Origin of the sequence: Acinetobacter sp. H1(2024), from assembly GCF_046557555.1 — a bacterium.
In the GTDB taxonomy this organism is placed as follows: domain Bacteria; phylum Pseudomonadota; class Gammaproteobacteria; order Pseudomonadales; family Moraxellaceae; genus Acinetobacter; species Acinetobacter seifertii.
This window is the reverse complement of the sequence record NZ_JBKGFO010000002.1, coordinates 400,844-798,565: the sequence shown is the minus strand read 5'-3', so window position 1 is coordinate 798,565 and position 397,722 is coordinate 400,844. Positions and strand designations below refer to the sequence as shown.

349 protein-coding genes, 6 tRNA genes and 4 pseudogenes (1 of these 359 running past the window's edge) are annotated in these 397,722 nt (G+C 37.8%); 197 read left to right on the top strand and 162 right to left on the bottom strand.

Going from position 1 to position 397,722, the window contains the following annotated elements; genetic code table 11:
- From ACLCEG_RS09455 to ACLCEG_RS09440, 4 genes and pseudogenes are all read left to right on the top strand, one after another.
- Positions 1-2,376: pseudogene (locus ACLCEG_RS09455) on the top strand (Ig-like domain-containing protein); the annotation flags it as partial.
- Between the two features lie 24 nt (positions 2,377-2,400).
- Positions 2,401-6,003 carry a beta strand repeat-containing protein gene (locus ACLCEG_RS09450; RefSeq protein WP_410567300.1) on the top strand — a complete coding sequence of 1,201 codons (3,603 nt, stop codon included), beginning with the start codon at positions 2,401-2,403 and terminating at the stop codon, positions 6,001-6,003.
- Positions 6,004-6,151: 148 nt separating this feature from the next.
- Complete coding sequence (locus tag ACLCEG_RS09445) at positions 6,152-7,801, top strand: poly alpha-glucosyltransferase (protein WP_410567273.1); 1,650 nt, start codon at positions 6,152-6,154, stop codon at positions 7,799-7,801.
- A gap of 2 nt (positions 7,802-7,803) precedes the next feature.
- The gene (locus ACLCEG_RS09440) at positions 7,804-9,528 is read left to right on the top strand and encodes a CapA family protein (RefSeq protein WP_410567271.1); all 1,725 of its coding nucleotides are present in this window, start codon (positions 7,804-7,806) and stop codon (positions 9,526-9,528) included.
- On the opposite strand, the gene ACLCEG_RS09435 is transcribed toward ACLCEG_RS09440, so the two are convergent.
- Positions 9,525-10,244: a metalloprotease gene (locus ACLCEG_RS09435; RefSeq protein ID WP_410567269.1), complete on the bottom strand. Its 720-nt coding sequence runs from the start codon at positions 10,242-10,244 to the stop codon at positions 9,525-9,527. The genes ACLCEG_RS09440 and ACLCEG_RS09435 overlap by 4 nt on opposite strands.
- Positions 10,245-10,323: 79 nt before the next feature.
- Between ACLCEG_RS09435 and ACLCEG_RS09430 the strand changes: the two genes are divergently transcribed.
- Together ACLCEG_RS09430 and ACLCEG_RS09425 are read left to right on the top strand one after the other, a co-directional pair.
- A complete protein-coding gene (locus tag ACLCEG_RS09430; protein WP_029767333.1) occupies positions 10,324-10,653 on the top strand; it encodes an MGMT family protein in 330 nt (109 codons plus the stop codon).
- A 24-nt stretch (positions 10,654-10,677) separates the two neighbouring features.
- On the top strand, positions 10,678-11,424 hold the full coding sequence (locus ACLCEG_RS09425; protein WP_410567267.1) for a hypothetical protein: 747 nt from the start codon (positions 10,678-10,680) through the stop codon (positions 11,422-11,424).
- Between the two features lie 38 nt (positions 11,425-11,462).
- Here the strand turns inward: ACLCEG_RS09425 and ACLCEG_RS09420 are convergent, their stop codons facing one another.
- From ACLCEG_RS09420 to carA, 5 genes are all read right to left on the bottom strand, one after another.
- Positions 11,463-11,900, bottom strand: a complete 438-nt coding sequence (locus tag ACLCEG_RS09420; protein WP_004699616.1) for a universal stress protein — start codon at positions 11,898-11,900, stop codon at positions 11,463-11,465.
- 122 nt (positions 11,901-12,022) lie between these two features.
- A complete protein-coding gene (locus ACLCEG_RS09415; RefSeq protein ID WP_410567265.1) occupies positions 12,023-12,655 on the bottom strand; it encodes a CatB-related O-acetyltransferase in 633 nt (210 codons plus the stop codon).
- Positions 12,656-12,726: 71 nt separating this feature from the next.
- Positions 12,727-13,203, bottom strand: a complete 477-nt coding sequence (gene greA, locus ACLCEG_RS09410; RefSeq protein WP_004699621.1) for a transcription elongation factor GreA — start codon at positions 13,201-13,203, stop codon at positions 12,727-12,729.
- A gap of 87 nt (positions 13,204-13,290) precedes the next feature.
- On the bottom strand, positions 13,291-16,521 hold the full coding sequence (gene carB / locus ACLCEG_RS09405) for a carbamoyl-phosphate synthase large subunit (protein WP_004699623.1): 3,231 nt from the start codon (positions 16,519-16,521) through the stop codon (positions 13,291-13,293).
- Positions 16,522-16,535: 14 nt separating this feature from the next.
- Complete coding sequence (gene carA, locus ACLCEG_RS09400) at positions 16,536-17,675, bottom strand: glutamine-hydrolyzing carbamoyl-phosphate synthase small subunit (RefSeq protein ID WP_410567263.1); 1,140 nt, start codon at positions 17,673-17,675, stop codon at positions 16,536-16,538.
- Between the two features lie 312 nt (positions 17,676-17,987).
- On the opposite strand from carA, the gene ACLCEG_RS09395 reads away from it, so the two are divergent.
- A complete protein-coding gene (locus ACLCEG_RS09395) occupies positions 17,988-18,572 on the top strand; it encodes a hypothetical protein (protein WP_410567261.1) in 585 nt (194 codons plus the stop codon).
- Positions 18,573-18,628: 56 nt separating this feature from the next.
- Here the strand turns inward: ACLCEG_RS09395 and ACLCEG_RS09390 are convergent, their stop codons facing one another.
- Positions 18,629-19,165 (bottom strand): DOMON-like domain-containing protein, encoded by a 537-nt coding sequence (locus tag ACLCEG_RS09390; protein ID WP_039253004.1) that lies wholly within the window; start codon positions 19,163-19,165, stop codon positions 18,629-18,631.
- Positions 19,166-19,180: 15 nt separating this feature from the next.
- Entirely contained in the window at positions 19,181-19,504 is a 324-nt protein-coding gene (gene yhbY, locus ACLCEG_RS09385) for a ribosome assembly RNA-binding protein YhbY (RefSeq protein ID WP_004699631.1), read from the bottom strand.
- A gap of 199 nt (positions 19,505-19,703) precedes the next feature.
- On the opposite strand from yhbY, the gene rlmE reads away from it, so the two are divergent.
- From rlmE to ACLCEG_RS09365, 4 genes are all read left to right on the top strand, one after another.
- A complete protein-coding gene (gene rlmE / locus ACLCEG_RS09380; protein WP_000235573.1) occupies positions 19,704-20,354 on the top strand; it encodes a 23S rRNA (uridine(2552)-2'-O)-methyltransferase RlmE in 651 nt (216 codons plus the stop codon).
- A gap of 134 nt (positions 20,355-20,488) precedes the next feature.
- On the top strand, positions 20,489-22,384 hold the full coding sequence (gene ftsH / locus ACLCEG_RS09375) for an ATP-dependent zinc metalloprotease FtsH (RefSeq protein WP_025469076.1): 1,896 nt from the start codon (positions 20,489-20,491) through the stop codon (positions 22,382-22,384).
- Positions 22,385-22,517: 133 nt separating this feature from the next.
- Positions 22,518-23,369, top strand: coding sequence for a dihydropteroate synthase (gene folP / locus ACLCEG_RS09370; protein WP_410567259.1), 852 nt, complete (start codon positions 22,518-22,520; stop codon positions 23,367-23,369).
- A 128-nt stretch (positions 23,370-23,497) separates the two neighbouring features.
- The gene (locus ACLCEG_RS09365) at positions 23,498-23,812 is read left to right on the top strand and encodes a DUF5713 family protein (RefSeq protein ID WP_004699637.1); all 315 of its coding nucleotides are present in this window, start codon (positions 23,498-23,500) and stop codon (positions 23,810-23,812) included.
- 417 nt (positions 23,813-24,229) lie between these two features.
- On the opposite strand, the gene ACLCEG_RS09360 is transcribed toward ACLCEG_RS09365, so the two are convergent.
- A tRNA-Leu gene (locus tag ACLCEG_RS09360) sits at positions 24,230-24,315 on the bottom strand.
- A 196-nt stretch (positions 24,316-24,511) separates the two neighbouring features.
- Here ACLCEG_RS09360 and ACLCEG_RS09355 point away from each other — a divergent pair.
- Positions 24,512-26,275 (top strand): alkaline phosphatase D family protein, encoded by a 1,764-nt coding sequence (locus ACLCEG_RS09355; protein WP_410567257.1) that lies wholly within the window; start codon positions 24,512-24,514, stop codon positions 26,273-26,275.
- Between the two features lie 101 nt (positions 26,276-26,376).
- On the opposite strand, the gene ACLCEG_RS09350 is transcribed toward ACLCEG_RS09355, so the two are convergent.
- Positions 26,377-26,462 (bottom strand) — tRNA-Leu (locus ACLCEG_RS09350).
- An 11-nt stretch (positions 26,463-26,473) separates the two neighbouring features.
- Positions 26,474-26,547, bottom strand: a tRNA-Cys gene (locus ACLCEG_RS09345).
- Positions 26,548-26,699: 152 nt separating this feature from the next.
- Here ACLCEG_RS09345 and folD point away from each other — a divergent pair.
- The gene (gene folD / locus ACLCEG_RS09340; protein WP_016140185.1) at positions 26,700-27,548 is read left to right on the top strand and encodes a bifunctional methylenetetrahydrofolate dehydrogenase/methenyltetrahydrofolate cyclohydrolase FolD; all 849 of its coding nucleotides are present in this window, start codon (positions 26,700-26,702) and stop codon (positions 27,546-27,548) included.
- Between the two features lie 256 nt (positions 27,549-27,804).
- Entirely contained in the window at positions 27,805-28,473 is a 669-nt protein-coding gene (locus ACLCEG_RS09335; RefSeq protein ID WP_410567255.1) for a class I SAM-dependent methyltransferase, read from the top strand.
- 22 nt (positions 28,474-28,495) lie between these two features.
- Here ACLCEG_RS09335 and ACLCEG_RS09330 read toward each other — a convergent pair whose 3' ends face one another.
- Both ACLCEG_RS09330 and ACLCEG_RS09325 read right to left on the bottom strand, forming a co-directional pair.
- Complete coding sequence (locus ACLCEG_RS09330) at positions 28,496-28,918, bottom strand: hypothetical protein (protein WP_004699645.1); 423 nt, start codon at positions 28,916-28,918, stop codon at positions 28,496-28,498.
- A gap of 116 nt (positions 28,919-29,034) precedes the next feature.
- Positions 29,035-30,366, bottom strand: coding sequence for an MFS transporter (locus tag ACLCEG_RS09325; protein WP_410567253.1), 1,332 nt, complete (start codon positions 30,364-30,366; stop codon positions 29,035-29,037).
- A gap of 373 nt (positions 30,367-30,739) precedes the next feature.
- On the opposite strand from ACLCEG_RS09325, the gene glpK reads away from it, so the two are divergent.
- Together glpK and glpD are read left to right on the top strand one after the other, a co-directional pair.
- On the top strand, positions 30,740-32,248 hold the full coding sequence (gene glpK / locus ACLCEG_RS09320; RefSeq protein ID WP_086496931.1) for a glycerol kinase GlpK: 1,509 nt from the start codon (positions 30,740-30,742) through the stop codon (positions 32,246-32,248).
- 149 nt (positions 32,249-32,397) lie between these two features.
- Complete coding sequence (gene glpD / locus ACLCEG_RS09315; RefSeq protein WP_410567251.1) at positions 32,398-33,912, top strand: glycerol-3-phosphate dehydrogenase; 1,515 nt, start codon at positions 32,398-32,400, stop codon at positions 33,910-33,912.
- Between the two features lie 41 nt (positions 33,913-33,953).
- Here glpD and ACLCEG_RS09310 read toward each other — a convergent pair whose 3' ends face one another.
- Positions 33,954-35,786: a phosphoenolpyruvate carboxykinase (GTP) gene (locus tag ACLCEG_RS09310; protein WP_410567249.1), complete on the bottom strand. Its 1,833-nt coding sequence runs from the start codon at positions 35,784-35,786 to the stop codon at positions 33,954-33,956.
- Between the two features lie 391 nt (positions 35,787-36,177).
- On the opposite strand from ACLCEG_RS09310, the gene ACLCEG_RS09305 reads away from it, so the two are divergent.
- The 4 genes from ACLCEG_RS09305 to groL all read left to right on the top strand — a co-directional run bounded on the left by ACLCEG_RS09305 (position 36,178) and on the right by groL (position 40,024).
- Positions 36,178-37,116, top strand: a complete 939-nt coding sequence (locus ACLCEG_RS09305) for a diacylglycerol/lipid kinase family protein (protein WP_410567247.1) — start codon at positions 36,178-36,180, stop codon at positions 37,114-37,116.
- Complete coding sequence (locus ACLCEG_RS09300; protein WP_002048510.1) at positions 37,097-37,855, top strand: metallophosphoesterase family protein; 759 nt, start codon at positions 37,097-37,099, stop codon at positions 37,853-37,855. The genes ACLCEG_RS09305 and ACLCEG_RS09300 overlap by 20 nt, the downstream gene beginning before the upstream one ends.
- A gap of 185 nt (positions 37,856-38,040) precedes the next feature.
- A complete protein-coding gene (groES, locus tag ACLCEG_RS09295) occupies positions 38,041-38,331 on the top strand; it encodes a co-chaperone GroES (protein WP_000065579.1) in 291 nt (96 codons plus the stop codon).
- A gap of 58 nt (positions 38,332-38,389) precedes the next feature.
- On the top strand, positions 38,390-40,024 hold the full coding sequence (groL, locus tag ACLCEG_RS09290; protein WP_002048605.1) for a chaperonin GroEL: 1,635 nt from the start codon (positions 38,390-38,392) through the stop codon (positions 40,022-40,024).
- A 171-nt stretch (positions 40,025-40,195) separates the two neighbouring features.
- On the opposite strand, the gene ACLCEG_RS09285 is transcribed toward groL, so the two are convergent.
- Positions 40,196-40,570: a diacylglycerol kinase gene (locus ACLCEG_RS09285; protein ID WP_004699662.1), complete on the bottom strand. Its 375-nt coding sequence runs from the start codon at positions 40,568-40,570 to the stop codon at positions 40,196-40,198.
- Positions 40,571-40,677: 107 nt separating this feature from the next.
- Between ACLCEG_RS09285 and ACLCEG_RS09280 the strand changes: the two genes are divergently transcribed.
- Positions 40,678-41,640: an MBL fold metallo-hydrolase gene (locus tag ACLCEG_RS09280; protein ID WP_191028906.1), complete on the top strand. Its 963-nt coding sequence runs from the start codon at positions 40,678-40,680 to the stop codon at positions 41,638-41,640.
- 43 nt (positions 41,641-41,683) lie between these two features.
- Here the strand turns inward: ACLCEG_RS09280 and ACLCEG_RS09275 are convergent, their stop codons facing one another.
- Positions 41,684-42,823, bottom strand: coding sequence for a glycerophosphodiester phosphodiesterase (locus ACLCEG_RS09275; RefSeq protein WP_410567245.1), 1,140 nt, complete (start codon positions 42,821-42,823; stop codon positions 41,684-41,686).
- Positions 42,824-43,087: 264 nt separating this feature from the next.
- On the opposite strand from ACLCEG_RS09275, the gene ACLCEG_RS09270 reads away from it, so the two are divergent.
- Both ACLCEG_RS09270 and ACLCEG_RS09265 read left to right on the top strand, forming a co-directional pair.
- On the top strand, positions 43,088-46,183 hold the full coding sequence (locus ACLCEG_RS09270) for a multidrug efflux RND transporter permease subunit (RefSeq protein WP_410567243.1): 3,096 nt from the start codon (positions 43,088-43,090) through the stop codon (positions 46,181-46,183).
- 59 nt (positions 46,184-46,242) lie between these two features.
- Positions 46,243-46,830 carry a DUF4112 domain-containing protein gene (locus tag ACLCEG_RS09265; protein ID WP_410567298.1) on the top strand — a complete coding sequence of 196 codons (588 nt, stop codon included), beginning with the start codon at positions 46,243-46,245 and terminating at the stop codon, positions 46,828-46,830.
- A gap of 38 nt (positions 46,831-46,868) precedes the next feature.
- On the opposite strand, the gene htpX is transcribed toward ACLCEG_RS09265, so the two are convergent.
- Together htpX and ACLCEG_RS09255 are read right to left on the bottom strand one after the other, a co-directional pair.
- Positions 46,869-47,774 (bottom strand): protease HtpX, encoded by a 906-nt coding sequence (gene htpX / locus ACLCEG_RS09260; protein WP_004699673.1) that lies wholly within the window; start codon positions 47,772-47,774, stop codon positions 46,869-46,871.
- 257 nt (positions 47,775-48,031) lie between these two features.
- Positions 48,032-48,898, bottom strand: a complete 867-nt coding sequence (locus ACLCEG_RS09255) for a lytic transglycosylase domain-containing protein (RefSeq protein WP_213074417.1) — start codon at positions 48,896-48,898, stop codon at positions 48,032-48,034.
- 503 nt (positions 48,899-49,401) lie between these two features.
- Between ACLCEG_RS09255 and ttcA the strand changes: the two genes are divergently transcribed.
- Positions 49,402-50,307, top strand: coding sequence for a tRNA 2-thiocytidine(32) synthetase TtcA (gene ttcA, locus ACLCEG_RS09250; protein ID WP_004699678.1), 906 nt, complete (start codon positions 49,402-49,404; stop codon positions 50,305-50,307).
- 208 nt (positions 50,308-50,515) lie between these two features.
- Positions 50,516-50,902 carry an SCP2 sterol-binding domain-containing protein gene (locus ACLCEG_RS09245; RefSeq protein ID WP_004699680.1) on the top strand — a complete coding sequence of 129 codons (387 nt, stop codon included), beginning with the start codon at positions 50,516-50,518 and terminating at the stop codon, positions 50,900-50,902.
- Between the two features lie 91 nt (positions 50,903-50,993).
- On the opposite strand, the gene ACLCEG_RS09240 is transcribed toward ACLCEG_RS09245, so the two are convergent.
- The 3 genes from ACLCEG_RS09240 to greB form a co-directional block, all read right to left on the bottom strand.
- The gene (locus ACLCEG_RS09240; protein WP_004699682.1) at positions 50,994-52,106 is read right to left on the bottom strand and encodes a transglycosylase SLT domain-containing protein; all 1,113 of its coding nucleotides are present in this window, start codon (positions 52,104-52,106) and stop codon (positions 50,994-50,996) included.
- Positions 52,107-52,638: 532 nt separating this feature from the next.
- A complete protein-coding gene (locus ACLCEG_RS09235; RefSeq protein WP_410567240.1) occupies positions 52,639-53,613 on the bottom strand; it encodes a 3-oxoacyl-[acyl-carrier-protein] synthase III C-terminal domain-containing protein in 975 nt (324 codons plus the stop codon).
- A 197-nt stretch (positions 53,614-53,810) separates the two neighbouring features.
- The gene (gene greB / locus ACLCEG_RS09230) at positions 53,811-54,284 is read right to left on the bottom strand and encodes a transcription elongation factor GreB (RefSeq protein ID WP_004699685.1); all 474 of its coding nucleotides are present in this window, start codon (positions 54,282-54,284) and stop codon (positions 53,811-53,813) included.
- Positions 54,285-54,635: 351 nt separating this feature from the next.
- On the opposite strand from greB, the gene ACLCEG_RS09225 reads away from it, so the two are divergent.
- From ACLCEG_RS09225 to ACLCEG_RS09195, 7 genes are all read left to right on the top strand, one after another.
- A tRNA-Ser gene (locus tag ACLCEG_RS09225) sits at positions 54,636-54,725 on the top strand.
- A 661-nt stretch (positions 54,726-55,386) separates the two neighbouring features.
- A complete protein-coding gene (locus ACLCEG_RS09220) occupies positions 55,387-58,167 on the top strand; it encodes a hypothetical protein (protein WP_410567238.1) in 2,781 nt (926 codons plus the stop codon).
- A gap of 96 nt (positions 58,168-58,263) precedes the next feature.
- On the top strand, positions 58,264-58,491 hold the full coding sequence (locus ACLCEG_RS09215; protein WP_151763080.1) for a helix-turn-helix transcriptional regulator: 228 nt from the start codon (positions 58,264-58,266) through the stop codon (positions 58,489-58,491).
- Between the two features lie 462 nt (positions 58,492-58,953).
- Positions 58,954-59,829, top strand: coding sequence for an inovirus-type Gp2 protein (locus tag ACLCEG_RS09210; RefSeq protein ID WP_410567236.1), 876 nt, complete (start codon positions 58,954-58,956; stop codon positions 59,827-59,829).
- A 205-nt stretch (positions 59,830-60,034) separates the two neighbouring features.
- Positions 60,035-60,403: a hypothetical protein gene (locus tag ACLCEG_RS09205; protein WP_151763082.1), complete on the top strand. Its 369-nt coding sequence runs from the start codon at positions 60,035-60,037 to the stop codon at positions 60,401-60,403.
- A 104-nt stretch (positions 60,404-60,507) separates the two neighbouring features.
- Entirely contained in the window at positions 60,508-60,780 is a 273-nt protein-coding gene (locus tag ACLCEG_RS09200; RefSeq protein ID WP_151763083.1) for a hypothetical protein, read from the top strand.
- 165 nt (positions 60,781-60,945) lie between these two features.
- Positions 60,946-62,760, top strand: coding sequence for a DUF4365 domain-containing protein (locus ACLCEG_RS09195; protein ID WP_410567233.1), 1,815 nt, complete (start codon positions 60,946-60,948; stop codon positions 62,758-62,760).
- A gap of 496 nt (positions 62,761-63,256) precedes the next feature.
- On the opposite strand, the gene ACLCEG_RS09190 is transcribed toward ACLCEG_RS09195, so the two are convergent.
- Both ACLCEG_RS09190 and ACLCEG_RS09185 read right to left on the bottom strand, forming a co-directional pair.
- The gene (locus ACLCEG_RS09190; protein WP_410567231.1) at positions 63,257-63,991 is read right to left on the bottom strand and encodes a hypothetical protein; all 735 of its coding nucleotides are present in this window, start codon (positions 63,989-63,991) and stop codon (positions 63,257-63,259) included.
- A 79-nt stretch (positions 63,992-64,070) separates the two neighbouring features.
- Positions 64,071-64,715, bottom strand: coding sequence for a DUF805 domain-containing protein (locus tag ACLCEG_RS09185; RefSeq protein WP_151763086.1), 645 nt, complete (start codon positions 64,713-64,715; stop codon positions 64,071-64,073).
- 867 nt (positions 64,716-65,582) lie between these two features.
- Between ACLCEG_RS09185 and ACLCEG_RS09180 the strand changes: the two genes are divergently transcribed.
- Positions 65,583-66,620 (top strand): DUF932 domain-containing protein, encoded by a 1,038-nt coding sequence (locus ACLCEG_RS09180; RefSeq protein WP_410567229.1) that lies wholly within the window; start codon positions 65,583-65,585, stop codon positions 66,618-66,620.
- A 116-nt stretch (positions 66,621-66,736) separates the two neighbouring features.
- Here the strand turns inward: ACLCEG_RS09180 and ACLCEG_RS09175 are convergent, their stop codons facing one another.
- The 4 genes from ACLCEG_RS09175 to ACLCEG_RS09160 all read right to left on the bottom strand — a co-directional run bounded on the left by ACLCEG_RS09175 (position 66,737) and on the right by ACLCEG_RS09160 (position 72,184).
- A complete protein-coding gene (locus tag ACLCEG_RS09175) occupies positions 66,737-68,842 on the bottom strand; it encodes a TonB-dependent receptor (protein ID WP_017816566.1) in 2,106 nt (701 codons plus the stop codon).
- A gap of 303 nt (positions 68,843-69,145) precedes the next feature.
- The gene (gene cydB / locus ACLCEG_RS09170; RefSeq protein ID WP_410567226.1) at positions 69,146-70,150 is read right to left on the bottom strand and encodes a cytochrome d ubiquinol oxidase subunit II; all 1,005 of its coding nucleotides are present in this window, start codon (positions 70,148-70,150) and stop codon (positions 69,146-69,148) included.
- A complete protein-coding gene (locus ACLCEG_RS09165) occupies positions 70,147-71,580 on the bottom strand; it encodes a cytochrome ubiquinol oxidase subunit I (protein WP_017816569.1) in 1,434 nt (477 codons plus the stop codon). Before ACLCEG_RS09165 ends, cydB begins: the two co-directional genes overlap by 4 nt.
- Positions 71,581-71,737: 157 nt before the next feature.
- Entirely contained in the window at positions 71,738-72,184 is a 447-nt protein-coding gene (locus ACLCEG_RS09160) for a DUF2946 domain-containing protein (RefSeq protein ID WP_017816571.1), read from the bottom strand.
- A 327-nt stretch (positions 72,185-72,511) separates the two neighbouring features.
- Between ACLCEG_RS09160 and ACLCEG_RS09155 the strand changes: the two genes are divergently transcribed.
- The 4 genes from ACLCEG_RS09155 (at position 72,512) to ACLCEG_RS09140 (ending at position 77,921) form a co-directional block, all read left to right on the top strand.
- On the top strand, positions 72,512-72,922 hold the full coding sequence (locus ACLCEG_RS09155; protein ID WP_031975204.1) for a DUF2946 family protein: 411 nt from the start codon (positions 72,512-72,514) through the stop codon (positions 72,920-72,922).
- Between the two features lie 72 nt (positions 72,923-72,994).
- Positions 72,995-75,274 carry a TonB-dependent receptor gene (locus tag ACLCEG_RS09150; RefSeq protein WP_017816573.1) on the top strand — a complete coding sequence of 760 codons (2,280 nt, stop codon included), beginning with the start codon at positions 72,995-72,997 and terminating at the stop codon, positions 75,272-75,274.
- 39 nt (positions 75,275-75,313) lie between these two features.
- On the top strand, positions 75,314-77,419 hold the full coding sequence (locus tag ACLCEG_RS09145) for a TonB-dependent receptor (RefSeq protein ID WP_410567223.1): 2,106 nt from the start codon (positions 75,314-75,316) through the stop codon (positions 77,417-77,419).
- A 46-nt stretch (positions 77,420-77,465) separates the two neighbouring features.
- The gene (locus ACLCEG_RS09140) at positions 77,466-77,921 is read left to right on the top strand and encodes a copper resistance protein NlpE N-terminal domain-containing protein (RefSeq protein ID WP_017816575.1); all 456 of its coding nucleotides are present in this window, start codon (positions 77,466-77,468) and stop codon (positions 77,919-77,921) included.
- A 382-nt stretch (positions 77,922-78,303) separates the two neighbouring features.
- Here the strand turns inward: ACLCEG_RS09140 and thrS are convergent, their stop codons facing one another.
- From thrS to cysS, 8 genes are all read right to left on the bottom strand, one after another.
- The gene (gene thrS, locus ACLCEG_RS09135; protein ID WP_017816576.1) at positions 78,304-80,214 is read right to left on the bottom strand and encodes a threonine--tRNA ligase; all 1,911 of its coding nucleotides are present in this window, start codon (positions 80,212-80,214) and stop codon (positions 78,304-78,306) included.
- Between the two features lie 36 nt (positions 80,215-80,250).
- On the bottom strand, positions 80,251-81,606 hold the full coding sequence (locus ACLCEG_RS09130; protein ID WP_017816577.1) for a dihydroorotase: 1,356 nt from the start codon (positions 81,604-81,606) through the stop codon (positions 80,251-80,253).
- Positions 81,596-82,156: a carbonate dehydratase gene (locus tag ACLCEG_RS09125; protein WP_017816578.1), complete on the bottom strand. Its 561-nt coding sequence runs from the start codon at positions 82,154-82,156 to the stop codon at positions 81,596-81,598. The genes ACLCEG_RS09130 and ACLCEG_RS09125 overlap by 11 nt, the downstream gene beginning before the upstream one ends.
- 29 nt (positions 82,157-82,185) lie before the next feature.
- Positions 82,186-82,605: a phosphoribosyl-AMP cyclohydrolase gene (gene hisI / locus ACLCEG_RS09120; RefSeq protein ID WP_017816579.1), complete on the bottom strand. Its 420-nt coding sequence runs from the start codon at positions 82,603-82,605 to the stop codon at positions 82,186-82,188.
- Positions 82,599-83,504: a GTP cyclohydrolase FolE2 gene (folE2, locus tag ACLCEG_RS09115; protein ID WP_024439327.1), complete on the bottom strand. Its 906-nt coding sequence runs from the start codon at positions 83,502-83,504 to the stop codon at positions 82,599-82,601. The genes hisI and folE2 overlap by 7 nt, the downstream gene beginning before the upstream one ends.
- 101 nt (positions 83,505-83,605) lie before the next feature.
- Entirely contained in the window at positions 83,606-84,022 is a 417-nt protein-coding gene (gene fur, locus ACLCEG_RS09110; protein WP_025468461.1) for a ferric iron uptake transcriptional regulator, read from the bottom strand.
- 488 nt (positions 84,023-84,510) lie between these two features.
- Entirely contained in the window at positions 84,511-84,702 is a 192-nt protein-coding gene (locus ACLCEG_RS09105; RefSeq protein ID WP_017816582.1) for a hypothetical protein, read from the bottom strand.
- The gene (gene cysS, locus ACLCEG_RS09100; RefSeq protein WP_017816583.1) at positions 84,695-86,140 is read right to left on the bottom strand and encodes a cysteine--tRNA ligase; all 1,446 of its coding nucleotides are present in this window, start codon (positions 86,138-86,140) and stop codon (positions 84,695-84,697) included. The genes ACLCEG_RS09105 and cysS overlap by 8 nt, the downstream gene beginning before the upstream one ends.
- 190 nt (positions 86,141-86,330) lie before the next feature.
- Between cysS and ACLCEG_RS09095 the strand changes: the two genes are divergently transcribed.
- From ACLCEG_RS09095 to moaB, 3 genes are all read left to right on the top strand, one after another.
- Positions 86,331-87,077 carry a D-Ala-D-Ala carboxypeptidase family metallohydrolase gene (locus ACLCEG_RS09095; protein WP_017816584.1) on the top strand — a complete coding sequence of 249 codons (747 nt, stop codon included), beginning with the start codon at positions 86,331-86,333 and terminating at the stop codon, positions 87,075-87,077.
- Positions 87,070-87,480 (top strand): Fur family transcriptional regulator, encoded by a 411-nt coding sequence (locus ACLCEG_RS09090; protein WP_017816585.1) that lies wholly within the window; start codon positions 87,070-87,072, stop codon positions 87,478-87,480. Before ACLCEG_RS09095 ends, ACLCEG_RS09090 begins: the two co-directional genes overlap by 8 nt.
- A 249-nt stretch (positions 87,481-87,729) precedes the next feature.
- A complete protein-coding gene (moaB, locus tag ACLCEG_RS09085) occupies positions 87,730-88,227 on the top strand; it encodes a molybdenum cofactor biosynthesis protein B (RefSeq protein ID WP_031975202.1) in 498 nt (165 codons plus the stop codon).
- 125 nt (positions 88,228-88,352) lie between these two features.
- On the opposite strand, the gene ACLCEG_RS09080 is transcribed toward moaB, so the two are convergent.
- The gene (locus ACLCEG_RS09080) at positions 88,353-89,624 is read right to left on the bottom strand and encodes a tyrosine-type recombinase/integrase (RefSeq protein WP_017816587.1); all 1,272 of its coding nucleotides are present in this window, start codon (positions 89,622-89,624) and stop codon (positions 88,353-88,355) included.
- Positions 89,625-89,867: 243 nt separating this feature from the next.
- Complete coding sequence (locus tag ACLCEG_RS09075; protein WP_410567216.1) at positions 89,868-90,296, bottom strand: SgcJ/EcaC family oxidoreductase; 429 nt, start codon at positions 90,294-90,296, stop codon at positions 89,868-89,870.
- 299 nt (positions 90,297-90,595) lie between these two features.
- On the opposite strand from ACLCEG_RS09075, the gene ACLCEG_RS09070 reads away from it, so the two are divergent.
- The 6 genes from ACLCEG_RS09070 to ACLCEG_RS09045 all read left to right on the top strand — a co-directional run bounded on the left by ACLCEG_RS09070 (position 90,596) and on the right by ACLCEG_RS09045 (position 104,873).
- On the top strand, positions 90,596-92,005 hold the full coding sequence (locus tag ACLCEG_RS09070) for an efflux RND transporter periplasmic adaptor subunit (RefSeq protein WP_410567214.1): 1,410 nt from the start codon (positions 90,596-90,598) through the stop codon (positions 92,003-92,005).
- Between the two features lie 9 nt (positions 92,006-92,014).
- A complete protein-coding gene (locus ACLCEG_RS09065; protein WP_410567212.1) occupies positions 92,015-95,176 on the top strand; it encodes an MdtB/MuxB family multidrug efflux RND transporter permease subunit in 3,162 nt (1,053 codons plus the stop codon).
- On the top strand, positions 95,173-98,346 hold the full coding sequence (locus tag ACLCEG_RS09060) for an efflux RND transporter permease subunit (protein WP_410567210.1): 3,174 nt from the start codon (positions 95,173-95,175) through the stop codon (positions 98,344-98,346). The genes ACLCEG_RS09065 and ACLCEG_RS09060 overlap by 4 nt, the downstream gene beginning before the upstream one ends.
- Before the next feature lie 12 nt (positions 98,347-98,358).
- A complete protein-coding gene (locus ACLCEG_RS09055; protein ID WP_151761969.1) occupies positions 98,359-99,807 on the top strand; it encodes an efflux transporter outer membrane subunit in 1,449 nt (482 codons plus the stop codon).
- 584 nt (positions 99,808-100,391) lie between these two features.
- Positions 100,392-104,390, top strand: a complete 3,999-nt coding sequence (posA, locus tag ACLCEG_RS09050; RefSeq protein WP_410567208.1) for a delta-poly-L-ornithine synthetase PosA — start codon at positions 100,392-100,394, stop codon at positions 104,388-104,390.
- Positions 104,391-104,537: 147 nt separating this feature from the next.
- Positions 104,538-104,873: a hypothetical protein gene (locus tag ACLCEG_RS09045; RefSeq protein WP_410567206.1), complete on the top strand. Its 336-nt coding sequence runs from the start codon at positions 104,538-104,540 to the stop codon at positions 104,871-104,873.
- A gap of 103 nt (positions 104,874-104,976) precedes the next feature.
- Here the strand turns inward: ACLCEG_RS09045 and ACLCEG_RS09040 are convergent.
- The 4 genes and pseudogenes from ACLCEG_RS09040 to ACLCEG_RS09025 form a co-directional block, all read right to left on the bottom strand.
- Positions 104,977-105,064 (bottom strand): annotated as a pseudogene (locus ACLCEG_RS09040) (hypothetical protein); the annotation flags it as partial.
- 6 nt (positions 105,065-105,070) lie between these two features.
- Positions 105,071-105,892: an ROK family protein gene (locus tag ACLCEG_RS09035; RefSeq protein WP_410567204.1), complete on the bottom strand. Its 822-nt coding sequence runs from the start codon at positions 105,890-105,892 to the stop codon at positions 105,071-105,073.
- Positions 105,893-106,294: 402 nt separating this feature from the next.
- Positions 106,295-106,801, bottom strand: a complete 507-nt coding sequence (locus tag ACLCEG_RS09030; RefSeq protein ID WP_410567202.1) for a GNAT family N-acetyltransferase — start codon at positions 106,799-106,801, stop codon at positions 106,295-106,297.
- A 32-nt stretch (positions 106,802-106,833) separates the two neighbouring features.
- Positions 106,834-107,091 (bottom strand): YjhX family toxin, encoded by a 258-nt coding sequence (locus tag ACLCEG_RS09025; RefSeq protein WP_001054060.1) that lies wholly within the window; start codon positions 107,089-107,091, stop codon positions 106,834-106,836.
- Positions 107,092-107,568: 477 nt separating this feature from the next.
- Here ACLCEG_RS09025 and ACLCEG_RS09020 point away from each other — a divergent pair, with 477 nt between their 5' ends.
- A complete protein-coding gene (locus tag ACLCEG_RS09020; protein ID WP_410567200.1) occupies positions 107,569-108,507 on the top strand; it encodes a GNAT family N-acetyltransferase in 939 nt (312 codons plus the stop codon).
- A gap of 25 nt (positions 108,508-108,532) precedes the next feature.
- Here the strand turns inward: ACLCEG_RS09020 and ACLCEG_RS09015 are convergent, their stop codons facing one another.
- Positions 108,533-109,342, bottom strand: a complete 810-nt coding sequence (locus tag ACLCEG_RS09015) for a PhzF family phenazine biosynthesis protein (RefSeq protein ID WP_288102063.1) — start codon at positions 109,340-109,342, stop codon at positions 108,533-108,535.
- A gap of 191 nt (positions 109,343-109,533) precedes the next feature.
- Here ACLCEG_RS09015 and ACLCEG_RS09010 point away from each other — a divergent pair, with 191 nt between their 5' ends.
- From ACLCEG_RS09010 to ACLCEG_RS09000, 3 genes are all read left to right on the top strand, one after another.
- Positions 109,534-110,274: a hypothetical protein gene (locus ACLCEG_RS09010; RefSeq protein WP_410567295.1), complete on the top strand. Its 741-nt coding sequence runs from the start codon at positions 109,534-109,536 to the stop codon at positions 110,272-110,274.
- A 68-nt stretch (positions 110,275-110,342) separates the two neighbouring features.
- On the top strand, positions 110,343-110,720 hold the full coding sequence (locus tag ACLCEG_RS09005; RefSeq protein ID WP_410567198.1) for a ribonuclease E inhibitor RraB: 378 nt from the start codon (positions 110,343-110,345) through the stop codon (positions 110,718-110,720).
- A gap of 31 nt (positions 110,721-110,751) precedes the next feature.
- Positions 110,752-111,135 (top strand): DUF2750 domain-containing protein, encoded by a 384-nt coding sequence (locus ACLCEG_RS09000; protein WP_016804761.1) that lies wholly within the window; start codon positions 110,752-110,754, stop codon positions 111,133-111,135.
- Between the two features lie 122 nt (positions 111,136-111,257).
- On the opposite strand, the gene ACLCEG_RS08995 is transcribed toward ACLCEG_RS09000, so the two are convergent.
- Positions 111,258-111,566, bottom strand: coding sequence for a hypothetical protein (locus ACLCEG_RS08995; protein WP_410567196.1), 309 nt, complete (start codon positions 111,564-111,566; stop codon positions 111,258-111,260).
- A 324-nt stretch (positions 111,567-111,890) separates the two neighbouring features.
- Between ACLCEG_RS08995 and ACLCEG_RS08990 the strand changes: the two genes are divergently transcribed.
- Together ACLCEG_RS08990 and ACLCEG_RS08985 are read left to right on the top strand one after the other, a co-directional pair.
- On the top strand, positions 111,891-113,165 hold the full coding sequence (locus ACLCEG_RS08990; RefSeq protein ID WP_410567194.1) for a phospholipase D-like domain-containing protein: 1,275 nt from the start codon (positions 111,891-111,893) through the stop codon (positions 113,163-113,165).
- A 688-nt stretch (positions 113,166-113,853) separates the two neighbouring features.
- A complete protein-coding gene (locus tag ACLCEG_RS08985) occupies positions 113,854-114,408 on the top strand; it encodes a TetR/AcrR family transcriptional regulator (protein ID WP_410567192.1) in 555 nt (184 codons plus the stop codon).
- 157 nt (positions 114,409-114,565) lie between these two features.
- Here ACLCEG_RS08985 and ACLCEG_RS08980 read toward each other — a convergent pair whose 3' ends face one another.
- The gene (locus tag ACLCEG_RS08980) at positions 114,566-115,168 is read right to left on the bottom strand and encodes a TetR/AcrR family transcriptional regulator (RefSeq protein WP_410567190.1); all 603 of its coding nucleotides are present in this window, start codon (positions 115,166-115,168) and stop codon (positions 114,566-114,568) included.
- 111 nt (positions 115,169-115,279) lie between these two features.
- Between ACLCEG_RS08980 and ACLCEG_RS08975 the strand changes: the two genes are divergently transcribed.
- The 4 genes from ACLCEG_RS08975 (at position 115,280) to ACLCEG_RS08960 (ending at position 119,675) form a co-directional block, all read left to right on the top strand.
- Entirely contained in the window at positions 115,280-116,377 is a 1,098-nt protein-coding gene (locus tag ACLCEG_RS08975; RefSeq protein WP_410567188.1) for an alkene reductase, read from the top strand.
- A gap of 28 nt (positions 116,378-116,405) precedes the next feature.
- Positions 116,406-117,455 (top strand): alpha/beta fold hydrolase, encoded by a 1,050-nt coding sequence (locus ACLCEG_RS08970; RefSeq protein WP_191010340.1) that lies wholly within the window; start codon positions 116,406-116,408, stop codon positions 117,453-117,455.
- A gap of 71 nt (positions 117,456-117,526) precedes the next feature.
- A complete protein-coding gene (locus tag ACLCEG_RS08965; RefSeq protein ID WP_410567186.1) occupies positions 117,527-118,576 on the top strand; it encodes an alpha/beta fold hydrolase in 1,050 nt (349 codons plus the stop codon).
- A gap of 91 nt (positions 118,577-118,667) precedes the next feature.
- Complete coding sequence (locus ACLCEG_RS08960; protein WP_022575231.1) at positions 118,668-119,675, top strand: alpha/beta fold hydrolase; 1,008 nt, start codon at positions 118,668-118,670, stop codon at positions 119,673-119,675.
- Between the two features lie 54 nt (positions 119,676-119,729).
- Here the strand turns inward: ACLCEG_RS08960 and ACLCEG_RS08955 are convergent, their stop codons facing one another.
- Positions 119,730-120,347, bottom strand: a complete 618-nt coding sequence (locus tag ACLCEG_RS08955; protein ID WP_191010337.1) for a TetR/AcrR family transcriptional regulator — start codon at positions 120,345-120,347, stop codon at positions 119,730-119,732.
- 79 nt (positions 120,348-120,426) lie between these two features.
- Here ACLCEG_RS08955 and adeD point away from each other — a divergent pair, with 79 nt between their 5' ends.
- Entirely contained in the window at positions 120,427-121,551 is a 1,125-nt protein-coding gene (adeD, locus tag ACLCEG_RS08950) for a multidrug efflux RND transporter periplasmic adaptor subunit AdeD (RefSeq protein ID WP_410567183.1), read from the top strand.
- A gap of 9 nt (positions 121,552-121,560) precedes the next feature.
- Positions 121,561-124,674 carry a multidrug efflux RND transporter permease subunit AdeE gene (adeE, locus tag ACLCEG_RS08945; protein ID WP_410567181.1) on the top strand — a complete coding sequence of 1,038 codons (3,114 nt, stop codon included), beginning with the start codon at positions 121,561-121,563 and terminating at the stop codon, positions 124,672-124,674.
- A 76-nt stretch (positions 124,675-124,750) separates the two neighbouring features.
- Here adeE and ACLCEG_RS08940 read toward each other — a convergent pair whose 3' ends face one another.
- A complete protein-coding gene (locus tag ACLCEG_RS08940) occupies positions 124,751-125,356 on the bottom strand; it encodes a nitroreductase family protein (protein ID WP_100290253.1) in 606 nt (201 codons plus the stop codon).
- A gap of 37 nt (positions 125,357-125,393) precedes the next feature.
- A complete protein-coding gene (locus tag ACLCEG_RS08935; protein WP_410567179.1) occupies positions 125,394-126,176 on the bottom strand; it encodes an SDR family NAD(P)-dependent oxidoreductase in 783 nt (260 codons plus the stop codon).
- Positions 126,177-126,298: 122 nt separating this feature from the next.
- On the opposite strand from ACLCEG_RS08935, the gene ACLCEG_RS08930 reads away from it, so the two are divergent.
- Entirely contained in the window at positions 126,299-126,865 is a 567-nt protein-coding gene (locus ACLCEG_RS08930) for a TetR/AcrR family transcriptional regulator (protein ID WP_410567177.1), read from the top strand.
- Here the strand turns inward: ACLCEG_RS08930 and ACLCEG_RS08925 are convergent.
- On the bottom strand, positions 126,862-128,019 hold the full coding sequence (locus ACLCEG_RS08925) for a glycerate kinase (RefSeq protein ID WP_410567175.1): 1,158 nt from the start codon (positions 128,017-128,019) through the stop codon (positions 126,862-126,864). The two genes, ACLCEG_RS08930 and ACLCEG_RS08925, sit on opposite strands and share 4 nt — an antisense overlap.
- A 394-nt stretch (positions 128,020-128,413) precedes the next feature.
- On the opposite strand from ACLCEG_RS08925, the gene ACLCEG_RS08920 reads away from it, so the two are divergent.
- The 5 genes from ACLCEG_RS08920 (at position 128,414) to epmA (ending at position 134,335) form a co-directional block, all read left to right on the top strand.
- Positions 128,414-130,822 carry an FdhF/YdeP family oxidoreductase gene (locus tag ACLCEG_RS08920; RefSeq protein WP_410567173.1) on the top strand — a complete coding sequence of 803 codons (2,409 nt, stop codon included), beginning with the start codon at positions 128,414-128,416 and terminating at the stop codon, positions 130,820-130,822.
- Between the two features lie 78 nt (positions 130,823-130,900).
- On the top strand, positions 130,901-131,692 hold the full coding sequence (gene fdhD, locus ACLCEG_RS08915) for a formate dehydrogenase accessory sulfurtransferase FdhD (protein WP_410567171.1): 792 nt from the start codon (positions 130,901-130,903) through the stop codon (positions 131,690-131,692).
- 107 nt (positions 131,693-131,799) lie between these two features.
- A complete protein-coding gene (locus tag ACLCEG_RS08910; protein ID WP_216134899.1) occupies positions 131,800-132,192 on the top strand; it encodes a YkvA family protein in 393 nt (130 codons plus the stop codon).
- A 104-nt stretch (positions 132,193-132,296) separates the two neighbouring features.
- On the top strand, positions 132,297-133,364 hold the full coding sequence (locus ACLCEG_RS08905) for a 4-phosphoerythronate dehydrogenase (RefSeq protein ID WP_410567169.1): 1,068 nt from the start codon (positions 132,297-132,299) through the stop codon (positions 133,362-133,364).
- Positions 133,361-134,335, top strand: a complete 975-nt coding sequence (epmA, locus tag ACLCEG_RS08900) for an EF-P lysine aminoacylase EpmA (protein ID WP_410567167.1) — start codon at positions 133,361-133,363, stop codon at positions 134,333-134,335. The genes ACLCEG_RS08905 and epmA overlap by 4 nt, the downstream gene beginning before the upstream one ends.
- A 57-nt stretch (positions 134,336-134,392) precedes the next feature.
- Here the strand turns inward: epmA and ACLCEG_RS08895 are convergent, their stop codons facing one another.
- Positions 134,393-135,373: a Tim44 domain-containing protein gene (locus tag ACLCEG_RS08895; protein ID WP_199999994.1), complete on the bottom strand. Its 981-nt coding sequence runs from the start codon at positions 135,371-135,373 to the stop codon at positions 134,393-134,395.
- An 82-nt stretch (positions 135,374-135,455) separates the two neighbouring features.
- Positions 135,456-136,844, bottom strand: a complete 1,389-nt coding sequence (gene radA / locus ACLCEG_RS08890; protein ID WP_049063572.1) for a DNA repair protein RadA — start codon at positions 136,842-136,844, stop codon at positions 135,456-135,458.
- A gap of 339 nt (positions 136,845-137,183) precedes the next feature.
- On the opposite strand from radA, the gene ACLCEG_RS08885 reads away from it, so the two are divergent.
- The 7 genes from ACLCEG_RS08885 to ACLCEG_RS08855 all read left to right on the top strand — a co-directional run bounded on the left by ACLCEG_RS08885 (position 137,184) and on the right by ACLCEG_RS08855 (position 144,520).
- Entirely contained in the window at positions 137,184-138,707 is a 1,524-nt protein-coding gene (locus ACLCEG_RS08885; RefSeq protein ID WP_410567165.1) for an alanine/glycine:cation symporter family protein, read from the top strand.
- A gap of 300 nt (positions 138,708-139,007) precedes the next feature.
- Positions 139,008-140,414: an amino acid permease gene (locus ACLCEG_RS08880; RefSeq protein WP_031944927.1), complete on the top strand. Its 1,407-nt coding sequence runs from the start codon at positions 139,008-139,010 to the stop codon at positions 140,412-140,414.
- A 140-nt stretch (positions 140,415-140,554) separates the two neighbouring features.
- Positions 140,555-140,779, top strand: a complete 225-nt coding sequence (gene lptM / locus ACLCEG_RS08875; protein ID WP_004699798.1) for an LPS translocon maturation chaperone LptM — start codon at positions 140,555-140,557, stop codon at positions 140,777-140,779.
- 22 nt (positions 140,780-140,801) lie between these two features.
- On the top strand, positions 140,802-142,052 hold the full coding sequence (gene lysA / locus ACLCEG_RS08870) for a diaminopimelate decarboxylase (protein WP_410567163.1): 1,251 nt from the start codon (positions 140,802-140,804) through the stop codon (positions 142,050-142,052).
- 5 nt (positions 142,053-142,057) lie between these two features.
- The gene (gene dapF / locus ACLCEG_RS08865; protein ID WP_019457312.1) at positions 142,058-142,903 is read left to right on the top strand and encodes a diaminopimelate epimerase; all 846 of its coding nucleotides are present in this window, start codon (positions 142,058-142,060) and stop codon (positions 142,901-142,903) included.
- Positions 142,904-142,983: 80 nt separating this feature from the next.
- Positions 142,984-143,907 (top strand): ADP-ribosylglycohydrolase family protein, encoded by a 924-nt coding sequence (locus ACLCEG_RS08860; protein WP_410567161.1) that lies wholly within the window; start codon positions 142,984-142,986, stop codon positions 143,905-143,907.
- 1 nt (position 143,908) lies between these two features.
- On the top strand, positions 143,909-144,520 hold the full coding sequence (locus ACLCEG_RS08855; protein WP_410567159.1) for an alpha/beta fold hydrolase: 612 nt from the start codon (positions 143,909-143,911) through the stop codon (positions 144,518-144,520).
- A gap of 42 nt (positions 144,521-144,562) precedes the next feature.
- On the opposite strand, the gene ACLCEG_RS08850 is transcribed toward ACLCEG_RS08855, so the two are convergent.
- Positions 144,563-145,186, bottom strand: coding sequence for a LysE family translocator (locus ACLCEG_RS08850; RefSeq protein WP_410567157.1), 624 nt, complete (start codon positions 145,184-145,186; stop codon positions 144,563-144,565).
- Positions 145,187-145,349: 163 nt separating this feature from the next.
- Here ACLCEG_RS08850 and xerC point away from each other — a divergent pair, with 163 nt between their 5' ends.
- The 6 genes from xerC to gyrA all read left to right on the top strand — a co-directional run bounded on the left by xerC (position 145,350) and on the right by gyrA (position 153,497).
- Entirely contained in the window at positions 145,350-146,237 is an 888-nt protein-coding gene (gene xerC, locus ACLCEG_RS08845; RefSeq protein WP_396462482.1) for a tyrosine recombinase XerC, read from the top strand.
- 464 nt (positions 146,238-146,701) lie between these two features.
- The gene (locus ACLCEG_RS08840; protein ID WP_004699812.1) at positions 146,702-147,451 is read left to right on the top strand and encodes an electron transfer flavoprotein subunit beta/FixA family protein; all 750 of its coding nucleotides are present in this window, start codon (positions 146,702-146,704) and stop codon (positions 147,449-147,451) included.
- 17 nt (positions 147,452-147,468) lie between these two features.
- Positions 147,469-148,401 (top strand): electron transfer flavoprotein subunit alpha/FixB family protein, encoded by a 933-nt coding sequence (locus ACLCEG_RS08835; RefSeq protein WP_004699815.1) that lies wholly within the window; start codon positions 147,469-147,471, stop codon positions 148,399-148,401.
- A gap of 77 nt (positions 148,402-148,478) precedes the next feature.
- The gene (locus ACLCEG_RS08830; protein ID WP_410567155.1) at positions 148,479-149,321 is read left to right on the top strand and encodes a helix-turn-helix domain-containing protein; all 843 of its coding nucleotides are present in this window, start codon (positions 148,479-148,481) and stop codon (positions 149,319-149,321) included.
- A 91-nt stretch (positions 149,322-149,412) separates the two neighbouring features.
- Positions 149,413-150,372, top strand: coding sequence for an MBL fold metallo-hydrolase (locus tag ACLCEG_RS08825; RefSeq protein ID WP_410567153.1), 960 nt, complete (start codon positions 149,413-149,415; stop codon positions 150,370-150,372).
- Between the two features lie 410 nt (positions 150,373-150,782).
- Positions 150,783-153,497 (top strand): DNA gyrase subunit A, encoded by a 2,715-nt coding sequence (gene gyrA, locus ACLCEG_RS08820; protein WP_410567151.1) that lies wholly within the window; start codon positions 150,783-150,785, stop codon positions 153,495-153,497.
- A 56-nt stretch (positions 153,498-153,553) separates the two neighbouring features.
- Here the strand turns inward: gyrA and ACLCEG_RS08815 are convergent, their stop codons facing one another.
- The 8 genes from ACLCEG_RS08815 to ACLCEG_RS08780 form a co-directional block, all read right to left on the bottom strand.
- Complete coding sequence (locus ACLCEG_RS08815; RefSeq protein WP_410567149.1) at positions 153,554-155,200, bottom strand: ArnT family glycosyltransferase; 1,647 nt, start codon at positions 155,198-155,200, stop codon at positions 153,554-153,556.
- A gap of 9 nt (positions 155,201-155,209) precedes the next feature.
- On the bottom strand, positions 155,210-155,590 hold the full coding sequence (locus tag ACLCEG_RS08810; RefSeq protein WP_019457304.1) for a GtrA family protein: 381 nt from the start codon (positions 155,588-155,590) through the stop codon (positions 155,210-155,212).
- A gap of 1 nt (position 155,591) precedes the next feature.
- Positions 155,592-156,572: a glycosyltransferase family 2 protein gene (locus ACLCEG_RS08805; protein WP_019457303.1), complete on the bottom strand. Its 981-nt coding sequence runs from the start codon at positions 156,570-156,572 to the stop codon at positions 155,592-155,594.
- A complete protein-coding gene (locus ACLCEG_RS08800) occupies positions 156,569-157,363 on the bottom strand; it encodes a ChbG/HpnK family deacetylase (protein ID WP_410567147.1) in 795 nt (264 codons plus the stop codon). The genes ACLCEG_RS08805 and ACLCEG_RS08800 overlap by 4 nt, the downstream gene beginning before the upstream one ends.
- A 258-nt stretch (positions 157,364-157,621) precedes the next feature.
- A complete protein-coding gene (locus ACLCEG_RS08795) occupies positions 157,622-158,713 on the bottom strand; it encodes an ABC transporter permease (protein ID WP_240061298.1) in 1,092 nt (363 codons plus the stop codon).
- Entirely contained in the window at positions 158,710-159,840 is a 1,131-nt protein-coding gene (locus ACLCEG_RS08790) for an ABC transporter permease (protein WP_410567145.1), read from the bottom strand. Before ACLCEG_RS08790 ends, ACLCEG_RS08795 begins: the two co-directional genes overlap by 4 nt.
- 3 nt (positions 159,841-159,843) lie before the next feature.
- Positions 159,844-160,965: an HlyD family secretion protein gene (locus ACLCEG_RS08785; protein ID WP_019457299.1), complete on the bottom strand. Its 1,122-nt coding sequence runs from the start codon at positions 160,963-160,965 to the stop codon at positions 159,844-159,846.
- 13 nt (positions 160,966-160,978) lie between these two features.
- Positions 160,979-162,466, bottom strand: coding sequence for a TolC family protein (locus ACLCEG_RS08780; RefSeq protein ID WP_410567143.1), 1,488 nt, complete (start codon positions 162,464-162,466; stop codon positions 160,979-160,981).
- Positions 162,467-162,842: 376 nt separating this feature from the next.
- Between ACLCEG_RS08780 and serC the strand changes: the two genes are divergently transcribed.
- Entirely contained in the window at positions 162,843-163,922 is a 1,080-nt protein-coding gene (gene serC, locus ACLCEG_RS08775) for a 3-phosphoserine/phosphohydroxythreonine transaminase (protein WP_004699837.1), read from the top strand.
- A 58-nt stretch (positions 163,923-163,980) separates the two neighbouring features.
- Here serC and ACLCEG_RS08770 read toward each other — a convergent pair whose 3' ends face one another.
- Positions 163,981-164,127 carry a hypothetical protein gene (locus ACLCEG_RS08770; protein WP_019457296.1) on the bottom strand — a complete coding sequence of 49 codons (147 nt, stop codon included), beginning with the start codon at positions 164,125-164,127 and terminating at the stop codon, positions 163,981-163,983.
- A 33-nt stretch (positions 164,128-164,160) separates the two neighbouring features.
- Positions 164,161-165,102 (bottom strand): hypothetical protein, encoded by a 942-nt coding sequence (locus ACLCEG_RS08765; protein ID WP_410567141.1) that lies wholly within the window; start codon positions 165,100-165,102, stop codon positions 164,161-164,163.
- 256 nt (positions 165,103-165,358) lie between these two features.
- Between ACLCEG_RS08765 and ACLCEG_RS08760 the strand changes: the two genes are divergently transcribed.
- Entirely contained in the window at positions 165,359-165,844 is a 486-nt protein-coding gene (locus ACLCEG_RS08760) for a YaiI/YqxD family protein (RefSeq protein ID WP_077163168.1), read from the top strand.
- Positions 165,845-165,854: 10 nt separating this feature from the next.
- Positions 165,855-166,763, top strand: coding sequence for a DMT family transporter (locus ACLCEG_RS08755; RefSeq protein ID WP_410567139.1), 909 nt, complete (start codon positions 165,855-165,857; stop codon positions 166,761-166,763).
- 29 nt (positions 166,764-166,792) lie between these two features.
- On the opposite strand, the pseudogene ACLCEG_RS08750 reads toward ACLCEG_RS08755, so the two are convergent.
- Positions 166,793-166,873 (bottom strand): annotated as a pseudogene (locus tag ACLCEG_RS08750) (PilZ domain-containing protein); the annotation flags it as partial.
- Between the two features lie 137 nt (positions 166,874-167,010).
- On the opposite strand from ACLCEG_RS08750, the gene ACLCEG_RS08745 reads away from it, so the two are divergent.
- From ACLCEG_RS08745 to ACLCEG_RS08735, 3 genes are all read left to right on the top strand, one after another.
- Positions 167,011-168,246 (top strand): lipoprotein-releasing ABC transporter permease subunit, encoded by a 1,236-nt coding sequence (locus tag ACLCEG_RS08745; RefSeq protein ID WP_031944926.1) that lies wholly within the window; start codon positions 167,011-167,013, stop codon positions 168,244-168,246.
- Positions 168,239-168,925, top strand: coding sequence for a lipoprotein-releasing ABC transporter ATP-binding protein LolD (lolD, locus tag ACLCEG_RS08740; protein WP_004699850.1), 687 nt, complete (start codon positions 168,239-168,241; stop codon positions 168,923-168,925). The genes ACLCEG_RS08745 and lolD overlap by 8 nt, the downstream gene beginning before the upstream one ends.
- 83 nt (positions 168,926-169,008) lie before the next feature.
- Positions 169,009-171,441 carry a DNA internalization-related competence protein ComEC/Rec2 gene (locus ACLCEG_RS08735; protein WP_410567137.1) on the top strand — a complete coding sequence of 811 codons (2,433 nt, stop codon included), beginning with the start codon at positions 169,009-169,011 and terminating at the stop codon, positions 171,439-171,441.
- Here ACLCEG_RS08735 and ACLCEG_RS08730 read toward each other — a convergent pair.
- Positions 171,394-172,377, bottom strand: a complete 984-nt coding sequence (locus ACLCEG_RS08730; protein WP_410567135.1) for a lysophospholipid acyltransferase family protein — start codon at positions 172,375-172,377, stop codon at positions 171,394-171,396. The two genes, ACLCEG_RS08735 and ACLCEG_RS08730, sit on opposite strands and share 48 nt — an antisense overlap.
- 136 nt (positions 172,378-172,513) lie before the next feature.
- Between ACLCEG_RS08730 and sppA the strand changes: the two genes are divergently transcribed.
- Together sppA and ACLCEG_RS08720 are read left to right on the top strand one after the other, a co-directional pair.
- Complete coding sequence (gene sppA / locus ACLCEG_RS08725) at positions 172,514-173,530, top strand: signal peptide peptidase SppA (RefSeq protein WP_410567133.1); 1,017 nt, start codon at positions 172,514-172,516, stop codon at positions 173,528-173,530.
- Between the two features lie 19 nt (positions 173,531-173,549).
- The gene (locus tag ACLCEG_RS08720; RefSeq protein WP_410567131.1) at positions 173,550-174,359 is read left to right on the top strand and encodes an alpha/beta fold hydrolase; all 810 of its coding nucleotides are present in this window, start codon (positions 173,550-173,552) and stop codon (positions 174,357-174,359) included.
- A 65-nt stretch (positions 174,360-174,424) separates the two neighbouring features.
- On the opposite strand, the gene purN is transcribed toward ACLCEG_RS08720, so the two are convergent.
- Both purN and purM read right to left on the bottom strand, forming a co-directional pair.
- Positions 174,425-175,054 carry a phosphoribosylglycinamide formyltransferase gene (purN, locus tag ACLCEG_RS08715; RefSeq protein ID WP_410567129.1) on the bottom strand — a complete coding sequence of 210 codons (630 nt, stop codon included), beginning with the start codon at positions 175,052-175,054 and terminating at the stop codon, positions 174,425-174,427.
- Positions 175,051-176,121 carry a phosphoribosylformylglycinamidine cyclo-ligase gene (purM, locus tag ACLCEG_RS08710; protein ID WP_000071984.1) on the bottom strand — a complete coding sequence of 357 codons (1,071 nt, stop codon included), beginning with the start codon at positions 176,119-176,121 and terminating at the stop codon, positions 175,051-175,053. The genes purN and purM overlap by 4 nt, the downstream gene beginning before the upstream one ends.
- Positions 176,122-176,256: 135 nt before the next feature.
- Between purM and cxpE the strand changes: the two genes are divergently transcribed.
- From cxpE to ACLCEG_RS08690, 4 genes are all read left to right on the top strand, one after another.
- Positions 176,257-177,450 (top strand): chloramphenicol efflux transporter CxpE, encoded by a 1,194-nt coding sequence (gene cxpE, locus ACLCEG_RS08705; protein WP_410567127.1) that lies wholly within the window; start codon positions 176,257-176,259, stop codon positions 177,448-177,450.
- 20 nt (positions 177,451-177,470) lie between these two features.
- The gene (hda, locus tag ACLCEG_RS08700) at positions 177,471-178,169 is read left to right on the top strand and encodes a DnaA regulatory inactivator Hda (RefSeq protein ID WP_004699865.1); all 699 of its coding nucleotides are present in this window, start codon (positions 177,471-177,473) and stop codon (positions 178,167-178,169) included.
- A 307-nt stretch (positions 178,170-178,476) separates the two neighbouring features.
- Positions 178,477-180,330, top strand: coding sequence for a rhombotarget A (rbtA, locus tag ACLCEG_RS08695; protein WP_410567125.1), 1,854 nt, complete (start codon positions 178,477-178,479; stop codon positions 180,328-180,330).
- Positions 180,331-180,345: 15 nt separating this feature from the next.
- Complete coding sequence (locus ACLCEG_RS08690) at positions 180,346-182,778, top strand: CSLREA domain-containing protein (RefSeq protein WP_410567123.1); 2,433 nt, start codon at positions 180,346-180,348, stop codon at positions 182,776-182,778.
- A gap of 81 nt (positions 182,779-182,859) precedes the next feature.
- Here the strand turns inward: ACLCEG_RS08690 and ACLCEG_RS08685 are convergent, their stop codons facing one another.
- The 5 genes from ACLCEG_RS08685 to ACLCEG_RS08665 all read right to left on the bottom strand — a co-directional run bounded on the left by ACLCEG_RS08685 (position 182,860) and on the right by ACLCEG_RS08665 (position 186,129).
- On the bottom strand, positions 182,860-183,249 hold the full coding sequence (locus ACLCEG_RS08685; RefSeq protein WP_004699871.1) for a DUF3106 domain-containing protein: 390 nt from the start codon (positions 183,247-183,249) through the stop codon (positions 182,860-182,862).
- The gene (locus ACLCEG_RS08680) at positions 183,239-183,559 is read right to left on the bottom strand and encodes a hypothetical protein (protein ID WP_019457283.1); all 321 of its coding nucleotides are present in this window, start codon (positions 183,557-183,559) and stop codon (positions 183,239-183,241) included. The genes ACLCEG_RS08685 and ACLCEG_RS08680 overlap by 11 nt, the downstream gene beginning before the upstream one ends.
- Positions 183,549-184,163 (bottom strand): RNA polymerase sigma factor, encoded by a 615-nt coding sequence (locus tag ACLCEG_RS08675; protein WP_019457282.1) that lies wholly within the window; start codon positions 184,161-184,163, stop codon positions 183,549-183,551. The genes ACLCEG_RS08680 and ACLCEG_RS08675 overlap by 11 nt, the downstream gene beginning before the upstream one ends.
- A 159-nt stretch (positions 184,164-184,322) precedes the next feature.
- Complete coding sequence (locus tag ACLCEG_RS08670) at positions 184,323-185,099, bottom strand: TrmH family RNA methyltransferase (protein ID WP_410567121.1); 777 nt, start codon at positions 185,097-185,099, stop codon at positions 184,323-184,325.
- Between the two features lie 58 nt (positions 185,100-185,157).
- The gene (locus ACLCEG_RS08665; protein WP_191103503.1) at positions 185,158-186,129 is read right to left on the bottom strand and encodes a class 1 fructose-bisphosphatase; all 972 of its coding nucleotides are present in this window, start codon (positions 186,127-186,129) and stop codon (positions 185,158-185,160) included.
- Between the two features lie 182 nt (positions 186,130-186,311).
- On the opposite strand from ACLCEG_RS08665, the gene ACLCEG_RS08660 reads away from it, so the two are divergent.
- The gene (locus ACLCEG_RS08660) at positions 186,312-186,500 is read left to right on the top strand and encodes an NF038105 family protein (protein WP_002052586.1); all 189 of its coding nucleotides are present in this window, start codon (positions 186,312-186,314) and stop codon (positions 186,498-186,500) included.
- A gap of 57 nt (positions 186,501-186,557) precedes the next feature.
- On the opposite strand, the gene pal is transcribed toward ACLCEG_RS08660, so the two are convergent.
- The 11 genes from pal to ACLCEG_RS08605 form a co-directional block, all read right to left on the bottom strand.
- Positions 186,558-187,121 (bottom strand): peptidoglycan-associated lipoprotein Pal, encoded by a 564-nt coding sequence (gene pal, locus ACLCEG_RS08655; protein WP_004699882.1) that lies wholly within the window; start codon positions 187,119-187,121, stop codon positions 186,558-186,560.
- 27 nt (positions 187,122-187,148) lie between these two features.
- On the bottom strand, positions 187,149-188,429 hold the full coding sequence (gene tolB, locus ACLCEG_RS08650; protein WP_019457280.1) for a Tol-Pal system beta propeller repeat protein TolB: 1,281 nt from the start codon (positions 188,427-188,429) through the stop codon (positions 187,149-187,151).
- A 90-nt stretch (positions 188,430-188,519) separates the two neighbouring features.
- Positions 188,520-189,989, bottom strand: coding sequence for a cell envelope integrity protein TolA (gene tolA, locus ACLCEG_RS08645; RefSeq protein WP_086496850.1), 1,470 nt, complete (start codon positions 189,987-189,989; stop codon positions 188,520-188,522).
- Between the two features lie 3 nt (positions 189,990-189,992).
- Complete coding sequence (gene tolR, locus ACLCEG_RS08640; RefSeq protein WP_002052868.1) at positions 189,993-190,445, bottom strand: protein TolR; 453 nt, start codon at positions 190,443-190,445, stop codon at positions 189,993-189,995.
- The gene (gene tolQ / locus ACLCEG_RS08635) at positions 190,445-191,143 is read right to left on the bottom strand and encodes a protein TolQ (RefSeq protein WP_004699890.1); all 699 of its coding nucleotides are present in this window, start codon (positions 191,141-191,143) and stop codon (positions 190,445-190,447) included. Before tolQ ends, tolR begins: the two co-directional genes overlap by 1 nt.
- Positions 191,144-191,167: 24 nt before the next feature.
- Positions 191,168-191,575 carry a tol-pal system-associated acyl-CoA thioesterase gene (ybgC, locus tag ACLCEG_RS08630; RefSeq protein ID WP_004699892.1) on the bottom strand — a complete coding sequence of 136 codons (408 nt, stop codon included), beginning with the start codon at positions 191,573-191,575 and terminating at the stop codon, positions 191,168-191,170.
- A 212-nt stretch (positions 191,576-191,787) separates the two neighbouring features.
- Positions 191,788-193,122 carry a M20 family metallopeptidase gene (locus ACLCEG_RS08625; RefSeq protein ID WP_410567118.1) on the bottom strand — a complete coding sequence of 445 codons (1,335 nt, stop codon included), beginning with the start codon at positions 193,120-193,122 and terminating at the stop codon, positions 191,788-191,790.
- 205 nt (positions 193,123-193,327) lie between these two features.
- Positions 193,328-194,332, bottom strand: a complete 1,005-nt coding sequence (ruvB, locus tag ACLCEG_RS08620; RefSeq protein ID WP_002052424.1) for a Holliday junction branch migration DNA helicase RuvB — start codon at positions 194,330-194,332, stop codon at positions 193,328-193,330.
- Positions 194,333-194,340: 8 nt separating this feature from the next.
- The gene (ruvA, locus tag ACLCEG_RS08615; RefSeq protein ID WP_016146147.1) at positions 194,341-194,940 is read right to left on the bottom strand and encodes a Holliday junction branch migration protein RuvA; all 600 of its coding nucleotides are present in this window, start codon (positions 194,938-194,940) and stop codon (positions 194,341-194,343) included.
- A gap of 8 nt (positions 194,941-194,948) precedes the next feature.
- Positions 194,949-195,617 carry a hypothetical protein gene (locus ACLCEG_RS08610; protein ID WP_410567116.1) on the bottom strand — a complete coding sequence of 223 codons (669 nt, stop codon included), beginning with the start codon at positions 195,615-195,617 and terminating at the stop codon, positions 194,949-194,951.
- Positions 195,617-196,957 (bottom strand): deoxyguanosinetriphosphate triphosphohydrolase, encoded by a 1,341-nt coding sequence (locus ACLCEG_RS08605; RefSeq protein ID WP_004699901.1) that lies wholly within the window; start codon positions 196,955-196,957, stop codon positions 195,617-195,619. Before ACLCEG_RS08605 ends, ACLCEG_RS08610 begins: the two co-directional genes overlap by 1 nt.
- Before the next feature lie 309 nt (positions 196,958-197,266).
- Here ACLCEG_RS08605 and purL point away from each other — a divergent pair, with 309 nt between their 5' ends.
- From purL to ACLCEG_RS08590, 3 genes are all read left to right on the top strand, one after another.
- The gene (gene purL, locus ACLCEG_RS08600) at positions 197,267-201,100 is read left to right on the top strand and encodes a phosphoribosylformylglycinamidine synthase (protein WP_410567114.1); all 3,834 of its coding nucleotides are present in this window, start codon (positions 197,267-197,269) and stop codon (positions 201,098-201,100) included.
- A gap of 82 nt (positions 201,101-201,182) precedes the next feature.
- Entirely contained in the window at positions 201,183-202,400 is a 1,218-nt protein-coding gene (locus ACLCEG_RS08595; protein ID WP_410567112.1) for a multidrug effflux MFS transporter, read from the top strand.
- Positions 202,401-202,535: 135 nt separating this feature from the next.
- Positions 202,536-202,994 carry a hypothetical protein gene (locus ACLCEG_RS08590; protein ID WP_410567110.1) on the top strand — a complete coding sequence of 153 codons (459 nt, stop codon included), beginning with the start codon at positions 202,536-202,538 and terminating at the stop codon, positions 202,992-202,994.
- Here ACLCEG_RS08590 and ACLCEG_RS08585 read toward each other — a convergent pair.
- The gene (locus tag ACLCEG_RS08585; protein ID WP_031981976.1) at positions 202,989-203,582 is read right to left on the bottom strand and encodes a hypothetical protein; all 594 of its coding nucleotides are present in this window, start codon (positions 203,580-203,582) and stop codon (positions 202,989-202,991) included. The two genes, ACLCEG_RS08590 and ACLCEG_RS08585, sit on opposite strands and share 6 nt — an antisense overlap.
- 171 nt (positions 203,583-203,753) lie before the next feature.
- On the opposite strand from ACLCEG_RS08585, the gene ACLCEG_RS08580 reads away from it, so the two are divergent.
- Both ACLCEG_RS08580 and ACLCEG_RS08575 read left to right on the top strand, forming a co-directional pair.
- Positions 203,754-203,879 carry a KGW motif small protein gene (locus ACLCEG_RS08580; protein WP_410567108.1) on the top strand — a complete coding sequence of 42 codons (126 nt, stop codon included), beginning with the start codon at positions 203,754-203,756 and terminating at the stop codon, positions 203,877-203,879.
- Positions 203,880-203,947: 68 nt separating this feature from the next.
- Positions 203,948-204,262, top strand: a complete 315-nt coding sequence (locus ACLCEG_RS08575; RefSeq protein ID WP_068565524.1) for an NGG1p interacting factor NIF3 — start codon at positions 203,948-203,950, stop codon at positions 204,260-204,262.
- Here the strand turns inward: ACLCEG_RS08575 and ACLCEG_RS08570 are convergent.
- The gene (locus ACLCEG_RS08570; RefSeq protein WP_410567106.1) at positions 204,255-205,055 is read right to left on the bottom strand and encodes an enoyl-CoA hydratase-related protein; all 801 of its coding nucleotides are present in this window, start codon (positions 205,053-205,055) and stop codon (positions 204,255-204,257) included. The genes ACLCEG_RS08575 and ACLCEG_RS08570 overlap by 8 nt on opposite strands.
- Before the next feature lie 109 nt (positions 205,056-205,164).
- On the opposite strand from ACLCEG_RS08570, the gene ACLCEG_RS08565 reads away from it, so the two are divergent.
- Positions 205,165-205,740 (top strand): nicotinate-nicotinamide nucleotide adenylyltransferase, encoded by a 576-nt coding sequence (locus ACLCEG_RS08565; RefSeq protein WP_191012001.1) that lies wholly within the window; start codon positions 205,165-205,167, stop codon positions 205,738-205,740.
- A gap of 11 nt (positions 205,741-205,751) precedes the next feature.
- Here ACLCEG_RS08565 and ACLCEG_RS08560 read toward each other — a convergent pair whose 3' ends face one another.
- The 8 genes from ACLCEG_RS08560 to dapD all read right to left on the bottom strand — a co-directional run bounded on the left by ACLCEG_RS08560 (position 205,752) and on the right by dapD (position 210,844).
- Entirely contained in the window at positions 205,752-206,114 is a 363-nt protein-coding gene (locus tag ACLCEG_RS08560; protein ID WP_410567104.1) for a glyoxalase superfamily protein, read from the bottom strand.
- 11 nt (positions 206,115-206,125) lie between these two features.
- The gene (locus ACLCEG_RS08555) at positions 206,126-206,695 is read right to left on the bottom strand and encodes a CAP domain-containing protein (protein WP_410567102.1); all 570 of its coding nucleotides are present in this window, start codon (positions 206,693-206,695) and stop codon (positions 206,126-206,128) included.
- A gap of 118 nt (positions 206,696-206,813) precedes the next feature.
- Positions 206,814-207,275, bottom strand: coding sequence for a peroxiredoxin (locus ACLCEG_RS08550; RefSeq protein WP_410567100.1), 462 nt, complete (start codon positions 207,273-207,275; stop codon positions 206,814-206,816).
- 17 nt (positions 207,276-207,292) lie between these two features.
- On the bottom strand, positions 207,293-207,979 hold the full coding sequence (locus tag ACLCEG_RS08545; RefSeq protein WP_410567098.1) for a diphthine--ammonia ligase: 687 nt from the start codon (positions 207,977-207,979) through the stop codon (positions 207,293-207,295).
- A gap of 91 nt (positions 207,980-208,070) precedes the next feature.
- Positions 208,071-208,487 carry a hypothetical protein gene (locus ACLCEG_RS08540; RefSeq protein ID WP_004699929.1) on the bottom strand — a complete coding sequence of 139 codons (417 nt, stop codon included), beginning with the start codon at positions 208,485-208,487 and terminating at the stop codon, positions 208,071-208,073.
- A 13-nt stretch (positions 208,488-208,500) separates the two neighbouring features.
- Entirely contained in the window at positions 208,501-209,172 is a 672-nt protein-coding gene (gene queC / locus ACLCEG_RS08535) for a 7-cyano-7-deazaguanine synthase QueC (protein WP_001247780.1), read from the bottom strand.
- A 40-nt stretch (positions 209,173-209,212) separates the two neighbouring features.
- Positions 209,213-209,923 carry a 7-carboxy-7-deazaguanine synthase QueE gene (gene queE, locus ACLCEG_RS08530; protein ID WP_004699930.1) on the bottom strand — a complete coding sequence of 237 codons (711 nt, stop codon included), beginning with the start codon at positions 209,921-209,923 and terminating at the stop codon, positions 209,213-209,215.
- 99 nt (positions 209,924-210,022) lie between these two features.
- Positions 210,023-210,844 (bottom strand): 2,3,4,5-tetrahydropyridine-2,6-dicarboxylate N-succinyltransferase, encoded by an 822-nt coding sequence (gene dapD / locus ACLCEG_RS08525; protein ID WP_410567096.1) that lies wholly within the window; start codon positions 210,842-210,844, stop codon positions 210,023-210,025.
- A 284-nt stretch (positions 210,845-211,128) separates the two neighbouring features.
- On the opposite strand from dapD, the gene carO reads away from it, so the two are divergent.
- Positions 211,129-211,869 carry an ornithine uptake porin CarO type 3 gene (gene carO / locus ACLCEG_RS08520; protein WP_410567094.1) on the top strand — a complete coding sequence of 247 codons (741 nt, stop codon included), beginning with the start codon at positions 211,129-211,131 and terminating at the stop codon, positions 211,867-211,869.
- An 84-nt stretch (positions 211,870-211,953) separates the two neighbouring features.
- On the opposite strand, the gene ACLCEG_RS08515 is transcribed toward carO, so the two are convergent.
- From ACLCEG_RS08515 to ACLCEG_RS08490, 6 genes are all read right to left on the bottom strand, one after another.
- Positions 211,954-212,877, bottom strand: a complete 924-nt coding sequence (locus tag ACLCEG_RS08515; RefSeq protein ID WP_019457256.1) for a CysB family HTH-type transcriptional regulator — start codon at positions 212,875-212,877, stop codon at positions 211,954-211,956.
- Between the two features lie 71 nt (positions 212,878-212,948).
- Positions 212,949-214,010, bottom strand: a complete 1,062-nt coding sequence (locus ACLCEG_RS08510; protein ID WP_002052588.1) for a sulfate/molybdate ABC transporter ATP-binding protein — start codon at positions 214,008-214,010, stop codon at positions 212,949-212,951.
- 11 nt (positions 214,011-214,021) lie between these two features.
- Entirely contained in the window at positions 214,022-214,906 is an 885-nt protein-coding gene (cysW, locus tag ACLCEG_RS08505; RefSeq protein ID WP_002052783.1) for a sulfate ABC transporter permease subunit CysW, read from the bottom strand.
- Positions 214,903-215,736 carry a sulfate ABC transporter permease subunit CysT gene (gene cysT / locus ACLCEG_RS08500; RefSeq protein ID WP_191011998.1) on the bottom strand — a complete coding sequence of 278 codons (834 nt, stop codon included), beginning with the start codon at positions 215,734-215,736 and terminating at the stop codon, positions 214,903-214,905. Before cysT ends, cysW begins: the two co-directional genes overlap by 4 nt.
- A gap of 80 nt (positions 215,737-215,816) precedes the next feature.
- Positions 215,817-216,425 (bottom strand): RBBP9/YdeN family alpha/beta hydrolase, encoded by a 609-nt coding sequence (locus ACLCEG_RS08495; RefSeq protein WP_004699940.1) that lies wholly within the window; start codon positions 216,423-216,425, stop codon positions 215,817-215,819.
- 31 nt (positions 216,426-216,456) lie between these two features.
- The gene (locus tag ACLCEG_RS08490; protein ID WP_002052521.1) at positions 216,457-217,464 is read right to left on the bottom strand and encodes a sulfate ABC transporter substrate-binding protein; all 1,008 of its coding nucleotides are present in this window, start codon (positions 217,462-217,464) and stop codon (positions 216,457-216,459) included.
- Positions 217,465-217,726: 262 nt separating this feature from the next.
- Here ACLCEG_RS08490 and pabC point away from each other — a divergent pair, with 262 nt between their 5' ends.
- The 4 genes from pabC (at position 217,727) to ACLCEG_RS08470 (ending at position 220,771) form a co-directional block, all read left to right on the top strand.
- A complete protein-coding gene (pabC, locus tag ACLCEG_RS08485; protein ID WP_100192441.1) occupies positions 217,727-218,539 on the top strand; it encodes an aminodeoxychorismate lyase in 813 nt (270 codons plus the stop codon).
- Position 218,540: 1 nt separating this feature from the next.
- The gene (mltG, locus tag ACLCEG_RS08480) at positions 218,541-219,611 is read left to right on the top strand and encodes an endolytic transglycosylase MltG (protein ID WP_410567091.1); all 1,071 of its coding nucleotides are present in this window, start codon (positions 218,541-218,543) and stop codon (positions 219,609-219,611) included.
- Positions 219,612-219,620: 9 nt separating this feature from the next.
- Positions 219,621-220,220 (top strand): dTMP kinase, encoded by a 600-nt coding sequence (tmk, locus tag ACLCEG_RS08475; RefSeq protein WP_004699949.1) that lies wholly within the window; start codon positions 219,621-219,623, stop codon positions 220,218-220,220.
- Positions 220,221-220,354: 134 nt separating this feature from the next.
- Positions 220,355-220,771, top strand: coding sequence for a PaaI family thioesterase (locus ACLCEG_RS08470; RefSeq protein WP_004699951.1), 417 nt, complete (start codon positions 220,355-220,357; stop codon positions 220,769-220,771).
- Between the two features lie 57 nt (positions 220,772-220,828).
- On the opposite strand, the gene nadB is transcribed toward ACLCEG_RS08470, so the two are convergent.
- Entirely contained in the window at positions 220,829-222,472 is a 1,644-nt protein-coding gene (nadB, locus tag ACLCEG_RS08465) for an L-aspartate oxidase (RefSeq protein WP_151740463.1), read from the bottom strand.
- A 231-nt stretch (positions 222,473-222,703) separates the two neighbouring features.
- Here nadB and ACLCEG_RS08460 point away from each other — a divergent pair, with 231 nt between their 5' ends.
- The 12 genes from ACLCEG_RS08460 to ACLCEG_RS08405 all read left to right on the top strand — a co-directional run bounded on the left by ACLCEG_RS08460 (position 222,704) and on the right by ACLCEG_RS08405 (position 233,007).
- Entirely contained in the window at positions 222,704-224,080 is a 1,377-nt protein-coding gene (locus ACLCEG_RS08460) for a Do family serine endopeptidase (protein ID WP_004699956.1), read from the top strand.
- Positions 224,081-224,200: 120 nt separating this feature from the next.
- Positions 224,201-224,653, top strand: coding sequence for an acyl-CoA thioesterase (locus ACLCEG_RS08455; protein WP_077163142.1), 453 nt, complete (start codon positions 224,201-224,203; stop codon positions 224,651-224,653).
- A gap of 176 nt (positions 224,654-224,829) precedes the next feature.
- Positions 224,830-226,647 carry a translation elongation factor 4 gene (gene lepA / locus ACLCEG_RS08450; RefSeq protein ID WP_004699962.1) on the top strand — a complete coding sequence of 606 codons (1,818 nt, stop codon included), beginning with the start codon at positions 224,830-224,832 and terminating at the stop codon, positions 226,645-226,647.
- 70 nt (positions 226,648-226,717) lie between these two features.
- A complete protein-coding gene (gene lepB / locus ACLCEG_RS08445) occupies positions 226,718-227,545 on the top strand; it encodes a signal peptidase I (protein WP_019457247.1) in 828 nt (275 codons plus the stop codon).
- 23 nt (positions 227,546-227,568) lie between these two features.
- Positions 227,569-227,943 carry a DUF4845 domain-containing protein gene (locus tag ACLCEG_RS08440; RefSeq protein WP_019457246.1) on the top strand — a complete coding sequence of 125 codons (375 nt, stop codon included), beginning with the start codon at positions 227,569-227,571 and terminating at the stop codon, positions 227,941-227,943.
- Positions 227,915-228,607, top strand: a complete 693-nt coding sequence (gene rnc, locus ACLCEG_RS08435) for a ribonuclease III (RefSeq protein WP_019457245.1) — start codon at positions 227,915-227,917, stop codon at positions 228,605-228,607. The genes ACLCEG_RS08440 and rnc overlap by 29 nt, the downstream gene beginning before the upstream one ends.
- 11 nt (positions 228,608-228,618) lie before the next feature.
- The gene (era, locus tag ACLCEG_RS08430) at positions 228,619-229,641 is read left to right on the top strand and encodes a GTPase Era (protein ID WP_077163210.1); all 1,023 of its coding nucleotides are present in this window, start codon (positions 228,619-228,621) and stop codon (positions 229,639-229,641) included.
- Positions 229,642-229,659: 18 nt separating this feature from the next.
- Positions 229,660-229,860, top strand: a complete 201-nt coding sequence (locus tag ACLCEG_RS08425) for an NF038104 family lipoprotein (RefSeq protein ID WP_004699972.1) — start codon at positions 229,660-229,662, stop codon at positions 229,858-229,860.
- Positions 229,861-229,869: 9 nt separating this feature from the next.
- Positions 229,870-230,583, top strand: coding sequence for a DNA repair protein RecO (recO, locus tag ACLCEG_RS08420; protein ID WP_213034346.1), 714 nt, complete (start codon positions 229,870-229,872; stop codon positions 230,581-230,583).
- Between the two features lie 13 nt (positions 230,584-230,596).
- Positions 230,597-231,322, top strand: coding sequence for a pyridoxine 5'-phosphate synthase (gene pdxJ / locus ACLCEG_RS08415; protein WP_004699978.1), 726 nt, complete (start codon positions 230,597-230,599; stop codon positions 231,320-231,322).
- 6 nt (positions 231,323-231,328) lie between these two features.
- The gene (locus ACLCEG_RS08410) at positions 231,329-231,973 is read left to right on the top strand and encodes a tRNA-(ms[2]io[6]A)-hydroxylase (RefSeq protein WP_410567088.1); all 645 of its coding nucleotides are present in this window, start codon (positions 231,329-231,331) and stop codon (positions 231,971-231,973) included.
- Between the two features lie 272 nt (positions 231,974-232,245).
- Entirely contained in the window at positions 232,246-233,007 is a 762-nt protein-coding gene (locus tag ACLCEG_RS08405) for an SDR family NAD(P)-dependent oxidoreductase (RefSeq protein ID WP_019457242.1), read from the top strand.
- A gap of 165 nt (positions 233,008-233,172) precedes the next feature.
- Here ACLCEG_RS08405 and ACLCEG_RS08400 read toward each other — a convergent pair.
- Positions 233,173-233,248, bottom strand: a tRNA-Asn gene (locus ACLCEG_RS08400).
- 49 nt (positions 233,249-233,297) lie between these two features.
- On the opposite strand from ACLCEG_RS08400, the pseudogene ACLCEG_RS08395 reads away from it, so the two are divergent.
- Together ACLCEG_RS08395 and ACLCEG_RS08390 are read left to right on the top strand one after the other, a co-directional pair.
- Positions 233,298-233,382: pseudogene (locus tag ACLCEG_RS08395) on the top strand (hypothetical protein); the annotation flags it as partial.
- A 101-nt stretch (positions 233,383-233,483) separates the two neighbouring features.
- Positions 233,484-233,912 carry a hypothetical protein gene (locus ACLCEG_RS08390; protein WP_410567086.1) on the top strand — a complete coding sequence of 143 codons (429 nt, stop codon included), beginning with the start codon at positions 233,484-233,486 and terminating at the stop codon, positions 233,910-233,912.
- A 15-nt stretch (positions 233,913-233,927) separates the two neighbouring features.
- On the opposite strand, the gene ACLCEG_RS08385 is transcribed toward ACLCEG_RS08390, so the two are convergent.
- Positions 233,928-234,365, bottom strand: coding sequence for a PaaI family thioesterase (locus ACLCEG_RS08385; RefSeq protein ID WP_002119022.1), 438 nt, complete (start codon positions 234,363-234,365; stop codon positions 233,928-233,930).
- Between the two features lie 185 nt (positions 234,366-234,550).
- Here ACLCEG_RS08385 and ACLCEG_RS08380 point away from each other — a divergent pair, with 185 nt between their 5' ends.
- A complete protein-coding gene (locus ACLCEG_RS08380; protein WP_019457669.1) occupies positions 234,551-234,961 on the top strand; it encodes a GFA family protein in 411 nt (136 codons plus the stop codon).
- 52 nt (positions 234,962-235,013) lie between these two features.
- Here the strand turns inward: ACLCEG_RS08380 and ACLCEG_RS08375 are convergent, their stop codons facing one another.
- Complete coding sequence (locus tag ACLCEG_RS08375) at positions 235,014-236,249, bottom strand: pyridoxal phosphate-dependent aminotransferase (RefSeq protein WP_019457670.1); 1,236 nt, start codon at positions 236,247-236,249, stop codon at positions 235,014-235,016.
- A 207-nt stretch (positions 236,250-236,456) separates the two neighbouring features.
- On the opposite strand from ACLCEG_RS08375, the gene ACLCEG_RS08370 reads away from it, so the two are divergent.
- Positions 236,457-236,636, top strand: a complete 180-nt coding sequence (locus ACLCEG_RS08370) for a hypothetical protein (RefSeq protein WP_002118942.1) — start codon at positions 236,457-236,459, stop codon at positions 236,634-236,636.
- Between the two features lie 32 nt (positions 236,637-236,668).
- Here the strand turns inward: ACLCEG_RS08370 and ACLCEG_RS08365 are convergent, their stop codons facing one another.
- The 3 genes from ACLCEG_RS08365 to ACLCEG_RS08355 all read right to left on the bottom strand — a co-directional run bounded on the left by ACLCEG_RS08365 (position 236,669) and on the right by ACLCEG_RS08355 (position 240,401).
- Positions 236,669-238,105: a diguanylate cyclase domain-containing protein gene (locus tag ACLCEG_RS08365; protein ID WP_107972642.1), complete on the bottom strand. Its 1,437-nt coding sequence runs from the start codon at positions 238,103-238,105 to the stop codon at positions 236,669-236,671.
- Between the two features lie 174 nt (positions 238,106-238,279).
- The gene (locus ACLCEG_RS08360; protein WP_410567083.1) at positions 238,280-239,071 is read right to left on the bottom strand and encodes a hypothetical protein; all 792 of its coding nucleotides are present in this window, start codon (positions 239,069-239,071) and stop codon (positions 238,280-238,282) included.
- A gap of 193 nt (positions 239,072-239,264) precedes the next feature.
- Positions 239,265-240,401 (bottom strand): GGDEF domain-containing protein, encoded by a 1,137-nt coding sequence (locus ACLCEG_RS08355; RefSeq protein ID WP_410567081.1) that lies wholly within the window; start codon positions 240,399-240,401, stop codon positions 239,265-239,267.
- A 234-nt stretch (positions 240,402-240,635) separates the two neighbouring features.
- Here ACLCEG_RS08355 and uvrB point away from each other — a divergent pair, with 234 nt between their 5' ends.
- The 8 genes from uvrB to proB all read left to right on the top strand — a co-directional run bounded on the left by uvrB (position 240,636) and on the right by proB (position 250,174).
- Entirely contained in the window at positions 240,636-242,657 is a 2,022-nt protein-coding gene (uvrB, locus tag ACLCEG_RS08350; RefSeq protein ID WP_410567079.1) for an excinuclease ABC subunit UvrB, read from the top strand.
- Between the two features lie 94 nt (positions 242,658-242,751).
- Positions 242,752-243,339, top strand: a complete 588-nt coding sequence (locus tag ACLCEG_RS08345) for a lipocalin family protein (RefSeq protein WP_174735337.1) — start codon at positions 242,752-242,754, stop codon at positions 243,337-243,339.
- A 107-nt stretch (positions 243,340-243,446) separates the two neighbouring features.
- Entirely contained in the window at positions 243,447-244,394 is a 948-nt protein-coding gene (gene rarD / locus ACLCEG_RS08340; RefSeq protein ID WP_151789215.1) for an EamA family transporter RarD, read from the top strand.
- A gap of 216 nt (positions 244,395-244,610) precedes the next feature.
- Positions 244,611-246,068: a glyceraldehyde-3-phosphate dehydrogenase gene (locus ACLCEG_RS08335; protein WP_019457677.1), complete on the top strand. Its 1,458-nt coding sequence runs from the start codon at positions 244,611-244,613 to the stop codon at positions 246,066-246,068.
- A 151-nt stretch (positions 246,069-246,219) separates the two neighbouring features.
- Positions 246,220-246,954: an MFS transporter gene (locus tag ACLCEG_RS08330; RefSeq protein WP_191001280.1), complete on the top strand. Its 735-nt coding sequence runs from the start codon at positions 246,220-246,222 to the stop codon at positions 246,952-246,954.
- A gap of 11 nt (positions 246,955-246,965) precedes the next feature.
- Entirely contained in the window at positions 246,966-247,640 is a 675-nt protein-coding gene (locus ACLCEG_RS08325; RefSeq protein WP_039255313.1) for a hypothetical protein, read from the top strand.
- A 164-nt stretch (positions 247,641-247,804) separates the two neighbouring features.
- Positions 247,805-249,025, top strand: a complete 1,221-nt coding sequence (cgtA, locus tag ACLCEG_RS08320) for an Obg family GTPase CgtA (RefSeq protein WP_019457680.1) — start codon at positions 247,805-247,807, stop codon at positions 249,023-249,025.
- Between the two features lie 15 nt (positions 249,026-249,040).
- A complete protein-coding gene (gene proB, locus ACLCEG_RS08315) occupies positions 249,041-250,174 on the top strand; it encodes a glutamate 5-kinase (RefSeq protein WP_019457681.1) in 1,134 nt (377 codons plus the stop codon).
- A 24-nt stretch (positions 250,175-250,198) separates the two neighbouring features.
- Here proB and ACLCEG_RS08310 read toward each other — a convergent pair whose 3' ends face one another.
- Both ACLCEG_RS08310 and ACLCEG_RS08305 read right to left on the bottom strand, forming a co-directional pair.
- Positions 250,199-250,855 carry an HAD-IB family hydrolase gene (locus tag ACLCEG_RS08310; RefSeq protein ID WP_410567076.1) on the bottom strand — a complete coding sequence of 219 codons (657 nt, stop codon included), beginning with the start codon at positions 250,853-250,855 and terminating at the stop codon, positions 250,199-250,201.
- Positions 250,825-252,030: a DUF1615 domain-containing protein gene (locus ACLCEG_RS08305; protein WP_410567074.1), complete on the bottom strand. Its 1,206-nt coding sequence runs from the start codon at positions 252,028-252,030 to the stop codon at positions 250,825-250,827. The genes ACLCEG_RS08310 and ACLCEG_RS08305 overlap by 31 nt, the downstream gene beginning before the upstream one ends.
- A gap of 82 nt (positions 252,031-252,112) precedes the next feature.
- Here ACLCEG_RS08305 and dusB point away from each other — a divergent pair, with 82 nt between their 5' ends.
- Positions 252,113-253,138: a tRNA dihydrouridine synthase DusB gene (dusB, locus tag ACLCEG_RS08300; protein ID WP_019457683.1), complete on the top strand. Its 1,026-nt coding sequence runs from the start codon at positions 252,113-252,115 to the stop codon at positions 253,136-253,138.
- 42 nt (positions 253,139-253,180) lie between these two features.
- Here dusB and ACLCEG_RS08295 read toward each other — a convergent pair whose 3' ends face one another.
- Both ACLCEG_RS08295 and ACLCEG_RS08290 read right to left on the bottom strand, forming a co-directional pair.
- Positions 253,181-254,227, bottom strand: a complete 1,047-nt coding sequence (locus ACLCEG_RS08295) for an NAD(P)H-dependent flavin oxidoreductase (protein WP_410567072.1) — start codon at positions 254,225-254,227, stop codon at positions 253,181-253,183.
- Positions 254,228-254,338: 111 nt separating this feature from the next.
- Positions 254,339-255,040, bottom strand: coding sequence for a VIT family protein (locus ACLCEG_RS08290; RefSeq protein ID WP_077163128.1), 702 nt, complete (start codon positions 255,038-255,040; stop codon positions 254,339-254,341).
- Between the two features lie 250 nt (positions 255,041-255,290).
- On the opposite strand from ACLCEG_RS08290, the gene ACLCEG_RS08285 reads away from it, so the two are divergent.
- Positions 255,291-256,508, top strand: coding sequence for a tetratricopeptide repeat protein (locus ACLCEG_RS08285; RefSeq protein WP_410567070.1), 1,218 nt, complete (start codon positions 255,291-255,293; stop codon positions 256,506-256,508).
- A gap of 2 nt (positions 256,509-256,510) precedes the next feature.
- Positions 256,511-257,647 carry a non-hydrolyzing UDP-N-acetylglucosamine 2-epimerase gene (wecB, locus tag ACLCEG_RS08280; RefSeq protein WP_191016860.1) on the top strand — a complete coding sequence of 379 codons (1,137 nt, stop codon included), beginning with the start codon at positions 256,511-256,513 and terminating at the stop codon, positions 257,645-257,647.
- Positions 257,648-257,654: 7 nt separating this feature from the next.
- Here wecB and ACLCEG_RS08275 read toward each other — a convergent pair whose 3' ends face one another.
- From ACLCEG_RS08275 to ACLCEG_RS08235, 9 genes are all read right to left on the bottom strand, one after another.
- The gene (locus ACLCEG_RS08275) at positions 257,655-258,560 is read right to left on the bottom strand and encodes a hypothetical protein (protein ID WP_410567068.1); all 906 of its coding nucleotides are present in this window, start codon (positions 258,558-258,560) and stop codon (positions 257,655-257,657) included.
- Entirely contained in the window at positions 258,538-260,382 is a 1,845-nt protein-coding gene (locus ACLCEG_RS08270; RefSeq protein WP_348887614.1) for a hypothetical protein, read from the bottom strand. The genes ACLCEG_RS08275 and ACLCEG_RS08270 overlap by 23 nt, the downstream gene beginning before the upstream one ends.
- Complete coding sequence (locus ACLCEG_RS08265) at positions 260,383-261,633, bottom strand: glycosyltransferase family 2 protein (protein WP_004700031.1); 1,251 nt, start codon at positions 261,631-261,633, stop codon at positions 260,383-260,385.
- Positions 261,620-262,516, bottom strand: a complete 897-nt coding sequence (locus ACLCEG_RS08260) for a hypothetical protein (protein WP_288421943.1) — start codon at positions 262,514-262,516, stop codon at positions 261,620-261,622. Before ACLCEG_RS08260 ends, ACLCEG_RS08265 begins: the two co-directional genes overlap by 14 nt.
- Positions 262,516-263,196 carry a hypothetical protein gene (locus tag ACLCEG_RS08255; RefSeq protein ID WP_410567065.1) on the bottom strand — a complete coding sequence of 227 codons (681 nt, stop codon included), beginning with the start codon at positions 263,194-263,196 and terminating at the stop codon, positions 262,516-262,518. The genes ACLCEG_RS08260 and ACLCEG_RS08255 overlap by 1 nt, the downstream gene beginning before the upstream one ends.
- 254 nt (positions 263,197-263,450) lie before the next feature.
- Entirely contained in the window at positions 263,451-264,893 is a 1,443-nt protein-coding gene (gene phrB, locus ACLCEG_RS08250) for a deoxyribodipyrimidine photo-lyase (RefSeq protein WP_410567063.1), read from the bottom strand.
- A 102-nt stretch (positions 264,894-264,995) separates the two neighbouring features.
- A complete protein-coding gene (locus tag ACLCEG_RS08245) occupies positions 264,996-265,478 on the bottom strand; it encodes a peptidylprolyl isomerase (RefSeq protein WP_004700040.1) in 483 nt (160 codons plus the stop codon).
- A gap of 135 nt (positions 265,479-265,613) precedes the next feature.
- Positions 265,614-266,900, bottom strand: a complete 1,287-nt coding sequence (locus ACLCEG_RS08240; protein ID WP_410567061.1) for an NAD(P)/FAD-dependent oxidoreductase — start codon at positions 266,898-266,900, stop codon at positions 265,614-265,616.
- Positions 266,901-266,998: 98 nt separating this feature from the next.
- Positions 266,999-268,318 (bottom strand): D-alanyl-D-alanine carboxypeptidase PBP6B, encoded by a 1,320-nt coding sequence (locus tag ACLCEG_RS08235; RefSeq protein WP_410567293.1) that lies wholly within the window; start codon positions 268,316-268,318, stop codon positions 266,999-267,001.
- 171 nt (positions 268,319-268,489) lie between these two features.
- On the opposite strand from ACLCEG_RS08235, the gene ACLCEG_RS08230 reads away from it, so the two are divergent.
- Both ACLCEG_RS08230 and ACLCEG_RS08225 read left to right on the top strand, forming a co-directional pair.
- Positions 268,490-270,193: a M61 family metallopeptidase gene (locus tag ACLCEG_RS08230; RefSeq protein WP_410567059.1), complete on the top strand. Its 1,704-nt coding sequence runs from the start codon at positions 268,490-268,492 to the stop codon at positions 270,191-270,193.
- Positions 270,194-270,594: 401 nt separating this feature from the next.
- Positions 270,595-272,832 carry an NADP-dependent isocitrate dehydrogenase gene (locus tag ACLCEG_RS08225; protein ID WP_019457697.1) on the top strand — a complete coding sequence of 746 codons (2,238 nt, stop codon included), beginning with the start codon at positions 270,595-270,597 and terminating at the stop codon, positions 272,830-272,832.
- A 120-nt stretch (positions 272,833-272,952) separates the two neighbouring features.
- On the opposite strand, the gene ACLCEG_RS08220 is transcribed toward ACLCEG_RS08225, so the two are convergent.
- Positions 272,953-273,735, bottom strand: a complete 783-nt coding sequence (locus ACLCEG_RS08220; protein WP_410567057.1) for an rRNA large subunit pseudouridine synthase E — start codon at positions 273,733-273,735, stop codon at positions 272,953-272,955.
- A 200-nt stretch (positions 273,736-273,935) separates the two neighbouring features.
- On the opposite strand from ACLCEG_RS08220, the gene icd reads away from it, so the two are divergent.
- Entirely contained in the window at positions 273,936-275,192 is a 1,257-nt protein-coding gene (gene icd, locus ACLCEG_RS08215) for an NADP-dependent isocitrate dehydrogenase (protein ID WP_410567055.1), read from the top strand.
- A 590-nt stretch (positions 275,193-275,782) separates the two neighbouring features.
- On the opposite strand, the gene ACLCEG_RS08210 is transcribed toward icd, so the two are convergent.
- The 3 genes from ACLCEG_RS08210 to ACLCEG_RS08200 form a co-directional block, all read right to left on the bottom strand.
- Positions 275,783-276,178: a hypothetical protein gene (locus ACLCEG_RS08210; RefSeq protein ID WP_049064672.1), complete on the bottom strand. Its 396-nt coding sequence runs from the start codon at positions 276,176-276,178 to the stop codon at positions 275,783-275,785.
- A 213-nt stretch (positions 276,179-276,391) separates the two neighbouring features.
- Positions 276,392-276,517, bottom strand: coding sequence for a hypothetical protein (locus ACLCEG_RS08205; protein ID WP_077169559.1), 126 nt, complete (start codon positions 276,515-276,517; stop codon positions 276,392-276,394).
- The gene (locus ACLCEG_RS08200) at positions 276,514-277,692 is read right to left on the bottom strand and encodes a YbfB/YjiJ family MFS transporter (protein WP_410567053.1); all 1,179 of its coding nucleotides are present in this window, start codon (positions 277,690-277,692) and stop codon (positions 276,514-276,516) included. The genes ACLCEG_RS08205 and ACLCEG_RS08200 overlap by 4 nt, the downstream gene beginning before the upstream one ends.
- Positions 277,693-277,788: 96 nt before the next feature.
- Between ACLCEG_RS08200 and ACLCEG_RS08195 the strand changes: the two genes are divergently transcribed.
- From ACLCEG_RS08195 to ACLCEG_RS08180, 4 genes are all read left to right on the top strand, one after another.
- A complete protein-coding gene (locus tag ACLCEG_RS08195) occupies positions 277,789-278,670 on the top strand; it encodes a LysR family transcriptional regulator (protein WP_151760766.1) in 882 nt (293 codons plus the stop codon).
- 197 nt (positions 278,671-278,867) lie between these two features.
- A complete protein-coding gene (locus ACLCEG_RS08190; RefSeq protein WP_410567051.1) occupies positions 278,868-280,262 on the top strand; it encodes an L-cystine transporter in 1,395 nt (464 codons plus the stop codon).
- A 150-nt stretch (positions 280,263-280,412) separates the two neighbouring features.
- Entirely contained in the window at positions 280,413-281,228 is an 816-nt protein-coding gene (locus ACLCEG_RS08185; RefSeq protein WP_410567049.1) for a PhzF family phenazine biosynthesis protein, read from the top strand.
- A gap of 122 nt (positions 281,229-281,350) precedes the next feature.
- Positions 281,351-284,113, top strand: a complete 2,763-nt coding sequence (locus ACLCEG_RS08180; RefSeq protein ID WP_410567047.1) for a M16 family metallopeptidase — start codon at positions 281,351-281,353, stop codon at positions 284,111-284,113.
- A 60-nt stretch (positions 284,114-284,173) separates the two neighbouring features.
- On the opposite strand, the gene ACLCEG_RS08175 is transcribed toward ACLCEG_RS08180, so the two are convergent.
- Positions 284,174-284,563 (bottom strand): DUF3144 domain-containing protein, encoded by a 390-nt coding sequence (locus ACLCEG_RS08175; protein WP_004700075.1) that lies wholly within the window; start codon positions 284,561-284,563, stop codon positions 284,174-284,176.
- Positions 284,564-284,667: 104 nt separating this feature from the next.
- Here ACLCEG_RS08175 and ACLCEG_RS08170 point away from each other — a divergent pair, with 104 nt between their 5' ends.
- Complete coding sequence (locus ACLCEG_RS08170; protein ID WP_200027330.1) at positions 284,668-285,300, top strand: hypothetical protein; 633 nt, start codon at positions 284,668-284,670, stop codon at positions 285,298-285,300.
- A gap of 40 nt (positions 285,301-285,340) precedes the next feature.
- Here the strand turns inward: ACLCEG_RS08170 and ACLCEG_RS08165 are convergent, their stop codons facing one another.
- Positions 285,341-286,804 carry a CHAD domain-containing protein gene (locus ACLCEG_RS08165; protein ID WP_410567045.1) on the bottom strand — a complete coding sequence of 488 codons (1,464 nt, stop codon included), beginning with the start codon at positions 286,802-286,804 and terminating at the stop codon, positions 285,341-285,343.
- A gap of 165 nt (positions 286,805-286,969) precedes the next feature.
- Here ACLCEG_RS08165 and ACLCEG_RS08160 point away from each other — a divergent pair, with 165 nt between their 5' ends.
- From ACLCEG_RS08160 to rapA, 7 genes are all read left to right on the top strand, one after another.
- Entirely contained in the window at positions 286,970-287,353 is a 384-nt protein-coding gene (locus ACLCEG_RS08160; RefSeq protein ID WP_410567043.1) for an Mpo1-like protein, read from the top strand.
- Positions 287,354-287,694: 341 nt separating this feature from the next.
- The gene (locus ACLCEG_RS08155) at positions 287,695-289,449 is read left to right on the top strand and encodes a DUF4209 domain-containing protein (RefSeq protein WP_410567041.1); all 1,755 of its coding nucleotides are present in this window, start codon (positions 287,695-287,697) and stop codon (positions 289,447-289,449) included.
- Positions 289,450-289,845: 396 nt separating this feature from the next.
- Entirely contained in the window at positions 289,846-290,457 is a 612-nt protein-coding gene (gene thiE / locus ACLCEG_RS08150) for a thiamine phosphate synthase (protein ID WP_410567039.1), read from the top strand.
- Positions 290,458-290,499: 42 nt separating this feature from the next.
- On the top strand, positions 290,500-291,798 hold the full coding sequence (hemL, locus tag ACLCEG_RS08145; RefSeq protein ID WP_151684709.1) for a glutamate-1-semialdehyde 2,1-aminomutase: 1,299 nt from the start codon (positions 290,500-290,502) through the stop codon (positions 291,796-291,798).
- A gap of 62 nt (positions 291,799-291,860) precedes the next feature.
- Complete coding sequence (locus ACLCEG_RS08140; protein ID WP_410567037.1) at positions 291,861-292,565, top strand: phosphopantetheine-binding protein; 705 nt, start codon at positions 291,861-291,863, stop codon at positions 292,563-292,565.
- Between the two features lie 132 nt (positions 292,566-292,697).
- Positions 292,698-293,336 carry an RluA family pseudouridine synthase gene (locus ACLCEG_RS08135; RefSeq protein WP_151761852.1) on the top strand — a complete coding sequence of 213 codons (639 nt, stop codon included), beginning with the start codon at positions 292,698-292,700 and terminating at the stop codon, positions 293,334-293,336.
- A gap of 144 nt (positions 293,337-293,480) precedes the next feature.
- The gene (gene rapA / locus ACLCEG_RS08130) at positions 293,481-296,318 is read left to right on the top strand and encodes an RNA polymerase-associated protein RapA (RefSeq protein WP_004700092.1); all 2,838 of its coding nucleotides are present in this window, start codon (positions 293,481-293,483) and stop codon (positions 296,316-296,318) included.
- Between the two features lie 55 nt (positions 296,319-296,373).
- On the opposite strand, the gene ACLCEG_RS08125 is transcribed toward rapA, so the two are convergent.
- Complete coding sequence (locus ACLCEG_RS08125) at positions 296,374-297,390, bottom strand: AI-2E family transporter (protein ID WP_019457711.1); 1,017 nt, start codon at positions 297,388-297,390, stop codon at positions 296,374-296,376.
- A gap of 168 nt (positions 297,391-297,558) precedes the next feature.
- Positions 297,559-298,254: an HTH-type transcriptional repressor FabR gene (gene fabR, locus ACLCEG_RS08120; RefSeq protein ID WP_410567034.1), complete on the bottom strand. Its 696-nt coding sequence runs from the start codon at positions 298,252-298,254 to the stop codon at positions 297,559-297,561.
- Between the two features lie 140 nt (positions 298,255-298,394).
- Between fabR and ACLCEG_RS08115 the strand changes: the two genes are divergently transcribed.
- Positions 298,395-299,465, top strand: coding sequence for a ferredoxin reductase (locus ACLCEG_RS08115; RefSeq protein ID WP_410567032.1), 1,071 nt, complete (start codon positions 298,395-298,397; stop codon positions 299,463-299,465).
- Positions 299,466-299,477: 12 nt separating this feature from the next.
- A complete protein-coding gene (locus tag ACLCEG_RS08110; RefSeq protein WP_107973698.1) occupies positions 299,478-300,572 on the top strand; it encodes a fatty acid desaturase family protein in 1,095 nt (364 codons plus the stop codon).
- A gap of 32 nt (positions 300,573-300,604) precedes the next feature.
- On the opposite strand, the gene ACLCEG_RS08105 is transcribed toward ACLCEG_RS08110, so the two are convergent.
- On the bottom strand, positions 300,605-301,069 hold the full coding sequence (locus ACLCEG_RS08105; RefSeq protein WP_410567030.1) for a hotdog fold domain-containing protein: 465 nt from the start codon (positions 301,067-301,069) through the stop codon (positions 300,605-300,607).
- A gap of 119 nt (positions 301,070-301,188) precedes the next feature.
- On the opposite strand from ACLCEG_RS08105, the gene ACLCEG_RS08100 reads away from it, so the two are divergent.
- Positions 301,189-301,821, top strand: coding sequence for a TetR/AcrR family transcriptional regulator (locus ACLCEG_RS08100; RefSeq protein ID WP_004700108.1), 633 nt, complete (start codon positions 301,189-301,191; stop codon positions 301,819-301,821).
- A 55-nt stretch (positions 301,822-301,876) separates the two neighbouring features.
- Here ACLCEG_RS08100 and ACLCEG_RS08095 read toward each other — a convergent pair whose 3' ends face one another.
- Positions 301,877-302,578 carry an SIMPL domain-containing protein gene (locus ACLCEG_RS08095; protein WP_410567028.1) on the bottom strand — a complete coding sequence of 234 codons (702 nt, stop codon included), beginning with the start codon at positions 302,576-302,578 and terminating at the stop codon, positions 301,877-301,879.
- A 466-nt stretch (positions 302,579-303,044) separates the two neighbouring features.
- On the opposite strand from ACLCEG_RS08095, the gene ACLCEG_RS08090 reads away from it, so the two are divergent.
- The 3 genes from ACLCEG_RS08090 to ACLCEG_RS08080 all read left to right on the top strand — a co-directional run bounded on the left by ACLCEG_RS08090 (position 303,045) and on the right by ACLCEG_RS08080 (position 307,670).
- On the top strand, positions 303,045-304,418 hold the full coding sequence (locus tag ACLCEG_RS08090) for a diaminobutyrate--2-oxoglutarate transaminase (RefSeq protein WP_004700112.1): 1,374 nt from the start codon (positions 303,045-303,047) through the stop codon (positions 304,416-304,418).
- 2 nt (positions 304,419-304,420) lie between these two features.
- Positions 304,421-305,953 (top strand): pyridoxal phosphate-dependent decarboxylase family protein, encoded by a 1,533-nt coding sequence (locus tag ACLCEG_RS08085; RefSeq protein ID WP_410567025.1) that lies wholly within the window; start codon positions 304,421-304,423, stop codon positions 305,951-305,953.
- Positions 305,954-306,239: 286 nt separating this feature from the next.
- Positions 306,240-307,670, top strand: coding sequence for an aldehyde dehydrogenase family protein (locus ACLCEG_RS08080; protein ID WP_410567023.1), 1,431 nt, complete (start codon positions 306,240-306,242; stop codon positions 307,668-307,670).
- 71 nt (positions 307,671-307,741) lie between these two features.
- Here ACLCEG_RS08080 and ACLCEG_RS08075 read toward each other — a convergent pair whose 3' ends face one another.
- On the bottom strand, positions 307,742-308,227 hold the full coding sequence (locus tag ACLCEG_RS08075) for an Lrp/AsnC family transcriptional regulator (protein WP_004700117.1): 486 nt from the start codon (positions 308,225-308,227) through the stop codon (positions 307,742-307,744).
- A 134-nt stretch (positions 308,228-308,361) separates the two neighbouring features.
- On the opposite strand from ACLCEG_RS08075, the gene ACLCEG_RS08070 reads away from it, so the two are divergent.
- The 9 genes from ACLCEG_RS08070 to blp2 all read left to right on the top strand — a co-directional run bounded on the left by ACLCEG_RS08070 (position 308,362) and on the right by blp2 (position 321,110).
- Positions 308,362-310,083, top strand: a complete 1,722-nt coding sequence (locus ACLCEG_RS08070; RefSeq protein ID WP_410567021.1) for an alpha-keto acid decarboxylase family protein — start codon at positions 308,362-308,364, stop codon at positions 310,081-310,083.
- Positions 310,084-310,222: 139 nt separating this feature from the next.
- Positions 310,223-311,602, top strand: a complete 1,380-nt coding sequence (locus ACLCEG_RS08065) for an amino acid permease (RefSeq protein ID WP_019457717.1) — start codon at positions 310,223-310,225, stop codon at positions 311,600-311,602.
- A gap of 447 nt (positions 311,603-312,049) precedes the next feature.
- On the top strand, positions 312,050-313,081 hold the full coding sequence (locus ACLCEG_RS08060) for a substrate-binding domain-containing protein (protein WP_004707648.1): 1,032 nt from the start codon (positions 312,050-312,052) through the stop codon (positions 313,079-313,081).
- 100 nt (positions 313,082-313,181) lie between these two features.
- Positions 313,182-314,561 (top strand): phosphate ABC transporter permease subunit PstC, encoded by a 1,380-nt coding sequence (pstC, locus tag ACLCEG_RS08055; RefSeq protein ID WP_410567019.1) that lies wholly within the window; start codon positions 313,182-313,184, stop codon positions 314,559-314,561.
- A complete protein-coding gene (gene pstA / locus ACLCEG_RS08050; RefSeq protein WP_410567017.1) occupies positions 314,558-315,955 on the top strand; it encodes a phosphate ABC transporter permease PstA in 1,398 nt (465 codons plus the stop codon). Before pstC ends, pstA begins: the two co-directional genes overlap by 4 nt.
- Before the next feature lie 13 nt (positions 315,956-315,968).
- The gene (gene pstB, locus ACLCEG_RS08045) at positions 315,969-316,871 is read left to right on the top strand and encodes a phosphate ABC transporter ATP-binding protein PstB (RefSeq protein ID WP_004700130.1); all 903 of its coding nucleotides are present in this window, start codon (positions 315,969-315,971) and stop codon (positions 316,869-316,871) included.
- A 147-nt stretch (positions 316,872-317,018) separates the two neighbouring features.
- Positions 317,019-317,981 (top strand): protease SohB, encoded by a 963-nt coding sequence (gene sohB, locus ACLCEG_RS08040; protein ID WP_410567015.1) that lies wholly within the window; start codon positions 317,019-317,021, stop codon positions 317,979-317,981.
- 133 nt (positions 317,982-318,114) lie between these two features.
- Positions 318,115-318,732 carry a cytochrome b/b6 domain-containing protein gene (locus ACLCEG_RS08035; protein WP_410567013.1) on the top strand — a complete coding sequence of 206 codons (618 nt, stop codon included), beginning with the start codon at positions 318,115-318,117 and terminating at the stop codon, positions 318,730-318,732.
- Positions 318,733-318,926: 194 nt separating this feature from the next.
- On the top strand, positions 318,927-321,110 hold the full coding sequence (blp2, locus tag ACLCEG_RS08030; protein ID WP_410567011.1) for an Ig-like repeat protein Blp2: 2,184 nt from the start codon (positions 318,927-318,929) through the stop codon (positions 321,108-321,110).
- 52 nt (positions 321,111-321,162) lie between these two features.
- Here the strand turns inward: blp2 and ACLCEG_RS08025 are convergent, their stop codons facing one another.
- The 9 genes from ACLCEG_RS08025 to ACLCEG_RS07985 form a co-directional block, all read right to left on the bottom strand.
- Entirely contained in the window at positions 321,163-321,798 is a 636-nt protein-coding gene (locus ACLCEG_RS08025; protein ID WP_068933585.1) for a DUF2238 domain-containing protein, read from the bottom strand.
- A gap of 80 nt (positions 321,799-321,878) precedes the next feature.
- Positions 321,879-323,267, bottom strand: a complete 1,389-nt coding sequence (purB, locus tag ACLCEG_RS08020) for an adenylosuccinate lyase (protein ID WP_019457723.1) — start codon at positions 323,265-323,267, stop codon at positions 321,879-321,881.
- A 54-nt stretch (positions 323,268-323,321) separates the two neighbouring features.
- Positions 323,322-324,056 carry a high frequency lysogenization protein HflD gene (gene hflD / locus ACLCEG_RS08015; RefSeq protein WP_410567009.1) on the bottom strand — a complete coding sequence of 245 codons (735 nt, stop codon included), beginning with the start codon at positions 324,054-324,056 and terminating at the stop codon, positions 323,322-323,324.
- A gap of 13 nt (positions 324,057-324,069) precedes the next feature.
- On the bottom strand, positions 324,070-325,203 hold the full coding sequence (gene mnmA, locus ACLCEG_RS08010; protein WP_410567007.1) for a tRNA 2-thiouridine(34) synthase MnmA: 1,134 nt from the start codon (positions 325,201-325,203) through the stop codon (positions 324,070-324,072).
- A gap of 4 nt (positions 325,204-325,207) precedes the next feature.
- Entirely contained in the window at positions 325,208-325,696 is a 489-nt protein-coding gene (locus tag ACLCEG_RS08005) for an NUDIX hydrolase (protein WP_319914918.1), read from the bottom strand.
- A gap of 120 nt (positions 325,697-325,816) precedes the next feature.
- Positions 325,817-326,362: a gamma carbonic anhydrase family protein gene (locus tag ACLCEG_RS08000; RefSeq protein ID WP_002052760.1), complete on the bottom strand. Its 546-nt coding sequence runs from the start codon at positions 326,360-326,362 to the stop codon at positions 325,817-325,819.
- An 89-nt stretch (positions 326,363-326,451) separates the two neighbouring features.
- On the bottom strand, positions 326,452-327,600 hold the full coding sequence (gene dacC / locus ACLCEG_RS07995) for a D-alanyl-D-alanine carboxypeptidase PBP5/6 (protein WP_004700150.1): 1,149 nt from the start codon (positions 327,598-327,600) through the stop codon (positions 326,452-326,454).
- Between the two features lie 126 nt (positions 327,601-327,726).
- Positions 327,727-328,137, bottom strand: coding sequence for an MCR_0457 family protein (locus tag ACLCEG_RS07990; RefSeq protein ID WP_004700152.1), 411 nt, complete (start codon positions 328,135-328,137; stop codon positions 327,727-327,729).
- 147 nt (positions 328,138-328,284) lie between these two features.
- A complete protein-coding gene (locus ACLCEG_RS07985) occupies positions 328,285-328,656 on the bottom strand; it encodes an MCR_0457 family protein (RefSeq protein WP_019457726.1) in 372 nt (123 codons plus the stop codon).
- A gap of 102 nt (positions 328,657-328,758) precedes the next feature.
- On the opposite strand from ACLCEG_RS07985, the gene surE reads away from it, so the two are divergent.
- The 3 genes from surE to ACLCEG_RS07970 all read left to right on the top strand — a co-directional run bounded on the left by surE (position 328,759) and on the right by ACLCEG_RS07970 (position 331,502).
- Positions 328,759-329,529, top strand: a complete 771-nt coding sequence (gene surE / locus ACLCEG_RS07980) for a 5'/3'-nucleotidase SurE (RefSeq protein WP_004700156.1) — start codon at positions 328,759-328,761, stop codon at positions 329,527-329,529.
- Positions 329,530-329,640: 111 nt separating this feature from the next.
- Positions 329,641-330,471 carry a peptidoglycan DD-metalloendopeptidase family protein gene (locus tag ACLCEG_RS07975; protein WP_410567004.1) on the top strand — a complete coding sequence of 277 codons (831 nt, stop codon included), beginning with the start codon at positions 329,641-329,643 and terminating at the stop codon, positions 330,469-330,471.
- Between the two features lie 101 nt (positions 330,472-330,572).
- On the top strand, positions 330,573-331,502 hold the full coding sequence (locus ACLCEG_RS07970; RefSeq protein ID WP_004700160.1) for a LysR family transcriptional regulator: 930 nt from the start codon (positions 330,573-330,575) through the stop codon (positions 331,500-331,502).
- 55 nt (positions 331,503-331,557) lie between these two features.
- On the opposite strand, the gene ACLCEG_RS07965 is transcribed toward ACLCEG_RS07970, so the two are convergent.
- Positions 331,558-334,176 carry a Lon protease family protein gene (locus ACLCEG_RS07965; protein ID WP_039252848.1) on the bottom strand — a complete coding sequence of 873 codons (2,619 nt, stop codon included), beginning with the start codon at positions 334,174-334,176 and terminating at the stop codon, positions 331,558-331,560.
- A gap of 166 nt (positions 334,177-334,342) precedes the next feature.
- On the opposite strand from ACLCEG_RS07965, the gene ACLCEG_RS07960 reads away from it, so the two are divergent.
- The 4 genes from ACLCEG_RS07960 to rpmE all read left to right on the top strand — a co-directional run bounded on the left by ACLCEG_RS07960 (position 334,343) and on the right by rpmE (position 338,459).
- On the top strand, positions 334,343-336,532 hold the full coding sequence (locus ACLCEG_RS07960; RefSeq protein WP_174739141.1) for an AmpG family muropeptide MFS transporter: 2,190 nt from the start codon (positions 334,343-334,345) through the stop codon (positions 336,530-336,532).
- Between the two features lie 2 nt (positions 336,533-336,534).
- Positions 336,535-336,936 (top strand): lactoylglutathione lyase, encoded by a 402-nt coding sequence (gene gloA / locus ACLCEG_RS07955; RefSeq protein WP_019457730.1) that lies wholly within the window; start codon positions 336,535-336,537, stop codon positions 336,934-336,936.
- Between the two features lie 133 nt (positions 336,937-337,069).
- Positions 337,070-338,041 (top strand): bile acid:sodium symporter family protein, encoded by a 972-nt coding sequence (locus ACLCEG_RS07950; RefSeq protein ID WP_085945699.1) that lies wholly within the window; start codon positions 337,070-337,072, stop codon positions 338,039-338,041.
- 193 nt (positions 338,042-338,234) lie between these two features.
- Positions 338,235-338,459, top strand: a complete 225-nt coding sequence (gene rpmE / locus ACLCEG_RS07945; protein ID WP_004652835.1) for a 50S ribosomal protein L31 — start codon at positions 338,235-338,237, stop codon at positions 338,457-338,459.
- Between the two features lie 63 nt (positions 338,460-338,522).
- Here rpmE and ACLCEG_RS07940 read toward each other — a convergent pair whose 3' ends face one another.
- Genes ACLCEG_RS07940 through epmB form a run of 3 tightly spaced genes read right to left on the bottom strand, consistent with a single transcriptional unit; the run spans position 338,523 to position 343,405 of the window.
- Positions 338,523-340,631, bottom strand: coding sequence for an EAL domain-containing protein (locus tag ACLCEG_RS07940; protein ID WP_410567001.1), 2,109 nt, complete (start codon positions 340,629-340,631; stop codon positions 338,523-338,525).
- Positions 340,628-342,373 carry a GTPase gene (locus ACLCEG_RS07935; RefSeq protein WP_410567291.1) on the bottom strand — a complete coding sequence of 582 codons (1,746 nt, stop codon included), beginning with the start codon at positions 342,371-342,373 and terminating at the stop codon, positions 340,628-340,630. Before ACLCEG_RS07935 ends, ACLCEG_RS07940 begins: the two co-directional genes overlap by 4 nt.
- Positions 342,374-342,388: 15 nt before the next feature.
- Complete coding sequence (gene epmB, locus ACLCEG_RS07930; RefSeq protein ID WP_002052728.1) at positions 342,389-343,405, bottom strand: EF-P beta-lysylation protein EpmB; 1,017 nt, start codon at positions 343,403-343,405, stop codon at positions 342,389-342,391.
- 73 nt (positions 343,406-343,478) lie between these two features.
- On the opposite strand from epmB, the gene efp reads away from it, so the two are divergent.
- The 8 genes from efp (at position 343,479) to ACLCEG_RS07890 (ending at position 350,108) form a co-directional block, all read left to right on the top strand.
- Positions 343,479-344,048 (top strand): elongation factor P, encoded by a 570-nt coding sequence (gene efp, locus ACLCEG_RS07925; protein WP_263614294.1) that lies wholly within the window; start codon positions 343,479-343,481, stop codon positions 344,046-344,048.
- Positions 344,049-344,212: 164 nt separating this feature from the next.
- Positions 344,213-346,309 (top strand): carbon starvation CstA family protein, encoded by a 2,097-nt coding sequence (locus tag ACLCEG_RS07920; protein WP_410566999.1) that lies wholly within the window; start codon positions 344,213-344,215, stop codon positions 346,307-346,309.
- Between the two features lie 2 nt (positions 346,310-346,311).
- The gene (locus ACLCEG_RS07915) at positions 346,312-346,614 is read left to right on the top strand and encodes a YbdD/YjiX family protein (protein ID WP_002052430.1); all 303 of its coding nucleotides are present in this window, start codon (positions 346,312-346,314) and stop codon (positions 346,612-346,614) included.
- 167 nt (positions 346,615-346,781) lie between these two features.
- Positions 346,782-346,858: transfer RNA gene (locus ACLCEG_RS07910), tRNA-Val, on the top strand.
- 177 nt (positions 346,859-347,035) lie between these two features.
- Positions 347,036-348,250, top strand: coding sequence for a tyrosine-type recombinase/integrase (locus ACLCEG_RS07905; protein ID WP_032007347.1), 1,215 nt, complete (start codon positions 347,036-347,038; stop codon positions 348,248-348,250).
- A gap of 13 nt (positions 348,251-348,263) precedes the next feature.
- The gene (locus ACLCEG_RS07900) at positions 348,264-348,644 is read left to right on the top strand and encodes a hypothetical protein (RefSeq protein ID WP_032007346.1); all 381 of its coding nucleotides are present in this window, start codon (positions 348,264-348,266) and stop codon (positions 348,642-348,644) included.
- Positions 348,645-348,975: 331 nt separating this feature from the next.
- Complete coding sequence (locus ACLCEG_RS07895; RefSeq protein WP_410566996.1) at positions 348,976-349,896, top strand: phage/plasmid replication protein, II/X family; 921 nt, start codon at positions 348,976-348,978, stop codon at positions 349,894-349,896.
- Between the two features lie 17 nt (positions 349,897-349,913).
- Positions 349,914-350,108: a hypothetical protein gene (locus ACLCEG_RS07890; protein ID WP_032007344.1), complete on the top strand. Its 195-nt coding sequence runs from the start codon at positions 349,914-349,916 to the stop codon at positions 350,106-350,108.
- 70 nt (positions 350,109-350,178) lie between these two features.
- Here the strand turns inward: ACLCEG_RS07890 and ACLCEG_RS07885 are convergent, their stop codons facing one another.
- Positions 350,179-350,580, bottom strand: coding sequence for a helix-turn-helix transcriptional regulator (locus ACLCEG_RS07885; protein ID WP_032007343.1), 402 nt, complete (start codon positions 350,578-350,580; stop codon positions 350,179-350,181).
- A gap of 105 nt (positions 350,581-350,685) precedes the next feature.
- Between ACLCEG_RS07885 and ACLCEG_RS07880 the strand changes: the two genes are divergently transcribed.
- On the top strand, positions 350,686-351,651 hold the full coding sequence (locus ACLCEG_RS07880; RefSeq protein ID WP_050450609.1) for a hypothetical protein: 966 nt from the start codon (positions 350,686-350,688) through the stop codon (positions 351,649-351,651).
- A gap of 273 nt (positions 351,652-351,924) precedes the next feature.
- On the opposite strand, the gene ACLCEG_RS07875 is transcribed toward ACLCEG_RS07880, so the two are convergent.
- Genes ACLCEG_RS07875 through ACLCEG_RS07860 form a run of 4 tightly spaced genes read right to left on the bottom strand, consistent with a single transcriptional unit; the run spans position 351,925 to position 353,492 of the window.
- A complete protein-coding gene (locus tag ACLCEG_RS07875) occupies positions 351,925-352,206 on the bottom strand; it encodes a type II toxin-antitoxin system RelE family toxin (protein ID WP_032007341.1) in 282 nt (93 codons plus the stop codon).
- Positions 352,196-352,444, bottom strand: a complete 249-nt coding sequence (locus tag ACLCEG_RS07870; RefSeq protein WP_029424561.1) for a type II toxin-antitoxin system Phd/YefM family antitoxin — start codon at positions 352,442-352,444, stop codon at positions 352,196-352,198. The genes ACLCEG_RS07875 and ACLCEG_RS07870 overlap by 11 nt, the downstream gene beginning before the upstream one ends.
- A 2-nt stretch (positions 352,445-352,446) precedes the next feature.
- Positions 352,447-352,836, bottom strand: a complete 390-nt coding sequence (locus ACLCEG_RS07865) for a hypothetical protein (protein ID WP_050450608.1) — start codon at positions 352,834-352,836, stop codon at positions 352,447-352,449.
- A 59-nt stretch (positions 352,837-352,895) separates the two neighbouring features.
- Positions 352,896-353,492, bottom strand: a complete 597-nt coding sequence (locus tag ACLCEG_RS07860) for a recombinase family protein (RefSeq protein WP_410566994.1) — start codon at positions 353,490-353,492, stop codon at positions 352,896-352,898.
- A 180-nt stretch (positions 353,493-353,672) separates the two neighbouring features.
- On the opposite strand from ACLCEG_RS07860, the gene ACLCEG_RS07855 reads away from it, so the two are divergent.
- The gene (locus ACLCEG_RS07855) at positions 353,673-355,541 is read left to right on the top strand and encodes a hypothetical protein (RefSeq protein WP_410566992.1); all 1,869 of its coding nucleotides are present in this window, start codon (positions 353,673-353,675) and stop codon (positions 355,539-355,541) included.
- Positions 355,542-355,626: 85 nt separating this feature from the next.
- Here the strand turns inward: ACLCEG_RS07855 and ACLCEG_RS07850 are convergent, their stop codons facing one another.
- From ACLCEG_RS07850 to ACLCEG_RS07835, 4 genes are read right to left on the bottom strand one after another with little or no spacing between them, the layout of a single operon-like run.
- Positions 355,627-356,808, bottom strand: a complete 1,182-nt coding sequence (locus tag ACLCEG_RS07850; RefSeq protein ID WP_410566990.1) for a DUF3800 domain-containing protein — start codon at positions 356,806-356,808, stop codon at positions 355,627-355,629.
- Positions 356,799-358,826 (bottom strand): ATP-binding protein, encoded by a 2,028-nt coding sequence (locus ACLCEG_RS07845; protein WP_410566988.1) that lies wholly within the window; start codon positions 358,824-358,826, stop codon positions 356,799-356,801. Before ACLCEG_RS07845 ends, ACLCEG_RS07850 begins: the two co-directional genes overlap by 10 nt.
- A gap of 48 nt (positions 358,827-358,874) precedes the next feature.
- Positions 358,875-359,252 (bottom strand): hypothetical protein, encoded by a 378-nt coding sequence (locus ACLCEG_RS07840; RefSeq protein WP_410566986.1) that lies wholly within the window; start codon positions 359,250-359,252, stop codon positions 358,875-358,877.
- A 16-nt stretch (positions 359,253-359,268) separates the two neighbouring features.
- Positions 359,269-359,463, bottom strand: coding sequence for a hypothetical protein (locus tag ACLCEG_RS07835; RefSeq protein WP_410566984.1), 195 nt, complete (start codon positions 359,461-359,463; stop codon positions 359,269-359,271).
- 533 nt (positions 359,464-359,996) lie between these two features.
- On the opposite strand from ACLCEG_RS07835, the gene ACLCEG_RS07830 reads away from it, so the two are divergent.
- From ACLCEG_RS07830 to ACLCEG_RS07785, 10 genes are all read left to right on the top strand, one after another.
- Entirely contained in the window at positions 359,997-362,759 is a 2,763-nt protein-coding gene (locus ACLCEG_RS07830; protein WP_410566982.1) for a type VI secretion system Vgr family protein, read from the top strand.
- 4 nt (positions 362,760-362,763) lie between these two features.
- A complete protein-coding gene (locus ACLCEG_RS07825; protein ID WP_410566980.1) occupies positions 362,764-363,450 on the top strand; it encodes a hypothetical protein in 687 nt (228 codons plus the stop codon).
- Positions 363,444-364,082 carry a hypothetical protein gene (locus tag ACLCEG_RS07820; protein ID WP_410566978.1) on the top strand — a complete coding sequence of 213 codons (639 nt, stop codon included), beginning with the start codon at positions 363,444-363,446 and terminating at the stop codon, positions 364,080-364,082. Before ACLCEG_RS07825 ends, ACLCEG_RS07820 begins: the two co-directional genes overlap by 7 nt.
- A 683-nt stretch (positions 364,083-364,765) precedes the next feature.
- The gene (locus ACLCEG_RS07815; protein ID WP_410566976.1) at positions 364,766-365,533 is read left to right on the top strand and encodes a hypothetical protein; all 768 of its coding nucleotides are present in this window, start codon (positions 364,766-364,768) and stop codon (positions 365,531-365,533) included.
- A gap of 294 nt (positions 365,534-365,827) precedes the next feature.
- On the top strand, positions 365,828-367,708 hold the full coding sequence (locus tag ACLCEG_RS07810; protein ID WP_410566974.1) for a potassium transporter Kup: 1,881 nt from the start codon (positions 365,828-365,830) through the stop codon (positions 367,706-367,708).
- 576 nt (positions 367,709-368,284) lie between these two features.
- Complete coding sequence (locus tag ACLCEG_RS07805; RefSeq protein WP_309454295.1) at positions 368,285-368,554, top strand: hypothetical protein; 270 nt, start codon at positions 368,285-368,287, stop codon at positions 368,552-368,554.
- Positions 368,554-369,021: a hypothetical protein gene (locus ACLCEG_RS07800; protein ID WP_002047084.1), complete on the top strand. Its 468-nt coding sequence runs from the start codon at positions 368,554-368,556 to the stop codon at positions 369,019-369,021. The genes ACLCEG_RS07805 and ACLCEG_RS07800 overlap by 1 nt, the downstream gene beginning before the upstream one ends.
- A 20-nt stretch (positions 369,022-369,041) precedes the next feature.
- Positions 369,042-369,668, top strand: coding sequence for a hypothetical protein (locus tag ACLCEG_RS07795; RefSeq protein WP_410566971.1), 627 nt, complete (start codon positions 369,042-369,044; stop codon positions 369,666-369,668).
- A 316-nt stretch (positions 369,669-369,984) separates the two neighbouring features.
- A complete protein-coding gene (locus ACLCEG_RS07790; RefSeq protein ID WP_410566969.1) occupies positions 369,985-371,397 on the top strand; it encodes a molybdenum cofactor biosysnthesis protein MoeA in 1,413 nt (470 codons plus the stop codon).
- Positions 371,398-372,122: 725 nt separating this feature from the next.
- Entirely contained in the window at positions 372,123-372,686 is a 564-nt protein-coding gene (locus tag ACLCEG_RS07785; RefSeq protein WP_191016915.1) for a TetR/AcrR family transcriptional regulator, read from the top strand.
- A 133-nt stretch (positions 372,687-372,819) separates the two neighbouring features.
- Here ACLCEG_RS07785 and ACLCEG_RS07780 read toward each other — a convergent pair whose 3' ends face one another.
- Positions 372,820-373,677: a LysR family transcriptional regulator gene (locus ACLCEG_RS07780; RefSeq protein WP_410566967.1), complete on the bottom strand. Its 858-nt coding sequence runs from the start codon at positions 373,675-373,677 to the stop codon at positions 372,820-372,822.
- Between the two features lie 319 nt (positions 373,678-373,996).
- Between ACLCEG_RS07780 and ACLCEG_RS07775 the strand changes: the two genes are divergently transcribed.
- The 4 genes from ACLCEG_RS07775 (at position 373,997) to ACLCEG_RS07760 (ending at position 377,586) form a co-directional block, all read left to right on the top strand.
- On the top strand, positions 373,997-374,428 hold the full coding sequence (locus ACLCEG_RS07775) for a DoxX family protein (protein WP_042075095.1): 432 nt from the start codon (positions 373,997-373,999) through the stop codon (positions 374,426-374,428).
- A 32-nt stretch (positions 374,429-374,460) separates the two neighbouring features.
- Positions 374,461-375,375, top strand: a complete 915-nt coding sequence (locus ACLCEG_RS07770; RefSeq protein ID WP_004700180.1) for a hypothetical protein — start codon at positions 374,461-374,463, stop codon at positions 375,373-375,375.
- Between the two features lie 111 nt (positions 375,376-375,486).
- Positions 375,487-376,947: an alginate export family protein gene (locus tag ACLCEG_RS07765; RefSeq protein WP_410566965.1), complete on the top strand. Its 1,461-nt coding sequence runs from the start codon at positions 375,487-375,489 to the stop codon at positions 376,945-376,947.
- An 18-nt stretch (positions 376,948-376,965) separates the two neighbouring features.
- The gene (locus ACLCEG_RS07760) at positions 376,966-377,586 is read left to right on the top strand and encodes a M17 family peptidase N-terminal domain-containing protein (RefSeq protein WP_410566963.1); all 621 of its coding nucleotides are present in this window, start codon (positions 376,966-376,968) and stop codon (positions 377,584-377,586) included.
- Positions 377,587-377,678: 92 nt separating this feature from the next.
- On the opposite strand, the gene ACLCEG_RS07755 is transcribed toward ACLCEG_RS07760, so the two are convergent.
- On the bottom strand, positions 377,679-378,590 hold the full coding sequence (locus ACLCEG_RS07755) for an ornithine cyclodeaminase family protein (protein ID WP_410566961.1): 912 nt from the start codon (positions 378,588-378,590) through the stop codon (positions 377,679-377,681).
- Positions 378,591-378,702: 112 nt separating this feature from the next.
- Complete coding sequence (locus ACLCEG_RS07750; protein WP_410566959.1) at positions 378,703-379,671, bottom strand: threo-3-hydroxy-L-aspartate ammonia-lyase; 969 nt, start codon at positions 379,669-379,671, stop codon at positions 378,703-378,705.
- A 255-nt stretch (positions 379,672-379,926) separates the two neighbouring features.
- Here ACLCEG_RS07750 and ACLCEG_RS07745 point away from each other — a divergent pair, with 255 nt between their 5' ends.
- The gene (locus ACLCEG_RS07745; protein WP_077169524.1) at positions 379,927-380,562 is read left to right on the top strand and encodes a transcriptional regulator; all 636 of its coding nucleotides are present in this window, start codon (positions 379,927-379,929) and stop codon (positions 380,560-380,562) included.
- Positions 380,563-380,801: 239 nt separating this feature from the next.
- Here the strand turns inward: ACLCEG_RS07745 and ACLCEG_RS07740 are convergent, their stop codons facing one another.
- From ACLCEG_RS07740 to ACLCEG_RS07730, 3 genes are all read right to left on the bottom strand, one after another.
- The gene (locus tag ACLCEG_RS07740; protein WP_174745477.1) at positions 380,802-380,966 is read right to left on the bottom strand and encodes a hypothetical protein; all 165 of its coding nucleotides are present in this window, start codon (positions 380,964-380,966) and stop codon (positions 380,802-380,804) included.
- Positions 380,967-381,043: 77 nt separating this feature from the next.
- The gene (locus ACLCEG_RS07735) at positions 381,044-381,730 is read right to left on the bottom strand and encodes a pirin family protein (RefSeq protein ID WP_019457751.1); all 687 of its coding nucleotides are present in this window, start codon (positions 381,728-381,730) and stop codon (positions 381,044-381,046) included.
- Between the two features lie 186 nt (positions 381,731-381,916).
- Entirely contained in the window at positions 381,917-383,161 is a 1,245-nt protein-coding gene (locus ACLCEG_RS07730) for a L,D-transpeptidase family protein (RefSeq protein ID WP_410566957.1), read from the bottom strand.
- Between the two features lie 303 nt (positions 383,162-383,464).
- On the opposite strand from ACLCEG_RS07730, the gene hemE reads away from it, so the two are divergent.
- The 4 genes from hemE (at position 383,465) to ACLCEG_RS07710 (ending at position 387,909) form a co-directional block, all read left to right on the top strand.
- Complete coding sequence (gene hemE, locus ACLCEG_RS07725) at positions 383,465-384,538, top strand: uroporphyrinogen decarboxylase (protein WP_004700197.1); 1,074 nt, start codon at positions 383,465-383,467, stop codon at positions 384,536-384,538.
- Between the two features lie 6 nt (positions 384,539-384,544).
- Positions 384,545-385,339 (top strand): DUF817 family protein, encoded by a 795-nt coding sequence (locus ACLCEG_RS07720; RefSeq protein WP_004700200.1) that lies wholly within the window; start codon positions 384,545-384,547, stop codon positions 385,337-385,339.
- 145 nt (positions 385,340-385,484) lie between these two features.
- On the top strand, positions 385,485-385,955 hold the full coding sequence (locus tag ACLCEG_RS07715; RefSeq protein WP_134261929.1) for a DUF3015 family protein: 471 nt from the start codon (positions 385,485-385,487) through the stop codon (positions 385,953-385,955).
- A 61-nt stretch (positions 385,956-386,016) separates the two neighbouring features.
- Positions 386,017-387,909 carry a DUF4105 domain-containing protein gene (locus tag ACLCEG_RS07710; RefSeq protein ID WP_410566955.1) on the top strand — a complete coding sequence of 631 codons (1,893 nt, stop codon included), beginning with the start codon at positions 386,017-386,019 and terminating at the stop codon, positions 387,907-387,909.
- A gap of 69 nt (positions 387,910-387,978) precedes the next feature.
- Here the strand turns inward: ACLCEG_RS07710 and blaADC are convergent, their stop codons facing one another.
- Both blaADC and folE read right to left on the bottom strand, forming a co-directional pair.
- Entirely contained in the window at positions 387,979-389,130 is a 1,152-nt protein-coding gene (gene blaADC, locus ACLCEG_RS07705; RefSeq protein WP_410566953.1) for an ADC family extended-spectrum class C beta-lactamase, read from the bottom strand.
- 147 nt (positions 389,131-389,277) lie between these two features.
- Entirely contained in the window at positions 389,278-389,826 is a 549-nt protein-coding gene (folE, locus tag ACLCEG_RS07700) for a GTP cyclohydrolase I FolE (RefSeq protein WP_001187844.1), read from the bottom strand.
- A gap of 260 nt (positions 389,827-390,086) precedes the next feature.
- On the opposite strand from folE, the gene xdhA reads away from it, so the two are divergent.
- Genes xdhA through xdhC form a run of 3 tightly spaced genes read left to right on the top strand, consistent with a single transcriptional unit; the run spans position 390,087 to position 394,953 of the window.
- Positions 390,087-391,586 (top strand): xanthine dehydrogenase small subunit, encoded by a 1,500-nt coding sequence (gene xdhA, locus ACLCEG_RS07695; RefSeq protein ID WP_410566951.1) that lies wholly within the window; start codon positions 390,087-390,089, stop codon positions 391,584-391,586.
- A 1-nt stretch (position 391,587) separates the two neighbouring features.
- Positions 391,588-393,963 carry a xanthine dehydrogenase molybdopterin binding subunit gene (gene xdhB / locus ACLCEG_RS07690; protein ID WP_410566949.1) on the top strand — a complete coding sequence of 792 codons (2,376 nt, stop codon included), beginning with the start codon at positions 391,588-391,590 and terminating at the stop codon, positions 393,961-393,963.
- A gap of 6 nt (positions 393,964-393,969) precedes the next feature.
- Positions 393,970-394,953 carry a xanthine dehydrogenase accessory protein XdhC gene (gene xdhC / locus ACLCEG_RS07685; RefSeq protein ID WP_410566947.1) on the top strand — a complete coding sequence of 328 codons (984 nt, stop codon included), beginning with the start codon at positions 393,970-393,972 and terminating at the stop codon, positions 394,951-394,953.
- Between the two features lie 10 nt (positions 394,954-394,963).
- On the opposite strand, the gene ACLCEG_RS07680 is transcribed toward xdhC, so the two are convergent.
- The 4 genes in view from ACLCEG_RS07680 to ACLCEG_RS07665 are tightly spaced (at most 9 nt apart) and all read right to left on the bottom strand, a layout consistent with a single transcriptional unit that may run on beyond the window.
- Positions 394,964-395,659, bottom strand: coding sequence for a Smr/MutS family protein (locus ACLCEG_RS07680; RefSeq protein WP_151749960.1), 696 nt, complete (start codon positions 395,657-395,659; stop codon positions 394,964-394,966).
- Positions 395,660-395,668: 9 nt separating this feature from the next.
- Positions 395,669-396,475: an indole-3-glycerol phosphate synthase TrpC gene (trpC, locus tag ACLCEG_RS07675; RefSeq protein ID WP_410566944.1), complete on the bottom strand. Its 807-nt coding sequence runs from the start codon at positions 396,473-396,475 to the stop codon at positions 395,669-395,671.
- A 9-nt stretch (positions 396,476-396,484) separates the two neighbouring features.
- Entirely contained in the window at positions 396,485-397,534 is a 1,050-nt protein-coding gene (trpD, locus tag ACLCEG_RS07670; protein ID WP_049064964.1) for an anthranilate phosphoribosyltransferase, read from the bottom strand.
- A gap of 9 nt (positions 397,535-397,543) precedes the next feature.
- Positions 397,544-397,722: the final stretch of an anthranilate synthase component II gene (locus tag ACLCEG_RS07665; protein ID WP_039250772.1), read on the bottom strand. It continues 406 nt past the right edge of the window; the window shows 179 of its 585 coding nt (coding positions 407-585); the start codon falls outside the window, past its right edge — the gene reads right to left on this strand; the stop codon is at positions 397,544-397,546.

Sequence of the window (397,722 nt, the reverse complement as noted above, 5' to 3'; positions counted from 1 at the left end):
GCTGAGTTAACCAATGACAATACACCGCCATTAGCGGGTACGGTGAACGATCCGACTGCGAAAGTGGTGGTAACTGTGGATGGTGTAAGCTATCCAGCGGTGAACCATGGTGATGGTACTTGGACACTTGCAGACAATACACTGCCAGTGTTGACCGATGGTCCACATACGGTGACTGTGACCGCGACAGACCCTGCGGGCAATGTGGGTACAGGCACCGGGGTATTGACGATTGATACCACTGCACCAAGTGCACCAGTGATTGATCCAATCAATGCAACTAACCCGATTGCAGGTACAGCAGAACCAGGTGCGACTGTAAAAGTCAGCTTCCCGGATGGTACAACAGCAACTGTGGTTGCAGGTCCTGATGGTAAGTGGACTGTGCCAAACCCAGGCGACTTGACCAATGGTCAAACAGTGACAGCAACTGCGACCGATCCTGCAGGCAATACTTCATTACCAGGTAGTGCTTTGGTAGATACAGTTGCACCAACTGTGACTGTGACTGCTGAGTTAACCAATGACAATACACCGCCATTAGCGGGTACGGTGAACGATCCGACTGCGAAAGTGGTGGTAACTGTGGATGGTGTAAGCTATCCAGCGGTGAACCATGGTGATGGCACCTGGACACTTGCAGACAATACACTGCCAGTGTTGACCGATGGTCCACATACGGTGACTGTGACCGCGACAGACCCTGCGGGCAATGTGGGTACAGGCACCGGGGTATTGACGATTGATACCACTGCACCAAGTGCACCAGTGATTGATCCAATCAATGCAACTAACCCGATTGCAGGTACAGCAGAACCAGGTGCGACTGTAAAAGTCAGCTTCCCGGATGGTACAACAGCAACTGTGGTTGCAGGTCCTGATGGTAAGTGGACTGTGCCAAATCCAGGCGACTTGACTAATGGTCAAACAGTGACAGCAACTGCGACCGATCCTGCAGGCAATACTTCATTACCAGGTAGTGCTTTGGTAGATACAGTTGCACCAACTGTGACTGTGACTGCTGAGTTAACCAATGACAATACACCGCCATTAGCGGGTACGGTGAACGATCCGACTGCGAAAGTGGTGGTAACTGTGGATGGTGTAAGCTATCCAGCGGTGAACCATGGTGATGGTACTTGGACACTTGCAGACAATACACTGCCAGTGTTGACCGATGGTCCACATACGGTGACTGTGACCGCGACAGACCCTGCGGGCAATGTCGGTACAGGCACTGGGGTATTGACGATTGATACCACTGCACCAAGTGCACCAGTGATTGATCCAATCAATGCAACTAACCCGATTGCAGGTACAGCAGAACCAGGTGCGACTGTAAAAGTCAGCTTCCCGGATGGTACAACAGCAACTGTGGTTGCAGGTCCTGATGGTAAATGGACTGTGCCAAATCCAGGCGACTTGACCAATGGTCAAACAGTGACAGCAACTGCGACCGATCCTGCAGGCAATACTTCATTACCAGGTAGTGCTTTGGTAGATACAGTTGCACCAACTGTGACTGTGACTGCTGAGTTAACCAATGACAATACACCGCCATTAGCGGGTACGGTGAACGATCCGACTGCGAAAGTGGTGGTAACTGTGGATGGTGTAAGCTATCCAGCGGTGAACCATGGTGATGGTACTTGGACACTTGCAGACAATACACTGCCAGTGTTGACCGATGGTCCACATATCGTGACTGTGACCGCGACAGACCCTGCGGGCAATGTTGGTATAGGCAGTGGAGTATTGACGATCGATACCACTGCACCGTTAGTAGCTCTTAATAATGTATTGACGAATGACAATACACCGCCATTAACTGGTACCGTGAACGATCCGACTGCGAAAGTAGTAGTGACTGTAGATGGTATTAACTATAATGCCGTGAATAATGGCAATGGTACTTGGACGCTTGCAGACAACACGCTTCCAGTGTTGACGGATGGTCCACATACAGTGACTGTGACAGCGACAGACCCTGCTGGTAATGTCGGTACAGGCACAGGTGTGTTGACAGTCGATACGACTCCACCAGATATTACTACCGCTGCTCTTTCGATTGATCCAATCACTGGTGATAACGTTATTAATCCAACGGAGGCTGCTGGAACAGTAAATATCACAGGTAAAGTAACTATTCCTGCTGATGCAGCTGTTACTACAGTTGTAGTTAATGTTAATGGTACGAACTACACCGCTGTGGTAAATCCTGCCAATGGAACATGGACAATAGGTGTTCCAGGTAGTCAACTCGTAGCAGATGTCGATTTAACAGTTGATGCGAAAGCAACCTTTACGGATGCTGCTGGAAATAGTAGTAGTTTACAAGCTACTCAAACTTATACGCTTACAACTTCTTCCATCATTGCATATGACAACTTTGATACAGCTGTGCTTGCTCCACAACCATTACTAATTGCACATGATGCTGCTCTTGGTAGTAAAACTTACTTGGCGCTTGTATCACTGGCTGGTCTCAACTTGCAGCTTGGTTCAGATGCAGTTACTTTCAATGTTGCTGCAAACCAAGAAGGTAATGCAAAATTCACCTATAGTGCTTTAATTGGTGTTAATGCTCTATCTGATTACTCATTAGTTGTACAGAAATTTGATACAGCGACTGGGCAATGGACTTCTATATATGGTGGAGGTCAAGCAGATATTCTTCATCTCACTTTGTTAGGTTCTACACCAGGTGTGGTTATTGATGGACTTGAGCAAGGACAATATCGTGCATTCATGACTTATAACGGGTTAGCAGGTATTGGTTTACTCGGTACTTTAAACGCTACGATGGATGTTTATGACACAACTCAAATCGGTAGTTTCTATACAGAAAATGCCCATGGAAATGTGATCGTAGACCTTAACTCAAGTGGACAAGCTGATGTTGTAACTCCAAATACAGTTATAAATGCAGTTAATAATCAACCTGTTCTAGCAAATGGTACAGTCATTCAAGGTACGTATGGTACTTTGGTGATTAACCTTGATGGTTCATATACTTATACTCCAAATCAAAATGCTGCTGGAATTGGAAAGGTAGATCACTTTGTATATACCTTAAAAGATTCTGTTACAGGTGATATGGCTCAAGCAGCTCTTAACATCCAGTTAAGTTCTGTTAAAGCCGCAGATAACCTTGCGGTTGCAGACATTAACCCACAATCTTTACTTGTTGCACATGATGTAGCACTTGGTAGCGCAAGTTATGTCGCTGCAGTATCGTTAGGTGGCTTAGATTTACAACTTCTTGGTAATTCAACAGTTGCATTTAATGTTGATGCCGATCGCCAAAGCAATGTGACATTTACATTTAGTGGTCTGCTCAATGCGGGTGTGTTGAATGACTATTCGATTGTTGTCCAAAAATACGACACGGCAACAGGAAAATGGGTATCGATTGGCGGAACTAACCCACAAGCGACTTTAGTTAGCTTATCTTTAATAGGAGGTACTCCAACAGCAGTCATTGATGGTTTAGATTCTGGTCAATATCGTGCATTTGTAGGTTACAGTGGTCTATTAGGTGTGGGTATTGGTGGAACACTGACAGGTAAAATGGATGTGTATAACCCATATGTTGTATCTGGATATACAGTTGATCCGATCTCTGGCAATGTCATTAAAGACGCTGGCATTAATGGGGCTGTAGATGCGGCAAGCAATAGTGCCGTGATCTCAGCAGTGAATGGCAGTACTGTGAATGCCGCTGGTACAACTACAATTGTTGGTACCTATGGTACGTTGGTCATTGATCAACATGGTAATTATACCTATACACCAAATGCAAATGGTCTCAACCTTGGTAAAGTTGATAAGTTCTCATATACATTGTTAGACCCTGCGACAGGTAACACGTCTCAAGCTACATTGTATGTCCACTTGGATAGTAACAAAGTTGCTATGACCTGGAATCCAGCAGATCCATCACAACCAGCAGTGATTACAGGACAGGTACCTATTCATGCAATGGATAATGTTGCTTCGGCAGCCATTGATATGGTTTACCCAACAACACAACAAGTCTTTAATAACGCGATTAGCTATAACTGGTTACTCGGTGTAGGTGGAGTTGTTGTTGGTTCTAAACAAGGTACAGCAACCTTTAATGTTGCTGCAGGAAATGTATCTGAGGCTATCATCTCAGTTAATTTTGGCTCAGTCGCTACGGTTGTTGATGGTTTACATGTGGTATTAACACGAGTAAATCCAGACGGTACTCGTACAGTAATTGCAGATAGTGCAAGTTCAGGAGTGCTTGACCTATTAGGTATCTTTGGCTCTGTAGTGAAATTCAAAGTTGATAATTTAGGTTCTGGCAGCTATGAGCTGTTTATGGAAAGTAATACGCTTCTTACAGCTCTTGGTAGTGTCAATGCTAGTATTACCTTGAATAATGGTGATATTACTCAAGTACCTAATTTGGTTGTAACTCCGGTTACAGGCAATGTTCTTTCAGATGATAACTCGGCTGTATATGGACCAAATTATACACCAGACTATATTACAACGACGACAGTGGTGACTTCGGTATCGTCTGCAACTGGTAATACAGCTGCTGTAAATGTAGGTACATCGACAGTTATTGTAGGTGCTTATGGTACGTTAACTATTAATGCTGATGGTACTTATAGTTATCAAGCTACAGCGAACACACACAATATCGGAAAAGTTGATAACTTTACCTATACCGTGACTGATCCTGTAACTGGTATAACAAGCACAGCAACATTACATATCCAAATTGGTTCTCCAGATGTGAATGTGACTTGGAATAATGCTAACCCTGGTGCAGATGCGGTAATTCCGTTACCTCTAGCAAATGCTGATACTAATCATGCAACTGTTAGTATGAAACAAGTAACGGATGCTGTTGTTGACGTACCAAGTGGTAACGTATCGCTTAGTACATTACCTCCAGTTTTAAGTAGTACAGTGACATCGAACCAATTTGTTGTTGCAGCTAATACTGTTACTGATGTACATGTTCAGTTGAACTATTTAGCGTCTTTAAGCCTGTCTGTTTTACCAACGACTGGATATAAGATCCAACAATTTGTTGGCGGAGCGTGGGTTGATACAGTTTACTCAGGTTCTTCGACCGCTTTGGCAGGAGTTTTAGGCGCACCAGCATACTCGGCTGACGTATCTCATTTATCTGCTGGTACTTATCGAGTGGTATTTAGCTTATCTAGCTTACTTCCAATTGGTAATATGTCACTTGACTCAGTTGTAACGACCAAAACAACCCATCTAGATACTTATACACCTGATGGTCAATCTGATTGGATTCACGGTAATATCTTGTTAGGCGATACAACTGGTGGAGTTGCAGATACTTCAGCTGCTTCTCAACTATATGTTGAAGTTACACCTGGAAATTACCAAATTGCTGCTGGTCAGGCGATCAATACTGGCGAAGGTACGTTGTATCTCTACCATGACGGTTCGTACTACTATAAAGCTCTTGATACTGCGGCAAATGCTACGATTGATACGATTAACTACAAACTCGTATCGGTGACTGGTGCAGAGTCAACTAGCACATTAACCATCAACTTAAGTCAAGAATTGAATAGTCTAGCTGTAAGTACGGCAGCAAATGATACATTTACGCTTGGAAATGGCTCGGATACCTTGATTTATAACACGTTGACTGCTGCTAGTGTGAATAGTCCAACAGGAGGAAACACAACTGCTGGAGGTGTAGATACATGGACTGATTTCCATGTAGGTAATACAGCAACTGATAGTCAAGCTGATAAGATCGATATTAGTAACTTGTTACTTACTCATCCAAACAGTTTAACTATTGGTCAGTATGTATCTGTAAGCTATGACGCAGCGACACAAAATGCCACAATTAGTGTAGACCGTGATGGCTTAGGTTTAACTTATTCAAGTACGCAATTGTTGACGATTCATTTGGATCAAGCTAGAACATCATTAACGCTTAATGATCTTCTTAACAATGGTCAAATTATCTACTAATAGATAATTAACCAAATAAAAAAGAGAACCCTAGGGTTCTCTTTTTTTTATGTTTAAACAATACGTTAACTTAGCTTTTAGAGAGTTCATGCTATGATGTATTGAAAATTTTATAGAACAACAAATAACGAATAGGGATTTAATTCGAGTGTCGGTATTTCTAGACTTTAAAAGACAACTTAAGCTTTGGTTGGAACATTTCGTTCAGCATGTTTCAGACCTTCCAGAAGAAACAATTTTGTTTATATCATTTGGTCCTAAACATCAAAGATGTAGTGTCTGGCATACCGAAAAGACAGCTTTTTCACAAGCTAGTATAGAATTACTCGATTTTATTGATAGACAGTTTTCTCCAGATCAACTTCCAGACTATATAAAAATTGATGTTGCGTACAACCTAGAAAAACAAAGTTGGAGTCAACTAGAACAACTTGTTCATCATCAATTTCATAATAATCATTACCGCAGAGGAATTGCACTTGATGAAGTATGTTCAGTGGTTTTTCTGGAGCAAGAGATCTATGGAAAAGCAATTATTCGAGGTTTAAGTTACGACAAACCTAATTTTTTTGATGAAACCAATCTGAACTATGCAATTAAGCAAAAACATAACCCTACTAAACCACAAATTAGACTACAAGAGCTGCAAGATGTTTGGACTTTCGATACCTATGCAACTTTTTATGAAAATGGACAATTCATTAATTTAGCAAGCCGTTACGATGCAAATGGTATTAGAGGTATTGTAAAGAACAAGAAGCAGCATTTTAGAGAGCTTATTGAGAAAAATGCAGCGTTTTTGCACAGTCAGATTCAAGAAAATGGCAAATTCATTTATGGCTATTTTCCTGCTTTTGATCGGGATATCCGCAGCTATAATACGGTACGTCATTGCACATCACTTTATGCACTATTAGAAACTTTCGAAGTACAAGATAAACCTGAATATTTGCCTAAAATAGTAAGTGCCATCCAATATGCACTTACTCACTTTTATAAAGAAAAAGACTTTACAACTGCTTTTATGATTGATGGTAAAGAAGGGGAATTTGAAATTAAACTAGGTGCAAACGCAGCAGCTATTTTAATGTTAACGAAATATCAGGAAATTACCCAAAAGTCTGAATATTTAAAATATGCAGAAAAACTTGCAAATGGTATTTTAAAATTAGTTGATTCAGATGGATTAACTACCCATGTGTTAAATTATCCAGACTATGATTTAAAAGAAAAGTTTAGAATTATTTATTACGATGGCGAAGCAGCATTAGCTCTACTCAGGTTATATCAAATAAATCACGATAAAAGATTATTAGAAACAGTTAAATTAATGTTTGAAAATTTTATTCATAAAAGATATGAAAAATATCATGATCATTGGTTAAGTTATTGTACCAATGAGCTTACAAAAATATGTCCTGAAGAAAAATATTTTATTTTTGGTTTAAATAATTATTTAAAACATTTTATTTTTATAAGAAATAGAAAGACAACTTATGCCACTTTATTAGAAATGCTCATGGCTGCTTATAAAATGGTAAATCGATTAAAAGAGCAAGGCCATCAAAAGCTTCTTGAACAAGCTTATATGTCAGAGCTAAAAAAACTCATTAAATTTCGGGCTGAATTCCAAACTACGGGTTTTTTCTATCCAGAAATGGCGATGTATATGGATCGTCCAGATAAAATATTACATGCTTTTTATGTGCGACATGATCGCTTTAGAGTAAGAATAGATGATCAAGAACATAACTTATCGGGTTACATTGCTTATGTAAAAGATTTCGAAGGAGAGTAGGTATGACTTACTCTCTTTTTGAAATTAAGTTATTGGCACATCTAGATAATACTAACTTCGATAATGCGGTTTGGAAATTTGAAGTTGATGGAGATGTTTCAACTTTATTGCTTATTGATTATGCATTGGAGCAATTTCAACAAAAAAACATCGAAGCAAATAAGACCTATGTTGTATCTGAGCAAAAGCCTAAGCAACTTGGTGAACAAAATTTAGGTTTAGAAAAAAATGAATCTTATACATTTGTCGAGCTCTTACAATTCTTAATTTTTACTCATGCAAATGATGTTAAAGATGCCTTAAGCAATATACTGTTTGATTCCGTTGAGCAAGCTCAATTGATCTTGTCTAAAAGGGCGGAAAACTACAAGTTAACTTTAAAAGCACCTAATCAATTAAAAAATCTATTTTTGTTGGCAAAAAATATTTATAGCTATCCAGCCGAGCTAAACAACCTTTTCTTTCTCAAAACACTTTCTTTTAAAAATAAAGTATATCAACCGATTACACCTTTAATTGCTCATCCAGTGCTAACCTCGGTTTTATATATCTCCCATCAATTTAGAAAAATTTATATCACTTATCTTGAGGATAACCAGAGCATTGGCTTTTTCTCTTTTTTAGATGACATTCACCGTCTCGAGCATTTGGTTCCTTATTATCACTGTTTCCAAGAAGAGCACGTAAAGGCGAAGAGTTGTATTTCACAGACTGGGATTATTAATATTCTTGGAGATACTTATTTCGGTGAAATGTATACCGAAAAGCGTAAGTCAAGAGGGCAAACAGATGCTTTACAACAATATGGATATCACTTTTCATTTAAAAAAATACAGCCATTTTTAGGTAAAAATGACATAAATATAGCTAACTTTGAAGCAGTCTTTTCTCTAGAAAACCAATCACTATTAAAAGATAAAAAGCCATTCATTCTAAAAGCCGATGCTAAAAAAACATTAGAAGAATTTAAAAGCATTCATCTAAATTATTTGGTGTTAGCAAATAATCATCTTAAAGATTATGGTGATGAAGGGCTGACCTATACATTACAACAATTGGACGAGGCTAATGTTTCCTATATTGGTGCTGGGCACAACCAAAAAGATGCTCACAATTACTTTGAAATAGTTTTTGAAAATAAGCACTATGCGATTTTTAATGGTTACTGGCATAGAGACACTGCTTATTTGGATTATGATTTTTATGCGCTAGGGTCAAGAAGTGGAGTCGCTTGTTTAAACGGTGTCTTACTTGAGCAAATAGTTTGTTATAAGCAGGCTCATCCTAAGCATAAAATTATTGTTATTTGCCATTGGGGAGTCGACTTTAAGCCTACTACAAAAGAGCAAATCAAACTTGCGGGTATTCTTACACAGGCTGGGGCTGACCTGATTATTGGTCATGGTGCTCATACTATTCAGCCAATTCAGCTTATCAACCAAAAGCCAGTGGTGTTGGGTATCGGCAATGCTGTATTTAATAGTGATGGGGAATATGAGCAGCATCATTCTTTGCCATTTGGCTGTATTGCCAGAATAGATTTAGCAAAGGATTTGCTTCGACTTTATCCAATTTATACGGATAACTTAAAAACTTTTTGGCAACCGTATCCAGTAGATATTAATGACTTCTCAAAGGCCAGTACTTACATGACATCTTTACTGACCTCTGAACGCTACATTACTACCCAAGATTACTTAGGACGGTATGTTGAGATCAAATTTTAAGGGTATTGCTGATAACTCGATAAAATCGTTTGAAGCTGTGATGGGGTAAAACCTAAGTTTCTTAGACCACCACTACCTAATTTACATTCAGCACTGGCCATAATATTTGTTGGTGTGGTTTTGGTAGCGTTAGGAGCACAAACATGTTTCAAGCCGAAAGCATGGCCCATTTCATGAATACTACCTGCTTGTATATTATAATTTAATCTATTCCAGTCTAATAAAATAAAAGGCTTTCCATTATTACGGAATGTTCGGCTTGTAATATCATTAAACTCTAACTTTTTTGAATAAGCATCGTATATAAAGACAATGACTTCTTTACTTACTGTGCGCTTAGGAAAGCATGCATTGACGCTTGCAGGCATAGATCCTATAGAAATAGGGTGAGGTTGATTTATTTCATTACCAAGTTGGCAGTGCAATTTTGAAAAATCTTGATAAGAGATATAACGATTTAACTTAAAATTAAATATTTTGTTTCCTTGGTCATCTAAATAATATTTATTCAAAATACCAACTTCTTTTCGCATTTGTGCAAGGTTGTCGAAACGTGCAGCAGAAGGATTGTTGGTTGTAAAAACGAAAGTGACTGGAACTACAGGCCTATTATTAACAGGTTCTTCTATCAATGGCTCTGGCTTTAGTTGAGGAGGAGTGGTTGTACAAGAGGCACAAAGAAGTGTTCCTGTAATCATCAATAAGGTTTTTTTCATATTCATCGCATTGTCTCTGCATATTATTCTAAAGTGATTTAAAGTAAATTTTTATATGATATGAACGATGTCAATTTTTATGGATTCCATTTTGACAACTCAGTATGAACTACATCGACAAATTTTAGAAGTCATCGCTCTAATTCCATATGGAAAAGTAGCAACTTACGGACAAATAGCACGTATGGCTGGATTACCTAAACATGCCAGATTAGTGGGTTATGTTCTTAAACATCTTGAAGCAGATCATCAGGTGCCTTGGTACCGCGTTATTAACTCACAAGGTAAAATTAGCCTAAGCAGATTTAATGAAAAAGGTGAGAATGTTCAGCAGTTAAAGCTTGAAGATGAAGGAGTCTATTTGTTGAATGGCAAAGTGAACTTAAAGCAGTTCGCATGGCAACCTTAAAATTATTAAAGAGAACAAATACAAATGCAGCATTATAAATGGCAGAGTCTAGCCATATTACTATTAGGTTTAACAGTGCAATCGAGTTTTGCAGAGCAGGCTATTTCAGCCCAACCTTTTATAAATGTGAAAGCTTCATCACAAGAAATACACTCGATTTGTCAGCAGTTAAGTCAGAAATGTAGCGATGAAGTTAAGCTGTGGAAACCCAAAAATACACAAGATCAGACTTATTATTTAATAGATGAGACTCCGCAAATTGCTCAAGTTAAAAAGCAGAATAACCAATACACAGTAATAAATGAGTGGAACTTTAAAAATTATGAGCATAGTAATAAAGAGCCACATTCTGATGATTTAGGTCCTAATGGACTCAAAATCTTTCCAGCACTATACCCACTCAATAAAAATGAATATGCCATAGCAGTGCTAAATACTTGGTTTACTGGTTACTCTGGAGGAGGACGTTTTGAAGAAAATGCTGATTTTATTGAGCTTAAGCCTAAAGGGCGGTATCAAGTTGCATTAAAAGATATTAATTTTTCTTCAAGTGAAATGATTCGTGCATGCTTTTCAGAACAAGATTATAAGAAATCTCCCCATTGTCATGACGAGGCATGGATGACTCTAAACATAAGGTTTAAAGATACTGGTCAACCATACTATTTATGGCAATTAAATTATAAAAATTATTCTTGGGATGCTTTTAAAAGTAAAAAAACAATAACGGTTGAGCAATCAAGAGAAGACGTTATTCCTTTTAAAAAATAGGTGCCTATCTGGCTGAATTAAGCCAGATAGGTGTTTTTTTAGCGAACAATCAAAACAGGGATATGGCTTTCACCTAAAACTTTTTGTGCAACACTTCCTAATACAAGTTTTCGGACACCTGTACGGCCATGCGAACCCATAACGATGAGATCTGCATTGATGTCTTGTGCAGCTTGAATTATTTCTTCATGAACCACAAAGCCTTCAAGTAATTTGGTTTCTACAGTAAGCCCTTCTTGTACAAATTGTTGTTTGGCTTGTTCTAAAATATCGAGCAAATAAGTTCTTGTGCGCTCAATCAATTCATTAGTCTGACCAGTCTTCACATAAAGATCCGCAATAATTGGATCAAGCGCCATCACTTGTACGATAGTAATTTTACTATTTAATGCTTTTCCGAGCTTGATGGCTTCTTTCATAGCGACTGTAGAAGTTTCAGAACCATCAATTGGTACAAGAATATGCTGATATGACATGAGATTGTTCCTTATTGTAATGATGCTTATTTATTCAATACTTTATACTTCTTTCCTTACGATTTAAATTCTAGCTCGTAATGATTTGTGTTATTGAAACAAGAAAATCTTGGCACTATTTTTTATTTATCTCTAAAATTTTCAATATGTGTTGTTAAAGCATTGATATCATCGGTTTGCAAATATTCACGCATTTTTAAAACTTGTTTTTCATCTAAATCATAAAGTTTTAAAGTGAGTAGTTTCTCTATTTGCTCTGTCGGAAAACGGTATTTAATAACTTTTGCTGGAACTCCACCAACAATTGCATAGGGTGGAACGTCTTTTGTTACAACGGCTCCAGTTGCAATAACTGCACCTTCACCAATTTTTACGCCTTGCATAATCATTGCACGGCTTCCAATCCAACAACCATCTGCAATGATGGTGTGGCCAGCTGCTAGAAAACTACGAGTATCGAAGGGGAAAGTCGAAATCCAATCTGGTCTATGAAGCTGATTACCACCCATCATAATCACGCATTCAGCACCAAAACATACAAAATTACCAATATAAAGCTGATCAATAGGTTTTTCTGGAGTAGAGGGTTTGTCGTGTAAATAGCGCACTACACAACGCTCAAAACCTTGATCCCAATAGGCTGAGTAGTAAGAATAATTACCCTTGATATGGATATTCGGATTTTTGACAGTTTTGGAAATAAACTCAAATTCACACCAATGACGGACTGGCGAGTTAATCAGAGGTGTATCCATAATTTACTATCCAAACAAATGAGTTAATGCAATTAAAAACCCCTCATAAAGAGGGGTTTAAGAGTAGTATCTTAAAGATATTCTACGCTTACAACTTCGTATTCAACTTCACCTTGAGGAGTGATAATTTTTGCTTCATCACCTTCATTTTTGCCTAAAAGGCCACGAGCAATTGGTGAGTTCACTGAGATTTTATTAATTTTAAAATCAGCCTCATCATCGCCAACAATTTTATAAGTCTTGCGTTCTTCAGTATCAAGGTTTTCAATCGTTACCGTAACACCGAATACAACACGACCGTTTTGTTCTAAGTCTTTAACATCGATGACTTGTGCAGCACCCAATTTTCCTTCGATATCTTGGATACGGCCTTCGCAGAAACCTTGTTGCTCACGAGCAGCATGATATTCTGCATTTTCTTTTAAGTCCCCATGTTCACGTGCCTCAGCAATCGCTTGAGTAATACGCGGACGTTCAACAGATTTCAGATGTTGTAATTCTTTCTCTAAGGCACTTTTACCTTCAGGGGTCATTGGATAACGTTGCATTTCGGTCCCTCTTAAGTTGAGAAAACACAGTTAAAAAAATGAAAAAATCCCGCCACCGATAAGGTGGCGGGACTTATCGGAAAAAAATTAACCTACAGTTAAATCTTGCAAGCGGTATACATCCATTGGCAATTTCACAGCAAAGGCTTGGCAAACTGCTTCTGCGCCATTGATAGTCGTTGTGTAATACACTTTGCCTTGTAGGGCAGCACGACGAATCATTGCAGAGTCATATTGAGCTTGTTTGCCTTCAGTAGTGTTGACAATAAGGTGTATTTCGCCATTTTTCAAGCGGTCAACAATGTGTGGACGACCTTCAGTTACTTTATTTACAGGTTCACATTCCAAACCTGCTTCTTTAAGCACTTTATAAGTTCCACCTGTTGCTACCAGTTTGAAGCCGTATGCTACAAACTTTTTAGCGATATCAGCGATATATTTCTTATCAGATTCACGGACAGATAAGAAAGCAATCTTTTCTTCGCCTTCAGTTGGTAGGCCTGGTAAGCGGTCATTAGAACCTAAAACAGCTTTATAGAATGCTTCACCAAATGTCTTACCAACACCCATTACTTCACCTGTAGATTTCATCTCAGGACCAAGCATTGGATCTACGCCTTGGAATTTAGCAAATGGGAAAACTGCTTCTTTCACAGAAAAGTGTGTTGGAATGATTTCTTTAGTAAAGCCTTGAGATTCAAGTGATTGACCCGCCATACAACGAGCAGCTACTTTTGCTAAAGATTCACCAATACATTTCGATACGAACGGCACAGTACGTGAAGCACGTGGGTTAACTTCAAGAACATAAACGTCATCGCCTTTAACTGCGAATTGAACGTTCATCAAGCCAACAACACCAAGTTCTTTTGCCATAGCCACTGTTTGACGACGCATTTCGTCCTGAATCTCTTGAGACAGAGAGTAAGGAGGAATAGAACACGCAGAGTCACCTGAGTGAATACCTGCTTGTTCGATGTGCTGCATGATACCGCCAATCACAACATCTTTACCGTCAGATACGCAGTCAACGTCAACTTCAGTTGCATCGTCAAGGAAACGGTCAAGAAGAACAGGGGCTTCGTTAGAAGCTTGTACTGCTTCGCGAAGATAACGTTTAAGTTCATCTTCGTTATACACGATTTCCATCGCGCGACCACCTAATACATAAGATGGGCGAACAACTAACGGATAACCAACTTTCGCAGCTTCAGAGATACCTTCTTCAGCAGATTTTACAATGCTGTTGTTTGGTTGACGAAGCTGTAAACGTTGAATCATTTGTTGGAAACGTTCACGGTCTTCTGCACGGTCAATTGCATCTGGAGAAGTACCGATAATAGGAGTACCAGCTTCTTCTAAAGCACGTGCTAACTTAAGTGGAGTTTGACCACCGTATTGTACGATTACGCCTTTTGGCTTCTCAGTACGTACGATCTCAAGAACATCTTCAAGTGTTACAGGTTCGAAGTACAAACGATCTGATGTGTCGTAGTCGGTAGAAACAGTCTCAGGGTTACAGTTCACCATGATTGTTTCATAACCGTCTTCACGCATAGCTAGAGCAGCGTGTACACAGCAGTAGTCAAATTCGATACCTTGACCAATACGGTTTGGACCACCACCAATTACCATGATCTTGTCACGATTTGATGGATTTGCTTCACATTCTTCATCATAAGTTGAATACATATATGCTGTGCCAGATTCAAACTCGGCAGCACATGTATCAACACGTTTGTAAACTGGATAAACACCCAAGTTCCAACGTTGTTTACGGAATTGCTTTTGTGAAATGCCCATAAGGTGAGCAATACGAAGGTCAGATAAACCTTTACGCTTGAACGAACGGATGTTGTCCGCGTTTAAGTCACCAAAACCTAAAGTTTTTACTTGAGCTTCTGTGTTGACGATATCTTGAATTTGGATCAAGAACCAACGGTCAATTTTAGTTGCTTCAAATACGTCATCTAAAGAGAAGCCATGACGGAATGCATCTGCTACGTACCAAATACGTTCAGGACCCGGAACTTTAAGCTCTTTTAAAATCGTTTCTTTTACGTTTGTTGCACCAGCTTCGATTTTTTCATCAAAACCGCTTACACCAACTTCAAGACCACGTAATGCTTTTTGTACAGATTCTTGGAAGTTACGACCAATTGCCATGACTTCACCAACAGACTTCATCTGAGTGGTAAGAACTGGTTCTGCTTGTGGGAATTTTTCGAAGTTAAAACGAGGAATCTTCGTTACAACATAGTCAATTGCTGGTTCAAAGCTCGCAGGAGTTACACCACCAGTGATGTCATTTTTCAATTCATCAAGAGTATAACCAACAGCTAGTTTCGCAGCGATTTTTGCAATTGGGAAACCAGTTGCTTTAGAAGCAAGAGCAGATGAACGAGATACACGAGGGTTCATCTCGATCACAACCATACGGCCGTCTTTCGGGTTAATACCGAACTGAACGTTAGAACCACCAGTCTCAACACCAATTTCGCGAAGAACTGCAACTGAAGCATTACGCATCAATTGATATTCTTTGTCAGTCAATGTTTGAGCTGGTGCTACAGTGATTGAGTCACCAGTGTGAACACCCATTGGGTCAAAGTTTTCGATCGCACATACGATAATACAGTTGTCGTTTTTGTCACGAACAACTTCCATTTCGTATTCTTTCCAGCCGATTAATGATTCATCAATCAATAATTGGTGAGTAGGAGAGAGGTCGAAACCACGTTCACAGATTTCAAGGAATTCTTCACGGTTATATGCAATACCACCGCCTGAACCACCCATTGTGAATGAAGGACGGATAATTACTGGGAAACCAAAGCGAGATTGGATTTCCAATGCTTCTTCCATGGTTTCAGCAATAGCAGCTTTTGGACACTCCAAACCGATTTTGCGCATAGCGATGTCGAAGAGTTTACGGTCTTCGGCTTTTTCAATCGCTTCTTTAGTTGCACCAATAAGTTCTACATTGTACTTCGCTAATACGCCATTTTCATCAAGTGCAAGTGCGCAGTTCAATGCAGTTTGTCCACCCATCGTAGGTAGGACTGCATCTGGACGCTCTTTTTCAATGATTTGAGCAACAGTTTGCCAAGTAATTGGCTCAATATATGTTGCATCCGCCATTGAAGGGTCAGTCATAATGGTCGCTGGGTTAGAGTTAACCAAAATAACACGGTAGCCTTCTTCACGAAGCGCTTTACATGCTTGAGCACCAGAGTAGTCAAACTCACAAGCCTGACCGATAACAATTGGACCAGCACCAATAATTAAGATGCTTTTAATATCCGTACGTTTAGGCATTATTCGCTCCGTAATTACTGTTTAGATGCTTCGATAAGTTCGATGAAATGATCGAACAATGGTGCACAATCATGTGGACCTGGGCTTGCTTCAGGGTGACCTTGGAAGCTGAAAGCTGGTTTGTCAGTACGGTGGATACCTTGTAAGGTGCCATCGAACAATGATTTATGCGTTGCTTTTAAGTTAGCCGGTAATGTTTCTGCATCTACAGCAAAACCATGGTTTTGAGATGTAATCATCACTGTACCATCTTCAAGATTTTGTACAGGGTGATTTGCACCGTGGTGACCATGATTCATTTTTACAGTTTTTGCACCAGAAGCGAGTGCCAAGATTTGGTGTCCTAAACAGATACCAAATACAGGTAATGTTGTGGTTTCAACAATAGTGTTTACAGCTTCGACTGCATAGTCACAAGCAGCTGGGTCACCAGGACCGTTTGAAAGGAATACGCCATCTGGATTAAGTGCTAATACTTTTTCAGCCGGAGTTTCAGCAGGGACAACAGTAAGTTTGCAACCGCGGTCTGCAAGCATACGCAAGATGTTGGTTTTGACACCATAATCGTATGCAACCACATGATATTTTAACTCAGGTTGTGTAAAGCCCTTACCTAATACCCATGAACCTTCAGACCATTCAAAACCTGTTGGATCACAGCACTCTTTAGCAAGGTCTAAACCATTTAGACCACCAAAAGCGCGAGCTTTAGCAATAGCTTCTTCTTCAGTAATATTTTCGCCAGCAAGGATGCAACCATTTTGTGCACCTTTGTCACGTAAAATACGAGTAAGTTTACGTGTATCAATATCAGCAATTGCAACAACATTGTGCGCTTGTAAATATTCACCTAACGACTGCTCAGAACGGAAGTTACTGTGTAGTAGTGGAAGGTCACGAATAATTAAACCATTCGCCCATACTTTATGGATACGACCAGATTCAACGTCTTCTTCGTTGCAACCAGTGTTACCAATATGAGGGTAAGTTAATGTCACAATTTGTTGTGCATAACTTGGGTCAGTCAAAATTTCTTGATAGCCTGTCATGGCTGTGTTAAAAACGACTTCACCAGTCGTACTTCCCGTTGCACCGATTGACGTTCCTTTAAAGATCGTTCCATCTGCGAGGGCTAAAATGGCGGGGATGCTCAAACCAAAGCTCCTGAATTTCGGCTGTAAAAAAGCGAGTAGACCTAAAAAAGATAGGCGATGTTCTAAAAAAACATGCCCCTCCTCATCGGTCTGCCCGCTTGTAACTTAACAGCGCATTATACGCATGGAACCCTAAAAAGTCTATTTGTTTTCTATTAAAAAATATAATTCCTTGCTTGCTTTTTGCAAAAATATTCATCCGCTTGTCTGAAATTGATACTTTTGGCAAATTGTCTAACAATCTGGCAGTTAAATTATGCTAATTCCACTTATTGTAATGTTAGAAAAAAATAAACAATATGAGGAAATAGTATGAGCAATCAAGTTTCAAAAGATATAGCTGAAAACGCTTCTACAGTTGCAGATGTTGTTAAAGCTGAAGTAACCGAAGTGAAAGAAGCTGTTGCTAAAACAACGACCCGCGCTAAAAAAGCAGTGAGTGCTAAAGCGACGCAGGTAAAAGAAGTTGTAGCTGAAAAAACAGAACAGGTGAAAGAAGTCGCTCAAGAAGCAACTTCGCAAGTTAAAGAAGCTATAAATGAAACTCAAGAACAAGTAAAAGTTGTATTGAGTGAAACTGAAGAAAAAATTGAGACTGAGACTCAAGAGTTTAACCAAAACATTCAAAATCAGTTTGCTCAGATTAAACAAGATATTTTACAACGTCTTGATGTGATTAAAGCTCAGTTCAATACGTCTCAAGAAGGATTAAATGAACTGAAAAATACATTAAAAGCTGAAATTAATGCATTAATTGAAGATTTAACAAAAGTCACCAAAGAACTTAAAGGTGACATTAGCCAAATCTCTTTGAAGCATAAAGATTCTTTAAGTGAGAGTTTGAAACGCACTAAAAATAATGCGGTTGAAGCTTGGAACAAAGCAAGAGATAACTAAGTTTAGCTTCATAAAATTAATAAAAAAGCGAGAATCAATTTCTCGCTTTTTTATTTTTAAAACTGATGGAGCCAATCACGTTTATTGTGAAAATCAGCATTTTGTCCACTATGCTGCATTGCATAGTACTGCATACCATCTTTAGTCTTTAAAACAGCAGTTAAACCTAAATAAAGGTTTGCCCATTTTAAATGATGCTGCTGCATAAACTGACCTAAATCAAGACTTACATTTAAGCCGTAGTGAGTACGCTTGAGATGATTGAGCTCGATATCGTAAGCAACGAGGGGAGGCATGCTTTCCGGATAGCGATATTCTTCAAACTGATAAGTTTGCCATGCTTGAGAAGGAGAAAGATTAATTTCCCGATAGAAATCTTCACCATGCACGCCAATAAAAATCTCAAAACAAGTCTCTTCCCACAAAAAATCTTGACGGGGATGAGCCGCAACTTCTTGAGGCCAGATAATAAGTTGGTTTGGATCACGAATCCAAAAACCCACATTTAATGTATGTGGGGTTTGCTGTTCAATTGCGCCAACAACAGAAACAGCATGAAAACGATCAAAAGCTGAAAGTTCGTAACTTGCCATAAAGTAGTCAATAAATTAGTTTGCTAAGTGAGCGTGACGAACAAGGTTAGATAAGTGTTGGTTCTGTTTAGCTGCTTTTTTGTAAAGTAAAACAATTTTACCAATTTTTTGCACAGCTTCAGCACCAGTTGCTTCGACAATTGCATCGATTACAGCAGCACGAGCTTCACGATCTTCGCCAGCAACTTTTACTTTGATGAGTTCATGATCATTCAAAGCACGAAGAGTTTCTTCGATTACAGCATCTGTTAAGCCTTGTCCACCAATCATGACAACCGGATTAAGCACATGACCAATTTGACGTAAACGTTTACGTTCATGAATAGATAAAGCGGCCATTAAAAATACCTGATTTTAAAAACGACTTAGTATAGCAAAAAACTTAAAATCAAATGTACGAAAAACTGTATAAATAATCGATCAACATTATTGGAAAAAAACTGTAAAAGTTATTGAGATTACGTTACATCCGTACTGTAATGAGAGTAATTTTCACGTACAATGAGCAATCAGAAGTTTTTTTGATATTTAGTGAGTTATGGCAACACGCATTACAAACCAAAAATTGTCTAAAAGTAGTCGTGCGTGGATGAGGGAACATCTAGACGATCCTTTTGTAAAAAAAGCACAAAAGGAAGGATATCGTGCACGAGCAGCATATAAACTTCTTGAAATTCAAGAAAAATATAAGTTGATCAAGCCAGGCATGACAGTGGTTGATTTGGGAGCGGCTCCTGGGAGTTGGTCGCAAATTGCTGGGAAACTTGTTGGTAGCAAGGGGTTGGTTATTGCTTCCGATATTTTACCTATGGATGCTTTGCCGGATGTCACTTTCTTACAAGGCGACTTCAGAGAAGAAGCAGTATTTGAAAAATTGTTAAATATTTTAAATGGAAGACAAGTAGACATTGTAATTTCTGATATGGCCCCCAATACATCAGGTAATAGGGCTGTTGATCAACCTCGACAGATTTACTTGTGTGAACTTGCTTTAGACTTTGCTCAAAAAGTCTTGGGTCCAAATGGACAATTTGTTGTTAAAGTGTTCCAAGGCGCAGGATTTGATGAGTTTCGTAAACAAGTCGTTGATAGTTTTGATGTGTTAAAAACAGCAAAACCGGCAGCTTCTCGGGCACGATCTAAAGAAGTTTTTTTGGTTGGACAAGGGCGTAAGAAAGCATTGCAATAAAGTTTACTTGCCAAGCTCCTAAAAATTGTGCATTTTGTATCTTTTAGGTTATCCGCAAGCAAGACAATTGCTGTTTTTAAGAAGATCGGCCAAGATTAGGCATGATCAAATTAGATCGATATGGGAATAAAGCTTTGAGCGATTACTTCAAGAATGCCGTATTGTGGCTAATAATACTGGGTGTTCTGATTTTAATTTTCAGTAATATCAGTGACCGCAATAAGCCTTCTGCAATGAAATATTCAGATTTTGTTGCAGCGGTGAATGCTGGCCAAATTAAGCAAGTCACGATTGACGGTTTAAATATTAGTGGTGAAAAAACTAACGGATCTCAGTTTGAAACTGTTCGTCCACAAGTTGAAGACACTGAACTTATGCCAAGCTTAAACAAGCAAAATGTTGTTGTAGAGGGCACAGCACCACAACGTCAAGGCATTTTGATGCAACTTCTCATTGCTAGTTTCCCTGTACTGTTAATCATTCTGTTATTCATGTTCTTTATGCGTAACATGGGTGGTGGTGCAGGCGGTAAAAATGGTCCGATGAGTTTTGGTAAGTCAAAAGCAAAAATGCTTTCTGAAGACCAAATCAAAGTGACTTTTGCTGACGTCGCCGGTTGTGATGAAGCTAAACAAGAAGTTGTAGAAATTGTAGATTTCTTAAAAGATCCTGCAAAGTTCAAACGCTTGGGCGCTACAATTCCACGTGGCGTACTTATGGTTGGTCCTCCAGGTACTGGTAAAACGTTATTAGCTAAAGCAATTGCTGGTGAAGCAAAAGTTCCATTCTTCAGCATTTCTGGTTCTGACTTTGTTGAGATGTTTGTGGGTGTGGGTGCGTCCCGTGTCCGTGATATGTTTGAACAAGCAAAACGTCATGCACCATGTATCATCTTTATTGATGAGATTGATGCAGTAGGTCGTCACCGTGGTTCAGGTACTGGCGGTGGACATGACGAACGCGAACAAACCTTAAACCAAATGCTCGTAGAGATGGATGGTTTTGAAGGTAATGAAGGCGTAATCGTTATTGCTGCAACTAACCGTGTTGATGTGTTGGATAAAGCTTTGTTACGTCCAGGCCGTTTCGACCGTCAAGTTATGGTAGGTCTACCGGACATCCGTGGCCGTGAGCAAATCCTGAATGTACATTTGAAAAAGTTACCTTCAGTGACTGGTGTAGATGTTAAAGTCTTATCACGTGGTACACCTGGTTTCTCAGGTGCTCAGTTGGCAAACCTTGTAAACGAAGCTGCCTTGTTTGCTGCTCGCCGTAATAAGAACACTGTCGATATGCATGACTTTGAAGATGCAAAAGATAAGATCTATATGGGGCCAGAACGTAAATCAATGGTTCTGCGTGAAGAAGAACGCCGCGCAACAGCTTATCATGAAGCTGGACATGCAATTGTTGCTGAGATTTTACCGGGTACTGACCCTGTGCATAAAGTAACAATTATGCCGCGTGGTTGGGCTTTAGGTGTAACTTGGCAGTTACCTGAACAAGATCAGATTAGCCACTATAAAGACAAAATGTTAAATGAAATTGCAATTTTGTTTGGTGGCCGTATTGCTGAAGAAGTCTTTATTCAGCAGCAATCGACTGGTGCTTCAAATGACTTTGAGCGTGCTACGAAAATGGCTCGTGCGATGGTTACGAAGTACGGTATGTCTGACAAAATGGGTGTTATGGTTTACGAAGATGAAAATCAAAATGGATTCTTCGGTAACGTAGGTAGCCGCACAATTTCTGAAGCAACTCAACAACAGGTTGATCAGGAAGTACGCCGTATTTTAGATGAACAATATAAAGTTGCTCGTGATATCTTGGAAAATAATAAAGATATCGCACATGCTATGGTTAAAGCGTTGATGGAATGGGAAACTATTGATCGTGAGCAAATCCGTGACATCATGGAAGGTCGCGAGCCTCAACCACCTAAAGTTTATATTGCTGAAAATCCGGTATCGGCATTTGAACCCCCGAAAGATGGTCCATCTACTCCACCGCCATTACCAGCGATGAATTAAGTTAATTAATAAAAAAGCCACATTCATGTGGCTTTTTTATTTGTTTTAAATTCGGCTAAAGCTGAAAAGAAATCAACAGCATGTAAAGTATAGACTTGCTAAAATATCACCTGATTTTGAACCGGAGCTTTTTATGCAGTTAATATCTTTACCCAAGCAGATTTTACAGTGTGGACAGCTTCAACTAGATTTATCTCAGCCACATGTTATGGGTATTTTAAATGTTACACCGGATTCTTTTAGCGATGGTGGTAAACATAACCAATTAGACCAAGCGGTTGAGCACGCGCTTAGTATGATTGAACAAGGCGCGACTATTATTGATATTGGTGGTGAATCTACTCGACCTGGTGCTTCAGAAGTGGCAATAGAAGAAGAAATACGCCGTGTGGTACCTGTAGTTGAAGTTTTATCTCGGCATAATGTTATTTTATCAATCGACACGAGCCAGCCAGAGGTGATTCGTGCAGCAAAAGCAGTAGGGGCGCATATTTGGAATGATGTACGCGCTCTAACACGCCCTAATGCATTGAAGACCGCAGCAGAGTTAGATATACCTGTAGTGATTATGCATATGCGTGGTGAGCCAACCACAATGAATCAGTTAGATCAATATAGTGATGTAACGTTAGATGTGATGCAGGAGCTGCAACAGCGCATTGATGATGCTCTAGCTGCTGGAATTCAACAGCATAATATTATTATTGATCCTGGATTTGGTTTTGCAAAAAATGCACAGCAGAATTTAAAACTATTAAAAGAATTTTGGAAACTTAATGAATTGGGCTATCCAATTTTATCTGGTCTTTCTCGTAAACGCTTTATCGGGGAGGCTTTAAAAGGTGCAGCTGCTGATCAGCGTGCTGTAGGAAGTGTTACTGGGCATTTGTTGAGTATTCAGCAAGGAGCGTCGATTGTAAGAGCACATGATGTGAAAGCGATGCATGAGGCTGTTTTAGTTTGGCAGGCTATGCAGCAGGCATAAAGTGTATTCTTATTGAATTAGATGTCTGTGTATCACATAAAGGTGGATGAGGAGTCGGGTAAAAATCTCGTGATTTTTGTGAAAATATGTTATAAGCGGCAAGTTTTTGCTGTTGTGTAATCTTTTGTATGTTCGAAGACCTACTTCTCCCGATGTTTGATGATGAATATTATCCAGATATTTTGGTCGCTGAACTTAAGCAGCTTATTGAACAATTTGCTAAAAAAGTTCAAAAGCCTGCTTTAGCCGATCAAGATGTTTATCGATATGCTCATCAGACTGTAAATGAAATTAATGAAATGAAACCGCAGTTTGAAGATCTGGATTCATCGCTTGATGATAGTGCTGCCGATTACATTGCTGAGGCAATGATGATGGTAGTTCAAGATGCAGGATTTTTAGATCTTGAAATGGAAGAGCTGGTTATGAATCGAGAGTGGTAATTACTCTCGATTCTCAAAATTTTCAATCGCCTCTAATAAATGACATGATGCTTTTAAATGTACCTTATCTATTTTTTTAATTTCTAAAATTAAATGTCCATTTTGCTGCTCATTCACATCTGCTAATACGCTTATTCAATAGGTTGTCTTTTTATGTTGTAATGCTTTTAATTGAGTAATTACATCTTGAGATGTTTTGATTAGGTAGTCATCCTGAGTAGAGAGAAATGTATAAAGTGCCAATCATTATTTTTAAATAAGATTGTGCCGTTAAATATATCTTCGGCATCTGCAATCGATATAAAAAGTAGGGTGGAAATAAATATGATTGTTTTTATCATAATTTTTATTTTCATCAGACATAAAAAAACCAGCTTACGCTGGATTCTTTGTAGCACCAAATTCAATAGTTGAAAATGGTGCCCGGGGCCGGACTCGAACCGGCACGCTTTGTGGGCGGGGGATTTTAAATCCCCTGTGTCTACCTATTTCACCACCCGGGCATGTGCGCAATAATAGAGGACAAGTGCGCGATTGGCAAGAGAAAAACAGAGAGTTTGCTTTATTTTCAATCAGTTCTTGTCGGTATTTATATAAATTAACCAGTTTGTGTCATGATTTGTTCATCAAACTGAGATCAGACGTTCATCTTATGTACTTAAGTTTAAAGCACTCATTGCTTAAAACTTAGAGAATTTTATGTCAGAGAAAATTTCACGCCGAGAATTAATTCAAAAAAGTCTACTCGGTTTTGGGGCTTTATCTATGCCTGTTGCTTTCACTGGTTGTAATGATGGTTCCGATGATGAAAGTCCGCAAATACAAGCAGATTTTCTTCATGGTGTCGCAAGTGGAGACCCCTTGCAGGATAAAGTCATCTTATGGACACGGCTGACACCTGCAGACTCCGGGGTACGCTTAAAAGTTGTGTGGGAAATTTCAACTGATAATCAGTTTAAACAAAATTTAAAGACGGGGATGGTTGAAACAAGCAAAACTGATGACTTTACAGTGAAAGTTGATGCAGCTGGTTTACAACCAGATACGGTGTACTACTACCGTTTTAAGTTTGGTAGTAAGGTTTCACCAGTAGGGCAGACGAAAACATTACCAACATCGACCAATAAAGTAAGCTTTGCAGTATGTTCTTGCTCAAACTATCCTGCGGGTTACTTTTATGTTTATCGTGAAATGGCAAAGCAAAACGTCGATGTCATTATTCATTTAGGTGACTATATTTATGAGTATGGGGCAGATGGTTATGCAACAGAAGATGCTGCAAAGCTAGGTCGTACGTTACCTGCTGACAATAATAAAGAAATTATTAAATTAGATGATTATCGCAAACGCTATGCACTTTATCGTCAGGATAAAGATTTACAAGCAGCTCATCAACGCCATCCTTTTATTGTAATTTGGGATGATCACGAGTTAGCGAACGATGCTTGGCGTGATGGTGCGGAAAACCATCAAAGTAACGAAGGGTCTTTCTCAGATCGTAAATTAGCTGCTCTGCAAGCTTATTTTGAATGGATGCCGATTCGTCCAGTTTCTAGTTCTGACCATTTAAATATTTATCGCCAGTTTAACTTTGGCTCACTTGTCCAACTCACTATGCTAGATACACGCATTATTGCGCGTGACAAGCAACTTGAATATGCGGACTATATGACAGTCTCTGGCTTAGATATTCCAAAATTTCAAGCAGATTTAACAAATCCTGCGCGTACTTTAATGGGTTATACGCAAAGAGATTGGTTGGTCGATAAATTAAAGCAATCTACTGCAACATGGAATGTGGTGGGGCAGCAAGTCTTAATGAGTAAAATGTGGATTCCGGCTGAGTTATTGTTGTCTTTAGGGCAAATTACTTCAGGGGGAGCGTCTCCTGACACTCTTGCTCAAATGAACGCACAAATTACCGAGTTGGTCACTTTAAAACTTCGTTTACAACAAAATGATCCGACATTAACAGCCCAAGAAAAAGCAAGGATTATGACGGTTGCACCCTACAATTTAGATGCTTGGGATGGTTACTATGCTGAAAGAGAGTTTGTATACGATAAATTGGCAGAGCTTAATAAAAAGATGATTGTGCTTGCGGGAGATACACACAACGCATGGGCATCTTACTTATATAGCCAAAAAGGAAAATATGTAGGTGTTGAACTGGCGACGAGCTCTGTATCGTCTCCTGGCTTAGAAAAATATTTAAGTATTCCATTGGCACAGTTACAGCAGTTTGAGTTTGCGTTTACTACATTGATTGATGAATTGGTCTATTGTAATTTAAATCAACGCGGATACTTGCTCGTTACTCTCGATCAGGCACAAGTTCATTCAGAGTGGGTATTTTTAGATTCAATTAAGAATGCTGAATATCAAGTGGATTCAAGCAGGCAAAATGATATTGTATTGGATCTGAATTTGACGCCTTTAAAGCAAGATCAGAAGACTGCTTAAAGCATAAAAGAATAGGGGGTTACATATGTAGCCCTTTTTTTAGATATAAAAAAACCAGCTTACGCTGGATTCTTTATGACACCATATTCAGTACTTGAAGATGGTGCCCGGGGCCGGACTCGAACCGGCACGCTTTGTGGGCGGGGGATTTTAAATCCCCTGTGTCTACCTATTTCACCACCCGGGCTTTACCAAATTTGGAGGCGGAGGTCGGAATCGAACCGGCGTCCACGGAGTTGCAGTCCGCTGCATGACCACTCTGCCACCCCGCCTACATTTGGTGATGCACATATTAGCAACCTTTACGAAAAAAACAATACCGTTTTGAGCGAAGATGCACATAAAAACAACATCTAGAATAAAATTAGCGAAATTATCATGTATTATTGGCACATTAAATTCATGTCTACCTTGGAGATGTGCTGTGGCATTGGTTTTAGACGGTCGTGCATTAGCAAAGCAAATTGAAGAAAATTTGTCGGTACGTGTTGAAGCTTTAAAAGCAAAAACAGGTCGTACCCCGATTTTGGCGACTATTTTGGTTGGGGATGACGGTGCATCTGCAACTTATGTACGTATGAAAGGTAATGCCTGCCGCCGCGTAGGTATGGATTCATTAAAAATCGAATTACCACAAGAAACGACAACAGAACAATTGTTAGCTGAAATTGAAAAGCTAAATGCCAATCCAGATGTTCATGGTATTCTTTTACAACATCCAGTTCCTGCACAAATTGATGAGCGTGCATGTTTTGATGCAATCTCATTAGCAAAAGATGTTGATGGCGTAACTTGCCTTGGTTTTGGTCGTATGGCAATGGGTGAAGCTGCGTACGGTTCAGCAACTCCAGCTGGCATTATGACGATTCTCAAAGAAAACAATATTGAAATTGCCGGCAAACATGCAGTTGTAGTTGGCCGTTCAGCAATTTTAGGTAAACCAATGGCAATGATGTTGTTACAAGCAAATGCAACAGTAACGATTTGTCATTCACGTACACAAAATTTACCTGAGCTTGTAAAACAAGCTGACATTATTGTTGGTGCTGTAGGTAAAGCTGAACTTATTCAAAAAGACTGGATTAAACAAGGTGCAGTTGTTGTAGATGCTGGTTTCCATCCTCGTGATGGTGGTGGTGTTGGCGATATTCAATTACAAGGTATTGAAGAAATTGCTTCTGCTTATACACCAGTACCGGGTGGTGTTGGTCCAATGACAATCACAACTTTGATTCGTCAAACTGTAGAAGCTGCTGAAAAAGCTTTAGGTTAATTTAATTAACGCTAGGCTGTTATTTGATACGCGTAACCGTCATCCGCAATTGTTTGAGGCAGAAATACGTTAAAAATTTAATGTTTCTGCGATGCTTTCGATTCTAGAGAGTATCTGCCGAGTTTTACGGATGACAATGGTTTTGCCTACTTTTCCCGAAAGAAAAGTAGGTCCAACCGAAGGTTAAGGTAAAAATCCAAATCATAATGGAATGACTCTGTTATGCTTGTTATAAAAATGAATTAAAAGAAATCTGATGAGCTGTACCTTTCAACTGACCAACGCACCTGAACATTTACTTCAAGCCTTACATGAAGTGATTCCTCATTGTGAATTAATGGCACAACAGTTGCCTGAAACTCCAATCTCTTTATGGTTGATTCCGCCAGTTTTCCCGACTGATCGTTTAGATGATGAAGTTATTCGTCGTATTTGGAATGACACGCCGTATTGGATTTTCTGTTGGGCATCAGGTTTGGCGATGGCTCAGTGGATACTTGCAGAGCCGCACCATGTTAAAGATAAAGTGGTATTAGATTTTGGCGCGGGTTCTGGTGTAGTCGCTATTGCTGCAAAAATGGCAGGAGCAAAACGAGTAATCTGCTGTGACATTGATCAGATTAGTCTAAATGCTTGCCGTGAAAATGCATTGCTTAATAGTGTAGAACTCGAATATTTGGACGATTTATATAAAGCTGAACAAGTTGATGTTCTCTTGGCTGCTGATGTTTTATATGACCAATGTAATCGTTTCTTTTTAGATGAGTTCTTAAAGTTTGCACCAGAAGTTTGGGTAGCAGATAGCCGAGTTAAAAATTTTAGTCATCCAAAATATGAAAAAATTGAAGAAAGAAGTGCTACTACGTGGCCAGACCTGGATGAAGCAAGAGAATTTAGAAATGTAAGTTTTTATAAGACGCTGTAAAAGAACAGCGTCTTTTTTTATTTTATGAACAAGTATAACGAACCACTTTTAATGTGCTTGGGCGAGCTTCAAGTGCTTGGCGAGTCGCATAATCTTCACCATTATTTAAACTTGGTGTGTTTGATAAACCGAAAGAAGCACGAGTTTCACCCAATTTAATTCCATACTGCTCATCTTTAGCAGGGTTTGGAATTTCATTGACACTTAAAATTGATAATTTATAAACTTTCTGAGCACCTAACACATTTTGGCAAGCACGTTGTAATTTACGCTCATCAAGTTGCTGGTTACTACGACCAGCTAAAGTATAAGCTAAAGTCGCTGAAGTTTTAGTTTGGTTTTCAATCTGATAGCCAGTTGAACCATTATATTGTCGAGGTGTAGTCTGACAAGCAGTTAAAATAAACATACTACTTAATGCCAAACATAAAATACTTTTGTTCATCAGTATCGTCCTTATTTTCTTATATGAAGTATCTCATAAAATAGAAGGGTTGTTTGTGCTTATTCTCTTGGTTAGAGTCAATATTAACTGACGATATTGGCTCTAATTGTAAAATATTAATGCTCTTTAATTTTTGAATGATGCTTAGTGTCTTTCATAAAAATATAAATCAGCAATGAAATGAAAATCATGACACTGACATAAATAAAGTACCAAGACTCATGTCCAGCCTCTTTGAAACTTAATGCGAAAAACTCTGCTGTGCCACCAAACAAAGTATTGGCAATCGCGTAGGGTAAAGCTACTCCTAAAGCGCGAATATGAGCAGGAAAAAGTTCGGCCTTCACTACAGCATTAATTGAAGTGTAGCCAGTCACCATTACTAGACCTCCAAAACATAACCAAAATGCTGTCCAGTAGTTATGTGTGTTTGCCAGTGCATCAAATAAAATATATGTGAATAAAACACCTGTTATTCCGAAGAAAATCATAAGAGGTTTTCGACCAATTAGGTCTGATAAAGCACCTGCTACAGGTTGTAGACACATGAAAATAAATAACGCTAAAGTGGTAATTTGAGTAGCTTCAGGTTTAGAAAAACCAGAAGTATTCACTAAATATTTCTGTAAATAGGTCGTGTAAGTATAGAAAGCTAAAGTACCACCAGCAGTTAAGAATAATACGGTGAATGCTTCTTTAGGGTAGTGTTTAAATAAAGCAAACATGCCCGATTGTGGTTGGTCTTTTTCAGCTTGAGCATTTTTAAAAGATTGAGTTTCTAATAAGCCACGACGAATACGGAACACCACAATCGCAAGTAAAGCGCCAATAAAGAATGGAATACGCCATCCCCAATCATGCAATTGTTGTTCGGTAAGTACCATTTGTAAAATGAGGAGTACACACAAGGCAGTGAGCTGTCCAGCAATTAAAGTGACATATTGAAAGCTTGAGAAAAAACCACGCCGATTTTTTTCTGCCATTTCACTTAAATAAGTAGCGCTTGCGCCATATTCACCGCCTACGCTTAGACCTTGTATTAAACGTGCAACAACCAGAAGTAATGGGGCAAATACACCAATGCTTTCATAAGATGGTGTAACTGCAATCAGTAGAGAGCCAACACACATTAAAGTAACGGAAAGTGTAAGACCCGCCTTACGTCCTTTACGGTCTGAATAAATCCCCATAATCCATGCGCCGATAGGACGCATAAGGAAACCTACTGCAAAAATTGCAGCTGCTTGTAGGAGTTGAGCTGTTTGACTTCCTTTTGGGAAAAAGGCATGAGCAAAATAGAGCGTAAATGCGGCATATACATACCAGTCGTACCATTCGACAAGGTTACCGGCAGAACCGCCCAAAATTGATTTTAGACGAGTTTTTGTATCTAAATTAGAATGTGGAGGTGTTGCGGTAGAAGGTTGATCAACCATGATTCGCTCCATGTTTTGCTTGGGTTGAATGCTAAAAAAGAGAAGATTTATTCTGATTTTTCATATTATCTAGAAGAGTATTTCACTTTATTTTTTTTATGTCTGTAAAACAATGTTTATTATTTAAGCGAAGGAATAAGTTGAATATTTATGTAATTTCAAATCAGTCGACCAACTGGTTTTTGTGACCTTATCCGAGTCTTTGGGCTGTTATTTTTTCCCAATTAGTAAAAACTGATAAAGAATGAGCAATGTTTGGAAGAAGAAAACCTATATCCCTTAAAAATAATGATATATTCCAAAGAAAATTTTAAATAAATACAGTTGGACATAATGTCTTAGCATTGTGAACTAGATGTGTGTAGATAATGAAAGGGACATTCAGATGTCAAATTGCCCAAAAAAATATATTGTTGCTTTTGATCAGGGAACAACAAGCTCAAGAGCAATTGTTTTAGACCATGATGCAAATGTTGTCAGTATTGCTCAAAAAGAATTTACTCAAATATATCCTCAGCCGGGTTGGGTTGAGCATGACCCTATGGAAATTTGGGCAACACAAAGTGCGGTATGGGTAGAGGCATTGGCTCAAGCTGGTATTAAGAGTGAACAAGTTGCGGCAATTGGCATTACAAACCAGCGCGAAACTACAGTTGTTTGGGATAAAAAAACAGGCAAGCCGATTTACAATGCAATTGTTTGGCAAAGCCGACAGACGACTGAAATTTGTAATCAATTGCATAAAGCAGGTTGGCAAGAATATATCCGTAAAACAACGGGTTTAGTCATTGATCCTTATTTTTCGGCCACAAAAATTAAATGGATTTTAGACCATGTTGAAGGAAGCCGTGAACGTGCTAAGCGAGGAGAGTTGTTGTTTGGTACGGTGGATACATGGTTAATCTGGAAATTAACCAATGGCGGTGTTCACGTCACTGATTTTACCAATGCTTCACGAACTATGCTGTTTGATATTGAAAAGCTTGAATGGGATGAAAAGCTTTTACAGGCCTTAGATATCCCTAAAGCAATGTTACCTGAGGTACGAAGTTCATCTGAGGTTTATGGATATACACATACCATTAGTGGGCAAGAAGTCGGTATTCCAATTGCTGGAATTGCAGGTGATCAACAAGCTGCGCTTTTTGGTCAAATGTGTGTTGAGGCAGGGCAGGCTAAAAATACTTACGGTACTGGCTGCTTTTTACTTATGAACACGGGTAAAAAAATTGTCCGTTCAGAGCATGGATTACTCACAACTATTGCATGTGGTGCGAGTGGTGAGGTGAACTATGCTTTAGAGGGTGCCGTATTTAATGGTGGCTCTTGTGTACAGTGGTTACGTGATGAATTAAAGGTCATTAAGAACGCTAAAGACTCTGAGCTTTATGCAACACGGGTAAAAAACAGTAATGGTGTATATGTAGTTCCTGCTTTTACCGGATTAGGTGCACCGTATTGGGACCCAACAGCGCGTGGGGCAATTTTTGGTCTGACACGTGGAGCCAGCATTGAACATATTATTCGTGCAACTTTAGAGTCCATTGCTTACCAGACAAGAGATGTACTTGATGCCATGCAGCAAGATGCCGAAGAAGAGCTTCGGACTCTCCGTGTTGATGGTGGAGTAACGGAAAATAATTTCTTGATGCAATTTCAAGCCGATATTTTAGCGACACCAGTAGAACGCCCAATAATGAAAGAAACAACTGCTTTGGGTGCAGCTTTCCTTGCAGGTTTGGCGACAGGGTTTTGGCAGGATCTTCATGAGTTAAGAAATAAATCTGCCATAGAAAAGGTATTTGAGCCAAAAATGTCTGCTGAACAATCTGAGCTGATTTATAAAGGTTGGCTTAAGGCGGTTAAGCGTAGTCAAAATTGGGCTGAGGATTGATTTTTTCTTAAATTAATTAAATTGTAGAGTAATCAATTAATGGCTAAAGGTTTGCTAATTCAAATTTGATTATTCTACTTTTTAGATTGTTGTTTCATCAATTTGATGTTTTAATTTTTATAAGATCAACAATAAAAAGAATATGAGAAATGACAATACAATCTAATGATTATTCAAAAGTATATGATATTGCCGTAATTGGTGGCGGTATTAATGGCGTCGGTATTGCTAATGATGCAGTAGGCCGTGGATTATCCGTATTTTTATGTGAAAAGGATGATTTAGCTAGTCATACCTCATCTGCTAGCAGTAAATTAATTCATGGTGGTCTACGTTATTTAGAACATAAAGAATTTAGACTGGTCAGAGAAGCATTAGCAGAACGAGAAGTGTTGTTGGCTAAAGCGCCACATATTATTGCACCAATGCGTTTTATTATGCCTCATCGACCCCATTTACGTCCTGCTTGGCTAATTCGAGCGGGTCTATTCTTTTATGATCATTTGGGAAAACGAGAAAAATTATTAGGTTCAAATCTGATTTATTTCAAAGAAGATAGTCCCTTGAAACCAGCTATAACGCGTGGGTTTGAATATTCTGACTGTACTGTAGATGACGCACGTCTTGTTGTATTAAATGCGCTACAAGCTAAAGAGCAGGGTGCCAAAGTCGTGACACGAACTCGATGTGTGAAGGCTTATAAAGAACAAGAACTGTGGTGCTTGGAACTACAAAGTGGAGCTGAGGTTTATCAGATACGTGCAAGAGCTTTAGTAAATGCAGCTGGTCCTTGGGTTGAAGAAATTATTAGTGAAAACCTAAACTTAAGATCGCCTTATCAAGTCAGATTGATCCAAGGAAGTCATATTGTTGTGCCAAAGCTATATGATTGTCATAAAGCCTTTATTATGCAAAATGAAGACCGACGCATCGTTTTTGCAATTCCATATTTAGAAAAATATACCCTCATTGGTACAACAGATCAGGAATATAAAGGTGATCCACAAAAGGTAGAGATTACCGATGTAGAAATAGATTATCTTTTGACGGTCACAAATTCACATTTTAAAAAGCAGTTAACGCGAGCAGATATTGTAAGTCAGTACTCAGGTGTACGCGCTTTATGTGATGATGAGTCTGATAACCCTTCGGCAATTACCCGTGACTATACTTTGGCACTACAGGCAGAAAATAATGCACCATTGTTATCAGTATTTGGCGGCAAGATTACGACTTATCGAAAACTGGCTGAGTCTGCTTTAGAACATCTGTCTCCGTTCTTTAGTGAAATGGCAGAGGAGTGGACTGCCAATAAGCCATTACCAGGTGCTGAGAACTGGACCACACTAGATGATTTAATCAAAAAGATTCAATTACATGTAAGTGGAGTTTCTGAATCCCTTGCCAAACGTTGGGCTCATGCATATGGCACAAGAGTTTGGAGCATGCTCCATGAACGAAATGCTATGGAACAATTGGGGCAAAACTTTGGTCACGATTTATTTGAATGTGAAGTTAAATATTTATGTGAATATGAGTGGGCAAATACTGCAGAAGACATACTCTGGCGAAGATCTAAATTAGGTTTGGCATTTGATGATAAACAGATAAAAGTGTTAGAAGCTTATTTATCTGAACGTCGACTAAAAGATGATGCCGCATAATAAAAAAGGCCGCATAAAGCGGCCTTTTTTATATTCAGCAATTAGAAGCCAGTTTTTACAGCTTCAAGTAAAGCTGCTTGACGTTCTTTTAATGCTTTTGGTAAGCGCTCACCAAGTTTATTGAATAACTCAGTGTGGCTTTCAATTTCAGTAACCCACTGATCTTTATCTTGAGCTGTGATAAGGTCAAATTCTTCTTTAGAGAATTCAGTACCTTCCCAGTTCAAGTCATCGTAAGTTGGAACAAGGCCAATTGGTGTTTCAACAGCGTTTGCACGACCTTCACAACGGTCAATGATCCACTCAAGAACACGCATGTTTTGACCGAAACCAGGCCATACGAAGTTGCCTTCAGCATCACGACGGAACCAGTTTACATTGAAGATTTTTGGTAATTTATTACCAGCAGCTTCAGCTTTTGTACTTACTTCTTGACCAAGGCTTAACCAGTGATCGAAGTAGTCAGCCATGTTATAGCCAGCAAATGGAAGCATCGCGAATGGGTCACGACGAACGATACCTTGTTGACCAACAGCAGCAGCTGTAGTTTCAGAACCCATAGTTGCAGCTTTATAAACGCCGTCAACCCAGTCAAAAGCTTCAGAAACTAAAGGAACTGTATCTGCACGACGACCACCGAAGATAAATGCAGAAATTGGAACACCTGCTGGGTTTTCCCAATCAGCATCGATAGATGGACATTGACCAGCTGCAACAGTGAAACGAGCATTTGGATGTGCTGCTTTTTCGCCGTTTACGTGAGGTTGACCTTTCCAGTTCGTTAAGTTTGTTGGAACTTCTTTAGAAAGACCTTCCCACCATACTTGGCCATCTTCGGTTACTGCTACGTTTGTGTAGATAACATCTTTATGAAGAGTTGCCATACAGTTCGGGTTAGTCTTGGTATTTGTACCAGGAGCTACACCGAAGAAACCAGCTTCAGGGTTAATCGCATATAAGCGGCCGTCTTCACCTGGTTTGATCCAAGCAATATCGTCACCTACAGTTTCGATTTTCCAACCTTCATAACCTGCTGGTGGAATTAACATCGCAAAGTTTGTTTTACCACAAGCAGATGGGAATGCAGCTGCGATGTAGTGTTTTTCACCTTGAGGGTTAGTTACACCAAGAATAAGCATATGTTCAGCTAACCAACCTTGTTCGCGTCCCATGACAGAAGCGATACGAAGAGCTAAACATTTTTTGCCAAGTAATGCGTTACCGCCGTACCCAGAACCGAAAGACCAGATTTCACGAGTCTCTGGGTAATGAACGATATATTTCTCTGGGTTACAAGGCCATGCAACATCTTTTTGACCTTCAGCAAGTGGTGCACCTACTGTGTGTACACAAGGAACGAATTCGCCGTCTGTACCTAATACGTCATAAACTGCTTTACCCATACGTGCCATTTTGCGCATGCTAACAGCAACATAAGGAGAGTCAGTTAACTCGATACCGATATGAGCAATATGGCTACCTAAAGGACCCATAGAGAAAGGAACAACGTACATCGTACGGCCTTCCATTGAACCTTCAAATAAACCATTTAATTTTTCACGCATAACAGCTGGATCTTCCCAGTTGTTTGTCGCACCAGCATCTTCTTTATTTTGAGAGCAGATGTAAGTACGATCTTCAACACGCGCAACGTCAGATGGGTCAGAATTTGCAAGATAAGAACCAGGATGTTTTTCTTGGTTTAATTTCTGCATGGTGCCGTTAGCGATCATCAAGTCGATTAGACGTTGATACTCTTCTTCGCTTCCGTCACACCATTCGATTTTTGCTGGTTTGGTTAAGTTTGCAATTTCTTCAACCCATGCTATAAGCTTAGGATGACGAACGAATTCTGGTGCGTTCACTGTGGTCATGGTGAGGCCTATTCAAAATATGTACAACGTACAAGTCTATTCATTGGGGTACAATGAAAGATCAAATAAAAAAGTGGCTGTATTAAAGCATAAAATCATAAAAAAAATAAGACTAAAGACTAACAATTAGATATTTGGAATTCCGATTGTTTTTATATGAAAATCATTTGCTTATGATGTTTTATATAGTTTTTACTTTTATATTTTTATGTTGTATGTGTGTTATTTACTTAAGTTATTTTATTTAAAATCAATAAATTAGCTCTTAAATTTTTTTTGAGAATTATTATTGATTAAACAAATGAAGATCATTCAAAATTTACATAAAGAGACTTTTAATAGGTGATTTTATATACAAAATAGAATAAACATCTTACTTTACGATAATAAAATGCGGCCCTTGAAACCTCTTTCGATCATCTATAACGAAAAATCAGGATTTCACGCTTCAAAACATGAAGATGTTTATGAGCAACTGATGACTGTATTTACTGAACATGATTTTGAAATACAAGTATTTGAATTAAATGAAAATACATTGTTTGATGATCTGATGAATAATGTTATTCATCGGCATTCACAAAACGAAAATATAGGGGTGGTTGTTGCAGCTGGTGGGGATGGCACATTAAATGCTGTTGCATCTAAACTTAAGAATACTTCTATTCCAATGGGAATCTTGCCTTTAGGTACTTTTAACTATGTCGCTAAAGTTTTAGATATTCCGCTAGATCTTTTAGAAGCAGCAGAAGTGATTGCTACAGGCATTCCTCGGTCAGTACATATAGCAGCAATCAATGATCATATTTATTTAAATAATGCTAGTTTAGGTCTATATCCACTCTTTATCAAAAAGCGCGAACTCTACAATAAATATTTAGGAAGGTTTCCTTTACATGCCTATACATCAGCTTTAGATGTTTTGTTAAGAGAAAATAAGTCAATGAAGCTATCTATAACAGTAGATGGTAAAAAATATCCCGTTAAAGCACCTCTTATTTTCTTTGGGAATAATCAATTACAACTATGTGATATGAAACTTAGAATTGCAGAATGTGCAGCACAGGGACGAGTTGCTGGAGTTGTAATTACAAAAAGTGATAAGCTGAGTTTACTCAATATGCTTTGGCAGTGGATTCAAGGTAAAGTTGAAGATGCCCAAGATGTATATAGTTTTTGTGCAGATCATGTTGTAGTCGAATGTGCAAAAAAATCGAAACTTACAGTTGCTTTAGATGATGAAATCATAGAGATGAAACCACCTTTAAATTTCACTGTAGAAAAAAATGCTTTAAATATAATGGTGCCGAATGTTATTACATCTGTCTGATTTACACTTTGGAACGGAAAAACAAGAGTGTTTAGAGGCAATTAGGCACTTCTGTATTCAGCAACAGCCTGAAGTAATTGTTGTAAGTGGCGATATTACTCAACGTGCCAAATACGAACAATTTTTTAAATGTCGGCAATATTTAGATAGTCTCAATATTCCTTATTTAGTGGTCCCAGGCAACCACGACATTCCTTTGTATCATGTCTGGAATCGTTTTTTTTCTCCATTTACTCGTTATCGATATTTTTTTGGTGAACTGGAGCCAACTTTAGAAACTGAACATTTTTATATTGTTGGTGTAAATAGCATACGCCGTCGTTACCATACGCGTGGTCATATTTCGATTGAACAAATTCAAGATACTTATGAGCGGTTACAAAAAGGGCCTAAAGATAAATTAAAGCTAGTGGTTTTCCATCAACCTTTTTATACACCACCCGATAATAAGCATGGAATAAAGGATTGTCCAGTTTTAGGAAAAATCGCCTTAGAGAAGTGGAGTACAACAGGATTATTTGGAATGCTGCATGGTCATCTCCATAAAACGGCTATATATGATTTAACTCAAATTTACCATCTGGAAATAGATCATCCTATTTATGATATTCATGCGGGTACAGCAACTTCTACTCGTTTATATCATCATAATCCAAATAGCTTTAATACGGTTTCAAATACAGGAAAGATTCAGCATTATTGGTTTAATGAACAGCAGGCTGAATTCACTACAGATTGATTTGGTTTAGATGAGATTAAATATTTGATTGTTTAAAAAATATTCAAAAAACAGAAAAATTTTTCTTATTTCCCCTTGAAGCCATTTTTTTCATCCCCACAAAAGTGACATCTAAATATTTTGTTATTGCTCTGGATTAAAGCAATAACGATTAATCAAAAAGACTAAGTCTGATGGAGTTAATTATGAGCAACATTCGTCCATTACATGATCGCGTTGTGATTCGTCGCGTAGAAGAAGAAACCAAAACTGCTGGCGGTATTTTATTGCCAGGTTCTGCTGCTGAAAAGCCATCTCAAGGTGAAGTAATTGCAGTAGGTAATGGTCAAATCACTGATAACGGCGTACGTGCTTTGGATGTTAAAGTTGGTGACAAGGTGTTATTTGGTACTTATGCAGGTACAACAGTTAAAGTAAACGGTGAAGAACTCTTAATCATGAAAGAGTCAGACATCTTAGCTGTATTAGAAGGCTAATCGATCCATAACTCAATTCATTATCAGATTCAGTATTTAAAAAGATTCGGAGTTTAATATGTCAGCTAAAGACGTAAAATTTGGTGATTCAGCTCGCTCAAAAATGATTGCAGGGGTAAATGTACTTGCAGATGCGGTTAAAGTGACTTTAGGTCCTAAAGGCCGTAACGTTGTAATCGACCGTTCTTTCGGTGCGCCGCACATCACTAAAGACGGTGTAACTGTTGCTAAAGAAATTTCATTAAAAGACAAGTTTGAAAACATGGGTGCTCAACTTGTACGTGAAGTTTCAAGCAAGACTAACGACATCGCAGGTGACGGTACGACAACTGCAACTGTACTTGCTCAAGCAATTTTAAACGAAGGTATCAAATCAGTAACTGCTGGTATGAACCCAATGGATTTAAAACGCGGTATCGACATTGCAGTAAAAACTGTAGTTGAAAATATCCGTTCTATTGCTAAGCCAGCTGATGATTTCAAAGCAATTGAACAAGTGGGTTCTATCTCTGCTAACTCTGATACTACTGTTGGTAAACTTATCGCTCAAGCGATGGAAAAAGTAGGTAAAGAAGGCGTAATCACTGTAGAAGAAGGCTCTGGCTTTGAAGACGCATTAGACGTTGTAGAAGGTATGCAGTTTGACCGTGGTTATATCTCTCCATACTTTGCTAACAAGCAAGATACTTTGACTGCTGAACTTGAAAATCCGTTCATCCTTCTTGTTGATAAAAAAATCAGCAACATTCGTGAATTGATTTCTGTTTTAGAAGCAGTTGCTAAAACTGGTAAACCACTTCTTATCATCGCTGAAGATGTTGAAGGTGAAGCGCTTGCAACTCTTGTTGTAAACAACATGCGCGGTATTATCAAAGTATGTGCTGTTAAAGCTCCTGGTTTCGGTGACCGCCGTAAAGCAATGCTTCAAGACATCGCGATCTTGACTGGCGCAACTGTTATTTCTGAAGAAGTTGGTATGTCTTTAGAACAAGCGACTCTTCAAGATTTAGGTACAGCGCACAAAATCACTGTTTCTAAAGAAAATACAGTTATTGTTGATGGCGCTGGTGATGCTGCTGCTATCGCTGAGCGTGTTCAACAAATCCGTGCTCAAATCGAAGAATCTACTTCAGAGTATGACCGTGAAAAATTACAAGAACGCGTTGCTAAATTGGCAGGCGGTGTTGCTGTAATTAAAATCGGTGCAGCAACTGAAGTTGAAATGAAAGAGAAGAAAGACCGCGTTGACGACGCTCTTCACGCAACTCGTGCAGCAGTTGAAGAAGGTGTTGTTGCAGGTGGTGGTGTTGCGCTTGTACGTGCCGTAAATGCGCTTGAAGGCTTAAAAGGTGCTAACGAAGATCAAACTGCAGGTATCAACATTTTACGTCGTGCGATCGAAGCTCCACTTCGTCAAATCGTTGCGAACGCTGGTGATGAGCCATCTGTAGTAATCAATGCGGTTAAGAAAGGTGAAGGTAACTTCGGTTATAACGCTGCAACTGGTGAATATGGCGATATGTTAGAAATGGGTATTCTTGACCCAGCTAAAGTAACTCGTTCTGCACTTGAGCACGCTGCTTCTGTTGCTGGCTTAATGTTGACTACAGAATGTATGATTACTGACATTCCTGAAGACAAACCAGCTGCTCCAGACATGGGCGGTATGGGTGGAATGGGCGGCATGATGTGATAAACATCAACGTCTAAATAAAAAAATCCCTGCAAATGCAGGGATTTTTTTATTTCTTATATAAATTAAGAAAAAGTTAAGTTGATATTCTTAAACTTATAGTCAGGAACAGTAGCTGTAGTTCCTCTTTTTTGTTACACCATGCTTATCCTCTTATAAGCATGGTTTTTTTTAACCTAATAAAATGATAAGCCATGTCACTGCAATAATTGAAAGCGCGACAAATTGAGCAGCACTTCCCATATCTTTAGCATTTTTAGAGAGTTGGTGTTTTTCAAGTGATACACGGTCAACTACCGCTTCAATCGCAGAATTGAATAGTTCTACAATGATTGCAAACAAACACACAACCACCATAAGTGCATGTTCACCGCGAGTTACATCTAGAAAAAAGCTAGTAGGGATAAGCACAACATTAATTAAAACAATTTGTCGGAAAGCGGCTTCATTTTTATAAGCTGCCTTAAATCCTGAAATTGAATAACCTGTCGCATTCAAGATGCGCTTGAGTCCGCTTTTGCCTTTGTAGGGAGAATAACTATTCATTCACTTATATTTTTAACACTTTTCATGCATTATATATCGCGGCCCTCAAAAAAAATATTAAATCTTTTTTAAAGATTTTGACTTTATAACTTGATAGAGAAGAAGAGATGAAAAAACTATTTGTAGCATTAGGACTTGTCATGGGTGGCTTACATGTAAGCTATGCAGAGCCTGCTTCAGCTCAGCAAGTACCGGGATATTATAAGCATCAATTTGGTAATTACCGCATCACCTCTTTACTTGATGGCACCATTTATTTAGACCCTAAATTATTCAAAAATTTGAGTCAGGCTGAGAAGACTAAAATTTTAACCAAGTATGCAGCTGTTAATGAGAAGGGCATCCAGACTTCTGTAAATGCATTTTTAGTAGATGACGGCAAAAGTTTGACGCTTGTTGATAGCGGTGCCTCAAGCTGTTTTGGCCCGCAATTGGGTTCGATTGCTAAAAATCTTGAACTGGCAGGCTATCAGCTTGCTAACGTGAAAACGGTTTTATTGACACATTTGCACCCAGACCATGTTTGTGGAATTGCTAAAGATGGAAAAGCAGTATTTCCTAATGCAACGATTTATGCGCATGAACGTGAAGCAGATTACTGGTTAAATCCAGCTTCTGAAAAAACAGTACCAGCAAATCAAAAAGAAAATTATTTAGGTACTGTTAAAAATGTAAAAGCTGCACTTGCACCTTATGAAGCGAAAAAAGCATTCAAAACCTTTAAAGATGGCGATGTCATTCAAGGTTTTGAAGTAATCAATACACAAGGGCACACACCAGGTCATCATAGTTTCCGTTTAAAGAGCAAGGGTCAACAAATTGTCTTTGTAGGGGACATTGTCCACTCACATTCTTTGCAGTTTGATGCTCCAAAAACTGGTGTTGATTTTGATGTAAATTCTGAGCAGGCAATTAATACCCGTTTAAAAATGTTTGCTGAAATTTCAAATAAACAGCAATGGGTAGCTGCTCCACATTTGCCGTTCCCGGGGATTGGCCATGTATATAAAGTGAATGCAGAGCAATATCAGTGGATTCCTTTATATTTTAATAACAGTCTTGAGAAGTAAAAAAATGGGGCATTCAATGCCCCATTTTTTATTAAGTATTTAATTATTTTGTTGTTTTCTCAAAATTAGTCACAGCTTCACGGCCAAGTGCAGGATCATCGGTAAAGACACCATCTACACCTGCTTTAAAATATGCTTCGAACTCTTTTAAAGCACCTGTTGGACAACGTTCAGCAGGTTTATCGCTACATTTTAAAGGTTGTGGTAAAAAGTTGTTTTCTGGGCGGAAAGTATATGGGTGTACTTTTAAGCCAGCGGCATGTGCATCGCTAATAAATGAAGTGGTTTGTACTGAACCATCAGTATTGAAATTAAGAATATAGTTTTTGCTTGGGCCAACGCCATTTGCATATTTAGCAACATCTTTTAAGCTTTGTGCTGTGGCCAAATCACCATACGTCTTAGATACACCAGATTCAACAAAGTCGGCTGGTCGAGATGTTTTTGCATCATATAACTGAATGATTTGTGCATGTTTAAGTGTCTTATGAAGGTCAAGTTGATCTTTTAAATATTTTAAATTGCTGACTTCAAAAGACTGCAAATAGATAGGGGCGATATCACGTGTATATTGATACTTGGCTAGAGTTTTAAGAAGTGTGTCCTCCATAGCCAAATTTTTATTTTTAAAATAAGTCGGATGTTTAGTTTCGATATATAAACCAATAATCTTGCCAGTTTTTTTATAATTTGCTTCGGCAAGTTCAATGACTTGTTCGAGCGTCGGAATTGAATAGAGGTCATTGTAAGCTGTATTTGCTGGTCGGAACTCAGGAATACGCTCACGTGCTTTAACTTGTTGTAATTCATTTAAGGTGAGGTCTTCAGTAAACCAACCCGTTAAATTAACACCATCAATATTTTTGGTGGTTTTGCGGTCCGCAAATTGGGTAAGGGTACTGATATTGGTAGTCCCACCAATTTCGTTTTCATGACGCGTAACCAATACACCATCTTTTGTTGACACTAAATCGGGTTCGATAAAGTCAGCACCATCATCAATCGCTTTTTGATATGAAGCTAAAGTATGTTCAGGACGTAAAGCGCTAGCGCCGCGGTGTCCGATAACTAAAATTTTAGGAAGTTGATATTCTGGTGTAGTTGGTGTCGTTTCAGTTTTATCATCGTCATTACAACCGACCAAGCTAACTAAACTTAAGCATAAAAGTGCTTTTCTAAACATAATTCTACTCATATTGTTTTAGTTGAAACGACTCAAGTATTAAGATTTAGTTTGACATGATCATGAAGAATTCATGAATTTTAAGTGACACTAGTTAACTGGTTGTTTATTGCTTTGTTGGAAATATTAAAACGCGCTTTGTTTTTGTCTTAATTACATTTATTGTTTTATTTCTACTTGTCTTTTTTACATTGCTCGTTGATGATCACATGGTCTCAAAGCGGCATTTACTTCTGTTAATTAACGACACTATACCGGGCAGCCATGCTATCTAAATTTTTTATTGAACGTCCTATTTTTGCCAATGTCCTGGCGATCATTGTTATGGCTTTCGGTATTTTTTCGGTCATGAATTTACCTGTAGAACGATATCCAGATATCGCGCCGCCGAAGATTACAGTGTCAGCCAACTATAGTGGCGCAGATGCGCAAACGGTTGAGCAAAGTGTGACTCAAATTTTAGAACAGCAAATACAAGGGATTGACCACTTACTCTATTTTAGTTCATCAAGTGATTCATCGGGACGTAGCCGAATTACCATTAGTTTTGATAATGGAACCAACCCAGACACTGCTCAGGTCCAAGTCCAAAACAGTATTAGCGGTGTCATACGCCGTTTACCCGATGAAGTTCAGCGCCAAGGTGTGACAGTCAGTAAGTCACTAGGTGATACTTTTATGGTAATTGGTTTATATGACTCGACAGGTAAAACGGGAAATATTGAGCTATCAGACTATTTAACTACGCACGTGGTAGATAACCTGAACCGTATTGAAGGGGTGGGTGAAACTGATGTATTTGGTTCGCAATATGCGATGCGTATCTGGTTAAATCCAGACAAGTTAAAACAATATAATTTAATGCCAAGTGATGTGGCCAACGCAATCACTGCCCAAAACACCCAAGTTGCGGCTGGTGCAATCGGTGATTTACCAGTCATTGATGGACAATATTTAAATACAAAAGTGACGGCTGGTTCTCGATTAAAAACAGTTGAGGACTTTAAAAATATTGTTGTAAAGTCGAATAAAACGGCGAGTTATGTTTACTTAAAAGATATTGCTAGAGTAGAGCTTGGTGCAGAGAACTACCAGTCCTTTAATACGATTAATGGTTATCCTGCGGCAGGTTTAGGTATTTCGTTATCTTCTGGTGCAAATGCAATTCAGACCTCTAAGCTCATTCATCAAACCTTAGATCAGCTCGCAACTAAATTACCAGCTGGCTATAAGATCGTTTATCCACGAGATAATACGCCGTTTGTTCAAGAGTCAATTAAGGAAGTTGTTAAGACCCTTGTAGAAGCGATTATTCTGGTTATTTTGGTCATGTTCCTATTTTTACAAAGCTGGCGCGCCACTCTTATTCCGAGTATTACTGTGCCAGTTGTTATTCTAGGGACTTTTGCGGTCTTATATGTGCTCGGGTTTAGTATTAACACATTGACATTATTTGCATTGGTACTCGCCATAGGTTTGTTGGTTGATGATGCAATTGTGGTTGTTGAAAACGTTGAAAGGCTCATGCATGAACAGCACTTAAGCCCTAAAGAAGCTGCGATTGAGTCAATGGGTGAAATTAGTGGGGCCTTGGTTGGGATTACTTTGGTTTTAACCGCAGTTTTTATTCCAATGTCTTTTTTAGGTGGCTCAATTGGGGTGATTTACCGCCAGTTTTCCATTACTTTAGTTGCCGCTATGGCACTATCGCTGGTTGTTGCACTTGTATTAACCCCCGCCTTATGTGCATTAATTTTAAAACCGAACTCTGAACCTAAGCGTTGGGCAATTTGGTTTAACCAAAAAATTGATCAACTTAAGAATAAATATATCAAGCTTGTTCAGACGAGTATTGATTACAGTAAATCAGTTATTGTGATTTTTGTTGCGCTCATAGCAGTTTTTACGCTGTTCTATAGTGGTTTAAAAAGTGGATTTATTCCTAAAGAAGACCAAGGTATTTTAAGCGTTCAAATTAAATTGGTAGATAGTGCTCCAATTTCTGAAAGTCAGAAAATCGGTGAGCAAGTACGCCAATACTTTCTGAAACAAGAAGATAAAAATGTTGATTTGGTTCTAATTCGTTACGGTCGAAATAATGCTGGTACCGGACAAAATTTAGCACAAGGCTTTGTTGCTTTAAAACCTTGGGATGTCCGTACTGCAAAAGAAAACTCCGCTGACGCTATACAAAAGCGTGCAATGAAATATTTTAGTCGTTTAAATAATGCTCAAATTAATGTGACCTTACCACCTTCAGTAAATGGTTTAGGCCAAACGGATGGTCTAGATTTTTGGATTCAGGACTTAAATGGTCAAGGTCAAAACTTCTTAGATGGGATGTTCCGACAGTTACAAACTCAAAGTAAAAACTATTCAACTTTCGAAAATTTTGATAAGCAGTCTACCAATAGTAAAGCGAATCTGAATATCAAGATTGATCAGAAACAGGCTTTGGCAAATAGTTTGGAACTCTCAGCAATTAATAATACGTTATCGAGTGCATGGGGTGGAACTTACGTAAATGACTTTATTGATCGGGGCCGTATTAAACGCGTCATGATTCAAGGTGATGCCCAGTTTAGATCTAAACCTGAAGATTTATATAATTGGTCTGTGCGTAATAGCCAAAATGAAATGGTGCCTTTTAGCTCATTTGCAAACTTTAGCTGGGGCGGGGCACCGGAAATTGTGAAACGCTATATGGGATATAGTGCTTTACAGCTACAGGCAGATGTTGCGAGTGGTAGCAGTTCTGGTCAAGCCATGAAGGATGTTGAACAACTCGTAAATCAACAAAAAGATATAGGTTTAGCTTGGACAGGCTTGTCTTTTGAAGAGCAGAAGTCGACGAATCAGGCTGTATGGTTATATCTGATTTCGGCTGGTTTTATTTTCTTATGTTTAGCTGCTTTGTATGAAAGCTTAAGTATTCCTGCTGCTGTAATGACTTCTATTCCGCTAGGTGTAGGAGGAAGTGTCATTTTCTCTTATATCTTTGGTTTACCAAATGACGTGTATTTCCAAATTGCACTTTTAACTACGATTGGGTTGTCATGTAAAAACGCAATTTTAATTGTTGAGTTCGCTGCATTAGCTCAAGAGAAAGGAAAGAATGCTATTCAGGCTGCTCTAGAAGGCGCGAGCTTGCGTTTAAGACCGATTTTAATGACTTCTTTAGCCTTTGGTGCTGGTGTGATTCCACTTGTGTTTGCACAGGGTGCTGGTGCGGTGAGCCGTCAAGAAATTGGTATTAGTATTTTAGGTGGTGTGATGTTTGGTACTGTGCTGGTTTTATTCTTTATTCCAGTTATGTACGTGTTATTACGCTCACTGTTTAAATCGAAAGCTTCGAGTTAAAAGCAAACAATTTAAAATCAGGCATTAAATCAAGTATATTAAGTTTAACTTCTCTTCATATATTTGATTTAGATGCCTCAAGAAAAAAACTAACACAGCAACAGGTCATCGCATTAGAACGAGATCTGGCTAAATTCGCAACCATGATGGATAGCGCAGTCCGTATTCCTTTTACAAAGCAGGGTATTGGGGCCGATGCGGCCCTAAGCACCATTCCTATTGCGGGTGATGTAGCGGGTTTTGTCCTGACTTGCTATGCCATATATAAAGCCAAGCAAATTGGTGTACCGCAGCATAAGCTCACTCCCGTTATAAAATTGGCTGTAGTCGATGCTGTAGTGGGTTGTGTGCCAGTTGCTGGGACTATTTTCGATATTTTTATACGTCCTAGCAGAAAAGCGTTAGACGTCGTCCATACCCACATTCGTGAAGAATATGCGATTCAAAGTGATATGCATGTTGTTCATCCGTATTTACATGAAAAGCTTGAAAAGAAGCAGCAGCAGTCAGCCTTCTGGCGTAACCCTGTTGTGAGTTGGCTATGGCTACATATACCCGATTTATTGGGGGTGTTTGTGCTTATTTTGATTGGTTTTGCAATGTGGTGGGGAATCAGTTTTCTTTGGGGAGTTGCCCATTCAGCCTAATAAAAAAGCCTCCAACTGGAGGCTTTTCATTCACTGTGTTATGGGCAATCTAACTGATGTAGCGCTGCAACACGCTGTTCGATCGAAGGGTGAGTTTGGAACAATGCAGCCAAGCTAAAGCCTTGTTCTTTACCTTCCGCAATAGCGAACGCTTTCATTTCTTTTGGCATTTGGTCAGGTAACTCTGTTTCTGCCTGTAAACGTAATAAAGCAGAAATCATTGCTTGTTTACCAGCTAAACGTGCACCTGCTTCATCAGCACGGTATTCACGGTAGCGAGAGAACCACATCACAATAGCAGAAGCTAGGATACCGAACACGATATCTAAAACCATCGTAATGAGGAAATAACCCATACCAGGTGCTTCATTGTCTTGACGACCAAAAACATTACGGTCGATAAAGTCACCTACTACGCGAGCAAAGAACATAACAAAGGCGTTTACAACACCTTGGATGAGTGCCAATGTGACCATGTCACCATTTGCAACGTGACCAATCTCGTGCGCAAGCACTGCACGTAGCTCATCTTTGTTCATACGCTCAAGTAGACCGCTTGAAACGGCAACTAAGGCATCATTTTTATTCCAGCCTGTTGCGAAGGCATTAGACTGATATGAAGGAAAGATACCAACCTCTGGCATATTAATACCAGCACGTTGAGAAAGTTCAGCGACTGTTTGCAATAACCAGCTTTCAGCTTGGTTACGAGGAGCATTTGGGTCAATCAGTTCTGTACCAGTAGTTTTTTTAGCCATCCATTTGGACATAAATAGAGAGACTAACGAGCCCACCATACCAAACACAAAACAGATGACTAAAAGGTTGCCTAGATTCAAGCCACCCGCGCCATGGTAACTACCGACACCGAAGAGTGACAAAATAATGCCAGCTACAACCAGTACCGCGAGGTTGGTAAGCAAAAACAAACCAATCCGCATCATTGAGAAAATCCTCTTATAAATAAAATATTATCTGATTTATAAATTATAAATCACTCAGCTAATATGCGGCGCTTAGGGGAAAAATTCAAGAAAAAAATAAGGAATCAATACATTCTTTAGTGGATAAGAATGTATTTAAATTAAACAAGTTATTTATACAGCCCATCTAAACACAGAGGTATGGGTAATAGATCATTACAATTTTTAGACAATCAGCCTCGTTAAAAGATTAACTGCGATGTATGAGTTGTTTCAATTTACTCGATTCTAATATGCGCAATTGCTGTTGCGTTATTGGTGACATAAGTTCCTGTAGGTGCGTCGGTATAGGTACCATCAGCCAAAGTCACAATTTGGCGTGCAGAAGAATATTTAACAGGTTTAGCCGATACTTGTTGCGTTGTGGCGGCTTGAGGTGGCTCTGGGCGACTTACAGTCTGGGTAGAAATATTTGAGTTCGTAAAAGATGAAAGGCTTACCCCAGAAGAATATAAGTTCTGATATCGACTGGTTACTCGGCGAACATAATCTTGGGTTTCACGAAATGGGGGAATACCACCGTATTTATCAACGTTGCCTTCACCAGCATTATAGGCTGCGAGTGCCATTTGCGTATTGCCATTAAAACGCTTGAGCAACCAGCCTAGATATTTCGCACCAGCAAAGATATTTTGCTGAGGATCATAAGCGTTAGAAACGTTAAAGCGACGGGCAGTGGCTGGCATGAGTTGCATTAGGCCTTGGGCACCGACTGGAGAGTGGGCATTTACATTGAAACCCGATTCGGTATGCATGACTGCTTTAATTAAACCTTCAGATACACCGTGCTGTTGTGCTGCCTGCTTAATAATATGGTCAAACGCATTTTTATTTTTGCTATAGCTCGGTAGAACAGAAGCTTCTGAAGCGCCCCAGTTTGTATAACTATGAATATTACTATCAGGATAGTAAGTCACTTTTACTTTCTTGAGTGAATTATCATAGCTTTTACGGTTGGTCAGTAAAGTACTGCCATTTTTGTCTTGGTAAACGTACATCTGACCCGCAAAGGTCGACGTTACACCGACCGAAAAAGTGGTCATCCCCAGCAAACAAGAAAAAAGATATTGAACCGAATTTTTCATTTTATATTATTCACAATTTTAAGGTATTCGAGACTTGTCAAAGAGTTTATCAAAAAATATTAAAGAAAGAAGTTTTGTGTAATTTTTTTATTTTCGCTGTTTTAAAAAATCAAGCTGTTTTGTTCGAATGATCATCAAAAAAAATTAAAAAAAATTTTTAAAATGATTCTATTGACTTGAATAACTATTTGAAAATTAAAGGTAAAAATGATTGGTTAAAAAATGATCAATTTAAATAAAACCCTTAACAGAAGGTGAAAACAGTTTGTCAAGCACGAAGAAATCCACAATTTTATCCACAGGTTTTGTGGAAAACTGTGGAAAAGTCCAAAAAGTAAGCATTTTGCGCAAAAAATGAACTCACCGGTCAAAATGGAGCACGGCTTTTGCATCATGCCCGAGCATTATGACGACTTCAAGAATTGAAACTATTCTTTTGATGCGATTCCCGTCCGAATCATATAAAATTGCGCGGTATTTTTATTTATGGGTATATCTCGTCTATGTACGCGCCAGTTGAGTCCAACGAAGGATTTAATTTTAAGCCTGAACTTCCAACAAGCTCGGTTTATTATCGTTTGCTTAAGAAGCTTCGCCGTCAAGTTGGGCATGCCATTCGTGACTTCAATATGATTGAAGATGGTGACAAGGTCATGGTGTGTGTGTCTGGTGGTAAAGACAGTTATACCTTGCTCGACATTTTGTTGCAGTTCAAACGTGTTGCACCGATCAATTTTGACATTGTTGCGGTTAACCTTGACCAAAAGCAGCCGGGTTTTCCAGAAGATGTCTTACCACGTTATATGGAAGAAAATAACATTCCATATTACATTTTGGAAAAAGACACTTATACCATTACCAAGCGTTTAACACCTGAAGGTAAAACATACTGTGCAGTGTGTTCACGTTTGCGCCGTGGTTCGCTATACGGCTTCGCTCAAGAAATTGGTGCCACCAAAGTTGCGCTAGGCCATCACCGTGATGACATCATTGCAACTTTCTTCTTGAACTTATTCCATGGCGGTAGCTTAAAGGCAATGCCACCTAAGCTTTTATCGTCAGATAAGAAAAATATTTTGATTCGTCCTTTGGCCTATGTTGAAGAAAAAGACATTATCAAATATGCCGAATTACGTAAGTTCCCAATTATTCCGTGTAACCTTTGTGGTTCACAAGAGAACTTACAACGTGCCATGCTTAATGAAATGCTACGTGAGTGGGATAAGCAATATCCGAAACGCTTACACAGTATTTTTGGTGCTTTACAAAACGTTTCTCCGTCTCAGTTAGCTGACCGTGAGTTGTTTGATTTTGAAGCGCTGGATTCTCAGCGTGAGATCGATTTTAAAGACCCTGAAGAACTTAAAAATCGTTTAGATGTAGTGAATTTAAGTTTCGCTGCTGAATAAAATATTTAAACAAGTCAATTAAAGGCACTTTATAAACAAGTGCCTTTAATGTATCAAAACACTAAAAAATGAATGTTCCGTACAAAAAGTCATAGCCCAACCTTAAAATTACATGCTATAACAACGCACAAGCAGAAGTGCTTCATATGATGTTGTCTGGATAGACAACTAACTAGAGAAATTGAACAAATAAATTTGAGGAAGAATCATGCCTGCATTTTTAACTGATGATTGGTTTGCGACTGTCGAAAAATTAACTGCTGAAGCAGGTGATCTTAATTTGCCACCAGCTCTTGCGAATTTGGCAATTAATTTAGTAGTTACAGATGCTTCTGGAAATACCGAATTAGCTTTAGATGGGGGTAAAATCCAAAAAGGTTTGTCTTCAAATGCCAAAACAACTTTAAATATGGATGCTGAAACTTTACGTAAAGTATTCTTAGAGTTTGATATGGCTGCAGCTATGCAAGCATTTATGACTGGTAAAATTAAAGTTCAAGGCGATATGTCTCAGTTAATGGCTTTGCAAACAGCTAAACCAAGCCAAGAACAAAAAGATTTGTTCAAAAAAGTATTAGAACAAACAACAGCTTAAGTTAAAAAGAATTCAAATAAAAAGCTTACCCCAAGAGGTAAGCTTTTTATTTGTACAAACACTGAATTTATCAACTTTTAAATAATAAAAATTAGATATTGATTCGAGGTTGTGCCGTTTTAATATGCTCAAGATAAGCACGAATACGGGTCACATACTGTACCGCTTGTTTGTACCGACCATTTCGCATTTGATTACGCTGTAAGTACTCATAGAGGTTAACCCACTGGTTTGGATCTTTTCCTTGAGTCTGTAAGCGTTTCTGGATTTGGTTGACTGCACCCGGACCCATATTGTAAGCCACAAGGGCATACCAGTTACGATCTGGGAAAGGAATATCATCATACTCACTTAACATGAGATCATAATATTTCGCACCGCCCTGAATGCTTTGCGCTGGATCGCTACGGTTACTTACACCCATTGCCCGAGCTGTACTGTTGGTTAACATCATTAATCCACGTACGCCTGTTGGTGAAACAGACTCTGGCTTGAGATATGACTCTTGATAGCTCATTGCTGCAAGCAAATGCCAATCTAAATCATACTTCGCTGCGCTTTGTTTGAAGCTAGCTTTGTAAATGGGCAGACGTGTACTTAAATCACGTTGAATCGTAGACCAAGACTCAGGTTTTACAACGTTACGGTTATAAAATGAAGCCAGTTGTTGAGTCAGACCATTTTGCTTGCTTTGACAAACAAAACCACTGGCAGTTTGTGTAAGAGGATCATCTGCTTGTTTAAACACCCAGCTTAAATCAGGATTTAATCCATTTTTTTGCAAATTTACGATATCACCACAACTTGCAGAAAAAGACATTAAACCTTTGCTCTCGATTGAGCTTAAGCCTGCGGTCGTCATGGCAAGATTTGCTTTACCTTGCTGGACCCATTTGAGTGCAGTAGCATTATCTGCAACGATTTTGAAGTCCAATTTTACATTTAAGCTTTGTGCATAGTTACGAGCGAGGTCATAACCAAAGCCATGCAAAAATTGATCTTCTTTAAAAACAGTAGTCGGGCTTTCTACAGCAACTACAGTTAATGTGTTTGTGTTAACTACAGTATTATACTGTAGGGTTTTTCCTGCATTAATACTATGAAAGGGAAAAAACATAGTGCTGAGTGCAAGGACTTTCAATGGGAGAGAAGAAAATAAAGAGTTAAGGCAAAGCCTCGACCCAGAACTTGAATTACTGTGCATGTTGTCTCCGCTACAGATAATTTATGCCCTAAAAGCCAGACAAAAAGCTGCCATAACTTCTAAAAGTTGATAAATTCAATAAGGGGTGGGCAGTCATGACGTCATTCAAAATGACATGAAATGAAAAAAACAGACTGTGTAGAAAATCTACATAGTTTTAGATTAGGTTAAAAAATACTCAACATTTAAGATGCGCGCATCATAATATTCAAAAAAAAATTTGTCAAATTTTGAACAATTAAATATCGGATATATCAACATAACACCATGAATTTATTAAGGAAGAAAATTTATACACTTATGGTGTGAGAAAATCGGGTATGAAATGCTACATTTTGTAGCCATCATGTTATTACAACGTGAAATTTGATTTATATACTAGGTAACTGATATAGCTTAAATAACTGAAAAAATAAAATAATTTAGTGATTTTTAGTTCTATTTAATTTGTTTACATTTAAATTAAAGCTAAAAGATACCATTAGAAAAAGTATCTTTTAGCTAAAGTAATAACTTTATCAGTTATATCTTATTAAATCTTCCATAGCATTACACCGGTCTGATAACCTGCTCCTAAAGACCAAAAAACAATAATATCACCTTTATTTATAAGTGATTTTTCTAACCGTTTTTTGTAGGCAATAAAAAAACTACTTACTCCTGTATATCCATATTGATCTCCAATGTATTCAATTTTTTCAGAGGGAATATTGATTTTATCTTGAAGAATATCAATATTCGACTTCGTAAATTGGGATAGTAAAAAACAAGATATATCTTCAATGTTTAAATTATTTTTCTTCAATAATTTATCTAGTGCATCTGCCGCGAATTCCACACTTTCCAAACCAGTAAATGGTGCCCAATGAATTTTTTGTTCCTTACTGTGATAATTCGTTAGGCCATGAGGAGGAAAAACAATAGTTTTACAAAAACTACTATCTGTTTGGTACATCCTGTCAATAATGCCCGAATCATCGGTATTTTTTTCTAGTATTATTGCTGCTGCTGCATCTCCGACAATTGTTGAAGGAATCACCTGTTTTTCATCTCCAAGCATTGTTAGATGATCAGACCCAATCACCAGTGCGCCTTTATAACTCTCTTTTGATGCGAGCAAAACGGATGCTTGTTCAAGAGCAACGAACATTCCTAAACAATTAGCATTTATATCAAAGCATATACAGTCAGTTTTAATATTTAATTCTGAATGAATCAGTAAAGCATTAGTTGGAGATAGATATTCTAATGTTGTAGAAGAAAATATAATAATATCAATGCTGTCATGTGAAATGTTATAATCTTTTAATAATTGTTTTGATGCATTAACTGCCATTGTGAGCGCATTTTCTTCATCATTAATAATGACATGTCTTTTATTTCTTCCTACTTTTTCAAAAATTCTATTTAAACTGTCTTTATCTTCAAATTTATTTAAAAAATATTCATTATTTCTAATTGTTCTTGGATGATAAGTAGATATTGCAGAAATTTTTATACCTTTCATGATTAATAATCTCTTTTTATATAAAAATATAATTGTGTTTTAATTTTGATCAATTATCGATGGCATTTTATCTACTTTTTTTAAATTTAATGATTTCTAATTTTATATAAAGTAATATGTATAAATTTGGATGTTAATATATTTTTAATATTATAATTGGGATTGTAATAAAAAATAAACTGAATACTCTGAATTAATTACTGATAACTTATTTTTGTTATGTACCAAATCATTTTACCTTTAGGTGTTTGAACTTGTATTTCATCATCTACGGCTTTACCTAAACAAGCTTTTGCCATAGGTGACTGCAAAGAAATATAGTCTTTGCGACCATAAATTTCTTCATCGCCGACAATACGGAATTTAGTAGTTTCGCCTTCATCATTTTCTAACTCAACCCAAGCTCCAAAATAGGCTTTACCATCTTGTTCCGGCCGATATTCTACTTTTTGGGCAACTTCAAAAAGTTTGGTGAGGTATCTAATCCTACGATCAATTTCACGTAGCTTTCTTTTGTTGTAGTGATAATCTGCATTTTCTGAGCGATCGCCAAGACTGGCTGCCCATGACACAATTTTGGTAATTTCGGGGCGTTCTTTTCTTACAAGATCATTTAGCTCATCTTGCAATCGTTGATAGCCTTCAGCCGTTAATAGTTTGCGGTTCGTCATATAGCTCAAACTTTCTTCATATAGATAGTTTCGTTAGAAACCACATCAGGAATTTAAAACTTATCTGTAATTGAAAAGGGGAGAATACCCTGAGTAAAGCGTAAAGCTTTTTTATCTTTGTGACTATGTTATCAAAAAGATAGACCAGTATCATATAGTTATGTGAAGCATGAAGGATAGTTAAAGACAATTAACACTTCCCAAATAAAAATAAGTTTAGGCATAAAAGTAGTAAGAGGTAGATAAAAACTCAAAATTAAAGGTTTTTTGTTTTTATTTTGAGCGTTCAGATAAAAACTTAAATAAAAAGGTTTGCCAAGTTGGCTTTTTATTTATATTATAGCGCTCGTTGGAAGCGTGGCAGAGCGGTTTAATGCACCGGTCTTGAAAACCGACGAGGGTGTGAGTCCTCCGTGAGTTCGAATCTCACCGCTTCCGCCAAAATTCTGAATAAGCCCTTGTTTTTACAAGGGCTTATTTTTTATCTATGCTTTTACCCCTCAAAATACCCCACATCAAAATGTAGATGCATTAATCCTTGTTGATACATTATTAGACTGATATAGAAATGCGTATGCTCTTCTGAGTGCGGTCTTAAACTCTTACCCCTACGTCAAACTCTCTCTTCGTAATGCTCTTTTTTGAGTAGGTTGGATAGTACCTTTAAATCCATGTTTGTATAAAATTTATATCGCGGATCTAAATTCCTCTAATGCTGAGGGAATTTCAAAAGTCACGTTGTTGAATCACAAATTCATTTTTCTGCTCATTCTAAGCAATTACACCATCTATGGAAGGCATTGTCGCGTCTCATGGGTAGGAGAAGCTGTGTTACTGCATCAGACCTGTTATTAAAAATCTATTTCCATGAAACCATATTTTATTATTTGGAATAATAGCTTTAAATTATTGGATTTGATTTGTAATTTCATTGGATTTGACTTGCAAATTTCTTGGAATTTTAATCATTATTTTTGGTGGGTTTGGGTCTGGTCGCTTTTAAATACGTTGCTTATACTATTATAGTAGGTGTTTATGCATGTACTTTTTAAAGACTAGCATGTTTTATTTTACAGATGAGTTAATTGTATTGAATGAATAGGTGGGTGATGTGCATACTGACAGGCCAAAACACGCTGATAATCAACCTGTAAGTTACGATTCAGGTGTGAATGTGATTAGCAACGAAGATATTTTCCGTCTCTTGAAAAAAAGACATGACCACAGATGGGCAAGATATAAAGGTTGTGGCAACGAGATTTATGAGGGCATCTTTTACGAGACAATATGTCTATTGGAAAATCTGGAACGTCAGCTTGGTTTGGTTTACAACAGAGCCTATCCTACACGGGATGATTTTTTGATTGCGCTAGAACATGGTGATCAACAAAGATTAAATCAGATCATAAAGTTCTATGAAGAGTTGCGTGTTGAGCGTGACCTAATTAAATATGCGCAGCAAACGCACTTTTTTAGTAAGAATGTACAAGCCTATATTGCGTACCTTAAGAGGTATCCTGATTCTCATTTTTGGAAAAAGGGGGGTGGGTGGCAAGTTAAAACATTTCCCCATGAAGCTATTTTTGATTTCTTCGAGATATATTTGGGTAGATTACATGTAGGGCAGATTGAGCCAACAACTTCGACTACGGGGCTGGTAATAGAAAATCCGTCTGAGTCAGATGAAATAAGCCAACAACAAAAACTTGCTGAATCGGAAAATATTGAAAAGACTGATCGTGTAGCAGTAGCACCTCTTACTGAAAGGTTAACTCAGGATGTTTATAAGCAATTTGATGAAGGGCTAAGACAATTTAACGAGTTTCTAGCAAGACACAAGTCTTTACGTGTGATGTGTTTTGAGATCACCTTGACGCCACAAGAGGCTACAATTGGGGAAAAGTGGCGTGCTTTGGATAGGAAGCGAAGCGAATTATCAGGCTGTTTTAACCTATTGATAGAAAGGTATGGGTTGCTTGCTAAGTATTCGCGTATTGAGATGGGAATCAATTCAAGCCTAGTTTTGCAGTGGGTACTATTGTTTAAAGGTCATGATCCTTTGGATACAGGAAGGGTGCGAGCTAGTATTCAACAAGAATTAGAATTACAGATGGCTGGTCATTCTTATTGGAATACTCAGCCATTTAAAGTTGGTGTACAAGATTTGGGGTGTTTGTTTCATTCATTGGATTCTGAATACAAAGATGTCATTAAGGCGCGTTCTAAGTCAGAAAGAAAGGCATTTGAATATTGGGTACTTGGCTACTTATATTGTGTTGATTATTTCCTTAAGCCTAATCTCTTATGCATAGCTGATAGTCCTTATGTGGATAGGCATTATGAATATTCTGTTTTTTTTAGAGAAGGACCTTCTGTTAATAATCAGAGTGTCAGTCATCGGCGACATCAGACCAAAACGGACATTGAAGGAATTGATGATTTTATTGATTTGGACTTCAGTGCTGAAAGTAAGCAGATTTGGAAAAACTATAACTTACCGGAACAGGCCAAGGACGACTTAAAGTTGTTAGCCTTACTTTATTCACAATATAAAAAGAAGATGCCTATAGAGTGGAGAGAGAAAGAGAACTTTGTTCAGTTATTAGTGTCTATTGAGCATTTCATGCGATTGATCCAGCACAACCCAGTTCAGGCATTGATTGAAGAATATTTGCCACAAAGTCAGATTGAAAAATCTCCATTGAAATGTTTATCACAGCAAGCAAAACAGTATTTGCATATTGGAAAGCAGTTAAAGCAACTTGGTCTTAGCTTAAAAGAACAAATAGCAGACCTAGCTTTTGTTGGATGGCGAGTAAGACTTTTTCTACAACTGTTTATAAAGAATCCATGGGGTTTTCAAATCAATAGGGATGGAATAGCTGATTTGAAATCTTGCCTAGACCGTTTCAAAGATTTAGAGCATTACCGAGTTGGTGGTCTAAAAGAAAGGTCATCCTTTTATGAAATTGAAAAAGAGGACGCTGTCAGTGTCAAACGCAATCAAGCTAAAGCAAAGGACTATTTAAACAAAGCAATCATCCAAGATGTGTTTGCTTTTCGGTTGGTGTTTTCCTATCATCCGAATAAAGCATTTACCGCAGAGGACAACATTACTGCATTTAATACGTTGCTCACGGATTTTTTAAAAAATCTGAAGCGTACCAGAAAAATAAGTGGCGAGAGTCTAGTTGCTTACATTGGTACACGCATATTTATAGACAAAGTGTTGAATGCTGATATTACATTGATTTTTAGTGCCCAGACCTTATCCGATTATGATGAACAAAAAAATAAAGAATGCATTAAGCAAACTAGAGCAAAAGTAATTGAATACTGGCGGAAGTACCTTTCCATAAAAGAGTTGAAGATCGATGAAAGAAAAAAAGCATCAACGGTACAACAATTATATCTTAAAGTGTTTAAAGATGAGAATCTCAGAGTTAGTCAAAGGGATATGATTACATCATTACCTAGATCGGCAGATTTGATACACATCAAGCATCACGACAGTAAAACATTACGATCTTTCAAATCTGAGCTTGCTGATTTTTATTCGGGGCATGGACTATTGTGCAAATGGAAATCAGACATACTAGAGAATCTTACCTCGAGTGACGAAGGCCATAGGAGTAGAAGCATGGATCAGTTTTTGAAAGGGCATGTGACTTCTAAAAAAAGTAAGCCTTTAAAACCTAAACAGGCAACTACTTTAGCTCAGTCAAAGATTGAAGAAGCTACGAGTATTGATGAAGAACAGGTTGATAACAAGGAACAAGTTGTTTCCATGGAAGAATTGAGATCTAAATTCACTCAACAGGTTCTTGATACATTAGAGAACACTAATTATGACATCTTAGAAAGAAATGAAGAGGGAAAATAGTATTGAGCCTGAAACTGAAATCTTGATATTAATTTACAGAACTCCCTGATTATTCGAGCGAAATCAGCTCAGTCTAATCATTGAGGAGAGTTCAGAATGAATACATTTGTTGGTGAAACCTTTACCATGCATCAAATTATCAGTTTAAAGCAAGTTGTGTTCTTTACAGGTATTAGCCGAGCCACTATTTACAAACTTATAAACTCTAAAATGAACTGTTATGACCCTACGTTTCCAAAGCCAGTACATTTAACAACTGGTCGGGTTGGTTGGTCTGCTTTAGAAGTCCATCAGTGGATTGAGAGCAAGTTGAAGAATCGCTGAAGATATGGGAGCTTAGGCTCCCTTAATTTTTATGCTCTTCAAGCTATATTTAATAAGCTTGTTTCGTCTCTCATATTCATACAACGTATATTTTAGCATCGGATAACTTGACATGAAGTAAGCAACTCATCATAGAGGAAAAGCTACCACTACATCATTTATGGGTATATGAACATATCGATCATATCGGGAAAAATCATATTGCATATATCTGGTATAGATTAGGTGTAATGACTTAGTTAATACCACCAATACATTCTAGTTAATACATACCAACATATTTAATATCCAATCTCTAAATCATAGCCTATATCCATAACCCTATTATCTATCTACTTAAAACCTATCAACCTCTCACCTTATTAAATAACCATATCACTTCACCATGATCTTAAAACCTTTAGGTAATTAATAACACCATAGCCACTTCATGTAGTCCTAAATAACTACAGGTAAGTGAACATGAACGTAAGCCTAAACCAAAATGAAATCAATGAAGCATCATTACTGATCGAAATTGAAAGATTTGTCTTAACCAGTCTTGACGCTTCAAAACAGCCAAGATCATTTTATGAAACCTTCACAGACCTTCTCGTAGACTTTGATCAAGTTTATAACCCTGACTTTAGCTATACCTGTTTAATCGATCTCTTTTGTTGTTTGCTCCATGACTACGACCTGCAATATGAAACTTCATCATCACTTTGCAAACGCTTGAAGCGAACAACCTTTAAAGACTGGCAAGCTTATTTCAATCAAGCTAGAGCCGATCACCTGAATGAATTACGCCAACATCGTCATAACGAAAAATTAAATGCTGCCAAGCTTGATAACCGACTTAAAGAAATATTGAAAAGCTATTCTGCTGTGCTGGTGGTACGGGTGGATTTATCCTATGCAGTAAGCCCAGATATTGAACAGGTGGATAATGATTTAGAAACGCTTCGGAGAAAGATCAAGCGATCTGAATATGGAGATGTATTGTTACTGGTATGGGCTTTAGAGCAGGGAGAAAAGAAAGGATACCATTGCCATGTTGCATTGATCTTTAATGAGCGTAAGCGCACGAGTGCATGGAGTATTGCTAAGGCTGTGGGGGAGTTGTGGGAAGATGTTACAGGGGATGATGGAAGTTACTTTAATTGCCATGATCGTAGGTACTTAAAGCAATATGAGGAGCAAGATACTTTAGGGGTTGGCATTATCTATAGCGAGGTTGATTATCAAGTACAAAAAATGTGTTCAACCTTGTCCTATTTAGCACGACCTGAGAAAGAGCAATACCTCCGAGTAAAAACAACGAGGAAGATGCGTACCTTTGGCATGTCACAGCGTTAATTGGAATCCTGCACAGATATGTACCATCTAGATGAGAAACATCTTCTCTTCAATGAGTTTGTTAGATAGTGATTATCTCTAAGGCTAGGTCAAGCATAGGACTTGGCTTAACCTTGTAGTTCTAGAACTCTTCAATTTAGTTTTTTTATACCTAAAACCCGTCTCTTATGTAACACCCCATAAGTTAAATATAGGAGTCATAACCATGTCGAAATTGAATGAATTAGAAAGTAATTTTATTCAGTTAAAGAGTTATATTAAAGAGTTTGAAGATGATTTAGACGCGCAACTAATTCAACTAAAGCAATGTTCTGTAGAGTTTACAGAGGATTTGCTAGGGCTAGCTCATTTGTTGTATAAATCAAATACCAAATATGGAGATGTTTGGGTAGAAGCGAAATTGTCTGTTCTAGAACGGTTTGTTGAAGCTATAAGTGAGCGGATTATGTTTATAACTGCTTCGTATGCGAAGACAAAAATGGCTGGTTTTTTACCTTGTTTTGAAACTTTACTTAGCATAACTTCAATCGTAGGTAAAAATATATCTAACCTTAAAGAAAAACTTAAACTTTAAATCTTATTTGACTATTTTTCACATATATATCATCTGAATGAGAACATGTCGTTTTCAAGGGCTTGCCATATTGGTAAGCCCTTTCTATTTCAGAGGTATATATTATGAACATTACTTGCCCAAACTGCCATTCAGAACATGTCATCCGTGTAGTGCAAAATAACGCTTCACAGGCAGGGAATCAAAGTTTGGCATCGTCAGCTTCGTTTGCCACGATGGGGGCTGCATTATCCAAGAGCTTGCCTATTTCACCTTTAGTGGGGGGAATCGCAGGAGCCGTAGTGGGTGGTTTGCTAGGTTCAATATTTGGTTCTGCTTCAACCTCGTCAGTGCAATCTCATTTCCAGTGTCAGGGTTGTGGACATACTTTCTATTAAAAAGTTTAAAAACTATGCTCTTATAAGTTCATTGCTGACTGGTAAAACTTTACCAGTCTAGTAGTAGTGAACATAGCTTAAAAGATGGATTTGAAATAAATAAAATGGTCAATGGGAAGGCATTCAGTTGTTATACTGTTTTAGCAAAAGATATGAGGCTGTGAAATGAATGCTGGTGAAATTGGAAAAGAAGCGGGACGTATTTTTGAATATAAATTACCCGCGCATTGGATCGCTCGCAGCCAAGAAGATCAAGATGACCATGGTATTGACTATGAGGTTGAAATAAAAGATACGCTGGGTAAGGCTCTCGGCGAAGACAACGTTTTTAAAATCCAAGTAAAAGGAGAGGAGAATTGTTCATATATCAATGATGGGCAATTTGTGTCTCACAGTATTAAGGTTGAAAGACTTAAATACTATTTATCATTCAATATACCAGTAGTATTGGTAGTTGTTGATGTTACTTTGGAAAAGGTGTTCTGGGTATCTATTACCGACAGTGAAAAAATTCGAGAGCAGATAGAAACTACAAGTGATGAGAACAAAAGTGTACATCTGCCTATACAAAATGAGCTCATTCGAAAAGATAATGATTCATTTCTAAAGCTAATCGAAGCAGTCAAGCATTGTTGGGATTATCTGTCTATAAGAGGAATTAAAAAAGCTGTTTCGAACTATTTAGTTGTTAGACCTGATGAAATTGATAAGTGTATTCATGACATTGGTGATGCATTTTTTAAAGCTCATCATGTAAAACTCAATCGACTTCTTCTACAGAAAGAGTTTAAAGCGGTTTATGAGCAAGCTACCCAGATAGTACAGTCACCATTGGTCCCTCCAAAGGATAAATTCGTGGCTTTAGCTTATTATGCTGAAGCGTTCGAGTCTGCTCCATATACAGAAATTAAGCATGAACAAGTCAAAGAGCGTCTAATAATTAAGGAGATGCTAGTTCAAATAGCGAGAGAGGTACGTAATAAGATATATGGAACTACTGCGATAGGTAAGTTGCGTATAGAGTTATTTAGAATCAAGCTGGAGCAACTCCATGCTTTACATTTTTCAAATGCGAATTTTGATAGGAAAAGTATCGAATATATGCTTATAGATGGGCAGACGCATCAATTATATATTGATGTGTGTCGAGAACTTCAGAAGATCATTGTTCTTTGTAATAAGTTAATAAGCCAAAGTCAATTTGATGTACTTGCAATGTTATTTGTTGAGTTAGCTCGATTACTTTATTTATTTAAAACAGTTCATTCTGCGCGTGGTTCAAAACAGTCTATAGAGTTTCTTGAGGAGTGGCTCTCTCAAAGTGTCGAGACGGTTATAGCTTATGTATCTTTATGTGCTGACTACCAGAAGTTAGGAAAGCTTTATTTTTTATATATTAATGAGGTTTATGAAGATCGAACTAAGTTGACTTCAATGAGAGCACTTGTGCTTAAGCACTTTCCAGATGCGAAAGAGATGTTGGATAAAATCGAAGTGCATGTTGAAGAGTTACATGCAGAGCAGGGTTTTTATGAATCAAGTCCTGAAGAACAAAAAGCCTTCTTCAAAAATTTAGCTAAGAGCTTAGGGATGGACCCTGATGATTCGGAAAATAAAGCAGGCCAGTTTGTAAAAATAGGGCTTCAAAACTATGATCCAACTGATGTAATGAAGAATTGTGAAAACTTATTTGTACATTACAACCCTGCGGGCATGATTGCTCAACAGTTAGGAATGCACTCTTTAGGAATGATTACTTTGGTGTGTTTGAAGCATCATTATGCTAGAGGCGGGTGGTCATTAACTGAAGCTTATGATCAAGATAGTGAGCATGATTTCTTGCAGGGATTTAAGCAGCAGCATTGTAATCAATGTAGCGATTGCACGTTGAGACAAAATGATTGGAAGTGGAGCCTAAAGTGGCATCATGAAGAGGCGAGTAATCATAAAGCGCTTTTGGGTAAGTTTAGAGCTTTTTGATATTCAATGATGAAGTCCAATTTTCTGATTCAACAGAATACTTTCATTGACGTGATTAAAAAAATGATTTTCCACCATGGTTGGTCACTTTAAATTGTGTGAAGCGCTTTATGTAAATGCTTAAACGGTGCCTATACTCCAAATACATATGAGCGTTCCACTTACTGATTTAAGTGTTAGTACCATTACCTGATTTGTCACAGAAATAGAACCATTGCCTATTTGGAGCTAATCTTTTGGATTTATGTACTAGAGGACTTTGAAGTATTGTATAGGCAGTATATCGGACATCTTAATTTAATGGGCTATCCCGTGATGTGATGATACCTGTTATCTACTTCTCAGTAATCTCCAAAAACGTTTGCATACGGTACTCCTTCTGCAAGTTTATTGGAGTCTTGATTCTATGAGATTTTCATAGTGTTTGAAAGCGGTTAAAGCAACATATAACACTAGGGAGGTTTTACCTCCCATGATGTTTATTTATACCTTATGTTTATGAGCCGAACTTCCAGTCTCCTTGATCTGTGGAAACGACTATTTCAATAATCTTTGCACGACCACAATTGTTCGTATCTACGGACATTGTTTGCCCGAAACCTAGTCGTCTTGGCGTAGTTATTTTTTGGTATAAAGGGCAATTACCACGGTTGACCGTGACATTTGAAACAGAGACATCATCTACCAGTGATTGAACTTTAATGATTGACATGAAAGAGTGGTATGGGTTTTCTTCCACTACAACTTTTACAGGTGAGGTTTCTGGTACATTGGAAGTTGTCTCATTTTGGTTTTGAGAATGATTGCCACGCTCAATGATGTTAAAGCACTCGTCATTTAACGTAGATTCAATATCTTTGGTTTTTTTGTTCCATGAAAGTTGTTGGTTGTCACAGCCATAAACATCATCTGACTGATTGTCTAAGAATCGAATGTTCCATGTGTAAAGAAAAAGATCAGGAGATTGCTGGCGTAGGAATCTGACATTATCAACCGTAAAGGCCGTATAACTATCAGGATATTTTTGATCAAGTAGGTACTGTAAAGTTTCTTTACCATAGGTGGCAATGTCATTTTTGCCTTGTTCAATGAACTGTTGTGAATCAGTTGAATTGGCTTTAACTGTTTCAGTTTGAGCAGTATTTGAAGAGGCTTTTTCTGTCGATTCATTTTTAGTGCAAGCTTGCATTAAACAACTTACAAGCAAAGTAAGAATGATTTTATTATTCATGGTGTTTCCTAAAATGTGTACTTCCATTAAATGAAGAAGTGATGGTTGTTATTGATGTGTCATGGAATGGCTTGATTACTTATGCTTTGGGTGATTCGCCATATTGATTTGCTGATGGATTACCTTCTTGGGCAGCCCAAAACAGCAGTAGTAGAACGCCTACAATGGGTACTAAGGCAATTAACATCCACCAACCGGAACGATCAATGTCATGTAGCCGTCTTACATTGACAGCAATATTCGGAATCAATGTAATTAGCATAGCGAGTGTGGCTAAGTCTTCATTCATGAAGCTTAAAAGTAGGCTTAATAGCACACAGAATAATTCGAAATACCAGAACTCACGTCGTCTTGCACGGCCTTTAAAATCTGCAAATTTTTTAAAGCAGGTAAATATGGCTTGTTGATAGTTGTCTTCACCTTGTTCCCATTTTCTAAAAGCCTCTTTAGCTTTATGTGAACTTTCTTGACTAGCGGGAGCTGTGTATGAAGAGTTACTTTGAGTTGGTGTATTCACTATGGCAGGAATTGGGTTAGTTGTTATTTCAAGATAAACCCCTGTTGCTTGCCCCTCAGCATTTATCTCAAAATCAACTTCATAGCCACGGACAGGTGCTTGAGTTTCTTTCCACTCACTACCTACAAAGCTATAGCGTTTATGATCTTCGCCTGTAATGATCCCAGTATTCGTCTGGATTGAAAAATCAAGAATTCTACCTTTCATTGTTATGTCCTTGTTTTAGGTATTGGATAAATTGATATCGAAGTGAAAGGTACATTCACCTAGATTGGTTTAACCATCACTTCATGTCACAACACCAAACAGCTTTTATTTTCTGTCCAAGCTCTAGAGGGGAATTCCTCTTACCCCACAAAATAAGGAGACTAGTAAGAGCCACAAATCTTTAAACCCCAACGCCTATAACGTATACAGAACATTTTCACAGTGCGTATTTATCCCTACTTCATGACGCATAAGCAGAATAAAAGTTGATTGTGTTGGTGTATAAAAGTTTTGTTATTAGCCGAGTGGTTTATCTTTCAATGGACAGGAGCGTAACGGTTTTTTGCCATTGAATAGATCAGCAAAAGAAAGGAAAGATGTCTTAAAACAGGAATCGAAATTAGTCATGGTAACCACTCCTATATAGATAAGAAGTTCTACCAGACATGATTTAATAATTAATGGTGGCAGAACGAAAGAGGGTTGACAGACTGGCCGAAAAATCCCAGCACGCGCGTACGCGTCCCCCTCTCGTTCCACCGCAGAGGGGGGCACGCAGGGATACACACTAAGAGAATAATCTCTTAGTGTTTTTCGGATCAGCCTGTCAAAGCCGGCTGGCAATGTAGGCCAGCAACGTCATCATAATCTCTGGAAATGATCTCGTCAATTTACTGTGCGGTAAAGTTGCATCGTGTGTCTAAAAAATAATTTAAAAAACTTTCAGATATATACCATCTAAATGAACTCATTCTGATTGAATCCATTTTCAGAAAACTTCCCGTTTTGGCCTGCTCCCCGCAGGCCTTTTTTTATGCAGCAATTCAATTTTTACATCTTAGTTATCGTGAATATAGAGGTTACTTTATGGCACATTTAGTAGAAACAATGGCTTTTGTTGGTCAAACCCCTTGGCATGGTTTAGGGAATCAACTGACACGAAACGAACCTATAGAAGTATGGGCCGAGCAGGCGGGTATGGATTGGCGGATTGAATCATCCAATGTCAGCTATATGGCAAAGAATGAACGTGGGCAAAGCATCATCATGCCGTATGAGGAACAGCGTGTTTTATATCGTTCAGATACCCATGCACCGCTATCCGTTGTAAGTCAACGTTTTCAGGAAGTACAACCTAAAGAGATTTTAGAGTTTTACCGTGATTTGACGGAGCAATCAGGTTTTGAGCTGGAAACAGCGGGTGTACTTAAAGGTGGACGTAAATTTTGGGCATTGGCTCGTACTGGGCAATCGGCAGCCCTGAAAGGCAAGGATGTGAGTAATGGCTATATTTTGTTGGCAACGGCATGTGATGGCACACTCGCAACAACGGCGCAATTTACCTCTATACGTGTGGTGTGTAACAACACTTTGGCAATTGCTTTGAAAGGGCAGAACTCCAATGCGGGAGTCGTGAAAGTTCCACATAGTACCAAGTTCGATGCTGAGAAGATTAAACAGCAGTTGGGGATCTCTGTTCGTGGATGGGATGAACACATGTATGAAATGAAGCAACTGAGCCAGCGTAAAGTGACCCAACAGGAAGCAGCAGCTTATTTCGATGCGGTGTTTAATAACACAACCATGAGTACTACAGATCAGGAGGAAAGTATTATTCAATATTACCTTAAAGCAGCATCCATGGACAAAAAATCAAACTGCAAATCTGAGCCAAATGGTCGAGCGATGTCGAAGGCTATGGAAATATTTAATGGGCAGGGACGAGGAGCAGAATTAAGTTCTGCTAAAGATACAGCATATGGTTTGCTTTGTAGTATCACGGAATTTTGTGATCATGAGCGCCGTGCAATGAGTCGAGATCATCGATTGAACTCCGCATGGTTTGGAATAGGAGCCACGATTAAGCAGAGAGGTTTGGAGCAAGCTTTAAGCATGTTAATTTAATTACTAAATATCAGAAGCTATAGAAAATTAATATAAGGAGACAAAAGTCTCCTTACGTATAAAAAACAATTTTTTTTGGAAAATATTCTTTATAAAAACTTTAGGAAGCTAAGACCTTAAAAAGAATATTTTACTGAAAAATGGTAAGCACGATCTTCTGCAGGGTGAATATGTTTGTCAATGATCCCTTCTCTAGTAGGAGTTAGTGCATTACACTCGGAGGTGATTTGTTCTGTTTTTAAGCAAGATTCATATAGGTATTCAATATCATTTACCTTGCGGTTAAATAGATTCAAGATATCAATTTGCGCTTGAAGATTTTTATTAAATCGATAGGTAGCTTGTAAATTTACTAATGTTGAAGAGCTGGACTTAACACTATTATCTTCAATTAATGGACGTGGACCAAAATACCGCATTCTTACGCCTAAGCTCCATGGCTGTAAAGGAGTGTAGTTAATTCCTGTAGAGGCTGTGGTGTTAATTGCTCCAGGAATATAGTTACCCTCAGAAGCATCATCTTTATAACGTGCTTTTGACCAAGCCATATCAACATCTATAAGCCAATCAGAATTTGGTTTATAGAAATGACTCAATTCGATTCCTTGTCGGCGACTTGGTCGGCTCGCTTCTGTTGTACCAGCATCACCAACAAATACTAATTCAGAATCAGAATCTAACTGCCAGAAGGCGAGTGTTGTTGTTAAATTCGATATCCATTCTCCACGTATTCCTACTTCTAAATTTTTTGTACGGACTAAAGGAGATACGGACTGGATTGGTTCCATGTAACCCTCATCTCTTGGGTCGGGATTTAGATGAATTGTAGTTCCACGGGCATCGTTGCTATGAAAGCCATAGCCATAATTGAGATAATATTCTGTATTTGCCCATGGACCAAAAATAAAACTAATTTTTGGACTTAAAATATGGTCATCTGTTTTGCCTGAGTTGGCAGTTAGATCAGAATGGACATCAAAATTAAAGTAATCTGCTCTTAAGCCAGCAATACTCTTTAGCCAAGGCATCCATTGGGTCTGATTTTGAACCCAAACACCCATAGATAATTCTTTAACATGATCTTCACGAATAGTATTAAAACGTTGACGATTTTCTGTTTGGTATAAGCCTAAGCCATCAATATCGTCATATCTGAATGATGTTCCTATGGTATTGATCATATCTAAATCTAACCATTTGGTATTCCAATTATGATTAATAGAACCACCTAATATTTTTCGGTTTTCTGCTTGTTCAAATTGGTCACCGTGAACTGGATCAACTAAATAGTAAGTAAAATTAGAAAATAGATTAAGTTTTGAATGGACACCGTATAAATTTAATTTAGTTTGATGAATATCGTCACTCGAATTTTTTTCTAAAGAAAAAGCAGTGCGAGTGGTTTTCCCACCATCACTAGGATCGAGGCTGCCATATCTTCCTATTAGGTCAGAGGATACGGCTCTTTGTGCAACTTGATCAGTTGAGTTCCAGTTAGATTTATAATGATTGAACATAAAATTCCAACCATTATTCTGGTTACCTCGACTATATTTGAGTAAATAGTTTTGCTTTTCTAAATCTTCTGGATAATCCCAAGGGCCATCATTGCTCATCCCTTCAAAGGCGCCAAGTAAGGTACCACCAGCAAACTCGGTTGAGCCTGCCGTTAATATTCGACGGTACTCGTTTGAACCCAAAGTCATTTGTATAAATGGCTGTTCAACAGCCGATATTGTTCTTATTTTTGCCGTACCTGCTGATGCAAAATCACCATCCGTAATATTGGTCGCACCTTTATGATAGGTCAAATTGTCGATGAGTTCAGGAATCAAAAAGTTTAAGTCGGTATAACCTTGTCCATGAGCATGGGTAACCATGTTAATAGGAATTCCATCTACTGAGATCGCAAAGTCTGTTCCATGATCTAAGTTAAAACCCCGTAGAAAGTATTGGTTTGCTTTACCATCACCACTATGCTGGGTAACGATAACTCCAGGAATAGTTTCTAATACTTCAGCAGGACGTAATAATGGGCGATTTGCTAAATGTTCTTTTGTTATCGTGCCTTGAGTTGCTGTATTGGTTAGGCCAAATTGATCCAGTTGATCTGCTTTTACATAAATAGGCGCCAGTTGTGGATATATAGTACCCCCAGCATGAACTACATTAAAAATGCTACCTGTAGCGAATAGAGCAGCAGTTAATGTATGAATTTTCATATTGCTATTATCCTAAACTAATATTTTAAGTACTTTATCTAGTTTATTTATAGCCATAAACTAGAGAATCATCATAAGTTACTTTATTATTTTTTATAAGAATATTAGTTATTTTACGTATTTCAGAACTTTCTATTTATAGGGTCCTGCCAAAAATAAAGACCATGCTAATGCATGGTCTTCCTTTAATAAGCTAATTGCAGTAGCAATCTAAATATCATTGCGATAAAAAGTAAGCTGAAGAAACCAATAAGCCAAAGTAAAATAAACCATTGTGATTGAGATAATCTCATCGAATTTCTCCTAATGATAACCCTCATCGCCAACACGTACTTTATCCCTAAATACCCAATATGCCATGATGGTGTAGATAATGATAATGGGGATTAAAATCAATGCACCGATCAGTGCAAATAGTTGACTATTGGCTGGAGCAGCTGCATCCCAAATCGTAATAGAAGGTGGAATAACACAAGGGAAAATACTGATCAGAAAACCTGTATAGGCTAAGAACACTAATGCCAAGGTATATAAAAAAGGCATAGACTCCTGATGTTTTTGACAAGCTCGAATCGTTAAAAAAGTGAAAACCACTACTAGAATTGGAACTGGACTGAAATATAAAAGTTGAGGTGGATTAAACCAACGTTCAGCAATTATTGGATGTGCCATAGGTGTGTATATACTTACCGCTATAAAAATCAGTAACAGTACTATGATCAGCCTTGGCATTAAACGATACATAGTGCTTTGTAATACATCATCCGTTTTCATGATAAGCCAGCCACAGCCGAGTGCAGCATAAACAACGACCACACCTACACCTGTGAACAGTGAAAATGGTGTTAACCAGTCTAAACCACCACCTGCATAACGCCCATCGACAATATGTATACCCTGAATATAAGCACCAAGAATCACACCTTGTAAAAAGCTAGATAATACTGATCCACCTATGAATGCTGCATCCCATAAGGGCTTGCTACGATTTGCTTTGAAACGAAATTCAAAAGCAACGCCCCGAAAAATCAATGCAATAACCATCAATATAATTGGTAAATAAAGTGCTGATAAAACTGCGGAATAGACTATTGGGAATGCTGCAAACAAGCCAGCACCACCAAGTACCATCCATGTTTCATTACCATCCCAGACAGGCGCAACGGTATTCATCATCACATCTCGTTCTTGCTGATTTTTGATGAATGGAAACAAAATACCAATACCGAGATCAAAACCATCAAGTACAACATAAATGAAAACGCCAATGGCAATAATTACAATCCAGATTAAAGATAAATCAATCATGAAGAAGCTCCTTGATCTTTATCATCAAGATATTCATCTGCTGCACTGAGTGGGCGCATGGGTGTTTTAAAATGACCAACACCGCCAATTTCATCTTGTTGGCTATAAATAAATTCAGGGCCTTTAAGCATAAGTTTTAGCATGTAATAAATGCCAATACCAAAAACGATGCAATACACCACTACAAAGATAATCAGAGTTAAACCCACTTGCTCCGCTGAAACAGGGGAAAGAGCATCTTTTGTACGCATAACGCCGTAGACTACCCATGGTTGACGGCCTACTTCTGTAGTAAACCAACCTGCAAGTAATGCAATAAAACCAGATGGGCCCATCAATAATGCGAAGCGATGAAACCATTTACTTTCAAACAGTTTCCCTGTTTTTCTCAACCATACTCCTGTAAATGCTAGTAATAGCATCAACATGCCTAAACCAACCATGATACGGAAACTCCAAAAAACCACGGTTGAATTAGGACGATCTTCAGGTGCGAAGTCTTTTAAACCTTTAACTGAGCCGTTCGTTGAGTGCGTAAGAATAAGGCTTCCTAGATTTGGAATTGCAATTGCATATTTAGTACGTTCTTCTTGCATATTAGGAATGCCAAATAAATACAATGGCATACCTTCATCATAATTGGTCTCCCAATGTCCCTCCATAGCTGCAAGTTTTGCAGGTTGATGTTCAAGAGTATTTAAACCATGTGCATCACCAACGAATACTTGTAAGGGGGCTAAAATTAAAATCAGCCAAAGTGCCATTGAAAATGACTTTTTAACCAACTCATCCCGACGGCCTTTTAGTAAATGCCAAGCTGTGGTAGCTGCTACAAGTAAAGCTGCCACCATAAAAGCAGCAATTGCCATATGAGCAAGCCGATAAGGGAAAGACGGATTAAAGACAATTGCAAACCAGTCTTGTGGAACGATAATGCCATTTTCAATTGTGAATCCTTGAGGAGTTTGCATCCAACTGTTTGAAGATAAAATCCAGAACATTGAAATACAGGTGCCAATTGCGACCATAAGGGTGGCAAAGAAATGGGCTTTTTTACCAACACGTCCCCAACCAAACAGCATAATACCTAGAAATCCTGCTTCTAGAAAAAAGGCACTAAGAACTTCATAAGTGAGCAATGGACCTGTAACGCCTCCTGCAAAGCGGGAAAACTCGCTCCAATTGGTGCCAAATTGATAACTCATCACTACACCAGAGACGACACCCATCCCAAAGGCAACAGCGAAGATTTTGACCCAATATTTAAATAGGTCCTGATAGATTGGATTATTTGTACGCAACCAACGCCATTCTAAAACTGCTAAAAAACTTGCAAGTCCAATTGAAATTGCAGGGAAGATAATGTGAAACGATACGGTAAACGCAAACTGTATTCTTGCCAGTTCAAGTGCTGTTAAACCCAGAGTCATGCGAGCACCTCATCTTCTTTTTGCTGATGAGCTAGACTTATAGCTGTAGTCATTTCTACCTTTTTAAGAGTATGAAAATAAAGAAAAAACATAGTGATAATCTCTTGAAAATATTAATTTTTCAAAACTAAAGTTTTGAGCTTCAAGTGTAAGATCATCAAAGAGGAGGGGCTCGCCCTTGCGGAATTAGAAAGAGCTGCTGGAGCTGAAAGAAAACGTGAAAATAGTTTTCAATAAAAGCAAGAAACCTTACCTGAATTCGAATAAGAATTTGTTCTAGATCAATGTCAGGTAAGGGTACAACATGGCTGTATACCACACAGTACTGGCACTGATGTCCTGCATCATGGTGATGGTGGCTTGCTGTAATGTCAGATGAGGAAGCGTGTGCTGCATGTTGCATGTGATGAGACATGCTGTGCGGCTGCTGTGATGTACTATGATGATCGTGACTAGGGGAGGCAACAGAATGAGGAAGTTGCAATGCTTGGGCAATAGTCTCACATACTGGAGAAATTTGATATTTCTCTGGCAGTAATGGCTGTAAGAACACAGCGATTTGTAACAAGACTGCATATAATCCTAGCAATCTTCCAAAAACCATCAACACCCAATTGATCTCATTCTGGAAATCGGTTGCGCCTTACTATAACAAAAATCTGATTATCTCAAAGTTATAATTGATATTTTTTATAAGTTGAGATTTTCTATCAATTGAAAATGAAGAGCTACAAAATATTTTAATAGGAGGACGGATTAAACTTCTTATTTTTATTTAGGATTTATTAGAAGATCGTTGTGTCTATAGTGAGACAAACCTCTAAGTATGGTGTAACACTAACAATTGCTTACATTGTAAGGGGTGTGTTAAATTGCCATCGTCTCAATATTGAAAAAGCTTATCTTGAGAGTTGCTCTAGTCCTTGCCCTCATGGCAATGTTTCTGCAATCCGTTGTATTTATACAACCATTATTGCCAGCACAATACCGTATTGCGCTGGTCTGTGTCTCTATTTCCGATGCTTTTTCAAATACTATAACTGCTGCTCAACAACATAATTCTCATCATTTATCTGATCATTCAGATCGGCATCATATGATGCATGAAGATCAAAAAATTTATAAAGAGCAAAGTGCTCACCAACATGATATTGGACATGAATGTCCGTTCTGTACGGTATTTGCCAATTTAACTACGGGTTTAGACTTTAGTCTTAAAGAAGTCTTCGACCGTCTTTATGTTCGAATGTTGGCATTTGAACGTAATTTTCAGCATATTTATTTTGCTTTACAGCGCTTATATTTATTGCCACAAGGGCGAGCACCTCCTTTATTTGCTTAAATTTCAAATGTTTTATGTTTTGAGACATCCATTGGATGTCTTAGCGGAAATTTATGCTTAAAAGGAATTGAAATGTCTCAATTCAAGTTAAACCCATTCTTAAATGGGAACTGTTTTATTGTTTCACCTCATGACGTATCAAAATCAATTTTGATTAATTCTGCTTTGTTTTATCGACTAGGTTTTACTTTGTTGGTTTCGGGATTATTTGGAACCACTACTTTTGCCTCAGATGATTTACAACAAACAGTGCAATTACCAACATTAGTTATCGAAGCACAAAAAGATCTAGATACTCAATCTCTTCATTTAAAACAAGTGAATACAACAGGAAGTCGATTAGGATTAACCTCTCAAGAAACGCCAGCAACAGTTCAAATAATCACTCAAAAAGAAATGCAAGAGAAAGGGTTAAGAACAGTTAAAGAAGCATTTGGGAATGTGACAGGTGCAACCGTTGGAAATGTACCAGGTAATCCGGCAGTTCTAACAATGCGTGGCTTTTCTGGAAATACGAATACTGTTTTACAGGATGGTGTTCGGATTGGTGCTTCTACTTTTGTTACTCGTGATTTAGATGTCTGGAAATATGAAAAAATAGAAGTACTAAAAGGCCCATCATCTGTTTTATTTGGAGAAGGGGCCTTAGGCGGTGCTGTCAATCTTGTGACTAAAAAGCCTAATTTAGAACAGTCAACATTAGAGGGTATGCTGAACTATGGAAGCTTTAATACGGTTAGAGCAGCTATTGGCGGTAATCTTCCTTTAAACGATGAGCTGGCTGTACGTTCGGATATAAGCTATTTAAAGTCAGATAGTTTATTCGATATTGATAACCAAAAAACGGTAAAGTTTGGTGCATCGGGAAGCTTGCTGTATAAACCAGATGATAATTTATCTATGATTTTTTCGGCAAATTTTGATCATGATAAAGAAACGTCTAGCTATAATGGATCTCCTTTAGTTTCTGCATCAACTGCAAAAAATCCAAGTTATATTTTGGATAATCCTGATGGTTTAGTGATTGATAAGGCAACACGACATAAAAATTATAATCCAGACGGTGGAGAGTTGAGCGCTGATACCACGACATTGTCATGGGCAACAGACTATCGTTTATCGCCTACATGGGCATTAAATAATATTGCAACTTACTATCATGCAGACCGTAAATATTATTTATCGCCTGAACAAAATTTTGATACTCAAACTGGTCTATTTAAGAGGACTGTACAGCGCTGGAGTCATGATCATGATGTATGGAGCGATCGTGTTAGCTTGAAGAATGATGAGTTAATTGCTGGGAAATATCGTAATCGTTTCAGCGTGGGAAGTGAGTATAGCTATACTGATTTTAGTAGCCCACGACCAAGTGGTAGCTTAGCAGCTGTTGATCCATACAATCCTAATGTCGGAGTGATGCCTTCAGATAGTTGGGAGGGGTGGACCAGTTACAATAAATTTGCAACTAAAATTAAAAACTGGGCCGTTTTTGCAGAGGATGCTTTTAACATTACACCAGATTGGCTAATTGTTGGGGGCGCAAGATACGAACGTTTAGATGTTGAACGTACAGTTAATAATGTACTCACGGACAGCGAGCAGCAATTTAATCCTTCGTTTCATCCTTTTTCTTGGCGTCTAGGTACAGTTTATAATTTAAATCCAAATACCCAAATTTATGGACAATATAGTACAGCTGTTACACCAGTTTCATCATTGCTTGTTATTTCTACGGCGAATGGAAATTTTGATTTATCAAAAGGAAAGTCAGCTGAGCTTGGATTTAAGTCGAGTATATTAGATGGCAAGTTAGATATGATCGGATCTATATACTGGATTGAATTAAACGATATTCTAACGCGTGACCCGAATAATATTAATTTAACTGTTCAAGGTGGACAGCAAGTTTCTAAAGGTGCTGAGTTTACAGCTTCTGCTGCAATTACTTCACAGTTAAAAGCAAATGTGGGTTTATCTTGGGTTGATGCAGAATACAAAGAATTAATAGAAGCTGGTGGTGCTAATCGTTCAGGAAATCAACCTGTGAATGTACCTGAAAAAGTTGCAAATGCTTCTTTGAGTTATCAGTTTAAAACATTACCAATTACTGTGAGTGGCTTTGCAAAACATGCAAGTGGTTTCTATACCGATACTGCTAATACATATTTCGTAAAAGGCTATACGACATATGATGCATCACTTGCGTATGATCTAAAAAATATGACTTTTACGCTCTGGGGAAGAAATTTAACCGATAAGTTTTATGGCGAATACTCTGGTTATTCATCTAAGCAAATTTATATCGGGGCACCAAGAAGTGTTGAGCTTGGCGTGACATTTAAATTTTAAAAGCTAACAAACAGTCTATTCATGAATTCAGAGTCGTATATGTCTAAATTTTTATTTCATCCACTAGCGTGGAGTATTTTTATCATTCAGTGTTCAACACATGCTGTTGCAGCTGAAAAGCAATTGAGTGTAGATCAAAGCACAGAGCGGTTACCAACGATTACGGTTACTGCTGAGAAACAAGATGAGAGGCATACTTCCTCACAGGCGATTACTCAGTTTAATCATGATCTATTGGATGTACCTTTTACAAAATCCCATGTCTCAGAAAAAGATATTCAAAACTATAATATTCAAAGGGTTAATGATGCTTTGGCTTTTGTAAATGGTGTCGTCTATCAAGATAGTTATGGTGGAGGTTTCTGGGATAATTACTCATTTCGTGGATTTAGTACCGATCCTAATATGGGAACGATCTATGTGCGTAATGGTTTAAGTTCTGTGAGTGGGATTCATAGCCCACGAGATATGGTAAATATCCAAGCAGTTGATTTCTTAAAAGGTCCAATGGCTGCGATGTATGGTCAGGGAGCAATTGGTGGAATTATGAATATCACCACTAAACAACCTGAATGGCAACGCAAGAGCACTTTAAGTCTTAGCGGTAGTACTTTAGAGGAATATCGACTCTCGGTTGATACAACTGATGCCATTAATGAAGATTTTGCTTATCGTTTAGGTGCTTCTTATGAAGATAATAAAAGTTTTAGAGATCATGTAGATAATCAGCATTATTATCTTGCACCACAATTAGCTTGGAAGATATCAGATCAAACCCAATTAAATCTTGATACGGAGTTTGCCGAATATCAAGGTGTCTTTGACCGAGGTATTCCAATGGTTGATGGCAAAGTTGCTGTAAATAAGAAAACATTCTTGGGTGAACCAAGTGATGGCGATATTAAAATTAAGGATCAGATGTATCAGTTACGTTTGAATCATGAGTTTGACGATAATTGGAATAATACTACAGCGCTTACTTATAGCCATGGAGAGCGTGAAGGTACATCTACCGAAATTGGTTCAATCGCCACAGATGGAAGAACAGCAAATCGTTTCCGTCGAGCTCGTCAATTTGAGACTGACACAATAAATTTTCAGTCAATTTTACGAGGTAAGTTTGATACTGGTTCTCTCAAACATGAGTTAGTAACTAATATAGAAGCTGGGCATTATACGATTGACCAAATTCAGCGAAGAAATGCAGCAGGTACAAATAGTCCGATTGGTATTTATAATCCAATTTATGGCCAAAATATTTTAGCTCTGACACGAGTGACTAAAAATACTAAAGAAACACAAGACATGATCGGTATTAATATTCAGGATCAAGTATTTTTAAATGATCAATGGAATATCTTATTGGGAGGGCGTTTTAACCGGTTAGAGCAGCAGATTGATAACCATCAAACGTTAATTTCTTCACAACAAACATTTACACCGTTTACACCACGAGCCGGTATTAATTTTAAACCAACTGACCGCCTTTCATTTTACAGTAACTGGGGTAAAGGTTTTGAACTTAATACTGGGTTAAACAAAAATAATGAGCTTTATGAACCGGAAAAAACGACCAGTTGGGAACTAGGCACTAAATATCAGTTTTTACCACAGAGTTGGTTAGGTTTAACCTATTTTGATTTGGATAAGCGTCATTTGCTTACGGAAGGTATTACTGATAGTTATGTTGACAATGGTCATGTACAAAGTCAGGGGCTTGAGGTTGAGTTACAACATCAATTTAGTGACAGTCTCCGAGTGAATGCCAATTATACTTATACCGATGCTTCAGTTATTGAAAGTGAAGTGGATAAAAAAGGTTCGCGACTTAAAAATATTCCTAAGCATACAGCTAATTTGAGTGCTGACTATCAAGTGAATATCTTTGGCCATGAAGCAGGGCTAGTCGGAATTATTAACTATTATGGACAGCGTAGTGCGAACTATATTGATAATGGAACAACTTTGCCTGAATTTACAGTAGTGAATATTGGTGGCTATTTACAGATCCGCCCTGATCTACGAGCCCAACTCAATATAGATAATCTTTTCGATAAGGATTATTACGTTGCGAGCTATACTAATTTTTGGGTACAGCCTGGTGAACCATTAAAAGCAACTTTGCGCTTTGATTGGTCTTTCTGATTTTTTGAGTGAAATAGTGAAATTAAACAGATTAAGTTGAACCGTGATGAAGAAAAGATTATTGAGCTCTTTTATTGTTGCTAGCTTAATGATGGGTTGTGACCAACATGATCCAGCTACAAATAATGAGCAAGTCAGTTCAGAAGTTAAAAAACCATTAGATGCTCAACTCCAAAAATGGATAGGCCATTATAAAGGAACACTTCCTTGTGCTGGATGTACCACATTTTGTGATGAGTGTAATGGGATGAATGTAGATTTAAATATTCATGCAGATCAAACCTTTCGATTAGAAAGAACCAGTAATAGTGATCTCAACAAGCATGAGTTATATGTTGGAAGTTTTAGCTTCTTGGATAACGGGAAAATAAAGATTCGACTACAGAATGTGAAAGAACGAAATCAGCTGATTTTAGGTAGTGGTTATGTTGAAGTTTTAGAGACTAAGACGGGTCTACCTTATCAGTCTTTTGAAGATTTCCAACTTGATAAACTAACCTGAAAATTATTAGGCGCTATAAACATAGTGCCTAATTATAGAAAATTAATAAATTTTCTATTTGACTATATTAAGTATGGAAATGCCCATTTTTTAAAATAATGCTAAGAGCTATCAAAATAAAATAATGGTCAAGCAATGAGTAAGGTCATTGAAATATTTAATAGTCCGCAGTAAGGATAGAGTTATGTTTGACCAAATATATTCCCTAAATAGAATAAAGAGATATTCACACTAGAAAAGTGGTCTCCGACAAACTCGGTACGGTTCATATTTAAAAAAGAAAAATGCATAAAAAAGATGGGAGCTAACGCTCCCATTTACTTGATAAATTGCCGCATTGAAAAAAGAAATTCTTGTAAATTACTATACAGCATAAATCAGATCAACTTGTAGATAGGCTCTTAAAGAAGTTAACTAGCTCAGCATGCGGGATATCACCTAAATCCATTCCATTTTGTGATCGTACTCTAACAGAAGATAGTTGCATTTCTTGCTCACCAATAATGATCAGGTAAGGCACTTTCTGAAGCGTATTTTCACGGATTTTGTAGTTCAATTTCGTTTGATTTAAATCTAAGGTTGCCCTGAAGCCATATTGTTTAAGCAATTGCTGGACTTGTTGAGCATAAGCATGTTGCGCATCAGTGATAGGTAAAATTGCGATTTGGACAGGTGCAAGCCAAAATGGGAAGTTCCCCATATAATGTTCGATCAAAATACCAATAAAGCGCTCTAAAGACCCAAATAAAGCTCGATGTAACATCACAGGTCTTTGCCTTTCATTGTTTTCATCAATGTAATGAATATTAAAACGTTCTGGTAAATTTAAATCAACCTGAATCGTTCCGCATTGCCATTCACGACCAATCGCATCTTTTAAAGTGAATTCTATTTTAGGACCATAAAAAGCACCTTCACCGATATTTAAGGTATAGGGAATATCAAGCTGTTCGAGAGATTGTTTTAGTGTATCTTCTAAGAAATCCCAAATTTCTTCCGTACCGACACGATGAGTTGGTCGTGTGGATAATTTAATCGAAATTTCATTAAAGCCAAATTGTTGGTAAATTTTATAAATCAGCGCAATCGTGTCTTTACATTCAGATAAAAGCTGACTCTCTGTGCAAAAAATGTGGGCATCATCTTGGGTAAAATGTCGAACGCGCATTAAACCATGTAAAGCGCCAGATGGCTCATAGCGATGAACTTTACCAAATTCCGCCATACGCAATGGTAAATCCCTATAGCTTCTTAATCCATGCGCATAAAGACAAACCGCTCCAGGGCAACTCATTGGTTTTAGGGCAAAGACACGATGGTCTTCGGTCTGTGTAGTAAACATATTCTGGCGGTAATTTTGCCAGTGTCCTGAAATTTCCCACAGTTCTCGATCCATGACATCAGGGGTATTTACTTCGATATAACCTGCATCATCTTGCTGCTGGCTTAAATAATCCGTTAATAACTGGAATAACTTCCAACCTTTTGCATGCCAAAACACCGCACCTGGGGCTTTATCATCAAAATGTAGTAAATCAAGTTGCTGTGCTAATTTACGATGATCTCGTTTTGCTGCTTCTTCAACTTGCTTTAAATGGTTCTTTAATTGTCTTTGCTCTGCCCAACATGTGACATAAATCCGTTGTAACATGGGTTGTGTAGCATCACCTTGCCAATATGCACCAGAAACATGAGTCACTTTAAAGTGCTCTAAACAAGCAGTGTTTGGTACAAGTGGATATAAATAGACGTCAGAAAAATCACGATTTTGATGGAAAAATAAGTCGCTTGAGTTACTCGTATTTTTTAAGTATTGATACTTAAAATCAAAATCTTGCTGTTTAAAAAAATCAGCTGCTTGATCAGGTGTGATCTTTTCTGTGCGAATATCTAAATGTTGTTGTACCCACTCATGCATTTTCAGTTCAATTCGTTGTAAATCATCCTGATTAAAATGCGGCGTATCGGCAAAATCATAATAGATACCTTGATTGGTAATTTGATATTCCACAGGTTGAGCAGCAGAGTATAACTGATGGACAGTCTGTGCTAATAAATATGCATAAGAGTGTCTGAGTAGATCTAAACTGTGATCGTCACTCAGACTGAAGAGTTCGATATGGCTGTCGTCTTGGATGACATGATGTAAATCAACGAATTGAGAATCAACCTTGGCGAGGAAAGCTTTTTTATAGCCTTGAATTTTGAAATGGGACAAAAATTCAGAAACTGCCACGGGCTGTTCGAGTTGAAAATGCTGAGTAGAACCAAAAGAATTAAGCTGGATATTCATGTAGAGTCGTCTAGATACAAATAGGGCTGTTGCAGATTAGCGGTCAATTTCTAAAGCTTGACCTTGACAGTTGAGATAAGGCTGCTGTTGATGCCATGCGAGCTGACCAGAAATGATGGTTGTATCCACCAGATGGTGGAACGTTTTATTTTGGAAGGGCGTCCAGCCGCATCGCATATAATTAGTCTGTTCAGCTACTGATTGTTTTTGTTGATTTTCTCGAATGAGGACTAAATCAGCCCAATAACCTTCGCGGATATAACCTCGATCTTTAATACGGAATAAATCGGCAACTTGATGTGAAGTTTTTCGTACCAGAGTTTCAATTGATAGTTTCTGATCTGCCACTAATTCTAATAATGCGGGTAAGGCATGCTGAACTAGTGGTAAACCTGAAGGGGCATTAAAATAAGTTTGCTGTTTTTCTTGCCAAGTATGCGGCGCATGGTCTGTGCCAATAATATCTAGACGTTCACTATTGGCGACAGCTTCAATGAGAGCATGCTTGTCACTGACAGTTTTAATTGCTGGATTACATTTAATTAAATGCCCTAAATCTGCATAATCAGATTCATCAAATGTTAGGTGATGTATACATACTTCAGCAGTAATATGTTTTTTGTCTAAAGGCAAATTTTTAAATAAGCACAGCTCTTTTGCCGTCGTAAGATGCAGCACATGTAACTGTGTCCCGAATTTATCTGCAAGAGATACCGCCATTTGAGAACTTTCAAAGCAAGCCTGTTTATCACGAATTTTCGGATGTAGATAGGCAGGGATATCTTCATCATATTTTTCACGATAAAACGCCTCAAGTTGTTTAATCCGTGGCGTGGATTCGCAATGCGTTAATAAAATCGTAGGAACATTGGCAAAGAGGCGTTCTAAGACCTTAGGATCATCAACCAGCATGTTCCCAGTAGATGCTCCCATAAAGACTTTCACACCAGTGACCAGTTTAGGATCAAGCGCTTCAACAATTTCTAAATTTTGCGCACTTACACCAAAGTGAAATGCATAATTAACTATGCTATGTTGTGCTGCAATCCCTTTCTTATAGTGTAGTGCGGCTAGATCCAATGTCGGTGGGTTGGTATTGGGCATATCCATAAAACTGGTAATCCCACCAATTGCCGCTGCTAAAGACTCAGAGGCAAAACTTCCTTTTTGTGGTGAGCCTGGATCACGGAAATGCACTTGATCATCAATCATGCCTGGGAGTAACCATGCACCATCAGCCTCAATGCTTTTGGCATTGTAGACACCTGTAATACTCGGTTGGATTTTACTCATCCGTCCTTGCTGAATGAGAACATCACAAATTTGTTGCTGACCTTCATTAACGATGTTGGCATTGCGAATGATCAAATCAGGTAATTGTCTAAAATTCATTTTGTAATGCCTTATATCCTTGTACTAATTCAATATTGGTGCTCACTACACTTTCAGAAAACTCACTGATCGAGATATCAATCGGCGGGTACTGGCTTAAGTCGGTTCGAGCATTGATATAGCTCATCGCAGGAACATAAAATGATTCAGGCAAATCTCGACCATCGACCACGGCATTGTGACGGACGGCACTATGATCACCGACCTTACAGTTAAATAAGACACTGTTAAAACCAACGAATACGTGATTACCAATTACACAAGGACCATGAATAATCGAACGGTGGGCAATCGATGAATTTTTCCCAATCGTGACTTGCGCACCTGCTTTTGAATGTATAACAACACCATCTTGAATATTCGAGTTTTCACCGATGATAATCGGTTGCATCTCGCCATTTTTATTCACTTCATCCGCGCGAATAACTGCATATGGACCAACAAATACATTGGCCTCAATAATGACTTTGCCGCAGATAATTGCGGTTTGATCAATATAAGCGGATTGGTCAATAACAGGGAGGTGTCCTGTAGGGTTTTTACGAATCATGAAAAGATCTTCTATATTGCGTCAAAGGGCTAAATGATGGGCTGCGTTAAAATGGTGGCGTGTTGTGTATCTAAACCTAGATAAAAGCAATTTGGGCGGAAGGTGTGGCACGCGGCTCCAGTTTGTTCGACCAAAAAGAGGATGCTGTCACCGTCGCAGTCAAGCCGAGCCTCAATGAGTTTTTGGTGATGTCCTGAACTTTCGCCTTTTCGCCATAAGCACTGCCGCGAGCGTGACCAGTAGCAAACCTGCTCTGTATTCAGTGTTTCAAGCAGTGCCTCACGGTTGATCCAAGCCAGCATTAAGACATCTTTACTCCTTATATCTTGGGCAATAGCCGTAATTAATCCATCCTTGTTCCAAGGAATGGCATCAATAATTGTCATTAGGTCATAACGTTGACCTAAATGTTCTTGTTCAATGTCGAGAAAAACTGTTGAAGCTACCATTGCCATGATCCCTGTGCGATTGCATCATGGGCATGTAAACTTTCAGCATGAATGACTTTGAAGTTGAAGCCTGAAATACCTGAATAATTGATAAATGCGTGATACAAACGACGCAAAGCATCCTCACAGAACATTAAATTTTGACCATTGGCTAATGCAAATGCTTGTTCATCTACACGTTTGACGGCTGTTTGAACGGGTGTTGCCAATGCTTGTTCAGCATGAGAAATAAGCTGTTGAATTGGAATTGATTGAAAATGAGGGTCTAATTTAAAACGGAGTTGAGCAAAACTTCTTTGGCTGTGTGGTGTGGCAACAATTGCATCTGTTGTCCCTAACCATACCATCACTTCATCAGTGTTTTGTGGATTTATTATTTTTGTATTAATAGCTTCTTGGAAGCTTTTTTGAATAAGGTCTCGTGCCAAAGCAGCAGAACAAGGACAAGTTGAAGAATAGGTAATTTCTATTGCTAATTCAGCCTCAAAAGTACACTCATTTAATTTACAGGATAAGCTAAAAGGATAGCTTTTCCAGCCCGATAACGCGCTGATTAAAGCAGGCTGTTCTAAGTTCAGCTCTGCTTGAATATCTAGGCGGGCTTGTTGTGAGAGCTGTGTATGACTGGTTAAGAAGTCGTCTAGTGCTTGATGAATATGGTTTAAGGTTAGGTCGGGTAGATCATGTAACTCTAACAGTCGAGTATACAATCTAGACATATGTATGCCCTTGGCAAGAGGATCATCCAAGCTGACATAAGCATTGACCTTACTTGTGCACAGCGTATTTTGAATTCGAATAGGTAGGGCGATATTTTCCATGCCTACCCAATCGAGAGGATAGGCATACGTGTTAAGAAATGGCTCAGATGAGACATCTGGCAGTTGAGAGGCATTCATATTAGAAAGTAAGCATTAAATGTTATGTTATAACATAACATTTAATGGGTATTGTTTCTAGTCTCCTATGTGCTGGAGCAGTAAATAGCTGAATTTTTATCTTATGTTTTAGAATTCCTACAATAACCAAATGCGATCAGAGAATGCCCTGTTAATGTGAAATTATGTTTTTCCGCAATGTCCAGTAGTATTTTCTCAATTTCCTCACACTTAAATTCAATGATTTGGTTTGTTTCCTGACAGACCAAATGATCGTGAGTGCTATCTGATTTCATTTCAAAAACAGCGTGATTATGGTCAAAGTTATGACGTTGAATAATGCCTGCCATTTCAAATTGAGTTAAAACCCGATAGACCGTTGCTAATCCAACATCTTCATCTTGTTCTAAAAGTTTTTTATAAATATCTTCAGCACTTAAATGATGTGGAATAGAGTTTTCCAATATTTTTAAAATTTTAAGTCGGGGTAAGGTGACTTTCAGCCCTGCTTTTCGTAGATCTTGATTGGTGATAGTCATTTTCATTTAAACCTCATAGAACAATTTAAATAAGTGTGTTTCCATTATGTATTTTAGTCGTTGGTTATTTGGCATTGCATATTTTTGCTATTTATCTTCTCCAACATTTGCAGAAGTGGGGGTATGGGGTCACATTTACACTTTGAAGTGACTAAATCTGACAAGTGTCAAAATCCATCTACATCCTTGGCAATTTTGTCTTAAATCCACTATTCGTGATTAAAGTGTTTTCTTAATACTCTATGACGATGTGTAAATACGACCTCAATAAACTTTTTGACGAGAATTCTGGCTCGTCTGGGCTGAAATGTTAATTTATCAACTAGTATCACTGTGTCAGGTTTAGAATGGTGCAGTTTAATCGACCTTTCATGTCGCCATAATTTCATCGATTTCATTGGGGACTGTTCAACAAAACTATGTTGCTCTTCTAGCTCTAATAAAGTTATATCTGGATAATCTATTGGAATAAGGCCCAAAAGTAATACCTAGCTACGAAAAAGAGGTTTCCCAAAATCCAATTTTATATCATGCAGTGATGTTATATATTTGGGGGCAGTCATTGAAAAAAATGGCTGGATCTCTTTCTGGATACCTTTAACCGATGTGATCCAATCCCATATTTTATCTTTGCTTGTAGATAACTCGGATTCAAAATATAAAATGATAGGTTTATCCATGGCCTTTTCCTTCATATTTCCAAATTGTTTGAGTTGGGGTGTCTTCTAATACGATGCCTTTTTTGAGTAGTTGCTGTCGAATTTGGTCTGCTAAAGCATATTGTTTATTGGTTCGTGCTGTATTTCTCGCCAAAATCGCTTCTTGGATTTCCTGCTCGGAAAGGGGGAGACCTTGTTCACCATCTGAGTGTTTTAATATTTTCTCAGGATCATACTGAAAAATATTTAGAATATTGCCAATCCAAATAAGTAAATGATAATTTTCAATGACTTGATTTTGGTTTTCATCCTTTAAAGCTATATTCAGCTGTTTCAATAAATCAAAACAAACAACTAACGCTTCTGGGGTATTAAAGTCATCATTCATCGCTTGATTAAATGTCAGCAGAGACGGGTGAGCTGAATACTGAACTTGATCTAAACTTTTAGTTGGGTCAATAAAAGTTTGCGCACGATATAGGGCTTGATAGAAACGTAATAGCGTTTTCTTCGTATCTTTCAAAATATGATTAGAGAAATCAATCGGATTACGGTAATGCGAACTGATCATCAGTAAGCGAATGACTTCAGGATGATAATCCTTAAGCGCATCACGTATAGTGAGAAAATTACCTAAAGACTTCGACATTTTCTCGCCATTTACATTAATGAAGCCTGTATGCAACCAGTAATTTACATACTTTTCACCAGTTGCGGCTTCACTCTGAGCAATTTCATTTTCATGATGTGGGAAAAGTAGATCTCCACCACCACCATGAATATCGAAATGGTTCCCCAAGTGACACATCGACATGGCGGAGCATTCAATATGCCAACCAGGTCGACCCTTCCCCCAAGGGGATCGCCAAGTAGGTTCATCAGGTTTTGATGCTTTCCAAAGTACAAAGTCAAAAGGGTGGCGTTTTTCCGTTTCTAAACTGACGCGTTGGCTTGCACCAGCTTGCATATCTGCTAATTTTCGACCTGATAATCGACCATAGTCAGGATAGCTTTCAACAGAAAAATAAATATCACCATTAGTCGTTTGATAGGCGTGTTTTTTCTCGATTAAGGTTTGAATGATTTTTTGGATATCTTGAATTGAATCGGTTGCTTTAGGCTCTACATCTGGAGAAAGGCAGCCTAATGTTTGAAAATCTTCATGCATTGCCTGAATAAAGCGATCCGTCAATTCACCAATGGATTCATGGTTTTCTTGAGCTTTATGAATAATCTTGTCATCAATATCCGTAATATTACGGATATATTTTACTTTCCAGCCTTGTGATCTCAAAAAGCGAACAATAAAGTCAAAGGCAACCATGGTTCGTGCATGTCCAATATGACAATAGTCATAAACGGTGATTCCACAGACATAGAGTTTGATTTCATTTGCTACAATAGGTTTGAAGCGCTCTTTGGATCGAGTTTCAGCATTATAAACATACAAATCGGACATTATTTTTTCCTAGTTAGCGCTCTATTCATTGCACGACATAATCAAATCAAAAACTAATGTTCTTCTTTTAACTTGAGAGACAGAAGAACTTTTAAATATTAAAGTTATGTTATAACATTACATAATGGGTAGCAAACTTATTAAAATTGCCCATCAAGCGTTTTAAGATTCGAGATTGAAATAAGTGGCTATGAAACATTTTTTAATTATTGGTTTACTGTTCTGTCTTACAGCATGCAGTCAGAAACAAACGGGGCAATTGATTAACTCATCTAATGCCTCTGGACGACATGCCACGGTAAAAGATAAATCTGTACAGTCGAAACGATCGTATCCAAAAACTGCGCCAATAGCTTATCAACATTGGATTTCGCAACCTTCACATAACGCTCAAGTGAATCATTATCAAACATTTTTAAAAAAATATAATTTACTGGGTGTTGTACCTGAATTTGAACTATTTCAAACAGCACGAAATTGGCAAAGCTGTGATGCACCTGAATATGAAATTCCACCTCAGGAAGTATGGGGCAATATTGTTCCTACACTCACTATTTTGAAGAAATTGGTGGATGCCAAGGTGATTGATGATTTTACGGTCACCTCTGTCTATCGAAACTATAACTTAAACCGTTGCGCAGGAGGTGCAGACTCATCGCGGCATGTTTTTAATGCAGCGCTTGATTTTCGAATTGGTTCTGAACAACCATCATCAGAAGAACTTTGGATGATTCAGCAAACAAAAACTAAATTGTGTCAATTTTGGGCTGAAAATGGTGCAGCTTTAAATATGGGACTTGGAGTCTATGCTTCTGGGCAAATCCATATTGATAGTGTCGGATATCGTACATGGGGACCAGATCATCATAGTACTTCATCTCCTTGCGTTACTCAGCTCTTGTCCAATCAAAATAATAAAGGAAAAGTAGATGAATAAATTAAAACTCAGTGTAACTCAGCAAAGGGTCTTATCCATTTTACAGAATGAGCAGAAGGCAATGAGTGCCTACGCTTTATTAGAAAAGGCAAAACCTTTGGGGCTACATTCTCCAGTACAGATTTATCGTATTTTAAAAAAATTATCGGGTTATGGACTAATTCTTAAACTTGATTCCTTGAATAAATATTTAGCATATGAATTAAAGAATAAACAAACCTATTTACTTGTCACGATTTGTACCGAGTGTCAGGCAATAGAAATTGTTGATTCGCCTCAGTTTGCCCAAGTCATTGAACAGTCTATTTTCCCCAAAAATTTTAACTCTAGACATCATTATTTAGAGTTAGTAGGTCAATGCGCTTTGTGTTTTTCCAAACATAACAGCCCTTTATTAACATAAATGTGAGAAAGCCAATGGCTAGTCCTTTAGCCATCCTACCTAAATTATCACTATGTAATTATTAGTATAGATATGGATAAACCGGAACTCATTCAACGATTTGATGTATGTTAACTGAGAAATTAAGCAATGGCAGAGGGGTCTGAAAATTGGAAGAATTTGTATAATTCATTTCTCTAGTCGGGATTAATAGTATTTTAATTGATACAAAACTTACTTCTTTAGATACATATAGGCGAGGATATAACTATGAAATTTCAGGCTTTAAATATTGCGATATTAACCATATCCGACACTAGAACTTTTGCAAATGATAAATCTGGTGACTATTTAGAAGCCGCTGTGATTCAGGCTGGCCATCAAGTTTTATCTCGTCAGATCAGTATAGATGATCGCTATCAAATTCGGTCTTTCGTTAGTCAATTCATCGCAGATGCCCAAATATCCGTGATACTGATTACTGGTGGCACTGGCTTTTATGATCGCGATATTACTCCTGAAGCAGTATCAGTTTTATTTGATAAATCTATAGACGGATTTGGAGAAGTATTTAGAGCCATATCGATGACAGAGATTGGTATGGCAACGATTCAATCGCGGGCATTAGCAGAAATAGCAAATCATACGGGGATATTCTGTTTGCCAGGGTCGACTAATGCCTGTAAAACCGCTTGGGAAAAGATACTAAAAGACCAATTAGATGCAACCACAAGACCGTGTAATTTTGTTGAACATTTCTATGCCTAATTAGTTAGTTATAGTCCAAATCTGATCTAACAGTTACTTATATTTGATATAGGCTGTCAGTGTAAATTTGTGGACTAAATTCTTTTTAGTACCAATACGTTTTCTTATAAATATGTGTGAATAAGTTAAGTATTACAGAATTTAGCCCAATCCTCCATTAATCCCTTACGTTTTTCAAGATAGGCCCCGCGTAAGTAAGCTGCTTCAACTTCATCTGGTAGCTTATGTGCTAATACATGTTCACAGACTTCGCGAGGATAATCTGTTTTATCTGCAGACCAATCACGGAAAGTTGAACGAAAACCATGTGTCGTGATCACTCGATTTTGCTTAGAATCAATATAGCCAATCCCATCTTCTTTTAATTTCTTGTCATGCATCCGTTTAATTAATGTGGTTAAAGACATATCTGATAACATACCACCGCGTGGAGCAGGGAAAATAAAGTCATCTGGTTGAGGATGGATTTCTTGATAAAGTTGCTCAAGTAATCTAATGGCTGATTCAGATAAAGGAACACGGTGTTCTTTATCCGCTTTCATTCGCTCTTTCGGAATAATCCAGATTTTATTTTTAAAATCAATTTCCTTCCATAAAGCACCAAATACTTCACCTGAGCGACAAGCCGTTAATATGGCAAATTCTAATGCTTTGGGAGAAATTCCAGTTTTTTGTCTTAAGTCCTGAATGAAACCAGCAACTTGTATATATGGCAATGACGGATGAGGTTTGGACTCTTTCTTTAAGTTTCCAAGAATGGGCTCTAAGTTGCCTTTCCATGCAGCAGGATTATCTCCAATAAAATACTCCATAGCCTTAGCATAATCGAAAATAGTTTCTATACGCCCCCGAATACGTTTAGCTGTTTCGTTTTTCTCAATCCAGATAGGCTTAAGAACTTCAGCAATATCGACTTTGGTAATCGTGCCAATGCTAATATCACCTAACGTTGGATATATATAAGTTTCTAGTGTCGATGACCATTGCCCAATATGTTTTTCATTTTTAAGTTCACGAGTTTTATTGGTAATCACAACTTTGGCACATTCACGGAAAGTTTTATTCTTTAACTGCTGGATGCGGAGCTTTTCGAGTAGTTCCTGCTTATGAGCAATAGGATCAATACCACTTCGTATTTGTAATCTTAGTTCAGTGGCTTTAGCACGAGCTTCAGCTAAAGAAACTTCAGGGTAGGGACCAAGACCAATATCACGGCGATGCGGTTTTTGCTTACCATCCTTATCAAGACGTTTACCAACTACTGCACGTAAAATCCAGACACGTGAATTGCCTTCGACATTTAAGCAAAGGCCATCAACACCCCCTACAGAATGGCGACCAGTTTCTTTGATTTTTGCTACACTGAGAGCAGATAGTTCTTTAGCTTTCTTTGGCATGATCTTTTATTTACCCCACAACTTACCCCTCTTAAATTACTAGAAATGATTAGACTAGACAAGACGTAGTTAGACTATTATTGTATTAAGTTGTTGAAAAATATATTTTTATAATATTGGTTTAGACGGCATGAGACCCTTGTTATACGGACACCGCTTCCGCCAAAATTCTTAAAAAGCCCTTGTTAATGACAAGGGCTTTTTTTTGCTTATAAATTATTAAAAAAACTATATCGCTCGATTTCACAAATCTCTAAGTATGGTCTCTCCTGTGCGTGGGTTCGTTAAAGTCACATTTTCAAGCGCCTGAATGGACCAAGAATTATTTTCCTTAATAAGTACAGTAAGAATGAGAGTGTCAATTTGATGAGGACCTTGAGGATAAGCTATACCTGCACTTAAGCGACTCCAAAAATGAGAAATACAAATATTGTCACTTATGGGAGTGATGTCTATGAGTTCATTCTCTAGTGTTGAGTCGCTATAGATTGTTTGATGAATAGGTTGGTGAAGTGCAATAATTTCCTTAGTACCTTTAACGTAATGACCGAAACGATTAACGAAAGTCGCATCTTGATGAAAAAGGGCAGCAAAGGCCTTCATATCATGATTATTCCATGCGATTTGAAATACTAAAGGAATATCTTCTGGGTTTGTTATTTTTTGATTCATACAATTCCTGCCATTTGTATCTATTTACTTAAATTTATTCTAGAAAAATGATGAAGCAATCTTTTTTTATAATAATTATACTGAGACTGTTATTTCAGCATATATATTGATAGCTTATAAATAGGTTATATATGAAAAATTTAAAATAAGTTTAATTAAACTATTAAAATCATTAATTAAAAAAAGCTGAACAATTTACTTTAATCAAACAATTGTGTAGTGATTTGTTAACATTTAAGTCTAAATTAAACATAAAAGCATATTTATATTGTATGAAAAAATAAGCGTACGATGATTCTATGAATGACACATCTGAACCAAACAAGGTCATAAAAAAACCTTCAAAAACTAAGTCATTTTTAAGCTATATAGTATTGTTTTTAATACTATTCCTTGTAGGGTTTGGAATCTGGCATTTAACACATCAGCCGCTAAAGTCTTCACAAAGTGCATCTTCGGATAAAAGAGGAAAAGGTAGTCATTTTGGAGGGGGCAACTCTGCTATTGTGGTTGGCACGAGTAAAGTGGTGCAACATGATGTACAACAAACCATTCAAGCTTTAGGTACCGTCACCTCCACCAATACAATTATTGTGCATCCGTTAATTAATGGCACGTTGATGCAAATTAATTTTAAAGAAGGGAGTTATGTTCACAAGGGGCAGCTTTTAGCGCTTATTGATGACCGTGCCCCTAAAGCAACTTTATTGCAAGCTCAAGGCCAGTTACTTAAAGATCAGGCATTGTTAACGAATGCTAAGCTTGATTTACAACGCTATGCTCAGCTTTGGAAGCAAGATTCAATTGCTAAGCAACAGTATGATACTCAAGCATCGTTGGTCAAACAGTATGAAGGTGTCTTAAAGACAGATCAGGCTGCTGTTGAAAATGCAAAACTCCAATTAAGTTATACGCGTGTTGTATCTCCAGTAGATGGGCGTATAGGTTTACGTCAGGTAGATGTTGGAAATATGGTGACGACATCTGATGCAAACGGCATCGCTAATATTACTCAGTTTAAGAATATTTCAGTGGTATTCGCTGTACCTGAGCAATATTTAACGCAATTGATGCAGATTATGGATAACCCTAACCAAAACGTTAAAGTGGAAGCTTGGGATCGTCAAAACACTCAAAAACTGGCCGATGGTAAATTGGTGGCTTTAGATAATCAGGTCAATATCAATACTGGAACTATTAATATCAAAGCCAGTTTTGATAATCAAAACCAGCATTTATTTCCAAATCAGTTCGTTAATGTTCGGATGAGTTTAGGCAATATTGCCAATGCGATGATTGTTCCAACAGTTGCTTTACAACTCGGTGCCAATGGTTCTTTTGTTTATAAAGTGAATTCTGACCAGACTGTAAGTGCTGTGAATGTTCAAACTGGGGCTGTTGTAGGTGATAACACCGTAATTACCAGTGGGGCATTAACAGTCCATGATAGCGTAGTCACAGATGGCGTAGATAAACTTAAAGATGGCGCAAAAATTAGTGTAGCTGGTACTGGACGACATCAAGGTGCAGGGCAAGCTACTGATACAAATGGTGGTAGTCGGCACTGGCAGCATCAAAATGCGCAAGGTGGCACACCAGAGGCAAATAGCACTTCAGATACTGGACAGCATAAATGGCAACATCGACGTGAACAGGCTAACACATCAAGTGTTGTAGCCAGTCAACCTTCTGCTCAAAACGCGCAGTAAGGAGTTCCGATGAATCCTTCCCGTTTATTTATCCAGCGTCCAGTGGCGACTACACTGGTCATGATTGCCATTTTTTTATGTGGGTTGGTGTCTTGGAAATTTTTGCCTGTGGCTTCATTGCCAGAGGTCGATTATCCAACTATGCAGGTCACGACCTTATATCCGGGTGCTAGTCCTGAGGTTATTGCTTCAACGATTACCGCTCCGCTTGAACGTCAGTTTGGGCAGATGCCGGGTCTAAGCCAAATGTCATCGACTAGCTCCAATGGGGCATCGGTCATTACTTTGCAATTTAATTTAAATTTGGGATTGGATGTCGCTGAACAAGAAGTACAGGCTGCGATTAATGCATCCAATAATTTGTTACCTAACGATTTGCTCACTCCACCGACCTATAGCAAAGTAAATCCGGCTGATAAGCCAATTATGACCATTGCAATCAGCTCTAAAGAGATGCCGATTACTAAACTGGAAGATCTGGTCGATACCCGTTTAGCACAACAACTTTCTCAAGTGAGTGGAGTTGGCTTAATTGGTGTAAGTGGTGGACAGCGCCCCGCAGTGCGTTTACAAGTAAACTCGGCAGCTTTGGCCAATATGGGGCTGACTTTAGAAGATGTGCGCACAGCGGTCACGGCAGCTAACGTGAATCAAGCGAAAGGTACCATTAGTGGTGCCGTACAGTCCTCTACCATTGATGGCAATGATCAGTTGCATACGGCGGATGATTATAAAAATTTAATTATTGCTTATAAAAATGGTGCACCAATTCGAATGTCTGATATTGCTGCGACCATTGATTCCGCAGAAAACGTGCGTTTAGCAGCATGGGTTGGACATACTAGCAATAACGCTGCAACCCAAACGCCAGCCATTATTATTAATGTGCAACGTCAACCTAATGCAAATGTGATTCAGGTTGCGGATCAAATTAAGCAAATCCTGCCAAAATTACAAAGTAGTTTTCCACAATCTGTGAATGTGGAAATTTTAAATGATAGTACTGCGACCATTCAGGCCTCACTAACCGATGTAGAGTTTGAGCTGGTTTTGGCAATGGTGCTGGTCATCATTGTCGTGTTTCTATTTTTACGTAGTGTACGGGCAACCTTTATTCCGGCAGTGGCATTACCACTTTCTTTGGTCGGTACTTTTGCTGTGATGTATCTGATCGGTTTTTCGGTCGATAACTTAAGTTTGATGGCGCTTACAATTGCAACGGGTTTTGTCATTGACGATGCGATTGTCATGATCGAAAACATTTCCCGTTATATTGAGCAAGGTGAGTCACCGATGCAGGCTGCCTTAAAAGGTTCAGAGCAAATCGGTTTTACCATTATTTCCCTGACTATTTCGCTAATTGCTGTACTCATTCCTCTGTTATTTATGGGCGATGTAGTTGGACGATTATTCCGTGAGTTTGCAGTAACCCTTGCTGTTTCTATTTTAATTTCAGCTTTTATTTCTTTGACTCTGACCCCAATGCTGTCTTCAAGATTGCTCAAACATATCCCTGAGGCAGAGCAGGGACGTTTTTATCATGCCATGGGGAGCTTTTTTGATAAAACGATTGGTGTTTACTCCAAAGCATTACGTTGGGTGTTGGCACGACAAGGGCTATTTTTAGTCGTTACGGTTGCGACGTTTGTCTTTACGGTTATGTTGTATGTTTTTATCCCGAAAGGTTTTTTCCCTGTTCAGGATACAGGACAAATTATTGCTACAACTGAAGCTGACCAGACGATTTCATTTCAGGCAATGAGCGTGAAACAGCAAGAAACTGCAAAAATTATTTTGCAAGATCCTGCTGTACAAAGTATTTCATCATTTATTGGTGTGGATGGGACAAATAGCTCACTCAATACCGGCCGTATTTTAATTAATTTAAAGGATAAATCGGCTCGTCCCGATGTGCAGACGGTTATTAGTGATTTGCAACAACGCCTGAGTAAAGCTCAAGGTGTGACTACATATTTGCAACCTGCTCAAGATTTAACAATCGATGCAAGACAAAGTAGAACCCAATATCAGTTTACTGTGCAATCTACGCGTTCTGAGGACTTGGCGACATGGATTCCACAACTTGTTCAAGCGTTGTCTTTGCGTCCTGAAATTACAAATTTAGCAAGTGACTGGCAAGATAAAGGCTTACAGGTTTATGTTGATATTAACCGTGACGCCGCCGCTCAATATGGGGTGACGACAGCGAGTATTGATAACATTCTTTACAACGCATTTGGGCAAAGACTCATCAGTACTATTTTCACTCAAACCAATCAATATCATGTAGTGCTTGGGTTATCAGAACAAGATCAAAATGGTCTACAAGCCTTACAGGATTTATATGTTCCTTCAAGCAGTGGAAAGCCTGTTCGTTTAAGTTCAATCGCCACGATTCAACCTAGAAATACCTTGCTTGAGATTAACCATTTAGGTCAATTCCCAACGGCAACAATTTCATTTGATACTGCTCAAGGTGTGTCATTAGAGCAAGCAGTTCAAGCGGTTAAAGAAACCGAGCAACAGTTAAAACTACCAAACAGTTTGATGACTCAATTTCAGGGTGCTGCTCTTGCGTTTCAAGCTTCTTTAAGTAATACGGTATGGCTCATTATTGCTGCAATTGTGGTGATGTATATTATTTTGGGTGTGCTTTATGAAAGCTTCATACATCCACTCACCATTTTATCGACATTACCATCGGCAGGGATTGGCGCACTTTTAGCATTGTCCTTAACTCATAATGATTTAAACATTATTGCGATTATTGGCATTGTGCTGCTGATTGGTATTGTTAAGAAAAATGCAATTATGATGATTGATTTCGCCCTAGATGCAGAACGGCATCAGGGGCTGACCCCAATGGAGTCAATTTATCAAGCTTGTTTACTAAGATTTAGACCAATTTTAATGACCACTATGGCAGCATTGTTAGGTGCCGTGCCTCTAGTCATTGGGAGTGGAATGGGATCGGAATTACGCCATCCACTTGGTATTACCATGATTGGTGGTTTAATTCTGAGTCAGCTTCTTACTTTATTTACCACACCAGTTGTTTATCTCGCTTTTGACCATTTGGCTCAGCGCATAAAAGGAAATCGCCGTCCAGATAAAGATGCCAGCGAGTTGCCACCTTATGAACATTTTAAGTCTGGGGTGGATGAAGTATGAGTATTTCAACGCCTTTTATACGCCGTCCTGTAGCAACGACTTTACTGAGTATTGGGTTGGTATTGCTGGGTTTATTAGCTTTTAATATTTTACCCGTCGCTTCATTGCCGCGAGTTGATTTTCCTACTATTTCTGTAACAGCAAAACAAGCAGGGGCAAGTCCGGAGGTAATGGCAGCTACTGTGGCTACGCCGTTAGAGCGAAATTTAGGACGTATTGCTGGGGTAAATGAAATTACCTCTTCAAGTACATTAGGCTCTACTCGTATTACGCTTCAGTTTGATTTAAATCGTGATATTAATGGCGCTGCTCGTGACGTGCAGGGTGCAATTAATGCATCGCTTTCTTCGTTACCGTCGGGGCTTCAAAATAACCCAACTTATCGAAAGGCCAATCCTGCTGATGCGCCTGTCATGATTTTGGCGCTGACCTCTAAAACTTTATCTAGAGGACAGATGTATGATGCAGCCGATACGATTTTGGGACAAAAACTCCTCCAGATTGAGGGAGTTGGTGATGTCAGCATTGGGGGAGCAGCACAGCCCGCGGTACGGGTTGAGCTTAACCCTAGCCAGTTGGCGCACTATGGTATTGGGCTAGATACAGTACGTTCTGCCATTACTTCAACAAATGCAAACCGACCTAAGGGCTTTATAGAAAAGAAACAAGAGCTGTGGGAAGTTAAAGCAAATGACCAAGCCAAACAAGCTGCTGACTATATTCCCTTAATTGTGAGCTATAAAAATGGGGGAGCGGTTAGAATTTCTGATGTTGGAGAAGTAAAAGACTCTGTATTAGATAGTCGTAATGCGGGTTACTATGCAGATCAACCATCTGTTTTGATTATGGTATTTAAACAGCCTAATGCCAATGTAATTGAAACCATTCAACGCATCAACCAAATGTTGCCGACCTTACAACAGGCACTTCCATCACAAATAGAAATTCATACAGCGGTTGATCGTAGTAAGACCATTCAAGCTTCTTTAAGAGAGATTGAACGGACTTTAATTATTGCGATTATATTGGTCATTATTGTTGTTTTCGTATTTTTGAAAAATGGCCGAGCCACTTTAATTCCTGCGATTACTGTACCAATTTCTCTGGTGGGTACTTTTGCTTTGATGTATGCCTCAGGCTTTTCATTAAACAACATTAGTTTAATGGCCTTGACGATTGCGACAGGGTTTGTGGTAGACGATACCATTGTTGTGCTTGAAACCATTTCAAGGCGAATGGAAGAGGGGCTTGCTCCCATGCAGGCAGCAATTACGGGGGCAAGAGAGGTTAGTTTTACAGTAATCTCAATGAGCATTTCATTGATTGCGGTATTTGTACCTATTTTACTTATGGGTGGAATTGTGGGGCGTTTGTTCCATGAGTTTGCCATGACCTTAAGCTATGCCATCTTAATTTCAATGGTAGTTTCACTCACCACCACACCTATGCTGTGTGCATGGTGGTTGAAAAGAAATAAGAAAAATCAGCCAAACACTGAAAACCTGATAGTTGAACAGACTTCAAAAACTGACGATTATAGCGAAGCTCTTTTAGTCGCATCTGATGATGAGTATTTAAAAAAACAGGGCTTATTTGGACGAATTACCCTGCTATATAAGCGTAGTTTGGCAGTCGCATTGCGACATAAAGCTATGACGATGATTATTTTCATTTTTACGATTGGACTGAATGTTTACTTATATATTGCTGTGCCTAAAGGTTTCTTCCCCCAACAAGATACAGGGGTCATGATGGGATCTTTAGTTGCAGACCAAAATATTTCCTTTGATGCAATGAATATCAAGCTTAAAAAATACATTGCTGTGATTGGGAAAGACCCAGCCGTTGATCATGTAATGGGCACACTTGGAGGTTCCCAACTTAATCGGGCAAATTTATTTTTAGCTTTAAAACCTTTGGGTGAAAGAGCAGATACCCCAGACCAGATCATGGCTCGATTACGTAAAGTTCTTGGGCATGAAGCAGGAATACGTTTTAGTCTCAGACCTGTACAAGATATTAATATTGGAGGTCGCTCAAGTGATGCCAGTTATCAATACACCTTACAAGGCGATGACTTAACTGCACTAAGAAGCTGGACCCCAAAAATTCAAGCTGCTTTATCTAAACTGCCAGCTTTAACCGATGTATCTAGTGATCAGGATGTGAAAGGGTTAGAAACCAAGCTTAGTTTTGATCATGACAAAATGAAAATGATGGGTATAACGCAAGCTCAAGTCGATAGTACGTTAAATGATGCTTTCGGTCAGCGACAAGTCTCGACCATTTATAACCCGATGAATCAATATCATGTGGTCATGGAAGTTGCACCTGAGTTTGCAAAAAGTGTGGAAGCGCTCAACAGTATTTATATACAAGATGCTCAAGGGCAGTCCATCCCTTTATCTACATTTAGTTCATGGAAAGCTGCGAACACTTCTTTGTCGGTCAATCATCAAGGATTATTTGCTGCCAGTACCATTACATTCAATTTAAATGATGGCTATTCACTTTCAGATGCTACCGTCCAAATTAATAATGCAATGAATGAATTAAAAGTCCCAACTTCTATACGTGGGTCATTCCAAGGTTCGGCAAAAGCGTTTCAATCTTCCTTAAGTTCAGAGCCATTACTTATTTTGGCGGCAATTGTGGTGATTTATATTGTGCTCGGAATTTTATATGAAAGCTTTGCTCATCCATTGACTATTCTTTCTACATTGCCGTCTGCGGGATTAGGGGCGCTCATCGCTCTCATTCTTTTTAAAATGGAATTTACCGTAATTGCTCTCATCGGAATTTTATTGCTGATTGGTATTGTGAAAAAGAATGCCATCATGATGATTGACGTCGCATTAACTTTGCAGCGAAAGCAAAGTTTAAAACCTGAAACAGCGATTTTAGATGCATCAGTGCTACGTTTTAGACCAATTATGATGACAACATTTGCAGCTTTATTTGGTGCTCTACCTTTGGCTTTGGGCCGAGGTGACGGTGCGGAGTTACATGTGCCTTTGGGTGTATCGATTGTGGGTGGTTTGATCATTAGTCAGATATTAACTTTATATAGTACGCCTGTAATGTACTTATATATTGACCAATTGAGCGAATGGGGAAAACGTAAGTTCAAAAACATATGGTCTATGAAACAAATGGGCTTAAAGAAATAAGAGGGTATGTTAATGCATCAAAAAAATCATGTACGGTTTAAACAGCTCTCGTTTAATGCCTTGGGAAGTTTGGTAGTCATATTGTCTGGTACATTGTCAGGTTGTCAGTTGGTCAAACCGGAACCTACACCTCATGTGAATATTGGTGCCAATTTTTCTCAGCCATCACAATATGGTTTAGATATTAAAAAGTGGCAAACTGATGGTTGGAAAATTGCGCTGCCAAGTGATCATTTACCCAAAGGTGAATGGTGGCAAATTTTTCAGGATGAACAATTAAATAAACTCGTTGATCAGTTGAATCGAGAGAATGCCTCGATTGCACAATACGAAGCACAGTACCGTCAAGCCACAGCACTGCTGAGTGAAGCGAAAGCAGGGACTAGACCGACAGTCACTGGAAATACGTCAGCCACTCGCTCCAAATCTGGCGAAGCATCAGCAACCACAAGTTATGGTTTGGGGGTAAATGCGAGCTGGGAGCCCGACTTTTGGGGTAAAGTTCACCAAAATATTTTAGTGAACCAGAATAAAGCCCAAGCAAGTGAAGCAGAACTTAACTCAATCCGTTTAAGTATGCAGGCCCAACTTGCCACCACTTACTTACAATGGGTGGTGCAAGGTTTTCAGCTACAGTCGCAGCAAGAAAGTCTGAATAACCTTAAGAAGTCCTTACAGCTTACCCAAAATCAATATAAAGCCGGCATAGTGGCATCGACTACGGTCGATCAGGCACAAAGCCAATATCAAAGTGCTCAAGCGAATTATACTGACATGCAATTGTCGCAAGTAAAATTACAGCACGCCATTGCTACCTTAATTGGTCAGCCACAAGACCAATTTCAGCTAACAATGCCGAAAACTTTGCCTTCATTGCCACAAATACCAGTTGAACTCCCATCAAGTATATTAGAGCGTCGTCCTGATGTAGCTGTAGCAGAAAGAAACATGGCAGCAGCAAATGCTCAAGTAGGGGTAGCTAAACTCGCCATTTTCCCAGATTTTAGCTTGGGAGGAAGTTTAGGTTATAAAAGCAGTAAGTTAAGTGACTTGTTTAATGCGCCTAATTTTATTTGGTCGGTTGGTCCTACGCTCGCAGCGACCCTGTTTGATGGTGGGCTTCGACATGCTCAAACCAAACAAGCTCTAGCTGCTTATGACGCGAGTGCAGCTTCTTATAAACAAACTGTACTTTCAGCTATCCAAGAAGTTGAAGACAATATTGCTTCTCAAGCTTTACTTTCAAAAGAAGTAAATGAGCAAAAGCAAGGGCTACAGGCAGCTACGCGTGCTGAAAATACCACGATGAATCAATACAAAGCAGGAATGGTCGGATACTTAAACGTTTTGACTGCACAAAATACCCGTTTGTCAGCACAAAACAGTGTGTGGTCACTCATGAGTAAGCAATATCAGACAACTGTTAGCTTGATTAGCTCGATGGGGGGAAGCTTTGAATAGCTAAGAGACACATAGAACAATAGTTGCTTTGTCGCGCTACCTTTGGCGGACAAGCAGCTATGTGGCTATAAAATATTCATTAAGCAGTTTTTATAAAATAAAGATAAAAATATAAGATAAACAAAATTGACTCATAACGAGTTTAATATGATGAATAATCAAACATCGTCTAAAAATTTAAATAAAAATCCTTTTTTTAGGCACTATTTAATTGTTCAGAGCAATACAATTAAGTTTAAAATATGGAGATGTTGTATACAGGATGCCATTTATTAGTTTAATTAAAATTAGAGTTATATAAATCTTGTGAATTATAGGTTTTTACTTGGCTATTTTTGTACGTTTTCTATCCTGAAGACGATGAAAAAATTAAAACATTGAAGCTAAAGGCTTAATTTTTTTAGAAAAGATGATACTAAAGAATCAAGAATTATATATTATTAAATAGACTTTGAAACTAAAACTTTAATCTTGATTTAAGTTCAATTATTTAATTTATGACACATCTAGATTTCTTTAATGAGTCAGAAAAACAAATTATGACTTCATTTGAGCCAAATCAGAAAATTAAAGAGAGTATAAAAATGAACCAGTTTGTAACAAACACGAATAATATTATTCGTGGAAAGTATCATCCGGAATTTTTGCAGTATGAAGTCTTGGCCGATATTTTTGTCCATACTGCACAAACTCTTCCTGATAAAACGGCTTTAATTGAAGCAGATAAAACGTTGACCTATGGTGAGTTGTACCAACAAGCCTTAGTCATGGCTCAGCACTTGACGATCAGAGGGGTGAAACCTGGTCATATTGTTGGGTTATGGTTGCCTCGTGGTATCGAGCTTTTAAAAGCTCAATTGGCGATTTGTTTAAGTGGTGCAGCATGGCTTCCTTTTGATATGGATACGCCAGCTGACCGTATAGCAGTGTGTCTTGAAGATGCTGAATCTGTGGGAATGATTACTACAGATGAATGGTATGCACATTTAGAAGAAGTGCCGCAAGCAAAATGGACAAACACTGAATTACAAAAGCCACTCAGTGAAAATATTCCTTTAGCTAAAACAACCCCAGAACAACCTGCGTATATTATTTATACATCAGGCTCAACGGGTAAGCCAAAAGGGATTGTGATTACCCAAAGAAATATTTGTCACTTTTTACGCAGTGAAAATAATGTTTTAGGTATTCAAGAACAAGACAAAGTCTATCAAGGCTTTTCTGTCGCTTTTGACATGTCGTTTGAAGAAATTTGGCTTTCGTACTTGGTTGGTGCAACATTGTGGATTGCACCTAAGTCGCTTGTGAGTGACCCTGAACGTTTATGCCAAACATTAAAGCAAGAAAACATTACCGTATTGCATGCTGTACCGACATTACTTGCTTTATTCCCTGAAGATGTACCTAACTTAAGAATTATTAACTTAGGTGGGGAAATGTGTCCGGATTCACTAGTTGACCGTTGGGCATTACCTCACCATCAAATGTTTAACACTTATGGTCCAACCGAGACTACCGTTACAGCAAGCCTTGAGTCTTTAGAGCGTGGCAAACTCGTTACGATTGGTAAGCCTTTACCAAACTATGGCATGCTGGTCATTAACGCTGAAAGAGAATTACTGCCGCAAGGTGAAACAGGTGAGCTCTGTATTTTTGGCCCAAGTGTGGCAGAAGGATATTTAGGCAGACCTGATTTAACGGCTGATAAGTTTATTGAAAACCCGTGGGCAGAAGGTCCAGACGAACAATCGCTCTATCGTACTGGTGACTTGGCTAAAATTGATGAGTTTGGCCAAGTACACTGTTTGGGGCGTGCGGACGATCAGGTAAAAATTCGTGGTTTCCGTGTTGAACTTGGTGAGATCGAAGCTGCGCTTTGCGATATTGAAGGTATTGGTACAGCAGCAGTTATTCTTCGTCCTGAAGATGGTATTGATCAGCTTATTGCGTTTATTGCACCAGAAATTGATGCGAAACAAGCAATCGAAATTAAAGTACTTCGTCAAAATTTAAGCCAACGCTTACCACCTTATATGGTGCCAAACCGTTTTGAGATTATTGAAGAAGTTCCGCGTCTATTGTCAGGAAAAATTGACCGTAAAGCTTTAAAAGCACGACCACTCACCAGTGTGATTGACCGTAGTGAATCGGACCAACCACAAAACCCAGCAGAAGAAATTTTATTTGGTATTTTGAATCGCTTGTTTCCAAACATGCCGATTAAACTCGATTCAGATTTCTTTGATGACTTAGGTGGTCATTCACTTTTAGCGGCTGTTTTGATTTCAAACTTACGTGAACATCCGGAATATAGCCACTTAACTATTCAAAACTTATATCAAGCGAGACGAGTTGGGGCCATTGCTGCGCTCATGCTAGAGCAGCCAACGCCGACTGTATTTGATAGCCAAATTGGGCAAGATAACCCGCGTAACCAGACTTATAAGTGGTTATGTGGTATCGCACAGCTAATTACTATTCCTGTTTTAATTTCGATTAATATCTTGCAGTGGTTAGCGCCATTCTTTACCTATCATTATTTTACTGGTGGATCACGAGACAGTATTCCGAATGCAATCGCGATGTCTTTATTGGTTTATATCAGCGTAATTATTGCCAGTTTTGTTGTTTCAATTTCTGTAAAACGACTATTAATGATGGGCGTTGGTGCAGGGCAATATCCATTATGGGGATTAACCTATTTCCGTTGGTGGTTAGCAGACCGTATAGGTAGTATTTCACCTGTCTATCTTTTGTCAGGTTCAACTTTACTTAACTTATATTTGAAAGCGCTTGGTGCCAAAATCGGCCATGACGTTACGATTAGTTCAGTACATATTCGTATGCCATCTTTACTTACGGTTGAAGATGGGGTGAGCATTGGCTCTCAAGTAAACTTAGAGAATGCCAAAGTCGAACATGGTCACTTGGTGTTAGGTTCAATTCACTTAAAAGAAGACAGTTATGTGGGCTCTTATGCTGTATTAGAAGAAAATACAGTGTTAGAAAAACAAGCTCATGTAAATGCTTTAACTTCAATTGAATATGACACTGTTATTCCCGCCGGAGAAATCTGGGATGGTACACCTGCGAAAAAGATCGGACATGTGGATGATCACGATAAATTGCCAGAGCGTCCAAAATTATCGTTTATTCGTAAAATTGCAGAGTATGCATATTATGGAATTAGTGCGTTAATTATTGCGTGTTTGTTCTTTATTCCAATTTTCCCAAGCTTCCTTTTGGTCGACTGGTTAGATGCAAACGTATTTAATATTAGTACAAACGACCATTTACAAATCGCACTGTACTACTTCATTTTAGCGATTCCTGCTAGTGCAATGATGATGATGATTACTGCTGTGATTTCTTCAGTCATTCGTAAAGTTGCATTGCCACGTCTAGAAACAGGAACCTATGCAGTTCATGGTGGTACGTACTACCGTAAATGGTTTGCATCTCAAATCTTGGAAACGAGCTTACAAACCTTACATGGCTTGTTTGCGACCATTTATGCGCCAACGTGGTTCCGTATGCTCGGTGCAAAAGTAGGTAAAAATACTGAAATTTCTACCGCAAATGGTGTTATTCCAGAAATGCTGACTTTGGGTGAAGAAAGCTTTATTGCCGATGCTGTAATGCTAGGTGATGAAGAAATCAAAGGCGGCTGGATGACATTAAAATCGACCACCATTGGTAACCGTAGTTTTGTCGGAAACAGTGCTTATATTGCTGATGGTACCGTGTTACCAGACAACGTCTTGATTGGTGTGCAATCTAAAACACCTGATAACGTTGAAATGTACGATGGTCAAACTTGGTTTGGTTCTCCACCTTTATTGCTGCCTGCACGTGAAGCTGCTGAGAAATATCCAGATCATTTAACATTCTTGCCAAGTATCAAACGCCGTTTAATGCGTGGTTTTATTGAAGGCCTTCGTGTTGTATTACCTGCTGCTCTTGCGATTGGTGTGGGTTATATGATCGTGCTTGAGATTATTGACGTTATTAATAAATACAACATTCCAACTGGTTTGTTGGCTTTAACGCTTGCTGGTTTGCTCTATGGCGTAGGTTGCTTCGTTATAGTTGCACTATTGAAGTGGACTCTAATTGGTCGTTACGAGCCGCGTTCAGCTCCAATGTGGACTATGTTTGTATGGTTGAGTGAAGGGATCACGAGCTTATATGAGTCAGTTGCGATTCCGAACTTCTTAAACTACTTAAGAGGAACGCCAATGTTGCCATTCTTCTTGCGTATTTTAGGTGTTCGCATTGGTAAAGACGTCTATATGGACACTGCTGATATTACAGAGTTCGACTGTGTAAGCATCGGTGACCGTGCTGAGTTTAATAGCTTCTCAGGCCCACAAACTCACTTGTTTGAAGACCGTATTATGAAAATCGGACAAGTGAATATTGGTAATGATGTTGTGGTAAATACACGTAGTATTATTTTATATAATGCCAACGTGAGCAACCATGCTGTGTTAGGTCCATTAACATTGGTGATGAAGGGTGAAAATATTCCGGCTAAATCAGCTTGGATTGGTTCACCGGCTGTGCCTTGGGTTCATAAATAATTAATTGTTGAATTGAAAAAAAAGCCTCTGTAGAACAGGGGCTTTTTTGTAGCTAAGCTATGGTTAATTTTAGACACTTATATAATGTTCATGTGCTAAGTACATTGTAAAATATCAAAATTAAAAGGTATAGGAAGAATTTTAGGGATGTATTTAGTTCATATTTGGAAAGTTAATTCTATGGAAAAAGGCGAGTCTATATCCGCCTATCAAATACAAAAGGAATTTGCAGATATTTTAGTTTCAATTTTTGATAAGGAAATACTTCCACTTATTTCAGATCTTTCATATGTAGATTACGATTTGTATAGTGGGAAACAGCTTCATCAATTAATTAACGAATTTAATAAACTCATCGAAATTTATACAGATTTTAAAGATGAAATTTCTAAAATAATAAGCTTTTTAGAAAAAGCTATTGAGTGTAAAGAAAAAATTCTTTTTGACCCTTTTAGAGAATCCATCTTGGGTTTAAATATTTAAAATTTTCTAAAATACTAAAGCTTATATCAAATTTTTCAGCTCAATAAGTAAAAACCTAAGCTATTCCCAATATGCCCTTAGCTAAGTTTTACAGCCATTCATGTTCACTTAAAGCAATCAAAGCATGCGAAAGGTTTTTTTCCATTAATATTGGCTGAACTTTCAGCATGCTGAATCAGAAAAATACTCATATTATTTTATTGTTCAATTGCATATATAGCACCTAAAGCAGCTACTTTTTTTCCCGCCTTTACTTTTGATATATCGCAATTTTGCCAAAGCTCGGGAAGGCAGTTTTCTTTAGCAGCTTCTAAAGCCGCCTCTAAATAACCGGGTAACTCTATTGTTCCTCCTCCTATTACTAGTTGTGAAGGATTTAAAAGATTAATGACTGTGGCTATTCCAAGACCTAAAGCTTGTCCAGCGTCTTTTATAACAGCTAAAGTAGATTGATCTCCATTGTTAGCCATTAATGCTAAATTAGATGGGCTTAGTGCGCATAGTTTGGTAATTGCAGCGCCACTGGCAAGTTCATCTAGACGTTTTATTCCTTCGTTACTTTTTACTGGTAAGTAACCTAGTTCACCAGCCCAGCCACTAGCTCCCAGTAAGGGTTTTCCATTTGTTATGAATGCAGCCCCAATACCTGTACCAATCATAATAATGCCGCTTGCAGCATGAGATGAAAAATCATTGAGTTCAGCATACATAGCAGCCTTTACATCATTTAAGATCATTGTTTTACTACATAATAATTTTAATGCGTCATTTCCTTGCCAGCCTATGAATGCTGGAAGGACATCACAATTAACAACGTATCCTGATTCGTTAACTAGACCTGGCACTGCTAGGCTTATGCTTTCGGGTTTAATTCCATGTTTTAAAATAAAAGATTGCAGATGTGATATTAATTCTTCTGGAGTGAATGAAATTCCTGTACTAAATATTTCTTCAATTTCATCACATAATATCAATAACTTAGTGCCTCCAAGATCTACACCAATTTTCTGAGTTTTCATCAAAAACCTTATCTCAAAATTATTTTATAAATTTTAACGTGTCTATATGATCAAGATTTTATAATTATCAGTATTTGTGTAATAAATTTTAAAATTGATTCCAAATGGAGATCAATTATTTGCCATATATTTCAATCTTATATATAACGTACAGGCCTAATTTTCTGTTTACTTGCTCCATTCATAACCCACTTTTACCAGTAACTACCTGATTATTTATCCTTACTTTTTCATGATCTAATTTAAAAAAATATCATCGTGTGTTGGACTGAAAAGGGAACCACTCTCAATTTTATTTGTAGAGTTTAATGGGTTTAATAATTATATAATTTTCAATGTTTTAAATTAATATAAAGCCTCTATAAATAGAGGCTTTATATTAGGTGTTATCAGCGAACTTATTTATTTAGTTGCCATAAATGCTTCATGATAAGTAACTTCTCCTGAGGGAATATGATCAGTGAAGCTTATAGCTTGAAAGTATTCATTTGGTACATCAGGTAAATTTAAATCTGGGTATGATTTAAAACCAAATCGACTGTAATAATTTGGATCACCTAATAGAACGCAACCTTTTCCGCCCAATTCTTTTAACTTTTGCAAAGCTGCATTCATTAAAAGAGAACCAATGCCAATTCCTTGTTTATTTGGACATACAGAAATAGGGCCTAGGCCATACCAACCTGTTTCACCTGACGTAATCGTAACTGGTGAAATAGCCACATGACCTACAATTAAGCCATCTTCTATAGCAACCAAAGAGATTGTGAGTTGCTTATGTTTCCGAAGGCTATTCACAATAAATTGTTCGGTATGGCTCGAATGCTCTTCATTTAAGAACGCGGCTTTCGTCAACGCTTCGATATTTGTAATATCTTCGGGTTGTTCATCTCGAATTATAATATTCATATTTTCTTTCTCTTAATAAATAGCAACTTATATCAACGATTGTCTAGTTGAGGGCGGACCGTCTGAAGCCCTAACAATGTAATTTGATAAGGTTGGCTATTTTTAGATTTGATTAAACGTTTTGCTTTTAGCTTTTTAAATACATCTAAGGAACAATCAGATAGCACAAAACCTTCTCGTGTATAGCATTCAACGAAATAAACTGTGCCTGATGCATCACGTTGGTATTTAATATGTCCGCCTTTGGCAAGGACATGGAGAGTTCGTTGTTCGAACTTTGAAAGATTCATGTTGGAGCCTTGATAATAATCAAACGTGCAAATAGAGGTGATCAGAAATATGACCACAGAAAAATTGCGACATTGATAATCAACTCAATAATAAAATTGAGAGTGATTATCAGATGATTACTATCTCCAACATATAAACCTCTTTTAGAAGGGGGATACTTTTATTCAAAGAATATATTAACTGTATATATCACTTAATCACAAATGTTTTTTTATGTGCATAGAATATTCATAATGATGTTAATAAGCTTAATTTAAATATGAAATCTCATATCTATCTCTTCGTTCTATAAAATGAATATATACAAATCCTGATTTTCCGATATGCATACCTACGATTAATTGCTTTTGTTCTGCTACTTATAGTTTGGCTTTGTTTTATTTGTAAGATATGACACTTGAATTAAATCGTAACTATTAATTGACGAACACCTCCAAATATAGTTGTACAATACAACTATATTTGGAGGTGTTCGTATGATCGATAGTAAATTAATTGAGGAAATTCGTAGATCTTCACGAACTATGGTTCGGGAACTTGGATTTATGAAGGCTACTCTTGCTGCTACAGACTATTCACCTTCCGCAGTTCATACATTGTTAGAGATTGAAAATTATGGCGCTATAACTGCTATCCAGTTGGCACAAATCTTAGGTTTAGAAAAATCCAGCGTAAGTCGTATGCTAGGTAAACTAATTGAAGCGGATGAAATTAAAGAAGTACAAGCAATAAATGATGGAAGATCTAAATCTCTTCAACTCACTGACAAAGGACGTAATACGGTTAAAAAAATAAATGAATATGGTGAAATGAGGGTAATTCAGGCTATAGGAAATTTAAAACTAACTCAACAGAAACAAATTGCTCAAGGTCTTACATCTTACGCAGAAGCTTTAGTTGCTTGCAGATCTCATCCAATTGTTGATGTAAATAAAAAAATTGAAATAGTTTCTGGATACCGTGCTGGAATGATTGGTCGTATCACCGAAATGCATGGAACCTATTATGCAAAAAACTATGGATTTGGACATTTTCTTGAAGCTAAAGTTGCATCTGGGCTTGCTGAGTTTTCGGAACGACTACTTGATCAAAATAATAACATTTGGCTTGCTATACATAATGATCAGATTATTGGATCTGTAGCTATAGATGGTCAAGATTTAGGAAATAATGAAGCTCATTTACGTTGGTTTATTCTTGAGAATGGATATCAAGGTAGTGGTATTGGAAAAAGATTATTAGCAGAAGCCATAGCTTTTTGCGATCAGAAAGGATTCTCTGCTGTGCAATTATGGACATTTAGCGGTCTTGATGCAGCTCGTAAACTTTATGAGTCGTTTGGATTTAAACTGACGAAAGAATGGGAAGGAAACCAATGGGGGAAAACCATGCTTGAGCAGCAATTTACCAGATAGATTATTTGTTGATACTTTAGTTATTTTATAGAAAAAGTTTAGCTTCCATATATAAGCGGCATTGTCCTGAAATCTCGATTCTATTATTTTCGAGCATTCTACAGTGCAATATTCCTCCACGATTCGATGCCTGATAAGCAATAATATCGTTCTTATTAATTTCATCTTTCCATAATGGAATAAGTGATGTGTGTAAGGAGCCTGTCACGGGATCTTCATCAATTCCCATTGATGGTGTGAAATAGCGGGAGATAATATCGATGTTTTTATATTCAGGATTTAATAAATCATTCTTTGCGGTAATTGCAACTCGTCTTCCACCAAGCTGTTTGATTTTTTCAAAATCTGGCTGTTCTTGTAAAATTGCCTCCGCTGATTCATAGACAACAATGTAGGCTTGAGGATTGATATAAACCTCTTCAACTTTATGCTGCAATGCTTCCTTCAATTCTTGTGGAATATTATGAATTTTTTCAGGAATCTGGACAGGAAAATTCATTGCAATAAAGCCATTTTCTTGCTTCCGAATATAAAATTCACCCATTTGTTTGACTTGAAATGTAATAGATTTGATTTGAGGGTTTTCTTGAAAAATTATAAAACTAGTTGCCAAAGTTCCATATCCACAAAATTGAACTTCTTTTATTGGTGAAAACCATCTAATTTCGTAGACTTGCTCATCAATTTTACGAGCAAAACTTGTTTCAGATAAATTATTCTCAATGGCAATATTTTGCATTATCTCTACATCTAACCATTGTTTAGTAATTATGACTGCGGCTGGGTTTCCTGCAAATAATTGATCAGTAAAAGCATCTACCTGATACATTTTCATTATAATTTCCTATTTATTGTATTCTGATAAATATCAGTATTATAAATATAATAAAAAAATTATCAGTATTTCTATTTTCTAAATACACGTATATACAATTTTCTTGGCGGCCCACCTTTGAAAAAAATGAAGTTAAAGATTTAATAATTATGATACCTGTACAGACATTCTCGGTTTTTGCAATTTTTCTGTTGTTTATTGCGCCATTGATTGGTGTTGTACTAACACTCGGTTTGTTGGTGAAAGCACTATTCTTTTGGCGAAAGAAGTCTCAAATGTCTGTGAGATTTTTTTCTAAAAAGACATTATTTATTACGCTAGTGGCATTAATATGTGACCTGTGGGCAGGTTATTTATTTTATATGAGTGCATCGGTAGAGTATGAGATTGCACTTAAGCAGCATTATAAGGAACGTCGCAGCCATTTCGTTTTATCTCAAGATGCACAATATGGCGAACTGTTGATTCCCAAAGGGAGCTTAATTAGTCGTTACGATGCTTTTGACAACGGTGAGCCACAAGTACCCTTTAGCTTACGTGGATTACAGGCTGTACGTTTTCCTCATCCTGTACAGGTTGCAGGAATGTGGGTAACTGCGATGGAGCCTCCTCGAATGGAGTTGGCGTGGGATCAGCATGTAGGTCCAGTTATGCGCTTCGATCCCAAGGAAGAAAATAGTTATGGTAAATGGGTTTACGATACGAAACGTCCTACTATCGCTTGTTCTCGTGGAGACATCGTATTACTTGAAATTCCACTCATTGATTATGATATTGCAAAAGAATTTGGTAAGCCTGAGCCTGATGGAGCTAATGCACGTTTTCGCCCGAGTGAGTGGGGTGTTCAAGAATGTGAAAAAGGTCAGGGGCCAATTAAAGTTAGTCCTGCATATACTGGGACTGCGCCAAAGAAACCTTGGTTTCAACTTTGAGATAGTTTTAGTAAATTTTTAGTTCTACATCTATTACTAATATTTTATTAAGGATTCTCAAGAAACTTTTGAAAGATGATAATCTCAAAGAACCAAAATTAGTAAAAATAGAGAATCAAATGAGCCAATTTCCTAATGATGCAACAGGGGATGCTTTAAACGCATTTAAGAAAAATGGGTTTGATTTAACAAAGCCGATGGAAATAGATTTCTTTATTGCAATACCTTCAGAAGAGGTTGGAGAAAAGATTTCTACAGAGGTTAAAAGATTAGGCTGTAAAGCCAGCGTTGAGCAAGATGAAATTACTAAGGAATGGACTTGTTATTGTACGAATACAATGATTCCATTTTATCATGACATTATAAAATTCGAAGAAGATCTAAATAATATCGCTAGTCAATATGGTGGTTATACTGATGGTTTTGGTTCGTATGGTAATGTTTGATTAATTTTTAATAAATCATAGGTTCAAAATTATGAAAATTAGTCAAAAGCAAATAGATGCTGTAATTGCATTAGAAGGTGCTAAAAGATATAAGCATTTCATAAAAGTTATTGCCGATACGCAAGAAGTTTGGGGCTTATACAAGGATGGATGGGCCTTGGCTGGAACAGAGGATAATCAAAAAGTATTTCCTGTATGGCCCGCGAAAGAGTATGCCGAGTTATGTGCTGAGCATGAATGGGGAGGATATGAAGCTGAGCTGATTTCTTTAGATGACTTCATGAATGAATTGTTACCTACATTAAAAGATGATGAGGTATTAATAGGTATTTTTTATACTCCTTTAAATAATGGTGTAACTCCAGAGATAGAACAGGTACTAAATGATTTAGAGCTTGAATTGGAAAATTATTAGAAAAATAAGATCCAGCCTCTTTATCCTTGATACATTCAAATACCTATATTTAAAAGATATTCTAGAATTAAGAAGATGCACCTTATACGGATAAAAAAATGGGAGCAACTAGCTCCCATTTTCTATTTTTGTTCATGTTCTTTGTAGTATTGATGCGCTCTCTTAGAATTATGCTTCCAACTTTTAGCAACTTTTGTGACATATGTTGAAAGATCATCCCATGCATCAGCTAAACCACGGCCACGGGCTACACGAAGCTTAAGAGGATAATCTTTATATTCAATACAATGAATTGAATAAAAGCTTTTCTCTTGCTGCGTACTGAACTTTTTATAATGAACACTTTTCATATTAGGAAAATATTCCCAAAATAAGCCATTTGAGCGTGGTTTTTTTACAGATTGTTGATATTGATATTTCAGTTTTTTCATTGTTCCTCCTAGGTAACATTACCTAGAAGGGATCCTCTGCAAAGTAGTACATTTTCTTGAATCCTACATATTGAATATTTTGTCACATAATTGACTATTTTATTCATTTTCTAAAACTAAATCACGGTTATTAGGCTTGGTTTTTATTAGGAATATTGTATTTTAATTAATTCTTATCTTAAATTATTACTAATTTATTTTAGAAATTTATTATCATTTTTAATTTTATATGAAAGCTCTTATATAAAATAAGTATAGATTTTATAAGTAAATTTAAATAATATTCCGTATAAAATATAATCTTTAGAAAGGGGAGTTGTTGGAGTGTTGAATTTATTTACTAATAATCATTTAAGAAAAGATTTTTTTCTAGATGGATTAATGAAAGAAGTACAGAAAGATATGGATATTTATATTGCATCAGCTTTTTTTACTGAAATAGATGTAGTTGATGAGTTGATTAAAAGTAACTGCCGTATTCGAATTATTGTAAGACTGGGTTTTCCGACCTCTCCTTTGGCATTAAAACATCTTTTAAAACAGAAAAATATTGAAGCAAGATTTTATACGAGTCATGAGTTTCATCCGAAATTATATATTTTGGGTAATAAGAAAATTTTTGTAGGTTCTGCCAACTTAACAAAAGCTGCATTGATTACAAATCAAGAAATTATGTTAGGGGTCTTGCCTGAAGATGCAAGGTTCGAAGAATTGACATACTTATTTTTAGAATATTGGAGTGAAGCAAAAGTATTAACTATTGAAGATGTTATTAAATATGAAAATATTTATAAAAAATATAAGGATCAATTAGATATGGTAAATGACTTTGATGATGATGTTCAAAAAACCTTAGGAAATTGGAATTTTCCTAATATCGATAGGAATGAACCTAAACAGACTAATTCAGATCTGTTTCTTGATAGTTTTTTAAAAACTTATCAAGAATCAGTTCATGCATATAAATTGATTGCGGAAGAGTATAGTAAAAAATCTCGAAAAGTTAATGGTGAACTCATTCCATTACGTTTAGAAATTGATTCATTTTTTAGTTTCGTTCGAGATTGTCATGCTATTCATGAAACATGGAAAGATCAAGAACTAGGTTGGAATGATAATAATAGATTGAAATTAAATACTTTAATTAATGAGTGGATGAGTATCGAATGGTCTCACTTTGAAAAGCGAATAGTTAATGAAAACTATCCTTTTATAAATAAAATTCTTGGAAGTGTAGAATCTATTAATAATTCAACAGCTGATGAAATTGTTGAAGCTCTCTGTGTAGCACATTCTTTTCACGATCGCCTAAGATTTTTCAAAGGTGGTTTAACTACATTAAAAAAGGAATTTCTTGATAGAAATGAATTAAAAAAAATTAAAAATACATTAATTTATTTACTACATAATGATAAAAATTTAATAGAAAAGCGTATAGCAGATTGTATTTATAATCCTAACTATAAATTAAATGAATTTGGTCAATCAAATGTACAAGAATTGATCGGTTGGATAAATAATGAAGAGATGCCTGTTATAAATGGTCGAACTACAAAGGTGCTACGTTATTTCGGCTTTGATGTAAGGCAAGTTAATTAATAATTTTTATATTAAGCATTTACATAGAATTAAATCCAAAACAGCCTTCCACGGCTGTTTTTATTTCCCCTTTATAAACCCCCATTTAACAATAACTCACGCATTATTTATCCTTACTTTTTAATGATCTAAATTAAAACAAATGTCATTTTGTGTGCTTGACTGCAAAAGGGTTGAGCACTATTCTTTGCCTGCTGGCCACATTGCCAGTCGGTCGTCGCAGACCGCATAATAACTCCCGCATCAGAGACATTTCTTCTGAGGAATACTCTTGTGTGGTAGCTACTCGTCCCTTTCCCGTAGCGGTAGGACGGGAGAGGGACACCTACGGGTGTGCTAGTTTGAGTTATTACTAGTCTGCGAACCCTTTCTCGTTCTGCCACCATAATTCTATAAATGTCTGGCAGAACTCCAAATAAAAAGGAGTTGGCTTTGCACATCCATTATTTCTTGGCAACCTTTGCCAAAAGCTATAACAACACAACTTAGTTTTTAACAAGTTTGATCGCCATGCGGCAAATCAGACTTTAAATCGTCACGACTAAAAACTTGCAGCAACAATAAAACTTGAGATGTGCCAAGCACAGTCTTTATGGCTTTGCTATGCCTTTTTTTCAGCTTTAAAAAAATAAAAGGCTTTTATATCTCATTTATATACAACAACAATTTATTTTATAACGGTAAAACTATGCCAAATTTAATTCTCCCAACACGTGCTTTTGAGGTTGTAAAAAAAGGGATCGACTTATTTCACTACGGTGGCTTTCATATGGTCGGCGTCGACAAAATTGTGAAAGAAACCGAAGTGAATAAAATGACGTTTTATAATTATTTTCACTCTAAAGAACGCTTCATTGATATCTGTTTAATTGTGCAAAAAGAACGGCTCCAAGACCAAGTGGTTGCAATAGTGGAGTACGACCATGACACAAGCACAATCGATAAACTCAAAAAACTTTATGTATTACATACCGACTTAGAAGGGCCTTACTACTTATTATTTAAGGCCATTTTTGAAACTAAAAACAGCTATCCAAACGCTTACCAAACTGCGGTCAGATACAGAACATGGCTTAGCAATGAAATATATAGTCAGCTTAGATTACTAAAAAACGATGCAGCCTTTAATGACGCCAAAATATTGCTATATATGATTGAAGGCGCAATTATTCAGCTTTTAAGCTCAGAACAGATCGATCAAAAAGAGAGGTTATTTAATTACTTTCTAAATGCTTTGGCTTAGCTAAAAGTGTGGAAATGAAAAGATAGAAACAATAAAAACCATCAAGGTGAGCGTTTTTTCACTACCCTACAAACCTTATTGGTTGTTTAAAGCAATCTTATCTTAGTGATTTAAGTTGAAATCAAACCAAATGATTTCAACTATAAAATCATTAAAATTAATTGTTTAAAGTTTTTAAAGCCATTTCTACACTGTCGTATAGATTTTCAATAGGCACATTATCTTTTGCTTGAACCGTAATACCAAATAGAATCATGCCAAAATAATCTGCCAAAACATCTAAGTTTAAGCTTTCAGCCACATCACCATCTTTTTGACCTTGTTCAAGTCTCGCTTTGATGAGAGCAACAGTCTTTCTACGCTCATTACTTAAGATCTCTTGCACATTTTTACTTTCAGATGAACCTGATAATGCTGCGGATACGACTAAACAACCGGTTTTATCTGGCTTGCTATAAAATTGGTCAATTGTTCTGATTAACAAATTTTTAATGCCTTCTTGAGCTGTTAAAGACTCTTGAAGTGCCTCAATTCGATAATTACCAAAGCTTTTTACATAATAATCAACAGCTTCAATAAACAACTTTTCTTTATTTCCAAAAGAAGCGTAGAGACTTGGCGGATTGATTTCCATCGCTTTTGTCAGGTCATTAATCGATGTTGCTTCATAACCATTTCGCCAAAATAGATTCATCGCTTTGTCTAATGCAGCATCTCGATCGAAATTACGAGGACGGCCACGACCTGCGGTTTTGTTCATTTTGTTCTCCATTTTGTATCAATCACTACAAAAAATCGTTGACTGTATTTTAGCATGATTATATAGTGATCACTACATAAATAATCTTATGCATATTTTAAGGGCTAAAAAATGAATCACAAATTATTTAATCCAGTGACTGTGGGCGATGTTGAACTCAATAATCGTATTGTTATGGCACCAATGACCAGATCAAGAGCAGCACAGCCTAACGATGTGCCGACCGAACTCAATGCACTTTATTATGGTCAACGTGCAAGTGCAGGTTTAATCATTACTGAAGGCACACAAGTTTCTGACGTAGGTAAAGGCTATTCTTTTACACCTGGTATTTATTCAGAAGAACAAATTCAAGGTTGGGTTTTAGCGACTCAAGCTGTACATGAAAAAGGCGGAAAAATTGCTGCTCAGTTATGGCATGTAGGGCGTATGTCGCACTCTTCATTGCATATTAATCACGAGCAACCGATTGCACCATCTGCTATTCAAGCCAAAGCATCTGTATTTATTGCCAATGAAAAAGGTGAAGGGGCAATGGTACCTGCCGAGATGCCAAGAGCAATGGATTTAGATGATATTCAAAACGTTAAACAGGAATTTATTCAAGCTGCTCAAAATGCTGTGAAAGCTGGCTTTGACCTAGTTGAAGTTCATGCTGCAAATGGTTATTTGTTTGACCAGTTCTTATCTACAGATGCGAACCAGCGTACTGATAACTATGGTGGTTCTGTCGAAAATCGTGCACGTTTCTTATTAGAAACAGTCGATGCATTGATTGATGCAATTGGTGCTGGCCGAGTAGGTGTACGTTTATCACCTTGGGGAACCATTAATGGCATGACAGACCAACAACCCGAAGAAATTACACTTTATTTAGCTGAACAATTACAAAAAAGAAATATCGCTTATATCCATTTGGCTGAGTGGGACATGCTTCCACATGGCGATACTTATCCAGTGGGTTTCAGAGAAAAACTCCGTTCACTGTTCACAAACACATTAATTGTTTGTGGAAATTATTCACTCGAAAGAGCCGAATCTATTCTTGATAAAGGGTTAGTAGATGCAGTGGCATTTGGTCGTCCTTTCATTTCCAACCCAGATTTAGTAGAGCGTTTACAGTCAGGTCATTCTTTAGCACCAGCAAAATCTGAATATTTCTACGGCGGCGATGCAACTGGCTATACCGACTATCCAACTGCTCAATAAGCTCACTCTATAAATCAAGGCTAAGAAAATGAATAAATTTTTTAAAGTAATGACTTTGTCCGCAGCAATTGGTGTATTGGGATTAAGTCAAGCAAATGCAGAATATGACCCAAACTTAAAGTCGATAGATACACCCCCAGCCGTTTCACAGCAAATGTTTAATAAAGTGAAATCTGAGGGGTTAGGCCAGTATGCTTATGCAAAAGGTTTATCTAGTAAGTTTATCGAGTCTGAAGGCGTAAAACTTCATTATGTTGAAGGCGGATCTAAAGGCACACCAATTGTATTTATTCATGGTTTTGGTTCGACATGGAAAATGTGGGAACCAGTCATGCTGTCTTATATGAAAGACCATAAAGTCATTGCAATTGATTTACCGGGTTTGGGTCAATCATCTCCCATACTTAACGATGATTATTCGGCAGAAAATACCTCAAAAATCTTGATTGGCGCAATTAAAAAAATTGCTGGTAAAGGGCCTATCTATTATGTCAGTCACGATTTAGGTAATTCGGCTTCTTATCCACTGGTTGCCAATAATCAGGGCTATATCAAAAAAGCTGTATTTATGGACTCGCCAATTCCTGACCGTGCTATGTTCGAATATCCGGGGTATACCCCAGATGGCCCAGGTTTAGGCTGGCACTTTGGTTATTTCAGCTTTGGTGATATTGCTGAAAAGCAAATTGCAAATGACCCAAATTTATTTTTCTCATACTTTATTAAAACCTATGCAGGGAAAAAAGAAATTTTTACACCTGAGCTACTTGCTGAGTTGATTGAGCCGTATTCGACTCGAGATAAATTAAAAGCAGCTTTTGGTTATTACCGTTCGCATGCAGACTCAGTTCGTCAAAATGAAGCATTACTTGCTGGTGGCAAAAAGTTAACCATCCCTTCTATGGCGCTTACCGGCCAGAAAGGGGTAAATGATGTTTTGGTTAAAGAGATGCGAGCAAGATTTGTAGCTGATCCAGCCCAATACTCAGCCATTATTTTGCCAGATACAGGACACTGGATGGTGGAAGAAAACGCTGAAGGTGTCGAGAAAAGTTTATCGAACTTTTTATTTAAATAAATATGAAATTCATCGCACTCAGGCTTAAGGCTTGGGTGCAATGAATTATTTATTTTAAATGAGTTATTAATATGAATAGATATTTTAAAAATATATCCATTTCTACAGCTTTTATTTTGGTTAGTTCTTCATATGCGAATGCAGAATATGACCCAAACTTAAAGTCGATAGATACACCCCCAGCCGTTTCACAGCAAATGTTTAATAAAGTGAAATCTGAAGGGTTAGGCCAATATGCTTATGCAAAAGGTTTATCTAGTAAGTTTATCGAGTCTGAAGGTGTAAAACTTCATTACGTTGAAGGCGGATCTAAAGGCACACCAATTATATTTATTCATGGTTTTGGTTCGACATGGAAAATGTGGGAACCAGTCATGCTGTCTTATATGAAAGACCATAAAGTGATTGCAATAGATTTACCGGGTTTAGGTCAATCATCTCCCATACTTAACGATGATTACTCTGCAGAGAATGCATCGAAAATTCTATTAAGTGCCATAAAACAAATTACCAAGAATAAGCCTATTTATTATGTGAGTCATGACATTGGAAATACGGCCTCTTACCCTCTAGTTGCAAATAATCAAGATTACGTTAAAAAAGTTGTCTTTATGGATTCTCCAATTCCAGATATGGAGACATTCAATCACCCAGGTTATTCACCAAAAGGGCCGGGTTTAGGCTGGCATTTTGGTTATTTTAGTTTTGGTGATATTGCCGAAAAGCAAATTGCGAATGACCCAAATTTATTTCTCTCGTACTTTATTAAAACTTATGCAGGTAAAAAAGACATTTTTACGCCTGAACTCCTTACTGAGTTGATTGAGCCATATTCGACTCGAGATAAATTAAAAGCAGCCTTTGGCTATTACCGTTCAAAGAAAGACTCAGCCCTACAAAATGAAGCACTTTTAGCAAATAACAAAAAGTTATTTATTCCTGCAATGGCGCTTAGTGGTGAAAAGGGAGTGAATGATGTTTTGGTTAAAGAAATGAGAGCGAAGTTTGTGGAAGATCCAGCTAAGTTAGAAGCGGTAATTTTACCTAACACAGGTCATTGGCTAATTGAAGAAAACCCAGAAGGCGTCGAGAAAAGTTTATCCAAATTTCTATTTAAATAATCCGTAAAACTTTTACATTCGAATCGATCTTGAACTCGGATGTAACTCAGCTAAAACATCCTTATTCCTATTTGTTCGAGAGAAATGAAAGATGAAAAATAAACTGCCATTCTTGTCTTTATTTTTTGCTTGTCTTACTGCATCAACAGTCAGTTATGCAAATAATGTGTATGGAGAGCATTTAGAAGGATTTAAATATCCTTATCCGCTCCAATATTTTAACTTCTCATCCCAACAGCAAAATTTAAAAATGGGATATATGGATGTTCAACCCAAAAAACCTAATGGACAAACAGTGGTGGTTTTGCATGGCAAAAACTTTTGTGGTGCAACTTGGGAAGAAACCATTAGTTTTTTAACACAAAATGGCTATCGGGTGATTGCTCCCGATCAAATCGGTTTCTGTACTTCTAGCAAACCAGATCATTATCAATATAGTTTCCAACAGCTTGCAGAGAACACACATGCTTTACTCGATAAATTAGGTGTTAAACAACCTATTTTATTGGCGCATTCAACAGGTGGTATGTTGGCAACCCGCTATGCTTTGATGTATCCGAAAGAAACAAAATTATTAGGAATGGTCAATCCGATTGGTTTAGAGGACTGGAAAGCAAAAGGGGTTCCATATCGTACTATTGATCAATGGTATCAGCGTGAACTGAAAGTGAGTGCTGAGTCTATTAAAGCTTATGAATTAAAAACTTATTATCAGGGCCAATGGAAGCCTGAATATGATAAATGGGTAGATATGTTAGCTGGATTAAATGCAGGGAATGGACATGAAAAAGTCGCTTGGAACTCAGCACTTATTTACGACATGATTTTTACTCAACCTGTCTATTATGAATTTTCTCATCTTAAAGTGCCTACCGTGCTGTATATCGGTACAGGTGACACAACTGCAATTGGTAGTGATATAGCTCCACCTGAAGTTAAGCAAAAAATTGGTCAATACAGCGTGCTGGGTAAAGAGGCTGCAAAATTAATTCCAAACGCTGAATTAATTGAATTTGCAGGTATGGGACATTCACCACAAATGCAAAACCCGAAACTATTTCATGAGGCTTTGATCAAAACTTTAAAGAAATATGATTAATGATTTGAGGCAATAAAAGACCCTCTAAATACGGAGCTTTTATTGCTTATACAATTATTCTTTATATTGCCATGCCTTTAAAAACATTGAACAAACTTCTTGATTGAGTTTTTTCAATTCTTTAGGAGTGGGTGGTGCACCCCCTAGCATTGTTGCAGGATAAGAATATCCCATTACAGCACCCAAAAAGGCTTTAGCAGCTTCATCAGGATGTTCAACTTGAATTAAGCCAGCATTGTGTGCAGTTTCAAGAATATGACTTAAAGACCTCTTAATATTGCCTTGAGTACGATTCTGAATTTTAGGAAGAATCTCTTTCATTTCAACTAAAGCAATAATCAGTAATCGTTGCAGACGAATTGCATCAACATTATAAAAATGAGTTTGCACAGCGTACCCAATATCAAATAAACGTTGATCTAATCGTTTGTTGCTAGCATCGTGCTGCTCAATAAAAGGAGCTTCCATTTCTGCTTTTAAATGGTCGAAGACTTCAATCAGCAGCGCTGTTTTGGTTGGAAAATGGTTATATAAAGTTTGTCGATTTGTACCAGCTTTAGTGGCAATAGCCTCTAAACGGACTTCTAAACCTTGTTCAAGAAAGAGTTCACGTGCTGCTGCTATAAGAGTTGGGCGGATTCGAGAGGGACGTCCTGGAGATTTTTTTAACATATTGAGGTTTTCTTGCACATCTTATTTATTTACTTTACAGTAAAGTAAATAAATTGTCCATAAGTCTGGGGTCCCAGATATGCCAAAAGTTCGTTTTCTTTGTCGTAATACTTTGTATTTATTGCCTTTGTTTGTTTTTCTAAATGGATGTGATTCTGATAAGCCTATTGTTAAAAATAATCAAAAGGTCGGCATTATCACTATAAAAAAAGAGACTATTGAATCTTCTTACCAGTTAGCTGGGAGAACAGTGGCCTCTGAAATTTCTCAGGTGCGACCACAAGTAAATGGAGTAGTTGTCGAGCAATTATTTAAAGAAGGCTCTCAGGTAAGTAAGGGACAGCCTCTTTATAAAATTGATTCATCACTCTACCGCGATAGCGTTGATGAGGCTGCTGGTAACCTTGCACTTGCTAAAGCGACAGTGAATTCAACTCGTCTTCAAGCTGAGCGTTATAAGGAATTAATTAAGGTAAATGGCATTAGTCAGCAAGAACTTGATAATGCGTTAAGTGCCTATGAACAGGCAAAAGCCACCGTTGCTGTAAATGAAGCAGTATTAAAAACAGCGCGAACTAATTTGCGTTATACACAAGTTACTGCGCCTATTTCAGGGCGGATAGGGCGCTCTTCGATTACACGCGGAGCTTTAGTCACGTCGGCTCAAACAGACCCTTTAGCAACCATTCAAAAACTTGACCCGATGTATGTCGATTTAACCCAGTCGAGTGATGAATATATGGCGCTGCGTAAACAGCTTACTGAAAATGGAATAAAACCAACTCAACTTTCAGTCCGTTTACAGCTTGAAAATGGTACTACTTATTCGCAGCAAGGTACCTTTAAGTTTAGTGATATTGCAGTGGATGAAGCGACAGGAAGTATCACGTTGCGTGCAGCATTTTCAAATCCAAATCATGGTTTATTGCCGGGAATGTATGTGCGCGCAGAACTTGGAACGGGTACGCGGCCTAACAGCATTTTGATTCCCCAAGGCGCTCTTTTCAGAGATGCTGATGGAAACGCGCTTGTATGGGTGGTCGGAAAAGATAATAAAGCTGAACAACGAAAAATTAAGCTAGGAAATGCAATGGATAACCGTTGGTTAGTGATATCTGGCTTGAACGAAGGAGATCAAGTCATTGTTGATGGCCTGCAAGGTTTAAGTGCCGGTATGGCGATTGAACCCACACCATTGAGCTGAGGATACGCTATGTTGTCGAGTTTTTTTATTGCACGGCCTATTTTTGCTTGGGTTCTTTCTATTTGTATTATGGCCTTGGGTACAATTTCTATTTTGACCTTGCCCATTGAACAATATCCAGATATTGCACCACCCGGTGTAAACGTCACTGCAAATTATCCCGGAGCATCTGCCAAAACTGTTGAAGACAGTGTGACCCAGATTTTGGAACAGCAAATTAAGGGTATTGATGGTTTACTTTATTTTTCATCGAGTAGCAGTTCGGCTGGTCAGGCACGTATAAGCTTAAGTTTTAATCAAAAAACAAACCCTGACACAGCGCAGGTTCAGGTACAAAACGCCGTCAATCAGGCGCTTAGCCGACTTCCTCAAGAGGTTCAGCAACAAGGCATTACCGTAACAAAGTCACAGGGTGACAGTTTATTGGTCTTTGCACTTTACGATGAAAGTAACACAAGAACGTCTGTCGATATATCCGACTACATGGTGAGCACACTTCAAGACCCATTAAGTCGCGTTGATGGTGTAGGTGAAATCACAGTATTTGGTGCTCAATATGCAATGCGCATATGGCTCGATCCGCATAAACTAAATAGCTATGGCCTTATGCCTTCCGATGTCAGAACTGCGATTGAAGCTCAAAATGCACAAATTACAGCAGGTGAGTTGGGCGCATTACCAACTCGTGAGGGACAGGCTTTAAATGCAACAGTAACCGCATTATCCCGTCTACAGACTGTCAACCAATTTGAAAATATTATTTTACGGACTCAAACAAACGGTGCTGTTGTTTTACTTAAAGATGTGGCTCGTGTAGAGCGCGGTGCAGAAAGCTATCAAACCTCTACACGTTTGAATGGAAAGCCAGCTTCAGGTATGTCTATTCAACTTGCTTCGGGTGCTAATGCTTTAGAAACCGCTGAAAGGGTGAAAGCTGAGGTCACGCGTTTAACCGGCTCTATGCCATCGGGGTTAAAAGTTGCATATCCACGTGACAGTACGCCATTTGTCGAAGCATCTGTAAAAGGGGTGATTAAAACTTTAGCTGAGGCAATTGTTCTCGTCATTATTGTTATGTTCTTATTTTTGCAGAGCTGGCGTGCGACTTTAATTCCAGCTATTGCGGTTCCTGTCGTATTGTTAGGAACATTTGGCGTACTCAGTATATTGGGCTATAGCATTAATACGCTGACTTTATTTGCGATGGTTTTGGCAATTGGTTTGCTGGTAGATGATGCAATTGTCGTTGTAGAAAATGTTGAGCGGGTTATGCATGAGCAAAATCTTGATGCTCGGCAAGCCACCCTAATTTCGATGAAAGAAATATCGGGTGCACTGGTCGGTATTGCGATGGTCCTTGCTGCGGTATTTTTACCTATGGCTTTTTTTGGTGGTTCTGTCGGCATTATTTATCGCCAATTTTCGGTAACACTCGTATCGGCTATGGTGCTTTCAGCCATTGTTGCTTTAACCCTTTCACCTGCGTTATGTGCAACCTTACTCAAACCTGCAAATGAAAAACATAAGCAGAGAAAATTCTTTACTTGGTTCAATCGTAAAGTCGAACAAGGGCAATCGGGCTACCGTACCAAGTTGCTTGCGGTTTTAGGTAAACCCAAAATATTTATGATCATATTCTTAGGCATTACAGCTTTGTTAGGCTGGCAATATACGCGTATGAATACTGGGTTTTTACCACAAGAAGACCAAGGCTCGGTTATGGTCCAGTTTAGTACACCTGTAGGCACGACACTCGCTGAAACAGAACGGGTAGGTAATCAGATAGCAGATTATTTCCTGACGAAAGAAAAGGATAATCTCAATGTGATTTTCATGGTGATGGGTAGAAATAACGCAGGCAGTGGGCAAAATGTGGGAATGGCATTTGCTGGACTCAAACATTGGGATGACCGAGAAGGGAGTGAAAACACAGCAGAAGCAGTGATTGCTCGGGCAAACTCATATTTCAAGTCACTGCGTAACGCACGTGTTCAGGTACTTTCACCAGCCGCAGTGAGGGGGCTTGGGCAATCAAGTGGTTTTGAACTTTGGTTACAAGATGCTGAAAATAAAGGACGTGATGCTTTACTGGCTGCACAAAACACTGTGTTAAAAGCAGCAAGTGCTGATTCTAGCTTAGCAGCAGTCCGTCTAAATAGTTTAGAAGATAAAGCTCAGTTACAAGTCGACATCGATCAAAGAAAAGCAAGTGCACTTGGTTTGGCTCAAGCCGATATCAGTAATACGCTGTCGTCGGCATGGGGTGGATCTTATATTAATGATTTCATCGATCAGGGACGTGTTAAGCGAGTTTATATGCAAGGAGACGCGATTTATCGTTCATTACCTCAAGATATTGGGCAATGGTATGTTCGCGGTGCGACAGGTCAGATGACGCCATTTTCTAGTTTCTCTTCTGCAAAATGGCAAATGGGACCCCAAATGCTGCAACGCTTTAATGGTCTTTCAGCTGTACAAATACAAGGTTCTGCGGCAACTGGTGAAAGTTCTGGTGGAGCTATGGATAAGATGCAGCAGTTAGTCGATCAGCAACAAGGCTTTAACCTTCAGTGGAGCGGGTTGTCTTATCAAGAGAAGTTAGCTGGTGGTCAAACCATTTGGTTATATTTAGCCTCAATTATCTTTATCTTTTTATGTTTGGCAGCACTTTATGAAAGTTGGTCTATTCCTGTTTCTGTCATGCTAGTGATTCCTTTAGGCCTGATTGGAGCTGTAGTGGCTGCAAGTCTAGCTGGTTTTGTGAATGATATTTACTTTCAGGTGGCTATGCTTACTACCATTGGACTTTCTGCCAAAAATGCTATTTTGATTGTTGAGTTTGCGGCAGCTAAGTTAGAAGCAGGTCAAGCATTGATGGAAGCGATTATTGAAGGTGCAGGTCAGCGATTACGCCCCATTATTATGACATCTCTGGCATTTGTCGCAGGTGTTCTTCCATTGGCTGTATCTACAGGAGCAGGGGCTGTAAGCCGAAAAGAAATTGGTATAGCCGTAACGGGCGGTATGATTTCTGGTACCTTACTTTCTATTTTCTTTGTGCCTTTATTTTTTCTTTTAGTTCGTCGTTTAACCAATAAATTAAACGCTAAAAAGGCAAAATAATGTCGAAAAAATAACATTCCAGTTAAAAGTTAGCCCCTCATACTATAAATAGCATGAGGGGCTAAAATTTTAGTGCTTAGAATGTATTTTGAATAATCACATCGTCGTAAGGAAGTTTACCCACACGTGGGTAAGGTTCAGAAGCCGACTTTCCAACGGCAATCATTAAACATACTACGTGGTCTTCAGGCAAGTTAACAAGCTTCGCCATTGCATCAAAGTCAAAACCATCCATAGGGCAGCTATCTAAACCATGTTCTTGAGCAAGTAACATGAGGGTTTGAGCAAAAATACCCGCACTACGCATCACTTCGTCACGTTGAGTTTGTGGACGATCACGGTAATACTGGTCAATCGCGCCAGCCATAATATTTTGAACTTCTGGAGTCGCGCCATCCCATACACGTTTAGCATCAACTTCCCATGTATTTACTTTTGCACATAACACAATCAGTAAAGATGCTTCTGTAACTTGTGGTTGGTCCCAAGCAATGGCACGAATTTTTTGTCTTAACTCAGTGTCTTCAATAATCACTGGACGCCAATGTTGCAAGTTAAAAGCACTTGGTGCATTTGCTAAAACTTCTTGTAATAACTCTTTCTTGTTATCTTCAGATAACTGAAAAGAAGGGTCGAAGCGTTTAATTGCACGGCGCTTACGGAGAGCATCAATAACATTCATAAGATTTTCCTACTTAAGAGTTGGGTAGCGGTACTTGTTAGTTTTTATAACGTTGAGCTACTTCAGCCGAAGAAAAGTTTGGTAGTAAAGTGATACGTGATTTTTCAAAATTATTCCATTGATTTTCATCTTTCAGCACAGGAATTGTAATTATTTCTTTGCGATCAAAACCAATAAGAGCAGCATCTACCAAATCATTCACATCCATTAATGGTGGTACTTGGTTTAAATCCATACCTGAACGTTCCCAAATTTCAGTTTTAGTTGCCGAAGGCAATACTGCTTGTACATACACGCCATGATCTTTTAACTCTAAATGTAAACCTTGGCTAAAAAATTGGATGAAGGATTTACTTGCGCCATAAATGGTCGAACCGAATTCAGGTGCTAAGCCAAGCACAGAGCCTAAATTAATAATGGCACCTTTACCTTTACGCACAAGTTGCTCGGAAACTGCATGAGATAATCGAACCACCGCAGTCATATTTAAAGTCAGAAGTTTTTCAATCTCATTACGATCTTGAGTTAAGAAGTTTCCGTTTAGTGCAATGCCAGCGTTATTTACCAAAATTTCAATATCAGCATCGTTTTTGAGTACATCTTCAATTTTAGTAATGTCTTGATCTTTTGATAAATCGGCTTGAATGAACTCGACCTGTACACCGTATTTTTCTTGGAGGCCCTTCGAGATTTTATCTAAGCGGTTGATGTCTCGTGCCACCAGAATTAAGTTATGGCCACGTTGAGCAAATCGGTCTGCATAGACAGAACCAATCCCTGATGAAGCTCCTGTAATAAGTACTTTTGATTGAGCTGACATGTGATGTCTCCACGCTTTAATTTTTAGATGATGATCATAATCTAAAATAACTAATTTTTGATGTCAATCATAATCAATGTATAATTATGATCAGTAGGGTGAATAAAAGTGGGTGCGTCAACATGAAAGTCAGTAAAACTCAGGTAAAGGAAAACCGAGAAAAAATTGTTGAAAAGGCGACTCAACTATTTCGTAGCAAAGGCTACGATGGGGTCGGCATTGCCGAGTTAATGTCTAGTGCAGGTTTTACCCACGGCGGCTTTTATAAACATTTCAGTTCGAAAACAGACCTTGTCTCAATTACTGTTAAAAATGGACTTGAGCAGGTTTTAAAAAGAATAGAAGGTTTAAACTTAACTCAATTTATTCAGCTTTATGTGTCTCGTACTCATCGAGATAATCGAGATTTGGGCTGCACACTAACGGCGCTATCTTGTGATGCTGCACGACAGCCAGACGAAGTAAAAGTAGAATTTGAAGAGGGCATTGAGCAACTTATTCGGTTCATTATGAACGAACGAGCCAAACAAGTTTCTTTGGAAACGCCAGAGTTGAGAAAGCAAGCCATTAATATTCTTGCTCAGTCTGTAGGGGCAATTGCGTTGTCTCGCGCATGCCCAGACCAATCAAACCTTAGCGATGAAATATTGGAAAGCTGTAAAGAGAGCCTTTTAAAGTTAGCCGATTAAACTTTTTTATCTTTCAAGCTGGTTTGGCTAAACTGAATTAATTTTGCAATATCGACTGTTCTTTCATAAATGAGTTCTGCTGCATGTTCACAGGCTTGTTCTAATGTAATGGGACCATTGGCGAGTGAAAAAGCAGCCGTAACCCCATGTTCATAAAGTGCTTGGTAGCCTTCGCCTAATGTCCCAGCAATCACAATCACAGGTACATTGTGCGCCTTTGCTATTTGGCTCACCCCAAAAACTGTTTTACCACTTAAAGTTTGCTGGTCAAATTTACCTTCACCCGTAATCACCCAATCTGCATCAGCAATTTTATGCTCAAGCTGATTCAGTTCAGCCACCACTTTAACACCAGCTTTAAAGTGTGCATTTAAATAACTTTTGGCAGCAAAGCCCAAACCACCCGCAGCACCTGAGCCTGCTTCATCTCGTTTGTCAAAACCTAAAAGCTCCGCTGACACATCGGCAAAATGTGCAAGCGCTGCATCGAGTAACTTTACTTGAGTCGGAGAAGCACCTTTTTGTGAACCAAAAATATGAGATGCGCCATTTGGACCGCAAAGCGGATTGGTTACATCCGCAGCCAGTAAAAACCGTGTGTGCTGAATGCGAGAGTCGAAATGTGTTAAATCAATGTGTGATAGGTTGCTTAGAGCGAGGCCACCTGCGGGTAAAACCTTTTGATTGCTATCGAGCAAAACAGTACCTAAAGCACTAAGTAACCCTGTGCCACAATCATTAGTGGCACTACCGCCCACAGTTAAAATTATGTCTTTTGCACCTGCGTCTAAAGCATCCAAAATGAGTTGGCCTGTTCCAAACGTTGTGCTGTGGCAAGCATTACGCTCTGACGGTGGGACTAACTGTATGCCGCTCGCTTGAGCCATTTCAATGATGGCGATTTTTTGATGCTCTAACCATCCCCATTTGGCCTGAACAGGCTGACCTAAGGGGCCAACCACAGTTTTTTCACGCCATTGACCATTGCAGACTTCTAAAACAGCTTCAATGGTTCCTTCACCGCCATCTGCCATTGGGCAAATCAAAGTCTCTGCATGAGGAAAAACTGCTTGCCATCCTTTGGCAATGGCCTGAGCTACCTTTAAAGCAGATAAGCTGTCTTTAAATGAGTCAGGGGCGATCACAACCTTCATAAATGCTCTAATAAGAATAAGTTTCTCATTGTTTTATACTGCTTAATACCAAAAAACCATAGATAAACACACGTAAGTGTCATTTTTAAAAGGCTTTCAAACTGGGAAAAATGAAACTCAATAATGTTTTGATCTGTAAAAACCAAAGTTATTAAATTTTTAAATGCTTGTTTTAATTAGTATTGTTTAAATGGTGTGCTTGGGGTGAATGATTGTAATTGTAAACAATATGGCACATATTATAAGAAGCCTTGAGCCAGCTTTAAAAATATGAGCAATAACATCAAAAGCAGACTCTACTCATCGGTAAACAGCGGGTAGCTTTGATCAAACCATAATTAAATTGTGATTTCATTGAGCCTGTTGAGTGTAAAAGAAATAAGAGGATGAAAAAGTGGATAATTCAGAAGAACAAAAGCACATACAGGAAAATAATAGTTTTGCGCGAATTGAGCCATATACTCATCCTGCTGGTGGGTGGGGCGCACTGCTCAGTGTTGCTCGAAACCTAAAGCGACAAGATATTTTAGGCAAAGGTTCAATTACCTTACTCAACATTAATCAGCCGACAGGCTTTGACTGTCCCGGCTGTGCATGGCCAGAAAAGAAAGACGCTCACGCATTTAACTTTTGTGAGAATGGTGCCAAGGCAGTTGCTTTTGAAGCAACCAGTAAAACCGTTACTCCCGAATATTTTGCGGGGCATACTGTCAGTTGGCTGTCAGAGCAAAGTGACTTTTTCCTAGAAGACTTAGGCCGTTTAACCGACCCAGTTCGTTATGATGCTGCAACCGATAAATATGTGCCTATTTCGTGGGACGATGCATTTAAGCTGATTGCTCAACATTTACATGCACTAGACAACCCAGACCAAGCGGCATTTTATACGTCTGGCCGTGCCAGTAACGAAGCAGCATTTTTATATCAATTATTTGTGAGAAGCTTTGGTACAAATAACTTTCCAGACTGTTCAAACATGTGTCATGAAACCACAAGTGTTGGTTTGCTTGACTCGATTGGTTTAGGAAAGGGCACAGTCACCCTAGACGACTTTGACTTAGCCGATGCCATTTTTAGTTTTGGTCATAACCCCGGAACCAATCATCCGCGTATGTTAGGTACTTTGCGTGAAGTGTCTAAACGGGGTGGCAATATTATTGCGATTAACCCAATTAAAGAACGAGGCCTAGAGCGTTTCCAAGACCCACAAGCACCGCTTGAAATGATGACTAACGGTAGTACACCAATTAGTCGTTATTATTTCCAGCCAAAAATTGGCGGTGACTATGCGCTCATGTTGGGAATGTTAAAGCACTTAAATGAATGGGATAAAAAGGCACTTGCCTCAGGTAAACCAAGCGTTTTTGACCGAAACTTTATTACAGTCAATACCGTTGGTTTCGATGAAATGATTGCTGAGGTAGAAAGAACTGAGTGGGCAGATATTTATAAGCACTCAGGTTTATCGCCTGAACATTTAGAAAAACTCGCTAAACTCTTTTTAGACTCTGAGCGTTCAATTTTCTGTTGGGGTATGGGCATTACCCAGCACCGTCACGGAACTGCTAACGTACATATGCTGGCAAATTTATTGTTAGCACGTGGTCAAATTGGTAGACCGGGTGCAGGGCTTTGTCCGGTTCGTGGGCACAGTAACGTGCAAGGCGACCGCACGATGGGTATTAATGAGTTGCCTAGTCCTAAGCTGCTCGATAGCATTGACCGTGTGTTCGGTATTAAATCACCAAGAAAAAATGGGCATGGTGTGGTCGAAACCATTAAAGCTATGGCTGAAGGCGAGGTCAAAGTCTTCATTGGTTTGGGCGGAAATTTTGCGGTAGCAACTCCCGATACTCCTTATACCCAAGAATCACTTAGAAAATGTGATTTAACTGTTCATGTCGCAACTAAGTTAAACCGTAGCCATTTGGTATGTGGTAAAGATGCACTCATTTTGCCGTGTTTAGGCCGTACCGAAATTGATGAACAGCTTCACGGCCCACAAGCCATTTCGGTTGAAGACTCAATGAGTAATGTTCACTTGTCGGCAGGGCGCAACACGCCAATTTCTAAAAATATTTTGTCTGAACCGGATATTGTGGCAAGAATGGCAGAAGCGGTACTTCCAGATAGTCAGATTAAATGGAAATGGTACATCGAGAGTTATGACCGCATTCGTGACTCAATTGCCGATGTATTTGATGAATTCCATGACTTTAATTTACGTGTTTATAAACCGGGCGGTTTTCACTTAGAGCATCCTGCTAATCAACACATCTGGAATACAAAAAGTGGTAAAGCGCAGTTTATGATTACACCTCTGAGTGAGGTTTATGCCGATAAGGAAAATCAGTACGCTGCGGCATATACCGAAAGTAAGGTATATACCTTAATGACTACTCGTTCTCATGATCAATACAACACGACACTATATGGTCTAGATGACCGTTACCGTGGGGTCTTTGGTCAGCGTCGTGTGTTGTTTATGAACCAAGCTGATATTGATGAAGCGGGCTTTGAAGCCAATCAGTGGGTTGATATTGAAAGTGTCTTCTCGGATGGTGTGAAGCGTATTGTGCATAGTTTCCGTATTGTGCCGTATAACATTCCGCGTGGCAGCTTGGCCGCTTACTATCCGGAAACCAATCCTTTGGTGGCCTTAAGCAGTCATGACAAATATGCCAAGATTCCGGCATCAAAAAGTGTTCCTGTGATTTTGCATCCCGGAAATGCACCTGAACATTTTAACTTGGCAACAGCCGTTGACCCTGAAGATGCAGATAGAAAAGTTAGCAGCCTTTAAATCAAATACGACATTTAAAATGTAACTCAAACAAATGGCGCTCTAAATCAGCGCCATTTTGAAATAAAGGAAATAATTTTGACACTACATGCTTATGGGGTTGAAACATTACAAGTACAGCGGTTTAACAAAACCGAATCTGAAAATGTTTTAGATCATATTGTGCAAGAGTACCCGATCGCCTTGGTGTATAACGGTATTTCACATGCGGTGATGATGGCAACACCAACCGATGTCGAATTATTTGCCAAAGGTTTTAGTCTCTCAGAAGATATTTTGACCAGTTTAAAAGAACTATATGCGCTTGATGTACATCAAAATGAATTGGGTATTACGGTGGAAATGACCATTTCATCGAGAGCATTTACTGCTTTAAAACAACACCGGCGTATGATGGTAGGTCGTACAGGCTGTGGTTTATGTGGAATTGAAAGTTTGGAGCAATTTCAGTTAGATGTTCCCAAAATTACAACGCATGCATCAAAGCTATGGCTTGAGCAAATTCCGAGTGCCATTTCCCATTTAAAAGCCCAGCAAGAAATTACCGCTTTAACAGGTGGAGCACATGCCGCAGCTTGGGTGGTTGATGGTCAAATCGTGGCTTTATTTGAAGATGTCGGCCGCCATAATGCCTTGGACAAATTAATTGGTTATTTAGCGCAAGAAAACTACGACACCAGTTTAGGTTTTGTGGTCATGACCAGTCGGGCAAGTTATGAACTAATACGAAAATGTGCCCAGTTGAATATAAGTTTACTGGCTTCAATTTCAGCACCGACCAGTATGGCTATTGAGTTAGCTAAACAATCTGGTCTGACATTGGCAAGTTTCTGTAGGGGAGATAGGTTTGTTTTATATACTGACATTTAAAATATATTTGTCTTAAAACAAAGCTCATCTGACATTTCTGTTGCTTTTAAGCTATGGGTAGATTTTATAGATTATGATAAAACTCTACAGGTTCAGAGACAGTCCAAATGTCTTGGGTACAATCACTAAAAGAATGGGCAAAACGTCTAAGAAAACAGATTATTATGCTTTGGTTTGCATCAAGACATCCTCAAATGCCGTGGTTGCCTAAAGTTATTGCGGTCGTGGCTGTAGCTTATGCTTTTAGTCCCATCGACCTAATTCCAGATTTTATTCCTATTTTGGGTTTTGTAGATGATGCGATTATTTTGCCCATACTCATTTGGTTAGCACTTCGCTTTACGCCAGAACAAGTCATTTTTGATGCAGAACAGCAAGCGAATGAATGGCTAGACGAACATGAAAAAGCGCCACGAAATTATTTAGTTGCTGTACTCATTATTCTAATTTGGATAACACTTGCGGTCATGGCTTATTTTTATTTAGGCGGTGGTTTGTAGATAAGCCAAACTTAGAAACCCTGTGTGAATTTAGCGCCCTGAACATTGTGCTTTGTTGCAACTCAAAGGATAATAACGTTTTTATAAGCTATGAGTTGCAGACAATGAAAATCGTCGCAGATGAAAACTTGGCATTTACCGATTACTTTTTTTCAGAATTTGGCGATATTCAACACCATGCAGGGCGCACCTTAACACACGCAGATGTAAAAGATGCTGAAGCTTTATTGGTTCGCTCAGTCACCGCAGTTAACGAAAGTTTAATTCAAAATACCGCTTTAAAATATGTGGGTAGTGCCACAATTGGAACCGATCATTTAGATATTCAAGCCCTAGAAAAATATGATATTACATGGGCCAATGCAGCAGGTTGTAATGCACAAGCGGTTGCTGAATATGTCATTACTGCTTTACTGCATTTAGATGCGAAGCTTTTAGAACAACAAGAAAAATTTACGCTAGGCATTGTTGGTCTTGGCAATGTCGGTAAGCGCTTGGCTTATATGGCTCGGTTGCTTGGCTGGAACGTCATTGGTTTTGACCCATATGTACAGTTAGATTCAATTGAAAATGTAAGCTTTAAAACCCTATTGCAACAAGCCAATGCTATTTCAATTCATGTGCCGCTCACTAAAAACGGTGAACATGCGACATATCATCTGTTTGACGAAAATGCTTTTGCAGCGCTTCAATCTGACACAATTTTAATTAATAGCGCTCGTGGTCCAGTCGTGAAAGAAGCTGCTTTAATGCAAGACATTCAACGTACCCAGCGAAAAGTGGTGCTCGATGTATTTGAACATGAGCCAGTGATATCAGAAGAGCTTTTAAATATGTTAGCGTTGGCAACACCGCATATTGCAGGTTATAGCCTCGAAGGTAAGGCTCGCGGTACACAGATGATTTATGAAGCGTTTTGCCAAAAGTTTGGATATGACATTAATAAGCGTTTCGAGACTCAGTTGCCTGCATGTGAAGACTATTTTTCAGAACACGATCTAAAGGCAGTGCTCAAGCAAAAACTATCTCAGATTTATAATATTACTCAAGATGATGCCAACATCCGTGCCTGTGTTAAAGACGGCAAAGTAGAACAAAAAGCATTTGATTTATTACGTAAGAATTATCCGCTGCGCCGTGAATGGGTAGCACATGGGGGACCACAGGCATGAGTTTAAGTTATCAACCTACTTGTTCAATTGATGCTTTAAAGGCTCGTGCTAAGCTTTATACCCAAATCCGTCAGTTCTTTGCAGAACGTGATGTCATGGAAGTTGAAACACCAATCGTTTCACAAGCAGGCGTTACCGATGTGCATTTGGCTTCGGTTCAGACTTTACGTCATATTCATGGCAAATTGCAGACTCAGTATTTACAGACTTCTCCTGAGTTTGCCATGAAACGTTTGCTAGCAAGTGGTAGCGGACCGATTTATCAAATCTGTAAAGTTTTCCGAGATGATGAACACGGGCGTAAACACAATAGTGAATTTACCATGCTTGAATGGTACCGTCCGGGTTTAGACTTAAAAGCATTAATGCATGAAACAGCCGATTTATTACAAACTTGTTTGCAGCATCGCTTTGGTGAAGTTCGTCCATTTATTTTAAGTTATAAGCATGCTTTTCAGGATCGTTTAGACATTAATCCTTTGCAGGCCACTTTGAAGCAACTCAAAGATACGGCAAATCGTGTTGGGTTAAATCTAGATTTAGGTGATGATCGTTTAGCTTATATGGATTTGTTGTTTTCTCATTTTGTTGAGCCAAGTTTAGGCTTTGATGCACCTGTCTTTTTAACTGACTTTCCACCAGAAATGGCGTCTTTGGCGAAAGTGAAAGTAGATGAAGATGGGGAAGTGGTCGCAGCGCGTTTTGAGGTTTATATCGAAGGTCTGGAACTTGCCAATGCCTACGATGAATTGCTCGATGCAGACGTGTTACGTTCACGCTTTGAAGCAGATAATGCAGAACGGGCTAAGCAAGGGCTTCATGTCATGCCACTAGATGAGCACTTGTTGGCTGCGTTACCTCATATGCCTGAATGTTCAGGAATTGCTTTAGGCATAGACCGTTTACTCATGGTTGCAACCGATCAACTTAAAATTGAAAAAGTCATCGCATTTCCAGCCGAAATTGCCTGAGGGCGAGCAAATAAAAAAGCCACATATTGTGGCTTTTTTATTTAGAGCTTAGTTAAATTAAGCTTGTTGAATACCTGCAACAACCCAGTCTTGCTGAGAGCCAACAGGTTTTACAAAGTGCCAGATTTCAGTAAATGGCTGTGGCAAGCTATTTAAATCTTCACTTACTGTACCTGTGAAGCGTACGCTCACAATGTATTGACCATTTTCAGTCGCACTGTCTACAACCATTGCATTTAAGTTACTAAACTCAGCAACGTCCTGATCTTGGTTCTCCATGATGTCGTTATACATAGAGTTATAAAGTTCAGGTGTTAAGTAGCGACGAATTTCTTCAACGTTACTTGCACTGTTAATTGACTGAATGTGGTTAAAACGCTGACGAGCAACACGTAAGAAAGAAGCAGGTTCGCTACCATCTGGTAACTGGTTGCCGTTACTTGTTGTTGCGCCACCAAACGGAGCCTGAGTTGCAGCTGTACCGCCAGCAACTGACTGACCAAAAATATTGGTGTTGTCGTTTGAGTTAGTTGGAGCAGCCGAACGTCCAAAAGTGTTTTGACCGTTGCTGTTTGGAGCATACGGATTATTCGCTGCTAATTTTTTTTTCCCGCCAAATTTGCGAAATACAAAAAAGGCAACAGCAGCAGCAAGTAATACCCATAACCAACCTGGGATACCACCTTTCTTCTCTTGTTGTTGAGCAGCTTGTTGCTGATTGTCTGGCTGGGTTACACGTTGTTCAGTTGATGTTGGTTTATCATCAGCTAAAGCATGTGCTGCAACAGCACCTACGGCAGCACCTGCTACACCAGCCGCAACCATTGAACCCACACCCGGACCAGATCTTTGAGGTGCTGTAGCAGGTTGTTGAACTGGAGCCACTTGACGAGGTTGTTGATATGACTGGCTTGAAGTGGTAGAGCGTGCCATGCCGTGGCTTTTACCACCACCTGCACGTTTTGCTTCAGCAAGCGGAGAAATTGCCAAAGCAGCCATTAAAATACCCGTTATCAAGCCGCGCTGGTGTACTTCCATAGGAAATTCCTGTTTAAAATTAATTTGTAATTGTATTTATGCAGCCATTTACACTAAATTTCAACTATAAAAATATGTTTTTTTATGTCAATTCATCACTGAGTTGCATTGCTTCAGTGAGGGCTTCATGTAAGCGTGCCACAGCAATCACTTGAACGCCCGGAATCTCTTTTTGTGGGGCGTTTCCTCTTGGTAAAATGACATATTTAAAGCCATGTTTTGCAGCTTCTTTCAAGCGCTCTTGTCCATTTGGTACTGGGCGAATTTCACCTGAAAGTCCAACTTCACCAAAAACTGCAAGTTGCTGTGGTAATGCTTTGGTACGTAAACTCGAAGCACAGGCAAGTAAAACAGCTAAGTCAGAACCTGTTTCAGTAATTTTTAAACCACCGACAATATTGACATAGACATCTTGTCCTGTGGTTTGCACACCGCCATGACGGTGCATTACAGCAAGCAACATGTTTAAGCGGTTTTGTTCAAGACCAAGAGCGACACGTCTAGGTTGTCCTTGAGCATCATCGACTAAAGCTTGAACTTCAACTAAAAGTGGGCGAGTTCCTTCACGACTAATCATAACAATTGAACCGGGAATGGCTTCGTCGTAGCGGCTTAGGAAAATAGCAGAAGGGTTGGCTACTTCGCGTAACCCTTTATCAGTCATGCCAAACACACCCAGTTCGTTAACTGCACCAAAACGGTTTTTAACAGCACGAATCATACGATAACGTGAGTCGGATTGGCCTTCAAAATACAGTACGCAGTCCACCATATGCTCTAAAACGCGCGGACCTGCCAGTGCACCTTCTTTGGTCACGTGGCCAACAATAAATAGCGCCGTGCCACTATTTTTTGCATAGCGGGTTAACAAAGCAGCAGATTCACGAATTTGTGAAACACCACCCGGAGCAGATTGGAGGGTTTCTGTATAAAGCGTTTGAATCGAATCTAGAATAGCGACTACAGGTTTTTCTTGCTCTAAAACTTCACAAATGCGTTCTACACAGGTTTCAGCCATGACTTTTAACTGATCTGTCGGCAAGTCAAGACGCTGCGCACGTAAAGCCACCTGAGACAATGACTCTTCACCTGTAATATAAAGCGCAGAGCTTTTTGCACTTGCCATGTGGGTTGCTGTTTGCAAAAGAATAGTCGATTTACCAATACCTGGGTCACCACCAATTAGTACCACTGAGCCTGTGACCAAACCACCACCAAGTACACGGTCAAACTCGCTAATACCTGTAGGTAAGCGGGTTTCATGAGAAACGGAAACTTTATTTAGTGTTGTGATATTGGCAACTTGGCCTGCGTAGCCCCCAATTTTAGGACGTGCGCGATGAGCTGTAGTCGGCTCGAGTTTGACTTCAGTCAGAGAATTCCATTCACCACACTCTGAACATTGACCAGCCCATTTAAGATGATCGGCACCACATTGCTCGCAACGGTAAACAGTTTTGACTTTACTCATAAAAAATTGAAATTTTGCTCGATATTATAGAAATATAGTTCTTTGGAAATTCTTCATACATTTCCCCTTAATTTTTCATAAAAGAGTATTAGGAAATTTGAAGGGATATTTTTAAGAACTAACAAAGGAAGGACACCAAAAATAACACGATATAAGATTTTTACAAGTCAGATAGGGTTTGTTTTAAGTGCCTATACAAAATCTAAGCTATCCCCAAGGAATGTATTTTTACTCAAGTCTATATCACGGTTTATCATAGGTATGGCATGGATATTGCTCAATTGAAAATGAACAAAATAATATGAGTATTGTATTTTAAAAATACAAAGGTTGATATCTATGAGTGCAGCAGAAATTGTTGATTGGGTTAATAGTATTATATGGAGTAAGGCGCTGATTTACTTATGCTTAGGCGTCGGCTTATTCTTTTCTATTTTGACACGATTTGTTCAAGTCCGCCAAATTAAAGAAATGGCCAGACTATTAATAAAAGGAACTTCTTCAGAACAGGGAGTTTCATCATTTCAAGCTTTATCCGTATCTCTAGCCGGTCGTATTGGTGTAGGTAATATTGCGGGTGTTGCAGCAGCAATTGGTTTTGGTGGACCTGGTGCAGTTTTTTGGATGTGGATGGTTGCATTCTTTGGTGCTGGTACAGCTTATGTAGAGTCAACACTTGGTCAACTTTATAAAGTTGAGTATCAGGGACAATATCGTGGTGGCCCAGCATTTTATTTTGATAGAGGATTAGGTCAGCGTTGGTTGGGAATTGTATTTGCTATTGCTGCAATTGTTGCTTGTGGTTTGTTTTTACCGGGGATTCAAGCAAATGCAGTAGGAAAAGCTTTTACCCAGATTACTGGTGAAGGTGCAATTGTTTTTGGTGATGTAGGTGTTTATAAACTGGTTGCTTTAGTTGTCGTAATTAGTTTGCTTGCTATCCTCATTTTTGGTGGTATTAAACGAATTGCTCAATTTGCTGAACTGGTTGTACCTTTCATGGCAATTGGTTATTTCCTCATGGCTGTAATCATTGTTGTGGTTAACATTTCAGATCTTCCAAAAGTATTAAGTCTAATTTTCACTGATGCATTTACTCCAATGGCGGGTCTTGGTGCTGCAATTGGTTGGGGGGTAAAACGTGGTGTTTATGCCAATGAGGCAGGGCAAGGAACAGGTCCACACGCAGCAGCGGCAGCAGAAGTTCAACATCCAGCTCAACAAGGTTTAGTACAATCTTTTTCAATTCACTTTGACAGTATAATTGTTTGTTCTGCTACTGCATTTATGATTTTAATGACAAGCCAATATAATGTTCAGGGGGCTTTAGAAGCAGGTCAATTCCTTGTTCAAAATGTTCCCGCATCCACTGAAATTGGTTCACCAGCATTTACACAATTAGCAGTGAGCACTATTTTTGGTAATTTTGGTCAGATCTTTGTCGCTTTAGCCGTATTCTTTTTTGCCTTCACCACCATCGTAGCTTATTACTATATAGCAGAAACAAATCTTGCTTATTTGAGCTACATTACAAAATCACCATCATTATTGTTTATTGTGAAATGTTCAATCATTCTCGCTGTAGGCTATGGTTTGCTTAGTGCGACAGGTTATATCTGGGGTATTGGTGATATTGGTGTAGGTTTAATGGCATGGATTAATATTATTGGTATCGTAGTCACCTACTTTATTTATAAACCAACGATTAAAGCACTCAAGGATTACGAAGAACAACAAAAAGCTGGAGTAAAAGAATACACTTTTGATCCTATTAAATTAGGAATTAAAAATGCAACATTCTGGGAGGAACGCTTGAAGAAAAAACAAGAAATAGATACACAGTTGAAAAAAACAGGTAGTTAAATTTTAGAGATAACATAACTCACAAAAGGTGGTCATATTGACCACCTTTTTTATATGAGATTGATCATTAAATGAGAAACTGCATGTTCCAAAGATGTGCGTTGTATTGCTTGGTTCTTGTGCGTATTATCAGATTTAATGGTATGTATCTTTAAATTATCAGCCATACAGACAAAATTGGTTAGCTGAAAAGTTGTCAAAAAATATACATTTAAAAGATACCTGCAAATGGTGCGATATCGTCTTTTTGATTTGGATTTAGCTAACGGACTAAAAAAATTACTGGAGTGTATTCATAAAATGTCGAATCAAAATCTGAGTGAGCCTCATGAACAAGGTGAACTCCATCGAAGCCTCTCTAATCGGCATTTACAGCTGATCGCGATTGGCGGTGCAATTGGTACTGGATTATTTATGGGATCAGGCAAAACAATTAGTCTTGCTGGTCCATCGATCTTATTCATTTATTTGATTATTGGCGTGATGGTGTTTTTTGTCATGCGCGCGCTTGGTGAATTACTTCTTTCAAATCTTGCCTATAAATCATTTATTGACTTCACCACTGATTTAATCGGTCCATGGGCGGGTTACTTTGTGGGATGGACATACTGGTTATGTTGGATCACGATTGGTATCGCTGACCTTTCTGCAATTATCTACTACTTACAATTCTTCAATAATGGTCTACCTTTCTCGCCTGTCGAAGGGGCAATGATTAGTGTTGCCGCGATTGTATTTATTATGGGCTTAAACCTACTGACAGTACGTTTATTTGGTGAGTTAGAGTTCTGGTTTGCACTCATTAAGATTTTAGCAATTATCATTTTAATTGCTGTAGGTCTATGGATGATCTTTACTGGCTTTACGTCTAGTACGGGTGAGGTTGCTTCATTTACTCACTTATGGGCAAATGGCGGTTTCTTCCCAACAGGTGTGCATGGCTTCTTGGCTGGTTTCCAGATTGCAATCTTTGCTTTCGTTGGTGTCGAACTTGTGGGAACAACGGCTGCGGAAACAAAAGATCCAGCACGTAACTTGCCAAAAGCAATTAACTCCATTCCAATTCGTATCATTATTTTCTATGTGTTGGCATTGCTTATTGTGATGTCTGTAACACCGTGGAATAGAATTGATCCAGCGATTAGCCCGTTTGTAAACTTGTTTAGCCAAGCAGGTGTTGCAGCAGCAGCAATCTTGATGAACTTGGTGGTGTTATCATCGGTTATGTCATCAATGAATAGCGGTGTATTCTCAACAAGTCGTATGTTGTTTGGTTTATCGCGTGAAGATCAAGGGCCAAAAGCTTTTGGTAAACTGAATAGACGAGCAGTTCCTGCAAATGCATTGTATTTCTCTGCTGCGTGTTTATTGTTAGGTGCAGCATTACAGTATTTTGTACCTAATACAGTAGAAGCATTTACGCTAGCAACAACGCTTTCAACCATTTTGTTCATTTGCGTGTGGTTACTTATTATCTGGAGTTATATCCGTTACTACACGACACGCCCTGAACTGCATGCCAAATCAACATTTAAATTGCCGGGTGGTTTATTTACCTGTTGGATCACGATTATTTTCTTTGTTGGCATGATTTACGTGTTGTCTTTAGAGCCAGACACGTTTAAAGCGCTTAAAGTCAGCCCAATTTGGTTTGTTATCTTGATCATTGGTTATTTCTTCTTTTATAAACCGCGTCATAAAAAGTAATTAAATTTATTTGGTTATAACGAAACGCTGGCTGAAAAGCTGGCGTTTTTTATGCATATTGTTTTTCTCTTTAAGTTTACTCTTTAGCCGCTTGCATGATCACGGTATACTGCATCGAATTGTTTAAATCAGGTGCTCAGATGCTTCGTGTCATTTGCCTCATCAGTTTATTGAGCAGCAGTATTTTGCTTACAGCTTGCGGTCAGTCAGGAGCATTACAGCTACCTTCTGATCCAAATTATGACAACCGTGCAAAATACTTGCTTTATCGTAATAAAGAATCAAAACCAGCTGTGCAAAAGGATGAAAAGTCTGAACAGCCAGTCGAGTCATCATCAGCCCAAAACCAAACTACATCACCTTAAGCTTTGAAATAAGGACACATTCATGAGTTTCACTCGCATTAATGGAGTATTGCATGCAGAGCAATGTTCTATGGAGCAGCTTGCGCAGCAATTTGGCACACCTTTGTATGTTTATTCAAAAGCAGCTTTTGAAAAACATTACTTGGATATGGACCGTGCTTTTGACTTTATTGATCATCAAATCTGTTTCGCGGTGAAATCTAACTCAAATTTAGCTGTTCTTAGTGTCTTGGCAAAACTTGGTGCGGGTTTTGATATTGTATCTGGTGGTGAGCTGGCTCGCGTTTTAAAAGCGGGTGGAGATGCATCTAAAGTTGTTTTTTCAGGTTTAGGTAAAACCGAAGCAGATATTGAAACATCACTCAATGTAGGTATTGCTTGCTTTAACGTAGAGTCTTATGCCGAATTAGACCGCCTTCAAAAAGTGGCAGCTCGTTTAGGCAAGAAAGCGCCGATTTCTTTACGTGTAAATCCAGATGTCGATGCAAAAACACATCCTTATATTTCAACTGGTTTAAAAGAAAATAAATTTGGTATTCCAAGTGATACCGTTTATGAAACCTATCAATACGCAGCTTCTTTACCTAACCTTGAAATTGTAGGTATTGACTGCCACATTGGTTCACAGCTCACTGAAACTAAACCATTTGTTGATGCTTTAGACCGTGTCATTGTGATGATCGATGAGTTGAAAAAACTTGGTATCAATCTTAAACATATTGATATCGGTGGCGGTTTAGGGGTTTACTATAAAGATGAAACACCGCCAAGTGTTGAAGAATATGCCAACTCTATGAAACCAGCTTTAGAAAAACTAGGTCTCAAGGTTTATATGGAGCCGGGTCGTAGCATTAGTGCAAATGCGGGTGTACTTTTAACTAAAGTTGATTTGCTTAAACCAACGACACATCGTAACTTCGCCATTATTGATGCAGCAATGAATGATTTGATTCGTCCAGCTTTATATGAGGCTTGGATGGATATTCAGCCTGTTGTACCACGTACCGATACAGAAGAAAAAGTATGGGACCTCGTTGGTGCGATTTGTGAGACAGGTGACTTTATTGGTAAAGATCGCTCACTCGCATTACAAGAAAATGACTTGTTGGCTGTACTCGGTGCAGGGGCTTATGGCTTTGTCATGAGTTCAAATTACAACACGCGTGGCCGTGCTGCAGAAGTGATGGTATCAGGTGAAAAGAGCTATTTAATTCGTGAACGTGAAACGGTTGAGTCGCTTTGGGAAAAAGAACGTTTATTGCCTGAGGAGTAAATGAGATGTTGTTAGAATTTACCAAAATGCATGGCCTAGGCAATGACTTTATGGTGGTTGACCTGATTAGCCAAAGAGCTTACTTAGATACGGCAACGATTCAACGTTTGGCAGATCGACACTTTGGTGTTGGTTTTGACCAGCTTTTAATTGTTGAGCCACCAGATTTACCAGAAGCTGACTTTAAATATCGCATTTTCAATGCAGATGGTTCTGAGGTTGAACAGTGTGGTAATGGCGTACGTTGTTTCGCTCGTTTTGTACATGAACGTCATTTAACCAATAAAACCAACATTACCGTACAAACCAAAGCAGGTATTGTAAAGCCAGAGCTTGGACAAAATGGTTGGGTGCGCGTAAATATGGGCTACCCAAAGTTTCTACCAAATGAAATTCCATTCATTGCTGAGCAACCAGAAGCTTTATATACCCTTGAGTTAGCAAATGACCAAAACATTAGTATTGATGTGGTCAACATGGGTAACCCACACGCGGTCACTATTGTTCCAGACGTACTCACTGCTGATGTAGCAGGTATTGGCCCACAAGTTGAATCACATCAACGATTCCCTGAACGTGTGAATGCTGGTTTTATGCAAGTGATTGATGAAAAGCATGTGCGTTTACGTGTATTTGAACGTGGTGTAGGTGAAACACTCGCTTGTGGTACAGGAGCATGTGCTGCTGCGGTCAGTGGTATGCGCCGTGGTTTGCTTGCTAACTCAGTTGAAGTTGAACTTGCCGGCGGTAAGCTACAAATTGAATGGCAAGAAGGTGATGTAGTCTGGATGACTGGTCCAACAACTCATGTATATGATGGGCGTTTGGATTTACGTTATTTCCAAGGCTAAGTAGGATTTGTCTTAGGGGAAAGGCCTTAAAATATGACCTTTCCCCTTTATTTTTTACAAGAATAAATATTGAGAGAAAAATGCAAAATAGAATTAGAGGAGCAATTTATGGTTTGCTGATTGGTGATGCCGTCGGTGTACCATATGAATTTCATTCAGCTTTGCAGCTTCCACCTTACTCACATATTGATATGATTCCACCTCAAGATTTTAGGCGAACTTATCCAGATGTTCCAATTGGAACGTGGTCAGATGATGGAGCTCAGGCTCTATGCTTATTAGCGTCACTATTGCATTGTCAGAAACTCGATAGTATCGATTTTGCTAACCGTATTCGCAACTGGTACCGTTATGGTTATATGGCAGTTGATTATCAAGTGTTTGATATTGGAGTGCAAACTGCTCAGGTGTTACAACGTTATGAAGCTGGGGTATCTGTAGAAGAAATGGCTAATAAAGATGAACATTCGAATGGTAATGGAGCGTTGATGCGAACATTACCTTTGGCATTATGGCATAGAGGATCTGATCAACAATTAGTTGAGTTAGCCTATCAGCAGTCTCATTTGACCCATGCTCATCTTCGATCAAAAATTTGCTGTGCTTTATATTGCTTATGGGCAAAATATTTATTGAAAGGGCAACCAGTTAATGAGGCTTGGGAATCTAGTATTTCCATACTGATGCAACTTTATAAAAATAGTGTTAATGAACAACAAGAACTTAATCATATTATCGATTCAACACATGAGAAAGAAATATCGGGCAGTGGTTACGTAGTGGATTGTTTACATTCAGCTCGTTTCGCTCTGCAACAAAATAATTATGAAGATGTCATTAAAACAGCTATTGCCTTAGGACAAGATACTGATACAACTGCTTGTGTTGCAGGAGGATTAGCAGGAATTATGTTTGGATATGAAGGGATTCCACAAATATGGGTACAACAGTTAAGAGGGAAAGAGGTACTAGAACCTCTATTAACACAATTAGAAGAAGCATGACATGAATTTAATTTTTTTACCCGGTGCGTCAGGTAGTACTGCATTTTGGCATCCTTTAATTGAAAAATTACCTCAGCAATACCGTACAAAAATTATTGGTTACCCCAGTTTCGGTGATACACCAGAATCTCTTGAGATCAAAAACTTTGAAGACCTAACAAATTATGTGGTCGATCAAATTAATGAAGAATCTATCATTGTTGCCCAATCTATGGGTGGGATTTTTGCCGTTGCCGCAGCGCTACAAAAACCTCATTTGGTGAAAGGGTTGGTCTTAATTGCAACTTCTGGTGGAATCAACCTTAAACGATTTAATGTTCAAGACTGGCGTGAAGCATATCGCCAAACATTTTTAAAATATCCAGATTGGTTTGTTACCACTCATGCTAACTATGAAGAGTTTTTGTCAGATATAAATGTTGAAACTTTATTAATCTGGGGCGATAACGATCCAGTGAGTCCTGTTCAGGTAGGCCAGTATTTAAATCAAAAGTTTGAAAAATCGATGTTATATGTTGTGAACGGCGGGGACCATCAATTAGCAGAAAAACATGCCAATGAAGTTGCGGTCCAAATAGAAAACTACTTAAAAAAACTTCATGTAAATCTTTAACTATTATTTAGTGTGCTATGCGTTAGCACGCTTTTTTAAAACTTATCTTTTACTCAAAGCTAATTTCAATGCGAATAACACAAAAATACTGCCTGTAATTTGGTCCATATATTTTATAAACTTGGGTTGCTTTAGATAACGTGAAAGTGGTTGCATAGCCATAATTAATAGACTTGACCATACTATTCCAATCACCACATGAATCATTACAAGTCCCATTACCCAAGTGACAGCCGATGCTTGGGCTGGAATGAACTGGGGAAGAAATGAAATATAAAAAATGCCAACTTTGGGATTGAGTAAATTGCCAAAGAAACCTTTAATGAACCAATTCTCTGAGGTAGAGCGATTTGAATTATTTTCTTGTATGTCTGCAAGTTGGCTACGTGGTTTTAAAATCATATTTAAACCCAGCCATGCGAGATAAGCAGCTCCCATCCATTTCAATAGATTAAAAGCTAAGTTTGAAGCCATAAGTAAGGCACCTAAACCGCAGGCCACAACAATTCCCCAAGCAATACAGCCAAGACTAATTCCAAGAGCTGCTTGGAACGCTTTAGATTTACCCTCAAGTGTAGCAGTACGAATAATTAAAGTCGTATCTAAACCGGGAGTAAGCGTAAGTAAAGTAATGGCAATTAAATAAGGAATGAGTACGGTGGTCATGGCAGCAAGGTCCAATGAATACTTGGTATAAATTGTAATATATAAGTTAGATTCATTATGCTGTGCGATATGAAATTTTCCTCATCAAATAGTTTTTGGTACACTCAAAAAAATGGGCAAATAAATGGAGAGCAATTTGGATTTTGCATTACAACTGCTCTCGATGTGGTTAAAAGAAAGAAAAATTCAAAATCAGTCTGAGCATACAATCACGGCTTATGAGCGAGATGTGAAAAGCTTTCTTGAGTTCTGTAACTCAAAAAAAATTGATTTAAAAAATGTTGAAGCTTCAGATTTACGTGAATATCTGGCTCAGCGTGTTGAGCAAGACCAGTTAAGCGCAAGTAGTATGCAGCGTCACCTCACTTCTATTCGTCAGTTTATGAAGTGGGCTGAACAGGGCAAATATCTAGAAATTAATCCCACTGACGACTTTAAGTTAAAACGTCAGCCTAGACCTTTACCGGGCATGATCGATATAGAAACGGTTAATCAAATTTTAGATCAACCTATGCCGGAAAAACCAATTGATCAGCAATTGTGGTTGCGAGATAAAGCCATGTTGGAACTACTTTACTCAAGTGGTTTACGACTCGCTGAACTACAAGGCCTGACAATTAAAGATATCGATTTTAATCGTCATCTTGTTCGTATTACGGGTAAAGGAAATAAAACCCGTATTGTCCCATTTGGGAAAAAGGCAAAAGAAAGTCTATTGAACTGGCTTAAAATTTATAAAATCTGGAAAGGTCATTTTGACCAAAATGCTTTTGTATTTATTTCACAGCGTGGTGGTGTACTCACTCCACGGCAAATCGAGAAACGTGTAAAACTTCAGGCGCAAAGAGCCGGTGTAAATGTCGATTTACATCCGCATTTACTTCGACATTGTTTCGCCAGCCATATGTTATCGAGTAGCGGTGATTTGCGTTCAGTCCAAGAAATGTTAGGCCATAGCAACTTATCGACTACGCAAATTTATACGCATATCGATTTTGATCATTTGGCTCAAGTATATGATCAGGCTCATCCGCGAGCGACCAAGCATTAAGTCATTTAAGTTAAATTATTTATCAATACGCGACTTTGATTGCACTAAATAAGGTGAATGTAGAGATCATTTGTATTTATTTACAAATTTGTATAAAGAAAAAGGGTGAAATTACCCAATTGACCATTTTGATCTTTGCACAATTTGTCAGCATATATAGCCTGAAAACGACAAATTTTGAGTCTTTTACACCGTGCTTATGCTTCTTACTAATAAGGTAAATAAAATAAAAAGATAATAAAAATCAATGTATAAAATAGACTTTAAAAAGAATAAAATAGAGGGTAATCATGTATAAAATTTTTTTATGAACTGATGATTTCATTTTTTTTGTACTGTTCCAGAAAATTGTGACTTGACCGAAATGCCAAACACATTGCAAGATAGGGTACCTAAAAAATTTTAATCGAAGAGTTAATATACTTTTCTCAACATTTACTTTTGCTAGAACAGCCGAGGATTACATGAAGGCTCTTGTTGCTGTAAAACGCGTGGTTGATGCCAACGTTAAAGTTCGTGTTAAGCCGGACAATAGTGGGGTTGACCTTACCAACGTTAAAATGTCAATCAACCCATTTTGTGAAATCGCAGTGGAAGAAGCGGTTCGCTTAAAAGAAAAAGGAACAGTATCAGAAATCGTTGTTGTTTCTGTTGGCCCTAAAGAAGCTCAAGAACAAATCCGTTCTGCAATGGCTTTGGGTGCAGACCGCGGTATTTTAGTTGAAACCACTGACGAAATTGGCGCTTTAGAAGTTGCTAAAATCTTAAAAGGTGTTGTTGACGCTGAAAAACCAGAACTTATCCTTCTTGGTAAACAAGCAATTGATGATGACTCTAACCAAGTAGGTCAAATGCTTGGCGCATTATTAGGTGCTGGTCAAGGTACGTTTGCTTCTGAAGTGAAAGTGGATGGCGGTAAAGTACAAGTAACTCGTGAAATCGACGGTGGTTTACAAACTGTTGAGCTTGCACTTCCTGCAATCATTACAACTGACTTGCGTTTAAACGAGCCACGTTATGCTGCATTGCCTAACATTATGAAAGCTCGTAAAAAACCGCTTGATACAAAATCTCCTGCTGATTACGGTGTTACAGCTGGTACTAAGCTTAAAACTGTTAAAGTTGAAGCTCCAGCAGAACGTAAAGCTGGCGTACAAGTGAAATCTGTAGATGAGCTTGTAGAAAAATTGAAAAATGAAGCGAAAGTGATCTAATACGGAAGGATAAAATCATGAGTATTTTAGTTATCGCTGATCACAACAACCAAACACTTAACGGTGCTACTTTAAACGTTGTTGCTGCAGCACAAAAAATCGGTGGTGATATTACTGTATTAGTTGCTGGTTCAGGCGCTCAAGCAGTTGCTGACGCTGCTGCTAAAGTTGCTGGCGTAAGCAAAGTATTGCTTGCTGACAACGCGGCTTATGCAAACCAATTAGCTGAAAACGTAGCTGGCTTAGTTGCTGACTTAGCTAAAGGTTACAAATACGTTTTAGCTGCTTCTACCACTACTGGTAAGAACATTCTTCCACGTGTTGCTGCACTTCTTGATGTAAGTATGATCACAGACATTATTTCTGTTGAATCTGCGAACACATTCAAGCGTCCAATCTACGCTGGTAATGCAATTGCAACTGTTCAATCTGACGAAGCAATCATTGTTGGTACTGTTCGTGGTACAGCATTTGATCCAGTTGCTGCGGAAGGTGGTTCTGCTGCGATTGAAACAGTTGGCGAAGTAAAAGATGCAGGCATTTCTAAGTTTGTATCTGAAGAAATCGTTAAACTTGATCGTCCAGAATTAACAGCTGCTCGTATTGTTGTATCTGGTGGTCGTGGTGTAGGTTCTGGTGAGAACTACCACAAAGTACTTGATCCATTAGCTGACAAGCTTGGTGCAGCACAAGGTGCTTCACGTGCAGCAGTTGATGCAGGCTTCGTACCTAACGATTTCCAAGTTGGTCAAACTGGTAAAATCGTTGCACCTGAGCTTTACATTGCTGTAGGTATTTCTGGTGCGATCCAGCACTTGGCTGGTATGAAAGATTCTAAAGTTATTGTTGCAATCAACAAAGACGAAGAAGCACCAATCAACAGCGTTGCTGACTACTGGTTAGTTGGTGATTTGAACGCTGTAGTACCAGAGTTAGTAAGCAAGTTGTAATTTACAGCTTGTCACTTATTCGAAAAATGCCCTTGTGCTATAACTAGCCAAGGGCGTTTTTTATTTAGATCATTATTATGAATATTAATTATTCCGCTTCCATAGAAGCTCATCAATTGCATCAGTCATTGGTGAGATTGGCACGGGCAGATATGGCACGAGATTATTTATGTATTCGATCTAAAAATCAGCATGGGCTAGCCAATATTAAAGTTAACCAGTTGCACATGGGATTTATTCTATATGGGCAACAACAATTAAATCTTCAAACAAAACAAATCAATTTTAGTGCCGGCGATCTCTATATTATAAAACCCGATACGGTTATCGATGCAGTTAATCTGCCTGATCCTATAACGGGTGAATATCTCACTATTCTTGTGCCTATGTGTGACGAAGTCATTCAAGCTGCACAAATGATTTGGGCGAAGCCCGTAGTCGACAGAACCGAAGCAATATTAAAGTTTTCAATTGATGATTTCGCTACCTCTTTAACCGAGTGGCAAACAGCTTTGTTTAATCATGATGTGGTGAAAGCACGTTTATGTATTACTGCTATGCTTGTACAGTTATGCCAACAGCACTTCTCAGATGTATTAATTGTACCGCCCCCTAAATTGACAAAAATCATTCATGATTGGGTAATAGAGAATCCACAGCACGATTGGCAGTCTCGTGAGTTTGAAATGCGATTGGGTTTGAGCAGTGCAACACTTCGCCGTAAGCTCAGCTATGAAGATACAACCTTAAGAGAAACGATTACACATGCACGTCTTACTTATGCACTTGAGATGTTGTATTCGAAAAAACTACCCATGAAAACCATTGCAGCCAAATCGGGATATCAATCGGTTGCTATTTTTCGTGATCGCTTTGTAGAGCGTTATGGGATAGATCCAGCTGTTCTAGCTGCCGAATAAGTCAATTTGAGCGTTTCTTGTAGTTTATTGAGCGATTTAGATAGATAAAGGCCAGTAGAGTTAAAGTATTAAAAATACCAAGGACTCTATGATGAAATCATTAAAATCACTTGCGATATTATTACTGCTGAGTGCCAGTACAGTTATATATGCAGAACAAAAGCCAACCGTGCATCAGGTTGATGGTTACTTTTTACAACCCGTAGGAAATCTTAAAGTAACGGCTTTATTTGATGGGGAACTGGGATTACCTCGTAGTGATTTACTGGGTATTTCAGCTGAAAAAGCCAATCGACTGTTTGAAGAAAATTTTGTTCCTGTAGATGAGCATAATCAGATTGTCACGGATTTCTCTGCCTATCTTGTGCAAACACCGACACAGAATATTTTAATTGATGCAGGAACTGCAAAATGTTTTGGGCCTACCTTGGGTCATGTACGTGAAAATTTAAAGAAAACAGGTGTACAGCCTGAACAAATAGATACCATCTTAATTACACATGCCCATCCTGATCATTTATGCGGGATTACACTAGACGGCAAAATGGTTTATCCAAATGCGAAAGTTTATCTGGCTAAAGAAGATGTCGACTTTTGGACATCATCTGCAAATGAAGCAAAAGCCACCGATTTTTTTAAACCAATATTTAAAATGACGCGTGATGCCTTGCAGCCATACCAAAAGGCAGGACAGTTAGTTGCTTTTACCAAAGCCACTTTTAACGTACCGAATGTTCAACTCATCGTGACTCATGGTCATACGGAAGGTCATTCTTCATACTTAGTAGATGGACAAAACGGTCAAAAGTTCTTAGGTCTAGGTGATGTGGTGCATTACGGTGCAGTCCAATTTTCTTATCCTGAAGCAAGCTACAAACCCGATACTCACTCGAATCAGGCTATAGCTGTTCGTAAGAATATCTTTGAACAAGCCTACAAAAATCAATGGTGGGTGGGGGCAGCACATATCGCTTTTCCTGGCATTGGACACATTGGTAAAAGCTCAACAGGATATCAATGGATACCGGCTCAATACCTTCCTGTAAAATGATAAGTTCAAATTGATTATTCAAAAAAGAGCAATGAATTTGAAAAATGGACTCGGAATCTTTAGCTCAAATATTGCTAAGTTGGGTTAAGACGAAAAGTTTGATTCTTTAAATAGATGAAATGTGTTCTAAAAAGAGCACTTTCATGCTGTTTATATTTTGGTCGAATAATTGAGTTTTAAGGAATACATTTAAAAGTAGAAATCTATAATTTTAACTTATTAATTCTAATAGAATTTTTATTGTAAAAAAATGCTATTTAAAGATCGCTAAACTCCCAGTTAGCGAGCAATTTATGCTATAGTATACAGCTATATTTTTTTCGATTTTAGTTCACTTTCCGGAACTAAATTTTTTGCAAGATCAAGACATATAAACGGATAGAAATATCTATCTGTAAGAAGGAGTATGCATGAGCGTATCGGAAATCCGACCGATTGCCATTGAGGACGAACTCAAGCATTCATATTTAGATTACGCAATGAGTGTAATCGTATCTCGTGCATTGCCGGATGTGAGAGACGGTCTTAAACCTGTTCACCGTCGTGTGCTTTATGCCATGCACGAATTGGGCAATGACTATAACAAAGCCTACAAGAAATCTGCTCGTGTCGTTGGGGACGTAATCGGTAAATATCACCCGCATGGTGACTCAGCTGTTTATGAAACCATTGTTCGTATGGCTCAAGACTTTAGCTTACGTTATTTATTGGTTGATGGTCAGGGTAACTTTGGTTCGATCGATGGTGATAGCGCGGCGGCAATGCGTTATACCGAAGTCCGTATGACTAAGCTGGCACATGAGCTTCTTGCAGATTTAGAAAAAGACACAGTTGACTGGGAAGATAACTACGACGGTTCAGAACGTATTCCTCAGGTACTTCCGACACGCGTTCCAAACTTGTTAATTAACGGTGCTGCTGGTATTGCCGTAGGTATGGCAACCAACATGGCACCACACAACATGACAGAAGTTGTGAATGCTTGTTTGGCTTATGCTGATAATCCGAATATTTCGATTGAAGGATTGATGGAATACATTACCGGTCCTGACTTCCCTACAGGCGGTATTATTTACGGTAAATCAGGTATTGTTGATGCCTACCGTACCGGTAAAGGTCGTTTACACATTCGCGGTAAATACCATTTCGAAGAAGATGAAAAGACAGGTCGTACAACGATCGTCTTTACTGAAATTCCATATCAAGTCAACAAAGCAAGAGTAATTGAACGTATTGCTGAGTTGGTAAAAGAGAAAAAACTTGAAGGTATTTCAGAGCTTCGTGATGAGTCTGACAAAGACGGTATGCGTATTGCTATTGACTTAAAACGCGGTGAAAACGCAGAAGTCGTTGTAAATAACTTATTCTTAAATACTCAGCTTGAAAACTCATTCAGCATCAACATGGTTTGTCTAGACAATGGACAGCCAAAATTGATGAATCTGAAAGATATTATTGCGGCATTTATTCGTCACCGCCAAGAAGTTGTGACACGCCGTACCATGTTCGAATTACGTAAAGCACGTGAACGTGGTCATATCTTGGAAGGTTTGACAGTTGCCTTAGCAAATATTGATGAAATTATTGAAACCATCAAAACTTCTGCTAACCCTGCTGAAGCGCGTGAGCGTTTACTTGCTGGCGAGTGGGCAGGTGGTGGTGTTATTTCATTACTTGAAAAAGCAGGTGCAATTTCTGTTCGTCCAGATGAGATTGAAGGTGAAGATCCAAATCGTCCATTTGGTCTAAGCGATTCAATTTACCGTCTATCTCCGACGCAAGTAGGCGCAATTTTAGAATTACGTTTACACCGTTTAACAGGTCTAGAACAAGACAAGTTACACGCAGAATATACTGAAATTTTAGGTCAAATTGCTGAACTGACGGCAATTCTAAACGACTTCAACTTGTTGATGGCTGTTATTCGTGAAGAGCTAGCACAAGTATTACAACAATATGGTGATGCACGTCGTACCGAAATTGTTGAATCTCGTGTTGATTTCTGTCGTGAAGATTTAATTCCAGAAGAACAAGTGGTATTAACTGTTTCTCAAACGGGCTATGCAAAAACTCAACCACTTTCAGACTATCAGGCACAGCGCCGTGGTGGACGTGGTAAGTCTGCAACCTCAATGAAAGATGATGATTTTATTCAACATCTGATTGTGGCATCGAACCACGCGACCGTACTTTGCTTTACCAACGTAGGTAAAGTGTATCGTCTGAAAGTATTTGAGGTTCCTCAAGCATCACGTGGGGCAAAAGGCCGTCCAATCGTGAACTTGTTACCTTTAGATGCAACAGAAACAGTTACTGCTATCTTGCCTTTAACAGAGTTCCCAGAAAACCACTATGTATTTATGGCGACAGCTTCTGGTACGGTTAAACGTGTTGAGTTAGAACAGTTTGCAAACATTCGTTCAAACGGTCTACGTGCTATTGAACTTAATGAAGAAGATACCTTAATTGGTGTTGCGATTACTGATGGTAATCAGCAAATCATGTTGTTCTCTAACGAAGGTAAAGCAATTCGTTTTGCTGAAACTGACGTACGTGCAATGGGTCGTACAGCGAAAGGTGTACGTGGTATGCGCGTGAGCTTCGCAAGCAATACTTTAAGCGAAGAAGATGCAGACGTTGAAAACGATGAATTAGATGATAACGATGATTCAGCAGATTCAAATCTAGTAAGTCGTATTGTATCGCTTGTAGTTGTACCAGAGACAGGTGAAGTGCTATGTGCGAGTGCCAACGGTTATGGTAAACGTACTCCTGTAAATGATTTCCCAACCAAGAAACGTGGTGGTAAGGGTGTTATTGCAATTAAAACAACTGAACGTAACGGTGAGCTAGTTGGTGCAGTTTCTATTGATGAAACTAAAGAGTTATTGTTGATTTCTGATGGTGGTACGCTTGTTCGCACACGTGCCGCAGAGGTTGCAATGACAGGCCGTAATGCTCAAGGTGTTCGTCTCATTCGTTTAAGCGAAGAAGAAACTTTGGTTGGTGTGGTTTCAATTGAAGCTGTAGAAGACGAAGAAGAACTTTTTGAAGGCGAAGTAGATACGACTGAAACCGATAGTGAAGAAGCAGTATCTAATAATGAAGATACTTCTGAAGAATAAGATGTTTTAAAATAAAAAAAGGAAGCTCAGGCTTCCTTTTTTTATGTCTAATCTATTTATTTTGCTGGATGGAAAATAAATACATCATAGTTTCGGTAGTGTAGAGTTTTCACAGAAGGATCTTTAGTTGCAAAATTATTTGGCTGACTGACCACAATCAAATCTTGCTTTTGGGCTAAGGCATCTTTAAGTTGCTGCTCGCTCCATAAATACTTCTTACGTTCAGGCTCAAATAACAGTCCATCCTTAATTTCTAAAGAGGCGCTATCAGAATGAACACTATCCCATTCATTTACAATATAAACAGGCTGTTTAAGCTGTAAAAGGAAAGGCACATCATAGAAATAGTAATTATAGAAAACTATTTTTGTAGATGGGGTGAGGTACTCAGCAAAATCTGTTTGGCCCACATTATTTTTAGTATCTAAAATACGAACAGCAAAAGGAACCGCACTACATAGAACAATCAAACTCATAAAAATATAGTTTAGATAGCTCACTTTTTGCTTTTTATATAACCATACTAAAACTAATGGAAGCACAATTAATAGTGTGCCAATCGTGTAAATGAAGACAGCTTCATGTTGGAAAAAAGGCTGATTCGCACGCAGAAAATGTGGGGTAGCCACAATGCCTATTCCAAGAATCATAATAAATACAGGAGTACCCCATACCTGTAATTTGGTCTTATAACTGCTTTCAAGAACTTTATTAATCACAAGTGCCAAGAAAATAGTAAGGGGCGGGACAGCAGGTAAAATATAGCCCGCTAGTTTAGAAGGTGGAATGGAGAAGAAAACCGTGACAGAAATAAACCACCATACAAGCAAGGCAAATACACCAGATTGCTTATGATCTTTAAAGACGGTCTTAATAGACTCAAATCGACTCGCAAAAAACCAAGGTAAAGAACCAACAAATAAAATAAGCAGATAGAAACACCACGGTTGCTTATTATTAAATTCTTTTGAACTAAATCGACTAAATTGTTGGTCAATAAAGAAATAATGTAAAAATTGAGGATATTTACTTTGTACTGCGTATAACCATGGACTAACGATAAGTAAGAATAGCAATATCCCTAATGGATTAAGAAGCGAAGGTATTTTCTTCCACTGTTTTGTGTAGAGTAACCAAGGTAATAAAATCATACCTGGAATGAGAACACCAATAAGTCCTTTACTGAGAAAGGCTGCTGCGCCTGCAACATAACCTAAAAATAAGATAGGTTTACGTGCACAAATAGTGAAATCAGCAAAGCATAAAACGCTTAATGTAATCCCAGATGCTACTAATAAGTCATGGTTAATGTATTGACTACTACCAAAAAAAAGTAGGTTAGTCGCTAAAATAATAACCGTGAGTTGCGCTACACGCTCTGAAATATGTTTTTTTACAAACCAGAATAGACCAACTAAGGTGAGTGTAGCAGCCAAAACAGGTACTAAGCGTAACACCCATACATGCACCCCAAAAATTTCCATAAAAATAGAACTTAACCAATGGAGCAATGGAGGTTTATGCATAAATGGTAAACTATCGATTCGTGGAGTTAACCAATCTCCAGATTCGACCATCGCTCGGCTAATATCTCCGTAGCGGCCTTCATCCGGTACTGACAAAGGTCTTATCCAAGAAAGAACAAGTAACCAGCATGGTAAAAAAAATAATAAAAATTTCGAATTACGAAGCCATTGCTGCATACACAATCCTTAATGTTGAAATGCAAAAAAACGGTTAAGCAAAAAAGTCACGACAGAAGTCAGAACAATTGCAATACACACTAAGGTTGAAACAGGAATGTCAAAATAAAGATTTGAAAGTAAAAGAAAACTTTCATTAAATAAAAAACCTAAGCCTGCAACTAATGTGAATTTTGGTAAAGTCTGACGATGAGCAAGATGCTGTGCTTTAAAAGTAAAAATGCGATGCCCGAAATAGCTCACCCAATAGGCAACTAAAAATGCAAGTAAATTAGCATATTGCAGCTCGACATGCTTCTTAAACAGAAGCATGGCTACACTATAGTGGGTGAGTGCTGCTGCGGCACCAGTAGTGGCAAACCGCGTGAGCTGAAAAATATGAGCAAACATGTTAGAAACTTGAGAATGTATTTTCAGGCTTTGTGATGGATTTTTCTTGTTTAATATGAGAATGTTCGGATGCAACAATGTACTTTGGTCTATTTTTTACTTCCGCATAAATTCGACCTACATATTCACCAACAATACCTAGGAATAACAATTGTATACCACCTAGTAATGTCATGCCTGCTACAAGTGTTGCCCAACCTGGAACAGAAACACCCTCAATCAAGGTTTTAAGGATAATCCATGTTCCGTAACCCATAGCGCCTAAAGCTAAGATTGCACCTAAATAAATACAAATGCGTAAAGGTAAATCTGAAAAACCAGTTAGACCTGACATAGCTAAGTTAAAGAGAGCTTTTACGTTAAAACTAGAACGACCATGTTGACGTTCTTGCTCAGAAAAATTAACGCCTATACTTTTGAATCCAACCCAAGCATAAAGACCCTTCATATAGCGGTTTTTTTCTGGCAATTGTTTAATTGCTTCAACAACTTTTGCATCTAATAGACGAAAGTCTCCAGCACTTTCTGGAATATCGATCGGTGAGCTTAAGTTTAATATACGATAGTAACCTTGAGTTAAAACACGTTTGAGCCAAGACTCAGTAGTACGATTGCGAATGCCATACACCATGTCATAACCATTTTTCCAAAGGTTAATCATGGTTGGAATTGCTTCAAATGGATGTTGAAAATCAGCATCAATGAGTAGCGTCACTTCACCTGTTACGTGATCTAAGCCAGCACTTAGCGCTGCCTCTTTACCAAAGTTGCGTGAAAGTTCAAGCACAACCAATGGGTAATCATCAATCATTGTTTGTAGAATAGGAATGGTGTCGTCTTTACTCCCATCATCTACAACAATAATTTCATAGCTAAGATTTTGCTGTTTTAGACTATTTGCTAAAGCAGGAATAAAAGTTTTTAAATTTTCTGCTTCGTTATAGGCTGGAACAACGCAGGATAAAAATGGTTTTGTGTTCATTGCATTGCCCCTAGTCTAGTGAGCTGGATACCATATTGCTGACAATCAAGTTGGAACTGATCCGAACTGAAATATTCATATTCTTGTATTCGGGCATGTTGAATCGGATCTTGATCATTTGATTCTGCAAGCGCTGGATGGCACATAATCAGTAAGTGGTCTTTTGCATGCGCAAGCCAATACTGGTTCAGTTCGCCATAGTCAGTTTGCTTAAAATCATAGATGCCGGCAAATTGGTCATTTTGATTAAAATGATATGTTTGACATGCTTTTGCTAAAGAATTAGAGCCGAGTGCAGACAGCACGCGAGTCTTAAAACGATAGTGAGGTAAATTTATCGGGTGCTGTAAATTTCGAATCCAACCCGTAAATTTTTTCTCTTTTAACAATTGCAGCAAAATATCGCGTATGAATGGAAATTGATGAATATGTTGATGTCCATCAATAAAATCTGGGTGCTTTCCCATGGCTGAAACAAATAAGTCCCATTGTTCTTCAATACATTGGGTAATTAATTCACGATTCAGACTTGAAGACCATGCACGTAAAATAAGCATGGGTAAGGAAAAAACAGTATTACCTGAAGCGAAAGCATGGGTAAGATTTAAATGTAAACCAACATCAACTTGGTCACTAAAAGGTTTTAATTTGGCAGCAGCAGTTTCCCATAAATCAGACTGAGTCATACATGAGGTCGCTTGAAGTGTACCTTGTTCAATTAATTGAATAATTGCGTCAGATATTTCCGGATTCATTGCAAAGTCATCTGCGCAATAACACACCTTTGCCATATTCAAGTTCCATAATGGGTCAGAGTAGCAGAGATACCCTGAAAAGCTGCTGAAAAACTAAACAGCTTTACTATGAACAAATATCCTTAATTTCAACTTAAAGTTTTCTTAAGGTTTCATGACAATTGATACAAATTAATGCTTTGAATTTGTTTATTTTTTTAGAAATTTTTGGTCAATTTCTTAAAGAAATATTTTTAACTATAAGATTTTATAGTAAATAAAATTATAATTTGTATGTAATGTCTATTCATATTCTCACTTATTTTCTTTTAAGCGTGAATACGCTGTAATTAAAAAAATGATTCCAATTGTTGCAAGAAAAATTAATTTAGGTATCACAACATTTAAAGGAACACCCATTTGATTAAGCTGTACAAACATTTGTACACCGTGTGTAGAAGGTAAGCACCAAGCAAACCATTGTAACCATTCAGGCATGGCATGGTGGGGCCATGCGGTACCAGTTAATAAGAAAAGCGGAACTGAACTAAATACAATAATATGTCCAGCACGTTCAGGCATGTCTAAAAGTGAGCCAATCAACATGCCTAATCCAATCACACAACTAATAAAAATTGGAACCGCGACGAGTAAACCAATAAAATTTCCACCGTGTGGATAGTCGTTGAACCACAAGGTAAAACCAAAAAGATAAAAACTACCTAAGCAACCAATAGTAAATAGGCTGGCAAAAATTCCAGCAAACCGAACAGCTGTAATTTTTTTATGCTGTTCGCGGTAGCTTGCAATCAGCATGGCTAAGCCTAATACAATCGTTTGATGAATAATGAGTGTTGCAACTGCTGGAAAAATATAGCTTCCATAACCTGAAAGGGGATTAAATAAAGGAACCTGATGAATAGAAAGGGCTGGTTGGAAATGAGTACGCTCTCCAAATTTTTCAACATATTCTTTTAATGTAGCCTCAATAGAAGTAGCAAGGCCTAACCCAATTTCTTTAGTTTTTAAAAAGTTGGTTGTACTTAAGTATAAGCCAATTCCACCAGTTTCTCCGCGGCGTAGGCTCTGTGTTAAGTTGTTGGGTAAAAGCAAAATACCATCTGCTTTTTGTTCACGTACCATTTGTTCGGCTTCGAGAAAATTAGCAGTGACTTCAACAATTTTTACGTTCGGACTATTGCTGGTTTGTCCAATAATTTGAGAGCTTAAAAGACTTTGTTCTTCGTCAACAATGACGATTGGAATTGATTCAGCACGTTCAGCTTTATAGGCAGTTGGATAAAAAAAGCTATAAAGAATGACTGATAAAATCAGTGTCGTGAAAACCGAACTATTACTAACAATATCTTTAAATGTTTGGGCATAAGCTTTTAAGAATTCTTTCATTGCGCAGCTCCCCGAACTAGTTTTTTAAGTAGCAAGGAACTCAAAATGAAATAAATAAGACAGTAGCCAATCAGTATTAAAAAGGGCATCATTGAAATAAAAAGTGGACTTCCAATGACCCACTGTTCGGTCTGGAGCTTTGCATAAGGTGTATAAGGAATAATTAAAGACCAAAATTTAGTGAAAATTGGTGCATTATTTAAAGGCAGGGTCACACCAGCAAAACTTAAAGAAGAACCACCGTATACAGCAATAAAACCAAAAGTTTTACTTAAATTTTTGGTGGCAAGAATGACAGTACTACTAATGAGTGCATAAGAAAAATAAAGCAAAAACTGAGCAACTAATAAAAAGCTCAGAGAGCCAGCGACAAACCAACCGCGAATCTCAACCAACCAAAAAATCCATAACCAAGTCCAGAGACAAAAAATAAAGCTATAAAGTAAATTTTTCGCCAGTAAGCCGCGAATAAAATTTTCACGGTTAACCCACTGGGTTAATGTGCCGCGTTTAAGTTCTTGTCCAATAGCAAAAGCCACACAACAACAGAGTAATAGATGCAAAACAGCAGGAACCATGAAAGGTTCTAAATAAAATTCATAGCTCATACTTGGGTTATAGAGGGTTGAAATTTTGACGTGTGCTGTAGGAACATCTAAATAGGGGATATTATTTGCCAAATAACTCTGACCTGCATAGTTTGCTAAAGCATTGAGTGTACTGACTAACATGGCAGAGGAAATCGTATTTCCTACGCTAAAAAAAGATTGGTTAAATGCGATGCTAATTTGAGCGTCTTGAGCTTTTACAAAACGTTTTTCAGCGCCGTCAGGAATAAAAACATAACCCCAAATTTTGGTTTCATTGAGGAGTTTTTCAGCTTCGGTCGTGCTTGCAGTAATTGTTTTAACATCTACCGTATGGTTTAACGAAAGATATTTTTCAATATTGCGGCTCAGCTCACTTTGGTCCTGATCAATAATTGCGATAGGTAAATGTTCAGCCTTACCTGCATAAAACATGCTGCTAAACAAAAAAATGATAAAAGCAGGGATGAGTGTCACCATACACAAATCCCATTTATTGCTTCTTAGATAGTTTAGTTCACGTAATATACTGGCAAACATGTTTTATTTTTCTTCTTTAATTTTAAATAGAACACTCATGCCAACCTTTAAGTCTTTGACAGGACGCTCAGGCACTAGATGCAATTTAAAGCTACGAATATCATAACCACCAGTCTGACGAGTGGTTTTAATTGTGGCAAATTCACCTTCAGCATCAATATTTTTTACTTTAAACATTACGGTTTGATTTAGCGCAGGAATGAATCCTTCTAGCGTTTTGTTTTTATAAACAGAAGCGTACTGATTTTCACCGACATTTAAACTCACCCACAAATCATCATCTTCTAAAATGCTGACAACCGGCACACCTATTGCAACCAGTTCAGAAGGTTTCCCATAAGTTTTTGAAACTGTACCTGAAATAGGAGCGAGTAAGCGGGTTTCTGCTTCAAGTGCTTGGGCTTCACTGACAGCTGCTTTTGCAATATCCACTTGAGCATCTGCTGTAGATTTCTGCTGACTGGTACTTCCGCGCTTTGCTCGCGCATATTGTTGATAAGCTGCCTCACTTAACTCTTGAGCAGAGGTTTGGGCTGCAAGCATCTCATCTCGTCTTTGACGGGAAATGACACCTTGTCTATATAAATTTTCTCCACGCTGATAAGTGGTTTTTGCAAGATTTGCTTGAGCTTTCATACTCTGCCAGTTGGCATACAGAGTATCAATATTTTCTTGTTGTGAACCTCGATCCACAGTCGACTGAAGTGCTAAAGCTGATTGTAAGGTTGCTAAGGCTTGTTGCTTTTTAGCTTCTATTTCTGGACTGACTAAACGAACTAGAGGTTGTCCTTTAGAAACTTTTTGACCTTCTTGTACATAAATTTCTTCAATACGACTTGGAACTTTAGTGCTCACGTGAATCGTTTCAGCCTCAACTCTGCCTTGTAATTCAATAGGCTTTGGTTGATAACTTTTCCACAAACCGAAAATGATCAAACCTAACAAAGCAATAATGACTACACCAATTATTAGTTTAATTTTTGAATTTTTAGGTGGCTGAGTATTACTTTTATTCGACTTTACTTCTTGAGTATTGTCAGTTTGAATATTTTGTTGATCTTGACCTGTTTGCTCTGTATCCGTAACAGGTGAATCTTGTTGAGAAGAAGATGATTCTTGATTCATTTTATGCCCCCTATTAGCGGATATAGTCAGTATGTGGTTGAGTCACATAAGCTTTAAACTGGTCCATAGAACCATGGCTTTGCAATAAGGTTGCAAGTGACATGACATATTTATATGCATTTAAAGCCATTTCTGTTTTTAGAGCACTTAATGCATTTTGTGCATCAATAACTTGTGTGGCTGTTCCCATACCTTCACGGAATGAAAGTTCCTGAATACGCAAGTTTTCTTGAGCTGCACTAATATTTCTTTGCAATAACGTGTGACTTTGCTGTGCTGAATTGAGCTCGTTATATGACTTATTCAATAATCCTTCAATTTCTTGTTTAGTTCGCTCAGTTAATAGTTCTGAGGCATAACGTTTTAACTCGGCCGCATGAATATTCTTATTTTTATCTACACCTGAAAACAAGTTGTACTTTGCCATCACACCTACAATCCAGTTTTCCTTTTCATCTAGTGCATATTCGCCAAAAGCAAATAGACTTGGTTTCTTTGCTGCTTGTTGAGCTTGAATATTTGCATTAGCCAATTGGGTATCTAACTGCATTTTTTGCACAAGACTTGATTTTTGAGTGTAACTACTTAGCAGTGTTTCTAAAGATTGGCTACGAACTGTATTTACAAAAAGAGGAGTACTTAAATCAGCATTACTTTGCTGATGAAGAAGATTGTTTAAACTGAATTGACTAGCATTTAGGTTTGCTTGTGCGTTTTGTAAAGCTCGCTCTGCATTGTTACGAGCAACTTCAAATTGCATGCGTTGACCTTTACTAATAAAACCTTGCTGTTCGAGCTTTAACGCATTGCTATAATGTTTCTGCATTGCATTAAAGTTAAATAAGCTACTCGCGACCAGTTGCTGTTGTAATTGCACATTAAAATAACTTTGTACGACTTCAAACCGCTGGATATCTTGTTGTTGTTGGCTTGAAAGCTCTGAGCGCTGAGCTTGAATGTTGGCTATCTTTTTTGCACTGCTGGTTAAGCCCCCTGTATAAAGTGGCATCACAACTGAAATAGACGGGCGTACGACCTGATCTTCTAAAGTTAAATTGGCGTAGTTAGGAAAGCGATTTATCCCATCATGGATGATTTGGTTTGAACCTTCCTGAATTTGTCCCAAAACATCGGATGGAATGACATTGTTCCACTGTGAAAGCTTATCATTGAGCCCTTGGCTTAAATCATTCTCAAGCTTTTGTTTGAAACCACCAAGTGGTACGTCTGTTTCACTGTGAAATGCGTACGCTCTTACGTTTAAATCAACTCTAGGTAAACCTAGGCCTTTGACTGCTTCAGCTTCTAATTGAGAAGCTTGTTGCAATGCTTGGTTGGCTTGGGTGCTATATGAGCTTTTTAAAGCTTGTTGTTCAGCTTCGGCATAACTTAAGCTTTGTGCATAAATAGGCGTTGCAATAAATATTCCCAATACCAAAGCAAGATAATTGGGTTTAAAGAGAAAAGGGCGTATTGACTGTCGATACTGATGTGTTGGCATTTTATATAACAATTTTTGATCATCCCTTATAGTTTAAAATTCTTGTTATTAAATTCAATTATCATATTGTTTATTATACAATTGTATAAAAGCACAAAATGATTTTGAGTTTACTTTTCTTGATGGAAAATCATACAGCAAACTTTATATATTCATCACAGTATGGGAAACTCCATTCACAAGTCAAGTTGAACTTTATTTAGTAAAACTTATAAAAAAATAAGTGAAAGCAAACAAATAAATAAAATAGTTATTGAAAAAATAAACCTAAATACGCCCTAGCATTGAAATATTTACTAGAGAAGCTGCTGCAAGCTTAAGCAATCTGTGGTTAAATGCCTTTTTTTATTGTGTTTCACTTTACAAGGGAAAAATCATGCGCGCGTACAATTTCTGTGCTGGTCCTGCTGCATTACCTACTGCCGTTTTAGAAAAAGCTCAACAAGAATTGTTGGATTGGCAAGGTAAAGGTCTATCCATCATGGAAATGAGTCACCGTAGTGCTGACTATGTTGCGGTAGCTGAAAAAGCTGAAGCAGACTTGCGTAAGCTTATGAATATTCCTGAAAACTATAAAGTGCTGTTTTTACAAGGTGGCGCGTCATTACAATTTTCAGCAATTCCTTTAAATCTGCTTGGTAAAAATAACAAAGCAGATTATATCCATACAGGAATTTGGTCTGAAAAAGCCTTAAAAGAAGCAAAACGCTATGGCGACATTAATGCTGTAGAAGCAGGCATTAAAGTAGATGGTAAGTTCGCAATTTCTGATCAAAGCGAATGGAACTTATCTGATAATGCTGCTTATGTTCATTATGCAGATAATGAAACAATTGGCGGATTACAGTTTGCAGGTATTCCTGATGTTAAAGCACCACTTGTTTGTGACTATTCATCAAGTATTTTATCTGCTCCATTAGATGTGACCAAGTTCGGTTTAATCTATGCTGGTGCGCAAAAAAACATTGGTCCTGCTGGTTTAACAATCGTTATTGTTCGTGATGATTTACTTGACCAAGCTAAACCAGAAATTCCAAGCATTTTAAAATATGGTGATCAAGCCAAAAATGGTTCTATGGTGAATACACCATCGACTTATGCTTGGTACTTGTCTGGTTTGGTATTTGAATGGTTACTAGAGCAGGGTGGGGTAGACGCTATTCATAAAGTTAACCTTGAAAAAGCTCAGTTACTTTATGGTTATATCGATTCTAGCGATTTTTATAATAACCCGATTGCTATTCCAAACCGTTCAATTATGAATGTACCATTCACTTTGGCAGATGAAGCTTTAGAAAAGCAATTCTTGAAAGAAGCTGAAGAAAATCATTTATTGAACTTAGCAGGTCATCGCTCAGTTGGTGGTATGCGTGCAAGTATTTATAACGCAGTGCCATTAGAAGGCGTTCAAGCACTTATTCGCTTTATGGATGATTTTGCTAAACGTAATGGTTAAGTAAATCAAATAAAAAAAGCCCTCGAAAGAGGGCTTTTTTTATTTTGCAATTTATTCATTAAAAAGGAACAAAACCAAATTGATGAATCATCATCGCGGCTAAGAACATACCTAAAACAAAAAAGCAAAACGCACCAGTATCGACCCTTATACGTGGGTTACTAGTTTGAATGAGGCTGGTGGTTTGTTCAGGTATAATCTTCATTCAATAGCCTAATTTTTAAAATATTAGTGAAATTCAATTAGTTTCACTATTTTTAGCATAAATATTCGCCTGAATCCAGATATTACCGCGAATATATTCACCAATATTAAAGTTTTTGTACAAATCATTTTGGGTCGCAATGCGCACTAATATTGCAGGAAGTTCATCTTCTAAAACTAAAGTGACATCATAAAGAGTATATTCTGCTCCCATAAATGACATTGAAGTTTTACCTACAATATTACCTTGGAACCAAGCTTCATCTTCCTGACCAAGATTTTCTCCATATAAATATGCAACCATTTTAGAAAAATCGACCGTTACAGGCTCATGATCTTCCTCAGTTTTTGGTTGCCATTCATTAATGAGCTCTTGTAGGTTTTCAGGTGCAATTCCATTATGTTCAGTCAAAATTGCATTTAACGCACGGTGGTGTTTAATAGATGCTGGGTCATCTACAACAATGGTTTCACCAGCTGGGACTGGTTCTAACTCATAAGCCCATGCATTAAATTGAACTTGATAAGTTTGGGTTTTGTCATATTGACAACGATTAACACTAAATAAATTATCAAATGCATAAACAGTCGTATTTTTATTTAATCTTAAACTTAATACTGCCTGAGTTGCTGAGTCACAAGTAATGATGCGCTCAATTTGTGCATTATATTGATAAGGACTTTCAAAACTAGGGAATGCTGTTTTTAGTGCGCGCGGTTTTTGATTTTCAACCGCAATAATTTGGTTAATGGTGACATTCTGTCCTTGAGGACCTTGAATTAACCAGAAAGATTGATCCATCTCATCTTCATGCTGACATAAGCCCATTGGCATTACAGGTGCATCAAGCGCCAGTCCAAGCCATTTTGGTACATCTGTCTCTGGATGGGAGGTTAATAGATTCCAATGCTCGCCATGACTACCAAAATTTTGGTCGTTTACCGTAATAACTTCTGGACTGTTTTGATTTTTCATAAGTACGATTGATGTTGGGTTTATCTCACTTGTTATATTAAATCGAGGGTGATTGCTATTTTTCAAGTCAACATGTGTAAATTCTCTTGTAAAAGCACATATTTACTTATCAAAAATCCTTCCAATCGATAAATCACTCGCTTTTAAGAGTGAATATGCTCGATTGTTAAGGTATTGTTAAAATTAAATTTAGAAAATAAGTTTTATATTTAGCGCTATTCTCGAGTGAAATGCATCTGTTAGACTTATATTTTTAGTGGAAATAGAGAATAACGTGCTGCCATTTAAGCTGTGGGTAGACGCAGATGCATTACCTAAAATTTTGCGTGAAGTCATTTTACGAGCTTCAGATCGTTATCAGTTAGAAGTGATTTTTGTAGCCAATCAAAATGTCGGAATTACCCCATCGGTACGTATTAAATCAATACAGGTTTTAAGTGGAGCCGATCAGGCCGATCAGGAAATTGTAGACCGCATGTCTGAAAATGACATTGTCATTACACAGGATATTCCGCTTGCTGCTCAAGTCATTGAAAAGGGCGGTATTGCGATTCATCCACGGGGTGAAATTTATACCACTGCGAACGTAAAAGCACGTTTGCACTTACGTGATTTTATGGACACGCTGCGCGGCGCTGGTGTACAGACAGGTGGCCCACCTCCAATTTCAGAACGTGATAAGCGTGAGTTCTCGAGTTCACTCGACCAAACGATTTTAAAGCAAAAACGTAAAACTGCTTAGTGAGCCTCTTATGCCATCCCAAACCAACTTGGCTTCAACGTATGTGTTGCTTGTATTTATTTGGGCAACGACGCCTTTAGCCATTGTATGGAGCGTGTCTGACTTACATGTTATGTGGGCTTTGCTGTTACGTTTTTATATAGCATTACCTCTTTCGGTTATCGTGTTATTGGTCTTAAAAACAGCTTTTCCGATTCATAAACAAGCTCTCCATAGTTATTTCGCAGGTTCATTTAGTTTAATTGGCTCTCAAATTTTTACCTATGCTGCAACTCAGTATTTAAGTTCAGGCATGATCGCCCTTATGTTTGGTCTGGCACCTATTATGGCTGGTTTAATTGGTCGTTTCGGGTTTGGTCAGCATCTTTATAAACTACAGTGGCTTGGGATGGCGATTGCTGTTTGTGGCCTAGCAATCATTTGCTTAAATGGATCTGGTCAGCACGTGCATCCATTTGGCATTGTTTTAATGTTGATTAGTGTTTTCGTCTATTCATTTTCTATTTTTTGGGTAAAAAAAGTGAATGCTAAAATTCAGCCTATGGCTCAGGCAACAGGTTCAATTTTGGTTTCTTCAATTTTGGCGAGCTGTCTTATTCCATTTATTTGGCAATATGCCCCGACCCATATACCTCAAGCTAAATCTCTATTTGCCTTAATTTACACCGTGCTTATGGCTTCGCTTGTCGCCATGTTCTGTTATTTCAAGCTTGTACAAAATATCAAAGCGACTACTTTATCGCTTACCACTGTTATTACGCCTATGCTAGCCATGGTAAATGGTGCGGTTCTGAACCACGAACATCTTTCGGTGATGGTTTTTGTGGGAGCATTTATTATTTTGTTTGGTCTATTTCTCTATTTCTATAAAGACATTCAGGCAAACCGTAATTTTGCTCAGCATATTAAATCTAAGTAGGAGAAGATGAGGGTAATTTGTTGAGCTTATTCATTAAATTGTTCTAATTCGTAGCTAAATGCATGATCAAATTGATCTCATATCTTAAGTAGTAGAAAATAGCGCAGCAATATAATATTAGGATTGTTAAGGATAGGTCAGAACTTACTGATTTTTAAACCTTAATACTGCATCTAACGATATGGCCAAATAGGAAGTGTAACTTGCACTTCTCTATTTTCCATCAATGACCTTGGATTTAGAAGGTATGTTTAAACCAATCTCACTGTATATAGGGTTGAGATATACTCGCGCACGACGCAGTAATCATTTTATTTCTTTTATTGCATTGGTTTCCATGATCGGTTTGACACTTGGTGTTGCTGTACTGATCACGGTACTTTCTGTAATGAACGGTTTCGACCGCGAATTGAAAAATCGTGTTTTGGGAATGGTTCCGCAAGCGACAGTTTCATCAACGCAAATTCTTACGGATTGGCCTGAACTGGTTAAACGAGTTGAAAAACATCCCCATGTCACTGGAGTTGCACCTTTTACCCAATTGCAAGGTATGTTAACTGCTCAAGGGCAAGTGGCTGGTATTATGGTGACGGGTATTGACCCAAAATATGAGAAGAATGTATCTATTATTCAAGATCATATTGTTGCTGGTAGCCTTGACTCACTGAAAAAAGGTGAGTTCGGTATTGTGCTTGGTAAAGACATGGCTGATTCACTTGGTTTACGTCTAAATGACAGTGTGACACTGGTTTTACCTGAAGCAACGCCTTCTCCAGCAGGTGTAGTGCCTCGTTTTAAGCGCTTTAAAGTGGTTGGTATTTTCAGCGTAGGTGCTGAAGTGGACTCAATGGTTGGGTACATTGCTTTATACGATGCATCGACTTTATTGCGTTTACCTGATGGCGCTCAAGGCGTCCGTTTAAAAATGGATGATATCTTTGCTGCTCCTCAAGTTGCCGATGATATTGTGAAAAATTTACCAAGCAATTTCTATGCAACGAACTGGACCTATACACACGGTAATTTATTTAATGCCATTCAAATGGAAAAAACATTAGTTGGTTTATTACTTGTACTGATTATTGTGGTTGCGGCATTTAACATTGTCTCTTCTTTGGTTATGGTGGTTACCGACAAAAAATCGGACATTGCAATTTTACGTACTTTAGGTGCGTCACCATCTATGATTACTAAAATCTTTATGGTGCAAGGTACAGTGATTGGAGTGATTGGTACAGTTGCTGGCACGGTTTTAGGTGTAATTTTGGCACTTACAATTAGCGATATTATTTCTTGGTTTAATAATGTGCTCGGACTTAATTTGTTCGATGCCTATTTTGTACATTACTTACCTTCTTACTTAAGATGGCAAGATGTGACAATTATTGTAATTGTTTCTTTACTCTTAAGTTTCTTGGCAACTATTTATCCGGCACTTCGTGCAGCCAAAGTTCAACCTGCCGAGGCATTGCGTTATGAGTAAAATCGTTTTAGAAGCAAAAGAGATTTATAAGCATTTTGATGACGGTAAATCTAAGGTTGAAGTCATTAAAGGTCTTTCTTTACAGGTTGAAGCAGGGCAGTTTGTATCTATTGTCGGTGCAAGTGGTTCGGGTAAAAGTACTTTGTTGCATGCACTTGGTGGCTTAGAGCAACCAACTCAAGGGCAAGTATTTCTAAATGGACAGCGCTTTGATAACTTGGGTGAAGCAGAGCGTGGTTTCCAACGCAATAAATACCTAGGTTTTGTGTATCAATTTCACCACTTGTTACCTGAGTTTTCTGCACTTGAAAATGTAGCAATGCCTTTAATGCTTCGAGCAGACAGTCAATTTAAGTCTGTAAAGGCACAAGCTGAGTATTTGCTAGATCGAGTTGGGCTATCTCATCGTATGGACCATAAACCAGGTGAACTTTCTGGTGGTGAGCGTCAACGTGTGGCTCTTGCTCGAGCATTGGTGACTAAGCCTGCGGTCGTTCTAGCTGATGAACCAACGGGTAATTTGGACCGTAAAACAGCTGTGGGTATTTTTGAGTTACTTACTGATCTTAAGAAAGAACTAAACATGGCAATGCTCATTGTGACCCATGATGAGCAATTGGCTCAGGCGGCAGATTCTATCTTACATATGGAAGATGGTTTGTGGGTAAGCGGTTCTTAAAAAATTGTCATTAAATCACATTGTTAAAGCCCACTCAGTTGGGCTTTAATTTTGCCCCTAAAATGATAATGACAAGATTTTGAATGTTTAAAATTATTCTATTGGGGTGGGTGAGTGGCATTGCATTGATGGGTATTCATTTACCTTTAATCATGCAATATGGAGAAGTAGCTAAAGTTCTACTTTTACTTGCCTTTATTTTTTATCTTTTTAAACGATCAGTATTTGTTGGTCGACCACTTCTAAAGGCTATGTATTGCCTGCTATGTACAACAAGTCTGTTTATTGTCGGGTATCAATATGCCGAGAATGCACTGATCGAACGCTTACAACAAAGAGAAACGGATTCAAAGAATGTCGATATTATTGTTTATATAAAGAAACTTAGTGAAGAAAAAAATAATAAGGTCCAACAAACTGCACAAGTATTAAACTTATCAAAAGAACCAGTAAATTGGCTATTGTATTTAAAAAATGATAATCAGGATGGGTTGAAGAGCAATCAAGAACTTGAATTAGGCCATTACTATCGACTATCTGGAAAAACAAAACCTGCTCATAGTTATGCCACAACAGGAGCTTTTGATCAGGAAAAGTGGTTTATTCAGCGAAATATAATGTCTGAATTTACTGTTCAGCATATTGAACCTTTAAGCCTTGATGAGATCGATCGATTAGGATATCAGCAGCATTTGAAAGAGCAGCAGTCCTTTTTTAATAAATTTCGTTTAAATATAGAAAAGCTTCGTTTGAATTTTAGGCATTTATTGAAAAATTCTACGCTACAACAAAAGGGCCTAATTTTAGCTTTGCTGACTGGTGATGAAAGTCTTTTATCAGACGAAATTCAACTACAGTTTAAACAATTAGGAATTGCTCACTTATTGGCGATTTCAGGGCCACATGTACTTATTTTTGCCATCATGTTGTCTTGGGTGTGTCATCAACTTATTTGTCGTTATTATCCTCAAATTTATTTATATAAACCCAAACAAATTTTATTGGCTGTACCATTCAGTTTCGGGGTTTTAATTTATACAGCTTTTGTTGGGTTTGAAATTCCTGCACTACGGACATTGTTGTCAGCCTCTATATTTATTTCCTTCCTAATATTAAAACAACCCCTTAAACCATTTGCATTACTGGTATATAGCGCAAGTCTATTGTTGCTAATGGACCCGTTTAGTGTCCTTTCTGCAGGTTTTTGGCTGTCTTATGGGGCATGCTTTATTTTATTAAGAATTTACCAAACTATAGTGCAGTTACCTGAGCAACATTTTTTTAGCTTAAGCTCAAAACTGATTTTTATGAGTAAGGTGTTAATTGAGTCTCAAGGCAAAATATTTATTGCATTGAGTCCTTTAACCTTACTTTTATTTCAACAAATTTCTTGGGTTGCTCCATTAACCAATATTATTGCTGTGCCTATTGTTGGTGGTGTTATTGTCCCATTAAATACTTTGGCTGCTTGTGTATGGTTTATCGTCAAACCATTTGGAAACATGCTTTTTCATTTCAATGATATTTTACTCAGTATCTTACTGAGTTGTTTGGGCTTATTAGAAAAACTCTCTTTACCACTACAAGGTATAAGCTTGACGCCACTGGCTCTATTTGCAGTGAGTTTAGGTATCCTTATTTTATTTTTGCCTAAAGGCGTTTTGCCAAAAACGTGGGGATTACTCTGTTGTTTACCCCTAATTGTAGTGAATAAAACGAACCAGCAAATTCAGCTTCATATTTTAGATGTTGGACAGGGGCAGGCTATTTTCTTACAACATCCTGAACAAAACTGGCTAATTGATACAGGTGGTTCTTATGATGAAAAGAAATTTAGTATCGGTCAAAATGTTGTAGTTCCTTTTTTACGCCAAAAAGGAGTAAAACAATTAGATCGTGTCGTGCTCTCTCATCTTGACCAAGATCATAGCGGCGCTTTTCCTGCTATTCAGCAGGAGATTCCTGTAAAGCAGGTTCTCTCAAATGAACAATCTTCAAATACTCTCAAACAGTCATTTCAATATTGTCATCAAGGTCAACACTGGCAATATCCAGAGGTGAATATCCAAGTTTTATGGCCTAAAGAAAAAGATTTAGTTTTTGTACCTTCTCAACAGAATCAATATTCCTGTGTGTTATATCTTCATTTCAAAGGAGTCAGTGGTTACCAAAATTTTCTGATTATGGGAGATGCGGGCTGGGAAGCAGAGTACGAGCTGTTAAAAGACTATCCAAGCTTAAAGGTAGATGTTTTGGTATTAGGGCATCATGGAAGCAAACACAGTTCGGCTTATGATTTTCTAGCAACCCTAAAACCAAAACTGGCAATTGCATCGGCAGGGTTTGATAACCGTTATGGCCATCCTAGCCAAGAGGTTATCAATCGTTTAAAAGCTCTTCATATCCCACTTAAAAGTACAGTAGAGCAGGGGGAGTTAAGTTTTGTTTTGGAAAACCACAAAATGATTTTACACGACCGACGTTTTGAGCGGCTCTGGTTGCGTAGAGCTCTCTAAAGCTTCAGCTTTGAGTCTATTCACAGTTTTAATCGCTTCTAAAGGGTCAATATTATAAACATTATCTAAAGCTGGGTTTGCTTTAAAGCGTTTATAGCTCCAGTGGTAGTGTTCTGGATATTTATGAATGAGGTGCTCAATTGCTTGATGGATGACATACGTCCCATCGTCCGCAGAGCCTTCATAGATTTTCTCATCCATAGGTTCAATATGCATGGTAAAGCCGTCATTTTCATTACGGATCGCATAAAGAAATAAAGCTTTCGCTTTTGTTTTTTGGATGAGTTTTGCACTTAAATTACTTGAAGCAAGTGGAACACCAAAATACTTCACCATATCTCCGCCAACGTTCGGAGTATGATCTGGCAAAATTACTGTAGTTTCACCTTTTTTGAGTGCTTTAAAAATTTGTCTTACACCACTTTCATCGGTCGGAACTAAATTTGCTTGTTCACGACTGCGTGCTTCTCGTACAAAACGGTCAGCATCATCATTTTTGACTGGTTTATATAAAATTGTCATTGAGGTGAACTGTGCGCACCATGCATTCATGACTTCCCATGTACCAAAATGTGGGACGACTAGCACAACACCTTTTTTTTCAGCTAATGCATCATGAAAATATTGTTCGCCTTCTATACGATGAATACGAGCAATATTTTCTTGGTTCGATGAACCCCAAATACTTAAAAACTCAAAATATGAAGTTAATTCATTACGTATAGCCTTTTCTGTAATTGCTATACGTTGTTGTGGTGTTAAGTGGGGTAGGGCAATCCTTAAGTTAAGTTCTATACTTTTTGAGGTTTTAGTAATTTTTAAGGTATTTACTAGGCCAGCCAATAGACGAGCAATAGAGCGTCCAAATTGAATAGGTAGTCGGCTAAATGTTTTGAGTAATTGATAGTTCATGCTTTTTGAATCTGGTCTAGTCATCTATAGCAGTAAGGTATGGAGGGAACAACAAATAAAAAAGACAAAAATATTATAAATGAAATCATATTATTTAGACAGTTTTTATCAAATCAACGTATATAATGACATCATTTCGATTGATTTGGATTGGAATTTTATGTCCGATTGGCCACCAAAACCACAAAATGAACCTATAACCCCTAAACAGAACGGACCAGAATGGCAAATCCTTGAGAAAGCTGTAATGGCTTCTGTAGAAGAACAACGTCGTAGTCGTCGTTGGGGTATATTCTTTAAAACACTTACTTTTATTTATCTATTATTTATTGTTGTGTTAATGGGCAAAGGTTGTTCAACCAGTAAAGAAGGCTCAGCAGCAAGTAGTAGCAGTGCTCATCTGGCTGTAGTTGATATTGTTGGAACCATTGATGCTTCAAGTAACCAAGCAGTAAATAGTGAAGATACCAATAAAGCGCTTAAACGTGCTTTTGAAGCTTCAAATAGTAAAGCAATTGCACTTAATATTAATTCTCCTGGCGGTTCTCCTGTTCAGTCGGATGAAATTTGGCAAGAAATTCGCTATTTGAAAAAAGAACATCCTGACAAGAAAGTCTATGCAGTAATTGGTGATATGGGTGCTTCTGGTGCTTACTATATTGCTTCTGCTGCTGATGAAATTATTGTGAATCCATCAAGTTTGGTCGGTTCAATTGGTGTCATTATGCCGAACTATGGCATTACTGGTTTAGCTCAAAAACTCGGAATTGAAGACCGTACTTTGACAGCCGGTACCAATAAAGACATTTTAAGTATGACAAAACCGATTAATCCTGTACAAAGAGAGCACATTCAATCTGTACTCGATAATGTCCATACTCATTTTATTAATGCAGTGAAAGAAGGACGTGGGAAACGCTTAAAATCGAATGACCCTGCTATTTTCTCTGGTCTTTTCTGGACTGGTGAACAAGCAATCCAGTTAGGTGTTGCTGACCGCTCAGGTAACATTACGAGCTTGATGCGTGAACTGAAGCTTGATAATAAAGTTGACTACACGATTGAACGTAACCCACTGCAATCTATTTTAGGTCGAATGGGAGCAGAAATGGGTAAAGGTTTGAGTGAGTCAGTTGCTCAACGTTTAGAGACGAGTCAAGACGCCAAGCTACAATAATTTAAATCAGGATAACGGTATGTCAGTAAAACCGGTTATACACTTTGCGCATGCCAACGGTGTGCCATCTATGGTGTATCAAAAATTGTTTGATCAATTAAAAGATGAGTATGACATTATTTATGTTCCACTCATTGGTCCTGACAAACGTTATCCAATTACCGATCATTGGCCTTTTTTAGTTGATCAGGTGATTGATAGTATTGTTCGTCAAGCTAAAGGGCGAAAGGTGATTGGACTTGGTCATTCGCTGGGTTCAGTTTTGACCTTAATGGCATCCTTTAAACGCCCTGAGCTTTTCTCACAAGTGATTATGTTAGATCCACCTCTTATTTTGGGTCGATACTCTTTTGCTTTTCATATGGCAAAACTGTTTAAACCTAAGATAGTTGATGACATGACACCTGCAGGTTTATCTGCACGTCGTCGTGAGCATTGGGAGTCACGTGAGCAAGCGGCTTCTTTGTTACGTCCAAAAGGTTTTTATAAAGACTTTGATGAAGACTGCTTTCAAGCTTATATTGATTATGCTTTGAAAGAAGATTCGGTACGTGGCGGCGTAACTCTTACTATTTCTCGTGAAGATGAAGTTGCGATTTTCCGTAAAAATCCTTCTTGGTGGTGGCTACCTATGCCAAAACCAAAAATGCCTGTACATTTAGTTGTAGGAAAAGAAAGTGCCTTCTTAAAAAGAGGTTTCCCTCAAATGGCAAAGCGTAAAATGGGAATTCCATTTAGTGTCGTTGAAGGAGGGCATATGTTCCCACTAGAGCATCCGATTGACACAGTGAATTATATTAAGAAGCTTATTCATAGCAATTCACACTAATAAGACTTTCATTAAAAAAAGGACATGCATGCATGTCCTTTTTTAATTCACGTTGAGCAAAGCTTTTACCAAGATGCAAAACGTATAGGGTGTTCAAGAATTTGATTACGGAAATAGGCTTGTCCATCTTTCCATGTCAGTTGGCCATTACATAACCACTCTGCAACTTGAGGATAAATGAAATGCTCAAGTTTATGTACACGTTCTGCCAAAGAGGCAACATTGTCATGTTCTTTGACTTCAATTGCAGATTGAGCAATTGCTTGACCAGCATCAAGTTCAGAAGTTACAAAGTGAACTGTACAACCATGCAATCGATCGCCCGTATTTAATACACGCTGATGTGTATTAACACCTTTATAAGCAGGTAATAACGAAGGATGGATATTAAGCATTTTACCTTGCCATTGATCGACAAAGTTTGCAGTTAAAATACGCATGAAGCCAGCTAAGATAACGATGTCAGCTTGCCACGCCATAAGTTGCTGATGCATCGCTTCATCAAAATCGGCACGACTAGGAAAGTCTTTATGCGAGATTACCGCTGTTGCGATATTGGCATTTTGAGCACGCTCTAGGGCATAAGCATCGGCTTTATTGGACAATACACCTACAATTTGCCCTGATAGATGTGCATCTATCAAGGCCTGTAAGTTACTGCCGTTCCCAGAGACTAGAACAGCAATTTTCATCATTCAAAGATCACACGAATTTTTTCGTCTGCACCTTCCACTGATTCAGCATTTTCTTGGATATGTCCGATTTTCCAAGCTTTTTCACCTTGAGCATTAAGCACTTCAATTGCTTTTTCTGCATCATTTGCATCAACTGCAATAACCATACCTACACCACAGTTAAAGGTACGGTACATTTCAAAACGTTCTACATTGCCTTCACGTTGTAGAAGTTTGAATAATTCTGGCCATTCCCAAGAAGCTTCATTAATTACAGCTTGAGCACCATTTGGTAATACACGTGGTAAGTTACCAGGTAAACCGCCACCAGTGATGTGTGCCATAGCATGTACATCAACTTGTTTGCAAAGCTCAAGAACTGGTTTCACGTAAATACGAGTTGGTTCCATTGCAACATCTGCAAGAGGGCGGCCATCAATCACTTGAGTTAAGTCTACATTCTTAACATCTAAGATTTTACGTAGTAATGAATAACCATTTGAGTGAGCACCGCTTGATGCAACACCAATAAGTACATCACCAGATTTTACTTTAGAGCCATCAATAATTTTACTTTGCTCAACAACACCTACGGCAAAACCAGCAAGATCGTAATCTTCGCCTTCATACATGCCAGGCATTTCAGCTGTTTCACCACCTACAAGTGCACAACCTGCAAGTTCACAACCTTTACCGATACCAGTAACTACATTGGCAGCTACGTCTACATTTAAGTGACCAGTAGCATAGTAATCGAGGAAGAATAATGGTTCTGCACCACAAACCAAAAGATCGTTAACACACATCGCGACAAGGTCTTGGCCGATTGTGTCATGACGATTAAGGTTAAGAGCTAAACGTAATTTAGTACCTACGCCATCAGTTCCAGAAACCAAAACAGGTTCTTCGTAACCTTTAGGGATTTTGCATAGTGCACCAAAGCCACCAAGTCCGCCCATTACTTCTGGACGAGTTGTACGTTTAGCGACTGACTTGATACGATCGACCAGTGCGTCGCCCGCTTCAATGTCAACACCCGCATCTTTATAGCTTAAGCCGGTATTTGGGGTAGAAGTTGAGTTGCTCATAAATGAAGTCTCCGCATTGGCGGCAGATTATAACCTGAATATACGAAACTCTTATGTTATTTATGCTCGAAAATGCTATCTTTAATAAAAATATTTTTCTATTTATAACGATTAAATCAAAAAAGGCTAGATTTTATGCAAGATCGTATGCTGCGCCGTATTTTCTTACTCGCAGGTATTGTATTGCTGGTATGGGTATTATACTTGCTCAAGCCTGTGGTCATTCCATTTCTTGGTGCTTTTTTCCTGGCTTATTTATTTAGTCCACTGGTCGATGTTCTAGTAAAAATTAAGCTCCCTCGTTGGTTGGCAATTAGCATTGTTTTTATCGGTATTGGTGTAACTTTAACCGTAGCTTTGTGGTATTTAGTTCCACTCATCTGGAAACAGCTTGTTTATGCACGAGATAGTATTCCTGCTGGGATTCATTGGATTAATGCAGAGCTATTACCAGGGATTTCTTCAACATTCCATGTCCAGCAAATGGAAATTGACACCGATCAAATGTCGAAAGCAGTCATGGATTATGTCCAGACCAATTATAGTGCTGACAGTATTCAGGCTGTTTTATTAAAGCTTGCACAATCAGGTCTGAATTTTATTCAGATTGGTGGAACAATTGTTTTAATTCCAATTATTGCTTTCTATTTCTTGCTTGATTGGGACCGTATGCTTCAAAACTTACGTCGTCTCATTCCGCGTCCGTATGAAGCAACGACTTTGCAAATTGTTCGTGAGTGTCATAGTGTTTTAGGAGCATTTGTTAAGGGACAATTCCTCGTAATGCTCTTACTCGGTATCGTCTATGCGGTAGGTCTTCAAGTCATTGGATTAGAGGTCGGGCTTATTATTGGTATGGTGGCAGGCCTTGCCAGTATTATTCCATATTTAGGTTTTGCGGTCGGTATTATTGCCGCTGTTATTGCAAGCTTATTCCAGTTTGGAATGGACTGGATGCATTTATTACTGGTTGGTGTGGTTTTTATGATTGGTCAGGCAGTAGAAGGCTACATTCTGCAACCATTCTTACTCGGTGATAAAATTGGTCTTTCGCCTGTTGCTGTCGTATTTGCCGTTTTGGCAGGTGCACAACTTGCTGGCTTCTTAGGCATGTTGATCGCATTACCTGTAGCTGCTGTGATTGTAGTGCTCTTGAAACATTTAAGAGAAAACTATGAAAGGAGTTCATTATATGCACCATCTTCTACATTAGTGATCCAAGAAGGCAATATTGAGCAAATTCATATAGAAACTGAAGATACTAAACTTGATCTTGAAGTTAAAAAACAGCAAGATACAGATACACCGAATCTTTCAGATCAGAAATAATTTCAAGGCCAATTCATTATATGCGTCAACTCCAACTGGATATAGAACCTCAACTTGATGCTCGAATCAGTGATTTTTCGGGACCGGGTTGGGGGCATGTAGTTGATGCAGTGCGTCAACTACATGCAGGTCTAGTGAATAGATTTTATATCTATGGTGGAGCAGGAACGGGAAAGAGTCATTTGCTATCAGCAATTTGTGATTCTTATTTAGAAGTAGGCAAGTCTGCAATAAAAGTTTCTCTGCTTGAACTGCTTGACGCTCCAATTGAGGCAATTACTTGTTTAGAGCACTATGACCTAGTTGCTTTAGATGATATTGAGTCAATTAGTGGTGTGCCTCACTGGCAAAAAGCGGTTTTTCACTTAATGAATAATCATGAAGGGCAACTCGTGTTTTCTTCGCGTGTTGCGCCGATTGAATTGAAATTAGAGTTACCAGATTTACAATCAAGACTTACGCAAGCAGTGAGTGTAAAAGTGCCAAGCGGAAGCTTATATGCTGATCGCTATGCTTTAGTAACCTCTGTGATGTCTAGACGCGGGATTCATTTCGATCAGCAGATTGTAGATTATTTGCTTTTGCATGGACCTCATCAGGCTTCTGTATTATTGCAAACGGTAGCTCAATTAGAGAAACTTCTTAAAGGTGAGAAGACGAAGCTGTCAAATGCAACTTTAAGACAAATCTATGCTTTAATTGATGAGTATCAACAATAAAAAAATTTAATTTTTAGCTTAAGCCTGTGCTTTACTATAAAAAATATTCATCTATTAACTAGTTATAATTTAAATTCTAAAGTGCACTACTAAATTTTTAGATAAGTAAAATCTACATATATTAATAGATGTTTAATTAAGCAAATATTTATGAAGCTGCTTATCTAAAATGACGCTATAGACCGATCAAAACATCTTGAGAAATTCTGACTCCTGTGACAAAGTACGCACAAAGGATGCGTTTGCAAAAGTTAAAACTTTGCAATATTGACAAAGAAAAATGAAAAAAATAGGTAAGGAGAAGGGTATGCTCAAACGGAGCATTGCTTTTGCATTATTGGCTGCTGCTGGGCACGCTTATTCTGCTGATATTCAAGTCACAAGTTTAGTTGATGAAGATAAAGATGATACGGTATGTACCTTACGAGAAGCGGTACAATTTCTGAATTATCGTGGTTCATCAAACGCTGCTGATGTTGAAAAGTATGCAAATGGCTATCATGGCTGTGGGAATAAAGATTCCTCATCAAATATTATTTTGCAGCGTGATAACGAATATACGTTAAATTCAAAAATAACGATTACAGCCCCTCTTACGATCAGTACCGCAAAAAATGATTCTACGATAGTTGATACTGATCAGCCTGGTTCCCATAACGCAACAATAAAGATGGTGGGTACAGATCAGCTATTTAAAATTGATGATGGTAGTGTAGAAAAAGCATCCTTTGCTGTGACCTTGAGTGATCTTAACTTACAAGGCGCAGGTTCAAACTCTAATGTATTAACAGGTGGTTTAATTTTAAACCATGAAAAATTGACTATCCAAAATTCACGATTGATTGGTGGATATGCAAATCAGGGTGGAGCAATTTACAATCAAGGATTGTTATCTAAAACAGGCCAAACTGCTGGTTTTGTAAATATTATAAATAGCTTGATTCAAAATAATAAAGCGACTCAAGGTGGTGTTATTTATAGTGAACAGCCTTTATATCTCGTCACTCAATCTGTAATACGTGATAATGAAGTTTCTTCTTCAGATGGCGCATTATTTTATGGTGCAACAAAATTTGATGATGAAAGTACAGGAGGATACTTAAATGTACGTGCTATAGGCTTTAGTAACAGTACATTCTTCCACAATAAGGTTGGCTTTATTGCAAACATTAAAGATGGAATGTTTGTTAATAACATTACAATGATTAAAAATGCAGCTGGGTTATTTCTCGATGCTCCACAGGGAAATGCTTCTGTTTCGAACAGTATATTAGTGGGGAACACTGCGAACTGTACTGCAAATACAGATGACAAAACCGTTATTCAAAGTAATTTAGTTATTTCTGATTGTAATCGTAATGCTACTGCAAAGTTACCTAATATCCTTTTTCCTGCTAGTGAAAAGTTAATTGCTGGAGATATCGATGAAGGTGTCTGTGATGTAACAGCTAAAGATGGTCTGTTATGCCCATTTAGCACGCCGAAAGATAGCTTTCTTGGGTTTTTTAAGCCTCGTCTACTCGAGAGTTATAATAGCCTAGCTGATTCGTTAATTATCAATAAAGGACGGTTATATAGTGACGGTTCATCGATTGGATTGGCTAGTTGTGAAAGACTTGACCAACGTGGAAAAAACCGTAGTGGCTATGATGAGCTGTGCGACTTAGGAGCAATTGAATATATTTTAAATAATGAAATTGCGACTGTTGGGCAGGATATTAAATATGGACAAGTTGCAAAATTTAATATTTTAGATTCTTTAAGTGAAGCTGATTTGGTCACACCTGCTACTTGTAAACGTTTATTTGGTGATCGACCTGATGGTAAAGAATGGCAACCAGGTTGTTTAAAAATAAAACAGAGTACTGATACTCCAGTTTCTAAAGGCAGCATAACAATAGATCAGAACGGAAATGTCGTTTACACACCAAATGGAAACTGGCATGGTGCAGACATTTTTAGTATTCAAGTTGTTACGAGTGTATCAAGATTTAATGATGGAACAGATTTCCAATATGTCTCGATTCCGGCAACTGTAGTCCAAGAACCTTTATCTGGTATCGAAGATAAATCTGTAAGTACTGGTGGTGGGGGAAGTGTAGGTGGCGGTTTAATTTTAGGGTTATTTGGTTTAATCGCGCTACGCCGTTTCAAGTCATAATCAGGGATGAGGACTATGAAAAATTATAAAAAAGCAGTATTAGCACTAGCCGTGCTAGCGGCTATGCCTCTTTTTGCTGATACAGCAAATCAAAGAATCGAAGTTACAACTTTTGCAGATGAGGATGGTGAGAATCCTAATGCTTGCTCGTTAAGAGAAGCAATAAAAGTTGCTGAAACACGAAGATCTGATTATGGATGTACAGTCTATAACACTTCTAAAAGTCAGGTGATTCAACTAAAAGCAGGGACTTATACATTAAATAAAGAGCTGGTTCCCAATGCAGATATAGCAATTTATGGGTTCGGTGAAAAAGATCAAGATAAAAATTGGTCAGAAAAAAGTGTGTTAACCAATGACTATCCAGCACTACAACCGTTACAAACAATAATAAATGCTGCTGGAAAATCGCGTATTTTCAACACAGCCGTAAATAAACAGCCTCTATTTATTCAAAACGTTATTTTGGAAAATGGTGTAGCACCAGATTTTGGCGGTGCGATTTATGCTGGTGGCAATGTCACATTGCTCAATACTCAGATATTAAACTCTCAAGCTCCAAAAGGAGGAGCAATTTTTCTGGGTGGTGATAATGTTAATTTGTCTACAACACATTCTTTAATTCAAGGTAATACAGCAACATCTGGAAGTGTGCTTTCGATGAGCTGTTGGAATGGTACAGCCTATGCAAAACGAGAAGTAACATTTACCTCATCTAGTATTATCAATAATGGTTCGAATAGCTCTAATAATACTTTTGAGTTTTGCGGGGAGCCAAAAGCAACTTTTACAATTAATACCATTGCTCAAAATATTGCAAATACAGTAAATGGCAGTATTTTGAAATTTACCGGTGATGCTACTCCAAACGGTACTCCTAATCCTTCAACCATACTTAGCGCTAACAGTACTTTATCTTTAAAAAATAATACTATTGTTGAAAATAACGCTTATAGCACCTTCTTATATGACACTATGGGAAGTAAAGAGTTAAGGTTTAATGTAATTGGTTATAATTTGGGAACCTATGCTTGTCATTACTTTATAGGACCTGCGGCTGATTTAAAAAATGCTGGTTTCGCACTATCATTTAATGCTTTGAATCTGACAAATGATTCAGCAAAATGTGACCTACCAACAGAAGCACTGACGTCTACACATCGAACTGTTGATATAGCTGGTCAGCCTTTTAATGCATTACTTGAACCTTTACATGCCTCTGCTCCAGAAACTGGTTTTCTACCCATTTACTATCCAAAAAATAATATTGGTGGCAAAAATCTAGTAGATGTAGATCCTGAAGGTAAAGATACCTGTACGTCTATAGACCAACGAGGTTTATCACGACTTGCGGACAGTAAATTATATTATCAACCAAATAGTCGTAATAGTTGTGATATTGGCTCAGTCGAGTTAATGAAACTTACTGCTGGTGATATAAAAGGTTTAGGTAATACCTCTCTTACGGATTTGCTGGCTAAATATCAATCTCAATATGATACGGTTCAGAAGAATATATTGAATCCAGATTATGCGTATTTGTTGAATGTATTAAAAATTGATTCAGCAAATTATAAAAATCTTCTTGATCAAACCAAAGCAAATGCAAAATATCGAGCAATCTATATTGATTTGAAAGCAAATGGCTTACCTTTGCCAAATGAAGATAGTAATCATATTTTAAAATTCTTTAATACAACGGATTATAATATTAATCTTGAAACTGTTGGAACAGGATTGATTGACGATAAAGTATTTAATATTAAAGATAAAGAAGAAGCAGTACTTAAATGTGAATGGAATCCTGCTTTGCAGCAAATTATTTTTTACAGATTGGATGATGTTATTACCCAAGCTGGTGATTACAACTATTGTAAGTATACGATTAGCAGTAAAGATGGGACTACACAATCATCTGGGCTATTGGAAGCTCGTTTTGATAATATTCCACCAGTTGCCGGTAATGGTACGGTAACGTTTAAGTATTTAGCAAATGAAGTTATTCCTTTAAATGTATTACAGTATGCTAATGATGATGGGGATGGTCCTGTAAACACACTTAAGACCAAACCAAACAAACCTAAATTTTGGGTAAATGATCAGGGTGTGGAGTTACCAATTTATATACCAAGCAAAACCTCAAAAGACGGTATTTTCAAGGTAGTGAAAGCAGATCGGGAAGGTCCGTGTCCTAAAAGTGATAGTGGTAATACTTGCTATGGTGGTAACATCTATATTCAAGCGAGCAACGTGTTTAATACTTTCAATGATACATTGACCTACTATGTATATGATGCAGATGGAACTATTTCAGCTAGCGCAGGAACGATTAATTTAGTAAGCACAGCAACTACAACTGATGATTCAAGAAGTGGTGGGGGAGGTATAGGTATTCTCTCTATTGCATCACTGTTAGGTTTGATTGCTTATAGACGTTATCGTAAATAAGAAAAAATAAAAAAGCCTCCATAGGAGGCTTTTTTATTGCTAGTCGGATTTCAAAACAAGCATTTTTATTAGAAATTTAGGTTAGTGTTCTAAATATTTATTGATATATTCTTCGCGTATAGCTGTTCTTTCGTCTGCACTTGCTTTAAGCATACGCTGACGTAAATCATTACGCTCTTGTGTACTCATTTTTTGCCAGGCTTCACGCATTTTCTGCTTTTCTGCATCTGGGAGTTGGTTGAACCAATCCATGCGTTGTTGCAGATTAGCGCTTTGGTTCGCTGGTAATTCTTTTAAGCTTTGATAGCGTTTAATTACAGCTCGTTGTTCTTCTTCAGACATAGCATTCCAAGTATCATCTACTTGTGTATTGGCATCTTTAGAAAAAATCCAGAAACGTTCAAAACCCGCAAAACTTGTTTGCAGGAAACTTAATGAACAAAGGATAAGTGCTAACTTTTTAGCTACCATGTTGAACTTTATCCTCACCCAACACCATCAGCATTTCTAAATCTTCAACCATCTGTGGCGATAATTTAGGATTCACAATAACTTGATTTTGTGGCTTTTCGATCAACTCCGCTGAATTTGGTAAAATCACAAAACCAGTAATTGCTGCGGCAAGTGCGAAACCCGTCATTTTCCAGACACTATAGTAAGATGCTGGCTTCTGTTGGATATGGTCAAGCACATGATTCATTACCACTGTTTTATTTTTATGGTGATCAGCCAAACTATCGAGTTTAGACGTCACCTTTTTAGTGAAATCATCATGATTCATTAGAACCTCCCATGGGATTTAAATGTGCTAAGTACTCTCTAAGTCCCTGAATTGCTCGATGATAATGGGTTTTGACACTACCTTCAGTACAGTTCATGATTTGTGCTGTAGTATGAGTGTCAAACCCTTCCCAAGCACGTAACATGAAAGCCTGCTGTTGACGAACAGGTAGTTTTGCAATCGCTTCTCGTATCTCTTCTATCGTTACTGCTTGATCTAGAAAATCTGCTGGATTGATTGCTTTTTCATCGACAACATCAATGATTTCTTCATCATCATTGTCTAGACTAACTTTTTTGAAGAATGAAAATGGATTTGCCCGACGTGCTTCTTTACGACGCCAATCCTGAAGCTTGTTATTTAGAATAGTATAAAACAGCGGATACCATTCTTCAGTACTTCGATCGGCGTAAGATTTGTGTAAAGCAATAAATGCTTCTTGAACCAAGTCCATCGCAATGCCTTGTTGACCTTGGGTAGCACTCTCCATCATCACCAAAGCACGACCCGTAACATCTTGCATAAAAACCTTTAGGCGTTGCTCAGCCGTGCTGGCATGAACACTAGATGCTTCCGATCGAGACTTTTTCGGTGCTAAATCCATGGAGATGGAAAATCCTGTCATTGGACGTACCCACCTTATCTTCAATATATCTCTTATATAACGTTGAAAAGAGGTGGGAGGTTGACAACAATCGGCTATTTTTTAGTAGTGTAAATGATTTTTTTCACAAATATGAGCGATGTAAAATAAATTAACGTTTTATTGGCGTTGGCGAACCATTTCAAAAAAACAAATAGATCCTGCAATTGCTACATTTAATGACTCTTGACCACCGGGCTGCGGTATTGTCACCGACTGCGCATGCTCTAAAGCATAATCACTTACGCCTTGTCCTTCGTTGCCTAAAATCCAAACGCATGGCTTTGAAAGATCTTTTGAATAAAGACTGGTTGAGCGATGAGAACTTGTAACGAAAACAGGAATATCGAATTTAGGAAGAATATCGGTCAATTGAAAGTTTTCAAAACAATGTAAGCTAAAATGAGCTCCCATACCTGCTCTTAAAACGCGAGGAGACCAAAGGGAGGCCGAGCCTTGGGTACAAATGATTTGTTTAATATTTGCTGCTGCTGCTGAACGTAATAATGTACCTACGTTGCCTGGGTCTTGTACATTTTCGAGAATTAGAGTGTCTAAACTATAATCAATCGTTGATGCTGTTTTAGGTAAATCAATAATAGCCAAACAAGGAAGCGTATTACCTAAGGTACTTAAGTCTTTGTATAGAACTTCACTAATAATAAAAACATGACCCTGATGAAGTTCGATAATTTTCTTTAAATCTTCATGTTCCAACGCCTGTTCAGTCGTAAACAACGAAAAGAGCTTTTTCTGTTGCTGTAACCAAGCTAGGCAAAGGTGAGTACCTTCAAGAACTGTTTGCTGATGCTTTTTTCGGGCGCTATTGAGTTCAATTAAACCACGCAAATGTTTAATTTTTGCATTGTCTTTTGATTCTAAAAAAATAACCGCCATAAGGATATATCCAAAAGGGCGTCATCATACTATATGACGCCCTCTATAATTTAAATTATTAATGATAGCTTGTTACGCGTTCAACTTCATTTTTAGAACCAATAATTACCGGAACACGTTGGTGAAGCTCTGTAGGTTCAATATCTAAAATACGAACACGGCCAGTAGTTGATGAACCGCCTGCTTGTTCAATAAGCATACTCATTGGGTTAGCTTCATACATTAAACGTAAACGACCAGCTTTCTTAGGATCTTTTAAGTCATATGGATAAAGGAAAATACCGCCACGACATAAAATACGATGAATATCGCCTACCATACACGCTACCCAACGCATATTAAAATCTTTTTCACGTACAGATGTTTTACCTGCAAGTAACTCTTCAATATATTGCTTTACTGGTTGTTCCCAATGACGCTGATTAGATGCGTTAATTGCAAACTCTTGAGTGTCTGCTGATACTTGAACATTCTCTGTAGTAAGTAAGAATGTTTGAGTTTCTGGGTCTAAAGTAAAGAAAGCTACACCGTTTCCAACGGTTAAAGCCATCATTGTTGATGGGCCATATAACACATAACCAGCAGCAACCTGTTGAGTTCCTGCTTGCATGAAATCTTGTGACTGTGTCACTGCATTTTTTGCAGGAAGAATCGAAAAGATTGTTCCTACGCACATGTTGATATCAATATTACTTGAGCCATCTAATGGGTCGAATAAAACTAAGTATTTGCCGTTTTCTTGCGCAGGTGTAAATTCATCAAGCTCTTCAGATGCAAGACCACCAACATGAGGGTGAACTTTTAAAGCATCAATTAAATAGTCATTAGAAATCACATCAAGTTTTTTCTGTGTTTCACCTTGAACATTTTCATTACCAGCACTACCTAAAATTCCAGCCAATGCACCTTTTTGTAGGGCTTGGTCAATGGTTTTACAAGTCGTAGCAATCGTGTCGATGACTTGGGCCAACTCAGGTGTTAGGTTCCCTTTTTGTTGTTGTAAAAATTGGGACAATGTGAGGTTGGACATAAAAAAACGCTCCTGTGCGCAAGCATCAAAATGAGTCAAATAAATACGTGGCATATTCTAGATGAGAATGCCGGAAAATAAAAATTATCTTACTTTATTTGTGTTGCATTTATGCTTACAAGCCCCATTTTACATGGTATGTTGTTTGCATAGCAAAGGAATGTATATTTAGGAGAATCGAAATGACAACTAAGAAGTTTGATGCGACCCCAACGGCAGGTGAACCAATCAATTTAGAAGAAATTTCGAAAGAAAGTGTTCAGGAAGCTTGGAAAGACTATGAAGCTAAACCTGAATATAAAGCTTTTAATAAGCATGATTTGATTGAGTCGATGCAACATTCAGAAGAAGAGGAAAATAAATCTTCTTAAATTAAGAAAGCAAAAATAAACGCCCATCTATGGGCGTTTATTTTTTAAAGAGATATTTTATTTTAATAGAGGAGGAACTGCCTCATAGTTAATTTCAACACGGCGATTTTCTTTCCAAGCTGATTCGTCATGGCCTGGGTTAACAGGAGCTTCTTTACCATAACTTACAGCTTCAAGTTGCTGTGGATTTACACCATTTGTAATGAGGTAACTTTGAACAGCTTTTGCACGACGCTCACCTAAAGCCATGTTGTATTCACGTGTACCACGTTCATCTGTATGACCTGTCAATGCAACTTTTGAGTTTGCATTTGCCATAAGGAACTGAGCATGGGCTTGAAGTGTTTGATAATCTTCAGCAGATAAATCACTACTGTCGTAATCGAAGTGAACAACACGTTTAGCTAAAGCAGCTTTATTTGCTTCAGTTACACCTTTTGATGAAGCACCTGCCAAATTTTGGGCATTTAATGCAGCATCTTCACTTAAACCTGTCGTGTTTACTGTGCTTGGGTTTGTAGTACCAGCATTTGCAGTCGTTGCTGGTTTACGGCTCGCACAACCTGTCATGACAAGCGCTACACTAAGTAGAGGAAAAGCCAAATATTTGATTGATTTCATCATCATCTCCATCAATGGAAGAAAAAGTTATTTAGGTGCCCAGGCTGGTTCACGTACCTCACCTTGTTCACTTGGTAAATTCATACGGAAACGACCGTCAGTGGACATGACAGACAGTAAACCACGGTTCCCTTCACGAGTTGCGTAAACCACCATTTGTCCATTTGGTGAGAAACTTGGTGATTCATCTAAACTCGTAGGGGTAAGAATATTAACAATCCCTGTATTAATATCTTGGATAGCAACCTTATAGTTACTACCACTTGGTCGATGCACCAGTGCAATTTTTTTACCATCTGCACTTAGAGTGCCACGTGCATTAAATGACCCTTTAAATGTTAAACGTTTTACTGAGCCATCTCCAAAATCATAGCGATAAATTTGAGGAGAGCCTCCACGGTCAGATGTAAAAATAAAAGCTTTTCCATCTGGGGTGTAACGAGCTTCTGTATCAATTGCCGTGTCATTTGTCATACGTTTGATTTGGCGAGTTGATAAATCCATTTGATAAATTTCAGGGTTACCATTCATTGACCCTGTAAATAGCATTGATTTACCATCTGGTGAAAAGCTCGGCGCACCATTCAAACCTTTAAAGCTGGTAAGTACTTCACGTGTTCCAGTAGAAAGATCTTGTAGGTAAATTGCTGGACGTTTAGTTTCAAAGGAAACATAAGCAATTTTTTTGGCATCAGGAGTCCATGCTGGAGACAGAATTGGATCGCGTGAAGAGAGAACAGTTTTTGGTTGTTCACCATCTGTATCCGCAATTTGTAAAGTGTAACGTTCAGCAGGAGTAGCTGGATTACGTAATACATAAGCGATACGACCACTAAAGTCGCCTGCAATACCAGTCAAAGCTTGATAAATAGCATCACTAACCATATGTCCAGCTTGGCGGATGCGCGAAGCAGGTACATTTAACAACTCATTTAGAAGATATTGCTGTTTTTGCACATCATAAAGTTGGTAATGGACTTCAAACCCATCAGCTGTTTGCTTAATTTGCCCTGTAACAACGTATGGAATACCTGCAGCTTGCCAATCAGATGCTTGAATCTGGTTAATAGCAGCATTTGCAGGTAAGTTTTTCGATGAACTTGTGAAACGTCCTGAACGGTTTAAGTCCGTTTCAACAATTGGATAAAGTCCATTGTCATTGTTAAACGGAACAATAGCGATTTTAGGCGCCTGATCAGGTGCTTTTGCAATTTCTAAATGTAGTTGAGCAAATGCAGCTGTTGGTGCAAGAGGACTTAATGCTGTAAGCAGCGTTAAGGCTAAAAGGTGTTTGCGGCTCGTTTTCATAGGTTTAAAGTCATTGAAGGCATTTTTGTGACTGTGGATTTTGTAACATAGTTACATGCCTTAAACTATTTAAAGCATGTAACAAGATACTTATTTTGCAGTAAATGTTGAACTGAATGATCTTGCTTCGCGTCGAGCATCAGGATCAGATGGCATAGGATACGGCGCAGCAGAACGAATCGCTGCTTCAACACTAGCTTTAACATCTGGGTTGCTAGAGCTAACAATAACTGATAATACAGCTCCACTATCACTTAACGTTACACGCGCAGTAGCTTTTTGACCTGATGTTCCTGCTGGAATATCCCAAGCATTTCTAATTTTCTGCTCAAAATCACGCTTCGCTGAAGATGCAATTTTTTTGGCTTCACCCTTTTTCTGAGCGGCTTCTTCCTGTGCTTTTTTAACAGATGCAGCTTTTGCTTCGGCCTCAGCTTCAGCTTTACGTCTTGCATCTTCAGCCGCTTTTTGCTGTTTCGCTTTTGCGTCAGCATCAGCCTTATGCTTGGCATCCTCAGCCGCTTTCTGCTTTTGAGCCTTTGCATCGGCTTCAGCTTTACGCTTAGCATCTTCGGCAGCTTTTTGGTGTTTAGCTTTTGCGTCAGCATCAGCTTTACGCTTGGCATCCTCAGCCGCTTTTTGCTTTTGAGCTTTTGCATCGGCTTCAGCTTTACGCTTGGCATCTTCAGCTGCTTTTTGGTGTTTTGCTTTTGCATCGGCTTCAGCTTTACGCTTAGCATCCTCAGCCGCTTTCTGCTTTTGGGCTTTTGCATCAGCTTCAGCTTTACGCTTGGCATCCTCAGCTACTTTCTGCTGTTTAACTTTCGCCTCTTCAGCCGCTTTGCGTTTAGCATCTTCAGTTGCTTTACGAGCTTCATGTTTCGCTTTTGCCTCAGCTTCAGCTTTACGTTTTGCTTCTTGCTGTGCCTGAAGTTTTGCATTTTCTGCTTCACGTTTCAGTTTTGCATCGGCCTCAGCTTTTCGTTTAGCAGCTTCTTCAGCTTTGCGAGCCTCATTTTGTTCATGTTTGGTTTTTGCCTCAGCATCAGCTTTACGCTTTTGTTCGGCTTCAACTTTTGCAGCTTTTGCCTCAGCTTGACGCTTAGCTTCAGCTTGCTGCTTTTGAGCTTCCTCTAAACGTTGTTGTTCCGCAGCTTGCTTCGCTTTAGCAGCTTCTTCGGCTTTACGTTTTTCCTCAGCTAATTTTGCTTGCTGTGCCTGCTCGGCTTTTTGCTTTTGGGCAACCAGATGTTGTGCTGTGGGCGGAGGAGGAGGAGGTGATGGTACTGCTGGAAGATTTTGAGGAAGATTTTCATCCACAATTGGGCTTAGAACTTCTTCTGCCTGATTTTCTGCTGTAGTTTGTGGCTCAACTTCTTTTGCTAAAGGCGGTGGTAAATCTTCTGGCTTAACTAAAATAGTAGTTAGCTTTTTGGGCTGTTCAGGTGGTTTACTCAAGCCTAAAAAAAGCAAGCCGACAATAGCAATTGCATGAACTCCAAGTGTGAAGCCCAATGCAATCGCATTCTGTTTAAAAGGAGGCTTTTGATTTTTGTTCATAGCTTATTTTAAAGGCTCTGTCAGAAGGCCAACTTGAGTTAAACCTGCTTCTTGTAAACTTGCCATCAATGATACGACCTCGCCGTAAGGGCGTGACTTATCACCATTCACTAAAACCGTAAGCTGTTTGTTTTCCTGCTCAGCTTGCTTTTGCGCTTCACTTAATACAGATTCGAGCTTTTCACGAGAAAGTGGCTCGTTATCTTTATAGTCTTGGTATTGAAGATAAATATTGCCATCTTTACCAATCGTTACCATGGCTGGCATATCTTTGGATTCAATTGGACGATTATTTGCCTGAGGTAAGTCGACTTTAATACCGCTAGTAATCATGGGAGCAGTCACCATGAAAATAACTAAGAGTACGAGCATTACATCGATATAGGGTACGACGTTCATGTCACTTTTTAATGGTTTTTTTATGCGCTCAAAGCGCCCTGAACGTTGAATAGCCATTATGCATCTTCCTGTGATGAACCCACAGATTGACGTTGCAATAAAGCAATCATTTCTTCGGCAAATAATGCACGGTCAGAGTAGACGCTTTCACCTTTAGCCGTAAAGTGGTTAAAAGCGAGTACTGCAGGAATGGCAGCAAATAAGCCAATTGCAGTTGCAATGAGTGCCTCGGCAATACCCGGTGCAACCGTCGCTAAAGTTACTTGGTCAACGGCAGCTAAACCAATAAAAGCATTCATGATTCCCCACACTGTACCGAATAAGCCGATATATGGTGCAACAGAACCGATACTTGCCAAAGTGCCAAGGCCATATTCAAGAGTACTTTGATCACGACTTAGACCAACACGTAAAATACGTTCGGTACCTTCGATCGTTTGCGAAGTAGAAGCATGGCGCTTTTTAAGTTTGAAAAATTCACTCAGCCCTTGATAAAAAATATCCTCAAGACCTGAACGTTTTGAGTTGAGTTGTGCGTTGTTATAGAGCGTATTGAGTTCAGCACCAGACCAGAACATTTTTTGGAAATGTTCATCACCTTGACGTGCCTTTTTATAACCCATATGTAACTTGGCAATCAAATACCAACTAAAGATTGATGCTAACAATAAAATTAGCATGACCAATTGGACGACTGGACTTGCTTGTAAGATAAGGTCAGAAATATGCAGGGTTGATTCAATGTTTGTTGCCATAGTTACATATGCCGGTTGCTTTTTTTAGTCTTGTTCCAATTCTTTACGAATAAGATCACGTATTTCTTCTGGAAGACGACGAGCTACAAGTTCTTTACTTAAACATGCCAATTCAACCTCGCCAGAAGCAAGCAAGATTTCACCACGATAAATATTTTGTTGCAACACAAATGACGCAGCTTTACATGAAACTACACGTGCTGTAACAGTAATTAGGTCATCCATTAGGATAGGACGCATGTATTTTACGTCAATTTTGTGAACAACAAAGTTGTAGTCTTTTTGATGCCAGTAATGATCAACACCAGAAGCACGAAGCCATTCTGTACGGGTACGTTCCATGTAGCGAATGTGGTTGGCATGGTAAACGATACCGCCTGCGTCCGTATCTTCGATATAAACACGAATATTGAATTCAAAATGATTCGCCATGAGAGTATTCCGTTTTAGTTCACTATAGAGCTTTATATTTAAAATATGACTGCTGAATAAAACATCAGTTCTAATCAAAGTCATACATCTGCTTTTAAATACGGGGCAGTTTAGCAGATTGCATACTAAGTCCTATGGCACAACCTTTCAATTGCGATTGCTCTATTTCTAATCTAAAAACGCTACATCTTATGGCTAGCAAGCTTTTTAAGTTAAGAGGGCTTCCATGAAGTTTGAACTTGTTTTGATATATTCGGATAATCTAATACGAATCTGACGTGTAGTTCTGTTCCAGTTTTTAAGGCTTTATTATCTACAATAAAATAGGGGCTATGATTTGGTGCAGCTTGAGTTAAGTCCTGATTTTCTGGTGTTGCACCTAAGAAAACAAAGAATGATGGCATTAATTTGCCATAATAGGCAAAATCTTCACTTGCGCTTGCATTATGATCCAAAACATGAAGTTTTGAGTCTCCAACAACCTTGACTAAAGTTGGCTGAATAAATTGAGTCAGTGTTTTGTCATTCATGGTCACTGGCGCATAAGGCGCAATTTCAACTTTGGCAGTCACATCATTGGCTTGAGCATTATGCTCTATCATGACCGGTAAACTTTTTAAGATATTTGCTCGTATTTGTTCGTTATTAGAGCGGATAGTCCCGACCATATTGACCTGTTCGGGAATTACGTTTCCTGCTGTACCACCTTGAATATTCCCAATACTCACTACACCCATACCTTGAGTGAGGTCAGTCCTTCGGCTAATAAGGCTTTGTAAATTATTAATCATTTGTGCAGATGCATAAATTGGATCTCTACCTAACCAAGGGGTAGAGCCATGTACCTGCTTGCCGTTGACCTGAATACGTAAATGGTCTGCACTATTTAAAATAGCGCCATCTTTATAATAAAGGTGGCCACTTTGCATACCTGATATGACATGTATGCCAAAAATGGCTTCAGGTTTATAGTCTTTAAATGCTCCATCTGCGATCATCTTTCTGGAGCCGATTTGATCACCTTGTGTGAAATTATCTATATCTGCTCCACCTTCTTCAGCAGGTTGAAAAACAAAGACAACCGTACCAGATATTTTATCTTTATTGGCAGCTAGAATTTTTGCTGCACCTAATAGCATTGCGGTATGTGCATCATGTCCACAAGCATGCATCACATAAGTTTCTTTACCTTGATAAATTGCTTTTTGTTTACTCGCAAATGGAACACCACTTTTTTCTTCCATAGGTAGTGCATCCATATCGGCTCTAAGCGCAATAATAGGGCCGGGTTTATTACCTTTTAAAATACCTACAACACCTGTTTTTGCATAACCTGTTTTGACTTGGATGCCATAAGACTTTAATTCTTTTTGAACAAGTGCAGATGTTTTAAATTCCATATTGCCAAGTTCAGGATTTTGATGAATATGTTGTCTTAACTGAATGACCTGATTTTCATTTTGTTGTGCGGCATCTTTGACCCAATCTGCTAGGCTCAGTTGACTCATGAGGGTAAGTGGAAAAATTAAAGCGGCTTTTTTGTACATGTCCTTATCCTAAAAATATTATTTTCCATAAGATTTTATATCTAGATTTCTTATAATTCAGTTTTTAAAAATATTAAAAAATCAATAAGGTATAAATATAGACTTAAAAGGTATAGAGTAGCTAATGTATTGATAAGACAATTATTATTTGAATTGAAAAAGAATACTTAAATTAAAAAAGGAAGAGAAAACTCTCTTCCAGTGCTTAGTTTTTAGGCTCAGGTGGCGTCATGCCAAATTGTAGGTAAGACTGATTGGTTGCGATGCGTCCTCGCGCAGTACGCATGACATAACCTTGTTGAATTAAATAAGGCTCAATCACATCTTCAAGTGTACCGCTATCTTCAGCCATAGCTGCTGCAAGCGCTTCAACTCCAGCAGGGCCACCATCAAAACGCTCGAGTAACATGCTCAAATAACGACGGTCTAGGGTATCTAGGCCAGCTTTATCGACATTAAGCATATCAAGCGCACGTTGTGCCATTTCATGGGTCACTTCACCTGTACCTTTCACTTGTGCGTAGTCACGAACACGTCGTAATAAACGATTGGCAATACGAGGCGTTCCGCGTGAGCGACGAGCTACTTCTTCTGCACCTTCAACTGTAATCGGTACATCCATGAGGTTTGCAGAGCGCGACACAATGTGAGTTAAATCTTCTACAGAGTAGAACTCAAGACGCTGCACAATACCAAAACGGTCACGTAGTGGTGAGGTGAGTAAGCCCGCACGTGTAGTTGCAGCAACTAGGGTAAAAGGCGGTAAATCAAGTTTAATTGAACGAGCAGCAGGGCCTTCACCAATCATGATGTCTAATTGGTAATCTTCCATAGCTGGATACAGAATTTCTTCAATTACTGGTGAAAGACGATGGATTTCATCAATAAATAAAACATCACCTTCTTCAAGGTTGGTGAGCATCGCTGCTAAATCACCCGCACGCTCTAAAACAGGCCCTGAAGTGGATTTGAGATTGCCACCCATTTCACGCGCAATAATATTGGCAAGCGTGGTTTTTCCTAAGCCCGGTGGACCGAAAATCAGTGTGTGATCGAGTGCTTCACCACGACCACGAGCCGCGCCAATGAAGATTTCCATTTGCTCGCGTACAACTGGCTGTCCAATATAGTCGGCAAGTGAAGTCGGTCGAATAGCCCGATCAAAATGATCTTCAGGTTTTTCTGTTCCACTGATTAGACGGTCTTGCATAAGTGTATTTACTTCATCATTGATTTAAGAGCAGCACGAATAATATCGGCTGATTCAGTGTAATCGGCTTTAACCGCAGCTACAGCTTTTTGTGCTTCAAGTGGCTTATAACCTAAAGATTGCAGCGCAGCTTCTGCTTCTGCAACAGGAGAGTTTGCAGCAAATTGAATTTGAGGCATAGTTGCTGCAGTTGAAGTGCCTTGAGCCAAGGTTTTAAAACGGTCACGTAGTTCAATCATTAAGCGCTCAGCTGTTTTTTTACCAACGCCTGGAACTTTGACCAATGTATTAATATCATCATGTTCAATAGTGTGAACCAATAACTCAACACTTAACGTTGATAAAATACCTAATGCCATTTTTGGACCAACACCATTTACTTTTAATAAGGTGCGGAAAATAGTTTTTTCTTGGGCATCGCTAAAACCGTAGAGCTGCTGTGCATCTTCACGCACAACTAAATGCGTCCATAGCGTAACTTTCTGGCCTTTTTGTAATTGGCAAAATGTTGAAAGTGGCGTATCAATTTCATAACCCACACCATTTACATTAAGTAAGACAGTTGGGGCTTCTAGGGCAAACACTTCGCCAATTAAACATCCGATCATTGAATCTTTCACTTATTTGTTAATGGTTGAATAGTAGATGCCATTTGTTCTAAACGCAAAATGGCTTTTAAAATTTCTTTTCGATTTCGTGTGGATTTTATCCATGTAGGTAGACGTGAAAAATAACTGTTATTACCAGTCTGTTTAGTTCTTTCTCTTAAATTAGCTTCAACGAATATTTTTAATTCTTTTAAATGTGCAGGGCTATAAACGTATATGTCTCCATGCCTACTTGAAGTTTTTAGATAAAGTTCAAGACCATAGTGTGTAAAACCAAATTTTTGGTCTAAAACAAAAGCTACATTATATTTTTCAAATTTTGAAAAATTTTGGCATAGATGACATTTAGCTTGAATATACAGAGGATAAGCTCCTGAATTATTCAGCTTTTGATTTGCCTTGATCCATGACCCACCACAACTTTGGCAACGCTGGTAAGCTGTGGCGTAAAAATGACCATTGTGACGACTCGATATCGAACTCTCTTCAGCTTTAATTTGATAACAACAATTTAAACAACTAAAAGAAAAAGTTCCTTGATAAGGCGCATTTACTGTTGACAAAGGACTGTCATATTTCAGGATACTCAGATGAGAACATTTAGGACATTTTACCCACTGATCTGAATACATAAAAGATGATGGATAAAGCCCTCTATCAACATGTCTACTTATCATTAAAACAGACCTATTTTATTACCTTGTAGCTCTTGCGCCAAGCTATAAGCCTGATGATCTGAAAACTTACTGATAATATCGAGTACCTGCATGATATTGCTGTAGTGGTTATTGCTAAAGCGGGCACCGTACAAATGAAGGATCGACATTAAACGTTGTTCTTTAAAGCTTAAAGATTTATGCGGCATGGTTAATGGTACAAACGCGTCAAGAATAGTTTGCAAACTTTGATGTGCAATAATTTCTAAACCAGACTTCTGTGGGTGTTCAAAGATTTTTTCACGCGCCAGATTTTTGGCTGTTTCAATCCCTTTAGCAATATCTGGTGAGCAGTATTGTAAAAGGCTACCTTGCAGCTGACCTGTAATAATTTCATACTGATGTTTGGCAAAAGCGGTAGTGACTTCATCAACTAAACGTTTCATGACACGACCACGTAATGCCGAAATTTTTTGTTGCCATGTACTACTTGGCATTGATAACTCTTCAGGTTGGCCATAATCTGCAATTAAATTCAGAAAAATGGGTTCAACTTCTTGGTAATTCAGCATATTTAAAATAATGCCATCTTCTAAATCAATGAGGGCATAGCAAATATCGTCTGCAGCTTCTAGTAAATAGGTAAGCGGGTGGCGGCAGTAATGGTATTCACCTAATTGAATGAGACCAAGCTGTTCAGCAATTTGCTTTAAAATTTCTTTTTCAGACTGATAGCAACCAAATTTGGCTCGTTGGTGTGATGGACGATCACCTTGAGAAGCTATAGTTTTTGAAAGCCAAGGATATTTTAAATATGCTCCTAGGGTCGCGTAAGTTAAACGCATACCTCCATCGTCTGGATGATAGTCAATACGGGTTAAGAGGCGTAAACCTTGAGCATTGCCTTCAAACTGACGAACATCGGCTTCTTCTTCGGGAGTTAATTTTTTTAGAAAATCATTATGTGAGGCATCGTCAAACCATTCACGAATCGCATACTCGCCGGCATGACCAAAGGGTGGGTTGCCAATATCATGAGCAAGGCAGGCTGCTTGAATGATTGCACCGACATCGGCAGGAGAAATCCAAACGGGCAATTCATCTTTTATTTTTTCGGCTGCCAGCATACCCATGGAACGGCCAATACAGGAAACCTCAAGGGAGTGAGTTAAACGGGTGTGGATCCCGTCATGCTGTGCTAAGGGGTGAACTTGAGTTTTACGGTTTAACTGACGAAAACTTTGTGAAAATATAATGCGGTCATAATCTTTATGAAACGGGCTACGAGCCAACTCTGTACTACTTTTTTTACTACCTAAACGAACTGCAGAAAGCAGTTCTAACCAACGCATTTGTTCCATTTATCATTATTCAAAACTATAAAGTCTGATCATGCCAAAAAAAACTTAAAAGCACTAGCGTGGTGCGACATAGTTTGTCTTAGTTCAGGTTTTATTATGTTATTGAATAAACATGAAACAATTTATTTTTACCTATAATGCTTAAAAAAATGATTTTGAACAAAAAACACATCACTTCTTGCAGAATTAGGTTACAGAATACTGATTCTACATCTAGCTGATTTTAGCAAGACACAGTAGAATATGCGCTCTCTCTAAAGTCACATTGCGGTAAGGTTCACAAGACCTGCCCGTGGAGCCAAAATCAACATGTTTATCGTGGCCGGTGCAGCAGCACATTCTTCTTTTAAGAAAGCTCAACTATTAACACGTTTATCGTCAATTAGTTCTGTTCAATCTTTTGACAGCCAATGGGTCTATTTGTTTGATCAAGCGCTCAACGAGCAGCAACATCAATCTGCTTTGCAATTATTAAATGACGGTGAGTCTTTTGAACTTCGTCAACCTGCAAGTGATGAGATTCAGATTTTAGTAACACCACGTGTGGGTACTATTTCACCTTGGTCTTCTAAAGCAACTGATATTTTCAAGAACTGTAATACGCCAGTTCACCGTTTAGAACGTGGTCTTTTATTTACGTTAAAAGGTGTTTCTGAAATTTCTAATGAAGTAAAACAAGTACTTCATGACCGTATGACAGAAACTGTTTTTGCTCAAATTGATGATGCAAAAGCGCTCTTTTCAGAAACAGCTCCAAAACCTTTAAACTCAATTGATATCTTAGGTGAAGGTAAAGAAGCATTAGTAAAAGCCAACAATGAATTTGGTTTTGCGTTATCTGAACAAGAAATTGATTATTTAACTGAAGCGTTCACTCGACTTGGCCGTAACCCAAATGACATCGAGTTAATGATGTTTGCACAAGCAAACTCTGAACACTGTCGTCATAAAATCTTTGGTTCTGAATGGACAATTGATGGTGAAAAACAACCATTATCATTGTTCCAAATGATTAAAAATACTTATAAAGAATCACCAACTGATGTGTTATCAGCATATAAAGATAACGCTTCTGTAATTGTTGGTTATGACACGATGCGTTTTTATCCAAAAGCAGATGAAAATGGTCATTTTGTCTATAAATATAAGAGCCAAGCCGCTCATATTTTAATGAAGGTTGAAACTCACAACCATCCAACAGCAATTTCTCCATTTGCTGGTGCTGCTACTGGTTCAGGCGGTGAAATCCGTGATGAAGGTGCAACTGGTCGTGGTGGTAAACCAAAAGCGGGTTTAACAGGCTTTACAGTTTCTAACTTAAATATTCCTGGTTTTGAACAACCTTGGGAAGAAAACTACGGTAAACCTTCACGTATGGCATCGCCATTACAAATTATGATTGAAGGTCCATTAGGCGGCGCGGCATTTAACAACGAATTCGGTCGTCCTGCTTTAAATGGTTATTTCCGTACTTTCGAACAGAACGTAAATGGTGAAGTGAAGGGCTTCCATAAGCCAATCATGATCGCTGGTGGTTACGGTAACATCCGTCCTGACCATGTAGAAAAAGATGCGATTCAACCAGGTGACTTGCTCATTGTATTGGGTGGCCCTGCAATGTTAATCGGTCTTGGTGGCGGTGCAGCATCTTCTGTAGACAGCGGTACAATGGGTGAAAGCCTTGACTTTGCTTCTGTACAACGTGAAAACCCAGAAATGGAACGCCGTTGTCAAGAAGTGATCGATACATGCTGGCGCTTAGAAGATTTCAACCCAATCGTTTCTGTACACGACGTTGGTGCGGGTGGTCTATCAAATGCTATGCCTGAACTTGTAAATGACCATGAGTTAGGTGCAGTTCTTAACCTTCGTAAGATTCCTTCATTAGAGCCGGGCATGAGCCCAATGGAAATCTGGTCAAACGAAGCACAAGAGCGTTATGTTCTTGCAATTCGTCCAGAGTCTTTAGAGCAGTTCGAAGCAATCTGTGCACGTGAACGTTGTCCATTTGCCGTATTAGGTGAAGCAACTGAAGCACGTCATTTAACTGTTGAAGATCCATTGTTCGAGAACAATGCAGTTGATATCCCAATGCAAGTGATGCTTGGTGGTACACCGCGTATGCAACGTTCTTATGAAACAATTGAGCGTAAAGGTAACGAATTTGACGCTTCAAAAGTTGATTTGAAAGATGCGATTTTCCGCGTATTGAAAAATCCTACAGTTGCGTCTAAATCATTCTTGATTACTATTGGTGACCGTTCAATTACTGGTATGGTTGCACGTGATCAAATGGTTGGTCGTTGGCAAATTCCTGTTGCGGATGCAGCAGTAACAACTACAAGCCTACAAGGCTTCACTGGTGAAGCAATGGCAATGGGTGAACGTCCACCAGTTGCATTGTTAAATCCAGCAGCGTCTGCTCGTTTGGCAGTTGCTGAAGCAATTACCAATATTGCATGTGCAAACATTGAACAAATTAGCGATATCAAACTTTCTGCAAACTGGATGGCTGCTGCTGGTCAAAAAGGTGAAGACCAAGCATTGTTTGAAGGTGTGAAAGCGATTGGTATGGAAATGTGTCCTGCTTTAGGAATTGCGATTCCTGTAGGTAAAGATTCACTTTCAATGCGTACCACTTGGAATGACAGCGGCGAAGATAAAGCTGTAACATCTCCAATGACGGGTGTAATCACTGCATTTGCTCCTGTAGCTGATGTTCGTAAGACTTTAACACCTGAACTTAAGAATTTAGAAGATTCAGTACTTGTACGTATTGATTTATCTAAAGGTCAGTTCCGTTTAGGTGGTTCGATTCTTGCTCAAGTATATAAAGCAATTGGTTCAATCACTCCTGATGTTGATAGTTTTGATGATTTCAAAGCGTTCTTTGCTTTAATTCAAGACTGGAATAACCGTGGGTTGATTCAAGCTTACCATGACATCGGTGATGGTGGTTTACTCGCAACTGTAGCTGAAATGATGTTTGCTTCACGTTTAGGTGTGGCATTAGAAAACCAAACTACTGCGGGCTTATTTGCAGAAGAAATTGGTGCAGTTGTTCAAATCAAAGCAGCTGATTGGAAAGCTTTACAAACAGAAGTTGCTGCGTCTAGCCTGAAAGATGCAATTGCTGTAGTTGGCCGCGTAAATAACACTGACCAATTATCTGTAAATGGTTTGACTTTAGAGCGTGCCGAGTTACAACAGGCTTGGTCTGAAGTCTCTCATCAGATCCAACGTTTACGTGATAACGTTGAAACTGCTGATCAAGAATTTGCTTTAATTACTGATAAATCACATCAAGGTTTAATTGCAAAACCTACATTTGATTTAAATGAACCTATTGAAGCGCCGTTTATTAATAGCCGTCGTCCTAATATGGCAATCTTGCGTGAGCAGGGTGTAAATGGTCATATTGAAATGGCAGCAGCTTTCGACAAAGTTGGCTTTAATACGATTGACGTACACATGAGCGACTTACTTGCTGGTCGTGTAAGCCTAAGTGATTTCGAAGGTTTAGTGACTTGTGGTGGTTTCTCTTACGGTGACGTAATGGGTGCAGGCGGTGGCTGGGCAAAATCAGTTCTGTTCAATGCGAAGTTACGTGATCAGTTTGAACAATTCTTCCACCGTGAAGGTACGTTTAGCTTGGGTATCTGTAATGGTTGCCAAATGTTGTCACAATTAGCACCGCTTATTCCGGGTGCTGAACACTGGCCACGTTTCCACCGCAATATGTCAGAAGTTTTTGAAGCGCGTAGCGTAAACGTTCGTGTTGAAAAATCTGTTTCTGTATTACTTGATGGTATGGAAGGTTCGATTTTACCAATTGCTGTTGCACATGGTGAAGGTCGTGCAGTTGCAAGCGAAGCTAACATAGCAAGCTTGAATGCAGCTAACCAAGTTGCATTGCGCTATGTTGATAGCCACGGTAACCCGACTCAACATTATCCATTGAACCCGAACGGTTCGCCGGAAGCGATTACGGGTGTAACGTCTAAAGATGGTCGTGCAACGATTATGATGCCACACCCAGAGCGTACTTTCCGCGCAATTCAACACTCTTGGAGTCCCGAAGAGTGGACTGAAGATGGTGCATGGTTACGTATGTTCCGTAACGCACGTAAGTTTATTGGTTAATATAAAAATTGAAATAAGCCACCGTAAGGTGGCTTATTTGTATGTAGTACAATGTGAATAGAATAAATAGTAGAGAATAAAAATGAAATCAAAAATCCATTTCCGTGAGTTTGCACTTCTGATGGCATTACTCATGTCTATTGTTTCTTTTTCAATAGATGCAGTTTTACCTGCTTTAGGTGAGATTGGACGAGTTTTTAACTTAAAGAATAATAATCAGACACAATGGGTCATTATTGGTATTTTTTCTGGTATGACGATAGGGCAACTTATTGCTGGACCGCTATCTGATGCGATCGGGCGTAAACGCATTTTATTTGCTGGGATCATCATTTACTTTTTGGGAAGTTTATTGTGCTTTACCACACAAAGTTTTGAATGGTTTTTAGTAGGGCGCTTTATTCAAGGTATTGGGGTTTCTGGGCCTTACGTTGCCTCTATTTCGATTGTACGAGATAAATATAGCGGTGCTCAAATGGCCCGTATCATGTCCTTAATTATGATGGTATTTATGGTCGCTCCAGCGATTGCACCAAGTCTGGGACAGCTTATTATTCATTTCTTTGGTTGGCGTGATATTTTTGTTTTATATATGGTCTATGCCACAGTGGTTGGGGCATGGGTCGCTTTACGATTAGAAGAGACGCTACTTCCTGAAAACCGTTTACCTATGCGTTTACAAGCATTTCAAGAGGGCTTTAAAGAAGTAGTGAGTAACAAAACCACCATGAGCTATTTGTTATGTGCAGGCTTTTGCTTTGGTGGATTTATTGGCTATTTAGGAACTTCTCAACAAATTTTTATGCAGCAATTTGGTAAAACTGGGCAAGAGTTTAGTGCTTACTTTGCTGTGCTTGCGGGTGTGATGGGAATTGCTTCATTTACCAACTCTAAAATTGTGATGAAGTTTGGTATGCGTCCAATCTGTATTTATGGCTTTCTCGGTCTTTGCTTAATTTCACTCATTTTCTTAGGGATTCAACTTGTAGGTGTGACTGTAGCATTTTGGATGTTTATGCTTTATGCCTGCATTCTGTTTTTATTATTTGGAACTTTATTTGGTAACTTAAATGCGATTGCAATGGAGCCGATGGGGCATGTTGCCGGCATGGCATCGGCCATTATTGGTGCAGCTTCGTCTGTCTTGTCACTTATTCTTGCCTCTATTATTGGGCAATTATATGATGGGACATTAATACCAATGACTGGTGGCTTCGCCATTTTATGTGGTTTAGCATTGATGATGACCGTATATGAGAAGAGGCAGTTAAAGATTGTAGATAATCAAATCTTTGATTAATCATGATAAAAGTTTTATTTATATATTATTGTCTTTAAATAAATGAAGAAAAGATTATTAGATACTGCAACTGTATTACTAGATAAGTTTGTTAATCGTTATCATGATTGTGAGGGTTTTTAGGCAATCGGTGTTTTGTATACACATTGTTTTTCAATAGGTGAGTTTTCCTTAACATTTGATCTATTAAATAGTAACTCTTTCATAAATGATGAATTTTTAAAGAACGTAAATAATAAATTCTCGAGCTATCTAGATGATTATTTAGCAATTCATAAGAAAAAAAGAGAGGATTTGATTGAGGCTGTCATAAAAATTGCACTTGATAAAGATCATAAAATATCAGCAGATACTCTATATGGTGATTATTTCCAGGTTAGAGTAATTCTTGTTGATTCATACACAAGAACTTTTTCTAGATACAATGATGGATATTGTATAGCTCATACTCATCGGATAAAGCAAAGAAATTATATAGATTCATTACCAATAGAAGATCATCCACTCATAGGGAATTATAATTTCTCATTAAATTTATCTCCAAAATCTTTAGAGATTACAGATGTATTATTTAATATTCCTAAAGTTCTATAATCCATCAGCTCGTGGTGAAAGCCAATCTTTATACTTATTTATTAACTCATTCCTCTTGGCGTCATTAAAGATAATAAAATCAATGCCACCATCATATGGAGCAATAATTATATTTTGCTCAAAAGAAATCATAAAGGCTCGAACCTCATCGTCGGCGATCTTTTTTAATAAATCATTGTGTTCATTCTTTTTCCAAATTTCATTGATGGAATACGGTCTATAGAAATGATCTTCTTCGTCATCATCATAATATTCGGGATTAGCTTGTGTTAGATTTATTTCTTTTTCTGGATGAAATTCGTATTTGAGCCTTAAAGTTGGATCATATATTTTATTATTATCGCTTTGACTGAAATAATGACCGGTAACAATAAAAATAGAAGCATTAGAATCGAAACAGTCATCAATAATTTGATTATGACGATTTAATAATAATTCATATTCTGCAGGTGTATCTGCATATCTTTTTGATTCTGGAAGACTATGAATTCGGAACCAAAATTGTGAAAAATATTGTCGAAAACAATGTGAAATTGGAAGTTTATTAGGATAAAAAAACTTCCATTGATTTATGAATGAATTAGTCATTTTTCTTTTGGCCTAAATATTTATTAACATGTTATTTGATAAGTTACACAAAAAACAATTTAATAAGAAAAATATTTCGATGGGTAAGGTAAATTTATATTAAATTATACTTTAAGGAAGTTGGTTCAATTTTTGCTTTCTCTGTAACAACGATAAAAATCGGAGATCAAAATGATGAAAAACAAAAATCATATGGGAACAATGTCTACAAAAGACAGAGGCTGGCGTTTATTTGGTTTGGCGCTTGCTATTCAAATTCTTTTTATTGGAGCAAACTATTTGGCCATCATAAGCTGACTTTGATTTAGCGTATTCTTAAAAGGTATGCTTTAACATAAGTTCAATATTTTTGGGTCATTTTACAGATGTTAAAGTTAATCTATTACGTACCTGAGTCACATCTTGAATCGACTAAACAGTCCATATTTGCGGCCGGAGCAGGTGGTATAGGTAACTATGAACACTGCGCATGGCAAGTCAAAGGGATCGGGCAGTTTAAACCAGTCAAAGGCGCTGATCCCTATATTGGACAGCTCGGTGAACTCGAACAAATTGAAGAATGGCGTGTTGAAACAATTGTACTTGAAGAAAAGGCAAGTGAGGTTGCGAAAGCATTAAAGGCAAGCCATCCTTACGAAGAGCCTGCCTTTGAGTTTATCCAAATTTTGGATATTAGTTAAATTGTGAGAAATCTGGTTTACGTTTCTGCATAAATGCCTGTACAGCTTCTAGCATTTCAGGCGATTGAACGCGTTGCATAAAGATTTCAGCTTCATGATCAATACATGCAATGATCTTATCCAGATCATGCTTCATCAATGCTTTTGTTTGTTTTAGTGAAGCAAGTGGTAATGCTGCTAAGTGTTGAGCAGTTGCCTGAGCAGATGCGTAAGAATCTTCAACGACTTCATTCACTAAATCAGCTTGTGTTGCCGTTTCTGCATTAAATTTTTTCGCAGTAAACAAAAGTTCAGCTGCTTTGTGATAGCCGGCTTGTTTAACCAATAGTTGGCTAGCACCACCTTCTGGAGAAAGGCCAAGACTTACAAATGGAATTTGGAATAGGGCAGTGTTGTCAGCAAATACTAAGTCTGCATGTAATAAAATCGTAACACCAATACCAATTGCTACACCTTTTACTGCAATAATCAGCGGTTTCGATAATTTGGCAGCAGATTTAAGGAGTACAAATGGAGGAACTTGACCTGCTGGACCTGCATTAGGATTTTGTACAAAACCCATAAAGTCTTTCATATCATTACCAGCGGTAAAATCTTGTTCAACACCACGTAAAACGACTACTCGTACATCTTTATTTTGGTCAGCTTCATCAAGTGCTTGAGCAATCCATAAGTAAAGTTCGCCATATAATGCATTTTTTGCTTCTGGGCGATTTATGGCTAAGGTGAGTACGCCACCTTGTAAATTTGCTTGTAAATGTTCATGAGGTTGTTGAATACAGCTAAGTGTCATCGTACTATCCTTGCTTTAAACCACGTTGTTGATTTTTAGGTTCTCATTATGGCGCATATTTTTTGTAATAAGCGTAACTGGTGAGTTCATAAAAAGTGAAAAACTCATTATGTATACATTTGACTATCTCGTTTTTATAGGGCGTTTTCAACCATTTCATTTGGCTCATATGCAGACAATTGAAATTGCTTTGCAGCAAAGCCATTATGTCGTTTTAGCATTAGGCTCTGCTCAAATGGAGCGCAATATCAAGAATCCGTTCTTAGCAGTAGAGCGCGAGCAAATGATCTTGTCAAATTTTTCACCGGATGAGCAAAAGCGTATTCGGTTTGTACATGTCGTAGATGTTTACAATGATGAGAAGTGGGTAAAACAAGTCAAATCACTGGTAAATGATGTAATAGAACCGAACTCAAAAGTTGGTTTGATTGGGCATTTTAAGGATGAGTCTTCTTATTATTTGAGACTATTTCCTGAGTGGATTATGGTGGAACTGGATAGCTTAAAGGATTCTATTTCAGCCACTCCAATGCGTGAAGCATATTATCGTGGGGAAATCCAAACGGAATTTTTTCCAGTAGGAACTATTCAATTTTTGGATGAATTTAAAAAAACACGGACTTATCAACAATTGCAACAACGTTTTGAAGAGGATGACCGCTCTAACTTGGATGAAATTGAATAACTGTATGTGGATTAAGCATCTGCCCAAAATATAAGTCGGTTGGAAAAAGGATCGGTGATGCTGAGTTCAAGTGTTTCCCAATCTGTTTTTTCAACCTGAGGTTTAGAAAATTTATAATCTTTTTGACTGAGTTCACTATGTAACTCATAAATATGTTCCCAATAAATACGAATTGCGCTATGCGGACTTGCATCTCCAAAATGCTCAGAGAGATGAATGATGCAATCATCTTTGGAGATTTGTAAATACAACGGAAAGTTATCTTCAAATTGGTGTTGCCAATCAAGCTGAAAGCCTAAGAAATCAAGATAAAATGATTGAGCTAACGCGACATCAAAAACTCTTAAAATAGGGGTAATCGAACCAGATTGCATCATTTTTCCTTTTAACGTGTACCAAATTGTTGTGTCCAGTAACTCTTTTGTTTAGCGGAGTGATCCGAAGCACAAGCGATTGCATAAGTTGTAAACTTAGGGTTCATTAGGTTACTACAATGTAGAGGGCTTGCTAGCCATTTTGTCATTACTTCATTTAAAGTTTTCTGTCCACTCGCAACATTTTCACCATTGGCTTTACCAAGTGAATTATAAAGTTTTAAACGTGACTTTAAATCTAGTCCTGTTGATCCAACATGTCCAAGAAAGTTATGTGTTGCCATATCTTGACTATGAGAGAGTGCACCTTGGTATAAATTATTATTCCAACTCAGCGGCGTAGTTGCAGAAAAATACTGCTGACCACACTGGCGTGATTGCTGGCGAATTTGATTAATAGTATTAAGCATAGCTTGTTGATAGGCAGGGTTTTGTAAATCTTGGCAGCTTATTTCTATAGGGGATTTCTGAATTTGTGGGGTAGAAGAACTAAGAGTCGGAGGCATACTCGAAGAGTTTACAGAACATGCAGTTAAAATAAGACTACAAACCGATAAAATAGAAACTTTAAGTAGATTCATAGCCTGTCTTCATTTGAATTATTTTAATATTTTTATCATACGCCAAATTGAACTGGTTGAGTGATTTTTGTACATGAGAAAAGCGAGTATTAGACTCGCTTTTCTCTACTTAAGTTTATTAAGCTGATTGTAATATTTTTAAGTCTTCTAGAACTTGTTCAGCATGCCCAGCAGCTTTTACTTTGCGGTAACTTTTAACTAAAGTTTTGTTATGGAAAATAAAGGTAGAGCGCTCAATACCCATTACTTTTTTACCATACATATTCTTTTCTTTAATGACATCAAAATGATTACAGAGCACTTCTTCATTATCACTAATCAGATCAATAGTCAGTGCCTGCTTTTCTGTAAAGTTCTGATGAGCTTTTACCGAGTCGCGAGAGACACCGTAAATACGAGCGCCCAAAGCATCAAACTGGTCTTTTAAACAAGAAAAACCGACAGCTTGTGTGGTACAGCCTGGTGTTGAATCTTTAGGGTAGAAGTAAATAATCAGCCATTCATTATCGACTTCAGCCAAATTAACTTCGCCGTGTGTAGTAGGAAATACTTGATTTGGCAGTTGAATATTCTCAGACATTTCTTATCCTTTAAAAGTTAAATTTGATCTAATTCAAGTGGTAGAAAAGCATATTCTTCATGATAAACAATATCGAGTTTTCTTACAGGAATAGCTTTGTTAAAAATTGGACCGTCAACGACAGTGGTATGGAATTCGCCGCCCTCACCACATGGATCAATGCCACGGTTTTCAAGCTCTTGTATATATTCTAAAGTTAAAGTTTTACCTAAATCTTCTACTTTCATTCCTAGTTTAAGATTAACAGTAACTAATACACTTTTAAATCCAAATTGAATGAACTCTTCAACTACTTCACGGTGGGGGCGTAGCCAGAGTGGCATGCCTAATTTAAGCCCCACTGTTTGAGTGACACGGTCATGCCAACAACCATGTTCAGGCATATCTAGATCACCTGTAACCAACACCTCTGCACCTTTCTGTTTGGCTTCATTCAGTAAGCTAATGAATTTACTTTCATAGTCATTCCAGCTAGATGAAGCCATAAATACGGGTAAGCCAATTGCTTGCGCTTGCGCCTGAATAATATCAAGTGGCATTGCATGCGAACGAGAACGTTGGCCATGCTCTTCCAGCATAACAATTAAACCCATTACCTTGCCAGTTTTTATAGCGTGGTAGAGAGCAAGAGAGCTGTCTTTACCTCCACTAAATGAGACAATAGACTTTTTATCAGTTGCGTTGGTTTTCCATTGTTCTTGCATGGTTTATTTCGAATGACTAAATAAGTGTTATTTTAACAGAGCTATAAAAAAAGCCTGCAAAAATGCAGGCTTAATTTGACTCAATAAAAGCTTATTTTTTAGGAGCTTGTTGTTGAGCTGCTTTCATCGCATCTTCAGTTAACTTTTCAAGTTTAGTTGTTAACTGAGGACCAAAACATGCTTTAAGATCACGGTTTTGTTGTTGTACAAAAGCTAAAGAGCTTGGGCTTTTCTTCGCATTGATTGCGCTTTGAATTTCCCATTTTTGAGCTTCAGTTACTTTACCTTGAGCATCAACTTGGCAGCTACAGAATTTGCTAACTTCAGCTGAACTTAATTTACCGCCTTTTGCAGTTTGGTCTTTACAAACGTTGATTAATGCACCTTTAACGTTAGTGCTTTTATATGCCGCTTGAACTGGGTTTTCAGCTGCATGAGCTGAACCAGCCATAAGTGCAACTGCTGAGAATAAAGATGAAAGAATAAGATTTGATTTTAACAACTTCATAAATTTTACCTACTTATTGCGGTATATAGCGTGTTGGATCGGTAACACCAGCATCGATAAAGCCTTCTTTGCGTAAACGGCAACTGTCACACTTGCCACACGCACGTCCTTGAGCATCTGCTTGGTAGCAAGATACCGTTTGGCTATAGTCTACGCCATGTTCAATCCCTAAACGTATAATATTCGCTTTGGATAAATGTAACAGGGGTGTTTCAAATTTAAGAGGTTTTCCTTCAACGCCAGCTTTTGTTGCTAAACGAGCCATATTGGCAAAAGCATCAATAAATTCTGGGCGACAATCAGGATATCCTGAATAATCAACAGCATTGATACCAATCACAATTGCTTCAGCATTGAATACTTCGGCTGCTGCTAAGGCATATGAAAGGAAAATTGTGTTACGTGCTGGTACATAAGTTACAGGAATGCCTTCTTGTAATTGTTCTGGTACAGCAATGTTATGGTCTGTAAGTGCAGATCCACCTAAATTCGCTAAATCGATATTAATAACACGATGTTCAACACCAGCACGTTGAGCTAATGCTTTTGCTGCATCGAGTTCAGTGGTTGAGCGTTGACCATACATAAAACTAATAGCAATACATTCATAGCGCGCTTGTGCCCAAGCTAGGCAAGTGGTTGAGTCTAAGCCGCCTGAAAGTAAAACAATGGCACGAGGGCGCATATTTTTCTCCATATTCGGAATAATTTATTTTATTGAGCGATTAACGACCTGATTCATCATTCCAAAGCAGTTTATGTAACTGTAGTTGGAAACGAACAGGCATTTTATCGTCCAGTATCCACTGTGCCAGATCACGTGCTAAACGTGGTAGGCCAACAGCACCTTTTTCAACTGCAAAAGCAGGGGAGAACCAAACGGTACTGACTTTAGTTTGCAGTTGATATTGTTCAACTTGTTGCTTTGACCATTCATAATCTTCACGGTTACAAATCACAAATTTGATTTGGTCATGTGAAGTTAGATAGTCAAGATTGCTGATGAGATTACGATGTTCTTCACCAGAAGTTGGAGTTTTTAAATCGAGGACTTTAGAAACGCGTGGGTCTACTTTTGACACATCGAGGGCACCACTGGTCTCTAAAGAAACGTCAAAACCTGCATCGCATAAACGTTGTAATAAAATTAAGCAATTTGGCTGCGCTAAAGGTTCACCACCAGTCACACAAATATAAGGGGTTTTATATTTTTCAGCCGTTTCAATAATGTGCTCAAGTGATAAACGCTCGCCACCTTCAAAAGAATAAGTAGTATCGCAATATGTACAACGTAAAGGACAGCCTGTGAGACGAATAAATACAGTCGGTAGACCAGAGGCATTTGCTTCACCCTGCAACGAGTAAAAAATCTCGGTAATGCGTAAACCAGACGCAGGGTCAGAGACAGGAATTGCAGAGGAACGTAAGGAAGCCATTCTAGAAATACCACATTATATAAAAAATAAAATCTCTACGATCAGTGTTGATCGTAGAGATGAGGAGCGATTGAAGCTCCGCAAGAGAGTTATAACAAATTAGTCAGCACGTAACAAATCGTTCAAGCTAGTTTTTGCACGTGTTTTTGCATCAACTTTTTTCACGATGATTGCAGCATATAAGCTGTAAGTACCACATTTAGATGGCAAGCTACCTGAAACTACAACTGAACCTGCTGGTACACGACCGTAATGGATTTCGCCAGTTTCGCGGTCATAAATCTTGGTTGATTGACCGATGAAAACACCCATTGAGATAACTGAACCTTCTTCGACAATAACGCCTTCAACGATTTCAGAACGCGCACCGATAAAACAGTTATCTTCAATAATTGTCGGGTTAGCTTGTAAAGGCTCTAAAACACCGCCAATACCTACACCACCAGACAAGTGAACGTTTTTACCAATTTGAGCACATGAACCTACAGTTGCCCATGTATCAACCATTGTGCCTTCATCTACATAAGCACCAATGTTGACATAAGATGGCATTAACACCACATTTTTAGCTTGGAAGCTACCACGACGAGCAACAGCAGGAGGCACAACACGCACACCAGCAGCTTTAAATTGCTCTTCAGTCCAACCAGAGAATTTAGTTTCAACTTTGTCGTAGAAACGAAGATCACATGACTCGATTGGTTTATTGTCATTGATTTTAAATGATAATAAAACAGCTTTTTTTAACCATTGATGAACAACCCATTCACCATTGATTTTCTCTGCAACACGAAGTGTACCGTTATCTAATCCAGCAATGGCTTCTTCAACAGCTTGGCGAATTTCGCTTGAGCAATCTGCTGCAGTAAAGTTTGCGCGGTCTTCGAATGCTTGCTCAATGATCGTAGAAAGCTGAGACATGATCTTCCTTCCATAAAAAATTTTAAAGATTTTACACTAATTTGTGACAAGAATCTTTGAAAAAACGTGTTACGTTTAAAGCGAGAGTTAAAGTGGAAAAGCTTATTAGATAATCAAGTGTTTTTTACACAAAAATGATTTGGAAATAAAAATTTAACTCAATTTGTATCAAAAAATAACAGAAATCTAGCAGTTTTTGTATAAAAAAGACTCTATGCTCTTGAATATAATTTTTGTCACAAGCTGAAAAATTAAAAACAGAGCCTTTTCTTGAGGAGAAAACGATGAAAGTATTACGTGTTTTAGTGACAACTACAGATTTACTTGCTGCTGGCGCTGCAATGGCAGATGAAGCTGTTGTTCATGACAGTTATGCATTCGATAAGAACCAATTAATTCCAGTAGGCGCTCGTGCTGAAGTTGGTACTACAGGCTACGGTGGTGCTTTATTATGGCAAGCAAACCCATACGTTGGTTTAGCATTGGGTTATAATGGTGGTGATATTTCTTGGTCTGATGATGTAAAAGTCAATGGTTCAACATATGACCTAGATATGGATAATAACAACGTTTATTTAAACGCTGAAATTCATCCATGGGGTGCAAGTTCTAACCGTTGGGCTCAGGGCTTGTATGTAGCTGCTGGTGCTGCATATCTTGATAATGATTATGATTTAAATCGTAATGTTGACGCTACTCGTTCGTTCCGCGTAAATGATCAAGACTTTATTGCGGGTGCTGATGGTGTAAAAATTAGCGGTAAAATGTCATATAAAAATGACATAGCTCCTTATTTAGGTTTTGGTATTGCACCTAAAATCAATAAAAACTGGGGTGTATTCGGTGAAGTAGGTGCTTACTACACTGGTAACCCAACTGTAAAACTAGTTTCAACTGGTTCAGCAATTACAGGTGGCAGTCAGTCTCTTGAAGAAGCAGTGAATGCTGAAGCTCGTAAGATTGCTAACGATGACAAATATAAATGGTTACCAGTGGGTAAAGTTGGTGTGAACTTCTTCTGGTAATAAATACAAAAAAACGAGCTTCGGCTCGTTTTTTTTTGAACTTAATAAAAGAGCTATTCAGCTCTTTTATTTTATTCTTAATTTTTATTCATCTGGATAAGCAATTTTCTTGAGGGCTTTAATATCAGCATCGGGTGAGCATAAAGAAATAAACTCATAACCGTAACCACGTAATAAATGACCTTTACGAACAGCAATCCATGTGGTGTTAACACCAAAGATATCAGTTTTAATTTGCTTTAAACGATAGTCACGTTCTGCATCGTAAGCAACATCGTTGACAATTCCGACACCCATCCCAAGTTCTACATACGTTTTAATAACATCGGCATCAAGAGCAGACATTACAATATCAGCATCGATTTGAGCGTCTTCAAATGCTTTATCAATTTTTGAACGGCCTGTAAAACCACCGTGATAAGTAATTAGCGGATATTCAGATAAAGCATCAAGATCAATCTTATTGAGCTTTGCAAGCGGGTGATCTTGCGGAGTAATAATACTGTGTTGCCATTGATAGTATGGAATACTTGCTAAGTTTTCTTCAGTTGTTAAAGACTCTGTCGCAATACCAATATCTGCTTCACCTTGTAAAAGCATTTCTGAAATTTCAACGGGGCTGGCTTGTTGCAAAATCAAATGTACTTTAGGGAAGAGCTTTTTAAATTGATTGACGATCGGTGGTAGTACATAACGTGCTTGAGTATGCGTTGTCGCAATTGTTAACGTACCTTCATCCACTTTATTAAAGTCATCGGCAAGACGTTTAATATTTTCCGCATCTACAAGCATACGCTCTACAATGCTAAGTAGTGATTGGCCCGGTTCAGTTAAACCAAGTAAACGTTTACCTTTACGAACGAAAAGTTGTACACCTAATTCATCTTCTAAATCTTTAATATGTTTACTTACACCTGATTGAGAGGTGTATAACGCGGCAGATGCTTCCGTTAAATTAAAGTTTTGGCGTACTGTTTCTCGGATAATTCTTAATTGTTGAAAGTTCATTTACACTTTTCCTCGAAAGAGGTGAGGAACGGCTTTAAATTCCGCGACATGATTCCTCACCAAATAATTCCTTAAGCAACTTGATCTGCAAATAGATGAAGTTGAGATGCACTGACCCAAACAGTTTGATTTGGTTTAAATGCATGTTGTTTTGCAGCTTCACTGCTCAGAGCAATCTCAATTAAACGTCCATTACGATCTTGTAATTCCGCCACTACTTTTCCAGCAATCCAGACTTCACGTACAAAAGTTGCTTCAATTGTATTTGCCTGTGGTTGCGAATGAATATGTAACTCATCCGGACGGGCAAAAGCAATCACTTTTCCTTGCGGTGCCTGAACTGTAGTCGGTAATTCGATACGATCATTGCCAATACGGATAATACCGCCGGCATGTTCACCTTCAAAACGATTTGCTTGACCCAAGAAATCAAATACAAATGGTGTTGCAGGTTTTTCGTAGACTTCACGTGGTGAACCAATTTGTTCGACGTTACCTTTATTCATCACAATAATCTGGTCAGCTACTTCAAGAGCTTCTTCTTGGTCATGGGTTACGAAAATTGAAGTGATATGCAATTCGTCATGCAAGTTGCGTAACCAGCGACGTAATTCTTTACGGACTTTGGCATCAAGTGCGCCAAATGGTTCATCAAGTAATAAGACTCGTGGCTCTACTGCCAACGCACGGGCTAAAGCAATACGTTGACGTTGACCACCAGAAAGCTGAGCAGGGTAACGGTCTGCTAAAAAGCCCAGTTGAACTAGGTCAAGCAGACGAGTAACACGTTTTTTAATCTCAGCTTCCGAAGGACGGGTCGCACGAGGGCGAACACGTAAACCAAAGGCAATATTGTCAAATACAGTCATGTGACGGAATAAAGCATAGTGCTGAAATACAAAGCCGACTTGACGTTCGCGAACATGGACATTAGTTGCATCTTCGCCTTCAAGTAACACTTGACCGCCATCTGCTGACTCTAAACCAGCAATAATACGCAGTAGTGTGGTTTTACCGCAGCCAGATGGTCCGAGTAGCGCAACCAGTTCGCCCTCTGGAAAATCTAGGGAAATATTTTTAAGCGCATGGAATGCACCAAAGTGTTTTTCAATGTTCTTAACTTGAATACTCATGATTTCATTCCTTACGAATCAGTTGAATGCGGTTCTGGTTTGTCTTGATGAAGTTCTAACCAAGTTTTCAATACCAGTGTTAATAAGGCTAAGAAAGCAAGTAATGAGGACACGGCAAAGGCTGCACTAAAGGTGTACTCGTTATATAAAATTTCAACATGAAGTGGCAGGGTATTGGTTTCACCACGGATGTGGCCAGAAACTACCGATACTGCACCGAACTCACCCATTGCACGGGCATTACACAAAATCACGCCGTAAATTAAACCCCACTTAATGTTAGGCAGAGTGACTTTCCAAAAGGTTTGCCAGCCTGAGGCACCAAGTACAATCGCGGCTTCTTCTTCTTCTGTTCCTTGAGCTTCCATGAGTGGAATTAATTCACGTGCAACAAAGGGAACGGTAATAAAGATGGTCGCTAAAACAATTCCGGGCACGGCATATAAAATCTTGATGTCATGGTCCATTAACCAGCCGCCTAACCAACCTTGAGCACCAAAAATCAGTACAATCATTAAACCTGCAATAACAGGCGAAACCGAAAAAGGCATATCAATAATGGTGGTTAAAATCGCTTTGCCTTTAAACTGGAACTTAGAAACAGCCCATGCTGCGGCAACACCAAATATCACGTTAATTGGAACGGCAATCGCTGCGGTGAGTAATGTTAATTTCACCGCTGACAAAGTATCTGGATCAATTAGAGCCTGAACATAAACTTCAAGGCCTTGTTTAAATGCTTCAACAAAAACCAAAATAAGTGGCAGCATTAAGCAACTAAGAAAGAAAATCAGTGCAACTGTAATGAGCGTATAACGTACCCAAGTCGGTTCACGAGTCGCATCACGAGACTGTAGCTTTAAAGCAAGTGCATTGCTGTCGGTATGTAGATTCATGTGATATTTCTCCCTGTACGACGGTTTGCCCAGGCTTGCAGTAAATTAATAGCAAATAAAATAATGAAAGAGAGAACTAACATGACCGCTGCAATGGTGGTTGCACCTGCATAGTCATATTCTTCAAGGCGAGAAATGATCATGAGCGGGGCAATTTCTGTTTTAAACGGCTGGTTACCTGCGATGAAAATTACAGAACCATACTCACCCACGCCACGAGCAAATGCTAAAGCAAAGCCTGTAAATAGAGCAGGTAGTAATATTGGCAAAATAATTTTAGTAATCGTCTGCCAGCGATTTGCTCCAAGTGCAGAAGCAGCTTCTTCAAGCTCGGTTTCGATATCGCTTAGTACAGGTTGAACAGTTCGAACAATAAAAGGAATACCAATAAATACTAAAGCTAGCGTAATCCCGATCGGTGTATAAGCAACATGAATACCGAGTGGTTCTAAATATTGACCAATCCAGCCAGTTGGTGCATAAAGCGAAGTAAGTGCAATACCTGCAACTGCCGTTGGTAGTGCAAAAGGTAAGTCTACTAAAGCATCAACTAGACGTTTTCCGGGAAAGTTATAACGGACAAGGCACCAAGCTAAAAGTAGTCCGAAAACAACATTAATAAACGCCGCAATTAAAGCTGAACTAAAGCTGAGTTGAAGCGATTTTAAAATACGTTCAGAGGTTAAAATTTCCCATAGACCGTCCCATCCGATTCCAAATGATTTGATAAAGACTGCGGCTAATGGAATAAGCACAATAAAAGAAACGTAGGCGAGGGTGAAGCCCAATGATAGACCAAACCCAGGCAGCACTCGGGATCGCTGCGACATGATATTTCCTCAAAGAGAAAAGCCTGCTGAAACCAGTAAGCGAATAAATAAAGATAAACGGCGCGGTATAAAGCTGGGTATTAAGCAAATTTCAAAGAGAAATGTGTCTTTACCGGATCAATAGATGAGTGGCTACACATCGAGTCTTCAGGAAGTAGATAGTTCAGTAAATCAGGGAATGGGCCAAAACCGGAAGCAACATTAATATGACCGACTTCTCCAAGATTAATAGGATTTAATTGCCAAGCTTTAGCAAGTTGTAAAGCATCAAAAAAATCTAACCAAGGATCATTTTCACTAATCAGTAGTGTTGTAGGCACATTAATTTTTAACTGATGAAAATAATCTTTGTAGTCAGTCAAGCTATGGCGAGCAAAGCCTGCTTCACCAAAACGTGCCGGATTTGCAGGAGCAACCAAAATTAGTTTTTTAACTTGAGCTTGTAACTCAGGATGCTCAGCTAAAGCAGCAACACTGGTTAAGCAACCGAAACTATGTGCAACAATTTGCACAGGTGCTTGTACCGCTTGAACTGTTTTAACAAATTGTTCAATCCATTCACTTAATACGGGTCTATCCCAGTTTTTTTGCTCAACACGAGAACTAGACACGAGTTGACGCTGCAACCAAGATTGCCAATGTTGATGTTCACTTCCACCTACACCTGGAACAATTACAGAGTGAGTCATGTCTGTTCTCCTTTATCGTTAGTACAAAGAATTACTTCTCTGCACTATTGATTTTCACGATTTGATCGAAAACACCACCATTATCAAAGTGTTGTTTTTGTACTTTTGTCCAACCGCCAAACTCTTTATCAATCGTCACGAGTTTCAATGGTTTAAATACATTGCTGTATTTTTTGAGTACAGCTGCATTACGAGGGCGGTAGAAGTTACGTGCTGCAATTTCTTGGCCAGCAGGTGAGTACAAGTAGTTAAGGTACCCTTTAGCAATGGTGAGATTGCCTTTTTTGGCAGCGTTTTTCTCAACAACAGCAACTGGTGGTTCAGCTAAAATCGAAAGAGACGGGGTAATAATTTCAAATTTGCCTGGTTGTTCGCGAACAGCTAAATGAGCTTCATTTTCCCAAGCAAGCAATACATCACCAATGCCACGTTCAGCAAAAGTCGTGGTTGCACCGCGTGCACCCGAATCTAGAACTTTAGTGTGCTTATAAATTTGGCGGACATATTCTTGTGCTTTAGCATCGTTACCACCTGGTTGATGTTTTGCCCAAGCCCAAGCTGCAAGGTAGTTCCAGCGAGCACCGCCAGAAGTTTTCGGGTTTGGTGTAATAATTTCTACACCTGGTTTGATTAAGTCACCCCAGTCTTTAATTTGTTTAGGGTTACCCTTGCGTACCAAAAACACGATTGTTGATGTGTATGGAGTAGAGTTTTGTGGCAACTTCTTCTGCCAATCAGTTGGAAGCAATTTTGCTTTTTCAGCAATTTCATCAATATCAGCTGCAAGCGCTAATGTCACAACGTCAGCATTTAAGCCATCAATCACGGCACGAGCCTGTTTACCAGAACCACCGTGTGATTGTTTAAACTGAATATCTTGTCCAGTACGCTGTTTCCAATAAGTACCGAACTGTTTATTAAAGTCTGTATATAACTCGCGAGTTGGATCATAAGAAACGTTTAAGAATTCTTGAGCTGCAAATGATGAAACAGAAAGAAGTGCAGCAATAACCCCGACTTTTAATTGAGAAAAACGCATGAGATAACCCCTCAAAAATACGAAATGTTCAAAACATGAACGCAGAATAGCGCTAGTCTTTATTCTAAAAAAATAATAAAAAACGAATTTAATATGAAAAATATAGAAATATAAAAAATGGATAAGCTATTCTTAAATCTTGATATATAACAAGTTTCAAAAGTGCTAATTAAATCGGTATAATTTTTTAAAATCAGTCATTTATTAATTAAATGAAAGGTGTTGTATTGTTGGGCGGTTTTTAAGAAAGGACGGACTAAGCATGTGGTGTTTTAAAAATGGGCAACCTGTTGAAACCATTCCGTTACTAGACCGAGCATTTCATTATGGAGATGGATGCTTTACCACAATTCGTATTTTTCAAAATAAGATTGAGCTTAAGGCTCGACACTGGGAACGTCTAAAATTTGCCTCCCAAAAACTAGCTTTAACTGCAAACTTTGACTTCATTGAACAGAGTTTACAGCATCTATATAAACAAAACCTTGTACTCAATGGCACTTTAAAAATTGTAATTAGCCGTGGTGAAGGTGACCGTGGTTATAGTTTGCCAAAGCATGAAGCTGATATTTATGTCTGGTTCTATCCAAAAGCATTAGATCAGTTCCGACCAGACTTTATTAAGTGTGGGGTTTTAAATCAGGCCTTGGGTTTAACCATGCCAAGTCTAGTTGGACTTAAATCTTTAAACCGTCTGGAACAGGTACTGCTAAAAAAAGAAGCAGATCAACAAGGGTGGGCAGAAGCATTAGTATCTGATGTACAAGGTTATATTGTTGAAGGGGTAAGCAGTAATTGTTTTATTCGTTTAAATGATAGATGGATTACACCGGAACTTCGCTATAATGGCGTCCACGGTGTGATGCGTGCAGAAATTTTGGCGCGTATGCAGCACCATGGAATTGCCTGCGAAGTCAGAATAATTGAATTAGATGAAGTGCCACAAATACAGAGTCTATTCTTTTGTAATGCTTTACATCCAATGCGAGTAGTTACTCAAATAGGTGAACAAACTCTAGATTCACAGGCGTGCCTAAATTTATTTCATAATCTTAACTTGAATCAGATTCATTAATATGCCGAAGCCACCTGTGAACGCGAAAGCAAAAAATGCTAAAAAAAAGGGCAATAAAACAGCATCTCATTTTCCTAAAAAGTTGGTGCTGATTGGCTTTTTTATCGTTTTAATTTCTATTTTTGCTATTTTGTGGTCAAGTTTATTTAAAGCTTATCCTGTTGAAGGGAAAAAGCAGATGCTATCGATCACCTCAGGTGAAACCTATTCTGGTTTTATTGATCATTTAGCCAAAGACAACAAAATCCATTTCCCTATTGTACTTAAGCTTTATCAAAAGTTCATGATTCATGACAGCATGAAAGCTGGTGTGTATGAAATCGAACAGGGAATGAGCGTAAGGCAAGTATTAGAGATGTTGTCTAATGCGGATAATGCTCAGATGAACCGTGTTTTGGTGATTGAAGGTACGACCTTTAAACAGCTTATTACTGCTTTGAAAAATGATAAAAATGTAAAAAATACAATACTCGATCTACCTGATGATCAGCTCATGAAGGCGCTAGGAATTCCATATCATCATCCGGAAGGTTTATTTGCGCCTAACACTTATTTCTTTGCAAAAGGTGAGACTGATAAAAAAATCCTCACCGCTTTATATCATCATCAAATGAAAGCCTTAGATACTGCTTGGGTAAATCGTGCACCAAACTTACCTTATAAAGATAAGTATGAAGCTTTAATTATGGCTTCAATTGTTGAAAAAGAAACAAGTGTAGATAGTGAGCTTGGGCAAGTATCTGGTGTATTTGTGCGCCGTTTGAAAATTGGTATGCGTTTACAAACTGACCCAACCGTGATTTATGGAATGGGTGATAACTATAAAGGCAAGATTACTCGCGAAGACTTACGTACACCAACTGCATATAATACCTATACCATTAATGGTTTACCGCCGACACCAATTGCTTTACCTAGTCAAAAGGCAATTGAAGCAGCATTACATCCAGATGACTCAAATAATATTTATTTTGTGGCAACTGGTAATGGCGGTCATAAATTTACAGCAGATTTACAGGCTCATAATCAAGCGGTACAAGAGTACTTATCCGTGTTGAGATCGAAGAAATAAGGAAAAAAGATGTTTATTAGCTTTGAAGGCACGGAAGGGGTGGGTAAAACTACACTCATTCGAAAAATTCATCAGCATTTTGAAGAGCAAGGTAAACAAGTTGTTTTAACCCGTGAACCAGGTGGTACACCTTTAGCAGAACAAATACGTTCAATGCTTTTAGCGGTAAATCATGATGAAAATATGAGTCACGATACTGAACTACTCTTAATTTATGCGGCACGTGCGCAACACTTACAACAAGTGATTTTGCCGGCTCTAGAGTCTAGCAAAATTGTTTTAAGTGATCGCTTTACCGATGCAAGCTTTGCTTACCAATGTTCGGGTCGTGGTTTAAGCCAAGATAAATTACAGCTTTTAAATCAGAATTTTGTTTCACGTATGCCAAACGTGACTTTCTGGTTAGATGCACCGATTGAACTCGGTATGAACCGTGCACGTGAGCGTGGAGCTTTAGACCGTTTTGAACAAGAAAAGTTAAGTTTCTTTACTAAAGTTCGTGAAGGTTATGAGACCTTATGGAAAGCTGAGCCTGAACGTATTAAACGTTTAGATGCTACGCAAAGTCCTGATCAGGTTTTTGAGCAAGCCTTACAATATTTAGGATAAATAATAAAAGCCACTCTCATATTTGTGGGAGTGGTTAAAAAATAATGACAAATCTGCTTAAAAAGAACATAGAACATATTGAGCAATATTTTATGCTATTTTGAATACTGTTCTTAAATCGAAGAAAAACAAGGATGAAAAGTTCAAAAGAAGAAATTATAGCGTTTCTTGAAAAGGAATTTCCCCCAAGTCTTGAACATTGCACGATTGAATCAGTTACGCCTAAAGCAGCTGTCGTTTATTATCACGTAGATCAAAGACATCAACGCCCAGGCGGTACCATATCTGGACCTACCATGATGACTTTGGCAGACTTTGCTTTGTATATCGCAATACTCGGTGAAATTGGAATTGTTGGTTTGGCGGTAACGACGAATTTTAATATTAACTTTCTTAGAAAACCCGCAGGTGATAAAGATCTACGCAGCGAATGTAAGCTCATGAAAGTAGGGAAGAGTCTTGTCGTGGGTGAGGTATGGATTTATTCAGTTGGATTAGATGAACCAGTAGCACATGTAACCGCAACTTATTCAATTCCACCTAGACCATGAATATTAAATTCAAAAAAAGCACAGCAAGAGCTGTGCTTTTTTTATAAGAAGAACAGTTTAAATTTCGGTATTAACCAATGGTTGTTCTACTGCAAAAGTTGGAGGAGTTAAAACTGTTTTACGAATCTCTTTCGAAGTTTCTGGATAATCGAGCGTATAGTGTAGCCCACGTGATTCTTTGCGGTGCATGGCACAGCGAACAATCATCTCAGAAACGAGCACAAGATTACGCAGTTCAATCAGGTTTTTGCTAACACGGTAATCTTGATAATATTCAGTGATTTCACGCTTTAACATCTCTATACGGTGTAAGGCACGTTCTAAACGTTTCGTGGTTCTGACAATACCAACGTAGTTCCACATGGTCGAACGTAACTCATCCCAGTTTTGCAAAATCACCACATCTTCATCTGGGTTGGTTACTTGAGAGTCATCCCAAGTCGGTACTTCTGGTAATTTGAAGTTTTCATCAAACTTATTTTCGATGTCTTTTGCTGCACTCATGCCGTAAACAAAGCACTCAAGTAATGAGTTACTCGCCATACGGTTTGCACCATGTAAACCTGTATAAGAGGTTTCACCGATTGCATATAGACCTTCAATATCGGTCTGACTATTTGAGTCAACTACAACACCACCACATGTATAGTGAGCTGCTGGCACTACTGGAATCATGTCTTTGGTAATGTCGATACCTAACTCAAGCAATCGTGCATAAAGTGTAGGGAAGTGCTCTTTAATAAATTCAGGTGATTTGTGGGTAATATCTAACCATACATGACGAATACCGAGACGCTTGATTTCGTGGTCAATGGTACGTGCTACAATATCGCGAGGAGCCAACTCTGCACGATCATCAAAACGAAGCATAAAACGTTCGCCATCTGGCAAGCGTAAATAAGCACCTTCACCACGCATGGCTTCGGTAATTAAGAACGAACGCGCTTGTGGATGGTATAGGCAAGTTGGGTGGAACTGGTTAAATTCCATATTGGCTACACGGCAACCTGCGCGGTAAGCCATGGCAATGCCATCGCCTGTAGCAATATCTGGATTAGACGTATAAAGGTAAGCTTTCATCGCACCACCGCAAGCAAGTGCGGTGAATGGTGCAAGGAAAGTATGAACTTTTTCAGTGTTTTCATCTAAGGCATACAAACCAATAGCGCGATTTGCTTGATCTGTATGTCCCAATTTATGCGACGTGATTAAATCAATCGCAATGTAGTTTTCAAAAATAGTAATATTTTCGCGTTCTTTGGCACGTTCAACTAACGTGGTTGAAATAGCTTTACCAGTAGCATCAGCAGAATGGATAATGCGGCGCTGTGAGTGACCCCCTTCACGCGTTAAGTGAAGTTGCTCATCTTCATCTAAGGTGAACTGAACACCTTGCTCTAAAAGGAAATCAACAGAAGGGCGACCGCCTTCTACAGTATGTTGAACTGCATCTATTTCACATAAATGAGCACCTGCAATCATCGTGTCATTAATGTGTTGTTGAATAGAGTCAGTTTCATCAAGAACAGCAGCAACACCGCCTTGTGCATAGAAGGTACTTGCTTCAGTCAAAGCAGCTTTGGCTAAAACTGCAATATTAAAATGACTTGGTAACGATAAAGCCAGACTTAAACCAGCACCGCCACTGCCCACAATAATCACATCAAAGTGGTGAATTGTCTGTTGATTAGGCATGTCCATTCGCATCAATTTAAAACGTCCGCTAATGACACCCCTTTTTACCTAAAAAGGCAAGAGCTTAAGCGCTCTAAGTCACAGAAAAATTGCAATTACCTTAAAAAATTGCAATGTGTAAAATAAACGTGATCATGATGTCTTATAAGTAAACATATTGTTACGCACAATTCCAAAGCATTGTGATACAAAAGTTTTATTCTTATTTCTCGTAGACCAATTGTGGGTGAGCACCGAATGAAATCTCGCTATTTACAACAAGGAATGTATGCAGCGGTATTTACAGTTGCCGCTGTTCAGGCAAACGCTGCTGTTGATTTTTCAAACCTCGTTGAACAAGTTAGTCCAGCTGTGGTGAGTGTAAATGTCGTAAAAAAAATGACTCAGGATGAACTGTTACAACAGCAAGTTCCTGAAATTTTAAAACGTTTCTTTGGTAATCAGGTCATCATTCCACAGCAACAAGGTCCTCAAGAAAAAACCGCATACGGTAGTGCATTCTTTATTAGTAAAGATGGTTACTTACTCACAAACCATCATGTGATTGAAAATGCTTCCCGCATTAGTATTACTTTAAATGACCGTCGTGAGATTGATGCAACTGTGGTTGGTAGTGATGAACGTACCGATGTTGCATTATTAAAAGTGAATGGGAATAATTATCCAGCTTTAAAAGTGGGTAATGTTGACCGCTTACGAGTCGGTGAGCCTGTTTTAGCAATTGGTTCACCATTTGGTTTTGATTACTCAGCCTCAGCAGGTATTGTCAGTGCTAAATCACGAAATATGAGTGGTGAAACCTCTGTACCGTTTATTCAAACAGATGTGGCTTTAAACCCAGGTAACTCAGGTGGTCCATTGTTTAATCAAAACGGTGAAGTAGTCGGAGTAAACTCACGTATCTTTAGTGGTACTGGGGGTTATATGGGCTTGTCTTTCTCTATTCCAATCGATGTTGCGATGGATGTAGCTGAACAGCTTAAAACCAAAGGGAAGGTTACTCGTTCATACTTAGGCGTTATGATGCAAGATATTGATCGTAACCTTGCTGATGCCTACAAATTACCTAAACCAGAAGGCGCTCTTATCACACAAGTTACGCCAAATTCACCTGCTCAAAAAGCAGGGCTTAGAGCTGGTGATGTGATTTTAAAACTTAATGGAACTTCTGTACTACGCACAAGTGATTTGCTCTATGCTTTAAACAAAGTACAGCCAAATCAAACTGTTCAGTTTGAAGTATTACGTGATGATAAAACTCGTAATATTTCGGCAACTCTGGCAACCGCACCAGATGAAACACCAGCTACAGGTGCTCAGACTTCTGCCTCTAAAGGTCCGGTTTTAGGCATGAGTATTCGTGATTTAGCTGAGCCCGAGAAAAATGCATTGAGCGTAAAAGGTGGTATTTATGTTCAAGATGTTCGCCGTGGTGGACTAGCATCATTGTCAAATATTATTCCGGGTGATGTGATTATTCAGGTTAATAATACTCAAATTTTGAATAGCCAAGATTTTGCAAAAGTTGTTTCTAACTTACAAAAAAATACGGTTGCGCGTGTTGGAATTATTCGTCAAGGCCAACGTGCAATGCTTGGTTTGCGTATCCAGTAAAATGATTTAAAAATGAACCACCCTGAAAATGGGTGGTTTTTTATTATTTGTATTCGGCATAATGTTCGATCTAGCTAATTTAATTGTGGTTTTAGGTTTAATGATTAAAGTGGGTGTTTTGTGAGCAGTATTTTCGATTTGCATATTCAGGTTCAGCCACAGCATATTGATGCTTTGGGTCATGTTAACAATGTAATGTATGTCCAATGGATGCAAGATGTTGCTGCTGCTCATGTTGAAACATTAGGGGTAGGCGTAACCAAATACCTTGAGCTTAAACATGCAATGGTTGCTGTTGAGCATCATGTGCAATACCGTAAGGCTGCGTTTGAAGGCGAAGAAATTGTGCTGCGAACATGGCTAGATGATATCAATGCACTTTATTCATTTCGCCAGTATGTTTTTTATCGTCCCTCTGATCAGGCAGTCTTATTTGTTGGGAATACCAAATGGGCATGTATTGAAATTGAATCTGGCCGACCAAAACGGATGTCACCAACTTTTACACAAGCTTATAAGCCCCTCGATACAAGCATAAATCCTTTGGATTTTACTATTTCATATGTTCGTTAGTCGGAAGTATTACATGTGCTTTGAATTGTCATTTTTTAGAACATAAGTACAAAGCTCATGATTATTTTGGATACTTTAAAATATCCATCTGCTATAATCTCTCGCAATTTGTTAAACCGCTTTGGCTATGTATTAAAACAAGCTACATAGCACTTTATATTTTCTCAAGGTAGCCCATGGCGCAAGCTAAAAAATCCGTTGATATCAAAAATATCCGAAACTTCTCGATTATCGCTCATATTGATCATGGTAAGTCTACTTTAGCTGACCGTTTCATTCAGATGTGTGGTGGCCTACAAGATCGTGAGATGCAAGCTCAGGTCTTGGACTCAATGGAGCTTGAGCGCGAACGTGGGATTACCATTAAAGCAGCGTCTGTGACATTGTATTACACCCATCCAAATGGGCAGGAATATCAGCTTAATTTTATTGATACACCTGGGCACGTTGACTTCTCGTATGAAGTTTCTCGTTCATTAGCTGCATGTGAAGGTGCATTATTGGTTGTTGATGCTGCGCAAGGCGTAGAAGCACAATCAGTTGCAAACTGTTATACAGCTATTGAACAAGGTCTCGAAGTTCTTCCTATCTTGAATAAAATTGATTTACCGCAGGCTGAACCTGAACGTGTAATTCATGAAATTGAAGAAATTATCGGGATTGAAGCGACAGATGCACCGACTTGTTCAGCAAAAACAGGTTTAGGCGTTGAAGGTGTATTAGAGCGTTTAGTTGATGTTATTCCGGCACCAGAAGGTGACCGTGAAGCTCCACTTCAAGCGTTAATTATCGATTCATGGTTTGATAACTACTTAGGTGTAGTTTCTCTTGTCCGTATTAAACAAGGTCGTATCCGTAAGGGCGACAAAATGTTGGTTAAGTCGACAGGACAAACTCATCCGGTAACTTCTGTTGGTGTATTTAACCCTAAGCATACTGAAACAGATATTCTTGAAGCTGGTGAAGTAGGTTTTGTTATTGCAGGTATTAAAGACATTTTTGGTGCGCCAGTAGGTGATACGATTACACTTGCAACTACACCAGACGTTGCAACGTTACCGGGTTTCAAAAAGGTTAAACCGCAGGTTTATGCGGGTCTTTTCCCAATCGATTCAAGTGACTTTGAACCATTCCGCGAAGCATTACAGAAATTACAAATTAACGATTCTGCCTTGTTCTTTGAACCTGAAAGTTCAGATGCACTTGGTTTCGGTTTCCGCTGTGGTTTCTTGGGCATGTTGCATATGGAAATCGTACAAGAGCGTTTAGAGCGTGAGTACGATCTCGATTTAATTAGCTCTGCACCAACAGTAGTTTATGAAGCTGTTACCAAAAAAGGTGAGACGATCTATATCGATAGTCCATCTAAAATGCCAGATGGTTCAGTTGTTGAAGATTTACGTGAGCCAATTGCTGAATGTCACATTCTTGTGCCGCAAGAATACTTAGGTAATGTCATGACCTTATGTATTGAGCGTCGTGGTGTACAAAAAGACATGAAATTCTTAGGTAATCAAGTTTCGATTACTTTTGAAATTCCAATGGCTGAAGTCGTAATGGATTTCTTTGATAAGCTGAAATCATGTTCACGTGGTTTTGCATCGCTAGACTATAACTTCGTACGTTTTGAAAGTTCATCTTTAGTTAAGGTTGATGTGTTAATTAATAGTGAAAAGGTTGATGCCTTGGCTATGATTTGTCACCGTAATGATGCTCGTCATCGTGGTATTGCTCTAGTTGAAAAAATGAAAGACTTGATTCCACGTCAGATGTTTGATGTGGCAATTCAGGCTGCCATTGGTGCGCAAATTATTGCTCGTTCGACCGTTAAGGCGATGCGTAAAAACGTTCTAGCAAAATGTTACGGCGGTGACGTGTCTCGTAAGAAGAAATTACTTTCTAAACAAAAAGAAGGTAAGAAACGTATGAAACAAGTGGGTAGTGTAGAAATTCCACAAGAAGCGTTCTTAGCTGTTTTGAAAGTAGAAAGATAAAAGAAAGGGCTGGGATGAACTTATATTCTCCCAGCCATAAAGCAAGCAGCTAGGCTGCGAGTGAGGTCATGTGGATTTTGATTTTAATTTAATTCTTGTTCCAGTTACGCTGATTTTATTTGCAGTGTGGTTGCTAGATAAGCTCGTTTTTAAACAGCGTGCGAATAAAGGGCGAGAGAACGAAAATTTTGTTATTACATGGGCCTATGACTTTTGGCCAGTTTTAGCTGTTGTGCTTGTATTACGTTCATTCCTTTATGAACCATTTAACATTCCATCAGACTCTATGGTTCCAACTTTAGAGACTGGCGATTTTATTTTGGTTAACAAGTTTGACTATGGTGTTCGTTTACCTATCGTCAATAAAAAAGTGATTGATGTTGGTGAGCCTAAACGTGGTGATGTCATTGTATTTCGTTATCCACCTCAGCCGACTATTAGCTACATTAAACGTGTAATTGGTTTACCGGGTGATCATATTGTTTATGATCATGGGCAATTGATTATTAATGGTCAAAAAATTCCTAAAGTAGCAACTCAGTTTAGTCGTGAAAAAGATGCTTTAGATACACCTACGTCGATTTATCATAAAGAGACGATTGGTGATCATACCTTTACAATGCGTGAGCTTGAAGGCGTAAATGTTGCGCGTCAGGCACCTTTTATCAACTATGTTGATAATGGCAAATATTCGAACCAAGACGGTTTATATTGGGAAGTGACAGTTCCAAAAGGACATTACTTTGCAATGGGTGACAACCGCGATCAAAGTGCTGACAGTCGTTTCTGGGGCTTTGTTCCTGAAGAAAACTTAACAGGCCGAGCTTTCTATGTCTGGATGCATAAAGAACCTGGTTTCCACCTGCCAAGCTTTAACCGAAATGGAAAAATAGATTAAAAACAACCATTAGGAAAACAAAAATGCGTAAGGCACAACAGGGTACTTCGTATTTAGCAATTTTATTTGGGGTGGTCATATTTGCAATTGCGGCGAAAGCCGTACTTGCAGTTTGGCCAGCATATTGGGATGATCGTGTGATTAATAATCAGATTACTGAGCTTATGCAACAAAGCTCAGCTGATACCACACCCCAAAAGTTTATGACACAAATGGATCAACGATTGGAAATGAACAATATTCGTGATCTCCATTTTAAAGAGATTGCTGAAGTGTTTAACCAATCGGGTCTAATTGTCAAAAAGAAATATGAAGTAAGAAAACCATTCTTACTAAATATTGATTTAGTTTTAACATTTGAGAAGAGTTTTGACAAAACATCAGTTCAAACTAAGTGATCCTCGCTTACTCAGTCGGATCGGTTATCAATTTAAGCAGCCCGAATTGCTACAGTTAGCTTTGACTCATCGTTCGGTGAGTCATAGGTATAACTATGAACGTTTGGAGTTTTTAGGCGATTCGTTGTTGGGGATGATCATCGCCAATTATTTATATCATGCCTACCCACATGAAAATGAGGGGCGTTTAACGCGTATGCGTGCGACTCTGGTTCGCCAAGAAGCTTTAGGTAAAATTGCAACCGATTTGCAACTTAGTCGGTGTTTAATATTAAGCACGGGCGAATTGAAATCTGGTGGTCATCATCGTGAGTCAATATTGGCAGATACTGTAGAAGCGATTATTGGCGCAATATATCTTGATTGTAGTGACCTGAACCTACTCAACGATATTGTGTTAAAATGGTATGTACCTTATTTAGATCATATTGAGCCAACAGATCAACTCAAGGATCCAAAATCACGTTTACAAGAGTATCTACAAGCACGTAAAAAACCTCTCCCTGTTTACGAGGTTGTAGATATTCAGGGTGATGCACCTCATCAGCACTTTAAGGTCGAATGTTTAGTAGATGGTTTACCAAAGATTTATGGTGAGGGGTCAAGTCGTCGTTTTGCCGAGCAGGCAGCAGCGGCGGAAATTTTAAAGTTATTGGAGCAATAACCTGCATGTCGATGCATTCTGATCAAATCAATCCAGATTCAAATGAAAACCAAGATCCAAACAATCTGATTGATCAATTTTTTAGTTCCAAAGGCGTTACAATTCCTTCGGATTTTAAGAGCGGATTTGTGGCGATTGTGGGACGTCCAAATGTGGGTAAATCTACCCTCATGAACCATTTATTGGGTCAAAAACTCTCGATTACTTCGCGTAAACCTCAAACGACACGCCATAAAATTATTGGTATTGATTCACGTGAAAAAATGCAAGCGGTCTATGTAGATACACCGGGGATGCATAAGAAAGAAGTACGTGCAATCAATAAAATGATGAACCGTGCTGCGCATTCTGCACTACGTGACGTTAACTTAGTTTTATTTGTTATCGATGCTTATAAGTGGACTCAAAATGACGATTTAGTTCTTGAGAAACTCAAGAATGCTGAAATGCCAGTTATTTTGGTGATTAACAAAGCTGATACTTTTGAAGATAAAAGAGAGATTCTTCCTCTAATTCAAGAGCGTACTAAGCTTATGAATTTTGCTGAGATTGTTCCTGTTTCTGCTCTACGTGGAGCTAACTTGGAACATTTAAGTGAAACGATTGAAAAATATCTTCCTTATCAGCCACCACTGTATTCATTTGATCAAATTACGGACCGTTCTGAGCGCTTCTTGGCAAGTGAGATCATCCGTGAAAAAATCATGCGTCAGTTGGGCGAAGAGCTTCCATACGATTTAACAGTGCAAATTGAATCTTTCAAAACGGAAGAAGAAACTGTTAATGAGAAAACGGGACGATTAAAACCAGCTTGTACTTATATCGATGCAACTATTTTTGTGGATCGTGCTGGTCAAAAAGCAATCGTAATTGGTGAGAAAGGTGCCAAGCTTAAAACGATTGGTATGGATGCCCGTAAAGATATGGAAAAAATGTTCGAACAAAAGATCATGCTTACCTTATGGGTTAAGGTTAAAGGCGGTTGGTCTGATGATGAGCGTGCTTTAAAAAGTTTAGGATATAGTGATATCTAAGAAGCAGGGAATACTGGTATGAAAGCAATTACATCAATATTAGCTATTGTTGGATGTGCATTGATGTTGCAAGGTTGTGTGTACAAGCTTGTAACCGTACCAGTAGGTATTGCTTATAAAACAACTAAAGGTGTAGTGAAGGGTACAGCTGCTGTTGTAGGAGCTGTAATTCCTGATGGTGATGACGACGATAAGAAAGAAAAAGAATCTAAGGAATAGTTTCTTTTTATGATGCGCAATGAAATCCTGCATGGATATATGATTCATCATCGTAAATATCGTGAAAAAAGCCATATTGTGCATCTCTTCACTCAAGAGTATGGGCGAGTCGATGGTATTTTAAGACAAACTCCACCCCCTCAATATCAGCCTATCCGCTTACAAGCTACGGGTAAAAGTGAACTGAAAAATTTTACAAAGCTGGAAATATTAAATCAGCCAGTTTTCTTTTTTGGTGATGCTTTTTTCGCTGGTTTTTATTTAAATGAAATTGTTTTAAGACTTTGCCCTTTAGAAGAAGCAATGCCGCAAACATTTGAACAATATCAATTAACACTACTTCAACTACAAGAATTGTCTTCGCACGAAAACCCAGATCTCTTTCTTAGACAGATATTAAGACAGTTTGAACATGCCTTGCTTCCTGAGTTAGGTTACGCGATTGATTTTTCAGTTGATAGCTCCCAAAAAGAAATTTTGCCACATCAATTTTATCAATTTCAAGTGACTGAAGGCTTTGCTCCAGTCATTCAGGCAGGCCGTTCATCTCTGTCTGGAAAAGCAATTTTATCTATGTTGGACTATGAGCAAGGTCAGGATTTTTCTCACGAACAATTGCAATTATTAGGTAAACTATACCGTCAAATGATTACATCGCTTTTAGGAGATCGTCCCCTAAAAAGTCGACAATTGTGGATTCAAAACACTCAAACTCAATCGTAATTAGGATTTATTTATGGCTGCATTGCTTGGTGTAAACATAGACCATGTTGCTACTTTAAGACAGGCGCGCGGTACTACTTACCCAGATCCTGTAGAAGCTGCTCTCATTTGTGAACAAGCTGGCGCAGAGGGTATTACTTTGCATTTGCGTGAAGACCGTCGCCATATTCAAGATGATGACGTGCGTCGTATGCGTCCATTGTTAAAAACGCGTATGAATCTAGAGTTGGCTGTTACTGATGAAATGGTCGAGTTTGCAAAAGAAATTCAGCCACAGCATGTGTGCTTCGTTCCTGAAAAACGCCAAGAAGTGACAACGGAAGGTGGTTTGGATGTCGTAGCTAATTTTGAAAAAGTTAAGGCTGCAACTCAAGCTTTAGCTGCATTGGGTTGTGATGTATCTTTATTTATTGATGCAGATTTTGCTCAAATTGATGCGGCAATTGCATGTGGAGCACCTACGATTGAGTTACATACAGGTGCGTATGCAGATGCGGAAACAGAGCAAGACCAACAAGAAGAACTAGCACGTATCGTAAAAGGTGTCGAATACGCGGCAGCAAAAGGTTTAGTTGTAAATGCGGGTCATGGTCTCAATCTAAAAAATATTGCTCCAATTGCAGCGATTCCACAAATTCATGAGTTAAATATTGGTCACTCAATTATTGCTGAGAGTGTTTTTGTAGGTCTGGTACAGGCTGTTAAAGATATGAAAACAGCAATTCAGGCAGCAGGATAATTAGTAATGTCGAGTATCAATTATGATGAGTTAATGCAGCCTGTATTAGACTTCTTGGGGTGTCAAACCCCAAATGAATGGTTGGATGAGGCAATCAATAATTTAGATATCTTGATGCAAGATCATGCTAATTGTGAAAAGAAAGCTGCTAGTACAGCAATGAACTTAATGTTCCGCTATAGCTTCTTTCCTGACTTACAAGTAAAACTTGCTCAACTTGTACGAGAAGAAATGCTTCACTACGAACAAGTGCTTGAGCTTATGGCTAAGCGTGGTCAAGAGTGGACTGGTTTAAGTGCCGGACGTTATGCTGGTGGTCTACGTAAAGAGATTCGTACCTATGAACCTGAAGCTTTAATTGACGTACTTGTGGTAGGTGCTTTTGTTGAAGCGCGTTCATGCGAACGCTTTCATGCACTGGCTCCACGTGTAGATGATGAGTTAGGACGCTATTATCGTTATCTGCTTAAATCAGAATCACGTCATTTCGAAGACTATTTAGCTCTCGCACTCGATGTGGCCAAAACAGCAAAAATGAAAAATCCTAAAGAGGATATTCAGCAGCGTATTGAACATATTCGTGAGGTTGAAAAAAATCTGATATTAACATCAGATGATACTTTCCGTTTTCACAGTGGTGTTCCTGCGTAGTTTTTGACGGCTTTTGTTAAAAAAGTTTACCTTCCAAGGTAAACTTTTTTATTGGGTATAATTTATCTAGTAGGATCAAATAACTCTGCTTTTAGTTATTTAATGCATATAATTATTTAATAAATATATTTTTTATAGATTTTAATTTCTCTTAAAATTTTTAAAAAAACTTTTATTTTTTTAGCCTAATAATAAATATTGTGTAAATATAAAGGCTGATATGTTCATCATGAGTTCAACTAAAATAGTTGATTATTTCCAAGGATATAAGAATGTTAGCATTAGTTACAGGCGCATCGGCAGGTTTTGGTTATAGTATTTCAAAAAAGCTGATCGAGTTAGGCTATAACGTTATTGGATGTGGAAGACGGGCAGAAAAACTAGAAGAACTAAAACAACAACTGGGTGAAAAATTCTATCCATTAGTATTTGATATGACGGATACAGCAGAAAATATAAATAAGATATTTAAAGAGTTACCCAATGAATTTCAAATTGATCAAATTGACTTGCTTGTAAATAATGCAGGTTTGGCATTGGGTTTAGAGTCGGCAGATAAAGCAGAATTAGATGATTGGTACACGATGATTGATACCAATGTTAAAGGCCTTGTGACAGTTACCCGATTAATTTTACCAAGTATGGTAAACAAGAAATCTGGCTTAATTATTAATATGGGTTCAATTGCAGGTACATACCCATATCCGGGTGGTAATGTTTACGGTGCAACAAAGGCTTTTGTAGAGCAGTTTAGTCTAAATCTTCGTGCGGATTTGGCTGGTACAGGTGTGCGCGTGACTAACGTTGAACCAGGGCTGTGTGGGGGGACTGAATTTTCACTTGTACGTTTTAAAGGGGATCAAGATAAAGTGAGTAGTCTCTATGATAAGAAAAACCCAATTTTGCCTGAAGACATTGCAAATACGGTAGCTTGGATTGCATCTCAACCACCACATATCAATATTAACCGTATAGAAATGATGCCAACAACGCAGTCTTTTAATCCTTTAAAAGTGGTTGAAGTAGAAGAATGATTTAAGAAGAAAATATGTTGTTTAGAGTTAAGTTGTATCGTTAAACCTAACACATGCTCTAAGAAAAAATTAAATCCTCTATCAATAGATAGGGGATTTTTTGTAGTTATTGATAAATTTATGGCAAAAAAAAGCCCACTTTAATGCTGCGGGCTTTTTCGTATTTGGCTCTCCCACCTGGGCTCGAACCAGGGACCTGCGGATTAACAGTCCGTCGCTCTACCGACTGAGCTATGGGAGAATCTGCATGCGATTATAAGGAGATTTTGACAAGGGTCAAGTGAAAATCGTCATGTTTCCTTCATTTTTGTGTTGTATGCTTTTTATTTGATCAGGTTGGGTGGCAAACTCATAAATTACTTGCACTTTAAAAACTGAATTGCTAGATTCAAAAAAGAACAAGCGTTTGGAGAAATCCAAACAGTGTGGATTTAAACCAACTTGCCAGCACTAAAATGGCTAAATCGGAGATAAGTATGAAAACACTTACTATTGCCTCTATTTTTTCTAATTTTGATTTTTATCAACGTAATTATCTTAATATATTAAATCAACCTGAATCCTATTACACATGTGTAGAAGATGCGTGGATTGATGCTTTTCCATTTAAAAAGCAGAGATTGTACTTAGGTGATTTGCTACAACTCTGGTTTAGTTCAAAGTGGAATGTGCGTACTTCATTTAAAGTCTTAAAGTGTTCCAAATTGCTAGATCAATCGCAACCTCTTTATATTTTCCAGCTCGATGGCGAATTATTATTAGGTAAAAATAAAGTTTTGGCTTGGTCTACTCAGCATCGTGAGGTGGTCGAACTTCAACTTAAAAATATTTGGGCGCCATATGCGATTGCTCAAACTTGTGAACGTCCAATTATTCCTTACGTCATAAAAAAGGCAGCCGTTTAAAGCTGCCTTTATTCTTTATGGGCGAATAATCATGCAGGTTGCTGTCGCATAAGCATAAAGTTTACCTTCTTCATCGATAATTTTACCTTCGGAAATACCCAAGTTTTTACTTAAATTAATAACTTTACCTGTGGCAATTAAAGCCTGATTTTGGGGAATAGGGCGGCACATTTTTACATTAAGGTCGATGGTGCCATAACCCACACCTGCGGGTAACATCGTATGAACAGCGCAGCCTGTTACCGAGTCTAGGACTGTTGCAGCAAAGCCACCATGTACACCACCTAATGGATTTAAATGGTTGTGATCTGCTTGTGCTTTGAAAGTCACAGATCCTTCAGAAATTTCAGTAGGTTGCATTGGAATCGTTTTGCTTATACTGGCAGGTGGAATATGACCTTCAATCATGGCTTGTAAAAATTCGAGGCCTGTCATTTCCATAGGATTTTTCATTTTTGAGTCCTTCAGCAATTAAAGTTCTAAAATGGAACTTGATGTTAAATTAGGCGTTAAAATGCATATTGTCAAGTTAGCAAGTACAAGAAATATGGCTATTTTATAGTTTATAAACTTGTAAAATGTGGTTGAGTAGAATATTTTATAACCCTAAAAATATAAACTTCTTGTGGAAAATAATAATGAACGGTCAGTGTTTATGCGGTGAAACAATTTTTGAAGTTGAATTAAAAAATCATGATGTACATGCTTGCCATTGTTCGATGTGTCGTAGACAAACTAGTGGTGTCATTATGACAGTTGACGTGGTCAAAGGTAGCTTAAAGTTTATTCAGCAAAAGCATCTTAGCGTATTTAACTCTTCTGAATGGGGCGAAAGAGGCTTTTGTAATACTTGTGGAACAACAATTTTTTGGAGAACGAAAGATCAAAGCTACTGTAATATCAATGTATTTTCTTTAAATGAGCCAATAGAAGACTTGAATTTGGATATGGAAATTTTTATTGATTCAAAACCCGATTTTTATACTTTCCAAAATCAAACAAAAAAACTAACTGAGGCTGAGGTAGTCGCCTTGTTTAACCCAGAATAATTTTAATTATAAAAAAAGGCCTCAATTTTGAGGCCTTTTTTAATTTTACAAATTATTTAGCAGCTTTTTCTGCTTCAATTGAAGCGATCGCAGCGTCAACACCTTCAATCGATTCAGCAGCTTTTTTGATACGTGCTAACGCATCTACAAGTACTTCATCAGCTGTTGCATATGAAATACGCATGAAGCCGCCTAAACCAAATGCGTCACCAGGAACAACTGCTACGCCAGTTTCTTCAAGTAACCATTCAGAGAATTCTGTGCAAGACTTTAAGCCTTTTGCACGAATAAGAGGGCGAATGTTTGCATAAGCATAGAATGCACCATCAGCAGGTAAGCAAGAGATACCTTTGATGTCGTTTAAGCCGTTTACAACTAAGTCATGACGGCGTTTGAACGCTTCAATCATTGGTTCTAAAACATCTTGTGGACCATTCAATGCAGCTTCAGCAGCAACTTGTGAAATTGAAGTTGGGTTAGAAGTTGATTGAGACTGGATTTTTTTCATTGCACCAATGATTTTTGCTGGGCCGGCTGCATAGCCAATACGCCAACCAGTCATTGCATATGCCTTAGAAACACCATTTAAAACAATTGTGCGGTCATATAAATCTGGAGCAACAGTTGCAATGTTGTAGAACTCATCTTCCCAACGAATTGGTTCATACATGTCATCAGAAGCAACAAATACTTGTGGATGACGACGTAAAACTTCAGCTAAAGCTTCTAATTCAGCTTTACTATAAATCATACCTGTTGGGTTAGATGGGCTGTTTAATACCACTAAACGAGTGTTTGGTGTAATCGCAGCTTCTAATTGTTCAGGAGTGATTTTGAAGCGTTGGTCTTCACCACATTTCACAATAACTGGTGTACCTTCAGCAATAATCACCATATCTGGATAGCTTACCCAGAACGGTGCAGGAATGATCACTTCATCACCTTTATTTAATAATGCAAGTGCTAAGTTAAAGAAGCTTTGCTTACCACCACATGAAACTAAAATCTGGTTCGCTTGATAATCAAGATTATTATCACGCTTCAATTTAGCAATAATTGCTTTTTTTAACCCAGGAGTACCATCTACAGCCGTATATTTGGTGAAACCATTATTAATTGCTTCAATTGCAGCATCTTTAATGTGTTGAGGGGTATCAAAATCTGGCTCGCCAGCACCTAAACCAATCACATTCTTGCCAGCAGCTTTAAGCTCAGCAGCTTTGTTAGTTACAGCAAGTGTAGGGGACGGTTTGATAGCATTGACACGATCAGAAAGACGTACGTCCACGGCAATATTCCTCTTATGGGATTAAAAATAAAAAGCATACTATCTTATCGCAAAAATTAGGTAATTTGCGGATGCAGGTATTTTTAGATGTAAAAAAGTTTAATTTAAGAAAGATCTTGTTGCGCTTTTATTCAATTAAAGCTTTTTTGGAAAGAAAGGAGAAAAATACTTTATAATAGGCGGCAATCGAAATTTCGAGACTGAATTATGACTGAGCAACAGCCAAAACAGAAAAAGGCTTTGGTGAAATTGCCATTCCCAATGCCGAATGAAAGTAATCAAGCGGATGATGCTGTACACAACCAAGTGCGTCCGAAGCCAGAGCAATATGCTGATAGAACTTGGATGCCTCCTCGTGGTACTCGTCGCTCAATGGGTAAACGCTAATTTAAATAAAAAACAGGCAATATGCCTGTTTTTTATTGCTGTAATATTTCTTGATAATAGATTTTTTTCTTTTGATACATATGGTGATCTGCGCGTTTTAGCATATCCTCCACCTGTTCATTGTCTTTTGTTGTTGCATGCCCAATAGCAATACTAATTGGGTGACTTGAGTAATATTGATTGTCTATATTGAAAAGTTCCTGAATCGTTTGAAGCATCATTAAAACATTCGCTTCGTCTGCTCCGGGCATTAAAACAACGAACTCATCTCCACCAATTCGAGAAGCGGTATAAGCAGTATTTGTGATTGCCTGATTTAGAATATTACCTACACGGCGTAACAACCCATCGCCAATATCATGACCCAGTTGATCATTGGTTTCTTTTAAACCATTCATATCTAAAAAAATTGATGAAACAGGGCGGATAATACTGCGATTTAAACGATTAAGTTCTTCTGTAAAGAATGCGCGGTTATAGAGTTTAGTCAGTACATCATGTTGCCCTAAATATTCGAGATAATTTTCAGCTTTCTTTCGAGCTGTAATATCTGTGAGTGCAACTTGTACCAGTCCCCATGTCTCTTCATACCCTGGGAATACAGTAAATTGCAGTAGGACATTTCTAATTTGTCCATCTAATGCATAATTAATTGCTTCACGCTTGTGGTGAATATTTCCTTGCCATAGCTCAATCAGTTGCTCTCTGAAGGTTTCTACCATCTCATCGGCAAAAATTTTATGGGTATTTTTTAGCAAAGTGTTTTTATCGGGTGCTTTAAATAAATCGAGGGTCGACTGATTAACATCTAAAATCAAAATATCTTCGATACATTGACGAACAAATTCAGGATGTACATCTAAAAAAGTTCTAAAATCTTCTATACCTAATAATCTAAGCTGATCAATTCTGTTTTTAATACGACTAAAATCTTCGACCCAAAGAGAAGTGGGTGAGTAAATAAACATTGACTCTGCTAAACGTCTATTTTTCTCTTCTTGACGGAGTGCGTTTTTGTAAGGAGTAATATCTTCAGTCGTAATTAAAATACGGCTAAAGGTGGCTTCAGAGCCTGGTAAAATTGCCCCCCGTAGTTGTACATCAATAGGTTTACCAGAGAGCGTGTAATTTATAGTAGTACTTGAGAAGTGGGTTTTGCCATTCCATAACGCTTCGAGTTCATGAATATGGGCTTCAAACATCTCTTTTTTAAAAATAAGATCTAAGTTCGCGCACAATTCTTCTTGGTTTTTTGCTTCAAAAAGTTCTAAAGCTTTTTGATTGACTTTGATCACTTTAATTTTATGGGCACATTCAATAATTAGATTTTTATTTTGGCTTAGAAAATCATATAGGTTTTCAATCCCTTGGCTTTTCCATAAGTCAAATAACTGTTTAACTTCACTGAAATCCTCAATCCACATTGGAATTGGGGTTAGGTCAAAAATTGAAGAATCTAAAGTTTCCATATGTTTCTTTAAGTATTCAGTTTGTCTCAAAGTATAGTGAGAAAAATTAAGATTTGGAAAGATAAACAGATTAAATCTATTAGAATAATTAAAATAAAGAATATTTAATGTAAGTGAAATAACATAATGAGAAAGCAGAGGTTATCTGCTTAACTCATAAAATGACAAAATAAATTAGCGGTTAATTGGGTGTTCAATGTGTTTTTCACCACGCCATAATTTAATAAAGTCTTGCTCATCGAAATCATATAGTTCCATAAGTGCAACAATAACACTTACGAAAATCATCGCGCCTTCTGAATTACCATGAATATTGAAAATCTTACCATTGAGCTTACCCAAAATATCACTTAATTCATGATCACGGCCTCTGCCATAACGGTCACGAGGATACAATTCTTCATTAAGTACGATAAGTGCTACTGCTTTTTCAGCATTCGATAAATCTGTTTTATCTAAAGCTTCTTCAAAAGACTCGCTACCATGATTAAAGTAAAAGATGACTTCATCATTAATGAAACTTTGAACCATTTTTTGATTAAGTGTCGGGAACTGTGAAACAGCGTTTTCTTCGACATATGGTTTAAATGATTCAGGGAAAATTACATTGTGATATATGCCCTTAAAAAGTGGAGCAATTTCAGAAACTTTATAACCTGCGATTCCACATCCTAAAGCAGTCACAAAGTACTTCATTTTAGGATGATTTTTTGCATAAATTTTAAAGTCTTCAACATAATGCTCGATTTGGGAGAGTGGCATTTGTTGAATATGTTCATTTAGAGTTGGAATTGCAAAGCTTTGTCCAGCCCAACCACGACCTACACCTTCAACTGCACCAAAGTGCTGACTAGCAACTCGCGCAGCTCCACTACCGTGTTGCCCGGCAAGATTGCTTCCAAATACGAAAACTGTATCTTCAGGAAGTTCCGTTACAATGCTTTCATCATGGTATTGGTATGACATATTCTTATCATTAAATAGAGTATAAGCTCATGTTGCAGTTGATTGTGGGAAGGGTCAATACCTGTTTGCATTTTTCTTTTATATTTTTTATAAGACTGTACCCAATGAAGATGAAAGTTATCAATTCATTTTATAAAGAAAGGCTTATAAGAAACTGATATGTTTTTATAGAGTCATAAAGTAAAGGTCTTACTTAAATAACAAAATCACATGAAATTTGATTTCTACCATTTGATTTAGCTCTATAGAGTAGATGATCTGCACGATGCAAAGCCTGTTCAATATCTTGTAAGTTGTTTATAGAAGTGAGTCCATAACTTGCTGTAATTCTAATTTTATTATTCGTAAATACAGTTTGTTCTATCAAAGCTTTAAGCCGTTGTGTCTGGTGTAAAGCATCTATTCCATTTTTAGCCGAGATCAAGCAAATAAATTCTTCACCTCCAAAGCGTGCTACTAAGTCATTAGCCTTTTTATTATTTAATATTATTTCACTAACACCTTTTAAAATTAGATCACCTGTATAATGACCCCATGTATCATTAATTGCTTTGAAATGATCAAGGTCGAAGTATATTAAAAAATAAAAACTATTACCAAAATCTATAACTTTATTTTTTTCAAAAAAACCACGACGATTTAATAAATGAGTAAGCGGATCTTGAAAACGTTCATTATTGAGATGATGAATAACATCTTTGACGGCGCATCCACTAATGACTAGAGCAAATAAAATATTTAAGAGGATGTTGGCTGACATACATAGCAGCCACCATACTGATGAGGTTAAGGTAAATTGACTTTGATCTATAGGCTCTAAAAATATGAAGTTAATTCCAGCTCGAAAAAAAGAATATGAAACACTGATCAAATAAAAAATTAAGATCCATTTATCAAATGATTTAGAGGACGGTAATTTTTTTAGTACATGGGGAATTGTAATAAAACCTACTAAACCCAAAGAAATATTTAAAATAATTAATCGTACCCATATCTGGGGCTGTATATATGAAAAATAGGTCAATATAGGAATCGTACATAAACTAATCGCTAATGCTAATTTGTGCCTAAAAGAAACCTTTAACTTCAGACTAATAGCATAGGCACCGAACCAACTGCCTAATAAATATAAAATTGCTGTGAAAGGAGCTGCTAAAGTAAGTTGTGCATTGTTCATTAAACATTGAGCAAATAATGCAATTGAGGGAATGACATAAGCTAAGCCAATCCATAATAAAAAAAGATCAGCTTTAAAAATTAAGCGGCAGAATGTAAAAGCGAGTCCAATCAAAAACAGGCAACTTGGAACAATTAATATAAAATATTGCATATTGATGGGATTCACAGCAATTTTTTTAAATTTTCATATTTTTGAAAGGCATAGAATAAAATGTATTCATGTGTAAATTCAAGGTTGAGACTTTAAATTATGAAAATATAAAATTTGAAGATATTCACTTATATGTAATCAAAAATCTGATTAAAGTACAGAAAAATGATTGTAAATTTGGCTTATTGACTCCATTAATAGCAAATTACGCATATTTATAAAAGAGAGAGAACTGTGAACGAAAATCAACCTTTCGATTTGGTCACTCATTACCAGCCAGCGGGTGATCAGCCACAGGCAATTGAAAAACTGGTAAATGGCGTCGAAAAAGGTTTTCGTAATCAGTTACTGTTGGGTGTGACTGGTTCCGGTAAGACCTATACCATGGCAAATGTCATTGCCCAAACACAACGGCCAACTATTGTGATGGCGCACAATAAGACCTTGGCAGCGCAGCTCTATGGTGAATTTAAAGCCTTTTTCCCAAATAATGCAGTTGAATACTTCGTAAGTTATTACGACTACTATCAACCAGAAGCTTATGTTCCGTCTTCAGATACGTTTATTGAAAAAGACGCAGCAATTAATGACCATATTGACCAGATGCGTTTATCGGCAACACGTGCTTTGTTAGAGCGTCGTGATGCAATTATTGTTGCTTCTGTATCTGCTATTTATGGTTTGGGTGACCCAAATGCTTATATGCAAATGTTATTGCATGTGGTGCAGGGTGATCGAGTGAGTCGAGACGAAATTATTCGCCGTTTGGTTGAAATGCAGTATACCCGTAATGAGCTTGAATTCTTACGTGGTACCTATCGAATTCGTGGCGAAATTATTGACATTTTCCCAGCTGAATCAGACCAACACGCAATTCGTATTGAGCTTTTTGATGATGAAGTAGACTCAATTCGTTGGTTTGACCCACTCACTGGTAAAATGGTACGCAAAGTACCACGTGTCACGATTTATCCAAAAAGCCATTATGTGACACCAAAAGACAACTTAACACGCGCTATTGATACCATTAAGGATGAACTTCAAGACCAGCTTAAGTTCTTCCGAGAACATGACAAGTTGCTTGAGGCTCAGCGTATAGAGCAGCGCACTCGTTATGATTTGGAAATGATGCAGCAGTTAGGCTATACCAATGGTATTGAAAACTACTCTCGTCATTTATCGGGCCGTCCAGCAGGTGAAGCACCACCAACATTGTTTGATTATGTACCGGACGATGCTTTACTTATTATTGATGAATCGCATGTAACGGTTCCTCAGATTGGCGCAATGTATAAAGGTGACCGTTCACGTAAAGAAAACTTAGTGAATTATGGTTTCCGTTTACCTAGTGCACTTGATAATCGCCCTATGAAATTTGAAGAGTGGGAGCGTATTGTACCAACTACTATTTTTGTCAGTGCAACGCCAGCTAAATACGAATTGGAAAAGTCAGAACAAGTGGTTGAGCAGGTCGTTCGTCCTACAGGTTTGATTGATCCAGAAATTGAAGTTCGCCCAGTACTTACTCAAGTCGATGATGTTCTTTCTGAAATTAATATTCGTAAGAATTTAAATGAACGTGTATTGGTGACCACTTTAACTAAACGTATGGCGGAAGATTTAACGTCTTACTTAAAAGAATATGGCGTTAAGGTTGCTTATTTACACTCAGATATCGATACAGTTGAGCGTGTCAAAATTATTCATGAGTTACGTACAGGTGTATTCGACGTTTTAGTCGGTATTAACTTGCTTCGTGAAGGCTTAGATATGCCGGAAGTTTCTTTAGTTGCCATTTTGGATGCAGATAAAGAGGGCTTTTTACGTTCAGAACGTTCGCTTATTCAGACCATTGGTCGAGCTGCCCGAAATGTGAAAGGTAAAGCAATTTTATATGCGGATAGAATTACCGATTCTATGCAAAAAGCAATTGATGAAACCGAGCGCCGTAGAGCCAAACAAATTGAGTTCAACGAGCTACATGGTATTACACCTCGTAGCGCTGTTCGTCAGGTGATCAAAGAAATTGATGCAGGTGAAGTACTTTCAGATGATCAAATTGATGAGAATGTATTAGAGCAGGCAAAAGCACTGAGTGCTGACGATCGACATATTCTTTCTGATCCTAAATTATTTAGTAAGCATATTACTAAGCTTGAGAAAGAAATGTTAAAGGCATCTAAAGACTTACAATTCGAGCAAGCTGCTCGCATTCGTGATGAGATTGTTCGTTTAAAAGCGCAAATGTTGCAATAAATGGATACATAACACTACATGATTTGTTTAAAAAACAAGCTACTGTGGATGTTTAAGTTATTTTTGTATTCACAACTAAAAGTTGAGGGCAACAATGGCATTTCGAAAAAATGTTCCGCAAGCCAGTTGGCGCTTGGCAAAAATTGCATTGGGCGGGATTGTTCTGACTGGCTTAGCCGTTGGAACATATGCCTACGCCCAGCAAAAACCGTTACCAACTGTCGATAAAGTTGAATTAGACCGTTATTTAGGTGTGTGGTATGAAGTCGCACGTAAACCAGCTTTTTTTCAAAAAAAATGTGCTTACAATGTATCTGCAACATATACCTTAAATGAAAATGGAAATATTGTTGTAGATAACCGTTGTTATGATAATCAAAAACAATTACAGCAATCTGTTGGTGAAGCATTTGTGGTGAATCCACCATATAACACTAAACTAAAGGTTAGTTTTTTACCTGAGGCTGTAAGATGGATACCTGTAATTCGTGGCGATTATTGGATTTTAAAACTTGATGAAGACTATCAGACTGTTTTAGTTGGAGAGCCTTCTCGTAAATATCTTTGGGTATTATCTAGAACGCCACATCCTAAAAAAGAGGTAGTTGATGAATATCTGAATTATGCAAAAACATTAGGATTTGATATTCGAGATATTATTCACTCTGAGCACAAAGAGTAAAAAATTTTGCTTAAGAAAAAACCATGTCTTCACATGGTTTTTTCTTTTGTATAGTGGATAAATCAAGTATTGTATCGCTTCATTTTTATTGAAGTATAAAGAGGTTGGTGATGTTAAAAGGCGTGATTTTCTCTGTCATGGCATCATTAACTTTCGGTGTACTTTATTTCTATACCCAATTACTCGGCCAACTTGATAGCGAGCAGACTTTTGGATGGCGTATTATTGCAACTTTGCCATTTTTAACTATGTTTATGTGGTGGAGTGGTGACTTAAGCCATATTAAAAATATCTATCAGCGTGTTTTGGCAAAACCCACTTTTCTTTTATTGCTCATCACCACCTCTGTGTTGACTTCGGTACAGCTATGGCTCTTTTTATGGGGGCCAATGCATGGGCGTGGTTTACAAGTGTCTTTGGGATATTTCCTTCTACCGCTTGTATTGGTGTTAGCTGGTAGTGTGCTATATGGCGAAAAAATATCAAAATTTCAGTGGGTCGCTATTATTCTGGCCATAGTTGGGGTAGGTCATGAAATTTTTCGCTTAGGAAGTATTGCTTGGGAAACTGCTTTAGTTGCCATTGGTTATTCAGCTTATTTCTTATTACGCAAGAAAATTAAAACTGATAATTTAGGTGGTTTTTGGTGGGATCTTGTGATTATTATGCCCGTAGCGATTTATCTGACCCATACAGGTGTATTGCCATATGCTAAATTTATAGATCAACCAACCCTTGCTTTGGTCATTATGGGGCTAGGGGTGCTTAGTGCTATAGGTTTAGGAAGTTATATATTAGCGAGCCGTTTTTTACCCTTAGTGGTATTTGGGTTGCTCGGATATCTTGAACCTGTATTGCTTGCTTTGGCGTCGTTGGTTTTAGGTGAAAGTATTGGTCGAGAAGAGTGGTTTACTTATATTCCAATCTGGTGTGCTGTTTTTGTACTTGTTTTAGAAGGTGCTTTTCATCTTTATCAACAGCAGCAAAAAGCCAAAAATTTGCAGTTGAATATCGAAAAATATCAAAAAAGATTAAAAAATGATGCTCATCATTAGAGCATCAGAATCCAAAAAGTAAGAAAAAGCAAAAATTTAGCTGCTTTAAACAATAAGATAATAAAAAATAATTATAGGTATTTTATGAATTTATGATGAATTTTAGGAAAATCTAGCTACTAACGTCAGCTTTTGATTCATTCTTGCCAATAATTCCATTACAATTACGGGGTTTTAAAAATCACGCCTAGATATAATTAATTAGAGGACGTATCTGTGAGCAAAGACACTATCATCGCCCTGCATGCTGAACACCAAGGTCGTTGGAAAAACCGTGAAGAAATCGCGGAACGTATGATTGCATTAATCGGTCAATTATACCGTGAAAAAAATATTGTCGTATCTGTTTACGGTCGCTCTTTAATTAACCGTTCTGTTATTCAAATTTTGAAGACTCACCGTCGTACACGTGTTGTAGATGTTGAGCTTTCTGTTGTAAATACATTCCCAATTTTAGAAGCTTTAGCAAAAGTTGAAAACATTGGTTCTGCAGAAGTTGATATCGGTAAACTTGCAGTTGAATATAAAGAAAAAGGCGGTGATGTTGACGCGTTTGTTGCTCAAGCAGTTGAGTCAATTAAAGGTAGCGCAACTTCTGAACAACCAAAAGACGTAGTTCTTTACGGTTTTGGTCGTATTGGTCGTATCTTAGCTCGTTTAATCATTAGCCAATCAGGTTTAGGTCGCGGTTTAAGCCTTAAAGCGATTGTTGTTCGTAAGTCTTCTGACGGTGACTTGGCGAAACGTGCTTCTTTACTTCGTCGTGACTCTATTCACGGTACTTTCGCTGGTACAATCTCTGTTGATGAAGAAAACGAAGCAATCATTGCGAATGGTAACTTCATTAAAGTCATCTATGCATCTAGCCCAAGTGAAGTTGATTACACTGAATACGGTATCGAAAACGCGCTTTTAATCGACAACACTGGTAAGTGGCGTGATGCTGAAGGCTTAAGCCAACACTTGAAATGCCCAGGCGTTGCACGTGTAGTATTAACTGCACCAAGTAAAGGCGAAATGAAAAACGTTGTATTTGGTGTGAATAACACTGACATCTTAGATGAAGATAAAATCATCTCTGCTGCAAGTTGTACAACAAATGCAATCACTCCAATTCTTAAAGTATTGGATGACAAATATAAAGTTCTTAATGGTCACGTTGAAACAGTTCACTCATTTACAAATGACCAGAACTTAATTGATAACTACCACAAAGCTGATCGTCGTGGTCGTGCCGCTACATTGAACATGGTTATTACTGAAACTGGTGCTGCTAAAGCTGTTGCTAAAGCATTACCTGCATTAAAAGGTAAGTTAACTGGTAACTCTGTACGTGTTCCAACGCCAAACGTATCTCTTGCTATTTTAAACTTAACACTTGATAAAGAAGTTGATCGTGAAGAAGTGAACGAATACATTCGTCAAATCTCGATTAACTCTAGCCTTCAAGGTCAAATCGGTTATACCAACTCTACAGAAGTGGTATCAAGCGACTTTATCGGTTCTCGTACAGCTGGTGTATATGATGCTCAAGCAACGATTACTTCTGGTAACCGCTTAACTGCATATGTTTGGTACGATAACGAAGTAGGTTATAGCTGCCAAGTATTACGTATTGCTGAACAAATGTGTGGCGTAAGCTATACAAAAATTCCTGCAGAAACTAACGCTTAATTCTATTTAACGTTAGATAAAATATTGTGACAAAAAGACCCAGTTTAGACTGGGTTTTTTTACAACCGTACAAAATATATGCTGATTATTTTTTAAAAATCAATGAGAATAGGATTTAAGGAACAAAAAGAAATAGTAAAAGGGATTGGAATTGCAGCAGTTTAAAAGATTATTAATCGTCTTCTTTTTCATCATCATCGCGAATATATGTGGTGTACTCATCGCCATTTGGGTTTTCAAGCATTTTAATATTTATATCCCGCTGAAAAACCAAGCTGTAGCGATTGATTTACAAGAACCTTTGCAGGTACAGGTTAAAGTCAAAGATGCCTTAAATGTAGATGTAAAGGGTAGAGTAAATGCGAATATTCCTATTAATGAAAAGTTAACCATCCCTCTCACACAGACGTTAACCCCACGGGTCTATTTCGATAATATGGTGCCAATTAGCACTGTTATTCCAGTTAAAGAAACATTAAAAGTTGATCAAAGCCTCCCAATAGATACTAAAGTTCAAGTCAGAGTATTAGGTAAGGATATCACTTTGCCATTAAAAGGTAATATTCCATTAAAGCTTGATGTTCCTATTGATATTCAAGTACCACTCGATCAAAAAGTTCATTTGAAGTTTGATGCTCCAGTTAAAACAGTTTTAAAAGAAGATCTTCATATTCCTCTAAATGCTCAATTAAAGACCAATATTCCGATTCAAGGTAGTTTGAATGTACCTGTAAAAACTGCTTTAAATGCTTCAGTAGATGTGAAAAATACTTTGCCAGTTAAAATTGAGCATGGTGAGTTAAAAATACCTTTATCAAGTATGAGCCTTAATCGGGTTAAAGCCGATAATGCTACATCTTTACCTGATCAGAACCAGAATAAGTAGGAAGGTGACTTATGCTTGGTTCAATAAAAAGTATGCTGATCAGTTTTTTTCTGATTATGGTACTCACGGCAATTTTATTTTGGCTTTATTTAAATATACAAGCTTCAGTTGTAGTGTCTGCACATGAGTCGGATATTCGTTTACCAGAGTCATTAGAGACGAAAATTCATGTTGGTAATAATTTACAGGTACAGTCTATAGGTAAACTAGATACCTCAATTAATATTGATCGTCAGATTTCGGTACCGTTAAAGGGAAGGTATTTGGCTGATTTGCAGTTTGAAGTCGAGACGCCAATTACAGTAAGTGTTGATTATGCGACAACTCTGAAAGTTGATCAGGTTATGCCTTTGGAAACAACTACCGATTTAATTTACCAAAATAAGTTATTACCTAGATTTCCATTAAAATTAAATATTCCTATCAATCTTGATATTCCATTTCAGTTAAAACGTAGTTATACCATTCCCGTTAAAATTGCTTTTAATGGTCCAGTTTATTTTGAGTTCGATGAGTCGGTAAATTTACCAGTTAAACATCAGTTTAATCCAAGTTTGAAAATTAATGATGCAATGGAAATGGGCAATATCTCAAGCTTTAATGCCATTATGTATAACTCTGTACAGCACACAAAAGCGAATTTAGATATGAAGATGGATTTGCCTTTACGCAATGTTCATCCATAAGGGATCAATGCATAAAAAGCGACTCTGATCAGCTTTAAACTTTTATCAATATCAAAAGATATAGAATAAGACCTAGGAAAGTTGAATTCTCTCGATTTTCTATTCGAGAATTTTATGAAAATATGGCAGAATAGGCGGTTTTAGAGTTTTTAGAGGATTGGCAAATGCGCTTTGTTGATGAAGCAGTCATTACCGTAGAGGCTGGCGACGGTGGCAATGGCGTAGCCAGTTTTCGCCGTGAAAAATTTGTACCATTTGGTGGCCCAGATGGTGGTGATGGCGGACGTGGTGGAAGTATCTATATTCAAGCTGATGATGATACAAGTACCTTAGTCGATTACCGTTACACCCGTAAATTCCGCGCTGAGCGTGGTAAAAACGGTGCAGGTGCTAACTGTACTGGGCGTGGTGGTGAAGATGTGGTTTTAAAAGTACCTGTAGGTACAACAATTGTTGATACAGATTCTGGCGATATTATTGGCGACTTGGTTGAAGACGGCCAAAGAATTCTGGTTGCAGGTGGTGGTGAAGGTGGTTTAGGTAATACTCACTTCAAATCATCAACTAACCGTGCTCCACGTAAATGTACGACTGGTATAAAAGGTGAATTTCGTGAAATTCGTCTTGAGTTGAAAGTATTGGCGGATGTTGGCTTATTAGGTATGCCAAACGCTGGTAAATCTACTTTCATTCGTGCTGTAAGTGCTGCAAAACCGAAAGTAGCGGACTATCCATTTACCACTATGGTTCCAAACTTAGGTGTTGTAGATGCTGATCGTCATCGTTCATTTGTAATGGCCGATATTCCAGGGCTTATTGAAGGTGCGGCAGAAGGTGCAGGTCTAGGAATTCGTTTCCTTAAACACTTGGCACGTACTCGTATTCTTCTACACATTATTGATGTGCAACCAATTGATGGTTCAGATCCAGCGCATAATGCAAAAGCAATTATGAATGAGTTGGCTAAGTTTTCTCCTACTTTAGCCAAACTACCAGTTGTTTTAGTACTCAATAAATTGGATCAAATTGCTGAAGAAAGTCGTGAAGAGTGGTGTCAGCACATTCTAGACGAGTTGAAATGGACTGGTCCTGTCTTTAAGACCTCAGGCTTATTAAGCGAAGGAACAAAAGACGTTGTGTATTACTTGATGGATCAGATTGAACAACAACGCGAACGCGAAGTTGAAGATCCTGAATACGCAGCAGAAGTAAGAGCTTTCCGTGAACAACTAGAAGTTGAAACACGTGAACAAACCATTGCGGCAAAAGAAGCATATCGTGCGATGCGTCGAGCACAACGTCTCGAAAGTATGATGGACGATGATGATGATTTTGACGATGATGAAGACGACAATGATGTAGAAAGCATCTACGTTCGTGACTAAAAAATCGAGGAAAACATGATAGAAGTGGTCGATGGGCAACGTAAGCTCAGTGAGTGTAAACGAATCGTTGTTAAAATCGGATCATCTTTACTCACAGCAAATGGGCAGGGGCTAGATCTGGAAGCTATTTCGCATTGGGCGAAACAGATTGCAGATTTACACAATGCTGGACACGAAATTATTTTAGTGTCTTCAGGAGCTGTAGCAGAAGGTATGGTTCGTATGAAGCTTGCGAGTCGACCCACCGATCTACCCAGTTTACAAGCATGTGCCGCAATTGGGCAGATGGGCCTAATTCATACGTGGTCTAGCGTGCTTGAAAATCATAGTATTCGAACAGCGCAAGTGTTACTAACACATGATGATTTGGCAGATCGCCGTCGTTATTTGAACTCATGCGATGCGTTGCAGAACTTGATTGACTGGCGTGTTATTCCCGTTATCAATGAAAACGACACAGTCTCTACTGACGAGATTCGTTTTGGTGATAACGATACCTTAGCAGCAATGGTTGCTGGTCAAGTACATGCTGATTTACTGATCATTTTAACAGATCAGCAAGGCATGTTTGACTCAGACCCACGCCATAACCCTGATGCAAAGTTGTTATCAACTGTGCGTGCCATGGACGATGTCTTATTTGAAATGGCTGGTGGTGGTGGACTTCTTGGACGAGGTGGCATGGTCACTAAAGTTCGTGCTGCGCGTTTAGCTGCCAAGTCAGGCTGTCCAACACTGATTGCTAGTGGTGAAAGTGACAATGTATTGTCACGAGTAATGGCTGGCGAAATGTTAGGTACGTTATTCACGACTGATAAAGACCGTATGACAGCGCATCAACAGTGGCTTGCTGCGCATTTGCAAACAGCAGGTCGTCTGGTGATTGATGATGGTGCGGTTGAAGCGATTAAATTGAAACACCGTAGTTTACTCCCTGTTGGGGTCAAAACTGTTGAAGGTCACTTTGATCGTGGCGATGTGGTTGAATGCGTTGATAAGCAAGGCAAACGTATTGCGGTTGGACGAGTAAACTTTAGTTCTCGTTCAGCTGAAATTATTAAAGGCTTAGCCTCGGATAAGGTTTATCAAGTACTTGGTGAAGCTCGTTCGCTGGAAATGATTCATCGCGATCATATGGCAATTTATTAAGTTGTGATCAATAAAAAGCTCGCTTTATGCGAGCTTTTTTTGTGGTGTTAATGATGGCAAGATTCGATCTTCACCAACCATAAAAGGGTGGGTGGCAAGACTCAGCATGTCTAAATCTTCTGAAGTATTCCCATAAGCATAAATTTGATAATAATCCTTCAAAGAATATTGTTCATGTATTCTTAACTTCTTTTGTTCATTACTACAATCTGGTGTTGAATAGTAGCCCGTCATCATGCCATTTTTAATTTGAGTTTCGGTACAAATTAATTCGATATCGAGTAATTTGCAAAGTGGAGCAAGATAGATATCAATTGAAGCTGAAACCAATACTACTTGATCACCAAGTAACTGATGTTGTTGTAGCTGTGCGAAGATTTCAGGTGAAAGCGTCGATACAAGCTCTTGCGCATATTCTTCGCCTAACCTTTGCAGTTCAATGACTGGAGTATTGCTAAACATACTGCGAAAAAGTTTAGCTCGCATCGCATGAGCTGGATAAAAGTTAAGATAGTAGGCTTGAATCCATGGCAGGATTTTCAAGCCTTGCTTCACAATGTGGCGCTTAGATAATGCATAAAAGATGAACCCTGTAAAACTGTCTTTAGTGCACAAGGTTCCATCAAAATCGAACAGGGCGAGGTTTTTTATTATCTTATTCGTTTCGCTCGTTGCATACATGATTCATATCGTCCGTTTACGCGGGTTGCATACCAGTTAGTATTATAGTCACGACTTAATTTAGGCCCAGAAATGACCACTTGAGGCATCATTGCATAGATAGGTTCTTTGCCAGTTTTAGCCTTATAGAGTTTAGTTAAGGCAATATAAGTTTGTGTACTCTCAAACTTTTTCTCTTTTTCTAACTTTAGGTCATCGCGCAGTTGCCTTGGAGTAATTAAAACATTATTTGTATTAAATACATTCATTAATTCTTTTTCAGACTGACTCTGTACTGCGAGTGGGCTACCAGATTTATCATAAAGTAGTAAATCACCATCTAAAGTAAGTTTAGCCTCAGTGAGATCATCCAACATACTTTGAAAAGCAGCATTACGGCTAGAGTACATGCCAGAGTTATAATCGGCAAAACGGTAAATCGCCTTATCATAGTCTGCTGGATATACCATCAAGCGATGAATGCCATAATATAAACCACCATATTGCGTATAAAGATCATTTCTAAGATCATTAATATTCATACTAGTGCGCTTATGAGCTTTGGCATAATTAATATGAACTTGCATTGAACCCAATGTAGTGATTGGATTCATTTTCTCGCCAATATCTTGTCCAACCAGTTTGGCTGCACCCGTTAAAGCACTAACATGATAATGTTGAGTCATAAAATCAAAAATTTGACGATAAAGTAAGTCGAGATCTTTTTCAGTTTTGACTTTACGCATCTGACTCATGTAGTTGTTATCAGGAGAGGGCTGGGTTTTTAATACTTCTTCGAAGTAGCCTGCGACAGTACCACCAACTTTCTCACCAAGTTTGTCTTCAAACTTTTCATTTAAACGGGTACTGACTTCATCGACCGCTTTTTTACCAAGACCGGGTACTACTGGATTGGCAACAAAGTTAGATTCCTGATCTACAATCGCGACAATACTACAAACATTTTGCTTGGTTTTAGGAATTTTTAAGTCCTGCATAATATCGTCGATATCTTTGGCCCACGACTCACGATCATGCACGCGCGATGGGATTAATTTTTTAATTTGCTGGCTTTCTAAATCGGGCTCATCATTTTTTGACCACCAGGCTTTATCTCCACAAGCAGCTAAACTCATGCATACGGTGACTAAACCGAATGATTTTAATAAAAAACGGGAAGACAACGGTTTGTTCATGGCGAGGAAAGCACCTGCAAAAAAGATGAGCTGATCAAGCGGATGAAGTATACTATGTTGATCATGAATTGTATGAATATATATGTATATTGGTCCCTATCAACTGTCAAATAATTTAATTGTTGCTCCTATGGCTGGTGTAACTGACCGTCCATTTAGAACACTGTGCAAGTATTTTGGTGCGGGTCATGCGGTGAGTGAAATGATGACTGCCGACAAAACTTTGCGAATGACTAAAAAAAGTCTTTATCGTGCGAATTTTGATGGAGAGTTGGCTCCTATCTCTGCGCAAATCGCGGGTTCTGACCCAGAACAGTTAGCTGAGGCTGCTCGTTATCAAGTTGCAAATGGGGCACAAATTGTTGATATCAATATGGGATGTCCTGCAAAAAAAGTATGTAATAAATTAGCAGGTTCAGCATTATTACAAGATGAGGACTTGGTAGCTCGAATACTAGATGCTGTTGTTGAAGCTGTTGATGTTCCTGTGACTTTAAAAACCCGTTTGGGATTTTTAAATGGGCAAGAAAATATTTTACGCGTGGCTAAACGTGCTGAAGAGGCGGGGATTGCCGCGTTAGCATTGCATGGCCGTACACGTGAAGACATGTATTTAAATACAGCACGTTATGAATTAATCAAACATGTTAAAGAATTAATCAATATTCCTGTTATTGCCAATGGTGATATTGATAGTCCTGAGAAAGCAAAATATGTACTGGACTATACTGGCGCCGATGCAATTATGATTGGACGTGCCGCACAAGGTCGTCCATGGATTTTCCGTGAAATTGCTCATTATTTAAAAACTGGTGAGCATTTGGCTGCTCCAAATATTGAAGAAGTCAAAGATGTACTTTTAGGACATTTGTCTGAGTTATATCAATTTTATGGTGAATATTCAGGATGTCGTATTGCTCGTAAGCATATTGCTTGGTACACCAAAGGCTTACGTTCAAGTAACGAGTTCCGTCAAAATATGTATAAAGTTGAAACTACTGCCGAACAAGCATTAGTGGTCGAGAGCTATTTTAATCAATTACTTGCAGAAGGTAATTTGATGAGTGATGTTCAGGTTGAACAAGTTAATTTATTAGCTACTCACTAAAATAAAGCAACCAGTACACGACTGGTTGCTTAAAATCTTCATTTATTCATTATCTAACATTTCAACAACCAGTTGATTGATCAGATCAGAAGCACCTAATTCGCGTATTTGTGCAACATTACTTCCTGCCCAAAATGCACCAAAACCATAGTCATGGTGTTTGCTCGCAAGAGCATTGAGTTGTTTTGCTAAATCGTAAGCATATGGATACTCTGGTTGAACAGGTCGAGTAGGTGAATCAATTTTAGTATGCCAATGGTTCAATAAACCGCGAGCTGGACGCCCAGAAAGGCTTGCACTAATTTGCGTTACAGGTTCAGTAAATAATGCTTTGCGATATTCAGCAGAAGCATTTGAAGTTTGGCATTGAACGAATGCTGTACCTAACTGGACTGCGGTTGCTCCTAAACCCAACATATGTTTGGCCTGCAAGCCAGTCATGATGCCACCCGCAGCTACAACAGGAAGCTTACAATGCTTCACAATCAATTGGACCAAATCACTGGTTTTAATCGCTGCATCAAAAGTCTGGTTGAAAATTCCTCGATGTCCACCTGCTTCAATACCTTGAGCAATAATAATATCGATACCTGCTGCTTCAATCGCTTGCGCTTCAATCAGGTTGGTGGCCGAAACCATAGTCAAAATACCAGCTTCTTTCAAAGCTTTAATTTGATGCAGATGTGGAATACCAAAATGGAAGCTCACTGCTTTAGGCTTAGTTTCTAAAACAACATTTAAAAAGTCATCATTGTCTAAAAAACTTGGATAAATACAGTGCAACTCTTGAGGAGGTTGAACACCAAATTTTTCAAAATCAGGACGTAAATATTCAATCCATTGTTTTGCTTTTTCTAGGTTAAGCTCTGTAGATTGATGACAGAAAAAATTAACCTGAAATGAGTTTTCAGTGAGTGCTTGAGTTTTTAAAATTTGTTCACGTGCACTTTGTGGAGTGTTTGCTCCCAAACCTAATGATCCAAGGCCTCCTTGATTTGAAACCTCGGCTGCTAGTTCTGGTGTAGAAACGCCTGCCATGGGAGCCAGAAAAATTGGATGTTTAATTGCAAGTTGTTGTAATAGGCTCATTTTATTCACCTCATTTCTTTCACTTCACCATAACGTGAAAATAGAATGAAGAGCAAATAATATTGGCTATTTAATTTTTAAATATTCTGGAACACTATTTAAAAGATCTTTTTATAATGGCGTGACATTAAATAAAGAACCAATCCAGCTTGAAAAAGCCATTGCTAAAATTCCCCATAAGGTAATACGTAAACTGCCTTTAAGTTTAGATGTACCAGCAAAGTAACTTGAAAGTGCACCTAAAATCGCTAATGAAAGAATTCCTGTGGCTAGGACAGCAGGCATAATCCATTGATTCGGGCTGAGTAATATAGCCAGCATGGGGAAAAAAGCCCCAAAAGAAAATGATGCAGCAGATGATAGTGCGGCCTGTACAGGATTGGCTGCGGTATTTTCATGAATGCCGATTTCATCCCGAGCATGTGCACCCAATGCATCATGACTGGTTAGCTGCAAAGCAACTTCTTGAGCCAATTCTTTAGATAGGCCTCTAGAAATATAAATTTGAGTTAGCTCATCTAACTCTTTTTGAGGGTGCTTAGAGAGTTCTTTTGCTTCAATCGCTAAATCTGCTTTTTCAATATCTTCTTGAGATTTTACAGAAATATATTCTCCGGCAGCCATTGATGTAGCCCCAGAAATTAGTCCAGCAATGCATGTAATTAATAAAGTATGTGAGTTAGCTCCACTTGCTGCCATACCCATAATTAAACTAGTGACAGAAATAATTCCATCATTGGCTCCTAATACTGAAGCTCTTAACCAACCTGAACGGTGAATTGCATGATGCTCTGTATGATGTGGAAAAGCCATGTGTTTTGCCTTATAAATGTTTTATAGATGCTATGAAATTTTACAAATTATTGATCAAAAAATATGTCATCATTATAGGGAATTTAGGGATACTAAAGAATAGATCAATAATAAAAATGGAGACTAAACTATTTATATTAAATCATCCTTAACCTAACTTAACGATGTAACTCATTATTTTAAATTATGATATTTATTGATCATTCTAACAAATTACCCTTAATAACTCTAATTTACTGTAGAGGTGATAATGAGAAATAGCAAAACAATAAACTCTATAACGCATTCGATATTACTTATGGGAGTAGTCATTTCTTCAACGGTAGTAAGTGTGTGTTCTGTTTATGCACAAGACCCAGTTACCTCTGAATATAAACCTGGAAATCTCATTTATGATAAATGGGACAGATTCTATAAAATAGAGCAGTCTCAACCTCAAGAAGCAGAAAAAATATTAGTTGAGCTGAGTAAGCTGACCCCTACAGATATTAAAGTCTGGAAAAGCCTTACTTATTTACAAATTCGGCTCGAAAAAAGAGATGAGGCTTTACAAAGTTTAAGACAAGCAAGAGCTTTAGCTCCTCAAGACGACACTTTAAAATTACAAGAAGCATATTTGCTGAATCAACAGAAAAAAAATCGTGATGCACTGGTTTTATTTAAAGAACTAACTTCATCTTCAGATCCAGCAATTGCTGCGAAGGCAACTCAAGCGGTTAAAAATTTAAGTGGAGGTGAGGTTAAGCCATATTTTGGGGATATCTATTTTGCACCCTCTTATGAGTCACGTTATGACGATGTTATTTTTCCTTTAAAAGTTCGGTACGGTAAAAACATCGATAACGGACGAGCTCAAGTCTATGGCTTTCTTAATTTAAACCGTGATACTAAATCTCAAGGTGGAGTACGACCTGAAATTATTGATGAAAATGCAGTTACTCTTGGGGTAGGTACAAATTATCAACCATGGACTTCTATTCCTGTTCGAGCTTATGTCGAAGTTGGCGGAAGTTATGACTTGATTGATCGAAATCGAAAAAAATTTCGTGAAAGTGTAGTTGGAGGGGTAGCCGGTTATCAAGAGTGGTATTCCCAATCTAACTGTAATCATACACTTTGTTTAGATAATTACTTTACTGACCTCTATGGCAATGTCGCGACTTATTCAAGAGAAGATTATAACGTTATTGGAGATTTGCGCTTACGCACAGGTTTAAATTTATATAAAGGAGATAATGGAACTGTACAGGCTTATGTGAAATTGCATGGCTTAGCAGACAGTAAAAATGAGTATTACAATAATTTATTTGAATATGGGCCAGGGATTTCATGGCAACCTTTTAATTATCAACCAATAAAACTTCGTGTTGAACGTTTATATGGCAACTATTTTAAAGACGTGCCTGTTAATACAAAAGAACATTACAACAATACTCGAGTAGAACTTGTTTTTTATAAGGACTTCTAATAATGAAAAAAATTTTTATTTCAATTGTATTCGGTACTCGTCCAGAGCTAATAAAGCTAGCTCCGGTAATTTTATTAGCAAAACAAGACTCACGATTTCAGGTAGAAGTTATTTTCACGGGGCAGCATGATGAATTAGTGCGAGATGCTATAGATTTCTTTGGGGTTGAAATTGACCACCGACTTAAAATTATGAATGCAGGACAAAGCCTAAATCAGCTGTTAATTCATGGTTTGACACAACTTGAACATGTCTACACCGATGGTCAAAAACGAGATGCAATTGTCATTCAGGGGGATACTACGACTGTGTTAGCTGCTGGATTAGTCGCATTTTCAATGAAAATCCCTGTTGCCCATGTAGAAGCAGGTTTACGTTCTTATGATTTAGACCATCCTTTCCCAGAGGAAGGAAACCGTCAGCTAGTTTCGCGTATTACTAAATGGCATTTTGCTCCGACTGAACAATCAAAAAGAAATCTACTTAATGAGCAAATCAAGCCTTCTTTAATTACAGTGACAGGCAATACTGTGGTTGATGCTGTATACTTAGGCAGAAAATTAATTTCTGAAAAAGCTGGTTTAAAAAATCAGCTCGAACCTTACGGAATTGAGTTAAAACAAAACGATAAAGTCGTACTTATTACCGCTCACCGCCGTGAAAATTTTGGTGAGGGAATTCAAAATATTTGTAATGCAGTTGAATATTTAGCTAATCATCATCCTGATTTACATTTTATTTGGCCTGTGCATTTAAACCCAGCTGTACATGATGTAGTACATGATAAGTTCAAAAACCATGCTCAAATTCACTTGGTTAAACCACTTGATTATCCAAGTTTATTAGCCGTCATAAACCGTTCTATCTTCATTTTAACGGACTCTGGTGGTTTACAAGAGGAAAGCCCATCTTTTAATAAGCCTGTATTAATTTTACGAGACACCACTGAACGACCAGAAGTCGTGGAAGTCGGGGCAGGAGTACTTGTTGGAACAAATCAGCAAAAAATTATTGATGAGGCTGAAAAACTTTTAACAGATTCGCAGCATTACCAAAAAATGGCAAATGTTGAAAATCCGTTTGGTGATGGGCGTGCTGCCCAGCGAATATTAGATGAAATTGCCAGAACTTCTGAATAAAAAGTATTTATTTTGAATTTTCTGATTCACTTATGGTGGCAGGAATGCTGCCATAAGTCAGGCGATACCATAAACCGACGATATAAACCGACCAGCGTCCCATATAGTGGGGACCATCAAAAATATAAATTGTTTTGCCTTCATACGCTTTAATCTGAGAAATAATTTCCCAAGGATAGGCTGCTCGAAATTGTCCATTTTTTTTGGTACGAAATGCTTCTAGTACAATAACAGTTTTATTTTTTCCAAGAGTTTGTTCAAGTTGGTCTAAAATACGTCTGGCTTGTTGAGGGGTTCTTACGCCGACACCTACACCATCTTGGAAAAAGACACCAGCTTGGCTAGGTAGCCAACTTTTAACCCATAAATTATAATTTTCAGGTTCTCTTTCACCACTATAAATGCTCACCCAAATAGGTGCTGGCAGTTTTTCTAGAACATGACCTAGTGTGCTTACCCTTAACCAAGTTGGATCAGCTTCAACTGGAAAATAGTAACCTTTTAAAGATGCATCATTTTGTTCTTGAATAATTTGTGCAGACTTTTCTCCTAAAGCAACAACATTTGCACGTGCTTCTGGTTCATTATATTCACCAGCTAAACCTAATATGAGATTTTTAGCCCAAGGTTGTTGCTTAATTTTCTGTATATCAATGGCTTTTTCCCACTGTGAGAGGTTGGAGTTTGTCCACCACGATTTAGATTCAACGACTGACCATTGGGGAACAAAAGTGTTCACTCCTAAGTAATGCCAGTTTCCTTTTGGAGGAGTGGTATTGTTATCTGGTTGCCAAAAAATTCCTTCGATCACTGGGGGTTGTCCATGATTTTTGAACAACCCCGCATAAGCCACTACACTACATATAATTAAAATAATAAAAGCAGTTATTTTAATTGGTATCTGTTTTCTCATTATTACGTCGTAACCAATACCACAAGAAGATCACTATTATCATAATTGCAGAGATAATCACAACCAGTAAAAAGAATGAAGACTGCTGAACTAATGGAGCTTTTTGATTACCTACAATTAATTTTTGGAGAACATAGATATTGCCGTTTTCTGAAACCAACATTTTGGTCACATTATTTGGAATTTTATGTTGAATGGTTCCCCATAGATGCATGAAGGTTTGTGCACCTTTTTCAGAGTCAGTAATGACATCAAAGCGGTTATTGTTATAACTCACAATAAAACCGTTTGCTGCTGCTGGCGCATAAATAATGTTTTGATGCATTGAGACTTGTTGTTGATAAATCTGTTTATTCACAATCACATTAACTGCTTGTGGAGCATTTGGAGAAAAACGTACTAGATTCAGTGGCATTGGAGCATCAGTAAGTAGCATTTTTTTAGCGACTTGCCCTAATGTGATCGCAATATTTAATGCACCAGATTGATCATCAATTGCAATCGTTGGTTTAGTTGCCAATGTCATGGAAAGGGCTGCAACCCCATTTTTAAGTTTGTGTGGAAGCTTGACAGTCGATTTGGCTGTATCGACCCAAAGTGAACCATGAGCAGTGGGCAGACATTGAGAGTTGGCAATGACCGAGTTTTCAAGCTTCAAGCTAAAGTTGGTTGTATTAGAAATTGACTTTGCAAAAATGTTGAATTGTCGATTAACTGGGTCAGAGGCAAGATCCGCCGTTTTCATACTACCTGCAAGACCACCATCGAGCCATGCTGTAATGTTTGAACCCTGTAATAGGCCGCTTTGAATACGAAGGGCAATTTGTCCTTGTAGGATGTCAGTAGGTTGCCATACTGCTGGAAAATCGAGAAACAAGTTTTTCTCAGCGTGATTTAAGCGGAAATCTTCAATACCTAAGTCTGCAAGCGTATCAATTTTCTTGAATTGAGCCCAAGCCGGTGCAGAAATTGTAGTTGGGAAAATTGCACTGCCTGTATCAAGCTGCTGTACATAAGCTGGATTAATTAATCCATTAATAGCAGCAGTAAGTTCTTGTGGTGTGTGATAAGTGATAGAGAGGGTAGGAGCACCATCTGTCGGTTTTGAAATTTGTACAAAAGCTCCATTTTTAAGTGGAGGTGTCGATTTTATTATTTCAATAACAAACTTGGTTTCAGGGTTTAAATTGGTTTGTCCAGAATCGATCCATTCAATAGGAGTGACAGAGCTCCAAGAAGTTGCTAGTCGAGCAAGCATAGAGGCTTCAGTAATCTCCTTGCGGTTGTATTTCAAGATACCGACAAAAGGAGTGGGTCTCTTCGCTTGGGGGTTAAACAAAGCATCAGGTAAATCTTTTAAGCGATAAACATTTCGAATAGGTGTAAAGTCGAGCTGAGAATTGCTTAAATATGTCAAATGATCGATATCTTCTGTACAGAAGGAATCTCTCGTTTGGCTCAGCATTGTAGGTTTATCATATTGTTGAATAATAAAATCTAAACGATGGAAACCACTCGGGCTGGCGGGAATATCAAATTTAAATTGCCCACTTCCATTTAAAGTCGTGTTATAGATGAGCTTATCATCATATTTCACTAAAATATTGGTATCACTTTCAGTGGAATAGTCACTGGAAAACTGAATGTTTTGCCACGCTGCACCCTTTCCAATATAGAAAAAGTGAGGCTCAACAGTATATTTAGTTGATGTACTAATATCATCTAAAGTCCATGTGGTGGTATGGGCTGGCACGGCTAACATAAGGCAACTGCTAGCAAGGAGTGCTTGTATGAGTGGATAAAGTTTAAAAGTCTTTTTCATTTATTTTTTCTCCTTGCTTCTTTCTGTTTTGTACCACTGAAGTGAATTACCTTGTATTTTATTTTTTAGCATGTCGAATGCTGCTTTAAATACAATAAATAAGAATATCTGTGAATAACTTACATAAGATAAAACTGAGTAAAAATAGAGCTCTGGTTTAACTTTTTCTAAAGAAAGCGTAAACCACATTTGCGCTACATATAGGCAAAATGAAAGGCCCCACAAGAGCGTAAATGGTCCTGGAACTGAAATACCTGCAATATCAAGTAAGCCAAGTGTTAACGTAATATGACTCCAGAACAGAGCTGGTACGAAAAGGATATAGCACATGATGTTATTCAGAATTTCAATTCCGATGGGGAATGGTGTTCTGAGCGCTACTGGTAAATATTTACGTGTCACATAAAAATTACCTTGAGTCCAACGTGAACGCTGTTTAACGAATACACTTAACGAAGGTGGGTCTTGCTGCCAACCAATTGCATAAGGAACCCATTTAATTCGTTTTTGTCCGATAAAAATTCGGAAACTCATTTCTGTATCATCCACTAGCGACTTTTCGTCAAAACCGCCTAAGGTTTCTAAGGCATCGCGCCAGATGACATAGTTAGTGCCCATCAATGTTGATAACTCAAAACGTTGCCAACGTCCACCTTGAAAGATCCATTGGAAAAAGATGAACTCAATCGCAATAAAGCGTGTCAAAATACTATCTTGCCAGTTACGGGTTCTTACTTTGCCATTTACAGCGACTAGTTTTTTATCTGCAAGTAGGGTTTGTGCGAGTAATCGAACGCAATCGGGTTCAGGAGTACTATCGGCATCATAAACAACAATTAACTCACCTTTAGCATGAGGAAGCCCGTTATTGAGGGTTCTTGATTTCCCTTTACCCCCCATACCTTTTGGAACATTAACAATTTTTATGCATGGATAAATTTTTGCGAGGCTTTCTGCAATTTCAAGCGTGTTATCTTTAGATCCATCATTAATCAGTAGAACTTCATAAGCTTCGGCTGGATAATCTTGTTGAGCAATTGCATGTAAAGTATCTTCAATCACTACGCCTTCGTTGTAGGCGGGAATTAAAACGCTTAAGACCGGCCATCTCTCGGGGATAGGTAGATTTTGTAGTTCTTTTTCAGCTGTTTTTGAATATTTCCATGCTTGATAGCTTAGCCACGCCCAAAATGCTTGTGGAATCCAAATACCTAAAAAGCCAAATAAAAATAGAATATCAATTGGAGCCATTTGTACGGACCCTCCTAATAATAGAAGAGATGAGTAGCAATAATAGAATTAATCCTACTACTAAGGAGATCCATGAAATATAACTACCAAATGTGCCGAGAAGATCTGGATAAGTTGTTGTTAAAATCAGATCTAGAGGAACAACAACTACACTTAAACCAATAAATATATAACCGATAAGATTTGTACTGACATGTTCAGGTGTACTTACATAATCAATATTATTAAATTTCCACGAAATACCGAGTTGTGGATAACGAATATTGGAAAGAGGTAAGTCGGCTGGAGGATTAATGATAATTTCGTAACCTGAAACATGGCCGTTAAAGTTTTTGGCCGAATAAAATAAATGTTTACCTTGTTTAATTTCTCTGGATGGTATTGGTAAGTTTGCCGAATTTAACTGAATAATATAACTACCCGCTGGCTGCGAAATTAAATTTTCATCCCATCCTGTATTCACAAACGCAGCCATTGGCCGTAAACCAATTGCTGTTGAAAATGTTGCCTTCGCAGCAAAATACTGAGGTTGTTCAGTTTTAAATAGTACGATTGGAATAGCGCCTTGGCTTACTGCTTCTTTTAACAAGAAATAGTGGGGGAAACCAAAAACCTCATCTGGCAATATAATGCCGGGTCGAATTCCCTTATGAATAAACTTTTGAAAACTTTCAGAACTGATCTGGTCAAGAGTAAAGACAGGCCACCAAGTATCTTGATAAGGGAAGAACATCGAAAGATCTTCTGGAGTTTGTACTTCAGTTTTTATTTGTTCAGCTTTAATTTCACAATGATAATATTGCCGATAGAACTGTTGTAAAGTGGCGTCTGGATATTGGCTCGATGCGATCACAATTCCACAAATATTAAGAAGAGTAGACATTAGTTCATCTCCTCAGGTGGAATAACAATAACTTTATATTCAACCTCAAGACGCAGTGTCATAATTTCTCTTAACTTTTTAATAAAGTCAGGCTCTTCGTCAGTTTTTTGCTGACGAATGACAATGCTGTATATGTTCTCTAAATCATCATCAGCAAATTGGAAAACAATTTCATTCGGTTGATGTTGGCTCAAAATCGTAATCATTTCATTTTGAGTGGTTTTCCAGACATCATCTCCTAACATTTCTTTGATTAGACTACGATTAAGAATACTAATGACGAAGACTTCATAATCTTGAACATTATGATGATCGAGTAGCTTAAAAAAACTACGCTGAAAATATTTTAAAGCGCTTAAAGGGAAAATATCTCGTCGATAATTTCGGTCATAACTTTGAATATCGCGATATTTCTGAACGTTAATTTCAATATTATGGCGTACGGCACTTAAAAAAACTGGAATAAGAGGAATAATAAAAAGTAAAAGAAGCTGACGTTCAATATGCGTTTGTGCTCCAAGATCAAGGAGAAAATAAACAGATACGCCAATAAAAGCGAGTAAACCCACAATTAGTGATAAACCAACTTCTAAAAAAGCACCGGAAACTAAAAGAATTAGAATAAAAATCCAGCTTCCTCTAAAACTTACAGGTAGCCACTCATATGCAATCATTCCCATAAATAGATGAGCTGCAATAATCCATAAGACGAGTGTTCTACCTGGGTTCTTTTGTTGTATATGGTTTATGCTACCTTTTTTGTAATGTTAATTTTTTTATACTTTTATAATGAAAGGTCGTGATTTGGGAAGTTGTTGTTGTTTATGTCCTTTTTAAGTATCTATTCTGTTTATTTGTAGTTGAAAGTCCCTTTATAGTCAAATCCCGTTATTATTTTTTAATCAAAAGCAAACATATAAGACGTAATTGTTAACTAAATACGCTTGAATGTTTCAATTGCTTTGAGGCGTGTTTCTTTTAAATCTACAATCGGTTTTGGATAATTCAACCGAAGAGACTTATTTGCTGAATAAGGATCATGAATAGATTTGTTGTCCAGATGAGCTAATTCTTTTACCCATGTGCGAATATAGTCACCATTCGGATCAAATTTTTGTGATTGGCTAATCGGGTTAAAAATTCGGAAATAGGGTACAGCATCTGTTCCAGTTGAAGCACACCATTGCCATCCACCATTGTTTGCAGCTAGGTCTCCATCAATTAAATGTTGCATAAACCATTGCTCACCAATACGCCAATCGATCAGTAAGTTTTTACATAAGAACATAGCAGTAATCATACGTACTCGATTATGCATCCAGCCGGTTTGTAAAAGCTGGCGCATTCCGGCATCAACTATAGGAATACCCGTTTGACCAGTTTGCCATGCAGTTAGGTGTTCTGGGTTATGATTCCATTGAATTTTTTGAGTGTCCTTTTTAAATGGAATATGTTTAGACACATAAGGAAAGTCAAATAAAATATGTTGGTAAAACTCTCGCCAAATAAGTTCATCTAACCATGTTTGCTGACCTTCATTGGTTAAATGAAAGTTACCATGTTGACTGCGGAATAATGCTTGTAAACACTGACGTATAGATAAAATGCCAATATTTAAATAAGGCGAAAGTTTACTTGTACCTGTTATGTGAGGAAAATCTCGCTCGACTTTATAGTGAGATACCGAGTCTTCAATAAAATGATCTAGTTGTTCTAATGCATATGACTCGCCAACAGGCCATAAATCTTGCTGTTCTGTTGTAATGGATGAACAGAATAGCTTTTCAATTTCAGCTAAGTTTGTATTTTTCTCTTCTAATAAATCGGTTGGAACTTTAGTTTGTTTATTGGGTAAAGGATAACATTGAGGTAAACCACTAGTATCTAGTTTTGAGTAGCACACTTTTTTAAAGGCACTAAAAACTTGATAAGGTTGTTCTGATTTATTGCGAATTGAACGCAGAGGAAAAATCGTGCGATCATGAAATAAAAAAAGTTCTTTACTGTCTTTATTTAAAGTGTCTTGTACAGTTTTATCTCTTTTTAGCTCATTTACTCCTACCTCAATATTGGCATAAACATTTTCAATATTATATTTCTTACTAAAGTCAGAAATAAACTTGGCGATATCTTTCCAATAAGGGATGACCTGAATAACCAGAGGGATGTGAAGAGCTGCCAATTCTTCTTGAAGTTTTTTGAGTTGTCTTAAATAAAAACTAATTTTTATTGGAGCATCGTCGTGCTGTTTCCACTGGTCTGGCGATAAGATGACTAATGCAATTGAATTACCTTGTTGGCAAGCATGCCATAAAGCTGCATGATCGCGCACTCGTAAATCTTGTCGGAACCAAATCAATTGATAAGCATTTGACATGCATAGTCCAATAATAAATTAACTCACTGAATATTATATAAAATAAATGCATAAAAAAAGCAAAGCCGAAGCTTTGCTTTTTATCATCTTGTTAAAGATGAATTAGTGGTGGTGACCACCAGCACCGTGTACATGACCGTGATCAAGCTCTTCAGCAGATGCTTCACGGATTTCTACGATTTCAACTTCAAAAGTTAAGTCTTGGCCAGCAAGTGGGAAGTTAGCATCAACAACAACGTTGTCGCCTTCAACCGCTTTAACTGTAACGATTTGAACGCCGTCATCAGTTTGAGCTTGGAATTGCATACCAGGTTGAATGTTATCAACACCTTGGAACATTTGAGCTGGAACTTCTTGTACTAGGTCTGGGTTGTATTCGCCATAACCTTCAGCAGCTGGTACGTTTACAGTGAATTTATCACCAACAGTTTTACCAGTTAATGCATTTTCTAAACCAGGAATGATATTGCCTGCACCGTGCAAATAGGCAAGTGGTTCACCTTGAGATTGATCAAGTGTTTCACCCTCAGCGTTTGTTAATTTATAGTGGAATGAAACCACGTGGTTATTTGCAATTGCAGTCATGTTTTTGATCCATTCAATCAATTAAAGCGTACATCATAAAGTGAAAAATAAATTTTGTAGACTACAAAATCTCAATCTTTAACACTTTTTCTAATGCGTTTTTACCTATATAGGGATGAACTCAAAAAATTCAACTCAATACAGCTTAATTTTTGGTCGTACTCGTCTTGTAAGTAAATCTTTCACTGTGAGTAGTCCAGCTTGAGTGTATCCGTGAATTGTTGCTTGATGTAAACGGTATAAAGATACGTACATCGTTTTAGCAATATATCCTTGTACACTAACATCCCCAAGCAATTCTCCAACGGCTTTATTACGACTTAAAGACACAAGTGAACCTTTGTCATTAAAAGTGAACATTGGCTGTGAACGGCCATTCAGTCTGGCAGCCATAGCATTAACTAAAAAGCGTGCTTGTTGACTGGCAACTTGAGCGCGTGGTCCAAGAGGAGGGTTTCGTGCATCAAGTTGGCAGTGTGCACAATCACCAAAAGCGAATACATTTGGGTCAGAATAAGTTTGCAGCGTAGCATAGACCATTAAACGGTTAATGTTGTCACGTTCGAAATCGGTAAAACTTTCAAGAACTTTCGGTGCTTTTACGCCAGCTGCCCATACCGTAATATCACTTTTGAGTTCATTACCGTTACTGAAATAGATGCGATGCTTATCAATTTTTTCAACGCGATGTCGAGTTAAAATTTGGATACCCATTTTTTGGAGCTGTTTTGCACTATGCTCAGCTGTTTTCTCACTTAAAGCAGGTAAAATACGTTCGGAAGCTTCAATCAGTGTGATTTTGACTTGATTAGGGTGGATTTTTTTCAAACCATATCGGTAAAAGTTTTTAGTGGTTTCTATAAGCTCGGCAGCAAGTTCTACACCCGTTGCACCTGCACCAACAATTCCAATATTGAGTGTACGTTGATCTGGTTGATTTTGTGCTTCAATGTACAAATGCAAAAGATCTTGTTGGAAAATATCTGCTTGATTTCTACTGTCTAGAAAATGACAGTTTTCACGTACACCCGTTGTGTTAAAGTCATTGGATACTGAACCAAGCGCTAAAATAAGCGTGTCATAACTGAGTTTTTGAACTTGCGTGTTCTGTTCTTTAGACATTTGAGGAGGGACTAAATCTATTATTTTTTTCTCTTTATCAATTGCAACAAGTGTTCCCAATATAAATTCGTAATGATGTTTTTCTGCATGCGCAAAATAATTGGTTTGTTCTTCGTGAGGGTTTAAGGAACCCGCCGCAATTTCATGAAGTAGAGGCTTCCAGATATGAGTCAAATTTTGGTCGACTAATGTAATTTTGGCTTTACCACTTTTCCCAAAGGTTTCACCGAGTTGTGTGGCAAGTTCTAAACCACCTGCGCCACCACCGACAATGACAATATGATGTAAACTTTGGGCCATTTTTATCACCTAATTATTTTTCTATAAAAAAAGATGGCTAAATTATGCCATCTTTTATTTATAAAATTTATTGTGCCTCTGTGCACAATTTGATGTTTTTAGTGCGAATCTACAGGGTAGAGTTTTGCTGCACTATGATTACTCGATGAAAAAATAGAGAACAAATTTGAGAACCACATCATGATTTTTTGGAAAATATTGGCTTCTTCAATATGCACATCATTTTCAATTTGTAGACTGCGAATGAGCTGATTGTTTTGATAAATTGAAACTGTTGCCAAGTTCATGGCTTTCATTAACGGTGCTGTTAATTTTTGCTCGTTTAATGCAATATTTACACGAGTTTGAGTCGTTTCTAGTGGAGCAATAGTTTTTAGTTGTTTATTGCTATCAAGGACTTGAATGCGGTGTGTTGCGTAATCAAACGTATTTAAATCAATTGCTACTGGTTCGGCATATAAAGAAGTCGTGACAATAGTTGGCTGCTTAGTTTCAACCTTAAACATTTTTAAAGTTGATTTAATAACTGGTAGCTCAGCAATAAGTTTTTGCTCTGGAATAACCACTTCATCACGTGTATACGCATAAGCAAGATTCATTAATTTATCGGCAATTTCAGCGCGTTTCACGGCACTTGGTGTACCTAAAACAATAACCAGTAAACGTCTTTGCGGTAAGTTTGGTGAAAACGAAGGGCGCGAAGCTGTAAGAGCCAAGTTATACCCCGCTGCTTTGGTATAACCAGTTTTTAAACCATCTACAGATGGATCATATTTCAAAGCAAGGTTAGTCGCATGATGAAAACGTTGATTGTAGCTAAAGCTTGGCATTTTTGAATAATGTAAATATTCAGGTGTTTGGTGAATCACTGCCTGACTTAATAAGCTCAAATCATGAGCTGTGGTGTAATGATCTGGCATTGTAATCCCGGCAGGGTTACTAAAATGCGTGTCTTTCATACCTAAAGCTTGAGCTTCTTGGTTCATACGTTGTACGAAATGAGGCACATCACCAGAAATTTTTTCTGCCAAAGTCACAGCTGCATCATTTGCCGACATCACAATTAAACCTGCCAAAAGCTGATCAACTGAAATTTGCTCACCTGCTTTAAGGTACATTTGTGATTCATCCCACTGAACCACGCTAACTACTGGTGTTGCAGTAATAACTTGATCTAGCTTTAATTTTCCAGCCTTAATCTCTTTTAATGCAATATAAGCAACCATCATTTTGGTTAAAGATGCTGGTGCACGTTGCACATGACTATTATGTTCAGCAATGACTTGACCAGATTGAGTATCTACTATTGTCCAAGCAGCGGCCTCGACGCTCTCAGGAGCAATATTAAGAAGGGCAGCATTGGTAAGAGTAGTACAGAAAATACTAAACAGTGTAAAAAGAGATAGGAAGAATTTCACTAGGTGACCTTGACGTTTACTGGCAAATACGGAACACAGATGCACAGCATGCTATGCCTTTTTTTTGTAGAAGGCTAGTCTGAATTGTTGCCAAAAAATACATCTACGCAAGTCGATACAAAAAAGTGATAATCTAAGGTGAAACCGTTCTTATTTTAAATTGAAGAATTTATGTTGCATTATCAAATAGAGTTCGATGATTACAAACAGCATCTTGTTCACGTCACAATTCGTTTTTTAGCGAATCCAAATCAGGAACTATGGTTACCAACGTGGATTCCGGGTAGTTATTTAATTCGTGAGTTTTCTAAGCATATTGAAGCTGTAAAAGCTTACGATGAAGCTGGGCGCATGCTCAATATTAAAAAAACTGAAAAAAATCGCTGGCGTTTATTTAACACCGATCATGAGTTAATTACTGTTGAATACGATGTCTATGCTTACGATTTATCAGTACGTGGTGCTTATGTAGATCAAACTCGTCTATATATTAACCCAGCCTGTGTATGCTTAGGTTTAGATGGACAAGAGCAATCTGCTTGTGAGTTAGAAATCTTTTTGCCTGATGAGTTAAAACACTTTCAATTAGCAACTGGCTTAGCTTCAAAAAGCTTAGTTAAGGGACGTTTTACCTTAAAAGCTGATCATTATGATCAACTGATTGATAGTCCATTTGAACTTGCGGAGCAAACACGTTTTAGCTTCGATGCTCATGGAATTAAACATGAATTTGCAATTTCTGGACAGCACAACACGAATATAGAACGTTTAAAAGCGGATATTGAAAAAATCTGTGCAGCTGAAATTGAAATGTTTGGTTCAGCGCCATTTAAAAACTATACCTTTATGACGATGGCAACAGGCAATAGTTATGGTGGCTTAGAGCATTGCAACAGTACTAGTCTGATTACACCACGTGATGATTTACCAAAATCGAATGAACCAACTGAACCTTCGAAAGACTATCAACGTTTCTTAGGGTTATGTAGCCACGAGTATTTTCATTCTTGGTTAGTGAAGTTTATCCGCCCAGAAAACTTTGCAAACTACAATTTACATCAAGAAGGTTATACCTCGCTACTGTGGATCTTTGAAGGGTTTACTTCATATTATGATGATCTCATTTTATTACGTAGCGGTGTGATCTCTCAGAAGTCTTATCTAGATTTGTTGAAGTCACAGCTTGATCGTTATTTACAAAATCCAGGTCGTTTTGTTCAGACAGTCGCTGAATCAAGTTTTGATGCATGGATTAAGTTTTATCGTCCAGATGAAAACACCAATAATGCGGGCACCAGCTATTACAACAAAGGTGCATTAGTTGCCTTATGTTTAGATTTAGGCTTACGTTTACGTGGTTCTAGTCTTGATGCCTTAATGCGTCGATTGTATGAAAATACACAAAATGGTATTCAGGTTAATGAACGTACCGTTTTCGATTTATGTGAAGAGTTAACGGGTGATAGTTGGGTTGAGCAAATTAATCATTTGATTAACACAACGGATGAGTTGCCGCTGGATCAGTTATTCCCTGAGTTTGGTTTAAGTTATACGCTTAAAAACGATAAGACTTTGGCTTATGGTTTAAAGCTAACCGATAAACCTGAAGGTGTATTGGTACAAAATGCTCAACGTGAAGGAGCTGGGGCAAAAGCAGGTATTTCTGCCAATGATGTCATTATCGCAATTGATGGATTAAAAGCGACCACAAAACTTATTGAGAAATATGCTAAGCAAAAGGGTAATTATCAAGTCTTAGCTTTCCGCCGTGATGAGTTGTTGTCGTTTGATGTTACAGGTGAAAGTATAAACTTAACTGAAGTTGAACTTATTATTGAAGATCAAACAAAAGCTGATAAATGGTTAAAAGCCTGAATAACAGTTAAATAGTTTATAAAAAACCGATGTTTCGTACATCGGTTTTTTACTTTTTAGTAGATTTTAAAAATTGAAATAGGTGTTATCTTTGAGTTTATTTTGAATGAAAAGTATAATATTTGTCAGAACTCTGAAAGATATCTCATGTAATTTAAGACTGATCTATACCTTAAAAGTTGGTAAACCTAGATGTATTACCATAAGTTAGGTATAAGATTATTATCAATAGATTTAAATTATGTATTATTTCGCTGCGAAATGTCGTTATCACTGGATATTTCGTTGACTGAAAGCCAATGAGAGCCGATACTCTCAGGGTTTTATTTAAGCATATCGGTTCGTAGGCACTGGGCCAAAAGCTCGGTCCTCAAAACTCAATTCAACGGAAGGGGCTATATATGGCTGGTGAAAAGTCAACTATCATTTACACACTGACTGACGAGGCGCCATTATTGGCGACTTATTCGCTACTGCCGATCATTGAGACCTTTACTAAGCCAGCAGGTATCGAGATTGTTAAAAGTGACATCTCTGTAGCTGCACGTGTGCTCGCAGAATTCGCTGACTACCTAAGTGAAGAGCAAAAGGTATCCGACAACCTTGCTGAGCTAGGTCGTCTTACACAAGATCCAGATACTAACATTATCAAACTCCCAAATATTAGTGCCTCTGTTGCGCAATTGACAGCATGTATTAAAGAACTTCAATCTAAAGGTTTTGCAATTCCTGACTATCCGGAAAACCCAGCGACTGAAGAAGAAAAAACTATTAAAGCTCGTTATGGCAAATGCCTAGGTTCAGCAGTAAACCCAGTTCTTCGTGAGGGTAACTCTGACCGTCGTGCTCCTGCTGCCGTTAAAAATTACGCTAAGAAACACCCTCACTCAATGAGCGAGTGGAAACAGTGGTCACAAACTCACGTTTCACACATGGAAGAAGGTGACTTCTACCACGGTGAAAAGTCAATGACACTTGACCGTGCACGTAATGTAAAAATGGAACTTATCACAAACAGTGGTAAGAGCATTGTTCTTAAGCCAAAAGTTGCGCTTCAAGAAGGCGAAATCATCGACTCAATGTTCATGAGCAAGAAAGCACTTTGTGATTTCTACGAAAAAGAACTTGATGATTGTAAAGAAGCAGGAATTTTATTCTCTTTACACGTAAAAGCGACAATGATGAAAGTTTCACACCCTATCGTGTTCGGTCACTGTGTGAAAATCTACTACAAAGAAGCTTTTGAAAAACACGGTAAGTTATTTGACGAGTTAGGTATCAACGTTAATAACGGTATGGCTGGGTTATACGAGAAAATCGAAACTCTTCCAACGTCATTACGTGAAGAAATCATCGAAGACTTGCATGCTTGTCAAGAACACCGTCCTGCACTTGCAATGGTTGATTCAGCAAAAGGCATCACAAACTTCCATTCACCTAACGACATCATTGTAGATGCTTCTATGCCTGCAATGATCCGTGCTGGCGGTAAAATGTGGGGTGCTGATGGTAAGCAATACGATGCTAAAGCAGTAATGCCTGAATCAACATTTGCGCGTATTTACCAAGAAATGATCAATTTCTGTAAATGGCATGGTAACTTCGATCCGAAGACTATGGGTACAGTACCAAACGTTGGTTTGATGGCTCAAAAAGCTGAAGAATACGGTTCTCACGACAAGACTTTTGAAATTGCTGAAGCTGGTATCGCAAACATTACCGATCTTGACACTGGTGAAGTGTTATTGACTCAAAATGTTGAAGAAGGCGATATCTGGCGTATGTGTCAGGTGAAAGATGCTCCGATTCGTGACTGGGTAAAACTTGCAGTAACTCGTGCTCGTAACTCAGGCATGCCTGCGATCTTCTGGCTTGACCCATACCGTCCACACGAAAATGAATTGATCAAGAAAGTACAGAAGTACTTAAAAGATCACGACACAACTGGTCTTGATATCCAAATCATGTCTCAAGTACGTGCTATGCGTTACACACTTGAGCGCGTAGTTCGTGGCTTAGATACAATTTCTGTGACTGGTAACATTTTACGTGACTACTTAACAGATTTGTTCCCAATTATGGAACTTGGTACTTCTGCGAAGATGTTGTCTATCGTTCCGCTTATGGCGGGTGGTGGCATGTACGAAACTGGTGCAGGCGGTTCAGCACCTAAACACGTACAACAACTTGTTGAAGAAAACCACTTACGTTGGGATTCGCTTGGTGAGTTCCTTGCTTTAGCAGCTTCTTTAGAAGAGATGGGTGTTAAAGAGAATAATGCTCGTGCGAAGTTGCTTGCTAAGACACTTGATGAAGCGACTGGTAAATTGCTTGACAACGACAAGTCTCCATCACGTCGTACAGGCGAGCTTGACAACCGTGGTAGCCATTTCTACTTATCACTTTACTGGGCAGAAGCACTTGCTGCACAGAACGAAGATGCTGAGTTAAAAGCGAAGTTTACTTCACTTGCAAAAACTTTAGCTGAAGAAGAGCCGAAGATTGTTGCTGAGCTTGCTCAAGTACAAGGTAAAGCAGCCGATATCGGTGGTTATTACGCAATTGATCCAGCGAAAGTAAATGCTGTAATGCGTCCAAGCGCTACATTTAATGCTGCTCTTGCAAGTGTTGGTGCTTAATTACTAACTCGTGTGAATAGCTTAAAAGCCGGTGTTTATACATCGGCTTTTTTTATTTTTTTATAAAAATAAATGGCATTAAAAAAAGCCCACCTAAGTGAGCTTTAAAACGTAAATGTTTTATCGACCACTACGACCACGTGGAGCTTTGGTATTTGGGCGAGTTGTACCATTGGTCTTACGACGTGGTTTCTCACTTTCATCCATTTGCCAAATACGTTTTGTACCAGACTTTTTAACAGAACCATCTTTGTTCTTACGAACCATTGGTTTACCACCTGTACCACCCGGTTTTTTCACATAAGAACGTGAACGATAAGGTTGTTCTGCTGGCACATTTTTAAAGTCAGGGTAGAGTAGAGGTTCAATTTCTTTGGTCTCACCCGGTTCTAGTCCTAATTGAACTAAATCAATTGAACCAATTTTAGTACGAATGAGACGTAAAGTTGGGAAACCTACCGCAGAGGTCATGCGGCGAACTTGGCGGTTACGACCTTCACAAATAGAAATTTCAATCCAAGAGGTTGGAATGTTGGCACGGTAACGTACAGGAGGATCACGGTCCCATACCCATTCAGGTTCACTTACCTTAATTGCTTTTGCTGGTAAAGTCATACCATCATTAAGCTCTACACCCTTACGAAGTTGCTCAAGCGCTTCTTCGGTAACATCGCCATCAACTTGAACTAAATACGTTTTGTATTTTTTATTCGCAGGGTTGGTAATGAACTGATTCAAACCACCATGATCGGTTAAAAAAACTAAACCCTCAGAGTCCATATCAAGACGACCTGCTATGCGTAAAGTCGGGTCATCTATAAAGTCAGAGACCGTCATGTGCGCTTCGTCTTTACGAAACTGGGAGAGTACGTCATAAGGTTTGTTAAGAATGACGATTTTCATAAAAAATGACTTCTTCTTTCAAATAAGCGGTAAAAACATTGAGCTATATTTAAGTGTGAAATTTGCTTATTTCCCACATAAATCTCAAAAAGGATTAAATTCGATTAAGCTATTATGCGTTAATAAAAGTTGAAAGTATTGTTTATCGATAATTATTTTTGTTTGGTTAGTTAAATATTATAAAAGGGAGAATCTACACAATGGGTTATCAGAAGATCGTGGTTCCTGCCGATGGTGATAAAATTAAAGTAAAAGCAGACCTATCACTGAATGTACCAAATCATCCAATTATTCCTTTCATTGAGGGTGATGGTATTGGTGTAGATATTACACCGACCATGAAAACAGTTGTTGATGCGGCTGTCTTAAAAGCCTATGGCGGTAAACGTTGCATTGAGTGGATGGAAGTCTATTGCGGTGAAAAGGCTAATAAAATTTATGGCAGTTATATGCCAGAAGAAACTTTTGAAGCTCTGCGTGAATTTGTCGTTTCAATTAAAGGTCCCTTAACTACTCCAGTTGGTGGCGGTATTCGCTCACTCAATGTGGCATTACGCCAAGAATTAGACTTGTACGTGTGCGTACGCCCTGTACGCTGGTTTGAAGGCGTTCCATCACCTGTTCAGCATCCTGAACTAACCGACATGGTGATTTTCCGTGAAAACTCGGAAGATATTTATGCTGGTATTGAATGGAAAGCTGATTCTGAAGAAGCCAAAAAAGTGATTAAGTTCCTTCAAGAAGAAATGGGCGTCACAAAAATTCGCTTTCCAGAAGGATGCGGTATTGGAATCAAGCCAGTATCTAAAGAAGGATCGCAACGTTTAGTTCGTAAAGCCATTCAATTTGCAATAGATAATGACAAACCATCGGTAACCCTTGTTCATAAAGGTAATATTATGAAATATACCGAAGGTGCCTTTAAAGAATGGGGTTATGAGTTAGCTTTAGATCGTTTTGGTGGTGAACTCATAGATGGTGGGCCATGGGTTAAAATTAAGAACCCTAAAAATGGTAAAGACATTATTATTAAAGATGTGATAGCGGACGCTTTCTTACAGCAAATTTTGATGCGTCCTGCCGACTACTCAGTGATAGCAACCCTTAATTTAAATGGTGACTATATTTCTGATGCATTAGCAGCAGAAGTAGGAGGTATAGGAATTGCTCCGGGAGCAAATATCGGGGGTGCAATTGCCGTATATGAGGCAACTCATGGCACAGCACCTAAATATGCTGGGCAAGATAAAGTAAACCCTGGTTCAATTATTCTTTCTGCTGAAATGATGCTTCGAGATATGGGATGGACGGAAGCGGCAGACCTGATTATTAAAGGTATTTCAGGAGCGATTTCAGCTAAAACGGTGACTTACGATTTTGAGCGTTTAATGCCGGGGGCAACTTTGTTGCGTTGTTCTGAATTTGGTGAGGCAATTATTCGTCATATGGAAGATTAGACTGTCATAAAGAAGCCCTTAATGAGGGCTTCTTTGTTGTTTAATGAATGTTATTTATAGTATTGAAGTTAATACAAATAACAAGCTATGAGTTCGCCGTATAAGCCCAAAGCATACAAGTCAGTACAGTTAAACTTAACAATATTCCACCTTGACCATAATGAGTTGCATAGAGGGGAACTTGTCCAATACTGTGCGTAAGTTTATAGTTCAAAATAGGTCTAATGCAAAAGAAAAACAGCGGTAATGAAAAGATTACCGTGTTACTCATTTTAATGGTAAAGCGGAAATAGTAACTAAATAGCCCTATTACCATTACATATAACAGAGTTTTGAAAAGTACTTCTCCACTGGTATAGACATCTATACCAACATAAACATTAAACTTCCATATAAGAAGGCTAAATGTAGCAATTATTGAAATAATAGTTACTACAACAGCATTTGCTGGGCTTGATACATTTAACATTTTTAAGTTTTAATTGATATAAAGTAATTTATTTAAAATATATATTATAAAAATATATATTTCAGTGACCATTTTTAACTTTATAAAAATCACGAAAAATCGTTATTCAGACTTTTTAAGACTAATGCGAATTTGAGCTTGTTTCTTTAAATACCCATAGCGCAAAGCAGAAGATAATGACGAGGAGTAATCCTAAAATTTGACCATGACCAGAGAGGTAAAATGGAACCTCTGGGATGGTTTGAATGGCTTTATAGTCAAGAACAGGCGATAGCCAAAAGTATGCAAATGGAATAGCAATTAAAAATTGTGTTGTAAACTCAATATGATCGCGTGTTAAAAAGCCAAGGGTAGCCGCTGTGGCAATATAGATAATAATCTTTACAGAGACTTCATAGGATGTTGTGATGTCCAGTGCAAATATAGTTCGACATTTAAATGCTAATAATGAAACGCAGATAAAAGCGAACATCGCTAAGAGCTTTAAAAGCTCATCAATATAATTGTTATTGCTCATGTCTTACTCTATTTTAAGTATTAAAATTATAAATTTTGAATAAATATAGATGAGACGAAAACACTCTACATTGACAAAATATGACATTTTTTGTCAATAAAGCTGCTTTGTAAATAATCAAGAAATGCAAACGATACCTTTTTACGACACAGATTTAATCGTTAATGTTCACTTTGAAAAAATTGACAAGCCCCTTATTCGTCGGGGCTTTTTTTATTGCATAAACTCAGGGTGTTTTGCCGTTTTAGGTGCACCGATTTTCTTTTGGTAGCTTTGGTCTAAGACCTGTATCACCAGTACAAATGCAATTACAAATACAGGAAACAATATAGTTTTCACGTTTCGGTTTCTCCGAGAGTTGTAGGTAAGGATGGACGGGTGCGAACTAAAAGGCTCAACGCAAATAGCAAAACAATGCCACTCATTAAAAAGAGGTGGGCATACGACCAGTGCAAATGATGTAAGGTGCTTATAACCACGCCACCTAAAAGCTGGGTACTGGCAAAGCCAATCGTGGCAAGGCTCCAGAGTTTTTGATAACGCTGCTCATAAATTTGTAAAAGGCTATAGGAGCTAATAAACACGGTGGCAGGCGTGAGCAAACCTGTAAGGAATGAAGACAACGCAAGTAAAGAGATGGCATGCGAAAAGAACGGTAATGCAACGGCTATGCAGTAAATGCCATAAAGCCATTTAATTGCTTGTAAATATCCGGTGAAGCGGCTTAAACAGTACGCCACAAAAGCGCCTATACAGCTTCCCATGCCATACAGCACCCAAAACAAATTTCGCTGTTGCAATGGAAAATGCAAGGTTCCCGATAAGTAATCCATCCAAAACAAAGAGTGGGGAATATAGGCAAAAGCACTGCACATATAGGCAATAATAATGACCAGCCCCAAGCGTGAATGTTTGATGCTTTGAGGTGTTTGACTGGTTGTTTGAACAGACTGCTGTGGTTGATGTTTGAGTAATTGGGAAAGTATCAAACTGCCAAAAATAGAGAGCGCTGCAAAAATGCTCCAGACATATTGAACGGGCATATTTTTAAGTAAGGGAATAATAATAGTGGCAGATAACACGCCTACACCAATGCCGCTAAACCCTAAGAAATTGACTTTGAGCCTTTGACTCATTGCAATATTTTTCATGGCAAAGCTCGGTGCCAAAATCATGAGTAGGCCGCCTGCAATTCCTGAAATGGTGCGCCAGAACATGAACCAAACCAATGGCATGTGTATGAAGGCACAGCAGAGTAGGCTTAAACTGCCCACAACTGCCGAACTTACAATGAGTATGGGAATAGATTTTTCTTTAATACTAAACAACGCCAACAAGGCACCTAGCAAATAGCCCAGCAAATTTGCACTGCCTAAGAAGCTTGCGAAGTCATGTGTCCATCCGTATTGAACAATTATGATTGGCATGAGGGCAGTGTAGGAAAATCTAAAAATACCAATACCCAAGCAAGTTGCTAAAAATACAAGCAGACTCATTCGATAAAGCGTAGTCATGAGAAATCACTCAATTTTTTTATTATTAAAAGCGAGTTTGATAATCTTTAAAAATGATTTAATATGATAATAATTATCTTATTTTGAGATAGTGGTATGTTGCTTAAGTCTCTAGAGTTTTTTTTAGCGGTAGCAGAGAGTGGAAGTTTTTCACTGGCTGCACAAAAAATGTATACGGTTCAATCGAATATCACCAGTCATGTGAAAAAGCTTGAAGAAGAGTTAGGAGTGGTTTTATTAAATCGCCATAATCCCGTGACATTAACCAATGCAGGGCAGCAGTTGCATAGCTATGCTGTTCAAATGATCGCGCTGCACAATAAAGCGAAAAAAATCTTTCAAGACAGTGATATTGATCCGAACGAAACCATCCGTTTAGGCAGTATGGAAACCACAGCGGCCATACGACTTCCTCAATTGCTGAATCAGTGTATGCAGCAATATCCCAATTTGCCGATTGAGCTTCAAACTCACCCAACAGGATATTTGATTAACGCTGTACAGCAAGGTGAGCTTGATTGCGCTTTTGTTGCCTCGAAATATGTGATTCCTGAGTTATATAGCTATCCAATATGGCAGGAACAATTGGTTTTGGTCTGCCCTAAACAGCAAACCGAGTTTCCTAACATTGCCACGCTTGCAAAGACCAGATTTATTGCATTTCGACAAGGGTGTTCCTACCGCCATGCAATTGAGCTGTTTTTAAATGACCATAGTGTGCCGCCTTCACAAATTATGGAAATGGGCAGTCTAGACGGTATTGTCAGTTGTGTGGAGTTAGGTGTCGGCTTTGCGCTATTGCCAAAGTCATATTTGACTAAAGTGGCTGATAAATTGTCGTTAAGCTGTTTTGAAATTAATACTGAATCTGCACACTTTACCACTTATGTCGTTGCTCAGCCTCCTGATACATGGGGGAGCAATTTAAAGCAATTTATTGGTTTTATTGAGCAACAGTTTATACAGAAATGTGCTTAATTTTAATACATAAATGTCCTACTTAGCTTATGCCCTAAAAGTGATATATATGTATTTAAAAGTCATTTTATATTCTCATCCAGATCGGCAATGATCTGCATGCTAGAAAATTGTGGAAAAGGGTAGTTTATATAGGCCGGCTATGGTCAAATATGCCCCCTTAAAAGATGACACAAGCAATAATTTGGAGTTTGGGAATGAATATACCCTTAATCATCAATATTGTGGTTTTTGTCGGGTTAATATTTTTACTCGCCCAAACACGTAAAACGGACTGGAGCTTATCTAAAAAAGTTCTTGCTGGCTTAGTTCTAGGTGTAGTGTTTGGTTTAGGACTACATTTGATTTATGGCGGTGGCCATCCGATTCTTGCTGAATCTATTAGCTGGTTTAATATTGTTGGTAACGGCTATGTAAAACTTTTACAAATGGTCGTGATGCCTTTGGTATTTGTATCGATTTTAGGCGCAGTAGCCAAGTTGCATCAGGCTTCCTCTTTAGGAAAAATCAGCATCTATACCATTGGAACTCTACTATTCACAACGTTAATTGCTGCGCTGGTTGGTGTATTTGTGACGAACTTATTTGGTTTAACTGCCAAAGGTTTGGTGCAAGGTGCTGCTGAAACTGCGCGTTTAACTGCAATTAATACAGATTATGTAAGCAAAGTAACAGACTTAAGCGTACCGCAATTTATTCTTTCCTTTATTCCAAGTAACCCTTTTGCTGAGTTAACGGGTGCAAATCCGACTTCAATTATTAGTGTAGTTATTTTTGCTGTCTTTTTAGGGATAGCTGCGCTCAACTTGATGAAAGATGACGCCGAGAAAGGTCAGCGTATTTTGACTGCTATTCAGACCTTACAGTCTTGGGTAATGAAGCTTGTGCGTTTAGTCATGACCCTTACACCGTATGGCGTTTTTGCGCTTATGACTAAGGTTGTGGCAAGTTCAAACGTGGCTGACATTTTAAACCTAGGCGGTTTCTTGGTTGCGTCGTATTTAGGTTTGGCGATTATGTTTGGCGTGCATGCCATTATTTTGACCCTAACTGGTGTGTCTCCGCTTAAATTCTTTAAGAAAGTTGCGCCTGTTTTAACATTCGCATTTACAAGTCGTTCAAGTGCAGCAAGTATTCCACTGAGTATTGAAGCGCAAACTCGTCGTTTGGGTATTCCTGAATCTATTGCGAGTTTTTCTGCTTCGTTTGGTGCAACCATTGGTCAAAATGGTTGTGCGGGTTTATACCCAGCAATGTTGGCCGTGATGGTTGCTCCCACTATGGGGATTAATACACTCGACCCAATGTGGATTGCTTCTTTAGTGGGTATTGTGACTTTAAGTTCAATTGGTGTGGCTGGTGTTGGCGGTGGTGCAACTTTTGCTGCACTGATTGTGCTTCCTGCAATGGGTTTACCTGTAACTTTGGTTGCGCTGCTTATTTCAATCGAACCGTTAATTGATATGGGCCGTACTGCATTAAATGTAAATGGTTCAATGACTGCAGGTGTAGTGACGAGTCAACTGATGGGCCAAACAGATAAAGACATATTAAATAGTGAAGATGAAATTGAGTTAACTCAACATCATTAATAGTTAGTATAAAACGGCTCATTCATATCTGAATGAGCCGTTTTTTTATATGCTTAAATTGCCACTGTGATGTGAATTTTAAAAAAACTGTATCTGTTTTTATTTTAAATAGTTTTAGAAAATGAGCTTAGTACAAAAGAGAGCACTATCATGAAAATGTATCAAGTCGATGCTTTTACAAAAGAGTTATTTCGTGGAAATCCAGCTGCTGTGATTGTTGAAAAAGAGTGGCTAGATGCAGATTTAATGCAAAAGATAGCACTCGAAAATAACTTATCTGAAACAGCTTTTGTAAAAATTATAGATTCTGAAAACTATGAAATTCGTTGGTTTACACCAATGGTTGAAGTCGATTTTTGTGGTCATGCGACTCTTGCGAGTGCTTTTGTACTCTTTAAAGATTTTACGGATAAAAAGACCATTAATTTTCATGTCCGAAACTTAGGGCTTTTTATGGTTCACCAAGATGAAGATGGAAAAATCAGAATGAATTTTCCAATTCGTAAGGCTGAACAACTGGAAGATTATCCAGCTATTTTACGACAAGCTTTAAGCAAACCATTTAAGGCTGTTTATCAAAATGTTCAAGCTTATATTGTTGAGTATGAATCAGTGCAAGACGTGTTGGATGAGCAGCCTGACATGAACTTACTTAAAGCCTTAGGTAAACGGACAGCTATTACGACTACAGATATGGATGTCGTAATCACTACAAAAGCAGACGAGCACTATGACTGTGTATCTCGTTATTTTGCACCTGTTGCAGGCATTGAAGAAGACCCTGTTACAGGTTCAATTCATACTGCAATAGCGCCGTTATGGGCAGAAAAGCTGAGCAAAAATAATATTGTGGCTTATCAAGCTTCTAGCCGTGGAGGCATTTTATATTGCAATATACTGAATCAGGAACGTATTGAAATTGCAGGATATGGCAAACTCTATATGCAAGCAGAAATTTTTCTTTAAAATAAAAAGCCGTTTAAATAAACGGCTTTCTTTTCAAAACTTTACTATTAATGTCAGCTTAAATTACCTACTATACTCTTACAACTATTGATTTTTTATTATTCAAATTAATTGGTATTTCTATGTTCATGCAGTTTAAACAACTGACTCTCTCCCTATGTATTCTTGGTTTAAGTGCTGCGTCTTTTGCACAAACGACATTAGTAAAAAGTAAGCAAAATATTGAGGAATATAAATTAGATAATGGCTTTCGGGTGGTACTTGCACCGAATGACAAAGAAAATAAAATCTTTATTAATACTATCTATTTGACAGGTTCTTTAAATGACCCACAAGGTAAAAGTGGCTTAGCACATTTACTTGAGCATTTGGCATTTAAAGGCACGCAAAACGTAAAGGGTGAAGAATTTCAGCGCCGTTTAGATCAATATACATTAATGACAAATGCGAGCACGGATTACTATTCAACCAAATATACCAATATTGTTCGTCCAGAAAAAAATGCGCTAGATCAAGTGTTGTACCTTGAATCTGAACGTATGGATAAATTGGTACTACAAGAAAAATTTGTACCTTCTGAAATTGAAATTGTAAAGCGTGAACGTGAAGTCCGTATGGATCAGCCTTTTGCTGTCTTAATGGATCAAATGTGGAAATCGGCTTATGGAAACAAGTATTTAGGGCGATTACCGATTGGTGATTTACCTGAGCTTAAGTCTATTAAAATGCCTGAATTGAACCAGTTCTACCGCAGTTGGTATGCACCGAATAATGCTGTGATGGTCGTTTCAGGTAAGTTTGATAAAACTGATGTTTTAAAAACAATTGACCAATATTTTAGTCCGATTCCTGCGCGAGCTGTGCCGAAGCCTGTTCAGGTACCTGTCTTAGATTCTACAAAAATGAAGGATCGTGAGTTTGTAGTGAAAAAGGGCAGCGATTTGGCCAAATTCCATATCTATATGAATGGAAAAAACACGAAAATTCAGCCAACACTCGCTTTAGCACCAATGTTATATACCATGCAGCCAAGTGGTCATTTATACCAAAACATGGTTGAAACGGGTATTTCTACAGACGTTCAGGCATCAACATGGTTAGATCAAGATTTTAATGTCGTATTTTTAGGTGCGGTTTACTCACCAAAAAATGACCCTAATAAAGTTGAAAGTGCATTACTCTCGGGAATAGAAAAGGGTAAGCCTTTTACAGAGACTGAGCTAAATCGCGTAAAAAGCTTAATGAAAACGCAAGGCGAGTTAGTCAATAAAGATGCCGTTGCTTTGGGTTCTCGTTTAAGTGATTACAGTGTAGCTGGTGGGCAATGGGACCAATATTTTAAAGATTTAGATGCAGTTGAGAAAGTGAAACTCAATGAAGTCAATCAAACCTTAAAGCAGTTTCTTGTTGCTGGGCATCGTATTGATGGCGATATTTTGCCGACACCTGAAGATCAAAAGAAAGCATTGCAACTTGACCCTAAAGATAAGCCTAAAACTTTAGATCAAACCGATGTTAAACCAGAGCCTTTAAAAGACCCGAAAGTTTATCAACAAGAAGTTAACGAGTTTTTAAAAACCTCAAAGCAATATGCCGAAAGTAATGAGAAAAAGATTATTCGCGGCAAACTTAAAAATGGAATGAAGTATGCTTTGTTCCCTGTAGAAACCCGTGATGACCGTACCTATGCCACTATTACTATGGATTTTGGTACAGAAAAATCTTTATTTGATAAAGGTACAGTTGTTGATTTAACTTCATATTTATTACTGCGTGGCTCTGACAAATATAGTTTGCAAGATATTGCAGATAAGTCGATTGATGCAGGCGGTGCAGCTTATGCAAGTGCTGACGGCAATGGTATGACTATTAACATTCAATCTAAAACTGAAAAATTTGATGAGTTCTTCAAATTTGTTTTAGAGGTCATGAAAAATCCTAAATTTGAACAATCTCAATTCGATTTAATTAAGTCTCAAAGCTTATCGAGCCTTGATCGTCCTTATACTGAACCAGATGTCGTGGCAGGTTTAACATTATCGCGTTTAATTGAAGAATACCAACCGGGTGATTTGCGTTATCACTTCGAACCTGAGCTGGCTAAAAAACAATTGAAGAATGTGACTCAAGAACAAGTGAAAGAGCTGTACCAGCATTTCTTTGCAATGAACCATGCGCAAATTGCGATTACTGGTGCATTTGATGCAAAGAAAATGAAAAATTTATTGAATCAAGAGTTTGGAAGCTGGAACAGTAAGCAACCATACGAAAAAATCTTAATTAAACATGTCGATTTTCCTGCTCAGAAGGTACATGCTTTATCTGAACAACGCGAGTTTGGTAGTTATCAAAGTATAATCACACTACCAGTTGGGAAAAACCACCCTGACGCACCTGCATTAATTTTAATGAATTATATTTTAGGTGATTCTCAAATCTCATCACGTTTGGCTCAAGAGCTTCGTGAAAAAAATGCATTGGTATATGGTTTTGGAACAGGTCTACAACTTGATCAGGACACGAATGTTGGTGCGTTAAGTATTAGTGCAAACTATACGGCTGGGCGTTCAGCACAAGTTTCTGATTCAGTTCATAAGGTATTAAATGACTTGTTAACGAAGGGTATCACTGAGCAAGAGCTTGCAGCAGCTAAAGCAGATCTCATGAAGAAACGTGTTACTGCATTAGAGGATGAGCGCAACATTCACGGTATGTTAAATATTGAGCTTGAGTCGGGTAAAACTTTACTTGACCGTGTTAAGCATGATCAAGACTTAACTAAGCTGACCGTTGCCGATGTGAATGCAGTCATTAAAAAATATATTAAACCTTCAAACCTTGTGGAAGTGATGGCTGACCAATATGGCCAAGCGCAAAAGCAATAACTAACTTATTCAAATAAAAAGCCACATGAAGTGGCTTTTTATTTGAGTATTTAAAACTTATTAATGATCATGGTCATGTTTGTGAGCATGGAAATCTTCATTCTTACGGAAACGTAAGTAGTTTTCGAACTGTTCACAATACTCATCAAAGTTATCTTCGAGCATCATTTGAAATTGCTGAAGCAAATAAGACATCACTTGCTCTTTTGCATCGCGCATTTCATTGCCATCTTTAAAATTATTTGCAGCCACCCACGTATTAAAACGGGCAGTTGCAAATAACATAGCTGCACTCACTTGGCCGCGAAGCTCAGCAGGGTCAGGCTTTTGGCCTTTAGGCGGGCGACAAAAATCATTCGCTTGTTTAATGAATTCATCCGCACGCTCAAAGAAAACAGCATTTAACGCTTCTTCTTCAGTAATATCTGTTGCATTAATCTTTTGAGACATGACATATTCCCGCAAAAATAGAGCTGCTTATTATAGGCAAAGCCTTGCGGAAACAAAACCTTTGCCTTAGTCTGTAAATAGCCTAAGTGTTGGAAGTTCTAATTATGCAAGATGCGATAGCCATTCAAAGTTTAAAAACAGACATTGCTCTATTACGTCAGCATATTTTTCCACCCCAATATTTAGAGCATGTCGAAGGGCTACCAATTTATTATGGTTTGCAAGAAGAAGTTTTAGCCTATTACCAACAATGGAAAGACTTAATCGAAAGGGCACAAGAGCTTTTCCAGCCTTTTATGGAAGATGAGTTACCAGATGCAATTCATTTACCAAGCCATTTGAACTTACCATTATTCTTTTTTCATGTAGATCGGATTCGTATTAATAAAACACGTGCTAAAGAGTCGAAAACTTTTCGTGGTGTGGCAAGTCTTATTGAAAAATGCGGTCAATTTGAAACAGATCAGATTTTTACTATGCAAGAATGGTTGCAGAGTGATGATACGGCAGCACTCGTTGCTCACCGTGAATTTATCGATTTAAGAACTTATGTGTTCCAGCATGGTCAAAGTGAATATACACGTTCACGTTTTTATACCAATGGTATTGTACTAGGGGTAGAGCCTCACTTTGAACTCGTCGATGCCCGAGATAAACCAAGAAAGCAGCGTAGCGATAGCTATAATGACCCGTTAGCAGATAACGGTGTATGGAAAGTATTTGGTAAATACCGATAAGATAAAAAGTCGCGACATCTATGTCGCGACTTTAAGATATTTACCAAAAAGTTTTTACTTGATTAAATTTTTGCAAAGCTTCGGCAGACTGATTTTGTAAATAAGACTGTTTGGCCTTAATCCATCCTAGAGCAAACCAGAAGTGCGGGTCGTGTTCAATTGCTTTATTAAATAGATCTTCAGCTATAAACAAATCGTTATATAGTCCTAAGGTATTTTGCACGGGTTGCAATTTCTTTAAAAACTGTTGAACATTTTTAGAGGGATATAAGCTTGATATAAATTCGATGCAGTAACGTAGCTGTTTAGCTTTTTTACGTATCTTGTGCTGTTCAGTTACTTCGAGTTCATTGAAATTTTTAGCATGACTCACAACTTGGTGATGTAACTTATCTAAGCTTTTTTCTATCTGCTTTTTAAATTTTCCTTTGGTACTTTGGCTATCTTCTTCTGAATAAGCAAATGCCAGTAATGCGAGTACAAGCTTGACAGTTTCTGCTGATTTGAACAGTGTGGCAAGATCTTTTAATGGCTCCTCTGAGATTGGAAGTAAAAGCTCAGGCGAACCATGTTGCACAATCATCGGTAAAATTTCAGTACGAATAGCATCTAGGTCACGCGTGTTTCCAAGCTTGCGGAAAAGTGCTGCAATTTGCTCTTCCCAAGCAGGGTTTAAATCGTCTGACCATCCTGAAAAATGATGAAGTGCACTGCGTAAACGACGTAAGCTTACACGTGCCTGATGGATATGCTCAGCTTCGGCGACGTTATCGGCAATTGCAGCCATATTCGGTAAGAATTGTCCTAAACAGTTTTCTACAATTTTTTTGAGGGCTTGTTCTGCTGAAATATTCTTATCTAAACTCAAGCTTTTTGCGTGAACAGCAGGTGAAACGGCTTTACCTAATGCGAGTAAATTACCGCGTTCGGCTTTACTTCTAACATCGAGCCATAACTCATAACGATTAATCCATTGCTGTGCAAATTGAATCAGTGTTTTAACAGCACCTTGTTTAAGCTCAAACTCAACTTCACAAATTTTACTTTGGGTGGTTGCCGTTTTTACTACACCGTCATCAAGACAGACTTCAATAGCAGTGTCATCGGCTTCAAATACATGATAAGTACGTTGTACATCTGTCTCAAACTGTAAGCTTAGCTTTTCGACTTCAGTGTCTAAAGCTTCAGTAATTAAATCTGTGACTGCTTTATTATCTTTATATAGATTAAGGTTTAGTTCGGGTTCTTGCTCGGATTTACCTAGAAAAACTTCTTCTTCAACACGGTGTAAATGACTTTGACCAGCGGCTTTAAAGGTCTGTACCCACAAATCATTTTCTTTACGTAAACGTAGGGCCATACCATTTTTTGCGAGTAGACGGTCTGGTGTATCGTAATATTTGGCCTGCAAGTGAATATGCTGTGCTTTATGCTTTTTCAAGTACTGCTGAACAGTTTTTTTCTTCGATTCAGGTAACTGAAACTTAAGCTCAACTTCAACCATAACGGATCTCCCTGAATCAGGTATTTAAACTATCTTGAATAAGTATAATAGCTTAGTGCTAAAAATAATGTTTTTGATAGAGAAAGTTACAATCAAACCTATGACGCTACACTTTGTTTTAGGTGTACAATCAGGTGACGTTTTGATCAAATAAAAATCAGGAAGATGATCGTGAATGCACCAGTAAACTTCAACCATGAAGCTCAGCCAGAGTTTGAATTGCCGATTAAAAACTATCAGGAATTTTATCGTTTTTATTTAACCGAACACCGTAACATTATGAGCAGACGCCTACATGTGGTGGGTAGCAGCATTGGCATATACTTTTTTTCAAAAGCTATTCGTAAGAAACAGGCCAAATACGCACTTTATGGTTTAGTTTCTGGCTATGCATGTGCATGGGTTGGACATTTTGTATTTGAGAAAAATAAACCTGCCAGTTTTAAACAACCTTTCTATAGTTTTATTTCTGATTGGCGAATGCTATCTGATGTTGCAACTGGTCGATTAAGTTTGATTGATCGTAAGCGCGATAAGATTGATTCTTAAAAGAGAGAATATGATAAAAATTTAAAGTAATAAAACGACATATACTGTCGCAAAGCTGCTTAGGCAGCTTTTTTATTATTTAATGTTTAATTAATATAAGAAAAAACAAGAGAAATCAAAAGAATGGAACAACTTAACCCATCTGACTTAAAACCAATATTACATTCTAAGTGAGTTAATCTGTTCTACTTTATTTGAGCATAATTATTTCATATTCAGCTTTTATGATTTTTAAGGGATTACTCATTCATAGAATAGCAATCCAAAATTATTGCGCAAGTATCTAAATATATCTTTTGATTTAAAGTAAACTGTTATTTTATCAATTTGTTAGCTTAGAAATGAATAAGAATCTTGATGGTCTATTAAATGAGTTAGATAACCATAATTTCGAAGACCAAAAGGATCATGAAATTTGGATGAAAATTCATAAAGTAAGTGTCGACTTCCCATCTCCTGAAGCAGAAATGGAGAAGATGGCTTTTTACATCAGTGAAATTAAAGGAATTCATACTCAAAGTGAGTGGAGTTTTTTTTACCCATACACTACTACAAATGATTCTAGAGGTTTAATTGAATATCCAAAGTTAGAAGAAATTACAGAAGATTCTATTAATTATTGGAAGAAAAGATGTGAACAAACAAAAAATTTATTTATGAAACTACGCTATATGGGATTAGTTCTAGTCTTCGATAATGAACTTTTTAAAAAAAGAAATCCGCAACTTACTTGTTCTTATATTGAATTATTGATAGATGTATGTACGAAAAATATAGGAAATAACCAAGAACTAATTAGATATGCAGAACGTGCCTTATCCCTTTCAAAATCTATAAAGAATTTAGAACTAATTAATAGCAGTATCTTAAATTTAATTAATTTAGAAGAAAAAATAACTGATATTAATTTAGCTGGTACTTGGGGTTTTTGCTTTGAAAAGTTGGTACTGGGGAAGGAAAGAAATTTAACGGAACCACAAAAGCAAAAAATTGTAAAAGATATGGAAGACAAGTTTGATTATTTCTCTAAAATCGTGGGCCTTCCTTCATACCTACTTTTATATACGCTTGAACCTCTTACTTCATATTATAGATCTATAAAAGATAATGAAAAAATTAAGAGTACTTTTGATGTATATTCTGAAAAAGTTAAAAAGCACATTGAATCTGTTAGACCTATTGTCGCCTCACATGAATTATTGGAATTATATAAGTTATTGACTAAAAATCATTTACATAGTGAAGCTGAAAAAGTTCTAGTCTTGCTTAATAAAAATGGTAAAAACGTGATAAATGAAATATCTATTGTTGAAACACAACATAAAATTAGTCATGAGACTATGGAAGAAATGTTCAAAATAAATACCGAAGGAGAATTTGAAGAAGTTTTTCTAAAACTGATACGAAGCTACGTTATTTCAAAAAATAGTCTTATAAAGAATATAGATCAAAAGTATGAACAATTTCCTTTGTTTCAAGTATGTACAAGTCAAACAATTATAGATGAGAATGGTCGGATAAAACAGAAGATTAACGCTAATAATGATGGTAGCGAAAGTATACTTATAAAAGAAATGAGCGAAATTATAATATCAAATAGTTCATTTTTTAATTTATTTTTAAGAGAAATTATCAATAAAAACAATAAGTCATCTAAAAAATTAGTTGATTTAATTTATAAGTCACCTTTCTTTAAAGTGGAAAATCGCGAAATCATTTACAAAGGGGTTGAAGCTTTTATAAACGAAGATCATCTTGTTTGTGTACACCTATTAATTCCTCAAATTGAGGTTGCATTTAAAAAAATAATCGAATTACAGTCAGGTAATATTTTACAAAAAAATAATTTAGATGGTGTAAATTTTCAAACATTGGACTCTTTAGTGAAAAATGATCTAGTAAAAAACATTTTTGACGATGAGACAATTTTTTATATTAGAACTGTCTTATCCGATCCAAGAGGATTAAATATAAGAAATGATGTTTGTCATGGAATTGTAAATGCTGATCGTTTCGATTTTAGTTATTCATTACTAGTTATGCATATAGTATTTTTATTAGCTCAAAATAAACTTGATGAAGGCCCAAGTACATAAATCAGAAGTCTATAAAGATAAAAAAAGCAATCCGATTCAGGATAATGCCTGTAGAGCGGACTGCTTTCTTTATATTTATATATTAATATGTAAATATAAATATTGTCAAGATATTTGAAGAAATAGAAAAATATAGTTATAAAATTATTGTATTTATTTATAAAGCATATTCGCGCTGCAAAATGCGAAAGATACTATTAAAAAAGTCCCAGCTAAAAAATCAATATCTTTATCTTTAGTAGTCACTCTTGCAGAGAGTGGGCATTACTAATTGGGAAATGTAGACCCTAATAATTAAAATCATGATGATATGGCTACCTTGAAGGCACTCTTTATCTTTAAATTTTTACAAAGAAAATATATTCTGAACGCAATATGTTTAGTGGTGAAATTTTCATGCGCGGTTTATATCTCATTACCAATGATGACCCAATCCAATTATTATTAGAAAAATTAGACGCCGCGCTCGCAACTCGTCAGGTCGCAATTTTACAGTACCGCCGTAAAAAAATAGAAAAAACTGACCAGCCTGCTGAAGTTGAACAGATCAAACAGTTATGTGAAAAATATCAGGTTCCTTTTGTCATTAATGATGACCTAAAACTGGCCGCTCAGTTTGGTTTAGGTGTGCATTTAGGACAAAGTGATGGTGAAATCACAGATGCAAAATCTAAACTTCCTGAAGGTGTCATTATTGGCCGTACTTGCCTCAACTCTTTAGATCTTGCTCGAAAAGCAATTGCCGATGGCGCAACTTATGTTGCCTTTGGTGCTGTGTATGCAACTGCCACAAAACCAGAAGCCGGCAATGTAGGTATTGAAGTCATTAAGCAAGCAGCAGCTCAATATGATTTACCAATTTGTGCGATTGGTGGTTTAACTGTTGAAAACTCAAAACCTGTGATTGAGGCTGGAGCTGACCTCTGCGCAGTCATTAGTGATATATTAGGTCGATCAACTGCTGAAATTCCTGTCCGTGTACAAGCGTGGGCACAATTATTTTCTTAAGCTTTCAAAATTATTTTTTAGATATTTAAGACGAGCATTTCCATGAGTTTATCTCCAAAGCAAGAACAGTTATTTAAACAAGCCAGCAAACACATTCCTGGTGGTGTGAACTCTCCGGTACGTGCCTTTAATGGCGTTGGAGGAACACCAGTTTTCATCGAGAAAGCTAAAGGTGCTTATTTGTGGGATGTCGATGGCAAGCGCTATGTTGACTATGTTGGTTCTTGGGGACCGATGATTTTGGGCCATGCTCATCCAGAAATTATTAAAGCGGTACAAACAGCAGCAGAAGATGGTTTAAGTTTTGGTGCACCAACCGTACACGAAACGACTTTGGCAGATATTATCTGTGAAATCATGCCATCAATTGAATTAGTACGTATGACGAACTCTGGTACAGAGGCGACCATGACCGCTATTCGTTTAGCGCGTGGTTATACTGGCCGTGACAAAATCGTGAAGTTTGAAGGTTGTTACCATGGACACTCTGACTCACTTTTAGTAAAAGCGGGTTCGGGTTTACTTACTTTAGGCGAGGGTGAGCCAACTTCAAAAGGTGTTCCAGTCGATTTTGCTAAACATACTTTAACGCTGCCTTATAATGATATTGCTGCATTAAAAGAGTGTTTTGCCAAATTCGGTCATGAAATTGCGGGTGTTATTATTGAACCTGTAGCGGGCAACATGAATATGGTGAAACCAATTGACGGTTTCTTACAAGCCATTCGTGATGTGTGTGATGAATATAAATCTGTATTTATTATTGATGAAGTAATGACAGGTTTCCGCGTTGCTTTAGGTGGTGCTCAGTCAGTTTATAACGTTAAACCTGACTTAACGACTTTGGGTAAAATTATTGGTGCGGGCTTACCTGTAGGTGCGTTTGGCGGTAAGCGTGAAATCATGGAATGCATCGCACCTTTAGGTGGTGTATACCAAGCGGGAACTTTATCTGGTAACCCACTTGCTATGCGTGCGGGTATCGAGATGTTTAAACATTTACGTCAACCTGACTTTTACAGCAAGTTATCTGCTCAACTTGAAAAGTTACTTGCGGGTTTACAAGCCGCGGCTGATGAAGCAGGTATTCCATTTAAAACTCAGCAAGCGGGCGCAATGTTTGGTCTTTACTTTACCGATCAAGAAGATATTACAAGCTTTGACTCTATGTTGGCATGTGACATTGAAGCTTTCAAAAAGTTCTTCCATGGCATGTTAAAGCGCGGTGTAAACTTAGCGCCATCGGCATTTGAAGCAGGCTTTATTTCATCTGCTCATTCTGAGGAAGATATCGAATATACGATTCAGGCTGCAAAAGAAACATTTGCCGAAATGAAGTAAGCAAAAAAGCCCGTGTTAAACGGGCTTTTTAATTTGAGCTTTTTTTATATTTGTAGAGAACAATGTTTTATCCCTTACCTCGAAAAATCCAGTTAGCCCCAAGTACTTCAAATTGGTCTATTGAATCTACGCATAGCATTTTACTCATCGTTGGGTTAAACGAACTTGAAAATGACGCTGACTGGATAAATCAGCCATTAGCCGATCATTTAGAAATGCTAAGTAAAAGAGCACAGGCACTCGAAATTCCAGTCATGATGATTCAGTCATCTCAACTTCAACAGGTCATGTTACAGCTTGGGCAACAATTGTCATCAAACACTCAAGCACAAGTGATAATAGCTGGAAATTTATCCCCGTTGTTTAAGCAAGTGATGCAGCTTGTTTTATCTATTACAGATTATGTAGCTGTTGTAAATGATGCGATCTTGGCAGGTAGTTTAGAGCAGCATATACAATGGATTGAAAAAATCAGTTTTGACTCCATTCAACATATAAACACACAGGCTTTAATGCGCTTATGGTCTTTAAGTGCACCATCGTCACAGGTGTTGTCCGATAAAGGAATTTTATTGGCAGTTGCTGAGCAGGTGGGACGGCATCCAATGGAAATTCATCCTGAAATAGATTTAAGAAACTATGGTTTAGATGCTGTAGGAGTCAATTATCTGGTGGAGTTATGGCGTGCGAACGGTGCGAGTCTAAGCGCTGAAGAGCTGATGCAAACACCTACCTTGCAACAAATTATGCAGTTATTGAAGCACTAATCGGCTTTAGCCATAAAGTGAATCATAATATTTGCAAATTCTGTCGTTAATTTACCCGAACGGCATTGTAATTCGGACGTAAGCTTTTTATTATTGCCCGCTTGTTTTTCATCTTGCCTTGGGAATACAACTTTGAGTGATTTTCTAAGTGAACATCTGATCTATCGTGATGATGATTTTATGGTGATTCATAAACCTTCGGACATTTTGAGTGTGCCAGGGAAAGGTGATTTACATGACAGCGTTTTAACAAGACTGGTGGCAATTGAACCACGAACTTTGCTCATTCATCGCCTTGACCGCGATACCTCGGGTATTTTGGTTTTTGGGTTATCTAAGCGTGGACAAAGTGCGATTGCACGCCAATTTCAAGACCGTCAAACCTCGAAAATATATGAAGCTTTAGTCGCAGGCCATCTAGACGGCGAAGGGACTGTTGATATTCCTGTAGTCTATGACCCAAGTCGACCACCTTTACATATTGTCGATGCTTCTCATAACAAACCTGCTTTAACACACTGGCAGGCGATTGAACATTTCCAGATTCAGGGGCAACCGGTTACGCGTGTTAAATTAACACCGATTACCGGGCGTTCTCATCAACTCCGTGTACACATGCAATATCTGGGACATCCGATTGTAGGTGACACGCTGTATGCAACACCGGAACAATTACTTGTTCCTCGTCTGTGCTTGCATGCTAAACAGTTAGGCTTTAATCACCCTGTGACAGGGGAATCATTAACGTTTAACTGTCCTGTACCGTTTTAATGTAAAAACTTTCAATGAGTAATTTTTGTAGCGAAACAATTTAATTGGTTTCTGCTGCAAAATTTTGCTTTAAAGACTACATAAAAAGATGCAAAAATAAGCTAATTTGCATCGTACAATATGTAGTGCGAACTTGAGAAAAAGGTGGAAAAATTGCAGCAGTATGCTATTGGTCAACGTTGGCTATCAGATACAGAGACTGAGCTCGGTTTAGGCGTTCTTATTGATGTAGATGAAAGATCTGTCAGCATTTTATTCCCCAAAAGTGATGAAACGCGTGTCTATGCACGTAACAACGCACCGTTGTCTCGCATCATCTTCAACAAAAATGATGAAGTTCAAGATCAAGAAGGCCAGAAGTGGATTGTTGAGACTGTTGAAGACCGCCATGGTGTTTTGCGTTATAACGTTGTTCGTACTTTAGAAAATGGCGAACAAGAACGTAAAGCGCTCAATGAAACTCGTATTGGTGCACAAATTCAGTTGTCAAAACCTTTAGATCGTTTGCTGGCAAGCCAGATCGATTATAAAGAGTGGTATGACCTACGCATTGAAGCCATGCTCATGCAATCGCAAATGCAAACCAGTCCTTTACGTGGCTTGGTTGGTGCGCGTGTAGGTTTAATCCCACATCAACTCTATATTGCACATGAAGTTGGTAAACGTTTCGCACCACGTGTTTTACTTGCCGATGAAGTAGGTTTAGGTAAAACAATTGAAGCTGGTTTAATTATCCACCAACAGCTTAAAACTGGCCGCTCTGAACGTATCCTCATTTTAGTCCCTGATTCATTACAATATCAGTGGATGATTGAAATGCGTCGCCGTTTCAACTTGCAATTTTCTCTGTTCGACTTAACCCGCACTGCATCTATTAAAGAACATGATCCAGAGCTTAACCCGTTCTTAACTGAGCAATGCATTATTGCCAGCGTAGATTTGATGGTGGACCATGACGATTTACGTGAGCAAGCACTAGAAGCTGGTTTCGATTTACTCGTTGTCGATGAAGCGCATCACTTAATGTGGAGCGAAGAAGAAGGCGGTAATGATCGTTACGATTTAGTTGAAGAACTTGCTGAAAATACAGCGGGTGTATTGTTGCTTACAGCAACACCTGAACAGCTTGGTGTAGAAAGTCACTTTGCACGCTTACGCTTGTTAGATCCGCAGCGCTTTAGCAGTTTAGAACGTTTCTTAGATGAAGAAGCGCAGTATCAGCAAACTGCTCAAGTTGCAGAAGTGCTCATGTCGGATGAACCTTTAACCCAAGAGCATTTAACTGCTTTAGAAGGTTTATTGGGTCATTCAATTGAAGATCAGCCTGAACAACGTTTCAGAGCGATTCATGAGTTGTTAGACCGTCACGGTACAGGTCGTATTTTATTCCGTAATACGCGTGAAGCGATTCAAGGCTTCCCAGGCCGTGATTGCCAACCAGCACCTTTGCCAGCGCCAGAAGACTGGTCAAAAGACGGTAAATTACGTGAGCAAATGTGGCCAGAAGAAGCACAACTTGATGGTTCATGGATGCAAAATGACCCACGTGTGCCATGGTTAATGGAAATCTTGCGTAAAGAACTTAAGCACAAAAAAGTTCTTTTAATTGCTCGTAGTGGTCCTGTTGTTGAATCTTTAGAAAGTGTACTTCGTTTGCATGCTGGTATTCGTACTGCAATGTTCCATGAAGGCATGAGTCTACTTGAGCGTGACCAAGCGGCTGCTTACTTTGCAGAAGAAAGCTATGGTGCTCAAATTCTACTATGTTCTGAAATTGGTTCAGAAGGCCGTAACTTCCAGTTTGCAAGTGATCTGATTTTATTTGATTTGCCTGCAAACCCTGATGTTTTAGAACAACGTATCGGTCGTTTAGACCGTATTGGTCAAGAAAACCGTATCCAAATTCATGTACCTTACTTAATGGGCACTGCTCAAGAGCGTATGTTCCGTTGGTACAACGAAGCGTTGAATATTTTCAGCAATATTTCTCCGACAGCTCAAACGCTTCAAGAAAACTTTATTGTTGAATTAAAAGACTGCTTACTTTCAGATCAAGGTCAAACCTTTGAAGATTTACTCGAAGAAGTAAATGTTCAACGTCAAGCTTTAGAAACAGAGTTACAAGCTGGTCGAGATCGCTTGCTTGAATACAACTCATGCCGTCCTATCGTTGCACAAGAAATTGTTCAAGCTTTAGAAGACTACGATGACAACACAACATTACCTATGTTTGTGAAGCGTTTTATGTCTTCAACCAATATTGATTTTGATGAGCAAAGTAATGGTACTGTTATTATTCGTCCGACAGACCAAATGCAAGTACAAGGTTTGGCATTAGATGAAGAAGGCATGACTGCCACGTTCTATCGTGATCAGGCGCAAATGCGTGAAGATGCTCAATATCTGACTTTAGAGCATCCGTTCATTGAAAGTGTCATGGAAATGATCCGTACACAATCATTTGGTAGTACTAATGTTGCTGTTCTTAAGTCAAACGCATTAAAGCAAGGTTCTGTATTACTTGAAGTTTGGTTTAAAGTTGATGTAGTTGCACCAAAATCTTTGAACTTGCCATCAAGCTTACCGAAACAGCTCATTCGCGTGTTGTTAAGTGAAAATGGTCAGGACTTATCTGAAAAGATTGATCCAACCATTTTAAAACCATATTTGCATCATTTAGATGGCAATAGCTGTCGCCAAGTGGTTAAAGCTCGCCGTGAAGTGATTGAAGAGCGCTATAGACAAGCGCTTGATATTGCTAAAGTCGGCTTGCCACAGCTACAACAGCAGGCAAAAGAGCATTATGGTAATAAATGGCAATACGAGATTGACCGTTTAACGTATTTGAAACAGTTCAACCCAAGTATTCGTCAAGACGAAATTGAGCGCTTACAGAAGTTGCAAAAAGAAGGCTTGAGCTTACTCGATGGCTTAACAGTAACTCCTGAAGCAATTCAGGTACTTGTTGTTGTTAAACCATAAATGATGAGTCATAAAAAAGCGCCTTTAAGGCGCTTTTTTATTGAATAAATTTTAATTAAATCATTCTGGCATCTTTTAATTCTAGTTTTAAATAGGCATAAAAGATTGGTGCTGCAATCAGGCCACCCAAACCAAAAATTGACTCAAAAATTAACATTGCCAATAAAATTTCCCATGCATTGGCATTAATTTTATGTCCAATAATTTTCGCATTAATAAAATATTCTAACTTATGCACTAATACGAGATAGAGCAGAGCAACACCTGCTAAACCCAGTGAAACCGTAAGCGCAGCAATAAAGGTGAGCGTATTTGAAATTAGGTTGCCTAAAATCGGAATTAGACCAAACAAGAAAGTAAGAATAGTTAATGTTTTGGCGAAAGGGAGATGAACACCCCAAATCGGCAATATTACAAACGCAAATAAGATAAAGAGCAGTGTATTAATTGCTGAAATTTTAATTTGGGCAAAAACGACATTTCTAAAAGAAATTGATAACTTTTGAATACGTTGGATGAGTAAAGACTTAAATACAGGCTGTGGTGTACGACGGTGAAAGCCATGAATCGCCACCAAAATACCAATAATAAGGCCCATAATCATCGTTACAAAGTTATGTAAGATATCAGAACTGGCATTTTTTAATGTCGTCACGTTATCTTTCATAAATGCAAAAATTTCATCTTTTAGTTCTGTAACGCTATCTGGAATATAACCTGGAAGATATTTGCCAACTTCGGTTTGTAAGTGCAATAGCGTTTGATCGACTTTATTGTTGATATTATGAATACCTACACCTTTTAAGTCATAAACGACAAAGCTAATTAAACTTGTTATGAAAAAGGCGATGAGTGAAACCGTGATAATACTCAGTAAAATACTAATAAAAATGCGGGCTCTTTGACCATCAATATAACGTTCAACAATAGAGCTTAAACTAATAATAATTTCATAAATGAGAAAGCCAGCAAAAAAGCTTGCTAAGAGATGCAAGGGGATAACCGAAAGCAAAAAAATGCCCATCAGAATATAGCTTGCAATCAGGCTTTGACGATTACTCAAACTTTGCATGTGAATCCCTAAATATCGTGGGGAAATATGGGTATATATTGCTAGAATAATAATTACTTATACTCTTGCATGTTGGTTGCTTCAATCTGTGAATTATATTTTTATCAAGAAATAACTATGTCTGTATAAAAAATGGCTTGTACAATTACAAACCATTTTGTGTTGATCTTATCGTATTTTTGCTTCGTCTAGATGACGAGCACCTTCTAAAATCATTCTTATCATGATCATGGTTTGTTCGGCGACTTCTGCACGTTGATGAACGGGAAGATCCAGCACTTTAGCACCCATGTGAAATACAAGCTGTGTAATTGCTTTTGCAACAAGCTCAGGATGATATAGGTGATTGTTATTTAAACGCTCTAGACGGATTAAATCTTCTTGTAGTTCTTGTTGGAAGAAATTGAGCTGGCGGTCTACCGCAGCTTTATAAGAAGCTGAACCTGTAAAGCCTTCGCGTAACAATAGACTTAAATTACCTTCGTCTGCATCAAGCTGTTGAAGAAAAATTTCTACAGAACTACGAATAATGCTGTCTTGGAAAGAGGCACGTAAACGAGCCTGACGAATAATTTTACGTAAAACGATACCTGCGCGGTCAATCAGTGAAATGGCTAACTCATCAATATCTTTAAAGTGACGATAAAAGCTATTTGGTGCAATACCAGCTTCCCGTGCGACTTCACGTAAACTTAATGAGGCGATACTTTTTTGTGGGCCGATCAGGTTAAGGGCGGCCTGAAAAAGTTCGTCTTTAGTAATCGTCGCTTTTCTTCCAACAGAACGCGTTGCTGTTTTTATTTCAATGACATCTTGTGAAGGGGCTGTGTCATTTTGGCTCTGAGAAAGTGAGGTTTGGGTCATGCTTTTCAATATATTCTTAAACTGTCTGGATTATAGCGTTAGACAGGTAACTTGTGAAATTGTAATTAAAAGTACGAGTGTATATACAAATATATATACATGTGTATAATAATTAAAAAAGAGCGACAGAGCCCTCAGTTATGCAAGCAATCGAAAAGAGAAATTCTCTATTCAATTCATTAACACAAGCTGTATTTGACAAAAATATAGCGAGTTTCTGGCTACAAAAAATAAATCCTTTATGGTCTGTACAGCACGGACTAGTTCAAATTGTAAAAAAAGAATTCGTGGCTCATGACACTGTGAGCCTTACTCTAAAATGCAACCGTTTGGTCAAAACTGGCGCAGCAGGTCAGCATCATCCTGTTATTGTTGAAATTGCCGGCCGCCGTTACGAACGTACTTATAGCTTGACGCAAATCGATGCTGAGCACTTACGTTTAACAGTTAAAAAAGTTGCTGATGGTATTGTCAGTAACTGGTTTATTGCTGAAAGTAAAATTGGCGATATTTTTGAGCTTGGTCAACCTTATGGTGACATGCAACAAAATATTCAGACACCGAAATTAATTATGTTGGCTGCAGGCAGTGGCATTACACCAATGTTGAGTTTAATTACAGCAATTAAGCAAAGCCAGCAGTTAGAAAAAGTACAAATTCAGCTTTTATATTGGGTAAAACAGCGCTCTGATGCTGCTTTTACAGAATATTTTGAGCAAGTTGCTGAACAAAATCCAAACTTTAGCTATCAGGTGTTCTATACACAAGAAACACCAAATGATGAGCGTTTAAATGCTGAACATCTTGCGTTAGTTGATGATATTGAAAACAGCACAATCTATGCGTGTGGTCCATCGGGTTTTGTTGCCACTGTTGAAGAGCTTTTTGAACAAGCACCAGCCGTACAGACTGAAGCTTTTAGTTTAACTAATGAAAGTTCTGCAGATGATGTTGGTTATGTAAATGTCACATTAACCCAGTCTAATAAAGTGATTGCAATTCCTAAAGGCCAATCTATTTTAGTCAGCCTTGAGCATGAAGGGCTTAAGCCAACACATGGTTGTCGTATGGGAATTTGCAATAAATGTGTTTGTAGTAAAGCGCAAGGTTCTACCCGTAATTTGCTAAACGGTAGTCAAAATACTGAACCAAGCCAGTTACTTAAAATTTGTGTCAACTCAGCACAATCCGATCTAGTTATTGATCTTTAAGAGAGAACTCTGATGAATATGCCAGTGAAAGTCGAATATTTTAAAAATCCTAAAAATCGCGATTTGACTCCAGCAGAGCTTGAAGCATTTGCAAAAGAGCTTGATCAGATCAAACAAGAAGTATTGGATGATTTGGGTGAAAAAGACGCTAAATATATTCGCCGTGTCTATGCCGCAGTTCGTTACAGTGGTCTTTTAGGTCGTGCTTGTCTATTTGCTGGATGGTTTCCGCCAGCATGGGTTTTAGGAACAGGTCTATTAGGTTTCTCTAAAATTATGGAGAACATGGAACTTGGTCATAACGTAATGCACGGTCAATATGACTGGATGAACGATCCTAAGTTTAATGGTCAAACTTATGAGTGGGACACCGTAGGTACATCTGATAACTGGCGCCAAACGCATAACTATAAGCATCATACCTATACCAATATTAAAGGTGTTGATGATGACATTGGTTATGGCTTGCTCCGTTTATTCCCAGAGCAACGTTGGAAACCAGGTTTCTTACTCCAACCTGTTTATAGCATTCCGTTTTGTTTATTGTTCCAGTGGGGCGTAGCAATTCAGAATCTTGAAATTGGTCGTGTTCTTTACAAACGTAAGACTAAAGCCAAATTTTTAGAAGAGTTAAAACCAGTTAATAAAAAAATTGGCAAACAACTTTTTAAAGACTATGTGTTCTTTCCGTTAATTGCAGGGCCTGCAGCGTTACCTGTGTTTACAGGAAACCTAGTTGCAAATGGTCTGCGTAATATGTGGACATTTACGATTATTTTCTGTGGCCACTTTACAAAGGATGCAGAGGTATTTCCAAAGTCTGTTTTACAAGAAGAAAGCCGTGGACATTGGTATATGCGCCAAATTCGTGGTTCTTCAAACCTAAAAGGTTCAGAAGCATTACATATTTTAAGTGGACATTTGAGCCATCAGATTGAACATCATTTATTTCCTGATGTTCCAGCACGCCGTTATCGCCAAATGGCTCCAAAAGTTGAGGCTGTATGTGAAAAATATGGTATCAATTATAACAATGCGAGTCTGGCGAAACAGTTTGGACAGGTTGTAGGCCGTATCTTTAAATATGCTTTACCTTTTAAAAAATAAGTCAAAAAAGCCCTGAAATTTCAGGGCTTTTTTTATTTCTTTTTAGAAATCCACATTGTAATGACCGCATGAAATACTTTGTCTTTATGAGTGTCGTAAACATCTATACTTACTAAATATTCTCCTGCTTTTTCCCAGTCATAATCAGTTTGTACAGGCGTCGCAATAGCGATGAGATCTGTTTCTGCCTTTTTTAAATATTCAACAGTCATACCTTTGGGAATCCAGCGGTGTGTAGAAGGGACGGTAACTTCTGTCATAGTCCCACCTGCGAGTTCTGCCATATTGCACATAGCAATTGCGTGGACTGTCCCAATGTGGTTAAGGACAGAGCGCTTCTTCTTAATAGAAATTTCGCAATAGTTCGGTTTCAACTCAATAAAAAGAGGGGAAATGCTACCGAAATAAGGCGCTTTTAGACATAGCATACGAGAGAATGTCCACTTTCCTTTAGGAAAAGCAGTCACTTTTTTCCAAAGTTCTAAGGTGGTTGCCATGATTTTCACTTCCTATAATTTTAAAAACAGAATATTATTCTGTTAAAGAATATAGTTCTGTTTACAAATAGACGTCAAGTCATTCAAAATATCCCCGATGACTGGTTAGAGAATAAAAAATGGTATCTGCTCAAAACTTATTAGAACGTTTGTATCCCGGAAGAAGGGCTGCTTTAAAACGACAAATATTGTTAGATGCTTTAATATGTTTTTTAGAGCATGGCATAGAAACGACCAGTATCGAAATGATTCGTGCCAAATCAGAAACGAGTGTTGGAGCGATTTATCATCATTTTAAAAATAAAGAGGGTATTGTCGCGGCATTATTTTTTTCAGCTTTAGATGACCAAACGGTTCTAAGAGATGAATACTTAAAACAGGCCAAAACGCTACAAGACGTGGTATTTTCTTTAATTCATAGTTATGTGGACTGGGTAAGTGAGCAGCCTGAATTTGCAAGATTTTTAAATTCAGCACGTTTTAACATGATGAAAGGTGAAGAACACCAGCAGCTCGTCCAAAGAAATAAGAACAGAAACCAAAATATATTTAGCCAGATTGCAAATTTTGAAGAATTTAAAGCATTAAGTTTAATTCCAAATGAGCTTTTGCTTTCATTGGTGATTGGTTCTACAGAGAGCTATTGTCGTGCGTGGTTATCACAACGTGTAAAATCCAACCCTAAAGTTTACAAAGATGTGTTAGCTAAAGCAGCGTGGAGTTCATTGCAGGATTTGCGTTTAAAACCTTAATATTTAGCAATAAAAAACCGCATTCTCTATGCGGTTTTTTAGTTTGAAAGATAAATTATTTAAACTGGATTGAACCGTTTGCATTAACAGTAATTTTAGACTCACCAGCTGCCATATCTTGAGCCGGTGCAGCTTCTGCCATAGCAAATTTAGCCATGCTGGCACGCATTACGGGTTGAGGGAAATAGTTGTTAGTGTTCAAGTTTAAATTGACCAATGTATATTGGTTTTTATTCCATGCTTGAGTCAACATTTGAGCACGTTGTTGGAAGTTTTTAGATGCTTCTACCATCAACTCATTTTCAACTTTTTTACGTTGTTCGTCAGAAACCGTAAAATTAATCGATTGAGTTTGGAAGTTTTGCTGCAATTCGTTCACTAACTGGCTAGCGGCTTTAAAATCTTTACTTTCAAGACGAATTTCAGCACGACCACGCCATTCTTTTAACTTATTGCTATCGTTATCGTAAATTGGATAAGTGCTTTGAGCACCAGTTTCCACTTTTACTTGTGGGTATTTACGGGAAGTTACAAGCGCTTGATTCATTAACTGGTTAATCTGATTTGAAAGTTCAGCAGGCTGCTTGTTACTTTTTTCAATATACAAAGTGGCATGCATTTCATCATTAGATACCTGACGAGAAGCTTCAGCTTGTACATTTACAATATTGTAGTGAAGGGTATTATCATCTTGGGCAAAAACCATAGGGCTGAGTACCGTACCAAGTAGAAGAGTAGATATTGCTAAAGTACGCATAAATTTATCCTTTAAAAATTAATATAAATTTAATTTTTTTCATTAAGAAATGTTAAACATAAGTTATGCATAACTTTCGCAGATTTTGTGGGGTATTTGTAATATTTAAATCATTTTTTTAAATTTTTGGTAAGAATAAAAACTATAAAAAATAAAAGCTTAAAATTAAAGTGTTTCAATGTAACTTAAAGAATCAAACTAATATAAAAAAAGAATATTTTCTTTAGGTTGTCACATAGTATGATGATAATTCATCATAACTATTGGGATAATACATATTTTCAATAAGATTAGATGAGTAAAGTACACAAAAGACGTTTTTTTTCTTGCAAAATTAGGTATCATCGCGCTCCTAGTTACAAGATATAAAATATGTGTCTTCGCTAGTTCTATAAAGCACCGAGTCAAAGGACCAAAAGTCACCAGACTTATTTCTTTCTACCCTTATCAGAGATGGTAATCCGATATGAGCGTTACTTCTGTCAACCCTGCCGACAATGCTACCAACGAATATTATTTGACTCGCCAAAGTCAGATGGAATCGAATGTTCGTAGCTATCCACGTAAATTACCGTTAGCGATAGCGAAAGCACAAGGCTGCTGGGTTACTGATGTTGAAGGTACACAGTACCTTGATTGTTTAGCTGGGGCAGGTACATTGGCTTTAGGTCATAATCATCCTGCGGTGATTCAAAGTATTCAAGACACATTGGCAAGTGGTTTGCCATTGCATACTTTAGACTTAACCACACCTTTAAAAGATGCGTTTACTGAAGCGTTGTTAGCATATTTACCAGGCGGTAAAGAAGAGTACTGCTTACAGTTCTGTGGTCCTGCTGGTGCAGACGCGACTGAAGCAGCGGTTAAACTTGCTAAGACTTACACTGGTCGTAGTTCAGTAATCAGTTTTTCTGGTGGTTATCATGGTATGACCCATGGTTCACTTGCAATGACTGGTAACTTAAGTGCGAAAAACTCGGTTAACGGTTTAATGCCAGGCGTACAATTCATGCCATATCCGCATGAATATCGCTGCCCACTTGGTTTGGGTGGTGAAGCTGGTGTTGATGCTTTAACTTACTATTTTGAAAACTTTATTGAAGATGTTGAAAGCGGTGTAACAAAACCTGCTGCTGTGATTCTTGAAGCAATTCAAGGTGAAGGCGGTGTTGTTACTGCTCCAGTAAAATGGTTGCAAAAAATCCGTGAAGTGACTGAAAAGCACAACATCGTTTTAATTTTAGACGAAGTTCAAGCTGGCTTTGCACGTTCAGGCAAAATGTTTGCGTTTGAACATGCAGGTATTGAACCTGATGTTGTTGTAATGTCTAAAGCAGTAGGTGGTGGTTTACCACTTGCAGTATTAGGTATTAAACGTAAATTTGATGCTTGGCAGCCTGCTGGTCACACCGGTACTTTCCGTGGTAACCAACTTGCTATGGGTACAGGCCTTGTCGTATTAAAAACGATTAGCGAACAAAATCTTGCTCAAAATGCGCAAGAACGTGGTGATTTCTTACAAGCTGAATTGAAAAAATTAGCTACTGAATTCCCATGTATCGGTAACGTACGTGGCCGCGGTTTAATGATTGGTGTTGAAATCGTTGACGAGCGTAAACCTGCTGACCGTATCGGTTCTCATCCTGCTGACTCTCAGTTAGCGGCTGCGATCCAGACTGCTTGCTTTAACAACAAGTTATTGCTTGAAAAAGGCGGTCGTAACGGTACAGTAATTCGTTTACTTTGCCCACTTATCATTACTCAAGAAGAGTGTGTGGAAGTAATTGCCCGCTTTAAGAAAGCAATTGCAGAAGCATTGGTTGCAGTACGAGGCGCGTAAGAATGGTGGATTTTGCAGAACATCGTAAAGCGTTACTCTGCAATGATGCACAATCCATTGCTGACTATGAGTCAGCAATGGGCGAAGCGGTAAAAGCCGTTTCAGCATGGTTGCAAAATGAAAAAATGTACACAGGCGGTAGCATCAAAGAATTGCGTTCAGCAATTTCTTTCCAACCTTCAAAAGAAGGTATGGGTGTACAAGAATCACTTCAACGTATGATTGAGCTTTTCTTAAATAAAAGCTTGAAAGTACACCATCCACATTCATTAGCGCATTTACACTGCCCAACTATGGTGATGAGCCAGATTGCGGAAGTGTTAATCAATGCAACTAACCAGTCTATGGACTCATGGGATCAAAGCCCGGCAGGTTCATTAATGGAAGTTCAGCTGATTGATTGGTTGCGTCAAAAAGTAGGTTATGGTTCTGGTCAGGCAGGTGTTTTCACTTCTGGCGGTACTCAATCTAACTTGATGGGTGTGTTGCTTGCTCGTGACTGGTGCATTGCGAAAAACTGGAAAGACGAAAATGGTAATCCATGGTCTGTACAGCGTGATGGTATTCCAGCTGAAGCAATGAAAAACGTCAAAGTTATTTGTTCTGAAAATGCGCATTTCTCTGTGCAAAAGAACATGGCAATGATGGGCATGGGCTTCCAGTCAGTTGTGACTGTTCCTGTGAATGAAAATGCACAGATGGATGTTGATGCTCTCGAAAAAACGATGGCACATCTTCAAGCTGAAGGCAAAGTTGTTGCTTGTGTTGTTGCGACAGCAGGTACAACCGATGCTGGTGCAATTGATCCATTGAAGAAAATTCGTGAAATCACAACGAAATATGGTTCATGGATGCACATCGATGCTGCATGGGGCGGTGCACTGATCTTGTCAAATGACTATCGTGCAATGCTTGATGGTATTGAGTTGTCTGACTCGATTACCCTCGATTTCCATAAGCATTATTTCCAAAGCATTAGCTGTGGTGCGTTCTTGTTAAAAGATGAAGCGAACTATCGTTTCATGCACTACGAAGCTGAATACTTGAACTCTGCTTATGACGAAGAACATGGTGTACCAAACCTTGTGTCTAAGTCATTACAAACGACTCGTCGTTTTGATGCATTGAAATTGTGGATGACAATTGAATCACTTGGTGAAGACCTATATGGTTCAATGATTGACCATGGTGTAAAACTGACTCGTGAAGTTGCAGATTACATCAAGGCAACTGAAGGTTTAGAACTTCTAGTTGAACCACAATTTGCTTCGGTGTTGTTCCGTGTTGTGCCACAAGGCTACCCAGTTGAGTTTATCGATAGCTTGAACCAAAACGTAGCAGACGAATTGTTTGCACGTGGTGAAGCAAATATCGGTGTAACAAAAGTGGGTGATGTACAGTCATTGAAAATGACAACATTAAGCCCTGTTGTGACATTTGAAAATGTTAAGAACCTTTTAGGTCAAGTATTGGCTGAAGCTGACCGCATTAAAGATGCAATTGCTTCTGGTAACTATGTACCACCAATCGACTAATTAAGTTGATAACAAAAAAAGCTCGGTTTATTGCCGGGCTTTTTTATTACATATTATTTTTATTAAAAATGTGCATCACAACAGAAGGAAATGCACAAAACATGCATATTTTCAAAAAACAAAAATAATTATGCATGATTTATGGGGAGCAAATTTCTTATTGTATTGGTATGTTCCCGATATTTTGGGTCGCATTGATATATCAATATCGTACTTACTTTAAATAATCCCGCTTTAACTGAAAAAAGTAAGTGGCTGTAATTACAATTAAGACAAGGAAGAAGAAATGCAACAAGCGAATATGCTCAATGAATTTAAACTCATTATTGGCGGTCAACTTTGTTCAGGTGAGCAAGGTGAACTAGAAATTCTAAACCCTGCTACTGGCTTAACTGCTGCACGTTGTGCAAAAGCATCAGTTGCACAGGTCAATCAGGCAGTGAGTGCAGCTAAACAGGCATCTAAAGCTTGGCAGCAAGTTTCTCATGATGAACGTAAGTCAATTTTAAACAAGATTGCAGATGGCATTGAAAAGCATGCTGAAATGCTTGCAGAGTTGGTTGTACTTGAACAAGGTAAGCCACTCGTACTTGCGCAAATGGAAGTGCAGGGTGCAATTGGTTGGACGCGTTATGCTGCTGCTATGGATTTACCTGTAGAAGTCATTGAAGACAGTGAAACTAAGCGTATTGAGCGCCATCGCCAACCATTAGGTGTAGTGGCTTCAATTACGCCATGGAACTGGCCACTCATGATTGCGGTTTGGCATATCATGCCTGCTTTACGCGCGGGTAACGTTGTTATTAGCAAACCTTCTGAATACACACCACTATCAACTTTACGTTTATGTGAAATCATTCAGCAAGAAGTTCCTGCTGGTGTTATTTCAATTGTGGTTGGTGCTGGTGAGATTGGCGAAGCGCTATCTTCTCATCCAGATGTACAAAAAGTCGTGTTTACGGGTTCAACTCGAACAGGCCAGCACATTATGGCTGGTGCAGCTCAGCAGCTAAAACACTTAACTTTAGAGTTGGGTGGTAATGATGCGGGTATTGTATTGCCAGATGCAAATATCGATGAAATTGCAGCCAAGATTTTTAATATGGCGTTCTTAAACGCTGGTCAAACATGTGCAGCCTTAAAACGTCTATACGTGCATGAAAGTCAATATGAGGCTTTATCGCAAAAGTTAGCTGACATTGCCAATGCTCAAGTTGTCGGTGATGGTATGGCGTCTTCTACCACATTTGGCCCAGTACAAAACCAAATGCAATATAACAAAGTGAAAGCGCTTATTACTGAAGCGATTGAACAAGGTGCAAAAGCACTTTCTGGACAACAACAGCTACCAGAGCAAGGCTACTTTATTGCGCCAACTATTTTGACTGAAGTTTCTGACTCTTGTCGCGTGGTGCAAGAGGAGCAGTTTGGTCCAGTATTGCCTATCTTAAAATATACAGATATCAATGATGCAATTGCTCGTGCCAATGACAGTGAGTTTGGTTTAGGTGGCTCAATTTGGTCTTCCGATATTAAAGCTGCTCAAACTTATGCGACTCAGCTTCAATGCGGTACTGTTTGGATTAATACCCATGCAGAAGTCCTGCCTCATGCACCTTTTGGTGGCTGGAAAATGTCTGGTATAGGTGCCGAGTTTGGTTTGGAAGGTTTGCTTGAAAATACGATTGGGCAAACGGTTCATATCAGTAAAGTCTAAATATTAATTTTAAGGCGGATCTAGTATCCGCCTTTTTATTTTCACTCATAAGGTAGAAAAGCTTGGCTTGCTTATTGGGAGTGATGATAGCTCATACTTTTAGGTTTGATTAAAAAATGATTCTGTTCTTTGATTTTTTTTAGAACAATGTAAGACTTTATATGGCCTATAAAATTATAAGAAAGCAATCTTTCAGTCACAAATTGAGAAAGCTGTTCTAAGTTTTCAGCAACAACTTTTAAAATAAAATCTGCATCACCACTAATTGAAAACGCATCTTGAATATTATCTTCGGCTTCAATCAATTCTTGAAAAGCTTGCTGTGACTTTGCCTCGTGTGTTCTTAAATTAATGTGAATCATTGCTGTAACTTCCAGTCCTAGCGCCTGCTGCTGGATGCGTGCGGTATAACCTAAGATTATGCCTTTTTGCTCGAGTAACTGTCTTCTTCTAGAACATTGCGAAGCAGATAAACCGATTAAATCTCCTATTTCCTGATTGGTGAGTCGTCCATTCTTTTGTAATGCTTGAATGATTTGCCAGTCGAACTTATCCATTGCATAAAATCCTTTTATGATACACAAATCATGTATTTTTATTAAAATGCGTTTTCATTATGCACGAAATCTAAAAGGTAGATGAAATATTATTTTTCTATGGAATAAAAATTGGTCTCAAAGGATATAGAGCAATGTTCATAGAAATCGGTGACTTTTTAAATCTTCGTTTAAAACAAATGGGTATCCAACATCTCTTTGGTGTACCTGGTGATTTTAACCTCTCATATCTTGAACAAGTTGAAGCAGACCCACAACTCGAATTTATTGGAAATTGTAATGAATTAAATGCTGCCTATGCAGCAGACGGTTATGCACGAATTAACGGTTTTTCTGCCTTGGCAACCACTTATGGTGTAGGTGACTTAAGTGCGATTAATGGTATTGCAGGTGCCTACGCAGAAAATGTACCTCTTATTCATATCTCAGGAATTCCACCGTTACATGCGGTTCAAAAGGGCACACTAATACACCACACGCTTGTCGATGGTAACTACGACAATATTATGAACTGTATGAAAGAGTTTACAGTTGCCCAAACTCGTTTAACTCCAGCAAATGCAGCCTTTGAAATTGACCGTGTATTACGTCAGTGTTTCCTTGAACGCCGTCCTGTACACATTCAACTACCAGGCGATATTACCCACGTTAAAATTGAAGTATCTGAGCGTTCCCTCGACTTAAGCTACCCAACTGTTGAACCTGAATTATTACAAACTGTGGTAAAAAAACTTTGTGACATTATTGAGAATGCTCAAAGCCCAGCACTTCTTATTGATAATGAAGCTTCAGTTTTTGGTGTAACGTCGCTTTTAAATGATTTATCTCAAAAATGCTCGATTCCATTTGCAGGTATGAATACTGCAAAAAATATTATGGATGAGGGCTCACCTCGTTATATCGGGACTTATGTTGGTGGGGCAAGCCAACCGCATGTGAAAAATATCATCGAACAGTCTGACTGTTTAATTGGTATTGGCGCACGCTTTACCGATGTTGGCTCAGCTGTATTTACGCATCAAATTGAAACCAAGAACTACATCGAAATTAAATCTTATGGCTTAAATATTTTTGGTCAGGATTTTCCTGGTATTGAAATTGGACAATTACTTGTTGAGCTAAATAAAAAAGTTGCACCACGTAAATCGACAACACCTCTTCTTGAAAAGCAACCTCAGAAAGTAGTTGAAGCTCCAGCTCAACAAAAGCTAAGCCAAGATGTGCTTTGGAACTACATTTCAGGTTTCTTAAAAGAAGATGATGTGATTATTGGTGAAGTTGGAACATCAAACTCTGCTTTGTCAGGTATAAAGCTTCCAGCGACAGCTAAATATATTGCTCAGCCGCTTTGGGGTTCTATTGGTTATACCTTACCAGCTTTGCTTGGTAGTTTGTTGGCTGCCCCTGAACGCCGTCAAATTTTATTTATTGGCGATGGTTCTTTCCAGCTTACGGTACAAGAGCTTTCTACCATTATCCGTCACGGTTTAAAACCAATTATTTTCTTGTTGAACAATGGCGGCTACACCATTGAACGATTAATTATGGGTGAAAATGCTGCCTATAACGACGTGCAAAATTGGAAATATACTGAAATTCCAGGGGTATTTAACGGTAAAAAAGGCCATACCACTTATGTGGTTGAAACAGCAGGGCAGCTAAAGAGCGTTTTAGACAATGTTCATTTAAATGATCAGTTAACTTTTATTGAATTAAAACTACCAGCAATGGATGCCCCGGTGAGTTTGAAAAAATTTGCTTCTGTGATTGCGCGTTTTGACTACGGCGATCGTGGCTACGAAATTTTAAAGGAGCGTTCCCAGCCAGTTAAATGTAAGGATGCAAGCTCGTTTTAAATAGAAGATAGGACAAGTCTTCTCAAAATTAAATGGACTCATATTAAAGCAACTTATGTCCGAAGGTCGGTTTCTGATCTTCGGATGTAGTGCTGAATAAAGGTGTACAGGAAGTGACACCAACATTGGAGATAATGTTATGGATGCAAACAATAAGCACGAGTTAAAACAAGGCTTATCCAATCGGCATATTCAACTCATCGCACTTGGAGGAGCGATCGGAACAGGGTTATTCTTAGGTCTTTCACAAACAATTAAATTGGCTGGTCCTTCAATTTTATTGGGATATGCAATTGCAGGAATTATTGCCTTTTTAATTATGCGCCATTTAGGTGAAATGGTTGTTGAAGAACCAGTGAGTGGTTCTTTTAGTTATTTTGCGAACAAGTATTGGGGCAAAATGGCTGGTTTTATGTCTGGTTGGAACTATTGGGTGTTGTATGTACTCGTCAGTATGGCTGAACTGAGTGCTATTGGTACATTTATCCAATTTTGGTGGCCCGAAATTCCGACATGGATGACTGCATTATTTTTCTTTATTTTAATTAACGGCATTAACTTGGTAAATGTCCGCTTTTTTGGGGAATCCGAGTTCTTATTTTCCTGCATTAAAATTGTTGCCATTTTAAGCATGATTGGCTTTGGTGCTTATTTATTATTTTCCGGTTCAGCAGGTCCGCAAGCAGGTGTTGCAAATTTATGGCAACACGGTGGTTTCTTTCCGCATGGTATTCATGGCTTTATCATGGCTTTGGCTGTCATTATGTTCGCATTTGGTGGCTTAGAGCTTATTGGTATTGCGGCGGCAGAAACGAAGAAACCAGAAACAACAATTCCAAAAGCAGTAAATCAAATTGTGTACCGCATCCTGATTTTTTATATCGGTGCAATTGGTATTCTTTTATGTCTTTACCCTTGGAATATGGTTGCAGAAGGTGGTAGCCCGTTTGTTTTAATTTTCCAGTCACTCAATAGTAATGGCGTGGCAAATGTTCTTAACTTTGTGGTCTTAATTGCTGCTATTTCTGTTTATAACAGCTGTATCTATTGTAATAGCCGCATGTTGCATGGTTTAGCAGAGCAGGGTAATGCTCCTGCAATTTTGAAGAAAGTAAATAGCCGTGGTATTCCAGTTCCGGCGGCGGTTGTTTCTGCATCAATCACAGCTGTATGTGTGGTAGTGAACTACTTAATTCCTGGCCAAGCGTTTCAGATCTTTATGATGTTGGTTGTGGCAGCACTTGTCATTAACTGGCTTATGATTTCAGTCACACATTTGAAATTTACCAAAGCAATGAAATTGCAACGTCGCCAAACTAAGTTCCAAAGCATTATGAGTCCATGGAGTAATTATTTAACCATTAGCTTTGTATGCTTTATTCTTATTATTATGGCGATGACGCCAGATATGAGATTGGCTGTTATTTTAGGGCCTATTTGGTTGGCGGCTTTAGCTATCATGTATTTCTTGAAGTACCGTAAAAAAATGGTCGCAATGCCAGAAGTGCAATCAAACTAATAAGCTTAAATTTACAGTGATATTGCGGTTATCTGACAAAGAGCAGATAACCGTTTATCTTTTTGTCATAATATTTTCATGTTTGAGCGAAATAATTTTTCAAAATAAGTATGACATGTAAAAAATTAAAAAATGGGTTAGTAAAATAATTTTGTAATCTCAATTCATTAAGTTTTTATAATTTAAGCATAATTATCAATTTGTTGATTTGAGTGTTTGTCATATTCAAGATTAAACTTGAGTGCGAGCTACCTTGTAAAATAAGATTAAATAATTGATATAAAATAGAATTAGAAATATGACAGTCCCGATTTTAAAAATCATTAAAGCGTCATAATACTGTAACTTATTTGTCATATTTTCTATTCACAATGCAGCTATCGAAGAGCGTACAAGCACTAAACAAAAAGTGACGTACAACCTATTGCATTAATGAGAGAGAACAGAATGCGCTTAAATCCACGTCAAATCGCAATTGCGTTAGCAGTAACTGGGGCCGCTGTAACTACGACTGCAAATGCAGCTCGTGATACGATTCAAATTGCTGGTTCTTCAACTGTATTACCATTTGCCAGCGTTGTAGCTGAAGAGTTTGGTAATACATTCCCTCAATTTAAAACTCCTGTTGTGGGTTCTGGTGGTTCTTCTGCTGGTTTAAAGCAGTTCTGTCAAGGTGTTGGTGACAATACAATCGACGTTGCAAACGCTTCTCGTAAAATTAAAAGCACTGAAATTGAAGCTTGTAACAAAGCTGGTGTAAAACAAATTCAAGAAATCAAAATTGGTTATGACGGTATCGTATTCGCGTCTAGCTCACACAAAGCAGCTTATAAATTAAAGCCTTACCATGTGTTTGCTGCTTTAGCTGCGCAGTTACCTTCAAAAGGTAAATTGGTTCCAAACCCATATACAAACTGGAACCAAATCGACAAATCACTTCCTAACGAACCTATTACGCTTGTAATTCCTGCGTCTAACCACGGTACGCGTGAAGTTTTCCAAGAGAAAATGGTTGATGCTGGTTGTGAATCATACGAATACTTCAAAAACTTAGATAAAGACGCTCAGAAGAAAGCATGTTCGACTTTCCGTAAAGACGGTCGTGTAATTGAAATTGCTGGCGACTATACAGAAACTTTAGCTCGCTTAAAAACTTCTCCAAGTGCGGTAGGTGTGTTCGGTTTAAGCTTCTATGACATGAACCGTGACAAGTTACGTGTAGCATCAGTAAACAACGTACTTCCTTCTGAGAAAACTGTGTTAAACGGTACATACCCTGTATCTCGCCCATTGTTCTTCTATGTGAAAGGCGAACACTTAAAATCAGTTAAAGGTTTACCACAGTATGTAGAATACTTCCTAAGCAAAAAAGCGACTGGTAAAGGTTCTAAAGCTGAGCGTGACGGTTTAATCGCAATGTCTGATGCAGAACGCGCTAAAGTCTTGGCTGACTTTAAAGCAGGTAAAACTGTTAAATAATTTGTTTTGAATAGGGGCTGGTGATCCCAAGTGATCATCAGCCTTTTTGTCTAACACGTTTTTCCCAAATTATGACAATTGAGAAAACAGTGGAGAATACATGAATCTGCTACTTATCGGTGTGTTGTTAGCCCTTGTGGCAATTGCATATCAACTTGGGCTAAGAAAGAGCCGCCACCTAGCAGGTAAGGGAAGCAACTCGGCGACACTACATTCTCGTCCTGGTTATTATGGCGCACTGGTTGGGCTTTGGTGCGGTATCCCTGCTTTTTTAATTTTGATCATTTGGAACTTGGTTGAGCCAAGTATTTTAAATCATATTATCTTTAATAATGTTCCTGCTTCTGTCGCTGCATCTCTAGATGAAGCAGCAAGAAGTGTTCTTGTTGATCGAGTTCAATCGATTGCTTCAGGTTTTGGGGTAAGTGATCATCCAGAAGCTTATGAATTGGCTGCGGCTCAGCAATATGCAAAATTTCAAACTATTGGCTCTTTTGCCAAATTTGCTGTTGTTATTTGTGCTGCCTTACTAGGCTTGGTCTGGGCAAAGAAAAAAATCAATCAAGAATATCGCGCTCGTAACCAAGTTGAACGTGCCATTAATGTTGCTTTAATCTTGTGTTCTGGTGTTGCAATCTTAACCACTATCGGCATTGTAATGTCGATGTTTGGTGAAGCAATGCACTTCTTCCACTTTGTAAGTCCAATTGACTTTTTCTTTGGAACTGAATGGAACCCAGGTTTTAGTACTTCAGGTAATGCAGAAGGTAGCTATGGTTTATTACCATTACTATGGGGTACGCTCATGGTCAGTGGTATTGCCTTATTGGTTGCCGTACCTGTTGGCTTAATGATTGCTATTTATTTAGCTGAATACGCATCTCCATGGTTACGCTCATGGGCAAAACCAACCATTGAAGTTTTAGCGGGTATTCCAACGATTGTTTATGGTGTTTTTGCCATGATGGTTATTGGTCCATTCTTTAAAGCTGTTGGTGCTCATGTCGGTATCGAAATTAACGCAACCAGTGCTTTGACTGCAGGTTTCGTAATGGGAATCATGATTATCCCATTTGTTTCATCTTTGTCAGATGACATTATTACTCAGGTGCCACGTGCACTTCGTGATGGTTCACTCGGGCTTGGGGCAACCAAATCAGAAACAATCCGCCAAGTGGTTTTACCAGCAGCTTTACCGGGTATTACTGGGGCATTTTTATTGGCTGTATCGCGTGCCGTAGGGGAAACCATGATTGTGGTTTTGGCAGCGGGAAATAGTCCACTTCTACATGCAAATCCGTTTGAAGCTGTTTCGACAGTTACAGTAACTATCGTAAAACAGTTAACGGGCGATACCGATTTTGCAAGCCCGCAAGCCTTGGTGGCATTTGCACTGGGTTTAACACTCTTTGTGATTACCTTGGGATTAAACATTGTTGCACTGTACATTGTGCGTAAATACCGTGAGCAATACGAATGAGTACATCAAATACATCGTCTCCTATGGATCAGAACGTATTTGATCCACAAGCTGCTGCTCAGACACGTGATCGCCGCAAAAAAGTGATTGAAAAATCATTGGCGAAGCGTCACCGTAAAGAAAAAGCTTTCCGTATTGCTGGTTTATCGGCAGTTGTTATTGGTCTTGCATTTGTTGCGCTATTGTTCGGTAGTATTTTGGCAAAAGGTTTACCAGCATTTTGGCAAACCAGTATGAATGTTCCAGTTTACTTTGACCCTAAAGTGATTGATGCGGGTCCTGTGCCTGTTCGTACTCAGGGTGAAACACCGGCGCATTACCAAGAACGTTATGTAGCTTGGCAAACAAAAATGGGTATGGTCGATTGGGATAGCCTGATCGTAAATGGTATGGTTGCTAAAGACCCTTCACTTGAGTCACAGCGTGATTCCTTACGTAGCCTTTATGCAAGTTCTGAAGCTTATCGTTTACGTGACATGGTATTTGCTGACCCATCGCTGATTGGTAAAAAAGAGAACCTTACTTTCTTGGGCGATGCTAACGTAGACGTATGGTTAAAAGGCAACATTGACCGCTCATTACCAGATGACCAGCAACAGCTTGACCCAGAAACGCGTAAGCTTGCAGATGATTTGAAAGCAAAAGGTATTCTCGAAAATACGTTTAATACCAACTTATTTACAAATCCGGACTCTCGTAGTTCACCAGCAATTAGTGGTCTTGCAGGTGCATTCATGGGCTCGTTATTTATGATGCTGATTGTGATCATTATTTCGATCCCAATTGGTGTGGCGAGTGCTATTTATCTGGAAGAGTTTGCTCCAAAAAATGTCCTGACAGACATTATTGAAGTCAACATTAATAACCTTGCAGCTGTTCCTTCAATTGTGTTCGGTTTACTCGGTGCTGCGATTTTCATTGGTTGGATGCATTTACCATTGTCGGCTCCATTTGTCGGTGGTTTGGTATTAAGTTTAATGACACTGCCAACAGTTATTATTACAACCCGTGCGTCTTTAAAAGCTGTCCCACCATCAATTCGACAAGCTGCACTTGGTTTAGGTGCTTCTAAAGTACAAACCGTTTTCCATCATGTTTTACCTTTAGCGATGCCGGGCATCATGACAGGTTCAATTATTGGTGTGGCACATGCGCTTGGTGAAACTGCGCCGTTACTTTTAATTGGAATGAGTGCATTCGTTGCCAGTATTCCAACCACTCCATTTGATCAAGCAACTGCTTTACCTGTTCAAGTTTACTTATGGCAGGGTAATGAGTTGCGTAACTTCTTCGAAGGCCGTACTGCTGCTGCGATTATCGTACTTCTTGCATTAATGATTGGTTTAAACAGCCTTGCAATTTGGTTACGTAAAAAGTTCGAAGTGCGTTGGTAATAGAGGATAAATAATGAATACTATTGATATTACGAATTCCTTAGAAAAGGATAAGTTAGTGAATACTGAACAATCTCAATTTACAGATAAGCCGCTGAATCATGGCACTTCATATGTTTCGCATTTTGAACCACAAACTTCAAAAAAGCAGAACTCAACAGAAATCAAAATTAGTGCACAAGATGCCCATGTTTATTATGGCGACTTTGAAGCGATCAAAGGCATTGATTTAGATATCTACCAAAATGAAGTGATTGCATTCATTGGACCATCAGGTTGTGGTAAATCAACTTTCCTACGTACTCTAAACCGTATGAATGACACAATTGATGGCTGTCGTGTAACAGGTAAGATCACTTTAGATAATAAAAATATCTATGATCCAAATCTGGATGTTGTATTGCTACGTGCTCAGGTGGGCATGGTATTCCAAAAGCCAAACCCGTTTCCTAAATCTATTTTTGATAACGTTGCATATGGACCCAAGCTACATGGTTTAGCACGTGACAAATATGACCTAGAAGAAATTGTTGAAAATAGCTTGCGTAAAGCGGGCTTATGGGAAGAAGTGAAAGACCGTTTGAATCAACCGGGTACAGGCTTATCTGGTGGTCAGCAACAACGTTTATGTATTGCACGTACGATTGCGGTAAGTCCTGAAGTCATTTTGATGGATGAACCATGTTCTGCACTTGACCCAATTGCAACAGCAAAAGTGGAAGAGCTTATTTCAGAACTTTCTGATCAATATACGATTGTGATTGTAACGCATTCAATGCAACAAGCAGCACGTGTTTCAGACCGTACAGCTTACTTCCATTTAGGTGATTTGATCGAAGTAAACTCTACAGAAAAAGTATTTACGCAACCTGACCATCAATTGACAGAAGCGTACATTACTGGCCGTTTCGGTTAATTTCTAGCTGTAAAAGAAAAAGAGCCTTGTGCTCTTTTTTTTATTTAATAAATGAAAATGAATCTATTTTGCAAAATCGCTATTGAATTTTAATCAAAAGAACCACATCTTAAGGCTATAAAGACAAACTTATGAGCATAGAATTTTATGTTATTCCATTTGCCTAAACTCCCTGCGGAAATACGTGTTAGTCATTTAAATGCACGTGTAAATGAACAGAGAAAAAAAATTGCACAAACTACAGCAAGTCGTTTAGAGCTTTTACAATTAGCTCAACAAGTTGCGAAAGAAGCTAAAATCCGCCGTAAGAACAATCAGAAAATTTTTGTTTTGGATTTTAAGGGTGATATTCAGGCATCTGCGGTTGAAAATCTTCGTGAAGAAATCACACTTATTTTAGCAACGGCTAAAGCCGGACGTGACCGCGTAGTGGTACGTCTTGAAAGTCCGGGTGGTATGGTTCATGGTTATGGACTAGCAGCAGCTCAGTTGGTTCGTTTGCGTGATGCAGGTTTTCATTTAACAATTTGTGTCGACAAGGTCGCTGCAAGTGGCGGTTATATGATGGCTTGTATTGCGAATGAAATTATTTCTGCGCCATTTGCTGTTGTTGGTTCGATTGGTGTGGTTGCTCAGGTTCCAAATTTCAATCGTCTTTTAAAACAGCATAACGTTGACTTTGAACTTTACACAGCAGGGCAATATAAGCGTACTGTGACCATGTTTGGTGAAAATACGCCTGAAGGTAAAGCGAAGTTTGAAGAAGAGCTACAACAAACGCATGTCTTATTTAAGCACTTTGTAGAGAAATATCGTCCACAGCTGAATGTAGATAAAGTTGCTACTGGCGAGCATTGGTATGGACAAGATGCGCTTGATTTAAACCTTGTAGATAAATTAGAAACATCTGATGAGTATTTATTGGCTTTATTACCTCAGCATGATGTCTATGTGATTAACACACGTAAAAAGGCAACTTTGGGTGAAAAGTTGGGTTTACAAGCTGCTCAAATGGCGGATAGTTTGATTCCGGCGGTAATGAATAAAGTTGCAGACACTTTGGCAAAAGCGAATTCAACGCTAGTTCAAATGCGTGATACAAAATTTTAATTAAGATATTTATAAAAGAAAGAGCACCTTAATTGATGCTCTTTTTATATCGATGGTTAAAAGAATTTGCTTAATATTTGTTTAAGTTTCAATTGCCAAAGTAGGAGTTAATTCCTAAGTTTTGAGTTTTGTGATGTCAAAGACTTTGTCGCATATTGATATTCTCATAAGAATTTTACACATCATTATTATGATTGCTTTTACTGGAGCTTACTTTACAGGCGATAATGAAGACCTACATCAAGTGCATATGATGTTTGGTTATATACTTCTCATCAGTATTACCATACGAGTTATTTGGCATTTTTTAAGTCCGCGTGTTTCAAATAGCGCACCATTTGGCATAAAAAAGCGCAGCAGTATGGCATTCAATGCAATTAAAAAATCATTTAGTCATGCAAATTCAGCAAGTATTTTTTCGAAAAATTCAATTCAACTGTTCAGCATTGGACTATTTCAAGCTTCGATTGTATTTATTTTCATACTCATTCCTGTTGTTGTAGCACTTGGATACGGAACAGAGCACTTTACCTATTCTTTGAGAGACTTACATTCATTTTTCGCAAACTTATTTTTAGCCTTAGTTATCGTGCATCTTTCAGCACTTGTTTTAAATAGCATACTTGCGAAACGCTTTCAGGGTTGGACTATGCTTAAGATGACACTTGCTGATAAGAAAATAACGAATTATATGGCTTTATTTGTTTTAGTCCTTATAGGTGCATTTAGCTACTTTTACTTAGGAATGTAATATATACGTTTTATGTCTGTCCTGTTTAGTTATATTTTGAATGGAAAGAAAAAAAATATTATTGATAAATATACTTATTGAATTGTGATGGGTAAGTGATTTTGATATTTTAGGCAACAATAAAATAGCTTTTAGATGACTCATTTAAAAAGTTAAACATTTAAAAATATAACTGAAATTCAGGATAGGAAATAATGACAAGAATAATTGTGGCATCCAAAAAGGGTTTGGACGTTCTGCAAGATGGTCAGCTCAATAAAGTAATTTTGAATCAACCTACGATCATTCAAATTGGTATCAGTCAAAAAGATATTGCATCGATGGAAAAACAGGGTGGACGCCTAGTCATCCACTTAAAGAATGGCGAGACAATTGTCTTAGAAAATTTCTTTAATGAAGCAACAAATACAACAGAGCATTCACTTGTTTTGCCAACAGAAAGTGGAAAGTTTGTCGAAGCACGGTTTGATACTCAAGGTAAGCTCATCGATTATAGAGGCTTAAATCATGTCACAGATTTAGGCTATGCCACTACGAGTTCGTCAGCTGCAACAATGTCTGTTGATAGTGATCCAAGTTTTTCGATGGGTAACGTACTTAAAGCTGGTTTAGCAGTTTTAGCTGCCGAGGGTTTGTACCTTTGGGCTTTTAATAAAGATGATAAAAATGATTCACCAACTGTTCCTGATTTAATTGCACCTGCTGCTCCTACAGCTACGCTTGCTGATGATACCGTGACGGTGACAGGTAAAACTGAGGCAAATGCGAAAATCTACATTAAGGATGCCGCAGGCAATACAGTTGCTTCAGGCGTTACAGATGCAAACGGAAATTACACGATTAAATTAGACAAGCCACTCGTGAATGGTGATAAATTGAATGTTATTGCCCAAGATGCAGCTGGAAATAATTCTAAAGCTACTGTCTTAACAGGAACAAAAGATACAATTCCTCCTGATGTCCCACAAGCTCAATTAAGTGATGATGGTACATTGGTTACAGGTAAGGCAGAAGCCAATGCAAAAATTACCGTTTATGATGCCACTGGCAAAGTATTAGGAACAGTTTTTGCAAATAAAGATGGTATTTATGCTTTAAAACTTACCCCACCTTTAACCAGTGAAGCGGGCGGTAAAGTGATTGCCGAAGATGCTGCTGGGAATAAATCTGAGGAAGTTAAAATTATTGCGGGTAAAGATACCATACCACCAGCTCCTCCTTTTGTTGAAGTTAACAAAGAAGGGTCGGTAATACATGGTAAAACCGAAGCAAATGCCAAAGTTCAAATTAAAGATGCAGATGGTAAAGTCATTGGAAGTGGCACAGCAGATACTCAAGGTGACTTTCATATTACACTTTCACCCGCTTTAAAAGATTCACAAAAAGGAACGGTAGTTGCCGAAGACGCCGCTGGTAATGTATCTAAACCTGTAGAAATTAAACCAGGCTTTGACTCGATTGCACCAGATAAACCTACGGCTCAAATTAATGCAGATGGAACTTCTGTAACGGGTACGGCTGAAGCCAACGCTAAAATTGAAATTAAAGACGTAACCGGTAAAGTCATTGGTACAGGAACAGCCGATGCTGACGGTAAATTTACGATTGCTATTTCTCCAGCTTTAACTGATAACAATCATGCAGCTGTTTCGGCTATTGATGCTGCAGGAAACAGATCTGATAGTCTGGATATTATTGGTACAAAAGACACTATCCCTCCGATAAAGCCGATATTAAACACTGTGGAGGATAATGTTGGTGACGTAAAGGGTGCTATCGCAGCAGGTTCAGAAACGGATGATGCTAGACCAAAACTCACAGGTTCTGGTGAAGCAAATGCAACCCTCACGATTTATGATAATGGCATTGCGATTGGTATGGTAACTGTCACAACTGGCAGATCTTGGACATTTACATTTGATAAAGATCTAACGCTTGGTAAGCATGTAATTACTTTAACTCAAACGGATGCAGCAGGGCTGACCAGTGAGGCAAGCTCTCCATTTACCTTTTATGTGGTCGCACCGAAAACTGCAAGCCTGGCTGATGCTTCAGTAGATACATTGGGTACACATGAACCAGCTTTGGCAGATAGTGTTGGACTGAGTACTTTAAAAGTCGCACAAAATACAACACCTGAGACCAATACCCAGCAGAAAACTGTTCCTATAGATGATTTATTGAAAAGTTCTTCTACAAGTGACTCAGATCCAGTGGCAAAACTTTTAGCATCGACAGCATTAAAGCCTACACAAGCACCTGAACAAACTGATGTAACTACTTCAGTTGACCAGACAACAAATCTTGATCATCTTTTACCAAGTACGACTTCTTCACCTTTGCAAAATATTTTAGAACAGACTTATCCGGTTGTTTAAAAGACTCTATGTAAAATATAAAAGCGCTCAATGAGCGCTTTTATATTTATGGCTAATTTTTGATTTTCGGTGTTGTTATAAGAGTAATAACTCCATAAACAATTGATCCAATTGTGGCGAGTAACATGTCTTTATGAGCATCCCACATGTCGCCTTGTTGCCCATTATAATTTTCAGCTTGTTCAGGTGATAAGCCAATAGCAATGAGCCATTCGATCAGTTCATAAAAAACACTAGATGCCATCACGAATTGAACTACAAGTAAAAATAGGGAAAACGGACGTGCAGTCGGCAACCAAACTTGAAAAACACGATAAATAAGAGGGTAGAGCAAAGCGCCATATGAAAAGTGCACAAGTCGATCATACATATTGCGAGACCAACCCATGTATTCATCTAAATTAAAATGAAAGATGTGCTGAATCCAGTCATTATATGGCACGTATGAATATAGATAATGAGCACCAATTACGTGGATTAAAAGAAACAGTAAATAAAAACAAAAACTTAAAAAATCGAGACCAATTTTTTTGAAAATAATAAAAAGTAAAATCAGCATTAAAACTGTGCCGGATTGATGAAGTAAGTAAGCTTCAAACTCCAGAGGATTGATACCTGAAACAATAATGGCAATCAAAAGCAGGCTGATTGCAATATAGTGTTTAAGTTGAAATTTTTTTTCGATCATTTTATGGAAAACTTTATTTTGATGGGTATAAGTGTAATAAAAAAGCGAAGCCTAGGCTTCGCTTTTGATTAATTTTTTAATTAGATTTTACTAATTAAGTCATTAATTTGTTTTGCTTGTTCAGCTGCGTTACCTGTATAAGTTGCAGGAGTAAGCTCAGCTAAACGAGCGCGCTCTTCGCTTGGTACTTGAGCAAGTTCGTTACCATTTACGAAATCAACCATCATGTCGCGAGTCATTGCTTGACCACGAGTTAAAGCTTTTAACTTCTCGTATGGTTTTTCAATGTTATAACGACGCATAACTGTTTGAATTGGCTCTGCAAGAACTTCTTGAGCTTGGTCAAGATCTTCATTTAAACGATTTGCATTAAGCTCAAGTTTGCCAACACCTTTTAAGCAAGCATCAAAAGCAATTAAGCTTTGAGCGAAACCAACACCCATGTTGCGAAGTACAGTTGAGTCAGTTAAGTCACGCTGCCAGCGAGAAATTGGTAATTTTTCGCCTAAGTGAGCCAACACTGCATTTGCAATGCCTAAGTTACCTTCAGAGTTTTCAAAGTCAATTGGGTTAACTTTGTGTGGCATAGTTGAAGAACCAACTTCGCCTTCTTTAAGTTTTTGCTTGAAGTAACCTAAAGAGATATAACCCCATACGTCACGGTTAAAGTCGATCAAAATTGTATTGTAACGACGTAATGCATCAAATAACTCAGCCATGTAGTCGTGTGGCTCGATTTGAGTTGTGTATGGGTTAAATGTTAAACCCAAAGATTCAACAAAAGCTTGTGCGTGAGCAGCCCAGTCAACATCTGGATAAGCAGAAAGGTGAGCATTGTAGTTACCTACCGCACCATTGATTTTGCCTAATAACTCAACATTTTCAAACTGTTTGATTTGACGAGCTAAACGATATGCAACGTTTGCCATTTCTTTACCCAAAGTTGTTGGGCTAGCAGTTTGACCATGTGTACGAGACAACATAGGTTGTTCAGCATGAGTTGTTGCTAAAGCAGAAATTGCATTTAAAATTTGCTTCATGCTTGATACTAAAACTTCACGACCATTTTTAAGCATAAGCGCATGAGACAAGTTGTTGATGTCTTCTGATGTACAAGCGAAGTGAATAAATTCACCAGCATTTTGTAATTCAGAAATACCAGCAATTTTCTCTTTCAAGAAATATTCAACTGCTTTTACGTCATGGTTAGTTGTACGCTCAATTTCTTTAATGCGATTCGCATCTTCTTCAGAGAAGTTGCTTACGATTGCATCTAAAGCTGCATTTGTTTCAGCTGAGAAAGGAGCAACTTCAATAATTTCTGGACGGTTAGAAAGCGCTTGTAACCAACGCACTTCTACAGTGACACGAGCATGAATTAAACCAAACTCAGAAAGAAAAGGGCGTAGCGCATCACATTTGCTGGCATAACGTCCATCTAATGGTGATAGTGCGGTTAAAGCGTTCATAACGATTCCTTAATGCTGGAATAAACATAAAACAAAAATAATCTCGTTACAGCGTTAGATAACTTGGTACTGTAAACGAGCAAGTGCTTGAATATCCTGTAGCAATTTACGTTTGCTAAAAATCATGTTCCATGAACTACCGCCGAGTTGTCGCCATAAATGAGCCATTTGAAGCCCTGTAAACAGACAAGCACGAATACGGTTAGTATGGTTGGTATCTTTAAATGCCTCAGCATTACCACGAACAAGAATACGTGGATTAATTTGCCCAGCAGTATCTACATAGGTTTGCGCCAAATTGGCTAAAATACTTGGGTGTAAATAGTTATTATCGAAAAAAGAAAGCTGTTTTAAAATTTTCTGCTGTGCTTTTTCAATAATCGCTACATATTCAGGATTGCTATAGACCTTTTTTTCTAATTGCAAAAGTGACATCGCGTAAGACATAGGAAGTTTTGCACTACGCATTTTAGGCAAACGAGATTTAGGCGCATTGGTAAAAGGCTGAGTAATACAATTTTCGAGTGTCTTAAGACCTAATGAAATATCAGCCAGTTGATTAAAAAAATCTAAAGTCTGAACATTATTATTATTTATTGTAGGACGAATATTTAAACTCGCCTTTATTAATAACTCAAAATAGAAGTTACCGCTTTCACCAATACTTTGTTGCCCAGTCATGGCAGTCATATGCGTAAGCTGGGTCGCTTGGAATACCCCAGCCAAAGCAAGGGCACGGTTTTCGCGAACATTCAAGGCTTGTGATTGTTGAAAGGGTAACTCCACCATGCCATCCATTCCCTTAAATAAAATCTGGTGTAGGGGCATTTGTATGGTGAATCACACCCCCGCCTAAGCAAACTTCATCCGAATAAAATACAACACTTTGGCCAGGTGTGACTGCGCGTTGAGGTTCATCAAACTCAACATGAATACCGTGTTCACTATTTTCATCAATAAACACTGTGCAAGCCTGATCAGGTTGGCGATAGCGTGTTTTGGCAGTACAACGTAATCCTTCAGCCGGAATATGTTGTTCTCCAGCTACCCAGTCAATTGACTCACTCCAAAGCTGTGTACTTTGCATAAGTGGGTGTTCATGTCCTTGACCTACAACTAAACGGTTGTTGGCAAGGTCTTTATGAAGTACAAACCATGCACCTTCTGCTGCACCTTTTAGTCCACCAAGACCAATACCGCCACGCTGACCGAGCGTATAGTACATCAGACCGTGATGTTCACCAACTTCTTTACCGTTATCCAGCACGATTTTACCTGGTTGAGCGGGTAAATATTGTTTAAGGAAGTCATTAAAGCGGCGTTCGCCGATAAAGCATATACCAGTTGAATCTTTTTTCTTCGCCGTTGCTAAGTCCAGTTCTTCGGCAATTCTACGCACTTCTGGCTTTTCAATTTCACCAACGGGGAATAGGGTTTTATTAATTTCACGGCCATGAACTGCATGCAAGAAATAAGTTTGGTCTTTGTTGTTATCTAACCCACGTAATAAAGGTGCATATGCTTCACCTTTAGAGTTATAAGCAGTTTCAGCACGACGAGCATAGTGACCTGTTGCAATAAAGTCAGCACCTAAAGTCATGGCATGGTCTAAAAATGCGCGGAACTTAATTTCTTTATTACATAAGATGTCTGGGTTTGGGGTACGACCAGCTGCATATTCAGCCAAGAAGTGTTCGAATACACGATCCCAATATTCCATCGCAAAGTTTGCAGTGTGAAGTTTAATACCGATTTTATCTGCTACTGCTTGAGCATCGGCTAAATCTTCCATTGCTGTACAGTATTCCGTGCCGTCATCTTCCTCCCAGTTTTTCATGAAGAGACCTTCAACTTGATAACCCTGTTGAAGTAAGAGTGCCGCAGAAACAGATGAATCTACGCCACCAGACATACCGACGATGACACGTTGTTGCATAGGACTAGGCATCCAAATGAGAAGTTAATGAGGGAGAGAAAGGGTGCTCATAAATAAGAGCTAAAGGATAATGGTGTCCTTTTATGGCATCTTCAATCGCTTTAATGACCAGAGGACTACGAGCGCGGGCAGATTCTTGAAGCTCATCTAGAGTCATCCAGACAGCAGAAACAATACCTGTATCGAGTTTAGGTTCGCTTTCGACGTGAGTGACATGTGCTAAAAAGCAGAAGCGATAGTAAGTACGGTCCGGAAACATAGGCGGAGTATATGTATAAATACCAAGTAAGGCATCTATCTCAACATGATGACCCGTTTCTTCAAGTGTTTCACGAATAGCAGCTTCTATTAGCGTTTCACCACATTCCACATGACCAGCAGGTTGATTAAACACAGTGTGTGCAAAACCTTCGCTATGTTCTTCGACAAAAAGATAGCGTCCATCTTTTTCTACGACTGTAGCGACAGTGACATGAGGAGTCCATGCGGCCATAAAAAAGCACCATGAATTTAAAAGTCGTATGATACGAAATTTAGGGGTTTTTGGCTACGGTGATCTTACAAACGATAGAGAACTATAAAAGCTCTATCGTTTGAAAAAATTGAGTATGTACTAATTGGTTTGGTTATCTTTATGGTTGTTTTGCACTTTTACATAATGTTTTGCTGAATAAGGTAAAAATGCCAATTCTTTTTCGGTTAATGGGCGTACTTGTTGTACAGGGCTTCCAACATAAAGATAACCACTTTTTAAGACTTTACGAGGTGGCACTAAACTTCCTGCACCAATCATCACATCATCTTCAATAACAACATCATCTAAAATGACGGTATTGATCCCGACTAGTACGCGGTTACCAATAGTACAGCCATGTAAAGTCACATGGTGACCCACCGTCACATCTTCACCAATAATAAGAGGCGAACCATTAGGCTTAGCATCATTTTTATGGCTGACATGTAACATACAATGGTCTTGTACATTACTATTTTTACCAATTTGAATACTATTTACATCTCCGCGAATGACTGCAAAAGGCCATACCGAAACATTTTCGGCCAATTTAACATCACCGACAACCACTGACATTTCATCAATGTAACAGCTTGGATCAATTTGGGGATGATGATCTAAATAGGGACGGATGTTTTTTGTCATAAGAAGTATCAAAATAAAATTTAATCAAATTATAAAATAAAAAAGCACTCAAGCTAATAGCATGAGTGCTTAATCCAACTACTCTAAAATTAGAATAAGTTGCTAAAGAATTGTTTAATATGGTCGATCATACGTGCAAAGAAGCCTGCTTCTTCAACAGGTTTTAATGCAACTAAAGGTTTTTCAGCAATGACCTTACCATCTAAACTTGCAACAAGTTTACCAACCACTTGGCCTTTTTGAAGAGGCGCATTTAAATTTGGTTGAACAACTAATTGAGTTTTTATACCGCCTGCTTTGCCTTTAGGCATAGTAACGTTAAAGTTCTCTGCTAAACCAATTTGAACTTCATTTTCTTTACCAAACCATACTTTAGCTTTCGCAAGAACTTGATTTGCAGGTTGAACATTTGCAGTTTCAAAGTTTGCAAAACCCCAAGACAACAATGCACGTGTTTGGTTTGCACGTTCATTAACGCTATTGGTACCAAAGATAACTGAGATTAAACGCATTGGACCGCGCTTACTTGAAGTTGTTAAGCAGTAACCAGCTTCATCGGTATGACCTGTTTTTAGGCCATCAACACTTGGGTCTGTGTAAAGTAAAGCATTACGGTTACCTTGTTTGATACCGTTAAATGTAAACTCTTTCTCAGAGTAAATTGGATAGTATCTTGAGCTATCTTTAATAATATGTTGAGCTAAAACTGCCATATCTTTTGCAGTTGAATAATGGCCTTCTGCAGGTAAACCCGTAGAGTTCATAAATTGTGTATTGGTCATGCCAATACGTTTTGCTTCCTGATTCATCAGGTGAGCAAAAGTACCTTCATTTCCAGCAATATGCTCAGCCATTGCTTTTGATGCGTCATTACCAGACTGGATGATAATACCTCGAAGCATCTCTAAAACAGTTGCTGTACCATTTAATGGAACATACATACATGATTCGGAACTACTGCCTTTACACCAAGCAGATTCGTTCATACGAACCTTTTCATTCTCGGTAAGTTCACCTTTTAATAGTTTTTGTTCAATGATGTAGCTTGTCATCATTTTAGTCATAGAAGCAGGAGCAAGCTTTTCATTTTCATTTTTAGAAGCAAGAATTTGTCCTGTCTCGTAATCCATTAATACATAAGACTTATTATTTAATTCTGGCGGAGCTGATAAGACAGTTGCTGCATAAGAAAAACTTGGTAAGAGGAGGAGTGCAGCAATAGCGCTTTTTCGAGTCATTCTAGGTAATTCCAATATCTTGTATGAAGCAGAAGAACCTAGCATTTTAGGACAAAGCAAAGCCGACTTCTATGGGGGAAGTCGGCTTTTTCGAACAGTATTGTAACTAGAGAGTTTTTAACTAATTTAGTTTTGCGATTGATAAGCTTTTACGTCTTGACAAACTAACGTATTTTGCTCGTTACCAGCAGCTTTTGCATCATTACGCGCTTCTTTTAAGACTTTTTTGAAACTTTTGTCTTTTGTCCGTTTTTCTAAAGCTGCAACTGGGTCTGCTTCATTTGGCAAATAGTCTTTTACAAGACGTTCATAACCTTGAGCAAATTCTGCATCTTTTTTGCCAATCAAACTTGGGCAAATTTCAGAAAGTACTTGAATTGCTGCTAACTCTTCCGGGGTGGTGCCTTTATTTGGGGTAACTTCAACAACATTTTCATTTTCAGTTGGTTTTTTCTTGTCAGCAGCATAACCCACTGTTGCCATTGTCATAAGTAAAACAACAGAAAGAGATTGAACTAAGCTTTTTTTCATAAACATGGATAACCTGAAACAAAAATTTGAAATATGCCGATAGCTTAAACAATTTAAGGGCTAAAAAAATGGAAAAAATGTATTGTTATGTAGGTTTTCTGCTTTATATCAACAGAAAACCTTTCAAAGAAAAGCATATCGAGTGAAATAGGCTTAGTCTTTGTAATTTACCACTTCTTCACAAAGCTCATGTTGTTCATGGTGATCCATTTCTTTTGCAGCCTGACGAGCTTCGTCTAGCAGTGTTTTATATTCTGAATCATTTTGCAGTGCAGAGAAGGTGATTGATTTATTGGAATAACCGCCAAGGTACATTGCAATAATCTTTTTAGTATTGGTTTCAAGATTTTTATTTGCACCAACAAAAGTCGGGCAAATTTCTTGTAAAACTTGAGTAGATGCAATGTCATCTTTAATTAAGCTATCAGCTTCTTGTGTCGAGATACCCTCATCAGCAAAAACCGTCTGTGTACACAATGTGATACTGATCCCCAATACTTGAAAAAAAGGAGCAAAAGTTTTCATTTTTTCACAATTTTATAATGCTATGGAGGCATAAATATATATAATTCAACAAATAATTCAATTGAGAAAACCTTCGGGTTTATTTGTCGAGAAAGATTTTTAGTGAATATTTTAATTGCGAATGATGACGGTGTCTTTGCACCAGGTATACAAGCTTTAGCTGAAGCGTTAAAACCATTAGGCCGTGTTGTCGTGGTTGCTCCGGAAAGTGAGAGAAGTGGTTTTTCAAGTGCGTTAACACTTGATCGTCCTTTACGTCCTATTCAAATTGCCGAAGATGTGTGGGCTGTGAATGGAACACCAGCGGATTGCGTTTATTTATCTATGAATGGTCTATTCGACTTCGAATTTGACTTGGTGGTGAGTGGAATCAATAGTGGTGCAAACCTAGGTGACGATGTTCTGTACTCAGGAACAGTTGGTGCTGCGTTTGAAGGCCGCTTAATGAAACAACCTGCAATTGCGGTTTCTTTAGCTGGGTCGGATGTACGTTCATACAACCATAAAGATGATTATGCTCAAGCAGCCAAGTGGGTGCATGACTTTATTGCCAAAGGTTTACCTGCACTACCGCCGCGACATATTTTTAATATTAATATTCCAGATGTGCCGCAGCTTAAAGGGACTCAAATTACTTATCAAGGACGCCGTGCTCAGTCTAAACCCATCACCAGTCATGTCGACCCAAGAGGAAGACAGGTTTATTGGATTGGTCTAGCAGGTGAGGCAGTTACTGACCCACAGCGTATTGCTAGCCAGATTCAATCTGACTTTTTCGCAGTTGCAAATGGTTTTGTGAGTGTAACTCCAATTCAGATGGATGCAACAAACTATGCGGTTTTAGAGGATTTACAGGCCAGTTTGGGCGAATAATCTAGGTCGAATGTTATAACTTTGTGAATAAAGAAAAAGAGGAACATGTTTCCTCTTACTTTTTTGGTACTCTTAGCCGAAATGATTTGTAGCATTTAGTGAGGGAGATCGATGCATTTAACTGAGCAACAAAGCAGATTGCATATTCAAAGAGACAAAATAATGAAAATTATGATGTTGTCTTTAGCTGTGGGTTTTACTGTTGCAATGGCAGGATGTGCTTCTAGACCACAAATTAATAATAGTTCTCGCTATGCGACGGCTCCTAACTATTATACAGTTCGTTCGGGTGATACTTTAAGTGGTATTGCAATGCGTTACGGTCTGGACTATGTCAGTATTGCTGAAATGAACGGCATTGCTCCACCGTATCGTATTTATGTTAATCAATCATTACGATTAAAGAAATCTTCTTCACCAAGAACCGTGTCAACACAAGTCATGGCGCAACCTGAACCAATTAAGCGCCAAACAATAGCATTACCGACTACGACAACAACGGCACCAACAACAACCCCGCCACGAACAGTTGCACCAACCACCAATACAACAGTGGGAACTGCTATTCCAAGTTCAAGCTTGCGTTGGATCAAACCAAATAACGGACCAGTGATTCAAGCGTTTAATTTGGCGAATAATGTCAAAGGAATTCGTTATGGTGGTAATCAAGGTGATCCAATTTATGCGGCAGCAGATGGTCAAGTCGTATACGCAGCCGATGGCTTAAAAGAATATGGTAATTTAGTTTTAATTAAACATATTGATGGCTATATCAGTGCGTATGCCCACAATAGCAAGATGATGGTGAAGAGTGGAGATAATGTAACTGCAGGTCAAAAGATTGCAGAAATGGGCTCTTCAGGTGCGTCGAGAGTTATGCTTGAGTTCCAAATTCGCCTTGATGGTAAACCAATCAACCCAGCAAATCTTTTACCTAATTAGCTAATGCAATAAATATAGGTTTCCTCGTATAATGTAATTGGTTGCTTTCATTACAACAATAAGCATTTTTTATAAATTTAAAATTAGATTTGAGGAAACCTATGTTAGATCAGCTTCGTGCGATGGGTGTTTTTGCTTGTGTGGTTGAAAAAAGTTCATTTAGTGGTGCGGCACGTGAATTAGGCATTACAACAAGTGCTGTAAGTCAGCAAATACGTTCTCTTGAGCATGAAATGGATGTAATTTTATTACACCGTTCTACTCGGAAACTTAGTTTGACAGAGGCCGGACAGGCTTTTTTTTCAAGTTGTCAAGAAATGTTGGCAGCTGCAGAAAGAGGCAAAATCAGAATCAATGAATTGCGAGATGATTTGATTGGAGATTTGCGGATTGCAAGCACACCCGACTTAGCGGTTCAGCACATTATTCCTGCTCTATCTCATTGGATGTCAGCTCATCGCGGTTTATCTGTTCATTTTGAAGTAGGTCATCGTTATATTGACCTCATTGAAGAACGAATTGATGTTGCAGTGCGTATGAGTTCAACACCAGTAGAAGAGAGTAGTTCAGTCGTTCCTATGGCTTTTGTCGATCAGATTTTGGTAGCCTCTCCCAGCTATCTCAATCAATCGAGCCCGATTTTGCATCCAAACGATTTAAACAACCATGAGTTGCTTTCAATCAATGCAATGAATGAATCACGCAGTTTTCATTTTCAACATGCCAAAACTGGTGAAAAATTGCATATTGAAATGGCAAGCCGTTTGCAAAGCAATAATTTGCAAGTTGCTAAAGCCTTATGTCAGCAAGGACATGGTATTGCTAGAATTTTATATTTAGATGCTCAAAAAGAATTGAAAGCTGGTTCTTTAATTGAAATCTTACCAGATTGGAAACTGCCGGCTTTTACTTTGTATGCAGAGATTGCCAAACACGATCAACAGCCAATGAAAATTCAACGCTGTGTTGAAGCACTTAAACAATATTTTAGTCAGTTGGCTGGTGGACGAGCGATGCAGATCGTTCGCTAACTTTCAATTGATGCATAAAAAGGGCTTGTGATTACAAGCCCTTTTTATATGAGTATTATTTTTGCTTGAGAGTCGCAACTTCTTCCTGAGTTTCCTGTGGAAGATCATTTGCCGTGAGCTCTTCGTGCTTCTTAATTTTTTTCTTATTTTTCTTTTTCTTTTTAGGCTCCTCTTCAATTTCTTCGCCATCTTCAATCGCTTGCCAATATTCAAGCTGTTCCATTACAGCGGCGTAAATTGAATGTTTGCTGTATCTACCTTTCTTATCCAGTGTACCAACAGGGCGAGCCATTAAAATTTCAAGTGCTTGATCAATGGTATCAATCGCATGGATATGGAATTGACCACTTTGTACCGCATCAATTACATCTTGGCGTAGCATTAAATGCTGCATGTTTTGACGAGGAATAATGACACCTTGTTTACCCGTTAAACCTTGTAATTTACAAGCATCATAGAAGCCTTCAATTTTTGCATTTACACCGCCAATGGGTTGAACTTGACCTAACTGGTTCATAGAACCGGTAATCGCCCATGATTGATCAATTGGAATTTGGCTAATTGCAGAAATTAACGCAGAAAGTTCGGCAACCGTGGCGCTATCGCCATCTACTTGGCCATAGCTTTGTTCAAATGCAAGCGCAGCAGAGAAATGCAAAATCTGTTCACGACCAAAGTGAGCTTTCAAGAAGCTCGACATAAGTAAGACGCCTTTAGCATGCAGTGAACCGCCAAGCTCTACACTACGTTCAATATCAAGAATATCGCCGCCACCTTGATAGACTGATGCAGTCAAACGTGAAGGTAAACCAAACTCGACATCTGCATAGTGAATAACAGAGAGGGCATTAATTTGACCTAAACGATGACCAGAAGTCTCGATTAGCTGAGTTCCGCGTGATAAATCCTGCCAGTAAAGCTCTCTTAAATAGCCTAAGCGATACTGTCTGTGTTGTAGCGCAAGGTTAATGTGCTGATCAGTTACAAGCTTTTCATTGGCTTTAAAAGCATGGTGATGTGCTTCACGAATCAGGTCGCCCAAAGTTGAAGCATGTAACGACAGCGAGCTTTGATCTTCTGCTTGACGGCTTGAGTCGGTAAGTAAAGCAGCTAAAGCACTACGGTCAAATGGAAGTAGTTTGTCGGCTTGAACATAGTCAGCAATGAGCTGCATGTAAGCTTGTTCATTTTCGTCATTACGTTGTAATGTATCGGTAAAATCTGCGCGTATTTTAAATACGCTGCCAAGCTCTGGTTCTACTTCTAAAATTTCATAATAAATTTCAGGCTCTGCCATAAGTACCACTTTAATATCCAGTGGAACCGCAGCAGGCTCAATCGAGATAGAGCCTGTTAACGTCAACATGTGTTCAAGAGAAGAGAGCTTGAGTTGGCCTGATTTTAAGGCACGCTTTAAACCTTGCCATGCATAAGGTTGTTCAAGTAATTGCTCAGCCTCAAGCATTAGAAAACCACCATTCGCTTGATGAAGAGCACCAGGACGAATGAGAGTAAAATCTGTGGTAATTGTACCGTTATGAGTAAGCTGCTCAACGTGACCAAGTAAGTTGTAGTGCGTTGGGAAATCTTCAAAAATAACGGGAGCACCGCTGTTTGGTTTATTTGAGACAATCACATTTGCTTGATAACGTGCTGGTACGCGATTGAACATAGCAGGAGCAAAGTCGTCTTCTTCTTGCTCTAAAATGAGTTCAACATTCTCAATTACATCTTGAGCATATTGCTTTAAATAATCTTCAAGGCCTTTCACTTGGCCATATTTATTTAAAATTAAATCTATTCGTGGCATAACCACTTGAGTCGCAATATCTCGATTTAATACAGAAACTTTGTCGCGCGCATCATCTTCTAAATCGCCTAAATGCAAACCAAGACGCTCAAGTTTTTTATCCATGTAGCGAACATTAGCCGCGATTTCAGCGCGTTGTTTCGTATTTAGAGCATCAATTTCTGTTTGAGTGAGCTCTTGCACCTGATCGTCTTTTACTTGTACAGGTACAAAACCATGTTTCTCATTTCGAGAAATCAATTTTAAGTCTAGCTCTTCGCCTTCTTTGGTTAACTCAACCAGCGCTTGTTGTTGTTCATCTCCAGTTTCCTCACGGATCCGTTCAATACGGTTATGATAAGTTTCGGCACTAAAACGACGTTCAAGCTGTTTTAAAATAATTTGCCAAGCTTGATGAAGAGCTTGTTGAAACTTGGTGCCTTGACCAGCAGGGAAGCGTAAGGCAATTGGTTGACGCGCGTGTTTAAAATTATAGACATATACCCAGTCATCAGGAGTTGGCATTGTTTTGGCATGTTGCTGTAGTAAACGCTTAATCATGGTGCGTTTGCCTAAGCCTGCCGTTCCTACTGCAAAAATGTTATAACCTGAGTAGGGTAAAGAAATACCCGCTTCTACCGACGCTTTAGCGCGGTCTTGACCTAAAAAATTATTGAGTGGTTTGATACGTTTTGTTGAAGCTGGAATATTTTCAAAATCTGGAATATGGGTAAGTTGTTCCGGTTTTAAGGCTGTTTTATCTAAAGTCATTTTTATATCAGGTTGCTCAAGAGCTGAAGGAAATGCATTTATTGTGACGTTTGTGGTGTTTGTTTTAGCGAGTGATAAAGTTGAAGTTGTCACTTGATCAAGTTTTTGTGTCACTGTTGGTATCCAGCAAAAGAAAACGAAGGTTGAGGGTTAAAGGTATACAGGTTTAGCATAAAATATCAAGCAAACTTGCCGTTTTTATCATCAAAACCAAACTTGATTGCATAAAGAATCTTGAAAGGAATGGTAAGAAGCGATTGAATAGGCACATTTATAATTTATGGAAAATAAAAAACGAATGACCACACAAACCTCTGGTTGGGTCTCGGCGTTTAAAGCATTTTTAGACCGTCGTGCATTAATTATGCTATTTCTGGGTTTTTCTGCCGGAATACCTATTTTATTGATTTTCTCTAGCCTTTCATTATGGCTAGGTGAAGCGGGTATCGATAAAAGTGCAGTCACTTTTTTCAGTTGGGCAGCTTTGGGATATTCCTTTAAGTTTGTTTGGGCACCCTTAATTGATGAGTTGCCAGTACCGTTCTTGACCAAGGCTTTAGGTCGAAGACGTGCTTGGTTGTTAATTGCCCAGTGTTTGATTGTGCTTGCGATTTGTACGATGGCATTTGCCGACCCAGCTTTAGGTCATAGTTATCTCGTTCAAATGGCAGCAGGTGCAGTTTTACTTGGCTTCTCGGCGGCAACGCAAGATATCGTCATTGATGCTTATCGTATTGAGTTAGCTGAAACTGAAATGCAGACGGTGTTAGCATCTACTTATAATGCGGGTTACCGTATAGGTATGATTGTGGCTGGTGCTGGTGCATTGTTTTTAGCTGCACATTTAGGAACAGCGAAAGGCAACTATATTTACGAGGCTTGGAAAACCACTTACTTAACAATGGCAGCAGTCATGTCGGTCGGTATTATTACAACCTTACTTGTTCGTGAACCTCAAGTTAGTCGAGTATATAAAAACTATAAAACTACTGATTACTACCGTTTGGTTTTAGTCTTCTTTATAGCGGTCATTTCGTTTGTTTTAACTTATATTTATTCAGGTCAAATTACTGAGGCAATTTCAAAAGCTGGCAATATTCAAGATAGTGCAAGTTTATTTGGCTTAGAAGCTTTAAGATTTTTAACCGCAACAGGTACTGCCATTTTAGTCGGTTACATACTGGTTAAAATGGGCGTTGTAAACCAGCAAATGGCAAAAGAAACTTGGATTGCTCCAATTCTGGATTTCTTTAAACGTTATGGTGTCAAACTTGCGTTAGTGCTTTTATTCTTGATTGGTTTCTTCCGTATTTCAGACATTATTGCGGGTGTAATTTCAAACGTCTTTTATCAAGATTTGAACTTTAGCAAAGAACAAATTGCCGAAGCAGTAAAAGTTTATGGCGTTATCTTTAGCTTGGTTGGTGGCTTCTTAGGCGGTCTACTAGCGCAGCGCATGAATATCATGAAACTGATGTTTGTTGGTGCTGTATTAGCTAGTTCTACTAACCTCATTTTCATTGGTTTAGTAAAATCTGGCAAACCGCTTGATATGGTTGATGTTCAAGTGGGAGACAAACATTATAAAGCTCAGCCTGATGAAGTAGGGTATTGGAAGGTTAAAGTCCCAAGTTCTACTTTTGATGGGACAAAACAAATTGATGTTAAAGCTGGCTATGCTTTGCAAGGTCAACAAGCAGAGACCATAGTTCGAGTTCAACCATTAGTAACAACGCATGCTGAACATTCACCTATACAGATTTTACCTTTAATGGGAAGTGACCAAATTACTGCTAAATCTTCTGAGGGAAGTGTTGTTGTTCGTGGTCAGTACTTTGGCAAGGCTTTGTCACCTAACCAAAAGATTGTAGTGAGTTTGGATGGGCAAAACTTTGATGCAAAAATGACAGATCAAAAAGGCGTGTTTAACGCTGCAATTGATATGCAAAAATTATTGTCATCACCAACCAAGCAATTAACTGCTGCGGTGGTTGAAGGAAACCAAAAAGTATTATCAGTTTCACATCAATATGAAGTCGCTTCAAATTCTGCACCAAAAGCTGAATTAGATGTAAACATCGAACCTCTACCATACATTGACACTCAGTCAGGTAAAGAAGTTGAGATTAGCGGTAAAGTCATTAAGCCTTACAGTTCGCTATGGCTATACTTTGCAATTGTTGTAGACAATATGGCTTCGGGCCTGGCAGGTGCAGCATTCATTGCATTCCTTTCGAGCCTAACCAGTGTGTCATTTACTGCTGTTCAATATGCGATCTTTAGTTCACTCATGACCCTTACACCAAAACTTTTAGGTGGATATTCGGGTACCATAGTGAGTAATATTGGGTACCCAAACTTCTTTTTGATGACCACACTGATCGGGATTCCAATCTTAATTTTAGTGGTTTGGGTTGGAAAACTACTCAAAGATCATCAAACACATGAATCAGAAAAGGCAGGTGAATAAACATGCGAATGCTTCATACAATGTTGCGAGTAGGCAATTTAGAACAATCTTTAAAGTTCTATACCGAAGTATTAGGAATGAAGTTACTTCGTAAGCGTGATTATGAAGAAGGTCGTTTTACACTGGCATTTGTTGGTTATGGCGATGAAGAAAATAATACCGTGCTTGAACTTACTCATAACTGGGATACATCAAGTTATGATTTAGGTAATGCTTATGGTCACATTGCAATTGGTGTCGAAGACGCTTACAAAGCATGTGAAGAAATTAAAGCACGTGGCGGTAAAGTTGTGCGTGAAGCTGGCCCAATGAAGGGTGGCGTTACGGTTATTGCCTTTGTTGAAGATCCAGATGGCTACAAAATCGAGCTCATTCAGCAAGATGCAGATGCCAGAAATAATTAAGTAAATGACTTAAGTGCTTTAAGATTTAGCTCTTAAAAGTCTAGCTTTATTTTTATAGCCCAGTATGATGAAGACCTGACCAAATGGTCAATTTATCAACTGGGCTTTTATTTGTCTAAAATAATCATAGGATGTGAATATGCTGAAGTTCTTGGCACTTGATCGATTTACAGTTTTGTTGGTTGGCATGGTACTACTAGCAACGTTTTTTCCAGTCAGTGGTCAAGCTGCGCAGTATTTCAATACATTAACTACAGTCGCGATCGCAATTTTATTTTTTCTGCACGGTGCTAAATTGTCTCGTGAGGCTGTAATTGAAGGTATTTTGCATTGGAAAATGCATTTACTGGTATTTGCAATTACGTTCTTTATTTTTCCTGCCCTTGGGTTATTGGCCAAACCTATTCTTTTACCCTTATTAGGACAGCAGCTCTATTGGGGCTTTCTGTTTATGTGCTTCTTGCCATCTACTGTTCAGTCTTCTATTGCATTTACTTCAGTTGCAAAAGGAAATGTGGCAGGGGCGGTATGTAGTGCATCTTTCTCAAACTTGGTGGGTATGTTTATCACGCCAGTTTTAGTCAGCTTCTTTATTTTAGGGCAAAGTCAGCACGGGTTTGATCCTACGTCGTCTATTATTGAAATTACGCTGTTGCTATTAGTGCCATTTGTTTTAGGACAATTGCTTCGTCCCTACGTTTTCCCATATATGGCAAAAGTACCAAGCATTGTAAAAGCATTCGATCAAGGCTCAATTTTGATGGTGGTTTACGGCGCGTTTAGCGGGGCAGTGGTTGCCGGGCTTTGGCATCAGGTAAACTGGAAAACTTTACTACTTTTGGCGCTCGCTTGTTCTGTGTTACTCACCATTATTATGTTGCTTGCGCTGTATTTACCGCGTGCTTTTGGTTTTAGCCGTGCCGATCAGATCACTGTTTTCTTTTGTGGCTCAAAAAAGACCTTGGCAAGCGGTGTACCTATGGCACAAATCTTATTTATTGGTCAGCCGTTAGGAATGATTGTTTTGCCAATTATGATATTTCACCAAATACAGCTAATGGTGTGTGGAGTAATCGCAAATTACTGGGCTAAATCCCAAGATTAATTCGCAAAAAAGATTTATATGGCGTATAATACTGTCCACTTGTTGTGCTTAGCTCTAACCCTAGAGGTTTCGGTGGGCCAAAAGAATGGTCTGTTGTGGTGTTGATCTGCTTGAAAAAGCTTTCCTCAATTTAATTGAGAGTGATCAATTGCGATGACAGCTTAAGCCTTTCTTCAATTAGGAGTAATCGACGATGCGCGCCGATATTCACCCAAAATATGAAAAATTAGTTGCAACTTGCTCATGCGGTAACGTAATCGAAACTCGTTCTGCTTTAGGTAAAGAAACTATTTACCTTGACGTATGTTCAGCTTGCCACCCATTCTACACTGGTAAACAAAAGAATGTAGATACTGGTGGTCGTATCGACAAATTCAAACAACGTTTCTCTGGTATGTCTCGCTCTATCAAGCGTTAATACTGCAGAACGAAATAAAAAACGGGCTTATGCCCGTTTTTTATTTTTTAAATAACAAGACCATTACTGGTCTTGTACATCGGTTAAGCGATCAAGTTTTTTCTGGAAATAATCACCTTGTAAGAAACGTGCTTCCACGTTCCATGCATTTGCAAATAGGTTCATATCATTTAAGTTAGCCAATAAAATTCCAATTGGTTTTACAGTCAGATAGTTCAATACCTTTTCTTGCAAGCTGTTCAGACCCTGATCTGAACTTAACAAAGCCGTTTTGCTAGACTGTAATTTTACAAACTGAATATCAAGCTGCTGTAAAATTGAATCACTATGCATAGAAGAAGTAAAATCTCGAATTGAAACTTCTGCACCATGTTGGCGTAAACGACCAATCAATGGCTGAACCGTTGGAAGGTAGTGCTGAAGTGCTTGTTCTGAAAACTGCAAAATCAATGGACTTTCAAGTTTGCTACCAATGATGGTAAGCAGCTTTGAAATCAGCTCAGGGAATGATTTATCTTTCAGCAAAATATCAATATTCAGGTTAATAATGAGTCTTGCTTTAGGATACTGAGCAATAAAATTGTGAAGCTGTTTACATGCTTCAACCAATATCCAGCGATCTACTTGAATTGAAAGCTCAGCGTCTTCTTTTAAGTCAGCTAAGTCGTTTAAATCATGCCATTGTTCATCAGCAATAAAGCCACTCGTCACTTCATAGTTATGAGTTTCTTCATCATGTTTGTCATACACTTGCTGATACTTCAGATGTATCTCACCTTTAGCAAGTTTTTGTTTTAACTGCTGTAGCAAAGATGACTTAGAACTCACCTCGGAATGGTCAATTGTTAAATCTAGAGGAACAGTTTCAACAGTCGGTGAAACGATTTTTTCTTCAATTGGTGCTATTTCAAGTTGAGGTGTAACTTGAGGTAGATTCTGCTTTTCAGCTTCATTGAGTAATGAGCTAAAAGAAATCTCAGTGAGTGGTTGGTTAAGCGGAGCATAGCCAAGCTTTAACTGTACCGAGAAGTTTTGTTCATTCACTTTTAACAAGTGTTCTTTTTGCAAAGTTTGTAGACTTGTTAACTGCGAATTTAAAACTGAACTATTTTCAGCTTGTAAAATCCCAGCATAAGTTCCCAAATCGACTTTGAAAATTGGCATTTGTGCATGATCTTTTAAAAAACCATGAAGCTGATTGAAATATAGTCCCAACGTCTGCCAACCTTGTTGAAAGAGGCGTTCTGGGCATTGCGCGAGCTTAAATAACACTACAGCATTTGCTTGCGCAGGATGGGTTGATAAATGTCGATTGATTTGTTGCCAAGCCGTACTTAATCCGACACTTTTTTCAGATGGAGACGTGTTTGCTGGAATGCTTAAATCAACTTGATAATCGATGGTCAGTTGTACAGCGTCTTCTTCTTGGCTTGGAATAAATTCCAGTTTCAAAGCGTTATTACCAGAAATAGCCTGATGCTGACTTTGAATTTCAAAACGAGCTTGATCAAACTGACCTAAAGAAATTTTCTTAAATCGTTGTTTGAAAATATTTAAATCGTTCGGTTGTAAGACATCCAAGATTGGCAAACCAATAATATCTTCTTCTTGCTTAAAGCCAAAAAGATTAAGGTATTCAGGATTTGCCTTAATATGTATGCCTTCTTGAAAAATAGCGACTGCTTTATGGCTGTTGTCGACTAGAGTTTGCGTATGACTATGAATGGTATCAAGCTCTGCTAACAAACGTTGTTCCGTTTGTAAAAGGCGGCTATAGGATAAGGTTCGAACAAGGGTGATGTAGAAATAGTCCAATGGTTCTAATGGGACTACATCGTAAATACCTTTTTGAACATAGCTTTGGTATTGCTGTGTTTGATAATCATCTGGTTGCAAAAGTAAAATTGGAAGCTGCGGCTGTTCTGACGCTTGAACGAGGGAGAGAGTTTGTTCAATTTTCAAATCGTACGCGCGGCCAAAAATAATCACATCCCATGATGTATTGAGCTGCTTTTCAAAACTTTTTAAATCATCAAGTAATAAAGCATTAACTTGATATTGATTCCCCGATAAAAGATTTAAAATTTGGTTATAACGTAACTGGTTATCATCAATAATGAGTAAACGTATTTCAGTACGTCTTAACTTTTTAGATAGTAAAGAGTTTCTCACTTTAATGCTTCCCATAAATCTTGACTATTCGCGTTACTATTCTTTTTCAACATGAACTGATCAAGCAAATGTTGTTGCTGATCATTTAAAAGTTCAAATTGAAATTGAATAAAACTCTGAGTAATGAGTTGTGCTTTGAGTAGATACACTTTGATTTCTTCTGTCCCCAATCGTAAATGAATTGTTTGTTGCTCTCTAAAAATTTGAGACCCCGGTAAAATAAGCGTGTTTTGTATTTCTTCTAAGTTTTGAGTTTGTAGTAATAGTGCAGGGTGATAATTACGAGTATGGCGCTCAGCCTGAATATGTACAGCACAAGGGAACATGGCTTGTGAAAGAATTTCTAAACCCAGTTCCAAACTTTTTTCTGTTGATTGTTTAATCCAGCGAATCACACCGCCACGCCACTGACCATGCAATGTTTCTTTAACTAAAATATATTCGCCAGTTCGTAAGTTTTTCGGAGCTTCACCAGACCATTTAATACGATAGCCATTAACACTGATATCAAGCACTGTGGTTTGATAAATGGTTTTACTCTCACGACTTAAGCGTTGGTAAGACGAAGTTTGTTGCTCTTTTTTCTCTAGGTTTGATAAAACTTTCGATTCACTTTGTAAATTATAGTTATTGTTCAGTTGTAGTGTTTCTTCAAAGTTCTTTGCTTTAGATAGATAAAAATGTGCGGTAGTTAATCCGAAGCAAATTTGGAGAGCGGCATTATATTCATAACGTTCATGACGGCGCTGTGCGGTCGTGCCTAAAATGGTTTGAACGTGAAACTTTAACGCAGGGCTTAAATAAATCTTTTCATTTTTAGACATGTACTGAGCATTTTTATGCATGGTGGCAGTGACATGCTCAAGCAACGCTTGAGTGCTAATAAAAATGCTTGGATTGAAATTTGAGCTTTGTTTTTTGTTATATACCGGTGGATGGTCTTTAGTCGGGTCGACCACATACTTAGTTAAAGCACTATCTTTGGGTAAAATCTGAATCATACGTGCCCAGTCAAAACTACACTGGAATAGCGCTTGAATTTCCGATTGACGAATCTGATTGGTATTAAAAATATCTAATAAAATAAGCTGTGCATAAGCCTGCGTAATATTCGCTAAAGGGTGCTGTACACCTTGAATATGATTAATATTGGTTAAATGATATTTGTGCTGAACGGCTGTTTCATAAAGTTGATGTGCAATTAACCATTGGCCTTTAACAGGTTCGCTATAGAGCATATGCTGTTGGTATAAAAGATTGGTCAGTTGCTGCAATGCATGGAATGTCGCCAAAATACGTGCAGTTTGTAAGTTTTTCTTTTGTTTAAAAGAAAATAAAGAGAACTTCTGTTTTTGCAGCTGTTCGTGGCTGGTTTGAGCAATATTTAAATAAATGCTGGCAAAATAACAGCGCAACAACATTGCCAGTTCAATAATATGCTCGTTACGGTCTGTACTAATCACACCTTGGTTAAAGAAGTTCTTTTCTAAACTTGCCAAAACATTATTAATGGTTGGGTGAAGCGTTTGAATTAAGTCAAAGCGAAGTGTTTCACTGCAATTTAATTCATTTAACTCCAAAATTGCGGTAAATAGCGCTTTTGAAGTATCACCCAATTGCATAATAGAAAGGGTAGTGACCCATTCATTAAGGTCTTTAATGTTGGCTTCACAAAAGCTTAACCGTTCACGAGTACGTGCGGTTTGATTGTGAAAAATGTCCGAAAGTGCATTATTCATCATCACTTATTATATAACTCAAAAAGTTGTAGCCCCAAAAAGCGGTGTTTTATTCTTTTCGCCCGCAATTTCCCTGACGAGTTTAGGAACCAGATATCCAGGTAGGCTCGCTAACACGTCTTGATATATCGCATCTATTTCAGATGGCATTAAATCAAAATGTTGTGCACCTTTTACTTTATCTAATACGTGTAAGTAATATGGCATAACGCGAGCTTCAAATAGACGATAACTTAAATCAGTTAAAGTTTGAGCAGAATCATTGACACCTTTTAGCAATACAGCCTGATTTAGTACAGTAATGTGGTGTGAAGATAACTCCATCAACTTTGAACAAGTAAAGTCATCGAGCTCAGAAGCATGGTTCGAGTGTACCACCAGAATAATACGCAGCCTACTGTTTTTTAATAAAGAAATAAGCTCTTCGTCGATTCGATTTGGAATGACAATTGGAACTCGTGAATGAATTCGCAAAATCTTAACTTGTTTGAGAGATGATAAACGTTCTAGCCAAAGTGCAAGCTTGCGGTTAGAAAGTGTAAGTGGGTCACCACCACTTAAAATCACTTCATTAATGTCAGGATTGGCTTCGATATAGTTTTTAATATTGAGCCAATCATCATTTTTTGGCAGATTTTCCTGATAAGGGAAGTGACGGCGGAAACAATAGCGGCAATGCACAGCACATGCACCCGTCAAAGTCAGCAAAAAGCGCGATTTATATTTATGTAAAACACCCGGTAACTGATTGGCTGCTTCTTCACCTAAAGGGTCTGTAACAAACTCAGGATGTTCTTCAAGCTCTAAATGATGAGGTAATACTTGTAGTAAAAGCGGGTCAAGCGGGTTTTTAGCGTTCATTTTTCCGACGAACGCACGAGGAACACGCAATTTAAACTTTTCAGAAGCCAGAATCGCACCTGATAATAGCTGATCTGAGGATAACTCGAGTAGGCTTAGCAATTCAGAAGGATCAGTAATAAGGTCACTGAGTTGTGATTGCCAGTTTTGCTCTTGGTATAAATAGTTTATCATTTGACACGATTAAGATAATGCAACAACGCATTATATCGCATAGTTGACTTGTTAAGTTTGGAGTGTGCCTTTCATGGCCTATTATTCTACAAATGATTTCAAAGCTGGCCTTAAGGTTATGCTTGATGGTAACCCATGTTCTATCATGGAAAACGAATATGTAAAACCAGGTAAAGGTCAAGCGTTCAACCGTGTAAAATTACGTAACCTTAAAACTGGCAAAGTATTAGAAAAAACTTTCAAATCAGGTGACTCTTTAGAAGCGGCTGACATCGTTGAAGTTGAAATGGAATACCTATACAACGACGGTGAAATGTGGAACTTCATGGATCCTGTAACTTTTGAGCAAATCGCTGCAGACAAAATTGCAATGGGCGATGCTGCTAAATGGTTAAAAGACGATTCAAATGAAAAATGTACAATTATGTTGTTCAACGGCGTACCTTTAACAGTAAGCCCACCGAACTTCGTTGTATTAAAAATTGTTGAAACTGATCCGGGCGTACGTGGTGATACATCTGGCGGTGGCGGTAAACCAGCTAAGCTTGAAACAGGTGCGGTTGTTCGTGTTCCGTTATTTGTTCAGCAAGAAGAAAGCGTTCGTGTAGATACTCGTACTGGCGATTATTTAGAGCGTGCATAATAGTTAAAAAATAAACTATTATCGAAGGGATGATGTAAATCATCCCTTTTTTTATGCGAAAGTATAAGAGGAAAAAAGAAAAAGGAGGAGTAGAGTCACAGGGATTAAGAGAAACAGTACATAACAATATAAAAATGCTGTAGTTATTTATTGAGAGGTTAAGAATGGACACAATGCAAGCGAAATCTACGCTTCCCTCCAAGCTGGTCTGGAGCCTAGTGGCAATTATAGGTGCAATTTCTTTTGGGATGCTGGCACTCAGTCGTGGTGAACATGTTAACGCGGTTTGGCTTGTACTAGCTGCAGCATGTGTATATAGCATCGCATACCGATTTTATAGTCTATTTATTGCAACTAAAGTATTTGAATTAAACCCAAGACGTTTAACCCCAGCACATCGTTTAGCTGATGGTCTGGATTATGTTCCCACCAATAAATATGTGCTTTTTGGTCACCACTTTGCTGCAATTGCTGGAGCAGGGCCGTTAGTTGGACCAATTTTGGCTGCACAAATGGGCTTTTTGCCGGGAACCATTTGGCTACTGGTTGGTGTGGTTCTGGCAGGTGCGGTACAAGACTTTTTAGTTTTATTTATATCGACACGCCGTGATGGTCGTTCACTTGGTGAAATGGCAAAGCAGGAGCTTGGCTCTTTTGCTGGTGTTGTGGTAATGCTCGGTGCGCTCGGGGTAATGATTATTATCCTTGCAGTACTGGCGTTGGTGGTTGTGAAAGCACTTGCACACAGTCCGTGGGGTGTATTTAGTATTGCAGCAACCATTCCAATTGCATTGTTCATGGGCGTTTATATGCGCTTTATCCGTCCGGGACGTATTGCCGAAGTTTCAATTATTGGTTTTGTTTTAATGATGTTGGCAATTGTCTATGGTGGACATGTTGCAGCAGACCCATACTGGGGTGAGTTCTTCACTTTAACGGGTACACAACTCACTTGGTGTCTCATCATTTATGGTTTTATCGCATCAGTATTACCAGTTTGGTTGCTGTTAGCACCGCGTGATTATTTATCTACTTTCCTTAAAATCGGGGTGATTCTCGGTTTAGCGGTAGGTATTATCATTGCATTACCTGAACTAAAAATGCCTGCTGTCACTCACTTCATTGATGGTACAGGTCCAGTTTTCTCAGGTAGCTTATTCCCATTCCTATTTATTACTATTGCCTGTGGTGCTATTTCTGGTTTCCATGCGCTTGTATCAAGTGGTACAACACCAAAACTCGTCGATAACGAAGCTGATATTCGTGTGATTGGCTACGGCGGTATGCTTATGGAGTCTTTTGTCGGGATCATGGCCATGATCTGTGCGACAGTTTTAGACCCGGGTGTATATTTTGCGATTAATGCGCCAGCGGCAGTACTCGGCACAACTGTAGAGTCTGCGGCAGAAGCTGTACGTAACTTAGGTTTTGTCGTTACTCCAGAAATGTTGACAGTGTTGGCTCAAGAAGTAGGTGAAAGCTCGATTCTTTCACGTACAGGTGGTGCGCCTACCTTTGCTATTGGTATGGCTCATATCATTTCTGAAATTTTTAATAGCCGCCAAATGATGGCATTTTGGTATCACTTTGCCATTTTATTTGAAGCATTGTTTATTTTAACTGCTGTCGATGCCGGTACTCGTGCTTGTCGTTTTATGGTGCAAGACACGGTAGGTATTGTTATTCCTGCGGTTAAAGCATCAGGTTCATTCTTTGGTAATTTGGTTGGTACAGCCGTTGCAGTTGGTGGATGGGGCTTCTTCGTCTATCAAGGTGTGATTGACCCACTTGGTGGTGTTAATTCATTATGGCCTCTGTTTGGTGTTGGTAACCAAATGCTGGCTTCTATGGCACTCATTTTAGGTACAGTCATTCTGTTTAAAATGAAAAAAGAAAAATATGTATGGGTAACGATTTTCCCAACAATTTTCTTATTCGTGACCTGTATGACTGCCGGTTGGCAAAAGATTTTCCACGAAAACCCAAAAATTGGTTTCTTGGCGCAAGCACATAAGTTCTCTGATGCGATTGCTCGCGGTGAAATTATTAAACCAGCCAAAACTATTGCTGAGATGCAAAACATTGTGATGTCGAATCAGATTAATGCTGCGCTTTGTGGCTTCTTTATGATTGTTTCGATTGTCATGATTATTGCCTCAATTGGTATTGTTCGCCGTGCTTTAGCGAGTCGTACTCCGACTGTAAATGAAGCACCTGCGGTATATGCCGATCCTGAAGTGGTTACCACTCGAGGAGAATAAAGATGAATTTTAAATTTGCAAAAAATGGAACTGTCATTATTGCGAAAATCATCAAAATGACAGTGCTCTCGCAAAAAGAGCTATTACTTTCTCCAAAGAACTGGTCGCGTATAGCAACCTTGTGGCAGCGTTTGCAGCAAAGCTTTCGTCTCATGGTAGGCGTGCCGGACTATCAAACGTATTTGGAGCACATGAAAGCTCATCATCCTGATTTAACACCTATGGATGCGAAGACTTTCTACCGTCATTGTGTTGATGTGCGTTATCCATCGGCAGGCGGTACTTTAAAGAAATGCCCTTGTTAAATTGAGAGTTAAATTCAGCTAAACAAAACGGTATGTGGTTGAACCATGTGCCGTTTTATTTTTTTGGAAAATGAAAAAAGTTTGCTTAAAGTCTGCTCATTTGTATTTTTTTCAATGGCAAATCTCTTGTTTTGCTTTTGAAAAATGAATATTATGCTTTCCATTCTAGGTGTATAGCTCAGTTGGTTAGAGCGCTACGTTGACATCGTAGAGGTCTCCAGTTCGAGTCTGGATATACCTACCAAAATATTAAATTTATATGTCTATGTATCACGGCATATAAACTAAAAAGCTCTAGATATTATGTATTTAGAGCTTTTTTATTGCTTTGTATAACGTTATATGAATAGATATAGCACTTCTGAATTTGTATCATCTGATGTATCATTTAAATAAATCTAACTCATGATACAAATATTTAATGAAAAGAGCAGCAATTAAAAAAAGACCTTTATCGGATACAGTTTTAGCTAATCTAGAACCAGAAGAAAAAGATTATAGAGAACGTGATACACAACAACTTTATTTCCTAGTACAAAAAACTGGCAAAAAATCTTGGCAATTGCGATATAAAAATGAAAAAGGGGTGTGGTCTTGGAAAGGACTGGGTGCATATCCAAATGTAAGTGGAGCGATAGCTAGGCGTAAAGCGAATGAGCTATCTATCAAAATAGGAAATGGCGAGCTTATAGAGACACGGAAACAAGTCAAGAAGAAGCAACAAGAAATTGCTCAAAGGAGGTTTGATGTTTTAATGAATGAGTGGCTAGACACTAAAAAAACATCTTGGGGAGAAGACACATTTGAGAAAGCAAAAAAATCGATTAATCGACATATCATTCCCAAATTTGGTGAACGAGATTTTACTGAAATTATATCTAAAGAATGGTTTGACTTTTTTCAAGGCCTACAACGTGGCTTGAATATCCATACTCAAGTTGAGAAATTAACCTCTTATTGCCGAAATGCTTATGACTGGGCAAAGTTCCAAGGGAAAATAAATTCTAATCCACTCGATGGTATGACCACGCATTTAGATAAAAAAGTTGGTGGTAATATGAAATTCGTTGAATTAGCTGAATTTCCAAGATTAATTAAAGATATTCGTACTCATCATCAACGTAAATTAGCCATTGGTTTAGAGTTAATGGCTTTATTATTTCCTCGTCCTGTAGAATTGCGTTATGCAACTTGGAACCAATTTGATTTTGATAAAGCAATTTGGGTTAAACCTGCTGAAATTATGAAAAAGAGAGTCGTCCACGCTGTACCTTTGCCTAAACAGGCACTTAAATTATTAGAGGAGCTAAAAAACTATAAAACTGAATCAGATTTATTGTTTGCTGGTAGAAATAGCCTAAGTGAGCCTATCTCTGATAATACCTTTAATATGGCTTTAAATCGTATGGGGTATAAAGGTCGTCAGAATCCGCATGGTTTCAGGCATATTGCAAGTACAGCATTAAATAATAAATTTAGTGATAAAGAGCAAGTTGTCGAAGCATGCTTATCTCATATGAAAAAAGGTGTAAAAGGAGCTTATGATAAAGGATCGCATTTTGAAGAACGTGTTGGAATGATGCAATGGTGGGCTGATTATATTGATCAACTATTAGAAGAAGAAACATTAGTTTAGGCTGAACTTTTATATGAAATTATTTTTTAGAGATTTAGTTCTTTATAAAGGCATTCGAAAAGTTGAATTATCGAATATCTATAAGTATGAAAAAATTATTGATGCACTTGATCCAGAATCAATAATGGCTGAAAAAATTAACGAAAATGAGATAGTGTTGATTCAGGCAGAAAGAAACTGGTCAGGCTTTGGGTTGTTTTATCCTAAGCTGAGTATGATAGCTAAACTGGAATTAGTGAAGAATATGCCTAAGATTTTTCTATTAGATAAGCATGATTCTGCTATTAGTGTATTTAATGGAATTGGCAAAGTTGTATTTGATTATATAGAGTACGAGAGAGAAGTAGCTAAACTAGTTTTTTGCGGGGCATACATTTATGATGAAGATGAATAGGTAGATAATTCAATGTGAAATTTCAATTATGTATATAACTAGCGAAGACACTTAAAAAGTTTGTGAGTAAATAACAAAAAAATATTAAGTAAAAAATAATTATAAATACAGTGGATTTTTTATAAAATTTGACAAATGATTTTAGTGCTATTATTATGCGCCACCTCGGAGTGATAGTGAGTTTATTGAAGTATTAGTTAGTGAATATAAGAAAAATAAGTTAAGACTAGTTGATTTAATATTAATAGTATAATTGTTTCATTTTGACACTTAAATTTAATTAATAATAAATTCCATCATTATTACGTAATTTAAATAATGAGAGGTTATTATGTATAAAAATAAATTGGAAATAGATTTTTTAGATATTGAAGTTGAAGTTAATCATTGCCCTACAAAATTATCAAATGGTTATCATGTTTACAATAATAATAGTGATAATATTGAAGATTCTAAAATATCTTATATATCTAAAAACATTTATTCAGAGTTTAATAGTAAATTAAAAATTAAATCTATAAAATGTGTAAATGATATAAGTAATAAATTAAAGATCAGTGGTAATTTTTATAAATGGTTGTATGGGCAGAATGTAACCGGTTGTAGTAACTTAATAGAATTAGTTTTATTAGTTATTCATAAGTTAAAAAAAAGTAATTTAATTGACCCCACAGAAGAGCAATTAAAAATTATTAAATTTGGTTATTTCACAATTTTTAGAGTTGATGTTAAAAAAGATATTTTATTTGAAAGTAAACAAAATGCTCTAGAGTATCTTAATAATATTAAAAATCTTTCAAGTTATCCGTATAGAGATAAAGTTATATTTACTAATGGTGTATATTATGGATATAACTCAAGAAGCTGGCGTTTATGTATTTATCATAAAGGTAGAGAGTTGTCATCTAAAGACAATATTGCTTTAGATTTAAAAGAAAAAGCAAATCTAATGATTAGACAAGAAATAAGAATTTATTCTATCCAGTTAAGTGAGTGGGACCTGAAAATTGCATGGAAATGGTTAGATATGAATTTTATAGATAAATTTATTAATAATATTTTTAATGATATAAGAGTTCCTGATACTATTTTAAAAGATTCAAATAATAGTATTACAAATAAAAGTGATCGTAAATTTTATAATTGTTTAATTAATGGTGATATTGAAAATACATATTCAAGAACAGTCATTTTTAGAAAAAGTAAAGAATTTGCAGATAAATATAATATTGATATAAAGAAATATCTTTGATTTTAAACGGGGGTAAAATGAAAAAAATTAGAATTACAAAAAATGAAGTATGCTTTTTATTATCAATAAAAGCAGATAAACTTAGAAAACTTATAGCAGAAGATATGGATTTTCCACGTCCAATTAAAGATGGAAAAACAAGACAAGCCGCTGTTTATTTTGATTTAAATGCTATTGAAAATTGGTGGAAAAATAAATATGAAAAACTATAAATATTTATGATAATAAATTATTAATATTTAAAAACAAGATAGAACATAACTTGTTTTTAAATATTTTAAATTACTTAATATATTTATCTGATAAAGCAATAATCATTTCTCTTATGATCTTCTTATGTGAAGCTGAAAGATTGATATAAGCTTCAAATATTTCTTTATCTTTATAGCCTAATTCCTGTTGCCAAGTCGGTTCTAGATGTTGGTTTATCTTTTGAAAATTTCTTTCGAAAACTAGTTCTTCTGGAGGTACATTGAGCCATTTTGCTAGAGCTAATAATTTATCACCAGAAGGGATAGACTCTCCAATAAGCCACTTTCGCACGCCGTGTAGAGTCATCGGTTTACCAGAGTAATTCAAATTGAATTCTCTTTCTAAGACTGAGGCTTTAGGTTCATAACCTTTTGATTGCATAGCCTGAATTAAGCGTTTTGCAAATAAGGTTTTTTCATCATCATTTTTCATTCTCCAAAAATAATTAACTTAACTGACAGTTACGTAACTATTGACAAAAGTTACGTAAAAAATTAACTTTAGTTAACTTTTATTTAATTAAAAATTGGGGAACAAATGCTAAAAAATAGTCCATTGTTTATTTCGAAGATTTCAATATTAACTTTATTTTCAATTTTTTTATCATTTCTTCTTTCATACCTAGATGTGATTAAAATAAAAAATATATCTAATGATCAATCTATAAGTACACTATTAATATTTTACTTTATTGTTGGTGTATTATTTTATTGTTTAATTTACTTTATAAATAAGCGTAAGAAGGCAGCAAAAACTATATTAGTAATCTTGGAGATGATTGGAGTCATCTCATATGTATGTTCTATGTTTTTTTTAGAGTATTCTAAATTTCAGGGGCTGTTATATTTGTTGGTGATTTTTCTTGATGTTTATACATTGATTTTATTGTTTAGTGAGGACACAAATAACTTTATTAAGAAAAATTATGTTGAGAATGAAAATAAAGGGAATTTTAAAATATGGTTTTCTGCTTTATCAAGTTTAATCCTTATTGTATTGTTTAGTGCTAAATTTTTAAATAATTATGATTTTAAAAATATAGAAAATAAAAAAAACCTAGAGAGTGAAATTGTTTCTGATAAAAATTCAGATGTTGATTTGGAAAGTTTGGTATCAGATAGTAATCCAAATTATAATGATGAAGGACTTACTCACGAAAATTCGGAAACATCAAATAATCAAATACTTGAAAATACAGTTAATGATATACCTGTCGCTGTAAGATTTAGTATTAATGATGTTAATAGCTCAATTTATAATAAAACTGCATACAATATCGTAATTCAAGGACGTGCTGATAGAGAAATTGTAATTAATGATGTAGTTTTAAATAGAGGAAATAAATGTGGTCTTTCCAAATATGCTCAAGAAAAGCAATTACCAGCAATTTTGAAATTTGGTGAGTATATTGAATTGTCCATAGGTGCTTGTGATGCTCAAATGGTTCAAGAGATAGAAGTTAAAACAAGTTTTGGAAATTATATGTTTAAGCCTCAAGTTTAATTAGCTGATAGGGGATATATGGGAAAGATTATTCAGATTTTATTTTATTCTACTAGTTAAGAAGTATTGTTTTTAAAGAACGGCGGACTTAACTACTATTAGTTGTTTTAGTGTTTGGGTGGGAATAAATTTTAGTTAATATAAATATAGAAAGTTACTTGTTTTGATAATTATTAGGCATTTTTATCAAAACAAGTAACTTTCTCTTCTTCAAGATTAATGTTCGATCAGATCTGAGCTAATAGAAAGAATCTCTTAGTAAAATGCTCAAGGTTATCGTGAGCCTGCCGTATTGTAGACAGCATTATTTTCACGTCTGCCTACAGCAATTACTAATACAACAACCTCATCATCTATGATCTCATAAACCAAACGATAGCCAACACTACGAAGTTTGATTTTATATCGGTTAGGATGCCCTGATAGCTTATTCTTAGGGATTCTAGGATTCTCTAAGACTTTCATCAGTTTCTTTTTCATTGGTTGCTTAATACTAGGATTAAGCTTATTCCATTCTTCTAATGCTTCTTCTAAAAAGTCTAAGTTATAGCTCATTTATGTTTACTCGAATACGCTTTTGATTCGCACGAGTATCTGCAATTTTATTGAGTTCTAAGTCCTCTAGCTGTTCAATCATATTTTCATATAGATCAGCAGGAATACAGTAGAAAGCAGGGGTATTACGGTTAAGAATAGCAACAGCTTCACCTTTACCTGCTAATACAGTATCCATAGGACTCTTTTTGAGTTCAGTAATACTTGCAGTCATTCGTGCATGGATTAGTTGAGTCATGATTAAGCCTCTATGGTATTGATTAACTGCAATTTTGGTTGAATAACTACTAGATGATTTGGATGTTTGATTTCTGCATACTTCGTTAGTGCTTGTTTGAGTTTACTAAGCAGTGATATATCTTTTGGAGATAATACAGATCGTAGGTAAGGCATTACATACTGTAATACCTTCAACCAGTTCCGATGAATTACTACAGCTATAGCTTGAGTATCATCTTCAAAGTCATCCCAAGAAAGAATACTCAAAGCTCTTTCAAGTGTCTCATTTATGCTATGAGCTTTTTCATTAGATGAAGTTGTATGCAAATTTTTCTCTTCCAATAACGCAAATAGCTCTCTTAATTCATGCATACGAGCTTCATCTTCAATACGAGAAAGTTGTGGATTCATATTTGCTCCTGTCATAGAACACAAAATAGCACAATTAAAAGCACCTTTAAAGATGCTTTTTAAATACTTTTAGTTACTCGATAAACGGTAGCGATACCACAGCCAACGGCTTTGGCTATTTCTTCTTTTGTCAGTCCTTTATTAACTAACTCTTTGATTCTATTATGTTTAGCTGTATCTGCTTTCTTGCCACTTGGCTTGTATCCACTTCTCTCTAAACCTTGCTTAATTCGCTCCCTACGCTTGTCATTGTCCAATCTAGCCATAGTTGCTAATAAATCTATAAGCATATTGTTTACAAGGTTCAGGATAGAGCTTGTAATGGTATCGTTTAAACTAATAAGCATGTGTGTAGTTGGTAGATCTGCTACAACCAACTTCAAACCTTTTTCTTTTATGCGTCCTTTCAACACATCAAAGTCAGTTTGAGAAAGCCTAGATAGGCGGTCTACGCTCTCAACTAGTAAAGTATCGCCGTTCTTTGATTCATCTAATAGCTGATTTAATACAGGTCTATCCAACTTAGTGCCTGATTCATTCTCTACATATTCGTTCACATCACCTTTAATGGATTTAGCAAACTCTCTTAAATCATCTAATGCCCTTTCTGCATCTTGGTCTTTAGTACTGGCACGTACATAAATTCTAGTTGTCATTTCTCATTTAACTATATTTTGTTAAGTATATTGATAATACTATCATTTAATATAAATATATAGTCTATTGATAAGCAAATTATCATTTAATTTTATTATCTTTTGAGTATAGTCATCTGATAGATTTTATCAGTAGTCAATCATTTAAAGTTAATCAATTTTAATTACTTAAGGAAAACTATGTACGAATTTAAAGAACTTGTGGAGTATGCGGAAACTTATAATTTTGAAAATTTTGAAAAATTATTCAAAAAATTATGTACTTCGGTTGATCCTATAATTATTTTGAAAGAAATAAATAAAAAAGTAAATTTTATAGATCAGAGACCCAAAAAAACGTCTACTTTAAAAAATGATTTTTTAATGAAAATTAATGGTTTATTGAAAGAGGAAGGTATTGAAAATAATTTAGTTGAAACTATAAAATTTTTTGAAGCCGCGTATGCAGATATTTTACTAAAGAGAGATGAGATAAAAGGTGATACAAGCTCAGAATATATTATTGCTGCTATAATTGTAGCAGTATATATTTCTAATTATAATTTAAAATTACATTTAGATTCTATTTTAAATAATTGCAATTCTTTTCATGAGAAAATGTACTTAAATCAAGGACCACTGGGCGAAAATATAAATCCTGATAATTTTATTAACGCTCTTTCGAAAATATTAACAAATAACATTAATATTGAGTGTTATACTAATAATTGGTTTGAAAAAAAGAGTGGGGGAATTGCTATTTTACCTAAAGAAATATTGAAAATATTGGAAGTCTATGACGCTTCAGAAAAAAAACATATAGATATTGTCAAGAATTTATCAGTAAATACAGGTTTATGGGATATTCTAGAAGAAGCTGATTTTCATTTTAGATTATTAAAAGAGGATATTGTTTTTTGTGATAATGGTTCAATTACTATATCAAATAATAACGATAGTAAATTTCTAAAATATGCATCTATTGCAAATGAACGAATAAGTAGAATGATATTAAATAATATTGTTAAAATGAATAATATAAATAAAAAAGGTAAAAATTATTTTATATATCAAGAAAAAATAAAATTTTCACTTTTACTTCATGTTGATATAGATAATGATCAAGAATATGATGGATTAACTGTAAAAGAATGGATCAATTCTTTTTACTTGTTAAGAGATATTACCCTAAAGTCGGATAGCCCAATCATATTAAGTGATGATGAGTTAGTGGAACTTTTTAGTCAAATTCATGTAAATGAAGAGAAATGTAAGAAAGTTATTAACAGCTTATTATTTAAAAAAGGAACTCCTGATATCTTTGATACCCCAATAGTAAAGTTTGAGGGCGGTTTAAATTTACTAATTTCTTTTGGCTTGAACTCTCCTAATATGATAAATATTATCAGTTCTATATTGTCAAAAAAAGAACTTGCCTTAAAAAACAAAGGCGAAAATTTTGAAGCAAATGCTTTTAATCTTTTTAAAAAATTAGAAAAAAAATTTAATTTTAGATGTTCATCACCAAATAGAAAAATTAATGGTGAACAATATCAATATGATATTGTAATAGAATGGGACGATTTAATTTTCATCTTTGAGTGTAAAAATCGGTCAATTCCTAGTACGTTACCTACTTCAATATCAAGTTTTAGAGAAAAAATTGATGAGTATACTTATCAAGTTAATAGGCTTAAATATGCTCTATCACAGAATCCAAATGAATTTTCAATTGATATTACATCTAAGAAAATTGTCCCAGTAATAATGAATTCATTATCTTTTTCGTTGGATTTTGAAATAGATGGTGTGATTTTTACTGATTTTTCTATTATATCAAGATTTTTTTCAGAAAGATATTTGACTAAGAATGTAATAAAGAAGGGTCATATTAAAAAAGAGAATATTTATGATCAATGGAATGGTAAATTACCTAGGGCTATTGATTTTTTAAATTTTATTTCTAATCCATTTCAAGTTGTAGAGGCAAAAAAAAGATTTATATACTCTGAGACTAAGCATGATATTATTGGGCATAGTTTAATTATAGATAGGTCATTTATTAAATAATGTAATATAATTATTTTTTCAAAATTGATACTAAATTTTTTAAATTCTAAAGTTTAGTATCTTTTTTTGTATTGTTTTATATATATTATATATTCCACACTTTTACATTAGGAGGAGGGTTTAACAAAATCATATTTCTTAAAGAAATAATTTCATTACTAATATTCTCTAGAATAGGTAAACCCTCATCACACTTTTGCACTATATGATTTAGAATTAACCAATTTAACAGGACACTAGCTTTTTCAATATTTGCATATTCGAAATCACCACCTAAAAAAGTTACTAAAGTACTTTCATCTTGAAAAATTTTGCTCATCCATTTTTGTGCAAAATGATTTTTTTTATCTTTAATATTTTTATATGCATAGTTAAAGCTGCCTGCAATCGCATCTGCTAATTGAATGCCGTAGAAACTTTTCGAATCAACCATTTGTACAGGCTGTTTTAAATTAAATGTAAGAGGTTGTTCTAGATTCATTTTTTCATGAATTTGAGATTTTTTCTCAGTTCTTCCAACCATATTATTAAATATTTCTTGATTAGCATTTAGGGGTTTTGATGAGTCACAATATACATCCAAAATATCAATTTCCTGTCCCCATTTACCCAAACTACTGAATAAACAAGTAGTTGTAATAACTAGAATCCATTTTCCTGCACCTTCTCCTAAATAACCATCCATTTCATATAAAAAAGAGTCTTTATTGTAGTGAGCAAATTTTTGAATTTGACTTAAAACAGGATCTGGTTGATTACTGACAAGATGAAATAAGGATTCAGTAGGAGTATCTACTCCTTGCTTCATAACCGTATAAAACTCTTCAAAAATAACTTCTGCTGATTTGTCCTGAGTCACTAATTTTAAATGAAGATAATCAGTAATAAATCTATGAAAATTGATTCCATAAAAAATAGAGTTTTTCTGTGCTAATGCAGGTTCAAAAATATATTCAAAGAACTTACCAGCGATAACATATTTCTTATCGCAAATACATATCTTATATCTGCCATCCAAGATTTCTAGAATTTCATCAAGTGCTCGTAATCCTTTTGGACTTTTTACGAGATTTCCCGATTTAATTTCACCATTTTGAATTCCATATTTCAGAATGACTTTTTCTACAATATATTTAGATTCTTGTTCATTTGATGCTACAGATGCAAATGTAAATATTGGTTGGCCGGCATCTAAAAGTCTATTTCCTGTAAAACCTGATTCATCACAATAAATTTGTAAATTATTTAAATCATTGTTTAGTTGCACGGTAAACCTAACTTATCAAAAAAAGCTCTATTTCGTTCTTTTGCAGAATTAACTAACCTATCAAAAGAAATAACTTCAATATAACAGTTCAAGTTTTTCTTATAACCAAAAAATCCCATCTTGTCAGAGGTTTCGGTAAGATCATGGATTTCTTTACATCTGTCATTCATACTTGGTGTCAAATCACAGATTACATAACAAAAACCTGGCACATCTTTAGAGTCAGGAATAGGTCTTCCAGTAGCAGTAGTAGCTTTTCCATTTCTTATACGACGTAAATAACCAAATACTTGCTCTACAGGATCTTTATCTTCACCACTTTTAATATCATTACGCATAGGGCGTTTAATTTCGACGATTGTTAATGATGCTAAAGGTAGCTTTTTACCTTCTGATATAAGAAGGGGTTCATCATATACATTCAATGCACAAAGATCGGGTTCTTTATTATCTGTCGAGTCTGTAATAGGCATTGAGGATAATGTTTTATCCGAAGCTAAATAATCATGGAAAGCTAATCTTTCATCTATAAGCCATAAGTTACACTTATCTAAACCAATATCTTCAGAGGTTTGACGCATAGGCATTATAAGTTGGTGGATTAAATCCTCTCTTGAATATTTCCCATCACTTCCTCGTTGTATTGCTTTTTCAAGAATGTCTAACACAACTTTGCGGTTACAAACATAGCCAGCTAAGTCAGATTTCTTAACATCATCGACCTTTTGCATATAATCAACAATTCGAGACTGAATATCTTCTTCTTCTTTGTCTACATCTTTTATAAGATCATGTCCTTGAGAAAGAATTTGACTTTCAATATCAGTCAAATATTTATGTAAAAGCAGATCTAATTCTTTGTCAGAAATTTCTGGATTAACAAAAAATACTTCGTTCGGAATGTATTTTAAAATTGATTTATAACGAGGGGCTTTAGTTGCAACATAGTCATGCACTCTTTGACGCCCTAATTCTTTATACTGAATTAAAAACTCATTGAGATGAGTCGTGATTTTAGAGTAAACAATTTCACGAATTTGAACTTCATTTATAGCATTCGAGTATAAATCGGTTTGGTCTTGATCAATATTGAAGTCTATGCGTTCAGGTCTGACAATTTCATCAAGATATGTAGATGTTAGATAGCAACAGTATGTAAAGTCACCTTTGTTGTGTTGGATTTTTCCATGTAAACCTGCAATTTTACCTATCAGATTTTCTTCTTTAACAACTCGACCTGCAGCACACCAAGCAATACAAGGAGGGCGAGTTTTTGATTTCAATTTAATGTGTAGAAGTTCAAATTTAATGCCCGAAACGTCAAAACTTTCTGGCACGGCAGATTCAAACATTTGAGCATCAAATAATTCATTTAAATTAATGATTTCATTTTGATCATATATGGTTATTTTGGGAGCACCACCTTCTCTGACAAAATACCACAAACAATGTTCTAAGATATTGTTAGCTATTGCACTGCAAGATTTAGGTGATCTTTTTTCATATTTATCAATAAAATCTTCAAGTTTAATAGTTGTTGACAGAGGTTCTGTTTTCTCTATTGCATTTATTGATGAAAGATAAATGCCATTTTTTTTATTAAAGTTAAATTTCCTCTTTTGTACTTCATTTTTTGAATCTATAAAATTACTTTCGACTGATACATTCGTAAAGGCTTTTAGCCACATTAAACGACCTACACCTCGACATCCTTTTTTTGCTTTATATTCACTATCTAACGTTTCAAATGAGTTCATATTAGCCTCATTGAATCCAATACCGTTATCAATGATTGTAAACCCATAAATAGGTGAATTGTTTTCAACTGCTATGTCTTGTGCTAGCGTGCTTTGAATATTACGATCAATATAGATTTTTATAGAAGGATCGATATTATTTGTGCATTCATCTATAGAGTGTATTGAATTCACTACGGCTTCAAATAATGGCATTAAACATTGATTGTATGGCAGAGTAGTATTTCTCAATCTCCCTTCAAGTGATGTATTAATTGCCATTGCTGTATCCTAAATTTTATGAGTTGTAAAAAAGAGTTTTAATAATTTCTATTCTAATAATTCTATAAGCTTAACACTATTCAATTTTGCTTCCTCTAGAGCTTTCTTTCTCCTGTAGTCTAATTCTCGTGATTCAACTGTTCTAACATTAAATGTAATACTGGGATAAAGCTTTTTTAGTTTTACTTCAACATGTCTCTGAAGCTTTTCAGCTAAAGCCTTATCTTGAATAAACTCACATTTGGTCTTTTTTAACCTGCCATTTAAGCTGATGTAGACGTGAGCTTTTTCCTCATTACGAATACCTATTTCTTCGAAATGGAGACCATAACTTGGTGACCAACCTTCCCGAAAAGTATTGGGTAAATCTCCATAATCAAGGCAAGCTTCAAGGGTATATAATTTTCTTAACTCATTATCCTTCATGACTAATACCTAAATTTTATACTGATTCGATAGTGTAATCTTCACCTAAGACCATCTGCCCAGACCATGTTTCTGCTGTTTCTTTTGCTTCTTCATAATGAGTAAATTGCCCATTCGCTATAGCTTTTTCTCTAGACGGGGTTGTATCTATATCATCCTCACCAGCGGTGAAATAATTTCCTGAATCAAGAAGTTTTACGATGAATCCCATGTGATACCTTATATTATTTAGAGTTTATTTTTTATAAGTTACAATATTTTATGAAATGGTACTACTCTAATTTGACTAAAATTATTGTAATAAAAAACCTTTTTAGTAAAAATAATAAGCACTTTTTTGAATTGGTCTTATTTAAATAAATCTAACTTGTGATACAAATATTTAATGAAAAGAGCAGTAATTAAAAAATCCTTTATCGGATACGGTTTTAACTAATTCTAAACAAATAGCCCCTAAGGTGTATTTAATTATTTACTATAAACAACATCTTTCTTCTGATATCTAAGAGTAAAACTATAACTACAGTTTTTACACTTGTAATTAGTAAAAGGTAAAAGAATACTATTATTAGAAGTGAACTTTGTTTGGATGCTATTGCATACAGGTCAATGTAGTCTCATTTTATATCCTTTTTAAAATATAATATGTACTTAGATATTCTTATATCAATAAAAATTAATAATATTGAGTATTATTATATATTTCGGTAGAATATATCTATTAATAATAAGGCTATAATAACAGTGATGGATAATATTTTTGGTATTTTAGACAAGTTAGGTTTTGGAACACAAAAACGTGCCATTAGTGCTAAATTTTCGAATTTACAACTTAATTCCCAAATTATGTTGCAACGTATTGATGGTTATCACGGCATTAATGAAGGATTGTCCGCAGAACTCATTTGCTTATCTACCAATCCGTATTTAGAGCTTAAACAGTTCATTGGTTGCCATGTAGCAGTAGATCAAGTTACAGATTCAGGTCAACTTTTTAGAATGACAGGGATTATTACGGGCGCATCTCAAGGTCAATCCGATGGTGCTTTGAGTATTTACCGTTTAACCATGCAAGATTCAACAAGTTTATGGCATAAAAGACGCAATAGCCGTGTATTTATGAATAAAAGTGTTGTAGATATTATTGAAATAATTTTCAAAGAATGGCAGTCAAAAAGTCCGTTATTTGCTTCAACTTTAAAATTAGATACTAGTGGTTTAGCTAAATCTTATGATATTCGACCTTTCTCAATGCAATCTAACGAAAGTGATTATGAATATTTGACCAGATTAATGCGTGAAGAATCAATTAATTGGCTAATTGATGAGGCTCAGTATATTGTATCAAATAATAGCGAAAGTATAGAAGTACAAAAATTACGCTTAATAGATGATAATAACAAATTTCAGTCCCTTGAGCGGAGAACCATTCGTTATCATCGTTCAAATGCTACAGAACAATATGATAGCATCACTAGCTTTATAGCTCAGCGACAGTTACAACCAACAGCCATACATGTACAACGTTGGCAAGCAGACAGTCTAAGTCAAGAAGATGCCAGCGGCTCGGTTGTGAGTTCCCATAAACACAGTTCAAATAGAGATAATGAGAGCCTGAGTCTGGAACAAGCATGGAATATCTCTCCTGCATGGATAAGTGATCTAAAGAGAGAAGATCAGGCAACAAAGTCAGGTAATAACCAGTTAGAAAAGCTCAACAAGCAATTTAATCAATATCAAGCCTTACAAGCCAAATACTTCACCGCTCAAAGTAGTGTCCGTGATACTCAAGTTGGTTACTGGTTTCAATTAATTGATTATCCAGAACTTGAGAAAAATCATAGCTTGAATGATAGAGAGTTTTTAATCCTTAATAAGCATTTTTATAATCAGAATAACCTTCCAAAAGATTTGAAAGATCAACTTGAAAAGTTGCTTACACTTAGCCATTGGGAAACTAGCAAAGATAGTAATCAAGAACGTCAAGCCAATGAACTTATGGTGGTACGTCGAAATATTGATATTGTTCCTGAATATGATCCATTAAAGCATCGTCCTTTTGCCCATGTACAGCGTGCAAAAGTCACTACAAATGGAGAAGAAATTCATGTAGATGAATGGGGGCGTATTAAAGTTCGTTTCTTATTTACCCGTAGTGATGATCATAGTCATGATGGTGGTGCAGGTTCTAATGATAATGATACAGACTCAGCTTGGGTAGATGTTCTTACTCCGTGGGCGGGTGAAGGCTATGGCGCACGATTTTTACCACGCAAAGATGAATTGGTTGTAATTGACTTCTTCGATGGCAATATTGACCGTCCATTTGTGACAGGGCGTATTCATGAAGCACAGCGAAATCCAACGAAGTTCGATATAAAGGGAAAATTGCCTGATACTAAAAAGCTCTGCGGTATCCGTTCTAAAGAAGTCGGTGGTGAGGGTTTTAACCAACTGAGATTTGATGATACCACTGGACAAATCAGTGCCCAACTTCACAGTAGTCATGGTGCAACGCAGCTTAATCTAGGTAATTTAAGTCATCCTAAAGAAAATGAAACAAGTGATGGTCGTGGTGAGGGATTTGAATTGCGTTCTGATCAATGGGGGGCGATTAGAGCAGGCAAAGGTGTGCTTATTTCCACTTATAAACAAGACAGTGCAAAGGGGACACATCTTGATGCACATGAAGCTATAGCTCAGCTAGAAGGTAATTTTAATAATGCTAAAACTTTAAGCTCAATTGCAAAAAATCAAAAAACAGATGAAATTGAGTCGTTTGAGCAATTAAAGGTATTTTTTGAACAGATCGAAAAAAATATAGGTACATTAAAAAAAGCCATTATGTTATTGAGTGCTCCCAACAGCATAGGATTATCTACATCTGAAGATATTCATCTCTCCGCAGATGGGCAAATTAATCAATATGCCAACAAGAGTATTAATCAGAGCACCAGTAAAAACTTTGTCTTACATGCACAAGATAAGATCAGTTTGTTTGCAGCAGAGGCAGGAGCACGGTTATTTGCAGGAAAAGGAAAAATTGAGTTACAAGCACAAAATGATCAACTTGATATTGTTGCGAGGAAAGGTATCCAAATTATTTCCACCGAAAGTGAAGTCATTATAAGAGCCAATAAAAAAATTGTATTGGAATCTGGTGGATCAAGAATTGAAATCAGTGGCTCAGGTATACGTAATGCGACAGGTTCAGTATTTGAAGTGAAAGCTGGTCAGCACCAGTTTAAGGGCGGTGAGCAAAAAGCTTATCCTGAATATAAATTACCCGTTCTACAAGAATTTAGTCAAAAGTTCTTAATTAAAGATTCAAACAATAAAATATTAAAAAATATGAATTATTTAGCTGTAACCAAAAGCGGTGTCTATTATGAGGGTAAAACAGATGAAGAAGGTTATACCAAGCGGATATACCGACCTGAATCCGAAGGCATGCAAGTCTATTTAGGACAAGAAGCCGAAGAAAAATTAAAAGAAATAAAGGGGTGATCTAATGGGTATTATTCCGAATGGCAAGGGCACAACAGCTTCAAATAAGCCAATAACAGAAATTAAAACAGATATTTATTATGTTGTAATTATGATTGATGCTTCACATCCTGAAAAAGCTTTAATAAAAACTTTAGATGGTTCAATAGCTCATAATCCTATTGCTGTGCCAGGGCATGCATTACACTATGTTGTAAAAAATGGCATTATTCAATCCGTCTTAAGCTTTGGTCCCCGATCTGCTGCTGCCGCTGCAATAGGACCTGCTACCGCGGATTGTACGATGAAAAACATGGTCTATGCTTTTAAGTATAATTTAACTAAAGTCAAAGCAGAGAAACTTATTGAGGAAACTAATTCATGGCGAAACTTAATTACAAACGGTAGTATTTTTTCGAAGAAAGGCAGAATCGTATATAGTGGAATAACAAATGATACATGTGCAGAAACAATGCTACAGATATTAAGACCATATATACCTGAGTTGCCAAAAGGTAAGGGGAAAACAGGAACTTATTATACTTATATCCATGCTATTACTCCTTATTGGCTTTTTGATGATTTAAAAAAATCTGGAGTACCATATAAGACTTATCCAATTGGTGAAAAATATTATACCAAAGAAGATCCTAAAAAATTAATAAATGAAATATTGCCAGAAAGAAATAAAAGGGATGAAGTAATATGGTAAATAAAATTACTTTAAGTTTAGTAATAAGCTTGTTTTTATTGGCTTGTAGCCAACCTTCTCATATGAATGAGAATATGAATAGTACCAAAGAGGAACATAATGTGTCTAAAGTTCAAATGACAAAAGAAGAAAAAAATATTGCTGATGAGCAGTTTTTAAAAAGTTTAGAAAATTATCAAATTACTGAAGAAGACTTTTTATTAATTGCAAAATATGTAATTGAAACAGCAAAGAAATCTGATTTTAAAGAAATTGATCCCATTTTAGGAAAGAAAGAAAGAATGTATAGTAAGGAGTTCTCAGATCCTGAGGTTTCATATCGTTATGAGAATATACCTAATTATCCTGAAATTGAAGTATATTTAAAATATAGAAAAGAAAATAATAAACTAACTTATATTAGCTTAGCCTATTCAGGATCTGCTGGAGCTTTGAATTTAAAAGAATATAAATTAAATATATTAGATCAACTAGGTTTAAAAGTTATAAAAAAAGAACTTCCAGATGATTCAAATCAAATCTTTGAATACCAATTAACAGATGGAAAATTTAAATATCAAGTTTATGGAAAAGATAATATTGATAATGCTCCACCAAAAGAATTTTATATTTTTAGAATATATTTAGACTAAATGGCTTTATCACATAAATATTTTAAAGGCAGATTTCACCTAGTCCCACCAAATTTAAGCTATCACTTGGGTGTGATGTCTGCTTAATTTTTTTACATTGGTCAATAATTTGCTTATTTTAGAAATTATTTTTTTGTATCACTAATTGTATCATATTATTTTTTATTGAATTAATTTGTTTTTTATCAGTATTTTAGAGTATTGTTAAGTATTGGATATACCTACCAAGATTTATAAAGGGTTTACATTGTTTTAATAACATGTAAGCCCTTTTTTTATGCCTGTTTGTCGCATTCTATATTTGGCAGAGTCGGAAACTAGGGATTTTAGGACAATAAAATGAATGTCGATACTTTAAAGAAGAAAATAATACTAGAGTATAAAAATATTACTCTGCGAGATGCTTATACTCTGCCTGAGGGTGACTATGCTGATACAAGTTATTGGTATTTTGATAAACAACATTCAGACTCTAATTTAACATTGTACGAGGTGTAGTGAGTAGTGAATTAAGTTTGACGATTTAATTTTACTATCTCGCTATTTTTTATACAGTAAATGTCAGCAGACCATATTAACAATATGGATTAATGCTTATAATAAACTCCCATAAATTGATCAAAATTTATGGGAGTTAGGGTAGTTGTACATCAAATATTGGATGCATAAAAAGTTGCTTGAAAATGATGAATAATAAATATAGAGCCATACTATTACTACTGTTGTCGATTGTTGGCTTGAATGCATGTATTAGTCCGCATTCACCTGAGGGGAAAATGGTTGTTACCGCTATATTGTTATCCCCAGTTCTTATTCCTGCTGCTATTGTTAAGGGAACAACAAAAGCTACTCGTGAGACTTGGGACACAACAAAAATTTCAATAAAACATAAGTCCGCAATCAAAGAAAGTAATATACAAGGCTTAATTGAAATTTTGGACGTCTATTCTACACATTCATCCAAAACTGATATTGAAAGTGCTGCAAATAAGATGGTGGAACTTTATCAAAATAATAAACTTGATATGACGCAAATGGATCAAGTGCTCTATTTGGCATATTCATATTCAATATTAAGCAGTAAGGAAAATAAATATGGGTATTCAAAAATTAATAAGGAAAAAATATCAAAAGCTTGGGAAATCATAAAAATTTATAGTAAACAAAAACAGTTATATGATGAGGAAATGAAAAAACTAACAGCTTCGGGTAAACGGAAGGATTGTTTGTGTGATAAATATAATATTATTGGGGATAGGGAAGTTTTTGACTCAATTCGCACCGGGTTATATCTTGCGGAGTTAAATGACTTTGATGATGAAAAAAGAAAAGAAGTTGTTGAAAAATGTGAAAATAATATTCCAAACTATGAAATTATTTATATGGATAATGGCGGAATTAACGCTTATTTATTCTGCTCAAAGGTAAAGCACGCGTTATTATGGTTTTAGGAATGATTCAACAAATGTATATGAAATAGTCGCATGTGACTTTCTAAAATTAATTTTTATAAAGTGACATAGCTATCTACCTCATAAGTAGGAGAGGTAAAGTTCATAGAAGTATTCTGAATTCAAATACTATGAGAGTAGACTAATTTTTTTGTTTATAGTCCTCCTTATTATAGGAATTAATATCTTATTGATTATTAATGCTCTTGATTTTTATATTTTGATCAATGATAGTGGCTATAGGTGTTAGTACTTTTTAAATAAGAATAATAATTTCATATCAAGGAGATATGGATGAGTTCACATGAGATTGGACGTCAAAAAATGTCTGCAATGACATTGGGTGCTTTAGGGGTGGTTTTTGGAGATATAGGTACCAGCCCACTTTACGCTTTTACCCAATGTTTTCATACCTCACATAATGTTCCTATAAATGAAGCGAATGTTCTAGGCATTTTATCCTTGATTTTTTGGGCACTAATGATCGTGGTGTCCTTGAAATTTAGTATGTTAATTATGCGTGCTGACAATCATGGAGAGGGGGGCATTTTAGCTTTATTAGCTCTTAACATGCACAATAAGCAAATTGGGCCTAAAGTGCGCTTTGGGTTAATTACAATTGGTTTATTTGGTGCTTCATTGTTTTTTGGTGATGGCATTATTACCCCCGCTATTTCAGTATTGTCAGCAGTAGAGGGTTTGTCCGTAGCAACCCCTATTTTTACACCGTATGTGATACCAATTACGATTGTGATTCTAATTGGATTATTTATGATCCAGAAAAAGGGAACTGGATCAGTAGGCCGTTTTTTTGGACCTATCATGCTACTGTGGTTTTTCTCAATAGGTTTTATTGGCCTATCTCACATTATCAAGAACCCTTATATCTTGAATATGCTTAATCCGTATTGGGCTCTTCCTTTCATTGAAAATAACCCTGTGACTGCATTTGTAGTTATGGGAGCAGTTGTATTGACGATTACAGGTGGAGAGGCGTTATATGCGGACATGGGCCATTTTGGTCGTAAACCAATTCAATTGGCTTGGTTTTTGGTTGCGCTACCATGCTTGGTATTAAACTATGCAGGACAAGGCGCATTAATTCTGCAAAACCCGCAGGCCATCGAGAATACTTTTTTCATGATGGTACCTAAAATAGCATTATATCCTATGATTGCTTTAGCAACTGCCGCGACAGTAATTGCCTCTCAGGCAGTTATTTCAGGTGTATTTTCTATGGCACGTCAAGCTATCCAATTAGGTTATTTACCACGTTTTGCTATTGATCATACCTCTGAATCTGAAATTGGTCAGATTTATATACCAGCATTGAACTGGATGTTGCTTGGTATGATTATTGGTTTAGTGCTTATGTTTCAATCTAGCGCTAATCTAGCTTCGGCTTACGGTATTGCAGTAACTTTGACTATGTTTTGTGACACTATTTTAGTTGCTTTCATCATGTATCACTTATGGAAATGGCCTTCGTGGGTTATGTTGTTAATTGCGATACCTTTGCTAATTCCAGATCTCCTCTTTATTGCTTCAACTTCACTAAAAATTGTAGATGGCGGCTGGTTCCCATTAATGATGGGTGCAATCACTTTTATAATTATGACAACGTGGCGCCGTGGACGTGAGTTACTACTGAGCAAGTTGCAAAGTGACACTATGCCATTAGATTTATTTATTAAGAGCTTGGAGTCTAGTGCTTATATGGTGAGTGGAACGGCTGTATTTATGACAAGTAGTCCAAAAGTTGTTCCTCATGCTTTATTACATAATTTAAAACATAACAAAATACTGCATGAACGTAATATTTTGATCACCATAAATACTCGCGACATTCCTTATGTAGATGAATCAGAACGTATTGATGTCGAAGTATTAGATAAGCATTTTTTACGTGTTAGTGCTTATTATGGATTTAAAGAACAGCCAAATGTACCTCAAGCATTAGAACAAGCTTTAACTAAGTTGAATCAACCGTATAACATTATGGACACAAGCTTTTTTGTATCACGTGAACGTGTAATTCATAACGTAGGTGATGGTATTGTTTCATGGCGTGAAAAACTGTTCATTTCTATGCAACTTAATACGAGTCCCGCTAGTGATTTCTTCCAAATACCAGCTAACCGAGTGGTGGAAATGGGAAGCCAAGTAGAGATTTAGGGATGCCTGATTGATTTTATATATGCGGAAATAAGAGGCTTTTAAAGGCTTAAATTTAGAAGATTTAAGTCTTTTGTTTTCATGATTCGAGAACTATGTCGGGCAACGTATGGTGATATAGGGCGTAGCCAAATTATTAGTCCTTGTTATTTTCATAAATTAGACGAATGATAACAAAGAAAAATATACAGATTTGTCTGTTTTTATATAAACTCGAATAGCTTTACATGACTAAAAAAGCCATAAATTATAATGATTTAGGGCTTTTTTTTATTGGTTTTTGGCTTAATTTAACTTTTTATAAAATTGTATAATTAGAATAAACAAGATTAGATGAAGATTATTCTTCTACTAAGATATTTAAATTTATACTTTTGTATTTCAAAATTAGGCGACATTTTACGTCGTCTGAATCTAGAAATGGGCTAGAAAATGTAATCTTATATAATAATATAGCTTGAGATATATTTGTGTTTTAAAGTTTTGTGAGTCTTCTTATTGAGAAGAATATAGCAGCAAACTTTGATACTTATTTTAATAACAATTTAGAATATTGTTCGCAAGGATAAAGTGCCTATGAAAATGAAAAAAATGAAACGGACGATAGTTATGAATTGTCCTGTTTGTGCTGATACTTTACTTAAACATAATGAATTAACAGATTTATTCATTTGTAATTCTTGTTCTGCAGAATTTGGTAGAGAAGAACTACTAGAAGCTAATTCTGAAAGTATTGACGCACATACTAATGAAATAGCAAATAAAGCTATTAAAGAAGCAAAGCAACATCTTCAAAAAGAAATTAAGAATATTTTTAAAAATAGTAAAGTTTTTAAGGTGAAATAATGGTAGTAGGATTAGCCGATGTTATAGCATTTTTAGCCTTATTAGTTTCTATATATGCTCTTTATCAAAATCATAAGACTAATCAGCGTCAAGCTAGATTAATGGAGATGGAGATAAAGTTGAATCAATTCTTAATTCAAAAAGAGGAAGATGATTTTATTTCTAAACAAACAGCGGATATTAAAGCCCGTTACTTTAAAATTGGCAGTAATAATTATCGCTTAAGAATATGGAATGATGGATTAGGTGAGGCAAGAAATGTATCACTTTCATTTGCGAATACTTATTTGGTCCCGTTACTACAAGATGATGTTGATAGTAAATTTCCCTTAAATCTTGATTCTAAGCAATCAGTTACTCTCTTAGCTTCAGTATCATTTGATACACCTACTAAACATTCGATTCAGGTTAGTTGGGATGATGATGTTAAGAATGGAAACTCTAAAGAATTAACGTTAACTCTATAATTATTTAAATTTAATGACTTATGAATACAATCACTATAAATGATATTGCGAATTGGACAATTATTTTTGGTTACTCTTCTATCACAATAATTGCTTTTATTATGACTTTTGTAGGCAAAGGAGAGAGTAAAAAGAAGAGAGCTTTTTTTAAAGAAAGTATTTTAAATAAGCACAAAAACAACATTAATATTGGTGCTGATGAATTTATGAGAATGATTGAGTCTTCTAAGATAGGTAAATTGACAGCTGAACAAGTCCTATCAGAGCTATTATTAGAAGCCTCTACACCAGAAGACCATAATTATTATTCACAACTGGTACGGAAACTTGAAAAGATTGAACCATTTGGAACTCTATCTAAAGATATGCGCACTATTTTAGAGCGCCTGTACCTAATAACTGAAAATTCAAGCTCAGAGTCAGATAAGCATTTATTAATTCCTATTCGAAATGCTCTTGAAAAAGCTGATCAAATAGAAACCGAACAGAAAAGAACTAAAAAGATTAATTTCATGTTAACTGTAGTAGGACTAGTAAGCTTTGCTTTGAGTATTGGAGGCTTATATGTTTCATTAAAAAGTCCTTCTAAAGAAGATATAGCTTCTATAATGAAAAATGAACTTCAAAATATTAAAAAAGTGCAATGAAATTTTTAATAATATTAATAAAACTTTATTTACTTAAAAAGTCCTAAACTATAATGGTTTAGGGCTTTTTTATTGATGTTATAAATTCTTTTCTAAAGCAAAATAAAGAGGTGTATTTCTGATTCTTACAATTTGCTATACAGCCAATTTTTAGAAAATAGATTTTAGAGCAAATAATGTAATGAGTGAGGTATTTTGAAGGTCTTTCTTTAATACAGAACGCGTCTTAGATGGCGATAAGTTCTTTATTAATGTGGATTAATAATTAAAATTAGCGAAGTACCTCTTATTTGAGGTACTTCTAGGAACTATATTTATGCAAAAAAAACTTCCAATACCAGATAACTTACCGAATCATTTAACGGACATTTTTTACCACATCAATATAAATTTGCCTAAAGGTGATTTAAAAGAAACTGTAGAGCTTGATAAAGCATTAAATCAAGTTAACGCAAGTGATGTATATGCTTTACAGGATTATCCTCTACATAATTTATCAGCCTATTCAGGATGGGCTATTAACTCAGAAACAACTCAATCTGCAAGTAAAGAAAGCCCTTTATTAATTACTCATTGGTACTATTGGGGACAACAACTTTATAGATCTATTAATCCATATAAATTAGACCTAAAAGCTCCGAGCTTGTTAGAAATTCCTGCCTATACAAAATTGCCAGACTCTTTAGATTCAGTCGTTGACGAACAAGATGAAAGATTAGATCTTTCTGATACCGAGGCAAAAAAAATTACTAGCTCCATTCCAGCCATGCATGGTGTCATTTCTAAAGGCAGTATATTTAAACAAGGCGAAGTGATTCTAAAAAAAGATGAGAAACTGACTCCTGAAAAATTAATTGTTTTAAGACGAGCGGGAATCAAAGAATTATCTATATATAAAAATCCCAGAATTCTCGTTGTAAGTATGCATTCCTTCGATAAAAATGAAATGAGTGAGGAAAGTCTGTATGTTAAAGATCTCTTGAAAACATGGGGCTATGAGCAGGTAGAAATCAAATCACTTAAACCTGAACGTTTTGATGCTGCATTTAATAATCTTAAAAAAGATAATGACCCAGCTTTAGATGACTCATTAACGACGAGCAGGGACGATTATATAAAGTTCTTTGAAGAACAAACCTCAAACTTTGATTTCATTCTTTGCTGCACATATCAAAATAATCGTTCTTCTTTATTCCAGCTTGAAAAACTTCCAATCTTTGATCAAAGCAGCATGTCATCGGCCTTGAATACACGTTGTATACCAGCCCATGAAATTAAAATTCTTAAAGGTAAAGATAGGACTCCACCTAGTCGTGAGACAGTGCAAATTTATGATGAAAGCGGTAATCATAAAGGTATGAGAGTAGTCGTTACAGAAGACAAAGCGACTATTATTAACTTACCGGGTGATATCCAAGATATTGCGATTCTGATGCATGCTTTCGTGAAATATATTTTGAATAAGCATATCTCAGACTTTTTTGATCATGCTTACTTTAAAGGTAAAGTTGATATAGAGATTGTTCCTGATATGACAAACAGAAAGTTGTTATGGGGTCATTATAAGGCTCAAGAAAATGGGGAATATATATTAGAAATTATCGACCAACAGCAGCCATATCAAATAGAATCTTTTGTTAAAGCGAATTGTATTGTGATGGTTCCTTTTCAAGAACAAACAATTGCAAAAGGCACTGATTTATATTTTATGAAAATAGATGAAGTCTAATTTCTATCTATAACTTAATTGGGCGGTGTAATCTTCTCACCTTTAAGAAAGGTTACGCCCTCAAAAGCTTACTCTTTTAAAGTTTAATTCCCTAAAACCCCCCTTTATAAACCCTCATTTAACAATCACTTATCCATTATTTATTCTTACTTTTTAATGATCTAATTTAAAACAAATGTCATTTTGTGTGCTTGACTGCAACAGGGTTGGGCACTATTCTTTGCCTGCTGGCCACATTGCCAGCCGGCTTTGACAGGCTGAATAATAACTCCCGCATCAGAGCTTTTCCTTCTGAGGACTACTCTTGTGTGGTGTGCCACTCGTCTCTTTCCCGTAGCGGTAGGACGGGAGAGGGACACCCTCGGGTGTGCTAGTTTGAGTTATTACTAGTCTGTCAACCTTCTTCCGTTCTGCCACCATAATTCTATAAATGTCTGGCAGAACTCCCAATAAAAAGGAGTTGGCTTTGCACATCCATTATTTCTTGGCCGCCGTTGCCAAAAGCTATAACGACACCACTTAAAAATTTAAAGCAGCTTGATCACCTTTAAGGTTTTCAGGCTTTCAGTCATTACGGCTCAAAAAACTTGCATCAACAATAAAACTTGAGATGTGCCAAGCACAGTCTTTATGGCCTTGCTATGCCTTTTTTCAGCTTTAAAAAAGTGAAAGGCTTTTATATCTCATTTATATACAACAAAAATTTAATTTATAACGGTAAAACTATGCCAAATTTAACTCTCCCAGCACGTGCTGTAAAAGTTATAAATAACGGGATTCAGGTATTTCATCATGGTGGGTTTCACACAGTCGGTGTCGACAAAATCGTGAGAGAAGCTGAAATAACGAGAATGACGTTTTATAACTACTTTCACTCTAAAGAGCGGTTTATCAACATTTGCCTAGTTGTGCAAAAAGAACGTCTTCAAGACCAAGTCATTGAAATGGTCGAATATGACCATGCCGCAAGCGCGTTAGATAAACTTAAGAAACTATATTATCTACATAGTGATATAGAAGGGCCGTATTACCTATTATTTAAGGCCATTTTTGAAACTAAAAATAGCTACCCAAACGCGTACCTAACCGCCGTGAGGTACAGAACATGGCTCACCAATGAAATTTATAGCCAGCTTCGATTAGTTAAAACCGATGTTTCATTTACCGATGCCAAACTCTTTTTATATATGATTGAAGGGGGAATTATTCAACTTTTAGGTTCTGATGGAGCAGACGACAAAGAGCAGATGCTTGAATATTTTCTGCGGGCTCTAACTTATAACAAATAAACTTGATAGCTTTGTATGACTGAAAAGCCCTAAGTTATAGTAATTTAAGGCTTTTTAGGGCAGAGCTAAAATAGAGTACTTGGTAAATGTAGCTAAAGAAAAAGAGTAATTTAGCGGCTAAAGTTTTATTAACTTAATGATAATTTGAAAAATACTGCTTTAAAGAATTTAAAAAAAGTTCAACCTTTTTTGGAACTCTCGATCCATAAGGTGTGGTTGCATAAAAATAAAGATCAGAGTTTAAAAGGGTTTTTGAATAATTAATAATAATTCCCTCATCTTCATATTTTTTTGCTAAAAAGTCAGGTGCAAATAAAATACCCTGATTTCTCTTACAAAGTTCTAAAAGAATTTCTATATTATTACATGTCAATTTTGGTGTTGAGTTAATAATATTATTTTTTAAGTCATCTTTAGAATATAGTAAAATGCTATGCTCTCTAAGCTCTTCTATATTTTTCGGTTTTCCATATTTATTTAAATATGCGTCTGTTGCATAAAAGCTTCTTTTATATGTATTTAAAATGAAAGTATTTTGCTCTTCAATATTTTCCTCAACTTTTAAAATCACATCAAACTTATGCGGATTGATATGAGAGGAGTGGTCTGAAAACATAAGATCAATTTCAATATGAGGATATTTGATTAGAAAATTAGAAATGACATCTGAAAAGCACGTTTGGATAAAGGCATGTGGAGCACTAATTTTGAGTAAGCCTTCAGGGTACTTCTGGTCGTATACAAAGTCATGAGCGGCTAAATCTAACTCTTTCACAATCACTTTGCATCGCTCATAGAACTTTTCTCCAGAGCGAGTGAGGTCCATCTTTCGGGTGTTGCGTATAAATAATGATGTATTAAATAGACTTTCTAAATAAAAAATTCTTTTTGAAACTTGATCTCTCGTAATGCCTAGATTTCTAGAAGCATGACTAAAATTTCCATTCTCTACCACACTTATAAAAGTATTAATACAGTCTATTTTATCCATCAAATTTTAAAGGCTAAATGATCTTGCCGCTAAATTATATGAGGAATATCTGTATATCAATCATTGTATCTTTTTAGAATACAGTTTGTATTTAAATAAATATCTAGTAGTTTACACGGATTTTTGATTTTATATATCGTAAGTTATTTGGTTTTTTAAAGGTTAATAAAATATTTAAAATTATTTAAATTGTCTTATTTATATAAAGATAATTTTATAAATTAGATCATGAATATTGCATATTTTATAAACTTTTATTAATGCATGAAACTTATATTTTTTAAATATTAAAACTATGAGATTTCAAAAAGGTAAATAGATGAGTGACTTGATTAATAATAACCCAGTATGGGTAAAAAAGATTTTATCAATTCATGGATTGCTTCCGCTACTTCGACTTGCACTCGTTTCAGCTTATTTAGTGGGGGGAATTAATAAATTCATCGGATTTCATGCGGCTATTGAAGAGCAGGCGAGTTTTGGTTTACAGCCTGCTTGGCTCTGGGCAGCTACCGCTATTTTTATTGAAATTGTTGGTTCACTGCTGGTGATTTTTAATCGTTTTGTCTGGTTAGGAGCAGGGGCATTAGGCTGTCTAACTGCAGTCGCAATGCTCGTTGCAAACGACTTTTGGAATCATACAGGCCCAGCATTTTTTAGTACGTTTAATAGTTTCTTCGAACATCTTGGGCTCATCGCTGCGTTGGTGATGGTTACCATTCTTTCTAATCAATCTTCAAAATCACAATAAGTTTAAGCATCTCATTTAAACAGGAGCATTTTATGCGTAAATCATTATCAGCATTGCTTTTAAGCACCATGTTAGTGGGCACAAATGTTGCCTTAGTGCCTCAAGTTTTTGCCAAAACAACAACAAGTATAAAAAGTGAGGCGCCTGGTGTAGCCCCCCAATACGATACAACGCATGTTTATGTAAACCCTGAAGACTTTGACAAATTTACCGATAGCTTGGTCGCAACATTCGGTGGCACCAAGTCGAAACAAGGTGTTTTCCAAGTCACACCAACCCCGAGCCAGACGATGTCTCAGCTTGTATTAACCCCAGTAGGTACATTGTCTGTATTTGGTTTTAAAACCCCAATTCCATATCCGTTTGGTTTGGAAAGAACTGGCTATTTAGTCAAAGACATGGATGCAGCAGTGCAGGCTGCCAAAGCAAATGGGGCAGATGTCATTGTAGACGCTTTTCCAGACCCAATTGGGCGTGATGCGATTGTCCAATGGCCGGGCGGTGTAAATATGCAGCTCTATTGGCATACGACTAAGCCTAACTATAACCAGTTAGAGACTGTTCCAGAAAACCGTATTTATGTTTCAAAACAAAGTGCTGACTCGTTTGTTAAGAAGTTCGTGAGTTTCTCGCACGGTAAAGTCGTTTCCGACAACCCTAAAGCCGCAGGGATAGAAATTGGTCGCCCAAATGAAACGTATAGACGTATTCGCGTTGAGTCTGACTTCGGCAAAATGACAGTGTTCGTGACCAATGGTCATCTTCCTTATCCGTATGGGCGCGATATGACGGGTTATGAAGTTAAAAACTTATCTGAAACTTTAGATAAAGCCACAAAAGCAGGTGCATCTGTTTTGGTGAATGCTTATAAGTCGGATGGTCGTGAGTCAGCAATGGTGCAGTTCCCGGGCGGTTATATCGCTGAAATTCATGCGTCTATCAAATAATTTATAGCCTAAATAATGGATTGAAATTTCCATTCATGCTGCCTAAGAGCAATGTGAGTGCAAAACACCAAGTCTCTGCAACGACCTATTTATTACCATGGATAACACTTGATGGCCTCGCATGTTTTTAAAGATAGAACATATCGAACTAAGCACTCAGAGACTTACCTGAAAATAATAAAAATGAGTCTGTTATTAACCAGCAGTTTATTTTTCTATGAATCTGCTTATGCAGAAAATGAAGCCTCAAACACAAATGCATGTCCAACCCGTCCAAAAATCTCAACGAATCGTTGGCAAGAAAATTGGGATGTTTTAAAAAATCCGTGTGTGCCAAAGAAAACAGGAGACGACTTCAAATATATACCTTTTGGCGATAATAATTATTTATCACTAGGGGCAAATATTCGTGAACGTTTTGAAGTCAATAATAATGCCAAGTTTGGTACTGGAAATAATCAGGCCGACAGCTATTTAATTCAAAGATTACAAGCGCATGCAGATGTAAGAATAGGTGATCATTTACAATTATTTACTCAGCTAAGCGATGCCCGAGCGTTTGATAAAAAAAATATTACCAGTACCGATCAAAATAGACTCGATATAGAACAAGCCTTTATTGCATGGGTGAGTCCTTTAAATAACGGAACTTTTAAATTTAGAGTCGGCCGTCAAGAAATGGCTTTTGACTTACAGCGCTTTATTTCAAATAGAGAAGGCCCAAACGTTCGGCAAGCCTTTGATGGCGTATGGTCAGGTTATGAATATGGCGACTGGAGAGTTTTAGGTTATCTCACCAGACCTGTTCAAATAGAAAAAGATTCCACGTTTAATGACCACTCAAAAAGCAATTTAAGTTTTAGCGGCTTTCGCGTAGATAAACAAAATGTAGGGCATGGTGAGTTATCAGGTTATTACTCGCGTTATGAACGAGATAATGCCTCTTTTCCAAGTATTAAGGGCAATGAGGTTCGAGACTTATATGACCTTCGCCATATGGGTAAAAAGAATAATGTCGATTGGGATGTTGAAGGCATGCTTCAGCATGGAAAAATTGGAGGGCAAACAATTCAAGCTTGGGCGCTCAGTAGTATTACGGGATACACTTTTGCTGACCAAGCGTGGTCACCGCGTTTAGGGGTGCAGTTTGATATTGCCACAGGCGACAAAAGTACCAACGATAATCAACTTAATACCTTTAATCAGCTTTTTGCAAATGGCTCATATTTTACTTTGGCGGGTTATAGTGGTTATAGCAATATTATTCACCTAAAACCGTCTCTGACGCTCAAGCCTTCCCAAAAACTTACACTGTTAAGTGCCTTAGGTTTTCAGTGGCGTGAAACCACCCACGATGCGATTTATTTCCAAGGCAATAACAGCATGGCAAATACCGCAGGGCAAGGTTCGAGCTGGACTGGGGCATATCTTCAACTCAGAGCAGATCGAAAAATTAATTCCAATCTGTCTGTGGCTGCCGAAGGCGTGCACTTTGAGGTTGGAGATACCATTAAGAAAGCGGGTGGTAAAGACGCAAACTATTTAGGCCTTGAGCTGAAATATGGTTGGTAAAACGAGAAGAGTAAAAATATGAGCACAGATATAAAGCAAACTAAAATTGGGCGTTACCAAAATTTAAACATTGAACTCGTGACTTGGGACTGTACCTCGGCCGAGGTTGAGCTTTCCTGTGCTTGTATTTTTGAACATGAAATGAATAACCGTTCTTTTTCTGGTGGTTTGGCGCATTTAGATGAAGCTCTAAACGGCAGACTATATGAAATACGGAAAAATAACTGGTTTAGTGCAAAACTGAATGACGCTCTTTTAATAAATCAAACGCCTTCAACCATACAGGCACCTAAAGTTTTGCTTATAGGCATGGGGGCACCAGAATATTTCACGTTAGAGCGAATCGAGACTGCGATAAAAAGTGTTGTAAGAACAGCGCATCAATTGGAACTCAAAAGTGTGGCATTTGCGCCGAGTCTTTTAGATACAGGTCTGAATCCTCCCACTGGTTTAAATGAACTCATGCTAAGAAGTTTAAAAGAAGAATTAGACAAACATCATCAGCTTTATTTGCAAAAATTAGTCAAAAAATCTGAAATTGAAAAATGGGTATTTGATGCGGGTTTTCAAAATTATGAGGCGAAGGCTGAGCAATATATAGCGTCTTTTGCCAAAGTTTTTACTCAAGATGAATTCTGATTGTAAAAACAGAACATGGTGAAACGCTATAAAAATGAACATACTTTTAATTTAACTGCATCAGCCTGAACGATGCAGTTAAATGATCAATATTAAGAAATTTCTAAAATTTTCTGAGCGATATATAAATCTTGTATAGATAAACCTGAACTGTCATAAATTGTGATTTGTTCCTGAGACTTTCTGCCTTGAGCATTTGCTAAAAGCACATCACCTATATTGATTAAGGTTGCAGACTCAGGCGTGTGTTGAAATTCACCAATGAGTTTAGACTGGACATTAAGGTCGCAAAATAAACCACTATGTGAAAATAACTCTGGCGGAAGTTCTTGTTTGCCATGTTTGTCTGAACCCATCGATGAAATATGAGTGCCAGCTTTGACCCATTCAGCTTTAAAAAGAGGAGTATGCGAAGAAGTTGCGGTCACAATAATATCGGCTTGTTCACATGCTTCTTTTGCACTCGTAATTTGAAGTTTAACGCCTAAGTGTTTAAGGGTATCTGCCATTTTTTCAGCTTTTGTTGGGTCGCGCCCTACTATCAAAATCTGTTCGAAATTTCTAATTCTCGCTAAAGCCTCACATTCATATTTGGCCTGATTTCCTGTACCAAATATAGCCAATACTTTTGAATCTTTTCTTGCTAATACTTGGGTTGCAACAGCATTAGATGCCGCTGTTCGAAACGCGTTGACTTTGCCTGCTTCGATGGCTGCTGCCATTTTTCCATTGGCTTGATTAAATAATAAAATGAGCGCGTTATGACGAGGCAAACCATGTTTAGGGTTATCTTCCCAAAAAGAACCAACTTTAAGACCAGCCAAATGCTCGGTCGCCGATGACTTAACACTAAACGTATTTTTACTATTGGAACCTTGACCGTGAACCACAGCAAAACTTTTGGTTTCTGGTTGAGTTGCAGCAATTAAAGCTTGGTAAATGGCGTCATAAGCCAGTTCATGATTGATGAGAGCAGCAGATTCAGACTCAGAAATAAATCTCATCATATCTCCAAAAGTTTATTTAAATTAAGACACGAGCAAGCCGAGAGACGAGTAGCATGTAATGCCTATCTATGACGCTTTAAATAACATCATACATAGACAATAACTTTTATTAAGCAGATAAAAACTCTACATATTTAGAAATATCGACATTGCCACCACTAATAATGATGCCTATACGTTTGCCTTTTAACTCATGCTTTAAATTACGTGCAGCAGCAAATCCGAGACATCCTGTCGGTTCAACCACTATTTTCATTCTTTCAGCAAAGAACTTCATACAGCTAATAAGTTCTTCGTCTTCTACTGTCAAAATGTCATCCACATTCTTTTGAATAATAGGGAATGTTAATTTGCCTAAATATTGAGTTTGAGCGCCATCGGCAATGGTTTGTGGTGTATCAATATGAACAATTTCTCCTTTTCTAAAAGACATTTGTCCATCATTTCCTAGAGCAGGTTCAACGCCATATATTTTACAGTTAGGCGAGAGATGGCGAGCAGACAGGGCAGAACCTGCCAATAAACCGCCACCACCTAAACATACAAATAAATAATCTAAATCACCCACTTCTTCAAATAACTCTTTTGCAGCCGTTCCTTGACCTGCAATTACATGAGGGTGGTCATAAGATGGTATGAGTGTCAGGCCATTTTTTTCAGCTATTTCTTTTCCAATTTTTTCCCGATCTTCTCTATAGCGGTCAAATTCAACAATATCGGCGCCGTATTCTCGCGTTGCTGCCATTTTTGCCGCAGGAGCATCTTGGGGCATAACGATTATGGCTGGAATACCAAGCGTTTTTGCTGACAGTGCAATTGCTTGTGCATGGTTTCCTGAAGAGAAAGCAACCACACCCGCTTTTTTCTGAGCTTCACTAAATTGCAAAAGAGCATTCATTGCACCACGAAATTTGAAAGCACCAACACGCTGAAAATTCTCACATTTAAAAAATACTTCTGCTTCAAACTCATTGTTTACAGTACGTGAAGTTAAAACAGGAGTCTTATTTGCAAAACCTTTTATACGTTCAGCAGCGGCTGCGACATCTTCATAAGTGGGAAGGGTTAAATTTTTCATAATTAAACCTAATGCTATTCAATGTTTTCGGATGCAAGATTTACTATTGCTCAAGCAACGCACAATATACTGACCTTGTTTAGATAAAATATATATTTTTAGATAAAATGTCTAACTTTATTTTCTAATGTGATAACAATGACATATAAGATTTTGATTTACATTAAGTTTAAAATTAGATAAAAAGTCTAAATTACTATTGCATGCTTTACGTTAGGGTTTGAAATAGTAACTAAGTCATTAGGAGGAAATACATTGGGCAATCGTGATAAACATTTACTCACTCAACTAGATACTATCGCGAAGGGGCTAAGTGAAACGCTATTTCCTTTTTGCGAAGTTGTTGTCCATGACTTAACAAATCCTGAGCATGCCATACTCTCTATACATAACAATTTATCTGGTCGAAAAATTGGAGATCCAGCAACCGAATTAGGGCTGGCTAGAATCATGTCTCCAGAATTTCCAAACCTCATTTCAAACTACGCAAACCAGTTTGCAGATGGTCGGCCTGCCAAAAGTACGTCTATAGGAATTAAAGATGAAGAAGGGCAATATGTGGCCGCTTTATGTATGAATATAGATTTAACCCTATTTAGGGGAATGCAAAGTGCTCTAGACCAGTTCACTAAAATTGAAACTGACAACATTATTGAAAATCTTGAGCCGAATGGTACAGAAGCAATTCGAAGATATATCGATCAATTTGCCTCAAAACATGCTACGACACCGCGTATGCTAAAACTCAATGAGCGAAAACAATTAATACATGAACTCAAGAATAATGGCTTATTAGACATTAAAAAGGCTGTAGAGACGGTTGCTCAGCATTTAGGTATATCTAGAGCAAGTGCCTATTTATATGTAAAGGAAACTCAAAACGATTTTTAATAATTTATAAAATGAGAGTGGTTTTATTTAAGCTATGTTGAGAGTGGTAGTGTGTAACTTTTGAATTATTTTGAAAGGTTACTCATCCAGTTTTTACATTGAAAGTGTTGTGGTATTTATCAAAAAATAACTTGTTTAATCAGCATGGGGCATTTAAATAAAGAAGTAGGTGATACAGTAATCATCTATATAGATTTATTTAGGAGGTCGTTATTTGAAGGTGTTTTTTATTGTATTTATTACCATTTTTTCCAGTGTTGGACTGTTTCTGTTAATTGCAGCTCTTCGCTATCGAAAGAATTATTCATCATCGGGTGAGCATGATTATTCATCGTCAGCAAACCATCATGTTCATGACAATAGCCATCATCATAGCTCAAGCTATTCAAATGATTGTTCGTCATCTTCGGACTCAAGCAGCTGCGATAGTGGCGGTAGTAGTGACTAAAAAGCCCTTTTATATAAAAGGGCTTTTAGCTGTTTAAGGTAAATCAAACCAGATAAATTGACTGTCTTCAAGTGCATGAATCACGGCGTTATCTTCAAACACTAAAGCATCGCCAGCTTTAACTTCTTGATCACCAATACGAATTACACCTGAAATCACATGAACGTAATTTACCCGTTTTGATGTTTCAACAGGAAGTTCATTTCCTTTTTCCAATACTGCAGATTTTACTTCTGCGTTTTGGCGAATGTGCATAGGTGCATTTGCATCAGGCCCTGCGATTAAATGCCATTTATTTGGATCTTTACGTGGGTCCAAATTAATTTGTTGGTAGTTTGGCTCAGCTTCTTTTACGTCTGGAATAATCCAGATTTGTAATAGATGGACAGGTGTATCAGTGTTGTTGATTTCACTGTGCGCCACGCCTGTACCAGCACTCATGAGTTGCCATTCACCAGCCTTAATTTGGCCTTCATTTCCCATCGTATCACGGTGTGAAATTGCACCATCAAGCACACAGGTTAAAATTTCCATGTTGTCATGAGAGTGCGTGCCGAAACCGTTATGGGCATCAATTCTGTCGTCATTAATCACGCGTAATGCACTTACACCCATATATTTCGGGTTATACCAGTTACCAAATGAAAAGCTATGATAAGACTCTAACCAACCCGCTTTAACATGACCACGATCTTCACTACGATGCAAAAAAGCATTCATGACTCGATCTCCTCAAATTATTATTGATCTCTTGAGGACTATGTTAAACCTGTAGAATGAAGCTAAAAATAGAGTAGATGCAACATATTGTTGCGTTTTTAATATGATCGATATATCAATAAATATTCGTTTTAAATTTTAAGTATAAAAAAAGCCTGCATAAAGCAGGCTTTCTTTTTTAAAGGATTATTCTAAGAATTTAACAGTAACACCTGCACGTACTTTATTACCTAAATCGTTAGCATCCCAGTTGGTTAAACGGATACAACCGTGTGATGCAGTTTTAGAAATTAAAGATGGGTTTGGTGTACCGTGAATACCGAATGATTTTTTACTTAAACCAATCCAGATATTACCTACAGGAGCGTTAGGGCCTGGTGGTAAAGAAAGTGGTTTTAAGTTTTTACCTTGTACGAAGTTCGAAGGTGAATAGCTATACCAAGGGTTACGCGCAACACCAACTACCTTATAAGTACCGGTCGGAGAAGGCGTATCAGTACTGCCAATTGTTGCAGGAAAGGAACCTACCATTTGATTGCGGCTGTTAAACAGATACAACTGTTTTGCACCTTTATGCGCAATAATTAAATGAATGTCTTCTGGTAAGTCATTGCGTACGTTAGGAACAATAATTTTCTCACCAACTTTTTTGAAGGTTGCTTTTGGGTTTAGTTTCTTTAAGAAACCTTCATCAATATGGAACTTCTCGCCCAACATTTCACTCACGCGAGTGTAATACAAACCTTTCATTTTGGCTTGTAATGCATAGTCAGAAGGAATTGACTCAGCGTATGGACCTTTTAAGTCTGCATCAGTAATTGTGTATTCAATAAATGCTGGTTTTGTTTGTTTTGCAACAAGTGCATCCCAAGTTTCTTTAGTTAACTCGCCAGTAGGAGATAAACCATTCATTTGCTGGAAAGATGCAATTGCTTTTAGGGTATTTTTACCGCTCATGCCATCAATCGCACCCGGCGAAGCATGTGCATTGTTCAACATAACGTGAGCACGTGCATAAACTGGAAGTTGGCCTTTGCCAATGTTTTCGTACCAGTCAGCATTGTTTAAGCTATCTAATGTCCATGAAACAGCTGGAGCAGGAGCAGAAGTCTTAGTGGCTGTCGCTGTTTTAGCTGGTGCAGTTGGTTCTGAAGCAGCAATGCCTGAATCAGCATTTGGGTCTTCAGCTTTTTGTAGATTTTGTAATGTTGTAGACGCTCGATTTAAATCATTTTGTTCTTGAGCAGTAATCTGTGTCTGCGCTTGGGCTTTTGCAGTTGAAGCAGCATCTACAGCAAGCGGATCAATTGGATCTTCTACAGGAGCAGATACTTTTTTAGGGTTCAGTGGTTGCTCAGTTGTTGACGCAGCCAAAGCAACATTAGCAATAATACAACTTAAACTCATAGCGAGTAATGAGCGAACAAACATGTAATTCAACCTTAAGAATTTTCATATAAGCAATAGGGCAAGGAGACTGATCCTAACGTTTATAAAATTACCAACAACGCAATTTTTGCGCATTCAATATTGGTGAATTTAAGCATTAAAGGAATATCAATAAACCCGATGTAACATGTTGCAAGTATTGCAGAAAACCGAGCTTCTTGCAGTAGACTTTTGTGTAAATATGCATTTTTTAGTGGATTGACAAGTTTTTTGTATGAAATTGAAATTATAAAAACATCTACGTTTTGATATGATGCTGCCACATGAAAAAGATAGAGATCGGCAATGACGACACTTAAAAATGATCGTTTCTTACGTGCTTTATTACGTGAGCCTGTAGACACCACACCGATATGGATGATGCGCCAAGCAGGACGCTATTTGCCTGAATATCGCGAAACACGCTCAAAAGCGGGTGACTTTCTATCTTTATGCAAAAATACGGAGTTTGCTTGTGAAGTAACTTTACAGCCTTTACGTCGTTATGATTTAGACGCAGCAATTTTATTTTCAGATATTTTAACTATTCCAGATGCACTCGGTTTGGGTCTTTACTTTGAAACAGGCGAAGGCCCTAAGTTTCATAAAACGGTTCGTACTGAACAAGATGTAGCAAATTTACCAAAGTTAAATGCTAAATCTGATCTTGATTATGTCATGAACGCAGTAAGTACAATTCGTTCTGCTTTGGGTGGTCAGGTTCCACTCATTGGTTTTTCGGGTAGTCCTTGGACGCTAGCAACTTACATGGTTGAAGGTGGTTCAAGTAAAGAGTTCCGTTTTACCAAGCAAATGATGTATGCACAGCCAGAAGTTTTGCATGCGCTACTCGACCATTTAGCAGATTCAGTGATTGACTATCTAAATGCTCAGATTGATGCGGGCGCTCAAGCAATTCAAATCTTTGACAGTTGGGGCGGTGCTTTAGCACACCGTGAATATGTAGAGTTCTCTTTGAACTATATGAAAAAGATTATTGCGGGTCTGCAACGTGAAAAAGATGGGCGCCGTATTCCTGTCATTGTATTCACCAAAGGTGGCGGTCAGTGGTTAGAACCAATGATTACAACAGGTGCAGATGCTTTAGGTTTAGACTGGACGACACCATTAAATACAGCCCGTACAACTGTAGCAGGTCGTGTTGCTCTACAAGGGAACCTTGATCCGGCTGTTTTATATGGTTCAGCAGCTACGATTGAAAAAGCCGTAAAAGCGATGTTAGATGACGCTTACGCAAATGGTGAGAAGACTGGTTATGTTGCAAACTTGGGTCATGGCATTACCCAGTGGGTAGATCCTGCGCAACCAAAAATCTTTGTAGATACAGTGCATGAGTATAGTGCTAAATATCTAGGATAGTTCTTTGTGCGCCACCTAACTTTACCAATTCATTTTATCGGCAAGGCTGTTTCGGCAGCCTTGTTTGGTATTTTGCTTTTAATAGCTTTTGCCCTGACAGCACCGATGGGTAGCCATGAATATATGGGTTTTTATCGTTATGATTATTTACTCATCTATGCACTCATTATTCAAATTTGCTTGTTATATCTAAAGCTGGAGTCATGGCAAGAAGCCAAAGTCATTGCTTTATTTCATATCATGGCAATGGTCATGGAAATCTTTTTGACACACCCCGGCATTGCTTCATGGCAATACCCGCAGCCTGCGGTATTTAAAATTATTACTGTGCCTTTATTTGCAGGCTTTATGTACTCGGCTGTAGGCAGTTTCTTTGCTCGCTCAATACGACTATTTCAAGTTTCCTTTGAGAAACTGCCAAGCTTTGGAAGCATGCTTTTTCTCGCATTTTTCTCATATATTAACTTTATGAGTAAATTCTTTATTCCTGATATTCGCTATATTTTATTTGCATTTAGTGTTTATATTTTCTGGAAAACTACACTTTATTTTCAAATAAATGAACGTAAGTTTAAAACGCCAATGCTCCCTGTGTTGGTGACACTCGCATTCATAATTTGGGTTGCTGAAAATATTAGTACATTTTATAAAATTTGGGTTTACCCAAGTCAGATTAATGCTTGGCATATGGTGGGATGGGGTAAACTTGGTTCGTGGTATTTACTATTACTGCTAAGTTTAGTATTAGTTCTTAAAATATTAGGTCATCGAGATAATCAAGGTAATTGGAATTTAAAGTAAAAATTTCATTTTCACTTTTTATCATATTATTTAATTTTTAATTGCTAAATGACTGGCTTATCGCTATCTTTGAAGGGTGTAATAATAGTTACACATAACAATACATAAGAAACAAATCAATAATGATTTTTGGAGATATACATCTATGTTAAAAAAATTAGCTTTAGCTGCTTTGTTAGCAGCTGGTTCAAGTGTTGCTATGGCTGATAACGATGTAGGTTGTGGTGTGGGTACGCAAGTATGGGCTGGCCAAAAAGGAGTGGTGCCTAAAATTCTTGCTGCAACAACAAACGGTATTTTTACTAACCAATTATTAGGTATTACTTTTGGTACTTTAGGCTGCCGTCAAGGCGGAACAGTAACAGCTCAAGTTGTTACTTTCACAAATGAAAATGCAGAAACTTTAGCGCGTGATATGGCTGTAGGCCAAGGTGAAAGCCTAAATGTACTTGCTGAGTTAATGCAAATTAAACCACAAGACAAAGATCGTTTCTTCAAAGTTTCAAAAGCAAACTTTGGTGAAATCTATTCAGCAAACAACCAAAACACACTTCAAGTATTAGCATCATTACAAAACGTAATGGCTAAAGACGACGTTTTAAAAGCTTACGTATAAGTTTGAAATTGAAAACCCTGTCATTTGGCAGGGTTTTTCTTATATTTAATGATAAAAATTGATGAGCTTAATGAAATCGGTTGTTTTAATTTTTGCCTCATTGGCAGTTAATATTGCGTATTCAGCAGAAATAAATCCATCTATTCAAAACTACTGGTCTATTGCAGAACAAAAAAAGTTAGATCAAGACATCACATGGCAACGTCTGATGTATGCCAATAAAAACCAGAAGAGTGAAGTAAGTTACTCTGGTTACTTTATGGCGCCAAATGGGAAAAATAATTTAAAAGAAGAACAGAAAGCAGATATCACAGCATTATTTGCACCAGCTCCAGACAATCAATCAATTCGTTGTAAGTTTCCTGCACGAAGTCAATGGCTTATAAAGCAATTAGGCATTCAAGAAAATGAATTACCGCAAGTAAAATGTTCAGAGTTTGAAAACTGGATTGGCCAGATTAAACCTTATAAAGCGACGCTAATTTACGCTACAGACTTTATGGGCAATCCAAGCTCAATGTTTGGACATACCTTATTACGCTTAGACCCTAAAGATCAAAAACAGTTAAACCTCGTTTCTTACGCTGTAAATTATGCAGCCACTGTCGCAGGCAATGACAACTGGTCATATGCATGGAAAGGTTTAACAGGGCAGTATCCGGGTGAATATTCACTAATGCCTTATTATCGTAAGGTAAAAGAGTATGGTGATTTTGAAAGCCGTGATTTATGGGAATATGAGTTAAATCTATCTCCTGAAGAAACACGTTTTTTAGTGTCTCATATTTGGGAAATGCAACATGTGAGCTTCCCTTATTATTTTGTGAGTGACAACTGCGCCTATCGTTTATTGGGATTGGTTGATTTGGTCAAACCTGAGTCTAACTTACAAGAAAAGTTTAATTACGCTTCTATTCCAATGGAAACGATTAAAGCGATGCAGCAGCAAGGGCTTACGAATCCTCCTGTGTATCGACCAGCTTTAGAGACTCAATTATTAGCTCAAGCTCATCAGCATGGCGCGTCTTTGGCAAAAGTTGCTCATCAGGTAGCCATGATGCCAACTAAAGAGTCCTCCGAAATACTTAAGTCGTATAGTCAGCCAGATCAGGCCAAAATTCTTGAGATGGCTTACGATGATTTATATCTACAATTCATTAGTCGAAAAGTTGAAGAAAGTTTTGCTCAACCACAGCTAAGGCAGCTTTTGGCTTTAAGAAGTCAGATTGATTTAGATAAACAACGCCAAGAACCTAAACGACCTTCTACCGAGCCAACACAAGGCCATAATGCACGCAATGTTTCGCTAAAACTGGGCGAAGTACAAGGTGACAAGTTTATCGAGATTGGGCATAGACAGGCTTACCATGACTTGATTGACCCTCAAGGAGGGTATCGTGCTGGTACTCAATTGCTTTTTTTAAATGGTAATGCCCAGTGGAGAGATGATCATTTAAAGCTAGAACGTCTTGATCTACTTGAAGTGAACTCCTATAACCCGATTCAACCATTCAAAACACCTCTCACTTGGGGATTTAACTTAGGCTGGCGTCAAGAAGCGGTTCATGACGGCGTTTATAGTGATGAAAAACAGCATGGTGTAGCGAGTTTTAATACCCAAGTTGGCTATAGTGTTGCGGACTATGACCGTAAACATGTGTGCTATGGACAAGTCCAAGCTTATGTTCAAGCAGGTTCAAATTTAGATAAAGGTTGGCGTGTAGGAATGGGGCCAACTATAGGCTGTATGAACCAGTGGTTTGAAAACTTTAACTCAGTGATACAAGTTGAATTACCCTATTGGGAAGACCAAAACCAATGGAACTTACGCTTAAATACCCAGTGGCAATATGCCATTAATAGCAATAATGCTATTCGCCTGAATTGGGATTATGAAAAGCAAAATCATTTGGACTGGATGAAATCAAGCTTAGGATATGTCTGGTTCTTTTAAATCGTATATTCATAAAAAAAGAGAAATAGATTTCATCTATTTCTCTTTTTTTGTTTTAGCTAAAGATGATTATTTCTTTATCGCATTTAGCACAGCATAAGCCGCCTTAATACGTTCTTCGTTTGGAATACGTTTATTGGTTAACATGACTAAACCAATATTTTCTTTAGGAATAAATACGACGTATGTTCCGAAGCCATTGGTTGAACCAGTTTTGTGAAACATTTTAACTGAAGGTTCTTTAGAAATAGCAGTGACTTTATTAGGCTTCATCACAATCTGGTCAGAATTACTGTCTAATAAAGTTTGTAAGGTTGCAGGGTAAGAAAACTCTTCCCAACCAAGCGCCTGATACATGGTACCTACTTGATAGAAACCTTGATGTGTATCATTAATTGCACGTTGAATATCTGCCGGATATTTTTGTGGATTTAGGTTGGCCTTAACGAAACTCAGCATATCCGGTAAGGTCGATTTAACGCCGTAGGCAGGTGCATCTAGCGGGCCGGGGTTAACTCGAATCGGCTGATTTTCTTGGTTATAGCCAAATGCATAGTTTTGCATTTGAGTTTTAGGTACATTGACATAGCTATGTTTTAAGCCAAGATCTGGAAAAATGGTTTTTTCTAAGACTTGATCGAAAGGTTTATTCATAGACAAAGCAACAACTTTCCCAAATAAACCAATGCTTGGGTTGGAATATTGTCTATATTCACCAATTGGATTTTTAGGCTTCCAGTCTTTGAAAAAAGTTAAAACTTGTTGGTCTGTTTGTACTTCATCTGGAAACTGTAGCGCAAGATTACCACTGGTATAAGTAGCAAGTTGAAGTAAATTGACCTGATCAATCGGAGTGTTTTTTAGCTCTTTCCAGTATTTACTTGGCTTATCTTCAAAAGAGATTTTTCCCTTATTTTTAGCATAAGCACCTGCTGTAGCGGTAAATAGTTTACTGACAGAACCTAGCTCAAAAATGGTACTGCTATTTACAGCTTTTTTATCTTGAACAGATTGAAGGCCATAATACATTTCATATTTTTTATTGTTTTGAATAACACCTACCGCCATACCCGGCACATTATATTTTTCTAATAACGGTTTAAAATTTTGATCTACAAGTTGTTTAATTTGTTGGTCTTTAGCAGTATTACCTGCATAAATTGAAGTATTCAAAATAACTAGAGAAGGTAAAAGTAAGTAAGAAATTTTTTTAAGTCGCATGATTAACTCATAAATTATCTAAAAAGAAAGATGCGAGCTTTTATAACAAAAATCACATAATTTGATTGTTATGTTTTATAGAGTAAGTGCTTTATCTAAATATAAAAAAGCCCAACTGAGTCGGGCTTTTTTGCAGTAGCTACCAGATTAGTAGCTTTCTGGTACTGCACTTAAGAATTCACGGCGTGCTTCTTTGTCAGTTTTAAAATCTCCGACAAAAGAAACTGTACGAGTTGTAGATTCCTGTTTACCTACACCACGCATCATCATACACATATGTGCAGAGTCAATTACGACAGCAACACCGCGAGCACCAGTCACTTCAGCCACAGCTTCAGCGATTTGCTGAGTTAGATTTTCCTGAATTTGCAAACGACGAGCAAACATCTCGGTAATACGTGCAAATTTAGATAAGCCAAGAACTTTGCCTTCTGGTAAATAGGCAACATGAACACGGCCATAGAATGGAAGGAGGTGATGTTCGCAAAGCGAATAAAATTCAATATTTTTCACCAATACCATTTCATGGTTATCTGATGGGAAAACAGCATTATTGGTGACTTCTTCTAAAGTTTTACTATAGCCAGAAGTTAAATATGAAAAAGCTTTAGCCGCACGCACAGGCGTATCTTTAAGGCCGGGACGATTAAGGTCTTCACCGACGGCAGTCAGAATGTTTGCGTACGATTGCTGCATTGACATAAGGCGTATAAATTTACTCTATTAGACAAGCTCGGCATTGTATCAGAAACATGACCTGATGTTCATAACTCGTCGCACTATATTTATCCTGTTCGGTACGCGTTGGATAAATGGTGAATAAATTTCATGTTTTTTATCGTTAATAGTCAAGTATTTGAACATGAAATGTGCGACTAATACAGTTAAGTTATAAATGATCGCCTCATGGCATCATATTTGCAAATATGCCGTACTATAGAGCATAAGGATAAAAAATGTCAGAACGTCCAATTACCTTTTTTTTTCGTGGCAGTCAGCAACAAGTAGAAAATGTATTACCCACAATGACGGTCTTACAATTTCTCCGAGAATATACCCAAACTGGTAAGAATCGGCAGACTGGTACAAAAGAGGGCTGTGCTGAGGGCGATTGTGGTGCATGTACAGTAGTGATTGGTGAGTTAGTCAATGACAGCTTGCAATTACGGAGCGTGAATGCCTGTATTCAGTTTTTAGCGACTTTAGATGGTAAAGCTTTATTTACAGTTGAAGATCTTCATAATTTATTACCTACACAAGCTGGGACATTGCATCCTGTACAACAGGCAATGGTGGATATGCATGGCTCACAATGTGGTTTTTGCACGCCCGGTTTTATCATGTCGTTATGGGCAATGTATGAAAATGAACAACATTCACCAAGCAAAGATAAAATCAGTGATTATCTTTCTGGAAATTTGTGCCGCTGTACGGGCTATCGACCTATTTTAGATGCAGCAAAAAAAGCATATGACTATCCGCGTGTTCAATTAGAACGTCAAAAAGTACTTAATGTATTAAAAGACATTCAAGCATTACCAGCATTGCATTTAAATCATCATGTTCAGCAATTTTTTGCACCCAAAACTTTGCGGGATTTTGCCGCTCTACGTTTACAGTTGCCGCAAGCCCGTATTGTTGCAGGTAGTACAGATGTTGGTTTGTGGGTCACAAAACAAGGCCGTAATTTAGGAGATATGCTATATATCGGTCAGGTTGAAGAGCTTAAAAAGATTGTAGTCACAGACCATACTTTAACGATTGGGGCAAATGTCAGTTTGAGTGATGCACTCATCAAAATTTCAGAGTTTTATCCTGACTTTCAGGAAGTACAGCGCCGTTTTGCTTCCATGCCTATTAAAAATGCTGGAACTTTAGGTGGAAATATTGCCAATGGTTCGCCTATTGGCGACTCAATGCCAGCATTAATTACGCTAGGTACACGCTTAATTTTGCGCGTAGGTGAACAGACTCGTGAAATTGCCTTGGAAGACTTTTATTTAGATTATCAAAAAACAGCATTACAGCTTGGTGAGTTTGTAGAGTCGATTGTTATTCCACTTCGTGAAGGGCAACCACGTTTTAAATTTGCTAGCTATAAAATTGCTAAACGTTTTGAACAAGATATTTCTGCGGTATGCGCTGCTATTTCATGTGAGCTAGATAATCATTGTGTCGCTCACAATGTCAGAATTGCTTTTGGTGGCATGGCTGCTATTCCCAAACGTGCAAAATATGCAGAAGCCATATTAGAAGGCCAACAACTTACATCAGAATTGATCGTTCAGGCACAAGAAGTATTGTCGCAAGACTATCAACCTTTAGATGATGGACGTGCTAGCTCGGCATATCGGTTACACGTCGCGAAAAACTGTTTACAGCGTTTTTATGTAGAAAAAATTCTGTCTCAAACACTCACTCGTGTTAATGACTTGATTGCTATGGTGGAGATCTAACATGAATCAAACCATTAACTTAAGCATTTCTAAAAAATCAGCTAAAGCTGGCGACTCGATTCCACACGAGAGTGCCCATTTACATGTAACGGGGCAGGCAACATATATTGATGATTTACCTGAGCTTGAAAATACCATGCACCTAGCTGTCGGATTTTCAAGTTGTGCCAAAGGCAAAATCAGTAAGTTCGATTTGGATGCAGTACGTCAAGCCGATGGTGTCCATGCAGTTTTTTCGGCAAAGGATATTGATGTTGAAAATAATTGGGGACCCATTGTTAAAGATGATCCAATTTTTGCCGAAGATCAGGTCGAATTTTATGGACAAGCCTTGTTTGTGGTTGTTGCTAACAGTTATCAGCAAGCCCGTCAGGCAGTTCGCTTGGCAAAAATTGAATATGTGCCCGAAACTCCGATTTTAACCATTCAAGATGCGATTGAAAAAGAATCGTGGGTGTTGCCGCCTGTTGACTTTAGTCATGGTGAAGTTGAACAGGCATTTCAAAATGCAGCACATCATCTTTCAGGTGCTATTGAGCTGGGTGGGCAAGAGCATTTTTATCTCGAAGGACAAATTTCCTATGCGATTCCACAAGAGAATCAGAGCTTAAAAGTCTATTGTTCGACACAACATCCAACCGAAATGCAGCTACTGATTTGTCATGCGCTAGGCATGAATATGCATCAGGTGAGTGTGGAAAGCCGTCGTATGGGTGGTGGTTTTGGTGGTAAAGAATCGCAGTCAGCACAGTGGGCATGCATTGCATCTTTGGCAGCACAAAAAACAGGTCGTCCGTGTAAATTACGCTTAGATCGTGATGATGATATGAGCGCTACAGGTAAACGTCACGGTTTTGCTTATGAGTGGTCTGTAGCCTTTGATGACAGTGGTATTTTACAAGGCTTAAAGGTGCAACTGGCTTCAAACTGCGGTTTTTCGGCTGATTTATCTGGGCCAGTAAATGAACGAGCGATTTGCCATATTGGCAATGCCTATTATTTAAATGCAGTTGAGCTACGTAACTTACGCTGTAAAACCAACGCTGTGTCCAATACCGCATATCGTGGTTTTGGTGGGCCACAAGGTATGTTTGTCATTGAAAATATTATTGATGATATTGCTCGTTATTTAGGTTGTGACCCAGTTGAAATTCGTCAGCGTAATTTCTTTGCCGAACAGCCGGGTGCTGGACGTGACCGTATGCACTATGGGGCAGAAGTCCGTGATAATGTTGCGCCAAAATTGGTAGCCGAATTATTGCAAAGTAGCGATTATTCGAAACGCAAACAAAGCATTCATACCTTTAACGAGAACAATGACATCATTAAGCGTGGTATTGCGTTAACACCCTTAATGTTTGGTATTTCGTTTAACGCCGTGCATTACAATCAGGCGGGTGCACTGGTCTACGTGTATATGGATGGTACTGTTTCTATCACCCATGGTGGTACAGAAATGGGACAGGGGCTATATACCAAAGTACGGCAGGTTGCCGCTCATGAGTTGGGTTTACCAATCGATAGCATTCGTTTAATTGCAACTGATACTTCTCGGGTGCCAAATACATCAGCAACCGCAGCATCGAGTGGCGCAGATCTAAACGGTAAAGCGGTTCAAAATGCCTGTATTAAAATTCGTGAGCGTCTGGCAAAACTTGCAGCAGAAATAAGTCAAAGTGCTGCTCACCAAGTCCAGTTTGAAGATAGTATGGTTTCAGCAGTGAATGGTCATTCATGGACATTTCCAGATTTGGTTCAACGGGCATATATGGCGCGTGTACAGCTATGGGACAGCGGTTTTTATAAAACGCCAGAAATTCACTATGATCAGGTCAACCATTTGGGGCGTCCATTTTTCTATTATGCCTATGGTGCAGCGGTTAGTGAGGTTGCAATAGATACCTTAACTGGGGAAATGAAAGTATTACGTACCGACATTTTGCATGACGTTGGGCAGTCAATTAATCCTGCAATTGATATTGGGCAAATTGAAGGTGGTTTTGTACAAGGGATGGGATGGCTCACGACAGAAGAGTTGTATTGGCAGCCGCAGGGGCCACACATAGGCCGTTTGTTTACCCATGCGCCTTCAACTTATAAAATCCCGACCAGTGTAGACATTCCTCATATTTTTAATGTCAAACTGTTTGATAACCAAAATCAGGCAGACACCATCTATCGCTCTAAAGCGGTAGGTGAACCGCCATTTATGTTGGCATTATCTGTTTTTTCTGCAATTCGTCAGGCGGTACAGGCGGCTATTCCAGAAAATGCACCGCTCGTACTCAATGCTCCAGCAACTGCCGAAGAAATTTTACGCGCAATTGCGATTGGACGCGGACAAGCTTTGGCTGACCGACCACAAGCTAAAATGTAGAAGATTATGCAACATTTACAATGGTGGACTGATTTTGTAGCGTGGCAAGTCGATGCTCTGCCTATGGTATTGGTCACAGTAGTTCGCGCTGATGGTTCAACACCACGAGAAGTGGGTGCAACCATGTTATTGCGGTTTAATTTGCAACAGCAATGGCAGCAGTCCGATACGATTGGTGGCGGGCATTTAGAGTTTCAGACCATTGATATTGCTAAAGCAATGTTAAGTGAAATGGAAACTTGTGTGAGGCGTATTGAACGCTTTAACCTCAGTGCTCGGCTAGGGCAGTGTTGTGGCGGAGTAATGTGGTTATTGTTTGAAAAAATATCACCCGCTGCGATCACATTGGATTTATCTGCGAGTTTGAAAGCATGGCGAAGCGGAAAGCATATATGGCGTACCGTCTCACATCAATATGCATCCACTTGGCAGACTAAGGATATAGAACAACAACCAAGTTTCGAGTTTCATTCTGGCAGCAGTGAAGAATGGCAATTTAGCCAGCAGATTCAACCTTATGCCATGCAAGTGCTGATTTGTGGAGCAGGGCATGTGGGTGAAGCAATTGTTCGTTGTTTATTGCCTATTGGAGTTCGGGTGAAATGGATTGATCCGCGTGATGATATTTTTCCATCCGATTTACTGCAACAGGTGCAATGTATAACGACTGATACTTTAGACGCCGAGATCGAGCAATTTGATCGTTCGGGGGCAATTTTAATTTTAACGCACGATCATCAACTAGATTTGCAATTGTGTTTTACAGCCTTAAAACCTACGGCGAAACCATTTGCTTATGTAGGAATGATTGGTTCAAAAAGTAAAAGAGCTATTTTTGAAAAGCGTATGCAAGTACGTGGTTATACCCCAGAAACATTACAACGTTTGGTTTGCCCGATCGGGGTAGAAGGAATTTCATCGAAACAACCTGCAATGATTGCCATTGCAGTAGTTGCTCAATTATTGCAGGTGTTTGATGTAAAAAAATGATCCCAAAGGATCATTTTTTTTGTTCGAACTTTGGATTTTTTTCTGCGCGTTTAAGCAGCACGAGAACTGCACCTGTGCCACCTTGATTTTCTGGAGCACTTACAAAGGCTAAAACATCACGATGTTGGCGTAACCATCCGTTGACATAGGTTTTTAAGACCGCTTCGGGGCCTTTACCATGAACAATTTTAATGACATTTTGATTTTCATCTTTTGCCATCTGGATAATTTGTAAAACTGCGTCACGCGCTTGTTCAATGGTACAGCCGTGTAGATCTACAGCCTCAAACCAACGCATCTTGCCTGCTTTTAAGTCTTCAAACACCTTATGTTGAAGTGTTGCAATGCGATAGCTTAATGAAGCTTGGCTTGCGACTGGATTTAAAGCAGCTTGAGTGTCTGATAATTCAGCATGTTCGGTATCACGGCCACCTTCGGCAGCTGCACGTTTAGCTAGTGTTTGTGCATCGACTTTTTTGGCACGAGGTGGTTTGACATTAGCCACATTACTATTATTGATGCGTTTAACACCTGCAACAGCTTGTTGAAACAAATGTATATCTTCCAATTCTTCAGGCTCAGCCTGAGATTTTTTAGTCTCAGGTTGATTTGCGATTTTGCTTGAATGAGGATTGGAGATTTGCTTTTTAAATTGCTTCAATAATTTTTGTTGCTCTTTAGAAAGCGATGAATCTTTATTACTCATATATCTTCATTAAACCGTTTGAGGTTGTCCAAAAAGAGCAGTAAAAGCTTGATCTGGACGTGGTTGTTTCATAAAACTTTCGCCGACCAAGAAGCTGTGAATATCATGCTCTTGCATCATATGCACATCGTCTGGCGTCGCAATACCGCTTTCAGTAATTAATAAACGTGATGACGGAAGTAATTTTTTCAATCGGATAGACGTATTTAAATCTACATCAAACGTTTTTAAATTACGGTTATTCACACCTAATAAACATTGTTCAGAAAGCTTTAACGCGCGTTCCATTTCTTCTTCGTCATGAACTTCAACCAATACATCTAGTTGATGTTCAAACGCAGTTTTTGACATTTCTTCGAGTTGCTGGTCAGATAAACAAGCAACAATTAATAAAATACAGTCAGCATGCAAAGCACGTGCTTCAACTACATTGTATGGGTCGACCAAGAAGTCTTTGCGCAAAGCAGGCAGGGCACAATGATTGCGAGCAATCGCAATATTTTCATCTGCACCCTGAAAGAAATCAACATCAGTCAGTACCGATAAACAGGCTGCACCAGCTTCTTCATATTGCTGGGCAATTTCAGCAGGATTAAAGTCTGCGCGAATAACTCCTTTTGATGGAGATGCTTTTTTAATTTCAGCAATCACACCTGGACGTTTATGTTGTAAAGCATTAGCAAAGCCACGTACTGGAGTCGCAGCTTTTGCTAATTCTTCAACGTCTTGCAAATTACGTTGTTTTAATCGCGCAGTAAGTTCCTCATGTTTACGGTCAACAATTTTACCTAAAATGGTATTTTGAATATTAATCATGAGAGATCCTTAATCTGCCTGACATTGTTTTAATGTTTTGGTAAATTCAGCCAAAACGCTCATTTTTTCTAAAGCTTGTCCGCCGTAAATAATATCTTGAGCGAAGGTAACAGCCTGAGCATAAGTTTTGGTAATACCCGCCACATAAATTCCTGCGCCTGCATTAAGCGCGATCATATTTGCTGCTTTTTCACCAATATCAGTTTTATTTTTACCTAATGCATCTTTAATCAGCTTTAAGCTGGAAGCGGCGTCCGCAACCACTAAACCGTTTAAAGTTTGTGACTCAATTCCGACATCTTCAGGAGTAAGTGTCCATTCAGTAATTTCACCATCTTTGAGTTCAGCAACAGTTGTAGGAGCTGCAAGGCTAATTTCATCAAGCCCATCTCTTGAATGAACCACCATCACATGTTCAGCACCAAGTTGTTTCATTACTTCGGCAATTGGACGACAAAGTTCATCTGAAAATACCCCAATCACAAAACGCTTTACACCAGCCGGATTCGTAAGCGGGCCAAGTAAATTAAAGATACTGCGAACACCAAGCTCTCGACGTGGTCCAACAGCATATTTCATTGCTTTGTGGTGGTTTGGAGCAAATAAAAACCCTACACCCATCTCACGGATGCAGCGTTCAGTTTGTTGCATGTCTAAATCAAGATTAATACCAGCTTGCTCAAGTAAGTCAGATGAACCTGATTTGCTTGAAACGCCACGGTTACCATGTTTGGCAATGGTTGCACCTGCCGCCGCAATTACAAAGCTTGAAGCGGTAGAGACATTAAATAAGTTCTGACCATCGCCACCCGTGCCGACAATATCAACTAAGTATTTGATATCACTGACATCAATTTTGATGGCAAATTCACGCATGACACGCGCAGCAGCAGTAATTTCGTCAATACTTTCACCTTTCATACGAAGGCCCATCATTAAAGCACCAATTTGTGCTTCGGTTGCCTCACCCTGCATGATGCTACGCATAATGTCTTCCATTTGCGGCTGAGTTAGGTGAATATTTTTTGTTATATGGTTAAGTGCTTGTTGAATATTCATAGGGATCACTTATGCATAAATATCTAAAAAGTTTTTAAAGATTTGATGGCCATGTTGACTCAAGATTGATTCAGGATGGAACTGCACGCCTTCAACAGGCAATGTCTTATGTTTAACACCCATGATTTCTTCCATTGAGCCATCTGCTTCATTAGTCCAGCACGTTACTTCAAGGCAGTCAGGCAGAG

Bases quoted from the DNA above. Each gene is read 5' to 3' on its own strand.
- ACLCEG_RS09440 (WP_410567271.1), top strand. From the start codon at position 7,804: ATGACTTACTCTCTTTTTGAAATTAAGTTATTGGCACATCTAGATAAT.
- ACLCEG_RS09435 (WP_410567269.1), bottom strand. From the start codon at position 10,244: ATGAAAAAAACCTTATTGATGATTACAGGAACACTTCTTTGTGCCTCT.
- ACLCEG_RS09430 (WP_029767333.1), top strand. From the start codon at position 10,324: ATGGATTCCATTTTGACAACTCAGTATGAACTACATCGACAAATTTTA.
- ACLCEG_RS09425 (WP_410567267.1), top strand. From the start codon at position 10,678: ATGCAGCATTATAAATGGCAGAGTCTAGCCATATTACTATTAGGTTTA.
- ACLCEG_RS09420 (WP_004699616.1), bottom strand. From the start codon at position 11,900: ATGTCATATCAGCATATTCTTGTACCAATTGATGGTTCTGAAACTTCT.
- ACLCEG_RS09415 (WP_410567265.1), bottom strand. From the start codon at position 12,655: ATGGATACACCTCTGATTAACTCGCCAGTCCGTCATTGGTGTGAATTT.
- greA (WP_004699621.1), bottom strand. From the start codon at position 13,203: ATGCAACGTTATCCAATGACCCCTGAAGGTAAAAGTGCCTTAGAGAAA.
- carB (WP_004699623.1), bottom strand. From the start codon at position 16,521: ATGCCTAAACGTACGGATATTAAAAGCATCTTAATTATTGGTGCTGGT.
- ACLCEG_RS09395 (WP_410567261.1), top strand. From the start codon at position 17,988: ATGAGCAATCAAGTTTCAAAAGATATAGCTGAAAACGCTTCTACAGTT.
- ACLCEG_RS09390 (WP_039253004.1), bottom strand. From the start codon at position 19,165: ATGGCAAGTTACGAACTTTCAGCTTTTGATCGTTTTCATGCTGTTTCT.
- yhbY (WP_004699631.1), bottom strand. From the start codon at position 19,504: ATGGCCGCTTTATCTATTCATGAACGTAAACGTTTACGTCAAATTGGT.
- rlmE (WP_000235573.1), top strand. From the start codon at position 19,704: ATGGCAACACGCATTACAAACCAAAAATTGTCTAAAAGTAGTCGTGCG.
- folP (WP_410567259.1), top strand. From the start codon at position 22,518: ATGCAGTTAATATCTTTACCCAAGCAGATTTTACAGTGTGGACAGCTT.
- ACLCEG_RS09365 (WP_004699637.1), top strand. From the start codon at position 23,498: ATGTTCGAAGACCTACTTCTCCCGATGTTTGATGATGAATATTATCCA.
- ACLCEG_RS09355 (WP_410567257.1), top strand. From the start codon at position 24,512: ATGTCAGAGAAAATTTCACGCCGAGAATTAATTCAAAAAAGTCTACTC.
- ACLCEG_RS09335 (WP_410567255.1), top strand. From the start codon at position 27,805: ATGAGCTGTACCTTTCAACTGACCAACGCACCTGAACATTTACTTCAA.
- ACLCEG_RS09330 (WP_004699645.1), bottom strand. From the start codon at position 28,918: ATGAACAAAAGTATTTTATGTTTGGCATTAAGTAGTATGTTTATTTTA.
- ACLCEG_RS09325 (WP_410567253.1), bottom strand. From the start codon at position 30,366: ATGGAGCGAATCATGGTTGATCAACCTTCTACCGCAACACCTCCACAT.
- glpK (WP_086496931.1), top strand. From the start codon at position 30,740: ATGTCAAATTGCCCAAAAAAATATATTGTTGCTTTTGATCAGGGAACA.
- glpD (WP_410567251.1), top strand. From the start codon at position 32,398: ATGACAATACAATCTAATGATTATTCAAAAGTATATGATATTGCCGTA.
- ACLCEG_RS09310 (WP_410567249.1), bottom strand. From the start codon at position 35,786: ATGACCACAGTGAACGCACCAGAATTCGTTCGTCATCCTAAGCTTATA.
- ACLCEG_RS09305 (WP_410567247.1), top strand. From the start codon at position 36,178: ATGCGGCCCTTGAAACCTCTTTCGATCATCTATAACGAAAAATCAGGA.
- ACLCEG_RS09300 (WP_002048510.1), top strand. From the start codon at position 37,097: ATGTTATTACATCTGTCTGATTTACACTTTGGAACGGAAAAACAAGAG.
- groES (WP_000065579.1), top strand. From the start codon at position 38,041: ATGAGCAACATTCGTCCATTACATGATCGCGTTGTGATTCGTCGCGTA.
- groL (WP_002048605.1), top strand. From the start codon at position 38,390: ATGTCAGCTAAAGACGTAAAATTTGGTGATTCAGCTCGCTCAAAAATG.
- ACLCEG_RS09285 (WP_004699662.1), bottom strand. From the start codon at position 40,570: ATGAATAGTTATTCTCCCTACAAAGGCAAAAGCGGACTCAAGCGCATC.
- ACLCEG_RS09280 (WP_191028906.1), top strand. From the start codon at position 40,678: ATGAAAAAACTATTTGTAGCATTAGGACTTGTCATGGGTGGCTTACAT.
- ACLCEG_RS09275 (WP_410567245.1), bottom strand. From the start codon at position 42,823: ATGTTTAGAAAAGCACTTTTATGCTTAAGTTTAGTTAGCTTGGTCGGT.
- ACLCEG_RS09270 (WP_410567243.1), top strand. From the start codon at position 43,088: ATGCTATCTAAATTTTTTATTGAACGTCCTATTTTTGCCAATGTCCTG.
- htpX (WP_004699673.1), bottom strand. From the start codon at position 47,774: ATGATGCGGATTGGTTTGTTTTTGCTTACCAACCTCGCGGTACTGGTT.
- ACLCEG_RS09255 (WP_213074417.1), bottom strand. From the start codon at position 48,898: ATGAAAAATTCGGTTCAATATCTTTTTTCTTGTTTGCTGGGGATGACC.
- ttcA (WP_004699678.1), top strand. From the start codon at position 49,402: ATGTACGCGCCAGTTGAGTCCAACGAAGGATTTAATTTTAAGCCTGAA.
- ACLCEG_RS09245 (WP_004699680.1), top strand. From the start codon at position 50,516: ATGCCTGCATTTTTAACTGATGATTGGTTTGCGACTGTCGAAAAATTA.
- ACLCEG_RS09240 (WP_004699682.1), bottom strand. From the start codon at position 52,106: ATGCACAGTAATTCAAGTTCTGGGTCGAGGCTTTGCCTTAACTCTTTA.
- ACLCEG_RS09235 (WP_410567240.1), bottom strand. From the start codon at position 53,613: ATGAAAGGTATAAAAATTTCTGCAATATCTACTTATCATCCAAGAACA.
- greB (WP_004699685.1), bottom strand. From the start codon at position 54,284: ATGACGAACCGCAAACTATTAACGGCTGAAGGCTATCAACGATTGCAA.
- ACLCEG_RS09215 (WP_151763080.1), top strand. From the start codon at position 58,264: ATGAATACATTTGTTGGTGAAACCTTTACCATGCATCAAATTATCAGT.
- ACLCEG_RS09210 (WP_410567236.1), top strand. From the start codon at position 58,954: ATGAACGTAAGCCTAAACCAAAATGAAATCAATGAAGCATCATTACTG.
- ACLCEG_RS09205 (WP_151763082.1), top strand. From the start codon at position 60,035: ATGTCGAAATTGAATGAATTAGAAAGTAATTTTATTCAGTTAAAGAGT.
- ACLCEG_RS09200 (WP_151763083.1), top strand. From the start codon at position 60,508: ATGAACATTACTTGCCCAAACTGCCATTCAGAACATGTCATCCGTGTA.
- ACLCEG_RS09195 (WP_410567233.1), top strand. From the start codon at position 60,946: ATGAATGCTGGTGAAATTGGAAAAGAAGCGGGACGTATTTTTGAATAT.
- ACLCEG_RS09190 (WP_410567231.1), bottom strand. From the start codon at position 63,991: ATGAATAATAAAATCATTCTTACTTTGCTTGTAAGTTGTTTAATGCAA.
- ACLCEG_RS09185 (WP_151763086.1), bottom strand. From the start codon at position 64,715: ATGAAAGGTAGAATTCTTGATTTTTCAATCCAGACGAATACTGGGATC.
- ACLCEG_RS09180 (WP_410567229.1), top strand. From the start codon at position 65,583: ATGGCACATTTAGTAGAAACAATGGCTTTTGTTGGTCAAACCCCTTGG.
- ACLCEG_RS09175 (WP_017816566.1), bottom strand. From the start codon at position 68,842: ATGAAAATTCATACATTAACTGCTGCTCTATTCGCTACAGGTAGCATT.
- cydB (WP_410567226.1), bottom strand. From the start codon at position 70,150: ATGATTGATTTATCTTTAATCTGGATTGTAATTATTGCCATTGGCGTT.
- ACLCEG_RS09165 (WP_017816569.1), bottom strand. From the start codon at position 71,580: ATGACTCTGGGTTTAACAGCACTTGAACTGGCAAGAATACAGTTTGCG.
- ACLCEG_RS09160 (WP_017816571.1), bottom strand. From the start codon at position 72,184: ATGGTTTTTGGAAGATTGCTAGGATTATATGCAGTCTTGTTACAAATC.
- ACLCEG_RS09155 (WP_031975204.1), top strand. From the start codon at position 72,512: ATGGCAATGTTTCTGCAATCCGTTGTATTTATACAACCATTATTGCCA.
- ACLCEG_RS09150 (WP_017816573.1), top strand. From the start codon at position 72,995: ATGTCTCAATTCAAGTTAAACCCATTCTTAAATGGGAACTGTTTTATT.
- ACLCEG_RS09145 (WP_410567223.1), top strand. From the start codon at position 75,314: ATGTCTAAATTTTTATTTCATCCACTAGCGTGGAGTATTTTTATCATT.
- ACLCEG_RS09140 (WP_017816575.1), top strand. From the start codon at position 77,466: ATGAAGAAAAGATTATTGAGCTCTTTTATTGTTGCTAGCTTAATGATG.
- thrS (WP_017816576.1), bottom strand. From the start codon at position 80,214: ATGAATATCCAGCTTAATTCTTTTGGTTCTACTCAGCATTTTCAACTC.
- ACLCEG_RS09130 (WP_017816577.1), bottom strand. From the start codon at position 81,606: ATGAATTTTAGACAATTACCTGATTTGATCATTCGCAATGCCAACATC.
- ACLCEG_RS09125 (WP_017816578.1), bottom strand. From the start codon at position 82,156: ATGATTCGTAAAAACCCTACAGGACACCTCCCTGTTATTGACCAATCC.
- hisI (WP_017816579.1), bottom strand. From the start codon at position 82,605: ATGGTAGCTTCAACAGTTTTTCTCGACATTGAACAAGAACATTTAGGT.
- folE2 (WP_024439327.1), bottom strand. From the start codon at position 83,504: ATGAATGCCTCTCAACTGCCAGATGTCTCATCTGAGCCATTTCTTAAC.
- fur (WP_025468461.1), bottom strand. From the start codon at position 84,022: ATGACTATCACCAATCAAGATCTACGAAAAGCAGGGCTGAAAGTCACC.
- ACLCEG_RS09105 (WP_017816582.1), bottom strand. From the start codon at position 84,702: ATGGATAAACCTATCATTTTATATTTTGAATCCGAGTTATCTACAAGC.
- cysS (WP_017816583.1), bottom strand. From the start codon at position 86,140: ATGTCCGATTTGTATGTTTATAATGCTGAAACTCGATCCAAAGAGCGC.
- ACLCEG_RS09095 (WP_017816584.1), top strand. From the start codon at position 86,331: ATGAAACATTTTTTAATTATTGGTTTACTGTTCTGTCTTACAGCATGC.
- ACLCEG_RS09090 (WP_017816585.1), top strand. From the start codon at position 87,070: ATGAATAAATTAAAACTCAGTGTAACTCAGCAAAGGGTCTTATCCATT.
- moaB (WP_031975202.1), top strand. From the start codon at position 87,730: ATGAAATTTCAGGCTTTAAATATTGCGATATTAACCATATCCGACACT.
- ACLCEG_RS09080 (WP_017816587.1), bottom strand. From the start codon at position 89,624: ATGCCAAAGAAAGCTAAAGAACTATCTGCTCTCAGTGTAGCAAAAATC.
- ACLCEG_RS09075 (WP_410567216.1), bottom strand. From the start codon at position 90,296: ATGAATCAAAAAATAACAAACCCAGAAGATATTCCTTTAGTATTTCAA.
- ACLCEG_RS09070 (WP_410567214.1), top strand. From the start codon at position 90,596: ATGAATGACACATCTGAACCAAACAAGGTCATAAAAAAACCTTCAAAA.
- ACLCEG_RS09065 (WP_410567212.1), top strand. From the start codon at position 92,015: ATGAATCCTTCCCGTTTATTTATCCAGCGTCCAGTGGCGACTACACTG.
- ACLCEG_RS09060 (WP_410567210.1), top strand. From the start codon at position 95,173: ATGAGTATTTCAACGCCTTTTATACGCCGTCCTGTAGCAACGACTTTA.
- ACLCEG_RS09055 (WP_151761969.1), top strand. From the start codon at position 98,359: ATGCATCAAAAAAATCATGTACGGTTTAAACAGCTCTCGTTTAATGCC.
- posA (WP_410567208.1), top strand. From the start codon at position 100,392: ATGAACCAGTTTGTAACAAACACGAATAATATTATTCGTGGAAAGTAT.
- ACLCEG_RS09045 (WP_410567206.1), top strand. From the start codon at position 104,538: ATGTATTTAGTTCATATTTGGAAAGTTAATTCTATGGAAAAAGGCGAG.
- ACLCEG_RS09035 (WP_410567204.1), bottom strand. From the start codon at position 105,892: ATGAAAACTCAGAAAATTGGTGTAGATCTTGGAGGCACTAAGTTATTG.
- ACLCEG_RS09030 (WP_410567202.1), bottom strand. From the start codon at position 106,801: ATGAATATTATAATTCGAGATGAACAACCCGAAGATATTACAAATATC.
- ACLCEG_RS09025 (WP_001054060.1), bottom strand. From the start codon at position 107,091: ATGAATCTTTCAAAGTTCGAACAACGAACTCTCCATGTCCTTGCCAAA.
- ACLCEG_RS09020 (WP_410567200.1), top strand. From the start codon at position 107,569: ATGATCGATAGTAAATTAATTGAGGAAATTCGTAGATCTTCACGAACT.
- ACLCEG_RS09015 (WP_288102063.1), bottom strand. From the start codon at position 109,342: ATGAAAATGTATCAGGTAGATGCTTTTACTGATCAATTATTTGCAGGA.
- ACLCEG_RS09000 (WP_016804761.1), top strand. From the start codon at position 110,752: ATGAAAATTAGTCAAAAGCAAATAGATGCTGTAATTGCATTAGAAGGT.
- ACLCEG_RS08995 (WP_410567196.1), bottom strand. From the start codon at position 111,566: ATGAAAAAACTGAAATATCAATATCAACAATCTGTAAAAAAACCACGC.
- ACLCEG_RS08985 (WP_410567192.1), top strand. From the start codon at position 113,854: ATGCCAAATTTAATTCTCCCAACACGTGCTTTTGAGGTTGTAAAAAAA.
- ACLCEG_RS08980 (WP_410567190.1), bottom strand. From the start codon at position 115,168: ATGAACAAAACCGCAGGTCGTGGCCGTCCTCGTAATTTCGATCGAGAT.
- ACLCEG_RS08975 (WP_410567188.1), top strand. From the start codon at position 115,280: ATGAATCACAAATTATTTAATCCAGTGACTGTGGGCGATGTTGAACTC.
- ACLCEG_RS08970 (WP_191010340.1), top strand. From the start codon at position 116,406: ATGAATAAATTTTTTAAAGTAATGACTTTGTCCGCAGCAATTGGTGTA.
- ACLCEG_RS08965 (WP_410567186.1), top strand. From the start codon at position 117,527: ATGAATAGATATTTTAAAAATATATCCATTTCTACAGCTTTTATTTTG.
- ACLCEG_RS08960 (WP_022575231.1), top strand. From the start codon at position 118,668: ATGAAAAATAAACTGCCATTCTTGTCTTTATTTTTTGCTTGTCTTACT.
- ACLCEG_RS08955 (WP_191010337.1), bottom strand. From the start codon at position 120,347: ATGTTAAAAAAATCTCCAGGACGTCCCTCTCGAATCCGCCCAACTCTT.
- adeD (WP_410567183.1), top strand. From the start codon at position 120,427: ATGCCAAAAGTTCGTTTTCTTTGTCGTAATACTTTGTATTTATTGCCT.
- adeE (WP_410567181.1), top strand. From the start codon at position 121,561: ATGTTGTCGAGTTTTTTTATTGCACGGCCTATTTTTGCTTGGGTTCTT.
- ACLCEG_RS08940 (WP_100290253.1), bottom strand. From the start codon at position 125,356: ATGAATGTTATTGATGCTCTCCGTAAGCGCCGTGCAATTAAACGCTTC.
- ACLCEG_RS08935 (WP_410567179.1), bottom strand. From the start codon at position 126,176: ATGTCAGCTCAATCAAAAGTACTTATTACAGGAGCTTCATCAGGGATT.
- ACLCEG_RS08930 (WP_410567177.1), top strand. From the start codon at position 126,299: ATGAAAGTCAGTAAAACTCAGGTAAAGGAAAACCGAGAAAAAATTGTT.
- ACLCEG_RS08925 (WP_410567175.1), bottom strand. From the start codon at position 128,019: ATGAAGGTTGTGATCGCCCCTGACTCATTTAAAGACAGCTTATCTGCT.
- ACLCEG_RS08910 (WP_216134899.1), top strand. From the start codon at position 131,800: ATGTCTTGGGTACAATCACTAAAAGAATGGGCAAAACGTCTAAGAAAA.
- ACLCEG_RS08905 (WP_410567169.1), top strand. From the start codon at position 132,297: ATGAAAATCGTCGCAGATGAAAACTTGGCATTTACCGATTACTTTTTT.
- epmA (WP_410567167.1), top strand. From the start codon at position 133,361: ATGAGTTTAAGTTATCAACCTACTTGTTCAATTGATGCTTTAAAGGCT.
- ACLCEG_RS08895 (WP_199999994.1), bottom strand. From the start codon at position 135,373: ATGGAAGTACACCAGCGCGGCTTGATAACGGGTATTTTAATGGCTGCT.
- radA (WP_049063572.1), bottom strand. From the start codon at position 136,844: ATGAGTAAAGTCAAAACTGTTTACCGTTGCGAGCAATGTGGTGCCGAT.
- ACLCEG_RS08885 (WP_410567165.1), top strand. From the start codon at position 137,184: ATGAGTGCAGCAGAAATTGTTGATTGGGTTAATAGTATTATATGGAGT.
- ACLCEG_RS08880 (WP_031944927.1), top strand. From the start codon at position 139,008: ATGTCGAATCAAAATCTGAGTGAGCCTCATGAACAAGGTGAACTCCAT.
- lptM (WP_004699798.1), top strand. From the start codon at position 140,555: ATGCTTCGTGTCATTTGCCTCATCAGTTTATTGAGCAGCAGTATTTTG.
- lysA (WP_410567163.1), top strand. From the start codon at position 140,802: ATGAGTTTCACTCGCATTAATGGAGTATTGCATGCAGAGCAATGTTCT.
- dapF (WP_019457312.1), top strand. From the start codon at position 142,058: ATGTTGTTAGAATTTACCAAAATGCATGGCCTAGGCAATGACTTTATG.
- ACLCEG_RS08860 (WP_410567161.1), top strand. From the start codon at position 142,984: ATGCAAAATAGAATTAGAGGAGCAATTTATGGTTTGCTGATTGGTGAT.
- ACLCEG_RS08855 (WP_410567159.1), top strand. From the start codon at position 143,909: ATGAATTTAATTTTTTTACCCGGTGCGTCAGGTAGTACTGCATTTTGG.
- ACLCEG_RS08850 (WP_410567157.1), bottom strand. From the start codon at position 145,186: ATGACCACCGTACTCATTCCTTATTTAATTGCCATTACTTTACTTACG.
- xerC (WP_396462482.1), top strand. From the start codon at position 145,350: ATGTGGTTAAAAGAAAGAAAAATTCAAAATCAGTCTGAGCATACAATC.
- ACLCEG_RS08840 (WP_004699812.1), top strand. From the start codon at position 146,702: ATGAAGGCTCTTGTTGCTGTAAAACGCGTGGTTGATGCCAACGTTAAA.
- ACLCEG_RS08835 (WP_004699815.1), top strand. From the start codon at position 147,469: ATGAGTATTTTAGTTATCGCTGATCACAACAACCAAACACTTAACGGT.
- ACLCEG_RS08830 (WP_410567155.1), top strand. From the start codon at position 148,479: ATGAATATTAATTATTCCGCTTCCATAGAAGCTCATCAATTGCATCAG.
- ACLCEG_RS08825 (WP_410567153.1), top strand. From the start codon at position 149,413: ATGAAATCATTAAAATCACTTGCGATATTATTACTGCTGAGTGCCAGT.
- gyrA (WP_410567151.1), top strand. From the start codon at position 150,783: ATGAGCGTATCGGAAATCCGACCGATTGCCATTGAGGACGAACTCAAG.
- ACLCEG_RS08815 (WP_410567149.1), bottom strand. From the start codon at position 155,200: ATGCAGCAATGGCTTCGTAATTCGAAATTTTTATTATTTTTTTTACCA.
- ACLCEG_RS08810 (WP_019457304.1), bottom strand. From the start codon at position 155,590: ATGTTTGCTCATATTTTTCAGCTCACGCGGTTTGCCACTACTGGTGCC.
- ACLCEG_RS08805 (WP_019457303.1), bottom strand. From the start codon at position 156,572: ATGAACACAAAACCATTTTTATCCTGCGTTGTTCCAGCCTATAACGAA.
- ACLCEG_RS08800 (WP_410567147.1), bottom strand. From the start codon at position 157,363: ATGGCAAAGGTGTGTTATTGCGCAGATGACTTTGCAATGAATCCGGAA.
- ACLCEG_RS08795 (WP_240061298.1), bottom strand. From the start codon at position 158,713: ATGAAAGAATTCTTAAAAGCTTATGCCCAAACATTTAAAGATATTGTT.
- ACLCEG_RS08790 (WP_410567145.1), bottom strand. From the start codon at position 159,840: ATGTTTGCCAGTATATTACGTGAACTAAACTATCTAAGAAGCAATAAA.
- ACLCEG_RS08785 (WP_019457299.1), bottom strand. From the start codon at position 160,965: ATGAATCAAGAATCATCTTCTTCTCAACAAGATTCACCTGTTACGGAT.
- ACLCEG_RS08780 (WP_410567143.1), bottom strand. From the start codon at position 162,466: ATGCCAACACATCAGTATCGACAGTCAATACGCCCTTTTCTCTTTAAA.
- serC (WP_004699837.1), top strand. From the start codon at position 162,843: ATGCGCGCGTACAATTTCTGTGCTGGTCCTGCTGCATTACCTACTGCC.
- ACLCEG_RS08770 (WP_019457296.1), bottom strand. From the start codon at position 164,127: ATGAAGATTATACCTGAACAAACCACCAGCCTCATTCAAACTAGTAAC.
- ACLCEG_RS08765 (WP_410567141.1), bottom strand. From the start codon at position 165,102: ATGAAAAATCAAAACAGTCCAGAAGTTATTACGGTAAACGACCAAAAT.
- ACLCEG_RS08755 (WP_410567139.1), top strand. From the start codon at position 165,855: ATGCCATCCCAAACCAACTTGGCTTCAACGTATGTGTTGCTTGTATTT.
- ACLCEG_RS08745 (WP_031944926.1), top strand. From the start codon at position 167,011: ATGTTTAAACCAATCTCACTGTATATAGGGTTGAGATATACTCGCGCA.
- lolD (WP_004699850.1), top strand. From the start codon at position 168,239: ATGAGTAAAATCGTTTTAGAAGCAAAAGAGATTTATAAGCATTTTGAT.
- ACLCEG_RS08735 (WP_410567137.1), top strand. From the start codon at position 169,009: ATGTTTAAAATTATTCTATTGGGGTGGGTGAGTGGCATTGCATTGATG.
- ACLCEG_RS08730 (WP_410567135.1), bottom strand. From the start codon at position 172,377: ATGACTAGACCAGATTCAAAAAGCATGAACTATCAATTACTCAAAACA.
- sppA (WP_410567133.1), top strand. From the start codon at position 172,514: ATGTCCGATTGGCCACCAAAACCACAAAATGAACCTATAACCCCTAAA.
- ACLCEG_RS08720 (WP_410567131.1), top strand. From the start codon at position 173,550: ATGTCAGTAAAACCGGTTATACACTTTGCGCATGCCAACGGTGTGCCA.
- purN (WP_410567129.1), bottom strand. From the start codon at position 175,054: ATGATGAAAATTGCTGTTCTAGTCTCTGGGAACGGCAGTAACTTACAG.
- purM (WP_000071984.1), bottom strand. From the start codon at position 176,121: ATGAGCAACTCAACTTCTACCCCAAATACCGGCTTAAGCTATAAAGAT.
- cxpE (WP_410567127.1), top strand. From the start codon at position 176,257: ATGCAAGATCGTATGCTGCGCCGTATTTTCTTACTCGCAGGTATTGTA.
- hda (WP_004699865.1), top strand. From the start codon at position 177,471: ATGCGTCAACTCCAACTGGATATAGAACCTCAACTTGATGCTCGAATC.
- rbtA (WP_410567125.1), top strand. From the start codon at position 178,477: ATGCTCAAACGGAGCATTGCTTTTGCATTATTGGCTGCTGCTGGGCAC.
- ACLCEG_RS08690 (WP_410567123.1), top strand. From the start codon at position 180,346: ATGAAAAATTATAAAAAAGCAGTATTAGCACTAGCCGTGCTAGCGGCT.
- ACLCEG_RS08685 (WP_004699871.1), bottom strand. From the start codon at position 183,249: ATGGTAGCTAAAAAGTTAGCACTTATCCTTTGTTCATTAAGTTTCCTG.
- ACLCEG_RS08680 (WP_019457283.1), bottom strand. From the start codon at position 183,559: ATGAATCATGATGATTTCACTAAAAAGGTGACGTCTAAACTCGATAGT.
- ACLCEG_RS08675 (WP_019457282.1), bottom strand. From the start codon at position 184,163: ATGGATTTAGCACCGAAAAAGTCTCGATCGGAAGCATCTAGTGTTCAT.
- ACLCEG_RS08670 (WP_410567121.1), bottom strand. From the start codon at position 185,099: ATGGCGGTTATTTTTTTAGAATCAAAAGACAATGCAAAAATTAAACAT.
- ACLCEG_RS08665 (WP_191103503.1), bottom strand. From the start codon at position 186,129: ATGTCCAACCTCACATTGTCCCAATTTTTACAACAACAAAAAGGGAAC.
- ACLCEG_RS08660 (WP_002052586.1), top strand. From the start codon at position 186,312: ATGACAACTAAGAAGTTTGATGCGACCCCAACGGCAGGTGAACCAATC.
- pal (WP_004699882.1), bottom strand. From the start codon at position 187,121: ATGAAATCAATCAAATATTTGGCTTTTCCTCTACTTAGTGTAGCGCTT.
- tolB (WP_019457280.1), bottom strand. From the start codon at position 188,429: ATGAAAACGAGCCGCAAACACCTTTTAGCCTTAACGCTGCTTACAGCA.
- tolA (WP_086496850.1), bottom strand. From the start codon at position 189,989: ATGAACAAAAATCAAAAGCCTCCTTTTAAACAGAATGCGATTGCATTG.
- tolR (WP_002052868.1), bottom strand. From the start codon at position 190,445: ATGGCTATTCAACGTTCAGGGCGCTTTGAGCGCATAAAAAAACCATTA.
- tolQ (WP_004699890.1), bottom strand. From the start codon at position 191,143: ATGGCAACAAACATTGAATCAACCCTGCATATTTCTGACCTTATCTTA.
- ybgC (WP_004699892.1), bottom strand. From the start codon at position 191,575: ATGGCGAATCATTTTGAATTCAATATTCGTGTTTATATCGAAGATACG.
- ACLCEG_RS08625 (WP_410567118.1), bottom strand. From the start codon at position 193,122: ATGTACAAAAAAGCCGCTTTAATTTTTCCACTTACCCTCATGAGTCAA.
- ruvB (WP_002052424.1), bottom strand. From the start codon at position 194,332: ATGCAAGACCGTCTAATCAGTGGAACAGAAAAACCTGAAGATCATTTT.
- ruvA (WP_016146147.1), bottom strand. From the start codon at position 194,940: ATGATCGGATGTTTAATTGGCGAAGTGTTTGCCCTAGAAGCCCCAACT.
- ACLCEG_RS08610 (WP_410567116.1), bottom strand. From the start codon at position 195,617: ATGATAAGTAGACATGTTGATAGAGGGCTTTATCCATCATCTTTTATG.
- ACLCEG_RS08605 (WP_004699901.1), bottom strand. From the start codon at position 196,957: ATGGAACAAATGCGTTGGTTAGAACTGCTTTCTGCAGTTCGTTTAGGT.
- purL (WP_410567114.1), top strand. From the start codon at position 197,267: ATGTTTATCGTGGCCGGTGCAGCAGCACATTCTTCTTTTAAGAAAGCT.
- ACLCEG_RS08595 (WP_410567112.1), top strand. From the start codon at position 201,183: ATGAAATCAAAAATCCATTTCCGTGAGTTTGCACTTCTGATGGCATTA.
- ACLCEG_RS08585 (WP_031981976.1), bottom strand. From the start codon at position 203,582: ATGACTAATTCATTCATAAATCAATGGAAGTTTTTTTATCCTAATAAA.
- ACLCEG_RS08580 (WP_410567108.1), top strand. From the start codon at position 203,754: ATGATGAAAAACAAAAATCATATGGGAACAATGTCTACAAAAGACAGA.
- ACLCEG_RS08575 (WP_068565524.1), top strand. From the start codon at position 203,948: ATGTTAAAGTTAATCTATTACGTACCTGAGTCACATCTTGAATCGACT.
- ACLCEG_RS08570 (WP_410567106.1), bottom strand. From the start codon at position 205,055: ATGACACTTAGCTGTATTCAACAACCTCATGAACATTTACAAGCAAAT.
- ACLCEG_RS08565 (WP_191012001.1), top strand. From the start codon at position 205,165: ATGTATACATTTGACTATCTCGTTTTTATAGGGCGTTTTCAACCATTT.
- ACLCEG_RS08560 (WP_410567104.1), bottom strand. From the start codon at position 206,114: ATGCAATCTGGTTCGATTACCCCTATTTTAAGAGTTTTTGATGTCGCG.
- ACLCEG_RS08555 (WP_410567102.1), bottom strand. From the start codon at position 206,695: ATGAATCTACTTAAAGTTTCTATTTTATCGGTTTGTAGTCTTATTTTA.
- ACLCEG_RS08550 (WP_410567100.1), bottom strand. From the start codon at position 207,275: ATGTCTGAGAATATTCAACTGCCAAATCAAGTATTTCCTACTACACAC.
- ACLCEG_RS08545 (WP_410567098.1), bottom strand. From the start codon at position 207,979: ATGCAAGAACAATGGAAAACCAACGCAACTGATAAAAAGTCTATTGTC.
- ACLCEG_RS08540 (WP_004699929.1), bottom strand. From the start codon at position 208,487: ATGAAGTTGTTAAAATCAAATCTTATTCTTTCATCTTTATTCTCAGCA.
- queC (WP_001247780.1), bottom strand. From the start codon at position 209,172: ATGCGCCCTCGTGCCATTGTTTTACTTTCAGGCGGCTTAGACTCAACC.
- queE (WP_004699930.1), bottom strand. From the start codon at position 209,923: ATGGCTTCCTTACGTTCCTCTGCAATTCCTGTCTCTGACCCTGCGTCT.
- dapD (WP_410567096.1), bottom strand. From the start codon at position 210,844: ATGTCTCAGCTTTCTACGATCATTGAGCAAGCATTCGAAGACCGCGCA.
- carO (WP_410567094.1), top strand. From the start codon at position 211,129: ATGAAAGTATTACGTGTTTTAGTGACAACTACAGATTTACTTGCTGCT.
- ACLCEG_RS08515 (WP_019457256.1), bottom strand. From the start codon at position 212,877: ATGAACTTTCAACAATTAAGAATTATCCGAGAAACAGTACGCCAAAAC.
- ACLCEG_RS08510 (WP_002052588.1), bottom strand. From the start codon at position 214,010: ATGAGTATTCAAGTTAAGAACATTGAAAAACACTTTGGTGCATTCCAT.
- cysW (WP_002052783.1), bottom strand. From the start codon at position 214,906: ATGAATCTACATACCGACAGCAATGCACTTGCTTTAAAGCTACAGTCT.
- cysT (WP_191011998.1), bottom strand. From the start codon at position 215,736: ATGTCGCAGCGATCCCGAGTGCTGCCTGGGTTTGGTCTATCATTGGGC.
- ACLCEG_RS08495 (WP_004699940.1), bottom strand. From the start codon at position 216,425: ATGACTCACTCTGTAATTGTTCCAGGTGTAGGTGGAAGTGAACATCAA.
- ACLCEG_RS08490 (WP_002052521.1), bottom strand. From the start codon at position 217,464: ATGCGTTTTTCTCAATTAAAAGTCGGGGTTATTGCTGCACTTCTTTCT.
- pabC (WP_100192441.1), top strand. From the start codon at position 217,727: ATGTGGTGTTTTAAAAATGGGCAACCTGTTGAAACCATTCCGTTACTA.
- mltG (WP_410567091.1), top strand. From the start codon at position 218,541: ATGCCGAAGCCACCTGTGAACGCGAAAGCAAAAAATGCTAAAAAAAAG.
- tmk (WP_004699949.1), top strand. From the start codon at position 219,621: ATGTTTATTAGCTTTGAAGGCACGGAAGGGGTGGGTAAAACTACACTC.
- ACLCEG_RS08470 (WP_004699951.1), top strand. From the start codon at position 220,355: ATGAAAAGTTCAAAAGAAGAAATTATAGCGTTTCTTGAAAAGGAATTT.
- nadB (WP_151740463.1), bottom strand. From the start codon at position 222,472: ATGGACATGCCTAATCAACAGACAATTCACCACTTTGATGTGATTATT.
- ACLCEG_RS08460 (WP_004699956.1), top strand. From the start codon at position 222,704: ATGAAATCTCGCTATTTACAACAAGGAATGTATGCAGCGGTATTTACA.
- lepA (WP_004699962.1), top strand. From the start codon at position 224,830: ATGGCGCAAGCTAAAAAATCCGTTGATATCAAAAATATCCGAAACTTC.
- ACLCEG_RS08440 (WP_019457246.1), top strand. From the start codon at position 227,569: ATGCGTAAGGCACAACAGGGTACTTCGTATTTAGCAATTTTATTTGGG.
- era (WP_077163210.1), top strand. From the start codon at position 228,619: ATGCATTCTGATCAAATCAATCCAGATTCAAATGAAAACCAAGATCCA.
- ACLCEG_RS08425 (WP_004699972.1), top strand. From the start codon at position 229,660: ATGAAAGCAATTACATCAATATTAGCTATTGTTGGATGTGCATTGATG.
- recO (WP_213034346.1), top strand. From the start codon at position 229,870: ATGATGCGCAATGAAATCCTGCATGGATATATGATTCATCATCGTAAA.
- pdxJ (WP_004699978.1), top strand. From the start codon at position 230,597: ATGGCTGCATTGCTTGGTGTAAACATAGACCATGTTGCTACTTTAAGA.
- ACLCEG_RS08410 (WP_410567088.1), top strand. From the start codon at position 231,329: ATGTCGAGTATCAATTATGATGAGTTAATGCAGCCTGTATTAGACTTC.
- ACLCEG_RS08405 (WP_019457242.1), top strand. From the start codon at position 232,246: ATGTTAGCATTAGTTACAGGCGCATCGGCAGGTTTTGGTTATAGTATT.
- ACLCEG_RS08390 (WP_410567086.1), top strand. From the start codon at position 233,484: ATGAAAACACTTACTATTGCCTCTATTTTTTCTAATTTTGATTTTTAT.
- ACLCEG_RS08385 (WP_002119022.1), bottom strand. From the start codon at position 234,365: ATGAAAAATCCTATGGAAATGACAGGCCTCGAATTTTTACAAGCCATG.
- ACLCEG_RS08380 (WP_019457669.1), top strand. From the start codon at position 234,551: ATGAACGGTCAGTGTTTATGCGGTGAAACAATTTTTGAAGTTGAATTA.
- ACLCEG_RS08370 (WP_002118942.1), top strand. From the start codon at position 236,457: ATGACTGAGCAACAGCCAAAACAGAAAAAGGCTTTGGTGAAATTGCCA.
- ACLCEG_RS08365 (WP_107972642.1), bottom strand. From the start codon at position 238,105: ATGGAAACTTTAGATTCTTCAATTTTTGACCTAACCCCAATTCCAATG.
- ACLCEG_RS08360 (WP_410567083.1), bottom strand. From the start codon at position 239,071: ATGTCATACCAATACCATGATGAAAGCATTGTAACGGAACTTCCTGAA.
- ACLCEG_RS08355 (WP_410567081.1), bottom strand. From the start codon at position 240,401: ATGCAATATTTTATATTAATTGTTCCAAGTTGCCTGTTTTTGATTGGA.
- ACLCEG_RS08345 (WP_174735337.1), top strand. From the start codon at position 242,752: ATGGCATTTCGAAAAAATGTTCCGCAAGCCAGTTGGCGCTTGGCAAAA.
- ACLCEG_RS08325 (WP_039255313.1), top strand. From the start codon at position 246,966: ATGCTTGGTTCAATAAAAAGTATGCTGATCAGTTTTTTTCTGATTATG.
- cgtA (WP_019457680.1), top strand. From the start codon at position 247,805: ATGCGCTTTGTTGATGAAGCAGTCATTACCGTAGAGGCTGGCGACGGT.
- proB (WP_019457681.1), top strand. From the start codon at position 249,041: ATGATAGAAGTGGTCGATGGGCAACGTAAGCTCAGTGAGTGTAAACGA.
- ACLCEG_RS08310 (WP_410567076.1), bottom strand. From the start codon at position 250,855: ATGTATGCAACGAGCGAAACGAATAAGATAATAAAAAACCTCGCCCTG.
- ACLCEG_RS08305 (WP_410567074.1), bottom strand. From the start codon at position 252,030: ATGAACAAACCGTTGTCTTCCCGTTTTTTATTAAAATCATTCGGTTTA.
- dusB (WP_019457683.1), top strand. From the start codon at position 252,113: ATGTATATTGGTCCCTATCAACTGTCAAATAATTTAATTGTTGCTCCT.
- ACLCEG_RS08295 (WP_410567072.1), bottom strand. From the start codon at position 254,227: ATGAGCCTATTACAACAACTTGCAATTAAACATCCAATTTTTCTGGCT.
- ACLCEG_RS08290 (WP_077163128.1), bottom strand. From the start codon at position 255,040: ATGGCTTTTCCACATCATACAGAGCATCATGCAATTCACCGTTCAGGT.
- ACLCEG_RS08285 (WP_410567070.1), top strand. From the start codon at position 255,291: ATGAGAAATAGCAAAACAATAAACTCTATAACGCATTCGATATTACTT.
- wecB (WP_191016860.1), top strand. From the start codon at position 256,511: ATGAAAAAAATTTTTATTTCAATTGTATTCGGTACTCGTCCAGAGCTA.
- ACLCEG_RS08275 (WP_410567068.1), bottom strand. From the start codon at position 258,560: ATGAGAAAACAGATACCAATTAAAATAACTGCTTTTATTATTTTAATT.
- ACLCEG_RS08270 (WP_348887614.1), bottom strand. From the start codon at position 260,382: ATGAAAAAGACTTTTAAACTTTATCCACTCATACAAGCACTCCTTGCT.
- ACLCEG_RS08265 (WP_004700031.1), bottom strand. From the start codon at position 261,633: ATGGCTCCAATTGATATTCTATTTTTATTTGGCTTTTTAGGTATTTGG.
- ACLCEG_RS08260 (WP_288421943.1), bottom strand. From the start codon at position 262,516: ATGTCTACTCTTCTTAATATTTGTGGAATTGTGATCGCATCGAGCCAA.
- ACLCEG_RS08255 (WP_410567065.1), bottom strand. From the start codon at position 263,196: ATGGGAATGATTGCATATGAGTGGCTACCTGTAAGTTTTAGAGGAAGC.
- phrB (WP_410567063.1), bottom strand. From the start codon at position 264,893: ATGTCAAATGCTTATCAATTGATTTGGTTCCGACAAGATTTACGAGTG.
- ACLCEG_RS08245 (WP_004700040.1), bottom strand. From the start codon at position 265,478: ATGACTGCAATTGCAAATAACCACGTGGTTTCATTCCACTATAAATTA.
- ACLCEG_RS08240 (WP_410567061.1), bottom strand. From the start codon at position 266,900: ATGGCCCAAAGTTTACATCATATTGTCATTGTCGGTGGTGGCGCAGGT.
- ACLCEG_RS08230 (WP_410567059.1), top strand. From the start codon at position 268,490: ATGTTGCATTATCAAATAGAGTTCGATGATTACAAACAGCATCTTGTT.
- ACLCEG_RS08225 (WP_019457697.1), top strand. From the start codon at position 270,595: ATGGCTGGTGAAAAGTCAACTATCATTTACACACTGACTGACGAGGCG.
- ACLCEG_RS08220 (WP_410567057.1), bottom strand. From the start codon at position 273,735: ATGAAAATCGTCATTCTTAACAAACCTTATGACGTACTCTCCCAGTTT.
- icd (WP_410567055.1), top strand. From the start codon at position 273,936: ATGGGTTATCAGAAGATCGTGGTTCCTGCCGATGGTGATAAAATTAAA.
- ACLCEG_RS08210 (WP_049064672.1), bottom strand. From the start codon at position 276,178: ATGAGCAATAACAATTATATTGATGAGCTTTTAAAGCTCTTAGCGATG.
- ACLCEG_RS08200 (WP_410567053.1), bottom strand. From the start codon at position 277,692: ATGACTACGCTTTATCGAATGAGTCTGCTTGTATTTTTAGCAACTTGC.
- ACLCEG_RS08195 (WP_151760766.1), top strand. From the start codon at position 277,789: ATGTTGCTTAAGTCTCTAGAGTTTTTTTTAGCGGTAGCAGAGAGTGGA.
- ACLCEG_RS08190 (WP_410567051.1), top strand. From the start codon at position 278,868: ATGAATATACCCTTAATCATCAATATTGTGGTTTTTGTCGGGTTAATA.
- ACLCEG_RS08185 (WP_410567049.1), top strand. From the start codon at position 280,413: ATGAAAATGTATCAAGTCGATGCTTTTACAAAAGAGTTATTTCGTGGA.
- ACLCEG_RS08180 (WP_410567047.1), top strand. From the start codon at position 281,351: ATGTTCATGCAGTTTAAACAACTGACTCTCTCCCTATGTATTCTTGGT.
- ACLCEG_RS08175 (WP_004700075.1), bottom strand. From the start codon at position 284,563: ATGTCTCAAAAGATTAATGCAACAGATATTACTGAAGAAGAAGCGTTA.
- ACLCEG_RS08170 (WP_200027330.1), top strand. From the start codon at position 284,668: ATGCAAGATGCGATAGCCATTCAAAGTTTAAAAACAGACATTGCTCTA.
- ACLCEG_RS08165 (WP_410567045.1), bottom strand. From the start codon at position 286,804: ATGGTTGAAGTTGAGCTTAAGTTTCAGTTACCTGAATCGAAGAAAAAA.
- ACLCEG_RS08160 (WP_410567043.1), top strand. From the start codon at position 286,970: ATGATCGTGAATGCACCAGTAAACTTCAACCATGAAGCTCAGCCAGAG.
- ACLCEG_RS08155 (WP_410567041.1), top strand. From the start codon at position 287,695: ATGAATAAGAATCTTGATGGTCTATTAAATGAGTTAGATAACCATAAT.
- thiE (WP_410567039.1), top strand. From the start codon at position 289,846: ATGCGCGGTTTATATCTCATTACCAATGATGACCCAATCCAATTATTA.
- hemL (WP_151684709.1), top strand. From the start codon at position 290,500: ATGAGTTTATCTCCAAAGCAAGAACAGTTATTTAAACAAGCCAGCAAA.
- ACLCEG_RS08140 (WP_410567037.1), top strand. From the start codon at position 291,861: ATGTTTTATCCCTTACCTCGAAAAATCCAGTTAGCCCCAAGTACTTCA.
- ACLCEG_RS08125 (WP_019457711.1), bottom strand. From the start codon at position 297,390: ATGCAAAGTTTGAGTAATCGTCAAAGCCTGATTGCAAGCTATATTCTG.
- fabR (WP_410567034.1), bottom strand. From the start codon at position 298,254: ATGACCCAAACCTCACTTTCTCAGAGCCAAAATGACACAGCCCCTTCA.
- ACLCEG_RS08115 (WP_410567032.1), top strand. From the start codon at position 298,395: ATGCAAGCAATCGAAAAGAGAAATTCTCTATTCAATTCATTAACACAA.
- ACLCEG_RS08110 (WP_107973698.1), top strand. From the start codon at position 299,478: ATGAATATGCCAGTGAAAGTCGAATATTTTAAAAATCCTAAAAATCGC.
- ACLCEG_RS08105 (WP_410567030.1), bottom strand. From the start codon at position 301,069: ATGGCAACCACCTTAGAACTTTGGAAAAAAGTGACTGCTTTTCCTAAA.
- ACLCEG_RS08100 (WP_004700108.1), top strand. From the start codon at position 301,189: ATGGTATCTGCTCAAAACTTATTAGAACGTTTGTATCCCGGAAGAAGG.
- ACLCEG_RS08095 (WP_410567028.1), bottom strand. From the start codon at position 302,578: ATGCGTACTTTAGCAATATCTACTCTTCTACTTGGTACGGTACTCAGC.
- ACLCEG_RS08090 (WP_004700112.1), top strand. From the start codon at position 303,045: ATGAGCGTTACTTCTGTCAACCCTGCCGACAATGCTACCAACGAATAT.
- ACLCEG_RS08085 (WP_410567025.1), top strand. From the start codon at position 304,421: ATGGTGGATTTTGCAGAACATCGTAAAGCGTTACTCTGCAATGATGCA.
- ACLCEG_RS08080 (WP_410567023.1), top strand. From the start codon at position 306,240: ATGCAACAAGCGAATATGCTCAATGAATTTAAACTCATTATTGGCGGT.
- ACLCEG_RS08075 (WP_004700117.1), bottom strand. From the start codon at position 308,227: ATGGATAAGTTCGACTGGCAAATCATTCAAGCATTACAAAAGAATGGA.
- ACLCEG_RS08070 (WP_410567021.1), top strand. From the start codon at position 308,362: ATGTTCATAGAAATCGGTGACTTTTTAAATCTTCGTTTAAAACAAATG.
- ACLCEG_RS08065 (WP_019457717.1), top strand. From the start codon at position 310,223: ATGGATGCAAACAATAAGCACGAGTTAAAACAAGGCTTATCCAATCGG.
- ACLCEG_RS08060 (WP_004707648.1), top strand. From the start codon at position 312,050: ATGCGCTTAAATCCACGTCAAATCGCAATTGCGTTAGCAGTAACTGGG.
- pstC (WP_410567019.1), top strand. From the start codon at position 313,182: ATGAATCTGCTACTTATCGGTGTGTTGTTAGCCCTTGTGGCAATTGCA.
- pstA (WP_410567017.1), top strand. From the start codon at position 314,558: ATGAGTACATCAAATACATCGTCTCCTATGGATCAGAACGTATTTGAT.
- pstB (WP_004700130.1), top strand. From the start codon at position 315,969: ATGAATACTATTGATATTACGAATTCCTTAGAAAAGGATAAGTTAGTG.
- sohB (WP_410567015.1), top strand. From the start codon at position 317,019: ATGTTATTCCATTTGCCTAAACTCCCTGCGGAAATACGTGTTAGTCAT.
- ACLCEG_RS08035 (WP_410567013.1), top strand. From the start codon at position 318,115: ATGTCAAAGACTTTGTCGCATATTGATATTCTCATAAGAATTTTACAC.
- blp2 (WP_410567011.1), top strand. From the start codon at position 318,927: ATGACAAGAATAATTGTGGCATCCAAAAAGGGTTTGGACGTTCTGCAA.
- ACLCEG_RS08025 (WP_068933585.1), bottom strand. From the start codon at position 321,798: ATGATCGAAAAAAAATTTCAACTTAAACACTATATTGCAATCAGCCTG.
- purB (WP_019457723.1), bottom strand. From the start codon at position 323,267: ATGAACGCTTTAACCGCACTATCACCATTAGATGGACGTTATGCCAGC.
- hflD (WP_410567009.1), bottom strand. From the start codon at position 324,056: ATGGTGGAGTTACCCTTTCAACAATCACAAGCCTTGAATGTTCGCGAA.
- mnmA (WP_410567007.1), bottom strand. From the start codon at position 325,203: ATGCAACAACGTGTCATCGTCGGTATGTCTGGTGGCGTAGATTCATCT.
- ACLCEG_RS08005 (WP_319914918.1), bottom strand. From the start codon at position 325,696: ATGGCCGCATGGACTCCTCATGTCACTGTCGCTACAGTCGTAGAAAAA.
- ACLCEG_RS08000 (WP_002052760.1), bottom strand. From the start codon at position 326,362: ATGACAAAAAACATCCGTCCCTATTTAGATCATCATCCCCAAATTGAT.
- dacC (WP_004700150.1), bottom strand. From the start codon at position 327,600: ATGACTCGAAAAAGCGCTATTGCTGCACTCCTCCTCTTACCAAGTTTT.
- ACLCEG_RS07990 (WP_004700152.1), bottom strand. From the start codon at position 328,137: ATGTTTATGAAAAAAAGCTTAGTTCAATCTCTTTCTGTTGTTTTACTT.
- ACLCEG_RS07985 (WP_019457726.1), bottom strand. From the start codon at position 328,656: ATGAAAACTTTTGCTCCTTTTTTTCAAGTATTGGGGATCAGTATCACA.
- ACLCEG_RS07975 (WP_410567004.1), top strand. From the start codon at position 329,641: ATGCATTTAACTGAGCAACAAAGCAGATTGCATATTCAAAGAGACAAA.
- ACLCEG_RS07970 (WP_004700160.1), top strand. From the start codon at position 330,573: ATGTTAGATCAGCTTCGTGCGATGGGTGTTTTTGCTTGTGTGGTTGAA.
- ACLCEG_RS07960 (WP_174739141.1), top strand. From the start codon at position 334,343: ATGGAAAATAAAAAACGAATGACCACACAAACCTCTGGTTGGGTCTCG.
- gloA (WP_019457730.1), top strand. From the start codon at position 336,535: ATGCGAATGCTTCATACAATGTTGCGAGTAGGCAATTTAGAACAATCT.
- rpmE (WP_004652835.1), top strand. From the start codon at position 338,235: ATGCGCGCCGATATTCACCCAAAATATGAAAAATTAGTTGCAACTTGC.
- ACLCEG_RS07935 (WP_410567291.1), bottom strand. From the start codon at position 342,373: ATGATGAATAATGCACTTTCGGACATTTTTCACAATCAAACCGCACGT.
- epmB (WP_002052728.1), bottom strand. From the start codon at position 343,405: ATGATAAACTATTTATACCAAGAGCAAAACTGGCAATCACAACTCAGT.
- efp (WP_263614294.1), top strand. From the start codon at position 343,479: ATGGCCTATTATTCTACAAATGATTTCAAAGCTGGCCTTAAGGTTATG.
- ACLCEG_RS07920 (WP_410566999.1), top strand. From the start codon at position 344,213: ATGGACACAATGCAAGCGAAATCTACGCTTCCCTCCAAGCTGGTCTGG.
- ACLCEG_RS07915 (WP_002052430.1), top strand. From the start codon at position 346,312: ATGAATTTTAAATTTGCAAAAAATGGAACTGTCATTATTGCGAAAATC.
- ACLCEG_RS07905 (WP_032007347.1), top strand. From the start codon at position 347,036: ATGAAAAGAGCAGCAATTAAAAAAAGACCTTTATCGGATACAGTTTTA.
- ACLCEG_RS07900 (WP_032007346.1), top strand. From the start codon at position 348,264: ATGAAATTATTTTTTAGAGATTTAGTTCTTTATAAAGGCATTCGAAAA.
- ACLCEG_RS07895 (WP_410566996.1), top strand. From the start codon at position 348,976: ATGTATAAAAATAAATTGGAAATAGATTTTTTAGATATTGAAGTTGAA.
- ACLCEG_RS07890 (WP_032007344.1), top strand. From the start codon at position 349,914: ATGAAAAAAATTAGAATTACAAAAAATGAAGTATGCTTTTTATTATCA.
- ACLCEG_RS07885 (WP_032007343.1), bottom strand. From the start codon at position 350,580: ATGAAAAATGATGATGAAAAAACCTTATTTGCAAAACGCTTAATTCAG.
- ACLCEG_RS07880 (WP_050450609.1), top strand. From the start codon at position 350,686: ATGCTAAAAAATAGTCCATTGTTTATTTCGAAGATTTCAATATTAACT.
- ACLCEG_RS07875 (WP_032007341.1), bottom strand. From the start codon at position 352,206: ATGAGCTATAACTTAGACTTTTTAGAAGAAGCATTAGAAGAATGGAAT.
- ACLCEG_RS07870 (WP_029424561.1), bottom strand. From the start codon at position 352,444: ATGACTCAACTAATCCATGCACGAATGACTGCAAGTATTACTGAACTC.
- ACLCEG_RS07865 (WP_050450608.1), bottom strand. From the start codon at position 352,836: ATGAATCCACAACTTTCTCGTATTGAAGATGAAGCTCGTATGCATGAA.
- ACLCEG_RS07860 (WP_410566994.1), bottom strand. From the start codon at position 353,492: ATGACAACTAGAATTTATGTACGTGCCAGTACTAAAGACCAAGATGCA.
- ACLCEG_RS07855 (WP_410566992.1), top strand. From the start codon at position 353,673: ATGTACGAATTTAAAGAACTTGTGGAGTATGCGGAAACTTATAATTTT.
- ACLCEG_RS07845 (WP_410566988.1), bottom strand. From the start codon at position 358,826: ATGGCAATTAATACATCACTTGAAGGGAGATTGAGAAATACTACTCTG.
- ACLCEG_RS07840 (WP_410566986.1), bottom strand. From the start codon at position 359,252: ATGAAGGATAATGAGTTAAGAAAATTATATACCCTTGAAGCTTGCCTT.
- ACLCEG_RS07835 (WP_410566984.1), bottom strand. From the start codon at position 359,463: ATGGGATTCATCGTAAAACTTCTTGATTCAGGAAATTATTTCACCGCT.
- ACLCEG_RS07825 (WP_410566980.1), top strand. From the start codon at position 362,764: ATGGGTATTATTCCGAATGGCAAGGGCACAACAGCTTCAAATAAGCCA.
- ACLCEG_RS07820 (WP_410566978.1), top strand. From the start codon at position 363,444: ATGGTAAATAAAATTACTTTAAGTTTAGTAATAAGCTTGTTTTTATTG.
- ACLCEG_RS07815 (WP_410566976.1), top strand. From the start codon at position 364,766: ATGATGAATAATAAATATAGAGCCATACTATTACTACTGTTGTCGATT.
- ACLCEG_RS07810 (WP_410566974.1), top strand. From the start codon at position 365,828: ATGAGTTCACATGAGATTGGACGTCAAAAAATGTCTGCAATGACATTG.
- ACLCEG_RS07805 (WP_309454295.1), top strand. From the start codon at position 368,285: ATGAAAATGAAAAAAATGAAACGGACGATAGTTATGAATTGTCCTGTT.
- ACLCEG_RS07800 (WP_002047084.1), top strand. From the start codon at position 368,554: ATGGTAGTAGGATTAGCCGATGTTATAGCATTTTTAGCCTTATTAGTT.
- ACLCEG_RS07795 (WP_410566971.1), top strand. From the start codon at position 369,042: ATGAATACAATCACTATAAATGATATTGCGAATTGGACAATTATTTTT.
- ACLCEG_RS07790 (WP_410566969.1), top strand. From the start codon at position 369,985: ATGCAAAAAAAACTTCCAATACCAGATAACTTACCGAATCATTTAACG.
- ACLCEG_RS07785 (WP_191016915.1), top strand. From the start codon at position 372,123: ATGCCAAATTTAACTCTCCCAGCACGTGCTGTAAAAGTTATAAATAAC.
- ACLCEG_RS07780 (WP_410566967.1), bottom strand. From the start codon at position 373,677: ATGGATAAAATAGACTGTATTAATACTTTTATAAGTGTGGTAGAGAAT.
- ACLCEG_RS07775 (WP_042075095.1), top strand. From the start codon at position 373,997: ATGAGTGACTTGATTAATAATAACCCAGTATGGGTAAAAAAGATTTTA.
- ACLCEG_RS07770 (WP_004700180.1), top strand. From the start codon at position 374,461: ATGCGTAAATCATTATCAGCATTGCTTTTAAGCACCATGTTAGTGGGC.
- ACLCEG_RS07765 (WP_410566965.1), top strand. From the start codon at position 375,487: ATGGCCTCGCATGTTTTTAAAGATAGAACATATCGAACTAAGCACTCA.
- ACLCEG_RS07760 (WP_410566963.1), top strand. From the start codon at position 376,966: ATGAGCACAGATATAAAGCAAACTAAAATTGGGCGTTACCAAAATTTA.
- ACLCEG_RS07755 (WP_410566961.1), bottom strand. From the start codon at position 378,590: ATGAGATTTATTTCTGAGTCTGAATCTGCTGCTCTCATCAATCATGAA.
- ACLCEG_RS07750 (WP_410566959.1), bottom strand. From the start codon at position 379,671: ATGAAAAATTTAACCCTTCCCACTTATGAAGATGTCGCAGCCGCTGCT.
- ACLCEG_RS07740 (WP_174745477.1), bottom strand. From the start codon at position 380,966: ATGACGAACAATCATTTGAATAGCTTGAGCTATGATGATGGCTATTGT.
- ACLCEG_RS07735 (WP_019457751.1), bottom strand. From the start codon at position 381,730: ATGAATGCTTTTTTGCATCGTAGTGAAGATCGTGGTCATGTTAAAGCG.
- ACLCEG_RS07730 (WP_410566957.1), bottom strand. From the start codon at position 383,161: ATGTTTGTTCGCTCATTACTCGCTATGAGTTTAAGTTGTATTATTGCT.
- hemE (WP_004700197.1), top strand. From the start codon at position 383,465: ATGACGACACTTAAAAATGATCGTTTCTTACGTGCTTTATTACGTGAG.
- ACLCEG_RS07715 (WP_134261929.1), top strand. From the start codon at position 385,485: ATGTTAAAAAAATTAGCTTTAGCTGCTTTGTTAGCAGCTGGTTCAAGT.
- ACLCEG_RS07710 (WP_410566955.1), top strand. From the start codon at position 386,017: ATGAGCTTAATGAAATCGGTTGTTTTAATTTTTGCCTCATTGGCAGTT.
- blaADC (WP_410566953.1), bottom strand. From the start codon at position 389,130: ATGCGACTTAAAAAAATTTCTTACTTACTTTTACCTTCTCTAGTTATT.
- folE (WP_001187844.1), bottom strand. From the start codon at position 389,826: ATGCAGCAATCGTACGCAAACATTCTGACTGCCGTCGGTGAAGACCTT.
- xdhA (WP_410566951.1), top strand. From the start codon at position 390,087: ATGTCAGAACGTCCAATTACCTTTTTTTTTCGTGGCAGTCAGCAACAA.
- xdhB (WP_410566949.1), top strand. From the start codon at position 391,588: ATGAATCAAACCATTAACTTAAGCATTTCTAAAAAATCAGCTAAAGCT.
- xdhC (WP_410566947.1), top strand. From the start codon at position 393,970: ATGCAACATTTACAATGGTGGACTGATTTTGTAGCGTGGCAAGTCGAT.
- ACLCEG_RS07680 (WP_151749960.1), bottom strand. From the start codon at position 395,659: ATGAGTAATAAAGATTCATCGCTTTCTAAAGAGCAACAAAAATTATTG.
- trpC (WP_410566944.1), bottom strand. From the start codon at position 396,475: ATGATTAATATTCAAAATACCATTTTAGGTAAAATTGTTGACCGTAAA.
- trpD (WP_049064964.1), bottom strand. From the start codon at position 397,534: ATGAATATTCAACAAGCACTTAACCATATAACAAAAAATATTCACCTA.